Annotated in this window: 351 protein-coding genes, 3 tRNA genes and 3 pseudogenes (1 of these 357 cut by a window edge); 169 read left to right on the plus strand and 188 right to left on the minus strand. The window is 66.6% G+C overall.

The annotated features are described in order from the left end of the window. The 4 genes in view from EDF74_RS01585 to EDF74_RS01600 are tightly spaced (at most 1 nt apart) and all read right to left on the minus strand, a layout consistent with a single transcriptional unit that may run on beyond the window. Positions 1 to 92, minus strand: the start of a protein-coding gene (locus EDF74_RS01585) for a Slp family lipoprotein (RefSeq protein WP_019185338.1). 433 nt of this gene lie to the left of the window's left edge; only the first 92 of its 525 coding nucleotides appear in the window; the start codon lies at positions 90 to 92; the stop codon falls past the left edge of the window. After that, a complete protein-coding gene (locus EDF74_RS01590; protein ID WP_123728508.1) occupies positions 89 to 2,038 on the minus strand; it encodes a transglutaminase TgpA family protein in 1,950 nt (649 codons plus the stop codon). Before EDF74_RS01590 ends, EDF74_RS01585 begins: the two co-directional genes overlap by 4 nt. Next, the gene (locus EDF74_RS01595; RefSeq protein ID WP_123728509.1) at positions 2,031 to 2,987 is read right to left on the minus strand and encodes a DUF58 domain-containing protein; all 957 of its coding nucleotides are present in this window, start codon (positions 2,985 to 2,987) and stop codon (positions 2,031 to 2,033) included. Before EDF74_RS01595 ends, EDF74_RS01590 begins: the two co-directional genes overlap by 8 nt. Before the next feature lies 1 nt (position 2,988). Further along, positions 2,989 to 3,942: an AAA family ATPase gene (locus tag EDF74_RS01600; RefSeq protein WP_123728510.1), complete on the minus strand. Its 954-nt coding sequence runs from the start codon at positions 3,940 to 3,942 to the stop codon at positions 2,989 to 2,991. Positions 3,943 to 3,982: 40 nt separating this feature from the next. Here EDF74_RS01600 and EDF74_RS01605 point away from each other — a divergent pair, with 40 nt between their 5' ends. Then, positions 3,983 to 5,824, plus strand: coding sequence for a glycosyltransferase family 39 protein (locus EDF74_RS01605; RefSeq protein WP_123728511.1), 1,842 nt, complete (start codon positions 3,983 to 3,985; stop codon positions 5,822 to 5,824). A 3-nt stretch (positions 5,825 to 5,827) separates the two neighbouring features. Here EDF74_RS01605 and EDF74_RS01610 read toward each other — a convergent pair whose 3' ends face one another. Then, entirely contained in the window at positions 5,828 to 6,400 is a 573-nt protein-coding gene (locus EDF74_RS01610) for a Maf family protein (protein WP_123728512.1), read from the minus strand. A gap of 114 nt (positions 6,401 to 6,514) precedes the next feature. On the opposite strand from EDF74_RS01610, the gene EDF74_RS01615 reads away from it, so the two are divergent. From EDF74_RS01615 to EDF74_RS01680, 14 genes are all read left to right on the plus strand, one after another. Further along, a complete protein-coding gene (locus EDF74_RS01615; protein WP_121043054.1) occupies positions 6,515 to 7,024 on the plus strand; it encodes a YceD family protein in 510 nt (169 codons plus the stop codon). A 108-nt stretch (positions 7,025 to 7,132) separates the two neighbouring features. Next, positions 7,133 to 7,330 carry a 50S ribosomal protein L32 gene (gene rpmF, locus EDF74_RS01620; RefSeq protein ID WP_017357626.1) on the plus strand — a complete coding sequence of 66 codons (198 nt, stop codon included), beginning with the start codon at positions 7,133 to 7,135 and terminating at the stop codon, positions 7,328 to 7,330. An 88-nt stretch (positions 7,331 to 7,418) separates the two neighbouring features. Beyond that, positions 7,419 to 8,396: a beta-ketoacyl-ACP synthase III gene (locus EDF74_RS01625; protein ID WP_123728513.1), complete on the plus strand. Its 978-nt coding sequence runs from the start codon at positions 7,419 to 7,421 to the stop codon at positions 8,394 to 8,396. Between the two features lie 75 nt (positions 8,397 to 8,471). After that, positions 8,472 to 9,254 carry a serine/threonine protein phosphatase gene (locus tag EDF74_RS01630; RefSeq protein WP_123728514.1) on the plus strand — a complete coding sequence of 261 codons (783 nt, stop codon included), beginning with the start codon at positions 8,472 to 8,474 and terminating at the stop codon, positions 9,252 to 9,254. Positions 9,255 to 9,342: 88 nt separating this feature from the next. Beyond that, a complete protein-coding gene (gene fabD / locus EDF74_RS01635; RefSeq protein ID WP_123729676.1) occupies positions 9,343 to 10,287 on the plus strand; it encodes an ACP S-malonyltransferase in 945 nt (314 codons plus the stop codon). Between the two features lie 74 nt (positions 10,288 to 10,361). Next, positions 10,362 to 11,105: a 3-oxoacyl-ACP reductase FabG gene (gene fabG, locus EDF74_RS01640; RefSeq protein WP_123728515.1), complete on the plus strand. Its 744-nt coding sequence runs from the start codon at positions 10,362 to 10,364 to the stop codon at positions 11,103 to 11,105. Between the two features lie 153 nt (positions 11,106 to 11,258). Then, on the plus strand, positions 11,259 to 11,498 hold the full coding sequence (acpP, locus tag EDF74_RS01645) for an acyl carrier protein (RefSeq protein WP_017357544.1): 240 nt from the start codon (positions 11,259 to 11,261) through the stop codon (positions 11,496 to 11,498). A 136-nt stretch (positions 11,499 to 11,634) separates the two neighbouring features. After that, positions 11,635 to 12,897 (plus strand): beta-ketoacyl-ACP synthase II, encoded by a 1,263-nt coding sequence (fabF, locus tag EDF74_RS01650; RefSeq protein WP_123728516.1) that lies wholly within the window; start codon positions 11,635 to 11,637, stop codon positions 12,895 to 12,897. Positions 12,898 to 12,992: 95 nt separating this feature from the next. Further along, positions 12,993 to 14,348, plus strand: a complete 1,356-nt coding sequence (locus tag EDF74_RS01655; protein ID WP_123728517.1) for an aminodeoxychorismate synthase component I — start codon at positions 12,993 to 12,995, stop codon at positions 14,346 to 14,348. A gap of 66 nt (positions 14,349 to 14,414) precedes the next feature. Continuing rightward, on the plus strand, positions 14,415 to 15,476 hold the full coding sequence (gene mltG, locus EDF74_RS01660; protein WP_121043067.1) for an endolytic transglycosylase MltG: 1,062 nt from the start codon (positions 14,415 to 14,417) through the stop codon (positions 15,474 to 15,476). Next, a complete protein-coding gene (tmk, locus tag EDF74_RS01665; RefSeq protein WP_123728518.1) occupies positions 15,473 to 16,141 on the plus strand; it encodes a dTMP kinase in 669 nt (222 codons plus the stop codon). Before mltG ends, tmk begins: the two co-directional genes overlap by 4 nt. After that, positions 16,134 to 17,093 (plus strand): DNA polymerase III subunit delta', encoded by a 960-nt coding sequence (locus tag EDF74_RS01670; protein ID WP_123728519.1) that lies wholly within the window; start codon positions 16,134 to 16,136, stop codon positions 17,091 to 17,093. Before tmk ends, EDF74_RS01670 begins: the two co-directional genes overlap by 8 nt. Further along, positions 17,090 to 17,443, plus strand: coding sequence for a PilZ domain-containing protein (locus EDF74_RS01675; RefSeq protein WP_123728520.1), 354 nt, complete (start codon positions 17,090 to 17,092; stop codon positions 17,441 to 17,443). The genes EDF74_RS01670 and EDF74_RS01675 overlap by 4 nt, the downstream gene beginning before the upstream one ends. A 65-nt stretch (positions 17,444 to 17,508) precedes the next feature. Then, positions 17,509 to 17,583: transfer RNA gene (locus EDF74_RS01680), tRNA-Val, on the plus strand. 282 nt (positions 17,584 to 17,865) lie between these two features. Here EDF74_RS01680 and EDF74_RS01685 read toward each other — a convergent pair. Then, positions 17,866 to 18,150 (minus strand): annotated as a pseudogene (locus EDF74_RS01685) (hypothetical protein); the annotation flags it as partial. 214 nt (positions 18,151 to 18,364) lie between these two features. Here EDF74_RS01685 and EDF74_RS01690 point away from each other — a divergent pair. From EDF74_RS01690 to EDF74_RS01710, 6 genes are all read left to right on the plus strand, one after another. After that, positions 18,365 to 19,276 (plus strand): CPBP family intramembrane glutamic endopeptidase, encoded by a 912-nt coding sequence (locus EDF74_RS01690; RefSeq protein ID WP_123728522.1) that lies wholly within the window; start codon positions 18,365 to 18,367, stop codon positions 19,274 to 19,276. 879 nt (positions 19,277 to 20,155) lie between these two features. Next, positions 20,156 to 20,785, plus strand: a complete 630-nt coding sequence (locus tag EDF74_RS01695; RefSeq protein ID WP_123728523.1) for a hypothetical protein — start codon at positions 20,156 to 20,158, stop codon at positions 20,783 to 20,785. 490 nt (positions 20,786 to 21,275) lie between these two features. Then, positions 21,276 to 22,037: a hypothetical protein gene (locus EDF74_RS18045; RefSeq protein ID WP_148045894.1), complete on the plus strand. Its 762-nt coding sequence runs from the start codon at positions 21,276 to 21,278 to the stop codon at positions 22,035 to 22,037. A 64-nt stretch (positions 22,038 to 22,101) separates the two neighbouring features. Then, positions 22,102 to 22,725 carry a hypothetical protein gene (locus EDF74_RS01700; RefSeq protein WP_148045895.1) on the plus strand — a complete coding sequence of 208 codons (624 nt, stop codon included), beginning with the start codon at positions 22,102 to 22,104 and terminating at the stop codon, positions 22,723 to 22,725. Positions 22,726 to 23,352: 627 nt separating this feature from the next. After that, the gene (locus EDF74_RS01705) at positions 23,353 to 23,838 is read left to right on the plus strand and encodes a hypothetical protein (protein WP_148045896.1); all 486 of its coding nucleotides are present in this window, start codon (positions 23,353 to 23,355) and stop codon (positions 23,836 to 23,838) included. A 217-nt stretch (positions 23,839 to 24,055) separates the two neighbouring features. After that, complete coding sequence (locus tag EDF74_RS01710) at positions 24,056 to 24,649, plus strand: GNAT family N-acetyltransferase (protein WP_184997007.1); 594 nt, start codon at positions 24,056 to 24,058, stop codon at positions 24,647 to 24,649. 87 nt (positions 24,650 to 24,736) lie between these two features. On the opposite strand, the gene EDF74_RS01715 is transcribed toward EDF74_RS01710, so the two are convergent. After that, positions 24,737 to 25,441, minus strand: coding sequence for a LytR/AlgR family response regulator transcription factor (locus EDF74_RS01715; protein WP_123728527.1), 705 nt, complete (start codon positions 25,439 to 25,441; stop codon positions 24,737 to 24,739). Next, positions 25,429 to 27,138, minus strand: a complete 1,710-nt coding sequence (locus tag EDF74_RS01720) for a histidine kinase (RefSeq protein WP_123728528.1) — start codon at positions 27,136 to 27,138, stop codon at positions 25,429 to 25,431. Before EDF74_RS01720 ends, EDF74_RS01715 begins: the two co-directional genes overlap by 13 nt. A gap of 158 nt (positions 27,139 to 27,296) precedes the next feature. Here EDF74_RS01720 and EDF74_RS01725 point away from each other — a divergent pair, with 158 nt between their 5' ends. From EDF74_RS01725 to EDF74_RS01750, 6 genes are all read left to right on the plus strand, one after another. After that, on the plus strand, positions 27,297 to 28,814 hold the full coding sequence (locus EDF74_RS01725) for an alpha/beta hydrolase (RefSeq protein WP_260232163.1): 1,518 nt from the start codon (positions 27,297 to 27,299) through the stop codon (positions 28,812 to 28,814). A 98-nt stretch (positions 28,815 to 28,912) separates the two neighbouring features. Beyond that, positions 28,913 to 29,209, plus strand: a complete 297-nt coding sequence (locus EDF74_RS01730) for a hypothetical protein (protein ID WP_221180322.1) — start codon at positions 28,913 to 28,915, stop codon at positions 29,207 to 29,209. 190 nt (positions 29,210 to 29,399) lie between these two features. Next, positions 29,400 to 29,759 carry a hypothetical protein gene (locus EDF74_RS01735; protein ID WP_148045897.1) on the plus strand — a complete coding sequence of 120 codons (360 nt, stop codon included), beginning with the start codon at positions 29,400 to 29,402 and terminating at the stop codon, positions 29,757 to 29,759. A 60-nt stretch (positions 29,760 to 29,819) separates the two neighbouring features. Next, a complete protein-coding gene (locus tag EDF74_RS01740; protein ID WP_123728530.1) occupies positions 29,820 to 30,203 on the plus strand; it encodes a YbjQ family protein in 384 nt (127 codons plus the stop codon). A gap of 86 nt (positions 30,204 to 30,289) precedes the next feature. Continuing rightward, a complete protein-coding gene (locus EDF74_RS01745; RefSeq protein ID WP_123728531.1) occupies positions 30,290 to 31,168 on the plus strand; it encodes an SDR family NAD(P)-dependent oxidoreductase in 879 nt (292 codons plus the stop codon). 60 nt (positions 31,169 to 31,228) lie between these two features. Next, positions 31,229 to 32,167, plus strand: coding sequence for a LysR family transcriptional regulator (locus EDF74_RS01750; RefSeq protein WP_123728532.1), 939 nt, complete (start codon positions 31,229 to 31,231; stop codon positions 32,165 to 32,167). Here EDF74_RS01750 and EDF74_RS01755 read toward each other — a convergent pair. From EDF74_RS01755 to EDF74_RS01770, 4 genes are all read right to left on the minus strand, one after another. Beyond that, positions 32,124 to 32,306 (minus strand): hypothetical protein, encoded by a 183-nt coding sequence (locus EDF74_RS01755; protein WP_123728533.1) that lies wholly within the window; start codon positions 32,304 to 32,306, stop codon positions 32,124 to 32,126. The two genes, EDF74_RS01750 and EDF74_RS01755, sit on opposite strands and share 44 nt — an antisense overlap. Next, the gene (locus EDF74_RS01760) at positions 32,303 to 33,439 is read right to left on the minus strand and encodes a PepSY-associated TM helix domain-containing protein (protein ID WP_123728534.1); all 1,137 of its coding nucleotides are present in this window, start codon (positions 33,437 to 33,439) and stop codon (positions 32,303 to 32,305) included. The genes EDF74_RS01755 and EDF74_RS01760 overlap by 4 nt, the downstream gene beginning before the upstream one ends. A gap of 122 nt (positions 33,440 to 33,561) precedes the next feature. After that, the gene (locus tag EDF74_RS01765) at positions 33,562 to 34,941 is read right to left on the minus strand and encodes a sensor histidine kinase (RefSeq protein ID WP_123728535.1); all 1,380 of its coding nucleotides are present in this window, start codon (positions 34,939 to 34,941) and stop codon (positions 33,562 to 33,564) included. Continuing rightward, entirely contained in the window at positions 34,934 to 35,617 is a 684-nt protein-coding gene (locus EDF74_RS01770; RefSeq protein ID WP_123728536.1) for a response regulator transcription factor, read from the minus strand. The genes EDF74_RS01765 and EDF74_RS01770 overlap by 8 nt, the downstream gene beginning before the upstream one ends. A 178-nt stretch (positions 35,618 to 35,795) precedes the next feature. On the opposite strand from EDF74_RS01770, the gene EDF74_RS01775 reads away from it, so the two are divergent. The 3 genes from EDF74_RS01775 (at position 35,796) to EDF74_RS18050 (ending at position 40,452) form a co-directional block, all read left to right on the plus strand. Further along, the gene (locus tag EDF74_RS01775; RefSeq protein ID WP_260232164.1) at positions 35,796 to 37,001 is read left to right on the plus strand and encodes an efflux RND transporter periplasmic adaptor subunit; all 1,206 of its coding nucleotides are present in this window, start codon (positions 35,796 to 35,798) and stop codon (positions 36,999 to 37,001) included. 7 nt (positions 37,002 to 37,008) lie between these two features. Next, complete coding sequence (locus EDF74_RS01780; RefSeq protein ID WP_123728537.1) at positions 37,009 to 40,122, plus strand: efflux RND transporter permease subunit; 3,114 nt, start codon at positions 37,009 to 37,011, stop codon at positions 40,120 to 40,122. Between the two features lie 111 nt (positions 40,123 to 40,233). Then, positions 40,234 to 40,452, plus strand: a complete 219-nt coding sequence (locus EDF74_RS18050; protein ID WP_148045898.1) for a hypothetical protein — start codon at positions 40,234 to 40,236, stop codon at positions 40,450 to 40,452. Here the strand turns inward: EDF74_RS18050 and EDF74_RS01785 are convergent. Further along, the gene (locus tag EDF74_RS01785; RefSeq protein ID WP_123728538.1) at positions 40,449 to 40,859 is read right to left on the minus strand and encodes a GFA family protein; all 411 of its coding nucleotides are present in this window, start codon (positions 40,857 to 40,859) and stop codon (positions 40,449 to 40,451) included. The genes EDF74_RS18050 and EDF74_RS01785 overlap by 4 nt on opposite strands. 210 nt (positions 40,860 to 41,069) lie before the next feature. Here EDF74_RS01785 and EDF74_RS01790 point away from each other — a divergent pair, with 210 nt between their 5' ends. Continuing rightward, positions 41,070 to 42,047 (plus strand): DUF4105 domain-containing protein, encoded by a 978-nt coding sequence (locus EDF74_RS01790; protein ID WP_123728539.1) that lies wholly within the window; start codon positions 41,070 to 41,072, stop codon positions 42,045 to 42,047. Further along, positions 42,044 to 43,993, plus strand: coding sequence for an esterase/lipase family protein (locus EDF74_RS01795; protein ID WP_123728540.1), 1,950 nt, complete (start codon positions 42,044 to 42,046; stop codon positions 43,991 to 43,993). Before EDF74_RS01790 ends, EDF74_RS01795 begins: the two co-directional genes overlap by 4 nt. A 20-nt stretch (positions 43,994 to 44,013) precedes the next feature. On the opposite strand, the gene EDF74_RS01800 is transcribed toward EDF74_RS01795, so the two are convergent. Next, positions 44,014 to 45,387: an MFS transporter gene (locus EDF74_RS01800; protein WP_123728541.1), complete on the minus strand. Its 1,374-nt coding sequence runs from the start codon at positions 45,385 to 45,387 to the stop codon at positions 44,014 to 44,016. Positions 45,388 to 45,478: 91 nt separating this feature from the next. Here EDF74_RS01800 and soxR point away from each other — a divergent pair, with 91 nt between their 5' ends. Beyond that, entirely contained in the window at positions 45,479 to 45,913 is a 435-nt protein-coding gene (gene soxR, locus EDF74_RS01805; protein WP_184997011.1) for a redox-sensitive transcriptional activator SoxR, read from the plus strand. 25 nt (positions 45,914 to 45,938) lie between these two features. Here soxR and EDF74_RS01810 read toward each other — a convergent pair whose 3' ends face one another. The 3 genes from EDF74_RS01810 to EDF74_RS01820 form a co-directional block, all read right to left on the minus strand. Further along, on the minus strand, positions 45,939 to 46,541 hold the full coding sequence (locus EDF74_RS01810; RefSeq protein WP_123728542.1) for a short chain dehydrogenase: 603 nt from the start codon (positions 46,539 to 46,541) through the stop codon (positions 45,939 to 45,941). Between the two features lie 150 nt (positions 46,542 to 46,691). Continuing rightward, positions 46,692 to 47,513 carry a pyrroline-5-carboxylate reductase gene (gene proC / locus EDF74_RS01815; RefSeq protein WP_123728543.1) on the minus strand — a complete coding sequence of 274 codons (822 nt, stop codon included), beginning with the start codon at positions 47,511 to 47,513 and terminating at the stop codon, positions 46,692 to 46,694. 27 nt (positions 47,514 to 47,540) lie between these two features. Beyond that, positions 47,541 to 48,221 (minus strand): YggS family pyridoxal phosphate-dependent enzyme, encoded by a 681-nt coding sequence (locus EDF74_RS01820; RefSeq protein ID WP_184997013.1) that lies wholly within the window; start codon positions 48,219 to 48,221, stop codon positions 47,541 to 47,543. Between the two features lie 108 nt (positions 48,222 to 48,329). Here EDF74_RS01820 and EDF74_RS01825 point away from each other — a divergent pair, with 108 nt between their 5' ends. From EDF74_RS01825 to EDF74_RS18055, 5 genes are all read left to right on the plus strand, one after another. Further along, complete coding sequence (locus tag EDF74_RS01825) at positions 48,330 to 49,367, plus strand: type IV pilus twitching motility protein PilT (RefSeq protein ID WP_123728544.1); 1,038 nt, start codon at positions 48,330 to 48,332, stop codon at positions 49,365 to 49,367. 51 nt (positions 49,368 to 49,418) lie between these two features. Further along, a complete protein-coding gene (locus EDF74_RS01830) occupies positions 49,419 to 50,555 on the plus strand; it encodes a PilT/PilU family type 4a pilus ATPase (RefSeq protein ID WP_123728545.1) in 1,137 nt (378 codons plus the stop codon). 105 nt (positions 50,556 to 50,660) lie between these two features. Continuing rightward, positions 50,661 to 51,158 carry a hypothetical protein gene (locus EDF74_RS01835; protein WP_148045899.1) on the plus strand — a complete coding sequence of 166 codons (498 nt, stop codon included), beginning with the start codon at positions 50,661 to 50,663 and terminating at the stop codon, positions 51,156 to 51,158. A gap of 147 nt (positions 51,159 to 51,305) precedes the next feature. Continuing rightward, entirely contained in the window at positions 51,306 to 52,289 is a 984-nt protein-coding gene (locus tag EDF74_RS01840) for an aldo/keto reductase (protein WP_123728547.1), read from the plus strand. Positions 52,290 to 53,132: 843 nt separating this feature from the next. Further along, entirely contained in the window at positions 53,133 to 53,909 is a 777-nt protein-coding gene (locus EDF74_RS18055) for a hypothetical protein (RefSeq protein ID WP_148045900.1), read from the plus strand. Between the two features lie 67 nt (positions 53,910 to 53,976). On the opposite strand, the gene EDF74_RS01850 is transcribed toward EDF74_RS18055, so the two are convergent. Continuing rightward, positions 53,977 to 54,798, minus strand: coding sequence for an alpha/beta fold hydrolase (locus EDF74_RS01850; RefSeq protein ID WP_123728549.1), 822 nt, complete (start codon positions 54,796 to 54,798; stop codon positions 53,977 to 53,979). Positions 54,799 to 55,030: 232 nt separating this feature from the next. Here EDF74_RS01850 and EDF74_RS01855 point away from each other — a divergent pair, with 232 nt between their 5' ends. After that, a complete protein-coding gene (locus tag EDF74_RS01855) occupies positions 55,031 to 55,738 on the plus strand; it encodes a YitT family protein (RefSeq protein WP_123728550.1) in 708 nt (235 codons plus the stop codon). 6 nt (positions 55,739 to 55,744) lie between these two features. Here EDF74_RS01855 and EDF74_RS01860 read toward each other — a convergent pair whose 3' ends face one another. Together EDF74_RS01860 and EDF74_RS01865 are read right to left on the minus strand one after the other, a co-directional pair. Continuing rightward, positions 55,745 to 56,884 carry a hypothetical protein gene (locus EDF74_RS01860; protein ID WP_123728551.1) on the minus strand — a complete coding sequence of 380 codons (1,140 nt, stop codon included), beginning with the start codon at positions 56,882 to 56,884 and terminating at the stop codon, positions 55,745 to 55,747. Next, positions 56,881 to 57,417: a DNA-3-methyladenine glycosylase I gene (locus EDF74_RS01865; RefSeq protein ID WP_123729682.1), complete on the minus strand. Its 537-nt coding sequence runs from the start codon at positions 57,415 to 57,417 to the stop codon at positions 56,881 to 56,883. Before EDF74_RS01865 ends, EDF74_RS01860 begins: the two co-directional genes overlap by 4 nt. A gap of 109 nt (positions 57,418 to 57,526) precedes the next feature. Between EDF74_RS01865 and EDF74_RS01870 the strand changes: the two genes are divergently transcribed. Genes EDF74_RS01870 through EDF74_RS01880 form a run of 3 tightly spaced genes read left to right on the plus strand, consistent with a single transcriptional unit; the run spans position 57,527 to position 59,550 of the window. Further along, a complete protein-coding gene (locus EDF74_RS01870) occupies positions 57,527 to 58,093 on the plus strand; it encodes a YqgE/AlgH family protein (RefSeq protein ID WP_123728552.1) in 567 nt (188 codons plus the stop codon). Next, entirely contained in the window at positions 58,086 to 58,583 is a 498-nt protein-coding gene (ruvX, locus tag EDF74_RS01875) for a Holliday junction resolvase RuvX (protein WP_123728553.1), read from the plus strand. Before EDF74_RS01870 ends, ruvX begins: the two co-directional genes overlap by 8 nt. Before the next feature lie 16 nt (positions 58,584 to 58,599). Then, a complete protein-coding gene (locus tag EDF74_RS01880; protein WP_123728554.1) occupies positions 58,600 to 59,550 on the plus strand; it encodes an aspartate carbamoyltransferase catalytic subunit in 951 nt (316 codons plus the stop codon). A 198-nt stretch (positions 59,551 to 59,748) separates the two neighbouring features. Here EDF74_RS01880 and EDF74_RS01885 read toward each other — a convergent pair whose 3' ends face one another. The 17 genes from EDF74_RS01885 to EDF74_RS01965 all read right to left on the minus strand — a co-directional run bounded on the left by EDF74_RS01885 (position 59,749) and on the right by EDF74_RS01965 (position 73,420). After that, complete coding sequence (locus EDF74_RS01885; RefSeq protein WP_123728555.1) at positions 59,749 to 60,204, minus strand: REP-associated tyrosine transposase; 456 nt, start codon at positions 60,202 to 60,204, stop codon at positions 59,749 to 59,751. Positions 60,205 to 60,472: 268 nt separating this feature from the next. Beyond that, positions 60,473 to 61,273, minus strand: coding sequence for a prolyl oligopeptidase family serine peptidase (locus tag EDF74_RS01890; protein ID WP_123728556.1), 801 nt, complete (start codon positions 61,271 to 61,273; stop codon positions 60,473 to 60,475). 67 nt (positions 61,274 to 61,340) lie between these two features. Continuing rightward, positions 61,341 to 61,607, minus strand: a complete 267-nt coding sequence (locus EDF74_RS01895; RefSeq protein WP_123728557.1) for a hypothetical protein — start codon at positions 61,605 to 61,607, stop codon at positions 61,341 to 61,343. Between the two features lie 13 nt (positions 61,608 to 61,620). After that, positions 61,621 to 62,982 (minus strand): magnesium transporter, encoded by a 1,362-nt coding sequence (gene mgtE / locus EDF74_RS01900; RefSeq protein WP_123728558.1) that lies wholly within the window; start codon positions 62,980 to 62,982, stop codon positions 61,621 to 61,623. 174 nt (positions 62,983 to 63,156) lie between these two features. Further along, on the minus strand, positions 63,157 to 64,875 hold the full coding sequence (gene ptsP / locus EDF74_RS01905; protein ID WP_123728559.1) for a phosphoenolpyruvate--protein phosphotransferase: 1,719 nt from the start codon (positions 64,873 to 64,875) through the stop codon (positions 63,157 to 63,159). Positions 64,876 to 64,934: 59 nt separating this feature from the next. Continuing rightward, complete coding sequence (locus tag EDF74_RS01910) at positions 64,935 to 65,204, minus strand: HPr family phosphocarrier protein (RefSeq protein ID WP_121043139.1); 270 nt, start codon at positions 65,202 to 65,204, stop codon at positions 64,935 to 64,937. After that, positions 65,197 to 65,589, minus strand: coding sequence for a PTS sugar transporter subunit IIA (locus EDF74_RS01915; RefSeq protein ID WP_019185401.1), 393 nt, complete (start codon positions 65,587 to 65,589; stop codon positions 65,197 to 65,199). The genes EDF74_RS01910 and EDF74_RS01915 overlap by 8 nt, the downstream gene beginning before the upstream one ends. A gap of 105 nt (positions 65,590 to 65,694) precedes the next feature. Further along, complete coding sequence (rapZ, locus tag EDF74_RS01920) at positions 65,695 to 66,591, minus strand: RNase adapter RapZ (protein ID WP_183073811.1); 897 nt, start codon at positions 66,589 to 66,591, stop codon at positions 65,695 to 65,697. Continuing rightward, the gene (gene hprK, locus EDF74_RS01925) at positions 66,588 to 67,538 is read right to left on the minus strand and encodes an HPr(Ser) kinase/phosphatase (protein WP_019185403.1); all 951 of its coding nucleotides are present in this window, start codon (positions 67,536 to 67,538) and stop codon (positions 66,588 to 66,590) included. The genes rapZ and hprK overlap by 4 nt, the downstream gene beginning before the upstream one ends. Next, positions 67,535 to 67,987: a PTS sugar transporter subunit IIA gene (locus EDF74_RS01930; protein WP_121043141.1), complete on the minus strand. Its 453-nt coding sequence runs from the start codon at positions 67,985 to 67,987 to the stop codon at positions 67,535 to 67,537. Before EDF74_RS01930 ends, hprK begins: the two co-directional genes overlap by 4 nt. 21 nt (positions 67,988 to 68,008) lie before the next feature. Next, positions 68,009 to 68,335, minus strand: a complete 327-nt coding sequence (gene hpf / locus EDF74_RS01935; RefSeq protein ID WP_046274055.1) for a ribosome hibernation-promoting factor, HPF/YfiA family — start codon at positions 68,333 to 68,335, stop codon at positions 68,009 to 68,011. A 58-nt stretch (positions 68,336 to 68,393) separates the two neighbouring features. Then, positions 68,394 to 69,833, minus strand: a complete 1,440-nt coding sequence (locus EDF74_RS01940) for an RNA polymerase factor sigma-54 (protein WP_123728560.1) — start codon at positions 69,831 to 69,833, stop codon at positions 68,394 to 68,396. A gap of 42 nt (positions 69,834 to 69,875) precedes the next feature. After that, positions 69,876 to 70,595: an LPS export ABC transporter ATP-binding protein gene (lptB, locus tag EDF74_RS01945; protein WP_088432823.1), complete on the minus strand. Its 720-nt coding sequence runs from the start codon at positions 70,593 to 70,595 to the stop codon at positions 69,876 to 69,878. Beyond that, positions 70,595 to 71,143: a lipopolysaccharide transport periplasmic protein LptA gene (gene lptA, locus EDF74_RS01950; RefSeq protein ID WP_123728561.1), complete on the minus strand. Its 549-nt coding sequence runs from the start codon at positions 71,141 to 71,143 to the stop codon at positions 70,595 to 70,597. The genes lptB and lptA overlap by 1 nt, the downstream gene beginning before the upstream one ends. A 120-nt stretch (positions 71,144 to 71,263) precedes the next feature. Beyond that, on the minus strand, positions 71,264 to 71,830 hold the full coding sequence (gene lptC, locus EDF74_RS01955) for an LPS export ABC transporter periplasmic protein LptC (RefSeq protein ID WP_123728562.1): 567 nt from the start codon (positions 71,828 to 71,830) through the stop codon (positions 71,264 to 71,266). After that, entirely contained in the window at positions 71,827 to 72,375 is a 549-nt protein-coding gene (locus EDF74_RS01960; protein ID WP_123728563.1) for a KdsC family phosphatase, read from the minus strand. Before EDF74_RS01960 ends, lptC begins: the two co-directional genes overlap by 4 nt. Before the next feature lie 43 nt (positions 72,376 to 72,418). Further along, a complete protein-coding gene (locus tag EDF74_RS01965) occupies positions 72,419 to 73,420 on the minus strand; it encodes a KpsF/GutQ family sugar-phosphate isomerase (protein WP_123728564.1) in 1,002 nt (333 codons plus the stop codon). Between the two features lie 53 nt (positions 73,421 to 73,473). On the opposite strand from EDF74_RS01965, the gene EDF74_RS01970 reads away from it, so the two are divergent. The 3 genes from EDF74_RS01970 to EDF74_RS01980 all read left to right on the plus strand — a co-directional run bounded on the left by EDF74_RS01970 (position 73,474) and on the right by EDF74_RS01980 (position 75,366). Beyond that, complete coding sequence (locus EDF74_RS01970) at positions 73,474 to 73,704, plus strand: BolA family protein (RefSeq protein WP_088432818.1); 231 nt, start codon at positions 73,474 to 73,476, stop codon at positions 73,702 to 73,704. Positions 73,705 to 73,786: 82 nt separating this feature from the next. After that, positions 73,787 to 75,061: a UDP-N-acetylglucosamine 1-carboxyvinyltransferase gene (gene murA / locus EDF74_RS01975; protein ID WP_123728565.1), complete on the plus strand. Its 1,275-nt coding sequence runs from the start codon at positions 73,787 to 73,789 to the stop codon at positions 75,059 to 75,061. Next, positions 75,058 to 75,366 (plus strand): EF-hand domain-containing protein, encoded by a 309-nt coding sequence (locus tag EDF74_RS01980; RefSeq protein WP_123728566.1) that lies wholly within the window; start codon positions 75,058 to 75,060, stop codon positions 75,364 to 75,366. Before murA ends, EDF74_RS01980 begins: the two co-directional genes overlap by 4 nt. 33 nt (positions 75,367 to 75,399) lie before the next feature. Here the strand turns inward: EDF74_RS01980 and EDF74_RS01985 are convergent, their stop codons facing one another. The 5 genes from EDF74_RS01985 to purM form a co-directional block, all read right to left on the minus strand. Then, positions 75,400 to 76,083: a DUF3108 domain-containing protein gene (locus EDF74_RS01985; protein WP_123728567.1), complete on the minus strand. Its 684-nt coding sequence runs from the start codon at positions 76,081 to 76,083 to the stop codon at positions 75,400 to 75,402. 2 nt (positions 76,084 to 76,085) lie between these two features. Continuing rightward, on the minus strand, positions 76,086 to 76,862 hold the full coding sequence (locus EDF74_RS01990) for a DUF3108 domain-containing protein (protein WP_184997017.1): 777 nt from the start codon (positions 76,860 to 76,862) through the stop codon (positions 76,086 to 76,088). Between the two features lie 68 nt (positions 76,863 to 76,930). Then, entirely contained in the window at positions 76,931 to 77,584 is a 654-nt protein-coding gene (gene purN, locus EDF74_RS01995; RefSeq protein WP_123728569.1) for a phosphoribosylglycinamide formyltransferase, read from the minus strand. After that, complete coding sequence (locus EDF74_RS02000) at positions 77,581 to 78,066, minus strand: hypothetical protein (RefSeq protein ID WP_428999138.1); 486 nt, start codon at positions 78,064 to 78,066, stop codon at positions 77,581 to 77,583. The genes purN and EDF74_RS02000 overlap by 4 nt, the downstream gene beginning before the upstream one ends. Positions 78,067 to 78,071: 5 nt before the next feature. Continuing rightward, positions 78,072 to 79,097 carry a phosphoribosylformylglycinamidine cyclo-ligase gene (purM, locus tag EDF74_RS02005; protein ID WP_184997146.1) on the minus strand — a complete coding sequence of 342 codons (1,026 nt, stop codon included), beginning with the start codon at positions 79,095 to 79,097 and terminating at the stop codon, positions 78,072 to 78,074. 138 nt (positions 79,098 to 79,235) lie between these two features. Here purM and EDF74_RS02010 point away from each other — a divergent pair, with 138 nt between their 5' ends. Genes EDF74_RS02010 through hda form a run of 3 tightly spaced genes read left to right on the plus strand, consistent with a single transcriptional unit; the run spans position 79,236 to position 82,230 of the window. Further along, entirely contained in the window at positions 79,236 to 80,354 is a 1,119-nt protein-coding gene (locus EDF74_RS02010; RefSeq protein ID WP_184997019.1) for a DUF2066 domain-containing protein, read from the plus strand. After that, on the plus strand, positions 80,351 to 81,523 hold the full coding sequence (locus EDF74_RS02015) for an AI-2E family transporter (RefSeq protein ID WP_123728572.1): 1,173 nt from the start codon (positions 80,351 to 80,353) through the stop codon (positions 81,521 to 81,523). The genes EDF74_RS02010 and EDF74_RS02015 overlap by 4 nt, the downstream gene beginning before the upstream one ends. Further along, complete coding sequence (gene hda / locus EDF74_RS02020; protein ID WP_019185422.1) at positions 81,520 to 82,230, plus strand: DnaA regulatory inactivator Hda; 711 nt, start codon at positions 81,520 to 81,522, stop codon at positions 82,228 to 82,230. The genes EDF74_RS02015 and hda overlap by 4 nt, the downstream gene beginning before the upstream one ends. Positions 82,231 to 82,331: 101 nt before the next feature. Here the strand turns inward: hda and murU are convergent, their stop codons facing one another. Genes murU through EDF74_RS02040 form a run of 4 tightly spaced genes read right to left on the minus strand, consistent with a single transcriptional unit; the run spans position 82,332 to position 85,940 of the window. After that, positions 82,332 to 83,036, minus strand: coding sequence for an N-acetylmuramate alpha-1-phosphate uridylyltransferase MurU (gene murU, locus EDF74_RS02025; RefSeq protein WP_123728573.1), 705 nt, complete (start codon positions 83,034 to 83,036; stop codon positions 82,332 to 82,334). Then, complete coding sequence (locus EDF74_RS02030) at positions 83,033 to 84,058, minus strand: aminoglycoside phosphotransferase family protein (RefSeq protein WP_123728574.1); 1,026 nt, start codon at positions 84,056 to 84,058, stop codon at positions 83,033 to 83,035. Before EDF74_RS02030 ends, murU begins: the two co-directional genes overlap by 4 nt. A gap of 58 nt (positions 84,059 to 84,116) precedes the next feature. After that, positions 84,117 to 84,386: a GlsB/YeaQ/YmgE family stress response membrane protein gene (locus EDF74_RS02035; protein ID WP_019185648.1), complete on the minus strand. Its 270-nt coding sequence runs from the start codon at positions 84,384 to 84,386 to the stop codon at positions 84,117 to 84,119. Positions 84,387 to 84,446: 60 nt separating this feature from the next. Then, on the minus strand, positions 84,447 to 85,940 hold the full coding sequence (locus EDF74_RS02040) for a M20 family metallopeptidase (RefSeq protein WP_123728575.1): 1,494 nt from the start codon (positions 85,938 to 85,940) through the stop codon (positions 84,447 to 84,449). Between the two features lie 253 nt (positions 85,941 to 86,193). On the opposite strand from EDF74_RS02040, the gene EDF74_RS02045 reads away from it, so the two are divergent. From EDF74_RS02045 to EDF74_RS02060, 4 genes are all read left to right on the plus strand, one after another. Next, the gene (locus EDF74_RS02045) at positions 86,194 to 86,469 is read left to right on the plus strand and encodes a ComEA family DNA-binding protein (RefSeq protein ID WP_123728576.1); all 276 of its coding nucleotides are present in this window, start codon (positions 86,194 to 86,196) and stop codon (positions 86,467 to 86,469) included. A gap of 395 nt (positions 86,470 to 86,864) precedes the next feature. Continuing rightward, entirely contained in the window at positions 86,865 to 87,935 is a 1,071-nt protein-coding gene (locus tag EDF74_RS02050) for a L,D-transpeptidase (RefSeq protein ID WP_123728577.1), read from the plus strand. Positions 87,936 to 87,962: 27 nt separating this feature from the next. Next, positions 87,963 to 88,670, plus strand: coding sequence for a murein L,D-transpeptidase catalytic domain family protein (locus EDF74_RS02055; RefSeq protein WP_123729684.1), 708 nt, complete (start codon positions 87,963 to 87,965; stop codon positions 88,668 to 88,670). Positions 88,671 to 88,707: 37 nt separating this feature from the next. Further along, the gene (locus tag EDF74_RS02060; RefSeq protein ID WP_123728578.1) at positions 88,708 to 89,325 is read left to right on the plus strand and encodes a HutD/Ves family protein; all 618 of its coding nucleotides are present in this window, start codon (positions 88,708 to 88,710) and stop codon (positions 89,323 to 89,325) included. Positions 89,326 to 89,368: 43 nt separating this feature from the next. Here EDF74_RS02060 and EDF74_RS02065 read toward each other — a convergent pair whose 3' ends face one another. The 19 genes from EDF74_RS02065 to EDF74_RS02155 form a co-directional block, all read right to left on the minus strand. Then, on the minus strand, positions 89,369 to 90,982 hold the full coding sequence (locus tag EDF74_RS02065; RefSeq protein WP_123728579.1) for a sulfite reductase subunit alpha: 1,614 nt from the start codon (positions 90,980 to 90,982) through the stop codon (positions 89,369 to 89,371). Next, a complete protein-coding gene (locus EDF74_RS02070; protein WP_123728580.1) occupies positions 90,979 to 91,959 on the minus strand; it encodes an FAD:protein FMN transferase in 981 nt (326 codons plus the stop codon). Before EDF74_RS02070 ends, EDF74_RS02065 begins: the two co-directional genes overlap by 4 nt. Before the next feature lie 122 nt (positions 91,960 to 92,081). Then, positions 92,082 to 92,888 carry a DUF4198 domain-containing protein gene (locus tag EDF74_RS02075; RefSeq protein ID WP_123728581.1) on the minus strand — a complete coding sequence of 269 codons (807 nt, stop codon included), beginning with the start codon at positions 92,886 to 92,888 and terminating at the stop codon, positions 92,082 to 92,084. Positions 92,889 to 92,913: 25 nt separating this feature from the next. Beyond that, positions 92,914 to 93,432, minus strand: a complete 519-nt coding sequence (locus EDF74_RS02080; RefSeq protein WP_123728582.1) for a DUF2271 domain-containing protein — start codon at positions 93,430 to 93,432, stop codon at positions 92,914 to 92,916. 22 nt (positions 93,433 to 93,454) lie between these two features. Further along, on the minus strand, positions 93,455 to 94,093 hold the full coding sequence (locus tag EDF74_RS02085) for a PepSY-associated TM helix domain-containing protein (protein ID WP_123728583.1): 639 nt from the start codon (positions 94,091 to 94,093) through the stop codon (positions 93,455 to 93,457). Positions 94,094 to 94,242: 149 nt separating this feature from the next. Continuing rightward, the gene (locus EDF74_RS02090; RefSeq protein WP_123728584.1) at positions 94,243 to 96,666 is read right to left on the minus strand and encodes a TonB-dependent receptor domain-containing protein; all 2,424 of its coding nucleotides are present in this window, start codon (positions 96,664 to 96,666) and stop codon (positions 94,243 to 94,245) included. A 139-nt stretch (positions 96,667 to 96,805) separates the two neighbouring features. Then, entirely contained in the window at positions 96,806 to 97,243 is a 438-nt protein-coding gene (locus EDF74_RS02095; RefSeq protein WP_148045901.1) for a hypothetical protein, read from the minus strand. Between the two features lie 132 nt (positions 97,244 to 97,375). Further along, entirely contained in the window at positions 97,376 to 98,089 is a 714-nt protein-coding gene (locus EDF74_RS02100) for a tetratricopeptide repeat protein (RefSeq protein WP_123728586.1), read from the minus strand. After that, positions 98,082 to 98,771, minus strand: a complete 690-nt coding sequence (locus EDF74_RS02105) for a Fe2+-dependent dioxygenase (protein WP_123728587.1) — start codon at positions 98,769 to 98,771, stop codon at positions 98,082 to 98,084. The genes EDF74_RS02100 and EDF74_RS02105 overlap by 8 nt, the downstream gene beginning before the upstream one ends. 48 nt (positions 98,772 to 98,819) lie before the next feature. Next, on the minus strand, positions 98,820 to 101,105 hold the full coding sequence (locus EDF74_RS02110) for a TonB-dependent receptor (RefSeq protein ID WP_123728588.1): 2,286 nt from the start codon (positions 101,103 to 101,105) through the stop codon (positions 98,820 to 98,822). A 149-nt stretch (positions 101,106 to 101,254) separates the two neighbouring features. Beyond that, positions 101,255 to 101,593 carry a hypothetical protein gene (locus EDF74_RS02115; protein WP_148045902.1) on the minus strand — a complete coding sequence of 113 codons (339 nt, stop codon included), beginning with the start codon at positions 101,591 to 101,593 and terminating at the stop codon, positions 101,255 to 101,257. 146 nt (positions 101,594 to 101,739) lie between these two features. Then, positions 101,740 to 102,072, minus strand: a complete 333-nt coding sequence (locus tag EDF74_RS02120; protein WP_123728590.1) for a non-heme iron oxygenase ferredoxin subunit — start codon at positions 102,070 to 102,072, stop codon at positions 101,740 to 101,742. After that, positions 102,069 to 102,605, minus strand: a complete 537-nt coding sequence (locus EDF74_RS02125; RefSeq protein WP_123728591.1) for a GNAT family N-acetyltransferase — start codon at positions 102,603 to 102,605, stop codon at positions 102,069 to 102,071. The genes EDF74_RS02120 and EDF74_RS02125 overlap by 4 nt, the downstream gene beginning before the upstream one ends. Positions 102,606 to 102,713: 108 nt before the next feature. Then, a complete protein-coding gene (locus EDF74_RS02130; protein ID WP_123728592.1) occupies positions 102,714 to 103,970 on the minus strand; it encodes a cysteine desulfurase in 1,257 nt (418 codons plus the stop codon). Next, on the minus strand, positions 103,967 to 105,229 hold the full coding sequence (gene sufD / locus EDF74_RS02135) for a Fe-S cluster assembly protein SufD (RefSeq protein WP_123728593.1): 1,263 nt from the start codon (positions 105,227 to 105,229) through the stop codon (positions 103,967 to 103,969). Before sufD ends, EDF74_RS02130 begins: the two co-directional genes overlap by 4 nt. After that, positions 105,229 to 105,993, minus strand: coding sequence for a Fe-S cluster assembly ATPase SufC (gene sufC / locus EDF74_RS02140; RefSeq protein WP_123728594.1), 765 nt, complete (start codon positions 105,991 to 105,993; stop codon positions 105,229 to 105,231). Before sufC ends, sufD begins: the two co-directional genes overlap by 1 nt. A 45-nt stretch (positions 105,994 to 106,038) precedes the next feature. Further along, a complete protein-coding gene (locus EDF74_RS02145) occupies positions 106,039 to 106,449 on the minus strand; it encodes a lysozyme inhibitor LprI family protein (RefSeq protein ID WP_260232165.1) in 411 nt (136 codons plus the stop codon). Next, entirely contained in the window at positions 106,446 to 107,921 is a 1,476-nt protein-coding gene (sufB, locus tag EDF74_RS02150) for a Fe-S cluster assembly protein SufB (RefSeq protein WP_123728595.1), read from the minus strand. Before sufB ends, EDF74_RS02145 begins: the two co-directional genes overlap by 4 nt. 13 nt (positions 107,922 to 107,934) lie before the next feature. Then, positions 107,935 to 108,387 (minus strand): SUF system Fe-S cluster assembly regulator, encoded by a 453-nt coding sequence (locus EDF74_RS02155; RefSeq protein ID WP_026070170.1) that lies wholly within the window; start codon positions 108,385 to 108,387, stop codon positions 107,935 to 107,937. Positions 108,388 to 108,559: 172 nt separating this feature from the next. Here EDF74_RS02155 and EDF74_RS02160 point away from each other — a divergent pair, with 172 nt between their 5' ends. Both EDF74_RS02160 and EDF74_RS02165 read left to right on the plus strand, forming a co-directional pair. Next, positions 108,560 to 109,027: an SET domain-containing protein gene (locus tag EDF74_RS02160; protein ID WP_123728596.1), complete on the plus strand. Its 468-nt coding sequence runs from the start codon at positions 108,560 to 108,562 to the stop codon at positions 109,025 to 109,027. 121 nt (positions 109,028 to 109,148) lie between these two features. Next, a complete protein-coding gene (locus EDF74_RS02165) occupies positions 109,149 to 109,691 on the plus strand; it encodes a type 1 glutamine amidotransferase domain-containing protein (protein ID WP_123728597.1) in 543 nt (180 codons plus the stop codon). 39 nt (positions 109,692 to 109,730) lie between these two features. On the opposite strand, the gene EDF74_RS02170 is transcribed toward EDF74_RS02165, so the two are convergent. The 3 genes from EDF74_RS02170 to EDF74_RS02180 all read right to left on the minus strand — a co-directional run bounded on the left by EDF74_RS02170 (position 109,731) and on the right by EDF74_RS02180 (position 111,414). Beyond that, entirely contained in the window at positions 109,731 to 110,327 is a 597-nt protein-coding gene (locus EDF74_RS02170) for a DUF1439 domain-containing protein (RefSeq protein ID WP_123728598.1), read from the minus strand. 115 nt (positions 110,328 to 110,442) lie between these two features. Further along, complete coding sequence (locus EDF74_RS02175) at positions 110,443 to 110,787, minus strand: DUF3861 family protein (RefSeq protein WP_184997021.1); 345 nt, start codon at positions 110,785 to 110,787, stop codon at positions 110,443 to 110,445. A 228-nt stretch (positions 110,788 to 111,015) separates the two neighbouring features. After that, on the minus strand, positions 111,016 to 111,414 hold the full coding sequence (locus EDF74_RS02180; RefSeq protein WP_019185677.1) for an HU family DNA-binding protein: 399 nt from the start codon (positions 111,412 to 111,414) through the stop codon (positions 111,016 to 111,018). 365 nt (positions 111,415 to 111,779) lie between these two features. Here EDF74_RS02180 and EDF74_RS02185 point away from each other — a divergent pair, with 365 nt between their 5' ends. Both EDF74_RS02185 and EDF74_RS02190 read left to right on the plus strand, forming a co-directional pair. Further along, entirely contained in the window at positions 111,780 to 112,214 is a 435-nt protein-coding gene (locus EDF74_RS02185; protein WP_123728599.1) for an OsmC family protein, read from the plus strand. Between the two features lie 86 nt (positions 112,215 to 112,300). After that, positions 112,301 to 113,974, plus strand: a complete 1,674-nt coding sequence (locus tag EDF74_RS02190) for an amidohydrolase (protein ID WP_260232166.1) — start codon at positions 112,301 to 112,303, stop codon at positions 113,972 to 113,974. 16 nt (positions 113,975 to 113,990) lie between these two features. Here EDF74_RS02190 and EDF74_RS02195 read toward each other — a convergent pair whose 3' ends face one another. Beyond that, a complete protein-coding gene (locus EDF74_RS02195; RefSeq protein WP_123728601.1) occupies positions 113,991 to 114,866 on the minus strand; it encodes a PhzF family phenazine biosynthesis protein in 876 nt (291 codons plus the stop codon). A gap of 150 nt (positions 114,867 to 115,016) precedes the next feature. Between EDF74_RS02195 and EDF74_RS02200 the strand changes: the two genes are divergently transcribed. From EDF74_RS02200 to murD, 3 genes are read left to right on the plus strand one after another with little or no spacing between them, the layout of a single operon-like run. After that, the gene (locus tag EDF74_RS02200; RefSeq protein ID WP_123728602.1) at positions 115,017 to 117,620 is read left to right on the plus strand and encodes a bifunctional aspartate kinase/diaminopimelate decarboxylase; all 2,604 of its coding nucleotides are present in this window, start codon (positions 115,017 to 115,019) and stop codon (positions 117,618 to 117,620) included. Positions 117,621 to 117,653: 33 nt separating this feature from the next. Further along, positions 117,654 to 119,006, plus strand: a complete 1,353-nt coding sequence (gene murL / locus EDF74_RS02205; RefSeq protein ID WP_123728603.1) for a UDP-N-acetyl-alpha-D-muramoyl-L-alanyl-L-glutamate epimerase — start codon at positions 117,654 to 117,656, stop codon at positions 119,004 to 119,006. Then, positions 118,987 to 120,396 (plus strand): UDP-N-acetylmuramoyl-L-alanine--D-glutamate ligase, encoded by a 1,410-nt coding sequence (gene murD / locus EDF74_RS02210; RefSeq protein WP_123728604.1) that lies wholly within the window; start codon positions 118,987 to 118,989, stop codon positions 120,394 to 120,396. The genes murL and murD overlap by 20 nt, the downstream gene beginning before the upstream one ends. Before the next feature lie 129 nt (positions 120,397 to 120,525). Here the strand turns inward: murD and EDF74_RS02215 are convergent, their stop codons facing one another. Beyond that, a complete protein-coding gene (locus tag EDF74_RS02215) occupies positions 120,526 to 121,122 on the minus strand; it encodes an SMI1/KNR4 family protein (RefSeq protein ID WP_123728605.1) in 597 nt (198 codons plus the stop codon). 163 nt (positions 121,123 to 121,285) lie between these two features. Here EDF74_RS02215 and EDF74_RS02220 point away from each other — a divergent pair, with 163 nt between their 5' ends. After that, positions 121,286 to 122,086: a dienelactone hydrolase family protein gene (locus EDF74_RS02220; protein WP_123728606.1), complete on the plus strand. Its 801-nt coding sequence runs from the start codon at positions 121,286 to 121,288 to the stop codon at positions 122,084 to 122,086. A gap of 30 nt (positions 122,087 to 122,116) precedes the next feature. Here the strand turns inward: EDF74_RS02220 and EDF74_RS02225 are convergent, their stop codons facing one another. Continuing rightward, a complete protein-coding gene (locus EDF74_RS02225) occupies positions 122,117 to 123,115 on the minus strand; it encodes a polyprenyl synthetase family protein (RefSeq protein ID WP_123728607.1) in 999 nt (332 codons plus the stop codon). A 303-nt stretch (positions 123,116 to 123,418) separates the two neighbouring features. On the opposite strand from EDF74_RS02225, the gene EDF74_RS02230 reads away from it, so the two are divergent. Beyond that, a complete protein-coding gene (locus tag EDF74_RS02230; protein ID WP_123728608.1) occupies positions 123,419 to 125,032 on the plus strand; it encodes an alpha-glucosidase family protein in 1,614 nt (537 codons plus the stop codon). Positions 125,033 to 125,401: 369 nt separating this feature from the next. On the opposite strand, the gene EDF74_RS02235 is transcribed toward EDF74_RS02230, so the two are convergent. The 3 genes from EDF74_RS02235 to EDF74_RS02245 all read right to left on the minus strand — a co-directional run bounded on the left by EDF74_RS02235 (position 125,402) and on the right by EDF74_RS02245 (position 131,111). Continuing rightward, positions 125,402 to 125,662, minus strand: a complete 261-nt coding sequence (locus EDF74_RS02235; protein WP_123728609.1) for a hypothetical protein — start codon at positions 125,660 to 125,662, stop codon at positions 125,402 to 125,404. A gap of 288 nt (positions 125,663 to 125,950) precedes the next feature. Next, positions 125,951 to 128,710 carry a TonB-dependent receptor gene (locus tag EDF74_RS02240; protein ID WP_184997023.1) on the minus strand — a complete coding sequence of 920 codons (2,760 nt, stop codon included), beginning with the start codon at positions 128,708 to 128,710 and terminating at the stop codon, positions 125,951 to 125,953. Positions 128,711 to 129,044: 334 nt separating this feature from the next. After that, positions 129,045 to 131,111 carry a glycoside hydrolase family 97 protein gene (locus tag EDF74_RS02245; protein WP_123728611.1) on the minus strand — a complete coding sequence of 689 codons (2,067 nt, stop codon included), beginning with the start codon at positions 131,109 to 131,111 and terminating at the stop codon, positions 129,045 to 129,047. A gap of 233 nt (positions 131,112 to 131,344) precedes the next feature. Here EDF74_RS02245 and EDF74_RS02250 point away from each other — a divergent pair, with 233 nt between their 5' ends. The 5 genes from EDF74_RS02250 to EDF74_RS02270 all read left to right on the plus strand — a co-directional run bounded on the left by EDF74_RS02250 (position 131,345) and on the right by EDF74_RS02270 (position 137,804). Further along, positions 131,345 to 133,546: a Six-hairpin glycosidase-like protein gene (locus tag EDF74_RS02250; RefSeq protein ID WP_123728612.1), complete on the plus strand. Its 2,202-nt coding sequence runs from the start codon at positions 131,345 to 131,347 to the stop codon at positions 133,544 to 133,546. After that, entirely contained in the window at positions 133,543 to 135,030 is a 1,488-nt protein-coding gene (locus tag EDF74_RS02255) for an MFS transporter (protein ID WP_123728613.1), read from the plus strand. The genes EDF74_RS02250 and EDF74_RS02255 overlap by 4 nt, the downstream gene beginning before the upstream one ends. Then, positions 135,030 to 136,751: an alpha-amylase family glycosyl hydrolase gene (locus EDF74_RS02260; RefSeq protein ID WP_123728614.1), complete on the plus strand. Its 1,722-nt coding sequence runs from the start codon at positions 135,030 to 135,032 to the stop codon at positions 136,749 to 136,751. Before EDF74_RS02255 ends, EDF74_RS02260 begins: the two co-directional genes overlap by 1 nt. Before the next feature lie 91 nt (positions 136,752 to 136,842). Next, positions 136,843 to 137,340, plus strand: coding sequence for a GNAT family N-acetyltransferase (locus EDF74_RS02265; RefSeq protein ID WP_184997025.1), 498 nt, complete (start codon positions 136,843 to 136,845; stop codon positions 137,338 to 137,340). Between the two features lie 71 nt (positions 137,341 to 137,411). Beyond that, positions 137,412 to 137,804: an SseB family protein gene (locus EDF74_RS02270; protein WP_123728616.1), complete on the plus strand. Its 393-nt coding sequence runs from the start codon at positions 137,412 to 137,414 to the stop codon at positions 137,802 to 137,804. Between the two features lie 8 nt (positions 137,805 to 137,812). On the opposite strand, the pseudogene EDF74_RS18300 reads toward EDF74_RS02270, so the two are convergent. The 3 genes and pseudogenes from EDF74_RS18300 to EDF74_RS02280 all read right to left on the minus strand — a co-directional run. After that, positions 137,813 to 137,995, minus strand: a pseudogene (locus tag EDF74_RS18300) (hypothetical protein); the annotation flags it as partial. Beyond that, positions 137,905 to 138,408: a hypothetical protein gene (locus EDF74_RS18060; RefSeq protein WP_148045903.1), complete on the minus strand. Its 504-nt coding sequence runs from the start codon at positions 138,406 to 138,408 to the stop codon at positions 137,905 to 137,907. The gene EDF74_RS18060 and the pseudogene EDF74_RS18300, both read right to left, overlap by 91 nt. Continuing rightward, a complete protein-coding gene (locus EDF74_RS02280; protein ID WP_123729687.1) occupies positions 138,405 to 139,001 on the minus strand; it encodes an RNA polymerase sigma factor in 597 nt (198 codons plus the stop codon). Before EDF74_RS02280 ends, EDF74_RS18060 begins: the two co-directional genes overlap by 4 nt. A 109-nt stretch (positions 139,002 to 139,110) precedes the next feature. Between EDF74_RS02280 and EDF74_RS02285 the strand changes: the two genes are divergently transcribed. Next, positions 139,111 to 139,437 (plus strand): hypothetical protein, encoded by a 327-nt coding sequence (locus EDF74_RS02285; protein WP_121043262.1) that lies wholly within the window; start codon positions 139,111 to 139,113, stop codon positions 139,435 to 139,437. An 18-nt stretch (positions 139,438 to 139,455) separates the two neighbouring features. Here EDF74_RS02285 and EDF74_RS02290 read toward each other — a convergent pair whose 3' ends face one another. Next, positions 139,456 to 140,487 carry a LacI family DNA-binding transcriptional regulator gene (locus tag EDF74_RS02290; RefSeq protein WP_123728617.1) on the minus strand — a complete coding sequence of 344 codons (1,032 nt, stop codon included), beginning with the start codon at positions 140,485 to 140,487 and terminating at the stop codon, positions 139,456 to 139,458. Between the two features lie 313 nt (positions 140,488 to 140,800). On the opposite strand from EDF74_RS02290, the gene EDF74_RS02295 reads away from it, so the two are divergent. Beyond that, complete coding sequence (locus EDF74_RS02295) at positions 140,801 to 141,337, plus strand: single-stranded DNA-binding protein (protein ID WP_123728618.1); 537 nt, start codon at positions 140,801 to 140,803, stop codon at positions 141,335 to 141,337. Positions 141,338 to 141,742: 405 nt separating this feature from the next. On the opposite strand, the gene EDF74_RS02300 is transcribed toward EDF74_RS02295, so the two are convergent. Continuing rightward, on the minus strand, positions 141,743 to 142,849 hold the full coding sequence (locus tag EDF74_RS02300; RefSeq protein WP_123728619.1) for a DUF4238 domain-containing protein: 1,107 nt from the start codon (positions 142,847 to 142,849) through the stop codon (positions 141,743 to 141,745). Between the two features lie 606 nt (positions 142,850 to 143,455). On the opposite strand from EDF74_RS02300, the gene EDF74_RS02305 reads away from it, so the two are divergent. The 3 genes from EDF74_RS02305 to EDF74_RS02315 all read left to right on the plus strand — a co-directional run bounded on the left by EDF74_RS02305 (position 143,456) and on the right by EDF74_RS02315 (position 150,610). Further along, positions 143,456 to 144,205 (plus strand): RES family NAD+ phosphorylase, encoded by a 750-nt coding sequence (locus EDF74_RS02305; protein WP_123728620.1) that lies wholly within the window; start codon positions 143,456 to 143,458, stop codon positions 144,203 to 144,205. Between the two features lie 735 nt (positions 144,206 to 144,940). Continuing rightward, positions 144,941 to 148,717 (plus strand): hypothetical protein, encoded by a 3,777-nt coding sequence (locus EDF74_RS02310; RefSeq protein ID WP_123728621.1) that lies wholly within the window; start codon positions 144,941 to 144,943, stop codon positions 148,715 to 148,717. 867 nt (positions 148,718 to 149,584) lie between these two features. Beyond that, positions 149,585 to 150,610, plus strand: a complete 1,026-nt coding sequence (locus tag EDF74_RS02315) for an AI-2E family transporter (RefSeq protein WP_123728622.1) — start codon at positions 149,585 to 149,587, stop codon at positions 150,608 to 150,610. 13 nt (positions 150,611 to 150,623) lie between these two features. Here the strand turns inward: EDF74_RS02315 and EDF74_RS02320 are convergent, their stop codons facing one another. After that, a complete protein-coding gene (locus tag EDF74_RS02320) occupies positions 150,624 to 152,669 on the minus strand; it encodes a TonB-dependent receptor (RefSeq protein ID WP_123728623.1) in 2,046 nt (681 codons plus the stop codon). 168 nt (positions 152,670 to 152,837) lie between these two features. Then, positions 152,838 to 154,475 (minus strand): hypothetical protein, encoded by a 1,638-nt coding sequence (locus EDF74_RS02325; protein WP_123728624.1) that lies wholly within the window; start codon positions 154,473 to 154,475, stop codon positions 152,838 to 152,840. 197 nt (positions 154,476 to 154,672) lie between these two features. On the opposite strand from EDF74_RS02325, the gene EDF74_RS02330 reads away from it, so the two are divergent. Both EDF74_RS02330 and EDF74_RS02335 read left to right on the plus strand, forming a co-directional pair. Next, the gene (locus EDF74_RS02330; RefSeq protein ID WP_260232167.1) at positions 154,673 to 155,905 is read left to right on the plus strand and encodes a metallophosphoesterase; all 1,233 of its coding nucleotides are present in this window, start codon (positions 154,673 to 154,675) and stop codon (positions 155,903 to 155,905) included. A 27-nt stretch (positions 155,906 to 155,932) separates the two neighbouring features. Continuing rightward, positions 155,933 to 156,865 carry an alpha/beta hydrolase gene (locus EDF74_RS02335; protein WP_428999139.1) on the plus strand — a complete coding sequence of 311 codons (933 nt, stop codon included), beginning with the start codon at positions 155,933 to 155,935 and terminating at the stop codon, positions 156,863 to 156,865. A gap of 117 nt (positions 156,866 to 156,982) precedes the next feature. Here the strand turns inward: EDF74_RS02335 and EDF74_RS02340 are convergent, their stop codons facing one another. Further along, positions 156,983 to 158,392 carry a DUF2867 domain-containing protein gene (locus EDF74_RS02340; RefSeq protein WP_123728626.1) on the minus strand — a complete coding sequence of 470 codons (1,410 nt, stop codon included), beginning with the start codon at positions 158,390 to 158,392 and terminating at the stop codon, positions 156,983 to 156,985. 30 nt (positions 158,393 to 158,422) lie between these two features. Further along, the gene (locus EDF74_RS02345) at positions 158,423 to 158,737 is read right to left on the minus strand and encodes an ArsR/SmtB family transcription factor (protein WP_123728627.1); all 315 of its coding nucleotides are present in this window, start codon (positions 158,735 to 158,737) and stop codon (positions 158,423 to 158,425) included. Positions 158,738 to 158,912: 175 nt separating this feature from the next. Between EDF74_RS02345 and EDF74_RS02350 the strand changes: the two genes are divergently transcribed. From EDF74_RS02350 to EDF74_RS02370, 5 genes are all read left to right on the plus strand, one after another. Next, the gene (locus EDF74_RS02350) at positions 158,913 to 159,347 is read left to right on the plus strand and encodes a pyridoxamine 5'-phosphate oxidase family protein (protein ID WP_123728628.1); all 435 of its coding nucleotides are present in this window, start codon (positions 158,913 to 158,915) and stop codon (positions 159,345 to 159,347) included. 11 nt (positions 159,348 to 159,358) lie between these two features. Continuing rightward, entirely contained in the window at positions 159,359 to 160,099 is a 741-nt protein-coding gene (locus EDF74_RS02355) for a DUF72 domain-containing protein (protein WP_123728629.1), read from the plus strand. Beyond that, complete coding sequence (locus tag EDF74_RS02360; RefSeq protein ID WP_123728630.1) at positions 160,092 to 160,904, plus strand: DNA-formamidopyrimidine glycosylase family protein; 813 nt, start codon at positions 160,092 to 160,094, stop codon at positions 160,902 to 160,904. The genes EDF74_RS02355 and EDF74_RS02360 overlap by 8 nt, the downstream gene beginning before the upstream one ends. Before the next feature lie 121 nt (positions 160,905 to 161,025). Then, the gene (locus EDF74_RS02365; protein ID WP_123728631.1) at positions 161,026 to 161,703 is read left to right on the plus strand and encodes a class I SAM-dependent methyltransferase; all 678 of its coding nucleotides are present in this window, start codon (positions 161,026 to 161,028) and stop codon (positions 161,701 to 161,703) included. 188 nt (positions 161,704 to 161,891) lie between these two features. Next, positions 161,892 to 163,118 carry an MFS transporter gene (locus tag EDF74_RS02370; RefSeq protein ID WP_123729688.1) on the plus strand — a complete coding sequence of 409 codons (1,227 nt, stop codon included), beginning with the start codon at positions 161,892 to 161,894 and terminating at the stop codon, positions 163,116 to 163,118. Between the two features lie 147 nt (positions 163,119 to 163,265). On the opposite strand, the gene EDF74_RS02375 is transcribed toward EDF74_RS02370, so the two are convergent. The 4 genes from EDF74_RS02375 to EDF74_RS02390 form a co-directional block, all read right to left on the minus strand. Beyond that, positions 163,266 to 165,467: a TonB-dependent siderophore receptor gene (locus tag EDF74_RS02375; protein WP_123728632.1), complete on the minus strand. Its 2,202-nt coding sequence runs from the start codon at positions 165,465 to 165,467 to the stop codon at positions 163,266 to 163,268. Positions 165,468 to 165,657: 190 nt separating this feature from the next. Continuing rightward, positions 165,658 to 167,349: a malate dehydrogenase (quinone) gene (mqo, locus tag EDF74_RS02380; RefSeq protein ID WP_123728633.1), complete on the minus strand. Its 1,692-nt coding sequence runs from the start codon at positions 167,347 to 167,349 to the stop codon at positions 165,658 to 165,660. Positions 167,350 to 167,501: 152 nt separating this feature from the next. Beyond that, positions 167,502 to 168,086 carry a hypothetical protein gene (locus EDF74_RS02385; protein WP_184997028.1) on the minus strand — a complete coding sequence of 195 codons (585 nt, stop codon included), beginning with the start codon at positions 168,084 to 168,086 and terminating at the stop codon, positions 167,502 to 167,504. Between the two features lie 82 nt (positions 168,087 to 168,168). Then, positions 168,169 to 169,074, minus strand: coding sequence for a LysR family transcriptional regulator ArgP (locus EDF74_RS02390; protein WP_123728635.1), 906 nt, complete (start codon positions 169,072 to 169,074; stop codon positions 168,169 to 168,171). Positions 169,075 to 169,208: 134 nt separating this feature from the next. Between EDF74_RS02390 and EDF74_RS02395 the strand changes: the two genes are divergently transcribed. The 3 genes from EDF74_RS02395 to EDF74_RS02405 all read left to right on the plus strand — a co-directional run bounded on the left by EDF74_RS02395 (position 169,209) and on the right by EDF74_RS02405 (position 174,042). Then, complete coding sequence (locus EDF74_RS02395; RefSeq protein WP_121043335.1) at positions 169,209 to 169,844, plus strand: LysE/ArgO family amino acid transporter; 636 nt, start codon at positions 169,209 to 169,211, stop codon at positions 169,842 to 169,844. A 107-nt stretch (positions 169,845 to 169,951) separates the two neighbouring features. Next, positions 169,952 to 171,928 (plus strand): alpha/beta hydrolase family protein, encoded by a 1,977-nt coding sequence (locus EDF74_RS02400; protein ID WP_123728636.1) that lies wholly within the window; start codon positions 169,952 to 169,954, stop codon positions 171,926 to 171,928. Positions 171,929 to 172,080: 152 nt separating this feature from the next. Beyond that, the gene (locus EDF74_RS02405; RefSeq protein WP_123728637.1) at positions 172,081 to 174,042 is read left to right on the plus strand and encodes an alpha/beta hydrolase family protein; all 1,962 of its coding nucleotides are present in this window, start codon (positions 172,081 to 172,083) and stop codon (positions 174,040 to 174,042) included. A 36-nt stretch (positions 174,043 to 174,078) separates the two neighbouring features. On the opposite strand, the gene EDF74_RS02410 is transcribed toward EDF74_RS02405, so the two are convergent. After that, positions 174,079 to 175,860: a peptide MFS transporter gene (locus tag EDF74_RS02410; protein WP_123729689.1), complete on the minus strand. Its 1,782-nt coding sequence runs from the start codon at positions 175,858 to 175,860 to the stop codon at positions 174,079 to 174,081. Between the two features lie 84 nt (positions 175,861 to 175,944). Next, on the minus strand, positions 175,945 to 177,096 hold the full coding sequence (locus EDF74_RS02415; RefSeq protein WP_123728638.1) for a DUF1624 domain-containing protein: 1,152 nt from the start codon (positions 177,094 to 177,096) through the stop codon (positions 175,945 to 175,947). A 177-nt stretch (positions 177,097 to 177,273) separates the two neighbouring features. Here EDF74_RS02415 and EDF74_RS02420 point away from each other — a divergent pair, with 177 nt between their 5' ends. The 3 genes from EDF74_RS02420 (at position 177,274) to EDF74_RS02430 (ending at position 182,878) form a co-directional block, all read left to right on the plus strand. After that, positions 177,274 to 179,244 (plus strand): OPT family oligopeptide transporter, encoded by a 1,971-nt coding sequence (locus tag EDF74_RS02420; protein WP_123728639.1) that lies wholly within the window; start codon positions 177,274 to 177,276, stop codon positions 179,242 to 179,244. 151 nt (positions 179,245 to 179,395) lie between these two features. Then, positions 179,396 to 181,459: an alpha/beta hydrolase family protein gene (locus EDF74_RS02425; protein WP_123728640.1), complete on the plus strand. Its 2,064-nt coding sequence runs from the start codon at positions 179,396 to 179,398 to the stop codon at positions 181,457 to 181,459. Between the two features lie 174 nt (positions 181,460 to 181,633). After that, on the plus strand, positions 181,634 to 182,878 hold the full coding sequence (locus tag EDF74_RS02430) for a DUF819 domain-containing protein (RefSeq protein ID WP_184997030.1): 1,245 nt from the start codon (positions 181,634 to 181,636) through the stop codon (positions 182,876 to 182,878). A gap of 259 nt (positions 182,879 to 183,137) precedes the next feature. On the opposite strand, the gene EDF74_RS02435 is transcribed toward EDF74_RS02430, so the two are convergent. The 5 genes from EDF74_RS02435 to EDF74_RS02455 are packed head-to-tail and all read right to left on the minus strand — an operon-like array spanning position 183,138 to position 186,174. Further along, positions 183,138 to 183,623: a hypothetical protein gene (locus tag EDF74_RS02435; RefSeq protein ID WP_123728641.1), complete on the minus strand. Its 486-nt coding sequence runs from the start codon at positions 183,621 to 183,623 to the stop codon at positions 183,138 to 183,140. Positions 183,624 to 183,671: 48 nt separating this feature from the next. Beyond that, entirely contained in the window at positions 183,672 to 183,932 is a 261-nt protein-coding gene (minE, locus tag EDF74_RS02440; RefSeq protein ID WP_017355894.1) for a cell division topological specificity factor MinE, read from the minus strand. Positions 183,933 to 183,934: 2 nt separating this feature from the next. Beyond that, a complete protein-coding gene (gene minD, locus EDF74_RS02445; protein ID WP_123728642.1) occupies positions 183,935 to 184,744 on the minus strand; it encodes a septum site-determining protein MinD in 810 nt (269 codons plus the stop codon). A 35-nt stretch (positions 184,745 to 184,779) separates the two neighbouring features. Beyond that, positions 184,780 to 185,562, minus strand: a complete 783-nt coding sequence (gene minC, locus EDF74_RS02450) for a septum site-determining protein MinC (RefSeq protein WP_123728643.1) — start codon at positions 185,560 to 185,562, stop codon at positions 184,780 to 184,782. Between the two features lie 15 nt (positions 185,563 to 185,577). Further along, positions 185,578 to 186,174, minus strand: a complete 597-nt coding sequence (locus EDF74_RS02455; protein ID WP_123728644.1) for a GNAT family N-acetyltransferase — start codon at positions 186,172 to 186,174, stop codon at positions 185,578 to 185,580. A gap of 139 nt (positions 186,175 to 186,313) precedes the next feature. Here EDF74_RS02455 and EDF74_RS02460 point away from each other — a divergent pair, with 139 nt between their 5' ends. The 5 genes from EDF74_RS02460 (at position 186,314) to EDF74_RS02480 (ending at position 190,695) form a co-directional block, all read left to right on the plus strand. Further along, positions 186,314 to 187,510, plus strand: coding sequence for a sensor histidine kinase (locus EDF74_RS02460; RefSeq protein WP_123728645.1), 1,197 nt, complete (start codon positions 186,314 to 186,316; stop codon positions 187,508 to 187,510). Continuing rightward, on the plus strand, positions 187,510 to 188,151 hold the full coding sequence (locus tag EDF74_RS02465; protein WP_019184539.1) for a response regulator: 642 nt from the start codon (positions 187,510 to 187,512) through the stop codon (positions 188,149 to 188,151). The genes EDF74_RS02460 and EDF74_RS02465 overlap by 1 nt, the downstream gene beginning before the upstream one ends. Before the next feature lie 313 nt (positions 188,152 to 188,464). Beyond that, positions 188,465 to 189,544 carry an SRPBCC family protein gene (locus tag EDF74_RS02470; protein ID WP_123728646.1) on the plus strand — a complete coding sequence of 360 codons (1,080 nt, stop codon included), beginning with the start codon at positions 188,465 to 188,467 and terminating at the stop codon, positions 189,542 to 189,544. Between the two features lie 103 nt (positions 189,545 to 189,647). Then, entirely contained in the window at positions 189,648 to 190,019 is a 372-nt protein-coding gene (locus EDF74_RS02475; RefSeq protein ID WP_123728647.1) for a DUF423 domain-containing protein, read from the plus strand. 1 nt (position 190,020) lies between these two features. Next, on the plus strand, positions 190,021 to 190,695 hold the full coding sequence (locus EDF74_RS02480) for a DNA-3-methyladenine glycosylase family protein (protein ID WP_123728648.1): 675 nt from the start codon (positions 190,021 to 190,023) through the stop codon (positions 190,693 to 190,695). 2 nt (positions 190,696 to 190,697) lie between these two features. On the opposite strand, the gene EDF74_RS02485 is transcribed toward EDF74_RS02480, so the two are convergent. The 6 genes from EDF74_RS02485 to EDF74_RS02510 form a co-directional block, all read right to left on the minus strand. Then, positions 190,698 to 191,210, minus strand: coding sequence for a hypothetical protein (locus tag EDF74_RS02485; RefSeq protein ID WP_123728649.1), 513 nt, complete (start codon positions 191,208 to 191,210; stop codon positions 190,698 to 190,700). A gap of 27 nt (positions 191,211 to 191,237) precedes the next feature. Continuing rightward, positions 191,238 to 192,047: a M15 family metallopeptidase gene (locus EDF74_RS02490; RefSeq protein ID WP_123728650.1), complete on the minus strand. Its 810-nt coding sequence runs from the start codon at positions 192,045 to 192,047 to the stop codon at positions 191,238 to 191,240. A 9-nt stretch (positions 192,048 to 192,056) separates the two neighbouring features. Beyond that, the gene (locus EDF74_RS02495) at positions 192,057 to 192,599 is read right to left on the minus strand and encodes a PH domain-containing protein (protein WP_123728651.1); all 543 of its coding nucleotides are present in this window, start codon (positions 192,597 to 192,599) and stop codon (positions 192,057 to 192,059) included. Position 192,600: 1 nt separating this feature from the next. Then, positions 192,601 to 192,780 (minus strand): DUF4177 domain-containing protein, encoded by a 180-nt coding sequence (locus EDF74_RS02500; protein ID WP_123728652.1) that lies wholly within the window; start codon positions 192,778 to 192,780, stop codon positions 192,601 to 192,603. Further along, on the minus strand, positions 192,777 to 192,956 hold the full coding sequence (locus tag EDF74_RS02505; RefSeq protein ID WP_123728653.1) for an Arc family DNA binding domain-containing protein: 180 nt from the start codon (positions 192,954 to 192,956) through the stop codon (positions 192,777 to 192,779). The genes EDF74_RS02500 and EDF74_RS02505 overlap by 4 nt, the downstream gene beginning before the upstream one ends. Positions 192,957 to 193,044: 88 nt before the next feature. Continuing rightward, positions 193,045 to 193,914, minus strand: coding sequence for an SPFH domain-containing protein (locus tag EDF74_RS02510; RefSeq protein WP_123728654.1), 870 nt, complete (start codon positions 193,912 to 193,914; stop codon positions 193,045 to 193,047). 131 nt (positions 193,915 to 194,045) lie between these two features. Here EDF74_RS02510 and purT point away from each other — a divergent pair, with 131 nt between their 5' ends. Next, positions 194,046 to 195,233 carry a formate-dependent phosphoribosylglycinamide formyltransferase gene (gene purT, locus EDF74_RS02515; protein WP_123728655.1) on the plus strand — a complete coding sequence of 396 codons (1,188 nt, stop codon included), beginning with the start codon at positions 194,046 to 194,048 and terminating at the stop codon, positions 195,231 to 195,233. Between the two features lie 253 nt (positions 195,234 to 195,486). On the opposite strand, the gene EDF74_RS02520 is transcribed toward purT, so the two are convergent. Both EDF74_RS02520 and EDF74_RS02525 read right to left on the minus strand, forming a co-directional pair. Beyond that, positions 195,487 to 196,692 (minus strand): endonuclease/exonuclease/phosphatase family protein, encoded by a 1,206-nt coding sequence (locus tag EDF74_RS02520; protein ID WP_123728656.1) that lies wholly within the window; start codon positions 196,690 to 196,692, stop codon positions 195,487 to 195,489. A 37-nt stretch (positions 196,693 to 196,729) separates the two neighbouring features. Next, positions 196,730 to 197,485 (minus strand): arginyltransferase, encoded by a 756-nt coding sequence (locus EDF74_RS02525; protein WP_123728657.1) that lies wholly within the window; start codon positions 197,483 to 197,485, stop codon positions 196,730 to 196,732. A gap of 154 nt (positions 197,486 to 197,639) precedes the next feature. Between EDF74_RS02525 and EDF74_RS02530 the strand changes: the two genes are divergently transcribed. Further along, on the plus strand, positions 197,640 to 198,245 hold the full coding sequence (locus EDF74_RS02530) for an EF-hand domain-containing protein (protein ID WP_123728658.1): 606 nt from the start codon (positions 197,640 to 197,642) through the stop codon (positions 198,243 to 198,245). Positions 198,246 to 198,300: 55 nt separating this feature from the next. Here the strand turns inward: EDF74_RS02530 and EDF74_RS02535 are convergent, their stop codons facing one another. From EDF74_RS02535 to EDF74_RS02550, 4 genes are all read right to left on the minus strand, one after another. After that, positions 198,301 to 199,509 carry a sigma-70 family RNA polymerase sigma factor gene (locus tag EDF74_RS02535; protein ID WP_123728659.1) on the minus strand — a complete coding sequence of 403 codons (1,209 nt, stop codon included), beginning with the start codon at positions 199,507 to 199,509 and terminating at the stop codon, positions 198,301 to 198,303. Positions 199,510 to 199,640: 131 nt separating this feature from the next. Beyond that, on the minus strand, positions 199,641 to 200,150 hold the full coding sequence (locus EDF74_RS02540; protein ID WP_123728660.1) for a putative signal transducing protein: 510 nt from the start codon (positions 200,148 to 200,150) through the stop codon (positions 199,641 to 199,643). Position 200,151: 1 nt separating this feature from the next. After that, positions 200,152 to 201,060 carry an acyl-CoA thioesterase II gene (tesB, locus tag EDF74_RS02545; RefSeq protein WP_088432131.1) on the minus strand — a complete coding sequence of 303 codons (909 nt, stop codon included), beginning with the start codon at positions 201,058 to 201,060 and terminating at the stop codon, positions 200,152 to 200,154. Between the two features lie 140 nt (positions 201,061 to 201,200). Further along, on the minus strand, positions 201,201 to 201,980 hold the full coding sequence (locus tag EDF74_RS02550; RefSeq protein WP_123728661.1) for an enoyl-CoA hydratase/isomerase family protein: 780 nt from the start codon (positions 201,978 to 201,980) through the stop codon (positions 201,201 to 201,203). A 34-nt stretch (positions 201,981 to 202,014) separates the two neighbouring features. On the opposite strand from EDF74_RS02550, the gene EDF74_RS02555 reads away from it, so the two are divergent. Beyond that, a complete protein-coding gene (locus tag EDF74_RS02555) occupies positions 202,015 to 202,458 on the plus strand; it encodes a copper chaperone PCu(A)C (protein ID WP_123728662.1) in 444 nt (147 codons plus the stop codon). 33 nt (positions 202,459 to 202,491) lie between these two features. On the opposite strand, the gene EDF74_RS02560 is transcribed toward EDF74_RS02555, so the two are convergent. The 3 genes from EDF74_RS02560 to uvrA form a co-directional block, all read right to left on the minus strand. Continuing rightward, positions 202,492 to 203,205: an enolase gene (locus EDF74_RS02560; protein WP_123728663.1), complete on the minus strand. Its 714-nt coding sequence runs from the start codon at positions 203,203 to 203,205 to the stop codon at positions 202,492 to 202,494. 76 nt (positions 203,206 to 203,281) lie between these two features. Continuing rightward, entirely contained in the window at positions 203,282 to 203,689 is a 408-nt protein-coding gene (locus tag EDF74_RS02565; protein WP_123728664.1) for an acyl-CoA thioesterase, read from the minus strand. Beyond that, on the minus strand, positions 203,686 to 206,661 hold the full coding sequence (gene uvrA, locus EDF74_RS02570; RefSeq protein WP_123728665.1) for an excinuclease ABC subunit UvrA: 2,976 nt from the start codon (positions 206,659 to 206,661) through the stop codon (positions 203,686 to 203,688). The genes EDF74_RS02565 and uvrA overlap by 4 nt, the downstream gene beginning before the upstream one ends. Before the next feature lie 295 nt (positions 206,662 to 206,956). Here uvrA and rplU point away from each other — a divergent pair, with 295 nt between their 5' ends. The 3 genes from rplU to obgE all read left to right on the plus strand — a co-directional run bounded on the left by rplU (position 206,957) and on the right by obgE (position 208,797). Then, the gene (rplU, locus tag EDF74_RS02575) at positions 206,957 to 207,274 is read left to right on the plus strand and encodes a 50S ribosomal protein L21 (protein WP_019184518.1); all 318 of its coding nucleotides are present in this window, start codon (positions 206,957 to 206,959) and stop codon (positions 207,272 to 207,274) included. Between the two features lie 15 nt (positions 207,275 to 207,289). Next, positions 207,290 to 207,550 (plus strand): 50S ribosomal protein L27, encoded by a 261-nt coding sequence (rpmA, locus tag EDF74_RS02580; protein WP_019184517.1) that lies wholly within the window; start codon positions 207,290 to 207,292, stop codon positions 207,548 to 207,550. Positions 207,551 to 207,744: 194 nt separating this feature from the next. Beyond that, a complete protein-coding gene (gene obgE / locus EDF74_RS02585; RefSeq protein ID WP_088432136.1) occupies positions 207,745 to 208,797 on the plus strand; it encodes a GTPase ObgE in 1,053 nt (350 codons plus the stop codon). A 163-nt stretch (positions 208,798 to 208,960) separates the two neighbouring features. Here obgE and rpsT read toward each other — a convergent pair whose 3' ends face one another. After that, positions 208,961 to 209,230 carry a 30S ribosomal protein S20 gene (gene rpsT, locus EDF74_RS02590; RefSeq protein ID WP_019184515.1) on the minus strand — a complete coding sequence of 90 codons (270 nt, stop codon included), beginning with the start codon at positions 209,228 to 209,230 and terminating at the stop codon, positions 208,961 to 208,963. A 116-nt stretch (positions 209,231 to 209,346) separates the two neighbouring features. Between rpsT and murJ the strand changes: the two genes are divergently transcribed. From murJ to EDF74_RS02620, 6 genes are all read left to right on the plus strand, one after another. Further along, positions 209,347 to 210,951: a murein biosynthesis integral membrane protein MurJ gene (gene murJ / locus EDF74_RS02595; RefSeq protein WP_123728666.1), complete on the plus strand. Its 1,605-nt coding sequence runs from the start codon at positions 209,347 to 209,349 to the stop codon at positions 210,949 to 210,951. Between the two features lie 75 nt (positions 210,952 to 211,026). Continuing rightward, positions 211,027 to 211,974, plus strand: coding sequence for a bifunctional riboflavin kinase/FAD synthetase (locus EDF74_RS02600; RefSeq protein WP_123728667.1), 948 nt, complete (start codon positions 211,027 to 211,029; stop codon positions 211,972 to 211,974). Continuing rightward, entirely contained in the window at positions 211,971 to 214,802 is a 2,832-nt protein-coding gene (ileS, locus tag EDF74_RS02605) for an isoleucine--tRNA ligase (protein WP_123728668.1), read from the plus strand. The genes EDF74_RS02600 and ileS overlap by 4 nt, the downstream gene beginning before the upstream one ends. After that, positions 214,802 to 215,308 carry a signal peptidase II gene (lspA, locus tag EDF74_RS02610; RefSeq protein ID WP_123728669.1) on the plus strand — a complete coding sequence of 169 codons (507 nt, stop codon included), beginning with the start codon at positions 214,802 to 214,804 and terminating at the stop codon, positions 215,306 to 215,308. The genes ileS and lspA overlap by 1 nt, the downstream gene beginning before the upstream one ends. Before the next feature lie 53 nt (positions 215,309 to 215,361). Next, complete coding sequence (ispH, locus tag EDF74_RS02615) at positions 215,362 to 216,312, plus strand: 4-hydroxy-3-methylbut-2-enyl diphosphate reductase (RefSeq protein ID WP_123728670.1); 951 nt, start codon at positions 215,362 to 215,364, stop codon at positions 216,310 to 216,312. Between the two features lie 220 nt (positions 216,313 to 216,532). Further along, positions 216,533 to 218,413, plus strand: coding sequence for a M61 family metallopeptidase (locus tag EDF74_RS02620; protein WP_123728671.1), 1,881 nt, complete (start codon positions 216,533 to 216,535; stop codon positions 218,411 to 218,413). A gap of 24 nt (positions 218,414 to 218,437) precedes the next feature. Here the strand turns inward: EDF74_RS02620 and treA are convergent, their stop codons facing one another. After that, a complete protein-coding gene (gene treA, locus EDF74_RS02625) occupies positions 218,438 to 220,066 on the minus strand; it encodes an alpha,alpha-trehalase TreA (RefSeq protein WP_123728672.1) in 1,629 nt (542 codons plus the stop codon). A gap of 163 nt (positions 220,067 to 220,229) precedes the next feature. Between treA and EDF74_RS02630 the strand changes: the two genes are divergently transcribed. Next, positions 220,230 to 220,305, plus strand: a tRNA-Thr gene (locus EDF74_RS02630). Positions 220,306 to 220,368: 63 nt separating this feature from the next. Here EDF74_RS02630 and EDF74_RS02635 read toward each other — a convergent pair. From EDF74_RS02635 to EDF74_RS18065, 6 genes are all read right to left on the minus strand, one after another. Beyond that, positions 220,369 to 223,446, minus strand: coding sequence for an efflux RND transporter permease subunit (locus EDF74_RS02635; RefSeq protein ID WP_123728673.1), 3,078 nt, complete (start codon positions 223,444 to 223,446; stop codon positions 220,369 to 220,371). After that, positions 223,443 to 224,543, minus strand: coding sequence for an efflux RND transporter periplasmic adaptor subunit (locus EDF74_RS02640; RefSeq protein WP_123728674.1), 1,101 nt, complete (start codon positions 224,541 to 224,543; stop codon positions 223,443 to 223,445). Before EDF74_RS02640 ends, EDF74_RS02635 begins: the two co-directional genes overlap by 4 nt. A 49-nt stretch (positions 224,544 to 224,592) precedes the next feature. Further along, positions 224,593 to 225,225 carry a TetR/AcrR family transcriptional regulator C-terminal domain-containing protein gene (locus tag EDF74_RS02645; RefSeq protein ID WP_123728675.1) on the minus strand — a complete coding sequence of 211 codons (633 nt, stop codon included), beginning with the start codon at positions 225,223 to 225,225 and terminating at the stop codon, positions 224,593 to 224,595. Positions 225,226 to 225,301: 76 nt separating this feature from the next. Then, the gene (locus EDF74_RS02650; RefSeq protein WP_123728676.1) at positions 225,302 to 226,636 is read right to left on the minus strand and encodes a GGDEF domain-containing protein; all 1,335 of its coding nucleotides are present in this window, start codon (positions 226,634 to 226,636) and stop codon (positions 225,302 to 225,304) included. Then, positions 226,633 to 227,439 carry an alpha/beta fold hydrolase gene (locus tag EDF74_RS02655; RefSeq protein ID WP_123728677.1) on the minus strand — a complete coding sequence of 269 codons (807 nt, stop codon included), beginning with the start codon at positions 227,437 to 227,439 and terminating at the stop codon, positions 226,633 to 226,635. Before EDF74_RS02655 ends, EDF74_RS02650 begins: the two co-directional genes overlap by 4 nt. Positions 227,440 to 227,474: 35 nt before the next feature. Next, the gene (locus EDF74_RS18065; RefSeq protein WP_148045904.1) at positions 227,475 to 227,819 is read right to left on the minus strand and encodes a hypothetical protein; all 345 of its coding nucleotides are present in this window, start codon (positions 227,817 to 227,819) and stop codon (positions 227,475 to 227,477) included. A 70-nt stretch (positions 227,820 to 227,889) separates the two neighbouring features. On the opposite strand from EDF74_RS18065, the gene EDF74_RS02660 reads away from it, so the two are divergent. The 5 genes from EDF74_RS02660 (at position 227,890) to cyoD (ending at position 233,292) form a co-directional block, all read left to right on the plus strand. Beyond that, positions 227,890 to 228,894 (plus strand): 2-hydroxyacid dehydrogenase, encoded by a 1,005-nt coding sequence (locus tag EDF74_RS02660; RefSeq protein WP_123728678.1) that lies wholly within the window; start codon positions 227,890 to 227,892, stop codon positions 228,892 to 228,894. Positions 228,895 to 229,221: 327 nt separating this feature from the next. After that, positions 229,222 to 230,298 carry a ubiquinol oxidase subunit II gene (cyoA, locus tag EDF74_RS02665; protein WP_123728679.1) on the plus strand — a complete coding sequence of 359 codons (1,077 nt, stop codon included), beginning with the start codon at positions 229,222 to 229,224 and terminating at the stop codon, positions 230,296 to 230,298. 2 nt (positions 230,299 to 230,300) lie between these two features. After that, positions 230,301 to 232,304, plus strand: a complete 2,004-nt coding sequence (gene cyoB / locus EDF74_RS02670; RefSeq protein WP_123728680.1) for a cytochrome o ubiquinol oxidase subunit I — start codon at positions 230,301 to 230,303, stop codon at positions 232,302 to 232,304. Positions 232,305 to 232,324: 20 nt separating this feature from the next. Beyond that, on the plus strand, positions 232,325 to 232,942 hold the full coding sequence (cyoC, locus tag EDF74_RS02675) for a cytochrome o ubiquinol oxidase subunit III (RefSeq protein WP_123728681.1): 618 nt from the start codon (positions 232,325 to 232,327) through the stop codon (positions 232,940 to 232,942). Then, on the plus strand, positions 232,942 to 233,292 hold the full coding sequence (cyoD, locus tag EDF74_RS02680) for a cytochrome o ubiquinol oxidase subunit IV (RefSeq protein ID WP_019184497.1): 351 nt from the start codon (positions 232,942 to 232,944) through the stop codon (positions 233,290 to 233,292). Before cyoC ends, cyoD begins: the two co-directional genes overlap by 1 nt. Positions 233,293 to 233,387: 95 nt before the next feature. Here the strand turns inward: cyoD and EDF74_RS02685 are convergent, their stop codons facing one another. Further along, positions 233,388 to 235,451, minus strand: a complete 2,064-nt coding sequence (locus tag EDF74_RS02685; RefSeq protein ID WP_123728682.1) for a putative bifunctional diguanylate cyclase/phosphodiesterase — start codon at positions 235,449 to 235,451, stop codon at positions 233,388 to 233,390. A gap of 151 nt (positions 235,452 to 235,602) precedes the next feature. Here EDF74_RS02685 and radA point away from each other — a divergent pair, with 151 nt between their 5' ends. The 3 genes from radA to EDF74_RS02700 all read left to right on the plus strand — a co-directional run bounded on the left by radA (position 235,603) and on the right by EDF74_RS02700 (position 241,325). Beyond that, complete coding sequence (radA, locus tag EDF74_RS02690) at positions 235,603 to 236,982, plus strand: DNA repair protein RadA (RefSeq protein ID WP_088432155.1); 1,380 nt, start codon at positions 235,603 to 235,605, stop codon at positions 236,980 to 236,982. Positions 236,983 to 237,111: 129 nt separating this feature from the next. After that, complete coding sequence (locus tag EDF74_RS02695; protein WP_123728683.1) at positions 237,112 to 238,968, plus strand: ATP-binding protein; 1,857 nt, start codon at positions 237,112 to 237,114, stop codon at positions 238,966 to 238,968. Between the two features lie 50 nt (positions 238,969 to 239,018). After that, a complete protein-coding gene (locus EDF74_RS02700; RefSeq protein ID WP_123728684.1) occupies positions 239,019 to 241,325 on the plus strand; it encodes a tetratricopeptide repeat protein in 2,307 nt (768 codons plus the stop codon). 43 nt (positions 241,326 to 241,368) lie between these two features. Here the strand turns inward: EDF74_RS02700 and EDF74_RS02705 are convergent, their stop codons facing one another. Further along, on the minus strand, positions 241,369 to 242,163 hold the full coding sequence (locus EDF74_RS02705; RefSeq protein WP_121043472.1) for a cytochrome C assembly family protein: 795 nt from the start codon (positions 242,161 to 242,163) through the stop codon (positions 241,369 to 241,371). A gap of 130 nt (positions 242,164 to 242,293) precedes the next feature. On the opposite strand from EDF74_RS02705, the gene ffh reads away from it, so the two are divergent. The 8 genes from ffh (at position 242,294) to EDF74_RS02745 (ending at position 248,344) form a co-directional block, all read left to right on the plus strand. After that, complete coding sequence (gene ffh / locus EDF74_RS02710) at positions 242,294 to 243,673, plus strand: signal recognition particle protein (RefSeq protein WP_123728685.1); 1,380 nt, start codon at positions 242,294 to 242,296, stop codon at positions 243,671 to 243,673. Positions 243,674 to 243,749: 76 nt separating this feature from the next. After that, positions 243,750 to 244,826, plus strand: a complete 1,077-nt coding sequence (locus EDF74_RS02715; RefSeq protein WP_123728686.1) for an NAD(P)H-dependent flavin oxidoreductase — start codon at positions 243,750 to 243,752, stop codon at positions 244,824 to 244,826. Beyond that, on the plus strand, positions 244,823 to 245,611 hold the full coding sequence (locus tag EDF74_RS02720; RefSeq protein ID WP_123728687.1) for an aminotransferase class IV family protein: 789 nt from the start codon (positions 244,823 to 244,825) through the stop codon (positions 245,609 to 245,611). The genes EDF74_RS02715 and EDF74_RS02720 overlap by 4 nt, the downstream gene beginning before the upstream one ends. Positions 245,612 to 245,738: 127 nt before the next feature. After that, entirely contained in the window at positions 245,739 to 245,999 is a 261-nt protein-coding gene (gene rpsP, locus EDF74_RS02725; protein WP_017356068.1) for a 30S ribosomal protein S16, read from the plus strand. A gap of 42 nt (positions 246,000 to 246,041) precedes the next feature. Then, positions 246,042 to 246,554, plus strand: coding sequence for a ribosome maturation factor RimM (rimM, locus tag EDF74_RS02730; protein ID WP_121043481.1), 513 nt, complete (start codon positions 246,042 to 246,044; stop codon positions 246,552 to 246,554). Between the two features lie 5 nt (positions 246,555 to 246,559). Next, complete coding sequence (trmD, locus tag EDF74_RS02735) at positions 246,560 to 247,318, plus strand: tRNA (guanosine(37)-N1)-methyltransferase TrmD (protein ID WP_123728688.1); 759 nt, start codon at positions 246,560 to 246,562, stop codon at positions 247,316 to 247,318. A 155-nt stretch (positions 247,319 to 247,473) separates the two neighbouring features. Further along, on the plus strand, positions 247,474 to 247,881 hold the full coding sequence (gene rplS / locus EDF74_RS02740; RefSeq protein WP_019184486.1) for a 50S ribosomal protein L19: 408 nt from the start codon (positions 247,474 to 247,476) through the stop codon (positions 247,879 to 247,881). An 85-nt stretch (positions 247,882 to 247,966) separates the two neighbouring features. After that, positions 247,967 to 248,344 (plus strand): DUF6404 family protein, encoded by a 378-nt coding sequence (locus tag EDF74_RS02745; RefSeq protein WP_123728689.1) that lies wholly within the window; start codon positions 247,967 to 247,969, stop codon positions 248,342 to 248,344. Here the strand turns inward: EDF74_RS02745 and EDF74_RS02750 are convergent. Continuing rightward, a complete protein-coding gene (locus EDF74_RS02750) occupies positions 248,341 to 249,828 on the minus strand; it encodes an MATE family efflux transporter (RefSeq protein WP_123728690.1) in 1,488 nt (495 codons plus the stop codon). The two genes, EDF74_RS02745 and EDF74_RS02750, sit on opposite strands and share 4 nt — an antisense overlap. A 64-nt stretch (positions 249,829 to 249,892) precedes the next feature. On the opposite strand from EDF74_RS02750, the gene EDF74_RS02755 reads away from it, so the two are divergent. Both EDF74_RS02755 and EDF74_RS02760 read left to right on the plus strand, forming a co-directional pair. Beyond that, on the plus strand, positions 249,893 to 250,234 hold the full coding sequence (locus EDF74_RS02755) for a hypothetical protein (RefSeq protein WP_260232169.1): 342 nt from the start codon (positions 249,893 to 249,895) through the stop codon (positions 250,232 to 250,234). After that, on the plus strand, positions 250,227 to 250,631 hold the full coding sequence (locus EDF74_RS02760) for an RNA-binding S4 domain-containing protein (protein ID WP_123728691.1): 405 nt from the start codon (positions 250,227 to 250,229) through the stop codon (positions 250,629 to 250,631). Before EDF74_RS02755 ends, EDF74_RS02760 begins: the two co-directional genes overlap by 8 nt. Positions 250,632 to 250,700: 69 nt before the next feature. Here the strand turns inward: EDF74_RS02760 and katG are convergent, their stop codons facing one another. The 3 genes from katG to mutS form a co-directional block, all read right to left on the minus strand. Then, positions 250,701 to 252,935 (minus strand): catalase/peroxidase HPI, encoded by a 2,235-nt coding sequence (gene katG, locus EDF74_RS02765; RefSeq protein WP_123728692.1) that lies wholly within the window; start codon positions 252,933 to 252,935, stop codon positions 250,701 to 250,703. A 201-nt stretch (positions 252,936 to 253,136) separates the two neighbouring features. Next, a complete protein-coding gene (locus EDF74_RS02770) occupies positions 253,137 to 253,748 on the minus strand; it encodes a DUF937 domain-containing protein (RefSeq protein ID WP_123728693.1) in 612 nt (203 codons plus the stop codon). Between the two features lie 168 nt (positions 253,749 to 253,916). Next, a complete protein-coding gene (gene mutS, locus EDF74_RS02775; RefSeq protein WP_123729692.1) occupies positions 253,917 to 256,472 on the minus strand; it encodes a DNA mismatch repair protein MutS in 2,556 nt (851 codons plus the stop codon). Between the two features lie 151 nt (positions 256,473 to 256,623). Between mutS and EDF74_RS02780 the strand changes: the two genes are divergently transcribed. Both EDF74_RS02780 and EDF74_RS02785 read left to right on the plus strand, forming a co-directional pair. Further along, positions 256,624 to 257,409, plus strand: a complete 786-nt coding sequence (locus tag EDF74_RS02780) for a DUF6491 family protein (RefSeq protein ID WP_260232170.1) — start codon at positions 256,624 to 256,626, stop codon at positions 257,407 to 257,409. Positions 257,410 to 257,590: 181 nt separating this feature from the next. Then, entirely contained in the window at positions 257,591 to 257,953 is a 363-nt protein-coding gene (locus EDF74_RS02785) for a glycine zipper 2TM domain-containing protein (RefSeq protein WP_019184476.1), read from the plus strand. A 97-nt stretch (positions 257,954 to 258,050) separates the two neighbouring features. On the opposite strand, the gene EDF74_RS02790 is transcribed toward EDF74_RS02785, so the two are convergent. The 6 genes from EDF74_RS02790 to fabR form a co-directional block, all read right to left on the minus strand. After that, complete coding sequence (locus tag EDF74_RS02790) at positions 258,051 to 260,318, minus strand: hypothetical protein (protein ID WP_123728694.1); 2,268 nt, start codon at positions 260,316 to 260,318, stop codon at positions 258,051 to 258,053. A 56-nt stretch (positions 260,319 to 260,374) separates the two neighbouring features. Further along, positions 260,375 to 261,061 carry a PilW family protein gene (locus EDF74_RS02795; RefSeq protein ID WP_123728695.1) on the minus strand — a complete coding sequence of 229 codons (687 nt, stop codon included), beginning with the start codon at positions 261,059 to 261,061 and terminating at the stop codon, positions 260,375 to 260,377. A 5-nt stretch (positions 261,062 to 261,066) separates the two neighbouring features. Continuing rightward, positions 261,067 to 261,504 (minus strand): type IV pilus modification PilV family protein, encoded by a 438-nt coding sequence (locus EDF74_RS02800; protein ID WP_148045905.1) that lies wholly within the window; start codon positions 261,502 to 261,504, stop codon positions 261,067 to 261,069. Next, on the minus strand, positions 261,488 to 261,997 hold the full coding sequence (locus EDF74_RS02805) for a pilus assembly FimT family protein (protein ID WP_123728697.1): 510 nt from the start codon (positions 261,995 to 261,997) through the stop codon (positions 261,488 to 261,490). Before EDF74_RS02805 ends, EDF74_RS02800 begins: the two co-directional genes overlap by 17 nt. A gap of 5 nt (positions 261,998 to 262,002) precedes the next feature. Continuing rightward, positions 262,003 to 262,434 (minus strand): type IV pilin protein, encoded by a 432-nt coding sequence (locus EDF74_RS02810; RefSeq protein WP_311316905.1) that lies wholly within the window; start codon positions 262,432 to 262,434, stop codon positions 262,003 to 262,005. Between the two features lie 255 nt (positions 262,435 to 262,689). Further along, a complete protein-coding gene (gene fabR, locus EDF74_RS02815) occupies positions 262,690 to 263,352 on the minus strand; it encodes an HTH-type transcriptional repressor FabR (protein WP_123729694.1) in 663 nt (220 codons plus the stop codon). A 93-nt stretch (positions 263,353 to 263,445) separates the two neighbouring features. Here fabR and EDF74_RS02820 point away from each other — a divergent pair, with 93 nt between their 5' ends. After that, entirely contained in the window at positions 263,446 to 264,519 is a 1,074-nt protein-coding gene (locus EDF74_RS02820; protein ID WP_123728699.1) for a ferredoxin reductase, read from the plus strand. Between the two features lie 2 nt (positions 264,520 to 264,521). Continuing rightward, entirely contained in the window at positions 264,522 to 265,655 is a 1,134-nt protein-coding gene (locus EDF74_RS02825; protein WP_123728700.1) for a fatty acid desaturase family protein, read from the plus strand. On the opposite strand, the gene EDF74_RS02830 is transcribed toward EDF74_RS02825, so the two are convergent. The 3 genes from EDF74_RS02830 to EDF74_RS02840 all read right to left on the minus strand — a co-directional run bounded on the left by EDF74_RS02830 (position 265,656) and on the right by EDF74_RS02840 (position 269,818). Next, positions 265,656 to 267,827, minus strand: a complete 2,172-nt coding sequence (locus EDF74_RS02830; RefSeq protein WP_123728701.1) for a TonB-dependent receptor plug domain-containing protein — start codon at positions 267,825 to 267,827, stop codon at positions 265,656 to 265,658. 108 nt (positions 267,828 to 267,935) lie between these two features. After that, positions 267,936 to 269,435: a M23/M56 family metallopeptidase gene (locus EDF74_RS02835; RefSeq protein WP_123728702.1), complete on the minus strand. Its 1,500-nt coding sequence runs from the start codon at positions 269,433 to 269,435 to the stop codon at positions 267,936 to 267,938. Beyond that, entirely contained in the window at positions 269,432 to 269,818 is a 387-nt protein-coding gene (locus EDF74_RS02840; protein ID WP_123728703.1) for a BlaI/MecI/CopY family transcriptional regulator, read from the minus strand. Before EDF74_RS02840 ends, EDF74_RS02835 begins: the two co-directional genes overlap by 4 nt. 118 nt (positions 269,819 to 269,936) lie before the next feature. Between EDF74_RS02840 and EDF74_RS02845 the strand changes: the two genes are divergently transcribed. The 3 genes from EDF74_RS02845 to EDF74_RS02855 all read left to right on the plus strand — a co-directional run bounded on the left by EDF74_RS02845 (position 269,937) and on the right by EDF74_RS02855 (position 273,502). Beyond that, complete coding sequence (locus EDF74_RS02845) at positions 269,937 to 270,539, plus strand: ECF-type sigma factor (RefSeq protein WP_184997035.1); 603 nt, start codon at positions 269,937 to 269,939, stop codon at positions 270,537 to 270,539. After that, positions 270,536 to 273,232 carry a serine/threonine-protein kinase gene (locus tag EDF74_RS02850; RefSeq protein WP_184997037.1) on the plus strand — a complete coding sequence of 899 codons (2,697 nt, stop codon included), beginning with the start codon at positions 270,536 to 270,538 and terminating at the stop codon, positions 273,230 to 273,232. Before EDF74_RS02845 ends, EDF74_RS02850 begins: the two co-directional genes overlap by 4 nt. A 69-nt stretch (positions 273,233 to 273,301) precedes the next feature. Continuing rightward, positions 273,302 to 273,502 carry a hypothetical protein gene (locus tag EDF74_RS02855; RefSeq protein WP_123728706.1) on the plus strand — a complete coding sequence of 67 codons (201 nt, stop codon included), beginning with the start codon at positions 273,302 to 273,304 and terminating at the stop codon, positions 273,500 to 273,502. 6 nt (positions 273,503 to 273,508) lie between these two features. Here EDF74_RS02855 and EDF74_RS02860 read toward each other — a convergent pair whose 3' ends face one another. Beyond that, positions 273,509 to 274,642: a metallophosphoesterase gene (locus EDF74_RS02860; protein WP_123728707.1), complete on the minus strand. Its 1,134-nt coding sequence runs from the start codon at positions 274,640 to 274,642 to the stop codon at positions 273,509 to 273,511. Between the two features lie 169 nt (positions 274,643 to 274,811). Here EDF74_RS02860 and EDF74_RS02865 point away from each other — a divergent pair, with 169 nt between their 5' ends. The 3 genes from EDF74_RS02865 (at position 274,812) to EDF74_RS02875 (ending at position 278,952) form a co-directional block, all read left to right on the plus strand. Next, on the plus strand, positions 274,812 to 275,858 hold the full coding sequence (locus tag EDF74_RS02865; protein ID WP_123728708.1) for a cation diffusion facilitator family transporter: 1,047 nt from the start codon (positions 274,812 to 274,814) through the stop codon (positions 275,856 to 275,858). Between the two features lie 86 nt (positions 275,859 to 275,944). Continuing rightward, a complete protein-coding gene (gpmA, locus tag EDF74_RS02870; RefSeq protein WP_070426899.1) occupies positions 275,945 to 276,694 on the plus strand; it encodes a 2,3-diphosphoglycerate-dependent phosphoglycerate mutase in 750 nt (249 codons plus the stop codon). Positions 276,695 to 276,858: 164 nt separating this feature from the next. After that, positions 276,859 to 278,952 (plus strand): M13 family metallopeptidase, encoded by a 2,094-nt coding sequence (locus tag EDF74_RS02875; RefSeq protein WP_123728709.1) that lies wholly within the window; start codon positions 276,859 to 276,861, stop codon positions 278,950 to 278,952. A 72-nt stretch (positions 278,953 to 279,024) separates the two neighbouring features. Here EDF74_RS02875 and EDF74_RS02880 read toward each other — a convergent pair whose 3' ends face one another. The 4 genes from EDF74_RS02880 to EDF74_RS02895 all read right to left on the minus strand — a co-directional run bounded on the left by EDF74_RS02880 (position 279,025) and on the right by EDF74_RS02895 (position 284,899). Further along, on the minus strand, positions 279,025 to 279,606 hold the full coding sequence (locus EDF74_RS02880; protein ID WP_123728710.1) for an HD-GYP domain-containing protein: 582 nt from the start codon (positions 279,604 to 279,606) through the stop codon (positions 279,025 to 279,027). Positions 279,607 to 279,720: 114 nt separating this feature from the next. Beyond that, entirely contained in the window at positions 279,721 to 283,188 is a 3,468-nt protein-coding gene (gene mfd / locus EDF74_RS02885; protein WP_123728711.1) for a transcription-repair coupling factor, read from the minus strand. A gap of 180 nt (positions 283,189 to 283,368) precedes the next feature. Next, on the minus strand, positions 283,369 to 283,914 hold the full coding sequence (locus EDF74_RS02890) for a GNAT family N-acetyltransferase (protein ID WP_019184458.1): 546 nt from the start codon (positions 283,912 to 283,914) through the stop codon (positions 283,369 to 283,371). Positions 283,915 to 284,041: 127 nt separating this feature from the next. Further along, positions 284,042 to 284,899 (minus strand): 23S rRNA (adenine(2030)-N(6))-methyltransferase RlmJ, encoded by an 858-nt coding sequence (locus EDF74_RS02895; RefSeq protein WP_123728712.1) that lies wholly within the window; start codon positions 284,897 to 284,899, stop codon positions 284,042 to 284,044. 45 nt (positions 284,900 to 284,944) lie between these two features. On the opposite strand from EDF74_RS02895, the gene creB reads away from it, so the two are divergent. From creB to EDF74_RS02920, 5 genes are all read left to right on the plus strand, one after another. Beyond that, on the plus strand, positions 284,945 to 285,634 hold the full coding sequence (gene creB / locus EDF74_RS02900) for a two-component system response regulator CreB (protein ID WP_123728713.1): 690 nt from the start codon (positions 284,945 to 284,947) through the stop codon (positions 285,632 to 285,634). Positions 285,635 to 285,636: 2 nt separating this feature from the next. Beyond that, complete coding sequence (gene creC, locus EDF74_RS02905; RefSeq protein WP_123728714.1) at positions 285,637 to 287,094, plus strand: two-component system sensor histidine kinase CreC; 1,458 nt, start codon at positions 285,637 to 285,639, stop codon at positions 287,092 to 287,094. A 92-nt stretch (positions 287,095 to 287,186) separates the two neighbouring features. Then, positions 287,187 to 288,506 (plus strand): cell envelope integrity protein CreD, encoded by a 1,320-nt coding sequence (gene creD / locus EDF74_RS02910; RefSeq protein ID WP_123728715.1) that lies wholly within the window; start codon positions 287,187 to 287,189, stop codon positions 288,504 to 288,506. A 9-nt stretch (positions 288,507 to 288,515) separates the two neighbouring features. Then, positions 288,516 to 288,947 (plus strand): hypothetical protein, encoded by a 432-nt coding sequence (locus EDF74_RS02915; RefSeq protein WP_123728716.1) that lies wholly within the window; start codon positions 288,516 to 288,518, stop codon positions 288,945 to 288,947. A gap of 100 nt (positions 288,948 to 289,047) precedes the next feature. Then, a complete protein-coding gene (locus EDF74_RS02920; protein ID WP_123729695.1) occupies positions 289,048 to 290,634 on the plus strand; it encodes a M28 family metallopeptidase in 1,587 nt (528 codons plus the stop codon). Between the two features lie 7 nt (positions 290,635 to 290,641). Here EDF74_RS02920 and EDF74_RS02925 read toward each other — a convergent pair whose 3' ends face one another. Beyond that, the gene (locus tag EDF74_RS02925) at positions 290,642 to 291,373 is read right to left on the minus strand and encodes a hypothetical protein (protein ID WP_148045906.1); all 732 of its coding nucleotides are present in this window, start codon (positions 291,371 to 291,373) and stop codon (positions 290,642 to 290,644) included. Positions 291,374 to 291,479: 106 nt separating this feature from the next. Between EDF74_RS02925 and gltX the strand changes: the two genes are divergently transcribed. Next, entirely contained in the window at positions 291,480 to 292,883 is a 1,404-nt protein-coding gene (gltX, locus tag EDF74_RS02930; protein WP_123728718.1) for a glutamate--tRNA ligase, read from the plus strand. Positions 292,884 to 292,899: 16 nt separating this feature from the next. Then, positions 292,900 to 293,385: a Fur family transcriptional regulator gene (locus EDF74_RS02935; RefSeq protein WP_019184450.1), complete on the plus strand. Its 486-nt coding sequence runs from the start codon at positions 292,900 to 292,902 to the stop codon at positions 293,383 to 293,385. 270 nt (positions 293,386 to 293,655) lie between these two features. Here the strand turns inward: EDF74_RS02935 and EDF74_RS02940 are convergent, their stop codons facing one another. The 6 genes from EDF74_RS02940 to EDF74_RS02965 form a co-directional block, all read right to left on the minus strand. Next, positions 293,656 to 294,840 carry an HlyD family secretion protein gene (locus EDF74_RS02940; protein ID WP_123728719.1) on the minus strand — a complete coding sequence of 395 codons (1,185 nt, stop codon included), beginning with the start codon at positions 294,838 to 294,840 and terminating at the stop codon, positions 293,656 to 293,658. A gap of 8 nt (positions 294,841 to 294,848) precedes the next feature. After that, positions 294,849 to 296,534, minus strand: a complete 1,686-nt coding sequence (locus EDF74_RS02945; RefSeq protein ID WP_123728720.1) for an MFS transporter — start codon at positions 296,532 to 296,534, stop codon at positions 294,849 to 294,851. Beyond that, positions 296,531 to 297,097 (minus strand): TetR/AcrR family transcriptional regulator, encoded by a 567-nt coding sequence (locus EDF74_RS02950; protein WP_088435138.1) that lies wholly within the window; start codon positions 297,095 to 297,097, stop codon positions 296,531 to 296,533. The genes EDF74_RS02945 and EDF74_RS02950 overlap by 4 nt, the downstream gene beginning before the upstream one ends. Before the next feature lie 99 nt (positions 297,098 to 297,196). Continuing rightward, entirely contained in the window at positions 297,197 to 298,438 is a 1,242-nt protein-coding gene (locus tag EDF74_RS02955; protein ID WP_123728721.1) for an MFS transporter, read from the minus strand. Continuing rightward, a complete protein-coding gene (locus EDF74_RS02960; RefSeq protein WP_123728722.1) occupies positions 298,435 to 298,869 on the minus strand; it encodes a MarR family winged helix-turn-helix transcriptional regulator in 435 nt (144 codons plus the stop codon). Before EDF74_RS02960 ends, EDF74_RS02955 begins: the two co-directional genes overlap by 4 nt. Before the next feature lie 115 nt (positions 298,870 to 298,984). Then, complete coding sequence (locus EDF74_RS02965) at positions 298,985 to 301,180, minus strand: TonB-dependent receptor (protein WP_123728723.1); 2,196 nt, start codon at positions 301,178 to 301,180, stop codon at positions 298,985 to 298,987. 157 nt (positions 301,181 to 301,337) lie between these two features. Here EDF74_RS02965 and EDF74_RS02970 point away from each other — a divergent pair, with 157 nt between their 5' ends. Both EDF74_RS02970 and EDF74_RS02975 read left to right on the plus strand, forming a co-directional pair. Next, complete coding sequence (locus tag EDF74_RS02970) at positions 301,338 to 301,751, plus strand: MerC domain-containing protein (RefSeq protein ID WP_123728724.1); 414 nt, start codon at positions 301,338 to 301,340, stop codon at positions 301,749 to 301,751. Between the two features lie 118 nt (positions 301,752 to 301,869). Continuing rightward, entirely contained in the window at positions 301,870 to 302,052 is a 183-nt protein-coding gene (locus tag EDF74_RS02975; protein WP_019184443.1) for a 30S ribosomal protein THX, read from the plus strand. A gap of 80 nt (positions 302,053 to 302,132) precedes the next feature. Here EDF74_RS02975 and EDF74_RS02980 read toward each other — a convergent pair whose 3' ends face one another. The 3 genes from EDF74_RS02980 to EDF74_RS02990 form a co-directional block, all read right to left on the minus strand. Continuing rightward, positions 302,133 to 303,395 carry an ectonucleotide pyrophosphatase/phosphodiesterase gene (locus EDF74_RS02980; RefSeq protein ID WP_123728725.1) on the minus strand — a complete coding sequence of 421 codons (1,263 nt, stop codon included), beginning with the start codon at positions 303,393 to 303,395 and terminating at the stop codon, positions 302,133 to 302,135. Positions 303,396 to 303,483: 88 nt separating this feature from the next. After that, a complete protein-coding gene (locus tag EDF74_RS02985) occupies positions 303,484 to 303,975 on the minus strand; it encodes a methylated-DNA--[protein]-cysteine S-methyltransferase (RefSeq protein ID WP_123728726.1) in 492 nt (163 codons plus the stop codon). Continuing rightward, positions 303,972 to 305,438, minus strand: coding sequence for a DNA-3-methyladenine glycosylase 2 (locus EDF74_RS02990; protein WP_123728727.1), 1,467 nt, complete (start codon positions 305,436 to 305,438; stop codon positions 303,972 to 303,974). The genes EDF74_RS02985 and EDF74_RS02990 overlap by 4 nt, the downstream gene beginning before the upstream one ends. Before the next feature lie 176 nt (positions 305,439 to 305,614). Here EDF74_RS02990 and EDF74_RS02995 point away from each other — a divergent pair, with 176 nt between their 5' ends. The 4 genes from EDF74_RS02995 to ubiM all read left to right on the plus strand — a co-directional run bounded on the left by EDF74_RS02995 (position 305,615) and on the right by ubiM (position 309,052). Continuing rightward, a complete protein-coding gene (locus tag EDF74_RS02995; protein ID WP_260232219.1) occupies positions 305,615 to 306,757 on the plus strand; it encodes a hypothetical protein in 1,143 nt (380 codons plus the stop codon). Between the two features lie 61 nt (positions 306,758 to 306,818). Beyond that, complete coding sequence (locus EDF74_RS03000) at positions 306,819 to 307,370, plus strand: DUF4019 domain-containing protein (RefSeq protein ID WP_123728729.1); 552 nt, start codon at positions 306,819 to 306,821, stop codon at positions 307,368 to 307,370. A gap of 18 nt (positions 307,371 to 307,388) precedes the next feature. Beyond that, positions 307,389 to 307,778: an MAPEG family protein gene (locus tag EDF74_RS03005; RefSeq protein ID WP_123728730.1), complete on the plus strand. Its 390-nt coding sequence runs from the start codon at positions 307,389 to 307,391 to the stop codon at positions 307,776 to 307,778. Positions 307,779 to 307,867: 89 nt separating this feature from the next. Then, complete coding sequence (ubiM, locus tag EDF74_RS03010; RefSeq protein ID WP_123728731.1) at positions 307,868 to 309,052, plus strand: 5-demethoxyubiquinol-8 5-hydroxylase UbiM; 1,185 nt, start codon at positions 307,868 to 307,870, stop codon at positions 309,050 to 309,052. Between the two features lie 15 nt (positions 309,053 to 309,067). Here ubiM and EDF74_RS03015 read toward each other — a convergent pair whose 3' ends face one another. Next, positions 309,068 to 309,298, minus strand: a complete 231-nt coding sequence (locus tag EDF74_RS03015) for an RNA-binding S4 domain-containing protein (protein ID WP_019184435.1) — start codon at positions 309,296 to 309,298, stop codon at positions 309,068 to 309,070. 267 nt (positions 309,299 to 309,565) lie between these two features. On the opposite strand from EDF74_RS03015, the gene EDF74_RS03020 reads away from it, so the two are divergent. The 5 genes from EDF74_RS03020 to EDF74_RS03040 all read left to right on the plus strand — a co-directional run bounded on the left by EDF74_RS03020 (position 309,566) and on the right by EDF74_RS03040 (position 317,752). Continuing rightward, positions 309,566 to 311,509, plus strand: a complete 1,944-nt coding sequence (locus EDF74_RS03020; RefSeq protein WP_123728732.1) for a DEAD/DEAH box helicase — start codon at positions 309,566 to 309,568, stop codon at positions 311,507 to 311,509. A 178-nt stretch (positions 311,510 to 311,687) separates the two neighbouring features. Then, positions 311,688 to 314,117, plus strand: coding sequence for a putative bifunctional diguanylate cyclase/phosphodiesterase (locus EDF74_RS03025; RefSeq protein WP_123728733.1), 2,430 nt, complete (start codon positions 311,688 to 311,690; stop codon positions 314,115 to 314,117). A gap of 111 nt (positions 314,118 to 314,228) precedes the next feature. Continuing rightward, positions 314,229 to 315,854 carry a sensor domain-containing diguanylate cyclase gene (locus EDF74_RS03030; RefSeq protein ID WP_260232220.1) on the plus strand — a complete coding sequence of 542 codons (1,626 nt, stop codon included), beginning with the start codon at positions 314,229 to 314,231 and terminating at the stop codon, positions 315,852 to 315,854. A 57-nt stretch (positions 315,855 to 315,911) separates the two neighbouring features. Beyond that, entirely contained in the window at positions 315,912 to 316,634 is a 723-nt protein-coding gene (locus EDF74_RS03035) for a pseudouridine synthase (RefSeq protein WP_123728735.1), read from the plus strand. Between the two features lie 47 nt (positions 316,635 to 316,681). Further along, positions 316,682 to 317,752, plus strand: a complete 1,071-nt coding sequence (locus EDF74_RS03040; protein ID WP_123728736.1) for a sensor domain-containing diguanylate cyclase — start codon at positions 316,682 to 316,684, stop codon at positions 317,750 to 317,752. A gap of 24 nt (positions 317,753 to 317,776) precedes the next feature. Here the strand turns inward: EDF74_RS03040 and EDF74_RS03045 are convergent, their stop codons facing one another. Further along, on the minus strand, positions 317,777 to 318,724 hold the full coding sequence (locus EDF74_RS03045; protein WP_123729696.1) for a DMT family transporter: 948 nt from the start codon (positions 318,722 to 318,724) through the stop codon (positions 317,777 to 317,779). A gap of 78 nt (positions 318,725 to 318,802) precedes the next feature. On the opposite strand from EDF74_RS03045, the gene EDF74_RS03050 reads away from it, so the two are divergent. Continuing rightward, on the plus strand, positions 318,803 to 319,459 hold the full coding sequence (locus tag EDF74_RS03050) for a Pr6Pr family membrane protein (protein WP_123728737.1): 657 nt from the start codon (positions 318,803 to 318,805) through the stop codon (positions 319,457 to 319,459). Between the two features lie 4 nt (positions 319,460 to 319,463). On the opposite strand, the gene EDF74_RS03055 is transcribed toward EDF74_RS03050, so the two are convergent. Further along, a complete protein-coding gene (locus tag EDF74_RS03055; protein WP_123728738.1) occupies positions 319,464 to 320,282 on the minus strand; it encodes a DUF72 domain-containing protein in 819 nt (272 codons plus the stop codon). Continuing rightward, positions 320,279 to 320,719 carry a VOC family protein gene (locus EDF74_RS03060; protein WP_123728739.1) on the minus strand — a complete coding sequence of 147 codons (441 nt, stop codon included), beginning with the start codon at positions 320,717 to 320,719 and terminating at the stop codon, positions 320,279 to 320,281. Before EDF74_RS03060 ends, EDF74_RS03055 begins: the two co-directional genes overlap by 4 nt. Before the next feature lie 111 nt (positions 320,720 to 320,830). Between EDF74_RS03060 and EDF74_RS03065 the strand changes: the two genes are divergently transcribed. Both EDF74_RS03065 and smrA read left to right on the plus strand, forming a co-directional pair. Further along, the gene (locus EDF74_RS03065; protein ID WP_123728740.1) at positions 320,831 to 322,408 is read left to right on the plus strand and encodes a serine hydrolase; all 1,578 of its coding nucleotides are present in this window, start codon (positions 320,831 to 320,833) and stop codon (positions 322,406 to 322,408) included. Between the two features lie 89 nt (positions 322,409 to 322,497). After that, on the plus strand, positions 322,498 to 324,330 hold the full coding sequence (gene smrA / locus EDF74_RS03070; RefSeq protein ID WP_123728741.1) for a multidrug efflux ABC transporter SmrA: 1,833 nt from the start codon (positions 322,498 to 322,500) through the stop codon (positions 324,328 to 324,330). Between the two features lie 85 nt (positions 324,331 to 324,415). Here smrA and EDF74_RS03075 read toward each other — a convergent pair whose 3' ends face one another. Further along, entirely contained in the window at positions 324,416 to 326,224 is a 1,809-nt protein-coding gene (locus EDF74_RS03075) for a DUF885 domain-containing protein (protein WP_123728742.1), read from the minus strand. Between the two features lie 104 nt (positions 326,225 to 326,328). On the opposite strand from EDF74_RS03075, the gene EDF74_RS03080 reads away from it, so the two are divergent. Beyond that, entirely contained in the window at positions 326,329 to 326,685 is a 357-nt protein-coding gene (locus tag EDF74_RS03080; protein ID WP_123728743.1) for a GFA family protein, read from the plus strand. A 38-nt stretch (positions 326,686 to 326,723) separates the two neighbouring features. Beyond that, positions 326,724 to 327,494 carry a DUF4349 domain-containing protein gene (locus EDF74_RS03085; protein ID WP_123728744.1) on the plus strand — a complete coding sequence of 257 codons (771 nt, stop codon included), beginning with the start codon at positions 326,724 to 326,726 and terminating at the stop codon, positions 327,492 to 327,494. A gap of 44 nt (positions 327,495 to 327,538) precedes the next feature. Here the strand turns inward: EDF74_RS03085 and EDF74_RS03090 are convergent, their stop codons facing one another. Both EDF74_RS03090 and EDF74_RS03095 read right to left on the minus strand, forming a co-directional pair. Beyond that, the gene (locus tag EDF74_RS03090) at positions 327,539 to 327,832 is read right to left on the minus strand and encodes a hypothetical protein (RefSeq protein WP_019184421.1); all 294 of its coding nucleotides are present in this window, start codon (positions 327,830 to 327,832) and stop codon (positions 327,539 to 327,541) included. 87 nt (positions 327,833 to 327,919) lie between these two features. Next, positions 327,920 to 328,870 (minus strand): LysR substrate-binding domain-containing protein, encoded by a 951-nt coding sequence (locus EDF74_RS03095; protein ID WP_123729697.1) that lies wholly within the window; start codon positions 328,868 to 328,870, stop codon positions 327,920 to 327,922. Positions 328,871 to 329,029: 159 nt separating this feature from the next. Here EDF74_RS03095 and EDF74_RS03100 point away from each other — a divergent pair, with 159 nt between their 5' ends. Then, positions 329,030 to 329,908, plus strand: a complete 879-nt coding sequence (locus EDF74_RS03100; RefSeq protein WP_123728745.1) for a DMT family transporter — start codon at positions 329,030 to 329,032, stop codon at positions 329,906 to 329,908. A gap of 79 nt (positions 329,909 to 329,987) precedes the next feature. On the opposite strand, the gene EDF74_RS03105 is transcribed toward EDF74_RS03100, so the two are convergent. Beyond that, complete coding sequence (locus EDF74_RS03105) at positions 329,988 to 330,887, minus strand: peptidylprolyl isomerase (protein WP_123729698.1); 900 nt, start codon at positions 330,885 to 330,887, stop codon at positions 329,988 to 329,990. A gap of 78 nt (positions 330,888 to 330,965) precedes the next feature. After that, complete coding sequence (locus EDF74_RS03110) at positions 330,966 to 331,421, minus strand: hypothetical protein (RefSeq protein WP_123728746.1); 456 nt, start codon at positions 331,419 to 331,421, stop codon at positions 330,966 to 330,968. A gap of 156 nt (positions 331,422 to 331,577) precedes the next feature. Between EDF74_RS03110 and EDF74_RS03115 the strand changes: the two genes are divergently transcribed. Both EDF74_RS03115 and EDF74_RS03120 read left to right on the plus strand, forming a co-directional pair. After that, the gene (locus tag EDF74_RS03115; RefSeq protein WP_123728747.1) at positions 331,578 to 331,943 is read left to right on the plus strand and encodes a PadR family transcriptional regulator; all 366 of its coding nucleotides are present in this window, start codon (positions 331,578 to 331,580) and stop codon (positions 331,941 to 331,943) included. Then, positions 331,940 to 332,917, plus strand: a complete 978-nt coding sequence (locus tag EDF74_RS03120; protein ID WP_123728748.1) for a sensor domain-containing protein — start codon at positions 331,940 to 331,942, stop codon at positions 332,915 to 332,917. The genes EDF74_RS03115 and EDF74_RS03120 overlap by 4 nt, the downstream gene beginning before the upstream one ends. A 101-nt stretch (positions 332,918 to 333,018) precedes the next feature. Here the strand turns inward: EDF74_RS03120 and EDF74_RS03125 are convergent, their stop codons facing one another. Both EDF74_RS03125 and EDF74_RS03130 read right to left on the minus strand, forming a co-directional pair. Continuing rightward, positions 333,019 to 334,374 carry a polyhydroxyalkanoate depolymerase gene (locus tag EDF74_RS03125; protein ID WP_184997039.1) on the minus strand — a complete coding sequence of 452 codons (1,356 nt, stop codon included), beginning with the start codon at positions 334,372 to 334,374 and terminating at the stop codon, positions 333,019 to 333,021. 57 nt (positions 334,375 to 334,431) lie between these two features. Then, the gene (locus tag EDF74_RS03130; RefSeq protein WP_123728750.1) at positions 334,432 to 335,028 is read right to left on the minus strand and encodes a class I SAM-dependent DNA methyltransferase; all 597 of its coding nucleotides are present in this window, start codon (positions 335,026 to 335,028) and stop codon (positions 334,432 to 334,434) included. A gap of 161 nt (positions 335,029 to 335,189) precedes the next feature. Between EDF74_RS03130 and EDF74_RS03135 the strand changes: the two genes are divergently transcribed. Continuing rightward, positions 335,190 to 335,645: a CopD family protein gene (locus EDF74_RS03135; protein WP_123728751.1), complete on the plus strand. Its 456-nt coding sequence runs from the start codon at positions 335,190 to 335,192 to the stop codon at positions 335,643 to 335,645. A 52-nt stretch (positions 335,646 to 335,697) separates the two neighbouring features. Here the strand turns inward: EDF74_RS03135 and EDF74_RS03140 are convergent, their stop codons facing one another. The 24 genes and pseudogenes from EDF74_RS03140 to EDF74_RS03250 form a co-directional block, all read right to left on the minus strand. Beyond that, a complete protein-coding gene (locus tag EDF74_RS03140) occupies positions 335,698 to 336,657 on the minus strand; it encodes an acetyl-CoA carboxylase carboxyltransferase subunit alpha (RefSeq protein ID WP_123728752.1) in 960 nt (319 codons plus the stop codon). A gap of 113 nt (positions 336,658 to 336,770) precedes the next feature. Beyond that, entirely contained in the window at positions 336,771 to 337,640 is an 870-nt protein-coding gene (locus EDF74_RS03145) for a hypothetical protein (protein WP_428999140.1), read from the minus strand. A 34-nt stretch (positions 337,641 to 337,674) separates the two neighbouring features. Further along, positions 337,675 to 341,256, minus strand: a complete 3,582-nt coding sequence (gene dnaE / locus EDF74_RS03150) for a DNA polymerase III subunit alpha (RefSeq protein ID WP_123728754.1) — start codon at positions 341,254 to 341,256, stop codon at positions 337,675 to 337,677. Between the two features lie 525 nt (positions 341,257 to 341,781). Next, positions 341,782 to 342,444: a ribonuclease HII gene (locus tag EDF74_RS03155; RefSeq protein WP_123728755.1), complete on the minus strand. Its 663-nt coding sequence runs from the start codon at positions 342,442 to 342,444 to the stop codon at positions 341,782 to 341,784. Continuing rightward, positions 342,441 to 343,613 (minus strand): annotated as a pseudogene (lpxB, locus tag EDF74_RS03160) (lipid-A-disaccharide synthase); the annotation flags it as partial. The gene EDF74_RS03155 and the pseudogene lpxB, both read right to left, overlap by 4 nt. Before the next feature lie 104 nt (positions 343,614 to 343,717). Then, positions 343,718 to 344,509, minus strand: coding sequence for an acyl-ACP--UDP-N-acetylglucosamine O-acyltransferase (gene lpxA / locus EDF74_RS03165; RefSeq protein WP_123728757.1), 792 nt, complete (start codon positions 344,507 to 344,509; stop codon positions 343,718 to 343,720). Positions 344,510 to 344,528: 19 nt separating this feature from the next. Then, on the minus strand, positions 344,529 to 344,984 hold the full coding sequence (fabZ, locus tag EDF74_RS03170) for a 3-hydroxyacyl-ACP dehydratase FabZ (protein ID WP_123728758.1): 456 nt from the start codon (positions 344,982 to 344,984) through the stop codon (positions 344,529 to 344,531). Next, complete coding sequence (gene lpxD / locus EDF74_RS03175; protein ID WP_123728759.1) at positions 344,981 to 346,003, minus strand: UDP-3-O-(3-hydroxymyristoyl)glucosamine N-acyltransferase; 1,023 nt, start codon at positions 346,001 to 346,003, stop codon at positions 344,981 to 344,983. The genes fabZ and lpxD overlap by 4 nt, the downstream gene beginning before the upstream one ends. 440 nt (positions 346,004 to 346,443) lie before the next feature. Then, on the minus strand, positions 346,444 to 348,867 hold the full coding sequence (bamA, locus tag EDF74_RS03180) for an outer membrane protein assembly factor BamA (RefSeq protein ID WP_184997041.1): 2,424 nt from the start codon (positions 348,865 to 348,867) through the stop codon (positions 346,444 to 346,446). A gap of 73 nt (positions 348,868 to 348,940) precedes the next feature. Continuing rightward, a complete protein-coding gene (rseP, locus tag EDF74_RS03185) occupies positions 348,941 to 350,299 on the minus strand; it encodes an RIP metalloprotease RseP (protein WP_123728761.1) in 1,359 nt (452 codons plus the stop codon). Between the two features lie 34 nt (positions 350,300 to 350,333). After that, positions 350,334 to 351,524, minus strand: a complete 1,191-nt coding sequence (locus tag EDF74_RS03190) for a 1-deoxy-D-xylulose-5-phosphate reductoisomerase (protein ID WP_123728762.1) — start codon at positions 351,522 to 351,524, stop codon at positions 350,334 to 350,336. A 2-nt stretch (positions 351,525 to 351,526) separates the two neighbouring features. Then, complete coding sequence (locus EDF74_RS03195; protein ID WP_123728763.1) at positions 351,527 to 352,351, minus strand: phosphatidate cytidylyltransferase; 825 nt, start codon at positions 352,349 to 352,351, stop codon at positions 351,527 to 351,529. Next, positions 352,348 to 353,082 (minus strand): polyprenyl diphosphate synthase, encoded by a 735-nt coding sequence (uppS, locus tag EDF74_RS03200; protein WP_123729699.1) that lies wholly within the window; start codon positions 353,080 to 353,082, stop codon positions 352,348 to 352,350. The genes EDF74_RS03195 and uppS overlap by 4 nt, the downstream gene beginning before the upstream one ends. 41 nt (positions 353,083 to 353,123) lie before the next feature. Beyond that, entirely contained in the window at positions 353,124 to 353,681 is a 558-nt protein-coding gene (gene frr, locus EDF74_RS03205; protein WP_123728764.1) for a ribosome recycling factor, read from the minus strand. Between the two features lie 98 nt (positions 353,682 to 353,779). Then, complete coding sequence (pyrH, locus tag EDF74_RS03210; RefSeq protein WP_123728765.1) at positions 353,780 to 354,508, minus strand: UMP kinase; 729 nt, start codon at positions 354,506 to 354,508, stop codon at positions 353,780 to 353,782. 133 nt (positions 354,509 to 354,641) lie between these two features. After that, entirely contained in the window at positions 354,642 to 356,141 is a 1,500-nt protein-coding gene (locus EDF74_RS03215; protein WP_123728766.1) for a GGDEF domain-containing protein, read from the minus strand. A 192-nt stretch (positions 356,142 to 356,333) separates the two neighbouring features. Next, positions 356,334 to 357,212, minus strand: coding sequence for a translation elongation factor Ts (gene tsf, locus EDF74_RS03220; RefSeq protein ID WP_123728767.1), 879 nt, complete (start codon positions 357,210 to 357,212; stop codon positions 356,334 to 356,336). Positions 357,213 to 357,339: 127 nt separating this feature from the next. After that, the gene (rpsB, locus tag EDF74_RS03225; protein ID WP_123728768.1) at positions 357,340 to 358,191 is read right to left on the minus strand and encodes a 30S ribosomal protein S2; all 852 of its coding nucleotides are present in this window, start codon (positions 358,189 to 358,191) and stop codon (positions 357,340 to 357,342) included. A gap of 213 nt (positions 358,192 to 358,404) precedes the next feature. Further along, positions 358,405 to 359,118, minus strand: a complete 714-nt coding sequence (locus EDF74_RS03230; RefSeq protein WP_184997043.1) for a fimbrial biogenesis chaperone — start codon at positions 359,116 to 359,118, stop codon at positions 358,405 to 358,407. Next, a complete protein-coding gene (locus EDF74_RS18185; RefSeq protein ID WP_184997045.1) occupies positions 359,118 to 359,396 on the minus strand; it encodes a hypothetical protein in 279 nt (92 codons plus the stop codon). Before EDF74_RS18185 ends, EDF74_RS03230 begins: the two co-directional genes overlap by 1 nt. A gap of 69 nt (positions 359,397 to 359,465) precedes the next feature. Further along, a complete protein-coding gene (locus EDF74_RS03235; RefSeq protein WP_123728770.1) occupies positions 359,466 to 360,515 on the minus strand; it encodes a Csu type fimbrial protein in 1,050 nt (349 codons plus the stop codon). Next, positions 360,512 to 362,860 carry a fimbria/pilus outer membrane usher protein gene (locus EDF74_RS03240; RefSeq protein ID WP_123728771.1) on the minus strand — a complete coding sequence of 783 codons (2,349 nt, stop codon included), beginning with the start codon at positions 362,858 to 362,860 and terminating at the stop codon, positions 360,512 to 360,514. The genes EDF74_RS03235 and EDF74_RS03240 overlap by 4 nt, the downstream gene beginning before the upstream one ends. A gap of 7 nt (positions 362,861 to 362,867) precedes the next feature. Further along, positions 362,868 to 363,614: a fimbrial biogenesis chaperone gene (locus tag EDF74_RS03245; RefSeq protein WP_123728772.1), complete on the minus strand. Its 747-nt coding sequence runs from the start codon at positions 363,612 to 363,614 to the stop codon at positions 362,868 to 362,870. Positions 363,615 to 363,622: 8 nt separating this feature from the next. Continuing rightward, complete coding sequence (locus tag EDF74_RS03250) at positions 363,623 to 364,147, minus strand: Csu type fimbrial protein (RefSeq protein ID WP_123728773.1); 525 nt, start codon at positions 364,145 to 364,147, stop codon at positions 363,623 to 363,625. A 265-nt stretch (positions 364,148 to 364,412) separates the two neighbouring features. On the opposite strand from EDF74_RS03250, the gene map reads away from it, so the two are divergent. Genes map through dapE form a run of 5 tightly spaced genes read left to right on the plus strand, consistent with a single transcriptional unit; the run spans position 364,413 to position 370,402 of the window. Continuing rightward, the gene (gene map / locus EDF74_RS03255) at positions 364,413 to 365,186 is read left to right on the plus strand and encodes a type I methionyl aminopeptidase (protein ID WP_123728774.1); all 774 of its coding nucleotides are present in this window, start codon (positions 364,413 to 364,415) and stop codon (positions 365,184 to 365,186) included. 20 nt (positions 365,187 to 365,206) lie between these two features. After that, positions 365,207 to 367,828: a [protein-PII] uridylyltransferase gene (locus EDF74_RS03260; protein WP_428999141.1), complete on the plus strand. Its 2,622-nt coding sequence runs from the start codon at positions 365,207 to 365,209 to the stop codon at positions 367,826 to 367,828. Beyond that, positions 367,828 to 368,907 (plus strand): 2,3,4,5-tetrahydropyridine-2,6-dicarboxylate N-succinyltransferase, encoded by a 1,080-nt coding sequence (gene dapD / locus EDF74_RS03265; protein ID WP_123728776.1) that lies wholly within the window; start codon positions 367,828 to 367,830, stop codon positions 368,905 to 368,907. The genes EDF74_RS03260 and dapD overlap by 1 nt, the downstream gene beginning before the upstream one ends. 8 nt (positions 368,908 to 368,915) lie before the next feature. After that, positions 368,916 to 369,278 (plus strand): arsenate reductase, encoded by a 363-nt coding sequence (locus tag EDF74_RS03270; RefSeq protein ID WP_123728777.1) that lies wholly within the window; start codon positions 368,916 to 368,918, stop codon positions 369,276 to 369,278. Then, entirely contained in the window at positions 369,275 to 370,402 is a 1,128-nt protein-coding gene (dapE, locus tag EDF74_RS03275) for a succinyl-diaminopimelate desuccinylase (RefSeq protein WP_123728778.1), read from the plus strand. The genes EDF74_RS03270 and dapE overlap by 4 nt, the downstream gene beginning before the upstream one ends. Before the next feature lie 35 nt (positions 370,403 to 370,437). On the opposite strand, the gene EDF74_RS03280 is transcribed toward dapE, so the two are convergent. Next, positions 370,438 to 371,121, minus strand: coding sequence for a pentapeptide repeat-containing protein (locus EDF74_RS03280; protein WP_123728779.1), 684 nt, complete (start codon positions 371,119 to 371,121; stop codon positions 370,438 to 370,440). Positions 371,122 to 371,211: 90 nt separating this feature from the next. Further along, positions 371,212 to 372,090 carry a tetratricopeptide repeat protein gene (locus tag EDF74_RS03285; protein WP_123728780.1) on the minus strand — a complete coding sequence of 293 codons (879 nt, stop codon included), beginning with the start codon at positions 372,088 to 372,090 and terminating at the stop codon, positions 371,212 to 371,214. A 368-nt stretch (positions 372,091 to 372,458) separates the two neighbouring features. Between EDF74_RS03285 and asnB the strand changes: the two genes are divergently transcribed. Both asnB and EDF74_RS03295 read left to right on the plus strand, forming a co-directional pair. Beyond that, positions 372,459 to 374,150, plus strand: coding sequence for an asparagine synthase B (asnB, locus tag EDF74_RS03290; protein ID WP_123728781.1), 1,692 nt, complete (start codon positions 372,459 to 372,461; stop codon positions 374,148 to 374,150). Positions 374,151 to 374,238: 88 nt separating this feature from the next. Beyond that, positions 374,239 to 375,621 (plus strand): cation:proton antiporter, encoded by a 1,383-nt coding sequence (locus EDF74_RS03295; RefSeq protein WP_123728782.1) that lies wholly within the window; start codon positions 374,239 to 374,241, stop codon positions 375,619 to 375,621. A gap of 16 nt (positions 375,622 to 375,637) precedes the next feature. On the opposite strand, the gene EDF74_RS03300 is transcribed toward EDF74_RS03295, so the two are convergent. Beyond that, positions 375,638 to 377,980 (minus strand): penicillin acylase family protein, encoded by a 2,343-nt coding sequence (locus tag EDF74_RS03300; protein ID WP_123728783.1) that lies wholly within the window; start codon positions 377,978 to 377,980, stop codon positions 375,638 to 375,640. A 153-nt stretch (positions 377,981 to 378,133) separates the two neighbouring features. On the opposite strand from EDF74_RS03300, the gene bfr reads away from it, so the two are divergent. Beyond that, the gene (bfr, locus tag EDF74_RS03305; RefSeq protein WP_121041522.1) at positions 378,134 to 378,622 is read left to right on the plus strand and encodes a bacterioferritin; all 489 of its coding nucleotides are present in this window, start codon (positions 378,134 to 378,136) and stop codon (positions 378,620 to 378,622) included. A gap of 195 nt (positions 378,623 to 378,817) precedes the next feature. On the opposite strand, the gene parC is transcribed toward bfr, so the two are convergent. Both parC and EDF74_RS03315 read right to left on the minus strand, forming a co-directional pair. Further along, the gene (gene parC, locus EDF74_RS03310; protein WP_121041523.1) at positions 378,818 to 381,061 is read right to left on the minus strand and encodes a DNA topoisomerase IV subunit A; all 2,244 of its coding nucleotides are present in this window, start codon (positions 381,059 to 381,061) and stop codon (positions 378,818 to 378,820) included. A 58-nt stretch (positions 381,062 to 381,119) separates the two neighbouring features. Then, positions 381,120 to 381,998, minus strand: a complete 879-nt coding sequence (locus EDF74_RS03315; RefSeq protein WP_123728784.1) for an AraC family transcriptional regulator — start codon at positions 381,996 to 381,998, stop codon at positions 381,120 to 381,122. A gap of 143 nt (positions 381,999 to 382,141) precedes the next feature. Between EDF74_RS03315 and EDF74_RS03320 the strand changes: the two genes are divergently transcribed. Genes EDF74_RS03320 through EDF74_RS03335 form a run of 4 tightly spaced genes read left to right on the plus strand, consistent with a single transcriptional unit; the run spans position 382,142 to position 386,847 of the window. Continuing rightward, positions 382,142 to 382,585, plus strand: coding sequence for a MarR family winged helix-turn-helix transcriptional regulator (locus EDF74_RS03320; protein WP_121041527.1), 444 nt, complete (start codon positions 382,142 to 382,144; stop codon positions 382,583 to 382,585). 5 nt (positions 382,586 to 382,590) lie between these two features. Further along, complete coding sequence (locus EDF74_RS03325; RefSeq protein ID WP_123728785.1) at positions 382,591 to 384,075, plus strand: efflux transporter outer membrane subunit; 1,485 nt, start codon at positions 382,591 to 382,593, stop codon at positions 384,073 to 384,075. Positions 384,076 to 384,086: 11 nt separating this feature from the next. Beyond that, complete coding sequence (gene emrA, locus EDF74_RS03330; RefSeq protein WP_123728786.1) at positions 384,087 to 385,268, plus strand: multidrug efflux MFS transporter periplasmic adaptor subunit EmrA; 1,182 nt, start codon at positions 384,087 to 384,089, stop codon at positions 385,266 to 385,268. Between the two features lie 7 nt (positions 385,269 to 385,275). After that, the gene (locus EDF74_RS03335; protein ID WP_121041533.1) at positions 385,276 to 386,847 is read left to right on the plus strand and encodes a DHA2 family efflux MFS transporter permease subunit; all 1,572 of its coding nucleotides are present in this window, start codon (positions 385,276 to 385,278) and stop codon (positions 386,845 to 386,847) included. Between the two features lie 110 nt (positions 386,848 to 386,957). Here the strand turns inward: EDF74_RS03335 and EDF74_RS03340 are convergent. Next, positions 386,958 to 387,044, minus strand: a tRNA-Leu gene (locus EDF74_RS03340). Positions 387,045 to 387,056 lie beyond the last annotated feature (12 nt).

The raw sequence follows: 387,056 nt of genomic DNA on the forward strand, positions 1-387,056 counted from the left end.
ATACTGAACTGCCCCTGCAGCGGCTTGGGCGCGGTGGCGCAGGCAGCCAGTGCCAGAGAGGCAGCAAGGGGAAGCAGGATTTGAATCTTCATGGGGATGCTCCGGAGGTCGGGCGATGCCTGCGCAGGTCGCGCAATAATGAAGTGAGGTCGACGTCAGCGCCAGCGTAGCGCGCTTGGACGAAACGCTCGCTGAGCGACAACAACGCCGGATCGGGACGGTGCTGATGTACCCGGCGGGCCCATGCGCTGGCGGGTTCGGCGCCAGCACGGGACAAGCCATAGCGGGCATACCGGCGTCCCAGCCGGTGCCAGGCCCGCAGCAGCGGGTCGCGCTCGCGTTCGCCCCGGGCCAGCAGCCATGCCATCCACCCTAGCGCGGTCAGCGCGAAGATGATGAAAATGCCGACCAGTTGGCTCGGATCCAGTCGCTCGAAACCAAACGGTTTAAGAAGCTGCTGCTGGCGGTTGGCATCGAAGGACAGGATCAGGTCGTTCCAGCCCCGGCGCAGCCAGTCGCCCATCTGCCCGATTTGCAGCCATCGGCTGTCCAGCGTGGCATCTGCGCCGTTGGCCAGGCGGTCTTCGATCGTGTCGTAGATGCGTTCAGGGGCGACGGCAGCGGTCGGGTCGACCCGCACCCAGCCGCGCCCGGGCAGCCAGACCTCGGCCCAGGCGTGGGCGTCCATCCGGCGCAGCACCCAGTAATCGCCATAGGGGTTGCGGATGCCACCGGCAAAGCCGGTCACGACCCGCGCCGGAATGCCGGCGTTGCGCATCAGCACTACGAACGAGGAGCTGAAGTGCTGGCAGAAGCCGGCCTGCTGATCGAACAGGAATTCATCCACGCCATCACGCCCGGGCTCGGGCGTGTCCAGGGTGTAGACGAAACGCGCGCGCACCCAGTCGAGCGCGCGCTGCACGATCGCGGCATCGTTGCTGCCGGCGTCCTGCCGCCACTGCCGGGCCAGCACCGCGGTTCGCGGGTTCAAGCCGTCCGGCAACTGCAGCGCCAGGCGCCGCTCGTAGGGCGTCAATGCCTCGGTGTAGGCCACGGCGGGTGCGGAGGTCAGCCGCCAGCGGGTGAGCGCGCTCAGGGACGCGTGGCTGCGCAGGCTGTGGTTGGCATCCAGATCGCTGCCGGCGGGCGCCTGCAGCGGCAGATCCAGTGCCACCAGTTGGCGGCGGTCGGTCGGCTCATAGTCGATCTGGTACTCCCACTGCGTGGCAGCATGGGTAACTGCCGCAGGCGCGCGCTCGATCAGATGCTTGTCCTGTTCCCAGCGCTTGCCGTCGAACAGGTTGAGCACCGGCCCGCGCCAATAGCGCTGCTGCGGTTCCGGAATCGCGCCGAAGAACTGCACGCGCAGCGCGGGGGTGTCATCGGCCATCAGGTCCAGCCATTGGCCGGGTTCCATGGTGTCCGACAGCCCCGGGTTGCCGACCGCGCGGTCGGGGATGCCCCACAGCGGTTCGCTCAACCGCGGGAACAGCCAGAAGCCGGCCAAGGCCAGCGGCAATCCGAGCAGCACCAGGCGGCCGATACCGCGCAGGTGGCGCTTGAGTGGTGCCGGTGGTGCCTGGCCCTCCAGGTGCGCCAGCCGTTGCAGGGCAAGCAGTGCGACCAGGCCGGCTAGCACCGCCAGCGCCATCGTCGTGGGCCCCTGGTCGAGCAGGAAGGCGGCGAACGGGGCGAACAGCGCAAAGCCGACCAGGCTGCGTGCATCGCGCAGGCTGCGCAGCTCGCTGGACTTGAGGGCGAGCATTGCCGCGAGCAGCGCGCAGCCGGTGTCACGGCCGGGCCGCGGCCCCATCTGCCAATAGATGGCGGCCAACATCGCGAGCACCAGCAGCAGGCGCAGTACACCGGGCAACAGGCGCTGGCGCGAGGCCAGTGCGGTCAGCACCGCCACGCCGGCGATCACGGCGGCCAGCAGGGTCGGCAGCTGCAGCAGCAATGGCAACAGGCACAGCGCGGCGCTGGCCAAGGTCCAGTAGCGGGCACCGGTGCCCAGCGCGGAGGCGGGTTGGTCAGTCATGCGGCATCAGCGCCAGGGCGCGCTGGCACAGATGGTGGTGGGCGCTGCCATTGCCGGGGCCGAGCACGGGTTGCCCGGGCAGGGTCAGCGTGTAGCGGCGCCCCTCGCGTTCGGCCAGATCCACCCAGTGTGCCAGCCGCGCGATGCGGGCTTCGGTCGGCAACGGTGACAGCTGGCGCCAGTCCAGCACGATTTCCACGCCTACCGGTTTTTCATACTCGCGCACCAGCAGCGTGTCGCGCCGCGCCGAGTGCTTCCACGCGATGCTGCGGGTGGGATCACCGGCGCGATACGGGCGCAGCTGATGCAGCTCGTCGCCGCTGGCATGCACGCGGGTATGCAGCGGATCGCCGCCACTTTCCGGCAGTGCCGGTGCGTGGGGTTCCGGTGCGGCGTACACCAGCAACGGCGTTTCCGGCCACACCCATGACCATGCGCGCACCAGTCCCAGCGGCTGCGTGGTGGCGATGCGGATCCGCTCCAGGTCGAACCAGCCGCGTTGATGCGTGGGCAGGTCCAGATCCACTTCGATCTGATCGCTGTCCACCAGATGGCCGAAGGCCGCCACGCCACCGTGTTCCACCTGCAGCCCGCGACGTGCGCGGGTGTCGTTGCGCGAAAGGCTGATGCGCAGGCGCAGGGGGGCACCGGCCGTCACCGGCTCGGCGGATATCGCGTCCACCTGCAGCGCGGAGAGCTGCAGATGTGCACTGATCGCGCTGGCGATGCTGACCGTCGCCAGCAGCAGGGCCAGCAGCAGGGCCGGGTTGTTGTTGTAGTTCAGTGCGCCCAGCAGCATTGCCGACAGCAGCACCGCTATGAACAGGCCAAAGCGCGTGGGCAGCACATAGATGCGGCGCCGATCGAAGCGGCGCGGCAGCTGCTCGGGGTGGCGTGGTCGCGCCAGGTGTTGCAGTTGCTGCCAGCGGGCTCCCCAGCCGCGGCGCATCTCAGTCGACCTGCACGGTCTGGAGGATGGCGCGCGCCAGCGCCGGGCCGTTGGAGGCTTCGGCTTCCGGCACCAGGCGATGCCCGGCCACCGCGACGAACAGGGTCTGCACGTCTTCGGGCACCACATGTGCGCGGCCCAGCAGCAGGGCATGCGCCTTCGCCGCGCGCAGCAGGGCCAGGCCGGCGCGTGGCGAGAGGCCCACGCGCACGCCCGCATGCTGGCGGCTGCGGGCCAGCAGTGCCTGCACGTAGGTGATCAGAGCTTCGCTAGCATGCACCTGGCCGACGGCCTCGCGCAGCGTGCGTACCTCCACCTCGCTCAATCGCGCGGTGGCCTGTGCGATCAGGTGGCGACGATCGGTGCCGCGCAGCAGTTCGCGCTCCGATTCCGGATTGGGGTAGCCCAGCGCCAGCCGCAGCAGGAAGCGGTCCAGCTGCGAGTCCGGCAGCGGGAACGTGCCCGACAGGTCGACCGGGTTCTGGGTGGCGATGACGAAGAAGGGATCGGGCAATGGATGGGTCACGCCATCGAGGGTGACCTGCTGTTCGGCCATCGCTTCCAGCAGCGCGCTCTGGGTGCGCGGCGGCGCGCGGTTGATCTCATCGGCCAGCAGCACGTGGGTGAAGACAGGGCCGGGGTGGAACTGGAACTGGCGGCTGCCCGCGTCGTAGACCGAGACGCCGAGCACATCGGCCGGCAGCAGATCGGAGGTGAACTGCACGCGCTGGAAGCCCAGCCCGAGGCTGGAGGCCAGGGCGTGGGCGAGGGTGGTCTTGCCCAGGCCGGGCAGATCTTCGATCAGCAGGTGGCCGCCGGAGAGCAGCGCCACGAAGGCCAGCCGCACCTCCTGTGCCTTGCCCAGCACCAACCCGTTGACCTGATCCTGGGCGGCGCGAAGGGACTGTCGCAGTACATCGGTTAGCATGGCTGGCACGGGGGGCGAATGATCCATGTCCGTCTCGATTCGATGATTCCACTGATTCTATAGAGCAATGCAGGGCGAACAACGCGCACGCACCATATTCCTGTTGTTGTGGACGCTGGTCACCGCCGTCAAATTGGTGGTGGCCGCTCGTCTGCCCTTGTTCGTGGACGAAGCGTTCTACTGGCAGGAAGGCCAGCATCTGGCGGCGGCCTATTCCGATCTGCCCGGGCTGACTGCCTGGCTGGCCCGCCTGGGCGTGGAGATCGGCGGCAATCACGTGCTTGGGCTGCGCCTGCCGTTCCTGGCGATCGGTGCATGGCTGCCCTGGCTGGTCTCACGCATTGCCACGCGCTGGTTCGGCGCGGTGGCGGGGTGGCAGGCGGGCAGCCTGACGTTGTTGATGCCGCTGTCGGCCACGCTGGGCATGCTGGCCGTACCGGATGTGCCGATGGCGCTGGCCGCGGTGCTGTGCCTGGATGCCGGCGCGCGCCTGCTGCGTAGTGTCGATGCGGCGGCGGCGGTGAAGCTGGCCGCCGGCCTGTCGATCGGCGCGCTCAGCCATTACCGCTTCATCGGCGTGATCGTGGTCGGCTTCATCGCGCTGCTGGTCCTGCCGCAGGGCCGGCGCATGCTGCGCGATCCGCGCGTGTGGGTTGCCCTGGCCGTGGGCGTGGTGGCGTGGTTGCCCCTGTTGTCGTGGAATGCCGACAACCATGATGCGGGGCTGAAATTCCAGGTGGTCGAGCGCCATCCGTGGGCGTTCGAATGGAGCGGGCTGTGGTTCCTGGTGATCCAGCCAATGCTGGTCACCCCGATCCTGTGCATCGCGATGTGGAAGGTGGCCCTGGCCGGCACCCGCTCTGGGGGCGGTGCGCGTGCGCAGTGGCGCTATTTCGGCCTGATCGGTGCGGTGTCGACCCTGTCGATCTTCGCCCTGGGCTTTTTCACCGATGTGGAGCGCATCAGTTTCCATTGGCCGCTGCCCGGCTATCTCGCACTGCTGATCGCGGTGCCGGTGGTCCTCAACGGGTGGCCGCGTTGGCTGCGCCGCACCGGCTGGTGGTTGGCCGGCACCGGTCTGGCGCTGGCCTTCGGCTACTACCTCATGGCCTCCATGCCGATGGCGCGCGAGCAGTTGGCCGGCTACAAGTACTACCCGCGCAACTTTGCTGGCTGGCAGCCGTTGGCCCGCGCCGTGCGCGACGAACTCACGACGATGCCGCCCGGTACGCGCGTGCTCGCCGGCAATTTCAAGGTGGGCGCGGAGCTGGGCTTCCAGTTGGGCGACGCCTCGATCGAGGTGCTGCCGCATCCCTTGAACGAAAAACATGGCCGCAGTGCACAGCTGGGTCTGTGGCATCTGCTGCACGACGGCAAGCGCGATGCGCCGATGCTGCTGGTGCTCGCGCCCAGCGATCAGCGCTATCGCGATCTGCTGGCGCGCTATCACGCGATCTGCGAGCAGGTGGGGCCGCTGCCGCCGCCACGCGTGGTCAGCAACGATCATGGCTACCAGCGCTTCCTGCTGTTCAAGCTGCCTGCCGAACGTGCCGATGGGCCGTGCGTGACGCCGGCGATGGCCTGGCTGGATGCGCCGCAGTCCGGGGCAACCGTGGGCGACACCCTCGAGGTGCATGGTTGGGCCTTCAAGGACGGCGTGGGCATCGAGCGGGTCGCGCTGTTCATCGATGGCAAGCCGGTGGGGGACGCGGCCTATGGGCGCGCCTTCGACATCACCACGGCCTGGAAGATCTCCACGGATCCGCAGCACCCCCATGTCGCCTTCGATGCCGCGCTGGACACCCGCCACCTTGCCCCGGGCCGTCATTGGCTAGGGATGACGCTGCACGGCAAGGACGGCAGTGTGGAGCAGTGGCAGGAGCAGGCGTTCGTCGTTCCCGCGCGCTGAGGCTCAGGGCAGGGTGTAGCCGGCCTGCCGCAGCAGCTGGCTCAGCGCGATCAGCGGCAGCCCGATCAGCGCGGTCGGATCACGGTTCTCGATCGCCTCGAACAGCGTGATGCCCAGCCCTTCGCACTTGAAGCTGCCCGCACAGTCCAGCGGTCGCTCGGCGGCCACGTAGCGTTCGATGTCCGCCGACCCCAGCGTGCGGAAGTGGACCCGGGTCAGATCACAGGCCTCCAGGACCTCGCCGTCGTGCACCAGGCTCACCGCCGTATGGAAGTCGACCACCTGCCCGGACATCGCCGCCAGCTGGGCATGGGCGCCCTCGACCGTGCCGGGCTTGCCCAGCGGGGCCCCGTTCAGTTCCGCCACCTGGTCCGACCCGATCACCCACTTGCCCGGGTGCAGGCGGGCGACGGCCTCGGCCTTGGCCCGCGCCAGCCGCACGGCCACGGCCCGTGGGGCCTCGCGGGGGGCAGGGGTCTCATCCACCTCGGGGCGAGCGGTCTCCAGGGGCAGGCCGAGCCGCTCCAGCAGCTCACGGCGGTAGCGGGAAGTAGAGGCAAGCAGCAGCGGGGTCATGCGACAATACCGGGCACGGAAGGCCGGCAGTCTGGGCCCTTCGGACGGGAATCGGCAACCTGACTGCGCAGGTATTTGACAGCGGCCCGGACGATCCTTAACATTCAGCGGCTTATGTCCGCAAACGTGCCCGAAATGCTGGATGCTTGGCGGATGGTCGCAGCACGCAGGTGCTTCGACGGCCAGGTGGATCTAGCGGAATTGACCCGCCTCCAGGGCCTTGTCGCCGATACCGAAGGAACGTGCACCTATGCACTGGAATTCGCGCACGACGACATCCTGCAGGTATCCTATGTTGAACTGTCCATCGACACCGCGCTGCCGCTGATCTGTCAGCGCAGCCTGCAGCGTTTCCTGTTGCCGGTCTCGATGGTGCAGCGGCTCGGTCTGATCCGCAGCGAAGAGGAAGAATCCTCGCTGCCGGAAGGCTGGGAACCGTGGCTGGTGCCGGAAGACGGCATGCTGCGACCGCTGGAACTGGTCGAGGACGAACTCGTCCTGGCCGTGCCCGTCGTGCCGCTGTCTCCCGATGGTGAGGCCGTGGACAAGGACTGGGCACCGACCGAAGAAGAAATCAGCAAGGCCAATCCGTTCGCGGCGTTGGCGGCACTGAAAAAACAATAGCAGCCGGATTGTCGTCGGCGGCTGCGGCGAAAGCGAAAACTGTGCTGGGCGCTGGCGTCCTGCGCGACGATACGACGAAGCAAAACGAACCGAGTTTGGAGCAATCCCATGGCTGTGCAGAAATCCCGTGTCACCCCGTCCCGCCGCGGTATGCGCCGTGCGCATGACGCCCTGAGCGCCAAGCAGCTGTCCACCGATCCGACCACCGGTGAAGTGCATCTGCGTCACCACATCACCGCTGACGGTTTCTACCGCGGCAAGAAGGTGATCACGACCAAGTCGAACTCGGCCGTCGAAGAAGATTGATTTGTGAAGGCCGCTGCCCGGTCGGGCGGCGGCCTTTACCCCATTCTTCCCGGTCACCACGTTTGGTGATCGAGCTACAGGACATGCAATGAGCAAGCGGATCTACTCGAGGATCGCGGGCACCGGTAGTTATTTGCCCGAAAAAGTGTTGACCAACCAGGATCTGGAGAAAATGGTCGACACCAGCGATGAGTGGATTCAATCGCGCACTGGTATCCGCGAACGGCACATTGCGGCCGAGAACGAGACCACCAGCGACCTCGGCTACCACGCCGCGGTACGTGCGCTTGAAGCGGCCGGTATCGACGCTTCGCAGCTCGACATGATCGTGGTGGGTACCACCACGCCTGACCTGATTTTCCCGTCCACCGCGTGCCTGATCCAGGCCAAGCTCGGTGCGACCGGCTGCCCCGCCTTCGACGTCAACGCCGCCTGTTCGGGCTTCGTGTTCGCGTTGAGCGTGGCCGACAAATTCATTCGTTCCGGTGATGCACGCCATGTGCTGGTCATCGGTGCGGAAACGCTGACCCGTATCGTCGACTGGACCGAGCGCACCACCTGCGTGCTGTTCGGCGATGGCGCGGGCGCCGTCGTGCTCAAGGCCGACGAAGAGACCGGCATCCTCAGCACCCACCTGCATTCCGATGGCAGCAAGAAAGAGCTGCTGTGGAACCCGGTGGGCGTGTCGGCCGGCTTCGGCGAGGGCGAGAACGCCCGCGGCGCGATCCTGATGAAGGGCAACGACGTGTTCAAGTACGCCGTCAAGGCGCTGGACTCGGTCGTCGATGAAACCCTGGAAGCCAACGCGCTGACCAAGGACGACCTGGATTGGCTGATCCCGCACCAGGCCAACCTGCGCATCATCGAAGCCACCGCCAAGCGCCTGGAGATGTCCATGGACCAGGTGGTGGTGACGGTCGACAAGCACGGCAACACCTCCTCGGCCTCCGTGCCGATGGCGCTGGACCACGCGGTCCGCTCCGGCCGTGTGGAGCGCGGCCAGCTGCTGCTGCTGGAAGCCTTCGGCGGCGGCTTCACGTGGGGTTCTGCTCTGCTGCGCTATTGATAGTGTCAGTTACGACAACGTGACGCTGTCGTTACGGCCCCATTACGGGGCCGTATGCATTTCAGGAGAACTGCCATGGTTGAGCCCATCGTCATCGAGGGCCAACGCGCCTGGCTGAAGCAGTACGGGGAAGGAAGCCGGGTGGTCGCACTGGGCCTGCTGAACTTCATCGCCCGCCGCTTCCAGCTCGATGCTCTGCGCCCACCGCCGCACCGTGGCGGTGACGCCGCCCGCGAAACCGAAGCCCGCCGCCTGTCCGAACTGCAGGCCCAGGGCGTCAACGTCCCCAGCGTGATCGGCAGCGGTCATGCCGCCCTCGTGCTGGGCGACAACGGCTCCTCGTTCAATACCTGCCTGCGCGAAGCCGACGATGCTGGCCGCGATCGCCTGGTGTCCGCGGCCATGAACGCGATCGCCCAGGCGCACCAGAAGGGCGCCTATTTCGGCCAGCCGCTCCCGCGCAACCTCACCTGGGATGGCAAGGCCATCGGCTTCATCGACTTCGAAGAAGACCCCCTCGAAGTCATGGACCTCGCCCAGGCCCAGGCCCGCGACTGGCTGATGTTCGGTTACGGCGTTGCCAAGTACTACGAAGACCGTCCCCAGCAGCTCCAGGCCCTCATGGCCCAGGCCATGGACGGCGCAGAGGCCCCGGTCCTCGCCCACGCCCATGACGTCACCGGCCGGCTCCAGGGTCTGGCCCGCGCCAGCCTGAAGATGGGCCGCTCCGCCCGCGCACTGGCGCACTCCATCCTCATCGTGCACGGCGCCACCACGCTGGGCGTGTTGATGGTCGTCGCGCTCTGCTTCGATTTCTTCACCGATGGCGACCTGGACATCCTCCAGCTGTTCACCTGAGGAACGGCCCCACATACGCGGCAGTACAGACGAAGGGCGACGTTCCCCTTTATCATTCGCCGTTCGATTTTTGCAGGCGGATGATCGCGTGACCGATACCAATCTCGCATTCGTGTTCCCGGGCCAGGGCTCGCAGTCGCTGGGCATGCTGGCCGAACTGGCCGAGCTGCACCCGCAGATCCGCGAGGCCTTCACCGAAGCCTCCGACGGCGCCGGTGTCGACCTGTGGGCGCTGTCGCAGGGCGGTCCCGAGGAAATGCTCAACCGCACCGAATACACCCAGCCGGCCCTGCTGGCCGCCAGCATCGGCGTGTGGCGTGCCTGGAACGCCGTTGGCGGCGCCCAGCCGGCCGTCCTGGCCGGCCACAGCCTCGGCGAATACACCGCCCTGGTGGCCGCCGGCGCGCTGACCCTGCGTGACGGCGCGCACCTGGTGCGCCTGCGCGGCCAGCTGATGCAGGAGGCCGCCCCGACGGGCGTGGGCGCCATGGCCGCCGTGCTCGGCGCCGAAGACGCGCTGGTCGTGGAGGTCTGCGAGCAGGCCGCCGGCAGCCAGGTCGTCGTGCCCGCCAATTACAACTCGCCCGGCCAGATCGTCATCGGTGGCGACGCTGCCGCCGTGGATCGTGCGCTGGCGCTGCTCGCCGAGAAGGGCGTCCGCAAGGCCGTCAAGCTGGCTGTCAGCGTGCCCTCGCACACCCCGCTGATGCGCGAAGCCGCCAACCGCCTGGCCGAAACCATGGCCGGCCTGGACTGGCGCGCCCCGGCCCTGCCGGTGGTGCAGAACGTGGATGCCCGCGTGCATGACGGCGTGGATGCCATCCGCCAGGCGCTGGTGCAGCAGCTGTACCTGCCTGTGCAGTGGACCGGCTGTGTGCAGGCGCTGGCCGCCCGTGGCGTCACCCGCGTGGCCGAATGCGGCCCGGGCAAGGTGCTGAGCGGATTGATCAAGCGCATCGACAAATCGCTGGACGCGCGCACACTGTCCACGCCCGCCGATTTCGAGACGGCCCGCGAGACCTGGGCCGCCTGATGTCTTCCGATCGCGCCCGTGCTGGAATGGCTTCGCGCCAGACCGGCCGGACCGGTCCCGTTTGAGGAAATGAGATGAGCAAGCCCCTTCAGGGTGAAATCGCACTGGTCACCGGCGCCAGCCGGGGTATCGGTGCCGCGATCGCCGACGCACTGGCCGCGCAGGGCGCGACCGTCATCGGCACCGCCACCACCGACGCCGGTGCCGCCGCCATTGGCGAGCGTCTGGCTGCCGTGGGTGGCCACGGCCGCGCGCTGAACGTCACTGACGCTGCTTCGCTGGAGGCCGTGCTGGACGGTATCGCCAAGGAATTCGGCGCCATCAGCATCCTGGTCAACAACGCCGGCATCACCCGCGACAACCTGTTGCTGCGGATGAAGGAAGAAGACTGGCAGGCGATCCTGGACACCAACCTGACCAGCGTCTTCCGCACCTCCAAGGCCGTCCTGCGCGGCATGATGAAGGCGCGCAAGGGCCGCATCATCAACATCGCCTCGGTGATCGGCGTGACCGGCAATGCCGGCCAGGCCAACTACGCCGCGGCCAAGGCCGGCATCATTGCCTTCTCCAAGTCGCTGGCCAAGGAAATCGGCTCGCGCGGGATCACCGTCAACGTGGTCGCGCCGGGCTTCATCGATACCGACATGACCAAGGCCCTGCCGGAAGAGCAGCGCACCGGCCTGGTCAAGTCGATCGCCCTGGAGCGGCTCGGCGAGCCGTCCGATATCGCCAACGCGGTGGCGTTCCTGGCCGGTCCTTCGGCCAGCTACATCACCGGCGAAACCCTCCATGTGAACGGCGGCATGTACATGCCGTAAGCATGTGGCGCAAGGATTGCGCCGCAAGTGGTTGATCCGTTTGATGTTTTGCTGCAATGCAAGGTGTCGCTGGTTTCCACTACACTATCCCACGGTCATCCCTCACCGGATGGCGTCATTTTTGAACCACTACTCCATCTGGAGCGATATCCAATGAGCACCATCGAAGAACGCGTCAAGAAAATCGTCGTCGAACAGCTTGGCGTCAAGGAAGAGGAAGTCACCAACAGCGCATCGTTCGTCGATGACCTGGGCGCTGACTCGCTGGACACCGTTGAACTGGTGATGGCGCTGGAAGAAGAGTTCGAGTGCGAAATCCCGGACGAAGAAGCCGAAAAGATCAGCACCGTGCAGGCTGCGATCGACTACATCAACGCCCACGTCAAGGCTTGATGTCAGGCGGCTCGTGCGCGGCCGTGGCGATCGCTGCGACCGCGTGCGGCAAACCCATGGGGCCGCGCTTGCGGCCCTGTGCTTTTGAGCGTTATACCGCGTGATACCCGCAACACCCGGGTCAGGAGAATCTGCAATGAAGCGTCGCGTCGTCGTTACCGGCATGGGCATGGTCTCGCCATTGGGCAATGATATGGCCAGCAGTTGGAAGGGCATCACCGAAGGCCGTTCCGGCATCGGTCCGCTGACCAACGTTTCGCAGTCCTACCTGGACCGTTTCACCACCAAGATCGCAGGTGAGGTCAGGGACTTCGACATCACCGCCGACAACGAACAGTTCGGCACATTCCGGGTCACTGGCAAGGATGCCAAGAAGATGGACCCGTTCATTCACTACGGCCTCGGTGCCGCCTTCATGGCCTTGAACGATTCGGGCCTGGAAATCACCGACGGCAATGCCGAGCGCATCGGCGCCATCGTGGGCGCGGGCATCGGCGGCCTGCTGGGCATCGAAGAGCAGACCATCGATTTCCACGAAGGCAAGAAGATCTCGCCCTTCTACGTGCCCAAGACGATCATCAACATGCTCCCGGGCCAGTTGAGCATCATCACCGGCCTGAAGGGGCCGTCGTTCTCGGCGGTCTCTGCCTGCGCGACCTCGAACCACTCGATCGGCACCGCGATGCGCATGATCCAGTACGGCGATGCGGACGTGATGGTGGTCGGCGGTGCCGAGCGCGGCTCCTCGCCGACGGCCCTGGGCGGCTTCTGCGCGATGAAGGCGATGAGCACCCGCAACGATGCACCGGCTGAAGCCTCGCGCCCGTGGGACAAGGAACGCGACGGCTTCGTGCTCGGCGACGGTGCCGGCATCCTGATCCTGGAAGAGTACGAACACGCCAAGGCGCGTGGCGCGCGCATCTATGCCGAGCTTGCCGGTTTCGGCGCCAGCTCGGATGCGTACCACATGACCGCCCCGAGCGAGAACGGCGAAGGCGCGGCGCGCTGCATGACCATGGCGTTGAAAGACGCCGGCGTGACCCCGGACCAGGTCGGTTACCTCAACGCACACGGCACCTCCACGCCGCTGGGCGACCTGGGTGAAACCATGGCCATGAAGACCGCCTTCGGCGACCACGCCTACAAGATGATGGTCAGCTCCACCAAGTCAATGACCGGCCACCTGCTCGGCGCGGCCGGCGGCGTGGAAGCGATCTTCTCGGTGCTGGCGCTGCGCGACAACATCATTCCGCCGACCATCAACCTGCATGAAGCGGGCGAGGGCTGCGACCTGGATTACGTGCCCAACACCGCACGCGAGGCCAAGGTCGATGTGGTGATGTCCAACGGCTTCGGCTTCGGCGGCACCAACGGCACGCTGGTGTTCAAGCGCGTCTGACCGCCCGTTCCGAGTACTCCCACCCGGGCCGCCATCATGGCGGCCTTGGTGTATCTGGCCCCCGCGCACGCTGCGCGCCCTTCCGGTGTCCTGCCATGTTCCAGACGCTTCCGCTGCCCGCCACCACCGATCTGCTGGCCCTGCAGCGCCTGGCCCCGCAGCGCTACCCGCTGCTGATGGAGTCCACCGCCTCGGGCACCGCGCAGGGCCGCTGGGATCTGCTGCTGATGGGCAACGGGGAATCCCTCGCACTGCACGCCGACGGCGTGGTGCGTGATGCCGAGGGCGTCGCGCATGACGGCCGCTTCCTCGAGGTGCTGGACGCGCACTGGGCCGCCCTGCGGTTGCCGCGCGAAGAGACGACGCTGCCGTTCCGCGGTGGCTGGGCACTGATGCTGGATTACGAACTGGCTGGCCAGATCGAGGACGTGCTGGCCTTGCCGGCGCGCGCCGATGGGCTGCCCGCCGCGCTGGCGCTGCGCTGCCCGGCGGCGGTACTGCACGACCGCGTGCTCGGTCAGTTCCATGCCGTGTGCGAGCCCGGTCAGGCCGCGCTGCTGCAGACCCTGCAGGGTGACCTCGCCGCGGCCGCCACGCTGGCGCCGTTGCCGACGTGGCAGCCACCGGTCGCGCTCGGTGAGGACGCGCCACAGCGCTTCACCGACGGCGTCGGCAATGTGATCGATTACCTGCGCGCGGGTGACGTGTTCCAGGTGAACCTGTCGCGCCGCTGGAACGCGCAGTTCGCCGAGGCGCTCTCGCCGCAGGCGCTGTACGCGCAGCTGCGCGTGGCCAACCCCGCACCGTTCGCTGGGCTGTTCATGGCGCAGGGCAGGGCGGTGGTCAGCTCCTCGCCCGAGCGGCTGGTTTCGGTGCATGGCGATGACGTGCAGACCCGCCCGATCGCCGGCACCCGCCCGCGCTTCGCCGGCGATGACGATGCCGCGCGCATCCAGGAACTGGTCGGCCATCCCAAGGAACGCGCCGAGCACGTGATGCTGATCGATCTGGAGCGCAACGACCTCGGCCGCATCTGCGCGCCGGGCAGCGTGGAGGTGGATGAGCTGATGACCGTGGAGAGCTACGCCCACGTGCACCACATCGTCAGCAACGTGCGTGGTCGCCTGCGCGAAGAAGTCAGCCCCGGCCAGGTGATCGCCGCGACCTTCCCCGGCGGCACCATCACCGGGTGCCCCAAAGTGCGCTGCATGCAGATCATCGCCGAGCTGGAGCAGACCGCGCGTGGCGCCTACACCGGCGCGTTCGGCTGGCTGAACCGCGATGGCGATCTGGACCTGAACATCCTGATCCGCACCGCCGAAGTGGCCGGCGACACCGCCAGCTTCCGCACCGGCGCCGGGATCGTGGTCGATTCGGTGGCCGACAAGGAACTGGACGAAACCCGCGCCAAGGCCCGTGGCCTGCTGCGTGCGCTGGGCAGCGATGCCTGAGCCGTTTGGCGGTGTGCAGCACCCGCGCGGTATGCTGCGCGGCGAAGAAATGGATTCGAGGTGAGCATGGCGGGTGCGAAACGGGGATGTCTGGCCGTACTGGCCGTGTTGCTGGTGCTGGCCCTGCTGGTGGCGGCCGCAGGGGCATGGTTCTGGCATCGCCAGGGCGCCTTTGCCGATGCGCCGGTCACCCCCAGCGCGGAGAGCGTGGTGATTGCCTCCGGTGATGGCTTCAGCACCGTGCTCGGCAAGCTGCGCCAGGCCGGCGTGGACGAAGGCAGCGACACCCAGTGGCAGCTGCTGGCGCGCCAGCTCGACGCCGCCGGCAAGCTCAAGGTGGGTGAATACGCGCTCGATCCCGCGCTGACCCCGCGCGAGCTGCTGACCCGCATGCGCCAGGGCCGCGTCCTGCAGCACCGCGTCACCATCGTGGAAGGCTGGAACATCCGTCAGCTGCGCGCCGCGCTCAAGCGCGCCGATCCGCTGGTGCACACCACCGACGAACTGGACGATGCCGCCCTGATGAAGGCGGTCGGCTTCCCCGGCGAACACCCGGAAGGCCGCTTCCTGCCCGAGACCTACGTCTACCAGCGTGGCGACAGCGACATCGACGTGCTCAAGCGCGCGCATGCCGCGATGGAAAAAGAACTCACCGCCGCGTGGGACAGTCGCGTGGACGACCTGCCGCTCAACTCGCCGTATGAGCTGCTGATCCTCGCCTCGATCATCGAGAAGGAAACCGCACTGCCCAGCGAGCGCCCGCAGATCGCCGGGGTGTTCATGCGCCGCCTGAAGATCGGCATGCGGCTGCAGACCGACCCCACCGTGATCTACGGCATCGGCAGCAGCTACGACGGCAACATCCGCAAGCGCGACCTCACCACCGATACGCCGTACAACACGTACACGCGCGCCGGCCTGACCCCGACCCCGATCGCCATGCCCGGGCGCGATGCGCTGCACGCCGCCGCGCAGCCGGCCAAGGGCGACGCGCTGTACTTCGTGGCCGTGGGCGATGGCAGTGGCGCGCACATCTTCTCGGCCAACTACACCGACCACAACGCCGCCGTTGCCCGCTACCTGCAGCAACTGCGCAGCAAACGCACCAACGAGGCCGCCCCCCAATGAGTCCCGCGCTGCACCGGCACCCGCATTTCGTCAGCCTGGAAGGGGGCGAGGGCGCCGGCAAGACCACCGCCATCAACGCGATCCGCGAGGCCCTGCAGGCCCGCGGCCATGAGGTGGTGTTGACCCGCGAACCCGGCGGCACCGCACTGGCCGAGCGCATCCGCGCGCTGGTGCTCAAGCCGGATGCGGAGATCGCCGCCGAGCCGCTCTCGGCCGAGGCCGAGCTGCTGCTGGTGTTCGCCGCCCGCGCCCAGCATGTGCGCCAGGTGATCGCCCCGGCGCTGCAGCGCGGTGCTTATGTGCTGTGCGACCGCTTCACCGATTCCAGCTACGCCTACCAGGGCGGTGGCCGCGGCCTGGACCCGGCGTGGATCGCCGATCTGGAGCGCCGCGCCGTCGGCCTGCTGCCCGGCCTGACCCTGCTGCTGGATGTGGACGTAGCCGTCGGCCGTGCCCGCGCGAACGGCCGCGACCTGTGGCCGGACCGGATCGAAAGCGAGCACGATGATTTCTTCCAGCGGGTGCGCGCGGTGTTCCGCCAGCGTGCCAGCGAAGACCCCGCACGTTACCGCCTGATCGACGCCAGCCAGGACCAGGCCGGCGTCGCCGGCGCGGTGGTGGCGGCCGTGGAGGCATGGTTGGCACAGGAGCCGGATCGTGGCTGAACCCTTTTCCCCCTGGCAGCAGCGCGCCTATGACCAGACCGTGGCCGCGCTCGATGCCGGTCGCCTCGGCCATGGCCTGCTGTTCTGCGGCCCGGCCGGCCTGGGCAAGCTTGGCGTCGCGCTGCGGCTGGCCGAGCACGTGCTGGGGCAGGGTGAGCCTGCGGCCGCCAAGCGCAGCGCCCAGCTGCTGGCCGCCGGCACCCACCCGGACCTGCAGCGGATCTCGTTCATCCCCAACAAATCCGGCGACAAGCTGCGCACCGAGATCGTGATCGAGCAGATCCGCGAGGTCTCGCAGAAGCTCTCGCTGACCCCGCAGTACGGGGTGGCCCAGGTGGTGATCGTCGATCCCGCCGACGCCATCAACCGCGCCGCCTGCAACGCCCTGCTCAAGACCCTGGAAGAGCCGCAGCCCGGCCGCTACCTGTGGCTGATCAGCGCCGACCCCGCGCGCCTGCCGGCCACCATCCGCAGCCGCTGCCAGCGTCTTGAGTTCAAGCTGCCGCCGCGCGAGGAAGCGCTCGCCTGGCTGCAGAGCCTGGGCCACAGCGAAGCCAGCGCCCGCGAAGCATTGGATGCCGCCCGCGGCCACCCCGGCCTGGCCGACCAGTGGCTGCGCGAAGACGGCCTGGCCCTGCGCCGCCAGGTCGCCACCGACCTGGAAGCCCTCGTTGCCGGCCGCTCCGGTGCGGTGGAACTGGCCCAGCGCTGGACCGCCGACGACAACGCGGCCCTGCGCCTGCGCCACGCCGCCGATCTCGCCCTGGCCCAGGCCACCGGCGGTGGCTTGACCGATCCCGATCGATTGCACAAGCTGGCCGCCTGGTTCGATGCGGCCAACCGCACCCGCGACCTGCTGCGCACCACGGTGCGCGCCGATCTTGCGGTGGTGGAGCTGCTGCTGGCCTGGGGAAAGGTCAACGAACGGCACGCCAAGGGGAATAGAGCATGAGCGCCACCAACGCCCGACAGGGCATCCTGTCCCTTGCCGTCAAGGACAAGGCCGCGCTGTACAGCGCCTACATGCCGTTCGTGAAGAACGGCGGCATCTTCGTGCCCACGCCCAAGCGCTACTTCCTGGGCGATGAGGTGTTCCTGCTGCTCACCCTGCCGGACTCCAGCGAGCGCCTGCCGGTGGCCGGCAAGGTGATCTGGGTAACCCCGGCCGGGGCGCAGGGCAACCGCGCGGCAGGCATCGGCGTACAGCTGGCCGACGGCGCAGAAGGGGAGACCGTCCGCCATCGGATCGAGACGCTGCTGGCTGGCATCCTGACCGCGGACAAGCCCACGAACACGATGTGAAGAAATTTCGGTGAAACCGTTGACGTCGAAATTTGCCGCCCTATAATGAGCGGCTCAGCAGCATCGGGCGGTTAGCTCAGCGGTAGAGCATTGCCTTCACACGGCAAGGGTCACAAGTTCGAACCTTGTACCGCCCACCATGATTCAGTCGAAAAAGCCTCCGGAAACGGGGGCTTTTTTGTTGGCTTGGATTAGCCATTCCAGGCTTGAGCAGGGCGACTTGGCGGACGGAATGGGCGACCCTAATATCCTCCGCATAGGTGGGACAATCACGCCGCAACGCAATCGGATGGGGGCGTTGAATAATCGCCTGGGCGCATCGTCGCTCAATAGAGTGACGAATGGAGAATGTTCATGGAAAATGCAACAGCTTGTTGATATCGCTCGATCGGTGTCTGGAAGTCCAGGGTCTTGCGTGGCCTCTCGTTTTTCAGGGCGCCGCGCGACTGGATGAAGAGCCTGCGATGGATCGTCTTGTGTGAGACCTGGCAGCTCGGATCGTCCGGGTAAGTCCGCTTGAGCCAGCCAGCGATCTGTTCGGGCGGCCACTGCTGCATCCCGCCAGTCTCGACGAGAACCCCTCGCACGGACGAGTGATGCCGATCGAACAGCCTCGCCATCTGGTTCAACGACTCGCCCTGCCGCCAGCGGTCCCACATCAGGGCCTTGTGGCTGTCGACGTACTGAATCCTTGTCCTTCGCTTCATCCGCAACACTCCTGCTGCTTGGGCAGCTGTCTGTGTTCCATCGAACATATGAAGCCGCCACCCAAAGCGGACACCACGGGCGACGACTCAGCGCTATTTCGTCGGCGATCCGGGTGATTCATCGGCGGCTTCTGTGGCTTGGTCGCAAACGGGTAGCCACGCCCCCGCGCGGATGGCAACTTGCAGCGGCGATCACGTCGACCTGGAGCCCCGCATGACCCCCGTTGTCCTGTATTCGCCCGATCCGGCCCGCGGCTGGCTGCCCTGGGCCTGGCTGACGCCGATCCTGATGATCCTGTTCAACGCGGTACCGGTGATCGCGCTGGACGGATGGATGCAGTCGCAGCATTGGTCGACGCCGGGCGGCGATCCGATCGGCCTCGCTGGCTTGCATGCGCTGCTGTGGATCGGCTTTGCGCCGACGCTGGCGGCCGTGCTCGCCTGGGTACGCTTCGTCGAAGGGCGCTCGCTGGCGAGTATCGGGCTGACCGGTCCGGCGCCGCTGAAAACCTTCCTGCGCGGACTGGCCGTTGGATTCGGCATGATCGCGCTGGTTGTAGTCGCGATCTGGATGGCTGGCGGCATGCAGGCGGCGGGCGTGGGGCAGGCCTGGCGGTCGCCCGTCAGTCTGCTGCACATCGGTCTGCTGCTAGTGAGTTTCATGTTCCAGGCGAGCGTGGAGGAAGTCATCTTCCGCGGCTGGATGCTGTCGGTGGTGGCGCGCAAGACCAATGTCACGGTGGCAGTGCTGCTGGTGTCGCTCGTTTTCTGCTTCCTGCATTTCAGTCCGCACCAGCCGCCCCTGGTCATGCTCAGCACATTCCTGTTCTCGCTGTTCGCCTGCGCCTGGGCGCTGCGGACCGGCAATATCTGGGGCGTGATGGGCTGGCACGCGGGGTGGAACTGGTTGCTCGCAACCGGCTTCGAACTGCCCGTCACCGGCATGGATGCGCACTTGCCGGCGCTGATGGTGGCGCTGCGCCCGCAAGGCCTCGACACCCTGACCGGTGGCGCGCAAGGGCCGGAAGGCAGTTACCTGTGCAGCGTGTTCTTCGTCGCCGCGATCGCGTGGATCCAGTGGCGAAAGACGCGCGAAGCTCAGAACTTCTCGCCGACCAGCAGGTAGCGCCACTGCCCGGGCGGCATCGCCCCGTCCGGGCCCTTGCCGATCGGATGCTGGTTCGCGCCGTACCGGCGGCGACCAAGCAATGGAACGTCTGCTAGTGCTCAGGGCACTCGGTGGTGCCTAAGCGTGGTAGCCGTGGGAATCTCCCGTCTTGAGGGAGTACAAGCGTGCTACTTCACCTCCGCGGCCGCATTCGATCCAGAGCGAACGTTCGCCCCTTTTTTGCGTAGGCTCCGTACTCGTTTCTTCAGCAGTTCGACCTGCACGGAGACATCCCTTGTGCGCAACGTCCATGTAGGCGGAAAAGTTGGCGTCATCTTAGTAATTGCAGTACTTGCACTCGTGGTCTGGTATCTCAAGGGGCTTGAGCAAACCTCCGAGTTTTCGGCGGCGCGCAGGGCGTACGTGCAAGCCCATCCGGAAGCAGCGGGTGCTCGCTTTGCAATTTGCTGCTGGTGCGGATTCCGCTCCAAATATTTGGCGAACCAGAGGCAGCTTAGGTTCGGGATGCGAGTGCCACTACCGGCTGGAACCGAGACTGCCTTTGCTGAAGTGTCAACAATGGGTGATCTGGCTTCCTCGATAAAGCTCGACTAGGCCCACCTTCGGCTTACGTTTCGCGACGACTGCTCCTGGCCGAAAGCGGACCTTGCGCGCTCTTGCGGATTAGGACGATTTATCGAGGATGGGGCGGAGGTCCACCCTTGGCCTTGGGCGGAAACATGAGCCTCGGATGAGAGTGATCTTCTTCAGGTGAGGCTTCTCTTGGATAGTCGACAGTTTTCTGGATACGAACTGCCCCGAGTACGAGCTGAGGGACAGAACTCACCGAGATGGCGTGGTAAAACTCATCCGAACTCACTCCCAGGCATTAGCCGTATGAAGATCCCTGCCGACCTGATAGGCGCCCTCACCGGCCCCACCGCCAGCCTTACAACGGATGTGGCGTCGGCAGTATGGGAAGCGGCGCTAGACGAGAACGTCCTGGGTAAGGTACCCGTAGTCTCCGTTGTGCTTGCCGTACGTCAGGGAGCGGCGGCGATAAGTGATCGTTTGTACGCCGCAAAGGTAGCCCGGTTCCTGGTCGGCGTTGAAAGCCTATCGGCCAGTGAACGCGCTCGTGTCGTCGACGAACTCGCTGGAACAGAAGCAAAGCGAGAGCGGTTAGGCGAGCTGCTGCTGGACAAGCTCGACCGTGCGGACCCACTACACAAACCAAAGATGCTGGCCGATCTGTTCGTCGCCGTTGGAAGGCGCAAGATTCCGGCCTCAGACTTCGATCGCCTTTCAGACATGGTGCTCAGCGTATTCCTCGGCGACCTGAGGGATCTCGCCGAGAGGGGAAGCATAGAGGATGTCACTGAAAGCCGCCGTTTCGCACTTCAAGCCTCCGGCTTCCTCGCATGGAAGGTTGACGCGGTGTACGCAGGTGGAGGAGCAAGCTTGAAATGGTCAATCACCACGGACGGCAGCACTATTCTAGCTCACTGCCCACTAGGCAATAGTTGAGCGTCTGCACGCTCGCATCAGGGCGCAGATCAGCGCTGACCAAGCTGCGCCTGCCGTGCGTACTCGTACCCCCGCCGCGCCTCTTGAGCGAGATGCACACCACTTGCGGCCCCGCAAAAGTGTGGACAAACGCGGATAAGTTCGTGGCGAGTTCTCCACTTTGATCAGTCGGCACTGGCGACCGGTGGCAATGGATGGAGTTTCGCCCTCGCGTAGCAGAGCATTGGTGGGCGTCCGTTTCCGGCCGAAAGTGGACCTTGGCCCACGGGATAGGGCAGGGGAGTTGGCTTTTTCCGACCTAGAGCGGGGATTGGCGCGGCTGCAGAGCCCAGTGCTAGGTCCAGCCCTATGTCGGCTTGTTAGACGAATCCCGTCACATTAAGATCGAGACGTAGCAAGTGGTAACCCACCGCAGGGTGCGCTGTGGATAATCCGTATAACCGGCCCCAGGGATCCGGCTCTTAGGTAGCCACGCCGCTAGGAGGCAGTAGTGAAGTCGGAGTTTTCTGAACTATCGTTTGCATTCGCGTACATGGCGGACCTGAGAAATAAGCTATCCGGAACACTTAGCGTTGCGCCAAGTTTTCCAAGTACCACCCTTGAGGGTAAAAAAGGATACGGCTACGACGTGAGGCTCGGACTCAAGGGTATCCCGGTATTCCTCCAGTTCAAGCTCGCGCATTGCATGAAGAGCGGGAATTCGGCAGAGTTCTCGAAAGGCGTTTTTTCACAGGGCAGCCCTGTAAATCCTGTCTACCGCTTCTATCTGATGGCGCTGGGTAAGTCACGACAGACCTCATTGATGCTCAAGCTAGAAAAAAGGCATGACTTGGTGTTTTACGTGGCGCCGGCTTTCCACAAAGTAAGTGAACTTAACTCCCACTTCGCAAGTTCGAGCGTGGACAGCCACAGTCGGTCCATTAGGCCTTCAAGTATTAAGAAGATGCCAGACAAGCTGGAACACTTCGTGTCGTACCGATTGTCCGGACCTTGTCATCGTTTTTCTGACGACCCCGCAATGGTCGAAGAGGAGCCAGAGGATCTTCCTGCTGCGATCGAGGGTGCGGACGCCCGAGACACGAATGCAGCCGCTGTGTTGGATTCACTTCTTAGCATTCTCGACGACCGAGGCCGCTCAAAAAAAGGTAAGCTCGCTGAGCTAGCTAGCGCTGAACGCGACCCGACAGTCGCCGCCCAGTTCGTTGCTCGCACGTTTTTTGGTTGCGAGCTTGCGTTCTTCAGTCGTGAGTGACCTGGCAATTCATTCAAGCCGAGCTCGCTCCGCGGGTCGCCCAAATTCAGGCGTTATTTTATAGATGAAACCAACAATCGAATCCGAAGAACTTGCAATGCTTCGCCACCGTTTCGGTCGCGCAATTGAAGTCTCAACTGCATACCACGCATTCAATAACGAAGAAGTGGAAGTGGGCCCGAACAAGGCCTGCATAAATGAGCTTGTACGTTTCCAGGTGACGCATACGCTCCTCATAACCTACTACTCGTTCATCTACAGCTTGTTTGACCCGAGTGGAGTCGACTTCCGAAAAATTGCTGAGCGAGTGTCACCTCTGATCGCGAAAGATGGACAAGACGCAGCTTTGCTTGCCGCCGCTCAGTGGGAGGAAATCCGCATACCGATGTCTATCATACGTTCGAATATCGGCTTTCATCACTCTGAGCGGGAAAAGGGGGCAAGCAAAGGCTACGAGAGCTACGCAAGGATTCACCCCTTGGCTCCAGAGCTCATCATGCAAGCCTTGCGGGTCTTCTTTAGGCGGGCATCTGAGGTGTTTGAGCCGCGCGAGCCATATGGCAGCAAGCCATCCTCTAGTGATACCGCTGAGCTCATGCGCTTCGTGCTTCATATGAAGCAAGAGATCGAGGCTAGCCCACATCAAGACATCATGGAGATTTTTCGGAATGCGCTGCCTAGGACCTAGCAACCCCGTAGGGAGCTTCCCGTCAACCCGGGATGCATGAGCCCCTCGCCTTGAGCTTCATGCGTAGCTGCTTCCTCGCTGTTGTGTTGTTGTTCTGCTGCAGTGCTGCTGTTCGCTCAGTGGTCGGTGGCAACGAAAGTCAGACTGCATTTCCGTAGACGGTCTTGTTGGAACGATGTCGCCGATCCGGACCAAGGCAAAGCCGCACCCGAAGGCCCTCTCCTTCATCGGTGCGGACCGGCCGCGGGGATCAGCCGCGAGCGGTGGTGGCGCCGGAAAGTTAGCCAAGCTATCTTCTGGCGGGTCCGACCGGTTGCTTGGTGCCTTCGCAATGGCGGGGAACACTTCAGGACACGTGGAAGGGCGGTGCCAGGTTCACTTCCTGACACCTGCACGACCCCTCTGGGCATCGTAGGCAACGCACGTCTGCCTGTGGCCGAAAGCGGGCGCGCCGTCAGGACCGGAGCGCTGCGCCTGTGGTAGCGTCCGCTTTCGATTAGAAGTGGACAATGGTCATCTGCTCGGGACCAGCGTGCTTCAGTCGATCGTAGGGCTTCACCCCGATTAACCAAAACGGACCCGGGAGGTTGTGTCATGCGTTTGGTCAGGCTCGCATCCACGTTCTTGATGGCCATCGTCGCCACGGCCTGCAAGGCACAGACAACCACAAATGCGGACCTCGATTACGATCGATTGATCCAGCTTGATGCCGAGAATCTGGCAGAGACCGGTATTGGCGAAGCCTATTTGCAACTGCTGCCAGAACTGCAGAAGTATGTCTCCCAACCCGCGCGCGTTGAAGAGCTGATTGACTCCGACCTGCCGCAGTACGCTGTCCGGGTCGACGGTACGGAGTACGTCGTCTACTCTCCTGATAGCGTGGAGGATGAAGGTGCGAGTTGGGGGGTCGCTACGTACGTATTCTTCAAAGTCGTCAACGACCAACTTGCCAATGCAGATGTTCGCTTCTTCGCGATCAATGCAGGAAATGATCTGGGTGGCTTGTTTCTCACCCAAGAGCAGGCAGAGGCGTCGCGAGTCACGCTTCGACGTCCTTCAGACTGGCCGTATCTACCAGCAGCCGACGGCCCTTGGTACGGGCAGTATCACTAGCTGAGATTGCAAGGGTCCACTCCTGGGCGGAAACGGGCAGCTGAAGATTCAGCCTCTAGGATCGAATTTTCCAGCAAGATTTGGAGTCACAATGCATCAGCAGGCTTCAGCCGTTGCAATATATTGGGGTCGGCTGTTTGAGTCTGGCACCTGTGTGCCGACTCGGGACAGCTTCAGTCTCGTCATAAATCCCAGCCTCACCGATGAGCGACGGGCAATGATCATGATGCCTGCCAATGGCAGCACGCGTGCCGCCATTTCCCCAAACACGGCCTCCACATTGGGAGTTGCTTCGGACATCCCGCCGGTCTCGCTGCAGTGGTTGCGCGAGGCGCTGCACACTGCCGGCGTCGAACTGCATGCGCCAGATGTCATCTACCACGTGGCAGCTACCGGATTGCCGCCCGCGCGCAGCGGCAACGCGGTTGAGGTGCGCCAGTTGGCCTCTGATGATGCATCGCTGTTCGATGAATTCATGTCGCAGATATCGGTAGATGACCAGGAAGACGCATCTGTCGAGCTAGGGCACTGGGCGACATTCGGCGCGTTCGTTGAGTCGGAACTGTTGGCTGTAGCCAGCATCTACCCATGGGGCGGTGCGGCCATTGTCGATATGGGTGTGCTGACCATGCCTCGTGCGCGAGGTATGGGCCTCGCAAGCTCGTTGGTGCGAGCTATGGTTGATCATGCTGAGGGGGGCGGATATGAGGCGCAGTACCGCTGCCAGTGTGACAACGTCGCATCGACTGCGCTTGCACAGTCTCTCGGACTGACGCCTTACGGCAAGTGGGAAGTGGCTTTCGCGCCTTAGACTTACCGGTCGCTAGAGCATGCAGTCAAACCAGCGATGCATGGGGAAATTGTGTCGCGTGTTACATGCCTGGTTGTGTACGTGGATTCAACCGGTCGAGCCGATGGTCGAGCGAATCTCCTCAACAAACGCCCGCCCCACCGGCACCTCAGCCCCATCATTCAGCACCAACCAGTAACGGCTCCCCGAAGCGGCATGCAACGTCCGCACATGCGTCAGATTGACCAGATACGACCGATGGCAACGCACAAAATCCGGCGGTAGCACGGCAGTAAGACTCGCCAGCGACTTGTCATGCAGCTCACTCCGCCCATCGCGGATACGTACTTCACTGTAGTCCCCATCAGCACGAATCCACAGCACATCGGCCAGCTCCACCATCGCGGTCCCCTGCGCATGCCAGATGCCCAGGTAACGCGCCGCGCCAGACCGATACCGGCCAACATCCAGCAGCCGCTCCAGCGCTTGCCCCAGCCGCTCGCGTGAGAAAGGCTTCGGCACGAAATCCAGCACCCCATGCTCAAATGCCTGCAGCGCCCGCTCCCGATGCGCGGAGACGACCACGCAGTGGTATCGGCCGGCCACCACGCGCTTCAGCAGGTCGAAGCCATCCTCGCCCCCCAGATTCAGATCCAGCAGCAGGCCGTCATACACGCTGCGCTGCAGTCGGTCACCGGCGGCGTCCAGGTCGGCCACGGCATCGAATCGCGCGCGGCTGCCAGCCAGTTCGGTACACATCCGCAGCAGCCGCTGTCGAACCAACAGCTCGTCCTCGACGATCAGGATGCGCATGTCAGCTCCATGCGGCCGTACCAGTCGTTGCCATCGGGGCCCTGCTCAAAGCGCCAGCCCTCCGGGCACGTGGCGGCTAGGCTTGCCTCGATGTAGCGGGTGCCCGTGCCTTGCCCGCGATGCGGAGCAGTGCCACGTGCGCTGCGAAGCTCCAGGGTCCAACGGTCGCCCTCGCGTTGGATACTCAGGCGGAACGGATGCCCGGCGCACGCGACGGCTCCTGCATGAGTCAGCGCATTCTCGACCTGCGCATGCAGCACGCCGGGCGGCAGCCATAGGCCGTTGTGCTCGCCCTCGACCTCAAGACCGATGTGGCGATCCAGCGCGAGGCCGACGATGTCCAGATGGTTGCGGCACAGCGCCAGCTCCTCTTCGATCGGCACGCTGGGGCGGGTGCTGCTTTCACGCAGGCGATCGAACTGCTCGGCCAGGGATTCAACCAGGCGGCTGGCGCGCATTGGTGCCTGTTCGATCAGCTCCTGCAGGCCGGTGAGGGTATTCATCAGCCAATGCGGCTGGATGCCCCGTTGCAGCAGTTGCAGCGAGAGGCGGGCACGCTCTTCGCGCAGCTGCGCGTTGTGGTGGTCCAGCGTACGCAGCTGGGCGGCGTGACGGATCAGCAGAAAGCCCATCAGCACGGCCAGGAACAGGAAGTAGGGGCCATCGAGGAAGATGCCACCGGCGAAGGGCACGGCCAGCGCGCCTGCCACCACCAACGTCAGAATCGGCCAGCGCTCGTCAGGCTCACCATGGGCGCGCAACAGCACGTAGGCGGATGTCAGCAGGCTGAGCAGCAGGAGGGCAGCACCACGGCCATCGAAACTGGGGACGAAGGCGGCCAGCGCCAGCACTGTCGCGAGATAGACCATGCGTGCAGTCTTCGGAACGGCGACGCCGAAGCGACGCACCAGATAGGCCGGGAGCAGGACCGCTGCAGCCAAGTGCAGTAGCAACAGCACGAGCAGCCGCGGCCCGTGCCACGGGTAGGCATAGCCCACCAGCGGGCGCCATGCTTCCACCATGGGCAGTGCAAGGCCGACCACACCCAGCGCCAGCAGCACGTGCGCACCCGGCACCCGTGGCCGCCCGCGCTGTGCGGCGAGGAAGTACAAGCACGCCGCACCGAGTGCCCCGGTCGCGAGCGCGGCGATCAGCCACGGTCCGATGCCGTGGCCGTAGATCGAGGCGGCCGGCCCGATGGCAACGAAGGCATCCGCGCCACGCAGATTGAACCACTGGTGATGGCTGGAGGCGAGCAGCACCAGCTCATCGGCGCCGCTGGGTGAGGAGGGCGGCAGTACGCGGATGATGTCCACCTGTCCCGGTTGCTCTTCGTCTGCGTTGCGACCGACGGTCCCATTGGCGGCCAACGGTTGGCCGTTCCAGAAGGGCTGGCTGGCGGCGCGTACCGAGATGCGGAGGGCACGGTCGGCCGCGCCGTGTGCTGGCTGCGCAGGCAAGCGCCAACGCAGCCAGTAAAGGCCACGCGAGTGCACCAGTCTGTGTTGGTTGGCCGGTTGCCATTGCAGTGTCGTCGGTGGTGCGGTGGGCAGTGCGCCATCCGCATCCAACGTGGCGGGTGCCATCTCCTGTGGCTCGTAATAGTGCACGCCCGGTGGGGGCGCGACCAACAGCAGCCACGCAGCGACTGCGATGAGCAGCACGGCGAGGGCGGTCAGGGTGCGTGGGATCTGCATGGGCCCATCGTATCGGTTGCGCGGAGTCACTGGACCCCCGCCTGGAGCTGTTCGGCGGACGGCCCGTCCTCGGCTGCGGTGAGAGAAGTGATGCTGGCGGCGTGGTGCATGCGCCGTCACTCGGCGCTCGATCCCTTACCTCCCAACCGGAGTCCGTCATGCCCAACGTCCCGATGTCCCTGTTCCGTTCTCCTGCTCCCGGCCTGTGCCTGCGGGTCACGCGGTGGGCAGCGCTCTGCCTGACCCTGGTCGGTGCGTCACCCGTGCTGGCAGCCGATGCGCCGGCGCCGTTGGTGTTCACCCCGTATGCGTTCGAGACGCAGAAGCACGGCACCATCGACGCCGAGGCAGGCTATCTGGAGGTGCCGCGTCTGCATGCCGATCCCAACGGCCCGCGCATGCGTCTGCGGGTGGTGCGCCTGCCGGCAACGGGTGGCGATGGCAAGGCGGCGCCCGTGGTGTACCTGGCCGGTGGTCCGGGGGGCTCGGGGATCGGGACCGGGCGCGGACCGCGCTGGCCGGTGTTCGATCAGGTCCGACGCGAGACCGACGTGCTGCTGCTTGATCAGCGCGGGGCGGGGGAGTCCGAGCCGCCGCCGGCGTGCCCGCACCAGCACACGTTCGATGATGCGCAGCCACTGCAGCGCGATGCCGCGCTCGCCGCGCTGCGTGACGTCACCGCCCGCTGCGTGGCGTACTGGCGGGAGGCGGGCGTGGATCTGGCTGCTTATACCACCGCGGAAAGTGCCGCCGATCTGGAGGACCTGCGTCGTGCGCTGAAGGTACCGAAGATCAGCCTGTGGGGCATGAGCTACGGCACGCATCTGGCGCTGGCCACGGTGCGCCTGCACGGTGCCGGTCTGGACCGCGTGGTGCTGATGGGGACGGAAGGCCCCGACGACACGTTGAAGCTGCCGCTGTCGGCCGATGCGCTGCTGGCTGAGTTGAGCGTGCTGGCCAAGGGGGCGGGATTCGACGATCTGACCAGCTCGGCCACGCGCGTGCTGGCAGCACTGCGCGAGCAGCCACGCCAGGGGCGTAGTGTCATGCATGGTGGCAAGCCGGTGATGATCGGCGCGTACGACGCGCAGTTGGCGATCAGTGCCTGTCTCGGGCGTCGCATGACCCAGCAGTGGCTGCCGCTGATTCTGCGCGACGCCGAGAACGGCGACTACGACCTGCTGGCGGCGATGGTCCTGCTGCTGCGCAGCGAGCATGGCAGCTACGGCGCTATGCCACTGGCGATGGATGTGGCCTCAAGCCAGACTCCGCAGCGCCGCGCACTGGCCGAGGCGCAGGCACGCGAGAGCCTGTTCGGCGATGCGCTGAACTTCCCGTTCCCGGCACTTGGGGACGGCATGGGACTGGTCGATCTTGGCGATGCTTTCCGTGGGCCGCTGCGCAGCACGGTGCCGGTGTTGTTCATCAGTGGCACGTTGGATGGGCGCACGCCGCCCGCCAACGCCGAGGCACTGCGGCCGGGGTTCAGCGACAGCCGCACGCTGCGGGTGCGTGGAGCCAGTCACGACAACGAGCTGTGGCTCGGGAACCCTGCCATCGCCGCGGGCATTACGGACTTCCTGGCGGGTCGGCCGATGGGTGATGCGGAGCTGGACGTGGGGGCGCCGGTGTTCGCGCGGAGCAAGAGCGATCTGGTGGATCCGCGCGGGCGCTGAGAACGGCCCGTAACTGCGCCTGTGTGCAGGCGCCGTGGACCGACCGAGGTGTATGGTTTCGGCTGGCCCCGGCGCTTACGCCCACACAGGAGGTCGCGATGACCGATTCAACGGTGGCATCCGTGCACGGCACGCCCGACGATTACGGCGACACGCTGTACCGGGTCTACTTCGAAGTGGGCGAGTGGGAAGGGATCGCGCGCGATGCCATCATTGCCTTCCTTGTCGAGCGTGCCAACGATCATCCGGCCTTTGATTTCGACGCCTCGCTGCTGCACGCGCGGCCCCACGGTTATGAAGTGGACCTGCCGATGCAGCTGATTCCCGAGGTGGTACGTGCCCTGGCCGAGCGGAATGTAGCGGTGTATCAGGTGGTCCGGCTTGGCGGGATCTGACCGGCACGCCGCCTGCCCGGGGCAGGGGCCGTTGGCAGTACCTGCGCATGTCCGCCTCGGCTAAGATGGCCGCCATCCCAGGAGACCGGCTGCACGGCAAGGAAGACCGATGTGTAAGTCAGCCCGCGATTCAGTAGCCGCGTCAGTGCGATGGGCAGCCGCTGCGCTGTTGTTTCTCCCGCTGCCTGCGATGGCCTCTGATTTCACCGGGTTTCTGACCCTCTACATTGCCATGCCGATCTTCGCGCTCACCGGGGTGGTGCTTGGTGTCCTGCTGATCTTCCGTCGTCTTCTCTGGGTACGTGTCGTGGGGACGGTTGTCGGTGTGCCGATCCTTCTTGCTGGTATCGGTGTCGCTTGCGTGGACACCTGGCGGCTCTGGCCGCAGACCACTCACGGCGAGCCTCTTCTTCGGGCGACGGCAGTCATCCTTTGTGCGTTGGTGTGGCTGACGCTGGCAGCCTTGGTCTGGCTGCTATGGCGTTGGCCGTCACGGCCCCGGCAAACCGGCACGCCCACCGCTGTATCGCAGGCGCCGGATTCCCCATGATCACCGGCGGGCGCACTGCGCGCCCGTTCCACCCATTTTCCAACCCGGATAGAGGCAGCAATGGCGGATCCTTACAACAGCGGTGGCCGCGCAGGCCCGGCAACCCGGCTCGACGATTCGATGGTGACCACGGCGATGGAGCTGCCCGGCTTCCGCGTGGTGCGCAGCCTGGGCGTAGTGCGCGGCATCACCGTGCGTTCTCGGTCGATCGTGGGCAACTTCCTGGGCGGGCTGCAGACCATCTTCGGCGGCAACATCACCATCTATACGCAACTGTGCGAGCAGGCGCGCGAAGAGACCTACCGGGACATGTCCAACCATGCGCGCATGCTCGGTGCCAACGCGATCATCGCAATGCGCTATGACGCTACCGACGTGATGACAGGCCTGACCGAAGTGCTGTGCTACGGCACGGCGGTGATCGTCGAACCAACGCACCTCTAAGCTGCCCGCTCGCGATACGTCCCGCGTATCGCAGCCTCCTGTGGTTGGTATTGGCATCCGCGCCGCAGCGGGCGGATGCTGTCTGCATGACAATCAACGACACACTTTCTTTCGCTGGCCAGGTAGCTCTGGTCACCGGCGCCGCCGGTGGCCTCGGCTTCGCCTACAGCCAGTTGCTCGCACAGCGCGGCGCACACGTGGTGATGCAGGATATCGGGGCCGGGCTGGATGGCACCGGCAGCGATCCGCAGCGGATCGATCAGGCAGTCGCGCACCTGCGTGCGGCTGGCCTCTCCGTCGAGGCCAGCCATCAGGGCATCGCTACCCGCACCGGGGCCGCCACACTGGTCGCCGAGCTGCTGCAGCAGCATGGCCGCCTGGACGTGATCCTGCACAACGCAGGCTGGGTCGAGTATCAACAGATCGAGGCCGTGGACGAGGATCGCTTCGACCACATGATGGCGGTCGCGGCCAAGGCGCCGCTTTGGCTGGGCCAGGCGGCCTGGCCGGCGATGCAGGCGCAGGGGCATGGCCGCATCGTGCTGACCACCTCCGACCGCGCGCTGTATCCGCAGTACGTGCAGCACGGGCTGGCGGCCTACGCGGCGGCGAAGTCGGCCGCGGTCGGCATCGTCAACGTGCTGGCGGCCGAGGGCGCGGCGCATGGCATCGTGGTCAATGCGGTGTCGCCCGTGGCCAAGACCCGCATGTGGGGCGTGGAGGGTGAGCCGGATGAACTGTATCCGGAGGCGGTAGCACCCGGCGTCGTGTTCCTGGCCTCGCGCGCCTGCACCGAGGGTGGCTGGATCCTGCGCGCGAGCAATGGCCAGTTCCATGCCACGCGGCTGACCGAGGCCCAGGGCGTGCGCTATCCGCGCGACCTGCAGGCGGTGTCCGCCGACAGTGTGGAGCAGGTCGCCGCGCAGTGGCCGCAGATCGCCAAGGCCGCCATCGAGCCGCGCTGACGCCTGCGCGCGCGCCGGCGTACTACCCTTGGGGCTGTTCTCCCGTTCCGGCACCGCCCCATGGTCGATCTCCGCCAGCTCCGTCAGTTCGTCGCCGTCGCCGAGGAACTGCACTTCCACCGTGCGGCCGCGCGGCTGCATATGTCGCAGCCACCGTTGACGGCGGCGATCCGCAAGCTGGAAGAGGAGATCGGGGCGGAGTTGATCCAGCGCGGCAACCGCACGTTGGGGCTGACAGTTGCCGGCCAGACGCTGCTGGCCGAAGCACGTCTGACCTTGCAGCAGGCCGACCACGCGTTGCTCGCCACCCGTGATGCCGCCGCCGGGCGCACGGGACTGGTCAGGCTGGGCTATGTGGGCAGCGCGCTGTACGGGCGGTTGCCGCAGGTGATCCGCGCCTTCCGTGCGCACCATCCGCAGGTGCGGCTGGAGCTGATCGAAGCGACCTCGTCAGGTCAGCTCACGCTGCTGCGCGAGGGCCGCATCGATGTGGCGGTGCTGATTCCCCCGATTTATGATGCGGCGGACATGCGGCTGCAGGACTTCGATGAGGACCGCTTGGCCATTGCATTGCCGCGCGCCCATCCGCTGGCGCAGCAGGCCACCTTGCCGATTGACGCGCTGGCGGCCGAACCGTTCGTGCTGTGGCCCGCGCGCGAGGGGCAGGGCTTCCACGCGCAGGTCATCCGTCTGTGTGCCGATGCCGGTTTCAATCCGCAGGTGGTGCAGGAAGCGCACGGGATGCATGCGGTGCTGTCGCTGGTAGCGGTGGAGGCCGGTGTAGCGATCGTGCCCGCCAGCATGGCCGGCTTTCGTCCCGACGAAATCATCTACCGGCCGATCACCGGCGAGGCGGCGCGCTTCGCCTTGCAGCTGTGCACGCCGGCCGGCGAGCCCGCGCCCGCGCTGCGCCATTTCCTGGGTCTGGCCACGGAGGCGTCTCCACCGCACCGCCTCAACGCGTGCGCTTCACCCACGCGCGCACCACCAGCGCGATGAGCGCGGTGAACACCAGCCACGAGATGACGTCGAACACGCCGTCGCCGATCAGGGCGCTGACCAGCCCGACCACGCTGGCCAGTGCGATCCACGCCGGGGCGATGAACGGGCTGCGCGGTGGTTGCACCGGCGCGTTCATGCGGCACCGCCGGTCTTCGCGGCGCGCTCGATCTCGGTGACGCGTGCCTCGGTACTGCCGCGCTTCACCCACAGGTACAGGCCACTGATCAGCACCACGATGGTGAGCAGATCCAGCAGCGCCCACAGGATCTTCAGCGGCAGCTTGCCGTAGTCGCCGAAGTGCAGCGGCTGGCTCAGCAGCAGCACGCTCATGTAGGTCGGCAACTGCGGCTGTGCGGTGAGCTCGCCGGTCTTGGCATCGATCAGCACCGGGCGATACAGGCGCTCGGTGAGCGCCGTGTTGCCTTGCATGAACACCCCATAGTGATGGTCACCGCTGTAGCCGGTGCCGGGGAAGCTGACGAATGCCGGGCGCATGCCGGGCTCGGCCGCGCGGGCGGTGTCCACGGCGCCCTGCAGCGAGGCCAGGGTGGCCGGTCGCGGCTGGCCGGCATAGCGGGCCGCGAACTCGCCAAGCTGCTCGCTCTGCCAGGCCTGTTCCAGTGGCTTGGCGATGGTGTTGATGGCACCGGTGATACCCACGACCAGTGCCCAGCCGAGGGTGACGATGCCAAGCACGTTGTGCAGATCCAGCCAGGCCAGCCGGCGGTTGCGGCCGGTGCGCAGCGTGCCGAAGCGCTGCTTGCGCATGAACGGACCGTACAACACCAGGCCGGAGATGATCGCCACCGCGAACAGCAGCCCCATCGCGCCCATGAACAGCATGCCGGGCAGGCCGAGGAACAGATCGGTGTGCAGCCGGTACAGGAAGTACATCACCCCTTCGTTGAACTGCGCGGCGGGTAGCACCTCGCCTGACGTCGCGTGAAGCAGGGCGGTGTGCATCTGCGGCGGCGGCGTGTCCGCGCGGGCCCCGGTGTTGACGTACACGGTGGGCGCGTCCGGATCCCAGCCGACGAACAGCGGCACATCGCCGGGATACTGCGCCAGCGCGGTGCTTACCTGCGCGTCCAGATCACGCGGCGTGGCGTCGGCGGCGGCTGTGGCGACTTCCGGCTCGCCGAGGTGGGCGATCTCCTCGGCGAACACCAGCGGCAGCCCGGTCAGGCACAACAGCAGCAGGAACAAGGTACAGACGAGGCTCGTCCACTTATGGATGACGAACCAGGTTTTGATGGTGGCACGTTGCATGAAGGCTCTCTGGCGTACGTCGGGAGGCAACGGAAAAGCCACACCGGCATTGGCGAGCGATTATCCGGATGCGCCGTGGGAATACAAACGACTCTCACCCCTCCCGGCAGCAGCGCCTGCTGTCAGCGAAGTCCTTCTGCCACGCAGCGGATGCTGAGCCAGGCGCCGCCGCCCGGGGCATCCCCGGCGCGGACACGGAACCCATGCAGGCCGGCGATGGCGGCCACGATCGACAGCCCCAGGCCGAAGCCCTCGGTGGGCTCGCCGCCAGTGCCGGCACCGCCGCCGCGGAAGAAGCGCTGGTAGATCAGGCTGCGGTCCTGCGGCGGAATGCCCGGGCCGTTGTCGATCACATCAATGCGCGGGGCGCCATTGTCGTCCACCGCCCGGAGCAGGATCCGGCCTCTGGCCGGGGTGAAGTGAAGGGCATTGGAGAGCAGGTTGGCCAGCGCTTCGAACAGCAGCTCGCGGTCGCCCCAGAGCGTGCCCACCTGCGGATCGATCTCCAGCAGCAGCTGCTGCTCCTTTTCTTCGGCCAGCGGCAGGTAGAACGCATGCAGTTCCTGCAACAGCTCACCCGCATCCAGTTCGACGAAGGCGGAGCGGCGCTGGTGACTTTCCAGCTCGGAAACGCGCAGCAATGCACCGAAGCGCGCCATCAGCCGGTCGGTCTCGGTCAGCGCCTTGTCCAGTTGGGCGGCGCGCGGGTCGTCTTCCTCCAGCCCGACGCGGGTGCGGTAGAGATGTGCGCGCAGGCGGGTGAGGGGCGTGCGCAGATCATGCGCGATGCTGTCGCACACGCCTTTGACCTCGGTCATCAACTGCTCGATGCGTTCGAGCATGGCATTGACGATGCTCGACAGGCGGTCGATCTCATCGGGGCGGCCGGAGACGGGCAGGCGCTGGCCGAGATCACCGGCGATGATGCGCTTGGTGGCGGCTTCGATCTCCTGGATCCGTCTGAGCGGCCGACGGCGCAGGATGTGCCAGCCGGCCAGGCCGGGAATAATGGTCAGCGAGACGCCCCAGAGCAGCGCATCGAGAATGATGCTGTTGACCGCGGTCAGCTTTCCGCTCTGGCGGACGAACACCAGCAGGCGGCCGTCGCGGGTGGCCACGCCAAGGGCGCGGCCGGGTGCGTCGATCGCGCCGCTGCGCAGTGACCAGCGGTCCACCGCCCGGGCGCGCCCATCGATGCGCAGGCCATCGGGAATCGCCCGCAGCGGGCCCGCCAATGGCTGCCCGTTGCGGTTGAAGATGCCGTAGGCGTAAGCCCCGTGCAGGTCGTAGCGCAGGCTGTCGCGCAGTGCGTCGTCCAGCGCCTGGCCCTCGAACTTCCCGAACAGGTGCGCGCGCTGCTGCAGCCCGGATTCGGAGAGTTCATTGAGGTAGTCCGACACGCGCCAGTACATCACCCCCAGCAGCACGCTGGACCAGGCCACGAACAGTACGCAGTACAACCCGAGCAGCCGGCTGCTGGACGAGCGCCAATGGTCAGACATGGTCGTCCAGGACATAGCCGGTGCCACGCACGGTCCGGATCGGCTGGCCATGCCCCGGCTGGTCGATGCGCTTGCGCAGGCGACCGATGTGCACATCGATCAGGTTGGTGCCGGGATCGAAGTGATAGCCCCACACCTCCTGGAACAACATGGTGCGGGTGACCACCTGGCCGGCGTTGCGCACCAGGAACTCGAGCAGTTTGAACTCGGTCGGCAGCAGGGTGATCTCCTCGCCGGCGCGGCGCGCGGTGCGGGTCATCAGGTCCAGCTCCAGATCGCCGGCACGCAGCAGATTGTCCGCCACGGCGGGCTGGCCGTGGCGACGGATCAGCACCTCCACGCGGGCGGCCATTTCATCCGAGGCGAAGGGCTTGGTCAGGTAGTCATCGCCGCCGGCACGCAGGCCGCGGACCCGCTCATCCACATCGGAGAGTGCGCTGATCATCAGCACCGGGGTGGTGATGCCCTGGCGGCGCAGGGCGGTGACCAGGGCCAGGCCGTCCATGCCGGGCAGCATGCGGTCCAGGGTGATCACCGCGTAGTCGCCGCGGCAGGCCATCGCCAGGCCGTCCTCGCCGTTGCCCACCCGGTCCACCTCGAAGCCGTGGCTGCGCAGTTCCGTGGCGATTTCCTCGGCGGTGACGAGGTCGTCCTCGATGGTGAGTACGCGCGGCATGGGCCACTTTGACGGCTGGGACCGGTGCATCGTCGCAACCCACCGGGGGGGACTGCAAATGAAAAATGTTTCATGCGGTTTTCTCCGGATCCTCCCCCCGGTTCTCCTATATTCGCCCCGAGCAGTGGCCCTGTCGCCCGGGCCGCGTGCCCCGTTCACGCCTGGAATACCGTCCCCCATGACTGATCCGCTCCCGTCCTTCCCGGCCTCCGGCCGGTTGTCCTGGCCCTGGCGCCTGCCGGTGCTGGGGCTGGCCGTGGCGTTGGCGTTGGCCGCCTGCAGCAAGGAAGCGCCCAAGGCGAAGGGACCGGCGCCGGAGGTGACGGTGGTCACCCTGCAGACGCAACCGTTGGCCCTGGCCCAGACGTTGCCCGGGCGCACCGTGGCCTCGCAGGAATCGGATGTGCGCCCGCAGGTCTCCGGGGTATTGCAGGCGCGGTTGTTCGAACAGGGCGAGATGGTGAAAGCCGGACAGCCGTTGTTCCAGATCGAACCGGCGCTGTACCAGGCCTCGGTGAACGAAGCGCAGGCCAACCTGCGCACGGCCCAGGCCAGTGCAGTGGCGGCGGGGTTGCGTGCAAAGCGCATGCAGCAGCTCGGCGTCGGTCAACTGGCGGCGCAGCAGGACGTGGATGATGCAGTGGCCACCCACCAGCAGGCCGAAGCGGCGGTGCAGGCGGCGCAGGCGGTGCGCGATACCGCGAGAACCAATCTGGGATTTTCGCGGGTGACCGCGCCGATCAGCGGGCGGATCGGCCGCGCGCTGTTCACCCCGGGCGCGCTGGTGACCAACGGCCAGGCCGAGCCACTGGCGCGGATCCAGCAGGTGGATCCGATGAACGTGGATATCACCCAATCCAGCAACGAGTACCTGGCACTGCGCCGCGCAATCGCCGAGGGCGGCGTGGAGGCGACCACCGCGCCGGTGCAGCTCAAGCTCTCCGATGGCACCGACTACGCCCTGACCGGCACGCTGGAATTCGCCGACATCGATGTGGACCAGGAAACCGGTAGCATCACCCTGCGGGCCCAGTTCCCGAATCCAGAGGGGCAGCTGTTGCCCGGCATGTACGTGCGCGCCCAGGTCGGCCAGGGCACGCAGCAGCAGGCGCTGCTGGTGCCGCAGGCGGCCGTGGACCGCAGCCCGAAGGGCGAGGCGCTGGCGTGGGTGGTGGGCGCGGACGGCCGCGTGCATCAACGGACCTTCACCACGGCGCGTGCGGTGGGCGACCAGTGGCTGGTACTCGACGGCCTGCGTGCCGGTGAGCAGGTCGTGCTCAGTGGCCGCCAGGGCCTGAGCGAGGGCGCTACGGTACGGATCAAGCTAGCGGGCGCCGCCGCACCGGCCACGGCGCCCGCCGCCGCGCCGGCCGGCGAAGGCTGAGCCGCCGATGCTGCCGCGCTTCTTCATCCACCGCCCGGTCTTCGCCTGGGTCCTGGCGATCTGCATCATGGCGCTGGGCACCATCGCGGTGACCCAGCTGCCGGTGGAGCAGTACCCGGATATCGCGCCACCGCAGGTCAACATCACCGCCAACTACACCGGCGCCTCGGCGCAGACAGTGGAAGACAGCGTCACCCAGGTGATCGAGCAGCAGATCAAGGGTATCGACCACCTGCTGTATTTCTCCTCCACCAGCTCGTCTTCGGGCCAGGCGCGGATCACGGTCACTTTCGACCAGCGCGCCAACCCGGACATCGCCCAGGTGCAGGTGCAGAACAGCGTCAACCAGGCGATCAACCGGCTGCCGCAGGAAGTACAGCAGCAGGGCGTCACCGTTGCCAAATCACAGGGCGATTCGCTGATGGTGGTGTCGCTGTATGACACCCACCGGCGCATGGAGCGGGTGGACGTCTCCGATTTCCTGGTCAGCAACGTGCAGGACCCGATCAGCCGCATTCCCGGCGTGGGCGAGATCAACGTGTTCGGCTCGCCCTATGCGATGCGCATCTGGCTGGACCCGCACAAGCTGCGTGCCTTCGATCTGATGCCCTCGGATGTGCGCACCGCGATCCAGGCGCAGAACACCCAGGTCACCGCCGGTGAGCTGGGTGCGCTGCCCACCGGACCGGAGCAGGCGCTCAACGCGACCGTCACCGCCCAGTCGCGGCTGCAGACCGCCGAGCAGTTCCGCGCGATCATCCTGCGCACCCTGCCCAGCGGCGCGGCCGTGCACCTGAGCGATGTGGCGCGGGTGGAGATCGGCGCGGAGAACTACCAGACCAGCAGCTTCCTCAACGGCTATCCCGCGGCCGGTTTCTCGGTGACGCTGGCCTCCGGCGCCAACGCGCTGGAAACCGCCGATGCGGTGCGGGCCGAGATCGAGCGGCTGCGCCCGAGCTTCCCGCCGGGGCTGGAGGTGGCCTATCCACGCGACAGCACGCCGTTCGTGCGGGTCTCGATCGAGGGTGTCATCCACACCCTGATCGAGGCGATCGTGCTGGTCGTGGTGGTGATGTTCCTGTTCCTGCAGAACCTGCGTGCGACGCTGATCCCGGCAATCACCGTGCCGGTGGTGTTGCTGGGCACGTTCGGCGTGCTCGCGGTGGCCGGCTTCACCATCAACACGCTCACCCTGTTTGCGATGGTGCTGGCGATCGGCCTGCTGGTGGACGATGCGATCGTGGTGGTGGAGAACGTCGAACGCATCATTCATGAGGAGCACCTGCCGCCGCGCGAGGCGACCGAAAAATCGATGGGCGAGATCACCGGTGCGCTGGTCGGCATCACCGTGGTGCTCGGTGCGGTGTTCCTGCCGATGGCCTTGTTCGGCGGCTCCACCGGCATCATCTACCGGCAGTTCTCGATCACGATCGCCTCGGCGATGGCGCTGTCGGCACTGGTCGCGCTGACACTGACCCCGGCGCTGTGCGCGACCCTGCTCAAGCCATCGAGCGCGCAGAAACCGCCGGGCCGCTTCTTCGCCTGGTTCAACCGTGGCGTGGAACGCAGCCAGAACGCCTATCGCGGCAAGCTGGGCGGCATCGTGGCGCACCCGCGGCGCTGGATGGCCCTCTACGTGCTGCTGGTGATCGGCGTGGTCGTGTTGTATGCACGGATGCCGACCGGCTTCCTGCCGGTGGAGGACCAAGGGCAGGTGACGTTCCAGTTCTCCACCCCGGAAGGCACGCCGATGGCGCGGACCGAGGCGCTCGGCGAGCAGATCAGCCGCTACTTCATGGACCACGAGAAGGACAGTCTGGACGTGGTGTTCGTGGTGGTCGGCCGCAACAATGCGGGCACCGGCCAGAACGCGGGGCAGGGGTTCATGGCGCTCAAGCCGTGGTCCGAACGCGATGCCAAGCACAGCGCCGGGGCGATCATCGCCCGCGCCAACGCGCACTTCCGCAACCTGCCCGATGCGAAGGTCAACGTGCTGGCACCGCCGGCGGTGCGTGGGCTGGGGCAGTCCAGCGGGTTCGAGCTGTGGTTGCAGGACAACAGCGCTGCCGGCCGCCCGGCGCTGCAGGCCGCGCAGGAAAAGGTGGTGCAGGCCGCCAGCGACGACGACCGGCTCACCTCCGTGCGGTTGAACGGTCTTGGCGACAAGGCCGAGCTGCACCTGGACATCGATCAGGCCCAGGCCAGCGCGCTGGGCCTGGCCCAGGCCGACATCAATTCAACGCTGTCCTCCGCCTGGGGCGGCACCTACGTCAACGACTTCCTCGACCGCGGCCGGGTCAAGCGCGTGTACGTGCAGGGCGACCAGCCCTACCGCAGCGTGCCCGACGACATCGGCCAGTGGTATGTGCGCGGCAGCAACGGGCAGATGGCCTCGTTCGCCAGTTTCGCCAGCAGCCACTGGTCACGTGGGCCGCAGCTGCAGCAGCGCTTCAACGGTCTTCCGGCGATGCAGATCCAGGGCAGTGCCGCCGAAGGACGCAGCTCCGGCGAGGCGATGCAGACCATGCAGTCCCTGGTGGCCGATCAGCCCGGGTTTGAGCTGCAGTGGAGCGGGCTCTCCTACCAGGAACAGCTGTCCAGCAACCAGACCCTGTGGCTGTACGCGGCCTCCATCGCCTTCATCTTCCTGTGCCTGGCCGCGCTCTATGAGAGCTGGACGGTGCCGGTGGCGGTGATGCTGGTCATTCCGCTGGGCGTGATCGGCACGGTGATCGCCACCACCGTGGCGGGCTTCGTCAACGACATCTACTTCCAGGTGGGGCTGCTCACCACGATCGGTCTGTCGGCCAAGAACGCGATCCTGATCGTCGAGTTTGCCGAGGCCGAGTACCGCGCGGGCAGCTCGGCGGTGGACGCGGCGCTGAAGGGTGCGCGGCTGCGTCTGCGGCCGATCGTGATGACTTCGCTGGCCTTCGTGGCCGGTGTGATCCCGCTGGCACTGGCGACCGGCGCTGGCGCGGTGAGCCGGCGCGAAATCGGTATCAGCGTGATCGGCGGGATGTTCTCCGGCACGCTGCTGGCGATCCTGCTGGTGCCGCTGTTCTTCGTGCTGGTGCGGCGCCTGGGCAAGGCCCGGCCCGATCCGGTGGCAAAACACTGAACGGCGGCCTCCCCGGACCCCCGATTTCATCTTGTTGACCCATTCCGTTCACGGTTTCGATGCCGCTAGGCCATTAGCGTAGATCGTCCCCACACCGCTTGGAGACACGCCATGAATCCCCTGCAGACGGTCGCTCGGACCATGCGAAACGGGTTGGAAGAAGTGGCGGCCCTGCTGGTCGGCCAGCGCGCCGAGTCACTGCGCGAGGACGATACGGCCGCGCCCGGGGTGGGCATCCCGATGCCGCGCCGCCTGCCCCTAAAGCGCCCGCTGCTGCATGGGCGCAAGGGTATGGCCCCGTGGCAGAAGGTCGGCCCGGGCCGGCGCTAAGCGCGGTTGGCATCGGCGGGGTGGTTGACCCCGTCATTCACCGGCACCTCGCCGATATCGAAGGGATTGACCCCGTCCAGGCAGCCGAGGTTGTAGCCATATTCATCCGGTGAAGAACGTCGCTGATGGTGCGTGTAGATACCGCACACGCTGCAGAAGTGGTGGCGGGCGACGTGCGTGTTGAACTGATACAGCCGCAGTTCGTCATGGCCCTGCACGATCTCCAGATCCGCCAGCTTCACCGAGGCCACGATCGCGCCGCGGCGGCGGCACATGGAGCAGTCGCAACGCCGCGGCGAGACCACGCCGTCGGGCAGGTGCAGACGCAGGACGACGGCGCCGCAATGGCAGCGCAGCAGATGGTGGCACTGGATCGGCACGCCGCCGATGGTGGTCAATCCCTGCATGAGGGGCGCTTCCCGGGTAGCCGTTGGTGACCAAGTATGCGATTGGGTGGGCAGGCGACGCCATGTGGTGCCGGGTCCCGGGGTGAACGGCGGCCCGAAGCTGAACAGGCTCGACATGCAGCGCACACAGGCCTTATGGCTAACTAGCGCCCCGGATAGACGACGGATCGATGCGTGAAGAAGGCAGGACGATGGGGGCTGGCGCTGCTGATGCTGCTGGCGGCGCTGTGGATCACCGGTTTGCTGGCCTATCAGCTGCCCGGTCCAGGCTGGTTGCGGTATCTGCTGGTGGGCCTGTGGGCGGTGTTCGCCGTCACCGGCGCGATCGGCGTCGCGCGTGCGCGCGCCGGGCGCTGGCCGGGCGTCCTGTACGGCGTGGCACTGGTGCTCTCGGGCATCTGGTGGCTGCTGCTCACTCCCCGCCAGGATCGGATCTGGGCCGACGACGTCGCCCAGCGCCTGAAGGTGGTCGAGGTCGATGGCCCACGGGTGGTGCTGGACAACGTGCGTGACTTCACCTGGCGCAGCGAGACCGACTACGACGCGCGCTGGGTGCGCCGCGAGTACAACCTGGACCAGCTGCGCTCGGCCGACCTGATCATGTCCTACTGGATGGGCCCGGCGATCGCGCACACGCTGATCTCGTTCGGGTTCGATGATGGCCGCTACCTGGTGTTCTCGCTGGAGATCCGCAAGGAGCGCGGCGAGTCCTTCTCCGCACTGGGCGGGTTCTTCCGCAAGTTCGAGATGACCCTGGTTGCTTCGGAGGAGACCGACATCGTGCGCACGCGCACCAACGCGCGGGGCGAAGATGTCTATCTGTACCGCCTGCACGGCATGACCCAGGAACAGCTCCAGGCCTTGTTCGTGTCCTACCTCGGCGAGGCCCGCAAGCTCGACGCCGCACCGGCGTTCTACAACACCCTGACCAGCAACTGCACCACCATCGTGTACGAACTGGCCAAGCAGATCGCGCCGGGGCTGCCGATGGACTACCGGCTGCTGGCCTCGGGCTACTTCGCCGAGTACGCGCGTGACCTGGGCGTACTCACGCCCGGCGTACCGTTCGAGACGTTGAAAGCGCGCGGGCGGATTACCGACCGTGCGCGGGCAAGCAGCGAGACCGATGATTTTTCACAGGTGATCCGCCGGGGCGTCCCGGGGACAGGGCAGGGAAGCGTTCCATGAGTTCCGCATTGAAGCTGTTGCCGCACCGCGAGTTGCCGATGCTGGCCGTGGTGCTCTCGCTGCTGCTGTCCAGTGGCTGTGCGATGGTCACCATGAAGCAGGTGGCGCCGACCGACTACCTCGCCAACAAGCGCGGTGACGTGCTGACCTCGGGCAAGCTCAGTGCTGCCTCGCAGGAGACGCTGAGCGTGATCGGGATGGACGTGGCGCAGTGCGAGAAGGACGTGGCCGCGTGCCAGAAGACGCTGGGACATACCGACGTGCTGCCCGAAGAGCAGCGCCTGTCCGCGCAGTCCGAGCTGTGGGTGAAGACGGCGCTGGCGCTGACCCCCAAGCCCAAGGACCGCGAAAAGACACCGATGTCCGATGCGGCGCTGGACGCCTGGCTGGAAGCGGCACGCTATGCCTATGCGTACCTGTTCTTCAGCGGCCGCACCCCCTCCGACCGCGCCTTCGAGGATCGCCAGACCCAGGTGCGCGATTACTACAATTACGCCGCCGAACAGACCGCCTCGGTGGTGTTCAAGCGCAGCCGCGAGAGCGCGCTGGAAGGCGAGGATTACAATGCCGCCGTGGCGGGCGAGCGCTGGACGCTGACCGCCGATTTCGACGAGCTGCGGATGCAGACGATCCCGACCCGGATGGTGTCCGCCTCGGCGCTGAGCTTCGCCGGCCTGCGCAGTACTTATCGCCGTGATGGCTTCGGTGCCGAGCTGGTGGTGATCATGGACCCGCCCAAGCTGGTGGCCCCCGCCGATGGCGAAAAGGTGGAGATTCCGCAGTACAGCGAGATGTCGGCGATCAACGCCACCGCGCTGCTGCGCTTCAAGGGCGACACCCTGCAGCAGGTGCTTGATACGACCCAGGTACTGTTCGAGGTGTACTCGCCCGAATCCACCGAGCGCGTGGACCTGCACGGTGAGAAGGTGCCGCTGGCCGGCAACTTCACCGCTGCCTACGGTATCTGGCTGGCGCAGTCCGGCTTTGCCACCCAGTCGCTGCGCACGCTGTTCGGCCTGAGCGAGGGCATCGGCGCGCCGCACATGTACCTGATGCAGCCGTGGGATCCCAATCGCCGCATCATCTTCATGCTGCACGGCCTGGGCAGCAGCCCGGAAGCGTGGGTGAACGTGGCCAACGAGATCATGGGCGATCCCGAACTGCGCCGGCATTTCCAGGTCTGGCAGGTGTATTACCCCACCAACGCCCCGATCGCGCTCAACCGCTACGAGATCAACCAGGCGTTCAACAACACGCTCAAACACTTTGACCCGACCGGCATCACGCCGGCTTCCAAGGACATGGTGTTCATCGGCCACAGCATGGGCGGTGTGCTCGCGCGCCTGCTGGTGACCTCCTCCGGTGATGTGCTGTGGAACGATCTGCTGGCCAACTACGACCTCAAGGGCGAGCGCCTGAAACGGGTGGAAACCAAGCTGGGGCCGCTGCTGCATTTCACCGCCGAACCGAACGTGGAGCGGGCGATCTTCATCGCCGCCCCGCACAAGGGCACGGACATCGCCGGCAATCGGCTGGGACGCCTGATCGGGCGGCTGGTGCGGCTGCCGATCACCCTGTTGGGCAAGTTCGAGGATGTGTTCGTGACCCTGCAGGAATCCGAATCGGCCAACAGCACCACCAAGCTGCAGATTCCCAACAGCATCGACAACCTCAAGGCCAGCGATCCGTTCGTGAAGGCCGCCGGTGCGCTGCCGATCACGCCGGGGCTGAAGTACCACTCGATCATCGCCCAGCGCAAACCGGAAGTGCCGTTGCTGCAGTCCGATGATGGCCTGGTGCCTTACTGGAGCGCGCACCTGGAGGGGGCGGTGTCGGAGAAGGTGATCCTCTCCGGGCACAGCGTGCAGGAAACCCCGCAGGCCGTGCTGGAGATCCGCCGCATCCTGCGTGAGGATCTTGAAGAGGTCGGCGACACGCATCCGTAAGGGGCGTGTCCCGCTGAGCGTCAGATCCGCCGCGCGACGACCACGCTCGACAGCGCCAGCCCCAGCATGATCGCGAAGGTCAGCAGGTAGCCCAGCACCTCGCGGCCCTCCAGGAACAGCGCGAACAACGAGCCGGAGATCGCCAGCGTAGTCGCCACACCGAGGGCCTCGCTGAGCTGCAGGGCAGACGTGTTGGCGCCCTGGTGCTCAGGTGCGGACAGCGACAGCGTCAGCACCGACAGGCTGGGGTAGATCAAGCCCATGCCCAGGCCGGTCAGTATCCAGCCCACCATCGCCGACCACAGCGGTATGCCGGGCTGGATCGCCAGCGAGGTGGCCAGGATGCCCACGCACATCAACAGCGCGCCGGACTGCAGCAACTGCCGGCGCGACCAGCCACGCTGCTGATGGCCCTGCAGCCAGGAGCCGGAGAACCAGCCCAGCGCGCCCAGGCTCAGCGCCACACCGGCCAGAACCGGCGTCAAGCCGCGTTCGCGCTGCAGCAGCAGGGGCAGGAAGGCTTCGCAACCGAAGAACGCCGAAGCGGCGATGCCGCGCAGCGCGATCACGCTGGGCAGGCCGCGGCGCAGCATCAACGTGCCGGTCGGCAACAGCTTCCAACTGCACAGCGCCAGCACCGCCAACGCAGGGCCCAGCAGCGAGATCGCAAACCAGCCCTGTTGTTGCCCGCCGATGTACAGCGCCAGCGCACCCAGGGAGGCACCCACGGCCCAGGGCACCACGTTGCGGTCGGTGCTGCCTGCGGCTACGACGCCGACCTGGCGCAGGGCGGGGCGCAGCAGCAACGCCGCCGGGATCGCCAGCAGCGGCACGATCAGGAACACCCAGCGCCAGCCCAGGTGCTGCACGATCAGGCCGCTGATGCTGGGGCCGATCAACGAGGGCACCACCCAGCCGGCGGAGAACGCGGCGAACACGCGCGGCCGCATCGGCTCGGGGAACGAGCGCCCGACCAGCACGTACAGCGCAACCGAAATCGCACCGGCGCCCAGGCCCTGCATCAAGCGGCCCAGCACCAGTACCGGCATGTGCTGGGCGAGCCCGGCCACCAGCAGGCCGGCGACGAAGCAGGCCAGACCCAGCCACAGCGGCCGCGCCGGGCCGCTCTGATCACTCCAGCGGCCGGACAGCGTCATCCCGATCACGCTGGTGGCCAGGGTGCCGCCGAACGCCAGCGCGTACAGCCGCAGCCCGTCCAGATCATGGGCGACGGTCGGCATCGCCGCGGCCACGGCCAGTGCCTCGAAGGCGTGCAGCGAGACCAGCGCGACCATCCCGATCGTGGTGGCACGGTAGGCCGGTGACAGGATCGAGGGGATCGGAGTGCCCGCCACCGGAGCGGTGGTGGGCGAAGACGAGGCGTCAGCGGACATGCGGATTCCAGACATCGGGAGGAGGGCCGGGCTTGCACTGCACCCCCGGCGGCGCGCAGGATGCCACCTGAACCAAGGTTGAGGTCAAGCAGTGATCGCGCAGGAACTGAGTGTAGGCGACGTCGCCAAGCGGAGTGGTGTGGCCGTATCGGCATTGCATTTCTATGAGCGCAAGGGGCTGATCCGCAGCCTGCGTACCGCCGGCAACCAGCGCCGTTTCGCGCGCGACGTGCTGCGCCGGCTGGCGGTGATCCGCGTCGCCCAGCGCGTCGGGATGCCGCTGGAAGCAGTCGCGACCGCGTTTGCTGCGTTGCCTGAGAACAAGACGCCGACCAAGGCCGAGTGGGCGAAGATGTCGGCGCTGTGGCGCAGCGAGCTGGACCAGCGCATCGAGCAGTTGCTGCTGCTGCGCGACCAGCTCACCGACTGCATCGGCTGCGGCTGCCTGTCATTGAAGCGCTGCCGCCTGACCAACCCCGGTGATGCGCTCGGCGATCAGGGCGACGGCCCGCGCCGCTGGGAATAGGGCCGGCCGCTGGCCGGGGCCGGCCTCACCAGACGGTGAAGACCTGCCCGCTCTGTATTCCTTCCACGCTGCGCTGGTAGGCCAGCGATGCGCGCTGCGCGGTCACCGGTTCAAAGCCCGGGAAGTACGCACCGTAGTCGTCCATCGATTCGGCCAGCACGTTCGGGCTCACAGCATTGATGCGCAGCCCACGCGGCAGCAGCTCGCAGGCCGCAGCGCGCACGAAACCTTCCAGCGCGGCGTTGGCGGCCGTGGCGTTGGCACCATCGCGGATCGGCTGGGCACTGATGATGCCGCTGGTCAGCGTGATCGAGCCGCCGGCATTCAGGTGATGCTGGGCGGCCAGGCTCAACCGCACCTGGCCGAGCAGCTTGTCCTGCAGGCCGAGGTTGAAGTCTGCCGGCCGCATCTGGGCCAGTGGACCGAAGTGCACCCGGCCAGTGGTGGCGATCACAGCGTCGACCCTGCCGACCTTGGCGAACAGCTCGTCCACGCTGGCATCGTCGGTCAGATCGACCTGCACATCGCCACCGTGGCGGCCGGCGCGGATCAGTTCGTGGTGTACGCCGAGCGTGCTGGCGACCGCCTGGCCCAGGGTGCCGCTGGCGCCGACAAGAAGGATCTTCATGTGCATGTCTCCCGTAAACGTAGGGGTAGCGCCACGCCCTGCGTGGCTGCTTCTTGTTCCCGCATCGCGGGCCAGCCACCCATGGGGTGGCTCTACCCGGTCAGGGGGCGGCCAAGGTAACGCCACGCCATGTGTGGCTGCGTTTGGCCGTCAATCATTTGCCGCCGACAATGTCTGCCCACGCGTGGTCGCCGCGTCGATCGCGCGTGCCACGATGGCCTCGAAACCCTCGGCCTGGAAGCTCTCGATTGCCGCCTGGGTGGTGCCGTTCGGCGAGGTCACGCGGCGACGCAGTTCGGCAGGGGCTTCACCGGATTCATCGAGCATGCGCGAGGCACCGAGCAGCGTCTGTACCACCAGCGTGCGGGCGGCCTCGGCAGGCAGGCCCTGTGCAATGCCGGCTGCTTCCATCGCTTCGGCCAACAGGAACACATAGGCCGGGCCACTGCCGGAGACCGCGGTGACGGCATCCATGCGCGCTTCGTCATCGATCCACACGGTGCGCCCGGCGCTGGCCAGCACGCTATCCGCCTGCGCGCGCTGCGCGGCGCTGACCCCGGCGGTGGCGAACAGCCCGGTCACACCGGCACCGAGCAGGGCGGGCGTATTGGGCATCGCACGGACCACGGCCTGGCCACCGCCCAGCCAGCGGTCCAGCTGGCCGCTGGTGATGCCGGCCGCGATGGAGACCACCAGCGGCTGTTTGCCTTGGGCGATATCGGTCAGCGAGGCGCAGACATCGCGCAGCACCTGCGGCTTCACCGCCAGCACCCAGACCGTGCCCTGCGCGGCGGCTTCGGTTGCGCTGGCGTAGGTCTTGATGCCGAACTCGGCGGTCAGCTGCTCGCGCAGGTCGGTCACCGGCTCGGCGACATGGAGGCTGGCCGGGGCTACGCCCTGCCGGACCAGGCCGGCGATCAGGCTGCGGGCCATGTTGCCGCCGCCGATGAAGGTGATGGGGGACGTACTCATGAACTCTCCTAGGAGCGGGCGGGGCACTCAGGCCGGTCGCGGGCGTGCGCCGAACAGCGCGGTGCCGATGCGGACCATGCTGGCGCCATGGGCGATGGCGTCAGGGTAATCGCTGCTCATGCCCATCGACAGCGTATCCACGTGCGGATGCGCTGCGGCCAGTGTGGCGAACAGCGCGGCCATGCGGGTGAAGGCGGCTTGGCGACGCTCGGCGTCCGGCCAGGGCGCCGGGATCGCCATCAGCCCGCGCAGGCGCAGCTGCGGCGCCGAAGCGATGGCGGCCGCGAGCGCGTCGATGTTCTCCGGCGCACAGCCGTGTTTGCTGTCCTCGTCATCGATGTTGACCTGGATCAGCACGTTCAGCGGCGGCTGGCCGGGCGGGCGGTGCGCAGCCAGCGCGGTGATCAGCTTGGGCCGGTCCACGCTCTGCACCCAGTCGAAGTGGCGGGCGGCCAGCTCGGCCTTGTTGGACTGCAGATGGCCGATCAGGTGCCATTCCAGGCCCAGCGCCGCCAGCGCCTGGATCTTGGCGACCGCCTCCTGTACGTAGTTCTCGCCGAAGGCCCGCTGGCCCTGCGCGGCCAGCGCCTGCACGGCCTCGGCCGGCTGGGTCTTGGAGACCGCCAGCAGGACCGGATCTGGCCGTCCGGCGGCCACCGCCGCGTTGTGCAGGTTCGTCAGGATGGCAGGCAGGGGCTGGGTGGTCACGGCGGGTCCGGTGGATCAGGGGCTGGAGCGTATTGTGCACATCTCGCTCTATACTGCCGCCCGGGGAAAGAACCTTCCAGTCGCAGCAGTCATGGGGAGTAGCAGCGCATGGATATCGCCGAGCTGTTGGCGTTTTCTGTAAAGAACAAAGCGTCGGATCTTCATCTGTCGGCCGGCCTGCCGCCGATGATCCGCGTCGACGGCGATGTCCGTCGCATCAATATTCCGGCCCTGGACCACAAGCAGGTCCACGCGCTGGTGTACGACATCATGTCGGACAAGCAGCGCCGCGATTATGAAGAATTCCTCGAGGTCGATTTCTCGTTCGAGATTCCCTCGCTGGCGCGCTTCCGAGTCAACGCCTTCAACCAGAACCGTGGCGCGGGTGCGGTGTTCCGTACCATTCCGTCCGAGGTGCTCACGCTGGAAGACCTGGCCTGCCCGCCGATCTTCCGTGAGCTGATCGATCAGCCGCAGGGCCTGATCCTGGTCACCGGCCCGACCGGTTCGGGCAAGTCGACCACGCTGGCGGCGATGATCGATCACATCAACAAGAACGAATACGGCCACATCCTCACCGTCGAGGATCCGATTGAATTCGTGCACACCTCGCAGAAGTGCCTGATCAACCAGCGCGAAGTGCATCGCGACACGCACGGCTTCAACGAAGCGCTGCGCTCGGCCCTGCGTGAGGATCCGGACATCATCCTGGTCGGCGAACTGCGCGATCTGGAAACGATCCGTCTGGCGCTGACTGCTGCGGAAACCGGCCACCTGGTGTTCGGCACGCTGCACACCAGCTCGGCCGCCAAGACCATCGACCGCATCATCGACGTGTTCCCCGCCGGCGAAAAGCCGATGGTGCGCTCGATGCTGTCCGAGTCGCTGCGCGCGGTGATCTCGCAGGCGCTGCTGAAGAAGGTGGGGGGGGGGCGTACGGCCGCCTGGGAAATCATGGTCGGCACCCCGGCCATCCGTAACCTGATCCGCGAGGACAAGGTTGCGCAGATGTACTCGGCGATCCAAACCGGCCAGCAGCTGGGCATGATGACGCTGGACCAGCACCTGCAGGATCTGGTCAAGCGCAGCCTGATCACCCGCAACCAGGCGCGCGAGTACGCCAAGGACAAGCGGATTTTCGAATAGTGGTAGTGCCGGCCGCTGGCCGGCTCCTGAAAACCTTCGGAGTACACCGCGATGAGCACCACCACCATCGACTTCACCTCGTTCCTCAAGCTGATGGCGCACCAGAAGGCGTCGGACCTGTTCATCACCGCGGGCATGCCGCCGGCGATCAAGGTCAACGGCAAGATTTCGCCCATCACCCAGACACCGCTGACGCCGCAGCAGAGCCGCGACCTGGTGTTGAACGTGATGACGCCGGCGCAGCGCGAAGAGTTTGAAAAGACCCACGAATGCAACTTCGCCATCGGCCTGTCCGGTGTCGGCCGCTTCCGCGTGAGCTGCTTCTACCAGCGTAACCAGGTCGGCATGGTGCTGCGCCGGATCGAGACGCGCATTCCCACCGTGGAAGAGCTCAGCCTGCCGCCGATCATCAAGACGTTGGCGATGACCAAGCGCGGCATCATCCTGTTCGTGGGCGCAACCGGTACCGGCAAGTCCACCTCGCTGGCGGCGATGATCGGCTATCGCAACCACAACTCGACCGGGCACATCATCACCATCGAAGATCCGATCGAATTCGTGCACAAGCACGAGGGCTGCATCATCACCCAGCGCGAAGTAGGCATCGATACTGACAGCTGGGAAGCGGCACTGAAGAACACCCTGCGCCAGGCACCGGACGTAATCATGATCGGCGAGGTGCGTACCCGCGAGGGCATGGACCACGCCATCGCCTTCGCCGAAACCGGCCACCTGGTGCTGTGCACACTGCACGCCAACAACGCCAACCAGGCGATGGACCGCATCATCAACTTCTTCCCGGAAGACCGTCGCAACCAGCTGCTGATGGATCTCTCGTTGAACCTCAAGGGCGTGGTCGCCCAGCAGCTGATTCCCTCGCCGGATGGCAAGTCGCGCAAGGTTGCGATGGAGATCATGCTCGGCACGCCGCTGGTGCAGGATTACATCCGCGATGGCGAGATCCACAAGCTCAAGGAAGTGATGAAGGACTCGGTCCAGCTGGGCATGAAGACCTTCGATCAAAGTCTGTTCGAGCTCTACCAGGCCGGCGAGATCAGCTACGAAGATGCGCTGCGTTATGCCGATTCGCAGAACGAAGTGCGCCTGCGCATCAAGCTCTCGCAGGGCGGCGATGCACGCACGCTGTCGCAGGGGCTGGACGGGGTGGAGATTTCGGAAGTCCGCTGAGCAACGGAGTTCCGCAGAGCGTCCGCGGGCCGCAAAAACCTTGCGGCCCGGTTCATTTCAGCAGCGCATTGCGCTGGCTTGTACGTCATTCAAGGAACGATTTCGGTGGCACAGGAAACGGCATTGAAGGCGAGTTTCGCCGGCATGGATACGGATACGCTGTTGGAGATGTGGGCGAATCACGAGCGGGTTGACTGGGCCGAGACGATCCTCGCTGCCGAGTTGGCCGAGCGTGGGATCACCGCAGCCGAGCTGGCGTCCATCGCGTCGGCGCGTGGCAGCCTGGCAGCGGAGAAGGCGGTGTCCGCGCGCGACACCTTCGTTGGCTATGGCTTGCTGGGCCGCGCCTGCGCGGTGTTGCTCGCCGTCGCGGCGTCGACAATGTTCGGTTCGCTGTTCGGTAAGCTGATGGGCACGGTCGCGATGCTGTTGGTCTTCCTGGGCTATGTGGCGATCCTGGCACCCCGGTTGGTGCTGCAGTCACGTCAGCGAAACGGCGGTGCGGTGGCCTTCGTGCTGGCGTATCAGTATCTGGAGCTGGGTCTGCTACTGCTGATCGTCATCGGCGGCATGGCCTGGGTGGTGCCGCGCTTGTTGGCGTGATTTCCACGGCCGTACGAACGGCGTTGGGACACCGCATTGATTAGCCACGCTCATCACCGACAGCACCCCGCACTATCCAATCTCCCCAGCCGACAGGGCTATCGTGGCTGTCCCCCATGAGGCCGGCTCACCGGCAGGAGCACCACCATGCAGACACGTGAACTGGGCCGCAGCGGCCTGCGGGTTTCCGCCCTCGGGCTGGGCTGCATGGGGCTGAGCTACGGCTATGGCCCGGCCACCGACCGCACCGAGGCGATCGCACTGCTGCGCGCCGCAGTCGAGCAGGGCGTGACCTTCTTCGATACGGCCGAAGCCTACGGACCCTTTTTCAACGAGGAACTGCTCGGCGAGGCGCTGGCCCCGTTCCGCGACCAGCTGGTGATTGCCACCAAGTTCGGTTTCAAGGACGGCCATGCAGATGCGGGCCTGGACAGTCGCCCCGAGCGCATCCGTGCGGTGGCCGAGGCCAGCCTGGCGCGCCTGAAGACCGACCGCATCGATCTGTTCTACCAGCACCGGGTCGACCCGAACGTGCCGATCGAGGACGTGGCCGGCACGGTCAAGGACCTGATCGCCGAGGGCAAGGTGAAGCACTTCGGGTTGTCCGAAGCCGGTGTCGATACCCTCCGCCGCGCGCACGCTGTGCAGCCGGTAGCGGCGCTGCAGAGCGAGTATTCCCTGTGGTGGCGCGAGCCGGAACAGACGGTGTTGCCGGTGCTGGAAGAGCTGGGAATCGGCTTCGTGCCGTTCAGCCCGCTCGGCAAGGGCTTCCTGACCGGTGCGATCAACGTGGATACGCAGTTCGCGGCCGATGACTTCCGCAACAGCGTGCCGCGGTTTGCGGCCGAAGCCCGCCAGGCCAATCAGGCGCTGGTGGATCGCATCAGCGCGATTGCCGCTGACAAGGGCGCGACGCCTGCCCAGATCGCCTTGGCCTGGCTGCTGGCGCGCAAACCGTGGATCGTGCCGATTCCCGGCACGACCAAGCTGCACCGCCTGACCGAGAATCTGGGCGCGGCTGCGGTGGTGCTGAGTGAGGCCGACCTGCAGCAGATAAGTGCGGCGCTGGACAGCATCGCCATCGTCGGGGATCGCTACAACGCCGAGCGGCAGAAGCTTGTCGCGCGGTGAGGGACGCTGCTTAACTTTGTCCGTTGAACAAAGGACGATTGATTGTCGATTGGTCCTGGGTAGTCTGTTCCAATTGATGATCAAGACCCGATTGGAAATTTCGATAATTTGATGGTGTTTGTTGAGAGCTGTCTCCCACTTTTGTTTTTCAATTCTTATATTTTGAAATTGGCCATGTGGCCAGCAAGGGGAGGCAGTGATGAGAACATTGACAGCTGCGCTGTTGGTACTTCCGTTGTGCTTGATGACGACGTCATGTGCATCGCTTTAGCACGTGACTGGTAAGGCCGGTTGCACAACTAAGATGGGAGGCGGCGGGGAGTGTAGTGTGAGCGTTGAGGCAAGATGGGAAGGGGGGGGGCGGCGCGGGAGCCTTCTCTATCATCTTTTGTCTAGAACGGGAGTCGCACCTGATTCGCAGGGCTATGTGCTGGACATAAGTGACTCGACTGTTCCCTATCCAGCCCACGGCCAAATGGAGGTAATAATGTCCAATGCCGCCACTGGTCGTGTGGTAGCTTCCCGTCGATTTGCCTGGGTACGTAGCGGTAATGTTATACGTGCCCGAGATCCGGATGAAGTCAATCGCTGGGCCTACGCCAATGCCGGTGATGCCGATACGCTTGGTTACGAATTGGATCCATTTGTTTCAAGCTATGGCCCTGGACGTCAGGTTATTGCTGGAGCATCCTCCTATGAGGGACAGGAGTTGAACCGGTTCGCGGTAGTTTTTGATGGCACTCCCGACTGCCCTGGTTATCCCACTGTCAGCCCATGTCGGGAGTAGGGAGAATCTGCCTGGGAGCGCGAAGTTGCGTTCCCGGGTTTCGGCAACGAGCGTTGGTGCTCGCTGCCCTGATGCTTGGAGGCTGCGCATCGTTCTTTCCCCATGATGTAAAGCAGCAGGTTTCCGAGGAAGGGACAGCAATGGTCAGTGGCTGGTCGTGGGCAGGGATGTCCTACCTTATGTCTGCCCAGTACATCCCTGGAGATCTGACACCACTGACGGGTATGCGCCAAAAGACTGGCTGTATGAATGACCGTTACCAAGTGGAAGTGCGCTGGCGCGATCCGAGCGTTCGTGCACCGGCTGCTGGATCGCTCTGTGAGCAGATACTCGCGGGTGTTACCTACATATCCAATTTCTCTGAACGGCAGGGCGCGCATCGCATCATCGTCGACACCGTAGCGCCCGATACGCGCTGGGATTGGCGATGGCGCAGCTTCTCTCCACCCGGTGGGCTGACAGTGCGATTAGCGGTGCGGTGGCTGGATGACGAAGAACACCGGGCTGCCGAAGCGGTCCGTCTTTTCGCGCACGAGGTAGCGCACCTGGACGCATTCTTCTCCGCGCCTGAAAGCACGGTGGACACCGAACCCCTGGCCTACTTGGCAGGTGCATGTGCCCAGTGGCATGTTCTGGGCACACTGGCTACGCGCGATCTGCAGGCGGGCGAGATGAATGTGCGTGACGCTGTATTTCAGCGTTCCGGCGATGCGGCACGTGTCGTCTGGGCGCGCTTGCATCCATTCGTGGAGCACGGCCCCCTGCGTCGGGACGCAGCCTTGGCGCCAGCCCTCACGACACATTGCAGTGCGTGGCTCCGCGCGGGGTTTTAAAGCAGCAGCCAGCGCTTCTGCCGTTCAAGAATCCCGGGGTGAGTCTGTCACCCCCGGGATGGGCCACTCACCCGCGAATGAACGCCAACAGATCCGCGTTGATCACGTCCGCATGGGTGGTGCACATGCCATGTGGGTAGCCTTTGTAGACCTTCAGCGTGCCGTACTTGAGCAGCTTGATCGCCAGCTCCGCCGAATCGGCGATCGGCACGATCTGATCATCATCGCCATGCATCACGAGGACCGGCACGTCGATCTTTTTCAGGTCGTCGGTGAAGTCGGTTTCCGAGAAGGCCTTGATGCAGTCGTAGTGCGCGTTGATCGCGCCCATCATGCCTTGCCGCCACCAGTTGTCCACGATGCCCTGCTGCGGGGGCGTGCCCTCGCGGTTGAAGCCGTAGAACGGAATCGGTACGTCGCGGTAGAACGCCGCACGGCCCGCGACCAGTGCCTGGCGGAAGCCATCGAAGACCTCCTTCGGCGTGCCGCCCGGGTTGGCCTCGCTTTTGACCATGATCGGCGGCACCGCGCCGATCAGCACCGCCTTGGCCACGCGCCCGGGTTTGGCCTGCGCCACGTAATGGGCGACTTCGCCACCGCCGGTGGAATGGCCGATGTGGATCGCATTGCGCAGGTCCAGGTGATCTGCCAGTGCATTGACGTCGGCGGCGTAGGTGTCCATCTCATGCCCGCCGCTGGTCTGCGAGGAGCGGCCATGGCCGCGGCGGTCGTGCGCGATCACGCGGTAGCCCTGCAGCAGGAAGAACTGCAGCTGGGTGTCCCAGTCGTCGGCGCTGAGCGGCCAGCCGTGATGGAACACGAGGGGCTGACCCTTGCCCCAGTCTTTGTAGAAGATCTCGGTCTTGTCGGCGGTGGTGACGTAGGGCATGGCTCGGAACTCCTGGGGGGAGGGATGGGCGGTGCGGGTGCTACCCGTGCATGCTGCGTCGACAGGGTGTTCAGGCGGGATGAAAGGTCACTGTCCGGTGTCGTCTCCCCAGGCACAGACGCCAAGGCCACGGGGCGGCGGAGCGTTAAGAACAGGCGGCTGAATCAATCTCCCCAGCAACTGTCACGCCGATCGTGTCTAATACCGCTCCCCACGTCACACCCCCACCCCCATGTCCCTTGATTCCCATGGCCCCGCGCCGTGCGACGACGCTGACGGCCACCTGGTCACCGCAGGCCCGCTGACCCCGCCTCCGGACAGTGCCGGCACCGTGGCCGACGAGAAGGCGCTGCGCCATTCCGTGGCCGAGGACGTGCAGGGCATGGTCCTGGCGACCCTGGTCGCCTCGCTCGGCCTGGCGATCTTCGCCAAGGGTGGGCTGATGATCGGTGGCATGGCCGGGCTGGCCTTCCTGGCCCACTACACCTTCGGCTGGAACTTCGGCCTGGTGTTCGTCCTGGTCAACCTGCCGTTCTACTGGGTGGCCGTGCGCCGCATGGGCTGGGAATTCACCCTGAAGACGTTCGCGGCGGTCACCGCGTGCGGCGTGCTGACCGACCTGCTGCCGCGCTGGGCCGATTTCGCCCACATGAGCTCGCTGTACTCGGCCATCGTCGGCGGGGCGCTGGCCGGCCTGGGCATCCTGTTCTACATCCGCCACCGCGCCAGCCTGGGCGGCATCGGCATCCTGGCGGTGTACCTGCAGCGCACCCGCGGCTGGAGCGCCGGCAAGGTGCAGATGTCGTTCGACACGCTGCTGATGTGCGTGGCGTTCTCGGTGCTGTCCCCATCCAAGGTGATGTACTCGGCGATCGGTGCGGTGGTGCTCAGCCTGGTGCTGATGTTCAACCACCGTCCGGGCCGCTACATGGGCGTCTGACGCCCGTTACTCGCCCTGCGGTGGCACCGGCACGACGGTCACGCCGGAGACCCAGCGGCGGCTGCGCAGGTCCAATGTGGCCACTTGTTCACCCGGGCCGCGGTACAGCCACAGCTGGCAGCACAGGGCATGGTCGCCGGCATAGCTGCTGCGCAGGGCGATGAGCGTGGCGCTGTAGCACTGCTTCCCCGAGCGGATCACGGTGTCGGCGGCGGTATCGAAGGTATAGCTGCCGGCGCCGCGCCACGGCCAGATCTCGGCCTCGCCCGGATCGGTGCCGGGTGGCACCGGGCAACGCGCCTGTTCGTCGCCGAAGTGCGCCACGCCGTCGCCATCGAGGGTCAGCGCGGCCAGCAGGCGGTCGATGTGCTTGAGCAGGCGCCGGTCGGCCGCGATTGCGGTGGCGTTCGCGTCCAGCGGTTCGCTTTCGACATGTATCACCGGATCGGCCAGCCGATGCTCGCGGCCATAGCGCACCTTCAACTGCACCGTCGGGCTGCGTTCGCGCGGGTCGGCGGACAACGGCCGGTTGAGCAGCAGGGTATCGCCGTAGTAGTCGCCATCGCGGTAGGCGGTGTAGCTGACCCCGTCGATGCGCAGCCAGTACAGGCCCTGATCGCTGCCACGCCCGCTGAGGCCGTACTGGCCCTGCGCCCAGGGGCGCTGCGGGTCCAGGCTGTCCGGCACCACGAAGCCGCGCTGCGGATCCCGCCGCAGCATGTCCACCTGCGTGTACAGACCGGTGCCGCCGCTGTAGGCGCTCTGCACCAGGTCACGCTGGCCGTCGCCATCCAGATCGAGCAGGGAGAGCGACAGCTCGCCCATCTCCACCGGCACGGTGTGCTGGGCATCGGTCTGGCGCAGGTAGCGGCTGACCGCGTCCCAATCCGCCGGGGTGACGTTGGCCGGACGCACCAGCGCGGGCAGCGGCGCATCCCTGTCACCGGCCACCGGGATCTGCAGGTCGATGCCGGTCTCGTCGCGGTAACGGGCCAGCACGGTATCGATCGGGGCCGGGTCGTCGGCGGGCACCGCGGCGATCTCCGCGCGCAGGCGCTCCAGCACGCCGTCCAGATCGCTGGCGGCCGCCAGCGGGGGCAGACTCAGGGCAGCGAGCAGCGCAGCCCGCACGACGGGGTGCGTCACTTCTGGCGCCAGGCAGGCTGGAGTGTGTCGATACGCTTGAACACCGGGCAGTCCGGGCTGTGCGCGCCGGGCAGGTAGCCCAGGCTCATCAGGAACTCGCCGGTGATCTCCCCGCCGGTGAAGCGGAAGGTCTTCTTGAACAGCTTCACCCAGGCCGCCTTGTCCAGCGGATGGTGGGCATCCAGCCAGGCAACGAAGCTGCCATGGCTGCCACGCAGCTGCTGGATCACCTGGGCGTTGTGGACCGCCGCGTGCACCTTGAGCCGGTTGCGGATGATGCGGGCGTCGTTGAGCAGGCGCTCGATGTCGCGCTCGCCATAGGCGGCCACCGTGTCCACGTCGAAACCGTCGTAGGCAGCGCGGAAGCCCTCACGCTTCTTCAGGATCGTTTCCCAGCTCAGGCCGGCCTGGTTGATCTCCAGGATCAGGCGCTCGAACAGCTCGCGCTCCTCGCGCTGCGGGAAGCCGTACTCGTGGTCATGGTAGTGGCCGTGGACCGGATGGCCGGGGGCGATGAGGCAGTAACCGGACACGTGCAGCTCCTTGCGATGGCGGATCAGGCGTACGGGCCGGGGCACGCGCGCAGGCCTGCATTATGTCAGCGCGAAAGCGCACATCACGGCCAGCGGCTAGAATGGGGCCATGTCTGAACTGTCTACTTCGCTTGCCCACCACCTGCTGGTCGCGCTGCCGTCGCTGACCGACCCCACCTTTGCCCGTACCGTGGCGCTGATCTGCCAGCACGACGAGAACGGCGCGATGGGCGTGCTGGTCAACCAGCCCTCCGAGTACACCCTCGGCGAGGTGCTGGCCCAGATGGACATCACTACCACCAGTGACACGCTGCCTGGCCAGATCGTGCTCAACGGCGGCCCGGTGCATCCCGAGCGCGGCTTCGTGATCCATGACGATCCGCGCAACTGGGATTCCAGCCTGGCCGTGGGCGAGGGCGTGTTCCTCACCACCTCGCGCGACATCCTTGAAGCCATGGCCCGTGGCGAGGGCCCGCGCAATGCGCTGGTCACCCTGGGCTGCGCCGGCTGGAGCGAAGGGCAGCTGGAATCCGAGCTGGCAGAGAACAGCTGGCTGGCCGTGCCGGCCGACGCCGAGCTGTTGTTCAGCACCCCGTTCGAACAGCGTTGGCAAGGTGCGGCGGCACGTATCGGCGTGGACCTGTTCCGCCTCACCGATTACAGCGGCCATGTCTGAGCCGGCCACGCCAGCGCCCGCCGCGGCCACGCCGCCGACCATCCGCCGTGATGGCACGGTGCTCGGCTTCGATGTCGGTTCGCGCCGCATCGGCGTGGCCATTGGCAGCTCGTTCGGCACCCATGCGCGTGCGATCGCGGTGGTCGATGTCCACGGCAATGGCCCGGATTGGACCGCGGTGGAGCGCCTGATCAAAGAGTGGCGGCCGGACGGCCTGGTGGTCGGCGATCCGCTGACCCTGGACGGCCAGGACCAGCCCAACCGCAAGCGTGCGCAGGGCTTTGCCCGCCAGCTGCGGGAACGATTCAAACTGCCGGTGGTGCTGGTCGACGAGCGTTCCAGCTCGGTCGAGGCGGCACGCCGGTTCGCGGTCGAGCGCGCCGAAGGCCGCAAACGCCGTCGCGATGCCGCTGCACTCGATGCAGTGGCCGCGGCGGTGATCATCGAACGCTGGCTCTCCTGCCCGGATGACGCCACCCCCGTTTCCTGACCCTCAGACCCTGCCCATGACCGCCTCGCAACTCGATTCCGATGGACGCCTGCGCCACCTGCTGACCCTGGAAGGTCTGCCCCGCGAAACCCTGCTGCAGCTGCTCGACCGCGCCGGCCAGATCCGCGATGCGGCCGTTGGCCGGGTCGGCAACAAGCGTCACGTGCTTGGTGGCTCGGCGGTCTGCACGCTGTTCTTCGAACCGTCCACGCGCACCCGCAGCTCATTCCAGCTGGCCGCGCAGCGGCTGGGCGCGGACGTGCTGAACTTCGACGCCTCCACGTCCTCGACCCGCAAGGGCGAGACCGCCTGCGACACGCTGAAGAACCTGGAGGCGATGGGTGTGCGCGGTTTCGTCGTCCGCCATCCCGACGATGGCGCGGTGGCGGCGCTGGCCGCCGCAGCGGGCGAGGGCACTGCCCTGGTCAACGCCGGTGACGGCCGCAGCTCGCACCCGACCCAGGGCCTGCTGGACATGCTGACCCTGCGCCAGGCCAAGGGCAGCGATTTCTCGAAGATGAAAGTGATCATCGTCGGCGACGTGAAGCACTCGCGCGTGGCCCGCACCGACCTGCATGCCCTGCGCACGCTGGGCGTCGGCGAGATCCGCGTGTGCGGCCCGCAGTCGCTGCTGCCGGACGATGACACCCTCAAGGGCTGCATCGTCGGCGACGATTTCGACGCCATGCTGGAAGGCGCCGATGCGCTGATGATGCTGCGCCTGCAGCGCGAGCGCATGGAAGAAGGCCTGGTGCCCTCGCTGGAGCAGTACCACGCGCAGTACGGCCTGGATGCCGCGCGCTTGAAGCGTGCCGGCACCGATGCCGCCGTGTTGCACCCGGGCCCGATCAACCGCGGCGTGGAAGTCACCGACGAAGTGGCCGATGGCCCGCAGTCGTGGGTGCTGCGCCAGGTCGCCAACGGCGTCGCCGTGCGCATGGCGGTGCTGGAAACGTTGCTGGGGTAAGTGTCAAGGGTACCGCGAACCGCACACGATACCCATGACCGGTAGTGCCGGCCGCTGGCCGGCTCCGCAGAAATCCACCCAGCACGCAGGGTAGTGCCGGCCGCTGGCCGGCTCCGCAGAAATCCACCCAGCACGCAGGGTAGTGCCGGCCGCTGGCCGGCTCTGCAGCATGCATCGGCAGCCGGCCAGCGGCCGGCACTACCGGTCATGTGGCCACAGGGTCCACGCGTACGGGTAGTCTCCGATCTGCTCTGAAAGCCCTGCACGGATCGGATTGCCGAGGATGTAAAGGGCATGCCGATGCAGCGACTCGTCGCGACGCACGGCGTGATCGTGGTAACCGGCTTGCCAGAACGAACCACCACGACCCAGCGATCGATTGATTGCCAACGCAGTCGATGATTTCAAGCGTCGAGCGATATCGGCAAGTGGCTTAGCTTCCAGTTCCACCAACCAGTGCAGATGGTCGGGCATGACCACCCAGGCAAGGGATCGTACGTATCCACGTTCGTCCATTTCCTTCAGGTGCGAGATGGCAATTGCAGAAACCTCGGGATCCACAAACCAGCGCCTACGGTGATGGCAGACCATGGTCAGGACATAGCTCTGTCCTGGAATGGAACAGCGCCCCACGCGTAGTCGAGAAGAACTCATGCTGCTTCGTGAGTGATCCCGCAGCGCCATGATATCGGCCAACGGCGCAAACCGTTATCGCCGAAGACCCAAACAAGGTAGTGCCGGCCGCTGGCCGGCTCGGCATCGATCCACTCGGTAATGCGGTAGTGCCGGCCGCTGGCCGGCTTCACGAAGCGCATGCGATTGATGACGGTTTGCTGCAGAGCCGGCCAGCGGCCGGCACTACCGGGCCTCTGCAGAGCCGGCCAGCGGCCGGCACTACCAGATTCGCTTTCGCATCAGCCGATCATCGCCTCTGCGCGAACAACCAGGCCCACATCGCGTCGTCGGCGTACGTGGCGTCCCAGGCATTGTGGTTTCCTTCGGGGTACTCGGTGTAGCGCACGTCCTTCGCGCCGGCCTGCTGGAACGCGGCGTGCAGCTTACGGTCGTCCTCCGGCGGCACCAGGTCGTCCAGCGCGCCATGGAACATCCAGATCGGGACGTTGCGCAGGCGCTGGGCAATGGCGGCATACGGGTCGCTCTGGTCGGCCACCGCCTCCACCTGCAGGTCCGGGCGGCTCTGGTGCGGGGACAGCACCGCGCCGCAGACCGGCACGATGGCGGCGAAGCGGGTCGGTTCGGCCAGCGCGATGTTCCAGCTGCCGTAGCCGCCCATCGACATCCCGGTCAGGTACTGCCGCTGCGGGTCGGCACCAAACTCGGCGATGGCGGCATCCAGTGCAGCCAGCGCGATGCGGTTGTTGTCGCCCGACCACTCCTGGTCATCCGGCGTCTGCGGCAACACGACCAGCGCAGGGAAGGTGGAGGCATGCTGGCGCAGGTGCGGCCCCAGCCCGGCCTGGGTCTGGCGGCGGCCGTCGCGGCCACGCTCACCGGAGCCATGCAGGAACAGGACGACCGGCAATTCGCCGCGTGAGGCGGCAGCGTTGCGCGGCACGAATACCTGGTAATACGCGGTCTGCCCATCCACTTTCACCGCACGGCCGACGAACTGGCCGCCGGAGCCAGCCGGGGTGGTCGCACAGCCAGCCACCGTCATCATCGCCACCGCCCACAGCAGCCATCCACCCCAGCGTCGTGCCATTGTCGTGCCCTGATTGAAATCGTTTTCAGTCTAGGCCCGGTGGCGCGCCGGAGCATCTTGCAGTGCATCAGTGCGGGCGCGGGGCCGCGGCGAGGATGTCCAGCTGTTCGATCGCTTCGGGGTGACCGTCGGCGGCGGCGGCCTGCACCTGGGCAAGGCTGGGGTGGACCACCAGCAGGATCGGGTTCTCGCACTGCGGGCAGTCGAACTGGGCTTCGTCTTCGTGCAGTTCCATCGGCATCTGCCGCGCGCTGCCCTGCCATTCGCAGGCGGCGCAGGTATATGTCGCGTCGCGCCAGCCAGGGACGAAATAATTGTCGAGTGTCAGGGCCATGCGGGGTCCAGGGTCAGTGCAGCAGGATCAGGCTGGCCAGGCCGAGGAAACTGAAGAAGCCCATGACGTCGGTGACGGCGGTGACCACCACGGTGCCGGCCACGGCCGGGTCCACGTTCATGCGCTTGAGCAGCAGCGGCAGCAGCACACCGGCCAGGGCCGCGGCGCAGAAGTTGATGATCAGCGCCAGGGTGATCACCAGCGACAGCAGGAAGCTGTGGAACCAGAGGTAGGCGATGATGCCGACCACGGTACCGATCAGGGTGCCATTGATCAGCGCGACGCGCGATTCCTTCCACAGCAGGATGCGCGCATTGCTCTGGCCGACCTGGCCCAGCGCGATGCCGCGCACCATCAGGGTCAGCACCTGCACGGCGGCATTGCCGCCGACGCCAGCCACGATCGGCATCAGCACGGCCAGCGCCACCACCTTCTGCAGGGTGAGCTCGAACTGGCCGATCACGCTGGCTGCCAGGAACGCGGTGCACAGGTTGATGCCCAGCCAGACCACGCGGCCGCGTACGGCGCGCTTGATCGGCGAGAACAGATCTTCCTCTTCGTCCAGACCGGCGGCGCCCAGCGCCTGGTGCTCGGCCTGCGACCGGATGATGTCGACCACGTCATCGATGGTGATGCGGCCGAGCAGGATGTTGTTGTCGTCCACCACCGGGGCGGACACCCAGTCATGATCGGAGAACTGGCGCGCGACTTCATCGGCGCTCTCGCCGACATCGATCGCCGGCTGCTCGTCATCGATCAGGCGGTTGATCGGGGTGTTGTCCTCGTGCGTCACCAGCGCGGCCAGCGACAGGCGGCCCAGGTACTGATGGCGGCGACTGACCACGAACAGGTGATCGGTGTGGTCGGGCAGTTCGCCGCGCAGGCGCAGGTAGCGCAGCACCACATCGACATTGACGTCGGCGCGCACGGTCACCACGTCCGGGTTCATCAGGCGGCCGGCGCTGTCCTCGGGATACGACAGCACCTGCTCAAGCCGCTCGCGGTTCTCGCGGTCCATCGACTTGAGCACTTCATCGATGACCGTGTCCGGCAGATCTTCGACCAGATCGGCAAGGTCATCGATGTCCAGATCTTCGACCGCGGCGATGATCTCGTCCGGGTCCATGTCGGCCAGCAGGCTTTCGCGCACTTCCTCGCCGACGTGGACCAGCACCTCGCCGTCATCTTCCGGATCGACCAGGCCCCAGACGATCTCGCGCTTGCCCGGGGGCAGCGATTCGAGCAGGTTGCCGATTTCCGCCGGTGCCAGGGTGTTGACCAATCGACGGACCGGACCCAACCGCCCGCTGTCCAGTGCATCGGACAACAGCCGCAGCTGGCGCGCCGTCTTGTCGTGGCGTACGGCTTCGGCCATGCGCAGCTCCTGCGGAAAAAGAAAAAGGCCGCTATCCGGTAGAGGATGCGGCATGGGCGGTGGTCACCGCGTCATTATCGCGCGCTTGTGTGTCAATCGGGTAGCGCGCGACCGTTGGTCGTGCCGCGCCTGCGACGTCGCGCGGTCAGGCGCGTATCGACCAACGGTCGATACCTACCGATGGAGGCCGGCCTTCTCGATCCAGCGTTCGATGCCGCGGCGGTCGCGTGCCTGCAGCAGCTTGGGCGCCATCGCCTGCAGCACCGACAGATCGCTGTCGCGCACCGCACGGCGCACTTCCAGCAGGGTGCCCGGGTGCAGGCTGAATTCCGTCAGCCCCAGGGCCAGCAGCAGGCGGGTCATCAGCGGGTCGCCGGCGATCTCGCCGCAGACCGCCACCGGAATGTTGTACGCCTGGCCGGTGCGCAGGATGTGCGCGAGCAGGCGCACCACCGCCGGGTGCAGCGGCGAGTACAGCTCGCCGACCGCCTCGTTGTTGCGGTCGGCGGCAAGCAGGTACTGGACCAGATCGTTGGTGCCGATCGAGAGGAAGTCGACCAGATCGATGAAACTCTCCAGCGCGATCGCGGCGGCCGGCACTTCGATCATCGCGCCGAACGGGATGTGCTCGGCCACTTCGTGGCCTTCCGCGCGCAGCAGCTCGGCCTGCTTGGTCAGGCGCCGGCGGACCGCAAGGATTTCCTCGCGGGTGCTGACCATCGGGATCAGGATACGCAGCTTGCCGTAGGCCGAGGCGCGCAGGATCGCGCGCAGCTGGGTGTCGGCCACCTTCGGCCGCGCCAGCGACAGGCGCACGCCACGCAGGCCCAGTGCCGGGTTTTCTTCGTTGCTCAGGGTCAGCCCGGTGCGGTCGGCCTTGTCCGCGCCCAGGTCCAGGGTGCGGATGGTGACCGGCCGACCGCTCATGCCGAGGGCGGCATCGCGGTAGGTCTCGAACTGCTCCTGCTCGTCCGGCAGCTCGTTGCGCTGCAGGAACAGGAATTCGGTGCGGTACAGGCCCAGCCCGTGTGCGCCCAGCGCATGCGCCTGGGTGACGTCTTCGCTGGACTCGGCATTGGCGAGCAGGGCGATATCGACGTTATCGCGGGTGCGGCTGGGTTTGGTGCGCAGGCGCCCGAGTTCGCGCTGCTCGCGCGCGTGCTCACGCAGGCGCACGCGGTAGTCGCGCAGGTCCTGTGCCTGGGGGTTGATGGTGACCGTGCCATCACTGCCGTCCATGATCAGTACGTCGCCGTCGGCGACCTTCTGCAACACGTTGGGGACGTTGACGATCAACGGAAGGTGGAGGCTGCGCGCCAGGATCGCGCTGTGCGAGAGCGCGCTGCCCCCTGCGGTGACGATGCCGACCACGCCGTGGGCCTGCAGCTGGGCCAGCTCGGAGGGCGCGATGTTGTCGCAGATCAGGATCTCGCCGGCCATGCCTTTGACGTCCGGCGGGCGCTTCTGCAGGAAGGCATGGATGCGCCCGATCACATGGTCCAGATCGTCCATGCGGCTCTTCAGGTAGGCATCGTCCATTCCATCGAAGACCTTGGCCAGGCGGTCGCGCTGCACGCGCAAGGCGTAGCCGGCGCTGTACGGGCCACTGCGGATCAGTTCGTCCAGGCCGAACAGCAGCTCGGGGTCATCCAGCAGCAGGGCATGCAGGTCGAGGAATTCGCCGACCTCCTGGTTGAGCGCGCCATGCAGGCGCTGGCGCAGCTCGTGCATTTCGCCACGGGCCGCTTCCACGGCCACGTGCAGGCGCTCCAGCTCAGCCTCGATCTTGGCCGGCGGAATGCGCTGCTCGGCCACTTCCAGGGCATGCGGCAGGCGCACCCGGGCACGGCCCAGAGCGTTACCGCGGGAGGCACCGTGGCCGGACAACAGCATCGCCCCGGACGCGGTCCGGGCCGGTGCGGAGGATCCCGATCGCGGCTGCCCCCCCATGCTCAGTTGTCCTCGTCGAAACGCCGCTCGAACAGGGCGACCACCGCGTCCATCGCGGCGACTTCGTCTTCGCCCTCGATGCGCACGGTGACCGGGGTGCCCTGGCCGGCGGCCAGCAGCATGACGCCCATGATGCTCTTGGCATTGATCTCACGGCCTTTGGCGGCCATGGTCACATTGCAGCGGAAAGGCGCCAGCTCCTGCACCAGCTTGGCAGTGGCGCGGGCATGCAGGCCCAGGCGGTTGGAAACAGTGAGTTCACGTTCAAGCATCGTCGACAATCGCTCCATTGCGAGTGCCTGCCGCGGCTGTGGCAGGCAGTTGATCCAGTCCCTGTTCCGGATAATTCATCACCCGCATCAACATCGGCAGGCTCAGCGCCGAAACCCGGCGGGCCGGGGTGCCCAGACGAGCCAGTTGCCCGGCCAGATTGCTGGGGCTGGCGCCGTACAGGTCGGTCAGGATCAGCACGCCCTGGCCACTGTCCACCCGGCGCAAAGCGGCCGAGGCGAGCGGGAGCAGGACGTCCATATCTGCGTCGAACGGTACTTCGAAAGCTTCGGTCTTCAGCGGCAGGTGCCGCAGCAGACGGGTCGCCACGTCCAGCAGGGCCGTGCCGACACCGGGATGAGTTACGAGGAGAATGCCACAGGTCATTCCCGAACGTTAACAGGTCAACATGAATTGGTGATAGCACGCGTGAAAGACTGCTGTGTTCCGCGGTTCAGCGTGTCGATGCCGGCCGTCCCGGCACTGCCGCATTCAGTCCAGTTCGCGGTGGAAGGTGGCCACTTCCGGCCAGCCCTGATCGCGGGCATGGCGGGCCATGCGCTCGGCCATGTACACCGAGCGGTGCTTGCCGCCGGTGCAGCCGAAGGCGACGGTCACATAGCTGCGGGTGTCATTGCCCAGCCGCGGCAGCCAGGTGTCCAGGAAATCGACCAGCTGGCCGGCGTAGCGCTGCACATCGGGCTGTTCGTCCAGATGCTCGCGCACCCCGGCATCGCGACCGGACAGCGGGCGCAGCTCCGGGTCCCAATGCGGATTGGGCAGCACGCGCACGTCGAACACGAAGTCCGCTTCGGCCGGCACGCCGCGCTTGTAGGCGAACGATTCGAACAGCAGCGAGAGCTTGTTGCCGTGGGCCAGTGCGAATTCGGTGACCACCTTGCGGCGCAGCTGGTGCACGTTGAGGTGGCTGGTGTCGATCACCGCATCGGCGGCGGCGCGCAGCGGCGCGGTGAGTTCGCGCTCGCGGGCGATCGCTTCGGGCAGCGACAGCCCGAGCTGGCTCAGCGGATGGCGGCGACGGGTGTCGGCGTAGCGCTTGAGCAGGGTTTCATCGGTGGCATCGAAGAACAGCAGCTGCGCATCCAGGCCGGCCGCCTTGGCATCTTCGCGCCAGTGCGAGAGCTGGGTCAGATCGCTCTGCGCACGCACGTCGATGCCGACCGCCAGCCGACGCGGGGCCTCGCGGCCCGGATCGCCCAGCAGGCTGCGCACGAAATCCGGCAGCAGGTCGATCGGCAGGTTGTCCGAGCAGTAGTAATCGAGGTCTTCGAAGGTCTTCAGCGCGACCGTCTTGCCGGACCCGGACAGCCCACTGACGATGATCAGGGTGGCGGCGGTCGGGGCGGAGGCGGGGGCGGGTGTGGTCATGGCGTGCGGCGTTCCAACATGTTGCTGTGGCGGGCGATGAACATCGCGGCCGGGTCGATGCCCTTGGTCCGCAGGATGTGCAGGCGCGTGGCGGCTTCGGTCAGCACGGCCAGGTTGCGGCCGGGCATCACCGGCAGGGTGATCAGCGGCACATCCAGGTCCAGCACGTGGCGGGTACCCGAGTCGCCGGTCAGGCGTTCATAGCCGTAAGGGGTGGGCTCGGTCATCGGCTTGGTCAGGTGGACGATCAGCCGAAGGTACTTGTTCTTCTTTACCGCCGTATCACCGAACATCTCGCGCACGTTGAGCACGCCCAGGCCGCGGACTTCCAGCAGGTCCTGCAGCAGCTCCGGGCAGGTGCCGTCGAGCACGTCCGGGGCGATCTGGGTGAACTCAGGGGCATCGTCGGCAACCAGGCGGTGGCCGCGACTGAGCAGCTCCAGCGCCAGTTCGCTCTTGCCCGAGCCGGCTTCACCGGTGATCAGCACGCCGATGGAGTAGATCTCCATGAACACGCCATGCAGGATCACCCGCGGCGCCAGCGTGCGCGCCAGGTGGTAGGACAGGTGGTTGAGCAGCTCGTGGCCGCGCTTGGGTGAAATCCACAGCGGGGTCTGCGATTCGTCCGCGGCCGCGCGCAGGTCTTCCGGGCAGGACTGGTTGCGGGTGATCACCAGCGCCAGCGGATGGGACTGCATGATCCGCTCGATGGTCTCCCAGCGCTGGCGCGAGTCCAGCGAGTCCAGCCAGGACAGTTCCTCGGTGCCGAGGATCTGCACCTTGTTCGGGTAGATCGCGTTGAGGTAACCGGCCAGCGAAGGACGGCGAGAGACCTTGTTGCCGGCCTCCAGCTCACGGCGCTCGCCCTGCTGGCCGGCGACCCAGCGCAGGCTCAGGCGGTCACGCTGCTGTTCGAACAGTTCGCGCGCGGTGATGCTGGTATTCATGCGGCACTCGCCGGCGGGGGGAATTCGATGACCCGACGCAGCTCGTCGCCGTCGCGCGCTTCGCGCAGCGCCTGGCGGATGGCCGGCTCGGAGAACAGCTCGGCCAGCTCGGAGAGCAGCATCAGGTGTTGATGGGTGTAGTGCGCGGGCACGGCAATCGCGAACACCAGATCGACTGGTTCATCGCCGCCGAATTCCACCGGCGATTCCAGCCGCAGCAGGGCGCCGCGGGGGCGTTCAAGCAGGGGGGCACGGCCGTGTGGGATGGCGATGCCGTGGCCGATCGCGGTGCTGCCCAGCGTCTCGCGCTGGCACAGGTTCTGGTACAGCAGCTCGGCGTTGGCTTCGCGGCAGGCCAGCAGGCGGGCTGCGGCCTTCAGCACGCTGTCGCGATCGGCGGCCGGCAGCACTTGCGTGCGGACGGCCGCCAGAAGATCAGTCAGAGGCATGTCGGGGTGGAAACGAGGGCATCAGCCCTCATTGTCGCCCACCGGCAGCGGTTGCGGTGCGTGCTGCTGCTTTTTCTCTTTGTGCTTGATGACCAGGCGGTCGAGCTTGTCGGCCAGGATGTCGATCGCGGCGTACATGGTGGGGCCGCTGGCGTCCGCGTGCAGAGTCTGCCCGGGAACATTCACACTCGCATCGGCATGGTGCTCCGGCTTGCGGATCGACAGTTGCACGCGAACCTCGCAGTGCTGGTCGAAGTGCTTCCTCAGCCGTTCCAGCTTGGTCTCCACGTACTCGTTCAGAGCCGGGGTGATCTCAAGGTGGTCCTTGCCAAACGTCTCGATGTGCATCGGGTTTCTCCTTTGTTCGGATGTGCCAATGAACCTTCCCGCCAGGCGCGGTGGAGCGTCAGACGATTCTTACCCTTTCGTGCGAGGCGGAAATGTTCATGGCTTCACGATACTTCGCTACGGTGCGTCGCGCTACCGGTATTCCCGAGGTTTTGAGCAGGTCAGCCAGCTTGGCGTCAGAAAGCGGCTTGCGCGGGTTCTCATCATCGATCAGGCGCCGCAGCATCGCCTGGATGGCAGTACTGGAGGCTTCGCCGCCGCTGTCGGTATCGATGCCCGACGCGAAGAAGGCGCGCAACGCCAGCGTGCCGCGCGGGGTGCGTACGTACTTGCGGGCGATCGCGCGTGAAATGGTGGATTCGTGCAGGCCCAACTCGCCGGCCACCTCGCGCAGGGTCAGCGGGCGCAGCGCCTGTTCGCCAAATTCCAGGAAGGCGGCCTGCTGGTCGAGCAGGCAGCGCATCACCCGCAGCAGGGTCTCGCCGCGGGCCTCCAGGCCCTTGAGCAGCCAGCGCGCCTCCTGCAGGTGGGCGCGCATGTAGCCGGCGTCGGCCTCCCCGCAGCGGCGGATCATCTGCTCGTAGCCGCGGTGGATGACCACCTTGGGCCCGGCATGGCCGGCCAGCGCGGCACGCCAGACGCCGTTCTGGCGCCAGACCACACAGTCCGGCACTACGTAGCTGTCGTGGGAGAGCTCGCCGATCTGGGTGCCGGGGCGCGGATCCAGCGAACGCAGCAGCTGCACCGCGACCTCCACCTCGGCCACCGGCTCGCGCAGCTCGTGGGCGATCCCGGCCACACCGCTGCGTGGCAGGCGCTCCAGCGGGCCATCGGCGATGCGGCGGGCCAGGGCCAGGCCGGGGGTGTCGGCGGGCAGCACCAGCAGCTGCAGGTCCAGGCATTCGCCCAGCGTGCGCGCACCGACCCCGACCGGGTCGAAACGCTGGATCTGGTGCAGCACGGTCAGGATTTCGGCTTCGTCGGCCTGGATCGCCGGGCGCAGGGTTTCGGCGATGGTCGCCAAGGGCTCGCGCAGGTAGCCGTCCTCTTCGAAGGCGTCGATCAGGGCCGCGCCGATGCTGCGGTCGCGGACCGACAGGTGCGACAGGTGCAACTGCCAGAGCAGGTGGTCGGCGAGCGATTCGGTCTCGGCCACGCGTTCTGCGGCGCTGCCGTTGTCGTCATCGTCGAAAGAGCCGCCACTGCTGCCGCTGGTCCAGTCGCCCTCGCCGGGCGACCAGTCATCACTGGCCGAGACCTGATGCTCGCCATCGGCATGGGTATCGGTGGGGGCGGGCGGGGGGCTGTCCTCGCCGGGGCTGGCCTCGAGCGCCGGTTCAGCGTTCTCGGCCCAGTCCAGCAGCGGGTTGGTCTCTACCGCCTCGTTGATTTCCAGCTCCAGCTCGGCGCTGGACATCTGCAACAGCTTGATCGCCTGACGCAGCTGCGGCGTCATGACCAGGTGTTGCCCCATCGATGTCTGCAGCCGTGCTTTCATGCCTGTGCCGAACGGAAGGAAGGCGTTGCGGCGGCCGCTGGATCAGAGCTTGAAGGTGTCTCCAAGGTAGACGCGGCGGACGTCGGCGTTGGCCAGGATCTCGTCCGGCGCGCCCTGTGCCAGCACGCTGCCCTCATTGAGGATATACGCGCGGTCGCAGATTCCCAAGGTTTCGCGGACATTGTGGTCGGTGATCAGCACCCCGATCCCGCGCTGCTTGAGGTGGGTGACGATGCGCTGGATTTCACCGACCGAGATCGGATCGACACCGGCGAAGGGTTCGTCGAGCAGGATCAGGCGCGGTTTGGCGGCCAGCGCCCGGGCGATTTCACAGCGGCGGCGTTCACCACCGGAGAGGCTCGCACCGAGCTGGTCGGCCACATGGTTGATCTGCAGCTCGTCCAGCAGACTGGCCAGTTCCTTTTCGCGGCCGGCCTTGTCCAGATCGTCACGCAGCTCCAGCACCAGGCGCAGGTTGTCGGCCACGGTCAGCTTGCGGAACACCGAGGGTTCCTGCGGCAGGTAGCCCACGCCCTGCTTGGCGCGGGTGTACATCGGGTCGCTGGTGATGTCCTTGCCGTCCAGCACGATGCTGCCGGCATCGGTCTCGACCAGGCCGACGATCATGTAGAAACAGGTGGTCTTGCCGGCACCGTTGGGGCCGAGCAGGCCGACCACTTCACCGGCCTCCAGGGTCAGACCGAAGTCCTTGACGACTTCACGTTGCTTGTAGCGCTTGCGCAGGCCTTTGGCGACGAGCATTACTTCTTGCTCCCGGGGGTCGGCACGGTGGTCTTGGCGGCCGGCGCGGCCGGTGCGGCGGTCTTGTTCTTGGGCTGGATGACGGTGCGCACGCGCGTGCCATCGCCACCACTGTTCATCTCGCCGGTGCGGGTGTTGTAGGTCATCTTCTGGCCGGCATTGGTGCCGCGTGCGCTCTTGACCTGGTAGTTGCCGGTCATGGTCAGCACTTCGGCCTTGATGTCGTAATCGATGCGGTCGGCGCTGGCGTCCATCCAGCTGCCGTCATCGAGCTGCTGCTTGAGCTTGGCCTGCTTGCCGGTGAACACGGCGCGGACCGCTTCGCCGTCCTTCATGTAGATCTCGGCATCGGCGCTGCGCAGATCGAGCGTGCCCTGGGTCACCACCACGCCCTGGGACAGGGTGGTCTTGCCGTCACCGACGAGGGTGCCCGACTGGGTGCCGGCATCGATGGTCATCGGTTCATTGCGATCGGTGGACTTCGCGCTGGCCGCGAACGCGGGGGCGAGAAGACTGATCGCGCAGGCGGCTGCAAATAGGATCTTCATGGAATGGGTCTGTCCTGCCAGAGTAGGGGTCGTGACCAGACGTCAGTCCGGCCGGTGAATCGCGGGGTTTCCTGTGCTGCCGGCGCCTGTCCGTGGGGACGTCGCCGCGGCGGCGGTGGCTCAGCGCTGGGGCGTGTAACGGCCCTTGGCCTGGCTCAGGAAATGGTAGGTCTTGGTTTTGGAATCCAGCTCGAAACCGACGCCGGACTGACTCATGCCCGGGCGGGTCATGGTGACCAGGGCATCGGTCTTGGCGCGGCTTTCGTTCGGGAAGACATCCAGGTGATCGGTGCGGAATGTGGTGGGCGGCACGCTGGCGATCTTCGGGCTGTCGCCGCTGACGTTGCCGATCAGCTTGAGTTGATCGCCCTTGGCGCTGACCCAGCCCGTCTCGCTGCGCAGCTCCCAGTGGTTGCCGTCCTGATCGGGCAGCAGGAACAGGGGCGTGGTGATGTTCATCGTTTCATCGCTGCGCAGGCGCTCCAGCAGCGGGGCGCGCAGGGTCGTGGATTCCTTGCCCTGTTCGTCCAGCGCCACGATCTGGAAATCATGCAGCACGTAATCCTTGGTAGCGTCATCGCCGGCCTCGGCCGTGCCTTTGTCGCGGTCATGCAGCGCCAGCCAGCCGGTGAAGGCGGCCGCCAGCAGCAGACCGATGCCCAGGGTGGTGCGCAGGTTCAGGGTCATGCGCCGAACCTCGCCAGCACCGCGTCCACATGGCCCTGCGCGGCCAACAGCACGTCGCACAGCTCACGCGCCGCGCCCTTGCCGCCATCGCTGCGGGTCTGCCAGTGCACGCGCTCGGCGATCCACGGGTGGGCATTGGCCGGCGCAACCGCCAGGCCGACCGCGCACAGCGGACCGAGATCGGGCAGGTCGTCACCCATGAAGGCCACCTGGTCCAGGCCGATACCGTGCTGCTCGCACAGCGCCTTGACGCTGGCCAGCTTGTCGCCGACCGCGATCTGGGTATCGATGCCCAGATCCGCGCCACGCTTGAGCGCGGATTGGCTGTTGCGCGCGGTGATCAGCACCGGGTGGATACCGTGGTGTTGCAGCAGTTTCAGGCCGAGTCCGTCCTGCACGTAATACGCCTTGCTCTCGTTGCCGTCCTTGTCGTAGTAGAGCCGACCGTCGGTGAGCGTGCCGTCCACGTCGAAGCAGGCCAGCCGGATACGGCCGGCAGCGGCATGCAGGTGGGACGGGAAACCGGGCAACGGAGAGTAGGGCATCGTCTGGGGGCAGCTCAGCTGAATGGAGGAAGACAACTGTGGTTTAAACCACCCGGGCCCGCAACAGGTCATGAATGTTGAGCGCGCCGACCAGGTGGCCCTGCGCATCGACCACCATCAAACCGTTGATCTTGTGGGCTTCCATCAGCTGCGCCGCCTCGGCTGCCAGCTGATCGGCACCAATGGTGCGTGGGCCGCGGGTCATCACATCGGCGATCCGCGCGCTGCGCACGTCCAGGTCGGTATCCAGCGCGCGGCGCAGGTCGCCGTCGGTGAACAGGCCGATCAGATGGTTGTCGGCATCCACCACGGCGGTCATGCCCAGGCGCTTGCGGCTCATCTCCACCAGGGCCTCGCTGAGGCTGGCACCGATATCCACGCGCGGCAGCTCATCGCCACTGTGCATGACATCGGTGATGTGCAGCAGCAGGCGGCGGCCGAGACTGCCGGCCGGGTGCGAGCGGGCGAAATCGTCAGCAGTGAAGCCGCGGGCATCGAGCAGGGCCACGGCCAGCGCATCGCCCATCGCCAGCGAGGCGGTGGTGCTGGAGGTCGGGGCCAGCGCCAGCGGGCAGGCCTCGGCCGGCACGCTGACATCCAGGTGAACGTCGGCGGCGGTGGCCAGGCTGGACTGCGGGCGGCCGGTCATGGCGATCAGGCGGTTGCCCTGGCGCTTGAGCACCGGCAGCAGCATCAGCAGCTCGTCGGACTCGCCCGAGTAGGACAGCGCCAGCACCACGTCGGCCTCGGTGATCATGCCCAGATCGCCATGCCCGGCTTCACCGGGGTGCACGTAGAAGGCCGGGGTGCCGGTCGAGGCCAGCGTGGCGGCGATCTTGCGGGCGACATGGCCGGACTTGCCCATGCCGGTGGCGACCACGCGGCCCTTGCTCTGCAGGACCAGCTGGCAGGCCTGGCTGAACGCTTCGCCCAGCCGCTCGGCGACCGCGCCCAGCGCATCGCGCTCGATCTCGAACACGCGGCGGCCACTGGCGACCAGTGCCGCAGCGTCGGCCGGATGGGGGAGTTGGGGCGAGACAGCCATGCGAGCGCCACGTGGAAGAGTAGAATGAGCGCTCATTTTATTAGGAAAGCCCGTTGGACGCCGAGACCATCCGCAATCTGATCGAAACCGGCCTGCCTGGCGCCCGCGCGGACGTGCAGGGTGACGATGGCGTGCACTTCGAGGCCACCGTGGTCTGCGACGCCTTTGCCGGCAAAATGCCGCTGGCGCGCCACCGCATGGTCTATGCGACCCTGGGCGATCTGATGGGCGGGGCGATCCACGCGCTGGCGCTTAAGACGGTCACCCCGGCCGAAGCGGGCTAGTCAGCCGAGTGATGGTTGGCTCTACCTCACCGATTCAATCAGCCGACCCACGGTCGGCTCTACCTCATTCCAAGTAGATTCCATGGCCAAGATCGTAGTGACCGGCGGCAAGCCGCTGCACGGTGAAGTGAACATTTCCGGCGCCAAGAACGCTGTCCTCCCCATCCTGTGCGCGACCCTGCTGGCCGATGCGCCGGTGGAGATCACCAACGTGCCGCACCTGCACGACGTGGTCACCACCGTGAAGCTGCTGGGTGAGCTGGGCGCCAAGGTCACCATCGACCAGGGCACCCTCTCGCGCGGCAGCGCGATCGTGGTCGACCCGCGCTCGGTCAATCAGCACGTGGCCCCGTATGAGCTGGTCAAGACCATGCGCGCCTCGATCCTGGTGCTCGGCCCGCTGCTGGCCCGCTTCGGTGCGGCCGAAGTGTCGCTGCCGGGCGGCTGCGCGATCGGCTCGCGTCCGGTCGACCAGCACATCAAGGGCCTGCAGGCGCTGGGGGCGGAGATCACCGTCGAGAACGGCTTCATCAAGGCCCAGGCCAACCGTCTGAAGGGGGCGCACTTCACCTTCGACATGGTCAGCGTCACCGGCACCGAGAACGTGCTGATGGCCGCCGTGCTGGCCGAAGGCACCACGGTGCTCGACAACGCGGCGATGGAACCGGAAGTCACCGATCTGGCGCACTGCCTGATCGCGCTCGGCGCGAAGATCGAAGGCCTGGGCACCGCCCGCCTGGTCATCGAAGGCGTGGAGAAGCTGTCCGGTGGCCGTCACGAAGTGCTGCCTGACCGCATCGAGACCGGCACCTTCCTGGTCGCCGCAGCGATGACCGGCGGCAAGGTCACGGTCAACCGGGCCCGCCCGAACACCATGGACGCGGTGCTGGCCAAGCTGGTCGAAGCCGGTGCGAAGATCGAGACCACCGAAGACAGCATCACCCTGGACATGGAAGGCAAGCGCCCGCGCGCGGTCAACCTGACCACCGCGCCGTACCCGGCATTCCCGACCGACATGCAGGCGCAGTTCATGGCGCTCAACTGCGTGGCCGACGGCGTGGGTGTGATCAATGAAACGATCTTCGAAAACCGTTTCATGCACGTCAACGAATTGCTGCGCCTGGGCGCGGACATCCAGGTGGAAGGCCACACCGCGATCGTGCGCGGCGCCGAGCAGCTCAGCGGGGCGCCGGTGATGGCGACCGATCTGCGCGCGTCGGCCTCGCTGATCCTGGCCGGCCTGATGGCCGAGGGTGACACCACCATCGACCGCATCTACCACCTGGATCGCGGCTACGAGAACATCGAAGAGAAGTTGTCCTCGCTGGGCGCCACCATCCGGCGTATCGCCGCATGATCCTGCGCGGCCGGTTCACGCGCCGTCGCAAGGCGCTGCTGGTGCTGGTACTGATCGTGCTGGCGTGGCTGGGCTACGCCTGGTATGCCGGTATCGCCATCACCCAAGGCATCCAGCAGGAAGACATGGACTGGAATGCGGATGGCACGGTCAGCCGTACCGAAGTGTTCCAGTCGTTCTATGCGGTCGGCGTGGAGAAGAAGGTCGACGGCAACCGCCATTGCAGCACGTACTACTGGCGCGACACGCGGCAGCAGATCCGGGTGGACTGCAGGACGGTGTTCGGCGACGCCAAGCCGGAATAAAAAAACGCCCGCGAAAGCGGGCGTTTTTTTGGGTCAATTCATGCCTTTGATCGTCAGATCCAGCGCATCCTTGCCGCTCTCACGCTGCAGCAGGCGCGCCGGCACCGGGAACTCCGGCACGATCCAGGCGATCAGTTCCTTGTTGCCATCGGTCCGCGACACCTTGGTGGCGTCGTAGGACTTGCCGGCCACGGTGATTTTTTCCTTGCCGACCACCTTGTAGGACATCGGCTTGATCCGGCCTTCGTCGACCATGCGGTAGTTCAGTGGCTTACCGGCGGCCAGATCACGCGCGATCGCCAGGTTGATCAGCAGGGCGTCCATGTCGCCGGCCTTGAGCGCGACCGGACCACGGCGGTCCGGCTTGACGTCGCCGGTCCAGGTGGCCTGGTTGCTGCTCCAGTTATAGGTGGCATCCACGTTGCGCTTTTTGACCAGCAGCACCGAGCGGTCATTGCTGCTCAGCGGGCGCAGGCGGCCGTTGGCCTCTTCGAAGACGGTGTTCTGGCTGAGATCGGCCAGCTGGTTCTTGACGTTGAGGCTGTAGCGCCACTTGTTGGCCCCTTCGCTGGTGAGGGTCATGGTGCCATTGGCCTGCATGCCCATGTAGCTGGCCTGGTAGTCAGCCTTGAACGGCTGCAGCGCCATGGCGGGCAGGCTCACGACAGCAAGGGCGCCAGCGGCGATCCAGGTCAGCGGACGGTTCAGTGTGGTCATGCTCAGACTCCTTGGTATTCGATCAGGCGCAGATCAATCCGATCTTCGCCATCTTCGCGTTGCAGGATGCGCACCGGCGTGGGAACACCGTTGGCGATCCAGAGGATGGTTTCGTCATTGCCGCCGTTGGTGCGATACACCCGCAGCGCGTTGTAGGACAGATCGCCAACCGGCACGTTCTCGGTGTCCGGCGCGGCCTGGTAGTCGTGCTGGCGAACGCGGCCCACGTCCACATAGCGGTAATGCATCTGCCCGCCGGGACGCGCATCGCGCATGATCGCCAGGTTGAGCAGCAGTGCGCTCTGGTCGCCGGCCTGCAGCGGGATCGGCTGGCGGCGCTCCTTCTTCAGATCGCCCAGCCACTGCGCGGTACCGGCCTGCCAGTCGTAGGTGCCGGTGACCTTCTTGCCCAGGAACAGGCCCTTGCGGACGGTGCTCTGGCTCAACGGCACATAGGTGCCGTTGCGGTTTTCGAACACCGTGCTCTGCTCCAGGTTCAGGCCGAGCACGCTGGCGAAACCGCTGCGGCCAACCACCTGCATGTCCACGCGCCACTGGTCACCCCCGGTGCGGGTGACGCGCATGGTGGCATCGCCAGCCTGCTTGCCCTTGTAGAGGGCCTGGTAGGTGGCGGTGAACGGCTGCAGCGGCGGTGCCTCCCAGTCCATGGCGGGCAGGGCGGGCAACGGGGGCGTGGCCGTTTCCTGCGCGTGGGCAAGGGCGGCGGTGCACAGCAGGGATGCCATCAGCAGCACGGGCTTGAACAAAGACGTTCTCATGCGGGCCGGTCGGGGGAAGAGGAGGAGAGGATGCCAGCGCCGGGATCAGCAGCGTGTGTGCGCGACCCTTATCGGTTCAGCTGTCCGGCGCAATCTAGGCGCAGCGGGCTAAACAGAGGGTGACCGTCGAGCTGGAGCTGACCTGCCCGTTCAGTTACACGGCCGCTGACCAGCAGCGCCAGGCTGGCGATCAGCAGCGGGTGCTCCACGGCCAGTACCCGCTGGGCCAGCGCCTCGGCGGTGTCGCCGGTCTGGACCGGCACGCGGGCCTGGGCGAGCACCGTGCCGGCATCCAGCTCGGGCACCACGAAGTGCACGCTGGCGCCGTGCTCGGCATCACCGGCCTCCAGTGCGCGCGCATGGGTGTGCAGCCCCTTGTAGAGCGGCAGCAGCGAGGGATGGATGTTGACCAGGCGGCCGTCGAACCGGGCCACGAAGGCAGCGCCGAGGATGCGCATGTAACCGGCGCAGACGACCCAGTCCGGCGCGAAGGCGTCCAGCGCATCGGCCATCGCCGCATCGAAGGTGGTGCGGTCCGGGAAGTCCTTGGGCGAACGTGCCCAGCGCTGATCCGGGCCCACCTTGAGCAGGGCCGAGGCCTCCGGCTTGTCCGAGAGCACGGCCACGACCTCGGCATCCAGCCGCTGTGCGGCGATCGCGTCGAGGATGGCCTGCAGATTGCTGCCCCGGCCGGAGGCGAGGACGGCGATACGGCTGCTCATGCGGTCTGGAACGCCGCTTTGACCGCCGGGCGCGACAGCACCACCAGGGTGAACACGCCCAGCGCGGTACCAAACGGCATGAAGATGCAGGCGATGCCGGCTACCACCATGCACAGCAGGTAACGCCGACGCTGCGCCAGGCAGCGCCCGGCATAGGCCATGTAACCGGCCAGCACCAGCCCGGCCGCACAGCCCAGGCCGCCGATCAGCACGAACACCCAACCGAGCAGGCGCGGATCGAACGGGGGCGGCGCCTCGCCGGGCGCCAGCGGCGGCGGCGCGGCGAAGATCACCGCCACCCCCATCAACAGGTAGATCAGCGGGAACAGCGAGAACAGCGCGGTCAGGCCGGCCACCACATAGTGGAAGACCGACAGCAATTGCAGCTGCGAGGTATCCACCGCCGCGGCCGGTACGACCGGCGCCGCTGCGGCGGGCAGCGACGGCGGTTGGGCAGGGAACTCCGGGCCGGGCTCCGTCACCTGGCTCAACCGATCTTGACGCGTTCGGCGCCGTCGGCGCGGGTGACTTCACCGATGGTCCAATGCTCCAGGCCCTGCGCGGTCACTGCGGCGCTGACCGAGTCGACCTGGTCGGCGGCCACGATCAGCACGAAGCCGATGCCGCAGTTGAAGGTGCGCCACATCTCGCTGTCGGCCACGGCGCCTTCCTTCTGCAGCCACTGGAACACCGGCGGCAGGGTCCAGGCGTTTGCCTTGATGTCCAGACCCAGGCCGTCGGGTACCACGCGGATGATGTTCTCGGTCAGGCCGCCACCGGTGATGTGGGCCATGCCATGGATCGCCGCGCCGTGGGTCTTCAACAGCGCAAGGATCGGCTTGACGTACAGGCGGGTCGGCGCCATCAGCGCATCGACCAGCTTGACCCCGCCGTCCAGCTCCAGATCGGCCGGCTGCCCGGCGCGGTCGTAGATGCGGCGCACCAGCGAGTAGCCGTTGGAGTGCGGGCCGGAGGAGGCGATGCCGATCAGCACGTCGCCGGCGGCCACGCTGGCGCCGTCCTTCAGTTCGCTCTTCTCGACGCCAGCGACCGTGAAGCCGGCCAGGTCGTACTCGCCCGGGGCATACATGTCGGGCATTTCAGCGGTTTCACCGCCGATCAGCGCGCAACCGGCCTCGGTGCAGCCGTTGGCGATGCCGCCCACGACCGCCGCAGCGGTGTCGATGTCCAGCTTGCCGGTGGCGAAATAATCGAGGAAGAACAGCGGCTCGGCGCCCTGGACCAGCACGTCGTTCACGCACATCGCGACCAGATCGATGCCGATCGTGTCGTGGCGACCCAGCTGTTGTGCGAGCTTCAGCTTGGTGCCCACGCCGTCCGTGCCCGAAACCAGGACCGGCTCGCGGTACTTGTTGGAGAGGTCGAACAGGGCGCCGAAGCCACCCAGCCCGCCCATGACTTCCGGGCGGAAACTGCGCTTCACCAGCGGCTTGATGCGCTCGACCAGCTCGTTGCCCGCGTCGATATCGACACCGGCGTCGCGGTAGGTCAGGGGAGAGGGGTTGGACGGGGAATTGGTCACGGGCGTCGGCGCTGCGCTGGGGTGAAAGCGCGATTTTAACAGGCCACGTTGGCGCGCAGGCCCTATTCGGGCAACAATTCCCCCCGGATACGCTCAATGGAAGTCCTGATGCGCCGCAGCCTCTTTTTCATGATGTTCCTCGCGTTGTGCCTGCCAGTGGCCTCGATGGCCCAGAGCGGCCTTCGTACCGAAGGCGATGTGGCCAGTGCCAGTGGCGCTTACGAGGCCGAGGTCCCGGTCAACAGCCAGGCCGATTCGGACCGTAACGGTGCCCTGTCCCGGGCGCTGGGCAATGTGCTGGCCAAGCTCTCGGGCGACCGCAGCGTGATGAGCCGCCCCGGGGTGATGCAGGCCCTGCGCAATGCCAAGGATTACGTAGCCAGCTATGACTACCGCCAGGACCAGAGCACCTCGGCCGGTGGCGCGCCGAGCTACCGCACGATTCTGGTCGCCCGGTTCCGCGAGGATGACGTCGATGGCCTGATCTCGGCCCTCGGGCTGCCGCTGTGGCCGCAGCCGCGACCCAAGCCGGTGATCTGGCTGGCCATCGATGATGGCTCCGGCCCGCGCCTGGTGACCGTCCAGCAGGCCAATGCGGCCCGCCCGCTGCTCAACCGTGCCATCGAGCGTGGCTACAAGCTGGGCCTGCCCTCGGGCAGCGCTGCCGAGCAGGCACTGGTCGGCGCGATCTGGCGCCAGGACACCGCCGCGGTGGCCCGCGCCTCCTCGCGCTATGCCCCGCCGATGCAGCTGGTCGGCAAGTTGTACCGCCAGGGCAGCGGCTGGGTGGCCGACTGGGTGTTCGTCGATGGCGGCAAGGAATTGAACAAGTGGACCACCAAGGACAGTGACGCCCGCCGCGCCATGGCCGGTGGTGCCGACGGCGCGGCCGATGCGCTGGTCCGCCGCTATGCCAAGGCCGGCGCCGCTACCGGTGCGGCCGGCACGTACACCATCGTGGTGCTGGGCCTGAACAGTGCCGAGGACTACATGCGCCTGGCCGCCGGCCTGCGTGAGACCGCCGTGGTCCGCAATGTCACCCCGGTGCGCGCCTCGGGTGATCGCCTGGAGCTGTCGCTGGAGATGACCACCGGCCTGGCCGGGTTGAACCGCATGCTGGGCGACAACGGCGTGATCGCGCCGACCGCGCCGCTGCCGGTCCCGATCGATGAAACCACCCCCTCGGCCCTGCCGCCGCCTGCCAGCAACGAGTACCGCCTGCGATGATCCTCACCCCCGAAGCGGAAATCGCACAGTTCCTCCGGCGGTTGAAATATGTGCTGGTGGCGCTCGCCGCCGGCTGGGTGATCTGGCTGCTCGGCCCGATCCTGACCCCGTTCGTGCTGGCCCTGGCGCTTGCCTGGCTGGGTGACCCGCTGGTCGACCGGATCGAAGCCACCGGCCGCTCGCGCAACACCGGTGTGGTGCTGGTGTTCGTGGCGATGATCCTGTTGATCACCGCCGCGCTGCTGATCCTGGTGCCGATGATCGAGCGCCAGGTCGCCACCCTGGTGGCGGCGATCCCGCAGGCACAGCAGTGGCTGATGGAAAAAGGCATCCCGTGGTTCGAGCAGAAGACCGGGCTGGAGATCATGCAGTGGATGGATCCGGACCGGCTGATCGAGTGGGTCCGCAGCCACTGGCAGCAGGCTGGCGGCTTCGCCAAGACCTTCTTCGGCTACGTGCAGCGTTCGGGCTTCACGATGGTGACCTGGGTGGTCAACATCCTGCTGCTGCCGATCCTGGCGTTCTACTTCCTGCGTGACTGGGACAAGCTCGTCGAGCGCGTGGCCTCGATGATTCCGCGCAACCACGTCGGCACCATCACCAAGCTGGCGCGTGAATCGGACGAAGTGCTCGGTGCGTTCATCCGCGGCCAGTTCCTGGTGATGATCGCGCTGGGCGTGGTGTACGCCGCCGGCCTGTCGCTGGTCGGCCTGAAGCTGGGCCTGTTGATCGGCCTGGTGGCCGGTCTGATCAGCTTCATTCCGTACCTCGGCGCGACCACCGGCATCGTCATGGCGGTCGCGGCGGCGCTGGTCCAGGCGCAGGGCTTTGATCTGAAGCTGCTGATCCTGGTCGGCGTCGTGTTCACGGTGGGCCAGCTGCTGGAAAGCTACGTGCTGACCCCGCGCATCGTCGGCGACAAGATCGGCCTGCACCCGGTGGCGGTGATCTTCGCGGTGATGGCCGGTGGCCAGCTGTTCGGCTTCCTCGGCATGCTGCTGGCCCTGCCGGTGGCGGCGGTCAGCAACGTGCTGCTGCGTTATGCACATCAGCGCTATCGCCAGAGCGATCTGTACGCCGGTGAGAAATCGGCGATCGTGCTCGATGCGTACGTCGACAAGCCCGAGATCGTGATCGTGGGCAACCCGAAGGGGCCGGACGCGCAGTGAGTGTCGTTCCGCAGTTGCCGCTTGCCCTGCGCTACCCGCAGGACGAGCGGTTGGAGACGTTCATCGGTGCGCCGGATGGTGCGCTGGCGCAGCTGCGCGCCATTGCCGTGGGCGCTGCGCACGACTGGGTGTATCTGGAGGGCGCGCCGGGCACCGGCAAGACCCATCAGGCGCTGGCGATGTGCTCGCTGGCCGAACAGGCTGGCCGTCAACCGACCTACCTGCCGCTGAAGGCGGTGGTGGGGCGTACGCGCGCCGCGCTGGAATCGCTGGAAGGCCGCGACCTGGTCGCGCTGGACGGGCTGGATGCCGTGGCCGGGCAGCGCGAAGACGAAGTGGCGCTGTTCGATTTCCACAACCGCGCGCGCGCGGCGGGCATCACCCTGCTGTACACCGCGCAGCACGCACCGGACCAGCTTGGGCTGGTGTTGCCGGACCTGCGCTCACGCCTGCAGCAGTGCGTGCGCGTGGTGCTGCAGCCGCTGGATGATGAAGGGCGCGCGGCAGTGCTGCGCGAGCGCGCGGCGCGACGCGGCCTGGCAATCGATGAAGCGGCGATCGAATGGTTGCTGACCCGTACCGGTCGCGAGCTGGGCAGCCTGGTCAGCCTGCTGGACTGGCTGGATCGCGAATCGCTGGCGGCACAGCGCCGCATCACCGTGCCGTTCCTGCGCCAGGTTCTGGAAGACGGCCCGCATCTGTTGTAACCGTCCGGAAACGGCCTGTAGATCCACGCCATGCGTGGATGCATTGTGTGCCGGCTCATAGTTGCCTTAGCCACGCATGGCGTGGCGCTACCTTGGCGGGGTCAGACGTTCAGTTCTGCATCCAGCTGCGCCAGCCGCTCCGGCGTGCCCACATCAGTCCATCGGCCGCGATGGTGCTGGCCGGTCACGCGGCCCTGCGCCATCGCATGCCGCAGCAGCGGGGCGAGGCCGAACTGTGGGGGTGTCGCGCTGGCACCGGCGGTTTCGCCGATCACCGCGCGCCAACCGTTGATGATCGCCGGGCGGTAGACGCCCACACCGGCATAGGTGAACCGCGCGCTGTCGCCGTCATCGCTGACCCGACCATCGGCATGCAGGATGAAGTCGCCGCGTGGGTGCTGGGCCGGATTGTCGACCAGCACCAGGTGCGCATCGCCGGTGGGCGCGTGTGGCAGCGTAGCGAGATCGACATCCGTCCACACATCGCCGTTGATCACCAGGAACGGCGCATCGCCGAGGATCGGCAATGCGTTGAGAATGCCGCCGCCGGTTTCCAGCGGTACGTCACCTTCGTGGATGAAATACAGGCGCAGGCCCCAGCGCGCACCGTCGCCGAGCGCAGGCGCGAACTGATCGCCCAGCCAGGCGGTGTTGATCACCACCTCTTCGATGCCGGCGGCAGCCAAGCGTTCCAGATGCCACACGATCAGCGGTTTGCCCCCGGCCACGAGCAGTGGCTTGGGCGTGTGCAGGGTCAGTGGGCGCATGCGCTCGCCTTTGCCGGCCGAAAAGATCATCGCCTTCATGGGCGCGCCTGCACCGGTTCGGCGATACGGGCCAGGGCCGGTTTGATGCGCAGCTCGAACAGATCGTGCAGGGCGGCCAGCTCGGGATGGCGCGGCAGCACTTCATCCAGATAGCGGATGAAACGGGGCGCATCCTCGAAGTAGTGCCCCTTGCCGTCGCGGTCGCGCAGACGCACGAACAGGCCGAGGATTTTCAGATGGCGCTGCACGCCCATCCAGTCCGCGTCGCGCAGGAACTGCGGCCATGGCCGTACCGGCAGACCGGCCGCCAGCGCTTGTGCGTGATAGCGCGCCAGCCAGGTATCCACGCGTTCGATCGGCCAGCTCAGAAACGCATCCTTGAACAGGCTGACCGGGTCGTAGGCGATCGGTCCGCGCACCAGGTCCTGGAAATCCAGCACCGCCGGGCCACCCTCGATGGGCATCAGGTTGCGCGGCATGAAATCGCGGTGGGTCAGCACCTGCGGCTGCTGCAGTGCGTTGTCCATCAGCAGGCGGTGCATGCGCTGCAGGTTCTCGATCTCGCCACAGTCCAGTTCCAGGCCAAGGTGACGTTGCAGGAACCATTCGTCGAACAGCCCGGCATCGCGCTGCAGCAGCGCCTCGCCGAAGCTGCCCATGCCCTCGGGCACCGGGATGGACTGCAGCCGGATCAACTGCGCGAAGGCAGCGTCGAACCAGGCATCGGCAGTGTCGTTGTCGATATGACGGGCCAGGGTCGGGCCGCCCAGGTCTTCCAGCAGCAGGAAGCCGTTGTCTTCATCGCGCGCCAGCACCTGCGGCACGCGCACGCCGTTGGGCTCGAGCAGGTCATGCATGCGCAGCCACGGCCGCACATCCTCAAGCCCCGGCGGGGAGTCCATCACGATGTGGCTGCCGCGCGCGCTGGTGGCGCGCCAGTAGCTGCGGAAACCGGCATCGACCGAGGCACGGTCGAGCGCGGTCGCCGGATCGCCGAGGGCGGCGCAGGTCCACTGCCGGCGATGTTCAGCGCGCAGCGGATCGGAAGCAGGATCGTTCATGGACGGGTACGTCGAAGCGGCGCCGGACGGCGCGCGGGAAAGAAAGGAGCGGCGATGCTCAGCGCTTGCTGCTGAACAGCCGGAGCACGGCCAGGACCGCGACCGCACCGAGGATCGCGCCGATGAACCCAGCGGGCTCGCCGCGGGCATACCACCCCATGTACTGGCCGAACCAGCCGGCCAGCAGGGCCCCGACGATGCCGAGCACGATGGTCAGCAGACAGCCCATGCGGTTGTTGCCGGGCATGAAGAAGCGCCCGAGCAGACCGACGACGAAGCCGACCAGGATGATGTAGAGCCAGCTGGTGCTGCCAAACAGTCCGTTCATGCCAAAGACGTCAGTAGAGGGTGGACGCAGCCTAGCAAGGCCAGGCTGCGTCCGCCAACGTCAGCAGCAGCCGTGGTCGCCGTGACGGGTGCCGCTGTCGGCGGCGACCGGCGAACCGCTGGTCTCGCCGCGCAGGCTGGCGGCGTAGTGCTCGCTGATCACCTTGGACACGCACGAGGTCACGCGCTTGCCCATCGGGATGTGCAGGAACTCGTTCGGGCCGTGTGCATTGGAGTGCGGGCCGAGCACGCCGGTGATCATGAACTGCGCACCCGGGAACTTCTCGCCCAGCATGCCCATGAACGGGATCGAGCCGCCTTCGCCCATGTACATCGCCGGCTTGCCGAAGAAGGTCTGGCTGGCATCGTCGATCGCCTGGGTCAGCCACGGCGCCATGGCCGGGGCGTTCCAGCCGCTGGAGGCCTTTTCCAGGTCCAGCTTCACTTCCGCACCGTTCGGCGGATCGCGCAGCAGGGCTTCCTTGAGCAGCTCGCCGCAGGCTTTGCCGTCGGCGGTCGGGGGCAGGCGCAGCGACAGCTTCACCGCGGTATGCGGGCGCAGCACGTTGCCGGCCGAGGCCAGCGGCGGCAGGCCGTCCACACCGGTGACCGACAGCGCCGGGCGCCAGGTGCGGTTGAGCACCAGTTCGGCCAGGTCGTCGTTCATCGGGCGCAGGCCCTCGACCATCGGGAATTTTTCGAAGATCGCGGTGTCCACCACTTCAGCAGCACGCTTGGCCTGCTCCTGGCGCTCGGCCGGGATCTCGACATTCATGCCGTCGATCAGGATGCGGCCGGTGTTCTCGTCCTCGATGCGCGAGATCAGCTGGCGCAGCAGGCGGAAGCTGGACGGGATCACGCCGGAGGCGTCGCCGGAATGCACGCCTTCGTTGAGCACCTTGACCGAGAAGTTGCCGCCGGTCAGGCCGCGCAGCGAGGTGGTGCACCACAGCTGGTCGTAGTTGGCGCAGCCCGAATCCAGGCACACCACCAGCGACGGCTTGCCGATGCGGTCGGCCAGGTGGTCGACATAGGCGGGCAGGTCGTAGCTGCCGGACTCTTCGCAGGCTTCGATCAGGATCACGCAGCGCGCGTGCGGCAGGCCCTGTTCCTGCAGCGCCAGCACGGCGGCCAGCGAACCGAACATCGCATAGCCATCATCGGCGCCGCCACGGCCATACAGCTTGTCGCCGCGCAGCACCGGGATCCACGGACCCAGATCGTCGTCCCAACCGGTCATTTCCGGCTGCTTGTCCAGGTGGCCGTAGAGCAGGATGGTGTCGTCGCCGGTCTCGGCGCCGGACGCCGGAATTTCCAGCAGCAGCAGCGGGGTGCGGCCTTCCAGACGCACGACCTCGACGGTCAGGCCGGGCAGGTTCTGGGCGCGGGCCCAGGTTTCCATCAGGGTGACGGCCTGTTCCATATAGCCGTTGGCGACCCAATCGGCGTCGAACATCGGCGATTTGTTGGGGATACGGATGTAATCGACCAATTGCGGGACGATTTCGTTGTCCCACTTTTCACTGACGAATTGGCCGAGCTTGGCGCTGTCCATCTGAACTCCGGAGTGCTTTTGACAAGTCCCTCCATTCTACGCCTGCGGTGGGGTAGGTATTTCCCTACATCACGTCGGGTGTTAGGCCTGCTGTGTGAAGGCGCTGTGGACGATAGGCTGTGTGTATGTGGCGAGGGACGCTGGAACCTTCGACAGGATTGCCGGCAGGGGCCGGTTCCGAGCCACAAGGAGTTACACAGTGGGACCTTGGTTTTCGTGCAGGGCGCTGGTGCTGGGACTGCTGTTGAGCGGAATGGCCTTCGCGGCCGATCGGATCAACATCAATACGGCGGATGCGTCGACGCTGCAGCAGGGATTGGCGAACGTGGGGCCGATGAAGGCCGAGGCGATCGTCGCGTACCGGCGACAACACGGCCCTTTCGTACACGTCGAGGATCTGGCGCGGGTGAAGGGGATAGGGACAGCTACCGTCGAACGGAATCGACAACGGATGACGACCGGGGCCAGGCAGGCGCCGGCCGAGGCACCGCCCAGGAGGGCAGCGCCGGCCTCCGTACCAAGGCGCTGAACAACAGGACAGGTCGGGACAGGCAGGACGCTGGTCACTGGTCGCCACGGCAGGATGCCGCGGCGGCACCGACAGCTGCACGGACGCAGCACGCAGGGAGGCGGCGCGGAAGGATTGGCGCGGACCCACCAGGATGGTGGCATCCAGACCCCGGGAAGGGTTGAGATGGCGGAAGCATATACGGCCGAGTGCAGGACGCATGGCCGGCACCCAGACTGGGCAGGATGCACAGGGGGAAGGCGGGATGCCGACATGGATGTATCGATTGCCCGGTTCGCACAGGATGTGTGGCCGGGCAATGCTTTTTGGGGCGACGGAAAGGGATCGCCGGTTTTCGCGATCGGCTGCAGGCAGTTCGTGTAGCGTGACCGCATCTCTTTGAATGGATGCACGACATGGCAGTACGCAGCACGCTGTTGAGTCTGGCGCTCGGGACGCTGCTGGCGACCGGGATGCTCCCCGCCACTGCCGCCACGGCGGCCAACGCGGCGCCGACGGCAGCCACGACCACGCAGGCCCCGCGCGGGCCGACCGATCTCAAGCCCGGCGAATTCCTCTGGCATCCGGAAATCTCCCCGTCCGGCCCGATCGTGCTGGTGGTCAGCCTCGATGAGCAGCGCGCCTACGTGTACCGCAACGGCATCGCGATCGGCATGAGCACGATCAGCTCGGGCAAGACCGGGCATGAAACACCCACCGGCGTGTTCACGATCCTGCAGAAGGACAAGGACCACAAGTCCAACCTCTACAACAGCGCGCCGATGCCCTACATGCAGCGCCTGACCTGGGACGGCATCGCGCTGCACGGCGGCAGCCTGCCGGGTCACCCGGCCTCGCACGGCTGCGTGCGGCTGCCACAGGCGTTTGCGCAGAAGCTGTTTGGCGAAACCCACCGTGGCGATACCGTGGTGGTGGCCGACGCCAAGAGCGCGCCGATGACGCTGGCCTATCCGGCCGTGCTGGCGCCGGTCAGCAGCACCGGCAAGCCGCTGGTGGAGAGCACCGACGCGCCCGCGCACTACTGGAATGATGCGGCGGCACCGGCCGGCCAGGTCGGCATCCTGGTCAGCCTGCATGATCAACGCCTGTATGTGCTGCGCGATGGCGTGCTGATCGGCGAGTCGCGGTTGGAGGCCAAGGCCTTGCCGGCGTTCGCGGGCACCACGTTGTTCGTGATGGGCCAGGGCTACCAGGACAACCCCAGCCCGCTGGACCCGCACCGCCCGCTGCACCGCTGGACGGCCTACCCACTGCTGGGCCAGACCGCCGCCAATGCCACCCCGGACCTGCTCGCCACGCCGAGCCTGCCGATGGCGCTGCCGCCGGAATTCGCCGAACAGCTGTACGGCGTGCTGGTGCCCGGCACCACGCTGCTGGTGACCAGCCTGCCAGCGGTTCGTCCGGTGGCCGATGAACAGAACCTGCAGCCCGTCTTGGAATCCGACGCCGGCGGGTCCACGTTGTAAGGGATGCCCCCGGTTGGTGTGCTGCCCATGCCCGTTGTGAAATTGCTGCCTGCCGCGTTCTGCGGCCTGATCGCGTCCGCCACGGCGGGTGCGGCCAGCCCTGCCCCCGCTGCGGAGGCGAATCCGGTACAGATGGCCGAGATGCTCTCCAAGGCGGCACCGGCGGCGGACAAGCAGGTGCTGCAGCTGGCAGCCCGCGCGATGCGCTGTGCGTTGCGTCGGCCGGAGCTCGGTGTCGACCCGGGCAAGTTGAGCGTGATCGATTACTCGCGACCGTCGACCGAACCGCGCATGTGGATTTTCGATCTGACCCGCCAGCGGCTGCTGTTCGAAGAGTGGGTCGCGCATGGGCGCAACAGCGGTGACAACCGTACCCAGCATTTTTCCAACAAGGACGGCAGCTTCATGTCCAGCCTGGGCGCGTTCACCGCCAAGGAAACCTACATGGGCGGCAACGGCTATTCGCTGCGCCTGGAAGGGCTGGAGCCGGGCTTCAACGACCATGCCCGCGACCGTGCGATCGTCATCCACGGCGCGCCCTACGTGAACCCCGCGATCGCGCGCCTGCAGGGCCGGCTGGGGCGCAGCCTGGGGTGCCCCGCCGTACGCCTGTCCGTGGCGCGGCCACTGATCGACAGCCTGCGCGGCGGCACGATGGTGTTTGCGTATTACCCCGACAAGGACTGGCTGGCGCGTTCGCGCCTGCTGGAACCCGATTGCGGCGGCGTGTCCTGAGGCAGCTCTGCTGCGTCGGCTCAGGCACACTGGCGCCATGTCGACCGATACCGTCCTGAGCGCGGCCAGCCGCGTCATTCCCTCTTTCGAATACCGCCGCGAACGCTGGCGCAACGGTCTGGGCTGGACCCGCGAGATCCTGCGCCTGCCCGACAACGAGGACTGGCAGGTGCGCCTGTCGATCGCCGAGATCGAGCAGGACGCCGCCTTCTCGGCGTTTCCGGGGATCGACCGCGAGCTGGTGCTGCTGCGCGGCGAAGGCCTGCGCCTGCGCTTCGCTGATGGCGCGGTGCATACGCTGATGCCGCCGCACGACCGCCTGCGGTTTGCGGGCGAAGCGCAGGTGACCGGCGAGTTGATCGATGGGGTGACCCACGATTTCAATCTGATGTGGCGGCGCGATGCCGTGCAGGCCGAGCTGCTGCACCGGCCGCTGGTGGGCAGCATGTTCTTCTTCACCGAACCCGAGGCGGCGTGGGCGATTCATCTGCTTGCCGGCCAGGCCGAATTTGAAGGCGAGCCGTCGCTGGCACCGCTGGCCGTCGGTGATACTGCCTGGTTGGCCGCCGGTGAGCGCCGCCGGTTCGCCTTGCATGGGGGTGGGGAACTGCTGGCGATCCGCTTGGGTGCGGGCAGCCGTTCTGACGGATCCTGACGATGGTCGTGCGATCCGTTGGATCGTCTCGGGCCGCTCGCCCTCAGTACACGTCGCGACGGTAACGCCCGGCCACGATCAAGGCTTCTTTCCCGTCGCGGCCCAGCGCCTGCTCGATCACCGCATCCACCGCCGGGGCCATGCCCTGCAGGCTGCCGCAGACCAGGATCGTGGCACCGTCGTGCACCCACTGCTGCAGCGTGTGGATCTGCGCCTGCAGCCGGTCCTGCACGTAATGGTGTTCGCCACCGTCTCGACTGAACACCGTATCCAGACGCGCGATCCAGCCGTCGCGCTGCCAGGCGCGCAGGTCGTCGCCGAAGAAGAAATCGTGCGCGGCCGTGCGCTCGCCGAACAATAGCCAGTTGCGGCGCGCGCCGGCGCTGATGCGCTCGCGCAGGTGGGCGCGCAGGCCGGCGATGCCGGTGCCGTTGCCGATCAGGATCAGCGGCGTTGCCGCTGGCACACCGTGGAAATTGGGATTGCTGCGGAAGCGCAGATCGATGCGCCCATCCAACGCAGCGTGATCGCACAACCAGCCGCTGCCCAGCCCCGGGGTGCCATCAGGACGCAGCTGCCGACGCAGCAGCAACTGCACCTGGCCTTCGGCAGGCAGGCTGGCGATGGAGTACTCGCGGTGCGGCAGCGGACGTAACGCGGCGACCAGTGCGTCTGCGTCGGCAAACGTCGGGAGTTCCCCGTTACTGGGCAGATGCGCCCGCGCGAGATGTGCACGCAGCGGCTGCCCATCGATGAGCATATCGCCGTCCCACGGGGCATCGCGCAGCCAGGCCTCGACCTCGGCCGGTGCGTGTTGTGGCCCGATCTCGACCACGTCGCCGGCCTGCCACGCCGGCAGCACGCCGTCGGAAGGCACCAGCGTAATGCGGTACGTCGGTGCGCCCGGGCTGCCCGGGTTTTCCAGATGCCGCGCCTGCAGTTGCCACGGCAGATACTCGGCCGGCGCCCAGTCCGGCAGTTCGGTGGCTTCACCGCCGAGCTGGCCGAGCAGTTGCTGCCAGTGGCGCAGTGCGCCGGGATCGGCATTGTCTACTTCAACGGTATCGAACAGCGGATGCGCGCCGTGCTGACGCAGCCACGCATCCAGCTGGTGGCCGAAGGCGCAGAAATGCCCGTAGCTGCGATCCCCCAGCGCCAGCACGCCGTACTGCAGCTGCGGCAATGCGAGCGCCTGTGGCATCACCTTGCGCAGGAAGGGCAGGGCATGATCCGGCGCATCGCCTTCGCCGGTGGTGCTGACCACGAACAGCACCTGCCCGCTGCGCTGCAGAAGCTCGGCGGTCACCGCATGCAGCGCGCGGATGCGGACCGGCAGGCCGGCAGCACGCAACGCCTCCGCACTGCGTTCGCACAGCTGCTGGGCGAAGCCGGTCTGGCTCGCCCAGACCAGCAGGATCGGTGCGGGTCCGTTGTCGGTCACGTGCTCTTCGCGCGCGCGCCCGCGCCACCAGATCAGCGTGCAGAATGCCGCATACAGCACCAGGCTGCCGGCGGCCCAGCGCCACTGCGAGGCCAGGGGGGCGCTTTGCCACCACGCGTCGCCCAGATGCAGGCGCAGCAGCGCCCAGGCAACGACCGCCAGCAACAGCATGACCGCCAGGTTGCCCAGCCAGGCACGGGAAGGACGCAGACTCATGCCGCGACCACGCGGTCGTCGGCGAGAAGCTGTTCGAATGCGGGGCTCATGTGTTCCTCGATACCGTGCGCGCCCCGGCTGACAACGCGGGCGGCCAGTGCATGGGTGCGCGCAAATGCGATGCCTTCGTCGGGGCCCATCACCGTCAATGCGGTTGCCCAGGCATCGGCCTGCATGGCACTGTCGGCGACCACGGTGACTGCGGCCGCAGCGCGCGTGACCGGTGCACCGGTGCGCGGATCCAGCGTGTGGCTGAACTGCTCGCCGCTACGTTCGAAGTGATGCCAGCGATCACCGGAGGTGGCTACCGCCATATCTCTCAGCGCGAGCACGCGCGGCGGATGCTCCGCCTGCGCATCCTCTTCCGGGGCCGATTCCACCAGCACGCGCCACGGCTGGCCATCGGGCTTGCGGCCAAAGCCATGCAGCTCGCCGCCGACCTCCACCAGCGCTGCGTGCACCCCGTTCTCGCGCAGCCACGTACTGACCTGATCGACACCAAAGCCCTTGGCGATCGCCGACAGGTCCAGCGCCAACCCACCGGGTTGCAGCAGGCGACCGGGCTGCCAGTGCAGCCGCTCCCAGCCACACCGCGCACGGGTCGCGGCGAGGGTGGCCGCATCGGGAATGCGCCGGGCCTGTGCCTGTGCGCCAAATCCCCACAAGGCCACCAACGGGCCGATGGTCGGATCGAAGGCGCCGCCGCTGCGCTGTGCGATGTCCAGTGCGCACTGCATCACCGTGTCGAACAGCGGTGGCAGCGTCTGCCATTCACCGGCGGAGGCGCGATTGAAGCGCGCGATATCGCTGTCGGCTTCCCACGTGCTCATCTGCGTCACGATGGCGTCCAGCTGCGCCTGGATGCCGGCGTGCAGCGGGTGCAGGTCGCGGCTTCGCGCCACGGCCAGCTTTACCTGCCAGGTGGTGCCCATGGTGTGGCCGCCGAGGCTGGCGATGTCGAGATCCGGGTTGTTCATGGGGGTGGGCACGTCGGGTCTAGTAAGCCCGATGGCCGGACTGCGTCGGGTGAAAAGCCCCCGTTGTGTCGACGGGGGCGGGATGAGGTGGACGGCGCGTGCGGCGCCCGCGCCGAAGGCCGTTACTCCGGCAGCACTTCCAGCGTGGCCACATAGCTCAGGCGACGCTTCTTGGCTTCCTTGATCGAGGTCTTGCTGTCTTCGGTGCCGGTCTCCAGCCAGTACATGCCCGCTTCGGGCCAGGTGACGGCGAACTCGCCCTTGGCATCGGTGCTGACCTTGATCTCTTCCTGCGCGTTGCGGTAACGGGTACCGCCACGGGTGATCTCGAAGTCCAGGCCGGCGGTCGGCTTGCCGTCGACCAGCACGCGGAAGCGCGCGGCTTCACCGGCAACCAGATCGTTCGGGTGGGCCAGCGCGATCATCTCGATGCCCTGGTTGGTCGGCTTGAGCGCGGTGTCGTTCGGGGTGCCGTTGGTGACGAAGGTTTCCACGCGACCGACCGACTGCGAGACCTGCAGGTTCCTGGCGTTCTTCGGCACTTCGGTGGCGAAGGTGGCCGGGGTGCCGCGCCAGCGCTTGGGCTTGCCGTCTTCTTCCCAGCTGGCCGACAGGCCGTTGTTGACCGTCGCCAGGCGGTAGGTGCCCTGCTGGGTCAGCTCGACATCGAACACGCTGCGGAACTTGCCGGTCGCCGCGTTCTGCGGCTGCACGGTGCTGCCGTCCGGCGCGGTGATGACCAGGCTGTCCAGGCGCAGCGGCACGTGGTTGAAATAGAACAGGTCGTTGGAGACCGCCGCATCGACGGTGATCCACGGGTTGGTACCCGCGATCACGGTCTGCGAGGGCTGCAGCCAGGCCTTGTGGGCCAGGGCGGAGAACGGAAGTGCGGCGGCCATGGCGGCGGCGAGGACGAGCGTGCGCTTCATTGAAAAACTCCAGGTGGACAGGGGATCAGGGCTTGGCGGACAGGGTGACCAGACCGAGTTCGGTCGCGCCCTGGGCCTTGCCCGACTGGGCGGACGTGACCGGCCAGGTGAAGGGGATCTTGAGCAGTTCGCGGCCGCCGACTTCGCGCACCGCTTCCACCACGAGCGTGTAGTTACCCGGTGCGAGCGCCTTGAGCGCCGGCTGCGTGTCGCTGAAGGAGAGCGCGTGCTTGCCGACCGGGCGGGTCGGGCCGGTCACACCATCCACCGGCACCTCCAGCGTACGGCCGCTCTTGCGCCACCACTGGCGCAGGTCGGGCAGCCACTTGGTGCCATGGCCTTCGGCGTTGCCGGTCTGCTGGTACCAGACGGAGAGGTTGGCGGCGACCTTCTGGTCGGCCCCCTCCAGCCACACGGCCACATACGGGCGGTGGTACTCGGCCACGTTGAGCTTGGGCACCTCGACGTTGATGTCCAGGGTGGTGGCATAGGCCGGCGAGGTGGCCAGCAGGCCGCTCAGGGCGATGGTCAGGGTGACGCGCATGGTGCGGCTCCGGAAGGGACGGTCAGTGGATGAGGATCAGGGCGATCAGCAGCGGGATCAGCAGGCCCAGGCCGACCAGCGGCCAGGTCATGCGGCGCTGGCGGGCATGCAGGTGCAGCAGGAACAGGCCGGTGATGCAGAACACCAGGCAGGCCACGGCGAAGATATCCAGGAACCAGCCCCAGGCCGGCCCGGCATTACGCCCTTTGTGCAGATCGTTGAAATAGGACACCCAGCCGCGTGCGGTGGATTCGTATTCCACATCGCCCGTTTCGCGGTCGATGCTCAGCCAGGCGTCCGCGCCAGGGCTGGGCATGGAGAGATAGATTTCGCCATCGGACCATTCGGCCGGACGGCGACCGATCGAGATACCGAGCTGCGCATCCAGCCAGCGGCTGGCCACGCGGGGCAGGGGGGCATTGCCGTCGGCGCGGTCGCCGAGCGTGCCGAGCAGCGCGGCAGGCAGCGCCAGCTGGCGGCTGACCACCTCCGGCGTGGCTTCGATCCTGGACGCATGGTTCAAGGTGATGCCGGTCGCGGCGAACAGCAGCATGCCGATCAGGCACACCGCCGAGCTGATCCAGTGCCACTGGTGCAGCGTGCGCAGCCAGAAGCCGCGGCGTTGTTGTTGCACGCTGGAAGAGGGAGCGCTGGTGGCCACGGTCGCAGGAGGGAGTGCTGAGGGGCGAATTACACCATTGATGAGAATGATTCGCAATTTGTGCAAAAAGAAGGCAGCGTTCCGTTGCCGGCGCGCTGCCCGAGGTCAAGGCCAGCGGCGGCGCCATCAGGACGCCGCCGTGGTGTGCCTCAGAACTTGGCGTTCAACGAAATCCAGTAGCTGCGACGCTGGTCCTTGGTGGAGTAATCGTCCACGCAGCTGAACTCGCTGTCGCTGATCAGCACGCAGGACTGCGAGACGAAGTCCTTGTCGAACAGGTTGTTGACCCGCGCGTTGACGGTCAGCCATTTGTTGATGTCCCAGCTGCCGCCGAGGTGGAAGATCGTGTAGTCCTCGTAGTAGCGGGTCTGCGAGCTGCTCACGCCGCCGACGTTGCTGACCAGCGTGTCGCGGTAGCGGTCGTAGCGGCCTTCGCCGATCAGCGACAGGCTCACCGCCTCGCTGATCTGCCAGTTCAGGCTTGCATTGGCCATGTGCTTGGCCGGGTTGCCGGTGATCGGCAGGCCCTTGCCGGTGCCGCTGGTCTGCTCGCTCTTGGTCCAGGTGTAGTTGCCGCGCAGCTGCAGGTTGTCCAGAAGATCCACCTGCGCAGCCGCTTCGACGCCGCGGGTTTCGGCCTTGTCGATGTTCACGCTCTGGCCGAAGGTGCTGTAGCCCAGCTCGGCCCAGCCCGGGCCGATGTCCACGCAGTAGCTGCCATCGTTCGGGGCGACTTCGCAGTTGGCGAAGGTACCGCCGCTGGCGATCTTGTCATCGAACTTGTTGAGGAAGCCGGTGAGGTTGAAGCCCCAGCGATCGCCTTCGTAGTACGTGGCGATCTCGTAGTTGGTGCTGGTTTCCGGCTTGAGGTTCGGCGAGCCGACCAGCGGGGTCACGCCCTGGCCGCCGAAGCCGACGATGCCGGGGAACAGCTGGTCCGGACGCGGGGTCTTGTAGCCCGTGCTGACGCCGCCCTTGACGGTCCAGGCATCGTTGGCGTTCCAGACCAGGTAGGCGCGCGGGCTGACGTGGCTGCCGAAGATGTTGTGGTCGTCATAGCGCACGCCGACCGTGGCGGTCAGGGTGTCGGTCAGCGACCAGTTGTCCTCGGCGAACAGCGCCCACATGCGGTGCTGCTGCTTGACGTTGTTCTTGTAGCCGTTGCCGTCCATGCCGAACACGCCATCGACCATGTCGGTGTCGTTGTACTGGCCGCCCACGGTGAGCTTGTGCGCGCCGAAGGTGAGATCGAGCATGGTGTCCAGCACGTTGCCCTCCAGCTCCATCGTGCGCAGCGGGCGCGGCAGGAAGGCCTGCAGGCGAGCCAGTTCGGCGGCGTTGAGCGCGCCCAGCCCGTTGCGTGCACCGGCCGCGCAGTTGGCGGCGGCGCCGGTGCGGCGGCAGACGTCGTTCCACAGGCCCTGCAGATCGGCGCGCTCATCCAGCGTCAGCGGCAGCGAGCGGCCGAGGTTGTTGCTGGTGATGTGGGTCAGCGTGGTCTGCCAGGTGCCGAACTCATAGCGGCCCTGGTGGGTCAGCGCCAGCTGGTCGCGCTCGTAGCGCTGGTAGGCGGTGTAGCCCACGCGCGGCTGCACCACGCGGCGGGTGATGTTGCCCGGACCGTTCGGGTTGCGGATCGTCGCATTGCCGACGCGCCACAGGCTGGCCAGGCTGTCCAGGGTGCCGGTCTGGCCTTCGCTGTTGTCGTACTTCTGGCGCGACACGTCGTAATCCAGCCACAGCTCGTGGTCGTCATTGACGATGAAGTTCAGGCGCAGGCCGGTGTTCCAGTTGGTGTTGGCCACCGCCTTGCCGCCGCCACCGAAGCCAATGCTGCGTGACCACATCGTGCCATCCGGCAGCTGGAGGTCATCCCATTCCGGGTTGGAGGCTTTGGCGTCGTAATAGCTGCCGCGCACCGACAGGCCCAGGCGGTCCTTGATCAGCGGGCCGCTCAGGTAGACATCGGTGCTGCGTGCATCACCGAACTGGTCGTCCTGCTGCATCGTGAAACCCTGGGTGATCGCGCCATGCCACTCGGTCTGGTTGCGACGGGTGATGATGTTGATCACCCCGCCCATCGCATCGGAGCCGTACAGGGTCGACATCGGGCCGCGCACCACCTCGATGCGTTCGATCGCATCCAGCGGCGGCATGTATGAGAACTGGCCGCCACCGAAGTTGTTCGGGTACAGGTTGCCGGCGTTGCTCTGGCGGCGACCGTCGATCAGCACCAGGGTGTAGTCCGAGGGCATGCCACGCATGGAAATGGTGGCGCGGCCGTTCTTGTCGGTCGGCTCCATGCCCACGTCGATGCCTTCCACGTCGCGCAGCGCATCCACCAGGCTGGTGTACGGGCGCTTGCTCAGTTCTTCGCGGCTGATCACGCTGATGCTGGCCGGGGCGTCGGCGATCTTCTGTTCGAAGCCGGCGGCGGTGACGACTACCTTGTCCAGCGTGGTCGGGCCGGCGGCCTCACCGTTGGCGAAGGCCGGGGTGCTCAGCGCACCGAGCAGGGCGATGGACAGGGTGCAGCGGGACAGGGACGTGCGACGACGATGGCGCTGGGCCATGGGGGTAACCTCGGAAAGAAGAACGCGGACGCAACGCGGCAGGCCGCAGGACGGCAGCACGCGCAGGAATCAGGAAGGCCCGGAACGGGCAGAACGTGCGTGACCGGGCGGGGCGCGATGGCGCCGCCGGCCGTGTGGATCAGCCCTGCGGAGGGGCTTGGCCGCGCTGGACGCGCAGCCCGGGTGCAGCAGGCAGCGGCGTGGCCGGTGCCGAACCAATGGCGGGTACGACCCGTGGCGGCTGTGCTACCAGCGTGGCCATCAGCGCATCCAGCGATTCCACGACCGGTGGCAGCGAGGGCTGCGGCGGTGGCGTCGGCGCAGGGCGCGCGCTGGCGACCCGGCGCGGCTTGGCCGGGGCGTCTTCCTGCGGCGCGGTCTCACCGCCGCCCACCGGGCGCTCGTCCATTGGCATCTGCAGGACCATCACGGTGCTGCCCGGGGCAACCCGTTCCAGCACCGGCAGGCCGGCCAACAGCAGCGACAACAGGCCCAACCATGCCAGCACGGTCGACAGCGCATGCTGGCGCCCGCGCATGGCGGGAGCAAAGCTGCGGTGGCGGTGTGGATGGCGCAAGTGGGGCCCCTGTCAGACGGCCAGTCGATCAGCCGACTGGCAACGCGGCGGGATTGTAGGTGAGATTCGTTAGCGGACGCAAATGAGAATGATTAATGATTCGAGGCGCTGCTGGTGCGCGAGCCCCTGCAATCAGGTAACCAGCGCCCGGATTGAGGGATGGGGCGAGTCTGCCAAGGTGGGGCGCAGGTGAGCCAGAAACGACGGGCTGCCGTGTGCAAGTGCGCGACGCAGCCAGTGCGCTGCACCGTCGATGTCGCCGGCGGCGAGCAGCAGGGAGGCATGGCTCGCCTGGCCGCGGAAGTCGCCGGCCTCGGCCGAGCGCCGGTACCAGGCCGGTGCCGCCGCCGGATCGGCGTCGACCCCGATCCCGTCCTCCAGAGAACGTCCGACCAGATTCATCGATTTGGCATGGCCAAGCCGTGCGGCGCGCAGGTACAGCGCGAACGCGGCCCGTTCGTCGCGGGCCACGCCACGCCCGGTAGCCAGCAGGTTGGCCAGGTTGTACATCCCCCAGTCCAGCTCGGCATCGGCCGCCTTGCGGTACCAGACCGCCGCCAGCGCCGGGTTGATCGGGGTGCCGCTGCCGAGTTCGTGGCAGCGTCCGAGCATGTTCATCGCGATGGCCAGGCCACCGTTGGCGGCGCGCTCGAACCAGAGCACGGCCGCGGCGGCATCGGGTGCGATCCCGCGTCCTTCCATCCGTGCCTGGCCAAGCAGGAACTGCGCCTGCGGATCGCCGCGCTGTGCGGTAGCTTCCAGGGTGGCGAGCGCGGCGGCTGGATCGTGTTGCAGTTGGTCGGCCAGTGCCGCCACGTCGAGCGCAGGCAGCGGAGCCTCAGACATCGGCCCATTGCCGCAGCAGGTTGTGATACACGCCGGTCAGGTTGACCAGCGCAGGGTGTTCTGGGTGGTCATGGGTGAGCCGGCGGATCGAGACATCCATATCCCACATCAGGCGCCGCTGGCCGTCATCGCGCAGCATGCTCTGGATCCAGAAGAACGAGGCCAGCCGCGTGCCGGCGGTGACCGGGGTGACCTGGTGCAGGCTGGTACCCGGGTACAGCACCATGTGGCCGGCCGGCAGCTTGACCCGCTGGTTGCCGTAGGTGTCTTCGATCACCAGCTCGCCGCCCTCGTACTCGTCCGGATCGCTCAGGAACAACGTGGCCGAGAGGTCCGTGCGTACCGGTTGCGGTTGTCCCGGAACGGTGTAGTCGTAGCGCACCGCGTTGTCGACATGGAACCCGAAGGTCTGCCCCGGCTGATAGCAGTTGAACAGCGGCGGGAAGATGCGACGCGGCAATGCGGCCGAGAAGAAGGTGCTGTTGCGGCCCAGCGCATCGAGGATGGCCGAGCCGACCGCTCGCGCGGCCGGATCGGACTCGGGCAACTGCAGGTTGTGCTTGGCCTGCGCGGACTGGTAGCCCGCGGTCAGGCGGCCGTCGGTCCAGCCGGCCGTGGCCAGCTGCTGGCGGGCCTGGGTGACCTGCTCGGCGGTGAGGACGTCGGGAATATGCAGCAGCATGATCGGCTCCAGCCCCTCCCGTACGAGCGCGCGGGAGGGGCGTATCGCTTAGAACGTGAAGTTGAAGGCCAGCGTGGCCGAACGGCCCGGCGCGATGGCGGCGTAGTGCGAAGCGTACGCCTTGGTGAAGTAGGTTTTGTTGGTCAGGTTCTGCACGTTCAACTGCAGGCTGTAGCGCTCGCTGAAGGCATAGCCGACCATCGCATCCCAACGGGTGTAGGAGGGCACCCACTTGGTGTTGTTGACGTTGCCGTAGACCTTGTCCACGTAGTTGGCACCTGCGCCCAGGCTCAGGCCCGGCACGAACGACGGCGCCCACGTGGTCCACAGACTGGCGCTGTGCTTGGCGGTGTTGGGGAACGCGTTGCCGTTGAACGGCGAGGGCACGTAGACGCCGTTGACCAGCGCAAAGCCGTTGTCCTCGACCACGGCATCCAGGTAGGTGTACCCACCGAAGACCTGCCAACCCTCCACGATCGTGCCGCTGAAGCCCAGCTCGGCACCCTTTACCTTCTTGGTACCGGCGTTCTGCGTGGTGCCCGCATCGCTGGTCACGCGCGCGTTGCTCATTTCGGTCTGGAAGATCGCACCGGTCAGCGACAGGCGGGCATCGAACAGATCCCACTTGGTGCCCAGTTCGATGTTGCGGCTGCGCTGCGGTTTCAGGTCCTGGATGGTGGCGCTGATGCCGTCGGCGCCGTCGCCGCCGTCCACGCCGACCGGGGTCGAGGAGGTGCCCCAGGAGAGGTAGATGCTGCCGTTTTCCATCGGCTTGAACACCAGGCCGGCCTGGCCGTTCCAGAACGAGGTGTCGTTGCGCAGGTGCTGCAGGTTGGCCGCCGCAGTGGGGTTGAACTGGTGGGTGTTGTAGTCGTCGAAGCGCGCACCCAGGTTCAGCATCCACTGCTCGCTGAAGCTGATGGTGTCGAACACATAGGCCGACTTGGTGCGGGTGGTCTGGCGCACGTCGCGGGCCGGATCGCTGCGGGTGACGGTGTGCGTGGCCGACCACGGATCATTCGGGTTCGGGTTGGTCAGGTCGGTGCAGTTGTAGCCGGTCGCCGCACCGGTGGTCGGGCAGCTCTGGTTGCCGGTCAGCGGATTGTTGGTGCCTGCGGTGGTCTGGCCATTGGGGCGACGCACATCGGCGATCGCGTAGGTGCCGCGCACGGTCTTTTCGCTGCTGTACTCCACGCCGGCGTTGAAGTTGTGGCGCAGCGAGCCGGTTTCCAGCTCACCGGTCACGCTGGTCTGGTTGACGAAGCTGTCGGTCTGCGTGGCGCGTGCGTTGGTACGGCGCCAGACGGTGCCGAACAGGTTGGGGTTGCCCTTGCTGTCGTCCGGCTGGGTCCACAGGTAGTCGTTGCGGGTGTCGCCGTGGCGGGTGATGTTGCGCAGGACGATGCCGCCGAAATCATGCGACAGGTTCAAGGTGGTGATGTCCGCCCTGGTCTTCTGGAAATCACGGTCGACCAGGCCATAGAACGCGTCGCGGTTGGTCACGGTCGGGCTGCCGTCGCCATTGAGCGCCACGTTCGGCCCGCTGGTGAACGGGTTGTTGTATGGGAAGCCGCCGGCATCGGGCAGGTCGTCGGTTTCCATGTGGTAGTGGCTGATCACCGCCTGCGTCGGGCCGTTCAACCCGAACGCCAGCGATGGCGCGATGCCCCAGCGGCTGCTGTTCACCTCATCACGGCCAGCCACGTCGGCATCGTGCTTCATGATGTTCACGCGCGCGGCGATGCCGTCGCCGATCACCTGGTTCGCATCCAGCGTGCCGCGACGGTAGCTGTCCGTGCCGGCGGCCAGGCTGCCAGACACGAAGTTTTCCAGCTTGGGCGTCTTGCTGACCAGGCTGATGGTGCCGCCGGCCGAGCCGCGACCGGAGTAGGCCGAACTCGGGCCCTTGACCACATCGATCTGCTCGATGGCGAACACTTCGCGGGTCTGGCTGCCGGCATCGCGGATGCCATCGACGTAGATGTCCGAGGCCGAATCAAAGCCACGGATGAAGGGGCGGTCACCGGTCGGGTTGCCGCCTTCGCCCGCACCGAAGGTGATGCCCGGCACGGTGCGCAGCGCATCGAGCAGGGTGGTCGCGGCGGTCTGCTCGATCACCTGCTGGGAAATCACGCTGACCGACTTGGGCGTATCCAGCAGCGGTGCAGTGAACTTCGACGACTGCGCGCGGACGCGCTCGCCGTGGACATCGACGCCGTCCAGTTCGGTGGCGCGCTGCGGATCGGCGGCAGCGTCGGTCTCGGCATGGGCGATGGCGGGGGCGGCGATGGCCAGCAGCAGGGCGGACGACAACGGAGTCGGGCGGACGGTCATGGTGATTCCTGGGAAGACGGACGAAGGCCGGACGGCACGCGGCGGTCACGGCGGAGCGGAGGCAGGTCGGGAAAACGGACAGGCGGCCGACGGCGGCGCGGTGGCGCAGGCGTGGCGGGCATCGACGCGCAGCAGCGTCGATGCCGGGATCAGGCGTAGGGAGGGGCGTGGCCGGGGTTGAGCCGCAGCGAGGGTTCCAGCCGCTGCCAACGCAGCGCGTCGGCGCGCCACAGAGGCACCAGCGCGACCCACGGCGCGCGGCGCAGGCGAGGCAGCACCGCCGGGTGGGCGGCCTCGGGGTCGGGGCCGGTCTCGGCTGTCAGGCTGGCCTCGGCGAACGGCAGTTCCGGCGCAGGCGCGGGTGCGGTGGGCGCGGTGACCCGAAGCGTGCTGCCGGTGTCCGCTATCGCTGGGGTCTGGCCCGTCGCCGTGGAGCGCGCGGCGTTACCCGTACTGCCGGCGCTCAGCCAGCCGCATGCCAACAGCACCACGCACAACGTGGCCCACAGGGCGGCGATACCAAGAACGGAGCGGTTGGCGGACACGGCGTACCGGGCAGGAGCGGCCGGTTGGCCGCAATGCCCATGGTAATAGGAATAATTCGCGTTTTCAAAACGCCGGCGTTCAGCCCCGGTCAGTCTCGGTCGTCGCGGGCCCAGACGGCGTCGTGTTCCCGCTTGACCGGAAATTTCGCGACCGGCGAGTAGGCAGGGGCGCACAGCGCGGCCCCGTCGCGGACGTCGAAGCGGGCCCCGTGCAGGACGCACTCGATGCTGGCCTCGGTGGTATCGAACGTGCCCGAGGACAGCTCGAACTCGTCGTGGGTGCACTGGTCTTCCAGCGCGTACAACTCGCCGTCCAGGTTGAACACCACGATCGGCGTGCCGGTCACCTCATCGAAGGTGCTCTTCATCTCGCCGGGCAGCAGCTCGGCGCTGGCGCAGATGAAGGTCCAGGTCTCGCTCACGCCGGCACCGCCAGCGGCTTTTCCAGGATTTCGAAGCGCAGATCGTCGCGCTTGGGGATGCCGAAGCGTTCATCGCCATACGGGAACGGCTTCTTGATCCCGGTGCGCTGGTAGCCCCGGCGTTCGTAGAAGGCGATCAGCTCCTCGCGGATGTCGATCACCGTCATCTGCATGACCGGTACGCCCCACTCGCGCGCGGCGTGGGCTTCGGCGGCCAGCATCACCTGCTTGCCGATGCCGCCGCCCTGCTGGGCGGGGTCCACCGAGAACATGCCGAAGTAGCCCTTGCCCTGGTCATCGGCGATATGTGCGCAGGCCAGCAGCTGGCCGTCGCGCTCGGCGAGCAGGATGGTACTGCGCGGGCGCTCGATGTCGGCCTGCAGGCCCTGCGGGTCGATGCGGGCGCCATCGAGGATATCGGCCTCGGTGGTCCAGCCGGCGCGGCTGGCCTCGCCCCGGTAGGCGGAAGTGACCAGGGTGACGAGGGCGGGGATGTCGGCCAGCGTGGCGGCGCGGTAGGTGAGGGTGCTCATGGCGCCATTTTAGGCTGGTCGGGGCCGGGACGGAAACGATCGGCATGGACAACAAAAAACGCCGTGGCAGGCCACGGCGTTCCGATGGGGCGCAGACCAGGGGCGGACTCAGCCCAGCAGCTTGCGCACCTTGTTCAGCGCCACGATGAAGCGCTCGATCTCGTCATGCGTGTTGTAGAACGCCAGCGAGGCGCGGCAGGTCGCGGCGACGCCGAAGTACTGCAGCAGCGGGTGCGCGCAGTGTTGGCCCGAGCGGACCGCAACGCCTTCCAGGTCGAGCAGGGTGGCCAGATCGTGCGAATGCGCGCCCTCCACCAGGAAGGAGACCACCGCGGCCTTGTCCGGCGTGGTGCCGAAGATGCGCAGGCCGTCGATCCTGTTCAGCTCTTCGGTGAAGTGCGCCAGCAGCTCGCCTTCGCGGGCTTCCACGTGGGCAAGGCCCAGTGACTCCAGGTAATCCACCGCCACGCCCAGGCCGATGAAGCCGGCGATGTTCGGGGTGCCGGCTTCGAACTTGTGCGGTGCATCGTTGAACACGGTGCCTTCGAAGCTGACTTCCTTGATCATCTCGCCACCGCCGAGGAACGGCGGCATGGCATCGAGATGCTCGCGCCTGGCCCACAGTGCACCGGTACCGGTCGGGCCGCACATCTTGTGGCCGGTGATGGCGTAGAAGTCGCAGCCGATCGCCGGGATGTCGATCTTGCGGTGCGGCGCAGCCTGCGAGCCGTCCACCACGGTGATGATGCCGCGCTTGCGGGCCTCGCGGCAGATCTCGCGGACCGGGTTGACCGTGCCCAGTACGTTGGAGACGTGAGCAACGGCGAGCAGCTTGACCTCGGGGGTCATGGCCGCGCGCAGTGCATCCAGATCCAGGGCGCCTTCCGGGGTGATCTCGGCCACGCGGATCGTCGCGCCGGTGCGCTGGGCGACCAACTGCCACGGCACGATGTTGGCGTGGTGCTCCATGCGCGAGACCAGGATGACATCACCAGCCTTCAGCCGCGGCAGCGCCCACGAATAGGCGACCAGGTTGATCGCGAACGTGGTGCCGCTGCACAGCACCAGCTCGCTGGCGCGCACGTTGAGGAAGCGCGCCAGCTTGTTGCGTGCGCCTTCGTAGGCATCGGTCGCCTCGGTGCCGAGCGCATGCACTGCACGGCTGACGTTGGCGTTGTAACGGCGGTAGAACTCGTCCAGCGCGCCGATCACCTGCACCGGCTTCTGGCCGGTGTTGGCGTTGTCGAAGTACACCAGCGGCTTGCCGTGCACTTCGCGCATCAACAGCGGGAAGTCCAGGCGCACGCGGTCCCAATCGGGCGCGGCGCCGGTATCGGCGACCGGGCGCGGCGTGGACAGGTTCATGCCACGCCCGCCAGGGCCAGCGCACGGTCGAGCTGGGCGGTGAGCTGCTCGGTCAGGCGCGCGTCGAGGGCGTTCAGCGGCTCATGGCAGAACGCGGCGCTCAGCAGCTGCTGCGCGCGATCGGCCGGCAGGCCACGCGAGCGCAGGTAGAACAGCGCATTGGCATCGAGCTGGCCGACCGTGGCGCCGTGGGCGGCCTTCACTTCGTCGGCATCGATCACCAGCGTGGGCTGGGTGTCGATCTCGGCATCGGCGGAGAGCAGCAGATTCTTGTTGGACAGGTTGGCGTCAGTGCCATCGGCGCCTTCGCGGATGTGGATGCCACCGTGGAAGACCACGCGGCTGCGATTGGCCGCGACGCCACGCCAGACCATTTCCGAGGCGGTATCGCGTGCGATGTGCTCGATGCCCAGGCGGGTGTCGACATGGCGGCGGCCGTTGCCGAGCAGCACGCCGTTGGCGGTCAGCTGGGCGTTGTCGCCTTCCAGGCGGACGTTGAGCTCATGGCGGCTCAGCGCGGCGCCCAGTTCCAGATCGACACGGCGGTACTGCGCGTTGCGGGCCAGCACGGCGTCGGTGCGCAGCAGCGAGGTGGCGCGGGTGGCGTCGGCCTGCACGCGGGCGTGCGAGAGCACGGCATCCTGCGCCAGGTGGACGTGCACCAGGGTGTTGTCCAGGTGCGCGGCATCGCCGACGTGCAGGTGATGCTCGACCACGCCCAGCGCAGCGCCAGAGCGAAGTTCGATCAGGTGGCGGTGGTGCCAGGACAGATCGGTATCGGCGGCGACGCTGATGAAGACCAGCTGCAGCGGCGTCTCGACCTGCACGCCTGCTTCCACGCGCAGCAGCACGCCTTCATCGGCGAGCGCGGCGTTGAGGCGGGCGAACACCTCCTCGCTGCGCTCGAAGCGGCGGCCGAGGAAGCGAGCGGCTTCATCGCCCGCGGCCAGTGCCGAGGACAGGGTGGCCAGCTGCACACCGGCCGGCACGGCAGCGACATCGCTCAGCGCGCCGGACGGGCGACCATTGACGAACACCAGCCGCGGCGACGGAATGTCGGCCAGCAGGGCGGCATCGACCACGGCCGGGGCGAGCGGCGCCGGCTGGAAGCTGCGACGCTCCAGCTGGCGCAGGGAGGTGTATTTCCAGGCTTCGGTACGCGGGCCGGGCAGGCCGGCCTGCAGGGCGGCATCCAGCTCGGCGCGACGTGCATCGCTGCCGCAGAAGCCGCTGGCGAGGGAATCGAGCAGGGCGCTCATCAGACCGCTGCCTCCGGCACCACACGGTCCTTCAGGAAGTGGTAGCCATGGGCTTCCAGTTCCAGGGCCAGTTCCGGGCCGCCGCTCTGCACGATCTTGCCATCGGCCAGCACATGCACCACGTCCGGCTTGATGTAATCGAGCAGGCGCTGGTAATGGGTGATCACGATGAAGGAGCGATCCGGCGAACGCAGCGCGTTGACGCCGTCGGCCACGCTCTTGAGCGCGTCGATGTCCAGGCCGGAGTCGGTTTCATCCAGGATCGCCAGCTTCGGCTCGAGCACGGCCAGCTGGAAGATCTCGTTGCGCTTCTTCTCGCCACCGGAGAAGCCTTCGTTGACGCCACGGTGCAGCAGCTCGTCCTTCAGGTGCAGCACGGCCAGCTTCTGGCGGACCAGCTTGAGGAACTGCATCGAGTCCAGTTCTTCCTCGCCGCGCGCCTTGCGCTGGGCGTTGAGCGCGGCGCGCAGGAAGTAGGTGTTGTTCACTCCGGGGATTTCCACCGGGTACTGGAAGGCCAGGAACAGGCCGGCGGCGGCGCGTTCTTCCGGCGCCAGCTCGAGCAGATCCCTGCCTTCGAACTGCACGCTGCCTTCGCTCACGTCATAGCCGTCGCGGCCGGCCAGGACGTTGCCCAAGGTGGACTTGCCGGCGCCGTTGGGGCCCATGATGGCGTGCACCTGGCCGGGCTTCACGTCGAGCGAGAGGCCCTTGAGGATTTCTTTGTCGCCGATGCGTGCGTGGAGGTTGTCGATCTTCAACATGTCGATAATCGTCTTGTCAGATAGGGGAACTGGAGGCAGCGCGACTCAGAGGTCGTATTCGCTGCGCTCGAGGAATTCGTTGCGCAGGTAAGTGACCCGCGCGGTGGTCAAGGCCGCCTTGGCGCCGGAATACAGCATCGGGTACATCGAGCCGTACAGCAGGCGCGGGTTCTCGTCATCGCCCACCGGGTAGCGCGCGTCCAGATCGGCGTCGCGCAGCTGGACCCACAGGCGCTGCGCTGCTTTCATCTTTGCCAGTGCCACCGGCTCGCCGGCCAGCTTGGCCACGATCTGACGGTACACCGCGTTCAATTCGGCATCGGCCTGCTTGAACTCGTTGTCGGCGCAGGCATTGAGCTCGAGCTGGTTGCCACCCGGATCGCATTTCACGTCCTGCGCGGCCACTGGCGCCACCGCGCCCAGCAGCAGACCCAGGCTGATCAGGACGCGGATCATCCGACCGAGCCTTCCAGGCTGACTTCCAGCAGCTTCTTGGCTTCCACCGCGAACTCCATCGGCAGCTCGCGGAAGACCTGCTTGCAGAAGCCGTCGACGATCATCGAGACCGCGTTTTCCTGGTCGATGCCGCGGGCGCGGCAATAGAACAGCTGGTCGTCGGAGATCTTGGAGGTGGTCGCTTCGTGCTCGACCGTCGCGCTGGGGTTCTTCACCTCGATATAGGGGAAGGTATGCGCGCCGGACTTCTTGCCGATCAGCAGCGAATCGCACTGGGTGTAGTTGCGCGCGCCCTCGGCGCCGCGATCGATCTTCACCAGGCCACGGTAGGTGTTCTGGCCATGGCCGGCGCTGATGCCCTTGCTGACGATCTTGCTCTTGGTGCGCTTGCCGATGTGGATCATCTTGGTGCCGGTGTCGGCCTGCTGACGATGGTGGGTCAGCGCGACCGAGTGGAACTCGCCGACCGAATCATCGCCAAGCAGCACGCACGACGGGTACTTCCAGGTGATCGCCGAGCCGGTCTCGACCTGGGTCCAGGTGACCTTGCTGCGTGCACCACGGCATTCGGCACGCTTGGTGACGAAGTTGTAGATGCCGCCCACGCCGTTCTCATCGCCCGGGTACCAGTTCTGCACCGTGGAGTACTTGATCTCGGCATCGTCCAGCGCGACCAGCTCGACCACCGCGGCATGCAGCTGGTTCTCATCGCGCATCGGCGCGGTGCAGCCTTCCAGGTAGGACACGTACGCCTTGTCTTCGCAGATGATCAGCGTGCGCTCGAACTGGCCGGTGTGGCCGGCGTTGATGCGGAAGTAGGTGCTCAGCTCCATCGGGCAACGCACGCCCTTGGGGATGAACACGAAGCTGCCATCGGAGAACACCGCCGAGTTGAGCGCGGCGAAGTAGTTGTCGCCGACCGGCACCACGGTCCCCAGGTACTGTTTGACCAGCTCCGGGTGTTCCTTGATCGCTTCGGACATGGAGCAGAAGATCACGCCCTTCTCGGCCAGTTCCTTGCGGAACGTGGTGCCGACCGAGACCGAATCGAATACCGCATCCACGGCGACGCCGGCCAGCCTGGCGCGCTCGTGCAGCGGCACGCCGAGCTTGTCGTAGGTGTCCAGCAGTTCCTTGGGCACGTCGTCCAGCGAGGCGTACTTCGGGCCCTTGGGCGCGGAGTAATAGCTCAGCGCCTGCAGGTCGATCTGCGCGATCTGCAGCTTGGCCCAGTCCGGCATCGGCATGGTCAGGAAGTGGCGGTAGGCGTCCAGGCGCCACTGCGTCATCCATTCCGGCTCGTCCTTCTTGGCCGACAGGGCACGGATGGTGTCCTCGTCCAGGCCGGGCGGCAACGAGTCCGATTCGATGTCCGTGATGAAGCCCGCCGAATACTTGCGGCCGAGCTGCTCATGGATCTCGCGGTTGGGGGTATCGCCGGTGGCGACGGTATCGAGGGTATCGGTGGCCATGGGGGCTGCCTGATCAGGAGACGACATCCGCCGCGATCGCGCGGCGGTGGGCGTCAACAAGGGGAAGAGGGGGCAGGATCTGCGCCAGGGTGACCGCGCGCAGCGCTTCGGACACCACGTCGTTGATCATCCGCCAGCTGCTGCGCGCGCCACACTGCAGCTCGCGGCCGCACTGGCTGTGGTCGTGGGCGCATTCGGTCAGGCCCAGCGGCCCTTCCATGGCTTCCACGATCTCGAACAGCGTGATCTGGTCTGCCGCGCGGGTCAGCCGGTAGCCACCGCGGACGCCGCGCAGGCCTTCCACCAGACCGGCCTGGGCCAGCGGCTTGAGCAGCTTGCTGACGGTCGGCGGTTCCAGACGGGCGAACTCGGCCAATTCGGTGGCACTGAGCACCTCGCCCGGGCGGGCAGCGAGCACGGTCAATACGACGGTGGCGTAATCGGTGAGCTTGGTGACGCGGAGCATGTGGGGTGCAGAACCATAAAGCGGACTGAAATTGTACGCTTTTCTCCGGCGGCATCCAACCCGCCCGTTCAGGCGCCCGAAGGGCGGCCTTGGGCGCGTAGTGAACCGCCTCGCTTTGGCAATCACAAAGATTAAGCGAGAATCGGGGCTTCCCACCGCAACGGTCAGCCAGATGCCCAAGAAGATCCAGGCCCGCAAGTCCACCATCCATGGCAATGGCGTGTTCGCGCTGGCGCCGATCAAGAAGGGCGAGCGGGTCATCCAGTACAAGGGTCTGCTGCGCAGCCACGCCGACGTGGACGCCGACGACACCGGGGACGTGGAAAGCGGTCATACCTTCCTGTTCACCCTCAATGACGACTACGTCATCGATGCGAACTACAAGGGCAACGACGCGCGCTGGCTCAACCACAGCTGCGATCCGAACTGCGAGGCGGTGATCGAGGAAGCCGAGGGCGACAATCGCCGCGAGGACAAGGTCTTCATCGAATCGATCAAGGACATCAAGCCGGGCGACGAGCTGACCTACAACTACGGCATCACCCTGGCCGAGCGTCACACCGCGCGCCTGAAGAAGATCTGGGAATGCCGCTGCGGTTCGAAGAAGTGCACCGGCACGATGCTGCAGCCCAAGCGCTGATCCCTCCGGTCGCCACCGGCCGTCGGCCGGTGGCTGCGCCGACACGCTGTGCACATCGTGGTCACCGTCGCCCAATGCGCCCGTGGCCACACTGAGCGCTCCTACTTACTGGAGCCGCTCCATGGCACACGCACTCAACGGCAAGCACATCGCGATTCTCGCCACCGATGGCTTCGAACAGTCCGAGCTGCAGGAACCCAAGCGCTTGCTGGAATCCTGGGGCGCCTCGGTCAAGGTGATCGCCCCCGGTGACGCCCGCACGATCCGCGGCTGGAAAGACAAGGACTGGGGCGAGGAGGTCACGGTCGATGCACCGCTGAAAGGCGCCAAGGCCGACGATTACGACGCGCTGGTGCTGCCCGGTGGCGTGATCAATCCCGACAAACTGCGCATCGACACCGACGCGATTGCGTTGATCAAGGCCTTTGGTGCCTCACGCAAGCCGGTTGCCGCGATCTGCCACGGCCCGTGGCTGCTCGTCGAGTCCGGCCTGGCCAAGGGTCGCAAGGTCACCTCGTGGCCATCGCTGAAAACTGATCTGGGCAATGCCGGTGCCGAATGGACCGATGCCGAAGTGGTGGTCGATGGTGGCTTGATCACCAGTCGCAAACCGGGTGACATTCCGGCGTTCGCCGATGCGGTGGGCAAGGCCTTGGCCGGTTGAGGATGCAGGCACCGACGGTTGGTCGGTGCCTCTTCCGGGTTACTTGCTCAGCAACCCGGCCGGCACCAGCGCGCCGAGATCTTGGTTGAACGTCACCACCAGCTTGCCGTTCTCCACCTGCGCCGACTGGACCTGCAGCGTGCCCAGCACGGCAGCGACCGTCGGGTCGATCTTGTAGATCGGCTCGCGACGCGCGTAGTCGACCAGCCAGGCGTTGAGCAGGCCGCGGGTGCGCGAGTCGAGCTTGCCGCCGTTGTTGGCCGGCGTGAAATCGTCAACTGTCGGCTCCTGCAGATGGAAGCCCTGGGTCTGCGCGTCATAGCGCAGGCCGCTGCTCAGCTTGACCTTGCCCAGCGGCGCCGGGTTGCCGCCCGCGGTCGCCATGGCGATATCGAAACCGAGATCCAGGCGATTGCCCTGCGGCAAGGTGAGCTTGGGGTGGCTCATGGTCATGGCGATGAGGCCACCCAGCGCATCCTGCGTGCGTGGGAAGCTGCCATCGAGATACTGCTGCACATCGGGCGCACCGACCGACAACTGGCGGCCGGACACACTCGGTGCGGCCTGCGCGCCGACGGCAGCGGCAAGCAATACGGTGCAGGCGGCGAGGCGGGACAACAGCGGGCGAACGTTCATGACGGCAGGCCGTGGGGGAATGAGGGGCCAACAATAGCGCGCGCGGCTGAATCCAGCTTTGACGTGTCGTCGTCAGCAGGGCGCGTGGGGGCTGTCGGCGGCACCCGCAGCTGGCTCAGGGTGCGCCCTGGATCGACTCCAGTGCGGCCAGCACCTCATCCAGTTTCGGTTGCAGCACGGTGAGCGGGTGGCCAGGTTCATCGGCATGGCGCTGGGCGAGGTCGCGCAGCAGCTGGGTAGCCACGATAGCCGCGGCACGTTCGTCACCACTCAGCCCGGTGTTGCGCCGCGCGATTTCCAGCAGGCGCATCCAGTCCTGCTGCGCGCGATGTTCCAGTTCGATGGTGCAGCGCCCGCTGCACTGCAGGCCGTCCTTTTCGATCGGAGTGACGGTGATGCGGTAACGCTGGGAGGAAGAGCTGGCCATGGCTGCCTGCGCGGTGGGGGACAAGGCCACCATAGGGCGCGTCCCGCGCGCGGACGACAGGTACCGTCGCACGCAGTGTTCCACCCGGTACGTTCCGGCCGGTTCTGCCATGGCGCAGATCGCGGCAGGACAGGCATCTGCGCGGGACGTACGCGCCGCAGACGTCTTTGGAAACGCTGTGTTTCGCTGCGTGCGGCGAGCCCCAAAAAGAGACGGGACGGCATAGGCCGTCCCGTCCGGGTGCTGCAGGAAGCGCGCAGATTAGAGCGCGGCGTCCTTGAGCTTCTTGAGCGGACGCACCTTCAGCTTGGTGGACGCCGGCTTGGCGGCGAACCACTGCTCTTCCTTGGTGAACGGGTTGATGCCCTTGCGCTTCGGCTTGGCCGGCACGCTGACGGTGGAGATCTTCAGCAGGCCCGGCAGGGTGAAGCTGCCCGCGCCCTTCTTGTGCACCGAAGCGGCAACGGCGCCTTCCAGCGAGGCGAGCACGGCGCGCACGTCCTTGGCGACAACGCCGGACGCTTCAACGATGTGTGCAACCAGACCAGACTTGCTCAGCACTTCCTTGATCGGCTTGGGAGCGGCCGGCTTCGCGGCTGCCTTCGTAGCGACTTTCTTTACTGCCTTCTTCGGGGCAGCCTTCTTAGCGGTCTTTGCCATGGTTTCCTGTTCCGTGAACGGTTGGTTGTTTGGTCGCGCCGAACCCCGTCGGCAAGCGAAATGTAGGGCAACTATGGGGCGCCGCCAATAGGCAAACGCATAAAAATTCGTGATTTCCACGCCCTTCGTTACCGCAGTGCATCAGGTCATAGCCAAAAAACAGGGTCCGCCCTTGCGGCGGAGGCCATCGGTCATGGACCGTCGCACCCCGACTGTCGCACGAAAACCACTTGAAAACAGCATCGGTCTTGAGGGCCGATTCAGCTGGGGTCGGCACCTGCCGATCACCTGACAGCGATCAGACATGGCACTAACGCGCCACGGTCTAGGCTGGTCTGGTCATTCACGCCGCAGGAGATCTCACGATGGGTATTTCACGCCACGCCACCGCGCATTGGGAAGGTGACCTCAAGACAGGCAAGGGACAATTGAGCACGCCCCAGAGCGGCTTGATGGACAAAACCCGCTATGCCTTCAGCAGCCGCTTCGGTGATGAGAAGGGCACCAACCCGGAAGAACTGATCGCCGCCGCCCACGCCGGCTGCTTCACGATGGCGCTGTCGGCCAAGCTCACCGAGGCCGGTTTCGTGCCGACCTCGCTGGATACCGAAGCCAAGGTCGACCTCTCGATGGAGGGGGGCCCCCAGCTGTCGCAGATCACGTTGAAGGTGAAGGCCGTAGTGCCGAACATCGAGGCCACCCAGTTCCGTGCCATCGCCGATGACGCCAAGCAGAACTGCCCGGTGTCCAAGGCGCTCAGTGCGGTACCGATCAGCCTTGAGGCCGAGCTGGCCGGCTGATTCCGCGCCAGCGATTGGTGCACAGCAGATTGTGATGGGGAAGCGGCGGCCGCATAGTCGCCGCTTTCCTGTTGTGGGGTATCTGCATGCGTCTGACCGCTCTTGCCACCCTGATGAGTTGCCTGCTGGCCGGCACTGCGCAGGCCGATGTGCGGCTGTTGACCGCCGCGACCATCTACACTGGCAATCCCGAGGCACCGGCGGCCACGGCGCTGGCCTGGGATACCGACACCGGGCGGGTGCTCGCCGTCGGTGATCGGCAGGCACTCCTGGAGCTGTATCCATTGGCAGCGCTGACCGACGTTGGCGAGGCCACCGTGATCCCGGGGCTGATCGATGCGCATGCGCACCTGATGTTCCTCGGTGGCACGCTGATGCAGACCGACCTGACCGGTGCGACCAGTACCCAGGACATCGTGGCGCGCCTGCAGCGCTTTGCGGTCGACAATCCCGACGGCTGGCTGCTGGGCAGCGGCTGGGACCAGAACCGGTGGCCGGACAAGCAGTTTCCGACCGTAGCCGACCTCGACGCGGCGTTCCCGGACCGGCCGGTCTGGTTGGGTCGCATCGATGGTCACGCTGGCTGGGGCAACAGCGCGGCACTGCGCGCGGTCGCACGGCAGCCGGGCCAACGCGCGTTGACGGGCAGCTGGCAGCCGGCTGGTGGGCGCATCGTGCGCGATGCGAAGGGGCAGCCGAGCGGGGTGTTCGTTGATGAAGCGATGACCCTGGTGCAGGCGGCGATCCCAACGCCCAGCGACGCTGCCCGCGAGCAGATGCTCACCCGCGCGCTGGATAAAGCAGTCAGCCAAGGCCTGACCGGCGTGCACGACATGGGCGTATCGCGCGCCGATCTGGCCCTGATGCGCCGCTTCGCCGATGCCGGCAGGTTGCTGCTGCGCATCGATGCGTATGCCGATGGCAATGGCGATGCCCTTGCTGATCTGTGTGCACAGGGCGCGTATCAGCATGCCGGGGGCCGCCTGGAAATGCGCGGGGTCAAACTGTTCATGGACGGCGCGCTGGGCAGCCGCGGTGCCGCGCTGTTGGCCGACTACAGCGACGACCCGCACAACCGCGGGTTGCTGGTGACCTCGCCGGCCGATTTTGAAACGGCGGTGCGCAAGGCCGATGCCTGTCACATCCAGGTCGCCACCCATGCGATCGGGGATCGTGGCAACCGGATCGCACTGGATACCTATGCCAAGGTGCTGGGCGAGCGCCGTGGCGCCGATCATCGCTGGCGGATCGAGCATGCGCAGGTGGTGGCGCTGGAGGACATTCCGCGCTTTGCCCAGCTCGGCGTGATCGCCTCGATGCAACCCACCCACGCCACCTCGGACATGGGCTGGGCGCAGGATCGGGTCGGTCCCGAGCGCATCCTCGGGGCGTATGCGTGGCGGCGGATGCTGGGCTCCGGTGCCCGTCTCGCGCTGGGTTCAGACTTCCCGGTGGAGCAGGTGGATCCCCGCCTGGGCCTGTATGCCGCCGTCACCCGTCAGGACCGTGCCGGCCAACCGCCGGGTGGCTGGCAGCCCGATCAGCGCCTGACCGCGGCCGAGGCGCTGCGGGGGTTCACCGCTGATGCGGCGTGGGCAGGCCATGACGAGGCCCAGGTCGGCCGGTTGCAGCCCGGCCTGCGCGCGGATTTCGTCGTGCTCGACCGCGATCCGCTCAGCATCGCGCCGGCTGAACTGGCGGACCTGCAGGTGCGCTCGACCTGGGTCGATGGCGCACCGGTGTACGACGCGGCGCGGTGACGCGCCGCCGCCGGGATCACCAGTCCAGCGTGCCGCGGATGACGGTCTGCACCTGGCCGCCGGACCAGACATCGCCATGGTCATCGATGCGCAGGGTCAGGCGCGCATCGTGGCCCACTTCACGGCCCTGGCTGACCACATAGCTGCCCGCGTTGCCGGGCAGCGCGTCGCGGCTGTCCAGCCAGGCAGCCAACACCGCATTGGCGGCACCGGAGGCGGCGTCTTCAAAGCGGCGACCGTTGCCGACGAACGCACGCACCGCCAGGTCCCAGGCCTGGCCCTGGCTGCGTGCATAGGCGAATACCCCCATGCTGTCGGTGGCCTCGGCCAAGGTGGCCACGGCATCCCAATCGGGGGTGAGCGCGCGCAGGGCGGCCTCGTCAGCGAGTTCCACCACCCACCAGCTGCGGCCACCGGCCATGCGTGCCGGCGGCAGGCTGCCCAGTGGCCACCCGGCCAGGGCTGCCTGCAGGCGCGGGTCGGCGGCAGTGGTCACTTCGGCGACCGCGGCGCGCGGGGTACGGATCGCGATGGTGCGGGCGTCACCGCTGCCATCCACCCGCAGCGGCAGGGCCCCGGCGATGCCGTCCTGGACCAGCACGCCCTCGACCGGTGCGGCCACACCCAGCTCCAGCACGGCATGCGCGGTGCCCACGCTGGGGTGGCCGGCGAACGGAACTTCCTTCTGCGGGCTGAACATGCGGATGCCGTAGCTCGCGCCCGGGGCGGCAGGCGGGAACACGAAGGTGGTCTCCGGCAGCCGGGTCCAGCGGGCGATGGCCTGCATCGCCGTTTCGTCCAGGCCCTGTGCATCAAGCACGACGGCCAGCGGGTTGCCGGCGCCGGGGTAGGGCGAGAACACATCCAGCTGCAGGAAACGACGGGAGGTCATGGCGGGGCGCTCAACGAAAAACGGGCGGGCAGCTTACCAACCAGGGCCGCATTGCGGGCCCTGCCCCTGCAACGGGCAGGCTTGGCATAGAATCGGGAGTTCGGCCCGGCGTGCCGGGCGATCCCCCTCACTACCCAAACCTCCACCTCCATGTCAGCTTCCCCCCTTGTCGATCGCTGGATCGTACTGAAGTTCGGCGGCACCTCCGTGTCGCGTCGTCACCGCTGGGACACCATCGGCAAACTGGCGAAAAAACGGGCGGAAGAAACGGGCTCGCGCGTGCTGGTGGTGGTATCGGCGCTGTCCGGGGTGACCAATGAACTCACCGCGATCGCCGATGGCGCCGCCGACAGCCGCGACCGTGTCGCCGCGCTGGTCGCGCGCCACCGCGAATTCCTGACCGAGCTGGAGCTGGACGCCACCGCGCTGGACGTGCGTCTGGACGCGCTGGCCGGGCTGCTGGACGATCCGCGTGCCGCCGGTCGGCCGCTGGAGTGGCAGGCCGAGGTGCTGGGCCAGGGCGAACTGCTGTCCTCGACCGTCGGTGCGGCCTACCTGCGCGCCAGTGGCCTGGATTTCGGCTGGATGGATGCACGTGAGTGGCTCGATGCACTGCCGCCGCAACCCAGCCAGAGCGAGTGGTCGCAGCGCCTGTCGGTGAACTGCCAGTGGCGTGCCGAGGCGGAGTGGGCCGCGCGTTTCCGCGCCCAGCCGACCCGCATGCTGATCACCCAGGGCTTCATCTCCCGCCATGCCGATGGTGGCACCGCCATCCTCGGTCGCGGCGGTTCGGATACCTCGGCGGCGTACTTCGGTGCGCTGCTCGGTGCCAGCCGCGTGGAGATCTGGACCGATGTGCCGGGCATGTTCAGCGCCAACCCGAAGGACGTGCCTGACGCGCGCCTGCTGACCCGACTGGACTATTACGAAGCACAGGAAATCGCGACGACCGGCGCCAAGGTGCTGCACCCGCGTTCGATCAAGCCGTGCCGTGATGCCGGCGTGCCGATGGCGATCCTGGATACCGAGCGCCCCGAGCTGCCGGGCACCAGCATCGACGGCAATGCCGCGGCGGTGCCGGGCGTAAAGGCGATCAGCCGCCGCAACGGCATCGTGCTGGTCTCGATGGAAGGCATCGGCATGTGGCAGCAGGTCGGCTTCCTGGCCGACGTGTTCGGGCTGTTCAAGAAGCATGGCCTCTCCGTGGACCTGATCGGTTCGGCCGAAACCAACGTGACCGTCTCGCTGGACCCGTCCGAAAACCTGGTCAGCACCGATGTGCTGGCCGCGCTGTCGGCCGACCTGTCGCAGATCTGCAAGGTCAAGATCATCGTGCCATGCGCGGCGATCACCCTGGTCGGCCGCGGCATGCGCTCGATGCTGCACAAGCTCTCGGACGTGTGGGCCACCTTCGGCCGCGAACGTGTGCACATGATTTCGCAGTCCTCCAATGACTTGAACCTGACCTTCGTCATCGACGAAGCGGACGCGGACGGCCTGCTGCCGATCCTGCACGCCGAGCTGATCGACAGCGGCGCGATGCCGGTGGAAGAGGGCGAAGTGTTCGGCCCGCGCTGGCGCGAAATCGCCGGCACCATCCGCCCGCGCGAAACCGCCTGGTGGCGGGGCCAGCGCGAACACCTGCTGACGCTCGCCCAGGCCGGGACGCCGCGCTATGTCTACAACCTGCCGACGGTGCGGGCGCGTGCGCGCGCGCTGAACGCGATCAAGGCGATCGACCAGCGCTACTACGCGATCAAGGCCAACTCGCACCCGGCCATCCTGGAGGTGCTGGAGCAGGAGGGCTTCGGCCTGGAGTGCGTGTCGCACGGCGAGCTCAAGCACGTGTTCAACACGCTGCCGACGCTGTCGCCCAAGCGCGTGCTGTTCACCCCCAGCTTCGCGCCGCATGCTGAGTACGATGCCGCGTTCGCGCTGGGCGTCACCGTTACCCTCGACAACGTGGAAGCCCTGCAGCGCTGGCCGGAACTGTTCAGCAACCGCGAGCTGTGGCTGCGCGTGGATCTGGGCCGTGGCGAAGGCCACCATGCCAAGGTCCGCACCGGCGGCAAGGACTCCAAGTTCGGCCTGCCGATCGCCCGCGTGGATGAGTTCGTCCGCATTGCCGGCGAGCTGGGCACCCGCGTGGTCGGCCTGCATGCGCACCTGGGCAGCGGCGTGGAAACCGCGCAGCACTGGCGCCTGATGTGCGATGAACTGGCCGGGTTCGCCCGCCGCATCGGCAGCATCGAGACCATCGATATCGGCGGTGGCCTGCCGATCCCGTACAGCGCCGACGACGAGCCGTTCGATCTGGAGGCCTGGGCGATCGGCCTGGCCGAAGTGAAGGCCGTGCACCCGGCGTTCCGGCTGGCGATCGAACCGGGTCGCTACCTGGTGGCCGAGTCCGGCGTGCTGCTGGCGCGGGCCACCCAGGTGGTGGAGAAGGACGGCATCCGCCGCGTCGGTCTGGATGCGGGCATGAACACGCTGATGCGTCCGGCCCTGTACGACGCCTGGCATGACATCGAGAACCTCAGCCGCCTGAGTGGCTACTCCGAAGCGATGTTCGATGTGGTCGGCCCGATCTGCGAATCCAGCGATGTGTTCGGCAAGCGCCGCCGCCTGCCGGCCTCGACCGCACCGGACGATGTGATGCTGATCGCCGATGCCGGCGCGTATGGCTACGTCATGGCCAACACCTACAACCAGCGCGAGCTGCCGCGCGAGGACGTCATCGATGATGGCCCGTGACCGCTGCCTGCCGCCTTTCAAACCGGATACACCATGACTGCTTTTGACAAACACCAGGTTGCCGTTTTCCGCTTCGTCCGCTGCGACTTCGCCGCGGACACCGGCGTGGCGCAGCTGGTCTACGCCTTCGATGACGGCCCGGAGCTGATCGAGACGGTGACCATCCCGGGCGCGCCGTTCGTGCTCGATGGTGACCGCGCCGAGGCGGTGCAGCGCGCCCTGCGCCTGCTGCACCTGATGGCTGGCGTGAGCTACTACAAGGCCGGCGTGCCCGAGCAGGTGCGCATCGACAGCTACACCATCGATGCGGCCACCGCGGCGCTGGTCGAGACGGTCTACCTCAACGGCCTGGGCGAATTCGCTTACCGCAATGGCCTGAACCTGCGTGGCCGCTTCCGCCTGCCGGTCGAGGGCGAGGCCTTCGCCGCACCGGCGCTGGGCCTGCGCGAACACGCGCTGGTCGCCATCGGCGGCGGCAAGGATTCGCTGGTCAGCATCGAAGCGCTGCGCAGCCTGGGTATCGCCGAAACGGTCACGTGGATTGGCGGCTCGCAGCTGATCCGTGCCTGCGCCGAGCGCACCGGCCTGCCGATCCTCAACATCGGCCGCACGCTGGCCCCGGAGCTGTTCGAGCTCAACCGCCAGGGCGCCTGGAACGGCCACATCCCGGTCACCGCGGTGAACTCGGCGATCCTCGTGCTGGCCGCGCTGCTGCAGGGCGTGGACCAGGTGGTGTTCTCCAACGAGCGCTCGGCCAGCTATGGCAGCCAGATTCCGGGCACCGGCGAGGTCAATCACCAATGGTCGAAGGGCTGGGCGTTCGAGCAGGCCTTCGGCGAGCATCTGGAACGGCACGTCGCCGCGGACCTGCACTATTACTCGCTGCTGCGCCCGCTCTCGGAGCTGGCGGTGGCGCGTCAGTTCGCCAAGAGCGATGTCTACGACGCGCATTTCTCCAGCTGCAACCGCAATTTCCACATCCTGGGCGAGCGCCCGGTGAACCGCTGGTGCGGCGTCTGCCCGAAGTGCCACTTCGTGTTCCTGGCGCTGGCCCCGTTCATGCCCAAGATGCGCCTGGTCGGCATCTTCGGCCGCAACCTGCTCGACGATATCGAGCAGGCGCCGGGATTTGATGCGCTGCTGGAATTCCAGGACCACAAACCGTTCGAGTGCGTGGGCGAAGGCCGCGAATCGCGCGCCGCGATGGCGACCCTGGCCACGCGACCGGAATGGAATGAAGACGCGCTGGTGAAGCGCTTCGTCCACGAGATCCGCCCGCAGCTGGATGCCACCGAACTGCAGATCGAGCCGCTGCTGGCGCTGGAAGGCGAACACCGCATTCCGCCGGCGATCTGGGAGCGTCTGCGTGCGAATTTCGCAGCTTGAAGGCAAGCGCGTTGCGTTGTGGGGCTGGGGACGTGAGGGGCGTGCGGCGTTCCGCGTCCTGCAGCAGCGGCTGCCGTCGCTGCCGCTGACCCTGTTCTGCCCGGAGGCCGAGGCCGCCGGTGCGCGCGAGGAAACCCACGGCGCGCTGACGGTTCGTTCGGATGTCACCGGCGAGGCGCTGGCCGCGTTCGAGGTGGTGATCAAATCGCCGGGCATCAGCCCGTATGGGGACGCTGCGTTGCACGCCACGGCACAGGGCACGCAGTTCATCGGCGGTACCTCGTTGTGGTTCGCCGAGCAGGCCGCTGCCGACGGCATCGTGCACGACACCGTGTGCGTGACCGGTACCAAGGGCAAGAGCACCACCACCGCGCTGCTGGCGCATCTGCTGCGCGCCTCGGGCGCGCGCACCGGGCTGATCGGCAACATCGGCCTGCCGCTGCTGGAAGTGCTCGACCCGCAGCCGGTCCCGCAGTACTGGGCAGTGGAACTGTCCAGCTATCAGACCGGCGAGGTCGCGCGCAGTGGCGCGCACCCGCAGGTTGCCATCGTGCTGAACCTGTTCCCCGAACACCTGGATTGGCACGGCAGCGAAGCACGCTACATCGACGACAAGTTGCAGCTGGTCACCGGGGCCGCGCCGCGGATCGCGGTGCTGAACGCGGCTGACCCGCACCTGGCCGGCGTGTCGCTGCCGGAGAGCGAGGTCATCTGGTTCAATCAGCCTCAGGGCTGGCACATGCGTGGAGATATCGTGCATCGCGGTGAGCAGGCCGTGTTCGACACCTCACACACGCCGCTGCCGGGCCGACACAACCGCGGGAACCTGTGCGCGGTGCTGGCGGCGATCGAGGCGCTGGGCCTGGACGCGGTGGCACTGGCCCCGGCGGTGCAGGACTTCCGCCCGCTCCCCAACCGCCTGCAGACCATCGGTACGCGCGAGGGGGTCACTTTCGTCAACGATTCCATCAGCACCACCCCGCACGCGAGTCTGGCGGCGCTGGAGTGCTTCGCCGGTCGCCGCATCGCGCTGCTGGTGGGCGGGCATGATCGTGGCCTGGACTGGCACGACTTCGTCGCGCACATGGCGCACGACGTGCCGCCGGTGGAGATCGTCACCATGGGCGCCAACGGCCCGCGCATCCACGCGCTGCTGCAGCCGCTGGCCGATGCAGGCGGTTTCGGTCTGCATGCCGCTACCGATCTGCCCGAGGCCATGCGGCTGGCGCAGGCCGCGCTCGGCGGGCAGGGCGGGGTGGTGCTGCTGTCGCCGGGTGCGCCGAGCTATGGCGTGTACCGCGACTACGTCGCCCGTGGCCGCCACTTCGCCGAACTGGCCGGCTTTGATCCGGATGCCATCACGGCGATCCCGGGCATCGGGATTGCCTGATCTGTCGATGTAGAGCCACGCCATGCGTGGCTGCTGCTGGCATGGATTCTGCCGCCACGCATGGCGTGGCTCTACCCTGGGGCGACGCGGGATACTTCATCTGCCCTGGTTACGCCGGTGATGCAGGTATCAGGCTTCTTCTTCATCGATGAACGCGTAATCCCCGTCGATGAGCTGCTGCAGGTACGCATCGAAACCCGGTGCAATCACGGCATAGCTGTCCGGGTCGTGCAGATAGCGCACCACCTGGCCGACCGTGCCGCCGGGTGCGGGATCGAAATCCAGGTAGAGCATCGAGGTGCCGCCATTGTTCATGCAGTGCGAGAAGCACAGGCGCTTGCCCATCGGCAGGTCCGCATCGATGCCGTCGCCGAGAATCTCGGGGTCTTCCTCCAGCCACTCCTCGTAGATCGAGCGGATGCTGTCATCCCACTGCGCGCTGTCCTCGAACACCTGCTCCACCGAACGCAGGTAGTAGGGGTAATGCCCCTCCTCGACGTCCGAGCCCAGCATCAGCACCACCGCCTCGCCACCCGGGTAGGTGCGGAAATGCGTGCCATCCACCCGCGCCAGCAGCGCCACCAGGCTCTCGGGCACCTGCGGCCAGCGCTCGCGCAGGCGCGCCAGATCGCCCGTGCTGGCTCCTTCCACCCAAGCCCACATCCGCGCATCGTCGTCGGGCAGGCGGGGCACCAGGCCGGAAAGAAAGCGATCGACAAGGCTCATGAGGGGTTCCATGCACAGGGGGCGGCCAGCCTGCCATAACAGGGACGGAGGTAGTTAATCCGAGGCAGTTGATTCACGGGGCTGCACGTCGCGCCGACGCTTCTACACGGTCCCGTCAACCGGCCGTCATACACTCGGGACTCTTTCTGTCGGGAGCAGACGCATGAACAAGCAATGGCGGTGGGGTGCGGCGGTGCTGTTGGGCATGACGGCGCTGCCCGCGCTGGCGGCGATGCAGGCCAAGCCGGTGGAGTGGACCCAGGACGGCACCACCTTCAGCGGGGTGCTGGTCTATGACGACAGTGACAACGACAAACGCCCGGGCCTGGTGATGGTGCCCAACTGGAAGGGGGTCAACGACTCGGCCATCGCCAAGGCCAAGCAGCTGGCCGGCGACGACTATGTGGTGCTGGTGGCCGATGTGTACGGCAAGGGCGTGCGCCCGAAGACCGATGCCGAGGCGGGTCCGGTGGCGACCAAGCTGCGCAATGACCGTCCCGTGCTGCGGGCGCGTGCGCTCAAGGCGATCGAGGTGCTCAAGGCGCAGGCTGGCAAGGCGCCGCTGGATGCCAGCCGGATCGGCGCGGTCGGGTTCTGCTTCGGTGGCACCACGGTGCTGGAGATGGCCCGTGCTGGTGCACCGCTGGCCGGTGTGGTCAGCCTGCACGGTGGGCTGGGCTCGCCGCTGCCGGCCAAGGCCGGTGGTACCCATCCCTCCGTGCTGGTGCTCAATGGCGCCGACGACAAAAGCGTCAGCAAGGACGACATTGCCGGTTTCGAGCAGGAAATGAACGCCGCCAAGGTCGACTGGGAGTTCACCAATTACAGCGGCGCGGTGCACTGCTTTGCCGAGTCGGATGCGAACAGTCCGCCGGGGTGCCAGTACAACGAACGCGCCGCCAAGCGTGCGTGGAAGGCGCTGGATGAATTCTTCGAGGAGCGGTTCGAGACGACCCGCCGGTAGGTGCCGACCGTTGGTCGGCACGCTTTCCAATCAATGCGAGCGCTGCACCGCGTAACGGGCCAGCCCGCGCAGGGCGGCCACGGCATCGTTGTCGGCCAGGCCGTCGAGCGCACGCTCGGCGGCATCGGCATATTCCTCGGCACGGGCGCGGCTGTACTCCAGCCCGCCGGTGGCGTGGATGGCGGCCAGCACTTCGGGCATCGCCTCGGCGTCGCCGTTCTGCACGATCTCGCGCAGGCGCTCGCGGGTGGTGGCATCGGAGTGCGCCATCGCGTGGATCAGCGGCAGGGTAGCCTTGCCCTCGGCAAGGTCGTCGCCCAGGTTCTTGCCCAGCTCCTCGGCGTTGGCCGAGTAGTCCAGCACGTCGTCGGCGATCTGGAAGGCGTAGCCCAGGTTCATGCCGTAGTCGTACAACGCTTGCTGGGTGGCTTCATCGACGCCGCTGGCCAGCGCGCCCAGACGGGTGCCGGCGGCGAACAGCACCGCGGTCTTGCGCTCGATCACGCGCAGGTAAGCGGCCTCGTCCGTATCCGGGTTGTGGACGTGCAGCAACTGCAGCACCTCACCCTCGGCGATCCGGTTGGTGGTGTCGGCCAGGATCCGCATGACCGGCATGCGGTCCAGTTCGACCATCAGCTGGAAGCTGCGCGAGTACAGGAAATCGCCCACCAGTACGCTTGGGGCGTTGCCCCACAGCGCATTGGCGGTGCTGCGGCCGCGGCGCAGGCTGGATTCGTCCACCACGTCGTCATGCAGCAGGGTCGAGGTATGGATGAACTCGATGATCGCGGCCAACTGGTGGTGTTCCGGGCCGGCCTGGCCGACCGCGTGGCCGGCCAGCATGACCAGCATCGGGCGCAGGCGCTTGCCACCGGCCGAGATGATGTGGTCGGCGATCTGGTTGATCAGCACGACATCCGAGGACAGTCGGCGACGAATCAGCGCATCGACGGCGTCCATGTCGGGCGCGGCGAGCGTCTGGATCTGGGGCAGGCCCAGCGCGGGGCGGGTGTCTTCGGTGATGGTCATTCGGTCTGACTTTCAGGCTTGGGCGGAATTATAGGCGGTGCCGTCGTATTCCGCCCGCGAAGACGCGCCGGTGGCCCGGTCAGGCGCGGGGCAGGGCGCCGGAACGGGCCGACCTTGGCCGCCGGCCCATCGCCACATGATGGGCGAAGGGCCGCCTGACCGGAGGCCCGGAACGCCCCGCGCACCGTGATCCGGCGTGAATACGTATGCATGCGACCCCACCGCTGGAGGTGCCCCGCTAAGCTTGTCGGGTTCGTTTCTGGCCCCCTCGCGGGTGCCGTGGAAGCCCGAAGGGGGGCCCCAATGTCGCAGTCTCCATGGTGGCGCGGTGCCGTCATCTATCAGATCTACCCGCGCAGTTTCCTGGACGCCAACGGCGATGGCGTGGGCGACCTGCCCGGCATCATCGAACGCCTGGACTATGTCGCCGCGCTCGGCGTCGACGCGATCTGGGTGTCGCCGTTCTTCAAATCGCCGATGGCCGACTTCGGCTATGACATCGCCGACCACCGCGACGTCGATCCGTTGTTCGGCACGCTGGCCGATTTCGATCAGCTGCTGGCCAAGGCGCATGCACTGGGTTTGAAGGTGATGATCGACCAGGTGTTCAGCCATACCTCGATCGACCATGCCTGGTTCCAGGAGAGCCGGCAGGACCGCACCAATCCCAAGGCGGACTGGTACGTGTGGGCCGATCCGCGCGAGGACGGCACCCCGCCCAACAACTGGATGTCGATCTTCGGGGGCGTGGCCTGGCAGTGGGAGCCGCGGCGCGAGCAGTATTTCCTGCACAACTTCCTGGCCGACCAGCCCGACCTGAACTTCCACAACCCGGCGGTGCAGCAGGCCACGTTGGATTACGTGCGGTTCTGGCTCGACCGTGGCGTGGATGGCTTCCGCCTGGATTCGATCAACTTCTGTTTCCACGACGCACAGCTGCGCGACAACCCGGCCAAGCCGCTGGAAAAGCGCCTCGGCCGTGGCTTCAGCGCGGACAATCCGTACGCCTACCAGTACCACTACTACAACAACACGCAGCCGGAGAACATCGGCTTCATCGAGCAACTGCGCGTGCTGCTGGACGCGTACCCGGGCTCGGTCAGCCTGGGCGAGATCTCCGCGGAAGATTCGCTGGCGACCACGGCCGAGTACACGGCGCCGGGCCGCCTGCACATGGGCTACAGCTTCGAGCTGCTGGTGAAGGATTTCAGCGCCGGTTACATCCGCGACACCGTAGCGCGGCTGGAGGCCACCATGACCGAAGGCTGGCCGTGCTGGGCGATCTCCAACCACGATGTGGAGCGGGCGGTGACGCGCTGGGGTGGCCATCCGGCGCAACCGCGCCTGGCGCGGATGCTGGTGGCGATGCTGTGCTCGCTGCGCGGTTCGATCTGCCTGTACCAGGGCGAGGAGCTGGGGCTGGGCGAGGCGGACGTGCCGTTCGAGGCGCTGCAGGACCCGTACGGCATTACGTTCTGGCCGAACTTCAAGGGCCGCGACGGGTGCCGTACGCCGATGCCGTGGCTGGATGCACCCAAGGCGGGCTTCACGACGGGTGAGCCGTGGTTGCCGATTCCAGCGGAGCATCAGGCCGCGTCGGTGGCGACGCAGGAACATGATCCGCACTCGGTGTTGAACGCGTTCCGTCAGTTCCTGGCGTGGCGGCGGACGATGCCGACGCTGTTGGTGGGCGACATCCGTTTTCTTGCGTGCGCCGAGCCGGTGTTGATGTTCGAGCGTGTGCACGGGGAGGAGACGTTGCTGTTGGCGTTCAATCTTTCGGCTGAGAGTGTCCGTGTTGCGCTGCCGGTGGGGCAGTGGCAGGCGGTGAAGGTGCCTGGTCCGGATACGGGCGAGGTGGTCGGTGGTGAGCTGGTGTTGCCGGCGCAGTCAATGTATTGCGCGCGACGCGGCTGATCGGATTTTCCGGTGGTATTGAGAGGGCGGGGCCGGGTGCCTCGCCCTTTTTTTGTCTTGCGTTCGTGTGTTGGGGTACAGCCACAGCCACAGCCACAGCCACAGCCACAGCCACAGCCACAGCGCTCAGGGCTGCGATCGTGCTGGTTTGGGCGGGCAGGGGTGGGTCAGCGGGACCCGCTGCAAGTACGTCCATGTAAGCTCGTATGCCGCCATCCATGGCGGCATACGGTCCCGCCAACCCACCCCTGCCCACCCTTTGACAATGTGCCGGTGCGCAAGGGAAAAGCGATGACGGGCAGGCACGTCATGGCACCCGCGAGGCTGATGTTGACCTGAATCCGAAAGGCTTGAGCTGTCGCGCTGGTCTCAGGCGTGGAAGCAGTTGAAGCACTTGAAGCACTTAAAGCACTTAAAGCACTTAAAGCATTTGAAGCATTTGAAGCCTGCGTAATGGTCGTAGCGGGTGGCGCGGTCGAGATGCTCGGTGCAATCGGTGCAATCGGTGCGGTCCGGAGGGTCATGCCTATCGTGGCGTTCGACGTAGTCGGCACGGTCAAAAGTGTTGAGGCGGGCGAACTGCTCGAGCTGGTCCGAGCCGCAGATATCTCGCTCGATCAGGCTTTGCACTGCACTGCACTGCACTGCACTGCACTGCACTGCCATGGCCACCAACCAACTGTCGAAGGGCGGGGGTGTGTGGGTTGGCGGGACCGTTGTGCCGCATGGATGCGGCTCACGAGCCCCATGGATGGGTTTACGGCGCGTCCCGCGAACCCACACCCCCCCGACCAGGCCACGGACAGCCGGCACTGACGCTTTTGAGAGGGCGGGGTAAACCAACAAAAAACCCGCTGCAAATAGCAGCGGGTTCTTCGGATCTTCGATGTCGCCACTACGTCGCTGACAAGAGCAACATCAGAACTTGTAGTTCACACCCAGCATATAGGTCCGGCCCCACTCCACGTACTCCAGCGGACGATCCGTCGTGCCAGCGTAGGTGCGATACGGCTCGTTGGTCAGATTGCTTCCCTGCAGCAACAGCGTCAGCCCATGCAGACTGCTGCTGTCGGCGAACGTATAACTGACCTGCGCATCCGTCACGTTCTCACCGACCACATAACGCAGCGTCCGGTTGCCGTTGAAATTGCCGATCTCACCGATGAAATCCGAACGACGGCGCTGGCTCACGCGGGCCTCGAACCCACTGCGCTCGTAGTACGCCGTGAAGTTGTACACGCGCTCGGACAGGCCCGGCAGGCTGATCGGATCGCTGCCCACGCTGGACGCGCTTTCCGGATCCAGGATCTTGATGTCACTGTCATTGAACGTCGCACTGGCCTGCACGCCGAAGCCACGCAGGCTCTCCGTCAACATCTCCAGCGGGAACGAGGCGGTCAGCTCCAGGCCCTTGAGCTTGCCACCCTGGCCGTTCTGCGGGGCCGAGAAGGTACCGGTCGGCAGGACCGGGACGATCATGCCCGGCGGCGGTACGTAGCTGGCCAGCAGGTCGCTGAAGTCGTAGTCATCGCGCGACTGCGTGTAGACGTAGGACTTCAGATCCTTGAAGAACACCGCAGCGGCCACGTAGGCCTTTTCGCCGAAGTACTTCTCGTAGGACAGATCGATCGCGTTCGCGCGCCACGGATCGAGCAGCGGGTTGCCGCCGCTGCCGCCGGGCTTGCCGGTGGCGGTGTCCACGCCGAACTCCAGGCCGGCGCGCATCTGGTCCACGCGCGGGCGTGCCACCTGCTTGGCCACGGCGAAACGCAGCGTCTGCTGGTGCGGGAACATGAAGGCCAGGTTCAAGCTCGGCAGCCAATCGGTGTAGGTCTTGCCGTCATCGATCGGCAGGATGTTCTGTCCGTCCGGACGCGAGCGGTCGAAGTAGTTGGACTGCGAGCTCTGGTCGGTGCGCACCATCTGCACGCCGATGTTGCCGCGCAGGCCCACCTCGCCCAGGTCGGTGTTGATGTTGGCGCGGATCCAGGCGGTGCTGGTCTTCTCCTGCACCGTCCAGGCCTTGGGAATCAGGTAGTCCAGGTTGGTGACCGGGTTGAAGACCATGTAGCGGTCCACGGCGGCCGGGACGTTCCAGGCCGGGATGTAGCCGATACCGGCGAAGCCCAGATTGACCGGTGCGTACTGCAGGTCACCGGCGATGTTGGCATCGCCCTGGTCGCCGAGCAGGATGTTGCCTTCGGCCTGGGTCTTGTCCTTGCGGCGGTCGGCGTAGTTCACGCCCACGTCCACATCGGAGAACCACGGCAGCGAATCGGGCATCGCGAAGGTGGCCTGCAGGCGGGCACCCTTCAGGCGGTCTTCGACCATCGGCACCTTGCCGTAGCCGGAGCCGTAGATGGTGTTGGTCAGGAACAGTGCGTCCGGGTTGGAATAGTCCAGCCCCGGGCTGATCTGCGAGAACCCGTCCGGCTTGACCACCACACCGACCGAATCCAGCTGCGGCATCGGGGTGAGCTGCAGGTTGTTTTCCAGATTCAGTTCGTTGCGCGTTGCCTTGGAGTAGTTCACATCGGCGACAACCTTGACCCGCTCGAAGTTGAACTCGTTGTTCCAGCCGAACGCGTCGATCTTGTCCTTGCGCTTGTTGTACATGCCGCGCACCAGCGGGTAAACGCCGGTCGCTACGCCGCCGGCGAACGTGCCATCGGCGTTGATCTGCGGGTTGGTGATCAGCAGGCCCGGGGTATAGCCGCCATTGTAGTTGCTGAGGTTGACCTCGAACTGGTTGGCGGTGTCGATCTGCTCGGCTTCGGTGTGGAACGCATCCAGGGTGCTTGTCCACACGTTCGACGGGCGGAACTGCACGGTGGCCATCACGCCGTCACGCTCGTTGTTGCCGGTGCGGCGCAGCGCCTTGATGCCGTCGGAAAACACGGTGCCCGGGGCCAGACCGGGGCGATTGCCCTGGTCGGTCTGCTCGGTGGTCCACGGTTCGTACAGACCCACCTGGTTTTCCTGGATGGGCATGTCGCTGTGCGCGTAGCCGATCGAGATGCCCAAGGTGTTGTCGAGGAACTGGTCGATGTAGCTGGCGCTGAAGCGGTTGCCGTACGGGTCGACGTTGGCGGCCTTGCCCAGCGAGCTCTTCTGGTAGCGGCCGCTGATGGCGATCACGCGCTCGGCGAAGCTCAGCGGGCGCACCGTCTGCATGTCGATGGTGCCCGACAGGCCCTGGCCGACCAGCGCCGCATCCGGCGTCTTGTAGACGGTCACGCCGTTGACCAGTTCCGAGGGGTACTGATCGAACTCGACGCTGCGGTTGTCACCGGTGCTGACCACTTCGCGCCCGTTGAGCAGGGTGGTGGCGAAGTCCGGCGACAGACCGCGGACGCTGATCACCTGGGCACGCCCGGCCACGCGCTGGGCGGCCAGACCGGGCAGGCGGCCCAGCGATTCGGCGATGCTCACGTCCGGCAGCTTGCCGATGTCCTCGGCCGAGATCGCTTCGACCACCGACGTGGCGTCCTGCTTGATCGCGATCGCGTTCTCGATGCCGCGGCGGATGCCGGTGACCTGGACGGTGTCCAGATTGGTCGCCGCGGTGCCGGTCGGTGCGGTGGTGGTACTGGGTTCGGCGGTCTGCGCCGACGCCATCAACGGCGTCAGGGCGACGGCCAGCGCGAGACTCAGCGCGCTGCGCTTGCGGTTCAACATTTTCCCCTCCCAGGCAATGTTGCCAATCGATTTTTTGGTTGCCCGGAGGACCCGGGAGCGTCATGGCGCGGTGGCCGTTGACTGCGTGGCTATGGTAGGCAGCGCATCGGCTGCGGGAATCACCCTGCATACGTATTCAATGACGTTTGCAGCATTGGAAGCGATTACAGGTGCGTTATCGCAGTCGCGCCGCCGCGCCACGGTCTGCCATGCAACCGTGGATGGTAGTGCCGGCCGCTGGCCGGCATCCTCGGGATGCCATGCAGATGCAGGAGCCGGCCAGCGGCCGGCACTACACGTCATGGGGCGACGTCGAGACCACCTCTGATCAGGTCTACAGCGGCGTGAAACGGATCGCCTGGCCGCCACCGGGCGCAAGCACCAGCGTCAGCGCGTCGGCGCTGGTGAGCTCGCGCGTTTCGCGCACGAAGGCGAAGGGATTGCTGCGGAAATCGGCGCCGTCGCCATCGCGGTAAATCTCAGCGCGGTAACGCAGACCCGGCTCAAGGAAGCCCAGCGAGACCGGCAACACGCGGCCGTGTTCGTCGGTGATGCTGCCCAGGAACCAGTCGCGGCTGTGGCGGTCTTTGCGCACGATGGTCACGTAGTCGCCCACCTCGCCGTTGAGCACGCGGGTATCGTCCCAGTCCACCGCGACGTCTTCGATGAAGCGGAAGGCTTCGCGGTGCTGCTCGTAGTGCTCGGGCAGGTCGGCCGCCATCTGGATCGGGCTGTAGAGCGTCACGTACAGCGCGAGCTGGCGGGCCAGCGTGCTGGGGATGGCCTGACCGCCGCGGCCCTTCAGACTCAGGATGCCCGGGGTGTAATCCATCGGCCCGGAGAGCATCCGGGTGAACACCAGGTTGACCTCGTGCTCGGGCGGGTTCGGCGGTTGGCCCCAGGCGTTGTACTCCATGCCGCGCGCGCCTTCGCGGGTGATCCAGTTCGGGTAGGTGCGGCGCAGGCCGGTGTCCTTGATCGGCTCGTGCGGATTCACCGCGATATGCCGCTTGGCTGCTTCCTGCACCACCTTGAGGTGATGGCGGGCCATGAACTGGCCGTCGTGCCACTCGCGCCACAGCGGCCCACCGACCGGGTTGCGGCGGTCGACCTGGCCGTCATCGCAGACGTAGCCGCTCTTGAACGAATCCACGCCCAGCCGCGCATACAGATCCAGCGCCGCGCCGAGCTGATCTTCGTAGTGTTCGATCGCGCAGCCGGTTTCATGGTGGCCGATCAGGTGTACACCCTTCCTCGCGCCGTAAGCCGACAGTGCCTCGATATCGAAGTCTGCGGTGGGCCGGGTGAAATCGAAGGCGTAGCCATTGCCGACCCAGTCACCGTTCCAGCCCGGATTCCAGCCTTCCACCAGCACGCCGCGGAAACCATGCCGGGCGGCGAAGTCGATCACGCGCTTGGTCTTGGCCGTGGTCGCAGCATGCCGTGGGCCGGTCGCCCAGCTCTCCTCATCCAGATGCATCGACCACCACACGCCCAGGTACTTGGAAGGCTTCACCCAGCTGACGTCGCCCAGCACGTTGGGCTCGTTGAGGTTGAGGATCAGGCTGGATTCGACCAGCCCGCCGGCGGTATCGCTGATCTGCAGCGTGCGCCACGGGGTGTCGAAGGGCAGGTTCCGCCGCACTTTCCAGCCCTCGGCCGAGGGCGACAGCTGCGCGCGCAGGCGTTGGCCGTCGGTGCGGCGCAGCCACATGCCGGCGTAGTCCACCAGCGCGGCTTCGTGGATGGCGACATGCAGGCCATCGCGGCTGCGCAGCGTCATCGGTGTATGTGCCAGTGGCACCTGATCCAGCGGTGTGCGCTGGTAGAGATACTCGTAGTGAATCGGCTCACCGGCCGGAATCCACCAGGCGGTGGAGGTCGGTGCGATCGCGAACTCGGTCAGCTCATCGTCGATGATCGCCTCGCGCATGCCCGGCTGCTCAGGGAAGTGGTACCGGAAGCCCAGGCCGTCGTCATAGACCCGGAACACCACATCGATGCGACGCTTGGCGCCACCGCGTTCGGCCAGCTGCACGACCACTTCGTTGAAGTGATTGCGGGTCAGCCGGCGCTCGCCCCAAGGCTGTTCCCAGGTTTCATCGACGCTGCGCGACCGCTGGCCCACCACGGCGAGATCCCGGTCCAGGCGGCCATCGCGCAGCTGGAAGCCGAGCTTGGAGCTGTCCACCACGGCCTCGCCGAAACGTTCCACCCGATAGCTGGGGTTGCCGCCGTCCAGTTGCAGCGACACGCGCAGTACCTTGCCGGGCGACTCGACGTCGGCCACGGTGACGGGATCGGCGATGGCAGTGGCGCTGAATGCGCAGAGGATCCAGCCCAGCAGGGGCAGGCCACGACGTGCGAAAGGCCCATCTGTTGGATGCGACGGTGACGGCATTTCCCCTCCCAAAGCGGCCGAAAACACCCCCGGACTATAGCGACGGCGTCACGATTGCCGACCGCCCTGGCCATGAATACGTATGCAGCTCGATGCAGGCTGCGGCGTGCCGTCTACCATGGGCCCAAGGCACCCTGGGAGGGGGCCGCGAGCGCATTGCCGCGAGGCGGTGCGGACCTACAACGCGAGCAAAGGGGAGGGAGGCAACAGGCGCGAGCCGGTTCGCCACTTCGATGCTGAAGATGATCTGCCTGACCGTTGCCCTTGGGGCGGCGATGGGGTCCACCGCACGTGCGGCCGACCTGGACTTCGACGGCCGCCATGCGCGCGCCGAGACCGCCGCTGAAGGTGGCTACCGTCTGCATGCGCCGCAGGGCGAGGTGCGTGTCAGCGCGCAGCCGATGCGCAGCGAGACTGGCAGTGTGCTGTTCGATGCGCTGTTCGGGCTGGCCCAGCAGGAAATGGATGCCGACCGCGTGGAGGCGATTCGCGACCCGGCCTTCAATCACGGCAAGCCGGTTCCCTGTGCGTGCTTCCAGACGGGCGAACGCTGGCCTTACGTGTGGACCCGCGATGTGAGCTTCGCCGCCGATCTGGCGCTGTCGCGTCTGGATCCGGTACGCACGCGCCAGTCGCTGCAGTTCAAGCTGTCCACCGCGCGCGATGGGCATACGCCGGGCCTGTTCGTCGCCCAAGACACCGGCTCCGGCGGCAGCTGGCCGATCAGCAGCGACCGCGTGGTGTGGTTCCTGGCCGCACGTGCGCTGCTGGATGACGCGGCCTTTGCCGACCAGGTCTGGCAGGCACTGCAGGCCACCCTGGCGCAGGATCGCGAGGCGGTGTTCGATGCGCGGATCGGCCTGTATCGCGGCGAGACCTCGTTCCTGGATTGGCGTGAGCAGACCTACCCGGACTGGACCCGCGAGGATGTGCGCTTCATCGGCGAGTCCTTCGCGCTGTCCACCAACGTGCTGCATTACGAAGCGCTGCGACTGGCCGAGCAACTGGCTGGCCAGCGCGGCGATGCGCGCGCCACCACGTACGGCCAATGGGCCGAAGCGCTGGCCCGCCAGATCGACGCACGCTTCTGGCGCGAGGAGGCTGGTCAGTACATGAGCTACATCGGCGAGGCGGCCCACCCGGTGCCGTACGCCAAGTACGACCTGCTCGCGCTCTCGCTGGGCGTGCTGGCCGATGTGTTCCCGGCCGATCGCGCACGCCGCGCGCTGGCGAACTACCCGGCCGTGGCCGGTGGCAGCCCGGTCGTCTGGCCGCAGGAAGCGCAGCAGCCGATCTACCACAACCGCGGCATCTGGCCCTTCGTCAGCGCGTACTCGCTGCGGGCAGCCCGCCGGTTGGATGATGCCCCGCGCATTGCCATGGAGATCGAATCGCTGATGCGCGGCACCGCGCTGGCCGGCTCCAACATGGAAAACTACGAGATGCGCACGCTGGCCGTGCATGTCGATGAAGGCGCCCTCAGCGGCCCGGTGGTCAATTCGCCGCGGCAGCTGTGGTCGGTGGCCGGTTACCTCTCGATGGTGCTGGATGGGGTGTTCGGCGTGGAAGACGACGGACGCATCGCGCCGAAGCTGCCGGTATCGCTGGTGCCGACACTGTTCGGTGCGCATGACCGCATCCGGCTGGACGATGGCGAGCAGCGTTACGTGCTGGTGCGACCGAAGCGGCTTGCCGGCGAGCTGCTGGTGGCGGGTGACATCCAGCGCGATGGCAGCACCACCACGGTGCAGCTGGTGCCGTTGCATGCCACGGGCGCGACGCCATCACCGGCCATCCTGCGTCCCTCGGCGGTGTTCGCCCCGGCCACCCCCGCTGCCCCGGTGCCGCGTGAAACGACGGCAGGCTGGCAGATCACGGTGCCCGCCGGGCACGTGCTGTGGCGCGACGGCCAGACGCTGACGCCCACACGGGGTGTCGCCACGATTGCCAGGGACGGTGCCAGTCACTGCCTGAGCCTGACCCGCCGGGAGGGCGCGCTGGAATCGCTGCACAGCCCGATGACCTGCATCGGCCCGCAGCAGGTGCTGGCCGGCGACACGCACTGGCAGTGGACCGCACCGACCGCCGGCCGCTGGCGTGCACGCCTGCGCTACGACAACCCGAACGGCCCGATCAACACCGGCGTGACTGCAGCGGTGAAGACGCTGGTGCTGCAGTGCGAGGGCCAACCGGAGCAGCGCCGTCCCATCGTGATGCCGCACAGCGTGGGCGAACAGGACTCCACGGCGGTTGAATTCGAGCTGCCGGCACGCGCTTGCCGCATCGCGCTGGATGAGGGCTTCAACATGAGCGCGTTGACCCACTTCGCGCAGTACAACGGCGGCAAGGGAGGCAGTGAGGGCATGCTCAATCAGGCCCGCGTGTCCGCGCTGACCCTGATGCCGGTCGCGGCCTCGACGGAGCCGCGCCGATGAGCCGTTCGCCCAAACCAACGCTGTCGTTCTGGCAGATCTGGAACATGTGCTTCGGCTTCCTCGGCATCCAGTTCGGCTTTGCGCTGCAGAACGCCAATGCCAGCCGCATCTTCGAGACGCTCGGCGCGCCGATGGACGCGGTGCCTGGGCTGTGGATCGCCGCGCCATTGACCGGTCTGCTGGTGCAGCCGGTGATCGGCTACCTGTCCGACCGCACCTGGACGCGCTGGGGCCGCCGCCGCCCGTTCTTCATGATCGGTGCGGTACTGACCACGTTGGCTCTGCTGGTGATGCCGAATTCGCCGACGCTGTGGATCGCCGCTGGCACGCTGTGGGTACTGGATGCCTCGATCAACGTGTCGATGGAGCCGTTCCGCGCGTTCGTCGGCGATCAGCTGGCTCCACGGCAACGGCCGACCGGCTTTGCGATGCAGAGCTTCTTCATCGGCATCGGTGCGATCGTCGCCAGCTTCCTGCCTTTCATCCTGGCCCACTTCGGCGTGGCCAACACGGCGGCCGCGGGGCAGGTGCCCGATACCGTGCGCTACGCGTTCTACTTCGGGGCCGCGGTGCTGCTCGCGGCGATCACCTGGACCGTGGTCAGCACCCGGGAATACTCGCCGGCTGAGCTGGCCAGCTTCGATGATGCCGAGCCGTCCGCAGTGCACCAGAGTGCGCGCGTGGCCGGACCGCCCCCGTGGGCGCAGATCGGCGGTTGGGTGGCGGTGGGCATCGTGTTGGCCGCCGCCATCGCGGCGCGGCAGGGTGACCGCATGCTGTACGTGCTGGCTGGCCTGTGCATCGCTTATGGCGTGCTGCTGGGTGTAGCGCGCTGTGTACCGGGGGCGAACATGCTGGCCACCATCGTCGACGACCTGCGTGCGATGCCGCGCACCATGCGTCGTCTGGCCTGGGTGCAGTTCTTCTCGTGGTTCGCGCTGTTCGCGATGTGGATCTACACCACCGCCGCGGTCGCGGGGACCCACTTCGGCTCCACCGATACTGCGTCGGCCGCCTACAACGAGGGTGCCAACTGGGTCGGCGTGCTGTTCGGTGCCTACAACGGCTTCGCGGCACTGGCCGCGCTGGTGATCCCGGTGATGGTGCGCGCACTGGGCCTGCGCTGGAGCCACCTGGTCAACCTGTGGCTGGGCGGTCTGGGGCTGATCTCGATGCTGTTCATCCGTGATCCGCACTGGCTGCTGCTGTCCATGGTCGGCGTCGGCTTCGCCTGGGCCTCGATCCTGTCGCTGCCGTATGCGCTGCTGTCCGACAGCGTGCCGGCGGCCAAGATGGGCATCTACATGGGCCTGTTCAATTTCTTCATCGTGATTCCGCAACTGGTCGCGGCCAGTGCGCTCGGGTTCCTGCTGCGCACCTGGCTGGGCGGCGATCCGATGCATGTGCTCGCCCTCGGGGGCGGCAGCCTGCTGCTGGCCGGTCTATGCGTGCTGTATGTGCCATCTCAACAGGAGGTTGTCTGATGTCCCGGTATTCGTCGTTGTCGCTGGCCCTGTCATTCGCGCTGTCCGCCAGTCCCGCCCTGGCCATCGAACGCCCGGACTATGTCGGCACGCGTGAGCCGTTCGCCAGCCAGGCGGTCTACTTCGTGGTCACCGACCGCTTCGTCAACGGCGATCCGTCCAACGATCACCGCGACCAGGGCGGCGCGCATCCCACCTTCGACATCCCGGTGCCCTGCCCGGACAAGGTGGATGGCAACATCGGCTACCTCGGCGGTGACTTCAAGGGCGTGCTCGACAATGCCGCGTACATCCGCAACCTCGGCTTCGGCGCGGTGTGGATCACCCCGATCATCGACAACCCGGACCAGGCCTTCACCGGCAGCAAGCCGATCAGCTGTACCAGCACGCTGACCGACCGCGGCAAGACCGGCTACCACGGCTACTGGGGCGTCAACTTCTATACGCTCGACGAGCATCTGCCGAGCAGGGACCTGGACTTCGCAGCGTTCACCCGCGGCCTGCATGCCGCCGATCTGAAGGTGGTGCTGGATATCGTCGGCAACCATGGCTCGCCCGCGTGGACGATGCCGGTGGCGCAGCCGCAGTTCGGCCAGATATTCGACAAGGACGGCCGGTTGATCGCCGATCACCAGAACCTGCCCCCGCAGCAGCTGGATCCGGTCCATAACCCGCTGCATGCGTTCTACAACAACATCGGCCCCGTCGACGGCAAGCACGGCTCGATCTTCGACGGCAACCTGGCCGAGCTGTCCGACTTCAACGAGCACAACCCGGCGGTGATGGACTACCTGGTGGGCGCCTACCTGCAGTGGACGGCGCAGGGCGTGGATGCGCTGCGCATCGACACCATCGGCTGGCTGCCGCACCCGTGGTGGCATGCCTTCGTCAACCGCATCCGTGCCGAGCATCCCGGCATGTTCATGTTCGGCGAAGCGTTCGACTACGACGCCAGCAAGATCGCCGAGCACACCTGGCCGGCCAACGCGAACGTCAGCGTGCTGGACTTCCCGCTGCGCGGTGCATTGTCGTCCGTGTTCGGCAAGGAGCAGAAAGGCTTTGAAACGCTGGCCGAGCCGCTGCACCTGCTCGACGGGCCGTATGCGAATCCGTACGAGCTGATGAGCTTCTACGACAACCACGACATGGCCCGGCTGGACGCGAACGATGCAGGGTTCATCGACGCCCACAACTGGCTGTTCACCGCACGCGGCATTCCGGTGATCTATTACGGCTCGGAAACCGGCTTCATGCGCAGCCGCGCCGAGCATGCCGGCAACCGCGCCTACTTCGGCCAGGCGCGCGTCAACGACGCGCCGAACAGCCCGATCTACGCGCCGCTGCAGCGCATCGCCAAACTGCGTGAGGCCACACCCGCCCTGCAGCGCGGGCTGCAGGTCAACGAGCGACTGCAGGGCGATGAAGCGGTGTTCTTCCGCGTGCTGCAGCACGGCGATACCGCCCAGACCGCGCTGGTGCTGCTCAACAAGGGCGACACCGCCCGCACCCTTGAGGTGCGCCGCTATCTGCAGGCCGGGATCTGGCGCGACGCGCTGGGCGGTGCCAACCAGACGGTCAACGGATCACTGAAGGCCGAGGTGCCTGCGCATGGCGTGCGCGTATTCGTGCTGGATGCCCAGGTCGACCAGGCCGCGCTGCAGGCCCGGTTGAAGGCGGCGGTCGACGATCAGCAGGCACGCACCAAGCGCCTGGCAAAGTAGCCGGGTGATGCCCGGTCTGCCGTTCGCGGTGGGCCGGGCACTACAATCGGGCTCGCGATCGCGCACTGCGGTCCTCTTGAGCACGCTCTCCATGTCACGCCTGTCCCTGCGCCCCGCAACGCCCGACGACGCCGAGCGCCTGTTCCATCTGATGCAGTTCTACTACTTCGAGGCGTCGGTCTGGAGCGGAGAAGAAGTACGCTCCGACGGCCTGTTCGACTGTGATCGGAGCGATGTCGAGGCCTCCCTGCACAACGCCCCGCAGTGGGCGCGGTTGTTGTTCGTCGACGAGGCACTCGCCGGCTTCGTGCTGGTGGACCGGGTGGAACGGGACGGCCACCACTATCCTGAACTGGCCGATCTCTTCGTGCTTCCCAAGTACCGGCGGCAAGGCCTGGCGGCCTACGTGGTCAACGCACTGGTGCGCCCCGGCGAGGGGCAATGGCTGCTCGCAGTGTTCCGCGGCGACGTGGCTGCGCATGCCCACTGGCTGCGGACCCTGCCGCGTCTTGGTCTGCCGCATGTCGCGCTGGCCGACGATGACCCGCGTTTCCACCTCTACCTGATCGGCGGTCCACCGCGCGTGTAGTGCCGGCCGCTGGCCGGCTTCCCACAGCCCCGGCGGTACACTATCGGCCCCCACCCATACCCCCGCATTCCATGAACGACGCTGCCCCCCAGACCCCGATCGAAACGCTGCTCAAGACGGCGATGGACGGTCAGTTGCCGATCGGCCTGTTCATGAAAGCCTTCGTCGCGTCCGAGGTGGTGCTGCTCACCGGCAGCCTGGTGACGCCGGATGGCAGCGGTTTCGATCCGCTGCTGTTCGACAAGCAGGGCGTGTTGCACGTGTCCGTGTTCACCGATATGAGCCGCGTCGGTTTCCACAGCCAGCAGGCCCCGCACACGATCCGCATGCTCATGCTGGACGTACTCAAGCGCGTCCCTGGCGGTTACGGCGTGGTGATCAATCCGGGCACCTCGCTGGGCTTTGAGATCTCGCCGTCCGGCGTCGGCGAAATTCTCAAGGACTTCGCCGACGGCCCGCGCTGACGCTGCGTTAAAGTGACGTCGTACGTTCCATCGGTACGCTTCTGCGCGCTCGCGGTCAGGACGCGGTTGTCGTAGAAGCTGATTTTCTCGAACAGCTCCGTCACCAGCCGCTGGCGGTCGGCCGGCGTTTCGGCGCGGATGTAGGCGAGCAGTTCGGTGGAGGTGGTGTAGGGCGGTTGCTGGAAGCCCTTGGGTGCTTCTGGACACGTGTGCGCCAGCGACCGGCCAGCCATGACACGCCCACGCAGCCTGCGACCACCAGCAGCCAGCCGGATGCTGTTGGCCCCGCGCTCTGCTTGATCGCGCCCCACCACGCCGGGCCGAACATCGCCCCGATGACCAGTACGGCGAGTGCCAACAAGGCAAGCAGGACGCGCGACACCCAACGCTCGATACCGGCGTCATGCCGGGCAATGCGCAGCGTGACCTCACGGGCGAAGCGCATCGGCGGCCCACTCTGCGGGGCGGAAGCGATCGCCTGGGCGATGCGCAGGTAGTCGGCGGCGTCCGGCGCAGCGCGCTGGCCGCTGAGAGCGGCGCGTAGCGCAGCCTCCTGGGCCTGCCATTCCTCCGGATCGATGCGGGGATCGTCTGCGCTGCTCATGCGGGCACTCCAATGCGGGATTCAAGCAGTTCGCGCAACCGCTTGCGGCTGCGGAACAGGTGGCTCTTGATGGTGCCTTCGGCCAGGTCGGTCAGGGTGGCGATCTCGGCGATGGAGATCTCTTCCAGATGATAGAGCGTGAGCAGGGTGCGCTGCAGCGGCGGCAGGGCATCGATCGCCGCATGCAGGTGCGCGTTGATGTCCTGATCGCTGGTACGTGCCTCCAGATCGATGCCATCGCCGATCTGTTCGATCAATGCGGTGCCGTCCTCGCTCATGGTGTTCTCCACCAGCGGAATGCGGCGCCGCTCCAGGTGGCGCTTGGCGATCGAATAGGCGACCTGCGCCACCCAGGATTTCAACGCGCTTTGGCCGCGGTACTGATGCAGCGTCTGATGGATGCGCAGGAAGGCTTCCTGGCACAGCTCGCGGGTGTCGTCGGGGTGGCGGACCATGCGGTCGACCACACGCCAGCACAGCCCTTGATACTCGCGCACCAGCTGCTCGAACGCGCCGGGCTGCCGCGACAGAATGGCAGCGACCAATGCACGGTCGGCGTCGAGACAGTCGGCAGGGGAGGGCGGCGTATGCATCACCATAGGGATACGTCGAGTGCGCCCTCGGTTGCAACCAGACGCCGTGCAACCGATCCCGCCTTGGCCGTATCTCAGTGGACAAGCCCCTCAACGGAACGAACGCACCATGGATTACAACCTGATTCTGCCTGTCGTCCTGATTCTCGGCATCGTGTATGCCATCAAGAGCGTGGTCGATGGCCACACGCGCCGTCGGATCGTTGAAGCCCGCGGCTCGGAAGAGCTGGTGCGCTCGCTACTGGCCGGCGACACCACCAAGCGGCGACTGGCCTCGCTGCATTGGGGCTGCGTGTTGCTGACCCTGGCGCTGGCATTCGGTCTGGTCGATCTGCTCGGTATCGACCGGGTCACGCCTGGCGCCATTGCGCTGCTGCTCGGTGCGACCGGGCTGGGCAACGTGGTGTACTTCGTGCTGGATCGTCGCCTGAAGTAATGCCCGTGTGCGCGTCGCTCAGCCGCGCAGCGAGGAGTCCCGCAGCACCTGCTTCACCGCGATGCTCTGACCTTCCACCGGCTGGCCTTCGATCAGCGCCAGCAGCTTTTCCACCAGCAGGTGACCGGCCTGCTTGGTGTCCTGCTGCACGGTGGACAGCGGCGGGGAGACCGAGGCGGCCAGCGGGATGTCATCGAAGCCGGTGACCGCCACGTCCTCGGGCACGCGCAGGCCATGTTCGCGCAGGGCGCGCATCGCACCGATCGCGATCAGGTCGCTGGCCGCGCACAGCCCGTCGATACGCTCGCCGCGCGCCAACAGTGCCTGGCAGGCATCGAAGCCGGACTGCTCGGTGGTGATCGCATCGTGCTGCAGCGAGGGCTCGGCGCTGAGGCCGCGCGCGTGCATCGCCTCCACGTGGCCGCGATAGCGCTGCTCGAACTCGGGATAGTGGCTGGAGGCATGGCCGACGAAGGCGATCCGGCGGCAGCCCTGGTCGAGCAGGTGCGCGGTGATGTCGAACCCGCCCTGGAAATTGTCGCTGCCGATCGAGACACCGGGCTGGTCGGGCAGGGAAGCGCCCCAGCGCACGAAGTGGGTGCCTTGCTCGACCAGCCGCTGCAACCGCTCGCGCGACTCGTGGTAGTCGCCATAGCCCAGCAGGATGATGCCGTCGGCCTTGTTGCTGTCCTCGTAATCGGCCTGCCAGTCGGTGGACAGCTGCTGGAAGGAGACCAGCAGGTCGTAACCGCGCAGCGCGCAGGCTCGGGTGATCGAGCCGAGCATGGCGTGGAAGAACGGGTTGATCAGCGAGTCATCGTTGGTCGGGTCTTCGAAGAACAGCAGGGCCAGCGTGCCGGCATTGCGCAGGCGCAGGCTGGAGGCGTTCTTGTCGACCTTGTAGTTCAGCTCCCGGGCAATGGCCAGGATCCGCTGCCGGGTCTCGGCGTTGACCATCGGGCTGCCGCGCAGCGCCCGCGACACCGTGGGCTGGGAGACGCCGGCCAGGTGGGCGATATCGAGGGAGGTGGCTTTGCCGCGGATGGTCATTTCAGCAGGGGGTGAGGCAGTGAAGGGACATCATGCCATGTGCCGCCTGGGTGGGGCCGGGTAGGGCGCTGGGCGGGCGGCCAGTGGCCTGCAGCCCGTGGACGGAACCGCCGTCACCGTTGCGGCATATGGCTCGAGCAGGTTTCCGGTCGTTGCCGGGCGGAATTCCGACAGGGTCGGGGACGGCGGCGATGATAAGATGGTGCAATCTGGATCCCCCCCAATTCTCCCGAGGGTGGCCCGGCAGATCTGCACCCCGCCCGGGGCTGTGATATGACTGCGGCCTGCCCTCGGACAACGGAAGAGCAACCCTATGGCGCGCGGCATCAATAAAGTCATCCTGGTCGGCAACCTCGGCAACGACCCGGACGTGAAATACACCCAGGGCGGTATGGCGATCACCCGCATCAGCCTGGCCACCACCAGCGTCCGCAAGGACAAGGATGGCAACCAGCAGGAGCGTACCGAATGGCACCGCGTGGTGTTCTTCGGCAAGCTCGGCGAGATCGCCGGTGAATACCTGCGCAAGGGCAGCTCGGTCTACGTCGAAGGCAGCCTGCGTTACGACAAGTACACCGGTCAGGATGGCGTGGAGAAGTACTCCACCGACATCATCGCCGATGAGATGCAGATGCTCGGCGGCCGTGAAGGCGGCGGTGGCGGTGGCGGTGGCGAACGTCCGCAGCGCCAGCAGGCCCCGCGCCAGGAGTACGGCGGTGGTGGTGGCGGTGGTGGTCAGCGCGGCGGCGGCGGTGGTGGTGGCTACGGTCAGCAGCGTCCGCAGCAGCAGGCGCCGCAGCAGTCCGCGCCGCCGATGGATGACTTCGCCGATGACGACATTCCGTTCTAGAGAGAACTTTTCGTAGATGTAAATAGAGAGGCTTGCAGCGTACGCGCTGCAGGCCTTTTTGCTATTTACAGCCTCCTAGGCCGCTGGTAGTTTTGTTCCATGCCGAGCACTTGTGGGACTGTCAATAGATGGCCGCGCTCTTTTGCATACGAGTTGTTGTTTGCGAGTCCGGAGAGAGATTGCCGCTCCTGGTTGAACTGCGCACTGGACTGCCGCTCTTCGATCCGACAGTTTTCATTTTTTCCCAAGTCCGAGCTCGAAACAGATCAAGCGCTAGCATTGAGCAGGCACTCCGCGCGAGTTCGCTCGAACTAAGAAGTACTTTCGCCGATGTATGGCAGTGAGTCGGAGACTGGGCTGTGAGATGGTGTTGAGCCAAGCAACTTGGTTACATCAAGCGCGAATTCAGAAATTGATTCTATCTAGTCGGATCTTCTTGAAAGGCTGCGAAGATGTCGTGCGGGTCTCCGCGTGAGCGCGACGCACGAATCCGATGCCTGTTCCATTCGAGTACGTTGCGGCACTTGCACGCCAGTGAATGAAATCGGGCCAGCCGCTTGGTCGCGGGTACAACGTTTCCGAGTGGAATATTGCGTCTTGGTGGTTGCGGGCTTCCTCAGCCGTGCAAACACGATATCGCTTCGTCACCCCATCTTCCCAATCCAGGATCGCGTGGTTAAGTCGGTGCCTGCAGGGAATGCGCCGATCCGCAGTTGCGTCAAACTGACGGCCGATGGAGGTGACATCGCTTGTTTCTCGGAAGTAGACGTTGGCCACTGCGTTGAGCAGTTGCTGTTGATTGAGCATGTTCACGTCGCTCTCCTTTCTGACGTCGACCCAGTGATTGCTCACCGGTAACGAGTAGACGTCTCCGTCGTATGCGATAAAGAAGTGACGGGGGGTGAGGGGAATCAAGCAGAGCGCCCCTGATTTTGCCAGCCCTGGTGCTCCGAGTCGTTCATTTCCGGGTCGCAGGTACCATCGATTCGTATGGATGGCCGGATCGTCGCTCGTGATGAAATCAACCGCTGTTCGATTCCGTAGAAGACACACTTTGAGGTCTTCCACGACAGAAACCATCTCAGGAACTGCCGACATCACCACTTGCACGGTCTGTGCGATAGAGGTTCGGAACTCCTCAGGCGCTCCTGTGGTGTCGACGACTTCAGCTGACAGCGCCGCGAAGGCGCGTGAAGCTGCCTCGGTCCTTAAGTGCTGCAGTACCCAAAAGGCTCTAAAGAGCTCAAGATCGTCGCCGGTCAAAGCGTAGCCTGACCCGCAGATGCGAGTGATAGCAGCGCCATACAGTCCTTCGATAACCTGCATCTTCTTTTCGTAGTGAAGATCCTTCCCATAAAAGTAGTCCGCCGAGCACTGGTTCTTTACCGGCGCGTTGAGGACGGCGCGCCGGCGCGCGAAATTGAAGAGATTTATCGCTAAGTTCTCGCCGTCCAGTGTGAATGGCCGTAAGTGGCAACGCGGGACGAAATGCTGATTTTTGAGTGCAGGCATAGAGCCGATTGTGAGGGCACCGGGGTCTCCGCATCAAGGCCTGCCATGCGAGGTGGGCGCATTGGGCAATGGGCGTCCATCGGAATGGATCGATTCAGCGTGGTGTCCAGAAGGCGGTGGTGGTGCGAACTGCTTGCGGCGCATCGAATTTGCGGTTGGGCGTCATAACCCGGTAGCTTGTTGCCTTGGGATGCCGCGTTGAGCGGCGCCCTGAGGCGCTGGTTCGAGCGGGATGTCCGCTGCTACATTCACGACATCACTGGGGCGGGTTGGCTGCTTCTAGTGCTTGAATTGTGCCAAGCGCTCTTGGCTGGCGCGACAGAAGGAGACCGTTGCTGGATGCGGATGTGCGGGACAGTCTGCTCGCGGCAAAAAACAGCCGATAAGCCCTGCGCTTGCGGTCGGCCATAAACGAATGAACGCATCAGCGTAGGCAGCTATTCGTTCTTACTGTAAGCAGAGACGCATTCACGCGCCGCCGCATCAGATACAAATGCCTTGTTCTCGGCAACCCCGAAGGGGGCGCTGGTGGGGTATTTTCGGGGCCAGATGAGGTAATCTACAAACCTGATATCCTTTAGAGAATCCTTAAAGAGACCGGTGCTTATGCAGAAGAAATTCACCAAGCTAGACGACATTAAGATCCCCAGGGAGTTTTGGGGCCTCTACAAGAGGCTTGGCGAAGAGCTGAAATATTCGAATCGATTCAATATCTCTAAAGACCTGAAGGGTGTGATAGAAAAATACATTCAATACCACTTAAAGAGAAAAGTGTTCGCCTTGGAATCTGGGGGCGTATTTTATCGAGCCAGAATCAATGCAATTGATAAAGGCGATCCGTATGGGGACAAGGAGATGGGTGCGCCGCCCAGAGGGCTGGCTGCTTCAGGTAGAATAAATCCCGACGGCATATCATACCTGTACTTGGCAAAATCTATTGAGACTGCAATTGCAGAGGTTAGGCCTTGGGTTGGGGCGAAAATTTCAGTGGCAAAATTTGCACTGAAGAGAAACGTTGAAATTGTTTCTCTAAATCCCAGAAAGATCTCCAATCTGAAAGACTACGAGATGGGGGATGTATTTAGGGATGTATTAAATTCCGTGCCACTAAGTAAATACTATTTTGCAACGCCCGCCCACAGTGCGGACAGGTTGGCATATTTGCCCAGCCAGTATCTAGCGGAGCTGTTCAAATCTGAAGGGGTGGATGGAATTGAGTATGGTAGCGTATTAAATCGTAATGGAGAAAACTTGGCGCTGTTCGACACTTTGGCTGCTGAGTGCGTTGGTGTTGAACTCCATCTTGTGGAGGAGGTTAATTACTCTTCATCCTTGGTCGAGGCTGCAAAAGATTAAACTGCAGTCGAACATTATGCTGAAGTCGCAGCTTCGCCCTGTGATGGATGCCGAGACTGCGCGTACGTAGTTGAAATATTTAGCGCCTCGAAAATTACCTGTGGTGGCAGGCAGTTGCGGGTCCAAAGCTCCCTTTCGCCCCCCCCATGATCATACTTCCTAATCCCTAGCCCGCCCGTGTCCGCTTTCGGCCAATAGCTGACATTCGGCTATCACCAAGGCGATCTACGGGAAAAGGCAAAAACTGGGCTGGAACCACACTGGCTGCTTCTGAGCCGCAAATCGTACTGAATGGACATTCGTTCAGGCTGGCGCTTTCGAGGCCGCCGATCATTCTCGAGGAAATGGCATAGGCAGCACCACCGGCGGCGCCGATGCCGACGTCACCGTCAATCGGTTCAAGAAGTTCTTCGGCGACGTGAAAGGCAAACGCTTTTTGTTCACGAACGGACTGGATAACGCGGCGCTAAAGCATATCGAGACGATTCAGGTGCTCCGCACCTAGAAGAAATCGCGCAGATGGCGACCCAACAGCCTCTCCGCCGGATCGCGCGAGTTCGCGCTCGTGCCGTGGCCACCGGCGCTGGAGTGCCAGGTCAGCAAGCCAGTCGCAGGCATCATGCGTGCCGATGGAATAACTGGCAGTTCGTCACGGCCGTGGCGGACCAACTATCGCTTGACCGCTCTTTATTCTCCCGCATGCTCTCCTATACTTGATGAAAGGGGGGAAGAACGATGTTCGAAATTACTGGCGCACAAGTCGCCGACCTCAATGACGCCGATCTGCGGACACTCGTCGCACGTCTCGCTTTGGCAGAATTGCGGGCGCAGGGTTGCCCCAGTTCGTCGGTTACCGCTGGCGGCAATCAGGATGCGGCCGATGGCGGGCTTGATGTCCGGGTCGAGTGCCCGTCCGCACTGCTGATGCCGGATTTCGTGCCGAGCCAGCACACAGGGTTTCAGGTAAAGAAGCCCGACATGCCGGCGAGCGCAATCCGCAATGAGATGCGTCCTTGCGGCGTACTACGGCCGGTCATCGCCGAACTGGCCGCTCGCTCGGGCGCCTACATCATCGTCAGCGCGCAAGGGTCGGTCGCAGACAAGCCGCTGAGCGATCGTCGCGATGCAATCCGGGCGCAGCTCGATGATCTGCCTGAGGCCGGGCAGTTGCATAGCGACTTCTACGATCGCGACCGGCTGGCTACATGGGTCAATCACTATCCCGGGATTGCCGCCTGGGTCCGCATGCGGCTCGGCATCGGTATGTCGGGCTGGAGCAGCATCGGCGATTGGTGCGGCGTCGGCGTGAGCGAGGAGATGCCCTATCTCTTCAATGACAAGGCTTGCCTAACTGATGAGCGAACGAGCGACCGCGAGCAACTCACCATCGGCGAGGGTCTCGCCCGGCTTCGCGTCTCTCTGACCCAAGCTCGCCAATGTATCCGGTTGATCGGCTTGTCCGGTCTCGGAAAGACTCGTCTCGTGCAGGCACTGTTCGAGGATGGTGTCGGCTTGGCGCCGCTGGACCCTGGGCTTGCCGTTTATACCGACTATTCGGTCGAGACTGACCCGACCGCCCGGGACATGGCGCGCCAGCTAGTTATCGCACGGCAACGTGCGATCCTGATCGTCGATAACTGCAATCCGGCGACGCACAGCGAACTTGCCCGCATCTGTTCGGAAGCGGGGAGCCAGGTCAGCCTCCTCACGGTCGAATATGATGTTCGCGACGATGAGCCCGAGCGTACCGAGGTCTTTCGCCTGCAATCAGCATCGCCCGAAATGGTGGAACTGTGGCTGGAAAAGACCTTCCCCAATGTGACCCAGGTGGACCGGCGCACGATATCGGAGTTCAGCGACGGCAATTTCCGCGTGGCGCGCGCCCTCGCCGAAACCCTCGGCAAAGGCGAGACCCTCGGAAAGCTCAAGAGCCGTGACCTCTTCGAGCGGATTTTTCACCAGCGCAACGAGCCCGACCGGGATCTCCTTTCCGCCGCCGAAGACCTTGCGCTGCTCTTTTCGATCGATGGCGAAGACACGTCGGAAAGCGGCGAACTTGCGCGGATTGCTGCTATTCGCGGCGCTTCCGTGGCGACGATATATGCGGCGCTGAACACGCTTCGTCAGCGCGGGATCGCGCAGCTGCGCGGACGGTGGCGCGCGATCCTGCCGCACGCGATCGCCAACCCGCTCGCCGGGTTCGCCCTCGAACGCATGCCCCCGGCCGATTTTGATCGCTTCTGCGCGTCGCTCACGGCGCGGATGCAGAAGTCCCTTTCGCGCCGCCTCGGCTATCTGCACGACAGCGCCGAGGCAGGGGCCGCGGTCGAGCGCTGGCTCGGTGCCGACGGTCTTCTTGGCGATCTCACGGCGTTGGGCGAAGACGGCCTCCAGATCATCACGAATATCGCTCCGGTCGCGCCCGATGCCGTGCTCGCAAGGATCGAGCGAGACGTGGCCGGGCCGCGCGGCGCCGAGATACTCGATCCGCAGTCGAGCGACCGATGGCAGTGGATACGGTTGATCAAGCTCCTCGCTTACGATCCACCGCTATTCGACCGCGCGGCGACATTGCTTGCCCGGTTCCTTTCCGCCGAACCGCCCAATTACAACAACAACTCGGCATCGGACATGTTCGCCGAACTGTTTCACCTGCACCTGTCCGGCACCAAGGCTTTGCCGGACCAGCGGCGATCGCTTGTGCGCCGGTTCGCGCAATCTGGTGATCCCGCTTTGATGCGCAGCGCCGGCGTCGCTCTCGATGCGCTGCTGAAGGCGCACCATTTCAGTTCATCCAGCGACTTCGACTTCGGCGCCCGGTCACGCGACTATGGCTGGCACCCGCCGACCTATGGCGACATCTGGGCCTGGTACAACGGAGCGGTCGACTTGGCGGTCGAGCTTTCGCCAATCATCGAAAACGCCCGGGACTACCTTGCCCATAGCGTAAGGGAGCTGTGGCATTTCGGCGCCTGTCACGATGCGCTCGAACGGGCAGCGACCCACTTCTCTTCCGAGCGGCCCTGGATCGAGGGGTGGATCGGCTTCCGCACAGCGCTGCGTTTCGAGGGCGACGCTATGCCTGATGAGGTGCGCGCGCGCCTCACCGCGCTCATCGACCGCCTGAAACCCACTGATCTTCTCCATCAGGCCCGTGCGGTGGTACTGGGGCGCAGCAGTTTCGGTTGGGATGTCGCTGACGGTGATTTCGACGACGGCGATGTCATGAAGCCGTATGAGCGCGCCTCCCAGCTCGCGAAGGAGATCGGAACCGCGCTCGCGCACGACCCGGAGACGCGCGCTGCCTTCATCGCCGAACTGCTCGTCGAGCAGCATCCGCAGCGCGCCTACGAGTGCGGCATCGGCCTGTCGGATGGCGCCGCCGATCTTGATGCAATGTGGCGGGAACTGCTGGGCCTCTTTTCTGCCGCCGATGTGGACAGCCGGAATGCGACGGTGCTGGGCGGGTTCATCCATGGCGCACACGCCAGGGATTCGGCCTTCGCCGACGCCGCGCTGGAGGATGTGATCGAGAATCCCGATCTCGCCGCGAGCTTGCCCTATCTTCAGGCGCGTGTTGCTATCGATACCCAAGGCATTACGCGGCTTCGGCGTGCGATTGAACGTGGCGTCCTGTCGGCGCGGACTTTTCACAGCATCGCCAATGGCAGCGTCGGCGAGTATCCACCCGACGCGCTTGGCCCGCTGCTCACCGACATCGCCAGTCTCGCCGACGGCGTGGAGATCGCGCTCGATATCCTTTACATGCACTTCTACCGCGATGGGGAGGAGGGCCGACCACGCGCTCCATCCTTGATTGCCGTCGGCCGTGAGCTGCTGCTGCGCGCCGACTTTGGGAAGAAGCAGTCGCTTCGCGATTTCGGGCTGCATACCGTCATTCGGGTCTGCTGCGCCGGACCTGATGGTGCGGCGACGCTGCGCGAGATCTGCGCGCGGGTCCGGGTCGGGCTGGAGACCGGCTATCTCTCGTCCTACGATCTTGGTTATGTCTTGAAGGCGCTCTTCGAAACGCATCCCCTCATCGCGCTCGACGCATTCCTGCTTCCTGAGATCCGGCCGAGGAATCGGGGACTGTTTGAGGAGGACTTCGGGTCTGGCACACCGGTGGAAGATGTCGGCGCCGAGACCCTTGTTCAGTGGGCGAACATCGATCCGGATAGGCGCTATCCGCTGCTTGGCAAAAGCATCTCCATGTTCAAGCGGCGGCAGGGCGAAAAGGAGAATGGTGTCTCCACGCTTTTCCTGGAAATATTGGGCCACGCGCGAGACAAGCGGGCGTTTCTCGGTGATATCTGGTCGCGGCTGCATCCGCGCAGCTGGAGTGGCTCGCTCGCCGATATCCTGGTTCGGCGTCGCGCAGCTATCACAACGCTGGGTGACAATGTCGGAGGCGAGGTTCGGCAATGTGTCACCGACATGCTGCCCGAACTGGAACGCTGGATCGAACATGAGAGCAAGCGCGATCGGGAAGGCGAGCAGAGTTTCGAATAGCTGCTGATCCGATCATCCTCAGCGGGGCTCTGACGCCGGTCGCGGCTCTCGCGGAGTCTTAGGCCGGACCCGCCGCCCTTTGCATTTCTGCCCGACGGCTTCGCGCCGGGCGAATGGCCGGAAGAGCGCCGTAGCGTGTGAGAAGGTCTTGTCGTAGCGCCGAAATAGCGGCCATGGGAGGTGTAGGGCTTGGGGCAGGTAGGCCTACAGTAAGGCGCGCGCTTTTTGTTCGCAAACGGCGGATATTAAAGAAAAAAAGAATCAAATGTCTTGGTAAATTGCAAGGATTGCGGGTGGTTGGTTCTAATCCACGATCCGGTTTAATCGATTGGGTTGGGATGCTCACAGGTGCTTTGACTTATGCGCCCGGCGCCTTCGAGGCCTTTCGAGTTGGTCCTAGGTAAAGACCGGCCACCATGTATGGTGACCGGTCTCCCACCAACTATGCTGAGCAGCACACATCGGTCAGCAACTTGCACAGTGTTTTTTTGACGACGAATCACCACATGGCAGCTTGACGTTATAGGACCTAGGCGCCGCGATCTCGCGGGGTGGCTTTATCAAACGTCGGAGGGAGTTGGGTGTCGTTCATGTTCAGAATGTAACTAACATCCTTTGTAGTTCACAGGTTAGTGACAAATTGACTTTGCGCGGCGACGTAAGGTCCTACGCGCAATAAGGGTTTGATGCCGTATTTCCATCTGAAAGTTCTCACAAGGGTTCTGATCTGATCTGATCAAGAAAAGCCCTCGCACAGCGAGGGCTTTTTTGTAGTCCACGGCATGCATTTTTGAACGGTTCCCCAAGGTCACCTGCAGCGCCCACACCGCATCCACTACCATGGGCCACCCGTCAGGATGCGCCCGCATGTCCATAGTGATCCCCGCGTTGCCCAAGCCGCCCACCGCCCGCATCGCGGCATGGTTGCTGATGCTGCTGGGCATGTGGCTGACCCTGAAGCTGGGCCTGGTGGTGACCCTGCTGTCGGGCCTGCTGGTGTTCCACCTGACCCACCTGCTGGCCTCCACCGTCGAAGGCAAGCTGCCGCCGGGACGCGCACGGGCCTATTCAGTGATCGTGCTATCGGCGTTGATCATCGGCGCGCTGACCCTGGCGGCGATCGGCATCGCCTCGTTCTTCCGCAACGAGACCGGTGGCCCGGATGCGCTGTTGATGCGCCTGATGGACATCCTCAACACCTCCCGCCACCAGGTGCCGGACCTGCTGCAGCCCTATATCCCGGAAGACCTGCAGGCGCTGCGCACGGCGATGAACGACTGGGCGGCGACGCACCGCCAGCAGCTCGGCATCGCCGGCACCTCGGCCGTGCAGATCAGCGTGCGGATCCTGATCGGCATGGTGCTGGGGGCGATGATCGCGCTCTACGACGAGTTGCCCTTGCCCAAGATGGGGCCGCTGGCGCAGGAGCTGATCGGCCGCACCAGCCGCATGGCCACGGCCTTCCGGCAGGTCGTGTTTGCACAAGTGAAGATCTCGCTGCTCAATACGCTGTTCACCGCCATCTTCCTGCTGGGCGTGCTGCCGCTGTTCGGGGTACATCTGCCGCTGGCGAAAACCCTCGTGCTGATCACTTTCCTCGCCGGCCTGCTGCCGGTGGTGGGCAACATCATTTCCAATACTGTCATCACCATCGTCGCGCTGTCGGTGTCGTTCTACGTGGCGGTGGTGGCGCTGCTGTATCTGGTGGTGATCCACAAGCTGGAGTACTTCCTCAACGCGCGCATCGTGGGTGGTGAGATCCAGGCACGTGCGTGGGAACTGCTGCTGGCGATGCTGGTGATGGAAGCTGCGTTCGGGCTGCCGGGACTGGTCGCGGCCCCGGTGTTCTATGCCTACATCAAGCGCGAACTGCTGGACCAGCGCTGGATCTGAGGGCCAAGCCGCGCTAGAGCTTCAGGTTCAACGACACATACGCCGAGCGCCCCGGTGCCGGTGAGAACATCGGCTGGTCATCGCCGCCCCAGAAGAAGTTGTCGTACCACGCATACGCGTAGTCGCGGCCGGTCAGGTTCTTCACCTGTACATCCACGCTCAGCCGCTCGGACAGCTGATACGACGCACTGGCATCAAGCACCGCGAAGGCGCCGAACGTGCCCTGCGTGTTGCGCTCTTCAATGTAGTAGTCACCCTGCATCCGGCCCTGCAGGCCGAAGGTCCAGCGCTCGTTGGTACGGTAGTCCACGCCGATGTTGCTGATGTAGCGCGGTGTGGCGATGACTTCGTTACCGGCCAGGGCGGTACCGTCGGTAGTGAAGGCGCTGACCACCTTGGCCTGTTGGATGGCGTGCGAGCCCCACAGCGTCCAGTGGTCGCCCAGGCGTGCGGTGACCTGCAGATCGACACCTTCGCGACGGGTCTGGCCCAGGCCGACCGAGGTGCCGGTGGCCGGCATGTTGGCGACCTCGTCGGTTGCATCCTGGCGCCACACCGCGATGCGCGCGTCGGTGCCGACGGCCGGGGTGAACTTGATGCCCACCTCCTTGCCGGTATTGATCGAGGGCCGGAAGGTCGCCTGGCCGGCGGTGAGGTAGGCCGGTGCGGTGGAACCGGTCAGTACCTGGAACGTCCTGCCCCAGTTGGCATACACATTGAGGGCCGGGGTGATCGCATAGACCACGCTCAGCTTGGGCTGCTCGATCGTGCCGTAGTGCTGCAGCGGGGCGGTGATGCCACCGGGCAGGCGGGTGCTGCCGGAGAAGCGATCCACGCGGTAGGCCGGCACGATCTTCAACGCGGAGGTGGGCTGATACACGGCCTGCACGTAAGCACCGAGGTTGTCCAAGGTGTAACGGTCATCGTTCTGGATCCGCGCCGGGGTCGAGAAGTCGGTCGGGATGGCGTGGTTGTAGCGCAGGCGGCGGTACGTGTTGTCCTGATGCTCGGCGTTGAGACCGCCTTCGACCGTCAGCGCAGGCGTGGCCGCCCAGGTCAGCGTGCTGAGCAGGCCGGTCTGTTTCTCGTCCCACTGGCGGCGCTGGCGCGGCGCGTTGCCGGGCACGTAACGGGTGAAGGTCACCTGCCGATCGTCCTCGTAGCGGTTGTAGTACAGCTTGTTGCTGACATGCACGGTGTCACTCAGCTGCAGGTCCAGATGGGTACTGAGATGGCGCATGTCGCGGTCGTCGAGATCGTTGGCATTCTTGAGCGCGGATCCGCGGCGGTCGGTGGCCAACTCTTCAGCCGTCATGAAGCCGGGCTCGTCCGCCTCGTGGTGGTACACGCGTGCGATCAGGCCGATGGTGAACAGGTCCTCGTCACCGCTGTAGAACCACTTGCCGCCGAGCGAGTACTTCTTCGAGCGGTCATGATCGCGGTAGCCATCGGAGGCCTGTGACGCCAGGAAGTAGTTCTGGGCGACACCGTTCGCTTCGCGACCGATCGCGACCTGCGCTTCGCGGGTGTTGTAGCTGCCGTAGGTGAGCCGCGCATCGGTGTAGTTGCCACCCTGGCGGGTGCCGAGATTGATGTTGCCGCCGATGTTGTGCAGTCCGTAGCGGGGATCGTTGGTCCCGCGCACGACCTCGATGTAGTCGATGTCCAGCGGGAACACCATGTCGATGAAGCGCTGGTTGCCGCTGTTGACGTTGCTGGGGATGCCGTCGATCAGGATCTTGATGCCGTTGAGGTAGCCCTCGCCATTGAACGCGCGGAAGGTGGCCTTGCCGGATTCCGCGCCCTGGCGGGTTTCGGTCAGCTGCATGCCCGGCATCTGGCCGAGCAGCTCCCAGCTGTTGGACACATTCTTCTCATGCACCTGGTCGCCGCCCAGCACATCCACCGAGGTCAGCACACGGCTGGCGGCCAAGGGGCGGTGTGAGCCTTCGCGCACCTGCACGCTGCCCAGGGTGATCGCAGCATCGCCGGATTGTGCGCGTGCTTCGCCTGCGCACAGGGTCGCCAATACGGCGGACACCATTGCCTTGGTTCTCATCGGGTCGTGCCTTTCCGGGCGTGCGGCAAAAAAGAAATAATATAACATTGCATTGATTGCGGTCATCCGTCCTCTGACGGCCGCGCAGAGGAATGCGAGGCCTGACGGGTCCTCCCTGGCCAGGATGCGGAAAAGGCCTGCGCTTCAGCAGGCGACAAACGTGGAATGTCAGTGCGGAGCGGCGACCGTCAACGTGCTCGCGTTCTGGAACACCCACTGGCGTGACATGGTCTCCCAACGGTAATGCCGCAGCTTCAGCGCGGCGATCGGCTGCGCCGTAGCGATCTCAAGCCGTAGCGGCAGGCGATCCTGCTCCCAGCTCAGCGGTCGCTCGCGGCCTTCCCACGTGCCAGTGCCGGCGGTGCGTCCGGCCATCTGCGTTGCGGCAGCCATCGGGCGGCCGGCCGCGTCCACCGGTACGGCTGTCGTCCAGACACCGCGGGTCTGTGCGGGCGGCGGGAGGTCCTGCAACACGGTGACGCGTTGGGGCGAGGTCCAGACGATCCGCGCCTGGGGATTGCGCTGTGACGATTGCCCTTGGGCAAGTGCCTCACTGCCGTCCCACTGGTAGGTCTCCACATCGACCGTCGCACGGAGGCTGTCGAGTGCCTCCAGTTGCGCCGCGCGCGTATCGAGCGGCAGCCGCAGTGGAAACGCCAGGTCGCTTTCGCCGATCTGGTAGCTCTCCATCAGCATCCAAAGGTGTGGCACCGGGACCGCCCGCAAGTGGGGAAGCGCACGACCGGCATGGTCGAGCAGTTCAACCTCGCGCATCCGCGCGGATACCACCAGGGGTGGTGCGGTGGGGGTGTTGCCGGAGATGTCACGCGCGGCGCGCATCTCACCTCCCAGGCGGAGCAGAGGGCGCGATGTGCGGGCGTCAGGCCTGAGACCGAACAGCAGGCTCTTCTCGATGCGAGGCAGCGCGGCCGCATCGAGCATCCAGGGCTCCAGCGTGCCATCTTCCTGCAAATCGACGACGTAATCTGCCGGATCGCGCGATGGAGCAGAGAAGGGAGGGCGCCGCAGCGCCTCATCGGTGGCGTCATGCGCCGACGCGCCGTCCTCATCCGAGAGCACGTCCGGCGTGGCGATCTCGGCAAGGTTCGCCAGGTGCATACGGTGCGTGGTGGCCGGCGTGCCGTTCTTGCCGGCGGCCACGTGGAATTCGAAGCGCGCTTCCAACGGCATGCCGTCGGCACGGCGCAATGCCTGGCGGCCGGTGCCGCGCAAGGTGTCGCCCTCCACGGTGGTGTCCAGCACCACGGCATCGGCGGTCACCGCACGGACCTGCATGCGCCACACGATCGCGCCCAGACCCTGCGTGGCATCGTGCTGCACGAGGTGCTGGCCCACCGTAAGCGACGCGGGCAGACGCCGGGGGCGCAGGCCGAGCGCCTGCTCCGACGAGGTGAGCACCTGCGCCAGGTAGGGCTGACGGGCAGTGAGTGCCTGCCATGCCTGTGGCGCCAGTGAACGCACCTCGGTGACACGGCCCTGGTCGTCCAGATGCATGTCGATGCCGGCGGCCATGGCCTCGAGCAGCGCCTGCGCATCGGGCGTACCCGGATCCAACGCCAGCGTGCTGCGGCCGACGCCGCTGCCGGTCGGCGCGGACCACAGCAGGCGCGTGCGAAGACGGTGACCGGGCGCCAGGGTCACACCGGTCAACATGCGTTTGCGCAGCGCGGGGGCCGCGCTGACCTGTTGGCTGATGAAATAGACCGCTTCGGCAGGCGGGGCAGCGGCAGCGGACGCACCGTTGAAGAAGAGAATGCCCAACAACGGGCCGCGCAGTGACGCCATCCTTGTAGTCCTTGTCCTGGGAGTGCCGGCGTGCACCCGCAGGATCGGACAGCGTGCAGGTGCAGCGTATCGACGCGGGTACGACGGACGACAGTTTCCCACACCCACCGGCGCGGCCGACACTGCACCCGCCTGCCTGGCGCTGCCTGAATCATCCCGAACGCCTGCACTGGAATGCGCGGCCTGAATCAGGAACGATGGCAGGGTTTGTCCCCCCACGTTTCCAGGATGTGCCTGTGCTGAGTGTGATCGGCTGTTTGCTTGCGTTGTATCTGGTGTGGCGCGTGATCTGGCCGCTGCGGTTGTCGCGTCCGGTGCGGATCGTACTGGGCCTGCTGGTGGTCGCACTGGCGCTGCACCACCGGATCGTGGCGCAGTTCGCCGGGACCATGGCCTCGCCCGAGATTCCCAAAGCGGTGATCGCGGTGCTTGCGACCGGGTTCACCACGCTGCTGATCAGTGCGGTGTTCGTACTTGTGCTGGATGCGCTGCTGCTGATCGCGCGACTGGTCCGGGCGCGGCGCGTGCTGCCGATGCTGCGTGCGCCGTGGCTGCGCCCTGCAGCGGGCACATTGGCGTTGCTGCTCTCCGCCTACGGCATCTGGCAGGGCATGGCGGTCCCCAAGCCACGCCAGATCGAGGTGGCCATCGACGGGCTGCCGGCCGCGTTTGACGGCTACCGGGTGCTGCAGCTCACCGACATCCACGCCAGCCGCCTGCTCACCGGTGCCTGGGTGGAGAAGGTGGTCACCGAGAGCAACGCCCTGCATCCGGACCTGGTGGTGATCACCGGGGATCTTATCGACGGCAGCGTCAGCGCCCGCGCCGACGATTTCGCGCCGCTGGCCAGGCTGCGCGCGCCCGATGGCGTCATCGCGATCACCGGCAACCATGAGTACTACGCGCAGTACGCCGACTGGATGCAGGCGTTCCGGGGGCAGAGCATGCAGGTGCTGGAGAATACCCACACGCAGGTCCAGCGTGACGGTGCGACGTTGACCATCGCCGGTGTCACCGATCCGGTGGCTGCGCGCTACGGCCTTCCCATGCCGGACCTGACGGCCGCACTGGCCGGGGCGGACCCGCAGGCGCCGGTGATCCTGCTCGACCATCGCCCGGTGGAGGCACGCGCGAATGCCGCCAAGGGCGTGGCGCTGCAGCTCTCCGGCCACACCCACGGCGGCCACATCGTCGGCATGGACCAGCTGGTCAAGCGCGCCAATGGCGGCTTTGTCTCCGGCCGCTATGAGGTGAATGGCATGACCTTGTATGTCAGCAACGGTGCCGGGCTGTGGCCGGGCTTCGCAGCACGTATCGGCGTGCCGTCGGAGATCACGCTGATTACGCTTCGCCAGAGCGCGGCCAGCCGCACCGCAGCTGAACGCCCCGGCTTGGCAAGCCCGCAGGGAATTGCAACGCTTGCGCGCTGATAGGACGGAAGAATGCGGATGAAAGCGATGCGCAACGTGCTGGGAACGATGATGGTGCTGGCCACCACCGGTGGCTGTGCGCTGCACGGCGATGCGCTGCGAAGCACGCCTGCGGCGGCAGTGCCTGCGGCAGGCGTGGTCCTGCCCGATACCGAGAGCTGGAGCGTGCATGATCCGGCCGGGCGCGACTATCCGATCTGGGTGGCGCTGCCGGCCAGCTACGCGGAGCACTCGAAGCGGCGCTACCCGGTGCTGTTCGTCACCGACGCGCTGTACAGCTTTCCGCTGGTGCGCAGCGTGCGCAACCTGGTGGGGCAGGGCGGCGCCAACCTCGAAGATTTCATCCTGGTCGGGCTGCCGCCGCAGCAGGGGCTGACCTCCAAGCAGAGCCGCTCGCGCGACTACACGCCCACCCAGCCGCAACGCAGTGCCGACGATGACTACAGCGACGACGTGGTCTACGGCGGTGCCGCGCACTACCGCGATTTCCTGGCCACGCACGTGTTGACTGCGGTGGACGCGCGCTACCGTACCGATCCGGCGCGGCGCAGTTTCGCCGGGCATTCCTACGGGGGGCTGTTCGGCACCTATGTGCTGCTCACACGCCCGCAGATGTTCCAGACCTACATCCTGTCCAGCCCCTCGCTTTGGTTCGACGGGCACTATATCGACCGCCTTGAACAGGACTACGCGCAGCAGCACCGCGCGCTGCCGGCCCGGGTATTACTGGCGATCGGCAGTGAAGAGACGCCGACGCCCGATGCGGTAGACGGCCCACGCAACGACATGGTGCGCGATACGCAGGACTTCGCCGATCGACTGCGTCAGCGCGGCTACCAGGGCCTACAGGTGGAGAACCGGGTGGTCCCGGCCGAAGACCACCTCACCGTGTACCCCAGCACGCTCACCCGCGCGCTGCTGCAGGTTTACCCGGGCACCGGACCGTACAACGGGGGCTGAGCATGCAGACCGTGCGCACCGTGCCGTTGTTTGACGCCCACTTCAGCCAGTGCGCAGCGTGCGACCCGGCGACGCGGGTCGCACGGCTCGCGGATCACCAGCGCTGAGCCCACCCGATCAGGCCAGGGCCGTGTCCCGCAGCGATATTGCCGTGGCCAGTTCCGGTGCCAGCGCGTGTGCCACGGCCATGCGCAGCATCGCCGGGCTGACGTGGCGGCGGTGCACCCGGTTGATCGCCGCCATGTAGAGGCGACCGAACGCGTTGAGTGTGCGAACCCGGGTGCCCAGCGCAATCACCGCCGCACCATCGTCCAGCACCTGCACGCGCACGCATGAGCGGAACTGCAGGTGGCGGTCGTCGGCACCGAGCAGAACTTCGGCGCTGCGGTCGGCGACGTCGGTGGCCTGGGCATGCACCGGGAAGCGACCGGCGAAACGCTCGCCGGGCCCGTCAGACAGCAGCGAGGACACCGGGCAGCCCAGCGACGAGGTGCGCAGCCGCAAGGGGGTCACCAGTACATTGCGCAGGGCCATCAGCCGGCCCACGCCCGGCGGTGGATTGCGGACGAATCCCTCCAGCACCGCTTCCAGCAGCGCACGCGCCGAGTGCCCGCCGATGCTGTGGGCGGGCAGGGTGACATAGGTGTAATCCTGGTGGTCGAAGCCCTGCGGCAACGCCTGCTGCAGTAGTGAATCGGCCGGCGCTGCGGGTTGCGTGCCCAGCGTGCCGCATGCCGCGCGCTGCCCGATGTAGCCATGGGCAGGGCGCAACCGCGTCAGGCCGCTGCGCACCCGGCCGACCAGGTTGCGGCTGCCGGCGCACCAGCGGGCCAGCACCGAAGCGGCTGGCGCGCGCAGCGACAGCGTCACCCGCGGAAACTGGTCCAGGTCGCTCTGGTCAAGCAGGTGCTGCAACGCCGGCGGCAGGGTCTCGGTCAATGAGGGGATGTCGGCGGTGCCTGCATCGATGCGTGCACGTTGCGCATCGCTCAATGCGCCACTGCGCTCATCGGGATGGCAGGACAGCGCGAACAGCGCCGCGTGCCGGGGATGACGCGACACGAACTGGTGCCAGGTACCGCTGCCGAAGCGAACGGTGAACAGGCAGTCCGGCGGCACGTCGATGCAGCGCAGGGCGCGCACGAAGGCGGCCTGATCCTGCTGCAGTTGTGCGTCGGACACGGTGGAAAACCGCAACTGTGCGCCGCCGCTGCCAGTAATGGCGGTGAACATGCGCGGGCCGGCATGGCGATGGAACGGATGCCCGGTGCGGCCTACCGAGAACGAATACAGCGACGACGCATCGCCGTGCGCCAAGTGCATGCCCCCCAGCCGCGCGGAGGGTTCATCCAGTGCATCAACGAAGTGCGGATGCTGCGCCTGGCGCAGGCCCGCGTCGCGCAGCAGCGCATCGCCGGCACCGATCCCGAGCTGGGCGATCAACGCCACCTCGACCGGGCTGCCATCGCCGCAGGAGGGCAGGCTGATGCTGGGAAACGAACGACTCACGTGTGCGATGTCCTGCATGCCGATCTCCTTGTCGTTGGGTCGCTCAGCTCACGAGGTGGGTTCGCGGCGGGCGCGGGCACGGCTTTCACGCTGCAGCGTGCCGCCCACCGGACAGACCTCGGCGGCCCACGCGAACAGGGTATTGGCCAGTGTGTCGGGCACCTGCCGGAAGTACACGAACTGGCCGCGTTTCTCGCGCTCGATGAGCCCGGCGTCTTCCAGGATGCGCAGGTGGCTGGACAGCGCCGGCTTGCTGAAGTCGAAGCGCTCGCCCAGCTCGCCCGCGCTCAACTCGCCGCCATTGAGGTAGGCCAGGATCTGCCGGCGTGCGGTGGAGGCGAGGGCTTCGAAGATGCGGTCCATGGGTAATAGTTAACTAATTTGTTAACTGATGGTGTTCCGTTGGCGCGCGGCTGTCAACCGCCTGCGCGGTCGAGACGATGGCCCGGCTCGGCGTGAAGGCCAGGACAGCGGCCCTCCACGGCACGGTCACTGTCATCGGCCGACGCTGGCAGCCTGTCCCCAACCCGGATCCGCCATGACCACGCTGACCCTGCCCGAACTGGCCAAGAAGATGGCCAACATCGACTTCACCATGCTGCAGACCCATACCGACAGCGGCGAGATCGCGGCGCGGCCGATGAGCAACAATGGTGATGTGGATTACGACGGCGACAGCTGGTTCTTCACCACCGAGGACACCGACATGGTCCGCGAGATCACCCGCGACCCGAAGGTTGCGCTGAGCTTCACCGGCAGCAAGTCGCTGCTGGGCAAGCCGCCGCTGTTCGTGGCGGTGCAGGGCAGGGCGACCCTGATCCGCGACAAGGCGGTGATGCAGCAGCATTGGGTGAAAGATCTGGAGCGCTGGTTCGCGCAGGGTGTGGATAGCCCTGGGCTGGTTCTGATCCAGGTGGCTGCGGCGCGCATCCATTACTGGGATGGGGAAGACCAGGGCGAAATCCTGCGCTGAAGGAGGTACGCATGCCCGGGTCGCAGATGCCGAAGATCGGGTGTGCCGGCTGGTCGATCCCCAGCCGCTACGCCATGCACTTCGGGCCCGGCGACAGCCTGCTGGCGCGCTATGCCACGCGCTTTGACGTGGTGGAGATCAACTCCTCGTTCTACCGGCCGCACCAACGCGCGACCTACGCGCGCTGGGCGGCCACCGTACCGGCCAACTTCCGCTTCTCGGTAAAGCTGCCGCGGACCATCTCGCACGATTCCGGACTGGTCGGCGTGGGCCCACTGTTGGACCGCTTCCTGGACGAGGTGGGTGGACTGGGGCGTACGTTGGGCGCCCTGCTGCTGCAGTTGCCGCCATCGCTGGCACTGGATACGCGCCGCGCCGGGAGCTTTTTCCGCGTCCTGCGTCGACGCACCCCGGTGCCTGTGGTCTGCGAGCCCCGCCATGCCAGTTGGTTCAGCACGCAGGCCGATGCGCTGCTGCAGCGCCACGCAATTTCCCGGGCCGCAGTGGATCCGTCGCGCGTTGCCGCCGCCGCGCTTCCGGGCGGCGCGCAGGGCTGGCACTACTGGCGCTGGCACGGTTCCCCGCGCATGTACTACAGCAACTACCCCGATGCCGCACTCGCCTCTCTGGCGACACAGCTCGTGCAGCAGCCCGGGCAGGCGCAGGCACCGTGGGTGATCTTCGACAACACCGCCCATGGCTTTGCTATCGCCAATGCCCTGCGCTTGGCCGAGATCACCACGCATGCCTGAAGGTCCCTCCATCGTCATCCTGCGCGAGGCCGCTGCCAAGTTCCGCGGCAAGACCGTGCGGCTGGCCATTGGCAACAGCTCGCTCGACCTCACCCGGATGGAGGGCCGCCGCGTGGTCGCGCTGCGGAGCTGGGGCAAGCACTTTCTGATCGAGTTTCGCGGCTTCAGCCTGCGCGTGCACATGCTGATGTTCGGCAGCTACCGCATCGATGAGCGCAAGCCGTCGCCACCGCGGGTGTCGCTGCAGTTCGATAACGGCGAGCTCAACATCTATGCCTCGTCGGTGAAGTACATCGAAGGCGCGCTGGAGGACACCTACGACTGGCGCGGGGATGTGATGGACCTGGCCTGGGATCCCAGGCTGGCGCGCAGGAAGCTCAAGCAGCAGCCGGAAACGTTGATCTGCGACGCGCTGCTGGACCAGGAGGTCTTTGCCGGCGTCGGCAATATCATCAAGAACGAAGTGCTGTTCCGCACGCGTGTGCATCCCGAATCCACGGTGGGTGCGCTTCCGCCACGCAAGCTGGGCGAGATCATCAAACAGGCGCGGCAGTACAGTTTCGATTTCCTGGACTGGAAGCGGCAGTTCGTATTGCGCCAGCATTGGCTCGTGCATACCAAGCGCACCTGTCCCCACTGCGGCGGGCCGATCAGCAAGACCTACCCGGGCACTACCCGGCGGCGGGCGTTCTTCTGCCCGGTGTGCCAGGTGCGCTACGGCGCCGCGCCTGCCGGCCGCAAAGCCGCGCCGAACGCACGCAGGGCCGCCCCGAGGCGTTCAGCCAGGTCCTCGTCCATGGCGTAGGATGGGAACAACACGCACTTACGCGCGTCCTGCGCGATCGACACCTGATCGCCTTCGCTCCTTTCTCAGAGTCTTTCATGCCGCCAGCGGAATGAAGGCTCCCGTGTCCCACGGAGCGCACATGCCGGGCTATACCACCCGCATTCTCACCATCCCGGTCGGCGGGCACGACTTCCGTATCCGCGCGCTCAGCGATCTGCAGCAGTTTTCCGATCCCACCGGACGCGCCCAGCGGGCCGGCATCCACTCGTCGTTGTGGAGCCTGTTCGGTCAGATCTGGCCGGCCGGCCGCGCGCTGGCCGATACCATGAGCCACTTCGACGTGACCGGTAAGCGGATCCTGGAGCTGGGCTGCGGGCTGGGGCTGTCCAGCCTGGTACTGGCCCATCGCGGCGCGGATGTCGTGGCGACCGACCACCATCCGCTGGCCGAATCCTTCCTCGCCTACAACGCCGGCCTCAACGACCTGCCCGCGGTGACTTACCGCGACCTGCCCTGGGAAGTCCCCGATGGCTCGCTGGGGCGGTTCGACCTGATCATCGGCAGCGACATCCTGTACGAACGGGGGCATGCCCATCAGATCGCGGCGATGATGCTGCGGCACGCCAAGCCGGATGCCGAGCTGCTGATCACCGATCCCGGCCGCGGCAACGTGGGCTCGTTCTCCCGTGGCATGGCGCTGCAGGGCTTCGATGTGACCGAGGAGCTGGGATTGTTCGAGGATGAAGGCAATGCGCCGGGCAACGGCCGTCTGCTGAGTTACCGGCGCGGTGATGTTCGGCCGGCGGCCGTGGCCTGAGAACTCTGCTGTGACGCGGCGTGCAGATCGACTGGCGTAGGCTGTCGCCGTCCAGATGCGGCCCAGGCGGCCGGGAGTCCCTCGATGCGATCTCGCCCACTGCCGCCCCGCGAAGGCCTGCGTGTTTGCAGGAGGCACGCTTGAGTACGGCCGCCACCTCGCCCACGGCGCGCCGGCAGACGCGCTCGATGATCATCGCCGGCCTCTCCACGGTGGTGGAGTGGTACGACTTCACCCTTTACCTGTATCTGGCCACCGTGCTGTCGCGCGTGTTTTTCGGTGGCGGCGAGAATGCGTTGCTGGCCACCTTGGCCGGGTTTGCGGTGTCGTATCTGATGCGGCCCTTGGGTGCGCTGGTCTTCGGCCATCTCGGCGACCGCTTCGGTCGCCGCTACATGCTGCTGGCCTCGATGTTGCTGATGACCGTGGCGATGCTTGCCACTGCGCTGCTGCCTACCTTCGAGAGCATCGGTGCCGCTGCCGGTGTGCTGCTGTTGCTGCTGCGCTGCCTGATGGCGTTCTCGGTGGGCGGCGAGTACACCGGCGTGGTCGCATATCTGCTGGAAACCGCACCCGTGCGCAGGCGCGGGCTGGTGACCTCATTGGCGTCGGCCGCGAGCGAAGTGGGGGCCTTGCTGGCGGTGGCGTTGTCGGCGCTGACCGTCGCGCTGCTGAGCACGGCGCAGCTGGATGGCTGGGGCTGGCGGATTCCGTTCTTCGTCGGTGCGGCGCTGGCGGGGGCGATCCTGCTGGCGCGTTCGACCATGCACGAATCGCCGGAGTTCGAACGGCAACAGGCCGAGGGCACCGTGCCGACGTCGCCGATCCGCGATAGCTGGCGGCACCACAAGCCCGCGATTGCGCGCACGTTTGCGATCTCTGCACTGGGCTCGATCACCTATTACGTTGGAATCACCTACGTGCCCGCGTTCCTCGGTTCGGTGGGGCAGGTGAGTGAATCGGAGGCGTTGTGGCTGTCCACGGTCGCGGCGGTGGCGGTAATCGTGGTGACGCCGCTGGCGGGCGCGTTGTCGGACCGAGTCGGGCGTCGACCGGTGTTGATCGCGCTGGCCGCGCTGTCGGCGCTGCTGCCGTTGACGATGTTCTCGGTGATGGCCGGCGGCAGCACCGTGGCGATCGGCCTGGCGGCGGTGGTGCTGGCCTGCCTGGCGGGCGGCGTGAGTGCGGTGGCGGCACCGGCCACGGCCGAGCAGTTCCCCGGCGAAGGGCGGCTCAGCGGGCTGGCACTGGGCGTCACCATGGCCACGGCGTTCTTTGGCGGTGCTACGCCGTTGCTGGCCGAACTGCTGGTGCGGCATACCGGCTGGTCGTCGGCCCCCGGGGCAATGATCGCGGTGGTCGCGATACTGGTGCTGCCGGTGATGTGGACGCTGCGCGAGACACGGCCCAGGTAGTGCCGGCCGCTGGCCGGCTCCACGCAATGCCGGGTCCTCGAGGAGCCGGCCAGCGGCCGGCACTACCGGTATACGGTGGGTTGCCACAAAACAGAACAGGCCGCCCGAAGGCGACCCGTTCGTTCAACACCGCGATGTCGTCAGGCCTCAGTACTTCCAGCGCAGGCTCAACGCAACAAAACGCGGCTCGCCGTAGTTGTTGTAGTCCAGGTTGGCCCAGTAGGTCTTGTCCAGCGCGTTGCGCACGCTCAAGGTCGCCGTCCAGCTGTCGCTGATGCGGTAGTTGGCGTTGAACTGCACCAGCGCATACGCCGGCTGGTTCACCGTTACCGTGCCGCCGAGCGGATAGGGGATGTTGTAGCCCTGCACCTTGCTCTGCCACTGCACGCCCGCACCCACGCTCAGACGCTCCAGCGCGCCGCGCAGCCGCACCTGGGTGTTGAGCTGCAGCAGATCTTCGGCCGGGTTGGCGTACAGCAGATCGGTGGCGGCGCGGGTCACCTTGACGTGGGTGAAGCCGGCATTGACGGTCCAGCCCGGCAGGATCTCGCCGTTGACGTCCACTTCCCAGCCGCGCGCCTTGGTGCCGTTGATGCCGATATAGGCCGAGCTGCCGTCGCTGAGCGATCCGTCCGGCAGGCTCATGTCGCGCACCGCGTAGTTGTCCTGCTTGGCCTCGAACACCGCGGCATTGGCGGTCAGGCGGCCGTCGAACCACTGCGACTTGATGCCCGCTTCCAGGTTGGAACCTTCCACCGGCGCCAGCAGGTTCTCGTTGCGGTCCTTGTAGTTCTGCGGGTTGAAGATTTCGGTGTAGCTGGCATACGCCGCCACCTGTGGGGTGATGTCGTACACCAGGCCCACATAGGGTGTGACTTCATCCGTCACTTTGTACGCGCCGCTCGTACCGGTATACGCACCGGCTGCGTTGTAGGAGCGGGACAGCGTTTCCCAGCGGCTCAGGCGCGCACCGGCGATCAGCGCCAGTGGATCGGCCAGCCGCAGGCGGGTAGCGACGTAGACGCCGCTCTGCGTGGTCTTGGCGACCCGGCGTGCGCCGGTACGTGCGTAGGTCACTTCGGAGATGTCGCCATCCCAGGCGCGGATATCCGGGATGTAGTAGCAGCGCTCGGTCCCGCAACGTGCCCAGTCGGTGGGATAGCGCAGCGCGATGGTGTTGGTGGTGCCTTCCAGGTCCGCCCACTGCCCGCCTACGGTCAGGTCGTGCTCGCGGCCGAACAGGGAGAACGTGCCGCTCAGGTAGGCATCCACGTTGCGGCGGGTGTCTTCGGAATCGCCGGCGGCGGTGCGCAGGAAGATGCCTGCACCGGTGGCCGGATCCGGGTAGCCGCTGCCGTACACGCGCACGTTCTGCACGTTGCCCTGGGTGTAGGCGGTGTTGATCTTCAGCAGCCAGTTCTCGCCGAAGCGCTGTTCCAGGTTGGCGAACGCGGTGCTGGTCTCGCGCTGCCAGTAGCTCCACTTCGGCGCCACGTTGGTCGAGCGCGGCAGATGGGCGAAGTCGCCCTGGCTGTTGAAGAAGGGCACCGTGCCCCAGGTCGAACCGACCGGATTGTTGTCCTGGGTCTGGTAGCCCACGGTCAGCGTGGTGCTGTCGGTCAGGTCACCTTCCAGCACGGCCATGCCGGCCATCTTGTTCTCGTGGTACCGGTCGTAATACAGATCACGGTCGGTGTAGGCGGCGACCACGCGGCTGCGGAAACGGCCGTCCGCGGTCAACGGCGCGGTCACGTCGGCTTCCATGCGCTGGTAGTCCCAGCTGCCGGCGCTCACCGCGAAGGAGGCGTCGAATTCCTTGCCCGGGCGCTTGCGCAGCAGGTTGACCGTGGCCGAGGGCACGCCGGCGCCGCTCAGCAGGCCGTTGGCACCGCGGATCACTTCGACGCGATCGTAGAAGGCGGTGTCGTATTCCTGGTTGGTCGACCCGCTGTAGGTGGGGATGCCATCCACCTGGAAATCGGTGATGGCAAAGCCGCGTGCGTAGTACAACGGACGCTGGGTGTCGTAGAAGGAGACGCTGACGCCGGTGACGTTGCGCATCACATCGTTGATGCTGAACAGCGATTCGTCCTGCAGCCGCTGCAGGCCGATCGAGGTAGCCGACTGCGGGGTTTCCTGCAGGCTGATCGGCAGCCGCGTGGTGCTCGACGGGACTGCCCGCGCACCGACCACGCTGACCTTGTCCAGGGTCTTGGCATCGGCATTGCTGCTGGCGTCTGCCAACGCATCGGCGAAGGCCTGCGGCGCGGTCAGCATCAACACGGAAAGCAGGGCCAGGCCCAGCGGGGCACGGCGGGGGAGGCGAAGCGAAGCAGCGCAGGCGTACATGCGGGTCTCGTGATGGTCTGGGGACATGGCCGGGCCCCAAGCCCGGCGGGGTGCAAATGTAAAGCGTTCTCATTCGCTTTACAAATGGTGAACATTCAGCGTCACCGGCGCCCCACAACGCATCCGGCCACCGCAAGGGTGGCCGGAGGGAAACCATGGCAAGAAACGCTAGCCCCTTGCCGGTGCAGGCTTACAGCGCCTGCAGTTCTTCGTTGGCGTTGCGCTTGGCCTCGGCCGGCTTGGCGGCCGGCGGCGGGGTCAGCATCACCGCCGGGCTGGTCTCGACCGGCACATCCAGGTACGGCAGCTTCAGGGTCTCGCTGGTCAGGCGGCGGATCTCATTGGTCAGCGCCGGGCTGTCGTTGAGCTTGCGGCCATACGACGGGACGATCTGCTTCAGGCGCGTTTCCCAGCCCGCCGCCATCTGCTCCGGGAAGGCTTTCTTGAGCAGGTCCAGCATGATCGGCGGCGAGGTGGAGGCACCCGGCGAGGCGCCGAGCAGGGCCGCCAGGGTGTGGTCCTGGTCGGTCACGATCTCGGTACCAAACTGCAGGATCGAGCCCTTTTCCGGGTCCTTCTTGATGATCTGCACGCGCTGGCCGGCGGTCACCAGCTTCCAGTCCTCACGTTTGGCGTGGGGAAAATACTTGACCAGTTCGGCCTGGCGGTCGTCATCGTTCAGACGTGCCTGGCCCATCAGGTACTTCACCAGGTCCAGATTCTCCAGGCCCACGTCCATCATGCCGGCCACGTTGTTGTGGTTCACCGAGGAGTACAGGTCGAACCACGAGCCGTGCTTGAGGAACTTGGTGCTGTACAGCGCGAACGGCCCGAACAGCACCACCGGCTTGCCATCCAGCTTGCGCGCATCCAGATGCGGCACCGACATCGGCGGCGAGCCGGTTTCGGCCATGCCGTAGGCTTTGACCGAATGCCGGTTGGCGATCGCCGGGTCCTGGAAGGCCAGGAACTGGCCACCGACCGGGAAGCCGGCGTAGTTCTTCGATTCCGGAATGCCCGACAGCTGCAGCAGCTTGAGCGCGGCACCACCGGCACCGATGAACACGAAGCGCGACTTGACCGTGGTCTCGTTGTCGGACTTCAGGTCCTTGACGGTCACGTTCCAGCTCTTGTCATCGTTCTGGCGCAGGGCGCGCACTTCGTGGTTGAGATGCAGCGTGAAGTTCGGGCTGCGTTCCAGGCCCGCGGTCAGCTGGCGGGTGATCACGCCGAAGTTCACGTCGGTGCCCAGCGGCATCCAGGTGGCGGCGACCTTCTGCTTCGGGTCACGGCCTTCCATCAGCAGCGGTGCCCACTGCGTGATCTGCGCGGGATCCTCGGAATACTGCATGCCGTAGAACAGCGGGTTCTTGACCAGCGCCTGCTGGCGCTTGTGCAGGTAGGCGATGTTCTCATCACCCCAGACGAAGCTCATGTGCGGGGTCGGGTTGATGAAATCGCTGGGCTGGCTCAGGCGGCCTTCGCGGATCTGGTGCGACCAGAACTGGCGCGAGATCTCGAACTGCTCGGCGATGCCGACGGCACGCTTGGTCTCGATGCTGCCGTCCGGCAGCTCGGGGGTGTAGTTCAGCTCGGCGAACGCGGAGTGGCCGGTGCCGGCGTTGTTCCAGCCGTCCGAGCTTTCCAGCGCAACCCCGTCCAGGCGCTCATAGACCTGGATGTTCCAGTCTGGCTGCAGCTCCTGCAGGAAGGTGGCGAGCGTGATGCTCATGATGCCGCCGCCGACCAGGACGACGTCGACCGGCTTGTCGTTGCCGGCAGCCGGGACCGAACGCTGATGCAGCGGCCAGTACAGGAACAGTGCTGCTGCCAACAGCAACACCACGAGCAGGCCGAGGACGACCTTCGCTAGTTTTTTCATGGGGATCTCAGGTAGGGAGACATGGGAAGGATGCCGCCGCTGCCGGGAACGCCCGTGAAGACGGGCGTCACAGCGGTACCTTGGGAGCGATTTTAGCCCTTTCCGGTACGGATTTGGTGCAACGCAGCATCCGGTGGGTGTGCCGGGCCGGGTCAGTCGCTGGCCAAGGTGAAGTATTCGAGGAGGAAATAGCCGGCTTGATAGACCAGTGCCAGCACGGCCAGAGCCACATGGGCGCGGCGCTGGCGCAGGGCCATGCCCAGCCCGGCAATGACCAGCATCACCCCCGTGTGGACCCAGTACGCGTCGCCGAGCATCTGCCAGCGGCTGTGACCTTTGATGGCGGTATCGACCAGATCCAGCAGCGTGACCAGCGCCAGCATCCCGAAGAAGCCACCGCGCCGCTGCAGCAGATAGTTCTCATAGCTGCCGAACTCGCGCACATCGTCCGGAAACAGCAGCACGCACAGCAGGTACCACGCGGCGCAGTAGGCGATCACGAACAGGTACAGCTCGAAGGTCCACTGCCGGACCTCGCCCAGCCGGAACTCCCACCACCAGAAGGTCACCACCGAGATCAGCGCCCAGACCACCCAGCACAGGTGGATCCACGACCAGCCGCGGCGCTGGGGGTGCTCGATGATCCCCGCCAGACCCCGCAGCAGGGTGGTGATGCTCAGGCCGAGGATGATGCTGAGCACCACGCGGATGTGCAGGTAGACCGGATCGGTGTCCATCGACGTGCCCGCGGCTGGAATGCGCCGATGCTGCATCGGGGCGGGTCGTCAGGTCGTGTAGGGCGGATCTACCGGTCGGGAGTTATCGCTTCTTGCGCACCAGCGTCGCCGAGGCGGCCAGCACCGCCTTGGTCAGCAGCGCCATCGTCTGCACATCGCCCTTCCAATGCTGCCAGTACAGCGGCACGTCTTCCCACGCGCGCTGCTTCATGTGCACCAGCCGGCCGGCATCCAGGTGGCGTTTGACCAGCGGCAGCGGGTTCATGGTCCAGCCGAGGCCGCCCAGGTTGGCCTGGACGAATGCGCGGGTCGAGGGAATCCACCAGGTCGGCGCGGTCAGCGGCAGGTCGTTGCCGGCCAGGCGGCGGGCGAAACGAGCCTGCATGTCGTCCTTGCGGTTGAACACCAGCACCGGCGCCTGGGCCAGCGACTGCGCGTTGACGCCCTTGGCGAAGTGCTGCTCATGGAAGGCCGGGGTGCACGTGGCGGCGTAGCGGATGCTGCCCAGCGCATGGATCTGGCACCCCTGCACGGGCTCATCCAGCGTGGTCACCGCGCCCAGCACGGCCCCTTGCCGGAGCAGGGCCACGGTGTGGTCCTGGTCTTCCGAGCGCAGGTCCAGCGTGGTGCCGGTCTGCCGTGCGAACTGCAGGGCGGCCTCGGGGAACCAGGTTTCCAGGCTGTCGTGGTTGACCGCCACCGGGATGCTGGCGTGGGGGAGGTCTTCATCGGCGATGCCCATCCGGTGCAGGGCGTCGTGCTCGAGCAGGGCGGTCTGCTCGGCCAGCTGGACCAGCACCTGGCCCTCGGTGGTGGCCACCGCCGGGGACGAGCGTTTGACCAGCAGGCGGCCGACCCGGTCCTCCAGCGCCTTGACCCGCTGGGAAACCGCCGAGGCGGTGACATTGAGCGACTGCGCGGCACGGTCGAAGCTGCCTTCGCGGATCACCGCCGCCAGGGCGCGGAGCTGGGCATGGTCGATGCGCATGATCTTAAGTTTCGCTAAAGATGGTTAAGTAAGTTTAGCTCTACTTTTTAATGTTGCGGCGCGACAATACGCGCCATCCGGTGCTGTACGCCTTGGCGAGGCACCGCCCCCCAGCAAGACACAGGTGGTATCCCATGTTTTCCATTCTTTCCGGCGGCGCCGGGCTGAGCGCGTGGCTCAGTGGTGCCGCAACCGGCATCGGCCTGTTCGCGGTGGTCGGCGCGCAGAGCGCGTTCATCCTGCGCCAGGGCATCCTGCGCAAGCACATCATTCCCGTGGTGGCGACCTGCGCCGCTATCGATGGCATCTTCATCTTCGCCAGCGTGGCGGGCCTGCGCACGCTGACCCAGGCGCTGCCGTGGCTCACCACCGTGGTGCTGTGGGGCGGTGTCGCCTTCCTGGCCTGGTACGCCTGGCAGTCGGCGCGGCGCGCGCTGGCCGGTGGCGGTGGCATGCACGTGGACGACGGCGACAGCACCTCGCGCCGCGCAGTGCTGATCTCTGCGGTCGGGTTCTCGCTGATCAACCCGCATTTCTGGCTGGACATGATGGTCATCGGCGGCATCGCCGAGAACTTCGGCAACGCGCGCATGGCGTTCGCGGCCGGCGTGTTCACCGCCAGCTGCCTGTGGCTGACCGCCCAGGGCCTGGGCGCGCGCCTGCTGGCCCCGCTGTTCACCAAGCCCAAAACCTGGCGCATCCTCGACGGCACCATCGCGGTGATCCTGTCGATCCTGGCGCTCAGCCTCGCGTTCCGCGGCATGCATTGAACTCTCTCCTCGATGCAGGTCCTGGAAATGGCACCGTTCGCGGTGCCATTTTTTTTTGCCTAGAATCGCCGTTCCGGACATGACGTCCAATGGAGCATGGGGGAAGGATGAAACGGGTACGCCTCTGGGGGCTGTGTGTAGTGCTGTTGGCCGGGCAGGCCAGTGCGGTGGATCTGGAGCACTATCTGCGCCGGGATGCTTTTACGGATATCAAGATTTCGCCCACGGGCGAGTTCTATGCGGCGACCATTCCGATGGAGGACCGCACCGGCCTGGCCATCATGCGCCGCGCCGACAGCCAGCTGATGGGGTCGTTCGTACCCCCGAAGAACAACCATGCCAATGACTTCGACTGGGTCAACGACCAGCGCGTGCTGATCGGCCTGGCAGAGAAGTTCGGTTCGCTGGATCAGCCACAGCTGACCGGTGAGTTGTTCGGCATCAATGCCGATGGTCGCCGGGGCGATCTGCTGATCGGCTACCGTGTCCAGGGCAATGGGCCGGGTACCCGCATCCAGCCCAAAAAGGTGGAGGCGGTGGCCGCGTTCGTGATCGACGCGCTGCCCGACCATGACCGCCGTGTACTGGTCAAGGTGATGCCGTTTTCGGACGATCCGTTCACCACGGCCGAACGGCTGGACGTGATCAGCGGCCAGCGCAACACCGTGGCGCGCGCGCCGGTGCAGCGCGCCGACTTTGTCGCCGACGGCAAGGGCGAGGTGCGCTTCGCCAGAGGTGCGGGTTCGGACAACGTCAACAAGCTGTACTACCGCGAGGGTGCGGGCGCGCCCTGGAAGATGATCAACGACCAGAATGTCAGCCAGCGCATCGAGCAGCCCCTGGGCTTCTCCGAAGATGGCAGCGTGGCGTACCTGCTGGTCGAGAAGCCGCGTGGCCCGGATGCGATCGTGTCCTGGAACCCGGCGACCGACGAGCGTCGTGAGCTGTTGCGCGATGAGGTGGTCGACCCGGCCAGGGTGATCTACAAGCGCGGTACTTCGGTGCCGATCGGGGCGCTGTACCAGGGCGACACGCCGCGTACCCGATTCTTCGATGAAGCCTCGGCCGATGCCCGCCTGCAGCGCAGCCTCGAGCAGGCCTTCCCGGGGCAGGCCGTGTTCGTGACCTCGTCCTCGCGCGACGGAACGCTGGCGATGGTGCGGGTCTGGTCCGGCAGCAATCCCGGCGATTTCTATGTCTTCGATACGCAGGCCAAGACGGCGGATCTGGTGGTGAGCCGCAGCCAGTGGGTGGACCCGGCCGAATCGGCCGTAGTGCAACCGATCGCGTTGAAAGCCCGCGACGGTCTGCAGCTGCATGGGTTTGTCACCCGGGCCAAGGGAAGTGAGGGCAAGCGGCTGCCGATGGTGGTGATGCCGCATGGCGGGCCGTTCTTCGTCCATGACGACGGTGCCTACGACATGGAAAGCCAACTGCTGGCGGCGGCCGGTTACGCGGTGCTGCAGGTCAACTTCCGCGGCTCGTCCAACTACGGTCGGGCGCACGCCCACGCCGGTGGCCGGGAGTGGGGTGGCACGATGCAGGACGATCTGACCGACGCCACGCGCTGGGCGGTGTCCGAAGGGATCGCCGATGGATCGAAGATCTGCATGTACGGTGCGAGCTACGGTGGCTACGCGGCGCTGATGGGCGTGGCCAAGGAGCCGACCCTGTACAAATGTGCAGCGGGCTACGTGGGGGTCTACGACCTGCCGATGATGTTCACCACCGGCGACATCCAGCGCCGCGGCTCGGGCGAAACCTATCTGAAGGAGTGGATCGGTGACCGCTCGCAGCTTGCCGCGGTATCGCCGGTGAACCTGGCCGACCGGATCAAGGTGCCGGTGTTCCTGGCGGCGGGCGGCGAAGATCAGCGTGCGCCGATCCAGCACACCAAGCGGATGGAGGCGGCACTGAAGAAGGCGGGCGTGCCGGTGGAATCGCTGTATTACCCCACCGAAGGGCATGGTTTCTACACCGATCCGCATCGCCGCGAGTACTACACCAAGCTGCTGGCGTTCCTGTCCGCCCACCTGGGCGGCGAGACGGCCAGCACGGCTGCGGCGGCGGTGGCGCAACCGTAACCGTCACCGCGGCCAGCGCAATGGGCTGACAGGGCAACGGCACTTTCGGGTGCCGTTGCCATTTCCGCGGTCGCGCCAGGCCACTGGTCGGCGCAACACCGTTCTGTCTAGAATCGGCCAGCCGGACAGGGTGTCCGGGACCGGGGGGAAGGATGCGCAAGCGATGGTTGGCCGCGCTGTTGGGCGTGGGATGTGCGTGGCTGTCGGCGGGGGCCGACGCGGTGGAGCTGGACCGTTTTCTGCGTGAGGATGCGTTCAACAGCATCAAGATCTCGCCGGGCGGGGAGTATGTCGCGGCGACGATTCCGCTCGAGGATGCCACCGCCGTCGCCATCCTGCGTGCGGCGGACATGACGTTGATCGGTTCGTTCCGGCCACCGCGCAACAACCATGCCGGCAGCTTCGATTGGGTCAGCAACGAGCGGCTCGTGATCGGCCTGGCGCAGAAGTCCGGACGGTTGGATGAGCCGCAGGCCACGGGCGAGCTGTATGGCATCAACGCCGATGGCAAGGGCGGCGAGCTGCTGGTCGGTTATCGCGTGCAGGGCTACAACCAGGGGGCGGTCGCGGCGTTCCTCACCGACGAACTGGTGGACGATGATCGCAATGCGCTGATCGCGGTCTGGCCCTTTACCGAGAATCCACATACCCGTATCGAACGCCTGGATGTGGTCACCGGGCGACGCATCGTCGTGGCGCGATCGCCGGTGCAACGCGCCGACTTCGTCACAGACAATGCCGGCGAGGTCCGTTTCGCGCTGGGTGCCGGCTCGGACAACGTCAAGAAGCTGTACTACCGCACCCGCGGCGGTACCGATTGGGAAATGCTCAACGATGAGGCCGTCAACCAGCGCGTGGAGATTCCCCTGGGCTTCTCCGCCGATGGCAGCCTGGCCTATCTGTGGATCGAGCAGCCCAAGGGGCCGGATGCGATCGTCAGCTGGAACCCGCAGACCCGCGAGCGGAAAACGCTTCTACGTGATGACGTGGTCGATCCCGCGCGGGTGATCTATCAGCCGGGATCACGCGTGCCGGTGGGCGCCCTCTATCTGGGTGATGCGCCGACGACACGCTTTTTCGATCCTGCATCGAGCACTGCACGGTTGTACCGCAGCCTGCAGGCGGCGTTCGATGGCCCGGTGTACGTCACCTCCAGCACCCGCGACGCCCGCACCGTGCTGGTGGAAACCTGGTCGGGCCGTAACCCGGGTGACTTCTATCTGTACGACACGGTTGGAAAGGTGGCCAAGCACCTGACCAGCCGCAGCCAGTGGATCGACCCGAGGCAGACTGCCGAGGTGCGTCCTTTCGCGCTGACCGCGCGCGACGGGTTGCCCTTGCATGGCTTTTTGACGATTCCACAGGGAAGCACGGATCGCAACCTGCCGATGGTGGTGGTGCCGCACGGTGGCCCGATCGGTGTCTTCGACGACGGCAGCTACGACCGGGAGACGCAGTTGCTCGCGGCGGCAGGCTATGCCGTGCTGCAGGTCAACTTCCGCGGGTCCGCCAATTATGGTCGCGCGCACACCCAGGCGGGCCGGCAGCAGTGGGGCGCGGCGATGCAGGACGATGTCACCGATGCCACGCGCTGGGCGATCGCGCAGGGCGTGGCCGACAAGAACCGCATCTGCATCTACGGTGCCAGCTATGGCGCCTACGCGGCGCTGATGGGGACGATCCGCGAGCCCGGGCTGTACCAGTGTGCCGCCGGCTATGTGGGTGTCTATGACCTGCCGATGATGCATGCGCGTGGAGATATCCGCGATGCCCGGTCCGGGCGGACCTATCTGCGTGAGTGGCTGGGCGCGCCCGATGCACTGGCGGCGCGTTCACCGGTGAATCTGGCCGATCAGGTCCGCGTGCCGGTGTTCCTGGCGGCCGGTGGCGAAGACGAGCGTGCGCCGATCCTGCACACCAAAAAGATGGAAGCCGCGCTCAAGCGCGCGGGTACGCCCGTGGAGAGCCTGTACTACCCGACCGAAGGCCACGGCTTCTACACGCAGGCGCACCAGCGCGAGTACTACACCAGGCTGTTGGCGTTCCTGTCGCGCAGCCTGGGAGGCAAAACCGCATCGGCCAGCACCGTGGCCGGCAAGGACAACGCACCGTGATCGATGGGCGACGGCCGTGTGGCTGTCGCCCAGCAGTTACTTCACCCCGTGCATCATCCGCTTCAGCAGCGGCGAGCAGGCCAGCGCGACGGCCGCGCAGCCCAGGCCGATCCACATCAGCAGCCAGAACAGGTGTTCGTAGCTGGCGGCAGCGTTGGCGATATCCATGGTCTGGCCTTCCGGCACCTCGATCGCGGCGAGCTTGCCGAACAGCGCCGCCAGCGTTTCCGAGAACGCAGTGGCCAGGAACCAGGTGCCCATCATCAGGCTGACCACACGCGGTGCGGCCAGCTGGGTGACCGCCGACAAGCCGACCGGCGACAGGCACATCTCGCCGATCTCCAGGATCAGATACGCCAGCACCAGCCACCACACACTGGCCATCTGCCCGGTCGCGCCGACGTGCTGGGCAGCCAGGGCCAGCGGCACGAACGAGAGCGCGGCGAAAATCAGCCCGATCGAAGACTTGACCGGCTTGGACGGGTCCATCCGTCGACGGTCCAGCCACGCCCACAGCATCGCGAACAGCGGCGCGAGTACGACCAGGAACAGGCCGCCGAGGTAGGTCAGCGAGCCGGCGGTCTGCGGGATCACCAGACAGTCGCGGATCAGCATCACCAGCATCGCCGCCACAATGGCGATGAACAGGTTGCGCGGCGCGGACGAACCCGGGTTCCGCTCCGACAGCCGCGCGGCCACCACGAAGCCCAGTGGCGCCAGCAGCAGCGAGGCGATCGACCAGGGCAGCGGGGTGCCGCCCTGGATCACCAGCGACGGCACCAGATCCTTGGTCAGCAGGCGATCGGTGAAGGTCACCCACGAGCCGTAGGTCTGCTCGTACAGGGTGAAAAACACCAGGGCCATGAAGATCAACGCCATCAGCGCGATCATCTGCTGGCGCTGCACCGGCGTGCAGCGGGTACCGGTGAACCACGCGAACCAGACCAGCACGCCGCCGAGCACGACGATCATCAGCATCAGTGCCAGGCTGATTTCACCACCGAGCGCGAACGCGCCGTTGGCCGCGGCCCACATCAAGGCAGCGACCGGGATCACGCCGAGCACGGCCACCGCATAGATCAGCCATTCGCGGCGGATGCCCAGGACGCGCTGGCGCAGGGCGGGTAGATCGGACGGTTCGGCGTGGCCCTGCAGATACTTCTGGCCCCACAGGAACATGCCCAGCCCGATCACCATGCCGATACCGGCCGCACCGAAGCCGTACTTCCAGCCATAGGCTTCGCCGAGGAAGCCGCACACCAGCGAGGCGAACAGCGCGCCCAGATTGATGCCGGCGTAGAACAGCGAGAAGCCCGAATCGCGGCGGGGATCGTTCTCCGGGTAGAGCTTGCCGACGATGGTGGAGATGTTCGGCTTGAGGAAGCCCACGCCCATGATGATCAGGGCCAGCGAGAGGTAGGTGATGCCCAGGGCCGCGTCATCGCGTACCACGGCGCCGTCGATACGGACCGCCGCGTGCCCTTCGAACGCCATGCCCAGGTGGCCGAGCACCAGCAGCACGCCACCGAAGACCACCGCCTTGCGCATCCCCAGCCAGCGGTCGGCGAGCAGGCCACCGAACACCGGGATGCAGTAGACCAGGCCACCGTAGGCACCGAGCAGATCCAGGCCGGCCTTGTCGCCGAACAGGTGGTACTTGGTGAGATACAGCAGCAACAGCGCCTTCATGCCGTAGAACGAGAACCGCTCCCACATCTCGGTGAAGAAGCAGATGTAGACGCCCTTGGGATGGCCGAGGAAGTCGTCGGTCGCGGTGGAGGTGGAGGCGGCGGAGGCGGGCAGGGCGGCTGCGGTCATCGAGGGATCGGGCAGGGCGGACAAGGGGGCGAGTATAGGCCCGGGGTGACGGGGTATCCGTGCCGGGTCTGGCCGCTCCGCTGTCTACAGATAGCGAAGCCAGGCCAGATCCCGCCGCCGTGCCTTGAATCGCGCGAACGCTCGGGTCGGCCAGTACAGCGCCAGTGCCAGCACCGCGGTGATCACCCAAAGGCTTGCCACGTGGTCCACGGCGAAATACGCGCCGTGGGTGTGCCCCCAGCGTGCTTCGGCCAGCACGTACAGCAGCTTCAGCACGTACAGGTGCAGCAGGTAGAAGAACATCGGTGCCGCGCCGATGTCGGCCAGCGGCGCCAGCGTCCGGGCCACGCGCGGCTGCTCGTACAGGCGGAGCAAGAGCAGGCCGATGCCCAGGGTCAGCAGCAGGAACAGCAGCGAAGGCGGGTACTTGGTGACATTGAAGACGCTCATCAGGGTGCTGCCCAGTGTGGCGAAAGATTGCCACGGGCTGTCGCCGTAGAGGTTCACCGCCCGCAGGATGACGAACGCCAGCAGCGCACCGGCGCCGGCCATCCACAGGCGACGCTGGCGCAGGAGGGCATCGCCGCCGCGCGCGAACCACGGGCCGATCACCCAGCCCAGCGCAATGACGCCGATCCACGGCAGCACCGGGTAGGACGTACGCAGGCGCAGCCCGTCGGTCACGGCGATCCAGTCGCGCTGGTGCAGCACCTTCCACAGCACGGCCAGGGCCCCGTCGCCCTGCACGCGGACGCCATCGAGCAGGTTGTGCCCGGCGATCACGGCCACCGCCAGCACCGCCAGCGCCCCGCGTGGCAGCCACAGCAGCCCGGCCAGCGCGATCATGCTGATGCCGATCGCCCAGATCACCTGCAGGTACATCACGCTGGGAGGGAACTGCAGCGTCCACGCGAAATTGACCACCAGCAGCTCCAGCACCACCAGGAACAGGCCGCGCTTGAGCAGGAACGCCGACGCAGCCCGGCGCCCATCCGGCTTGCCACTGGCGTACAACCAGGCCGACAGGCCGGTCAGCAGCACGAACACCGGGGCACACAGATGCGCCAGCAGCCGGCTGACGAACAGCGCCGGTTCGACCTGGTCGACCACCATCGGGTCGCCGACCTGCTGGTGCATATGGAAGGTTTCGCGCACGTGGTCGAGCAGCATCAGCACGATGACGGTGCCGCGCAGTTGGTCAATGGAGGTCAGGCGGGAGGTGGGGGAATACGTCACAGCAGCGCCGGTTGTTCGGTGCGATAGGATATAACATAACTAAAGTGGATGGGCCCGGCCTTGAACGTTGCCGAGTCCGGCGGGTCGCGGCTGCGGCGGCACGCGAAGGTCAACAGGCTGGACTTGCCCGTACATGAACGCTAGCGTGGCAGGGATTTTTTGCCAGCAGGGGCTTCCATGAACAACGACGCTGCGCCACGCCAGCTCACTTTCCGCGCGGTGGTGCTTGCCATCGTGCTGGCGGTGATTCTGTCGGCCGCCAACGCCTACCTCGGTCTGTTCGCAGGCCTGACCATCGCCACCGCCATTCCCGCCGCGGTCATTTCCATGGGGGTGCTGCGCCTGCTCGGCGGTGGCACGATCCTGGAGAACAACATCGTCCAGACCGGTGCTTCGGCCGGTTCGTCGATCGCCGCCGGCGTGATCTTCACGATTCCCGCGCTGGTGATCATGGGCTACTGGCCGGACTTCAAGTACTGGTGGGTGCTGGGCATCGCCGGTCTGGGTGGTCTGCTGGGCGTGCTGTTCTCTGTGCCGCTGCGGCGTTCGATGATCGTGGAAGATCCGCTGCCGTTCCCGGAAGGCAAGGCGGCCGCCGAAGTGCTCAAGGCCGGTGAGAACCCGGGCCCGGGCCTGAAGATCCTGGCCGTGTCGGCGGTGATCGGCGCTTTCGTGAAGCTGGCGGCCGAAAGCGGCCTGCGCCTCATTCCGGATGCCTGGGCCACCTCGGCCTACGTGGGCAGTTCGAAGATCACCGCCTTCATCGGCACCAACCTGTCCCCGGCGCTGCTGGGTGTGGGCTACATCGTCGGCCTGAATGTCGGCATCGTGGTGGTGTCCGGCTCGATCCTGACCTGGCATATCGCCATTCCGCTGTACCAGATGTTCTTCATGAACACCGATCCGGCGCTGGCGGCCTCGATCGCCACGGCCAGCTCCACCGAGGCCGCCTTCGCCATCTGGGGCGCGAAGATGCGTTACCTGGGCGTGGGCGCGATGCTGATCGGTGGCGTCTGGACCCTGATCTCGCTGCGCAAGTCGCTGCTCAATGGCGTCAAGAGTGGCTTTGCCGCGGCCCGCAAGAGCGGTGGCCCGGCGCTGGCGCACACCGAGCGCGACCTGCCGATGAAGTGGATGCTGGTGGCCCTGGTCGTGTTCACCCTGCCGCTGTTGGCGCTGTACCAGGCCATCGTGGGCCAGTGGCACGTCTCGATCCCGATGACGCTGATCATGATCGTGGCCGGCTTCCTGTTCGTCTCGGTCTCGGCCTATCTGGCCGGCCTGATCGGTTCGTCCAACAACCCGGTCTCGGGCATCACCATCTCCACCATCCTGTTCGCCTCGGCGGTGCTGGTGCTGCTGCTCGGCAAGGATGGCCTGACCCCGGTCGGCGTCGGCGGGGCACCGCTGGGTGCGGTGGCCGCGATCATGATCGGCGCGGTGGTGTGCTGCGCGGCCGCGGTCGGCGGTGACAACCTGCAGGATCTCAAGGCCGGTTACATCGTCGGTGCCACGCCGTGGAAGCAGCAGCTGATGCTGGGCATCGGTGCGTTCTCGTGCGCGCTGATCATGGCTCCGGTACTGAACCTGCTGGCGACCGCCTACGGCATCGGCGTGAAGTCCGAGCTGCATCCCAACGCACTGGCCGCGCCGCAGGCGAACCTGATGGCCTCGGTGGCCAAGGGCCTGTTCGGCGGCGAGCTGCCGTGGACCTTCATCGGCATCGGTGCGGTGGTGGGCGCGGCGATCATCGCCTTCGACAGCTGGCTGAAGTCGCGCAATGCCCGCTTCCGCGTGCCGGTGCTGGCCGCTGCGATCGGCATCTACCTGCCGCTGGAACTGATGGTGCCGATCTTCCTGGGCGGCCTGATCGCCTACCTGGTGGAGCGCTTCCACAAGATCCGCGGCGACGATGAAGAAGGTCGCGACCGCGTGCACAAGCCGGGCGTGCTGTTCGCCGCCGGCCTGATCACCGGTGAAGCCCTGATGGGCATCGCCATCGCGGTGCCGATCGTGATCAGCAGCCGCGCGGACGTGCTGGCGCTGCCGTTCCACCTGCCGGGCGCGCAGTGGATCGGTCTGGCCGTGCTGTTCCTGGTCGGCTGGTTGATCTATCGCACCGGCAAGCGCGCGGTGGGTTCGGTCTAACAGGCGACCCCGGTCTGCGTCACGACAAACCCCGCTCCGGCGGGGTTTGTCGTTTCCGCCTCCTGCCGATCCGCCGGCATGACCGATGGCCTTTGCATGGGTGGCCCCTGCGGCCCTAACATCGGCGTTTTGCCGTTCCGCGGAGACCCCGATGAAACTTCGTTACGCCCTGCTGCCGTTGTGCCTGCTGACCGCGATGCCCTCGCTGGCGGCCACGCGTGGCCTGGATGTGCGCGACATGATCGCGCTGGATCGGGTCTCCAGCCCGCTGCTCACCGCCGATGGCGGCAACGTGATCTTCGCCAAGCGCGTGGTCGGCACCGACAGCAAGGCCAGCACCGGCCTGTACATCCGCAACCTGCGCACGCGTGACCTGGCCCCGCCCAAGCCGCTGACCCCGGCCGGCTGGAACGTCAATTCCGCCGCGCTGTCGGCCGATGGCCAGACCGTATATTTCCTGAGCGCCAAGAACGGCAGCCAGCAGTTGTACGCGCAGCCGACCACCGGCGGCACCCCGCGCCAGCTGACCGATTTCCCGGTCGATGTGGACAGCTTCCACGTCTCCCCGCAAGGTGACCGCGTGGCCTTCAGCAGCGGCGTGTTCCAGGACTGCGGTTCGGATCTGGCCTGCACCAGCAAGAAGCTGGACGCGCACAAGGCACGCAAGAACACCGGTGAAGTCTTCGACACTCTGTTCGTGCGCCATTGGGACACCTGGGCCGATGGCCGCCGCAACACGCTGTTCGTGGCGCCGCTGCCGGTGGCCAAGGCCGCTGCGGTGAAGGGCGCCTCGGCGATCAGCGCGACGCTGGCCGGCGATGCGCCGTCCAAACCGTTCGGTGGCAACGACGACTTCACCTGGTCGCCCGATGGCAAGAGCGTGGTCGCGGCCATCCGCGTGGCCGGCAAGCAGGAGCCGTGGTCGACCAACTTCGACCTGTACCGTCTGGATGCCGAGGGCAAGCAGGCGCCGGTCAACCTGACCGCGGCCAACCCGGCCTGGGATGCCGGCCCGGTGTTCAGCGCCGACGGCAAGACCCTGTACTACCGCGCCATGAAGCGCCCGGGCTTCGAAGCGGATCGCTTCGGCCTGATGGCGATGGACGTGGCCACCGGCAAGACCCGCGAGATCGCACCCAAGTGGGATCGTTCGGCCGGCGAGATCGTGCTGTCCGGTGACGGCACGCTGATCTACACCAGCGCCGACGACATGGGCGAGCACCGCCTGTTCGGCGTCGATATCGCCACCGGCACCGCTGAAGTGGTGGCCGACGGCGGCAGCATCGGCTCGCCGGTGATCGCCGGCACCACGCTGGCGTATACGAAGAACAGTCTGAAGAGCGGCGATCAGATCATCGTGGCCGCCTTCGATGGTGCGAACCCGCGCGAGATCACGCCGAGCGCCGGTGAGATGCTGCCCGACGTCGCCTTCGGCGATTACGAGCAGTTCCAGTTCAAGGGCTGGAACAACGAGACCGTGCACGGTTACGTGGTCAAGCCGTACAACTACCAGGAAGGCAAGAGCTACCCGGTCGCGTTCCTGATCCACGGTGGCCCGCAGGGTAGTTTCGGCAACGGCTGGAGCTACCGCTGGAATCCGCAGACCTACGCCGGCCAGGGCTACGCGGTGGTCATGATCGACTTCCACGGCTCCACCGGCTACGGCCAGGCCTTCACCGATGCGATCAGCCAGCACTGGGGCGACCGCCCGCTGGAAGACCTGCAGAAGGGCTGGGCCGCGGCACAGAAGCAGTACCCGTTCCTCAACGGTGACAAGGCGTGTGCCCTGGGCGCGAGCTATGGCGGCTTCATGGTCAACTGGATCGCCGGCAACTGGAACGAGCCGTGGAAGTGCCTGGTCAATCATGACGGCGTGTTCGACCAGCGCATGATGGGCTACGCCACCGAAGAGCTGTGGTTCACCGAGTGGGAGCAGGGGGGCACGCCGTACGAGAAGGCCGCCAGCTACGAGAAGTTCAACCCGGTCAACCACGTGGCCGACTGGAAGAAGCCGATCCTGATCGTGCACGGCCAGCTCGACTACCGCATTCCGGTGGAGCAGGGCCTGGCCGCGTTCACCGCTGCGCAGCGCCAGGGCATCGAGTCCAAGTTCCTGTACTTCCCGGACGAGAACCACTGGGTGCTCAAGCCGCAGAACAGCGTGCAGTGGCACGACACCGTCAACGGCTGGTTGAAGCAGCACATCGGCGACTAAGCCGGTTTGAAGCGCCGCCCCCAGGGGCGGCGCTTTTTCATCGCTAGTGCCGGCCGCTGGCCGGCATCTGTACCTTCATCCATAGTGCCGGCCGCTGGCCGGCATCTGCACCGCGCTTTCAGTCTTCATGAGGTTGCCGGCCCGCGGCCGGCACGACCCAGGCACCCCATCTCCGTGAAAGCACCTGCCCTGATCCAGAACGACATCGTCGTCTTCGGCCTGATCGCCGCCACCCTCGGTGCCGTGTTCTGGACGGCCTCGCGCGAGCAGGGGCTGTGGAAGCGCTTCTACACCTACGTGCCCGCGTTGCTGCTGTGCTACATGATTCCCGGCGTGTACAACACGGTTGGGCTGATCGACGGCCAGAACACACAGCTCTACAACCCGATCGCGCGCGACATCCTGCTGCCCGCCGCCCTGGTGCTGCTCACCCTGGCCGTGGACATCAAGGGCATCCTGCGGCTGGGCCCGAAACTGATCGTGATGTACCTGGGCGCCTCGCTCAGCATCATGATCGGCGCCGTGGTCGCCTTCCAGTTGATGAAATGGCTGCATCCGGCCACCGTCGCCGGCGATACCTGGGCGGGCATGGCGGCGCTGGCCGGCAGCTGGATCGGCGGCGGCGCCAACATGCTGGCCATGCGTGAAGTGTTCGATGTCAACGCGACCACCTTCGGGCAGTTCGCGGTGGTCGATGTCGGTGTTGGATATGTGTGGATGGCCGTGCTGATCTTCATGGCCGGGCGCGCGGCGAAGATCGATGCCCGCAGTGGTGCCGATACCTCCGGCATCGATGCGCTCAAGCTGCGCATCCAGGCCTTCCAGGCCCAGCACGAGCGCGTGGCCAGCCTGACCGACCTGATGCTGATCGTCAGTGTTGCCTTCGGCGTGGTCGGCCTGTCGCATGCGATTGCCGGGCCGGTCTCGGCGTGGTTCAAAGGGCATGTCGCCTGGGCCTCGCAGTTCAGTCTGGACGCACCGTTCGTGTGGGTGGTGGTGATCTCCACCACCTGCGGCCTGGCGCTGAGTTTCACCCGTGCACGCAACCTCGAAGGTGCGGGCGCCTCCAAGCTGGGCTCGCTGCTGCTGTACTTCCTGATCGCCTGCATCGGCATGCAGATGGACCTGCTGGCGCTGCTGGACCGCCCGTGGCTGTTCCTGCTCGGCCTGATCTGGATCGCGGTGCACATCGTGCTGCTGTGGGCGCTGGCACGCGCGCTGAAGGTGCCGTTCTTCTACTTCGCGATCGGTTCGCAGTCCAACATCGGCGGGCCAGCGTCCGCGCCCGTGGTCGCGGCGGCGTTCCATCCCTCGCTGGCGCCGGTGGGCGTGCTGCTGGGCACGATGGGCTACGCGACGGGCACGTATCTGGCGTACATCGTGGGCATCACCCTGCGCGCGATGGCAGGGCAGGGCTGATCCGTGTAGTGCCGGCCGCTGGCCGGCAACCAGGCGATGCGTCACTTGTCCAGGCGGTTGCCGGCCAGCGGCCGGCACTACCGGGAATCCGGGCCGCCCGGAGTTACCGCACGTGCGGATTTACGCGGTAAGAAGACCGCGCTCGACCAGCCACGCCTTTGCGTCTTCCGCATCCTGCTCGAACCGCGCCGAATGAACCTTCGGGCGCCTATGTGATTGGCGCGTCGCCACGCGCCCGGGACTGACCGCACGTGCGGATTTACGCAGGAAGAAGACCGCGCTCGACCAGCCACGCCTTTGCGTCTTCCGCATCCTGCTCGAACCATGCTCTGGTCGACCCCAACCGATACGTATACCCCCAGGCATCCATGTCCAGCATCAGGCGGTCGCTGCCCACACCAGGCAGTCTGCCGGCCAGCACGATCTGCAGGTAACAGGTGGCGTCTTCTTCGGGCACCGAATCGGTGGCATCGGTATGCACCAGCGCACGCCGCTCCGGCGGCAGCACGATCAGGTGGCAGGCTTCGTGCAGCATCGAGTGCACGGGGGTGTCATCGCGGACATACACGTCGCTGCCGATGATGCCGGCTTCGGGTTCGCCCCAATAGCTGCCCGGAATCGGCGCGCCATCGGCCACACGATGCAGGTGCAGATCGTGTGTGGCCAGCAGGGCGAGGGCATCGTCGAAACGGATTTCGCCGACGCGGGTGACCTGCGGTTCGGCGGTGGGGGCAGCGTCGTTCATGGGTTACCGCTCAACCGCCCCTTCCAAACGCGGAAGGGGCGATGTCGATCAGGGCTGCTGCGGGCCTTCCGGCAAGGCGACGGAGATATCGAGCACATCGTGCTCCCCGTCCTTGACCAGATCGACCTTGACCGCATCAGCGTCGATGTTGACGTACTTCTTGATCACTTCCAGCAGCTCGCGCTGCAGCAGGGGCAGGTAGTCCGGGCCGCCGCGGTGGCTGCGTTCCTGCGCGATGATGATCTGCAGGCGGTTCTTGGCCGTTTCGGCAGTAGTCTTCTTTCGGTTCAGGAAATCGAACAGTCCCATGCTTACCCTCCGAACAGCTTGCTGAAGAAGCCTTTCTTCTCCACGGTGGTGAAGCGCATCGGACGCTCTTCGCCAAGGATGCGGCCAACCGCATCTTCGTATGCCTGGCCCGCCGCCGATTCGGGGTCCAGAATGACCGGCTCGCCCTTGTTGGACGCATTGAGCACGTCGCCCGATTCGGGCACCACGCCAATGGCCTTCAGGCCCAGCACTTCTTCCACATCGGTGATGCTGAGCATCTCGCCGCTTTCCACCCGTACCGGGCTGTAGCGCGTGAGCAGCAGGAAGGCCGGCACGTTCTTGCCGGATTCGGCCTTGTGGGTCTTCGAATCGAGCAGGCCGATGATGCGGTCCGAGTCGCGCACCGAAGACACTTCCGGATTCACCACCACGACCGCACGGTCGGCGTAGTACATCGCCAGGAACGCACCCTTCTCGATGCCGGCCGGGGAGTCGCAGATGATGTATTCGAAGCCGTCGGCGACCAGGTCGTCGAGCACCTTGCGCACGCCCTCCTGGGTCAGTGCGTCCTTGTCGCGGGTCTGCGAGGCAGCCAGCACGTACAGGTTGTCGAAGCGCTTGTCCTTGATCAAGGACTGCTTGAGCGTCGCTTCGCCGTGCACGACATTGACGAAGTCGTACACCACGCGGCGCTCGCAGCCCATGATCAGGTCAAGGTTGCGCAGGCCGACGTCGAAGTCGATCACCGCCACCTTCTTGCCACGACGTGCCAACCCGCAGGCCAGGCTGGCGCTGCTGGTGGTCTTGCCGACGCCGCCCTTGCCGGAGGTGACTACGATGATTTCAGCCAAAGGATTTCTCCTGATTCTTCTGTTTGGGGGCTGCGTCAGTCCAGCGCAGCGATCTTGATCTGGTCCTGTTCCAGCCACACCTGCACGGCCTTGCCGCGCAGGGAGTCCGGAACATCGTCCAGTACCTTGTAATGGCCGGCAATGGCGACCAGTTCAGCGTGGAATTCACGGCAGAAAATGCGCGCCGTGGTGTTGCCTTGGGCACCGGCCAGGGCACGGCCCCGCAGCGTACCGTAGATGTGGATGCTGCCGTCGGCGATCACTTCGGCGCCCGCGCCGACGGTGGCCATGACGGTCAGGTCGCAGTTTTCCGCGTACAGCTGCTGGCCCGAACGGACGTTGGCGGTCTGCATGCGGCCCGGCTTGGGTGCGCCTCCGCTGGCCACCGCGCTGGGCGCCGGCGCCGCAGGCACGGCTGCGGCGGCACGCGCACGGCGTGGTGGCGGTTCGGCGACCGGCAGGGGCGCAGGGGCCGGCTCGGCCTCGGCGCGCTCGTACTGGGCGCGGAACTTGGCCAGCAGCGGCAGGCCGAGCTGCTGCGAGAGCAGGTCGGTTTCGGTGGTGCCGTAGGCCAGCGCAACCGGCAGCACGCCGGCCTTGCGCAGGCCGTCCAGCAGCGCCTTGGCGGTCGCCACGTCCGGCATCTTGCTGAGTCCGCCGAAATCCAGGATCACTGCCGCACGCCCGAACAGCTTCGGCGCACGCGCGACGCGTTCCTGCATTTCACGGATAAGGCGGTCGACGTCGAGGGTGCGGATACGCAGATTGGCGATGCCGACCTGGCCGATCTTCAGTTCACCGGCCTGTTCAAAATCCATGTTCGCTGCCACCGATCAGGTCCCCGTCTGCTGCTGGACGCGCAGCGGCTCGCGGCGATGGCCCACCCAGGGCACATCCGGCAACTGATCGCCGTAGGTGTCGTGCACCCACTGGTAACTGCACAGGTCCTTGAGCAGCATGCTGGCGCGCACGTCAACGTGGGCCATGGTGTTCTGCCCGACTTCGCGGAAGCCGAAGCTGCCGTGGAAGAGCAGGGCGGCATCGGCACCGTGATCCAGGAAGACCTCGCAGGTCAGCTGCGGGTAGCGCAGCTCGGCGTAGCTCTGCGCATCGGCATAGAACGCACGGCCGACGCCACCGCCGCGACGGCGGCTGGCGACCACGATGCGGTCGATATAGAAGAATTTGCTGCCCAGCTGCTGCTTGAACCAGGCGAAGTTGCTGCTGTCGTGCTGGCTGTCGCTGCCGAAGCCGATCAGGAAACCGGCCAGGTTGCCGTCGCGCTCGGCGACGCGGAAATACTCAGCGCTTTCATAGAACAGACGCAGGCGGGCGGCATCCAACGGCAGGATGGCCAGGCCGGCATTGTTGTTCAGGGCCAGGACGGAATCGAGCTCGTGCTCGCGCACGTCGCGGATGACAATCGACATTGTGACTCCGTGGGGTAACGCGGTTGGCCCATCTAGGGGCCGTTCGGTCCGATTATTGCATGGGTGGCCTCCCCCCGCGAGCCGACAGGCATGACTTCTGTGGGAGTGCAGGGGAACAGGTTCAGCCTACTATGCGTCCATGTTGGGATACCTCAGCCACACCCGAGTACTGCGACTGGCCGGCCTGTTCACCTGGGTCATGGTCGGACTCCCTCTGGTTTATTCACAGTACGAAGCACTGCTGCGCCGCGGCGGTGGCGTCGATGCCTGGGCGCTGTGGTTGTTCGCCGCGTACCTGGCCTTCGGCGCCGGGTACTTCTGGCTGACCCGCGGGCTGCGCAACGGCGGCCACTCGCGCTGGTACGACCGGGTCATGCTGGTGCTGCTCACCGCCTCGGCGCTGGGCGTGAGCTATCTGAGCGGCTCCGGGCTGGGCAGCATCCTGATGATGGTCGCTGCCGGCGTGATTCCGTGGATGCTGCCGGTGCGCGGTGGCGTGATCTGGCTGCTGCTCAGCCAGCTCGCGGTGCTGCCGGTCTACTACCTCATCCTGAATTTCTCGCTGTTCGAAGCGGTGATGCAGTCGCTGCTGTATGGCGGCTTCTCCATGTTCATCTTCGTGACCAGCCTGGTCGCGCGTCAGCAGACCGATGCCCGGGAAGAGCAGCGCCGGCTCAATACCGAGCTGCGGGCCACCCGTGTGCTGCTGGCCGAGAGCGCCCGCGTCAATGAGCGCACCCGCATCTCCCGTGAGCTGCACGACCTGCTGGGCCACCACCTGACCGCCCTCAGCCTCAACCTGGAGGTGGCGGGCCACATCACCGAGGGCCAGGCCCAGGAGCACGTGCATCAGGCCCATACCCTGGCCAAGCTGCTGCTGACCGACGTGCGCGAGGCGGTCAGCCAGCTGCGCGACAGTGGCGCCATCGATCTGGCCGCGGCCCTGCGCCCGCTGACCGAGCAGGTGCCCTCGCTGGATATCCACCTGGACATCGATGAGCCGCTGAGCGTGGAAGACCCCGAGCGCGCTCATGTGCTGCTCCGCTGCACCCAGGAAATCATCACCAATGCGGTGCGCCACGCCGGCGCACGCAACCTGTGGATCAAGGTCCGGCGCGAGCCGCCAGGCATCGTGGTGCTGGAGGCGCATGATGATGGGGTCGGCGCGGACGGCATCGTGGTCGGCAACGGATTGCGCGGGATGCGCGAGCGGCTGCAACAATGCGGTGGTGAGCTGCAGATCGAAACCCGCCGGGGTCAGGGCTTCCGCCTGCGCGCCTCGGTACCCGGCGTGCCAGTATTGATGCTGACCGCTGTCATTGAAGGAGTGCGTTGATGATTCGCGTCTGCCTGGTCGACGACCAAACCCTGGTGCGGCAGGGAATCCGCTCGCTGCTGGCGCTCGATGACGGCATCGAGGTGGTCGCCGAGGCCGCCGATGGCCGCCAGGCAGTCGAGGTGGTTCCGCAGGTCCGCCCGGACGTGGTCCTGATGGACATGCGCATGCCGGTGATGTCCGGGCTGGAGGCGCTGCAGATGCTGTCGCGTCTGAACCAGCTGCCGCCGACCATCATCCTGACCACCTTCGATGACGATCAGCTGGTGCTGGCCGGGCTGAAGGCCGGGGCCAAGGGCTACCTGCTCAAGGATGTGACCCTGGATCAGCTCGTGGGCGCGATCCGCACGGTGGCCGATGGCGGCTCGCTGGTGCAGCCGGCGGTCACCCAGCGGCTGCTGTCGGGCCTGGAGCACATGCGCAACGAGTTCGTGAGCCTGGACCGGCCGGACCCGTTGACCGACCGTGAGACGGAGATCCTGCGGCTGATGGCCAGTGGCTTCTCCAACAAGGAGATCGCCAATTCATTGGGCGTGGCCGAAGGCACCATCAAGAACCACGTGTCCAACATCCTGTCCAAGCTGGGGGTGCGCGACCGCACCCGGGCAGTGCTCAAGGCCTTCGAGCTGCAGCTGGTCTGAGCCGGTGGACCCGGCGGCGGCCTTCGGGCGGCCACGGGTTTGTCGGTAATTTCTGAATCCCGCGAAACCCTTGCAGGGCAAGCGATACAAGGGAATTTTCGAGTCCGTAGGCCGAATCCGGCAAAGAAATATTGCCCATACGCTACGTGCTGACACGCGCGATGCGTTATCTTTCCGCTCCTTGTCTATGCAAAACCGCTGCCGACATGGAAACCGGTGTGCCAACCCTGATCAACAACACCGGCGAAGCCTGCTAGGATTGGCGCTTCGCTTCAATCAACCCGGCCGTGGGATCGGCCCCGGAGACTCCTGAATGACCCGTATTATCGAGTTCCTGATCGCCTTGGGGATCGTGGCTGGCCTGTTCGTCATCATTGGCGTATGTCTGCCGGGCGAGCGCCATATTTCCGAAAGCATCGAGACCAACCGCAAGATGACGATCGTGTACGACACGGTCAACAGCCTGCGCCGCTTCAAGGACTGGAACCCGCTCTTGCTGCGCGATCCCGCCGTTGAACTGAAGCACTCCGGCCCGGCTGCCGGTGTCGGCGCACGCCTGGACTACTCCTCCAAGGAAGGTTCCTTGGGCCAGGGTAGCTGGGTGATCACCGAGTCCGAGCAGAACAAGCACGTTGCCATCGCCATCGAGGACCAGACCAAGGGCCACGACAAGGTGACCAACTTCACCCTCGAGCCGACCGGCAAGGGTGGCCGCAACGTCAAGATCACGCAGGACTACAGCGTCAAGTACGGGTTCAACCTGTTCGGTCGTTACGCTGGCCTGTACGTCAGCCGTCACGCCGGTGACGACCTGAAGCTGGGTCTGTCGCGCATGGCCAACATGCTGGCTACCGTGCCGAACGTGGACTACCGCACCGCCGAAGCCCCGCTGACCGATCTGGCCATCGTGGACGTCCCGGCCGAGGACCTGCTGGTCGTCACCGCCGGCAACGTGGACCGCGGCCAGGAGACCATCACCAAGTCCATCAAGGACAACCAGGAGTGGATCAAGCGCGTCATGGAGGCCAACAACCTCGAAGCCGCCGGTCCGTTCCGCATCATCACCACCGATTTCGGCGCCGAGAAGTACGCCTTCGACGTGGCCCAGCCGGTCAAGAAGAAGGGTGCTGAAGCCGCGACGGCCGAAGCCCTGACGGTGAAGATCGACGATGGTGCACCGGTCAAGTACGTGCATGTGGCTCCGCATCGTTCGGCCCACGCGGCCTACACCGGCCACATGGCCGGCCTGGACATCGCCCGCAACGCACTGCGTGCGTGGTCGGTGACCGGCGGCAACGAAGTGATCGATCGTCCGTACGAGTCCTGGAAGGACGGCGTGGACAAGTCGTTCACTCCGGAAGGCACGTACGACATCTACTGGGCCGTCAAGTAATCCGACGGTTGCCGTGATGTAACGCACGACCTGAAACGCGCCGCTTCCTGCGGCGCGTTTTTTTTTGGCTCCGGCAGCGGGGCATTGTCTGAAGGACGCAAGCATGCTCAACCTGGAACGACGCACGCGCAAACCCTCCCTGCTGGCCGGCCTGGGCGGCCTGCTCGCGGCTACGGCGGTGGGCCTGTCGGCTTACGCCTCCCATGGCATCGCCGACCCGCTGGCGCAGTCGCATGTGACCACCGCGGCCCTGTACGCCTTCGGGCACGGGGTGGCGCTGGCCGTACTCGGCCCGACCCAGCAGAACACGTTGGGTCGGCTGGCCCTGTATGTGCTGCTGATCGGCACGCTGCTGTTCTCCGGCAGCCTGGTGGCGGGCGCGCTGTGGAAGCTCAGTACCCAATTGGCGCCCATTGGCGGCACGGCCCTGATGGTGGGCTGGCTGGCCTACGGGCTGAACGCGCTGAGGCGCTGACATGCCCCGTTACCGCCGTGGCTTTGATGTCGATGAAGCGCACGACTGGCTGAGCCGGCGCGACCGGCGGCTGGGCACGTGGATGAAGCGGCTTGGCCCCATCCAGGCGCAACCCGGCTGGGCGAAGACCTTCGACCCGGTCGATGCGCTGGCACGGGCGATCCTGTTCCAGCAGCTCAGCGGCAAGGCCGCCTCGACCATCGTCGGGCGGGTGGAGACCGCCATCGGCAGCACCCGCCTGCACGCCGATACGCTCGCGCGCATCGATGATGCCGGGCTGCGGGTCTGCGGGGTCTCGGGCAACAAGGCGCTGGCGCTGCGAGACCTGGCGCGTCGCGAGGCGGCGGGCGAGATTCCCGACCTGCGTCGGATGTCGGTGATGGACCACGACGCGATCATCGACGCGCTGGTCCCGATCCGCGGCATCGGCCGCTGGACGGTGGAGATGATGCTGATGTTCCGGCTCGGTCGCCCGGACATCCTGCCGGTGGACGACCTCGGTGTCCGCAAGGGCGCCCAGCGCGTGGACAAGGCCGAGCGGATGCCGACCCCGAAGGAGCTGCTCGCCCGCGGCGAGAAATGGGGCCCGTTCCGGACCTACGCGAGCCTGTACCTGTGGCGGATCGCAGATTTCACGGTGGATCCGAAGGCGACGACCAACCGCTCGCAGGGGTGAGGCTACGCGGCCGGTGGCTTCGGCGCGAAGGCCGGGTCGTCGCTGATTCGTGCCCGCGCTGGCTGGCGGTTCTTCGCCGCAAGGTAGCGGTGATGGTGGAAGGTGGCGAAGGTGCCGCGGAGGACCACGACCCCGATCACCAGCATCATCCCCATCCTCCGAAGCGTGTCTGCCAGGCCTGCGGTGTCCTGCCTCAGATGCATCACGAACACCCATGCCCACAACGCAGCGGTCAGGCAGGCCGCAATCCGGCTGCGTTTGTAGACCCCCACTGCCAGACCCAGGTAAACGCAGCCGACCATCGCAGCAGCGATGAAGTTCATCATGGCGAACACGTGCCGGTTCGTGACCCACGTCCAGCCGCCCGTGGCGAGGGTGAACACGGCTAGTCCCGCGCCCAGTAACCAGAGCTGCGTGACTGGCCTGGTGATCCCGCTCGGCACCTGTTCCCAGTGCGGTGCCATTGGCGGGGTGGGGGGAACCTCACCGGCCTGGTAGGGATTCTGATCGTCCATGGTCGCCCTCCTTGTGGGTCGCGCTGGTCAGGGTATGGCGTCGTGCCAGCACCAGTGCCACGGTTCGTAGACAATCCCATGTGGGTTGTCCCGCGGGTAGCTCAGCTGGAACCCGAAGCGACCGGCATGCTCGCCCAGCCACGCGAACGCGGCAGTAGACTCAAACGATTCTTCCGCAGGCGGTTCGCCGGGTGTGCCGATATCCAGCGCGTAGCCGCTGTGGTGCTCGCTGTAGCCCGGCGCGGCGTTGACCTTGAGGATCTCCTCCACGCTCAGCCCGCGGTTGCGTTTGCGCGCGAATATCCCGAGTTGGTAATCGTGGCTGCGGTAGCCGGAGATCGCATCCAGGGCGGTGCCATCGGCAGCGGCCCGCGCGCGCAGGCGTTGCCAGTTGCGAGCGGCGTCACGCTGCAGCCAGAGTGGCCGCCGGTAGCGGTCGAAGCCGGCCAGGTGAAGCTGAGCCGGTTCGGCTTCCAGCGCCAGACCGGTCGCGGCTTCGTAAGCATCGGCATCAATCCCGAGGGTTTCGAGGCGATGCTGCAGTCCACTCAGGGGCAGCACCGTATCGGGCGCGCTGCCACGGCGGCGATCCAGCAGCTGGCGGTCCAGCGCATCCAGTGCCTCCTCGATGCCCGGCTCGCGCATCAGGCGCGGCACCAGCGGCAGCACGCCGTGGGCGGTAGCGACGGCGAGGTAGCGCCCATCGCGCTTGCGCCGCAGGACCCACTGCGCGCGAGCCAAGGCGCGCGCGTCGGCAGAGCCGCGTGCACGCAGCAGGCCGCCGGGCCACAGTTCGATCTCGGCGGTGTTGATCAGCAGGGCAGGGGATCGGCGCATGTCACCAGCTTAGTGCGCGGGCGGCGGTCCGGCCAGCGCCTGCAGGGCATCGAGCAGTGCACGTGGGCGGTCCGGGCTGATCACCAAGGCGCTGCCATCGCGCAGCGGCACGTGCAGCACGCGGCTGCTGTCGGTGATCAGGCAGAACGCCTTGCTGCGATCGGCCATGCGGTAGTGCCCGGACTGAAAGCCAGGTACGCCGTAGCCGTTGGTCTTGATCGAAGGCTTGTACCGGCCATGCTCGGCGAAGTCGACGATACGCGCCTCGTCCAGCCGCATCGCGCTGACCGGCACGCGCTTGCGGTAGAAGGTCGACAGCACCTCCAGGGTGTCCTCATGCAGCACGATGCGACGCCGGCTGTAGGCCCAGGTCAGTACGGCCGCCAGCACCGCAAGGAACGGCAGGGTGATGAACAGTTCGGTGTGCGAACGCTCCGGTGCGTCCAGCGCGGTGCCGACCATCAGGCCAGCGACGAGCAGCAGCGGAATCCACAGCCACAGCAGTCGCCAGACCGGCGATGGGGCAACCTCGAAGGATTGAGCTGCAGGCATCTCAATCCTCCTTCTTGAAGATCAGCAACGCCGTATTGAGGGGCGGTGCGAAGACAAGGTTGACCAGTTCCCAGCCCAGGTTGCCATGCCGGGTCAGTTCGTCCTGTATGTCTTTGGGTTTCACAATGCCCATCATGCCCGGCTTTACTTCAACGGTCAGGTAGCTCCAGCGCCTGCTCATGATTTGCTCTCCTTGTCGGTGGTGGGCTTGGGAAGGCGTCCGGCCTTGCGCAGTGCATCACGCAGCACGTATTCGATCTGCGCATTGAGGCTGCGCAGATCGTCGTCGGCCCAGCGCTGCGCCGCCGCCAGAACGTCGGCATTGATACGCAGCGGGTACGCTTTCTTTTCGGTCATGCGGGGGTCCTTTATCTACACCCCGTGCCGTCCCCTCGGCGCCGGGTTGCGTTGGCAGGTGCCGACCCTGGGTCGGCACGCTGGTGCATCAATACAGCGAACCGGCGTTGACCACCGGCTGGGTGCCACGGTCCGAACACAGCACAGTCAGCAGGTTGCTTACCATGTGCGCCTTGCGCTCTTCATCGAGCTGGACCACGCCGTTCTTCTGCAGTTCGGCCAAGGCCATTTCGACCATGCCGACCGCACCAGCGACAATCCGCGTGCGTGCAGCGATGACGGCGTTCGCCTGCTGGCGCTGCAGCATGGCCTGGGCGATTTCCGGCGCATAGGCGAGGTGGCTGATGCGCGCATCGATCACCTGCACGCCGGCATCGGCCAGGCGCTCGGCCAGCTCGTCCTTGAGGTGCTGGGAGATCTCGGCGGCATGGCTGCGCAGCGACAGCTGGCCGTCTTCGTGCTGGTCATACGGATAGCTGGTCGCCATCGCGCGCAGCGCCGATTCGGACTGGATGTGCACGAAGCTCTCGTAGTCATCCACGTTGTAGACAGCTTCGGAAGCATCCACCACCTGCCACACGATCACCGCGGCGATCTCGATCGGGCTGCCATCGAGCTCATTGACCTTGAGCTTGCCGCTCTCGAAGTTGCGCACGCGCTGGCTCACCTTGACCTTGGTGAAGAACGGGTTGTTCCAGCGCAGGCCGTTCTCCTTGACGGTGCCGACGTACTTGCCGAACAGGCTGACGACCACGGCCTGGTTGGGCTGCACCGTATACAGGCCGACCAGGCTGAGCAGGGCGGTGGTGGCAAGCAGGAGGCTGCCGATGATCAGCGCCGGGTTGCGGTTGCCCTTGTCCACCCCGACCACGAACATCCACACCGCCACCGCGGTCAGGGCCAGCACCAGCAGCAGGAAGGGCAGGCCGGACAGCGAGCGGATCGACTTCTCTTTCATGGCGGGGCGTCCTTGGGTAGTTGATTGGAAGATATCAAATTGATATCACTCCGCAAGTGCCGGGAAGGCCGCTCATGGAGGGGGCGCAGCGGCTAAAATGCCCTCCCGCCCCTGTTGCCCGGAACACTGCCATGTCCACGCTCGGTACGCCGCTGTCTCCTTCCGCCACCCGTGTGCTGCTGCTGGGATCCGGCGAACTCGGCAAGGAAGTCGCCATCGAGCTGCAGCGGCTGGGGGTGGAGGTGATCGCCGCCGACCGCTACGCCAACGCGCCGGCCATGCAGGTGGCACACCGTGCGCACGTGATCGACATGCTCGACGCCATGGCGCTGCGCGCGCTGATCGCACTGGAGAAGCCGCATCTGGTGGTGCCGGAGATCGAGGCGATCCATACCGAGACGCTGGTCCAGCTGGAACAGGAGCAGGGACTGCGGGTAGTGCCGACTGCGCGTGCGGCACGCCTGACCATGGATCGTGAAGGCATCCGCCGGCTCGCCGCCGAGACGCTGGGCCTGCCGACCTCACCGTACCGTTTCGTTGATACCGACGCCGAGTACCGCGCGGCGGTCGCCGCGATCGGGCTGCCGTGCGTGGTCAAGCCGGTGATGTCTTCCTCCGGCAAGGGCCAGAGCACGCTGCGCCAGGACGCCGACATCGCGCCGGCCTGGGAGTACGCGCAGACCGGTGGCCGCGCCGGTGCCGGGCGCTGCATCGTGGAGGGCTTCATCGACTTCGAATACGAAATCACCCTGCTGACCGTGCGTCATGCGGGCGGGACCTCGTTCTGTGCGCCGATCGGGCACTGGCAGAAAGACGGTGACTACCGCGAGAGCTGGCAGCCGCAGCCGATGTCGCCGCGTGCGCTGGCGCGGGCGGAGGAGATTTCGCAGGCGATCACCGATGAGCTGGGCGGCTGGGGGCTGTTCGGGGTCGAGCTGTTCGTGAAAGGCGACGATGTGTGGTTCAGCGAGGTATCGCCGCGGCCGCATGACACGGGTCTGGTAACGCTGGCGTCGCAGGAGTTGAGCGAGTTCGCGCTGCATGCGCGCGCGATCCTGGGGCTGCCGATTCCGGTGATCCGCCAGAGTGGTCCATCGGCGTCGTGCGCGATGTTGGCACACGGTGAGGGTGTGCCGTTCTTCAGCAATGTGGCCGCGGCGCTGGTGCATCCGGATTCGGCGCTGCGGTTGTTCGGCAAACCGAGTGTGCACGGGCATCGCCGGGTGGGCGTGACCTTGGCGCGGGGGGCGGATGTCGATGCGGCGCGGAAGATCGCGCGTGAGGCGGCTGAGGCGATCGGGATCGAGTTGCGGTCTTGAGCCGGGTTTGAGGCCGAAGCCGAAGCTGGGCGCCTTGGTTGCTGTCGGTGTGAGGCGATCGGGCAGCCCGATGCAGAACACGCCGTAAACCCATCCTTGGGGGCTCGTAGTGCGGCATCCATGCCGCACACGGTCCTTCATCGGGCTGCCCGATCACCTCTTCGTGGAAGGTCGGTTGTGCGGTTCGAACAGCGGAGCAAACGAAAAACGGCGAGCCTTGGCTCGCCGTTTTTCGTTGAGAGCGACGCGGGCTTTACTTCAGGTCGACCCACACCAGGTGGTGGTCGCTGCCGTCGGCAATCTTGGCTTCCGGGCTGTCGTTGGACGGCCAGAACACGCCGCTGCCGATGTAGCTGAAGCCGACCGAGGGCAGGACGTAGTCCAGGCGCATGGTGCCGGATTTCGGGCCGAAGTCGCCGGTGGCGTGGAAGGGCGCACCTTTGCGGACGATGCCTTTTTCGGCGTAGGCCAGGCTGGTCTGCTCGGCGCCGACGCTGCGCGGGGTGGGGTAGCGCAGGACGCGGGGGTTTTCGATCAGTTCGACGATCGCTTCGTGGCGGCCGTCGCCGTCGGCCGGGTCGTTGTTGAGGTCGCCGAGGATGACGAAGCGCGCGTCCTGCGGAAGGCCGCCGCAGTGGCCGCGGTCATCGCACAGCCATGAGGTGTCGCGGTCCTTGAGGTAGTCCTGCCACAGGCGCAGTTCGTCGTGATTGCGGGCGGCGTTGCGCTTCTCCGGGCCGTCGAAGACCGGCGGGGTCGGGTGCGAGACCAGGGCGTGCACGGTGCCGTTCGGGGTGGTCACCGGGACGTCCCAATGCGATTTGGAGGACAGGCGCAGCTGCGACCAGACGTGGTCGTTGTAGAAGGATTTCCCGGTGCGCGGGTCGATCGGGCGCAGGGCGCCGGGCATCGTGCTCCACTTCAGCAGCTGGAAACTGCGGACCTTCGCTTCATCAATCGGGTAGCGCGACAGCACCAGCATGCCGTACTGGCCCGGGTGCAGCCCGTAGCCCCAGGCATCGTTGCCACGGGCGCGGCCTTCGCCACCGATCTCGCCGTTGTTGTCCAGGTCCAGTCCGCTCTGCACGCCGGTGTTCACCGGGGCGAGGTAGCGATAGGCGTAATGCAGCGGTTCACCGCCGCCCGGCTGGGCGGCTTCCAGGTAGCGCTGCTGGAAGAGATCAGCGGCGCGATGGGCGTCGTCGTAATCGAACTCGTTGAGCAGGACCAGATCCGGGCGGACCTGTTGCAGGACGGCGGCAATCTTGCGCGCGTGTTCGCTGTCGCCTTCGAGCTCGGCGATCAGCCCGCCGGTCTCGTCGCTGTACAGGGAGGTGTTGTAGGTGGCGATCCGCAGCGGTGCGGAGGCGGAATCCGACATGGCGGCGGTCTTGGCAGGGGTCTGTGCGCAGGCGCCGCAGAGCAGGGCCAGGGCAAGGATCAGGGGATGGGCTTTCATCCGCCTATTTTGCACCCGGCGCGGTGTCAGTGATGCGTCAGCGGCCGTCCAATTCGTCATCGAAGGCGTGCCAGCGGCGGCCGTCATAGGCCTCCAGCGGCCGGAACCGGCGCTTGTAGTCCATCTTGCGGTGATCGCGGATCCAGTAGCCCAGGTACAGGTGCGCTAGCTGCTCGCGCTGGGCCCACGCGATCTGCTGCAGGATCGCGAAGGTGCCCAGGCCGCGATGGGTGTGGTCCGGATCGAAGAAGGTGTAGACCGCCGACAGTCCTTGCGGGGTCACATCGGTCACGGCCACCCCGAGCAGCGGACCACGATGGCCGTCCTCGGCCGGGCCGCGGATTTCGATGAAACGCCCCTGCGACCAGCGCCCGATCAGGAACTGGTCGAACTCATGCGGGCCGTGCTCGTCCATGCCGCCCTGTGCGTGCCGATGGGACAGGTAACGGTGGTACAGCGCGAACTGCTCTTCGGTCTGTTCGGCCGCGACGATACGCACTTCCAGATCCGCGTTGCGGGCCAGGCAGCGGCGCTGGCTGCGGTCCGGTGCGAAGCGGGCCACAGGGATGCGCACGGCCACGCAGGCGTGGCAGTCGGCGCAGTGCGGGCGGTAGACCAGATCACCGGAGCGGCGGAAGCCCCAGCCCAGCGCCATCGGGTACAGCGTGCCCAGACGCGGATCGTTGGGGTCGAGCACCAGATCGCGTGCGGCCCGTTCCGGCCAGTAGCCACAGGGGTGGTCACCGGTCTGGAACAGTCGCAGCTCGTCGTCGCGGTCGCCGTGTATTGCCATGCCCACAGCATAGCCCCGTGCCGTCGCAGCCGGCGCGACTGTCTGCCAAATGAACACGGCCGGCCGGGCGGTCAACGGTGCTGGCGCCCACGCGTTGTTACCGGTGTGGGTGCCACGCACCGCACGCAGTTTCCCTCACCAACCGGAGTTACCCATGCGCAACCGCAAATCCCTCCTGCTGCTGGCCCTGCTGCTGTCCACCGGTGCTGCCGGCCTGGCGGTCGCTGCCGATACCCCCGCCGCCGCCGACAAGCCGGCCCGTGCCAAGCTGGACACCAACGGCGATGGCTTCATCGATCGCACCGAAGCGGCCAGGTCGCCGCGTCTGGCCGCGCAGTTCGACACGCTGGATGCCAACAAGGACGGCAAGCTGTCCCGTGAGGAACTGCCGCGCTGGCACGGCAAGGGCCACGGGCGTGGCCCGGGTGGGCATGGCGACTGGATGGCCAAGCTGGACACCAACAAGGACGGTCGCATCAGCCGCGAGGAAGCCAAGGCCGACCCGCGCCTTGCCGCGCGCTTCGATGCGATGGACGTCAACAAGGATGGTTACCTGGACAAGGCTGACCGCGAGCTGCGCATGAAGCAGCATCGTGATGCCTGGTTTGCCGCAGCCGATACCAACAAGGACGGCCAGCTGAGCAAGGCCGAGTTCGATGCCGCCAAGGGCCCGTTCGGTGGTCCGCGTGGCGATCATCGCGATGGCAAGCACCGCGATGGCAAGCCGCCGATGCCGCCGAAGGCACCGGCCGCGAAGTAAGCGGTACGAAGGTGTTGCACGAAAAAAGCGCCGGTCATCGACCGGCGCCTTTTTTTCAGATTCTGCCGTTCTTGTACATCGCCCAGACGATGGTGCCGACCACCAGCAGATTCATGACCCACAGTGCTTTGGGACCGTACAACGACTGATATTTCCAGTTCGCCCCGGTGCGCCCGTGGCGGGCCGCATCGCGCGCGATCATCGGCGCCATGATCCGCTGCAGCGGGACCAGACACTGATAGTTGACGACGCCCAGGCCGATCGCCAGCGCCACGGCTGGCCAGTACCAGGCCAGGGGCAGGAAGCCCAGGGCGAACACGCCCATGCAGACCAGCATCGCAGTGAAGGTGCTGTAGTGGACGAACCTGCGGATCGCTGCGCGTTCGCCTTCGTTCTCGGCATACGAGAGCAGATAACGGCCGCCCAGGTAGCTGCCCAGCACGCCGCCGACCATGCTGCCGATGATCGCGCCCCAGGCGAGATCCGGCGGCAACACGTTTGTCTGGCTGGCCGCTGCCGTCAATGACCCCATTGCGGCACCGCCGGAGACACTGGCACCGCCCAGACCGAGCTTGCCCGTGCCCAGTCCGGTGCCCAGCAGGATCGCGGCACTGGCCGTACCGGGGGCGGCGACCAGCACCATCGATACGACGGTCGTGGCGAAGGCGGCACTGGGCGCGCTGCTGCGGGCGAAGTCGCTGAAGCGACGCAGCATCTCCTCACGGACGGTGGCACGTGCACGCGACAGGCGCTTGCGCACGGCGGCATCACTGAGCCCGAGCAGGTCGGCGACCTGCTGCGAGCTCTGGCCTTCGCGGTAATAGAGCAGCAGGGTTTCGCGGCTGTCCTCCGGCAGCGCCGAGATGATGTCTTCGGCGGCCAGTTCTTCCTCTACCCGTTGCAGATGATCCGGGGCACTGGGGCTGGGGTCGGCGGCCATGTTGATGGCGATCTCGGCGGCCTCGCCGGACAGGGGGCGGCCGCGGTTGGCGCGCAGCCAGTCACGGGCGAGGTTGCGGGTGATCTGGCGCAGCCACGGCAGGAAGCTGGCGTGGTTGTGCAGCTGGTTGAGCTGCTGCCAGGCCTTGATGAATGCTTCCTGCGCGATGTCCTCGCTGGCATGCACATCGCGGGTGATCGCCAGCGCGATCGCGGTGACCGTGTTCTGGCAGGCCAGCACGATGCGTCCGTAGGACTGCTGGCAGCCGCCTGCGGCAGCGGGCAGCTCGCGTTCGAGCGTAGTGGTCAGCGGATGCGTCGTCATGATGTCCTCCCCCGGGGATGGTCCCATCATGACGCGTGCCGGTCCCGGATGTGACCGGGTAGTGCTGGCCGCTGGCCGGCTCTGCAGGCTTCCAACCGCACGAGGAGCCGGCCAGCGGCCGGCACTACCTGTCATTCGGTGGGCTGGATCCGGACCCGCACTTCCTCTTCTTCCGGCGGGGTGGCCGCCGGTGCGGTCGGCGACGCCGCCGGCTGCACGGCCGGTGCTGGTGCAGGCGCAACGACCGGGGTGCCGCGGTGGCGCATGACTACCACCATCGCCACGGCAGCGATCACCAGCAGCAGACCGATGCGGATGCGCCAGGCCCAGTTGCGCGGTGCGTCGTTCTGGGCGACCTCGTCGCGGAACGCGAACTGCGCGGTCGGGTGATCGCGGCGGGTGGTTTCGAGCAGGCGCGCATCGCGCAGGATCTCGCGGGCCCGGGGCTGGTCATCGGCATGCACCACCCACAGGGTCGGGTGGGTAGTGGCCTTTTCCTTGTCCAGATAGCTGAACTGGCTGCCGCGCTTGCTGTGGTACGAGCGTCCGTTGGTGATGCGCACTTCGATGCCGGCGTCGCGCAGCAGCTGGGCCACGCCTTCGACGGTTTCCACGCGCTGGCTGTTGAAGATCTGTCTCATGTCAGTCCTTGGCCGGCACGGCGGCGGCCGCGGCACTGTCGTCGACCACGCGGATCAGGCCTTCCTGCGCGGTACTGGCGACCAGGATGCCGTTGCGGGTGAAGAACTGGCCACGCGCCAGGCCACGCGAATCCTGCGCGCTGGGGCTGTCCAGCGAGTACAGCAGCCAATCGTCGGCGCGGAACGGGCGGTGGAACCAGATCGCATGGTCCAGCGAGGCCATCTGCACATGCGGCTGGTAGTAGCTGATGCCGTGCGGGAAGGTCGCGGTGCCGAGCAGGTGGAAGTCCGAGGCGTAGGCGAGCAGCGCCTGATGCAGCTCCGGGGCATCGCCGACGGTCTCGTTCAGGCGCAGCCAGACCTGGTGGTACGGCGGGCGCTTGGGCGGGTTGAGTTCGTCACGCGGGTAGACATGGCGGAACTCGAACGGGCCGCCGCGCGAGAGCCAGCGCTGCACCTTGATCGGCAGCCGATCCAGAACGGCCTGCGGCAGTGGCTGGTTCGGCTCGATGTCCTCCGGCTGCGGCACTTCCGGCATCTTGTGCTGGTGCTCGGCGCCGGTCTCGGCCTGCTGGAACGAAGCGGCGCAGAAGAAGATCACCTTGCCGTGCTGGATCGCGGTGACCCGGCGCACGGAGAAGCTGCCGCCATCGCGGGTGCGGTCCACGTCATAGACGATGGGGTGGTCGATGTTGCCGGCACGCAGGAAGTAGGCGTGCAGCGAATGCACGTGACGGCCGTTCTCGACCGTCTTCTGGGCGGCGGACAGCGCCTGGCCCAGCACCTGGCCGCCAAAAACGTACTTGGTGCCGATATCGCGGCTCTGGCCGCGGAACAGATTGTCTTCCAGGCGTTCAAGCGAGAGCAGGTCGATCAGCTCGGAAACGACGGGTTCGTGCGTGGCGGACAAGGGAAGCAACCTGGGGTGGGCGAACGCAAATTATAGGGTAGTGCCGGCCCATGGCCGGCAACCACGCACCACTTCGATCGTTCATTGCCTGGTTGCCGGCCAGCGGCCGGCACTACCGGGGCGTTGGCGTTTGCCGGGCTTCAGGCCTTGCCCAGCCTGGCCACCAGCCCCTGCAGCGCCTGCTGGGCGTCCGGGGCGTACCAGGCCTCGACGAAGCGGTCGAGCTGGATCAGGTCGGCGTGCAGGGCCTCGTGCAGGTCGGCGCGGGCGATGGCGCGGGTCAGCAGCATCGGCTGGCGGGGCAGCTTGAGCAGGCGCTGCAGCCACGCCACCGCCCGCGGAACCACCTGGGCGGCGTCGGCCAGTTCGTCCACCAGCCCGATCTCGAGCGCACGCTCGGCCGGCACCATCTCCCCGCCCACCAGCAGTTGGGTGGCGCGGTGATGGCCGACCACGCGGCGCATCAGGCGCTGGATGCCCTCCGGCGCGACCAGCCCGACCTGCACTTCGTTCAGGCCGATCACCGTGGGATGGGCGACATCGGGGCTGCGGGCGATGATCCGGTAATCGCAGCACAGCGCCAGCACGCAGCCGCCGGCCGGCGCATGCCCGGTCATGGCGGCAACCACCGGCACGCGGCACTCGGCCAGGGTGCGCACGGCGCCGAAGAAGGCCTGCCAGCTGTCCAGCAGCTTGTGTTTGTCATCGCCGTGGCCGAGCAGGTGTGGCACGTCCATGCCGGCGCTGAAGATGCGCTCGCTGCCGGACAGCACGATGCCGTGCACGTCATCGGACATGGCCTGGTTGATTGCGTGGATCAGATGCCGGCACAGCTCGGTGTCCAACGCGTTGACCGGCGGCCTGGCCAGCCGCAGTTCGCGGATGGGGCCATGGTTGATCACCTCGATGAGCGTCGTCATGCTGCAGTCTCGTTGCGGACAGGGAACGAAGCCGATGATAACCAAACCATTCGTGTGCGTATTGTTGGGGCTGTGTGCGCTCGCAACATCAGCCGTGGCCGCAGCGCCGGCCTGTGTGTCACTGCGCGAGGGATGGGTACGCTTGCCGCCGGGTGCGATGCCGATGGCGGCCGGCTACGGCCAGATCCGCAATGACTGCCGCGAGGCGGTAGTGGTGGTCGCCGCCGGCAGCAAGGCGTTCGGCGAGGTGTCGCTGCACGAAACCACGCTGGTCGACGGCGTCAGCCGCATGCGCGCGGTGGAACGCCTGCTGATCGCGGCAGGCGCAACGGTCGCGCTCAAACCCGGCGGACTGCATCTGATGCTGATGCAGCCGGAGGTAGCACTGAAGGAAGGCGCACAGCTGCCGTTGCGGCTGAGCCTGGAAGATGGGCGCAAGGTGGATGGAACGTTGCAGGTGCGCAGCGCGTTGAAGTAAGGATGGCAACCCTGCGCAGCCGGGAACGACCGTCTACGACCAGTCGAAGGAAAACAGCACGGTGCGGCTGTGTGGCTCGTACAGCATCACGATGGCATCCGGGCCTGCCGCGCACCAGTTGTAGCCGGCGACTTCGGCGACCGAGAAGAACGGGTTGCCGTCGCGGCTGATGATGACGCGCTCGGCATCCTCCGGTGCATGCCGGTCGTACGCGGCGGCGGTGAATGTCAGCGCGAACGCCGCCGGAATCGGCGCGGTTTCAACCCAGTTGCCGTTCGATACCTGCCCGCCCAGCACGTCAAGGTAGGCCTGCTCGCCTGCGCTGCCGTCGCCGTATCGCGAGTAGCTGGCCAGGCGGCCATGCGACTGGAAGTAGGCATGCGCTTTGGCGTAGCTCTCCGTCATTTCGGTGACGTGTTTGTCTGCCAACTGATCGCCGAGGAAATAGCCTTCCTCCCCCAGGAATCGCATGCGGTTATCGGCGGTCAGCTCGAATGCGATCCAGTTCGTGCCGGTGAACTCGGTGTGGTGCGCTGCGGTCTCTTCGCCGATGCAGCCTTCATCCGGTTCGATCGGGCACAGCATCGTGGCAATGGTGCCGGTCAGCGCCGGGCGCAATACGCCCAGGTCGATGCTGATCAGTGGCAGCAGATGTCGCCCCAGCCACGGCTGGTCGGCGGTGAATACGTCGGTGGGGAAGGGCGTGAGCCCGGGCCGCAGCGAGCGGATATCGGTCTGGTGAAGCATGTCATTCCTTTGCAGGTGAAACGGGCGTGCCGGCCAGCGGCCGGCACGACCTTTCAGCTTGACGCGGCAGAACCCATCAGCTTGACGCGGTGCGGATCGCCTCGGGCAACGGCGCGCTCTTGCCGGTCTGCGTGTCCATCCAGACCACCACCACGTTGCCATCGGAGTACAGCGTGGTGTCGTTCTTCTCGTCCACGATGCGGTGGCCGATGGTCACGCTGCTGTTGCCGAGACGCTCGACGAACAGCTCCACCACGATGTCGTTGGGCCACACGATCGGCAGGCGATAGTTGACGTTGGTCGCCGCCACCACCGGTGCGATCCGGTCGGTCATCGAAACGCCCTCCACCCCCAGCATCCAGCGCACGCGCGCTTCTTCCAGGTAGGAGATGTACTTGGCGTTGTTCACGTGGCCCATGCTGTCCATGTCGCGCCAGCGGACGCTGATCGGCACGCGGGCGAGGATCTTGTGCTCGTTGCTCATGCGGTCTTCTTCTTGGTCTTGCTGGGGGATTTGGTCGCGGCGGTCTTGCGCACGGCCTTCTTCGGTTCCGGCTTGGCCTTGCGCGGCGGGCGGGCGTCGGGTTTGTTGGCCACGGCCGCCGGCTGTTCCGGGCGCGCGCTGGTGGAGGGCAGCATCTTGGCCAGGAACTGGCCGGTGTACGAGGTCGGGCAGGCCGCCACGTCTTCGGGCGTACCGGTGACCAGGATGGTGCCACCGCGATGGCCGCCTTCCGGACCCAGATCAACGATCCAGTCGGCGGTCTTGATCACGTCCAGGTTGTGCTCGATCACCACCACCGTATTGCCTTCGTCGCGCAGCTTGTGCAGCACGCCGAGCAGCGCTTCGATGTCGTGGAAGTGCAGGCCGGTGGTCGGCTCATCCAGGATGTACAGCGTGCGCCCGGTATCGCGGCGCGACAGTTCCTTGGACAGCTTCACGCGCTGCGCTTCACCGCCGGACAGCGTGGTCGCGCTCTGGCCGAGCTTGATGTAGCTCAGACCCACATCGACCAGCGTTTCCAGCTTGCGCGCGATGCTCGGCACCGGTTCGAACAGCTTCAGCGCATCTTCGACGGTCATCTGCAGCACGTCGTTGATGTTGTAACCCTTGTAGAGGATCTCCAGCGTTTCGCGGTTGTAGCGCTTGCCGTGGCAGACATCGCAGGGCACGTACACGTCCGGCAGGAAGTGCATTTCGACCTTGATCAGGCCATCGCCCTGGCACGCTTCGCAGCGGCCGCCGCGCACGTTGAAGCTGAAACGGCCCGGCGAATAGCCGCGCGCACGCGCTTCGGGGACCTGCGCGTACAGCTCGCGCAGCGGCGTGAACAGACCGGTGTAGGTGGCCGGGTTCGAGCGCGGGGTGCGGCCGATCGGCGACTGGTCGATGTCCACCACCTTGTCGAACAGATCCAGCCCGTCCACTTCCTTGTAGGGGGCGATCGGGTGCGAGGAGCCGTTGATCTCGTTGGCGGCCAGCGAGAACAGGGTGTCGTTGATCAGGGTCGACTTGCCCGAGCCGGACACGCCGGTGATGCAGGTCAGCAGGCCGGACGGAATGTCCAGGTCCACGCCCTTGAGGTTGTTGCCGCTGGCACCGCGCAGGTGCAGGGTCATCTTCGGGTTGGGCTTGTGCCGGCGCGCCGGGATCTCGATGGCGCGCTTGCCCGACAGGTACTGGCCGGTCAGCGAACGCGGCGCATCCAGGATGTCCTGCAGCGTGCCCTGGCCCACGATCTCGCCGCCGTGCACACCCGCGCCCGGACCGATGTCCAGCACGTAGTCGGCCAGGCGGATCGCGTCTTCGTCATGCTCGACCACGATCACCGTGTTGCCGAGGTCGCGCAGGCGGGTCAGGGTACCGAGCAGGCGCTCGTTGTCGCGCTGGTGCAGGCCGATCGACGGCTCATCCAGCACGTACATCACGCCGACCAGGCCGGCACCGATCTGCGAGGCCAGCCGGATGCGCTGGGCTTCACCACCGGACAGGGTGTCGGCCTTGCGCTCCAGGGTCAGGTAATCCAGGCCGACGTCGACCAGGAAGCCAAGCCGTTCGCCGATCTCCTTGACGATCTTGCCGGCGATCTCGCCGCGCCAGCCGGGCAGGGTCATGCTGCTGAAGAACTTCAGCGCATCGTCGATCGGCATCACCACCAGTTCCGGCAGCGCACGGTCGGCCACGAACACATTGCGCGCGGCCTTGTTCAGGCGCTGGCCCTGGCACTCGGGGCAATTGCGCTCGCTGATGTACTTGGCCAGCTCTTCGCGCACCGCCGAGGATTCGGTCTCTTTATAGCGGCGTTCGAGGTTGGGAATGATGCCCTCGAAGCGATGCTTGCGCTGGGTGCGGCCACCGGCTTCGGTGAAGTAGGTGAACGTGATCGTTTCATCGCCGCTGCCGTACAGCACCGCCTGGCGCACGTCCTCGGGCAGGCTCTGCCAAGGGGCGTCGGTGTCGAACTTGTAGTGCTTGGCCAGCGAGGCGATCAGCTGGAAGTAGTACGCATTGCGGCGGTCCCAGCCGCGCACGGCACCGGCCGAGAGCGACAGCTCCGGGTGCACCACCACGCGCGAGGGATCGAAGAACTCGGCCATGCCCAGGCCATCGCAGCCCGGGCAGGCGCCGACCGGCGAGTTGAACGAGAACAGGCGCGGTTCCAGCTCCGGCAGCGAGTAGTCGCAGACCGGGCAGCTGTACTTGGACGAGAACAGGTGCGCAGGCGCATCCTCCACATCCAGCGACTGCACCGAGACCATGCCGTCGCCCAGCTTCAGCGCGGTTTCAAAGCTCTCGGCCAGGCGCTGCTTGATGTCCTCGCGCGGGCGGAAGCGGTCGATCACCGCTTCGATGGTGTGCTTCTGGCGCAGTGCCAGCGGCGGCACCGCGTCGATTTCATGCAGCTGGCCGTCCACCCGCACGCGCACATAGCCCTGCGCGCGCAGCTGGTCGAACACCTGGGCGTGCTCGCCCTTGCGCTCGCGGATCACCGGGGCCAGCAGCATGTAGCGCTGTTCGGCATCCAGGGTCAGCACGTGGTCGACCATCTGGCTGACGGTCTGCGCTTCCAGCGGGTAGCCGTGGTCCGGGCAGCGCGGGCTGCCGACGCGGGCGTACAGCAGGCGCAGGTAGTCGTAGATCTCGGTGATCGTGCCGACGGTCGAGCGCGGGTTGTGCGAGGTCGACTTCTGCTCGATCGAGATCGCCGGGGACAGGCCCTCGATGTGGTCCAGGTCCGGCTTTTCCATCACGCTGAGGAACTGGCGGGCATAGGCCGACAGCGACTCCACGTAACGACGCTGGCCTTCGGCGTAAATGGTGTCGAACGCCAACGAGGACTTGCCCGAGCCGGACAGGCCGGTGATGACAATCAGCTTGTCGCGGGGCAGGTCGAGATCGATGTTCTTGAGATTATGCGTCCGCGCGCCGCGGATGCGGATGAAATCCATCGCCATGGGGGATCCGTTGTGGGGCTTCGGCTCAGGGAGCCGGCAAGCGGGTGGGGCAATCGGAAACGGCAATCGGTCAGCCTACCGAGCTTGGGATTTGGGGGCAATCGCGGACTTTGCCACCCCCATGTCTCATTCCCTGAGACCCCGCCAGCCGGTTTCCTGAACCGTATTCAGCCAAATCCGGGTCAGAGCAGGGGGTGGGTTGACCCGAAGTGGTTGAAGTCATTAAAATTCCGCTTCTGTCCGCCCTCGATGGCGGCAGTCCATAGACCACAATAACTACAGAGGAAGTCTGGTCATGTACGCAGTACTGGTAACCGGCGGTAAGCAATACCGCGTGGCGCAGGGCGAAACGCTCCGCGTTGAAAAGCTCGAAGTCGAAGTCGGCAACGAGATCAAGTTCGACAACATCCTGATGCTGGGCGACAGCGATGGCATCAAGCTGGGCGACGCGCTGAGCGGCGCTTCGGTCACTGCCAAGGTCGTGTCCCAGGGTCGTGCCGACAAGGTCCGGATCATCAAGTTCCGTCGCCGTAAGCACCACATGAAGCGTCAGGGTCACCGTCAGTACTACACCGAAATCGAGATCACCGGCATTGCCGGTGGCAGCAAGTAATAAGGAGAAGCAGTCATGGCACATAAGAAGGGCGTAGGCTCATCGCGCAACGGTCGCGACTCCAACCCGAAGTACCTCGGCGTCAAGATTTTCGGTGGCCAGGCCATCGATGCCGGCAACATCATCGTGCGTCAGCGTGGCACCCAGTTCCATCCGGGTACCGGCGTTGGCCTCGGCCGTGACCACACCCTGTTCGCGCTCGTCGACGGCAAGGTGGAGTTCTCGGTCAAGGGCCCGAAGAAGCGTCGTACCGTCAGCGTCGTCGCCGAAGCCTGATCTTCAGCGGTACGCAGGCGCCCACGCCACGGCGTGGGGTCGCTGACGAAAGCCCCGCTTCGGCGGGGTTTTTCGTTGGTATCAACTATCGGGCGGGACATTTCCCGCCGCCGGCCCTGGATCGTACCGGGGCCGTTAGACTCTGCGGTGGGGTGCACCTCGCGCCCGCCGCCTCCAGATTGGCATCCAGAATCATGAAACTTGTAGACGAAGCAGAAATCCAGGTGATCGCCGGCAATGGCGGCAACGGCTGCATCGGTTTCCGTCGCGAGAAGTTCATTCCGCTGGGCGGGCCGGACGGTGGCGACGGCGGTAATGGCGGCAGCGTGTGGATCCGCGCCGACGAGAACCTCAACACCCTGGTCGATTTCCGCCATGACCGCATCTTCAAGGCGCAGCGCGGCGAGAACGGCATGGGCCGCCAGGCCTATGGCAAGGGCGGCGAAGATCTGGTCATCACCGTGCCGATCGGCACCGTGATCATGAACGTCAGCACCGATGAAGTGATCGGCGATCTGACCAGTCATGGTGACCGCCTGCTGGTGGCCAAGGGTGGCCGCGGCGGCCTGGGCAACATGCATTTCAAGAGCTCCACCAACCGCTCGCCGCGCCAGGCGCTGCCGGGCGAAGAGGGTGAAGAGCGCCTGCTGAAGTTGGAGCTGAAGCTGCTGGCCGACGTCGGCCTGCTGGGCTTCCCGAATGCCGGCAAGAGCACCCTGATCCGCGCCGTGTCCGCGGCGACTCCGAAGGTGGCCGATTACCCGTTCACCACGCTGTACCCCAATCTGGGCGTCGTGCGCGTGGAGAACTACCGCAGCTTCGTGATCGCCGACATTCCCGGTCTGATCGAAGGTGCGGCCGATGGCGCCGGCCTGGGCGCGCAGTTCCTGCGCCACCTGCAGCGCACCCGCCTGCTGCTGCACCTCGTGGATATCTCCCCGATGGAAGGCGGCGTGGAAGGTGTCTCGCCGATCGAGCAGGTCCGTGCGATCGAGCGCGAGCTGGAAAAGCACGATCCGGAGCTGCTGGACAAGCCGCGCTGGCTGGTGCTGAACAAGGCCGACCTGATGTTCGAGGACGAGGCCAAGGCTGCCGCCGAGAAGATCGTCGCCGAGCTGGGCTGGACCCAGCCGTGGTACCTGGTCTCGGCGCTGGGCCGTGAAGGCACCTGGCCGATCATGAACAACGTGATGGCCTTCTTCGACCGCCAGAAGGAAGACGAGGCGCAAGCGCGCGATGCGTACTGAGCGCACCCGCGCGCCCCTGAGAAACCCGGCTCCGGCCGGGTTTTTCTGTGGTGCTGCCATTTCGGGATCGCAGGCAACAAAAAACCCGGCCGGGGCCGGGTTTTTTTCTGCGGCTGGATCGAAGCCACGCGGGGCGTGGCTCTACGACACCCGCAGCGCCGTATCAGGCGGCCTTGATGGCCTTGATGCGCGCGGTCAGGCGGCTCTTATGGCGAGCAGCCTTGTTCTTGTGGATCAGACCACGCGAGCTGAAACGGTCGAGGATCGGCTGGGCAACAGCGAAGGCTGCCTCGGCGCCGGCGGCGTCATTGGCATCCAGAGCCTTGATCACCTTCTTGACAGCGGTGCGCAGCATCGAACGCTGAGCCGTATTGCGCGCGTTGCGCACGACGGTCTGCTTGGCGCGCTTCTTGGCGGACTTGATATTGGCCACAGTGGTGGTTTCCTGAAAAATCGGTGTAATGGGAACAGCAAGCTGGAAAGTATGATGGCTCGAAAAATGTACGTCAAGTCAATTGTCAAGAGGGAACACGGGTGAGTTCACCAAGGATGTTGCGGGGCCTGCTGTCTTTCAGCAGCATGACCATGATTTCGCGGGTGTTGGGGCTGGTTCGCGACTTGGTCATCACCACCACGTTCGGCACCAATGCGGTGACCGATGCCTTCTGGGTCGCCTTCCGGGTGCCCAATTTCCTGCGCCGGCTGTTCGCCGAGGGCTCGTTCGCCACCGCGTTCGTCCCGGTGTTCACGGAGGTGAAGGAAACCCGCTCGCATGCCGAACTGCGCGAACTGATGGCGCGGGTGGCCGGCACGCTGGGCGGGGTGTTGCTGCTGGTCACCGCGCTGGCGCTGATCTTCGCGCCGCAGCTGGCGACCCTGTTCTCCAGTGGGGTGGATACCGACCCGGCCAAGCATGGCCTGCTGGTGGACCTGTTCCGGTTGACCTTCCCGTTCCTGCTGTTCGTCTCGCTGACCGCGCTGGCGGGCGGGGCGCTCAACAGTTTCCAGAAATTCGCGATGCCGGCGCTGACCCCGGTCATCCTCAACCTGTGCATGATCGCCGGTGCGTTGTGGCTGGCCCCGCGGCTGGGCGGCACCCCGGAGAAGCAGATCCTGGCGCTGGGCTGGGCGGTGCTGGCGGCCGGCCTGCTGCAGCTGCTGTTCCAGCTGCCCTCGCTGAAGGGCATCAACCTGCTGACCCTGCCGCGCTGGGGCTGGCGGCATCCGGGGGTGCGCAAGGTACTGACCCTGATGGTGCCGACGCTGTTCGGCTCCTCGATCGCGCAGATCAACCTGCTGCTGGATACGGTGATCGCCGCCAAGCTGACCGACGGCTCGCAGTCCTGGCTGTCGCTGGCCGACCGCTTCCTGGAACTGCCGCTGGGCGTGTTCGGCGTGGCGCTGGGCACGGTGATCCTGCCGGCGCTGGCCCGCCACCATGTCAGTACCGACAAGGCCGGCTTCTCCAGTGCGCTGGACTGGGGCCTGCGCACGACGCTGTTGATCGCCATCCCCGCCATGCTGGGCCTGCTGCTGCTGGCCGAGCCGCTGATCGCCACCGTGTTCCAGTACGGCCGCTTCACCGCCTTCGATACCCGCATGACCGCGCTGTCGGTGTACGGCCTGAGCTTCGCCCTGCCGGCCTTCGCGCTGCTGAAGGTGGTGCTGCCGGCCTTCTATGCCCGCCAGGACACCCGCACCCCGGTCCGCGCCGGTGTGGTCGCGCTGGTGGCCAATATGGTCTTCAACTTCATCCTGCTGGCCGTGCTGTACCACGTGATGGTGCCGGAGGCGCTGAAAGCGCAGGGCGTCTGGGTCGCGTTGGGCAAGCAGCCGGGCCTGCATCTCGCGCTGGGTATCGCCAGTGCGCTGTCCAGTTATCTGAACCTGGGCCTGCTCTGGTATTGGCTGGGCAAGACCGATGTCTACCAGCCCAAGGCGGGCTGGGGCGGCTATGTCACCAAGCTGGGGCTGGCCTGCCTGGCGATGGTGGCGGTGCTGCTGGGCCTGCGCTACGGGATGGCGGACTTCACCGGCATGGATAAATGGCACCGCATCGGCAACCTCGCGCTGCTGGTCGGCGGTGGCGGTCTGACCTATCTGGTGGCCCTGGTCGCCATGGGCTTCCGCCCGCGCCACCTGCGGGAGCATTGATCCGGGGGCAGCCCGGCTATACTTCATGGCTATCTCTTGCAAAGCATCGGCCCTGGTGGGCCGCATTCCACGTAGATGAGCAGGCTGTTTAGAAACGTCGAAGGCGGGCAGTTGTTCCCGCACGGAAGCGTGGTCTGCATCGGCGCATTCGACGGCCTGCACCTGGGCCATCGTGCGTTGGTGCGCCACGCCGTTTCGCGCGCGCGCGCGCTGGGCGTGGCCGCCGTTGCGGTGGCCTTCGAGCCGTTGCCGCGCGAGTACTTCGCCCAGGGCGAGCCGCCGCCGCGATTGACCCTGGCCCGTGACAAGGTCGCAATGCTGCGCGAACTCGGCGTGGATGCGATCGGCCTGCTGCGCTTCGATGCGCGCATGGCCGCGATGCAGGCCGAGGATTTCGTCGAGCAGCTGCTGGTGCACCGGCTGAGTGCGCGCGAGGTGTGGATCGGGCCGGAGTTCTGCTTCGGCAACCGCCGCAAGGGTGATCTGGCCCTGCTGCAGGCGATGGGCCGCGAGCGTGGCTTCAGTGCGGGCGAGATCGAGCCGGTCGACCTGCATGGCGAGCGCATCTCCAGCACCCGCATCCGCCAGTTGCTGCGCGCCGGTGATTTCCGTCATGCCGGCGATCTGCTGGGCAGGCCGTATACGATTGGGGGCAGGGTAGTGCGCGGCCGTCAGTTGGGCCGTACGCTGGGCTTCCCGACCGCCAACCTGCGCTTTCCTAAGACGCCGGCGCTGTCGGGGATCTACGCGACCTGGGTCCACGGCGTGTTCGACCAGCCGTGGCCGTCGGTCTCCAGCTTCGGTACGCGTCCCACCGTGGATGGCGTGGAGCCGCTGCTGGAAGCGCACCTGTTTGATTTCCAGGGCGACCTGTACGGCCGCCACATCGATGTCGAGTTCGTCGCCAAGCTGCGCGACGAAGAAAAGTTCCAAGATCTGGCTGCGTTGACCGACCAGATGCACCGTGACGCCGAACAGGCCCGTCACATCCTTTCCGAACACAGATTGCGAGCCACTGCGTGAGCCAGGACTACAAAGCCACCCTTCATCTGCCGGCAACCGAATTCCCGATGCGCGGCGACCTGCCCAAGCGCGAGCCGGGCATTCTGTCGCGCTGGGAGGACGAGGGCCTTTACGCCCGCCTGCGCGACAACGCGCAGGGTCGCCCGCTGTTCGTGCTGCACGACGGCCCGCCTTACGCCAATGGCCAGATCCACCTGGGCCACGCGGTCAACAAGATCCTCAAGGACATCATCGTCAAGTCGCGCTACCTGGCCGGCTTCGATGCGCCCTACGTGCCGGGCTGGGATTGCCACGGCCTGCCGATCGAGATCGCGGTCGAGAAGAAGTGGGGCAAGGTCGGCGTCAAGCTCGATGCGGTCGCGTTCCGCCAGAAGTGCCGCGAGTTCGCCGAAGAGCAGATCGAACTGCAGCGCCGCGACTTCAAGCGCCTGGGCGTGATCGGCGATTGGGACAACCCGTACAAGACGCTGAGCTTCGATTTCGAAGCCAACGAGATCCGTGCGCTTTCCAAGGTGTTCGCCAACGGTCACATCGTGCGCGGCGCCAAGCCGGTGCACTGGTGCTTCGACTGTGGCTCGGCGCTGGCCGAGGCCGAGATCGAATACCAGGACAAGACCTCGCCGGCGATCGACGTGGCCTACGTGTCGCGTGATTCGCAGCAGCTGGCCGAGCGCTTCGGCGTGACGCTGCCGGCCGATGTCGAGGTGGCGGTGCCGATCTGGACCACCACCCCGTGGACGCTGCCGGCCTCGCTGGCGGTGTCGCTCGGTGCGGAGATCGAATACGTGCTGGCCGAAGGCCCGGCCCACAACGGCAAGCGCCGTTGGCTGGTGCTGGCCGCCGCGCTGGCCGAGCGTTCGCTGCAGCGCTACGGCGTGGACGGCCTGGTCGTGCACGGTCGTGCCACCGGCGCCGCGCTGGAAAACCTGCTGCTGGCCCATCCGTTCTACCCGCAGCGCGACATCCCGCTGCTCAATGGCGCCCACGTCTCCGATGAAGACGGCACCGGCGCGGTGCACACCGCTCCGGGCCATGGCCAGGAAGACTTCGTGGTCAGCCAGCAGTACGGGCTGATGGACAAGTACAACGCCGGCCAGATCAACCCGGTCGACGGCCGTGGCGTGTACCTGTCCTCGACCCCGCCGGCCGGCGACGTCGAACTGGCCGGCGTGCACCTGTGGAAGGCGCAGCCGCTGATCGTCGACGTGCTGCGCGCCTCCGGTGCACTGCTGGCCTTCGTTGAGATCGTGCACAGCTACCCGCACTGCTGGCGCCACAAGACGCCGGTCGTGTTCCGCGCCACCCCGCAGTGGTTCATCTCGATGGACAAGGCCAACCTGCGCCGCGACGCGATGGCCGCGATCGACAGCGTCGGCTGGTTCCCGAGCTGGGGCAAGGCGCGCATCGGCTCGATGGTCGACGGCCGCCCGGACTGGTGCATCAGCCGCCAGCGCACCTGGGGCGTGCCGATCGCGCTGTTCACCCACCGCGAAACCGGTGAGCCGCACCCGCGCACCGTCGAACTGATGCAGCAGGTCGCCGACCGCGTGCAGGCCGACGGCATCGACGTGTGGTACTCGCTGGACAGCGCCGAGCTGCTGGGCGAGGAAGCGCCGCAGTACGAGAAGGTCACCGACATCCTGGATGTCTGGTTCGACTCGGGCGTGACCCATGAAGGCGTGCTGCTGGCGCGTGGCTTCGGCAAGCCGGCCGATCTGTATCTGGAAGGCTCGGATCAGCACCGCGGCTGGTTCCAGTCCTCGCTGCTGACCGGCGTGGCCATCGACAAGAAGGCCCCGTACAAGCAGTGCCTCACCCATGGCTTCACCGTGGATGAGAAGGGCCGCAAGATGTCCAAGTCGCTGGGCAACGGCATCGAGCCGCAGGACATCATGAAGACCCTGGGCGCGGACATCCTGCGCCTGTGGATCGCCTCGGCCGATTACAGCAATGAAATGTCGCTGTCGCAGGAAATCCTCAAGCGCAACGCGGATGCCTACCGGCGCCTGCGCAACACCGCGCGCTTCCTGCTCGGCAACCTGGACGGCTTCGACCCGGCCCAGCACCTGGTGGCCCCGGCCGACATGGTCGCGCTGGACCGCTGGATCGTGCACCGCGCCTTCGAGGTGCAGGAGAAGATCAAGGCGGCGTACACCGGCTACAACATGGCCGAGATCGTGCAGCTGCTGCTGAACTTCTGCAGCGTGGATCTGGGCTCGGTGTATCTGGATGTCACCAAGGACCGCCTGTACACGATGCCGGTGGACTCGCGCGGCCGCCGCTCGGCGCAGACCGCGATGTACCACATCGCCGAAGCGTTCACGCGCTGGATCGCGCCGATCCTGAGCTTCACCGCCGATGAGCTGTGGGGCTACCTGCCGGGCGAGCGCAAGGAGAACGTGCTGTTTGCCACGTGGTACGAGGGCCTGGCCCCGCTACCGGCCGATGCACCGCTCAACGCGGCCGACTTCGATCAGCTGCTGGCCCTGCGCGAGCAGGTCGCCAAGGTGCTCGAGCCGATGCGCGCCAATGGTGCGATCGGTGCGGCGCTGGAAGCGGAGATCACCGTTGCCGCCGATGCCGAGACCGCCGCGCGCTGGCAGCCGCTGGCCGAGGAGCTGCGCTTCCTGCTGATCAGCGGTGACGTGCAGGTGCGCCCGGCGACCACCGACGAGGTGTTCGTCAGCGCCCAGCCGACCGGCAAGCAGAAGTGCGTGCGCTGCTGGCATTACCGCGCCGATGTCGGCTCGGTCGCTGCGCACCCGGAACTGTGCGGCCGCTGCGTGACCAACATCGACGGTGCCGGCGAAGACCGGCGGTGGTTCTGATGGCCGCCGCCCGTCCGCGTCCGAACGCGCTGATCTGGCTGCTGCTGTCGGCGGTGATCATCATCGCCGACCAGTGGAGCAAGGCCTGGGTGCTGTCCAGCCTGCCCGAGTACGAGCCGGTGGTGGTCATCGAGGGCTTCTGGAACTGGTACCGCACCTACAACACCGGTGCGGCATTCAGCTTCCTGAGCGATGCCGGTGGCTGGCAGCTGTGGTTCTTCACCGCGCTGGCGGTGGGCATCAGCGGCCTGATGGCCTACTGGATGTGGGGCACCGCGCGCGGTGCCTGGCGCAGCGCCGTGCCTTACGCGCTGGTGATCGGCGGGGCGATCGGCAACGTGATCGACCGCCTCATGCACGGTCACGTGGTCGACTTCATCCAGTGGCATATCGGGGACCATTACTGGCCCTCGTTCAATATCGCCGACTCGGCGATCGTGCTGGGCGCGGTGGGTATTGCCCTGTTCGGCCTGTTCGACGGCAAGGCTGCCAAAAAAGCGGGATAATTCCCTCCTGTATCCGTAACAACCCGGCTCACGCCGGCCGGAGTATCTGACCGATGGATGTGTTGCTCGCCAATCCGCGTGGTTTCTGTGCCGGTGTCGATCGTGCGATCGAGATCGTCAAGCGCGCGATCGAGACCCTGGGTGCGCCGATCTACGTGCGCCACGAGGTCGTGCACAACCGGTTCGTGGTGGATGACCTCAAGGCCCGCGGCGCGATCTTCGTCGAAGAACTCGACGAAGTGCCGGACGACAACACGGTGATCTTCAGCGCCCATGGCGTGTCCCAGGCCGTGCGCCAGGAAGCCGACCGCCGTGGCCTGAAGGTGTTCGACGCGACCTGCCCGCTGGTTACCAAGGTGCACCTGGAAGTGGCCCGCCACTGCCGCGCCGGCCGCGACGTGGTGCTGATCGGCCACGCCGGGCACCCGGAAGTGGAAGGCACGATGGGTCAGTGGAGCCGCGAGCGCGGCACCGGCCAGATCTACCTGGTGGAGGATGTGGAGGATGTCGCCACGCTGGTCATCGACCAGCCGGAGAACTTCGCCTACACCACCCAGACCACGCTCTCGGTGGATGACACGCGCAGCATCATCGACGCGCTGCGCACCCGCTTCCCGGCGATGCAGGGCCCGAAGAACGACGACATCTGCTACGCCACGCAGAACCGTCAGGACGCGGTGCGCGATCTGGCCAAGCGATGCGATCTGGTGCTGGTGGTCGGCTCGCCTAACAGCTCCAACTCCAACCGCCTGAGTGAACTGGCGCGCCGTGATGGCGTGGAGTCCTACCTGATCGACGGTGCCGACGAGATCGACCCGGCATGGGTGGCCGGCAAGAAGCACATCGGCCTGACCGCGGGCGCCTCGGCGCCGCAGGTGCTGGTGGACGGGGTGATCGCGCGCCTGAAGGAACTCGGTGCCACCGGTGTGGGCGAACTGGAGGGCGAGCCGGAATCGATGGTATTCGCGCTGCCGAAGGAATTGCGGCTGCGCTTGGTCGACTGACCGCGCAGCATTCCGCCACACATGCCATGGCGCTGCCCCGGTAGTGCCGGCCGCTGGCCGGCAGCACACCCCGGTTGGCCCTGATCCCGTCCGGCACACAGAACCTCACCGCACTCCGCTGTGCCAATCATGGCCGCAACGCGACGCATGACCTTTGGGTATGGGGCAGGGCGCAGGCGGAGGGCTAGGATCAAGAGCTTCCCCTGCCGGAGCCTGCCTGATGAAGATGCGTGCCATTGCCCTGTCCGTGCTGCTGGCCGTGTCCGCCACCGGCGTACAGGCGCAGACACCGCCGCCGCAGGACGTGGCCTTCCCGGGTCTGCTGCGCATCGACGTGGACGCGCGCGATATCGGGCGACGCATCTTCAAGGTCAAGGCCACGGTGCCGGCCAAGCCCGGCCCGCTGACTCTGCTGTACCCGCAGTGGCTGCCCGGGGCGCATTCGCCGAGTGGCCCGATCGACAAGCTCGCCGGCCTGGTCGTCACCGCCAACGGCACGCCGCTGCAGTGGACGCGCGATCCGTACGACGTCTATGCCTTCACCGTGCAGGTGCCGCAGGGCGCCAGCGAAGTGGTGGCCGAGTTCAAGTTCCTCTCTTCGCAGGGCACCCAGGGCCGCGTGGTGATGACGCCGGACATGCTCAACCTGCAGTGGAATGCCAATTCGCTGTACCCGGCTGGGGTGATCACCCGCAACATCCAGGCGCAGGCCACCGTCACGCTGCCGCCGGGCTGGTCGTACGCCACCGCGCTGGATACCGAGCGCCGCGAGGGTGACACCGTGGTGTTCAAGCCGATCAGCTACGACCACCTGGTCGACTCGCCGCTGTTCGCCGGCCGCCACTTCCAACGCTTCGATCTGGACCCGGGCGCGAAGGTGCCGGTGCACCTGAATGTCTTCGCCGATGAGGCTAAATCGCTGACCGCCAAGCCAGAGCAGATTCAAGCGCATCGCGCGCTGGTGCAGCAGATGTACAAGCTCTACGGCGCACGCCATTTCGACCGCTACGAGTTCCTGCTGGCGTTGACCGACAAGCTCGGCGGCATCGGCCTGGAGCATCAGCGCTCCAGCGAGAACAGCGGCGACACCGGCTACTTTACTGAGTGGGACAAGACCTGGCTGGGCCGTGATCTGCTGCCGCACGAGTTCAATCACTCCTGGAACGGCAAGTACCGTCGTGGCGCCGATCTGACCACGGCCAACTTCAACGTGCCGATGGGCGACAGCCTGCTGTGGCTGTACGAAGGCCAGACCCAGTTCTGGGGCCAGGTGCTGGCCGCGCGCTCCGGCCTGTGGAGCCCGCAGCAGACACGCGACGTGCTGGCCAATGTGGCGGGCACTTACGACCGCGGTCGCCCCGGCCTGGCCTGGCGCAACCTGCAGGACACCACCAACGACCCGACCATCGCCCAGCGCCGCGCGCTGGCGTTCCGCAACTATCAGATGAGCGAGGACTACTACTCCGGCGGCCAGATGGTGTGGCTGGACGTGGAGGGCAAGCTGCGCGCGCTGACCGGCAACAAGCGCGGCCTGGATGATTTCGCCAAGGCGTTCTTCGGCATGAACGACGGTGACTGGAACGTCCATCCGTACACCTTCGACGAGGTGGTGAGCACGCTCAACGGCGTGGCGCCGTTCGACTGGGCCAGCTTCCTGCGCGAACGCCTGGACGGGCACGGTCCGCTCACAGGGGGCTTGGAAGCGGCTGGCTGGAAACTGGTGTACACCGATACACCGAACGAGGCGTTCAAGGCGCAGGAAACCCGCGGCAAGAACAGCAACCTGCTGTACTCCATCGGCCTGTCTGTCAGCGAGTCCGGCTACATCGGCGATGTGCTGTGGGACAGCCCGGCCTTCAATGCCGGTCTGATTCCCGGCATGAGCGTGGTCGCGCTCAATGGCCGGGTGTTCAAGGCCGAGCAGTTGAAGGAGGCGATCACCGCCGCCAAGACCGACAAGGCGCCGCTGACGCTGCTGGTGAAGAGCTTCGATCGCATCGATACGGTGACGCTGGATTACCACGATGGGCTGAAGTACCCGTCGCTGGAGCGCATCGCGGGCAAGCCGGATCGACTGGCGGAGTTGTGGAAGGCGCGGTGATGCCGCGCCGCGGCGGCCGCTGGATCAGTCCGCGGCCTCCACATCCTGCGCGCTGTCGCAGACACGCTTCGGCGCACACAGGCGATCGAGCAGCGCCAACGTGACCCCGTTGCTCCAGCCGAAGCCATCCTGCAGCGGGTACTCGCCACCGCCGCCGCCGGTGGCCGAACCGTCCACCACGTACTTCTCCACCAGCTTGCCCTCGCGGTCGTACACCGTCTGCACAGTGCGCAGGAAGCGCGTGCCGATCCGGCGGGCGAGGGTGTCCTGCCCATAGCGCTGCAGCCCGTCCACCGCGACCCACTGCAACGGTGCCCAGCCATTCGGGGCATCCCATTGCTGGCCGGTCGTCACGGTGGTGGTCAGCAGCCCGCCATCGCGCAGCAGCTGCAAATCGACTGCCTCTGCGGTGCGGCGTGCCTGCGTGCGGCCAGCGACATCCAGCCACAAGGGGAACAGAGCGGCTGCAGTCAGGGCAGGGCGCGTCTGGCTACGCTCCAGATCGCGGTCCACGTACCAGCCTTGCGTGTCATCCCAGAGCAGTTGGTTGATGGCGTGCTGACGCGCCTTCGCCAGTTGGGTGAAGGTGCGTGCGCCGCTGCGATCACCGGCCGCCTTGCTGGCGCGGGCCACGGTCGTTTCCAGATGGAACAGCAGGCTGTTCAGATCCACCGGCACGATCGCCGTCGTGTGGATGCTCGCCAATGCCGACGGCTCGGCGAGCCAGCGTGAGCTGAAATCCCAGCCGGACTCAGCACCGGCGCGCAGGTCGCGATACACCTGCGAGGGCGCGCGCTGCGGCGCCTGGGCTGCGGTGGCCAGATCATCCATCCAGGACTCGGTGCGTGGCACCGCGCGGTCGTCCCAATAGCGGTTGAGCAGTTGCCCGTCCGCCAGTCGCACGACGCGTTCTCGCGCCTCGCCCGCTGCCAGCGTTTCCGCGCCGCGCATCCAGAACGCATGCTCGATGCGCAGCTGCGGCAGGTAACGGCGGTAGGCATCATCGCCTTCGTGGGTGGCGAGTAGATCCACCATCAGGCTGAAGAAGGGCGGCTGCGAGCGGCTGAGGTAGTAGCTGCGGTTGCCGTTGGGGATATGGCCGTAGCTGTCGAGCTGGAACGCGAAGTTGTCCACCATGTCGCGCACCTGCTGCCAGCGACCACTGGAGGCCAGCCCGAGCAGGGTGAAATAGCTGTCCCAGTAGTACACCTCGCGGAAGCGGCCGCCGGGCACCACGTAGGGCCTGGGCAGCGGCAGCAGCGAGCCGTTCGGATCCACCGTGTCGGTGGTGCGGGTCAGCACGGGCCACAGCCCCTCGATGTGCGCGCGCAGGGTTTCGCCGGTGGGTGGCACGTAGGGCTGAGTGTCACCAGGCACTGCGAAGTGCTCGGCGACGAAGGCTGCCAGGTCGAATCCGGGCTCAGTCCGGGCGCGCTGCCACTGGGTGAGGAGAGCCGCGCTGGGCTGGTGGGGCACTGCATCCGCGAAGGTCTTCTGATCCTTGAACAGGTGTGCGCCCTGGACATGCTGGAAGAGCGGCTGCCACTGCTGGTCCGGGGTCTGCGGCATCGGTGGCGTGTCGCGTGCCAGCGCAGTGGCACTCAGCAGCAGGGACGACAGCAGCAGACCGGCCAAGCGGGGACAGGGGCGCATGGGATGCCTCGGGAGGTGGGGGATTCACTGTAGAGGCTGGTGCGTCAAGGGCTGGTGCGGCAGGAGCACGTCTTGCCGGGCCATTGGGCGCGCGGGCCGTCCCACGGTGAGGTGCTTCCCTGATTGACCAAAGCGGTCCGCACCCCCTAGAATTCACGACCTCGCCGGAATAGCTCAGTTGGTAGAGCGGCGCATTCGTAATGCGTAGGTCGTAGGTTCGATTCCTATTTCCGGCACCAGATACAGCAAAAAGCCCCGGCCTTGGTCGGGGCTTTTTGTTTGTGGCGAAGTGGCCAGTCACCTCACTCCGCACCACTCCCCACGGGATGCGACGACCGCCGCCGGAACTTCCGCGACAGCCAATCCCCCGCATCATCCACCACGGTGAAGGCCGCGGGAATCACGATCAGGCTCAGCAGCGTGGAGGTGATCAAGCCGCCGATCACGGCGATCGCCATCGGCGCACGGAAGCTTGAATCCCCGGCAAAGCCCAGCGCGATCGGCATCATGCCCGCGCCCATCGCTAGGGTGGTCATGATGATCGGCTGTGCACGCTTGCGGCAGGCATCGATCAGCGCGTCATGTTGGCTCATGCCGTGCTCGTCTTCGGCCATCACCGCGTAATCCACCAGCAGGATGGAGTTCTTGGTGGCGATGCCGATCAGCATCAGCAGGCCGATCAGCGCCGGCAGCGAGAGCATGTTCTGGGTGATCAGCAGGGCGCCGAACGCACCGCCGGCGGATAGTGGCACCGCGGCGAGGATGGTGACCGGCATCAGCGCGTGGTTGAACAGCAGCAACAGCACCATGTAGATGCAGATCAACCCGGCCGCCATCGCCAGCATGAAGCCGATGAACAGCTCGACGAACACTTCCGCATCGCCGGTGTTGAGGAAGGTCACGCCCGGCGGCAGCTGTTTGACGCCCGGCAGCGCCTGCACTTCGGTCATCACATCGCCCAGTGGGCGACCGTTGAGTTCGGCGGTGAGCGTCACGTTGCGCTGGCGCTGGTAGCGCGAGATCTGCGAGGGACCGCTGCCTTGCTGGATGTCGGCCACCGCCGCCAGCGGCACCGGGCCGTTGCGGCCGGGCACACGCAGCTGGCTGATCAGGCCCGGGTTGGCCAGGGTGGCTTCGGCAAAGCCGACCCGGATCGGTACCTGCCGGTCGGGCAGGTTGAGCTTGGCCAGGCGCTGCTCGTAATCGCCAGCCGTGGCGATGCGGGCGGCCTCGGCGATATCGGCGGTCGCGACGCCCAGGTCCGCGGCGCGGGCGGGGTTCGGCACGATCTGGAGTTCCGGGCGCAGCAGCGAGGCGGTGGAGGTGACGCTGCCCAGCCCCTGGATGCCGCGCAGGTCGCGTTCCAGTGCGGTGGCGGCATCCTGCAGGCGCTGCGGGTCGTCGCCGGAGAGCACCAGCTGCAGCAGGTTGCCGGGCTCGGAGCTGACATAGCTGACGCGCACGCCGGGCAGATCAGCCAAGCGCTCACGCGCCTCACGTTCCAGCACGCGCTGGTCGCGGTCGCGTCCGTCGGCGCTGCCCCAGTCGAGCACCAGGGTCGCCTTGCGCGGCTCACCCACGCCGGTCGCACCCGGGTCGCCCAGGTCGAGCACGCTGCCGACCGCGGTATAGACCTGCTTGAGTTCGGGCATGTCCTTGAGCAGTGCGCGAGCGTGCTCGGCGACGGCCACGGTCTCCTGCAGGCGGGTGCCCGGCGGCAGTTCGAGATTGAGGTTGCTGCGGCCCAGATCGGACTGCGGGATGAAGGTGGCCGGGATGAACGGCACCAGCGCCAGCGACGCGACGAACAACCCGGTGGCCAGCCACAGGGTGCGGCCGCGATAGCGCAGTGCGGCGTCCACCCAGCCCAGGTACCACGTCATCAGCCTGGATTCCGGTTTCTCCTCGCCATGCGGCTTGAGCAGGTACGCGGCCATCATCGGGGTGAGCAGGCGGGCCACCAGCAGCGAGAACAGCACGGCAGTGGCGGCGGTCCAGCCGAATTCGCGGAAGAATTTGCCAGCAATGCCGGGCATGAAGGCGACCGGCACGAACACTGCAGCCAGAGTCAGCGAGGTGGCGATCACCGCGTTGCCGATTTCGCCGGCGGCCTCGCGTGTGGCTTCCAACGGCGGCTTGCCCATGCGCAGGTGGCGCACGATGTTCTCGATCTCCACGATCGCATCGTCCACCAGGATGCCCACCACCACCGACAGCGCCAGCAGCGTGATGATGTTGAGGGTGAAGCCGAAGAAGTACATCACCGCGAACGTCGGAATGATTGACAGCGGCAACGCCAGCGCCGATACCCACGTCGCGCGCCAGTCGCGCAGGAACAGCCACACCACCAGCAGCGCCAACAGCGCGCCTTCCCAGAGCATGGTCATCGAGGAATCGTAGGAGCGGTGGGTCTCGTCGATCGCCGTGGTGACCAGGCGGAAGTCGATGCCGGGATGCTCGGCCTTGATCTTGTCCAGCGCCTCATGCACGCCGGCCTCCACCTTGACCTCGCTGGAGCCGCGCGTGCGCGACATCGAGAAGGCCACCACGCCCTTGCCGTCCAGCAGAGCGGCCTCGGTCGGGTCGGCAGCGCCGTCGGTCACCGTGGCCAGCGTGGAGAGCCGCACCGCGCGGCCGTCCGGCAGGGCGATGGAGTAGTCGCGCAGCGCCTGCGCGTCACCGACGGTGCCCAGCGTGCGGATGGTCTGCTGCGCGCCTTCGACCTCGGTCTTGCCGCCGGCACGCTCGACCTGGATGCGAGCGAGCTGCTGGGAGACATCGCCGGCGGTGATGCCCATCGCGATCAGGGCATTTGGATCCAGGTCCACCCGCACCTGGCGCTGCACGCCGCCCACGCGGGTGACGCGCGCGACACCGGGTACGCCGTACATCGCTCGCGAGATATCACGGTCGACGAACCAGCTGGCCTCATCGGTGGTCATGTGCGGAGCGACCAGCGCGTAGGTCATCAGCGAGCCGCCGATATCGACCTTGGAGATCACCGGTTCCTGGATGTCCTGCGGCAGGTCGGTACGGATGCGGGTGACCGCGTCGCGGGTGTCATCCAGCGCGGTGGCCAGATCGGCCTCGAGCTGGAATTCGATGGTGGTGGTGCTGACGCCTTCGCTGACCGAGGACATCACGCGCTTGACGTTGTTGACGGTCGCCACCGAGTCCTCGACCTTGCGGGTCACCTCGGCCTCCAGCTGGCTGGGCGAGGCACCCGGCTGGGTGACGGTGACGGTGGTCATCGGGAAGGCGATGTCGGGGAAGCGCGCTACCGGCAGCTGATGGAACCCCCACAGGCCGGCCACGCACAGCACGAAGAAGATCAACAGCGCGGGCAGGGGGCGGTTGATCGCCCAGGCGGAGATGTTCATCGGGCCGCGGCCTTGGCATCGGCCACCACGCGCACGCGGTCGCCCTCACCGAGGAAGCCGGCGCCATCCACCACCACCTGATCGCCCGCCTTCAACCCTTCAAGGATCGCGGTACGGCCCTTGACGGCCTGGCCGGTGCTGACCCGGTGGCGGGTGGCCTGCTGCTTGTCGTTCACGGTGAACACGTAGTTGTGGCCGTCGCGCTGCACGATCGCCGCGGTCGGGATGGTCAGCACCTGGCCGTCGCCGGTGACGATGCGGCCATCCACATAGATGCCCTGCTTCAGCGGGCCGGGCGTGGGCAGGTCGGCGTAGATGGTGCCGGTGCGGGTCTGCCCATCGACACCCGGGGTGACCGCGCGGATGCGGCCGTTGACCACCTGGCCAGCGTACGGCAGCTCCACGGTATTGCCGACGGCGACATCCGCCAGCTGGTTCTCCGGCAGCTCCGCACGCCACTCGAGGCGGCCATCGCGGATCAGGCGCAGCAGCTCGGTACCGGCGGAAACCACCTGGCCCGGCTGCACCAGGCGCTTGGAGATCAGGCCGTCGGCCGGTGCGCGCAGGTCGGCGAAATCGCGGCGCAGCTTGGCCGCGTCGCGCGCGGCGCGTGCGGTGGCGGTCTGCGCTTCGGCGTTGATGCGCGAGGCGCGCAGCTCATCCAGGCTGCTTTCACTGATCAGCTGCTGGGCGGCCAGCTTGGCGCTGCGCTCGTAGTTCATGCGGGCCAGTTCCTGCGAGGCCTGCGCCTGCCGCAACGAGGCATCGGCCTGCGCCAGCTCGCTGTCCAGGGTGCGATGGTCGACCTGCAGCAGCACCTGGCCCTGCTTGACCCATTGCCCCACATCCACCAGCAACGCGGTCACGCGCTGGCCGCTGATCTCCACGCCAAGCTGCATTTCTTCATAGGCAGTGACCGGCCCGGAAACCAGCACCGTGCGGGCCATGGTCTGCTGCTGCGCGGGCGCCAGCGACACCGGCAGCGCCGAGCTGGCAGCGGCGGCGTCGGCCGAAGCCTTGTCGTCCTTGCCACCACACGCGGACAGCAGCGCAGCGATCAGGATCAGGGAGAAACTGCGGAAGGAGGGTGCACGCATTGAGGGGCTTTCCGGGTCGGAACAGCGGGAAAAAGAAGGAGGGGGGGAATCAGGCGTCGCGGGACAGGTGCAGCTCGATGCCATCCAGCATCAGGCCCAGCCCCTGCTCGAAGCGCGCGTCGAAATCGACTTCGCTCCACACGTCACGGGCTTGCCAGCAATGGGGGAAACGCGCCTCGGCCAGTGCCATGAAGGCCTCACCGAGCGCCTCCATGCTGCCGTCACCGGGCCAGGATTGTTCTTCGATAACGAAGCCCATCGTGTAGTACACCAGGTCCATCGCCGCGGTCGCGGCGAAACGTGCCGAGGCGCCCGCACCGATCAGCGCGGCGATGCTCGCCTCACCCACCCGCAGCACGTTTTCGGTGGCCAGGAAGGTGCCGGCATACACCCGCGCACCGTCTCGGCGCGCTTTGAATGCCAAGCGGAACTCACGCCCGATCTGCAGCAGGGTCTGCCGCCACGGCTGTCCCGCGGGAAACGCACGGGCGACATCGCAGATCATGGCATCGGCCATGGCGTCGATCAGCGCCTGCTTGCTCTTGAAGTGCCAGTACAGCGACGGCGCGCGGATGCCCAGCGAGCAGGCCACTTTGCGCAGCGTGATGCCTTCCAGGCCATCCTCGTCGAGGATCCGGAAGGCTGCCTCGACGATGTTCTCCCGCGCGATGGGTTGACGCACTGTGGGGTGGCCTAACGATGTTAGGTGGCGAATCTAACAGTGTTAGGCTGGCGTGGACAAGTGCCGTCGGGCCGGCTCAAGGGTCGACCGGCTCCGCATGCAGCGCCGCCATCCGGACCCGGTTCCGGCCGCTGCTCTTGGCCTCATACAGCGCCTCATCCGCCCGGGCGATCAGGTCTTCCAGCAGTCTCTGGTCGCCACCCGGCAGCGCCTCGCCGATCGCCCCGCCGACGCTGACGGAGACGGAGATCCGGTCGCCGCCCACCAGGATGGGGTCGGCCGCCACCGCGCTGCGCAGTCGCTCGGCGGCGGCAGGGATCTCGTCCACGGCGGACGCGGCCAGCAGGGCAATGAACTCCTCGCCGCCGAAGCGGGCAAACAGGTCGCGCTCGCGAAGGGCGTCCCGGCAGCGCCTGGCCACGACCTTGAGGACTTCATCGCCGGCGGGATGGCCGTAGGTATCGTTGATCTTCTTGAAGTGATCCACGTCCACCATGAGTACCGCCACGGCGCGGCCGTTCGCTTCGCGGGCGGCGATGATCTGTGCCGAGCATTCCTCGAAGTGCCGTCGATTGGGAACACCGGTCAAGGGATCGGAGGAGGCAAGGCGGCGCAGCTCGGCGGCCATCAGCAGATCGGCGGTGACGTCGGTGAACAGCCAGATGCGCCCGTGTGCCCCGTTGCCGCGCACCGGGTGGGTATCCACCTCGAACGTCCGTTCGCCCAGTGTCCAGTTCAGCGTCGCGGCGAACTGATCGTTGTTCATCTGGGCGCTGTAGGCCAGCTCCAGTTCGGTGTGGTTGTCGCAGCGCTGGCGCAGGGCGCGCATCGGGCCAGTGAGATCCGCGGCGCGGTGATTGCCGGCGGTGCAGCCAAGCAATGCCGCGGCATGCTCGTTGACCGCAGCACCGACACCGTCGCCGTCGATCAGGACAATCCCGGCGGGCACGCTGTCGAACAGATCGAGGAACTGATTGCGCACGATGACCTGCCGGGCGGCCTCGCGGCGTGCGGACAACAGCCGTGCCACGCTCTTTGCCAGCAGCTCCATCTGCCGGGTCAGCCCGGCAGGCGCGAGTGGGTTTCGCCAGAGCAGCAGCAGGCCGCTGAGCGGCGCACCGTGCGAGGGGGCCGGCACGTAGAGCAGGCGGGCAGGCAGGCCCTCCAGCGCATGGATCACCGCGGTTGGCAGCCGGAACCCCGCCGCGTCGACGGCGTCACCGGTCCAGGCGTGCTCGAACAGGCCGCTGCGCGCCAGGTTGAAGCTCGATGAGGGCAGTGCCGGGGCGGCGGCGGCCCATGTCGCCCTGCCGCCGTCTTCCACCTCCATCGCCATGACCAGGTCGGCGTGGGAGGCGAGGCGGGCAAACTGGCACAGCGCGGCCAGCGCTTCACTGTCGGACGAGGTCACAGCTTCGTTGCGCCCAAGCGCCGTTCCAGGATGTCCATGACGTCATCCGGCGCGGTCATGTGCGGCAGATGCCCGGAGGCATCGATCACATCGAGCGTAGCGCCGTCGATCGCGTTGGCCAGCCATTCGCCGACCGCGACCGGCACCGCGATGTCGTGCGCGGTCTGGATGAGGTGCACCGGCGTGGAAACCCGCGCGGCCAGGCTGCGCAGATCGGAGGTGAAGATCGTGCGCGAGGTGTTGAGTGCGATATCCGGGCGCATCTGGAACAGCGTGTTGGAGAAGTCGGCGACAACCGCGCTGTCCTCCACGCCTACGACCATCGGGGCGAAGCCGGCGATCCAGGCCTGGTAGTTGGCGCGCATGCTCTCGAACAGTTGCTCCAGGTCCTGCGGCTTGAAGCCGCCGGTGTAGCCGGCGTCGTCGAGATAACGCGGCGACGCACCGATGATGACCAGACGCTCGAACAGCTCCGGCCGAGCAACGGCGGCGGCCGCGCCGATCATTCCGCTCATCGAGTGGCCGATGTATGTGCAGTTGTGCACGTCCAGCTCGTCCAGGATGTCGAGCAGATCGTCGGCATAGCCGAACAGCGAGCCGTGCCGTTCGAAATCGTAGGTCTGCGCACCTTTCGGACCGCAGCCGGCAAGATCGAAGGAGATCACATCAAAGCGTGCTTCAAACCAAGGGCGCAGTGCGTTCCATGCGGTCTGATCGGTACCAAAGCCGTGTGACAGGATGGCGACTGATTTGCCTTCGCCGCTACGGCGCCCGTTGAACCGCTCGAAACTTTCCACGCACATCCACCCATCACGTCTTGCAAGGCCCGAATACTAGGTCACGGGCGCGCGCGGGTCCAACGCGCGCCCGTGCCGAATACCAGTTGCCGCAGATAGCCGCCGATGAAACCGGCGATGGCACCTGTGAGCGCACCGAGCAGCAAACGGGCGGCGACGCGGGCGATACGGCCGGCATGCAGCCGCACCCACGGCAGCAGTGCCATCGCCTGAACACCCATCAGCAGGACCAGCACATCCAGCCCCAGCGCATCCACCACGGGCAGCAGTGGTGCAAGCAGTGGATTGCAGGCCATCAGGGTCACGATCACAGCAGTGAGCGCGACCAGGGCGCGCCGGCCCATCCGCGTGGCGGTCCAGCGGAGAAGGCGGGCAGTGAGGGACACGGCAGGCTCCAGGCAGTTGGCCGGAGTGTACTGCGGTATCGTCAGGCTCGAACTCCCGGGGATCACCCTCATGAAGATCGCAGTATTCAGCGCCCGCCCGTACGACCAGCATTTTCTCGATGAGGCCAACCAGCGCCGCGGGGCAGGGCAGCTGTTCGAGTTTCTGTACTTCGATGCCGCGCTGGATCTGCATACCGCGGCGCTGGCGCAGGATTGCGAGGCGGTCTGTGTGTTCGTGAATGACCGGCTGGATGCCCCGGTACTGCAGGCGCTGCAGGCCTTGGGCGTGCGCGCGGTACTGCTGCGCTGTGCAGGCTTCAACAATGTCGACCTGGCGGCGGCGGGGCAGCTGGGCCTGTTCGTGGCCCGCGTGCCCGCGTATTCGCCGGAGGCCGTGGCCGAACATGCGCTGGCGCTGGTGATGACGCTCAACCGCCGGACCCACCGTGCTTACAACCGGGTGCGCGAAGGCAACTTCATGCTCGATGGCCTGCTGGGCCGCACGCTGCATGGCAAAACGGTGGGCATCGTCGGCACCGGGCAGATCGGCCTGGCCACGGCCCGCATCTTCAAGGGCATGGGCTGCACCGTGCTGGGCCACGATCCGTATCCGTCGGCGGCGTTCGCCGCGATCGGCACGTCGGTCGCGCTGGACGAGCTGCTCGCCCGCTCGGATGTCGTCTCGCTGCACTGCCCGCTGACGCCGGAAACCCATCACCTGATCGACGATGCCTCACTTGCCGGGATGAAGCCCGGGGCGATGCTGGTCAATACCTCGCGCGGTGGGCTGGTGGATACCCATGCAGTGATCCGCGCGCTGAAGTCACGGCGGCTGGGGCATCTGGCCATCGATGTGTACGAGCAGGAGAGCGGGCTGTTCTTCCAGGACCGGTCCGGCGACATCATCGACGATGATGCGTTCCAGCGGCTGATGACCTTCCCCAATGTGCTGGTGACCGGGCACCAGGGCTTCTTCACGGTGGAGGCGCTGCAGGAAATATCGGAGATCACGCTGCGCAACCTGGCGGACTTCGTCGCCGGGGCGGCCTGCCCGAATCAGGTGCTGGCCGCCTGAGCGGCGCTGCCGGTGACGCCGGGCGCCGGGGCGTGTACCGTGGCCACCCGCTGGCGCCCTGCGGATGACTCGTTCATGTCTATACATGGGCCGGAATGTTGCCGAATCGGGTCATTGCCCGGCACTGCGACAACGTGTCGCAGCCTAAAACAGGCCTTTCCTGCGCTGGATCATTGTCAATGCCTTTCTTAAATGATGCATGACGGCCTAAAATTAGAAGGCTGACATGATCGTCCTCCGTGCCTGTCCCCTTGGACCGGCACCACCGGCTTTGGCTGGGACGGAGGCGGGCTTGAACTGGCATTCCCTACGCAATTGGATCGACCGATGATTCCGTTGAACCCCCTTGGACGCTTCCTGCGTCCGGGCCTGCTGTTTGCGTTGTCCGTGTTCCTCACGGGCTGCAACTCGGCCATCCTCAACCCCAAGGGCCAGATCGGCCACGACGAGAAGACCCTGCTCATCACGGCGACCGTGCTGATGCTGCTGGTTGTCGTGCCGGTCATCATCATGACCCTCACCTTCGCGTGGAAGTACCGTGCGACCAACACCAAGGCCCGTTATGAGCCGAAGTGGTCGCACTCCACGGCCATCGAAGTGGTGGTCTGGTCGATCCCGTGCATGATCGTGCTGGTGCTGGCCGTACTGACCTGGCGTTCCTCGCACGCGCTGGATCCGTACCGTCCGCTGGACTCGGACAAGAAGCCGGTGGTGATCGAAGCCATCTCGCTGGACTGGAAGTGGCTCTTCATCTATCCCGAAGAGAACATCGCCACCGTCAACGAGATCACCTTCCCGGTCGATACCCCGCTGAACTTCAAGATCACGTCCGATTCGGTGATGAATGCGTTCTTCATCCCGCACCTGGGCAGCATGATCTACTCGATGACGGCCATGGAGACCAAACTCCACCTGATCGCCAACGAGACCGGCGAGTTCCCGGGCATGTCCTCGCACTACAGCGGCGCGGGCTTCAGCAAGATGCATTTCTCCGCGCACTCGGTGACCGAGGCGGAGTACCAGCAGTGGCTGACCAAGGTACGTGCCGAACGCGCGACCCTGGACAAGAACGCCTTCGCTGCGCTGGTCGCCGAGAAGAACCACGACTGGCACCCGGTGACCTACTTCGGCACCGCCGAGACCGGCCTGTTCGATTGGGTGATCGCCAAGCACATGGGCGACAACCAGCACTACGGCATGAAGCACGATCACAAGGCGATGAAGCATGACGGTGCCCAGGGCGAAAGCCATGAAGGCCACGACATGCAGGCCATGAGCGGCGCCCAGGACGAAGCCGTCAAGCTGCCGGTCCATGCCGACCAGCCCGCTGCCGCGGACGCCGCACACACTTCAGACGAGCACGCCGCAGCCGGTCACGCCGGTCACGGCGGCTCGGGAGAATGACCATGAATCCGTTGGGTAAACTGACCTTTGCCGACATCCCACACGATCCGATCGTCATCACCACGCTGATCGGCGCGGGGATCGGTGGCCTGCTCGTGCTGGCGCTGATCACCAAGTTCAAGCTGTGGGGCTATCTCTGGAAAGAGTGGTTCACGTCCGTCGACCACAAGAAGATCGGCGTGATGTACCTCGTCGTCGCCTTCGTCATGCTGCTGCGCGGCTTCGCCGACGCCATCATGATGCGTGTGCAGCAGGCCATGGCTGCCGGCGGCAACGAGGGCATCCTGCCGCCCCATCACTACGACCAGATCTTCACCGCCCATGGCGTGATCATGATCTTCTTCGTGGCGATGCCGCTGATCACCGGCCTGATGAACGTTGTCGTGCCGCTGCAGATCGGCGCACGCGACGTCGCCTTCCCGTTCGTCAACTCGCTCAGCTTCTGGCTGTTCGTAGCGGGCGCGGGCTTGGTGATGATCTCGCTGGGTGTCGGTGAGTTCGCGCAGACCGGCTGGCTGGCCTTCCCGCCGTTGTCAGGCAAGGAATACAGCCCAGGGGTAGGTGTCGATTACTACATCTGGGGCCTGCAGGTGGCAGGCCTGGGTACCACGCTGAGCGGCATCAACTTCTTCATCACCATCTTGAAGATGCGTACCCCCGGCATGAAGCTGATGCAGATGCCGGTGTTCACCTGGACCGCGCTGGTCACCAACGTGCTGATCATCGCCGCCTTCCCGGTGCTGACCATCACCCTGGTGCTGCTGACCCTGGACCGTTACCTGGGCACGCACTTCTTCACCAATGATGGTGGCGGCAACGCCATGCTGTACATCAACCTGATCTGGATCTGGGGTCACCCGGAAGTCTATATCCTGGTCCTGCCGGCCTTTGGCGTGTTCTCCGAGGTCATCGCGACCTTCTCGCGCAAGGCGCTGTTCGGCTACAAGGGCATGGTCTACGCCACCGCCTGCATCGGCGTGCTGTCGTTCATCGTGTGGCTGCACCACTTCTTCACCATGGGCTCGGGTGCCAACGTCAACGCCTTCTTCGGCATCACGACGATGATCATCTCGATCCCGACCGGCGTGAAGATCTTCAACTGGCTGTTCACCATGTTCCGCGGTCGCGTGCAGTTCACGACCCCGGTGCTGTGGACGATCGGCTTCATGGTCACCTTCACCATCGGCGGCATGACCGGCGTGATGCTGGCGATCCCGGCCATCGATTTCGTGCTGCACAACAGCCTGTTCCTGATCGCCCACTTCCACAACGTCATCATCGGCGGCGTGGTGTTCGGCATGTTCGCCGGCATCACCTACTGGTGGCCGAAGATGTTCGGCTTCCGCCTCAATGAAACCTGGGGCAAGCGCGCGTTCTGGTGCTGGTTCATCGGCTTCTATGTCGCGTTCATGCCGCTGTACATCCTGGGCTTCATGGGCATGACCCGCCGCATGCAGAGCTACCCGAACCTGGAATACCAGCCGCTGCTGATCATCGCCATGTGCGGTGCCTTCATCATCGGCGCCGGCATCCTGTGCCAGGTGATCCAGATCGCCGTGTCGATCCGCGACCGCAAGAAGACCGCCGACCTGACCGGCGATCCGTGGGACGCCCGTACGCTGGAGTGGGAAACCTCTTCGCCGCCGTCGTTCTACAACTTCGGCTCGCTGCCGCGCGTCAACGAACTGGACGAGTTCTGGGAGCGCAAGCAGCGTGGTGAGGCGTGGGAACGTCCGGCCAAGTACACCGACATCCACATGCCGCGCAACACCGGCACCGGTGTGGTGATCGGCGCCTTCAGCCTGGTGTTCGGCTTTGCGATGATCTGGCACATCTGGTGGCTGGCCATCGTGGGTCTGGTCGGCATGATCGGCACCTTCATCTGGCGCACCTTCGACAAGGACGTGGATTACTACGTGCCGGCCGCGGAAGTGGAGCGGATCGAAAATGAGCACCGTCGCCACCTGGTGGCGCAGGGCCTGGTGAAATCGGAGCTGAAGGCATGAGCACCACTATCCCCAACACCATGAACCCTGGGCACGCCGCGCACGCGGCGGCCCACGGCCATGACGACCACGAGCACCACGACACCGGCGGCAATACCGTCTTCGGTTTCTGGGTGTACCTGATGAGCGATTGCCTCATCTTCGCCACCCTGTTTGCGACCTACATCGTGCTGTCCGGCGGCACCAACGGTGGCCCCGGCCCGAAGGACCTGTTCGAACTGTCCTTCGTCGCCTGGGAAACCACGCTGCTGCTGGTCTCCTCGCTGACCTTCGGCCTGGGCATGATCGCCATGCACAAGCAGAAGGTGGGCCAGATGTACGCATGGCTTGCACTGACCTGGCTGCTGGGCTTCGGCTTCATGTGCATGGAAGTGTGGGAGTTCAACCACCTGATCCATCAGGGCTACGGTCCGGACCACAGTGCGTTCCTGTCGGCGTTCTTCGCGCTGGTGGGTACCCACGGCCTGCACGTGACCGCGGGTCTGCTGTGGCTGCTGATCATGTTCATCCAGATCAAGCAGAACGGCCTGACCCAGACCAACAAGACCCGCATGGCGTGCCTGAGCCTGTTCTGGCACTTCCTGGATCTGATCTGGATCGGCGTGTTCTCCGTCGTCTATCTGAATGGAGCGCTGTAATGGCCGCACATGACAATCACGCACACGATCATGGCCACGGTGCCGCCGGCGAAAGCCACGGCAGCGTCAAGTCCTACCTGATCGGCTTCCTGCTGGCCGCGGTGCTGACCATCATCCCGTTCTGGGCGGTCATGCATGGCGACCTGCCGCGCTTCACCACCGGCGTCATCATCGTCGTTGCAGCAGTGCTGCAGATCCTGGTGCACCTGGTGTTCTTCCTGCACCTGGACCGCTCCTCGGAACAGCGCTGGAACGTCAGCGCGGCGGCCTTCACCGTCGTGGTGATCGGCATCATCGTTGCCGGTTCGCTGTGGGTCATGCACAACATGAACGTGCACATGATGCACTGACGTCTTCGCGACGTTGCCACACGCAGAAAGGCCGCCCTCGGGCGGCCTTTCTGTTTGGTTTGCCCTCGCATCCGCATGAGAAGCCGAGTCCCGCGTTACGCCGCCTTCGCCAGCCGCATGAACTCGGCCGCATCCACCGGCCGCCCGAGGTGATACCCCTGCAGCTGATCGCAGCCCATGTCGCTCAGGTACTGGCGTTGGCCAGCCGTCTCTACGCCTTCGGCGACGATCTGCAGCTGCAGCGAACGGCCCAGCGCGATGATCGAAGAGACGATGGCCGCATCTTCGGCGTTGTCCTCCAGATCACGTACGAAGGCGCGGTCGATCTTCAGCTCGGTAGCCGGCATGCGCTTGAGGTAGAGCAGGCTGGAGTAGCCGGTGCCAAAATCATCGATGGAGATGTTCACCCCCATTGCAGTCAGCCCGTGCAGGATCTGCAGGCTGGCATCGACGTCCTTCATCGCCGTGGTTTCGGTCACCTCCAGCGTGAGGCGTTTCGGGTCCAGGCCATGGCGATCCAGGGTGCGGCCAACCGTATCGAGCAGCGTGCTGGAACCGAACTGCAACGGCGACAGATTCACCGCCATGGTCCAGTCGGGATGGCCGGCGTCGTGCCACTGGCGCAGCTGGTGGCAGGCGTGGTCGAGCACCCACTCGCCCAGAGCCAGGATCAGCCCGCTGCGCTCGGCGATGGGGATGAAGGCGTCGGGCGAGAGCAGCCCCAGCTCAGGATGCTGCCAGCGCACCAGCGCTTCGGCGCCGATCAGTGATTCACCATTGGCCTGGAACTTGGGCTGGTAGTGCAGCACCAGCTCATTGCGGCTGACCGCTTTGCGCAGTTCCTGAAGCAGTTTGAGCTGGCGGTTCGCGCTCACGTTGAGCGACTGGGTGAAGAACGTATAGCCGTTCCGTCCCGAATCCTTGGTGTGGTACATCGCGGCATCGGCGTGGGCCATCAGGTCGCGCTCGGTGGTGGCATCGGCCGGGTACAACGCGATGCCCAGGCTGGCGCTGACCTGCAGTTCCAGTGCATCGATCTCGAACGGCTCGGCCACGCAGGCGATGATCCGTTCGGCGACAACGGCGGCGTCTTCGGGGTCGTCGATCTGGAAAACGATGACGAACTCATCGCCGCCCAGCCGGGCGAAGGTGTCCTGCGCGCGCAGCAGCGCCGACACGCGTTCACTGACCTGGATCAGGAGCTTGTCGCCGAGCTGATGGCCGTAGGCGTCGTTGATCGTCTTGAAACCATCGAGGTCGCAGAACATCACCGCGAAGCTGAACTGTCGACGGCGTGCTTTCTCGATGGCCTGCTCGATGCGGTCCTGCAGCAGCATGCGGTTGGGCAGCTGGGTCAGTGGGTCGTGCAGGGCCGCCTGCAGCAGCTTTTCATTGGCCTGCGCCAGCGAGTCGGCCAGCAGGCCGGTACGGGTGCGCATCTGCCGATCGAACACCGAGGAAATCAGTGCGATGCCGAGGGTGCCCAGGGTGGTGACGATCACCAGCACGGCCAGCCATTTGGCATCGATGCCTTCGCCGAACGCCGCACCGCAGACCGCGCCCTCGGGGAAGTTGGCCGCGGCCATGCCGGTGTAGTGCATGCCGACGATCGCCAGTCCCATCACCAGCGAGGCCAGCCCGCGCAGCAGGAAGGGGCGCCGCTGCTCCAGGCGCAGCCGGAAGGCGATCCACAGCGCCGCGCCGGCCGCGCCGATGGCGATCAGGACCGAGGCGGCGAACCAGACCGGGTTGTAGTCGATGCCCGGCTGCATCTGCAGGGCGCTCATGCCCAGGTAATGCATGGTGGCGATGCCCAGCCCCATCAGTACCGCGCCGGCGCACAGGCGCGACCAGGGCAGCTCCGCGCGCGAGACCAGCCATAGCGCATAGGCCGAGGCACCGACCGAGACCGCCAGCGAGTACAGGGTGATCGCCAGGTCATAGCCGACCGGGATCGGTAGATGGAAGGCCAGCATGCCGATGAAATGCATGGACCACACGCCCAGGCCCATCGCGGTGGCGCCGCCGGCCAGCCACCAGCGGGCGACCCGCCCTTGGGTACTGGCCAGTCGGCCGGCCATGTCCAGCGCGGTGTAGGAGGCGAGGATGGCAACCAGCAGCGAGAACACGACAAGACTCTGGCTGTAGGTGCCGGTCATGGAGAAGCCTGGAAAGTTGAAGGAAAGGCGGTGGCCCGCCGGAGTATCGGCACTGCGGCCGGATTCTTGAGGGGGCTGGGAGGCACGGCGTCTCGGTTGCTGCGACGCGGCTCGGCTATCCTGCCCCATCGATTCTGAAGCGGAAGTTGACATGGCCAAGCGACTCACCGCTTACGTCTGCAGTGAATGTGGCGCCGAATACAGCAAGTGGCAGGGCCAGTGCACCGAGTGCGGGGTCTGGAACACGCTCAGCGAGATCACGCTGGAAAGCGCCACGCCTGCCAAGTCCTCGCCGGCGTCGCGCCGTTCCGGCTGGGCCGGCAAGGTCGATGCGCCGAAAATCATGGCGCTCAAGGACGTACAGCAGACCGAGCACCTGCGGGTGAGTACCGGTATCGGCGAGTTCGACCGCGTGCTCGGCGGTGGTCTGGTCGAAGGTGCGGTGGTGCTGGTCGGTGGCGATCCCGGCATCGGCAAGTCCACTCTTCTTCTGCAGGCCGTAGCGAAGATGGCCGCCAGCCTGCCGGTGCTGTACATCACCGGTGAGGAATCGCTCTCGCAGGTCGCTGGCCGTGCCGTGCGGCTGGATCTGCCGCTGGACAACGTCAACGCATTGGCCGAAACCCAGGTCGAGGCGATCCTGCAGCATGCCAGCGTGGCCAAGCCGCGGCTGATCGTGGCCGATTCGGTGCAGACGCTGTGGACCGAATCGCTGACCGCCGCGCCCGGCTCGGTCAGCCAGGTGCGTGAGAGCGCCGCACGGCTGGTGCGCTTTGCCAAGGAAACCGGCACCGCCGTGTTCCTGGTCGGCCACGTCACCAAGGAGGGCGGCATTGCCGGCCCGCGCGTGCTCGAGCACATGGTCGACGCGGTGCTGTACTTCGAAGGTGAGAGCGGCAGCCGATTCCGCCTGCTGCGTGCGTTCAAGAACCGCTTCGGCGCGGTCAACGAGCTGGGCGTGTTCGCCATGGGCGAGAAAGGCCTGAAAGAGGTCTCCAATCCTTCGGCGATCTTCCTCTCCGGCGGCAGCACCCAGCAGCCGGGCAGCTGCGTGATGGTGACCCGCGAGGGCACGCGCCCGCTGCTGGTGGAAGTGCAGGCACTGGTGGACGCTTCTCCGCTGTCCAACCCGCGCCGGGTGGCGGTGGGTCTGGAGCAGAACCGCCTGGCGATGCTGTTGGCGGTGCTGCACCGTCATGGCGGCGTGCTGGTGGGCGATCAGGACGTGTTCGTCAACGTGGTGGGCGGCATCCGCGTGCAGGAGACCGCCGCCGATCTGCCGGTGCTGCTGGCGGTGCTGTCCTCCCTGCAGGACCGGCCGCTGGCCGAGAAGACGATCGCCTTCGGCGAGGTGGGCCTGTCCGGCGAGATCCGCCCCGTGCCCAACGGTGAAGACCGCCTGCGCGAAGCAGCGACGCATGGCTTCAAGCGCGCGATCGTGCCAAAGGCGAATGCACCGAAGACGGGCAGCGTGAAGGGCATGGAGGTGATCGCGGTGGAGCGGTTGTCGGAGGCGATCGACGCGCTGTGACCGGGGCCGGGCCGAGGCGCGGTTGCCGCACAGGACGAGTGCGGCATCGGTCAGCCAGCCTGTGCTAGTTTTCCCGGCTCGACGAAGGCGCCCTCCGGCGCTTTTCCGTGGCAAGGAGTAATCGATTACATGCAGGACCCGATGTTCAGCACCCCCGCTGCCGAAATCCGCCGCGCCGGGGTCGACCTCAATGGACTGATGACGGTGCTGGGCAAGCACCTGTATTCCACTCCGATGGTGGCGCTGCGCGAACTGGTGCAGAACGCGCACGATTCGATCATCCGCCGCCGTATCGAGCAGCCCGGCATCGAGTGCGTATCGCGCATCGACGTGCAGGTCGATGCCGCCGCCGGCGTGCTGCGCATCACCGACACCGGTGCCGGCCTGACGCGGCAGGAAATCCACGATTACCTGGCCACGGTTGGTGTGGGTTACACCCGGGGCCTGCGCCAGGAGGGCGAGGACAATGACGGCCTGATCGGCATGTTCGGCCTGGGCTTCCTGTCTGCCTTCGTGCTGGCGCGCCGTGTCAGCGTGCGCACCACCTCCTACCAGGCGCCGGAGCTGGGCCACCTGTACGTCTCCAGCAACGCCGAGCAGTACACCGTCAGCGACGTGCCGGCACGCGCGATCGGCACCGAGGTCGAGCTGGAGCTGCATCCGGACTTCCTGCCGCTGGCCAACGAAGCGCGCCTGCACGAGGTGCTTGGCCGCTACTGCGCGCTGCTGTCCGAACCGATCTTCATCGGCGCTGCCGCCGAGGCCATCAACCCCGAACCGCCGCCGTGGCGCGGGCAGGGGGACGTCGCGCTGCATCCCGTGCAGGCGCGCCGCCAGGCGCTGCAGTTCGCTGCCCGTTTCGAACATGATTTCGAGCCCATCGTGACGATGCCGCTGCAGTCCGATGGCAGCAGCGATGCCATCGGCATGCTCTGGGTGCAGGACGGTGCCACCTACGGCACCAGCGACAACCGCAACCTGTCGGTGTTCGTGCGCGGCATGCTGCTGGACGACGATGCGCGCGACCTTTTACCGCCGTGGGCCGGTTTCATCGGCGGGGTGATCGAGTCGTCGAAGCTGACCCCGACCGCCAGCCGCGAGGACCTGCAGCGTGATGATCACTATCGCGCCGTGCAGCACGCCCTGCTGGAAGCGCTGATCGATGGCCTGGCCGACGTCGCACGACAGCAGCCCGAAGCCTGGCGGCGTGTGCTCAGCCGGCACAATGAAGCCCTGCTGGGCGCGGCCCTGTGCGATGAGCGCCTGTTCGATCTGCTGCTGGAACACGTGCGCGTGCCGACCTCGCAGGGCGACCTGCCGGCCAGCGCGCTGCCGGCGCGCGGCGCGGTGCATGTGATCCTCGACAACGGTGGCGGTTTCGAGGAGATGCTGTTCCGTGCGATGGGCGTGCCGGTCGCGCATGGCCATCGCTATGCAGTGGTGCCCTTCCTGCGCCGCTGGGCCCAGGCCAAGGGCCTGCGCCTGGTCGAGCTCGGTACCGAGCAGGGCAATCGCGCACTGTTCCGTACCGACGACAGCCTTGACGATGCGCAGCTGGCCTGGCTGCGCGAACACCTGGGCGATGGCGAACAGCTGCTGCCGGCGCGGTTCAGCCCAGAGGCGCTGCCGGTGGTGGTGGTGCCCGACCGCGAAGCCGAGCTGAAGCAGCGCCTGGAAGACGACGAGAACGACAAGCGCGTATCGATGGCCGCACTGCGGCTGGCGCGCCAGTTCACCGCCCGCATCGAGGCGCGTGCGCCGTCACGGCTCTACCTCAACCTGGACAATCCAGCGGTGCAGGCATTGCTGCAGGCCCAGCGCGATGGCCACCCGCAGGCCGCCTCGGCCGCGCGCCTGCTGCGCTCGCTGAAGATCATCGTGTCCGCACAGGGCCGACCGTTGCAGCGGAGTACGGCGACGCCGGGCCCCGATCTCAATGGTGCATTTACCGATATTGCCGGTGCCCTGCAGCAGATGCTGCGCTGAGCACCGCCCCCTCTCATCCAGCCTTCGCTAGACAGGAGCATTCCCCCACCATGGATATCTGGAACTGGGTTGAAAAACTGCAGGAAGACCTGCGTCAGGCCGGGCAGGCACAGAACGCCCACCTGCTGACCCGCCTTGCCGATGACGTCAGTGAACTGCAGGTCGACCGCGTCGATGCACTGCTGCCCGAAGCGCGTGCGCTGGGCAAGGCGCTGGACAACCCCTGGGTCGATGTCTATGTCGGCCATTGGGCGCTGCGCAACCGCGTCGGCAACCGCATGGAAGGTGAAAGCGCACTGGGCGAGTCGGTGGCGCTGTTCGAGCGTGCACACCGTGCCGATACCCTGGACTGCCCGCAGTCGATCTGCGTCACCCAGGATCTTGCCGCCTGCTACGGCAACATCGATGGTCCGGGCTGGGTGCCTGAGCGCATCGAGGTCTGCGACGAGACGCTGGGCCGTATCGACCCGAGCTGGGCCTGCTTCCAGTGCCTGAGCTGCGAGAAGGCGGACGCGCTGCTGGACGACGGCCGCGGCCAGGATGCGCTGGAGTACCTGCAGGTGCAGGCGGCGGCGATCCAGGCGCGTGGCAAGGAGGTGTTCGACAGCTTCCCGGAAATGCAGATCAAGATCCTGCTGGCCAGCGGCCGTGCGGAGGAGGCGCTCGCATTGATCGAGCAGCGCGAGGCCGAAGTAGCTGCTGCAGGCGACTACGAGCCGGCCAACTGCACGGTGCCGCGCCGGCTGTCCAAGGCCTGGGCGCTGGCCCAGCTGGGGCGTGATGAAGAGGCACTGCAGCAGCTGGTGCCATGGAGCGAGCTGACGCCGAACCACTGGCGGCTGTGGGCCAATACCGCCTCGACCCTGTGCAGCCGGGATGGCGCACGCAATACCTGGGATCTGGGGACGCGGTTCAACACCATCATCGAACACTTCGCCGCGGTCGGTGCGCATCGTTTGGTGATCGAGATCGCTGCATTGAGCCTGGAACTGGCCCTGCAGCGTGGTGCGCGCTGGGTGGCGCAGCGCCAGCTTGGTCTGGCCCGGACCCATCTGGCACAGCTGCGGCAGGATCGTGGCGCTGCCGCGCTGGTGGCTGGATTGGCGGCACGGATCGAGGCGCTGCCGGAGATGGCACCGCTGCCAGTGCCTGCCGATGAACTGCTGGCGTGGCTGCAAGCGCAGGGCGAACAGCACCAGTCGCGCGATCCCGAGCGTGAAGCGCAGTGGCTGCTGCAGGCGCACGCCGAGCAGCCCGACGACGACGCGCTGGCCGAGGTCGCTGCGTCGGCGCTGCATGCCTGTGGCGCAACCACCGACGCCATGGCGCTGCTGTGGGACTTCGTGCGCGGCCACGCGCAGGAAGATGGCGCGGCGGCCTACACCCTGATGCGTTGGCTGGCCGAGCAGGGCGATGATGATGGCCTGCGCAGGCTGGCCGCGACCTATCGCGACAGCGTGCCGGTGTTCGCGCACTGGTGCGAAGTACAGCGTGCACGGCGCGCGTCCGACTGGCCGGCGCTGGAACAGGCCGCGCAGGCGTTGTTGGCGTTGTCGCCAGGCTCGAACGGCGCACGCCGGACGCTTGCCAGCATGTACATGGAGACCGGCCGCTTCAGCGATGCGCAGGCCTGCTACGCGCAGCTGGTGGAGACGCTGGAGGAGCCGAATGCCGCGCACTGGGACCACATGAGTGCGGCGAGTGCGGCGGGCGACTGGGATGCGGTGCGACGCTCGGCGGCCGCGATCGGGATGGAACTGTCCAGCCAGCAGGGCGTGGTCGAAGAGCCCTGGGGCTGGGTGATCATCCGCAGCGAAGACGGCGGCGAGCCGGTGGAGTACTACGCCCGCCGCAGCGGGCCGGTGACCGCGCGCATCGTCGAGAACGCACCAGCCAACCGCGCGCAGCAGGTGGGTGACTGGGTGGTGTTCGACGCCGGCCTGGTGCACCCCGCACCAGAGGACGAAGCCGAGCGCGAGCACTTCATTCCGACCTATGCGCAGGTGCACGTTCTGGAGCGGGGTGGATTCGCACGCAGCTGGCTGGTCGACGGCGCGCATCCGGGCGAGGCGGCATGGAACGCGTTGGTGGAAGCGGCCGAGGCGCAGGGCTGGAAGGTGTGGTCGCACAGCCGTGCGGACTACACCGTGACCGATCCAGATGCCGAAGGCGGGACGCTGCCGGGGCTGCTGTTCACGGTCGCCCAGCCGCAGGATCACGCGCCGCTGGCACTGCATCGTTTCCTGCAGCAGGCGACGGCGGAATGGGTGCATCCGCACTGCTGGCTGCGCCTGGCCGAGGCCTGCGACCAGGACCGGCAGCCGCATCTGGACGCGATCGAACGGTACGGGTTGTAATCAGCGGGTAGCGGGTTGGTGCCGACCGTTGGTCGGCACGCCGCTATCGCGTGCGCCCGAACACCAGCTCGATCACGAACTGGCTGCCGAAGAACGCCAGCAGCAGCAACGCCATCGCGGTCAGGGTCCAATGCACCGCCTTCGCGCCGCGCCAGCCGTAACGGCGGCGCCCGATCAGCAGCGTGCCGAACACGATCCAGGACAGGATGCTGAGCACGGTCTTGTGCACCAGCTTCTGCGCCAGCAGGTCATCGACGAACAGCACGCCGGTGACCAGGGTCAGCGTGAGCAGTGCAAAGCCGACCGCGATCACCCGGAACAGCAGGGCTTCCAGATCCGCCAGCGGGGGCAGGGCCCGCAGCCACGGGCGAAAATCACGGCGGCGCAGGGCGCGTTCCTGCAGCCACAGCATGATCGCCAGCAACGCGGCCACGCTCAGGGTGGCGTAGGCCAGCAGCGCCATCCACGCGTGCGTGGCCAATTGCCAGCCCAGTGGCTTGCTCGGCTCGTGGCCGTAGGCGTGATAGATCCACAGCACCACGGCGGCCATCGGGAACACCAGCACCCCGAGCGCCGCCATGCGCCCGCGCGCGGCGACCAGCGAGGTCAGCCACGCCATGCCCAGGCCGACCAGCGACAGCGCGGCGAAGAAGTGCATGTCCGGCCCGCCGCTGGTACGCATCGCCACCAGCACGTGATAGCCGCCGTGCAGCAGCATCGCCGGCAGCGCCGGCCACAGCCAGGCCGGGGAGGTCACCGCGTCATCGCGGACGACCGCGCGCACCAGCAGGCCGGTGGCGGTCAGGTACAGCAGGGTCGCGATGAGAACGATTGTCATCGTGTCAGTTTCGCATACCCCCGGGGTGCTGGCGATGCCCGCAGCGCCGCCGTCAGGGCCGGTCCGGGAGCCGGGGCGGAACCGTTATACTGGCGGTCTCATTGTCTTTTGTTCTGAACAGGTCGCTTCCATGTTCGAGTCCCTGACCCAGCGCCTCTCCGGCACCATCGAGCGGCTGCGCGGCCGCGGTCGCCTGACCGAGGAAAACATCCGCGAGGCCACCCGCGAAGTCCGCATCGCGCTGCTTGAAGCCGATGTCGCGCTGCCGGTGGTGCAGGCGCTGGTCGAACGCATCAAGGTGCGCGCGGTCGGCCAGGAAGTGCTCAAGTCGCTGACCCCCGGCCAGGCGCTGATCAAGGTCGTGCGCGACGAGCTGACCGCGGTCATGGGCTCGGCCGCCTCGGACCTGAACCTCAACGTGCCGGCCCCGGCGATCATCCTGATGGCCGGCCTGCAGGGTGCGGGCAAGACCACCACCGTGGGCAAGCTGGCCAAGCACCTCAAGGAAAAGCGCAAGAAGAAGGTGATGGTGGTCTCGGCCGACGTCTACCGTCCGGCCGCGATCGAGCAGCTGAAGACGCTGGCCGACCAGGTCGGCGTGCTGTTCTTCCCGTCCGCCGCCGACCAGAAGCCGGAAGCCATCGTCCGCGCTGCGATCGATGATGCGCGCAAGTCGTTCGTGGATGTGCTGATCGTCGATACCGCCGGTCGCCTGGCCATCGACGAAGCGATGATGGCCGAGATCAAGGCGCTGCACGCCGCGGTCAACCCGGCCGAAACGCTGTTCGTGGTCGACGCCATGACCGGTCAGGATGCCGCCAACACCGCCAAGGCCTTCGGCGATGCGCTGCCGCTGACCGGCGTGGTGCTGACCAAGACCGACGGTGACGCCCGCGGCGGTGCCGCGCTGAGCGTGCGCTACATCACCGGCAAGCCGATCAAGTTCGTCGGTGTGAGCGAAAAGCCGGACGGCCTGGATGTGTTCCACCCGGACCGTATCGCCAGCCGCATCCTGGACATGGGCGACGTGCTGTCGCTGGTGGAGCAGGTCGAGCAGCAGGTCGACAAGGACAAGGCCCAGAAGCTGGCCGAGAAGGTCGCCAAGGGCAAGAAGTTCGATCTGAACGACATGCGTGACCAGCTGGAACAGATGCAGAACATGGGCGGCATCGGCGGCCTGATGGACAAGCTGCCGGGCCTGGGCCAGATCCCGGATCACCTCAAGCAGCAGGTCAGCCAGGGCAAGGACGTGCCGCGCATGATCGCGATCATCAACTCGATGACCAAGAAGGAGCGCCGCAACCCGGGCCTGCTCAACGGTTCGCGCCGTGCCCGTATCGCGCGCGGTTCCGGCCTGACCCCGGCCGACGTCAACAAGCTCATGAAGCAGTTCCAGCAGATGGAAAAGATGATGAGCAAGATGGCCGGCGGCGGCATGAAGGGCATGATGCGCAGCATGAAGGGGATGATGGGCGCCATGGGCGGCCGCGGCGGCATGCCGTTCCGCTGAGTCCTGCGCACGCGCATTCCGGGCAGGGGCGGTGCGGCGTATGCTGGCACCGTCTCCTTTCACAGGTGCGCCGAGCGTGAGTGTTTCCCCGCTTCTCGAACGCGCCGACAGCTTCTGTCGGCGTTTTGCATTGCAGGCCCCGATCCTGCTCGCGCCGATGGCCGGCGCCTGCCCCGTGCCGCTGTCGGCCGCGCTCGCCAATGCCGGCAGCATGGGCGCGATGGGCGCGGTGCTGTCCCAGCCGCAGGACATCGTGGCGTGGATGAATGATTTCCGTGCGCAGTCCGCAGGGCCGGCGCAGGTCAACGTGTGGATACCCGACCCGCTGCCGTCACGCGATGCCGATGCTGAAGCGGCGACACGCCGCTTTCTGGCGCAGTGGGGCCCGGAGGTTCCGGCTACCGCCGCCGATGCCGGGCCGGCTGATTTCGACGCGCAGTTCGATGCCTTGATCAAGGCGCGCCCGGCGGTGGCCTCCACCATCATGGGCGTGTTTTCTCCGGCACAGGTGCAGCGTCTGAAAGACGTGGGCATCGCCTGGATCGCCTGCGCCACGACCTTGGCCGAAGCGCGGGCCGCGCAGGCTGCCGGCGCCGACGCGGTGGTCGCGCAGGGCTTCGAGGCGGGCGGCCATCGTGGTGCGTTCGATCCGGACGCGGCCGAGCGGCAGCTCGTCGGGTTGTTCGCGCTGCTGCCGCGGCTGGCCGATCATCTGGATATCCCGGTCATCGCGGCCGGTGGCATCGCCGATGGGCGCGGCATCGCGGCCGCCCTGACGCTGGGTGCGAGTGCGGTGCAGGTGGGCACCGCGTTCCTGCGCACCCCGGAGTGCCAGTTGAATCCGGCATGGTCACTGGCATTGGCGAACGCCGAGCCGGAAGACACCTGGCCGACGCGCGCCTTCAGTGGTCGTCTCGGCCGTGGCCTGGCCACCGCGTATGTGCGCGCCGCGGCGTCTGCTGATGCACCACCGCCGCGGCCGTATCCGGTGCAGCGTGGGCTGACCGCGCCGATGCGCGCGCAGGCGGGCCGCGACAACGCGCTGGATGCGATGCAGGCGTGGGCGGGACAGTCTGCGTGGATGGCCCCGGCGCGCCCGGCGGCCGAGGTGCTGCAGCAGATGTGGACCGATGCGAAGGTGTTGCTCGGATGACGCTGTACTGCAATGGCCGCGTTGCGAGCGCCGATGATCTTGCTGGCGCACTGACCAACTACGGTCATTTCACCTCGCTGCAGGTGCGCAATGGCGGGGTGCAGGGGCTGGATCTGCATCTGCAGCGTCTGCAGGAGGGCACGGTGGAGCTGTTCGGCACCGCACTGGATCCGCTGCAGGTGCGTGCCTGGATGCACGATGCGCTGCAGGCCGAAGGTGCGGTCGATGCGTCGCTGCGGGTGACCGTGTTTTCGCGGCAGTTCGATTTCCGGCGGCCGCTGCAGCCGGTCGCCGTCGACGTACTGGTCACCGTCGCGCCACCGGTCGATCTGCCGGCGCTAGCGCGGCGACTGCGGACGGTGCGCTACCAGCGTGAACTGCCGCACGTGAAGCACGTCGGCACGTTCGCGCTGTTCCAGCATCGCCGCGAGGCCTTGCTGGACGGGGTGGATGACGCGCTGTTCGTCGGCGACGACGGCCTGGTCAGCGAAGGCACCACCTGGAACATCGCCTTCGCCTCGGGTGACACGTTGATCTGGCCGCAGGCGCCCGCGCTGCGCGGTACCCAGGAGCGCCTGCTGCAGGCAGGGTGGGGCAGCGATCAGCAGGTGCGGCCGGTCACGCTGGCGGACCTGGCCGGATTCGACGCCGCCATTGCCTGCAACGCAGCCGGCATCTGGCCGATCGCGGTGATCGACGGGGGGCTACTGGCTGACTCGGCGGCGCTGTGCGACAAGGCCCGGCAGGTGCTGGCGGCGGCACCCTGGCAGCCGTTGGTAGCCTGAACCGCCTGATCGGCAGGCCCTGTTCAGCTTTCCGGGACTTCACAGGCTTGGAATGGCCGGAGGCCGCCGCTATAATCGCCGGCTTACCGCGCCATCCTGGCGACTGGGCAATTGAGGAAACAACACCATGGTCAAGATTCGACTGACCCGCGGCGGCGCCAAGAAGCGTCCCTTCTACCACATCATCGTGACCGATTCGCGCAGCGCCCGTGATGGCCGCAACATCGAGCGCGTCGGTTACTACAACCCGGTTGCCCAGGGTGCCGAGTCCCGCATCGTGCTGGACCTGCCGCTGGTCGACAAGTGGGTCGCCAACGGCGCCCAGATGACCGACAAGGTTCGCAACCTGTACAAGGAAGCGACCAAGGCCCAGGCCTCCGCGGCCTGATCCTGAAGGGCCGCGCCTGCCGCGGCCCATCGGTCTATACAGATGAAAGATACCGAGCGCCGCATCCTGCTGGGCAGGATTGTCGGCGCTTTTGGTGTGCGAGGCGAGATCAAGCTCGAGTCCTGGACCGAGCCGCGTACCGCCATTTTCCACTATCAGCCCTGGATCCTGCGGACCCCCGCCGGCCAGGAGAGCACGCTGACCGGTGCACGCGGGCGTCAGTCCGGCAAGCATCTGGTCGCCGTGTTTCCCGACATCACCGACCGCGATGTGGTCGAGGCGATGTACGGGACCGAAGTCTATGTCGCGCGCAGCGCGCTGCCGCCCCCGAAGCCCGATGAGTATTACTGGGTCGATCTGGAGGGCTTGCAGGTGCGTACCGTCGAGGGTGTCGAACTTGGGCGGGCGTCACACCTGTTCTCGACCGGCTCCAACGACGTGCTCGTGGTGCAGGGAGATCGTGAGCGGATGATTCCGTTCGTGCAGCCCGAATTCGTCGTCTCGGTGGATTTCGAGGCCAACCTGATCGTGGTCGACTGGGATCCGGAGTTCTAAGCCGGATGCGTATCGACGTCGTCACGTTGTTCCCCGAGTTCATGGCGCAGTCGGCCGCGCTGGGCGTGGTCGGCCGTGCTGCCGAGCGCGGTCTGCTGGAACTGCACGGCTGGAATCCGCGTGACTATGCCGAAGGCAACTACCGCCGGGTGGACGACCGTCCATTCGGCGGTGGCCCGGGCATGGTCATGCTGATCGAGCCGCTGCGGGCCTGTCTGGCGGCCGCGAAAGCCGCCGATCCGGCGCCCGCGCCAGTGATCTACCTCAGCCCGCAGGGCAGGCCGCTGACCCAGGCCAAGGTCCGGGAGCTGGCGGCACTGCCGCGCATGATCCTGCTCTGCGGCCGCTATGAGGGCATCGACGAGCGCTTCCTCGAGGCCGAGGTCACCGAGGAAATCTCCCTCGGCGATTACGTCCTGTCCGGCGGTGAGCTGGGGGCGGCGGTGATCGTCGATGCGGTGACCCGCCTGCAGGACGGGGCCCTCGGCGATGCCGAATCGGCCGCCCAGGACAGTTTCGAAGGCCCGCAGGGGCTGCTGGACTGCCCGCATTACAGCCATCCGGCCCAGCATGAATGGGGCACTGTCCCGGACGTGCTGCGCTCGGGCAACCATGCCGCCATCGCCCGCTGGCGCCGGCAGCAGTCGTTGCTGCGCACAGCGCTGCGGCGGCCGGATCTGCTCGACGAAGGCCAGTTGTCCAAGGCCGACCGCCTCCTGCTGGAGCAGGCACGGCAGGCCCTTGCCAAGGATCCAACCCCCTAGCGCGGGGGCGGGATCTTGTTTACAATTCGGGATTGCCATCGGCCTTTTGGGGCCCGTTGGCAGGAACCCCTACAAAAAACGTGCAGCACAGTCCGGTGACTGCATGAGCCCACGTTGTCGAACGACACGATCACCCGAACACTATCGGTGCACCCATGAGCAAGCTGAACAAATCCATCCTCTCGGACTTCGAATCCGCCCAGATCACCCGCGAGCTGCCGAAGTTCAGCCAGGGTGACACCGTCGTCGTCAACGTGAAGGTGAAGGAAGGCAACCGTGAGCGCGTGCAGGCTTACGAAGGCGTCGTCATCGGCACCAAGAACGCCGGCCTGAACTCCGCGTTCACCGTCCGCAAGATCTCGCACGGCTACGGCGTCGAGCGCGTTTTCCAGACCCACAGCGCCATCATCGACTCGGTCGAAGTGAAGCGTCGTGGTAAGGTCCGCGCCGGCAAGCTGTACTACCTGCGTGGTCTGGAAGGCAAGGCTGCCCGCATCAAGGAAGATCTGGCTGCTGCTGCGCAGGCCAAGGCCGCGCGCCTGGCTGCCAAGGCTGCCCAGTAATTCCCGGCCGACAACTTCGGTTGTCGCCTCAAACGGCCACCTTCGGGTGGCCGTTTGCATTTGTGGCCTCGTGATGGAGAAACACATGGACCGCTATCCCGCAGATGTTCGTCATGCGCTGCAGGCCATGGCCGACGCCAACGTGCCCGCCGGCATGCGTGCACCGCCGATGCATCGGCTGCTGTGGCGCATGGGCCTGCGCGTGCCGCCACCGCTGCTCGCCAGCTTCAGCGCCAACCTGTTCGTGATGGGCGGGCTGTTTGGCGTGTTGTGGGGCGTGTTGTGGCGCGCCTTGATGTGGCTGGTCCTGGAGCCTGGCTCGCTGACGCTGGGTATCACCATCGGCAGTGCTGTCATGGCCGGGCTGTTGTTCGGCGTGATGATGGCGCTGCTGATGCGCTACCAGCGCCGGCGCTACCAACTGCCTGCCTGGAAGACGCTGCTGCAGGGGCGCGTGGCTTAATCCGGGCGGGCAGTGCCGGCCGGGGCGGGCTGCAGCGGCGTGGCCGGGTTCGGGTCCGCCACCGGTGACGGCGGCGAAGCAGGGACCTCGGCCGGGGCGGCCAGTTCCTCGTGATGGCTGGGCAGCATGCGCGCCTTGCGCCAGCCGCCCCAGCGGTAGTACGCCAGCGACATCAACATCGCGCAGAACGAGCTGACCGGGAAACTCCACCACACCGCGTCTGCCCCCCAGCGGTCCTGCAGCAGTTCGGCGAACGGCACGCGGATGCCCCACAGCGAGGCCGCCAGGATCAGCAGCGGCGGAATCACCGCGCCGGTCGAGCGCACCACGCCGGAGATCACGAAGTTCACGCCGAAGAACAGGAACGACCACACCGCGATGTGGTTGAGGTGGCGCGCCACCTCCAGCGCCTGGCTGCCCTCGGGCAGGAACAGGGCAAGCGTGTAACGATCGAGCAGGATCAGCGGCAGGATCAACACGCCGGTCAGCAGGAAGTTGTAGAGCACGCCGCTGCGGGCGGTACCACGCACGCGATCCCAGCGCTGCGCGCCGACATTCTGCGCGGCCATGGTCGAGCACGCCGCACCGATCGCCATCGCCGGCATCTGCACGTACGTCCACAGCTGCAGCGAGGCGCCATACGCGGCGGCGGTATCGGTACCGTAGCTGTTGACCATGGTCATCATCAGGATCATCGACAGCGAGATCAGCACCATCTGCAGGCCCATCGGTACGCCTTTGACCACCAAGGCGCGCAGGATCTCGCCATCGATCTTGAACAGCGCCATGTCCTTGCGCCCCAGCCACAGCACATGGCGCTTGTTGCGCATGTACCAGAGCAGGCCGAAAAGCGAGAGCGTCTGCGCGATCAACGTGGCCCAGGCCGCGCCGGCGATGCCCAGCTGCGGGAACGGGCCGATGCCGAAGATCAGCAGCGGGTTGAAGCCGATATCCAGCACCACCGAGAGCAGCAGGAAGCGGAACGGCGTGCGTGAATCACCCACACCGCGCAGTGCCGAACTGAGGAAGGCGAAGGCATACAGCGTTGGCATCGCCAGGAAGATGATGCGCAGGTAAGCCTCGGCCAGCGGCAGCGATTCGGCCGGTGTGCCCATCGCCGCCAGCAACGGATGCGACAACCACCAGCCGGCGATCGCGATCACCACCGACAGACCGATGAAGAACGTCGCACTGGTGCCCATCACGCGCCGGGCCTGGGGCAGGTCGCGCGCGCCCATCGACTGGCCGATCAGGATCGAGGCAGCCATGCCGATCCCGAATACCGAGCCGATCAGGAAGAACATGATGTTGTTGGCGTTCGCGGTGGCGGTCAGCGCCGCCTCGCCGAGGAAGCGGCCGACCCAGATCGCGTTCACCGAGCCGTTCATCGACTGGGCGATGTTGCCGGCCAGGATCGGCAGGGCGAACAGGAACAGATTGCGCCCGATCGGGCCCGTGGTCAGGTCAAGCGGCGCTTTGGCCATGTGCGCTGGAGATCAAGCTCAGAGAGCGGCACACTAGCACCAAGCCCATCAAGGGGATATCGCGATGCGCACTTCCGCGTCTCAACGCACGTCAGCCGCTCCCCCGGTAGTGCCGGCCGCTGGCCGGCTGCAGATCCTCCCGGCTGACCGGTTCATCCCCGCCGCGCTGGCCCTCTTGATTGGCGCCGCGCTGACCGCATGTTCGAGTACGGACGACCGCCTGCGCGATGCGCAGGTGCGGCCGATGGACCGACCGGAATGCCAGGTTGGCAGCCAGCGTCGCGATCTGGATGCCGGGGTACCGGCACTGATCGGTGGCACCGGGTGCCGCGGTATGCCGGACGCAAAGCAACCCCTGAACCGACAACCGGCCAACGCCGTGGAGCTGGGTAGAAAGCATGACTGATGTAACACCGGTGGCCGCCGTGCGGCTGGATGTGTGGCTGTGGGCCGCACGGTTCTATCGAACCCGCAGCCTGGCCAAACAGGCGGTGGAAACCGGCAAGGTGGACGTGGCCGGGCAACGCCCGAAATCCTCGCGCGCGGTGCGCGTGGGCGAAGCGCTGCAGATCAGCCGTGGCGATGAAGTGTTCGAGGTCGAAGTGCGTGGCCTGAGCGAGATGCGCGGCCCGGCGCCGGTGGCGCAGCAGTTGTACGCCGAGAGCGAGGCCTCGCTTGCGCGCCGCGCGGAACTGCGCCTGCAGCGTGCGGCAGCGAAGAACGGTTACCAGCCGCCGGAGCACAAGCCGGACAAGCGTGCGCGTCGGTTGATCCGCGCGCTGGGGGATCTGGACGCGCTGTGATCTGCATACTGCACGCATGAAAAAACCGGGCCATGCGGCCCGGTCTTTGTCTGTGCCTACGGTGTTGAATCAACGCAGGTCGTAACGGTCCAGCTCCATCACCCGCGCCCAGGCAGCGACGAAGTCGCGAACGAACTTCTTCTCACCGTCCGCGCTGGCGTAGACCTCCGCCAGGGCGCGCAGCACCGAGTTCGAACCGAACACCAGATCCACGCGGCTGCCGCTCCAGCGCTGCGCGCCGGTACTGCGGTCGCGGCCGCTGTAGCCATCGCCACTGGCGACCCACTGCGTCCCCATGTCGAGCAGGTTGACGAAGAAGTCGTTGCTCAACGTGCCGACGCGATCGGTGAACACGCCGTCCTTGCTGCCGCCGACGTTGGTGCCGATCACCCGCAGGCCGCCGACCAGGGCGGTCATCTCCGGTGCGGTCAGCGTGAGCAGCTGTGCACGGTCGATCAGCAGCGCCTCGGCCGGCACGCTGTAGCGACCCTTGACGTAGTTGCGGAAGCCATCGGCATACGGTTCCAGCACGGCGAAGGACGCCACATCGGTCTGCTCCTGGCTGGCATCGGTGCGGCCCGGGTTGAACGGCACGCTGACCTCATGGCCACCGGCCCTGGCCGCCTGCTCGACGCCGACATTGCCGGCCAGCACGATCAGATCGGCCAACGAGACCGGCGCACCGCCAGTGCCCTTGAAGCCGGCCTGGATCTTCTCCAGCGCGGCCAGCACCTTGCCCAGCTGCTGCGGCTGGTTGACGGCCCAGTCCTTCTGCGGGGCCAGGCGCACACGCGCACCGTTGGCGCCGCCACGCTTGTCCGAGCCGCGGAAGGTCGAGGCCGAGGCCCAGGCGGTGGAAACCAGTTCGCCCGCGCTCAGGCCGGCCGCGGCGATCTGCTGCTTCAGCGCGGTGATGTCCTGTGCGCTGAGCGGGGTCTGCGGGGCCGCCGGCACCGGGTCCTGCCAGACGAATTCTTCGGCCGGGATCTCCGGGCCGAGGTAGCGTGCACGCGGGCCCATGTCGCGATGGGTCAGCTTGAACCACGCACGGGCAAAGGCATCGGCGAAGGCCTGCGGATCGGCCAGGAAACGGCGTGAGATCTTCTCGTACGCCGGGTCCACACGCAGCGACAGGTCGGTGGTGAGCATGGTCGGGCGGTGCTTCTTCGAGGGATCGTGCGCGTCGGGAATGATCGCCTCGCTGTCCTTGGCCACCCACTGGTGCGCACCGGCCGGGCTCTTGGTCAGCTCCCACTCGTGGCCGAACAGGATCTCGAAGAAGTCATGGCTCCACTGCGCCGGGGTGCGCGTCCAGGTCACTTCCAGGCCACTGGTGATGGTATCGCCGCCCTTGCCGGTGCCGAACCTGTTGGCCCAGCCCAGGCCCTGGCTTTCCAGGCCCGCCGCTTCCGGTTCCACATCGACGTTGTCGGCCGGGCCGGCGCCGTGGGTCTTGCCGAAGCTGTGGCCACCGGCGATCAGCGCGACGGTTTCCTCGTCGTCCATCGCCATGCGTCCGAACGTATCGCGGATGTCGAAGGCCGCCTTGAGCGGATCGGGATTGCCATCCGGGCCTTCCGGATTGACGTAGATCAGGCCCATCTGCACCGCGGCCAGCGGGTTCTCCAGATCGCGCGAGTGGATGTCGCCGTCCGCGTCATCATCGGAGACCAGCACGCCGTGGTCTTCCTGCACGCCTTCGGAGCCATGCGCATAGCGCACATCACCGCCGAGCCAGGTGGTCTCGCGGCCCCAGTACACATCCTGGTCGGGTTCCCAGGTATCCGGGCGGCCGCCGGCGAAGCCCAGTGTCTTGAAGCCCATCGATTCGAGCGCGACGTTGCCGGTGAGCACCAGCAGGTCCGCCCAGGAGATCGCCTGGCCGTACTTCTGCTTGATCGGCCACAGCAGGCGGCGTGCCTTGTCCAGGCTCACGTTGTCCGGCCAGCTGTTGAGCGGAGCGAAGCGCTGCTGGCCACGCCCGGCGCCGCCACGGCCATCGCCGATGCGGTAGGTGCCGGCGCTGTGCCAGGCCATGCGCACAAACAGGCCGCCATAGTGGCCGAAGTCGGCCGGCCACCAGTCCTGCGAATCGGTCATCAAGGCCTTGAGGTCGGCCTTGAGCGCGGCGTAATCCAGGCCCTTGAAAGCCTCGGCGTAATCGAATGCCTCATCCAGCGGATGCGACCGGGTCGAGTGCTGGTTGAGCAGGTCCACCCGCAGCTGCTTGGGCCACCAGTCGCGGTTGGTGGTGGCATCGCCGACGAGGGCGTGGTTGAACGGGCACTTGGCTTCGCTTTTCATGGGTATCTACCTGTGTACTGGCGAACGTGGCCACCATCGGCGTGGGGGAGGCGATGGCGACGTCGGAAAGGTTGCCTGCACATCGGGCCGTGGGGCACCGCGATGTGAAGGCGTGCCTACACGTTAGCCATTGCTGTTCATTCGGTACATTCGAATGAATCAACCAATGCGATAGGCGCAGGCTATTTCGAGCGCGTGCCCTCAGTGCTTGCCGAACAGGCCGCCGCCGAGCTTGAGCAGATCGCCGACGCCCAGCTGCCCATCGCCGTCCTGGTCCAGCACGGAGGTCAGCAGGCCACCACTGTTGGCGCTCTGCGCTTCCTGGCCGAGGGCCTGGCTGAGCTGACCCGGGTTGGCGTTGCCGCCGCTGGCGAAGCGCTGGGCGAGATAGGACATGACGATGGGGGCGAGGATGGCGAGCAGCTGGCTGGTCTTGCTGCTGTCCAGCCCGGTGGCCTGGCTCAAGCCCTGGGTGGCGCGGTCAGTGTTGCCGCCGAAGACGTGGCCGAGGATCCCGGCACCGTTGGTGGCATTGCCGCCACCGCCGCCCAGCACGCTGCCGAGCAGCCCGCCCAGATCGAAGCCGCCCGCACTGGCAGGGGCATGATCACGCTGCAGCGCGCCCAGCAGTGCCTGTGCACCTTGAGGTTCCTGCGCATTGCGGCCCATCGCGCCGAGCAGCAGCGGCAGGGCCGCGCCGATCGCGCCGCTGGCCTGGTTCTGGTCAATGCCAAGCTGCTGGGACACCTGCTGCAGGCCTTGGCCTTGCTGCAGTTGCTGGAAGAGGGACGCGGCAAGTGATTCGGTGTTCACGGCGGGCTCCGGGGCAGGGATGGGAACGGCCCGAGCATAGCGCTGCGTTCACTACGGGAATGCGAAGAATGCACGCGGGCCAGCTAGGACACCCGACCAACGGTCGGGTGCTACCGGTTCTGCGGCGAGCCGGCCAGCGGCCGGCACTACCGCTATCTCAGCATGCTGTCAGAGCAGCGTCTTCAACCGGTACAGCGCTTCCAGCGCCTGCTTCGGGGTCAGCTCGTCCGGATCGATCGCAGCCAGCGCGTCCTGCGCGGCGGTGTTGGGCGCGTTGAACAGGCCGAACTGCTGCGGTGCATCCAGCGCCTGCGCGGCGACCACCGCCGATTGTGTCTCGTGGCTGCGCTGTTCCAGCTCGGCCAGGCGACGACGCGCCTGTGCGACGGTGGATTTCGGCAGGCCGGCCAATGCGGCCACCTGCAGGCCGAAGCTGCGGTTGGCCGGGCCATCCTTCACCGCGTGCATGAACACCAGCGCGTCGCCGTGTTCCACCGCATCCAGATGCACGTTGGCAATGCCGCTGGCGCCGCCTTCGTGCTGTTCGTCGGCCAGTGCGGTCAGCTCGAAATAGTGCGTGGCGAACAGCGTGTAGCAGCGGTTCTGATAGGCCAGATGCCGTGCGACGGCATCGGCAAGCGCCAGGCCATCATAGGTGGACGTGCCGCGGCCGATCTCGTCCATCAGCACCAGCGACTGTGCGCTGGCGTGATGCAGGATGTAGCTGGTCTCGGCCATTTCGACCATGAAGGTCGACTGCCCACGAGCGAGATCGTCGCCGGCGCCGATGCGGGTCAGGATGCGGTCGATCGGGCCGATCACCGCGCGGCTGGCCGGCACGAAGCTGCCGATGTGCGCCAGCAGCACGATCAGCGCGTTCTGTCGCATGTAAGTGGATTTACCGCCCATGTTCGGGCCGGTGATGACCAGCATGCGGCGGTCCGGATGCAGGTCCAGATCGTTCGGTTCGAACGGCTGCTCGCGTACTGCTTCGACCACCGGATGACGCCCACGCTCGATCTTCAGGCATGGCGCGGTTTCCAGTTCCGGGCGCGCCCAGTCCAGCGCCTGCGCGCGTTCGGCGAAGCCGGCCAGCACGTCCAGTTCGCTCAGTGCGGCGGCACACTGCTTGAGCGGCTCGAGCCCGCTGGCGAGGATGTCCAGCAGTTGTTCGTACAGGAACTTCTCGCGGGTCAGCGAGCGTTCGCGTGCGGACAGCACCTTGTCCTCGAAAGACTTCAACTCTTCGGTGATGTAGCGCTCGGCATTGGTCAGCGTCTGGCGGCGCGTGTAATGCACCGGCGCCTTCTCGGACTGCCCTTTGCTGATCTCGATGTAGTAACCGTGCACGCGGTTGTAGCCGACCTTCAGCGTGGCGATGCCGCTGCTGATGCGCTCGCGCTGTTCCAGATCGATCAGGAACTGGTCCGCATGCGTGGAGAGGCGACGCAGTTCGTCCAGCTCGGCGTCGTAGCCTTCAGCGATGACACCGCCATCGCTGAGCTTCAGCGGCGGGGTCGGGGCGATCGCGCTGGCCAGCAGATGCGCGCACTCGTCATGCGAGCCCAGTGCAGCGTGCAGCGCGATCAGCCGCGGCGAATCCAGCGGTGCGAGCACCGCGCGCACCTCGGGCAGCAGGCCCAGGCCATCGCGCAGCGTGGAGAAATCGCGCGGGCGCGCCGAGCGCAGGGCCACGCGGGTGAGGATGCGTTCCAGATCGCCCAGCGCCCGGAAGGCATCGCGCACGTCGCCCTCTGCGCCGCGATCGATCAGTGTGGCGACCGCATCGTGGCGATGCACCAGCACTTCGCGCAGGCGCAGCGGGCGGTGCAGCCAGCGCCGCAGCAGGCGACCGCCCATCGGCGTCACCGTGGTATCGAGCACGCCGAGCAGGGTGTTGCGGGTATCGCCATCGACCCGCGTATCCAGCTCCAGATGGCGGCGCGTGGCCGCGTTCATGGCGATGGCTTCGCTCGCCGTTTCGGTGGCGATCGCGGTGAGGTGCGGCAGGCGTTGCTTCTGGGTTTCTTCGACATAGCCGAGCAGGGCACCGGCGGCCGCGGTGGCGCGTGGCTTGTCGTCGATGCCGAAGCCGGTCAGGTCATGCAGTTTGAAGAAGCTCAGCAGCTGTCGGCGGCCGCTGTCGGCATCGAACAGCCACGGCGCGCGGCGACGGATGCCACTGCGGTACTGCAGGAAGGCCGGCCAGTTTTCTTCATCGGGCACCAGCAGCTCGGCCGGCTCCAGGCGCGCGAGCTCTGCTTCCAGCGCGTCCTCCGAATCCACCTCGTTGACCAGGAAGCGGCCGCCGGCCAGATCAGCCCACGCCAGGCCATAGCCGTTCTTCCCCCGCGAGAGGGCCATCAGCAGGGTGTCGCGGCGTTCATCCAGCAGCGCTTCGTCAGTGACAGTGCCGGGGGTGACGATGCGCACCACCTTGCGCTCGACCAGGCCTTTGGCCAGCGCCGGGTCGCCGATCTGCTCGCAGATCGCCACCGACTCGCCCAAGGCGACCAGACGCGCCAGGTAGCCTTCGTAGGCATGCACCGGCACCCCGGCCATCGGGATCGGCGCGCCGCCCGAGCTGCCGCGCTGGGTCAGGGTGATGTCCAGCAGCCGCGCCGCCTTGCGTGCGTCGTCGTAGAACAGCTCGTAGAAGTCGCCCATGCGGAAGAACAGCAGCAGGTCCGGGTAGTCGGACTTGGCGGCGAAAAACTGCTTCATGAGCGGGGTGTGTTCGGGCGGCTTCTGGGTCACGCGGGGTCCATCGAATAAGTCGGCGTCAGGGGGCGGCGCCGGGTGGGCCATTGTAGGGGAGGGGGCTGTGCCCGGGTGCGTGGTAGATTCGCGGCAGTCTCCGTGCAAGGAAAGCATCGTGATCGCATCGCTGCCGTGGGTTCCAATCGTACTGGCCGGATTGGCCGCTTCCGCCGCCGTGCAGGTGCAGGCGGCGCCCCCGACGGGTGAGGTACGCATGCCGCCTGCGCCGCATTGCCTGGATGCGCGTGGCGTGCGTCAGGTGGAGCAGGCAACGCCCGGTTCCATCGCGGTGCGAGGCGCCAATGGGCAGGCGTATCGGGTGGACTTCAGCGCGGACTGTCCGGGCATCAACGAGGCGGCCGAGGTGCGCCTGGATGCACCCGCCGGGTGGGCCTGCGGTCGCCCCAGTGAACAGGTGACGGTAGACGGGCACCGTTGTGCGATCAGCGCGGTCAGCGTGATCGACCACCGTGACTTCGCCGAGGCGGCGCGCGAAAGCAGCCGCCAGTTCGCGACGACCCTGCCGACGGTGACCGTCACTGGCAGCGCCGGTCAGCGCAGCAGCCCGCGACGCACGTTCCATGGCACGCCGGAGTTCTGTTTCGCCACGCGCAATGTGCGCAGCTGGAGTGAAGACCCGCAGGGTGTGGTGGTGGAAACCAACCCGCGCCGTAACGGGGGGCATCGCTACTACCGGGTGGAACTCGGCGGCAGCTGCAGCATCCTGGCGGGGGCAAATGAGGTCGACTTCCAGTCCGGCTTCCAGAATGGCCTGATCTGTGGCAATCCCGGCGACCGCATCGTCATGGCGTCCTCCGGCATCCAGGGCGATGGCCGCTCCAGCACGCCACGCTTCGCTCGCCCGGGGTGCGCGGTGATGGCGGTCTATCCGAAGCAATAGGCGCGAGAGGGTGTGCAGGCTTTCCGGTGGTGTGGCCCTCGAGCGCGTGTACGCCAGTCTCATCACACTGGCTGTGCCCTGAACTCCGCGACGCGTGTTGACGCGACGTGGACGCATATTCACCCCGGCTTGCCCCTGGCAGGCAGACACTCAGGCCATGTTCCATAAACAGGGATCGACCATGAAGACGAGCATCCGCGTGTTGTGCCTGGGCAGTCTGCTCGCTGTATCGGCCGTCGCCGGGGCCCAGACCTATGGCCCGAAGGACGAAGGGCGCCGCTTCAACGACGGCAGCAAAGTGGTATGCCACAACGTCGAGGTGCAGCGTAATTCCAAGGATCCCAACCGGATAACCGGCACCGCGACCGGCGCAGTGGTGGGGGGTCTGCTGGGCAACCAGGTCGGCGGTGGCAACGGCAAGAAGCTCGCCACGGTGGCCGGTGCGGTGGCAGGCGGTGCCGCAGGTCGCCAGATTCAGGGCAACCAGCAGTCGAAGAACGGTGACCGCGTGGTCGAGCGTCGCTGCGAGCGTCAGTACCGCTGATCACAACGTTCGTAGCCCAAGGCGCGGCAATCTTGCCTTGGCAAGACGAAAAAAGGCGACCTCCTGGTCGCCTTTTCCATGAGTGGCTCTCAAGACATCAGCGGTACCGACTCCATCGCACCGTTGCCATCGCTGCCGCGCCCGGCGTGGTCGGCGGTGTTTCGCAGATGCCCGGGTTGTAGTGGTTGTCGCCATTCTGTGGAACGATCACCTGTGCGCCACCCTGCTGCACCGTGGTGCTGCTCCCCGGGGCATTGGTGCCGACGGTCAGGCTGCCGTGGATCACGGTGGTCTGTGCGGCGGTAGCCAGGGTCGAGCCGAGGATCACATTGCCGTGGATTTCCCACCCGGAGAGCTGTGCACCGCTTTCAGTGACCAGCGCGACATTGCCGATCGGCAGGCCGCGGTGCGAGGCGCCGGCGGTATCCGTCCATGCGGTGAACTGCGATGAGGTGCCGGTCTTGTCGCACAGGTTGCCCGGGTAGAAGTCACCATCGCAGAGCAGGGCCGGGGTGGAGAAGTTCGGGGCGATCAGCTTGTCATGACCCGACTGCGTCAGCGTTACGTAGCCCTTGGTGATCAAGGCACTGAGCAGATCGCGGTTGCCATCGCTGTCGCGCAGCTCGGTGCCATCGATCTTGAGCGCGTTGTCGAACCAGAAGACCCCGCGTGGCAGATGGGTCAGGCCGGTGATGGTCCAGGCGCTGGTCGCGGTCTTGTCGCGGAAGCAGTGCGCGGCCGCATTGCCGGCCTGGTTCCAGTTGCAGGTCAGGAACTGCGCGCCGCTGGCAGGCAGGCGGCGCACGTCCTGGGTGGCGAGGTTGTAGACGCCATCGATCGACGCGCCCGAGGCGCTGCGCACGTTGCGGATGGTCAGGTGCGGCGCGTTGTCGATCCACTCGAAGATGTAGTTGGCACTGCCCCGGTAGGCGGTGACGTCGATCGCATCCACGCGCGTATCGCAGAACGGAATGCCGGGCAGGCCGGGGCTGGTGCCGGTCTGCTGGGTCCGCAGGCCGGGCATTGCCGCGCCGATGTTCGGAACTGCCTGGCGGGCCGTACCGTACTTCAATTGACCTGCGACATTGCCGGTGCTGACCGACGGGAAACTCCAGTAGAGGCCGGCCTGGGTAGCGGTGATGTCGCCTCCGCCCACCAGCGTCCCAATGGTGCCGGTGACAATGTCCAGGTCGCCATTGGCCAGGATGGTGGTGTAACGGCCGCCCCAGCCACTGATCGTCAGGTAGTGGCCCCACAGCTGGTCGATGGTGAGGGTCGCCAGATGGATGGTGCCGCCAGCGATGCGGGTGGAGCGGAAACTGAGCTGGTCGTCGAGCGGCGAGGTGCCGTCGCCGGCGATGCGCTGTGCTGCTGCGGCACCGGTGACGATGCCCGTGGTGGCGTCGATGCTCACCGAGGCCATGTCCAGCAGGAACACGTCGCCGCTTGCCAGCGTGATGACGATCCGTCCGGTGCCCAACGGTGACACCGTGCCGACGCTCCAGGGCAGGGCACCCGTCACGGTCGATGCGATGAGCTTGCCGCCCAGTTCGGTGGTGCCGATCACGGTAGAGCCGCTGTAGACGTTGGCGGTGAATGCGCCGGCCTTGACCGCAGCATAGTTGCCGCCGCTGACCCCGCTGCCGATGGTCACATCACGGCCCCACAGCGTCGTGTTGCTGGGGTTGGCCATCTGGTTGATGTGGATGGTGCCCTGCGAGTGGACATGCCCGCCGCTGAGGATGCCGCCACCGCTCAAGGTGACATTGCCTTTGGCACAGCCGGAGAAGGTCGCCTGGCTGGCGCTGGACAGGGTAATGTCGCCTGCCACCGCGATGTTCTCGAAGCCAGCGGGATTGACCACGCCGAGCGAGCCGCCGGTGATGTTGAGATCACCGTTGAAGACCATCGGCGCGGCCGGGATGCTCGCGCACACCGGCGTGTTGGTGCCCCCCTGGCTGCCCGGCGTGATGTCATACAGCACTTCCACGGTCGCGCTGGTGGTCGTGCTGCCGCTGCCGGACAACGCGGTGATCGTCGCCGTGACCTGATACTGATTACCGGTGCCGCTCAGCGCGGTGATGCGTGCGTTGCCATCCGGAATGCCGATGTCGGCAAGGCCGGTCACGGTGGCGGGAAGCGGCAGGCCGCCACTGGACTGGCCCCACAGCGCCATCGTGGCCGGATCCACGCCGAGCAGATAGCGACGCAGTACTTCCACACCGCGCCACGCCGCTGCCTGTGCCGAGGTCACCGAATGGGTGGTGACCTGGCGTTGCTGGTTGCCGCGCAGCGAATAGACCGAGGCCGCGACCGTGACCGATACCGCCAGGCCCACCATCAAGATGATCCAGAGCGTGGCCATGCCTTTCTGTCTGGCAGGGCCAGGCGAATGCATCCGTTTCATCGCAGGGCGTCCCATCATGTGGCGGGGGTGAAGGCGAGGTTGGGCAGGCAGACCGAGAACAGCACGTCGTCGACGGATTGGCGCAGGGTGATGCGCTGGCCCGCCTGCTCGACGGTGTCCTGTTGCTGATAGGGCATGCAGGTATCGGCGACGGCATGGAAGGCGTAGCCGCCCTGGAGGGTCAGCGCACCTATTTCGCGCTCAGCGCCGTCATAGGTGGTGCCATCCTTGCGTGTGGGCTCGAAGAAGGCGGCTTCGGAGGCCACCGGCTGCAGTTCGTTGCTGGACCAGCTCAGGCCCACCACGCTGCTGCAGGCTTTCGGTGGCAGGCGATACAGGCCACGCGCGGGGCTCCCTTCTTCGTCGCTGTCGACCAGGCGCAGGCCGGCGCATTGGTCGGCCTGGCCGAGCTCGTGCTTGAAGCGCCAGCTGACCTGTTTGCCATCGCTGCTGACCGACAGCCGGGTGTCCAGCCCGTCCTGCATCGGAATGCCGAAGCCGGCTTCCTGCAGCTCTGACTGTGCCGCCAGCAGCGCGGAGGACACCTGTCCATCGCGCAGCGCCGAACGCGAAGCGTTGCCCGATGACTCGATGATGTTCTTGTACAGCACCAGCATCGCGGCGATGGTCAGCAGTGAAATCACCAGCCCCACCATCATGCTGATCAAGCTCTGGCCGGATTGCCGGTAGCGCGTGGTCATGCGCATCACTGGTGGCTCGACAGCAGAAGATCGACCGCGCCCGCGCCGGCAGTGTCGCCGTCCAGCTCCAGATCGGCGGCTGACACGGTCAGTCCCACCTGGCGCGGTGCATCCACGTCGATCGCGGTGCCGCCCAGACCCACGCTGAGCGTTTGCACCGCCCCACACTGGACGCTGGCGTTACGGCTGAGCTCGGCCGAAAGGGTGAGGTCCACCGTGCCGCTGTCGCACAGCGCGGTGCCGCGGCTCTGCAGTTGTTCGCGCAGTTGGCCGACCACCAGCCGCTCGACCTTGGTCGCCCGTTGGGTGTCCATCAGCCGGGCCTGCACGTGTACCAGGCCGGCAGCGATCAGCGATGTGATCAACACCCCGACCAGCGCTTCCAGCAGCATCTCACCGCGCTGCCGGCGCGGCGACCTGCGCAGCTCACAACATGTCGACATAAAGCGGATCCTGGTTGGCGAGTCCCACGGCGATCTGGCCCAGCGTGCCGCTGCTGTCACTGCAGCCTCCGGCTCCAGGCAGGCGCAGGCCGCGCGAATCGAAATTGATGCAGTCCAAGGTCGGGTTGCTGCTCGTGCCCATGCTGCCGGCATCGGCGAAACCGCCGCCGTCCACCAGCTTGAAGGTCACGTCCTGGCGGACGACGGCGGACCAGAGCGGCGTGTCGTTGTCCGGCACCACGACCTCCAGCCGGCCGTTGCTCAGGCGCAACGTGGCCGAGGGCTCCGATGCGCGGCGTGCGGACGGGTTGCGCAGTGCCATCGCGCGCGCCTGCGACACGGCTTCCCACATCAACCCGCGCGCCTGCATCTGGCGGTTGCTGTTGACCCAGTACTGCCCCAGCGGGAGGGCCGCCATCAACAGCATGGCCATGATGAAGATGCCGATCATCAACTCGATCAGGGTGACGCCGCGTTGGCGTAGCGGAGCCATGGTCGTTACCAGGCGTCAACGCCGACAGCGCCACAGGCGCTGCTGACGCTTCGCTGGTTGCTGTCGGTCAGGGTCAGGGTGCAGCCACTGGCGCTGCCAAGCGTGCTGCCCCCCTCGGCCGTCAAGCTGTAGCCGCCATTTGTCGTCGCGTACCCGAAGGTGAAATCGGCGCTGCTCGCGGCCGGCGTCCAGCCACGTTTCGCGGCCGTGGCATCGGCGGGGTAGCTCAGGGTGCGCTGGCGGACGTTCTCGACGTTGGCTGACAGGGCGAGGAGGTCGCTCTGCGCCAACCGGATCTTGGAGCGCAGCACATAGTTCCGGTACGACGGCAGCGCAATGGCGGCCAGAATGGCGATGATCGCCACCACCACCATTAGCTCAAGGAGCGTGAAGCCGCGCATGCCGCGCCGCGAACGAGGTGCCACTACGGTATCCATCAACGCCTGCCTTCCCTGGGGCCTGGAGCCGTCACTGCGACACGCCACACCACAGGCGCACGGCCTGCAGGCGGATGTCCCCGGTACGCCTGGATGCGCTCAGGACCCCAATTCCCGAGAAGCAGCCGGCAGACAGTGGCGGAGTTACGTTTGTGAGGAATTTCACACTTTATTAGCGGCTGACGCCCGGTGTCAATCGAAATTGGTGCGGCGCAGCGTCGCACCGCAAAGGGCGTTGCGCGTGCGTCGGCCCCGTCAGCGCAGCGGTGGGCTGCCGGCCAGGGTCCGCGCCCCGGTGATGATCATCCGCAGCATCTGTGTCAGCTGATCAATCAATTCGGGGTCTTTTTCCGGTGGCAGGTCCACGGCGGTGGCGCCCATGGCAAAGACCAGCCGGGTGATCGCCTTGGAGGCCAGCGCCGGTTCGTGCAGGCGCGCGCCGTCGGCGGCGGCGAGGCGGATGAGGTCGACCCGCAGTTCGTCTTCGAAGTAATTCAGTTCGCGATCGACCGCGTGCTTGAACGCATCCGAGCCGGCCGTGCCTTCGCGCAGCAGCACGTGCAGCAGGCGGTCATCGGCACGCAGCTGCTCCATGAAGGTTTCCACCGAGAGCCGGATCACGCTGCGGTCCGAGGAGGCCGCGCGCTGGCGGGCCTCGCCGATGATCGTACGCAGCGAGCGGCCGGCCAGGTCGATCAGCGCCACGGTGAGTTCGTCCATGTCGCGGAACTGACGGTAGAACGAGTTCGGGGCGATCCCGGCTTCACGCGCGACCTCACGCAGGCTCAACGTGGAGACGCTGCGGTGCGGCCCGATGAGGGCCAATGCCGCGGCCAGCAGATCCTCGCGTGAGATGGAGGCTTTGCGCGCGGGATGGGCGTCGTCGGAGGCAGGCAGGGGCAGGTCTGGGGAGGTCATCAGGGGCAGGGCGGTCAAGTCCCTGAATCATAGCGGGTCCGGGAGGTATACATCTGTATACACAGCTGTATGCTCGGCCGTATAGTGCGCAGCATGAGCACCGTCCCGCGCATTGCTGCCCGCCGTCACCCCGCCAGCCCCCGCCGCTGGGTCTCCGAAGAGCTGTTCGACTTCTGGGGGACCCGCCTGCATCCGCTGTGGACGCTGCGCCGCCCGTTGGCCCGTCTGGTGTCGCGCACCGCCGAAAGCGCAGATGCCGTCACCCTGGTGCTCAAGCCCAACCGTCATTTCCGCGGGCTGCTGCCCGGCCAGCACGTCACCTTGGGCGTGGAAGTCGATGGCCGTCGGTTGTCGCGCAGTTACAGCCCGACCGTGCTGGCCGACGGACGCCTGGCGATCACCGTCAAGGCGATCGCTGGCGGTGCCGTCAGCCAGCATCTGGCCCATGCCGCGGTAACGGGTGAGGTGTTCGAGCTCGGCCAGGCGTTCGGTGAGATGACCTTGCCGGCAGCCTCCAGCGAGCGCGTGTTACTGCTCGCCGCCGGCAGCGGCATCACCCCGATGCGCGCACTGCTGCGCCAGCTCGATGACGCCGGGATGCGGGGCAAGGTGGATCTGGTGTACTGGGCACGCCGCCGCGAAGAACTCTGCTTCGCCGAGGAGCTCGCCGCGATGGCAGAACGCCATCCGTCTTTCGACCTGCACATCGCGCTGACCCGCGACCCCGCTGCACCGGCGTCGCGCGTGGATGCATTTGCCTTCGAGGCGCTGGGGGATCTGAGCAGCGCCCGCACTCTGGTATGCGGCCCGGGCGGGTTCGTGGATGCGGCGCAGGCGCGGCTGCAGGACCAGGTTGCTTCGCTGCAGTCCGAAGCCTTCACCCCGCCGGTGCTGGCGGGTGCGGAAACGGGCACGGTGCAGGTCGAACTGCGCCGCAGTGGCCGCACGCTTGCCCTGCCGCGCGGCACCTCCCTGCTGCAGGCGCTGGAGGCCGAAGGGCTGCGCCCGGCCAGTGGCTGCCGCATGGGCATCTGCAATACCTGTGTCTGCGGGAAGGTATCCGGCGTCACCCGCCACACCTTGACCGGCGAACACGCGGCCGAACCGGCTACGCAAGTAAAGCTGTGCGTGAACAGCGCCAGCACCGACCTGATCCTGGAGCTGTGACCATGTCTTCCGTGCACAACCGCGCGCTGTCCCCGGCCGAACTGCAGGCCTTCGGCGATGAACTCGATGCACTGCGCGCACGCCAGCTGGCAACGCTCGGCGCGCGCGATGCGCGCTACATCCGTCGCGTCGTGGCCGCGGTGCGCTGGACCGGCGTGGCCGGCCGCGCGCTGCTGTTCCTGGGTGCGTTCGTGCACAGCGTGCTGATTCCGGCGTGGATTGCCGGTGTGGTGATGCTGGCGCTGTCCAAGATCCTGGAAAACATGGAGCTGGCGCACAACGTGATTCATGGCCAGTACGACTGGATGGGCGACCCGCAGCTGCAGGGCAGCACGTACGAGTGGGATATCGTCGGCACCGCCGACAGCTGGCGCAAGACCCACAACTTCCGCCATCACACCTACACCAATGTGCGCGGATTGGACGACGATATCGGTTACGGGCTGCTGCGCATTTTCCCCGAGCAGCGCTGGCGCCCGTTCTACCTGATGCAGCCGGTCGTCGCGGTGGTGTTCGCGCTGCTGTTCGAATGGGGCATCGCCATCCAGGACCTGCGCCTGGGCCGCGTGTTTGCCGGCAAGATGACGCTCAAGCAGCTGGGCAAGCAGTTCCGCCCGGTCGGCCGCAAGATGGGCAAGCAGATGTTCAAGGACTACCTGCTGTTCCCGGCACTGGCCGGTCCGTTCTTCCTGCCGGTGCTGCTGGGCAACGTGGTGGCCAACCTGATCCGCAACGTGTGGACCTACGTGATCATCTTCTGCGGTCATTTCACCGCCGAGGCCGAGACGTTCCCGAAGGAATGCGTGCGCGATGAGAGTCGCGGCCACTGGTATCTGCGCCAGCTGCGCGGTTCGTCGAACCTGACCGGTGGCAAGCTGATGAACGTCATGTCGGGCAACCTCAGCCACCAGATCGAGCACCACTTCTATCCGGATATCCCGGCCAACCGCTATGCCGCGATCGCGGTCGAAGTGAAGGACATCTGCGCGCGCTACGGCCAGCACTACAACACCGGGTCGCTGCCGCGCCAGTTCGGCCAGGTGATGTGGCGGATCGTGCGCCATGCCTTCCCGAGCAAGCCGGGCCGTGTGCGCGCGCTGCCGGCGATGACCGAGGCCAGCCGCCAGCCGGGTTGATCAGAGCGGCAGCTCCAGTTGCAGGCGCCACAGCGGTGACGCCCTGCGCTGGCGTCGCAGCTGCTCGGTGCCATCGTCGCTGACCCGCGATTGCCCGGTATGCAATGCCCGGTGCAGCGCATTGCTGAGGCTCAGCCGCAGTTTGCCGCGTGTGCCCAGCGTCCACAGCGAGTAGAGGTCCAGCTCGCGCCCATAGCTGGCGATCTCGAATTGGCCCGGGCTGATCTGTACCGTGCCGCCGGTACGGTAGGTGTAACTGCCGCCCACGGTCCACCCCGAGCGGATCTGACGGTCCGCCCCGAGCGTGCTGCTGAAGCGCACCTGCTCATCGAGGCGGTTGTCGGGGCCGGGCACATCCTCCACGCGCGAATCGTTGGCGGTCGCATTGAAGCGGAGCGCTACATCCGGTGCGCCGGCGATCAGCTGCGGCAGGCGCAACGCAGTATCCATCTCCACGCCCCAGGTCATCGCCGTGCCGCCGTTCACCGGTGAGGCAACCCAACGCCCGTCCTGCAGCTGGGTTTCGGTGCGGATCACATGGGTGATACGGCGGACATAGCCCCCCAGGCTGAGCTGCGTGCCGTCCTTGCCGTAGGTCTCATAGGACAGGTCCATCCCGGTCGCCAATTCCGGGCGCAGCGCCGGGTTGCCGCGTTCGTCGGGATTGAGTGGGCGGTTGTTGGTGGAGGTATACGGACGCGGGATCAGCGAGGCCAGCGTCGGTGAGCGGTAGGTGCGGGTCAGCGCGATGCGCAGCTGATCGCCTGGGGTGCCAGGGAGTTTCCAGAGCGACTGCAGCACCGGCGAAAGCACCTGCTCACGTCGGTGGATGCCGCTGAACCCGCTGCCCTCACTGCGCGTCGTGATCTGCTCCCAACGCGCCCCGGCATAGACCGACCAGCGCTCGCTGAGGGTGATGTCGTCCTGCGCGTACAGCGCCAGCCGTCGGATGCGGGCGTCGAAGGCCAGGTCACTGAACCACGCCGCTTCATCGCCGACCGGCAGCAGACGCTGCATCCGTGACTCATCACGACGGTCCTCGCTGCCTTCCCAACCCAACTGCAGTGCATGTCGTCCGCTGGCTGGCAGGGTGTACTTGCCGGTGCTGTTGAGGTCGCCCACGGTCAGTCGCGCATCGGTATGGTCCTGCAGGTTCTGTCGACCGTCCGGCGCCTGGCCCTGCTCGCGGTAGGTATAGCGCTCGCGGTTGCCGCCCAGGCGCAGCTTGGTGGTGAACGTGCCGCCCAGCTCGAACGCACGTGTCCACGTTGCGCTGCCGTTGGCCTGTGCGACGTCGATGCGCGTGCGTTGCTGGTACCGGGTCGTGCGCAGCGGGGCACCAAGCGAGGTCATCCAGTCGATGTCGGTGACGCGGTCGAAGCGGCTGGCATCGACCACCGCCTGCAATGCAAGGGTGTCGCCGTTCTCCAGCGTGGTTTCCAGGCTGGGGGCCAGCGAAAGCACATCGCGCGTTCCGCTGGCACGCAGGGCGGTGTCGCGCAACACCGTCGGCGTCCCCTGTGGGTCCCACGCACGTTCGGTGCCGGTTTCTTCAACGAGGAACGCGCGGCGCGATGCGGTCGCCGTGATCGCGCTGCTGCGATGGCCGGCGCGCCGGTTGCGCTGCCAGCTGATCGACGGCGTATTCCGTCCCTGGCTGTTGCCCCAGGCCAACGATAGCTGCTCAGTATCCTTGCGTGCCCCAGGGGCCAGCACGATGTTGATCGAACCGGCGATCGCCTCGCCACGCTGGTCGGCCGTCGGCGCACGAAGAATCTCCACCCGCTCGACCATCTCCGGGGTGAGTGAATCCAGATCGAAGCCGGTGGGCGCCTTCTGGCCATTGAGCAGGATCTGCGTGTAGCCCGCGCCCAACCCGCGCAGCGACAGCGCGCCGCTACGGCCGGGGGCGCCGGTGCCGACGGTGATGCCAGGCAGACGCTTGAGCGCATCGACCAGGCCGAGGTCGCCGTACTGGCGCAGTGTTTCGCTGCCGACCACGATCCGGGTGGCGGTGTCATCGCGGCGGATGTCGTAGGCCTGCGCCTGCACCTGCACGGTGTCCAGCGCGGTGGTCGGCGGGGCCGCTGGCGCAGGCAGTGACTGCGCAGCGCTCGAGAACGCGGTGCATAGCGGGGCCAGGGCCAGGACGGTGCGGAACGAAGGAGTCATGGGCGATCCGTGCAGAAGGGCAGAGTTCGCATTTCGCCGGGCAATACGCGCCCCTCCTGTGGCCAGGAAAACGAAATGCAGCGGTGGTTCGGGGAGCGGCTTAGCGGGTCATGGCAGGTATGCCTGCGGATCGACGCGCTCACCATCGCGCAGCATCTCCAGATGCAGATGCGGGCCGGTCACGCGTCCGGTGCTGCCGACCCGTGCGATCTGCTCGCCGGCGTGCACCTGCTGGCCAACCGCCACGTCCACGCCCTGCAGGTGCGCATACAACGTCTGCCAGCCTTGGCCATGGTCGATCACCACGACGGTGCCGTACTGGGGACCGTCCGGGTAGGCGGTCGTGGCAGCGACAATGCGACCATCCGCAGGGGCCAGTACCGGCGTGCCGGGGCGAGCACCGAAATCGGTGCCGCGGTGCGCACGTTGCCGGATGCTGCCGGTATCGCCGAACGGGCTGGTGATGCGGGGTGCGGCCAACGGGGCCTGGAACCGGACCCCGGCAGGGGTGTCGCGTACCGGCGGCAGCGGCAGTGCGGTAACCGTCGTTGCAACGCGGATCGGGTCGGCACCGACAGCAGCCTCCCGCAGCGGACGTGCGGTACTGGCCTGCATCACCAGCAGCAGGCCGCCGGTCAGCAGCGCACTGCCCAGCAGCAGGACGCGGCGTGGTCCCGACAGCGGTCGTGCGCCGTCGCCGTGCAACATGTGGCGGATGCGGACTTCATGTCCGGCCAGGTCGCGGTGGGTCAGTGCAGTGGATGGCGTGTGGGTCGCTGCGGTCAGCCGCAGCGTGCGGACATACGCCGCGGCGAAGTCGCGCCCACCGTGTACATCTTCGGCGAGCGCATGTGCGTCACAGCGCAGCTCGGTCGCCAACTGCACGCGTGCGCTGATCCGAAGCAGGAACGGGTTGAACCACAGCAGCGCATTGAACACCGCCATCAGTCCGGCGCGCTGCGGATCGCGGCGCGCAAGATGGGCCGCTTCATGGCCGAGGATCAGGCACAGCGCACGATCGTCCAGTTGATCCAATGCCGAGGCAGGGAGCACGATCAAGGGCTGTGGCCAGCGCACCGCGAACGGGCTCACCGGCAGCACACTGCCCCGGCACGTGATGCCCGCCGCCAGCAGACGCCGTGCTGCAGCACGGCTGCGTGGACCCGGCCACGCCGCCGTTGTGATCGGCGTGGTCGCACGGCACAGCTGGCCGGTGCGCCGCGTGCCGACCAGCACGCGCAGCAGTGCGACACCGGCACCGATGGCATAGAGCACAGCCAGCCACGTGGCGGCGGACGGAGGTGCCCACGCGGCGGCAACGTCTGCAACGCCTGCCGCACCGGCATCGCCCAGGTCCAGCGCGACCGGCAGCGGCATGATCAAGGCCGCTGGCAACGCCACCAGCGGGGCGGGCGCCCACAGCGCTACTGCCGCGGACAGCAGTACCGGCATCACCGCCAACAGCCACAACCCCATCCAGTAGCCATACGCGGCGTGGGAGAGGCCCAACCACCGATGCAGCCGCTGGCCGGCTGCCCAGGCCAACCCGCCACCGGCCAGGGCGCCAGCGGCGTGCACCACCCAGAACCCCAGCGTCGGCAGGCTCATTCCGGGTCATCCTTGGCGGGAGCGCGCAGCAGCGCATCCAACTGCTGCAGCTCCTGCTCGCTGAGCAGGCGGCTGTCGGCGAACGCCTGTGCCGGCAACGCGCCATCGATCTCCAGCACCCGGCGGGCGAAGTCGGTGCTGAGCGCAGCCAGCGTGGCGACCTTGCCCACCTTCGCGCGGTACATGTTCAACCCATGCTCGACGGTTTCCTCCACCAGACCCTTGTCGACCATGCGCTCAAGCGTCTTGCGGGTGGAGGAGTAGGACCAGTCGAGCGCGTCGGCGGCCCCGTTATGGACTTCGCGCGCACTGCAGGCACCCTGGCGCCACAACGCTTTGAGCAGCTCCAGTTCGGCATTGGAAGGGGTAGGCGGCACGGACATGGTGATCCCGATGTGGCGAGGTGTCGCAAGTGTGCGACATGTGTCGCATTGCGTGCAAGAGGGCCGTCACCGATACTGCGTGTTCGATGCCTGCTGTGACGCACGGATAACGTCCCACATGTCTTTTGATGCGACACCTCCTGTTGCCGAGCGCCAGGAGGTCACCTGCCTGTTGCGCCGCTGGAGCGAGCAGCAGGACATTGCCGCCCGCGATCAACTGCTTGCGTTGCTCTATACGCAGTTGCGGGGCATGGCCGTGGCCCGGCTGGGCAATCCCCGGGATGGCGTACTGCAACCGACGGTGCTCGTGCACGAAGCGCTGATGCGGATGATCGACGGTGAGGTCGCTTACCGCGACCGCGTGCACTTCCTGTCCTTGGCAGCGCTGAAGATGCGCAGCGTGCTGGTCGATCATGCCCGTGCGATGGCCGCCTCCAAGCGCGGCGGTGGTGTGGCCAACCTGACCCTGTCCCACGCCGACGAGCACGCCAGTCCGGACCACGATGCCTTCGAGGTGCTGGCATTGAACCGTGCCCTGGAGGAGCTGACCGCGCTGGATCCGCGCGCGGCGCGGACGGTGGAATGGATGTACTTCGGTGGCATGGGTCGCGAAGAGATCGCCATGGCGCTGGAGGTGTCGGTGCCCACGGTCGACCGCGATCTGCGCTTTGCCAAGGCGTGGTTGAACCGCCACCTGACCGGGCCGGCGACCCGCGCATGACCGACGCTGCCCGCTGGCAGACGGTGCGCGGACTGTTCGATGCGGTCTGTGATCTGCCCGAGGCGCGCTGGCGCCCGGCACTGCGCGCGCTGTGCGATGACCCGGCTGCGATCGACGAGACGCTGCAACTGCTGCACGCGCAGACTGGGGATCTGGGGCGGATCGAACAGGCACTCGCGGCGGTCATGGCCGATATGGACGATCCGTCCGCACTGGCCGGGCAGCGGCTCGGGCCGTGGCGACTGAGCCGGTTGCTGGCGGTCGGCGGGATGGGGGTGGTGTTCCTGGCCGAGCGCGCCGACGCGCTGTACCGGCGTGAGGTCGCCATCAAGCTGATGCGCCGCACGTACGATCCGGTGCTGGCCACGCGGCTGGCCAGTGAAAGCCAGATCCTGGCGGACCTGCAGCACCCGCACATCGCCCGGCTGTACGACGTCGGCGTGGCCGAGGGCGGCCAGCCGTATCTGGTGATGGAGTACGTGCAGGGCGAGCCGCTGGACGTGGCCTGCAGCACTCTCGGCCTGCCGCTGGCGGCGCGCCTGCGGCTGTTCTCGCAGATATGCCGCGCGGTGCAGGCCGCGCATTCGCAATCGGTGGTGCACTGCGACCTCAAGCCGGCCAACGTGCTGGTGCGGCCCGATGGGCAGCCGGTGCTGCTGGATTTCGGCATCGCCCATCTGCTGGGTGATGCCGGTGATGCCGTGGACTACCTCACTCCGGCCTACGCCAGTCCGGAACGGCTGGCCGGGCGACCGGCCAGCGTCGCCGGCGATGTCTACAGCCTGGGCGTGATGCTGGAGGCCCTGCTCAGCGATCGCGCCCCGGGCGATGGCCGCGCGGTGCCGGCCGACCTGCGCGCAATCGCGGCGAAGGCGCGCGCGGCCCACCCGGTCGAACGCTATGCCTCTGCCGAGGCGCTGGCTGAAGACCTGGAACGGTATCTGGCGCATCGCCCGGTGCGCGCGCGCCGCCCCAGCCGTTGGCATCGCGCACGCCTGCTGCTGCGACGGCAGTGGCGCGTCGGCCTGGTCGCTGCGCTGGTGGCAGCGATGGGGGTGGTGTTCGTGCTGCGCCTGAGCGAGGCCCGCCGCCAGGCCGAGCAGAACGCCGTGGCCGCCGCTGGCATTGCCGATGTCCTGGTGGCCGCCTTCGATGCGGCCGATCCCGGCCTGCGCAACGGTACACCGATGACCGCCCGCGAGGTGCTCGACCTCGGTGCACGCCGGATCGAGCATGACCGCACCGTGTCGCCTGCGTTGCGCGCACGCATGCAGGCTGCGCTGGGGCGGGCCTACCAGAACCTGGGCCAACCCCAGGATGCCGAGACCCTGCTGCGCGACAGTGTGGCCGGGCTGGTGCGTACCGGTGCAGCGGCGCACGAGATCGCCGATGCCTGGGCCAGCCTGTCGGCGCAGCAGCTCAGCGCCGGCCGTGAGAAGGATGCGCTGATCAGTGCCGAGCGCGCCTTGGCGTTGCTTGAAAAGGACGACGTGCCGACGGTCAGGATGAAGGCCCTCAACGCGCAGGGCCTGGCGCATGCGCAGCTGGAAGAACACGCGCCTGCCGAGCAGGCGTTCCGCGCCGCACTGGCACTGAGCCGAGGCAGCAACGACGCCCCACTGCAGCGGGGCAGCATGGCCGCGATGGCCAACCTCGGCGATCTCTACCGAAGCCAAGGAGAACTCGGCAAGGCCGAGGCGATCCTGCGCGAGGCACTGGCCGAGGCATCGCGCGAACACGGCGTGCAGGGCGCGGAATACCAGCGTGTGCTGCGCGCCTTGTCCGCCACGCTGCTCAACCAGGGCCGCATCGATGAAGCGCTGGCATTGGCCGAACGCAGTTTCGCGCTGACCCGGCAGATGTTCGGCGCGAACAGCAGCTATACCGCCTCGGCCGAGGCCGGACTGGCGGGCCAGTACCTCGATCTTGGCCGCTATCAGGCCGCCGATCAGCACTTCCGCAACAGCCTGCAGACCAGTGCCGCGGTCGATGGCGTGGACAGCCGGGCCTATACGGTCAAGCAGTACGCCCACGGCCTCATGGAGGAAGCGCGCGGCGATTACGCCCAGGCCGAGCAGAACTACCGCGCTGCGCTGACGCGCTATCGGCGCCTGCTCGGCCCCGAGCACGCCGATACCCTTGATGTGGAGATGGTGCTGGCCCGGCTGCTGCTGCGTACCCACCGGACGGCCGAAGCACAGGCGCCGCTGCAGCAGGTCGCGACCCTGTGGCGGCGCGATCTGCCCGCCGATTCACCGCAGTTGCTGGTGCTGCGGCTGGTCGAGGTCGAATGGCTGATCCGGGCAGGACAGCATGCCGAGGCCGGCCGGGCGCTGGCGGCGTTCGGCCAGGCCCATCCCACCCTGCCGCCCTGGCTGGCGCTGCGCATGCAGATGCAGCAGGCGCTGCTGGCCCAGCGCCGTGCCGACCCGGCGGCGGTGCCGCTGTCGGCCCAGCTGGTGGAGACCTTCACCGGTTTCTATGGCGCCGATTCCACCGCCACCGCCAAGTGGCGGGTGCCGCTGGCCGAGGCACTGCTCGACAACGGTGATGCCGCCGGCGCCCGCGCGCAGATGGCCCGGGCCCGTCCACACCTGCAGGAACTGGCTCCCTCGTCGGAATTTCTGAGTCGTATCAATGCGCTGGAGTTGCGCTTGGACAATCCGGGGCAGGGCCGCACCGGAGGGCGATAGTTCTGTGATGGTTTTCACGGTTTATCGATCAGGAGGCGGATCCCGGGCCTCATTGATCGAAGAGACGCCATGTCAAACCATCTCCATCCCGATCCCCGCGCCGTTACCGCGCTGCGTGCCTTCAGCAAGGCCTACCGCAAGGCGCGCGACTGGCACTGCTCGCCCGGGCGCGCCTGGATCGTGGCACTGCGGTTCGCCCTGACCGGTGACAGCGGCCGCTTCCGCAGCCATGGCGGCTGGATGGTCTCGCGCATCTACACGCCGCGTTGAATCCGGTCAGTCGCTCTCGCCGATCCGGCCTTCGGCCAGCGGCACCCGCGAGCCATCGAGCAGGCCACGGCTGAGCGTGCCGTTCTCGATGAACAGCAGCTCGCCGTTCTCACCGTTCTTGATGCTGCTGTCGATGGCGATGATGCGGTCGCCATGGAAGCTGCTGACATGCGGCATCGAGGTGTGGCCGACCACGATGCGGGCGAGATCGAGCTGTTTGAGCAGCGTCTCGACCTGGGCGGTATCCATGCGGCCATCGAAGTAGCCGCGGTACCAGATCGGGCTGGTCTTGCCATCGAACAAGCGGGCAGTGTCCGGTGCGGCCTTGACCTGCTGCTTGGGCAACCCGACTGCGGCCTGGTAGCCGGCGTTGGTGGTCGCCATGTTGCGCACCAGGTCCAGGTTCTCCGGTGCGATGCCGCCGTGCAGGAACAGGGTGTCCCCGATGCGCAGCAGCACCGGACGGGTACGCAGCCACTGGCCGAGGGTCGAGTCCGGCCCGTACAGCGCGGGGTAGGAACGGCCGAGCAGCTGCGCGGTCCTGAGGTACGTCGGGTTGACGTAGCGCAGATCGTTGTAGAGCACCATCGTCTCGTGATTGCCGAGCACGAAGTGCACCGCGCCGCCGGCGGCCGTGGCCTGCTGCTGCAGGCTGTACAGCAGCCAGAACGCCTCGGTGACCTGCGGCCCGCGGTCGAACACATCGCCGGCCACCACCAGCGTGGCGTCGCCCAGCGACCAGCGGTCGTCACTGTCGATCACGTGGTGGGCGCGCAGCAGCTTCACCAGCAGGCCGTACTGCCCGTGGATGTCCGACAACGCGACGATCCGCGGCGTGGCGGGGAACCGCGCGACCTCCGCCGTGCGCGGTGGCAGCACGGTCAGCGCATGCGGGTAGCCGCATGCGGGAGCGACCACCGTGCCCCCGTCGCGCGCCGGCAGCTCGCGGCGGATCACATGGTCGTTGCACACCCAGGCCGCCTCCAGCCCGGTGGGGGTGCGGAAGACGTAGGGGCCGTCGGCCTCGACGTGCTCGGCCGGCGCAGCCACCTCGCGCGCAGTGGCCAACAACGGCGACATCAGCAACGCCGACTGGAGCAGGAGCAGGGCAGGGCGGGTCAAGGCGCGGCGGATCGACATCGGGGGTGTTCCTGTAACGGACGGCAGTGCCGCGATGCTACGCCGCACGTGCCGCTGCGGACATGCGCCATTGGTCAGCGGGTGAACGGTGCACTGAACGCCGCACCAAGTGTAATAGTCTCCGCGCAAAGCGCTGCTTACCCTGCCGGCATTGTCCAGGAGAGCTTTCATGGGTCACGACCACGACCATCTGCCCAGCGAGATCCGCCACGAGAAACCGCTGTGGTGGGCACTGGGCCTGACCACCACCTTCCTGCTGGTGGAGGTGATCGGCGCGTTCTGGACCAACAGCCTGGCGCTGTTGTCCGATGCCGCGCACATGGCCACCGACACGCTCGCATTGATGATCGCACTGGTCGCGGTCCGGCTCAGCCGGCGCCCGCCCGATGCCAAGCGCACTTACGGCTACGCGCGGCTGGAGGCGCTCGGCGCGATGATCAATGGCGGCATGCTGTTCGTGGTGGCCGGCTACATTCTGTGGGAGGCGGTGCAGCGTTTCCGCGCGCCGCAGGAGATCGCCTCCACCGGCATGCTGGCGATCGCGGTGTTCGGCCTGGTCATCAACCTGATCTCGATGCGCCTGCTGCGCGCCGGCAGCGGCGAGAGCCTCAACGTCAAAGGTGCGTATCTGGAGGTCTGGGCGGACATGCTCGGTTCGGTCGCGGTGATCGTGGGCGCTCTGCTGATCCGCTGGACCGGCTGGAAGCCGATCGATCCGATCCTGGCCGTGCTGATCGGCCTGTGGGTGCTGCCGCGCACGTGGGTGTTGATGCGCGAGGCGATCAACGTGCTGCTGGAAGGCGTGCCCAAGGGCATGGATGTCGTTGCGGTACGCAGCACCCTGTGCGCCCACGATGGGGTGGTGGATGTGCACGATCTTCACGTGTGGGCGCTGGCCTCCAGTACGCCGGCACTGACCGCGCACGTGGTGATGGGCACCGGCGTGGATGCGGACCGCCTGCGCCGCGAGCTGGGCACCCGCTTGCACGAGCAGCACGGCATCGATCATGTGACCCTGCAGATCGAGGCGGATCATTGCGGTGATCCCTGCAGCGTGGGCAGCCCGCGCGAGCGGCATGCTGATGACCATGCCGGGCACGACCACGCCGCCCATGATCATGCCGGTCATGCGCATGACCGCCACGCGCACGGCAGCAACGACAGCCGCCGCGCTGCACCGGACGCGCAGGGCCATCACGGACATCCGCATCCCTGAGGTCAGGGGAGGCCCTCCGGCGGACGGGCAGGGCAGGGTTGCCGCTACAATGCGGGTCTGCCTTGCCATCTGTCGGAGATACTGCAGTGACCCGGAAACTCGTACTGTTGCGCCACGGCCAGAGCCAGTGGAACCTGGACAACCGCTTCACCGGCTGGGTGGACGTGGAACTGACCGAGCAGGGCCGCCGCGAGGCCGCCGCCGCCGGCCGCCTGATGCGTGAAGAGGGCCTGCAGTTCGATGTAGCGCATACCTCGGTGCTCAAGCGCGCCATCCACACCCTGCAGGGTGCCCTGGCCGAACTGGACCAGGACTGGCTGCCGGTCAGCAAGAGCTGGCGCTTGAACGAGCGTCACTACGGCGGGCTGCAGGGCCTGGACAAGGCCGAGACCGCCGCCAAGCACGGCGAGGACCAGGTCAAGATCTGGCGCCGCTCCTACGACATCCCGCCGCCGGCGATGGACATCGAGGACCCGGGCCACCCGATCCATGACCGCCGCTATGCCGGCCTGGACCGCAACGCGCTGCCGGGCACCGAATCGCTGGCCACCACGCTGGACCGCGTGCTGCCGTACTGGTTCGATTCGATCGCCCCGCAGCTCAAGGACGGCAAGACCGTGCTGGTCACCGCCCACGGCAATTCGCTGCGCGCGCTGTACAAGTACCTCAACAATGTCTCGCAGGAAGCCATCCTGGAACTCAACATCCCGACCGGCATCCCGTTGCTGTTCGAACTCAACGATGACCTGACGGTGCAGTCGTTCCGCTACCTGGGCGACCCGGAAGCGGCCCGCAAGGCGGCTGAGGCCGTGGCGAACCAGGGCAAGGCGAAGTAACAACGAAAGGCCGGCGCAAGCCGGCCTTTTCTTTACCCCCATGGGGTGGCTCTACCGCTGCGCGATGGTGTGACCTTTGGCCGGTCCGCCCCGGCTCCTCCCGCGCTACGCTGACCGATTGCCCGTGATCCGGGTGATGCATCCATCTGTAGCCGGAGAGTCGAATGAAGTTTTCCAAGCTGGTCCCGCTGGGCCTGACCGCCGCCATCGCCTTGTCGCTGGCCTCCTGCGGCAAGACCGATACCGCGCCTGCCGCCACCGCCGATGCCAAGCCGGCGTTTGATCAGTCGCAGATCAAGACCGCGCTGATCTCGCTCAACAGCGCCGATCTGGATACCGCCATCGCCGCCTGTACCGACCTCAACGGGTTCGTGAACAGCAAGTGGCTCCAGGCCAACCCGGTCCCGAACGACCAGACCACATGGGGCAGCTTCGAAATCCTGCGCGAGCGCTCGCTGGAAGTGCAGCACGCGCTGGTCCAGCAGGCCGCCGCCAGCCAGGCCAAGGCCGGCACGGTGGAAGCCAAGATCGGTGACATCTGGAAGACCGGTTCGGACGAAGCCAAGATCGATGCCGCCGGCATCACCCCGCTGCAGCCGCAGCTGGACAAGATCGCCGCGCTGAATGACACCGCCGCCATCACCCAGTACCTGCGCGACAGCCAGGCCGTGGGCCAGGGCGTGCTGTTCTCGCTGTTCGCCAATGCCGATTACAAGGATTCGGCCAACGTCATCGCCTATGTCGGCCAGGGCGGCCTCGGCCTGCCGGAGAAGGGCTACTACTTCGACGAGTCGCAGGCCAAGATCCGCGACGCGTACGTTGCCTACATCGCGCAGGTGCTGACCCTGTCCGGCGTCGATGCCGAGCAGGCCAAGACGCAGGCCAAGGCTGTGATGGAGTTCGAAACGCGTCTGGCGAAGGCGTCGATGTCGCGCATCGAAATGCGTGACCCGGCCAAGCGTTACAACCCGGTCAGCGCGGCCGACGCGGACAAGCTGACCCCGAACTTCAGCTGGACCGCGCTGTTCGACACCCTGAAGGTGCCGGCCGCGCAGAAGTTCTCGATGGCCCAGCCGGCCTTCTTCGGTGAAGTGGACAAGATGCTGGCCGACGTACCGGCCGCCACCTGGCAGGCCTACCTGCGCTTCCACACCATCGACGACGCCTCGCCGTACCTGAGCAGCGCCTTCGAAAAGGCCAACTTCGATTTCTACAGCACCACCCTGCGTGGCCAGAAGGAAATGCAGCCGCGCTGGAAGCGCGTGCTGGAGTCGGTCAACGGTGCCATCGGCGAAGGCCTGGGCCAGATGTATGTCGACGCCGTGTTCCCGGCCGACTCCAAGGTGCAGATGCAGCACCTGGTGGAGAACCTCTCGGTGGCGCTGAAGGCGCGCCTGGAGAAGCTGGAGTGGATGAGCGAAGACACCCGCAGGAAGGCACTGGAAAAGTGGGCCAGCTTCACCCCGAAGATCGGCTATCCGGACAAGTGGCGTGACTGGTCGGGCCTGGAAACCAACGGCGACAGCTACCTGGGCAACATGCAGGCCGCGCGCACGTTCAACTACCGCTTCATGCTCAACAAGATCGGCAAGCCGGTCGACAAGACCGAATGGGGCATGACCCCGCAGACCGTCAACGCCTACTACAACGCCACCAAGAACGAGATCGTGTTCCCGGCGGCGATCCTGCAGGCGCCGTTCTTCGACGCCAAGGCCGATCCGGCGCTGAACTACGGCGGCATCGGTGCGGTCATCGGCCACGAGATGATGCATGGCTACGACGACTCGGGCAGCCAGTTCGCGGCCAACGGCAACTTCGACAACTGGTGGACCGACAGCGATCGTGCCGCCTTCACCCAGCGTACCGACCAGCTGGTCGCACAGTTCGACGGCTATGAGTCGCTGCCGGGCGTGAACGTGAAGGGCAAGCTGACCCTGGGCGAGAACATCGGCGACCTGGGTGGCCTGACCGTGGCCTACGACGCGCTGCAGATGGCGCTCAAGGAAAACCCGAAGGCCAACGTCGAGGTGGACGGTTATTCGCAGGACCAGCGCTTCTTCATGAACTGGGCCACCGTGTGGCGCCGCAACTTCAATGAAGGCGAGCTGCGCGTGCGTCTGAACACCGATCCGCACGCCCCGGCGAACTTCCGTGCCAACGGCGCGCCGTCGAACATGCCGGCGTACGCACAGGCGTTCGAGTGCAAGGCGGGCGATGCGATGGTGCGTGCCGACGACAAGCGCGTTGTGATCTGGTGATCGCACGCGGTTGAGTGATACGAAAAACCCGGCGAACGCCGGGTTTTTTTTCAGGCCCCACCTGGCGTAGGGCTAGCCGGCGGAGGCCATCATCCGGGTGAACAGGCCGAACACCTCCGGATCCACCAGGCCACCCTGCTGCCCGGCAAGGATGCCCATCGCCTTGGCATGCGGCATCGGGCCGCGGTAGGGGCGGGTGGTGGTCATGGCGTCGTAACCATCAACGATGGTGAGCACGCGCGCGCCCAGCGGAATGTCGCTGCCTTTCAGGCCATCCGGATAACCACTGCCATCGAACGCCTCGTGATGGCTGCGGATCAGCCGCGCCACCTCGGCGGCGTCACTGCGCCCGGTGGTGGCGAAGATGCGCTCACCGCGCTCGGGGTGAGTACGCATGATCGCGCGCTGTGCGTCGTCCAGGCGCGCGGGATACAACAGCACGTTGTCGGGAATGCCGATCTTGCCGATGTCATGGAAGCGGGCCGCCAGCGCCAGATGCGCGCGCTGCGTGTCGTCCAGATCGCACAGACGCCCCAGCTGATCGCCGAGCAGGCCGACCCGGTCGCAGTGGAAACGGGTGTACTGGTCGCGCATCTGCAACGACATCGACAGCGCATCGATGGAGCAGACCTGCGAAGGGGCGTCGTCGAACATGGCGGCGGTCACGTGGGGTCGGATGGCCGGCCGTCAGTGCCGGGGTCGGGCAGGCCGCCACGTGGCGCCTGCCCATCGAACGATAGCGCCTGGCGACCGGCGCCAGGCGTGAAATCAACGCGGGGAGAGGGTCAGCAACAAGGCCTTGGCGGCGCTGAAGCGGTCTTCCGGCAGCGGCAAGGGGTGCTTGATGCGCAGCTTGTCCGGCCCATCCATCGTGTACAGTTTGGGCTGCTTCTGGATCAGCTGGATGACCGCCATCGGGTCGATCTCCGGCTTGGCGTTGAACACGATGCGCCCGCCGTTCTCGCCCAGCTCCAGCTTGCGGATGCCCAGCACATTGGCCTGCAGCTTGAGCTCGGCGATCGCGAACAGGTGCTTGGCCGGGTCCGGCAGCAGGCCGAAGCGGTCGATCATCTCCACCTGCAGTTCGCGCAGCTCAGCACTGTCACGCGCACTGCTGATGCGCTTGTACAGGGTCAGGCGGGTGTGCACGTCGGGCAGGTAGGCGTCGGGGATCAAGGCGGGCACGTGCAGCTCGACCTCGGCACCGCGTGCCTCTTCGCCGGCGTCCAGATCGGGCAGCTTGCCCAGGCGGATGCTGCGCACCGCACGTTCCAGCAGCTCGGTGTACAGGCTGAAGCCGACCTCGGCCATCTGGCCGCTCTGGTCCTCGCCGAGCAGCTCGCCGGCACCGCGGATTTCCAGATCGTGGGTGGCCAGGGTGAAGCCGGCACCGAGTTCGTCCATCGAGGCGATCGCTTCCAGGCGCTTCTCGGCATCGGGCGTCATCGCGCGCTTGTCCGGCACCACCAGGTAGGCGTACGCCCGGTGGTGCGAGCGACCCACGCGGCCACGCAGCTGGTGCAGCTGGGCCAGGCCGAAACGGTCGGCGCGATTGATGATGATGGTATTGGCGTTGGGGATGTCGATGCCCGATTCGATGATCGTGGTCGACAGCAGCACATTGAAGCGCTGCTTCTGGAAGTCCAGCATCACCCGCTCCAGCTCGCGCTCGGGCATCTGCCCATGGGCGATGCCGATGCGTGCTTCGGGCACCAGCTCGGCCAGCTCGCGCTGCATGCGGCCGATGCTCTCAACATCGTTGTGCAGGAAGTACAGCTGGCCACCACGGGCCAGTTCGCGCTGGAAGGCTTCGCGCAGCAGCGCGTTGTCCCAGGCGGTGATGAACGTCTTGACCGCCAGCCGGTTCGGCGGCGGCGTGGCGATGATCGACAGATCACGCAGCCCGGCCATGGCCATGTTGAGCGTGCGGGGAATCGGCGTGGCGGTCAGGGTCAGCAGATGCACGTTGGCGCGCATCGCTTTGAGCGCTTCCTTCTGGCGCACACCGAAGCGCTGCTCCTCATCGACCACGACCAGACCGAGGTCCTTGAACTTCACGTCCGGCTGCAGCAGGCGATGGGTACCGATGATGACGTCGATGGTGCCGGCGGCGACCTTCTCCAGTTCGGCCTTGATCTCCTTGGTGGATTTGAAGCGCGACAGCACCTCCACCTTGAGCGGCCAATCGGCGAAGCGATCGCGGAAATTGCGGTAATGCTGTTCGGCCAGCAGGGTGGTCGGCACCAGCACGGCGACCTGCTTGCCGGCGCTGGCGGCGGCGAATGCGGCGCGCACGGCGACCTCGGTCTTGCCGAAGCCGACGTCACCGCAGACCACACGGTCCATCGGCTGGCTGCTGGCCAGATCGCGCAGGGTCGCGTCGATCGCGGCCAGCTGATCAGGCGTTTCCTCGAACGGGAACCCGGCCGCGAACGGCTCGTACATCGCGCGGTCCACGTGCAGCGCAAGGCCGGCACGGGCACGGCGACGCGCCTGGATTTCCAGCAGCTCGGCGGCGACGTCGCGGACCTTTTCGGCCGCCTTGCGCTTGGCCTTGGTCCACTGCTCGCCACCCAGCGAATGCAGTGGCGCGGTCTCCGGCGAGGCACCCGAGTAGCGGCTGATCAGGTGCAGCTGGGCGACCGGCACATACAGGCGGTCGCCCTTGGCGTATTCGATTTCCAGGAACTCGCCGGGCATGCCGCCGGCATCGAGCACGATCAGGCCGCGGTAGCGGCCGACACCGTGGTCTTCATGCACGATCGGCGAGCCTTCGCTGAGCTCGCCGAGGTCGCGGATGATCGCTTCCGGCTCGCGCCCGGCACGGCGGCTGCGGCGCTGCTGGCCGGCGCGTTCGGGGAACAGCTGGCGCTCGGTCAGCACCGCGATCGGCGGGCTTTCCAGTGCGAAACCGTCTTCCAGCGGGGCCACGGTGATGCCGAAGCGCACGCTGTCGTCGGCCAGGAAACCGGGCAGATCAGCGACCACCGGCGGCTTCAGCTCGGCGGCGAGCAGCACTTCCAGCAGGGCCTCGCGGCGGCCGGCGGAATCGGCGGCGATCAGCACGCGGCCCGGATAATGACCGATGAAGGATTTCAGTGCCTCGGCGGCCGGGGCATCGCGCGCGGCCACCGGCAGCGGCGGCAGGGGCTGGTCACCCAGCGGCTGTGCGTCGCCGATGCGGTCGTGATCCAGCGGCCAGACTTCGACGCGGGCCAGGCCGTTGAGCGTGGCGCGCAGTTGCTCGGGGCTGGCATACAGTTCTTCCGGCGCCAGCAGCGGGCGCTCGACATCGTGGCGGCGCTGCTCGTAGCGGTTCTGCGTCTGCGCCCAGAAGGCGGCCGCAGCATCGAACACGTTCGGCGCCAGCACCGGCAGCACGTTGGGCTGCAGGTAATCGAGCAGGGTCGCGGTCCTGTCGAAGAACAGCGGCAGGTAATACTCGATGCCGGCCGGCGCGATACCGGCCTTGAGATCCTGGTACAGCGCGCTGCGCCGGGTATCCACATCGAAGCGCTCGCGCAGCGTGTTGAGCACGCGCGAGACGCTGAGATCATCCAGTGGTACTTCACGGCCGGGTAGCATGTGCACCGCCTCGACCTTGTCCAGCGAGCGCTGCGATTCCGGATCGAACGCGCGGATCGAATCGATGTCTTCGTCGAGCAGTTCCACCCGCAGCGGCGCCTCGGCCCCCATCGGGTAGACATCGAGCAGGCCGCCACGCACGGCGAAATCGCCCGGGTCCATCACCTGCGGCACGTTGCGGTAGCCGGCCGATTCCAGGCGGCGTTTTTCCGCGTCCAGATCCAGACGCTGGCCGACCGTCAGGTCGAAGCTGCCGCCGATGACGTATTTGAGCGGTGCCAACTGCTGCAGCAGCGTCTGCACCGGCACCACCACGATGCCGCGCTTCAGCGCTGGCAGGGCATGCAGCGCGGCCAGGCGCTGGGAAATGATGTCCGGGTGCGGGCTGAAGGCGTCGTAGGGCAGGGTTTCCCAATCCGGGAAGGCCACGATCGGCACGTCGCCGGCACTGCCGAGCAGGGTGTGCAGATCGGCTTCGATCTGGTTCGCGCCATGGTTGTCGCGGGCGACTACCAGCAACGGCCCGTCGTGCGACTGTGCCGCGCGGGCGATGTACCACGCCAGCGCTGTCGCCGAAGCGGGAGCGCGCCACCAGGCGCGGAGCTGTCCAGGACGTGGCAGCGGCGGAACGGGATAGGAGGTGCGTGACATGAACCGTCGATTTTAGCAGACCGCAGCGTGGCGGCTGCGTCATCCGGCGGCAGGCAAGCGTACGGCCGATCCGCGTTACCGGTAGTGGCCGGCCGCTGGCCGGCTCCAGGCGATGCGTGACGTACGGGCAGCCGGCCAGCGGCCGGCGCTACCGATCAGGGCGCGGACAGGCGCCCCGCGTCAGCTGTCGAGTTCGAGCACCATGCGCACCAGGCCCGGCGTACCGTTCGGGTGCGGGATCGGCTGGAAGCCCAGCGAGGCGGCCAGCTGCTTCATCGGCTCGTTCTCTTCGGCAACATCCCCGTACAGACGATCCAGGTACTTGCCGCGCGCCCACTTGACCAGCTTGCGCATCAACTGCCGGCCCAGGCCCTGGCCGACCAGGAAGCGGCTGACCAGGATCGCGTATTCGGCCTCGCGGGTGCCGGGGATGATCGAGGCGCGCGCGACCGCACCCACCACGGCTTCACCGGCGGGCAGCGACTCGGCCGCGACCAGGGTGATTTCGCTCTTGGGATTGGGGTGGGTCAGGCGCTGCGTGGTTTCCGGCGACAGCTCGGTCACCGACTGCAGGAAACGGTCGCGGATCTCCTCCGGCCCGAACAGGCTGAAGGCGGCATGCAGCGGCGGGCCGTCTTCCGGCCGGATGGGGCGGATCAGCAGCTCGTGGCCACTGGGTGCCTTGAAAATTTCGTGCCAGGGCGGCATGCGGTTACGGGTAGCCATACCGGTGATTCCTTGGTGGTCTCAGGATTCTCGCATCCCGGGTGCAGCGTTCCGTGAACGGATCACTCACGCCGATCCGGCCGGGAGGAGTCGGTCAGGCCGGGATCCCGGCCTGACCTGAAGGGGGTCATTCGGCCTGCTTGAGCCACTGCAGGCGGGTCGAGGCGCCTGCCTCGCCCAGGTGCTGCTTGAGCGCCGGCATGGCCGGGGCCAGGACCTGGTCGAACTGCCACGGCGGGTTCAGCAGCAGCATGCCGCTGCCATTGAGCCGCAGCGGGGAGTCGTCCGGGCGGATCAGCAGCTCGGCGGTCAGCACCGATTTCACCGGCAGGGCACAGGCCTTGCGCAGGAAATGCAGGACGGTCCGGCGCTGCTTGATGGGGAACCAGATCGCAAAGCTCGCCTGCGGCCAACGGCTCAGGATCTCGGTCACCGAAGCCAGGATGGCCTGGTACTCGGCGTCCTGCCCCTCGTAGGGCGGGTCGATCAGGACCAGCCCACGGCCGATCTTCACGCCGTTGGCCTTGGGCGGCAGCAGTTTCTTGTTCTGGGCATAGCCATCGGCGTGATACACGGCCACCCGGCTGTCATGGGCGAACAGTGCCTTCAGCGCCGTGGCTTCGGCATCCTGCACTTCGCACACGGCCATGCGGTCCTGCTCGCGCAGGGTCTGGGCGGTCAGCAGCGGCGAGCCGGGGTAGCTGATCATCGCCCCGACCGGGTTGTCGGCCTGGACCGCCTTGAGGTAGCGCTCCACCACCGCAGGCAGCTGCGGCTGGGCCATCAGGCGCATCACGCCGTCTTCGGCCTCCAGCGTCTTGCGGCTTTCCTCGCTGGCCAGCAGGTAGCGGCCTGCGCCGCCGTGGGTGTCCAGCACGAAGAACGGGCTGTCCTTGCGCTTGAAGGTGTCGAGCAGGGCAAGCTGCACGATGTGCTTGAGCACATCGGCATGGTTGCCGGCATGGAAGGCGTGGCGGTAATTCATCGGCGCAGTGTACGGGGCGGCGGGCCCAGCGGCTATGCTGCGCGCATGAGCCACCCCCTGCACAACGTCCTGGTGGTCGAGGACGAAACCGCCATCGCCGACACCGTTCTGTATGCACTGCGCAGTGATGGCTACGGCGCCCAGCATTGCCTGCTCGGCGGAGAGGCGCTGGCCCGCCTGCGCCAGCACGCCTTCGATGTGGTGGTGCTGGATGTCGGCCTGCCGGACATGAGCGGTTTCGAGGTCTGCCGCACGCTGCGCACCTTCAGCGAGGTGCCGGTGATCTTCCTGACCGCCCGTAATGACGAGTTCGACCGGGTGCTCGGCCTGGAGCTGGGGGCGGACGACTATATGGCCAAGCCGTTCTCGCCGCGGGAGCTGGTGGCGCGGGTGCGCGCGCGCCTGCGCCGGTCCGCGGCCCCTGCCGATACCACCGGCTGGCAGCAGCTTGGCCGCTTCTCGATCGACCGCGAGGGCAGCCGGATCCGCTTCGGTGACCAGCCGCTGGATCTGACCCGCTACGAATACGCGCTGATGGCGGCCCTGCTGCAGCGCCCCGGCGCGATCCTCAGCCGCGCCCAGCTGATGGACCGAGGCTGGGACAGCGACGCTGACAGCGCCGACCGCACCGTGGATACCCACGTCAAAACCCTGCGCGCCAAGCTGCGTGCCGCGGGCGCCGAGACCGACCCGATCCGCACCCACCGTGGCCTGGGCTACGCACTGGAGGTGTAGGCATGCGGCTGGGCCTGAAACTGTTCCTGGGCTTCTTCCTGATCGTGGGTATCGCCGCGTTCTTCGTGATGCGCATTTTCGTCAACGAAGTGAAGCCCGGCGTGCGCCAGGCGATGGAGTCCACGTTGGTCGATGCAGCCAACGTGCTGGCGGAAATGGCCGCGGCCGATCTCAAGGCCGGGCACATCCGCGACGGCCGCTTCGTCGCCGATCTGGCGCGCGCCAAGCGCCGCGACCCGAAGGCGATGGTGTGGCGTTTTCCCAAGCGCACGCTGGATTACCAGGTCACCATCACCGATGCCAAGGGCATCGTGGTGTACGACTCGACCGGCCGTGATGTGGGGCGCGACAACTCACGCTGGAACGATGTGTACCGCACCCTGCGTGGCGAATACGGCGCGCGCTCCAGCCCGGAGACGCCCGGCGACGACACCCACTCGGTGATGCACGTGGCCGCGCCGATCTTCGATCCGGCCGACGGACGCCGCTTGATCGGTGTGCTCAGCCTGGCCCAGCCCAACCGCAGCATCGATCCGTTCATCGCGGCCAGCCAGCGCGCCATCATGAAGCGCGGTGCCTGGCTGATCGGTCTGTCGGCGCTGATCGGGCTGCTGATGACCGCGTGGCTGATGCACGGCGTGAACCGTCTCAACCGCTATGCCAAGGCGGTCAGCGCCGGTGAGCCGGTGCCGCCGCCGAAGCCGCGTCGCGATGAGATCGGCGATCTGGGCCAAGCGCTGGAAACCATGCGTCGCAAGCTGGAAGGCAAGGCCTACGTCGAGCAGTACGTGCAGTCGCTGACGCATGAAATGAAGAGCCCGCTGGCCGCGATCCGCGGCGCGGCCGAGCTGCTGCAGGAACCGCTGCCGGACGCGGATCGGGCGCACTTCGCGCGCAGCATCGAAGGCCAGGCGCAGCGCCTCACCGAAACCATCGACAAGCTGCTGGCGCTGGCCGAGGTGGAACAGTACGGCTGGTTGCAGAAGCACGAGCGGCTTGCACTGGCGGTGTTGCTGCAGTCCGCCGCCGACGCAGTGGCGGTGCGTGCGCAGGCCGCCGGGGTCACGATCGCGGTGGAGGCGCAGGCCGAGAGCGTGCAGGGCGACGGCTATCTGCTGCGCCAGGCACTCAACAATCTGCTGGAGAATGCCGTGGCCTTCTCACCGGCCGGCAGCACCATCACGCTCGGTGCCGGTGCGGAAGGCGAGGGCATCGCACTGACCGTGGCCGACCGCGGCAGTGGCGTGCCGGACTACGCGCTTGATCGCGTGTTCGAGCGTTTCTATTCCCTGGCGCGACCGGGCACCGGCCAGCGCAGCTCCGGCCTCGGCCTGTCGTTCGTGCAGGAAGTCGCCCGCCTGCACGGCGGCCGTGTCAGCCTGCGCAACCGCGATGACGGCGGTGCACAGGCGGTGTTGTGGCTGCCGTCGCGCCTGCCCTCGGTACCGCCGCGGCGCTGATTGCTGCCGCACTTCACACAGACTTCAAACTCGGCACAAACCCCGCACACCGGCGCGCGGGAAGCTGGCCCCCTCCCAACCGAGGACGGGTCATGAAATCCCTGAAGATGCTGTTGCGGTTCGCCATTGTCGGCGGGCTGATCCTGTTGCTGCTGATTCCGCTGAGCCTGATCAAGGGCGTGATCCGCGAGCGTGAGGCGTACCGCGACGAGGCCTACCAGCGCGTCGCGCAGAGCCGCGCCGGCGCGCAGATTCTGACCGGCCCGATCCGCGTGGTGCCGTGGACCGAGACGCGCGAGGTCGAGGTGGTGGATGCGGCCGGTACCAAGAAGAAGGAAAAGCAGGTCGAGCAGGGCCAGTGGCTGCAGATGCCAGCCACGCTCACGGTGGACGGTGTGATGCAGCCGGACGAGCGCCGGGTCGGCCTGTTCCGCGTGCCGGTCTATAGCTGGAAGGCCACGATCAGTGCCGCGTTCGCCGATGACGACTACCCGGTGAAAGCAGGCCGCGTGTATGGCACGCCCTTCCTGACCGTGGGCATCGCCGATGTGCGTGGCCTGGTCGGTTCGCCGAACCTGCGCGTGGATGGCAACGCCGTGACGCTGTTGCCCGATGCCGGCGGCGTCAGTGGCATCGGCACGGGCCTGCATGTCGGCTTGCCGGGCCTGGCGGATGAACGGGGTGGTGTGCTCAAGGGCAGCAAGGTCGAGCTGGAGCTGGTGCTGGATGGCACCCGGTCGCTGTCGGTGGTGCCGGTGGGCGATGACAGCCGCATCGCGCTGCGCTCGCCGTGGCCGCATCCGCTGTTCGGTGGCAGCTTCCTGCCCAACGAGCGCAAGGTGGACGCGCAGGGCTTCGACGCCCAGTGGGCGGTGTCCTCGCTGGCCTCGCGTGCCCAGCACCAGCTGCGCAACCGCCCGGACATCGACGCTGAAGCGGTGAGCGTGGAGCTGGTGAATCCGGTCGATGTGTATACCCAGGCCGACCGCGCCAGCAAGTACGGCATCCTCTTCATCCTGCTCACCTTCGTCGGCTTCATCCTGTTCGAACTGATCAAGCAGCTGCGCATCCACCCGCTGCAGTACCTGATGGTCGGCCTGGCGCTGGCGATCTTCTTCCTGTTGCTGCTCAGCCTCTCCGAGCACATCGCGTTCTGGCAGGCGTATGCACTCTCGGCGCTTGCCTGTATCGGCATCCAGACCGTGTATCTGTCCGGCGTATTGAAGAGCTCGAAACGTGGCCTGGGCTTCGCGCTGATGCTCAGCGCCCTGTACGGCGCGCTGTATGGGCTGCTGATCTCGGAGAACAACGCGCTGCTGATGGGCTCGCTGCTGCTGTTCGGCGTGCTGGCCGCGGTGATGTGGGTGACCCGCCGGGTCGATTGGTACGAACTCGGCGCAAGCCTGAAGTAAGGAGCGACCATGAGCTGGCGTCGTTGTCTGCATGAACGTGTGCGTCGGGCGTTGCCCGCCCGGCTGGAGGTGGCCTCGCTGCTGGACGGCGAGGTGTCGGGATGGCCTTCACCGTTGAGCGCGCTACCGGGCGTGCAGGCCGCCCCGGGGCTGGTCCGCTTCGGCTTGGCGCCGGTCACGTGTGACGCGATCACGGCGCATGGCCTGCGCTTTCTGGAACAGGCACGGCAGGCGCGGGGGCGCCTGCCACTGCCGCGATGGTGTGGCGCGTATCGGCCGTGGCGCGAAGGCGCCCAGGCCCTGCGCGAGATCGGTATCGGCGGGCTGCCGCTGGACTGGCCCGTGCATGCGCCGGTCTACGCCAGCGCCTCGGAGGACCGCAGCCGCTGGCTGCTGGTACTGCCTTCCCGTGGCCAGCTCTGGTACGGCTGGATGGAATGACCATGACTCTTGGCCCGGGGGCGCGCGGGCCACCCTCGATAGACTCGGGGATTGTTCGTGGTCTGTCCGAAAGGCGGGGGTAATCGTGTTCAAGTGGGGCATGTTGAGCGTTGCATTGGTATTGAGCGGCGTCGCCGATGCACAGACGAGAGAAACGGTGGACCTGGACATGGTCAGCCGGATCCGCCAGGAAGCCTTCCACCGGTCGCAGGTGATGGCGACCTTCAGCCATCTGACCGAGCAGATCGGCCCGCGCCTGACCAATTCGCCCGCGATGGGCGAGGCCAACACCTGGACCCGCAGCAAGTTCAACGAGTGGGGCCTGGTCAACGTGCATGACGAGGCCTTCGATGCGTTCGGTCGCGGCTGGGAGTTCAGCAACGCCAGCGTGGAACTGCTCAGCCCGCGCGTGGCGCCGCTGTATGCGCTGCCGAAGGCCTGGACGCCGGGTACCCATGGCCCGGTCGAGGGTGAGGTGATCAAGGTCGAGATCAAGAAGCTCGCCGATCTGGATCAGTACAAGGGCAAGATCGCCGGCAGGATCCTGCTGCTCAACGATGCGCGCGATTACGAACGGGCCACCAAGTCCGATTCGCACCGCCACGATGACGCCGGCCTGGCCGAGCTGCAGGTGTTCGCGGTGCCCAAGGACGTTGCCGATGCCAAGGCCGACCGTGCCAAGAAGGCCAAGGAATACCTGGAGAAACAGGAACTGACCCGCGCCACCAACGCCTTCTTCGCCGAGCAGGGCGTGCTGGCCACGATCAGCATCAGCGGCTGGGACAACGGCATCATCCGTGTCGGTGGCGGTGGCTCGCGCAAGGCCGGTGAACCGGTCGGCGTGCCCGAGCTGGCGATGATGGCCGAGCACTACAACCAGCTGGTGCGGGCGGTCGACCAGAAGCAGGCGGTCAAGCTGCGCGTGAATGTCGAGGCCCGTTTCACCGATACGCAGGACCAGCCCGGCTACAACACGCTGGCCGAGATCCGCGGCAGCGGCAAGGCTGATGAGATCGTGATGCTTGGCGCGCACATGGATTCCTGGCATACCGGCACCGGCGCGGCCGACAACGCGGCCGGCGTGGCGGTGATGATGGAAGCCATGCGCATCCTCAAGGCGGTGGGTGCCAAGCCCAAGCGCACCATCCGCGTGGCGCTGTGGAGTGGCGAGGAGCAGGGGCTGATCGGCTCCCAGGACTATGTGTCCAAGCACTTCGCGCGCTACCCCGAGCCGACCGACCCGGCGCAGCTCAAGTTGCCGGCCTCGATGCGTGAACCCACCGGCGCCCTGCAGCGCCAGCGCGATTACGACAAGTTCTCGGCGTACTTCAACATGGACAACGGCTCGGGCCGCTTCCGCGGCATCTACGCGCAGGAGAACCTGGCCGCGGTGCCGATCTTCGAAGCGTGGCTGGCCCCGTTCCACGATGTGGGCGCCACCACCGTGGCCACGCGCAACACCGGCAGCACCGACCACATCGCGTTCGATCGCGTCGGCCTGCCCGGATTCCAGTTCATCCAGGATCGGCTGGATTACTTCACCAACGTCCACCACAGCAACCTGGATACGTGGGACCACGCCGAGCCGGAAGACCTGAAGCAGGCCGCCGCGATCGTGGCCTCGTTCGTCTACAACGCGGCCATGCGTGAGGAAAAGCTGCCGCGCAAGCCGTTGCTGACGCCCTGAGGGCGGTTTACCGGGCCGGCGAGGGCCCGGTGCGGGGCGTGGGATCGAGCGAGAAGGCGAGGCGGTAGCCTGTGGGCCCGCCGTCTGCGGAGAGAATGCTGCGCACCATCGCTTCGTTGACCGGCAACTGGCGGCCTACCGCATCACGGGGTGCCCCGAACAGCACGGACGGATTCTCCAGCGTGCCGGTGACCTCGCCCAGACAATGGGAAATGCCGCAGTGCAGGCGGCTCAGCCGCGGCGCGTCCGGGCCGGTGCCCAGCCGTTGCTGCAAGGCGTGCTGATAGCTGCTGCGGACGTCCTGCGCGTCCCCATCGGCGGCGTAGGCGAGGTCCAGCGCCGCCATGGCCTGGTCGAAGCGCGGGCCGTCATTGAGCAACTGCCGCAGCGCATCCGAAGACAGGCCATCGGCCAGGCCAAGCGCCCGTTCCGTGTCGCCGGCGACCGCCGAGGCGTGGACGGCTGGCGTCTGCCTGCCAGCGAGCGTGCGCGAAGGGGGCGTGCCGGGCGGCAGCGCGGATGCGCTGGGCCCCACGTCCGCCGGTAGCGCCTGCTGGGCGGGTGGGTTTGTGGCCACCGAAGCAGCCGCCGCGCCGTCGGTGCCCGGTGCAGAACACGCGCCCAGTGCGGCGAGCAGGATCAGGGCGGTGGCGGCGCGGGTAGCGGCATGGCGCAGTGACGGCGGCTCAACGCGGGCAGTTGTCATGGTCGATGGATGAAAAGCGGACAATCCCGCCATCAGACCATGTCCACGCGCAGCAGACTGTAGGGATTCTCCGATTTAGGCAGGGTCCGGCCCGGACAGGTAAAATTGCCGGGATTCCGTTTCCCGCCCTGAGCCCTCCATGACCTGCCGCACCCGTTTTGCCCCCAGTCCCACCGGCTACCTGCACATTGGTGGCGCCCGCACGGCGCTGTACTGCTGGCTGGAGGCCCGTCACCGTGGCGGCGAATTCGTGCTGCGCATCGAAGACACCGACCGTGAGCGCAGCACCCAGGGCGCGATCGACGCGATCCTGGAGGCGATGGAGTGGCTGGGCCTGGGCTATGACGAAGGCCCGATCTACCAGACCCAGCGCGTGGCCCGTTACCTGGAAGTGGCCGAGCAGCTGGTCGCGCAGGGCAAGGCGTACTACGCCTACGAGACCAGGGAAGAACTGGACGCGATGCGCGAGGCCGCCATGGCCAAGCAGGAAAAGCCGCGTTACAACGGCGCCGCGCGTGACCTGGGCCTGCCGTACAAGGACGATCCGAACCGCGTGATCCGTTTCAAGAATCCGCTCGAGGGCACGGTCGTGTTCGACGACCTGATCAAGGGCCGCATCGAGATCGCCAACAGCGAGCTGGATGACATGGTGATCTTCCGCCCGGATGGTTTCCCCACCTACAACTTCGCGGTGGTGGTGGACGATTGGGACATGCGCATCAGCGAGGTCATCCGCGGCGACGACCACATCAACAACACCCCGCGCCAGATCAATCTGTACGAGGGCATCGGCGCCCCCGTGCCGAAGTTCGGCCATATGCCGATGATCCTGGACGAGCAGGGCGCCAAGCTGTCCAAGCGCACCGGCGCGGCCGACGTGATGCAGTACAAGGACGCCGGCTACCTGCCCGACGCGCTGCTGAGCTATCTGGCCCGCCTGGGCTGGTCGCATGGCGACCAGGAGCTGTTCAGCCGCCAGGAGCTGATCGATCTGTTTGATGTGACCCACTGCAACTCCAAGGCCGCGCGCCTGGACATGGCCAAGCTGGGCTGGGTCAACCAGCACTTCCTGAAGACTGAAGCGCCGGCCGACATCGCCCCGCATCTGGTCTACCAGCTGAACAAGCTGGGCCTGGATCTGAACGCCGGTCCTGCGCCGGCGGACGTGGTGGTGGCGCTGCGCGATCGTGTGCAGACGCTGAAGGAAATGGCCGAGAAGGCGGTGGTCTGGTACCAGCCGTTGACCGAGTACGACGAAGCCGCGGTGGCCAAGCACTTCAAGCCGGGCGCGGAACTGGCGCTGGGCAAGGCCCGCGAGCTGTTGGGCGCGGCCGGGGAATGGACGGTGGAGAGCGTCTCGGCGGCACTGCACGACGTGGCCACGGCGCTGGAGATCGGCATGGGCAAGGTGGCGCAGCCGCTGCGCGTGGCCATCACCGGCACCCAGGTCAGCCCGGACATCTCGCAGACCGTGTTCCTGGCCGGGCGTGAAGAGGCCTTGAAACGCATCGAGGTCGCACTCACTAAAGTACCGACGGCCTGACCACAGGAGACCGCGCATGTCCGCAAAGACCGCTTGTACCGCTCCGCACCATCACGTTCACGACGCCTCCGACTTCGTGAAGGTGGTCGAACGCGTGTGCTCGGAACGCGGGCTGCGGCTGACGCCGATCCGCGCGAACGTACTGCGCCTGATCGCCGAGGCCGGCAAGCCGGTCAAGGCGTATGAGTTGCTGGAGTGGGTGCGCAACGGCAAGGGCGTCGGTGCCGACGCTCCGCCGACGGTATACCGCGCGTTGGATTTCCTGATGGCCAACGGCTTCGTGCACAAGCTGGAATCGGTGAATGCGTTCGTGGCGTGCCACCATCCGAGCAGTGCGCAGCATTCGGTGCCGTTCCTGATCTGCAACAGCTGCCATAGCGCGGTGGAGCTGGAAGACAAGGAGATTGTCAGCCAGCTGGAGAAGCGGGCGAAGGAACTCGGTTTCCAGCCACAGGCGCAGACCCTGGAAGTGCATGGCCTGTGCGCGCGCTGTGCGGGGTAGGTACCGACCGTTGGTCGGTACGCTGTTGATGTTGAAAAGCCGCGCATCTGCGCGGCTTTTTTTCGTTTCTGCTGCGAAAGCAGCCACTCTGTTTCCCGCTGCGGAAGCGAGCGGGGCAACCTGGAGCGGGACGCGCCGTAAACCCATCCTTGGGGGCTCGTGAGCGGCATCCATGCCGCTCCAACGGTCCCGTTCCAGGCTGCCCAACTCGCTTCCCGACGGTTTCGGACTGGGGTGGGGAAAGGCGTTGGCGTTCTGCGCGCGGGCGCGTTACGGCTTCGCATCGGTCGGCTCGTGCCCTTCGGCGGCGGTATCCACCTTGACGATCACCGACATGCCCGGGCGCAGACGCGGTGCCAGCGGCTGATCGGGATCGATGGCGATGCGGATCGGCAGGCGCTGGACGACCTTGGTGAAGTTGCCACTGGCGTTGTCCGGACGCAGGACACTGAATTCGGATCCGGTCGCTGGGGCGATCTGTTCGATGTGGCCGTGCAGCTTCTGGCCATCGAAGGCATCCACGGAGAAGGTGGCCGGTTGCCCGATGCGCATCTTCCAGGTCTGGCCTTCCTTGAAGTTGGCGACCACCCACAAGGTGTCGGGCACGAGGAACAGCAGCTGCGAACCGGCGGTGACGTATTGGCCCAGGCGCACCGAGGCTTCGCTGACCTGACCGTCGCGCGGCGCCTGGATCACTGTGTTGGCGAGGTCGATCTTCGCCAGTTCCAGCTGGGCCTGGGCGGTCTCGACGCGGGCTTCCAGGCCTTTGCGGGCGACCTGGGTGGAGGTCAGGGTTTCCTCGGCGATGCGTATCTGGGCCTGCGACTGCAGCACGCTGGCCTGCGCCGATTGCGTGGTGGTGCGGAACTTGTCGCGGTCGTTGAGGGCGACAAGTTGCTGGTCGGCGAGTTCTTCGTAGCGCTTGAGTTCGGTACGCGAGCGCGAGAGCTCGGCCTGGCCAGCAGACAGGTTGGCCTGCGCGGCCTGGATCTGCGCGCGGTTCTGCGCCTGGGATTGGTCGGAGTTGGCCAGCGCAGCCTTGGCGCTGTCCAGGTCGGCTTCGGCCTGGACGACTTTCTCGCGGTAAATGCGGTCGTCGATGCGCAGCAGCGGTTCGCCTTGTTTGACGTGCTGGAAGTCCTTGACCAGCACCTCGGTGACATAGCCGTTGACCTGCGGGGCGAGCACGGTGATCTGGCCGCGCACGTAGGCGTTGTCGGTGGTCACCCGGGACGTCTCGAACGGCCACAGGGACCACGCGCGCAGGATCAGCGCGATGCCGATCAGGGCGATCACGATCATGATGATCACGGCACGCAGGCTCGGCTTGAGGTACTTGGGTGCGCCAGACGGTGCAGCGGCCGGTGCCGGCGCAGAGGCGGGCGCGGCGTCGGTCGGCGGCGGTGGGTTGACGTTTTCCGGGGCGGTATCGTCGTGCGGGGGTTGGGTCGACATGGGCGGGCTCATCGGGGCGCGACGCTGCCAGGCGTCGGCGCGGAAAGGGGAGGTGTCGGCGCGTGGCGCTTGCGCCACTGCTTGAGCACGGCGGTGCGCACCGCCAGCAGCAGCAACCAGCCAAGGAAGACCAGCGCGACGCGGCCGCTGAGCGCGAACACGTCATTGAACGCGCGCACGTTGGCTTCGCGACGGGTGATCTGCGCCAGTTGCGCGGTGCCCTGCGCGCTGCGCTGCACCGGGTCGGTGATCAGCCTGGCGTAGAGCTGCTGTTGCTGTTTCAGGCGTTGGGCGACCACGGTGTCCGCGGGATCCAGCTGGCTGACCAGCGCCCCGGAATACACCTGCTCGCGGTGCAGTTGATAGGTGCCCAGCACGGCCGAGCCAGCCAGCCCGCCCAGGGTCTGGGTGATGGAGAGCGTGACCAGGAAGGTGATCATGTGGTCCACGCCCTGCTTCAAGGCCTGGGTGATGCCGAGCATGATCAGCGGCCCCATGAACATGCCGGCGCCGACGGACGCCAGGAACTGGCTGGCAAAGAAATCGTGCGGGCGATCCAGGCTGGTGCGGCTCTGGTCGAGCAGGGCCGCGCTGCCCAGCAGCAGGATGGCCATCAGCAGCTGCGGAATGAGCCGTTTCGGCCCGAAGGTCAGCGAGCTGGCAGCGATGCCGGTGATGACGCCGGCCAGGATCACCGCGAACAACGGGCGCATCTGGTCCGGGCCCATCCCGAGCGTGCGCATCAGGCCGACCACGCCATAGGACTGCTCGGTGGTCAGGAAGCGGATCAGGAACGCACCGATGATGAAGTGGATCACCGGCAGGCTGGCCAGCCAGCGCGTCTGCAGCAACGGGTTGCGGCGGTAGTGCTCGATGATGAAGGCGGTGGTGGACAGCGCGATCGAGGCGACCAGTGCCCAGCCCAGCCACGGCGTATCCAGCCACCAGCGGGTGTAGCCCTGCGCGAGGACGACGACCAGCAGGCCGACGGCTGGGGCGAGCAGCGCGAAGGTGAGGAAATCCATCGGTTCGAACGCCTTGATCTGCGCACCCGGCGGCAGCTTGAGCACCACCACTGCAGCGAACGCACACAGCGCCAGCCCGGCTTCGAACAGGTACAGGTTGTGCCACTGGCCGGTGTCCACCAGCCCGGGCGAGACCAGCCACGCGATCGGTACCGCAAGCTGTGAGATGCCCACGCCGATCACCAGCAGGTTGCCGGTGTACTTGCGCGGCAACGACTGCAGCATGTACAGCGTGCCCAGGGTGGTGCAGGCTGCGCCGGCGAAGCCGCTGGCCGCGCGCATCAGCACGGTCGTTTCAAAGGTGCCGACGAACAGATGCAGCACCGCCAGTGCGGCATACAGGCCCAGGCCGATCTCGGCGAACAGGCGGATGCCGTATTGCTGGCGGAACTTGAAGGCGAGCAGGTTGGCGGTGACGTTGACCATGGCATACGCGGCCACCAGCCAGCTGCCCTGCGCCGGGGTGAGCCCGAGCTGGCCCTGCAGGAACGGCAGGTTGGCACTGACCAGGGCATTGCCCAGGCCGCCGGTGATACCGACCAGCAGCGCCACCAGTGCATATGCAAGGCGGCGGTGCGGCGGATGCCACGGCATCGACGCCGAGCCCGGCAGGGTCGGTTTTTCGTGCTCCTCCCAGTCCGGAACCGGCTTGAGGTACTGCGGCATCATCCCTCCCCGTCGGCAGGCCCCCGCAATCCGCCACGCAGCAATTGCAGGGCGCGCGTGGCCAACCGGGCGCGTTCGTCACGCGTTTTGCCACGCAGCGCGGCTCCCAGCATGCCTGAGATCAGTGAAATGTCCGTCGTTTCCAGATCGGGGCGGCACAGGCCGGCGGCGATCGCGCGGGCGATCGGTTCGCGCAGCAGTTCGAAGATGGTTTCGCGCGCGGCCCGGATCGGGATCTGATCCGGATCGACCGCGCGCCAGTAGTCCGACAGCGCCGGCGACTGGACGATGCGGTTGGCCATCCCTTCCAGCACCTCGAACAGCGCGTCGTCGCGGTCGCCGAGGGTCTGCACCTGCCGCGCGATGCGGTTGACGGTGCGCTGGAGCAGGGCCTCGACCAGTGCAGTGCGGTCGGGGAAGTTGCGGTAGAGGGTGGCGCGCCCGACCTGGGCACGCTCGACCACCAGGTCCAGCGGAGCGGTCACACCGTGCTGGCCGAAGACGGCATCGGCAGCATCGAGAATCTGGGCGCGGCGGGCGGCTGCGTCGGCACGTTGGGTAGGCATGCGCCATCATCGGACAGAACTGTCCGGGGCGGAAGGGGATCTGTCGCTTACCGCGCGCCTTGGTTGGCGCGCGCTTGGCAATGTGGACGGCAGGTGAGCTCAGCGCGGGGCGGGCACGCCGTGACAGCCGCCCATGCGGGCTTCACGGATCGGCAGATTGATCAGTGCGGCAAGGATGGCCAGGCCCATGTCGGCGTACCACATCCACAGGTAGTTGCCGGTGTGCGCCAAGGCGAGACCGCCGAGCCAGGCGCCGAAAAAGCCGCCCAGCTGGTGCGAGAGCAGGGTCAGGCCGAACAGGGTGCCGAGGTAGCGGGGGCCGAACAGCTTGCCGACCAGGCCGGCGGTGGGCGGAACGGTCGCCAGCCAGGTGAAGCCGAGCGCGGCGGAGAACACGTAGAAGGTGAGCGGGGTGGGCGGCGCAACGAGGTAGACGCCGATCATCACGGCCCGGCTGGCGTACATCCAGAACAGCAGGTACTTCATGCGGTAGCGCTGACCGAGCGCGCCGACGATCAGGCTGCCGGCGACGTTGAACAGACCGATGAGGGCGATGGAGGACGAGGCGACGGTGGGCGAGAGCCCGCACAGCGCGATTTCGCCGGGGAGGTGGGTGACCAGGAAGGCGATGTGCAGGCCACAGGTGAAGAAGCCCAGGTGCAGGTACCAGTAGCTGCGATCGCGTGCGGCGATGCGCAGCTGTGCGGGCAGACCGCCGTCATCGGTGGCGCCCGCGACAGGCGCATGGTCGCCGGCACGACGTCGCAGTGGCCAGGCCAAGGGCACCGAGAGCAGGGTGATGACGGCCATCGTGATCATGGCGCGGGCCCAGCCGGCGGTGCCGATGATCCATTGGACCAGTGGCGCGAACACGAACTGGCCCAGCGAGCCGCCCGCGTTGATGAGGCCGGCCGCGAATGAGCGCTTTTCGGCCGGCAGGCGGTGGGCGGTCGCGCCGATCAGCACGGAGAAACTGCCGGCACCGGCACCGGCGGCCATCAGCAGACCGAGGGTGAACGTCATGCCGAGCGGGCTGGTCAGCAGCGGTGCGAGCAGCAGCCCGGCGGCCAGCAGCAGGGCACCGAAGATAAGCACGGGCAACGCGCCGCGCTGATCGGCGACGGCCCCGAACACGGGTTGCACCGCGCCCCAGACGAATTGGCCGATGGCCAGCGCAAAGCTGATCTCGACGATGCTCACGCCGGTGCCGCGGTGGATGGGGTCGACGTAGAGGCCGGAGGTCTGGCGCACGCCCATCGTGACCATGAGGATGGCGGAGGCGGCGACCAGCAGGCCCCAGTGCATGGTGGGGGCGCGGGCAGCGGTGGTGGAAGTGCTCATGCGTCGGCTCCGGCAGGCAGGGCGTGGTCGAGTTGGTCGAGCAGGGCGTTGAGCCGGGCGGTCGGGGTGGGGCCGAAAGTAGTTTCTACCTCATGTTGCGCGCGTTGCCAGAGTGGGCGTGCGCGGCGCAGGCAGGCCTCGCCGGCAGGGGTGATGACGATCAGGCGTTGCCGGGCGTCATCACCGCGGCGTTGTTCAAGCCAGCCGGCGGCGAGCAGCGGTTTGAGGTTGCGGGTGAGCGTGGTGCGGTCCATGCCGAGCGCCTCTGCAAGCTCGCCCAGCTGCCGCGGTGCGGGGGCGCGACGCAGGATGGAGTAAGCGTTGAGGCTGAGCCCGGCGGGGGCGAGGTGGGTGTCATAGATCTGCGAAAGCCGGCGTGCCGCGCGACGCAGGCGGAAGCAGGTGCAGGGGCTCTGGGTCAGCGGGTCCATGGGCGTGTGCCGGGGTGGGTGGCTGGATGATACGTGCATATGCACGTAGTTGGTCAAGCACAAAAAAAGGGGGCCTTTCGGCCCCCTCGGGTCAAGCAACCACCCAGTGAATCGATCAGAAGTACGCGCGGATCCCGAATGCCACGCCGCGGCCCGGCAGCGGGGAGTAGTCGCGCAGCAGGGAGGTGTGCGGGCGGACCTCGCGGTTGGTCAGGTTGCTGCCGTCCAGGAAGACTTCGTAGCTGTTGCTGTCGGTCCGGTCCCAGCGATAGGCGAAGTGGGCGTCGACCAGGGTGTAGCCGTTGCTCGGCGCCTCGTTCTGGGCGACGTCCTTCTGGCTGCTGTAGCGCACGGCACCGACCGAGGCGCGCCAGCCATCCTTGGACCAGCGCAGGTCCGCGCCGACACGGCCCGGGGCGATGCGCGGGAGGTAGCCGGTGTTGGCCAGATCCACGGTGTAGTTGTGGTTGTGATCACCGTGCGGGACGGCGATGTCGACGCTGCGGCTGCCGCTGCCATCCAGTTCGGCTTTGACGTAATCACCGAACACGCGCAGGTCCCAATCGCCAGCGTTGCCTTCGAAGAGATGCAACAGTGCTTCGGCTTCAGCCCCCTTGAACGTGGCGTCCTGCTGGGTCCACAGGCGGACCGGCAGCGATTCGACCACGCCGGTGTCGGCCAGGTAGATGAAGTCCTTGAACCTGGTCTGGTAGATCGAGGCGGAGAAGTCGACGCGGTCGCTGTGGGTGTGGATGCCCAGTTCGACGCGCTGGCCGCGTTCGGTCTTCAGGTTCGCATCACCGATTTCCAGCGAGCGGGTGGCAATGTGCGCGCCCGCGGCGTAGAGCTCTTCGTTGGTCGGGGCGCGCTCGGAACTGTCGATGCCGAAGCGCAGGTCGACGGCGTCGTTGAGTGTCCAGATGCCCGCGGCGGAAAGATTGGTGGCGTCGAACCTGCGGGCGCGGTAATCACCGGTCGGGTCCAGCTTGACCTGGTCATGGCGGCCGCCGAGTTCCAGCTTGAACGGGCCGAACTGCTTTTCCTGCAGCACGAACAGGCCGATGTTCTTCGTCGCGGTATCCGGCACGAAGGCTTCTTCGCCCTTGGCGCCGAAGTCGCTGTTGCCGAACTGCAGCCCGAAGGCGCCGTCCCAGCCACCGATCTGTTCCTGCACGGCTTCCAGGCGGCCTTCGATGCCACGGTTGGTGAAGCGCGTGGCCGGCGTGCCGGCTTCCAGTTCGGTGTGCTCGTAGTCGGTGTAGGCGGTACGCAGGCTGATGTTCTTCAGGAACGAGGTCGGCTGGTAGATGCCGCCCTTGGCTTCGAAGCGGTTCTGCACCATGTCGATGCGGACGTCATGCTCGTCTCCCTCTTCTTCGTCGCCATGGTCGTGATCGTGGTCATGATCATGGTCGTCGTCGGCATGCACGTGCGCGCCGTTGGGAATGCCGTATTTGGTGCGGTAGGTGCTGGCGGATACACCGAAGTAGCCGTCATCGCCCAGCCAGGTGGCGCCGACGCCGCCGGCGCGGGTACGGACGGAACTGTTGTCCAGACGGCCGCGGCGCGGTTCGTCGGTGTCGCCTTCCTCATGGTCGTGGCCGCTGTGATCTTCCAGGCCATCGATCACCGCGTAGCCGGGAATGCGGTAGTCATCGCCGTTGCGGACCAGACCGTCGACATGCAGCACGACGTTGCCGCTGACACCGTCCAGGCGGAACATGCCGCTGCGCTCGTCGTTGACCGAATTGCCGCGCAGTTCGGCGCGGCCGCTGAGCGGACGGTCCGGCAGTTCGCGGGCGATGCGGCCGTCGACCACGTTCACCGCGCCGCCGATCGCGCCGCTGCCGAACAGCAGGGTGGCGGGGCCCTTCAGGACCTCGATCTGATCGGCCAGGAACGGCTCGATGCTGGTGGCATGGTCGGCGCTGACGGTGGAGGCATCCATGTTGCCCATGCCGTTGGACAGTACTGCCACACGCGGGCCTTCCTGGCCGCGGATGATCGGGCGGCCGACGCCGGGGCCGAAGAAGGTGCTCTGCACGCCGGGCAGCTTGGCCACGGTGTCGCCGAGGGTGCCGGCCTTCTGCTCGTCCAGGCGTTCACCGGCCAGCACATCCACCGGGCGCGCCAGCGATTCGGCATCGCCCTGCAGCGGCGAGGCGGTGACCTTCACGGTGGACAGTTCGGTCAGGTGACCATCGCGGTGGCTGCCGGGGGCGTCCGCCGCCATGGCCAGCGAGGGCAGCATCGCGGCGGCAAGTGCCAGGGACAGGGCGTGGGGTGTGAGCAGGAGGGAGCTGGAGCGCATAGGGCAAGGGCCTTCGGTCAATTGTTACAATATATCAATGGTGGGGCGCGCGAATCCCGTAACGGGACGGGGGAAGGGAAGTCAGGGGGAGGCAAGGGTGCGCGTCAGGATTGATGTTATATTATTCCATAACGCTTCGCCGACCCTGCTGGAAGTCATGCCCTTGTTCCCTCGCCTCCGCCATCTGATCGATCGTTTCGGTGCCACCGGCTCATTGCTGTGCGCCGTGCACTGCGCTGTACTCCCGGTGCTGCTGGCCGCTGCGCCGTCGCTGGGGCTGTCGGTCTGGATGGGCGACGGGGTGGAGCTGGCCCTGGTGAGCTTCGTCACCCTGCTGGGCCTGTTCAGCCTGGTCTGGGGCTGGCGCCGGCATGGCGCGCTGCGCGCGCTGGGCTTCCTGATCCCGGGCCTGACCGCGTTGTGGGCCGGCCTGCTGTACGGCCCGCTGCACCACTCCCCGGTGCCGCATGCCGTGGTGATGACCCTGGGCGGCGTGCTGGTCGGCGTGGCCCATCTGGTGAATCTGCGGCTGAACCACGGCCACGTCCATGACGCCAGCTGTGCTCATTGAGAGCGCGCATGGTAGGCTTTCCGATCGTGCGCGGGGGCGCCTGAGAGGGCGGCCCCGCCGAACCCGTGTCAGTACGGGGTAATCAGATTTCGCAGCATTCAGACTAAGGAGTTACGACATGGGTAAGGGTGACCGCAAGACCGCCAAGGGCAAGCGCTTCAATGCCAGCTACGGCAATTCGCGTTCGCACGTCGTGAGCAAGGCGGCCGTGGGCGCAGCTGCGCCGGTTGCCAAGAAGACCGTGACGAAGGCGCCGGCCAAGAAGGCCGTTGCCAAGAAAGCGGTGGCCAAGGCCGGCTGATCCAGCCAGGCGGGTCATGAAAAACGCGGCGCTTGCGCCGCGTTTTTTTTGCCCGCGTTCCGGCCGAAACCGCTGCGCGCTCAGCGCAGCGCAGGCAGCAGTCGCTCGGCGTCGCCATCGTTGGGCGCAGTTGGAATCCCCAGCAGGCGGGTCAGCAGCGGGTAGACATCCACGTTGTCGAACGCAGGAACGGTCTGCCCCTGTCTGAACGCCGGGCCACGTGCCACGAACACCGCGCGCATGGACGGCAGCGCATTGTCATACCCGTGGGAGCCGCGATCGCCCGGCCCGCGTTTGGCGATGCGCTCGCGGGTCAGGGCATCCCAGCCTTCGTGCATCTGGCAGACGATCGGTGGAATGCGCGGGTTGCTGCCGTACGTCCAGCGTGCCGGCAGGGTCTGGCGCGTCCAGCAGTCGTACTGGGCATGCGCGCCCAGCAGGATCTGCTCGGCCTGCGCCTGCTTGCCCGGCAACGGGGCGAACCCGATCGACTGGCCGACCGATATTTCCCGGGCAATGGCCGGGTCGATCATGTCTTCGGTCGCCACCACCTGGCCGTCCGGCACGCCGGCCATGCCGTGGTCGGAGACCAGGATCACGTTGGTGGCCTCGGCCAGCCCACGTGCCTGCAGACCGTCCAGCAGACGACCGACCGCGCCGTCGGCCAGTGTCACCGCGGCGGCGTACTCGTGCGATTCCGGACCGTGATTGTGGCCGGCCTTGTCGACCTGCTCCATGTACAGCGTCACCAGTCGCGGCGCCTGCGGGCCGCGCTGGTCCAGCCAGCCCAGTACCTGGTCCACGCGATCGGGCAGGGTCACGGTCTCATCGTAGCCATGCCTCTGGCTGGGGCGGATGCCCTGGATTGCCGCTTCACTGCCCGGCCAGGACCACACGGCCGTGCGCACGCCGGCCTTTTCCGCACCCACCCAGACCGGCTCACCGCCCCACCAGCGTGAATCGGCCACCGATTCGCGCACGTGCAGCTGGAATCTGCCCAGTGCGTCTTCCTGCATGCTGTTGTGGATGATGCCGTGGTGGTCCGGCCGCAGGCCGGTCACGATCGTGTAGTGGTTGGGAAATGTCAGCGAGGGATAGGAGGGCGTCATCCATTGCGCCCGCACCCCCTCGTCAACGAGCCGGCGGATGTTCGGGGTGATGCCGCGGTCGAGCATGTCCGCCCGCAGGCCGTCGATGGAGATCAGCAGCAGCTTCTGCTGCTGCGCCGGGACGCTCCGGGCTACGGTCGCAGCCGACGCGACAGGCGGGGAAGACGGTGCGGTGGCGCAGGCGGCCAGCGAGAGAGCGGCGGCAAGCGCCAGCGGAAGGCGGACGGAAATCATCGCGACATGATAGTGCGTGGCGGTGACGCGTCGAAGACAACCGACGGCATACGCTGCGCGACGCCGCACGGGTCCTGCGCATGCCGCACTACGCGAACAGCGAATCGCGCCCTGCTTCCAGCTGCAGCAGGGCGGCCTTGGTCTCCAGTCCGCCGCCGAATCCGGTGAGTGCACCACTGCTGCCGATCACGCGGTGGCAGGGCAGCACGATCGGCAGCGGATTGCGCCCGTTGGCGGCACCGACCGCGCGGCTCGCGGTGGGGTGGTCGATGTGCCGCGCCAGTGCCACGTAACTCCAGGTCTGGCCGAACGGAATATCGGCCAGCGCCTTCCACACCCGCAGCTGGAACGGCGTGCCGTGTGGGGCAAGCGGGAGATCGAAGCGCACGCGCTCACCGTGCAGGTACTCCAGCAGTTGCCCGCGTGCACCGCGCAACGCATGGGCATCGCGCTGCCAGTGCTCGCGCCCCTTCGCGTCGTAACGGTTGTTCTCGAACAGGATGTGGTGGATGCCCTGGCTGTCACCGGCCACGGTGAGCGCGCCGATCGGGCTGTCGAAGGTGTCGTAGAGCAGGGTCATGAGGCAACTCCCGAAGACGGTGTGGCCAGATGCCACAGATGCAGAACGGCGTACGCACGCCACGGTCGCCACGGCTGCGAGCGGGCCTCGGTGGCGCGTTCGCTCAGTCGCGTATCACCACCGAGCACCTGCTGCAGTACCAGATCGCCGGCTGGAAAGGCATCGGGCAGCGCCAGTGCACGCAGTGCCATGTAATGCGCGGTCCATGGGCCGATGCCGGGCAAGGCGACGCAGCGCGCCACGAAGCCGGCCAGCGACTGGCCGGCACGGAAATCGAGCCGGCCATCGACCACCGCCTGCGCAACCGCACGCACGGTGGCCGCGCGGGTGCGCGGCAGCCCGATGGTTTCCAGCGGTGCCTGTGCCAGCGCTTCCGGCGAGGGGAACTGGCGGTCCAGTCCTGCCGGCATGCCTTCGAGAGTGGCGCCGAAGCGATCCACCACCCGGCGCGCCAGTGTGGCGGCGGCCGCCACGCTGACCTGTTGGCCGAGCACGGCGCGCACGGCCACTTCAAACCCATCCCAGCCGCCGGGTACGCGCAGCCCGGGGCGTTGTGCGATACCCGTCGCCAGCAGTGGTTCCTGCGCCAGCGTCGCATGGACCATGCGCAGGTCGGCATCGAGATCGAAGATGCGGCGCACCCGGCGTACGATCCCCGGAATTGCACGCGGATCGACCTGGCCCAGGTGCAGCAGCAGCTCCGGGCGCCGCGGGTCGGCGGTCACGCGCAGCAGTGAGGGGTGCTCGGGCGGCCCGATCACGCGCTGGTAGCTGTCCGTGTCGATCTGCTCGATGCCGGGGATCGCGCGGCGACGCAGGAAGCTGAGCATCGCGGTGAAATCCAGTGGTGGCCGATAGCCCAGGCGCAGGGTCAGCGCGCCCTCGGTAAGTGAGCCGCGCTGACGGCGGATCGCGGTCGGCGGCATGCCGTAGCCGTCCAGAAAGGCCGCATTGAAACGGCGCAGACTGTTGTAGCCGGAGGCCATCGCGACAGCGGTGACCGGCAATGCGGTTTCGGTCAGCAACTGCTTGGCCAGCAGCAGCCGACGGGTCGCGTGGATCTGCGCCGGCGCCGCACCGAGCCGGCCCACGAACAGGCGCTGCAGCTGGCGGGCGCTCAAGCCGACGTGCGTGGCCAGATCGGCCACCGGCTGGTCCTGCAGATAGCCATCGTGGATCAGGGCGAGCGCGCGCTGCAGGGTTTCATTGTTGAGCGCGTCCTGCGCCTCGGGCGCCAGTTCGGGGCGGCAGCGCAGGCAGGGACGAAAGCCCGCGGCCGCGGCGGCGGCTGCGGTGGGGTAGTACGTCACGTTGGACGGCTTCGGCGCCGGTGCCGGGCAGACCGGTCGGCAGTAGATGCCGGTACTGCGCACGGCAGTGAAGAACACCCCGTCAAAGCGTGCATCGCGGGCAAGGCGGGCGCTTTCGCAGGCGGCGTGGTCCAGGGGCAGGGCGGTCTCCATGGGGGCCAGTCTATGCCCGGTGAGCGGGCCTGGCTCGCCATTTTCGGACGCCAATGCCAGCCCCGGGTCGCCCGGTTCAGGACAGGTTGCCGCGCCGCGCCGGTCGCGCACTAGACTGTGCATCTGCGCTGGTTTTGCCGCGCATTCCCCCTCGCAAGGATTCCGGGTTGTCCATGTTGCTCAAGTCGTGGTGGTTGCCGTTGTTGTGTCTGGGTCTGTCCGGTTGCAGCCAGCTGGAAAACCCGGGCAATGTCACTGCCGCCGACAAGGCCGTGCGGGCACAGACCGCCGATGGCGACCACATGGTCTCGATCAACGCCGCCGATGCGCCGCCACCGCCGCCGCCCGCGCCCAAGCGCGGTGATATGAACTGGCCCGAAGCAGCCCTGGAAAACGGCAAGGCGTGGATCAGCTGCGATACCGACTATGCCGGCGACGCGGGCGATGGCGCACCGCTGGAGGCATTGGACAGGGCCAGTATCGATGCCGCGCTGCAGCCCTGCGCCGAACGTGGCCTGCTGCGCGTGCGCTACGTGGGCAAGATCAATCCCGGTTTCTCAGAGCTGGTCGCGCGGCTGGCCGTGGTCGCCGATGCGCAGCGCATTTCCCGGCGCATCCTCGATCTGGATTCCAGCGGCGGCCAGGTCGAAGCGGCCATCGTGGCGGGGGATCGCATCGGCGAATCCAACTGGACGATCTGGGTGCGCGAAGGCTCGGTCTGCCACAGCGCCTGTGTCTTCGTGCTGGCTGCCGGCGACAACCGGTTGGTATCGGGCAAGGTCGGCATCCACCGCATGATGCGGATCAGCTCCAAGGCCACCTCGCGCGCCGAGCTCAACCGCGAACTCCACGAGGTGTACGACAACGTCAAGGATTATCTGCAGCGCAACGGCGTGGCGGTGGGCGTGGCCGATCTGATGATGACGGTGCCCAACCGGAGCCTGCGCCTGCTCACCGCCGAGGAGCTGCGTCAGTTCGGGCTGGATGGCACCAATGCCGTGCAGGACGACCTGGAACGGATCAAGCAGATGCGCAAATGCGGCGACGCGTTCGTCCGCCGCAAGGACGCGTTCCTGGTCGCTTTCGATCAGGAGTGCAAGCGCGAAGGCAGTGAACTGGAGGCCGTCAACAGCTGTGGCCAGGCACTGAAGCAGCGCTTCGGTTTTCCGGATGAAACCTGTCCGGACGAGAGTCCGCTGTCGGAGATCGATGTCTCCACGCTGCTGCCGGCTACTACCGCGCCCGGTCAGCCGGACGCCGTGGAGCAGACGCTGGGCGATGCCCGTCCGGCACCGGTCGAGGCGGCCGAGCGCAACTGACGGAGGACTCACGCCCTTCCCGTAGACTGGAGCGCAGTTCCTTTCAGCCAACGGTGTCCTGATGCGTGTTCCGCTGCTGCTGTTGTCCGCTCTGCTGCCATTCGCCGCGCTGGCCCAGACGCCTCCGCCGCCGGCCACGCCTGCACCGGCCCCGGCCCCGGCGCGCTCCGCGCCCGCTGCCACACCGGTCGCCGCTCCCGCGGCACGCCCCGCATTGAGTCCGGCACAGCAGGCCCAGGTGCAGAAACAGGACGCGGAGATCACTGCCGCAGCGCTGCAGATTGCCCACTTGATCGACGCCAACCGCGCGGGTGAGGCCTGGAAAGGCGCCTCCGCAGTGGCGAAGAAATCGGTGACCGAGCAGGCCTTCGTCAGCCAGCTCACCGCTGATCGCCAGCGCCTCGGTGCGTTGGCCTCACGCGGCCAGCCCGTGGTGACCCGCGTCAAGTACGCCGCCGGGGCGACCGTGCCCGAGGGCCTGTACATCAACGTCAGCTTCCCCACGCGCTTTGCCAACAGTGCCCAGCCGGTGCGCGAACTGGTCTCCTTCCGGTTCGATGAAGACCGCATCTGGCGACTGGCTGGCTACAGCGTGCGTGCCGCCACCCCCTGATTGCCGGAGTCTTCGCTGATGAGTATCGAAATCCAGATGCTGGTGTGGTCGATGTTGCTGGGCATCGTGCATGTGTTCGCGCCGTCCACGCTGATCACCCGTGAGCGAGGGCTGGGCTGGAATGCGTCCGCACGTGACCAGCCTATGCCGGCGCCGAGTCCACTGGCCGGGCGCCTGCAGCGGGCGCAGAGCAACTTCATGGAGACCTTTCCGTTCTTCGCCGCCGCGGTGCTGGCGGTGGTGCTGACCCAGCGCCAGGATGGGATGACCGCCGTGGCCGTGCAGCTGTACTTCTGGGCGCGGTTGATCTACCTGCCGCTGTACGCGGCCGGCGTGCCTTACGTGCGCAGCCTGGTCTGGCTGGTCTCGCTGCTCGGCATCGTCATGCTGCTGTGGGCGTTGCTGTGAACCTGCGCTGGCGCGCCTGATCCAGATCAAGGACGGTGCCGGCGCTGCAGCGTTAAGCTGCAGCGGACACGCAACGGCAGGATGGAATCATGCAGTCAGTGGATGTGGTGGTGGTGGGTGCCGGCCCGACCGGGCTGTGCTTCGCACGCGCGCTGGCCGATACCGGCCTGAGCGTCACCCTGATCGAACAGCAGCCGCGCGCGGCACTGGCCGAGGCGGCGTTCGACGGCCGCGAGATCGCGCTGACCCATGCCTCCCGCCAGATCCTGGAATCGCTGGGCCTGTGGGCGCAGCTGGATCCGGCCGAGATTTCCCCGCTGCGCGATGCCAAGGTGATGGACGGCGGCTCGCCGTTCGCGCTGACCTTCGCCGCGCACCAGCGCACCGGTGATGACCTGGGCTGGCTGGTGCCCAACCATCTGATCCGCCGCGCCGCCTGGCAGAGCGTGCAGGGTCAGGCCGGTCTGGAGATCCTGGACCAGGCCAGCGTCGCGGCCGTGAACCCGGGCCCGGCTCACAGCGTGGTGACCCTCGCCGATGGTCGCCAGCTGGCCGCGCGGCTGGTGGTCGCTGCCGACAGCCGCTTCTCCTCCACCCGCCGCCTGCTGGGGATCGGCGCGCAGCTGCGTGACTTCGGCAAATCGATGCTGGTCTGCCGCATGCAGATCGAGGTGCCGCACCAGCACACCGCCTGGGAGTGGTTCGGTTATGGCCGCACGATGGCCCTGCTGCCGCTCAATGGCGACCAGGCCTCGGCCGTCATCACGCTGCCGCCGCGTCAGATCGCGGCCTTGATGGCCCAGGACGAGGCGGACTTCGGCCGCAGCATCACGGGCTTCTTCGAGCATCGGCTGGGCGCGATGCGGCCGGTGGCCACCCCGGTGGCCTATCCCCTGGTGGGGGTGTATGCCAACGCGTTTGCAGGCGATCGCAGTGCGTTGATCGGCGATGCCGCCGTCGGCATGCATCCGGTCACTGCGCATGGCTTCAACCTGGGGTTGCAGAGCCAGCATCGATTGGCCGGCATTCTGCGCACGGCCGCCGGGCAGGGGGGGGATATCGCCGCGCGCTCAGGGCTGGCCGCTTACGAGCGTGGCCATCGGCTGGCGTCGCGCCCGCTTTATGAGGCGACCAATGCGATCGCTTCGCTGTACACCGATGACCGTCTGCCGGCGCGGCTGCTGCGCCGGGCCGGGCTGCGGCTGGCGCACGGGGTGGCCCCGTTCCGCCAGCTGATCACCGCCCATCTGACCCAGCGCGATACACTGCGCTGAGGCCGGCCGGAGCGGTCAGGGCGCGTCGCTGTCGGCGATCACGTGGATGACCGTATCGGCGAACTGCACCTGCTGGCCCGCGCGGATCTTGCAGGCTTTGCGCAGCTCCACCTCGCCGTCGACCAGCACCTGGCCGTCGCCGATCACGGTCTTGGCCTCGCCGCCGCTGGTGACCAGGTCGGCCAGCTTGAGCAGCTGCTTGAGCTCGACGTAGTCGCGGTCCAGTTCAAATTCGAGGGTCTGCATGGAGCGGGTATCCTGGGAGGAGGCGCGGACGTGGGGCCGGGCCGGGAAAGGGCGCGTATTGTGCGCCAGCCGGCGGCGCAACGGCATCCATCCTGGAATCTGTATACGTTGTTCAGGAACGATGCGGTATCATCGCCACCTGAGTGAGTGAATTCTCCTCCGACCGAGCAGCGCCAGGGCACGCGATAAGAAAGGGCGCCCAAAGCGCGGACCATCCCCCTTTTTTATCTCACTGCCATCCAAAACGGCGGTGTTTCGGAGTTTCCCATGTCCCAAGAATCCCCCGCGCCGCTGCTGTTCGCAGATCTCGGCCTGTCCGACGCTGTGATGCAGGCCGTCGCCACTGTCGGTTACGAAACCCCGTCGCCGATCCAGGCAGCCACCATTCCGGCCATGCTGGAAGGCCGTGACGTGCTGGGCCAGGCCCAGACCGGTACCGGCAAGACCGCCGCCTTCGCGCTGCCGGTGCTGTCCAACCTCGATTTCAACCAGACCAAGCCGCAGGTGCTGGTGCTGGCGCCGACCCGCGAACTGGCCATCCAGGTCGCCGAGGCGTTCCAGACGTATTCCTCCGGCATTCCCGGCTTCCGCGTGCTGCCGGTGTACGGCGGCCAGCCCTACGGCCAGCAGCTGTCGGCCCTGCGCCGTGGCGTGCACGTCATCGTCGGCACCCCGGGCCGCGTGATCGATCACCTCGAGCGCGGCACGCTGGATCTGTCCGAGCTGAAGACCCTGGTGCTCGACGAAGCCGATGAAATGCTGCGCATGGGCTTCATCGACGATGTCGAAGCCGTGCTGAAGAAGCTGCCGGAGACCCGCCAGGTCGCCCTGTTCTCGGCCACCATGCCGTCGCAGATCCGCCGCATCGCGCAGACCTACCTGAAGAACCCGGCCGAAGTCACCATCGTCAGCAAGACGACGACCTCGGCCAACATCCGCCAGCGTTACTGGTGGGTGAGCGGCATGCACAAGCTGGACGCGCTGACCCGCATCCTGGAAGTGGAACCGTTCGACGCGATGATCATCTTCTCGCGTACCAAGGCAGCCACTGAAGAGCTGGCCGAAAAGCTGCAGGCGCGCGGCCTGGCCGCCGCCGCCATCAACGGCGACATGCAGCAGGCCCAGCGCGAGCGCACCATCGGCATGCTGAAGGAAGGCAAGCTGGACATCCTGGTCGCCACCGACGTGGCCGCCCGTGGTCTGGACGTGGAGCGCATCAGCCACGTGCTGAACTACGACATCCCGTACGACACCGAAAGCTATGTGCACCGCATCGGCCGTACCGGCCGTGCCGGCCGCACCGGTGACGCGATCCTGTTCGCCACCCCGCGTGAAAAGGGCATGCTGCGTGCCATCGAGCGCGCCACCCGCCAGCCCATCGAAGAGATGCAGCTGCCGAGCGTGGACGCGGTCAACGACACCCGCATCACCAAGTTCATGAGCCGCATCAGCGATGTGCTCGATGCCGGTGGCACCGAGTTCTACCGCGACCTGCTGCAGCGCCTGGAAGGCGAGAAGAACGTGCCGGCGATCGAGATCGCCGCCGCGCTGGCCAAGCTGCTGCAGGGCGATTCGCCGTTCCTGCTGACCCCGCCGGTCCGTGGTGCCCGTGAAGAGCGTGCCCCGCATCAGCGCAACGAGCGCAGCAACGACCGTGGCGAGCGCCCGGCCCGTTTCGAGCCGCGCTTCGAGCGTGGTCCGCGCCGTGAAGACGACCGTGGCCCGCGTCCGCCGCGTCCGGAAGGCGACTTCGGCAACAGCGAAGGCGGCGCCGAGCGCGCGCCGCGCCGTGACATCGCCCCGCGCGGTGCCGCCGAGCCGGGCATGGAAACCTTCCGCATCGAAGTGGGCCATGTCCACGGCGTGAAGCCGGGCAACATCGTCGGCGCGATCGCCAACGAAGCCGGCCTGGAAAGCCGTTTCATCGGCCGCATCGACATCCATGACGACTTCTCGGTGCTGGACCTGCCGGCCGAAATGCCGCAGGACCTGCTGACCCACCTGAAGAAGGTGTGGGTTTCGGGCCAGCAGCTTCAGATGCGCAAGGTCGAGCCGGGTGAAGACCTGACCCCGTCGGCGCGTCCGCCGTTCAAGCCGAAGTTCGGCCAGGGCAAGCCGCGTGGTCCGGGTGGCCCGCGCAGCGGCCCGGGCGGCAACGACCGCCCGCCGCGTCGCGACGGCTTCAAGCCGCGCGGCCCGCGCAACTTCTGATCACCCCCGGGTGATTGCCTCAACGCCAGCCTCCGGGCTGGCGTTGTCGTTTCCGGCCGGGCATTCTTGGGCAAGGGTCGGTTTCGCGCCGCCTCAACATGGCGCGACCTAGCCTGTGGTTTGGACCGGGTCCACATGGAATGTGTTTCCACATGCGCAGCCCCAGGGGGGATCGGCGATGCTTGGAAGTGGCAGGGATGTAGGCAGCACGGCGGTACCGTATTCCACGCGGGGGCTTACCCTGCGGTTTGTCCTGTTGACTGGCATGGCCATCGGCCTGGTCGGCGTTTCCGCGCTGATCCAGGAGCTGCAGGCCGCCTCGACCGCCTGGATCATGGGCCAGAGCCACTGGTCACGCGGGCAGCAGCAGGCGACGCATGCACTGTCGCGTTACATCGCCTCCGGCGAGCCGCGCGATCTGGCCGCGGCCCGGCAGGGACTGACAGTGCCGCTCGGCGATCTTGGCGCCCGACGCGCACTCGAGCAGGCCAGCCCGGACATCGCCGCGGCACGACGCGGCTTCATCGCTGGCGGCAACGCCCCAGGCGACATCAACCGGCTGATCCTGTCGTATCGCTACCTGCGCGAGCAGCCGTATTTCCGCGATGCGGTGACGCTGTGGCGTGACACTGACGATGATCTGATGGAACTGGTCGCGATTGCCGGCCGCGTTCAGGCCGGGCACGCTGCAGGCAGCCTGACGCCGGCGGTGAAGGAGGGATTGCTGGCGCAGGTGCAGGCGCTGGACACCGGCATGCAGAACCAGGCGCGGGCCTTTTCGGGCGCGCTGCTGGATACCGCGGCGGCCGTGCGGATAGCGACCTTCATCGTCGGCGGACTGTCCGTGTTGGCGATCACGCTGGTGGCCGTGCTGCTCGCGCGGCGCGTGCGCAACGACCTGACCGAACAGGAAAGCCGATTCCGGGCGGCGTTCTACCAGGCCACGGTGGGCATGCTCAAACTGGACGAGGAAGGCGGGATCGTCGAGGCCAACCAGGCGATGGCCGACATCCTCGATCACCGGCGTGAGGCCTTGCTGAGCCTGTCGCTGGTCGATGTTCTGGTGGAAGGCGAGCTGGTACTGGACGAGCATGGCCGGATTGACTGGCCGCGGCAGCTGCGCCCTGGTGAGCTGCGCTTCCTGCGTGCCGATGGCAGCCTGATGTGGGGCCGCTGGAGCGGCACCGTGGTGCGCACCCGGGCACGGGCGCCAACGGTGTTCGCGCTGGTCGAGGATGTCTCGCAGAACCATGCGCTGGCGCGGGAGGTGGAACACCACGCCAGCCACGATCCGCTGACCGGTCTGATCAACCGCCGTGAAATCGAGCGGCTGCTCGAGCAGGCGCTGGTGACGGTGCGGGCCGAGGGCGGTACCCATGCGCTGTGCTACATCGACCTGGATTACTTCAAGCTGGTCAATGATGGTCTCGGCCACGCGGCGGGCGACCAGTTGCTGCGCAGCTTCGCCGACTACCTGGTGGGTGCCGTGCGCGATGGCGACTGGGTGGGCCGCCTGGGCGGTGACGAGTTTGCGTTGTTCCTGGCCAACGCCAGCCAGGACGAGGCCAAGCAGGTCCTGCAGCGGGTGATCCGCACGTTGGGGCAGGTGAGCTTCCAGCATGGCGAAGGCGCACCCAAGGTGAGCTGCAGCATCGGCGTGGTCGAGGTCACCGCGGAAGCGCCGGATGTGAACTGGCTCATGAGTGCGGCCGACAGTGCGTGCTACGCGGCCAAGGAGGCCGGTCGCAACCGCGTGCACTGCTACAACGAAAGCCGCATGGCGCTGGACGAGCGTCGGCGCGAAGCGGAGCGGTTGGCCAATGTCTCCAGCGCGATCGCCGAAAACCGCATGCTGCTGTACGCCCAGCGCATCGAGCGGGTCGGCGATCCGGACTTCCTGCATTACGAAGTGCTGGTGCGCATGCGCAGCCCGGAAGGCGTACTGCAGGGGCCGGGGGAATTCATGGGCGCGGTCGAGCGCTACGGCATGGGCATGGCGCTGGATCGGCACGTGCTGTCGCTGTTGTTCCGGCATCTGCAGGTGTGCCCTGCGCACGTGCAGCAGCTTGGCCTGTGCAACGTCAACGTGTCCGCGCAGTCGATCGCCGAGCCCAGTTTCCTGGCCTTCGTCACCGATCTGCTGGAGCGCAACCGTGGCCTGGCCCGCAAGCTGTGCTTTGAGATCACCGAAACCGCAGCGGTCAGCAACATCGACCAGGCGCGCACCTTCATCGATGCGGTGAAGGCCCGCGGCTGCCGGATGGCGCTGGACGATTTCGGTTCGGGGCTGTCTTCGTTCGGCTACCTTCGCCAGTTGCCGGCGGACATGCTCAAGATCGATGGCGTGTTCGTGCGCGACATGAACCTGGATCCGGTCAACCGCGCCGCGGTGCGCGCGATCACCGAGGTCGGGCGCGAACTGCACATGATGGTGGTCGCCGAGTGGGTGGAATCGGCGGTGGTGGCCGATCAACTGGCGCAGATGGGGGTGGAAGGTCTGCAGGGGTATGCGATCGAGCGGCCGATTCCGTTGGAGCGCATGACCCAGCCAGCCCTGCGGGCGGCCCGTGCCGGTGTGTCATCGGATGCATGGCGTGGCACGCCATGATGCGATAATCGTGGAAGACGGCAGCGGGCGGGGTGTCCACTGACGACCATGGGCGGGCGGGGCACAGGTGTGAGCAACGGGGGCGGGTTTTCAGGCGGGGTGGTGCTGCTGATGCTGCTGCTGTGGCTGTTGCCATGGAGCGCGGAGGCCGCATCGCCGACGGTGGGGCAGGATTTTCTGTTGCTCGGCGGGGCCACCGATGAGGTGACGCCCCAGCGTGCCTGTGCGCCGGATGTCCTGGCCCGCCACCAGGAGGTCCTGTCGATTCCGTCTCCGCAGCAGGGCTGGTCGGGGAAACCGCAGGCCGTGGATGTGTTCGGTGTGCTCACCGGCGAGGTCCGCATCAGTCATGGCGACCGCGAAATCTGCGGCAGCATGCACGACGCCCGCACGCGCGATTCCCGGTTCCGTGCAGGTGTCGGGCTGGTGGTGGTGCCCGAGGCCGGCAACCACGAGCCGATCGTGGTCTCCTGGACACGCCCGCTCAAGCCGCGCTGGGTGCCGACCATCCAGTTGGGGGCACCGAGCCCGGTGCAGCAGAACGATACGGCACGGCTGCTGATGCGCGCGGCCTGCATCGCGGTGGCGATCGCGCTGGCATTGTCGGCATTGATGGGGTGGGTCACCACCCGCGACCGCTCGTTCCTCGTGTATGTCGGCGCGTGCGTGGTGTTCGTGCTGTGGCAGGCGGTGCTGGGGGGCTTGAGCGGCTATCCCGAGCCGTGGCTGCCCGTGCATGAGCACGCCTCGTGGTGGCTGGTGGCGCTGAGTGCCTTCAGCGAAGCGCTGCTGCTGCCGATCCTGTGGCGCCTCAACGGCGGCGATCGTCGCTGGCCGCGCTCCCGCCCGGCCCAGTACGCCGTGCTGTGCGGACTGATGGCCATGGGGCTGACCGTGCCGTTGTGGGGGCCGGACGGTCTGGCCGTGGTCTCCGAGCTACTCGAGTGGTTCTTCATGGCTGGCTGCGTGCTGTGCCTTGGCGCAGGCCTGTGGGGACTGTCGCGGCGGGACGCGTATGCGCTGCGGGGACTGCTGGCGCTGGCACCGTGGTGGATCATGATCGTGGCCGATGCGTTCAACGCGCAGTGGCTGGTGGCGTACCGGATCGAAGCGCTGCAGTTGTCCACGACGTGGTTCCTGATGATGGCCGCCTATGCGCTCAATCTGCGCCTGGGCCGCCTGCGCCGCCAGCGCGATGAGATGCGCCAGCTGGCCGACACCGACGTGCTGACCGGCCTGCCCAATCGTCGCGCTGGCCTGCGCCTGCTCGCGGAGTACCTGGAGCAGGCGCGCCGTGAGCCGATGCCGTTGGCGATCGGCTTTCTGGACATCGATCTGTTCAAGGACATCAACGACCAGTTCGGGCATGAGATGGGCGATCAGGTGCTGGTGGCCGTGGCCCGTGCCCTGCGGGGGGCCGTACGCAACCAGGACAACGTGATCCGGATGGGCGGGGAGGAGTTCCTGGTGCTGCTGCCGGGGGCCGGCCACGCCGCGGCGGTCGCCCGGCTGGAGACCGTCCGCCAACAGGTCGCCACCGTCGCGCAGGGCCTGGGCATTCATGGGCTGCGGGTGTCAGCCAGCATCGGCCTGGCCGTGCTCAAACCCGGCAGCGATGACCTGGCCGGCCTGCTGCGCCGGGCCGACCACGCCATGTACTGCGCCAAACGCAACGGCCGCAACCAGATCCATGATGGGGAACGCACCACCACGGCCGGCGATCCGTTGCCGGCCTGAAACGGCGGCGCGTTCGAAATCCGCAGCGGGACGCGGCTTTTGCCCGATAATGGGCGCATGACAATCCGACTCAACAAGCACATCGCCGATACCGGCTTCTGTTCCCGGCGCGAAGCCGACCGCCTGATCGGCGAGCGCCGCGTCACCGTCAATGGGCATCCCGCCGGTACCGGCGCGGTGGTTGGCGAGCAGGACGTGGTACTGGTCGATGGCCAGCCGCTGCGCGCCCGCGAGGCGAAGAAGGCCGGCGGCCGCAAACACGTCTATATCGCGCTGAACAAGCCGGTGGGCATCACCTGCACCACCGAAAGCTCGGTCAAGGGCAACATCGTGGAGTTCGTCGGCCACGAACAGCGCATTTTCCCGATCGGGCGCCTGGACAAGGATTCCGAAGGCCTGATCCTGCTGACCAGCAACGGCAACATCGTCAACCAGATCCTGCGTGCCGAGAATGGCCACCAGAAGGAGTACATGGTGGCGGTGAACAAGGCGGTCACCGATGAGTTCCTGCGGGGCATGGCGCGCGGTGTGCGCATCCGCGACGAAGTCACGCTGCCGTGCCGGACCAGCAAGCTGGCCAAGTTCGGCTTCCGGATCACCCTGCAGCAGGGTCTGAACCGGCAGATCCGGCTGATGGCCGCCGCGTTCGGTTTCCGCGTCACCCAGCTGCGCCGGGTGCGCATCGACAACATCAAGCTGGGTGCGCTCAAGCCCGGTCAATGGCGCAACCTGACCGACGCCGAGCTGAAGGGTCTGCTGCCCAAGCAGCTGGACTGGTAACGCCGCGCTCGGGATAGACTGCGCGGGTACTGTCGATGCCCGCCGCGATGATCAAGCCTTCCAAGCCGGACAATGAAGCGCAGCGCCTGTTGGCGCTGCAGCGCTACCAGATTCTCGATACCCCCCAGGAACGCTCGTTCGACGACCTGGTGACGATCGCCACCGCCCTGTGCGGTACCCGGATGGGGGCAGTGACCCTGGTCGACCAGGACCGCCAGTGGTTCAAGGCGCGCCAGCAGCTGGACGCCTGTGAGACCCATCGCGACATCTCCTTCTGTGCCCACGCCATCCTGACCCCGGACCAGGTCATGGTGGTCGAGGACGCGCGCAGCGATCCACGTTTCTCGGACAACCCGGTGGTGGTGGACGACCCGCACGTGCGCTTCTACGCCGGCGCGCCGCTGCTCAGTGTCGACGGGCTGCCGCTGGGCACGCTGTGCGTCTTCGATGCGGCCCCGGGTCATCTGGACAGCAGCCAGCTGCTGGCGCTCACCGCGCTGTCCCGGCAGGTCTCGCTGGTGATGGAACTGCGCCGGTATGCGCATGAAATCCAGCAGCACATGACCGACCGTGCCTGGTACGAACAGCGGCTGGCCGAATACAACGAACTGCTGGAGCAGCAGAACGCGGACCTGGCCGAACAGAGCCGGACCGATCCGCTGACCGGCCTGCCCAACCGCCGCGCGATGAGTGCGGCGCTGGAAGCGGCGGTACGCGATGCCGATGGCCAACCGCGTTCGACCGCCGTGGCGTTGCTGGACATCGATCACTTCAAGACCGTCAACGATCTGTACGGGCACGCCACCGGTGACCATGTGCTGTCCGAACTGGCCCGGCTGCTGCGCGCCCATTTCGCCGGGCACGGTCTGGCCGCGCGTTATGGCGGCGAGGAGTTCGTGGTGCTGATGCCGGACACGCCGCTGGCCACGGCCGAACTGCAGTGCGATTTCCTGCGCATGGCGGTGACGGATCTGCCCTTGGGCCTGCCGCTGACGATCAGCATCGGGGTGGCCGCGCACCGCCACGGCGATGCGATCGAGCAGACCCTGGCCCGCGCCGATGCGGCGCTGTACCGGGCCAAGGGCGACGGCCGCAATCGGGTGATCCGCGCCGACTGAGCTGTGTGGACCGTGTCGGCCCGCTCAATCGGCGATGTTGCGCGCTTCGGAGGTCGCCATCAGTTCCGGATGCTGGACCTTCCTGCGGCGGTTGAGCAGCGGGTGCAGGAACACCGCGCCAACGATGATCGCCACACCCGCATAGAACAGCGGGGTCAGTTCGCGCTGCTCGCTGAGCAGCACCATCGCCAGCAGGATCGCGTAGACCGGCTCCAGGTTGGTGACCAGCTGCGAGGTGTAGGCGCTGATGTGGCGCAGCGCCACCAGCGCCAGCGCGAACGGGAGCAGCGTGCACAGCCCCGCCAGGGCCAGCAGCAACAAGCCATCGTGCAGGTCCGGGATCACCCACAGGTCGCTGGCCAGGGCCGGCAGCAGGAACGGCAGCACCGGTGCCAGCAGGGTCAGGGTGAGGGTGCCTGCACCCAGCTCCAGCGCGGTCACCGTCAGTGGGTCGGCGTGGCTGACCAGGCGCTTGTTGAGTGAGCCGAAGATCGCCACCAGCAGCGCCGACAGCGCGCCGATCAGCACGCCCAGGCGCATGCCATCGGGCACGCCACCCACGACCAGTGCCACGCCCGGCAAGACCAGAATGCCGAAGGCCAGTTCGCGGAACTGGAACGGGCGCTTGGCCACCCACGGTTCGATCACCGCGGTGAACACCGGCGCCAGCGCGATGCAGGTGGCGGCCACCGAGGCATTGGCGAGCTTCACTGCGCCATAGAAGGTCAGCCAGTGCAGCGCGACCAGGGCGCCCACACCGCAGTAGCCGGCGACCAGACGCGGCGACAGTTGGCGCAGCCCACGCCACACGCGCGGGACCAGCGCCAGCATTGCCACGACCAGCAGCATGCGCCACCACACCAGCGGCAGGGCGGGCAGGGTGATCAGCTTGCCGAGGATGGCAGTGACGCCCCACAGCAGCACACAGAAATGGATTTGCAGCAGGGCCCTGCGGGTATCGGTCATCGGCATCTGCATATTGTGCGGCAAGCCGCGCCCGTAGCGATGCCCTCCACGCGATCCTCTGCAGGGCCGTGGCATTCTGCGCTGATGACACGCCATCACATCGATACGCTTGCCCCCGTCCTGTCACCGGCGTTGCGCGGCTGGGCCGGTCTGACCGCCGCGGTCGCGGTAGTGTCCCTGCTGCTGCAGTACGCCCTGCTGCTGCGCACGCCGGGCCTGGCGGTGGCGGACGCGACGCTGCGCTATCTGGGCTACTTCACCATCCTCAGCAACATCGGGGTGGCGGTGGTCTGCCTTGCGCTGGCCTGCGGCCGCCGGACAGGGCTGGCCGGTCCGGTACCGCGCGCGGCGGTGGCGTTGTTCATCGGCATCACCGGGCTGATCTACGTGACGCTTCTAGCCCCGTTGTGGGATCCGCAGGGCGCGCAGTGGTGGGCCGATACCGGGCTGCATTACGTTGTACCGGTGACGTATCTGGCTGGCTGGCTGATGGGATTGCATGGCGGTCTCCACTGGCGGGGGCTGATCGCTACGCTGGCGTTCCCGACGGTCTACCTGGGTTGGGCACTGCTGGTCGGCCGCCTCAGCGGTCAGTACCCGTACCCGTTTCTGGATCTGGGCGCGCTGGGCACGGCGCTGGTCCTGCGCAACGTGCTGGGCGTAGCCGTGGTGTTCGTGGTGGGCGGTGCGCTGCTGTGGTGGCTGGACGGTGCGCTGGCCGCCCGGCGCCGGCGCGGCTGAGGACTTACCCGTCGCCGAGCTGCAGCAGTTGGTCGCGCAGGGCCATTGCCGCGCCGGGATTGCGCTGTTTGGCCGCACCGATGAACAGCAGATAGACCTCGCGCGATGGCCCTGCGGGAGCCTCGGCAGCGAGGTGGGGCAGGTCCGGGTTGTCTTCGCCGAGGGCCCACCGCGCAGCGCGCAGCGACCACTGCTGGATCGCCCGTGCCGAGTAACCAGCATGCAGGTTCGCGCGTGAGTGCATCAACCGCGCATAGATGAAGTCGGTGGTGGGGTCGGCGAAGCTGGGGTACTCATCCGAACTACTGAACACCAGCGCGGCACCGTGCGCACGGGCGGCAGTCAGCAGCGCCGGCGTCCATGCCGCGGGGTTGCGCACCTCCAATGCATGCTGCAGGCGATGGCCGTCGACCTTGCGCGGCAGCATGCCCAGGAACCGGTCGAATTCGGCCGCACCGGCGGGGTGGCTGTCGCCGAACTGCCAGATCAACGGACCCAGCCGGTCCTCCAGCGCACTGATGCCGGTGATGAAGCGTTCGGCACGTTCGCCGACGGTGGTCAGGTCGTGGGTCTGGGTAATCGTGCGCGGCGCCTTGGCCGAGAAGCGGAAGCCCGCGGGCGTCTGTTCGCGCCACTGCGCATAGATGGCCGGCGTCTGCGCACGGTAGAACGTGCTGTTGATCTCGATGCAGCCCAGGTGTTGGCTGGCGTAGGCCAGCTCTTCGCGCTGCGGCAGGCCGGGCGGATAGAACGTGCCGCCGCGCCATGCCGGGAAGACCCAGCCGCCGATGCCCGTGCGGATGGAGCCGGCCGCAGCGCTCACGCGTCGTCCGCGTGGTCGACCCACGGGTCGTAGCTGCCGAACCACCACAGGTAACCTTCCAGATCACGGCAGGCATAGCCGCGGCCGCCATAGGGCTGGTCGGCGATGTCCATGACGATCTGCGCGCCCGCGGCGACGGCGCGCGCATGATGCGCATCCGGATCGGCGACGATCACGCAGGCGCTCTGGGTCTGGCGACCGCCGACCTCGTCCGGGTGAACGCTGTAGCGGCCCCACTCACTGCCGTTGTCGACCGAGCCGAGCATGATCATGCCGTGGCCGTAGACCAGCTGGGCGTGGTGAACGGTATCGCCATCGGCGTAGACCGCCTGTTTCTCGAAGCCGAACGCGCGCTGCAGCCAGGCAATGGCGGCGTGCGCATTGCGGTAGCGCAGGCAGGGAATGACGGTGGCGATGGTCTCGGCGGGCGCGGTCATGGCGGGCCTCCTTCTGGCACAGGCGAGCCTGATCCGGGCCGCGTTACCATCGTGCGAAACCGGGGCATCGGCATCCTCGACGCCCCCGCCACACGCAACCGGAGACACTGCTTGAATACATCCTGGATCGGAGGCGCCGTGCTGCTCGCATGCGCACCCTTGGCATCGGCCGCCGTGCCGGCCGAACTGCAGCGGCTGGACGCCACCATCGAACGCGCCCGCAGCGAGTTCGACATCCCCGGCATCGCCGTGGCGGTGGTCAAGGATGGCAAGGTGGTGATGGAGCGCGGCTACGGGGTGCGCGAGCTGGGCAAGCCGGATCCGGTCCAGGCCGATACGCTGTTTGCGATCGCGTCCAACACCAAGGCATTCACTGCCACCTCGCTGAATCTGCTGGCCGAGCAGGGCAAGCTGAAGATGGACGATCGCGTGATCGATCATCTGCCCGGCTTCCGCATGTCCGATCCGTACGTGACCGGGGAAATGCGCATCCGCGACCTGCTGTCGCACCGCAGTGGCCTGAGCCTGGGCGCGGGCGACCTGCTGTTCTGGCCGACCACCTCCTACAGCAACAAAGAAGTGGTGCAGCGGCTGGGCAAGGTGCCGTTGAAGGCCGGCTTCCGTGATCGCTATGCCTACGACAACATTCTCTACGCGGTCGCCCAGCAGGTGATCGAACAGGTGTCCGGGCAGACCTATGCGGACTTCCTGCAGCAGCACATCTTCACCCCGGTGGGCATGCAGGGCACCCGCTACAACGCCGATCATCTGCAGCCCGGCGACAACGCCGCGGTCGGTCACGCCAAGTACGATTTCAGCCAGCTGCGCACCGTCGCGCCGCTGACCTGGTCCAACAATGCCGGCGCCGGCGGCATCTATTCCAGCGTGCACGACATGGCGCGCTGGATGAACGTGCAGCTGGCCCAGGGCACGCTGGAGAACGGGCAGCCGCTGTTCACCGCCAAGACCCAGCAGGCGATGTGGCAGATGATCACGCCGCAGGTGGTGCCCGAGCCGAGCGTGCCGCAGCTGGCGGCTGCACGGCCGAACTTCGCCGGCTATGGCGAGGGCTGGAGCCTGAGCGATTACCGTGGCCAGAAACTGGTCTGGCATACCGGCGGCTGGCCGGGCATGGTCTCGCGCGTGACCCTGGTGCCGGCGCAGAAGCTGGGCATCGTGGTGTTGACCAACCAGGAAGTGGGCGCGGCCTTCAACGCCATCACGATGGAAGCGCTGGATGCCTATCTGCAGGCACCGGCCACCGACTGGGTCGCCGCCTATGCGGCCGCCGTGGCCAAATCGCAGGAAAAGGCGGACGAGGGCTGGGCCAGGCACCAGGCCGCACGTGATGCGAGATCCAAGCCGTCGCTGCCGCTGGCGCGCTACGCAGGGGGCTACCGCGACGCATGGTACGGCGATGTATTCGTTGAGCAGCAGGGCGGCAAGCTGCGCCTGCGCTTCGGCAGGACCGCGCAGTTGATCGGCACGCTGGAGCATTGGCAGCACGATACCTTCCTGGTGCGCTGGGACGACCGCTCGCTCAACGCCGATGCCTTCGTGAACTTCAGTCTCGATCCGGACGGCAAGGTCCGCGAGGTGCGCATGCAGGCGGCGTCCTCGCTGACCGATTTCAGTTTTGATTTCCAGGACCTGCTACTGCTGCCCATCGCGCCTGCACAGGCTGATTGAGTGATTGCCGTCAGGCCGTGACGGAAATGCAAAAACAAACGCAGGCTGCGGTGGGATAATCGTGGTCTGCTTTGTTTCTGGATGCTGCGATGTTCCGCTGGTTCGAGTCGTTGATCCCGGTGTTCCCACCGGTTGATGGCCGCATGCCGCCCCGCAAGGTCGCAGCGTTCTATGTGTACTACCTGCGGCCGGTCTGGCCGGTGCTGCTGGCCACCCTGGTCGCCGGGCTGCTGCTGGCGTTGGTCGAAGTGGCCATGTTCGACTTCCTCGGCCGCATCGTGGACATGGTCGCCGAACAGCCCGGCAGCGATTTCTTTGCCCGCCATGCCGACACGCTGTTGTGGATGGCCGGCATCACCCTGATCGCGCGGCCGCTGCTGGTCTCGCTGCACAGCCTGCTGGTCAACCAGGCGATCGTGCCGGGGCTGAGCAACCGCTCGCGCTGGCTGATGCACAACTACGTGGTGCGGCAGAGCCTGAGCTTCTTCCAGAACGATTTCGCCGGCAGCATGGCCAACCGGGTCATGCAGACCGGTACGTCGCTGCGCGAATCGGCCGTGCAGATGGTCGATTCGCTGTGGTACATCCTGGTCTACACCGGCACCGCGCTGTATCTGTTCGCGCAGGCCGACTGGCGCCTGATGATCCCGCTGGGGCTGTGGATGGCCGCGTATGCGGTGATCATGTGGTACTTCGTGCCGCGCGCGAAGGAGCGCGCCTGGATCGCATCGGAAGCGCGTTCCAAGGCGATGGGCCGGATCGTGGACGGCTACACCAACATCCCCACGCTCAAGCTGTTCGCCCACGGCGGGCGCGAGCAGGCCTACGTGGCCGAGGCGATCCAGGAGCTGGCGACCAAGCACCGCGGCCAGACGCGGGTCACCACCGGGCTGGAAATGAGCCTGGCCACCGTCAACGGGTTCCTGATCGTCGGCACGTGCGCGCTGGCGCTGTGGCTGTGGAGCGGCGGGCACATCACCGTCGGTGCGATCACCCTGGCCACCGGCCTGGTGATCCGCATCCACAACATGTCCGGCTGGATCATGTGGACCATCAACGGCATCTTCGAAGACATCGGCACGGTGCAGGATGGCATCACCACCATCTCCCAGCCGTTGACCGTGCAGGACCGCGCCGAGGCGGCGCCGCTGCAGGTTGAGCAGGGCGGGGTGCGTTTCGATCACATCCACTTCCATTACGGCAAGGCCGGTGGCGTGATCGCCGGGCTCGACCTGGACGTGAAGCCTGGCGAGAAGATCGGCCTGGTCGGGCCCTCCGGCGCGGGTAAGTCGACCCTGGTCAACGTGCTGCTGCGCCTGTACGACCTGGAGAGCGGGCAGATCCGCATTGACGGGCAGGACATCGCGGGGGTCACCCAGGAAAGCCTGCGCCGACAGATCGGCGTGGTCACCCAGGACACCTCGCTGCTGCACCGCTCGATCCGCGACAACCTGCTGTACGGGCGTCCTGATGCGACCGAGGCGCAGCTGCACGCGGCGGTCGCCAAGGCGCGCGCTTCGGCCTTCATCGATACGCTGGTTGATGGGGAAGGGCGCCGGGGTTACGACGCGCACGTCGGCGAGCGCGGGGTCAAGCTGTCCGGTGGCCAGCGCCAGCGCATCGCGATCGCGCGGGTGCTGCTCAAGGACGCGCCGATCCTGGTACTGGATGAAGCCACCTCCGCGCTGGACTCGGAAGTGGAAGCGGCCATCCAGGACAACCTCGACGAGCTGATGGCGGGCAAGACGGTGATCGCGATCGCGCACCGCCTGTCCACCATCGCGCGCATGGACCGGCTGGTGGTGATGGATCAGGGCCGCATCGTGGAGACCGGCACGCACGCCGAGCTGATCGCGGCCGGCGGGTTGTATGCGCGGCTGTGGGCGCGGCAGACCGGCGGCTTCGTGGCTGCCGACGCGTAAGTCGCGTCATGCCCACCACGCAGAAAAGAGAACGGCCCGGGTCACCCCGGGCCGTTTGCCTGTCTGACGAGGAACCAGGCAGTCCTTACTCGATCGGCTGATCCAGCATCAGCTGGCGCGCGAAGCGCACCGGCGGGGCGCCGTAGGACAGCATCTGGTCGTGGTACGCCTTCAGGTTGAACTTCGCGCCCTGCTTGTCCTGCACGGCCTTGCGGGTATCGAAGTGTTCCTGCGCGCCGACGAAGTAAGTCGGCAGCTGCGCGGAGGTCAGCTGCGCACGCACCCACTTGCCCGACGCTTCGCTTTCCTGCTGGAAGGCGTCGTGGGTCATCAGGTGCATCGCCTGCTCACGCGTCCAGTTGTCCACGTGCACGCCCTGATCCAGGATCGCGTTGGAGATGGTGCGCAGGTAGAACTTCAGCTGCACCAGGTGGAACAGCGGATCGTTGTCCAGGTAACCCTGTTCCTGCATCATCCGCTCGGTGTAGACCGCCCAGCCTTCGGCGAACAGGCCCGACCGCAGGACCGCGCGCAGCGTGGACGGGAACTTGCCCGAGTGCCAGCCTTCCAGGTAATGGCCCGGGGTGCCTTCGTGAATGCTCAGCAGGTGGATCATGCGGCTGTTGTATTCGCGCAGGAACGAATCAACCTGCTTGTCGGTCCAGTCGTCCGGGATCGGCGAGACCGCATAGAAGGTCTTCAGGTTCTTGTCGAGCGGGCCCGGCGAATCGCAGTAGGCCACGGCGACGCCACGCTGGAATTCCGGCATCAGGATGATGTCGACCGGCGAATCGGGCAGGGTCATCAGGTCATGCTTGCGCACGAATTCGGTGGACTGCTCCAGCGCGGCCTTGGCGTCTTCAACGACCTTGTCGCGTGCCGGCTTGTCGGCATAGGCCAGCTCCAGCGCGGCTTCGATCGCGGCCTGCTGCTGCTCGTCGCTCGGGTTGGCCGGCAGCGCCGGGGCGCCGGGCTTGTCCTTGAGCACGGTCTGCGCGATGCCATACATGTCCTGGCGCACGCGCTTGAGTTCGGCACGCGCGCGCTCGCCGATCTCAGCGCGCGAGAGCGAGGAGTTCAGCGCGAACTTCAGCTTCTGGTCGTACAGCTCCGCACCGATGCGGAAGTCCCCCTTGGCGTTCGGCACCAGGGTCTTGTCCAGCCAGGTCTGCTGTTCGTCGACAGCCTTCTTCAGGCCCTCGATCGCGGCCTGCAGGCGCTTCTGGTCTTCGGCCGGCAGCTCACCGATGTGCGGGGTGATGAAGGTATCGACGATGCTCAGGATGCCGCGGTTCTGCTTGGCCACGGTTTCGGCGTGGATCTTCGGCACGCGGGCCGGGTCCAGGTTCTCGCGCGCCTGGGCGAAGATCTGCGGCAGCTTCTCCATGCGCGCGGTGGCCGACTTCAGGCGGTCGGGGAGCGGGGCGAACTCACGCGCCATCAGGCCGTAGAGCGCGCTGCCGGCCATGCCGTTGTACATCTGCGGGTCCCACTTGGGCGACTGCAGCACTTCCGCGGTCCAGACTTCGGACTGCAGCTGGTTGCGCAGGATCGCCGCGTCCACCTGGTTCTCGCGCGAGAGCTTGCTGACGTCGATCTTGTCCAGATCGCCCAGCAGTGCCTTGTATGCGGTCAGCACCTTCTGCTGGCCGGCCGCGCTCAGGTCGTCGATCTCGCTGTCGTAGCGGTGGTCGCCGATCTGGGTGGCGCTGATCGGGGACAGCTGCATCCAGGTGTCCAGGGCGCGCTTGGACAGGTCGGCGAAAGCCGTATCGACCGCAGCGTCACCGGCCGGGGTGGCCGCTTCGGTGCCGGTGGTGGGCGTGGGGGAGTCGGCCTGCTGGCAGCCACCAAGGGCGGCGATCAGGGCGAGGGCAAGCAGATGCTGGCGCATCGGTGTTCCTGTACTGGGGACAATCCCCGAGCATAGGGCCGATGGCCGCCTTTGTCCCCGTGCCATTGGATTACCATGGGCCCCTTTCCAGCAGGAGGCGTGTCATGCAGTACGAAGGCAGCTGTCATTGCGGAAACATCGCATTCATGATCGAGACCGATGCGCCGATCGACGACGTGGTTGATTGCAACTGCTCGTTGTGCCGCCGTCGCGGTGGCCTGTTGTGGTTCGGCCCGCGCGCAGCGTTGCACCTGACCACCGATCCGGCAGCGGTGGCGACCTACCAGTTCAACAAGCACCACCTGGATCACCACTATTGTCGCGACTGCGGCATTGCCCCGTTCAGCGAGGGCGACGACCCGCGCAGCGGCCAGCGCATGGTGGCGGTCAACGTACGATGCCTGCCCGGGGTGGACCTGGGCGGCGTGAAGATCACCGCTTTTGATGGAGCTGCACTGTGACCGAGTGGAAAGGACGGGCCCGCGCCGGGCTGGCAGGGATGCTGTTGTTGGGCCTGGTGGCCTGTGGCCGCAGCGGCGAGGACTACGCGGCCGATACGGCCGCCGGGGCCGTGGCCTCACCGGAAGGTGCGTTCCTGGCCTATGAGCATGACCTGCGCATCCAACTCGATGCAAAGCGCATCAGTGAGCGGGTGAAGGCCGTGTCCGAGGCCTGCCAGAGCAACCGGTTCGGGGATTGTGCCGTGCTGCAGGTAGGCGAGGAAGGCGGTGAAAGCCGTTCCGGCTCGATCCGCGTGCGCATCGCCCCCAAGGGCGTGGAACCGATCATCGCGCTGGCCGGTGAAGGCGGCGATGTGGCTTCGCGCAACACCCATGCCGAAGATCTTGCCCAGCAGGTGGCCGATACCGCGCTGACCCAGACACGGCTGCAGAAAGAACATGCACAGCTTCAGGCCTATCAGCAGCGCAGCGACATGAAGGTCGCCGATCTGCTGGCGGTCTCGCAGCGCATGGCGGAGATCGAGGCCGGCCTGGAGCAGGCCAACAAGGACGCGGCACAGCAACGCCGGCGGATCGACACCCAACTGGTCACGATGCACTTCGAAGGGCCGGCCGGGCAGCGCAGCCGCAGTGAAATCGGCAAGGCATTCAGTGAGTTCGGATCGATCTTCACCACCAGTATCGCCTTCGTGATCCGCGCGGTCGCCGCGCTGCTGCCGGTGGGCGTGGTGGTCTGGGCACTCGGAGCCGTGGGCCTGGCGCTGTGGCGCCGTCGCAAGCGGCGCAAGGCCGCGACGGCCGCACGCTGATGGAGCGATCGTGCCGCGCCTGAAAGCGCGGCACGACGGTTGACTCAGCCTTCGTCCTGCTCGTATTCCACGAACACATCCAGTTCCAGCGCCAGTTCCTGCACGGCATCACGCACGCGCTGGGCGCCGAGTGCATTGCCCACTTCCACTTCCAGTTCGTGGGTGCCCGGGCCGATGTCATCGGACAGGCCGGCCGAGCTGGAATCGTCGTCGTCCATGTGCGGCATCAGGTCGTCGGTTTCCTCGACGTGTTCGATCCCCTCGATGCTCTGCAGCAGGTCGGTGATGGCACGTGCATCGTCTTCGGTGCCGGTGATTCGCAGTCGCAACAGGGCCATGGGCGGGTCCTCGGGGAAAGGGACTCCAGCCTAGCCAGCGTGCGGAAAAGATCGGGTGAGGATGCGTGCTGGATCGTGGCGTCCGGTTCAGTCGTGCGCGCGGTCCGCAGGCGGCAGGCCCAGCAGTTCATCGGGCAGGGCCGGCAGCGGGGTGCGCTCATCCAGTGCTTCGCGCTTGAGCCAGTCCATGAACGCCTGCGCGGTCGGGCTGAGCGGCCGGTGTTCGGCGTGGACCACGTAGTAGGCGTAGCGCGCCTTGAGTGCGGGACCGGGCAGGCGCACCAGCTCATAGCGCTGCAGGTAGGGCTGGGCGATGTGCTTGCGCGCCAGCACTGCGCCGATGCCGTACACCGCGGCGCGCATCGCATCGGTGCTGTCGCTGAAGGTGTGCAGCGAAGGCAGGTCCAGTCCGCGCACACCCGCCGCCCGGAACCAGTCGCGCCAGCCCTGCGGTGACATGTCGCTGAGCAGCGGCAGCGCGGCGATCTGCGCCGGGTCGCGCAAGGCCGATACCCCCGGCAGTGCCGGTGAGGCGACCGGGCAGAGTTCGTCGTCCATCAGGTGATGGGCGGTCATGCCCGGCCACTGGCCAAGACCGTAACGGATGCCCAGTTCCGGCCCCGTCTCGTCGAAGCGGACCAGCTCGGTGCTGGTCTGCAGTTCAATGCGCATGCGCGGATGCTGTTGGGCGAAGCGCGGCAACCGCGGGATCAGCCAGCAGTACGACAGCGAGCGGATGGTGGTGACCCGCAGCGGCACGATGTCCGCCTGCGGATGCAGATTGCCGGCCACCGCATTGAGATCGCTCAGTGCCGCCGCTGCGGCATCGGCCAGCTGGCGGCCTTCGGCGGTCAGGCGCACACCGCGCGCGTGGCGCTGGAACAGCACGGTCCCGAGCAGCTCTTCCAGCCGTCGCACATGGTGGCTGACCGCACTGGCGGTGAGGTGCAGCTCCTGGGCGGCGTGGGCGAAGTTCTGGTGGCGTGCGGCAACGGCGAACACCCCCAGCGCAGGCAGCAAAGCCGGGCGGAGAATCATGGTCGAGACCCAAATCATATTTGTGGCTTGCACGGATACTACGCGCTTGTGGGCACGCAGCGGCAGGCGGATGCTGTCGCCCTTCCTCCCCGGATTCACGCGCATGTTGCCGTCCCTTATCGCCTGTTCCGCGCGCCTGCCTTGTTTCGGGGGCTGGTCATGAGCGGGGCACCGCTGGCCGCCGGTACGGTGGAGCGCGATTGGCGCACGCCGCTGGAACTGACCGTGCTCGGCGCGATCTGGGGGTGCTCGTTCCTGTTCATGCGGATGGCCGTGCCTGCCTTCGGACCGTACGCACTGGTGGAGGTACGGCTGCTGCTCGGCGCGCTCGTGCTGTTGCCGTTCCTGTGGCAGGCGCGCGCGCAGTTCCCGGCGCGACGCTGGTTGTGGCTGGCACCGATCGGCCTGATCAACTCGGCCATCCCGTTCGTACTGTTCGCCTGGGCCGCGCAACGCGCCCCGGCCGCGATCGGTGCGATCTGCAATGCGATGACCGTGCTGTTCGCCGCGCTGATCGCGTTCCTCTTCTTCGGCGAAAAGATCGGCATGCGCCGCGCGATCGCCCTGCTGGTCGGCTTCGCCGGCGTGGTGGTGCTGGCCACGGCCAAAGTGTCCGGTCTGAGCATCGGTGCGGCGGTGATGGCCGGTGCCCTGGCCGCGCTGTTGTATGGCCTGGGCGTCAATCTGGTGAAGCGCCACATGACCGGTCTGCCACCGGCGGCGTCGGCCGGTGCCACGCTCGGCTGCGCGGCCATCCTGCTGCTGCCGATGGCGCTGACCCATTGGCCGACCGCCCCGATCCCGATGCTCTCCTGGGCCTGCGCGATCGCGCTGGGCGTGGTCTGCACCGGCCTGGCGTTCCTGATGTTCTATCGCCTGATCGCCCGCATTGGCCCGGCCCGTGCCTCGACCGTGACCTACCTGGTACCGATGTTCGGCGCGCTGTTCGCGTGGGTGTTCCTGGGTGAACCGGTGACCGGGGCGATGGTCGTGGCGGGCGTGTTGATTCTTGGCAGCGTGGCGGTGTCGCAGCGATAGGCCGTCGGGTCCGCCTGCAGCCACCCATGGGGTGGCTCTACCGAGGCATCCGGACGCTGACGCGTCGGTTATCGCATCCTCAGCGCACCGGCACCGGGATGTTGCACAGGTCGATGTGGCCGGCCGGGCGCTTGTAGAAGTCATCGACGCGGTTGCGGCGCGCTTCGGTCGCATCGGCAAAGGTCCTGGAGTCGGTGCGCAGCACCTGCAGCCTGGGTCGCTCCGCAGCCGGTACATCGCTGGCACGCTGGATCGACTGGATCGCCGTGCGCTGCGCCGGATCGGCGTAGAAGCCCATCGGTGCCGGTCCACGCGGCAGCGCGCTGAGCAGCTCCATGCCCTGCAGCACGCGGCCGACCACCGTGATGTTGCGGTCCAGCTGACGCGGGGACTGCCCGGTCACGACGTACAGCTCGGCGCCGATGCTGCTGTCTTCCTCGTTGTTGCGGCCGGCGCCCAGTGCACCGTAGCAATGCGCCAGCCAGGTCTTGCCGTCCTTGCGATCCTGGCCCACCGGGAAGCCGTCGACGAAACCGGTCTGGTCGGCCCAGCCGTCACGGTCGGGCAGCAGGCTGACCTTGAGCCCCTTGCTGTCGCGCTGGAATTCGGCAGGCAGTTTGCGCTTGGCACTGCCAAGGGCTTTTGCCTTGGCCGCGTCATCCGCATCGGCATCGCCGAACTGCACCACGAAGTTGTCCTGCGCGCGGTAGATGCTCTCGCCATCCCAGAAGTGCTCGTGGGCCAATGTCTGGATGTTGCCCACGTGCTGCGGCGCGAACGCCGGGGCCAACTCGATGATGACCCGGCCGCCGGGCAGATTCATGTACAGCAGGTTGGCCGGGTCGGGCGTGCGCCAGTCGCTGTCCGGTGACGCGTCCAGGATCTGCTGCGCGCTGCGGTAAGGCGTGGCCGCGCTGGCAAGGCTGGGCAGCAGGCAGGCCAGGGCGAGGGTAAGCACGGCGAAGCGATGATTCTGCATGGTGTCCCCGAAGATGGTGGCGTCCCGATAATGCGCGAGCGGCGTACTGCGTGTCATGTCACGGTGCGGGTTACCTCGTCACTCCGCGTGAGCGGCGAAGTAATCGTCCAAGGCTTTGCCGGCGCACTGACCCCGCTGCCGCGGACCCGGTTGGGCTTCACAGGCAGCCAGCGCGGGGTGGATCGCGACGTAATCCACCACCACGTCTTCGGCCGGGCGCGTCGAGGCGCGATAGCAGATCATCGCGCGGTAGACCGTGTATACCGCCGCATCCACAGGGGGCAGGTCGCTGAAGACCTCGTCGACCGTTTCGCGCGCCATCGCGGCGTGCCATGACGGGTCCGTCTTGATCGGCTCCGCACGGGCCAGCACGCTCTCCCGGCTATCGCCGCGCTGGCGCGCGTCCAAGGCCAGCAGCGCGACGCTGATCGACTCATGCGAGCCATCGACGAAGTTGCATCCCTTCATGGCGTGGGCGGGGCCTGCGGCAGCGGCCAACAGGGCAAGCGAGAGGACGGCAGTGCGGGTCTTCATGACGTCATGTGCGTTCCATGGGGAGAGCGATTCTGACAGATCGCCTCGCACCGGGGCCTTCGGATCGTCGGGCATCCCAACCGGCACGGTGACTAACGACACATCCGCTATAGCGAAGTTAGGACTAGTGTGGACTCCACGCTAGCGGAGACCGCCATGAGCGACCACGAAGTCCACCTCAAGAAGTTCCAGAAAGAGCTCAGCTCCGGCACGGTATCCCTGGCCTTGCTGGCAGTGTTGGCCAAGGCCGGTGAGCCGCTGTATGGCTACCTGATCGCCAAGGAGCTGGAGCGGGTAGGGGAAGGCGTGCTGAGTGGCAAGCAGAGCGCGCTGTACCCGGTGCTGCGCAACCTGGAAGGGGCCGGGTTGCTGGAAAGCCATGTCGAGCCGTCGGTGGCCGGGCCACCGCGCCGCTATTACCGCATCAATGACACGGGGCACGAGGTGCTCAGGCAATGGACCGCCGCGTGGCGCGCCACCCGTGATTCCGTCGATTCCGTCCTGGAAGGGGTAACCGCATGAACATCGAATCCGTGGCCGGTCGGGCCTTGCCGACCACCATTCCCGCGTATCTGGCACAGCTGCGCGCGGCGCTGCACGACGCCGATCCGGCGATGGTGCAGGACGCCCTGTACGACGCCGAGGAGTATCTGCGCTCCGAGCTGGCCGCCCAGCCGGGCCGCAGCGAGGCCGAGGTGATCGCCGATGTGGCCGGCAGCTATGGTGCGCCGGAAGAAGTGGCCGAGATCTACCGCGAAACGGAAATCACCGTGAACCGCGCGCTGCGCACGCCGAGCGCGGGTGCGGCGCCGCTGCGACGTGCGGCGGCGGTCAGCGCTGGCGCGGACCCGGTACCACCGCCGGCCCCGCCCAAGCCCCGCTCGGCGCTGGCGAGCTTCTTCGGCGTGGCGCTGGAGGCACGCACCTATGGCGCGCTGTTCTACATGCTGCTCTCGCTGGCCACCGGTATCTTTTTCTTTACCTGGGTGGTCACCGGCCTGTCGCTGTCGCTGGGCCTGATGGTGTTGATCATCGGCATTCCAGTGGCGGTGCTGTTCTTCGGTTCGGTGCGCGGTCTGTCGCTGCTGGAAGGACGACTGGTGGAGGCCCTGCTGGGCGAGCGCATGCCACGCCGGCCGACGTATTCCGACCGCAGCCGCAGCTGGCTGCAGCGCATCGGTGACATGTTCACCGATGGCCGGACCTGGCTGACCCTGCTGTACTTCGTGCTGATGCTGCCGCTGGGCATCGTCTACTTCACGATCGCCACCACGCTGTTGTCGACCTCGATCGGCTTCATCTGGGCACCCGTGGCGGCGCTGTTCTCCAGTGACTACGTGGGCATCCACATCGACGGCATCCAGATGCTGCCGATCTGGGTCACACCGCTGCTGGCGATCATCGGCGTGCTGCTGCTGTTCGCGACGCTGCACCTGGCCCGCGGCATCGGTCACCTGCACGGGATGATGGCCAAGCATCTGCTGGTGCGGCTGTAACGTTCGGCCACAGGTCGGAACCCGAGGATCCGGTAGTGCCGGCCGCTGGCCGGCATTCCCCAGCGTAAGCCCCCTGGTCGGGGGCTCCCGCCAAACGGTTGTCAGCCCGCCTTGCGGCGCAACGGCGTCACGTTGCTCGCGATCTTTGCGGCCTTCTTCGGCTTGCTGGCCACAGTCTGCGCATGGGCCGCGAAGAAATCACGCACCTTCGGATAGACGGTTTCGCGCCAGCGGCGGCCGCTGAAGATGCCGTAGTGGCCGGCGCCTTCGACGATGAAATGCTCGCGATGCGCGGCCGGAATGCCGGTGCACAGGTCCTGCGCCGCTTCGGTCTGGCCGAGGCCGGCGATATCGTCCAGCTCGCCTTCGATGCTCAGCAGTGCGGTGCCGGTGATCGCGCTGGGATCCACGCGTTCACCCTGCACGTACCACTCGCCGCGCGGCAGCAGGAACTCCTGGAAGACCACGCGGATCGTGTCCAGGTAGTACTTGGCCGGCATGTCGAGCACCGCGTTGTACTCGTCATAGAAACGACGGTGCGCGTCGGCATCTTCCATGTCGCCCTTGACCAGGTCGGCATAGAAATCCCAGTGCGAACTGAAGTGGCGGCTCGGGTTCATCGACAGGAACCCGGCGTGCTGCAGGAAGCCGGGGTACACGCGGCGGCCGGCGCCGTGGAAGGTGGCCGGCACGGTGTGGATGACATTGTTCTCGAACCAGGACATCGGGTTCTGCGTGGCCAGATTGTTGACCGCGGTCGGGCTGCAGCGCGCATCGATCGGTCCGCCCATCATCACCAGCGACCGCGGCGTGGTTTCGCCACGGCTGGCCATCAGCGAGACGGCGGCAAGCACCGGCACGGTCGGCTGGCAGACGCTGATCACGTGCAGCTTCTCCGCACCGAGGTGGCGGATGAATTCCTGCACGTAGGCGATGTAGTCATCCAGCCCGAACTCGCCTTCGCTGCCCGGCACCATCCGCGCATCGACCCAGTCGGTCACGTACACGCGGTGATCGCGCAGCAGGGTGCGCACGGTATCGCGCAGCAGCGTGGCGTGGTGGCCGGACAACGGCGCCACCACCAGCACGAACGGCTGGTTGAGCATGGTGTGCAGCTGGTCGGCTTCATTGCTGTGGCGCTTGAAGCGCAGCAGTTTGCAGAATGGCTTGCTGATCTCTTCGTGGACGACGATCGGCACGCGCTCGCCCTCGACGTCGATTTCATTGATGCCCCATTCGGGCTTCTCGTAATCCTTGCCGATGCGGTGGAACAGCTCGTTCACAGCGGCCAGGCGATCCGCGCCGAGCATCTGTGACCACCAATGACCTTGATTGGCGAAGAACTTCGCGTTGGCCTGGGCCTGGTGCACCCACGGGGCGAGCAGGTTGCGGGTCAACTCATGCAGCTGATATAGCATGACGTCCAATATGTATGGTCTTATGTTGCCGCGCAGCATAGCGCACCCGTCGCGCGGGCGCGTTAATGCGGGTGCTGTCTCAATTGTTATCGAGACTCAGGGCGCGCCACGTTCCAGTGCAGCCGCGTGACCTGCCAGTGCGGGCGACAGCCAGCAGTGCGAGCCCAAGGCGGTGAAGCCGACCCGCTTGAGCTGGCTGCGGTACCAGCGCGCCGGGCGCGGCTGGAAGCCTTCGTGGTCGCCATCGAAGTCATCCTCGGCGGTGAATGCCTCCAGGAAGGCCACGCCGGCGGTCAGTTCGGCAAAGCCTTCCAGCGCCGGGCGCAGCTCGCGGCTGGGCACGTAGTGCATCACGTCCGAGCAGATCAGCAGATCCACCGGCGCGCACGGGCGCAGCCAGGCAAAATCGCCGACCTTGGCCGGGTGCAGGTTGCGGCTGCGGCCGTAGCGGTGCACGGCGTAATCGCTGCTGTCGAAGCCCAGGTACTGCACGCGCGGGCGCAGTTTGAGCAGCGGGGCGCGCCAGGCGCCTTCGCCACAGCCGATGTCCAGCACGCTGCGGATCGGGCGTTCCAGGTAGTACTCGGCACTGGCCACCGCAAGCGCCACCTTGCGCGCCAGGCGCGCGGCGCCACCGGTCTGGTCAGGCTGGTACCAGCGCTGGAAGTAGGCGGCGTCGTAGGTTTTGTCCATGGAAGATGTGCACGTGGGTGAAAGCGGCGCTTATCGTACGGCGTGGCGCGCGCGGATGCGTAGTGGAGGTGTGGCGATGGGTCGCGTCAGCCCCCCATGGGGTGGCTCTACCGGGCATGCGAGAATGGCGGCCACCCCATGCCAGCCGCCGGAGCAAGCACATGCAGTCCTACTACTGGGTCAAGACCTTCCACCTGTTGTTCGTGGTGGCGTGGATGGCGGCGGTGTTCTATCTGCCCCGGATCCTGGTCAACCTCAGCGAGACGGCCGGCCAGCTGCCGGTGACCGAGCGGCTGCAGCTGATGGGCCTGCGCCTGTACAAGTTCGGCCACATGATGTTCGGCCTCGCGCTGCTCCTGGGCGTGGTGCTGTGGCTGGGCTACCGCGTGATTCCCGATTTCCCGACCATGGTCGCGCCCGGTGCGGCGGGCTGGCTGCATGCCAAGCTCGGCCTGGTGGTGCTGCTGCTGGTGTATTACTCGTGGACCGGGCGCCTGTTGAAGGGCGCGGTACGCGGCAAGCCGTTGCCGTCCTCGCGCGCGCTGCGCTGGTTCAACGAACTGCCGCTGGTGCTGTTCATCGGCGTGGTCTGGCTGGTGATCGCCAAGCCGTTCTGAAAAAAAGCCGGGCGCTTGCGCGTCCGGCTTTTTCGTCTGCACTGCAGCCTGATCAGGCCACTTCGTAGGTCCCGTAGCTGCGCAGGCGCTCGTAACGCTTCTGCAGCAGCTCATCGACCGGCAGCTTCTCCAGCACGTCCAGCTCGTTGAGCAGCACGGCCTTGAGGCGTTTGGCCATCTGGTTCGGGTTGCGGTGGGCGCCACCGGTCGGCTCACGCACCACCTTGTCCACCAAGCCCAGACCCTTCAGGCGCGGGGCGGTCAGGCCGAGCTGTTCGGCGGCGTCCTTGGCCTTGGCCGGGTCCTTCCACAGGATCGAGGCGCAGCCTTCCGGGCTGATGGTCGAGTACACGCTGTACTCCAGCATCACGGTGCGGTCGCCCACGCCCAGGGCCAGTGCGCCGCCCGAGCCGCCTTCACCGATCACGGTGCAGACCACCGGCACCTTCAGTTCGGCCATTTCCATCAGGTTGCGTGCGATCGCTTCGGACTGGCCGCGCGATTCGGCGTCGATGCCCGGCCAGGCGCCGGCGGTGTCGATCAGGGTCAGCACCGGCAGGCCGAAACGCTCGGCCATCTTCATCAGGCGCAGCGCCTTGCGGTAGCCCTCCGGCTTGGGCATGCCGAAGTTGCGCTTGATCTTTTCCTTGGTGTCGCGGCCCTTCTGATGGCCGATCAGCATCACCGAGCGGCCACCGATGCGGGCCAGGCCGCCGATGATCGCCTTGTCGTCGGCGAACGCGCGGTCGCCGGCCAGTTCCTGGAACTCATCGCAGATGATGCGGATGTAGTCCTCGGTGTACGGGCGGGACGGATGCCGGGCCAGCTGCAGCACCTGCCAGGAGGTCAGGTTGCGGAAGATCTGCGCGGTGCGCACCCGCAGCTTGTCCCGCAGGGCATGCACCTCGGCCTCGACATTGACCGCAGGTCCGGCGCTGGCGCTGCGCAGTTCCTGGATCTTCGCCTCCAGATCAGCGATGGGTTGCTCGAAGTCGAGGTAGTTCGGATTCATCGGAAACCGTCGTGAAGAAAAGAGGGAAAGTGTAGCCGAATGCGCCGAAAAGCCCCGTACGCCGACGTCTGGAAACCGACGGTAGCGCAGCAGGGCCAGGGGCGCCAGTCAGGTCAGGGGACGACCAGCGCCGCGCTGCCCATCAGCGCGCTGCGGGTCTTCACGAAGGTGTTGTAGCCCTCGTTGGCCTCCTTGGGCAGGCCCGAGCCCAGTCGGGCGGTCGCTGCGGTGAACGCCATCTGCGCCTGGAAGGCCTCCTGCTGGAGCTGCAGCTGCGCATCGGCAGAGGTGGCGTGCAGGTAGCGGGTGTACAGCTCGCGCAACGGGCCGGCATGGACCTCGAAGGCCGGATCCAGCGGCGGCAGGGCGGTCGGGGCCGCGTCCAGCGTGTAGGCGGGGGCCACGTAGCCCTTGGGCTGCTGGCGTGCGTAGGCACCGGGCTGGCCCATGCCTGCTTCGACGTAGGCGATGAAATCCGGGGCGGTGAAGATCTTGGCGTTGATCCGGCCGCCGCTGGCGTCCACATGGGCCACGGTCTGGACCTCCGGGAACGGCTCGCGGACGCCGAAGCTCCAGGCCTGGTCGATGAACAGGTCATGGGTGGTCTGGTACGGCCCTTCGAACGTCACGCCGCCCAGCTCGATCTGGTTCTTCAGGCTGCCGAAATGCTGCAGCTTGTCTTCACCGGTGACGTAGATCTCGTTGGCGATCACGTACTCGGCCAAGGTCGGGTTGATCAACCCACCCCTGCCGCTGGCGTAGACGATGAAACGCACATCGCCGAGCTGTTCGGTCTGCAGATGATGTTCACCGGGCTTGAGCTTGACCGGGCGCGAGGCGTGCGCGGCGATCGGCAGTTCATTGCCATCGATGCGCAGGGTCAGCGGCGTGGCGCCCGGGTTGTCGATCTCGAAGGTCTGGGCGGGGCTGGAACAGCCGGTGATGGCGACGGCTGCACTCAGCAGCACGGCAAAACGCTTGATCAAAACAAAATACCTGTGTTGCAACAGAAAAAAATCAGTTCGCCCAGGGCGGGCTGTAACGCACTTTCACCGTGCGGACCGCAGGATCGGCGCGCAGTGCGTCGACCAGGTGGCTGTCCACGCGCACGGCGATGTCACCGGCGACATCGAGCATGCCGGCCACCGGGCCCTGTTCCGAGCCAAGCAGCAGGTCCAGGCGCAGCGGTGTGCGGCCGGGGCGATGCCGGTCGAGCAGGGTGTTGACGCGGTTCCACACCCCACCGTCCTGGCGCAGGTCCACCCGCAGCGACAGCCGCGTGGCGTAGTTGGCGCAGATGTCTTCGTAATCCCAGACCTGGCGGATGCGCAGGGCATAGCCGCCGTTGAACTCGTCTTCGCGCAGGCCGCCCTTGACCACCAGGATGCGGTCCTTGGTCATCAGGTGGCCGAACTCGGCCAGGCCATCGGTGAAGGCGCTGCATTCCACGCGGCCCTTGCCGTCTTCGAGCTGCATGAAGATCTGGCTTTCGCCCTTGCGGCGTACGCCGACCACCAGGCCGGCCAGGATCACCGGCGTTTCCTGGCGCCAGGCGCGCTTCTCGCCGTCCTTGCTCGGGCGTGCCGGCGGGATCAGTTTTTCCAGCTTGCCCAGGTCGGTACCGACCAGTTCCTTGACGTCATCGGCGTAGGGATCGAACGGGTGGCCACTGAGGTAGAAGCCCAGCGTTTCGCGCTCGCCGTCCAGCAACTGGCCCAGCGCCCACTCTTTGGCTTCGGGCAGTTCCAGCTGCATCGCGGTGCTGACCGGATCGGGTGCGCCGAACAGCGAGTTCTGCCCGGAGGCCTTCTCGCGCGCCATCTGGTCGGTGGCCTTGAGAACTTCGGGCAGCTGCAGCATCAGCGAGGCGCGGTTCTTGCCGAGCCCGTCCATCGCGCCGCAGTTGATCATCGCTTCCAGCGTGCGGCGGTTGAGCTTGCCCGATTCGGCACGCATGCAGAAATCCAGCAGCGACGCATAGCGGCCGCCACGCTGGCGCTCTTCCACGATCGCTTCGCAGGCGCCCTGGCCGACACCCTTGATCGCGCCCAGGCCGTACACGATGGTGTCGGCGCTGGAGGCTTCGAACATGTACGCCGATTCGTTCACGCGGGGCGGCAGCACGGTCAGGCCGAGGTTGCGCACTTCGGCGAGGAAGCCGACCACCTTGTCGGTGTTGTCCATGTCCGAGGACAGCGTCGCGGCCATGAACTCGGCCGGGTAATGACGCTTGAGCCAGGCGGTCTGGTAACTCACCAGTGCGTAGGCGGCGGCGTGCGACTTGTTGAAGCCGTAGCCGGCGAACTTCTCCATCAGGTCGAAGATCGCGTCGGCCTTGGCTTCGACGACACCGTCCTTGGCCGCACCTTCACGGAAAATCTCGCGGTGCTTGGCCATTTCGGCCGGCACCTTCTTGCCCATCGCGCGGCGCAGCAGATCGGCGCCGCCGAGCGAGTAACCGCCGACGATCTGCGCCATCTGCATCACCTGCTCCTGGTACACCATGATGCCGTAGGTGTCTTTCAGGATCGCTTCGGTGCGCGGATCGGGGTAGATGATTTCTTCCTGCCCGTGCTTGCGCGCGTTGAAGGAGGGAATCAGGTCCATCGGGCCGGGGCGGTACAGCGACACCAGCGCGATGAGATCTTCGAAGCGGTCAGGACGCGCGTCTTTCAGCAGGCGGCGCATGCCCGAGGATTCGAACTGGAACACCGCGCCGGTATTGCCGTTGGCGAAGATGTCCTTGTAGGTGGGGACGTCATCCAGCGGCAGCGCGGTGATGTCCACCGGCGGAATGCCGGCGCGCTCGTGCCGCTTGTTGATCGCCTTGACCGCCCAGTCGATGATCGTCAGCGTGCGCAGGCCGAGGAAGTCGAACTTCACCAGGCCGATTTCTTCGACGTCGTTCTTGTCGAACTGGGTGACCGGGTTGCGGCCCCTGCCGCCTTCATCATGTTCGGCGAACAGCGGGCAGAATTCGGCCAGTGGTTCCGGTGCGATCACCACGCCACCGGCGTGCTTGCCGGCGTTGCGGGTGAGGTCTTCGAGCTGGCGTGCCAGGTCGATCAGGTCGCGGACATCGTCTTCGTTCTGGTAGCGCTGGATCAGCTCCGGCGAGGCCATTTCCGAATCCTTGCCTTCGCCCATCGCATCCTTGAGCGAGATGCCCAGGATGTTGGGGATCAGCTTGGAGACGCCGTCGACCAGGCCGTACGGGAAGCCGAGCACGCGACCGGAGTCGCGCACCACGGCCTTGGCCGCCATGGTGCCGTAGGTGATGATCTGGCTGACGCGGTCGCGACCGTATTTACGCGCGACGTAGTCGATGACTTCGTCGCGGCGGTCCATGCAGAAGTCGATGTCGAAGTCGGGCATCGACACGCGTTCGGGGTTGAGGAACCGTTCGAACAGCAGGTTGTACGGGATCGGATCCAGATCGGTGATCTGCAGCGCCCAGGCCACCAGCGAGCCGGCACCGGAACCGCGGCCGGGGCCGATCGGAATGCCCTGGTTCTTTCCCCACTGGATGAAGTCGGCCACGATCAGGAAGTAGCCGGGGAAGCCCATCTTGATGATGGTGGCCAGTTCGAATTCGAGGCGCTCGAAATAGTCGGCGCGGGTCTTGCCCGGCGCCAGCGGATTCTTTTCGAGACGTGCTTCCAGGCCCTTGCGCGATTCGCTGCAGATCCAGCTGTCGAGGGTTTCCTCTTCGGGGACCGGATAGTTGGGCAGGAAGTAGGTGCCCAGCCGCATCTCGATGTTGCAGCGTTCGGCCAGCGCCAGGGTGTTGTCGATCGCGTCGGGAATGTCGGCGAACAGCGCGCACATGTCCTCGGCGGATTTGAGGTACTGCTGGTCGCTGTAATCGCGCGGGCGTTTGGGATCGTCCAGCACGCGGCCGGAGGAAATGCAGACGCGCGCTTCGTGGGCGCTGAAGTCTTCCGGCTGCAGGAAGCGCACATCGTTGCTGGCGATCACCGGCAGGCCACGCTGGCCGGCGGCCTGCAGCGCAAACTGGTTGAAGGCTTCTTCGCCATCGCGGCCGGTGCGGGTCAGCTCCAGGTGCAGGCCGTCACCGAACACGCGCTGCCAGTCGGCGAGCTGTTGCTCGGCCAGATCGTGGCGGCCGTCGCCGGCGAGGCGGCCGGCGAGGCTGTCGCGGCCGGCCAGTGCGAACAGGTTGTGGCAGCCGGCTTTGAGCCAGTCCGGGTGCACGGCGACGCCGCCTTCAGGGCGATGGCCTTCCATCCAGGCGCGGGTCAGCAGCCTGGAGAGGCTGAGGTAGCCTTCGCGGTCGCGGCAGAGCAGGGTCATGCGCCAGGGCGTCATGCCTTCTTCGGCGATCATGATGTCCGCGCCGGCGATGGGTTTGATGCCCACGGTTTCGGCGGCTTTGTAGAACTTGACCAGCGCGAACAGGTTGTTGAGATCCGTCACTGCCAGTGCAGGCAGCTTCAGTTCGACCGCGCGGCTGAGCAGGTTGGCCTGCTTTGCTTTTTTCGGGTCAGCCTGATCCGGCTTCGCCGGGACACGGATGGTCGAATCCGCCAGCGAAAATTCGGTGTGGACGTGGAGATGTACGAAACGGGAAGTGGACATGCCGAACCAATGTGATGCCCGGTCAGGGTAGCGGTGGCGGTGGTCGCTAACAAGGCTTGACAGGGGTGTTGCGGGGGCGCGGGTTGGCGGTGGGGTTCAGGTTTGCTTGGGGCGGTTGCAGCGATTGCGGGGCTTGGCGCTGGTGGGGCACATGCAGGAGCGGCACGTGCAGGAGCGGTGGGCGCTGTGGTGCTGCGGGCTGGGGCGGCGGGGGCAGAGTCGCGGGACACGCTGTAAATACGTCCGTGTAAGCTCGTAGGCAGCATCCATGCTGCCTGACGGTCCCGCGCCTCTACCCCCGCCACCCCCTCGACAGATGGCCGGTGCGTTGGGGTAAGCAACAGCCGGTCCTTCGATAGATGACGGGTGCGCAGAGGCAGGCAGCCGTCAGCCTCCGAGAGGTATCGGGTAAGCAGGAACGAGTAACCGCCAACCGTTCCACCCCTGGCTGATGACCAGTGGCGAGCAACCGCCGTGTGTTGAGGGTGTCATGCCGTGCCAGGCGGTGCCCAGCCGTTGCAGCACTCAGGCGGGAAGGCTGCTGAGCTCGGGGTCCAGGCACGCGCGGACGGGGGCGAAGCTGCGGCGGTGCTGGGGGCAGGGGCCGTGGCTGCGCAGGGCGGCGAGGTGGGCGGGGGTGCCGTAGCCTTTGTGCTGGTCGAAGCCGTATTCGGGGTGGGCCTCGTGCAGGGTCTGCATGAAGCGGTCGCGGCTGACTTTGGCGAGAATCGAGGCGGCCATGATGGCGCGGTCGAGGGCGTCGCCGCCGATCAGGGCCTGGGCCGGGCAGGGCAGGCCTTTGGGGACGACGTTGCCGTCGATGCGGGCGAACTGGGCGACGTGGGCGACGCCTTCGACGGCGCGGCGCATGCCGAGCATCGTGGCCTGGTAGATGTTGAGGGCGTCGATTTCGCCGACGTCCACCATCACCACGTGCCAGGCCAGGGCGCGGTCGAGGATCTTGTCGTAGAGCTGGTCGCGGCGGGACGCGGTGAGCTGCTTGGAGTCGTCCAGGCCGTTGAGGCGCGGTCGGTCGGGGCAGAACACCACGGCGGCGACGGCGACCGGGCCGGCCAGCGGGCCGCGTCCGGCTTCATCCACGCCGGCCACGTAGCGCGGGGCGACGGTGGCCAGGGTGGCGCCGTCGAACAGGGCCAGGGACGCGGCTGCGGCGTGGCGGCGGCTCATGCGGTGCGGTCGCGGTTGGCGCTGCGTTCGAGCAGCTCGGTGACGGCGTCGGCAGCGCGCGCCGAGGCGTCGCGACGCAGCTGCACGTGCAGGCGCTCGTACGTGTCCTGCAGGTCGGTCACGCGCTGGGGGTGGTCGAACCACTGCAGGATGGCGGCGGCCAGTTTGTCCGGGGTGCAGTCGTGCTGCATCAGTTCCGGAGCAAGGTCCTTGCCGGCCAGGATGTTGGGCAGCGCGAAACGGTCGACCTTGAGCAGCCCCAGCGCCTTCACGATGCGGTAGGTGAGCTCGGCCACGCGGTAGCCGACCACCATCGGGCGTTTGACCAGCATCGTCTCCAGGGTGGCGGTGCCGGAGGCGAGCACGACCACGTCGGCGGCGATCATCGCGGTGCGGGCGTTGCCGTCGAGCAGGTGCGAATGCGCCACCGGCAGCGCCGAGGCGGAGAGTTGCTCGCTGATCAACTGGCGGCAGGCGGCGTTGGCGGCCGGGACCACCACGTGCAGGCCGGGGATGCGTTCGGAGACCTGCCAGGCTGCTTCAAAGAACGGTTCGCCGAGCTTGCTGATTTCACCCAGACGACTACCCGGCAGTACCGCCAGCACCTTCGCGTTGGAGGGCAGGCCGAGCTCGGCACGCGCCTGTTCGCGGTCGTTGTGCAGCGGGATGTCATCGGCCATCGGGTGGCCGACGAAGCGGGCGTCGATGCCGTGCTTGGCGTAGATCGGCGGTTCCATCGGGAACAGGCACAGCACGAGGTCGGCGCTGGCCCCGATCTTCTCGGCACGCTTTTCGCGCCAGGCCCACACCGAGGGGCTGACGTAGTGGACGGTGCGGATGCCGCGCTCCTTCAGCCAGCGCTCGACGCCGAGGTTGAAATCGGGCGCGTCGATGCCGATGAAGACGTCCGGCTGCCACTCCAGTGCACGCGCGCGGAACTCGCGGCGCAGCTTGAGCAGGCGCGGCAGGTGGCGCAGGATTTCGGTCAGGCCCATCACCGCCAGTTCGCTGGCGTCGAACCAGGTCTGGCAGCCGGCGCTGCGCATGGCGTCGCCGCCAATGCCGGCGAACTCGGCGTTCGGGAAGCGCAGGCGCAGCTCGCGGACCAGGCCCGCGCCGAGCAGGTCACCGGAGGCTTCACCGGCGACCAGGGCGATCCGTACCGGGCGCTCGGAGGTGCGCACGGCCAGCGTCTGTTCAACGCTGGTCGCCATCGCAGCGAGCGGGATGATCTCGGCGGTCGTGAGGCCCGGGGTGTGCCCGCCTTGACCCGTCATCGCAGCAAGGGCCTCTCGGCGCTTTCGATGAAGTCCAGCAGGTCCTTCACGTCGGCGCTGTGGCTGGCCTGTTCGGCCAGCTGCACCTTGGCGTCGGCCAGCGGCAGGCCGGCCACGTACAGGGTGCGGTAAGCGCGCTTGATGCTGGCGATGCGTTCGGCATCGAAGCCACGGCGCTTGAGGCCTTCGCTGTTGATGCCGCGGGGGCGGCCCAGCGATTCGCTGCCGACCATGGTGAACGGCGGAACGTCGCCATTGGTCAGTGCGCCCATGCCGAGGAAGGCATGCGCACCGATCCGGCAGAACTGATGGGCACCGGCGAAGCCGCTGATGATCACGTAGTCGCCCACGGTGACGTGGCCGGCCAGCGTGGTGTTGTTGGAGAACACGCAGTGGTTGCCGACGTGGCAGTCATGCGCCACGTGGGTGTAGGCCAGCATCCAGTTGTCGTTGCCGACCGTGGTGATGCCGCCGCCACCGGCGGTGCCGCGGTTGATGGTGACGAATTCGCGGATGACGTTGTCATCGCCGATCACCAGTTCCGTGCGTTCGGCCTTGTACTTCTTGTCCTGCGGTTCGCCACCGATCGCGGCGTGGCCGATGAAGCGGTTGTTGCGGCCGATGCGGGTCGGGCCATGGATCGAGCAGTGCGGACCAACCTCGGTCCCGGCACCGATCTCCACGTCCGCACCGATCAGGCAGAACGCACCGACGCGCACATCCGCAGCCAGCTTCGCCGACGGGTCGATGACCGCGGTGGGGTGGATGAGAGGGGCGTTGTCGCTCATTGCAGGTCTCCTGCCTGGGTCATTCGCGGGTGCCGGCGCACAGCACTTCGGCGCAGGCGACGATTTCGCCATCGACCTTGGCCACGCAGTCGTACACCGCCATGTTGCGGATCACGCGCTTGATCTCCACGTGCATCTCCAGCACGTCGCCGGGGACGACCTGCTTGGTGAAGCGGGCCTTGTCCACCTTGACCATGTAGAACAGCTTGGACTGCGCGTCGCGGCCCAGGGTGAGCTGGGTCAGCACGCCACCGGCCTGGGCCATGGCTTCGATGATCAGCACGCCGGGCATGATCGGCTGGCCGGGGAAGTGGCCCTGGAAGAACGGCTCGTTGACGCTCACGTTCTTGTTGGCCACGATCCGGCGGTTTTCGTAGTCGATAGAGACGACCTTGTCGACCAGCAGGAACGGGTAACGGTGCGGGATCAACGCCTTGATCTGGTTGATGTCCGGCAGCTTTTCGGTGGTGCTCATTCCTTCTCCTTGCTCACAGACAGGATGCGCCGGGCGAGCGAATCGAGCTGCTTGAAGCGCGCGGCGTTCTTGCGCCACGTGCGGTTGTCGGTCAACGGGGTGCCGGACGAGTATTCGCCCGGCTCATGGATGGAGTTGCGCACCACCGATTTGCCGGTGATGACGACCTTGTCGCAGATTTCCAGGTGGCCGACCACGCCGACATGCCCGCCGAGCAGGCAGTAACGGCCGATCTTCGCGCTGCCGGCGATGCCGGTGCAGCCGGCGATGGCCGAGTGCGCGCCGATCTGGACGTTGTGCGCGATCTGGACCAGGTTGTCCAGGCGCACGTCGTTGTCGAGCACGGTGTCTTCCAGCGCGCCACGGTCGACGCAGGTGTTGGCGCCGATCTCGCAATCGTCGCCGATGCGCACGCCGCCGAGCTGGGGCACCTTGATCCAGTGGCCGGCATCCATCGCCAGGCCGAAGCCGTCGGCACCGAGCACGGCGCCGGGGTGCACGCGCACGCGCTTGCCGAGTTTGACGCGGGTGACCAGGGTCACGCGGGCGATCAGTTCGCAGCCGGTGTCCAGGGTGCAGTCTTCGCCGATGATGCTGCCCGGGCCGATCATGCAGTTCTCGCCGACGACGCTGCGCGCGCCCACGGTGACGAACGGGCCGATGTGGGCGCTGGCGGCGACCTGGGCCTCGGGATCGATGCAGGCACTGGGGTGGATGCCCGGCGCGCGCGGCGGCGCGATGTCGAACAGGGCGGCGATCTTGGCGAAGGTGGTGTACGGGTCCTTGGCGACCAGGGCGGCGCCGGGCGCGGCCTCGGCGTCTTCGGCGCGCAGCACGACGATGGCGGCCTGGCTGTCGGCCAGCTGCGCGCGGTAGCGCGGGTTGGCCAGGAAGGTGAGCTGGCCGGGGCCGGCATGGGCGAGCGTAGCCACGCCATGGATGGCGGTGCTGCCATCACCATGGACCTGCAGGCCAAACTGCTCGGCGAGTTGCTGGGCGGTATAGGTAGGAGTGTTCACCGGGGGAGTTTACCGTGTGCTGCCGAAACGGTCATGCGGGCGGGGGTTTGGTGCTTGGTCGGTGTGGTGCGGCTCGGCGCCTCTGGGGCTATCGCGCGGATCCGTGGCGGGTAGCCCGATCCTGGACGCGCCGTAAACCCATCCCTGGGGGCTCGTGGGCCGCATCCATGCGGCCCAACGGTCCAGGATCGGGCTACCCACCACGGATCCTGACAGTGTCCTGCGCGCGCGGAAGGGAAGTGCCGGGCGCTGGCCGGCGGCCGTTGATCGGGGACGGTCGTAAAAACGAAAACGCCGGGCAAAGCCCGGCGAATGCGTACGCGTCTGGTGGAGAGCCCCCTTCTTGTTGAAGGGGGCGCGCCGACAGGCGCGGGGTTAAGGTGGCAGGACGGGCCCCGAGGTTTGCAACGCAAACCTTGGGTACGTTTGGTGGTCAATTCTTAGAATTGGCCGCCAAACGTAAATTGCAGACGCTCGACTTCGTCGCCGTCTTCCTTCTTGAGCGGGAAGGCGTAGCTGATCGAGATCGGCCCGACCGGGGCGCGCCACAACAGGGCCACACCGGTGGACACGCGCAGTTCGTTGGCCTTGAAGTTGCTCACGCCGGTGTACACGTTGCCGAAGTCCACGAAGGCCGAGATACGGGCCGACGGGCTGTCGAACAGGCGCGGGAAGTAGGCTTCGACCGAACCGACGGTCTTGAGTGAGCCACCCAGCGGCTGGCCGCGGTTGTAGCTCAGCGTCGGTTCCGAACGCGGGCCCAGGGTGTTGTCTTCGAAACCACGCACCGAGTTGGTACCACCGGCGTAGAAGTTCTCGTAGAACGGCAGGCCCGTGGCGGTGACGGTCTTGATGTAATCCGACGAGGCCGGGTTGCAGTCGATGGTCTGGGTCGGATTCGGATTGGCGTTCGAGGGCGCGGTGTAGCAGAGGTCGCGCGTCACGTCCTTGCCGTAGCTGTCGCCGTAGCCGATTTCGGCGCGGGTGTTGATGACCAGCTGCGGGATGATCGGCCAGTACTTGGAGAACTGGTAGTTCAGCTTGTAGTACTCGACGGTCGAACCCGGCAGCGTGGTTTCCAGGCCGACGCGCTGGTAGGTACCGCGGGTCGGCATGAAGTAGTCGTTACGGGTATCGCGCGCCCAGCCCAGCTCGCTGCGCCAGGAGTGGAACGTGCGCTGGCCGACGGCGTTGATGTAATCGATGATCGCCTGCGGGGTCGAGCCCTGGTAGGTGGTGATCTGGTTGCTGTCGATGCCCACCATCAGCGAGACGGTGTCGTTCTCGGTGATCGGCACGCCGAACACCACCTGCGCGGCACCGTTGGTGCTGTTGTACTGCGCGGTGTTGAAGTCGGAGTAATCCAGCTCGCGCCAGGACAGGTTGTAGCCCAGCGAGACGCCGTCATCGGTGAAGTACGGGTTGGTGTAGCTGAAGCCATAACGCTGCAGGTAGCTGCTGCGCGAGGCTTCGACCGACACGCGGTTGCCGCCGCCCAGGAAGTTGTTCTGCGACAGCTGCACCGACGTGGTCATGCCGTAGGACTGCGAATAGCCCAGGCCGAACACGAAGCTGCCCGAGGTGGTTTCCTTGACGTTGTAGACCACGTCGACCAGATCGTTGCTGCCGGTGACCGGCGGCGTTTCCACGTCGACCGATTCGAAGTAGCCCAGGCGCTGCAGACGGATCTTGGAACGATCGATCGCGGCCTGCGAGTACCAGCTGTTTTCGAACTGGCGCATTTCACGACGCAGCACTTCGTCGGAGGTGCGGGTGTTGCCCTTGAAGGTGATGCGGCGCACCGACACGCGCGGACCGGGAACGACCTGCATGTTGATGGACACCGTGCGGTCGGCACGGTTGCTGGTCGGAATCGGGTTCACCTTGGCAAAGGCGTAACCGATGTTGGACAGCGAATTGGTGATCTGGTCCGAGCTGAATTCCAGCAGCGCACGCGAGAACGTATCGCCGGACTTCTGGATCACCATGCGCTCGACATCTTCCTGCGGGAGGATGGTGTCGCCGGTGACCTTGATCTCGGAGATCTTGTACTGCTCACCCTCGGTCACGCCGGCGGTGATGAACATGTCGCGCTTGTCGGGGCTGATCGAGACCTGGGTGGAATCGATGCTGAAATCCACGTAGCCGCGGTCCAGGTACCAGGAGTTCAGCTTTTCCAGATCGCCGGACAGCTTTTCCTTGGAGTACTGGTCATCGCGGCGGTACCACGAAGCCCAGTTGTGCTCCTTCGATTCCCAGGTTTCCAGGATGTCTTCGGAGGCGAACTTCTCGGTACCGACCAGGTTGACGTGCTGGATCTTGGCGGCCTTGCCTTCCTTGATCGCGATGGCGATGTCCACGCGGTTGCGGTCCAGCGGGCTCACCGTCGGGGTGATGTCCACGTTGTATTTGCCACGGTCGTTGTACTGGCGGCGCAGTTCCTGCGTCACGCGGTCCAGGCTCAGGCGATCGAAGGTGCCGCCCTCGGTCAGGCCGATGTCGCTCAGGCCCTTGAGGAGCTGGTCGCTCTTGATGTCCTTGTTGCCGGTGACGGTCAACTTGTTGATCGCCGGGCGTTCCTTGACCGTGACCACGAGGATGTCGCCCTGGCGGTCGAGCTGGACGTCTTCGAAGAAGCCGGTCTTGTACAGCGCACGGATGGTTTCACCGACCTTGTTGTCGGTGATGGTGTCGCCACGTTCCACCGGCAGGTAGGTGAACACGGTACCGGAGGTGATGCGCTGCAGACCATCCACGCGGATGTCGCTGACGGTGAAGGGCTCGGCTGCCTGCGCCAGGGCGGGCGCGCCGAAACCGGCAACGAGTGCGAGGGCCAGCAGGCGGCGATTGGGGAGTCGCGTCATGTCACGTCCGGTTGGAGTCGATTTCAACATTGCGGGATGCCGGCGCATAAGACGACGACAAAAGGATAAAAGTTCATCGCGGGACCAGACCGAGGATGTCGTTGTAGAACGCCAATCCCATCAGTCCGGCCAGCAGGGCCAGGCCGACATACTGTCCGGCGGCCATGGCACGCTCGCTCAGCGGGCTGCCCTTGACCAACTCGATAAGGTAATACAGCAGGTGCCCGCCGTCCAAGATGGGGATGGGCAACAGGTTGATGATGCACAGGCTCAGGGACAGCAACGCCAGGAAATACAGGAACCAGTCCAGGCCGCGCTTGGCCGAGACATTGGCGACCCGGGCGATCGTGACCGGCCCGGAAATGTTCTGCAGCGAGGCATTGCCGGTGACGATGCGTCGCATCATGCCCAGCGAATCGCCGGCCATGCGGGCGGTTTCACGCAGGGCGACCGGGACTGCCGCAAACGGCCCGAACTTGAGTTCGGCGTCATACGCCGGGGCATGGGTCTCCGGGAATCCGATGCCAATCTGCCAAGTGGCCTGGCCGCGGCCATCCACGCCCTGGCGCGGGGTGATTTCCAGCGCCAGCCGTTCGCCGCCGCGCAGGACGTCGATCATCCCGGGGCCGCCGCGCTGGCCCAATGCGGCGATCTGGGCCGGCACCTGGTCGGCGCCTTCGATCCGCTGGCCGTCCACGGCCACGATCAGGTCACCCGGCACCAGGACGCCCTGGGCGGCGCCCTCGGGCAGCACTTTGTCCACCAGGGCCGGCTGCAGCCAGAACTGCCAGCTCAGGCCGGCCAGCTGCGGTACACGGCGCTCGTCGAAGCCAGCGGGCAGCTGCGACAGCGGCACGGTGCGGGTGCGGGGCTGATCCAGGCCATCCAGCACCTCGACCTTCGCGTCCTGGCGGTCCATGGCTGCGGTGGTCAGCGCCATGCTGGCCTCACCGGCGGTGGCCACGCTGCGGCCGTCGACCTTCACCACGCGGTCGCCGGCCTGCAGCCCGGACGTCTGGGCCATGCCGGTGGTACGGCCGATGGTGGCCGAATAATCCTGTTTGCCGATCACGAACATCGCCCACAGCAGGGCGATGCACAGGATCAGGTTGGCGGCCGGACCGGCGGCCACCACGGCGATACGCTGCCAGACGGTCTTGTGGTTGAAGGCCTGGCCGCGCTCGGCCGGGTGCACCTCCACCTCGCGCTCGTCCAGCATCTTCACGTAGCCGCCGAGCGGGATGGCGGCGATCGCGAATTCCGTGCCGGCGCGGTTGCGGCGCGACCACAGCGGCTTGCCGAACCCGACAGAGAAGCGCAGCACCTTGACCCCGCAACGGCGGGCGACCCAGTAATGACCGAATTCGTGGAAGGTCACCAGCACGCCAAGGCTGACGATCATCCACCAGACGGATCCGATGAAATCACCCATGGTGATCAGCGCTGTTAAAGGACGTGTCGGGCATTCAGGCGTGGTCGATGGCGGCTTGGGTGATCTGGCGGGCGCGCTGATCGGCGGTCAGCAGGCCCTCCAGTGTATCGGCGGACTCGGTCGACAGTGTTGACAGAGCGTTAGCGACCAGCGCGGGAATGGCAAGGAAAGCTGCCCGCCCCTGAAGAAACGCTGAAACAGCGACTTCATTGGCCGCATTGAGGATCGCCGGGGCCGTGCCGCCGGCCGCCATGGCCTGCCAGGCGAGCGTCAGGCACGGGAAAGCCTCGGTGTCCGGTGCTTCGAAATCCAGCCGACCCTGGGTTAGCAGGTCCAGCCCGCCGACCCCTGATTCGATCCGCTGCGGCCAGCCCAGGCCCACGGCCAGGGTGGTACGCATGTCCGGCAGGCCCATCTGGGCCAGGGTCGAGCCGTCGACGAACTCGACCAGCGAATGCACCAGGCTCTGGGGGTGGACGAGCACGTCGATGCGCTCGCCGGGCACGTTGAACAGGTGGTGGGCCTCGATCACTTCCAGGCCTTTGTTCATCAACGTCGCCGAATCGACTGAGATCTTCGGGCCCATGGACCACTTCGGGTGGGCAACAGCCTGGGCCGGGGTGACCTGGGCAAGCTGCTCGCGGCTGCGGCCACGGAACGGACCGCCCGAGGCGGTCAGGATGATCCGGCGTACACCGGCGCCGTCCAGGCTGGCATCGCGCGAGCGCAGGCACTGGAAGATCGCGCTGTGCTCGCTGTCGATCGGGATGATCTCAGCACCGGCGGCAGCGGCCTGGCGCATCAGCAGTTCGCCGGCGAGCACCAGCGATTCCTTGTTGGCCAACAGGATGCGCTTGCCGGCGGCGGCGGCGGCCAGGGTCGAGGACAGCCCGGCCGCGCCGACGATGGCCGCGACGAGCGTGTCGCACGCGTCGCTGGCGGCCAGCTGATCCAGCGCCTCGGCGCCGGCGTGGGCCTGGGTGGCCAGGCCGGCGTCACGCAGACCGTCGCGCAGAGCGGCGTACAGCGCTGCGTCGGCGATCACCGCATGGGCCGGCCGGTGCGCGGCGCACAGCGCGACCAGTGCATCGACCTGGTGGCCAGCCGCCAGCACGGTGACCTGGTAGCGGTCCGGATGACGCGCGATCACATCCAGCGCGGATGCGCCGATGGAACCGGTGGCGCCGAACACGGCGACCTGGCGGGGGGCGGAAGCGCTGGACATGGTTAGAACCCGAAGATTTCCTTGCCGAGTGCGAACACCGGCAGGGCGGCAAGCACGCCGTCAATGCGATCCAGCACGCCGCCATGGCCGGGGATGATGTGCCCCGAGTCCTTGGCACCGGCGTGACGCTTGATCAGGCTTTCGTACAGATCGCCCAGCACCGAAGCGAACACGGTGACCACGGCGGTGATGACCAGGCCGACCAGATGACCGCTGTCGATGCCGGCCAGCCAGCCGAAGCCCAGCGCCACGATCAGGCCGGCGACCATGCCGCCGCCCAGGCCTTCCCAGGTCTTGTTGGGACTGATGCGCGGGGCCAGCTTGGTGCGGCCGAAGGTGCGGCCGGCGAAGTAGGCGCCCGAATCGGCGGCCCAGACCACGGCCAGCGCGGTCAGCAGCCACAGGTGGCCGTTGTCACCGCTGGCATGGATGAGCACCAGCGAGGCCCAGGCCGGAACGATCGCCAGCGTGCCGGCCAGCAGCTTGAGCGCACGCGCCGGGCTGCTCGGGCTGGCGCCGAAGTTGAAGAAGCGCAGCCACAGCAGTGCCAGCAACCACCACCCGATGCCGACCAGCGCGGCGATCTGGTACAGCACCAGCGAGCCCGCATCGGCCCACACGATCAGCACCATCAGCACCAGGTTCAGCACCAGCAGGACGGTGCGGGCGAGGGTGTCTTCGACGTCGGCCAGCTTCAGCCATTCCCACAGCCCGATCAGGAACACGGCGGCGGCGGCGGCGGCCAGCCACTGGGTCGGCAGCATGAGGATGGCGAGGATGGCGACCGGCGCCATGATCAGCGCGGCGATGACTCGGGTCTTGGTCATGGGGAAGAGGTCTCGGTGGCCAAGGCGGCGATCTGGGCGCTGGTCAGGCCGAAACGGCGTTCACGCGCGGCGTAGGCGTCGATCGCCTCCTGCAGGACGGCGGCATCGAACTCGGGCCACAGTACGTCGGTGAACCACAGTTCGGTGTAAGCCAGCTGCCACAGCAGGAAATTGCTGATGCGGGTATCGCCGCCGGTGCGGATGAACAGGTCCGGGGGCGGCAGGTCGGCCAGCGCCACCCGGCTGCTGAGCATTGCTTCGTCGATCTGCTCGGGGAGCAGGCGACCGGCCGCGACCTCGGCGGCGAGCTCGCGCGCCGCACGGGCGATGTCCTGGCGACCGCCGTAGCTGGCGGCGATGCTCAGGGTCATCGCACGGTTGCCGGCGGTGCGTTGTTCGGCCAGTTGCATGCGGCTGACCAGCCCGGCGCCGAAGCGCTCACGCTCGCCGATGAAACGTACGCGCACGCCACGGCGATGCAGCTCGTCCACTTCGCGGTCGAGTGCATTGAGGAACAGCTTCATCAGCGCGTCGACCTCATCGGTCGGCCGGCCCCAGTTTTCACTGGAGAAGGCGAACAGGGTCAGCGCGGCGATGCCGTGGTCGAGGCAGAAATCGATGGTGCGGTTGACCGCGCGCGCGCCGGCACGATGGCCGATCACGCGCGGGCGACGACGCTTCTGCGCCCAACGCCCGTTGCCATCCATGATGATGGCAACGTGGCGCGGCATGGGCGCGGCAGAACTGCTGGTCGGGGCCTGGGACATAGGGCTCAGACTGCCATCAGTTCCTTTTCTTTCTCGGCGACAACACTATCGACGTCCTTGATGGACTTGTCGGTCAGCTTCTGGATGTCGTCTTCGCCGCGCTTCTTGTCGTCTTCGCTGATCGCCTTGTCCTTGATCAGGCTGGCGATCGCCTTGTTGGCGTCCTGGCGGATGTTGCGGATGGCGATCTTGGCGCCTTCGCCTTCCTTCTGCACCTGCTTGCCCAGCTCCTTGCGGCGCTCTTCGGTCGGCGGCGGCAGGTTCAGGCGGATGACGGTGCCGGCCACGTTCGGGGTCAGGCCGAGGTCGGAGGCGTAGATCGCCTTCTCGACGTCCTTGATCATGCCCTTGTCGAACAGCGTGATGACCAGCGAATGGCCTTCGGAAACGCTGATCGAGGCGACCTGGTTCAGGGGGGTGTCGGTGCCGTAGGCCTTGACGGTGATGCGATCCAGCAGGGCCGGGGAAGCACGGCCGGTGCGGATGGAGGTGAGGGTGTGCTTCAGAGCATCGATGCTCTTTGCCATGCGCGTCTGCGCGTCCTGCTTGATTTCGTTGAGCATCGCCCGAATCCTGGATGTCACTGGGAATCGGGCGATTATAGGCGAAGAAGGGTCTTCGCCGGGCCGTTCAGGGCGCAGGCGTGGGCCTGCGCTCAGGCTCAGCTGTTGTCGCGGCCCTGCACCAGGGTGCCGATGTTGTCGCCGTGCAGGATCTTGAGCAGTTCGCCCGGCTGGCCCATGTCGAACACGCGCAGCGGCAGATCGCTGTCACGGGCCAGGGCGAAGGCGGCGGTGTCCATCACTTCCAGACCGCGGCGGATGACTTCGTCATAGGTCAGGCTGTCGAAACGGACCGCATCGCTGTACTTGTTCGGATCCTTGTCGTACACGCCGTCGACCTTGGTGGCCTTCAGCAGCAGGTCCGCGCCGATTTCGATCGCGCGCAGGGCGGCGCCGGAATCGGTGGTGAAGAACGGGCTGCCGACGCCGGCGGCAAAGATGACCAGACGGCCTTTTTCCAGATGGCGGATCGCGCGGCGACGGATGTAGTCCTCGCAGACGTCGTTGATCTTGATGGCGCTCATCACGCGGGCCTTGGCGCCCAGCTTCTCCAGGGCGTCCTGCATGGCCAGCGCATTGATCACGGTGGCCAGCATGCCCATCTGGTCGCCGGTGACCCGGTCCATGCCGCCGGCGGCCAGACCGGCGCCGCGGAAGATGTTGCCGCCGCCGATCACCAGCGCCACTTCGGCACCGGCAGCCTGCGCTTCCATCACCTCACGGGCGAGACGGTGAATGACCTTGGGGTCGATGCCGTAGTCCTCGTCTCCCATCAGCGCCTCCCCGGAAACTTTCAACAGGATGCGGCGATAGGCGAGCTTTGACATGGCGATCTCTGGGTGCGTGGAAAACGCCCGGATTCTACTGGAAGCCGGGTCATCGGGCAGCATAAATCTGCTGCACTGCGGCAAATGATGGCCTCGAGCCAAGGCGGCAAGGGCGCACCACCGGGGCAGGGGATCAGGCCGGCGCAGTCCCCGGCGAGCGTGCGATGACGCGGTTGCGGCCCAGGTTCTTGGAACGGTACAGCACGTCGTCGGCGGCCTTCAGCAGGTCCTGAACATCGGCGAAACGCTCGTAGCCGCCCTGGGTCGCCACACCGGCCGAGAAGGTCACGAACAGGGGGCCGCTGGGCACTTCGGCCATCGGGGTGTTGACGATGTTGGCCAGTACCCGGCGCACCACTTCCAGCGCCACCGGCTCGGTGGTGTTGGGCAGCAGCGCGATGAATTCCTCGCCGCCGAAGCGGGCCACGGTGTCGCTGTTGCGCAGCTGTTCCTGCAGCTTGCTGGCGAACATGCGCAGGACCTGGTCGCCCATCAGATGGCCGTGCGCGTCGTTGATCTTCTTGAAGTCATCCAGATCGATGAAGGCCACCGACAGCGGCCAGCCATGCCGGGTGGCGCGCAGGAATTCCTGCTCGAGCACGGCTTCCAGCTGGCGGCGGTTGAGCACGCCGGTGAGGGCGTCGCGGTGGGCCTGTTCGGCCAGCCGGTTGGCACGCGCCTCGAACTCATCGGCACGCTGGCGGGCCAGGGCCGCGTCCTGCACCTCGCGCAGGTTGCGCAGGGTCGCCAGCTCCTGGGCGTGATCGATCAGCTGCTGGACGCGCGAGGGCGAGAACAGCGGGGTCTCGAACAGGGCGCTGATGTCCGGCAGGGATTCACCGATCCGGGTCAGCACCTGGTCGAACTGGGCACTGTCCAGCCCGAGGGTGTCGTGCACCTGCTGCAGCGCGTGTTCGCGCGCGGCGTCGGCATCGGCGCTGAGCCAGATATCGGCCACTGCGCCGGACAGGGCAACGCAGCTCTGGAAGCTGTCCTCGCCATCAACCGGCGATTCACTGCGCGCGATGCTGTCCACCAGGTAGCGCGGCAGGCCCCACTCTTCGGTGATCCATGCGCCGACATCGGCATGCGTGCACTGCAGGTGTTCACGCTCCAGCGCCACCAGGGCGTCGTTGTCAGTGGCCTGGCGCAGCAAAGGCAGGTACGTGTCCGGTTGGGTCTGGGCGAGGGCGAGGATGCCGATGTCCTGCAGCAGGCCGGCCAGCATCAGCTCTTCGGCCTTGCGCAGGCCGCGGGCCTGGCCGAGCAGGCTGGCGGCCAGTGCGCTGAGAATGCTGCGGCGCCAGGCGCGCTCGCGCAGGTCCTGGCCATCGCCGGCGGCGGTCAGTCCCTGCGTCACGGTGAAACCCAGCGCGAGCGTCACGGTCGCGTTGAGGCCAAGCATGGTCAGTGCCTGGCCGAGGTTTTCGATGCGTCGGCGGCTGGCATACAGCGGCGAATTGGCGATACGCAGCATGCGGGCACTCAGCGCCATGTCGATGGCGATGATGTCGGCGGCGGTGGTGATGTCCGCTTCCGGGTCCTGCGCCAGTTCGATGATGCGCAGGGCAATACCGGGCGGGGAAGGCAGGTTGCGGCAGAGCGCCAGGGCGGCTGTCAGCTCGGGAGGCATGGCGGGGTTTTCAATATGTTGGGGCAAGAATACCTGAGGTGGATCACAGTTTTGTCCCTGATTTCTTGCGTTGACGCGGCAGATCGGTTTGGAAGTATTGCCCTGATCCGGCACACAAAGCAAAACCAACGGACAAAAAAAAGAAGCCGCGGAATCCGCGGCTTCTTTCGTACCACATTCGAGCGGTGAAGATCAGGCCAGGCCGGCCTGCTTCATCACTTCGGCGGCGTAGTCTTCCACCACCTTCTCGATGCCTTCGCCGACCGCCAGGCGCTGGAAGCCGACCACGTCGGCACCGGCGGCCTTCAGGACCTGCTCGACCGACTGGTTGGTGTCCAGCACGTACGGCTGGCCGTACAGGGTCACTTCGTTGACGATCTTGGCGATCTTGCCGCTGATGATCTTTTCCAGGATATCGGCCGGCTTGGACTTGTCCTTGTCGGACATCTTGGCCAGTTCGATTTCCTTTTCCTTGGCAACGAACTCGGCCGGCACATCGGCCGCCTTGTTGTGCGGCGGGTTCATGGCAGCCACGTGCATGGCCAGGCCACGGGCCAGCTCTTCGTTGCCACCGGCCAGCTCGACCAGCACGCCGATGCGGCCGCCGTGCACGTAGGCAGCGACGTTGTTGGTCGATTCCAGACGCACGATGCGACGCACGTCGACCTTCTCGCCGACCTTGGCGATGACGGCGGCGCGGGCTTCTTCGATCGTCTCGCCGGTCGGCAGCTTGGCGGCCTTCAGGGCGTCGATGTCAGCAGCGCCCGAGCTCAGGGCGGTGGCGGCAACGGCCTTGGTGAAGTCCAGGAAGTTGCTGTCCTTGGCGACGAAGTCGGTTTCGGAGTTGACTTCGACCAGCACGGCCTTGCCGCCGTCCTGGGCCGCCACGATGATGCCTTCGGCAGCCACGCGGTCAGCCTTCTTGTCGGCCTTGGCCAGGCCGGACTTGCGCAGCCATTCGGCCGAGGCGTCGATGTCGCCGCCGTTTTCGACGAGTGCCTTCTTGCACTCCATCATGCCGGCGCCAGTGCGCTCGCGCAGTTCCTTGACCAGGGAAGCAGTGATTTCCACGGGATTTCCTCACGAAAGAAAGGGGTTGGGCCGGCATGGTGGCCGGCCCGTGTGACAGGTGTCCTGTCGTCGCGCCATCGGCAGCGGACAGGAACGGTGGGCGCGCTGCGCCCACCGTGGGCCTGGATCAGGCCTGGGCTTCGCCAGCGGCCGGAGCGTCGGCAGCCGGGGCTTCAGCGGCCGGAGCGGCCGGAGCGGCAGCAGCCTTCTTGGCCGGAGCGCGGCGGGCCGGCTTGGCTTCTTCGGCGGCGGCAGCGTCGGCGAACTCTTCTTCACGGACGGTGGCAGCGTGCGGAGCAGCAGCCTTGCCTTCCAGCACGGCGTCGGCGGCAGCGCGGGCGTACAGCTGCACAGCGCGGATGGCGTCGTCGTTGCCCGGGATCGCGTAATCGACCAGTTCCGGGTTGTAGTTGGTATCGACGACAGCGATCACCGGGATGCCGAGCTTCTTGGCTTCCTTGATGGCGATGTCTTCGTGGCCGATATCGATGACGAAGATCGCGTCGGGCAGACGGTTCATGTCCTTGATGCCGCCCAGCGAGGCTTCCAGCTTGTCGCGCTCGCGACGCAGGCCCAGCACTTCGTGCTTGACCAGCTTGTCGAAGCTGCCGTCGGTTTCACCGGCTTCCAGTTCCTTCAGGCGGGCAACCGACTGCTTCACGGTACGGAAGTTGGTCAGGGTGCCGCCCAGCCAACGCTGGTTCATGAAGGGCATGCCGCAACGCTCGGCTTCTTCACGGATCGACTCGCGGGCGCTGCGCTTGGTGCCCAGGAACAGGATGGTGCCGCGCTTCTGCGCAACGCTGGAAATGAAGTTCATCGCGTCATTGAAGAGCGGAACGGTCTTTTCCAGGTTGATGATGTGGATCTTGCCGCGGGCGCCGAAGATGTACTGGCCCATCTTGGGGTTCCAGTAACGGGTCTGGTGGCCGAAATGGACGCCGGCTTCCAGCATCTGACGCATGGTGACCTGGGGCATTGCAGTAACTCCTGATAAGGAACCGGCCGCCACGGGTAATAGTTGGGCGGTCCGCCGCAAGGCGGGTGGTTCCGGGGTTTGGCTTCCCTGTCGCTTCCGTGACCGAACTCCTTGCGGAGCACCCCGGCACGGATATGGGCGGCAGGTGTGGATTCACCGGTGACGTCCGGTGTTGACGTGTTTCACGCGAAAGGACGCGGGAAATCCAGTCGATTATAGCCCGGTCTGAGCCGGGGCTGCAATCCTGGGTGCGGCGGCGGGCAGGGCGGCCTCTGCTGCGTGGTCCAGGCGGGCCCGGAAACGGCCGCCGGCATACCCGTCCGGGCGGGATGGCAGGGCCCAGCTGCGGTGGCTGTGGGGCAGGACGTAGCCTGCAAGCCCATCGATCAAGGGCTGGCGCCGCCCCTGCTCATCCACGAACACCAGGTCGGCCAGGTGTGCGTGGGCGTCACCGTCATTATAGAGGTGCAGCCGGGGAATGGCCGGGCTGCCTTCAGCGATCACGTGCAGGCGGGAGGTCGGGGGCGCGCCGGTGGCCGGCTCAAGGAAGACCGGCAGTGAGTAGCGGGGCTGCGCTGGGGCCGCGCCGGGGGCGGGGGTGAGGATCAGGCGGTAGCCCTGCTGGGCACCCTGCGGTGTACCCCCCAGCCGGACGACCCGCAGGCGCTGGCTCCGGCCAGCCGGGATAGTCAGGTGCACCGGACTGACGACCACCTCGGCGGCTGGCAGCAGGTGCTCTTCGTCGCCCTGCTGGGTCCAGCGATACAGGCGGGCCTGTCCCGTCCACGCGGTCGGCTCGGGATTGTCCAGCCACAGCGCTGCATGCGCCGGGCCGGCCGGAACCGAGACACTGACCGGCCGGATATCCAGCGCGTGTGCGGGCACGATGCATCCGCCTGCCAACAGGGCTGCCAGCAGTCGGCGCATCAGTAGGTCACGGTGATGGTGGCCGACGCTGCGCCAGTGGCACCGTCGATTGGCGGGCTCAGCGCCGCGACGTGTGCAGGCACGGGATGGTCGCCATCGCTGCGCTGCCGGGCCGGTTGGCAGGCGGCGTTGCGCGCTCCGGCACCGTGGCAATCGGCCATGATCCGTACGCCGATGCGCAGGGCGCCGACGCCGGTGCCCGGCCGAGCGGCAGCGGGCGCCGTAGCGCAGGCAGCCAGCAGGCAGGCGAGGACGAGAGAGGGAGGGCGCGCGGGCATCGAACATCGGACGGCAGGGGATGCGACCGTTAGCGGCCAGGAAGTGGGCGTCTTGAGGGCCTGCCACCCTTAATAGGTGATGGTTACCGTGATCAGGTCGTTGTAGCTCCCCTGGGCGGGAATCGCACCCGTCGTCGGCGGGGCCCGGCCGTAGACGGTAAGCGTCTGTGCGCTTCCGTTGCCGGTGCCGGCCTGGGTGTCGGTGTTGATCGTGTTGCCCCAGCGCTGCGAGCGCGCCGCGTCGCGGTACAGCTCGTAGGGGATGTAGTAGACGCTGCTGTCCGGCGCGGTGAAACGCATGCGCCGGACGTTTCCGAGCGCGTTCTGCCCGTTGTTCAGGCCGATGCTGTAGGCGGTACGGTTGATGCAGGTCAGACCGATCGTCGAGGTGCGATCAAGATTGGCGGTGATGGCGCCAGCGTTGCTGCCGAAGTCCATGTCGGTGGTGACGTAGGTGCTGCACTGGGGCAGCACGTTGGCGCTGACCGTGAACGGAAATGCGCCGTCAGCGGTCTTGTGGCCAGTGACGCCGCTGGTGCTGGTGCACAGCGCCGGGGGCTGGGCAGTGCCGATGATGCTCTCGTTGTAGGCGTATTCCAGACTCACGTTGGCAGCATTGAAGCTGCTGGAGAAAGCGCCGGCCGACAGCACCTGGGCGGCGGGAATCTGGCCATACAGGGTCACCGCCTGCGCGCCGCTGCCGCCGGTTAGCAAGGGCACGCCGTAACTGAGTGTCACCACCGCTGCCGCCGGTGACGCGCCGGGTACGGCACCCCACACCGTGGTGCGGCCCGCATTGCTGTAGAGCTGGAACGCCATCGGATCGGCCGTGGCATTGGTCATGCTGCGGCTCGGCAGCAGCGTGCTGCCGGTGCTGCCCGGGCCGATCTTCAGGCAGGCGCGCACGCTGGCACTGCCCAGAACGCTCAGCGCGGCAGTGTTGCAGGTGATGGTGAAACTGGTCATGGCGTTGGTCGGGCTCGCCGCGCCATTGGCGATGGTGCCGAATGCCAGTGCCGTCGGTGCCGTGGCCGTGCACGTAGTATCCGCACGCGACGCCGTTGCCCAGCACAGCGCCACCAACGCCAACATGATCGCAAGCAGCCGGGGGGCAATCATGGCGCGGGCGTCGGCAGGCAGCGCAGTGGGCCGATCCGGGGCATGCCGGGCGAGGTGGCGGCAACGGGGGGCGCCAGGCGCACGCTGCAGTGGCCGTCAGGCAGATCGACCTGCAGCTGGGCCGGTGTGACGACATCCTCCAGATAGGTTTCTCCGTCATACCCCACCGTGGCGGCCCCTCCGCCAGGCAGCCGCACGCTGCTGCCGACGGGCAACGCGACCCCGTCCGAATCGTGCAGGATCACCCGCATGGCCTGGGTGCGGCGCAGGCCGAAGTCGACGCCCAGTCCGGCGCTCTGGCGTGGCGTCACCCAGGTGTCCACGCGGTCGGCGCGCATGTCCGCCGGCAGATCCAGCGTATCGATGGAGAGCCGGTTGCGCTGCCAGGACAGCAAGGGGGTCACCAGCAGCAGACCGTTCTTGTCGGTGCTGCCGATCAGCCGGTTTTCCAGGCGTACCGGGATGCCGGCGTAGCCATCGGTGGAGACCACGGCAAAGGCATCGGGGACCTCGCGTGCGGCAAATATATGCCCGCCCATCCAGACCACGCTGCCACTGGCACTGGCGTAGCCATAATCGAGATCACCCTGGCGCGCGTATCCCATCGAGTAGCGCCCGACCCGGTTGAGCCAGCCGAGTTCGGCCAGTCCGCCGGCACCGTCGTCACCGCCGCGCGCCTGTACCCGCCAGCCATAGCCACCCTGGCTGCCGTCGCCCGGTACGGGTTGGGACAGATCGGCGACATAGGTCAGCCGCTCGCCGTTGCGCTGCGCCGACAGGCTGCTCTGCCGGTTGCGCCCCAGGGCGGCCGATACCGACAGATAGACGCTGCGGTCATCGCTGTCTGCCAGATTCTGGTTGAACGACAGGTAGGCCGACCAGCGATCACCGAAGCTGCGCGACCAGAACAGGCTGGCATAGCGGTTGTCCTCGCCGTCGGGGTAGCGCAGCCGCAGATAGCTGGCGCTGAGCGAGCCTGCGCGTTGCAGGTTGATGCCCAGCGTGGCCTGTTCGCTGATGTCCGGGGGCAGGGTGTCCTGCAGTGCACCGAGGTCGCGGTAGGCGCCGTGGGTCCGCCGGGTCAGCAGGTTGATGTTGACGCGGCGGTTGTTCCAGCTGTAGCCCACGGCATATTGGCCGCCCTGGAGACCCTCGAAGCGACTGTGTGCATAGGCGGCGTTGACCACACCGGCGCCACCCAGCAGCCACCAGCCCCCGGCACCGCCGTTGATCACGCCGCCACCGCCTTCCACGTGCGCCTCGGCGGTAAACCGATCGCTGGCGCCATAACGCCAGGTGGCGCTGCCGATCACCGGCGTTTCATAGGCGAACGAGCGCAGCCCATAGTCCTTTCGCATCCGGCCCACGCCGGCTGACCAGTCGGACAGACCCTTGGCCAGCAGCTGCTGCGTGCCGTAGAAGGCAAAGTCCAGTGTCTGCATCCGGCCGAACGCATCGGTGATCACCACCTGTGCGTTGCCGGTGCCGTTGATGCCGGGCTGTGCGGCCAACTGGAAGGGGCCGATCGGTACCTCGCCGTTGTACTGGCGCAGGCCATCCACATACAGCTCCACGTTGGAGGGGACCACCGCTTCGCCGAGGAAGGTGGGGGTGGGGGTCAGCACGCGGTAAGGCTGCAGGCCGTAGTTGCGCCCGATCTGCAACCCGCCCATGCGGACCGGTCGGCTCCAGTCGACAAAGCCACTGTAGAAATCGCCGACGGTCAGCGACACCGCCGATGCCGGGAAATCCAGGCGCCACGCGGTGTCCAGGCGCACGCTCTCGCCCCGCCACTGGCGATCGGCCGGATCCTGATACGTGCGCAGCAGCGAACGGGTCTCCAGGACGCCTTCGCCCAGCCCGAACAGACGCAGCTCGTTGGTCAGTGCAAGGTTGCCGCCGCCCTCGTTGTGGCTGCCGTAGACGTCGTAGTTGAGCACCACGCCGGGGGAGGCGGCCGCCGCGGGTGCAGTGTCAACCGCGCGCTCCAGCCGCGTGGTGGGCAGTGACAACTGCTCCAGCGGCACATCCAGGGCCAGCGTCTGCAGCGCCGCGTCATAGCGCACCACCACCCCGGTGAGGTGCTCCAGTGCCACCGGCTCCTCGCCGCGTGCCGAAAAGCCGAGTTGGCGCAGCGTGGCGCCGGAGGCCATCAGCCGGCCCTGCAGTTCGGTGAAGGGCAGCAGTCCGCGCGGCGTCTGGTTGAGCGTCACCTCCAGATACAGGGTCTGCGCGGCGGTCAGCGGCGTCGGCGGCGGCAGCATCGCATCGCCCGAGGCGCCAATGTCCGCATCGGCTGCCATCGCGGCGCACGGGGTCAGCGTCGCGGTGAGCAGCATCCGCATGCAGGCCTCAGCGAGCCGGCGGCGCGGCGTGCAGTGGCGTCTGGGCCGACTCGCCATTGATCTTTGCCGAGAACGTGGCACCCGCCAGGCGGGCGGCTGGAACGTCCAGTGGCCAGCGCATGGTCTGTCCGCCAAGGACATAACCGAGCAGGCCGGGATGGATGATCTGCGGGCGGCTGGCCGGGCCCAGGCCGATGTCGGCCAGTTGCGCGTAACTGCTGCCGCTGTTGTGCACCTCCAGCGCTGGTCGACCGTCGTCCAGGCGTGTCAGGCGCGCCTGCAGGGTGTGTTGGAGCGGGGCATCCTTGTCGGGCTGGACGAACACCGGCATCGAATAGCGCAGCACGAACTGCATGCCGGAGCGGCGTGGATCCACCGTGGGCAGCTCATCGACAATCACCCGGTAGGCGCGTTGCGTTGCCGGTGGGGTCGGCTCGCTGCGGACCACCCGGATCAACTGCTGCTGGCCGGCAGCCAGCGACTGCATCGGGGGGCTCACCTGGAGATCGGTGGTGGGCAGCAGCTGATCCTGGCCGGCGTCCTGGCGCCACTCGAAGACCCGCACCTGCACCTGTACGGGCGTGGTGCCGCTGTTGGTCAGCCAGAGCGCATCGGCATTCTGCCGCGGCGTCAGCTGCAATGAGGTCGGGGCGACCTGCAGACTCGCGGCGGTGGCGCTCCCCATCAGCAGCCACAGCCAACCCAGCACCGCACACCCGAGCCGCCCAGGGCGACGCCCTGCGGAAATCGGCATGGCGGTCCTCAATAGGTGATGGTGGCGGTGATCGTGTCCTGATAGTTACCCGCAGCGGCGTTGTTGACGCTGGGGTTGGCGATCTGGCCATAGACATTCAATGTCTGTGCCAGCCCGGTGCCGATGCCGGCGGTCGTATTGGTGCCAGCGGTGGCCCCCCACACGTTGGTGTGCCCCGCATCGCGATAGAGCTGATAGCCCACGAAATTGTTGGCGGTCACGCTGGCGTCGGTGTTCTTCATGCGCCGGGTGGTCACGTCATTGGCAGTGCCCGCGTTGGAGCCGGCATTGAGCGCCACCGTGTAGGGGGTCAGTGCGGAGCACTGCGCGGTGATCGTGCCCTGGGCATTGGAGGGCGTGGTGGCGGTGGACAGCGCCGAGCCGAAGTCGACGTCCGTGGCCGCGGCGGCCGTGATGGTGCAGGCCTTGGTGATGATGACCTTGACGTTGAAGGTCGTGGTATCGGCTGCCAGGGCCGGGGTGGCGAGGCCGGTCAGGGCCAGGGTGAGTAAAGCGGGGCGGAAAAATCGCATGGGCATGCTCCTTGGACGCGGGTCCTTGCTGAACAACACGATGCTGCCGGACAGTGAAATCGTCTTCACTCTTTTATAGGTTTGGTCTTGTTTGGAGGCCGTGAGATTGGAAGGAATCAATGACCGTTTTCGGCACGAAGTCGCGTTCTGAGACATTGGTCGCATCTGTTCAGGGACCTGACTGCGGGAGCCCGCCCAAACCGCGGCTGTCAGCGTTCCACCCGATCCCGTTCAGATTGGCCCCGGATCGGCGATAATGGCTCCCATGAGCGTGAATCTGAAAACCCCCGAGGAAATCGAACTGATGCGCATCGCCGGCCGCCTAGCCAGCGAGGTGCTCGACGTTGTCACCCCCCACGTCAAACCGGGCGTGACGACCGAAGAGCTGGACCGCATCTGCCACGACCACATCATCAATGTGCAGAAGGCGACGCCGGCCAATGTCGGTTACCGCGGCTTCCCCAAAACGGTCTGCACGTCGGTCAACAACGTGATCTGCCACGGCATCCCCAGTGAGGCCAAAGTCCTCAAGGACGGCGACATCGTCAACATCGATGTGACCGTGATCAAGGACGGCTGGCACGGCGATACCAGCCGCATGTACTACGTCGGCACGCCGTCGGTCATGGCCAAGCGCCTGGTCGATGCGACCTACGAAGCGATGTGGCGCGGCATCCGCGCGGTCAAGCCGGGCGCGACGCTGGGCGATATCGGCCATGCGATCCAGAGCTATGCTGAAGCCGAGCGCTTCAGCGTGGTGCGCGAGTACTGCGGCCATGGCATCGGCAAGGTCTACCACGACGAACCGCAGGTGGTGCATTACGGCCGCCCCGGCCAGGGCCTGGTGCTGCAGCCCGGCATGACCTTCACCATCGAGCCGATGATCAACGAGGGCACCCGCTACAACAAGGTGCTTCCGGACGGCTGGACCGTGGTCACCAAAGACCGCAAGTTGTCGGCGCAGTGGGAGCACATGGTCGCGGTCACCGAGACCGGCGTCGACGTGCTGACCCTCTCGCCCGGCGAATCGCAGGTCTGAGCATGCTGCCGGCGAGCCCGATGCTGGACGCGCCGGCCGATTCCGTCGCCGACCCGGACTGGGCGGCGTTGGCGCGCCAGTCGCTGCAACAGACCGACGCGCGGCTGTACCGCCGCTTCGACCAGAACGACAACATCGAACGCCTGCTCGCCCTGCGCGCGCGGGCGGCCGATCACCTGATCCGGCTGGCCTGGCATCGCTGCCTGCCCGCCGGTTCGGGGATGGCGCTGTTCGCGGTGGGCGGCTACGGGCGCGGCGAGTTGTTCCCGCGCTCGGATATCGATGTGCTGGTGCTTGGCACGCCCGAGCAGCAGCGACGGCACGAGTCCGGGCTGGCACGTTTCTTCGCACTGCTCTGGGATTGCGGCCTGCCGGTCAGTCATGCGGTGCGTTCGCCGGCCGAATGCACCCAGGCCAGTGCCGACCAGACGGTGCTGACCGCACTGATCGAGTCGCGCCCGGTGGTCGCCGATGACGCCGCGCGTCAGGCACTGAAGGCTGCAGTGAACGTGGAGGGCCTGTGGCCGCCACGCGAATTCTTCCTCGCCAAGCGCGAAGAGCTGCTGGCCCGGCATCAGCGGTTTGGCGACACCGCCGACAATCTTGAGCCGGACATCAAGGACGGCCCCGGCGGGCTGCGCGATCTCAATACGCTGGGTTGGATGGCGCTGCGTGCGTTCGGTGTGCGCGACCTGGAAGCGCTGGTCGGCCTTGGCCATCTCGGCCCGGATGAAGCGGCCGCGCTCAAACGCGAACGGTGTGCGCTGGCGCGGCTGCGTTTCGGCCTGCACCTGGTCGCCAACCGGCCGGAAGAACGCCTGCGGTTCGATTACCAGAAGACACTGGCCGCCCGCTTGGGTTTCGAAGACGACATCGAAAGCCTGGCCGTGGAAAAGATGATGCAGGGGTTCTACCGCAGCGCCACCGTGGTGCGGCGGATCAGCGACCGCCTGCTGCAGCGCTTTGAAGAACAGTTTGATGGCGAAGCGGTTCCCGAACCGGTCAGCGTTGGTTTCTCGCTGCGTCGCGGTTACCTGGCCGCCAATGACGCCGCGTGGCCGCAGGGCGACATCGAACAAGTGTTCGCGCTGTTCTCCAGTTGGGCCTATAACCCGGACGTGCGCGGCCTGCACTCGCTGACCGCGCGCGCGCTGGCCGAATCGCTGCCGGAGCTGGCGGCGTACACCGACGCCAGCGCTGCGGCGCGCGAGCAGTTCCTGGCGCTGCTGCGCAGCCCGCGCGCGGTCGACACCCTTGCTCGGATGGCGCGTCTGGGCGTGCTCGGCCAGTGGATTCCCGCGTTCGCGCAGGTTTCCGGGCGCATGCAGTTCGATCTGTTCCATGTCTACACCGTGGACCAGCACACGCTGATGGTGCTGCGGAATATCGGCCTGTTCGCCAGCAGCCGCGCGGATGAGCGCTTCTCGATCGCACATGAAGTCTGGCCGCGCCTGCGCAAGCCGGAACTGCTGCTGCTGGCCGGCCTGTTCCATGACATCGCCAAGGGCCGCGGCGGCGATCACTCCGAACTCGGTGCGGTGGATGCCCGCGAATTCTGCCAGGCGCTGGCGCTGAGCAGTTCCGATACGGAGCTGGTGGCCTGGCTGGTCGAGCAGCATCTGCGCATGTCGGTTACTGCGCAGAAGCAGGACATCTCCGATCCGGACGTGATCCATCGCTTCGCCACCCTGGTGGCCAGCCGCGACCGGCTCGACTACCTCTACCTGCTGACCTGCGCCGACATCGCCGGGACCAGCCCCAAGCTGTGGAATGCGTGGAAGGACCGTTTGCTGGCCGACCTCTATTTCGCCGCGCGTCGCGCGCTGCGCGACGGGCTGGAGAATCAGATGCCGGCCGATGAACGCGTCGCCGAAGCGCGCGAATCGGTGCGCCAGCTGGTGCGCGAGCGCGGCTACGACGATGCCACCATCGAGCGCCAGTTCACCGTGATGCCCGATGAGAGCTTCATCCGGCTGCGGCCCGAACAGCTCGCCTGGCAGGCGGCCGCGCTGGTGCCGATCAAGCAGGGCCAGACCTTGGTGAAGGTGCGCCGGATCACCCCGGACGACCACGCGCTGGAAGTATTCGTGCACTCGCCGGATCGCGACGGCCTGTTCGCCGCGATCGTGATGACGCTGGACCGCAAGGGCTACGGCATCCATCGCGCGCGCGTGCTGGACGGCCCGGTCGATACCATCTTCGATACGTTCGAAGTGACCCCGGCCGACAGCTTCGCCGATGGCGATGCGCTGCGCCTGGAGGCCGGCCTGCGCGAGGCGCTGGCCGGTGATCTGACCCGGCTGCGTCCCTCGCGCCGCGTCATTCCGCGCCAGCTGCGGCACTTCCGTTTCGCCCCGCGCATCGAGTTCCGCGATGTCACCGATGGCCAGACCACCAGCACCCGTTTCAGCCTCGTCGCACCCGACCGCCCAGGCCTGCTGGCCGACGTGGCGTTCGTGCTGCGCAACCAGCGGCTGCGCGTGCATGATGCGCGCATCGCTACCTTCGGCGAGCGCGCCGAAGACATGTTCGTGATCAGCGATGAGCATGATCACGCCCTGACCGAATCCGCCAGGCAGCAGCTGCAAGACGCGATGCTTGCCTGCCTGGACCCTGATCGAAACGCCGGAGACCCCCACTGATGGCCACCAAGCCCGCCAAGAAGACCGCCGCGAAGACCGCGGCGGCCAAGACCCCTGCTGCCGCGCCTGCGGTGAAGAAGACTGCTGCCGCAGCAAAAAAGGCGGCACCGGCAGTGAAGAAGGCTGCCGTGAAAAAGGCGCCGGCCCGCAGGGTTGCCGCTACGCCGGCCGAGAGCGCCGCCAAGCGCAGTGCCAGCCGGGATGCCACCATCGCGCGCAAGTCGCTGCGCAAGCCGGCCACGCCGGGTGTGGAAGAGCTCAAGTTCGGCATCGAGAGCGCGTTCGAGCGCCGCGCCACGCTGACCCTGCATGAGATCGAAGGCTCGACCAAGCCGCTGGTCGGCCGCGTCATCGATGGCCTGGAAACCGGTGAATTCCGCGTTGCCGAGCCTGATGGCCACGGTGGCTGGAAGGTCAACGAATGGCTGAAGAAGGCCGTGCTGTTGTACTTCCGCGTCAACGACATGGCCGTGGTCGATGCGCGCCCGGCGCCGTTCTGGGACAAGGTCGAATCGCGTTTTGCCGGCTTCGATGAAGCCAAGTTCCGTCGCGCCGGCGTGCGCGTGGTGCCTGGTGCGATCGCGCGTCGTGGCAGCTACTTCGGCAAGGATGTGGTGCTGATGCCGAGCTTCACCAACATCGGTGCCTACGTGGGCGAGGGCACCATGGTCGACACCTGGGCCACGGTGGGTTCGTGCGCGCAGATCGGCAAGCACTGCCACCTGTCCGGCGGCGCCGGTATCGGTGGCGTGCTGGAGCCGCTGCAGGCCAGCCCGACCATCATCGAAGACCATTGCTTCATCGGTGCCCGTTCGGAAGTAGTGGAAGGCTTCGTGGTCGGCCATCACAGCGTGATCGGCATGGGCGTGTTCCTTGGCCAGAGCACGCGCGTGTACAACCGCGCCACCGGCGAGATCAGCTACGGTTCGGTGCCGCCGTACAGCGTGGTGGTGTCCGGCCAGCTGCCGTCCAAGGACGGCTCGCACTCGCTGTACTGCGCCGTGATCGTCAAGCAGGTCGATGCCAAGACCCGCAGCAAGACCAGCGTCAACGAGCTGCTGCGCGGCCTGGCCGACTGAGTCCTGCGATGACCACGACCGTTTACGGATTGAAGAACTGCGATACCTGCAAGAAGGCCACCAAGTGGCTGGACCGTTTCCAGGTGCCGTACACCTTCGTCGACTACCGCGACCACATGCCAACGCCGGAGACCCTGATCGACTGGGCGGCCCAGGCCGGTGGCTTCCTCGCGTTGATCAACAGATCCTCCACCACGTGGCGGCAGCTGCCGGAGAACCGCAAAGCGGCTGATTCGCAGGCCGAATGGAAGCTGCTGCTGCGCGAGCACCCGCAGCTGATCAAGCGGCCGGTGGTGGTGAGCGCCGATGGCGTGATGACCCAGGGTTTCTCGGACAACGGCTTCAAGCAGCGGTTCGGAGTGGGCGCGTGAACGACGTCGTCGCTCTGACCTGCGACCTGATCGCGCGCGCCTCGGTGACACCCGAGGACGCCGGTTGCCAGGCGCTGCTGGCCGGCCGTCTCGAACGCGCCGGCTTCCACTGCGAACACCTGCGCCTGGGCGAGGTCGACAACCTGTGGGCCACGCACGGGCGGGGCGCACCGGTGCTGGTGCTGCTCGGGCATACCGACGTGGTACCGACCGGCCCGGTCTCGGCCTGGACCAGTGATCCGTTCGATCCGCAGATCCGTGATGGCGTGCTGTACGGGCGTGGCGCGGCCGATATGAAAGGCAGCGTGGCCGCCTTCGTGGTGGCCGCCGAGCAGTTCGTGGCCGCCCATCCGGACCATCCCGGCACCTTGGCCGTGCTGCTGACCAGTGACGAGGAAGGCGATGCCATCGACGGTGTGCGTCGCGTGGCCGATATCTTCCGCGAGCGCGGCCAGGCCATCGACTGGTGCATCACCGGCGAGCCGACCTCCACGGCCGTGCTCGGTGATCTGCTGCGCGTCGGTCGCCGCGGCAGCCTCTCGGCCACGCTGACGGTGAAAGGCGTGCAGGGCCATGTCGCGTATCCGGACAAGGCGCGCAATCCGATCCATCTGGCGGCCGCCGCGCTGGCCGAATTGACCGCGCGGCACTGGGACGACGGTTTCGAGAGCTTCCCGCCGACCAGCCTGCAGGTCTCCAACATCCATGCCGGCACCGGTGCCAACAATGTGATTCCCGGCGAGCTGCAGGTGTTGTTCAATCTGCGCTACAACCCGCACTGGAACGCGCCCGCGCTGGAGCAGGAGATCGCTGCGCTGCTGGAACGTCATGCGCTCGAGTACACGCTCAAGTGGCATCGCAGTGGCGAGCCGTTCTACACCCCGGAAGGCACGCTGCGTCGGGTTGCGCGCGAGGTGCTCGGCGAGTTCGCCGGTGCACCGCCGGAAGAGAGCACTGGCGGTGGCACCTCCGATGCGCGCTTCATCGCGCCGCTGGGCGCGCAGTGCATCGAAGTGGGGCCGGTCAACGCGAGCATCCACCAGGTCGACGAGAACGTGCGCGTCGCGGATCTGGAAGCGCTGCCGGCGCTGTACCAGCGGTTGATCGAGCGTCTGTTGGCCTGATGCGCAGGCTGCGCCGACCGTTGGTCGGTTCGCCCTTACGCCACGATCAACCCGAACGACGCCAAGGCGGCCGCCGCCTGGCGCTGTGAAATCACCGCCTTCTTGAACAGCTTGGCGTCCATCACGTTGAGCCCGCTGATGTCGGCGCCGCGCAGGTCGGCGCCTTCAAACCGCGTCAGCCGCGTCTGTGCGTTGCGCAGGCTGCCGCCGTTGAACACCGCATCGCGGAAATCGCAGCCCGACAGCTCAGCCTCTGAGAAATCCATACCCTCCAGCTGCGCCTTGCGGAACGACATCCCGCGCAGGTCGGCGCTGACCAGCAGGCAATCGCGGAATTCCAGCGCCCAGCCGGTCACTTCCTGCAGGTGCGCGCCCGTCAGCTTGCAGTCCTTGAACTGCACCGAGGACAGCGTTGCGCGGCGCCAGTGGCTGTTGTTGAGATCGCAGTGCGAGAAACGCGCATCGCTGAGCAGGGCCGAGCTGAAATCGCATTGGCTGCCGCGGCACTTCGTCCACTGGCTTTCTTCCAGCGAGGCCGCCAGCCAGGAGGCACCGTTGACCGAGCATTGGTTGAACTGGAACCCATCCATGTCCAGCCGCGAGAAGTCGCCGTGATCGAGCGTGCAGTTCTCGAACACGGCCGCCCGCGGGTGCGCGGCGATGATGGCCTGCATGCGCTCGCGGGTAAGGGTTTCATCGCGGAAGGTGACAGTGTTCATGCGTCCATTCTGGGTGATGTCCCGGACCAGGGGCAGACTTGAAGGTCGTTGCAGAATGTGTACAAAACGGAGCGACGCCAATGCCCGGCACTACCCGAACGTCCAGAACGGCGCTTTGATCCGCTCGCGCCAATACGTTTCCCCGGCCAGGTAGAACTTCTGCGCATAGGCCTTGGCGAACCAGCCGGCGGCCGCGTCCAGATCACGCGTCACGCCGGCGCGGCCGCGGCCCAGCAGCAGGCCGCTGAAATACTGGCCATACACATTGCCCTGGTCCGCCGCCAGCCGATACCAGCGCAGCGCCTCGATACCATCGCGCGGCAGGCCCATGCCCAGTTCGTACATCGTTCCCAGATCCACCTGGGCATCGGCATCGCCGCGCTGCGCACGCCGCTGGATGTCGGCGACCAGCGGATGCAGAGTGCCATCCGGCTGCGCGGCGATCGACTGCGGCAGCCGCGAGGATTCGGACGGCATGTGGTGGTAGATCGTCGCGCGCAGGTCCCAGCGCAGCGCGCTGGCCGCGTCACCGCGTTCGCGATGGAACTTGGCCAGCATCAGCATCGCCATCGGGTTGCCGTGCTCGGCGGCAGCGCGGTACCAACGCTCTGCTTTGCGCGGTGACGCGCGCAGTGCAGTGCCCTGGAGGATGTTCGGGCCGGTGCCATGCAGCAGCTCACCGTGGGTCCAGATCCGGCCCAGCGCCTCTTCGGCCTGGGGGTTGTGGAAGGTCCACGGTGTGACCGCGGCGGCACGTCCATACCAGGTCACGGCGCGCGGGTCGTTGAATGTCTCGTAGGTCCTGGCTGCCTCCCAGGCACTGTCGAAGCTGCCATCGACCGCCTTGGTTTCGACCGACTTCACGATGCTCGCAGGCGTCCGTGATGGGGCGCTGCTGCAGGCGATGAGGGAAAGGGTCAGCGCGATGCCGCCCAGGCGTGTAGCGATGCGTCCAATGCGAGGGGTCATGCCAGCCAGGTGGTGCAGAAGGACCGCGATTATCGCCCGGCCCCGAAGCGCGGGGTTGTCCGCAGCGGTCGGTTTGGTTGCCATCGCAACAGTTGCACCGCCGCCCAAACCCGGTTACGGTCGGTCCATGTCCTCGTTCCCGGCCACCGCTGTCAGCAATACCAACCGCACCAATCTGCGCGCGAATAATCGTGCGCGGCCGATGCGGGACTGCGACCAGGGCTAGTACAAGCAACACGCCCGGACCCCAGAAAACCCGCATCGACCGATGCGGGTTTTTTTGTGGCCCGGGTTTACCCCTTCCGGGCCTGGGTGGCCGGTCGAATGCCTGCAATACGTGTATTCCCCCATCATCAGGAGCTGTTCCCATGTGTTCGATCTTCGGTATTTTCGGCCTCCAGGCGGGCGATGACCTCGCCGCATTGCGCCGCCATGCGCTGGACCTGTCGCAGCGCCAGCGCCATCGCGGCCCGGACTGGAGCGGGGTGTACGTCGATGACGGCGCCATCCTGGTCCACGAACGCCTGGCCATCGTCGACCCCGCCGGTGGCTCGCAGCCGCTGCTTTCCGAAGACGGCGGGCTGGCGCTGGCGGTCAACGGCGAAATCTACAACCACCGCGAACTGAAGGCCGAACTGGCCCAGCCGTACGCTTTCCAGACCGGTTCGGACTGCGAGGTGATCAACGCGCTGTACCGCGAAGACAGCCCGGCCTCGTTCCTGAACCGCCTCAACGGCATCTTCGCCTTCGCGTTGTGGGACCGCGCCGCGCAGCGCGTGCTGATCGCGCGTGATCCGATCGGCGTGGTGCCGCTGTACTGGGGCCACGACAAGGACGGCCGCCTGGTGGTGGCTTCCGAGCTGAAGTCGCTGGTGGACATCTGCGCCGACGCGGCGCAGTTCCCGCCGGGCCACTGGTACGACAGTGCCACCGACACGCTCACCCGTTACTACGAGCGTCCGTGGCGCGACTACGACGCAGTCGAAGGCGTGGAGGCGGATCGCGTCGAACTGCGTGAGGCGTTCGAGCGTGCGGTGCATCGCCAGCTGATGACCGACGTGCCCTACGGCGTGCTGCTCTCCGGGGGTCTGGATTCGTCGCTGGTCGCAGCCGTCGCCGCGCGCTATGCCCGCCACCGTGTCGAAGATGGCGATCAGAGTGAAGCGTGGTGGCCGCGCCTGCATTCCTTCGCGATCGGCCTGAAGGGCTCCCCCGATCTGGCCGCCGCCGCCATCGCGGCCGAAGCCCTGGGCACCGTGCACCACGGTTTCGAGTACACCTTCGAAGAGGGGCTGGATGCGCTGCCGGAAGTGATCCGCCACGTTGAGACCTACGACGTCACCACCATCCGCGCCTCCACGCCGATGTTCCTGCTGGCGCGCCGGATCAAGGCGATGGGCGTGAAAATGGTGCTGTCCGGTGAGGGCAGCGACGAAATCTTCGGTGGCTACCTTTACTTCCACAAGGCGCCGAACGCGCGTGAGTTCCATGAGGAGCTGGTGCGCAAGCTCGATGCACTCAACAACTACGATTGCCTGCGCGCCAACAAGTCGATGATGGCCTGGGGCGTGGAGCCGCGCGTGCCGTTCCTGGACCGCGAGTTCCTCGATGTGGCCATGCGTATCGATGCCAAGCACAAGATGGTCGGGCAGGGCCCTGCCGGTACGCGACGTATCGAGAAGGCGGTGCTGCGCGAAGCCTTCGAAGGCTACCTGCCGGACTCGATCCTGTGGCGCCAGAAGGAGCAGTTCAGCGATGGCGTGGGCTATGGCTGGATCGACGGGCTGAAGGCCCATGCCGAAGCCCAGGTCAGTGACCGCGTGATGGCGGCGGCGGACAAGCGCTTCGTGCACAACCCGCCGCAGACCAAGGAAGCCTACTTCTACCGCCACGTGTTCGAGCAGTACTTCCCCACCCAGGCCGCGGCGGAAACCGTGCCGGGTGGGAAGTCCATCGCGTGCTCCTCGCCTGCCGCGATTGCGTGGGACGCCAGCTTTGCCGCGATGGCCGATCCCTCCGGGCGCGCCATCGCCGGCGTGCACGAGCAGGCTCTGGCCTGATCGATGGGCCACACCGCCGCGTCGTCCGCGGTGGTGTGGCAGCGCGTGCAGCCCGTAGAATCGCCCCTTCAATCGATGGGGATCGGTCATGGACTCTGACACCACCGGCATGCGTCGCAGCGGCCTGGCCTGGCGCTACCTGGGCTGGGTGGCGTTGCCGCTGCTGATCGGCCTTGGCCTGGCGCGGTTTGCCGGCCCGGCCGTGACTGCGCAGGTGGCCCGTGCCGAGTCCTCGCTGGGCGCTGACTGGGCCGCGCATCTGCATGCGCCGCTCGGTCTGTTTCTGCTGCAGTTGCTGGTGTTGCTGATGGTCGCCAAGGGCGCGGGCTGGGTGTTCCGCCGGCTGGGGCAGCCGGGGGTGATCGGTGAGATGGTGGCCGGCCTGATGATGGGGCCGCTGGTGCTGGGGGCCATGTTGCCGCAGGTGCATGGCGTGCTGTTCCCGCCGGCATCGCTTGGTTCGCTCGGTCTGCTCAGCCAGCTCGGCGTGCTGATGTTCCTGCTGGTGGCCGGTGCGGAGCTGGATCTGGGCGGGCTGCGGGGGCGACGTCGTTTCGCCTTCGTGGTCAGCCATGCGGGCATCGCGGTGCCCTTCGTGCTGGGCGTGCTGCTCGCGATCTGGCTCTACGGCGCGCACGCACCGCCGGGCGTGGGCTTCACCGGCTTCGCGTTGTTCGTGGGCATTTCATTGAGCATCACCGCCTTCCCGGTGCTGCTGCGCATTCTGGCCGACCGGGGCATGACCGGCACGCCGCTGGGCCAGACCGCGATCGCCTGTGCCGCGCTCGGTGATGCCACCGCATGGTGCCTGCTGGCCCTGATCGTCGCCGCCGCGCAATCGCAGGGCTGGGTGCCCGCCACGATCAACCTGGTCTGCGTGGTCGCCTTCGTCGCGCTGATGCTGGGCGTGGTGCGCCCGTGGTTCTCTCGCTTGGTGATCGCCCCGGGCCAGGAAGGGCGCTGGCTGCTGATCATGCTGTTGATGGCGCTGGGCTGCGCGCTGGTTACCGAGATGCTGGGCATCCACGCGCTGTTCGGTGCCTTCGCGGCGGGCGTGGCGGTGTCCGGCAACGCCACCCTGCGGCATACCGTGGCCGAGCGCGTCGAGCCGTTCGCGGTGACCTTGCTGCTGCCGCTGTTCTTCGCCATGACCGGCCTGCGCATGCGCGCCGACGCCCTGCAGGCCAGCGACCTGGTGCTGTGCCTGATCGTGATCGTGGTGGCCACGCTGGGCAAGCTGATCGGCACCTGGAGTGCAGCGCGCAGTGCCGGCATGGGCAGCCATGAGGCGTGGAAGCTCGGTGCCCTGATGAACACCCGCGGCCTGATGGAGCTGATCGTGCTCAACCTGGGCTACGAGCTGGGCTTCCTCGGCGACCGCCTGTTTGCCGTGCTGGTGATCATGGCCCTGGTGACCACGGCCATGACCGGGCCGCTGCTCAACGCGATGGAGCGCTGGAAGCGGCAGTAAAGCGTTGACCCCGCCATCAGTCCACGGGGACCAGCGACAGCGTGTACGCGGTCTTGCCCGGCAGGAACGGGGTGGGTGTTCCCTTCACCCAGGCGTCGTGTCCTGCGCCCCAGAACGGTGACAACGGGTGACCGCTCTGCCCACCGGGCATGTGGATCAATCCCTCGGCTTCGTGGCCGGGCGAGACCACCATCCGCTGCGACGCCCCGAACGCGGGCCCCTGCACGCGGGGCATGTCGCGGTCGCCGGGCAACGGATCGCCAGGCATGCACAGCCATCGTCGGGCGACGTTGGGCAGGGCGCGACTGACCGGGTGACAGATCGAGGCGGTGTTGCGTTCGCCCCACGTACGCGCGTCCAGCGGTCCCTGACTGCTCAGGTCTGCCTCCAGCGCCTTGGCGGTATCGGTCAACAGCGCAGTCCAGCTGGCAGATGGGGGCGGCAGCAGATGCGCCGGCCGCTCGGTCACCAATGGCCACAACACGCCTTCGAACTGCCCCAGCCGCGGCTCCAGATACGCTTCCCCGAGCTGTGCTTTCGCTGGCGCGAGCAGGCCCTCGCCGACGCGGTCGATCAGCATGCCGCGGAAACCGCGGGTGATCCGGTAGCTGACCGAATCGACGGCCGCATGGCCTTCCCATCGACGGGTTGCCACCTCCAGCCGCTGCAGTGCAGGGTCGTCGCTGGCGGTGACGACCTCGCGCAGCAGGTGCCACCAGCGCGTGAGCAACAGGGCGCGATCGTCGAGCTGGATCGCCAGCAGGTCCGCTTCGGTGAAGCGCTCCTTCGCCATCAGGCCATCGCGGATCTGCCGCCCGCGCGCACCGAGATCGTAGCCACCGTTCCCGGCAATGGCCAAGGTCTCCCCATCGAGCACGCGGCCGTTGGCAGTCCACAGCCGGTGAGTTGGCGGGTCGACCAAGGCCGGCGCGCCATCGCTGCGGATCGCCCAAGGCGCACAACTGGCAGGGGCCGCGATCGTGTTGCCGCTCGGCGGGCAGCCCGCAGCACGGTCCGGGCGTGTGCCGATCAACCGCCAGGCGATGCGTCCGCTGCGGTCGGCGATGACCAGGTTCTGCGCGGGAATACCGCTGCGGTCGGCCACGTGGAAGGCCTCCTCAAGCGTCGCCGCGCGCGCCATCTCGGCGAAGTCCAACCGGACCGCACCGGGAAGCTGCGCCGTCCAGCGCAGCGCCTCGCCACTGCCATCTGTCCTGTCGTGCAGTACCGGACCCCAGGCGGTCTCGCGCACGCGCAGTGTCACCGGCGCTTGACCGGCGACGCCGATACGCTCTTCATGCGTGGTGATGCCCGGCGCATTGGCGGGCACGCTGCGGAAATCGGCGGTGTCGATGTAACTGTTGGTGAAGCCCCAGGCCACGTGTCCGTTGCTGCCGACGACGATGGCCGGCAGGCCGGGCAGCGAGAAGCCACTGACATCGACGCGGCCGTCGGGCGCCTGCGGGTCGGGGTAGCGCAGCCGTACCCGGAACCAGAGATTCGGTGCGCGCAGCCCAAGGTGCATGTCGTCGGCGACGATGGCGCGCCCGTCCACGGTCAGTGCGCCGGACACGGCGAAGTTGTTGCTGCCCAGCACGTCCGCGTCCAGATGACCGGCGGCGGCACTGGTTGCCTGCGCCGCATCGAGGCGTCGGAGGTCGAGCGCCGTGGCGTCCGGTAGCGGTGCGTTGCCGCGCGCTCCGCCAAACAGGGGGGCATCCCACTCGCTGCCCTCGTGGCTGAGCAGTGCATACAGCGCCGGTGGCACCACCGCGCGGATCCGCGCCATCGCCAGTTCGTTCTGATTGGTGGGGTCCTGCAGGTCGGCATACATCGCCAGCCCGGTCAGCACACTGTCTTCGGCCTGCCACGGTGCGGGCGTCTGGCGCAGCAGTAGATAGGGCCAAGGCCGTACCCGAAGATCCGCGACGCCTTGGTTGATGCCGTCCACATACGCCTGCAGGGCAGCGGCACTGCTGCCCGTGGCAACCTCCAGGTGGGCCTCGGTGCGCGCCCGCAGCCGGTGCACCCGCATGCGCTTGTCCATGTCGATCGCCGCCGGGCCGAACAGCTCGGCGAGCTCGCCAGCGGCAGTACGACGCATCAGGTCCATCTCGAAGTAGCGCTCCTGCGCATGCACCAGACCCAGCGCCCGCATCGCATCGGCCTGGGTTCCGGCCTCGATGGTGACCACGCCCAGTGCGTCACGGGTGATGCTCACCGGCGCCGCCAAGCCGGTCATGGCCTGTTCGCCTTCCAGGCGGGGCAGGCTGCCACGCAGCAGCCACCACACCATGAAAACCGTCGCCAGCGTCAGTATCAGCACTCCCCAGACCAACCGCTTCAGCCAATGCCGCATCCTGCGCGTCCCCCTGTAGGTGTGGTTCGATTGTAGGGGAGGCGTGAACGAGCTGTGCACGCCGAACGAAGCGCAACTGCAACTGATTCCGATTAGATCACCGGAATTCCAGATAGGGCACCATGCGCGCATTGATTCATCAGGAGCACCCCCATGAAAGGCAACCCGGACGTCATCGCCTGCTTGAAGGAACTGCTGCGCGGCGAGTTGGCCGCGCGCGACCAGTACTTCATCCATTCGCGCCGCTACGAAGACCAGGGCCTGTTCGCGCTCTATGAGCGCCTCAACCACGAGATGGAAGAAGAGACCCAGCACGCCGATGCGCTGCTGCGCCGCATCCTCTTCCTCGGCGGCGACCCGGACATGCGCCCGCATGTGTTCGAGCCCGGCGTGACCGTGGAAGAGATGCTGCAGAAGGACCTGGAGACCGAGTACAGCGTCCGCGACAACCTGGCTGCCGGCATGAAGCTATGCGAACAGCACCAGGACTATGTCAGCCGCGACATGCTGCTGGTGCAGTTGAAGGACACCGAAGAAGACCACGCCTGGTGGCTGGAACAGCAGTTGGGCCTGATCAAGCGCATCGGCCTGGCGCTGTACCAGACCAGCAAGATGGATGCGAAGGGCACGGCTGCGCACTGAGTGCGGCATCGGGTTCCGCACGCCAGCCAGCCTTCGCCAGCCAGCTGCTGAACCCTCGTCCGCCCGCCAGCCTCTGCCAGCCAGCCGACGTAGAGACGATCAGAAAGGCCGGGGAAACCCGGCCTTTTCTGTGGGCGCAACAAAAAAACGGCCGGGTTTCCCCGGCCGTTCCGATTCACGTCAACACCGCGAGGCTTACTCCACCGCCAGCCCTTCCACCTTCTGCCAGCCACGCGGCAGCAGATGGCCACGGGTCGCGCGGGTGCCCAGGTAGGTGTCCAGATCCTTGAACGACAGGTTCATCGTGCGCTGGCCGCTGCGGACCAGCAGCGTGTTGCCCGGCGCCACCGATACCACCGCGACCACGCGCTCGGTGGCGAGCTTGGCCTTGGGGATGTCGATGATCTTGTTGCCCTTGCCCTTGTCCAGTTCCGGCAGGTCGCTGGCGGCGATCGCCAGCAGGTTGCCCGAGCTGGTCACGGCCACGATGCGATCCGTCTCGGGATTGGCGACCACGGCCGGGGTCAGCACCTTGGAGCCGGAGGTCAGGTTGAGCATCGCCTTGCCGGCCTTGTTGCGGCCGGTGAGGTTCTCGAAGCGGGTCACGAAGCCATAGCCGTGCGTGGAGGCCAGCACGAAGCGCGTGTTGTTCTCGCCGCTGGCCAGGGTCATGAAGGCGCTGCCCGGCGCCGGTGAGAAGCGACCGGTCAGCGGTTCACCGTTGCCACGGGCCGAGGGCAGGGTGTGGATCAGGGTCGAATACGCCCGGCCCTCGCTGTCCAGGAACGCCACCTGCTGCGTGCTGCGTGCGCGCACCGAACCGAGCAGCGCATCGCCATCACGGTAGGAGAGGGTGGACGGGTCCATGTCGTGGCCTTTGGCCGCACGGATCCAGCCCTTCTCCGAAAGCACCACCGTCATCGGCTCGCTCGGCACCAGCTCGGTTTCATCGATGGCCTGCGCCGCGCCACGCTGCACCAGCGGCGAACGACGGTCATCGCCGAACTTCTTGGCATCGGCCACCAGCTCATCGCGGATCAGCTTCTTCAGCTTGGCCTTGCTCTCCAGGATGCCGACGATCTTGTCGCGTTCCTTGGCCAGCTCGTCCTGCTCACCGCGGATCTTCATCTCTTCCAGGCGGGCCAGCTGCTTCAGCTTGGTTTCCAGGATGTACTCGGCCTGTTCCTCGCTCAGCGCGAAGCGCGCGATCAGCGCCGGCTTGGCTTCGTCCTCGGTGCGGATGATGTGGATCACTTCATCCAGGTTGAGGAAGGCGATCAGCAAGCCATCCAACATGTGCAGGCGGCGCTCGACCTTCTGCAGGCGATGGTTGAGGCGGCGGGTCACGGTGGTGCTGCGGAACTGCAGCCACTCGCTGAGCAGGGTCTTGAGGTTCTTGACCTGCGGGCGGCCGTCCAGGCCGATCACATTGAGATTGACCCGGTAGCTGCGCTCCAGATCGGTGGTGGCGAACAGGTGGCCCATCAGCTGCTCGGCGTCCACGCGGTTGGAGCGCGGTACCAGCACCACGCGCACCGGGTTGGCGTGGTCGGACTCATCGCGGATGTCCTCCAGCCACGGCAGCTTCTTGGCGCGCATCTGCGCGGCGATCTGCTCGATCACCTTCGACGGCGACACCTGGAACGGCAGCGCATTGACCACGATGTTGCCGTTCTCCTTCAGGAAGGTGGAACGCGCCCGCACGCTGCCGTAGCCGGTCTCGTACATGGTCCGCAGATCGGCGATCGGGGTGATGATCTCGGCGAAGCTCGGGTAGTCCGGGCCTTTCACGTGCTCGCACAGGTCGGTGACCGTCGCATCGGGATCGTCGAGCAGGTGCAGCAGGGCGCTGACGATCTCGTTGAGGTTGTGCGGCGGCACGTCGGTGGCCATGCCCACGGCGATGCCGGTGGTGCCGTTGAGCAACAGGTGCGGCAGGCGCGCCGGCATCCAGGTCGGCTCTTCCAGCGTGCCGTCGAAGTTGGGGGTCCAGTCGGTGGTGCCCTGGTTGATCTCGCCCAGCAGCACTTCGGCGATCGGGGTCAGCTTGGACTCGGTGTAACGCATCGCCGCGAACGACTTGGGATCATCGGTCGAGCCGAAGTTGCCCTGGCCTTCGATCAGCGGGTAGCGGTACGAGAACGGCTGGGCCATCAGCACCAGCGCTTCGTAGCAGGCGCTGTCGCCATGCGGGTGGTACTTGCCGATCACGTCGCCGACGGTACGCGCGGACTTCTTCGGCTTGGAGGACGCGTTCAGACCCAGCTCGCTCATCGCGTAGATGATGCGGCGCTGCACCGGCTTGAGGCCGTCGCCGAGGAACGGCAGTGCGCGGTCGAGCACCACGTACATCGAATAGTCCAGGTACGCCCGTTCGGCGTACTCGCGCAGGGGCAGCTGTTCAAAGCCGTGGAACGCGGGGCGGGCAAGATCGGTCATGCGGGATTGTTACCTGTGGCAAGGGACGGCGACGGCTGTCGCCCTCGCAGGCGGATGATTATCCGGATGCGGCCGGGGATGCCAAGCCGCGTGATGGGTTCAGGGGGTGTCCGCTGCGCGCCAGATAGCGCCCGGGCGGGCTGCCGAAGTGGCGGCGGAACACGGTGACGAAGGCGCTGGGGCTGCTGAACCCCAGTTCGTGCGCGATATCGGACACGCTCTGGCCATCGGACAGCCGGCGCAGCCCCTCGGCCAGCCGGGCCTGCTGGCGCCACTGCGCGAAGCTGAGCGTGGTTTCATCGCGGAAGTGCCGGGTCAGTGTACGCGGCGACAGCCCGGCCCACCGGGCCCATTGCTCCAGGCTGCGGCCGTCGGCCGGGTCGGCGATCAGCTGCGAGGCGATCCGCAGCAGGCGCCGGTCCTGTGGCATCGGCAGGTGCATGCGCTGGCGCGGCGCATTGCGGATCTCGTCCAGCAGGACCTCGATCATGTGCTGCTGGCGCAGGCTCGGCTCGGCCGCGGGCACCCACGCGGTGACGCGCAGCGCGAGCGCCTGCAGGAGATCGGAAATGGCCAGCACGCAGGGTTCGTCGGGCAGACCACAGGCCATCGGCGCGCTCACGATCACGCCCCAGCCACGCAGCGGCCCGCAGATATCCACCGTATGCGGCTCGCCCGGTGGCATCCAGCCGGCACAGCCCGGTGGCAGTGACCAGGTGCCGTGGCGGGTGCGGGTGGTCAGCAGCCCGGCCTCCACGCAGATCAGCTGGGCGCGCCGGTGCTGGTGCCAGTCGATCTCGCGTTCCAGCCCCTTGGGGCTCTCGATGCGGAAGCCCAGCACGCCCAGCCCGTCATCCCGCTCGAACCAGTCCAGGACCTGGTTGCGGATCATCTGGGTGGCGTCGGTCTCCCGTGCTGGCCTGAAAGTGTTATCCATTGTCCAAATTGTAATACCCGGCCAGTGGCGGGCGCCATTAAGGTAGCGGCGTGCCCATTGTTCTGATTGCTGCAACACAGCATTTGGTTCCAGATTGAATATTTCTATTGAGAAATATATTTTTTGGAAGAGAATGCTCACCCATGATCTGCCCTGATGCCCATCCCCCCAGCTTTGGACTCCTGCTGCGCCAAGTGCGCGATGGCCTGGTCCGTCAGCTAGACACGTCGATGGCCGAGGAAAACCTCGGTATTGGCTTCACCCACTATCTCGGCCTGAAGGTCCTTGCGGCGCGTGCCCCGTGCACCGCCAACGAGTTGGCCCAGGCCCTGGACCAGGTGCCCAGCGCGGTCACTCGCCTGCTGGACAAGCTGGAAGCCCTGGACTGCGTGCGGCGCGAGCCGCATGCCCAGGACCGGCGGGCGCTGCAGATCGTGCTGACCGAGCCGGGCCGCCAGTTGTGGGCCCGCCTCAAGCAGCGGGGCGACCAGACCATCGACGACGCCATGCGTGATCTGTCTGCGGACGAACGCGCGCAGCTGCTTTCCCTCATGACCCGTGTACGCGACTCACTGGTAACGCCATGACTTCCATGTTTGAACGTTCTTATTCACTGCGCCCGCTGCGGCCGGTGCTGGTCTCCGCGCTGGCGCTTGCGCTGGCCGCGTGTGCCAGCAGCCGCGGCCTGGAGCCGCAGGGCCGCCTGCTCGATGCCGACAGCCTGCAGACCCAGCGCACCCTGGCCGGCAACGGCCTGAGCCAGCCCGGCTGGCCGGCCTCGGACTGGTGGCGCGCGCTGGGCGATCCCCAGCTGGACGCGCTGATCGCCGAAGGCCTGCAGCGCAATCCCGGGCTGGACGCGGCCGATGCACGCCTGCGCCAGGCGCGTGCCCAGATCGGCACCGCCCGCGCCGACCGCCTGCCCAGCGTCGCCGCCTCCGGTGGCTACACCGGCGTACGCCTGCCCGAATCAATGGTCGGCGACGAACTCGGCGGCAGCTACGCCGGCAGCGGCCAGGCCTACCTGAGCTTCAGCTACGGCATCGACCTGTGGGGCGGCAAGCGCGCCGCCTGGGAAGCGGCCGTGGACAGCGGTCATGCCGCCGAAGTGGACGCCCAGGCCGCACGCCTGAATCTCTCGGCCGCCATCGCCGAGGCGTATGCGCAGCTGGGTTACGCGTGGACGCTGCATGACGTGGCCAGCGAAGAACTGGCCCGCTCGCAGAAGACGCTGGACCTGACCCGTCAGCGGCGTGCCGCCGGCATCGACAGCGACCTGCAGACCCGCCAGGCCGAAGCCCGTATTCCGGCCGCGCAGCAGCAACAGCAGGCCGCGCAGCAGCAGATCGACGAAGCCCGCACCGCGCTCGCCGCGCTGGTCGGGCAGGGCCCGGACCGGGGCCTGCAGATCGCGCGCCCGCAGGTGTTGAACCCGCTGGCCCTGCAGCTACCCGGCGTCCTGCCGAGCGAACTGCTGGGCCGCCGCCCGGACATCGTCGCCGCGCGCTGGCGCGTGGAAGCGGCCAGCCGTGACATCCACGCCGCCAAGGCCGCGTTCTACCCCAGTCTCAACCTGACCGCCCTCGGCGGCGTGGTCTCCAGTGAAGTGGACCAGCTGCTCAAGAGTGGTTCGACGTTCGCTTTCCTCGGCCCGGCACTGAGCCTGCCGATCTTCGACGGTGGCCGCCTGCGCGCCAATCTGGGCAAGACCGACGCGCAGTACGACCTGGCCGTGGCCGACTACAACCAGTCCGTGCTCAACGCGCTGCGCGATGTCGCCGACCAGGTCAATGCGGTGCGCTCGCTGGCCGACCAGGCCAGTGCCCAGGCCCAGGCCGTCAGCACCGCGCGGGCCGCCCATGATCTGGCCGAGCAGCGCTACCGCGCCGGCATCGGCAGCTACCTGGATGTGCTCAGCGTCGAAGAGCAGTTGCTGGTCTCCCAGCAGCGGCTGGCCAGTCTGCAGTCGCGTCAGATCCTTGTTTCGGTCCGCCTGAGCCAGGCGTTGGGCGGTGGCTTCACCCCGACCAGCGATGCCGCCACGGTCGCCGCCACCCCTGAATCCTCGCATTCCTGAGAGTCATCCCCATGAGTCAGACCTCCGCCCCCGCTGCCGAGAAGGCAGCTCCCTCCCGTCGTGGCAAGCTGCTGCGCGGCCTGCTGGTCATCGTGGTGCTGCTGCTGGCCGCGCTGGCCCTGTGGTACTTCATGTTCGGCCGCTGGTTCGAAGAAACCGACGATGCGTACGTGCAGGGCAACCAGGTCCAGATCACCCCGCTGATCAGCGGCACCGTGGTCGGGATCAACGCCGATGACGGCATGCGCGTCGAGCGCGGCCAGTTGCTGGTCCAGCTGGACCCGGCCGACACCGAAGTGGCCCTGCAGCAGGCCGAAGCCAACCTCGCCAAGACGGTCCGCCAGGTGCGCGGTCTGTACCGCAGCGTGGAAGGTGCCCAGGCCGAATTGAACGCGCGCCAGGTCACCCTCAAGCGCGTGCGCGAGGACTTCAACCGCCGTAAGGATCTGGCCAGCAGCGGTGCGATCTCCAACGAAGAGCTGGCGCATGCCCGCACCGAACTGGCGGCTGCCGAAGCCGCCGTGGCCGGTTCGCGCGAGACCTTCGAGCAGAGCAACGCGCTGGTCGATGACACCGTGATCGCCACCCAGCCGGACGTGCAGGCCGCTGCCGCGCAGCTGCGCCAGGCCTACCTCAACAATGCCCGCGCCGGCATCGTCGCGCCGGTCACCGGTTACGTGGCGCGTCGTTCGGTGCAGGTCGGCCAGCGCGTGCAGCCGGGCAATGCCCTGATGGCCGTGGTGCCGACCGAGCAGATGTGGGTGGAAGCCAACTTCAAGGAAACCCAGCTGCGCCACATGCGTCTGGGCCAGGAAGTGGAGCTGCGTTCGGACCTGTACGGTGGCGATGTGACCTACAAGGGCCGCATCGACAGCCTCGGCCTGGGCACCGGTTCGGCGTTCTCGCTGCTGCCGGCGCAGAACGCCAGCGGCAACTGGATCAAGATCGTGCAGCGCGTGCCGGTGCGTATCGCCATCGATGCCAAGCAGCTGGCCGAGCATCCGCTGCGCATCGGTCTGTCGATCAAGGCCGAAGTGAGCCTGCGTGACCAGAAGGGCACCGTGCTGCCGACCGACATCGCCAAGGGCCAGGTGTTCGATACCGACGTCTATGCCAAGCAGTTGCACAGCGCTGACGATGTGATCCACCAGATCATCCAGCGCAACCTGCCGCAGCAGGGCAAGGCGAGCTGAGGCCCTCATGTCCGCACAAGCTCCCGCCGCACCGGGCGCCCCCGCGGCCCCGGGCACGGCCTTCCGGCCGGCCAACGTCGCCCTGTGCACCGCAGGCCTGGCGATGGCCTCGTTCATGCAGGTCCTGGACACCACCATCGCCAACGTCTCGTTGCCGACCATCGCCGGTAATCTCGGCGCCAGTTCGCAGCAGGCCACCTGGGTCATCACCTCGTTCGCGGTCAGCACCGCGATCGCGCTGCCACTGACCGGCTACCTCAGCCGCCGCTTCGGCGAGACCAAGCTGTTCGTGTGGGCCACGTTGGCCTTCACATTGGCCTCGCTGCTGTGCGGCCTGGCCCAGAGCATGGGCATGCTGGTCGTCTCACGTGCGATCCAGGGTTTCGTCGCCGGCCCGATGTACCCGATCACGCAGAGCCTGCTGGTCTCGCTCTATCCGCGTGAGAAACGCGGGCAGGCGCTGGCGTTGCTGGCCATGATCACCGTGGTCGCGCCGATCGCCGGCCCGATCCTCGGTGGCTGGATCACCGACAACTACAGTTGGGAATGGATCTTCCTGATCAACGTGCCACTGGGCATCTTCGCCGCGCTGGTGGTGGGCAACCAGCTCAAGGGGCGCCCGGAACAGATCGAAAAGCCGAAGATGGATTACGTCGGCCTGATCACTCTGGTGATCGGCGTGGGCGCGCTGCAGCTGGTGCTCGATCTGGGCAACGACGAAGACTGGTTCAGTTCGACCAAGATCGTCGTGCTGGCCTGTGTGTCCGTGGTGGCGCTGGCGGTGTTCCTGATCTGGGAACTGACCGACAAGGATCCCATCGTCGATCTGCGCCTGTTCCGGCACCGCAACTTCCGCGCCGGGACGCTGGCGATGGTGGTGGCCTACGCGGCGTTCTTCAGCGTGGCGCTGCTGATTCCGCAATGGCTGCAGCGTGACATGGGCTACACCGCGATCTGGGCCGGTCTGGCGACCGCACCGATCGGTGTGTTGCCGGTGATCATGACGCCGTTCGTGGGCAAGTACGCCTCGCGGTTCGACATGCGCATGCTGGCCACGATCGCCTTCATCTTCCTGTCCTTCACCAGCTTCCTGCGCTCGGGCTTCAACCTGCAGGTGGACTTCGGCCATGTGGCCGGCATCCAGCTGATCATGGGTATCGGTGTGGCGTTGTTCTTCATGCCGGTGCTGCAGATCCTGCTGTCGGATCTGGACGGTCGCGAGATCGCCGCGGGCTCCGGCCTGGCCACCTTCCTGCGCACGCTGGGCGGCAGCTTCGCCGCCTCGCTGACCACGTGGTTGTGGGCACGCCGTACCCAGGAACACCACGCGCATCTGACCGAACACATTTCCGGTTACACCCCGGGCATGCAGGACCAGGTGACCGCGATGGGGCAGGGCGACCTGCAACATGGTGCGGCGGCGCTCAACAACATGATCAATCACCAGGCCTCGCAGATGGGCTTCAACGACATCTTCTTCCTGCTGGGCTGGATCTTCCTGGCCATCATCGCCTTCCTGTGGCTGGCCAAGCCACCGTTTGGTGCAGGGGCGGGCGCTGCCTCGGCCGGTGGGCATTGAAATGCTTGCGGTGAGCTGAAACGAAAAAACCCCGCTGAAAGGCGGGGTTTTTTTTCGATGCCCGGAAACGAAAAAACCCGCTTGCGCGGGTTTGATCATTTTCTGAGTCATGGTGCCCAGGAGAGGACTCGAACCTCCACGAAGTTGCCCCCGCTAGCACCTGAAGCTAGTGCGTCTACCAATTCCGCCACCTGGGCGACTCAGGAGGA

This window comes from Stenotrophomonas rhizophila (genome assembly GCF_003751305.1).
Taxonomy (GTDB): domain Bacteria; phylum Pseudomonadota; class Gammaproteobacteria; order Xanthomonadales; family Xanthomonadaceae; genus Stenotrophomonas; species Stenotrophomonas rhizophila_B.

Excerpts from the sequence above, each read along its gene's own strand:
- EDF74_RS01590 (WP_123728508.1), bottom strand. The coding sequence starts at position 2,038 with ATGACTGACCAACCCGCCTCCGCGCTGGGCACCGGTGCCCGCTACTGG.
- EDF74_RS01595 (WP_123728509.1), bottom strand. The coding sequence starts at position 2,987 with ATGCGCCGCGGCTGGGGAGCCCGCTGGCAGCAACTGCAACACCTGGCG.
- EDF74_RS01600 (WP_123728510.1), bottom strand. The coding sequence starts at position 3,942 with ATGGATCATTCGCCCCCCGTGCCAGCCATGCTAACCGATGTACTGCGA.
- EDF74_RS01605 (WP_123728511.1), top strand. The coding sequence starts at position 3,983 with ATGCAGGGCGAACAACGCGCACGCACCATATTCCTGTTGTTGTGGACG.
- EDF74_RS01610 (WP_123728512.1), bottom strand. The coding sequence starts at position 6,400 with ATGACCCCGCTGCTGCTTGCCTCTACTTCCCGCTACCGCCGTGAGCTG.
- EDF74_RS01615 (WP_121043054.1), top strand. The coding sequence starts at position 6,515 with ATGTCCGCAAACGTGCCCGAAATGCTGGATGCTTGGCGGATGGTCGCA.
- rpmF (WP_017357626.1), top strand. The coding sequence starts at position 7,133 with ATGGCTGTGCAGAAATCCCGTGTCACCCCGTCCCGCCGCGGTATGCGC.
- EDF74_RS01625 (WP_123728513.1), top strand. The coding sequence starts at position 7,419 with ATGAGCAAGCGGATCTACTCGAGGATCGCGGGCACCGGTAGTTATTTG.
- EDF74_RS01630 (WP_123728514.1), top strand. The coding sequence starts at position 8,472 with ATGGTTGAGCCCATCGTCATCGAGGGCCAACGCGCCTGGCTGAAGCAG.
- fabG (WP_123728515.1), top strand. The coding sequence starts at position 10,362 with ATGAGCAAGCCCCTTCAGGGTGAAATCGCACTGGTCACCGGCGCCAGC.
- acpP (WP_017357544.1), top strand. The coding sequence starts at position 11,259 with ATGAGCACCATCGAAGAACGCGTCAAGAAAATCGTCGTCGAACAGCTT.
- fabF (WP_123728516.1), top strand. The coding sequence starts at position 11,635 with ATGAAGCGTCGCGTCGTCGTTACCGGCATGGGCATGGTCTCGCCATTG.
- EDF74_RS01655 (WP_123728517.1), top strand. The coding sequence starts at position 12,993 with ATGTTCCAGACGCTTCCGCTGCCCGCCACCACCGATCTGCTGGCCCTG.
- mltG (WP_121043067.1), top strand. The coding sequence starts at position 14,415 with ATGGCGGGTGCGAAACGGGGATGTCTGGCCGTACTGGCCGTGTTGCTG.
- tmk (WP_123728518.1), top strand. The coding sequence starts at position 15,473 with ATGAGTCCCGCGCTGCACCGGCACCCGCATTTCGTCAGCCTGGAAGGG.
- EDF74_RS01675 (WP_123728520.1), top strand. The coding sequence starts at position 17,090 with ATGAGCGCCACCAACGCCCGACAGGGCATCCTGTCCCTTGCCGTCAAG.
- EDF74_RS01690 (WP_123728522.1), top strand. The coding sequence starts at position 18,365 with ATGACCCCCGTTGTCCTGTATTCGCCCGATCCGGCCCGCGGCTGGCTG.
- EDF74_RS01695 (WP_123728523.1), top strand. The coding sequence starts at position 20,156 with ATGAAGATCCCTGCCGACCTGATAGGCGCCCTCACCGGCCCCACCGCC.
- EDF74_RS01700 (WP_148045895.1), top strand. The coding sequence starts at position 22,102 with ATGAAACCAACAATCGAATCCGAAGAACTTGCAATGCTTCGCCACCGT.
- EDF74_RS01705 (WP_148045896.1), top strand. The coding sequence starts at position 23,353 with ATGGCCATCGTCGCCACGGCCTGCAAGGCACAGACAACCACAAATGCG.
- EDF74_RS01710 (WP_184997007.1), top strand. The coding sequence starts at position 24,056 with ATGATCATGATGCCTGCCAATGGCAGCACGCGTGCCGCCATTTCCCCA.
- EDF74_RS01715 (WP_123728527.1), bottom strand. The coding sequence starts at position 25,441 with ATGCGCATCCTGATCGTCGAGGACGAGCTGTTGGTTCGACAGCGGCTG.
- EDF74_RS01720 (WP_123728528.1), bottom strand. The coding sequence starts at position 27,138 with ATGCAGATCCCACGCACCCTGACCGCCCTCGCCGTGCTGCTCATCGCA.
- EDF74_RS01725 (WP_260232163.1), top strand. The coding sequence starts at position 27,297 with ATGCCCAACGTCCCGATGTCCCTGTTCCGTTCTCCTGCTCCCGGCCTG.
- EDF74_RS01730 (WP_221180322.1), top strand. The coding sequence starts at position 28,913 with ATGACCGATTCAACGGTGGCATCCGTGCACGGCACGCCCGACGATTAC.
- EDF74_RS01735 (WP_148045897.1), top strand. The coding sequence starts at position 29,400 with ATGGCCTCTGATTTCACCGGGTTTCTGACCCTCTACATTGCCATGCCG.
- EDF74_RS01740 (WP_123728530.1), top strand. The coding sequence starts at position 29,820 with ATGGCGGATCCTTACAACAGCGGTGGCCGCGCAGGCCCGGCAACCCGG.
- EDF74_RS01745 (WP_123728531.1), top strand. The coding sequence starts at position 30,290 with ATGACAATCAACGACACACTTTCTTTCGCTGGCCAGGTAGCTCTGGTC.
- EDF74_RS01750 (WP_123728532.1), top strand. The coding sequence starts at position 31,229 with ATGGTCGATCTCCGCCAGCTCCGTCAGTTCGTCGCCGTCGCCGAGGAA.
- EDF74_RS01755 (WP_123728533.1), bottom strand. The coding sequence starts at position 32,306 with ATGAACGCGCCGGTGCAACCACCGCGCAGCCCGTTCATCGCCCCGGCG.
- EDF74_RS01760 (WP_123728534.1), bottom strand. The coding sequence starts at position 33,439 with ATGCAACGTGCCACCATCAAAACCTGGTTCGTCATCCATAAGTGGACG.
- EDF74_RS01765 (WP_123728535.1), bottom strand. The coding sequence starts at position 34,941 with ATGTCTGACCATTGGCGCTCGTCCAGCAGCCGGCTGCTCGGGTTGTAC.
- EDF74_RS01770 (WP_123728536.1), bottom strand. The coding sequence starts at position 35,617 with ATGCCGCGCGTACTCACCATCGAGGACGACCTCGTCACCGCCGAGGAA.
- EDF74_RS01775 (WP_260232164.1), top strand. The coding sequence starts at position 35,796 with ATGACTGATCCGCTCCCGTCCTTCCCGGCCTCCGGCCGGTTGTCCTGG.
- EDF74_RS01780 (WP_123728537.1), top strand. The coding sequence starts at position 37,009 with ATGCTGCCGCGCTTCTTCATCCACCGCCCGGTCTTCGCCTGGGTCCTG.
- EDF74_RS18050 (WP_148045898.1), top strand. The coding sequence starts at position 40,234 with ATGAATCCCCTGCAGACGGTCGCTCGGACCATGCGAAACGGGTTGGAA.
- EDF74_RS01785 (WP_123728538.1), bottom strand. The coding sequence starts at position 40,859 with ATGCAGGGATTGACCACCATCGGCGGCGTGCCGATCCAGTGCCACCAT.
- EDF74_RS01790 (WP_123728539.1), top strand. The coding sequence starts at position 41,070 with ATGCTGCTGGCGGCGCTGTGGATCACCGGTTTGCTGGCCTATCAGCTG.
- EDF74_RS01795 (WP_123728540.1), top strand. The coding sequence starts at position 42,044 with ATGAGTTCCGCATTGAAGCTGTTGCCGCACCGCGAGTTGCCGATGCTG.
- EDF74_RS01800 (WP_123728541.1), bottom strand. The coding sequence starts at position 45,387 with ATGTCCGCTGACGCCTCGTCTTCGCCCACCACCGCTCCGGTGGCGGGC.
- EDF74_RS01810 (WP_123728542.1), bottom strand. The coding sequence starts at position 46,541 with ATGAAGATCCTTCTTGTCGGCGCCAGCGGCACCCTGGGCCAGGCGGTC.
- proC (WP_123728543.1), bottom strand. The coding sequence starts at position 47,513 with ATGAGTACGTCCCCCATCACCTTCATCGGCGGCGGCAACATGGCCCGC.
- EDF74_RS01825 (WP_123728544.1), top strand. The coding sequence starts at position 48,330 with ATGGATATCGCCGAGCTGTTGGCGTTTTCTGTAAAGAACAAAGCGTCG.
- EDF74_RS01830 (WP_123728545.1), top strand. The coding sequence starts at position 49,419 with ATGAGCACCACCACCATCGACTTCACCTCGTTCCTCAAGCTGATGGCG.
- EDF74_RS01840 (WP_123728547.1), top strand. The coding sequence starts at position 51,306 with ATGCAGACACGTGAACTGGGCCGCAGCGGCCTGCGGGTTTCCGCCCTC.
- EDF74_RS01850 (WP_123728549.1), bottom strand. The coding sequence starts at position 54,798 with ATGCCCTACGTCACCACCGCCGACAAGACCGAGATCTTCTACAAAGAC.
- EDF74_RS01855 (WP_123728550.1), top strand. The coding sequence starts at position 55,031 with ATGTCCCTTGATTCCCATGGCCCCGCGCCGTGCGACGACGCTGACGGC.
- EDF74_RS01870 (WP_123728552.1), top strand. The coding sequence starts at position 57,527 with ATGTCTGAACTGTCTACTTCGCTTGCCCACCACCTGCTGGTCGCGCTG.
- ruvX (WP_123728553.1), top strand. The coding sequence starts at position 58,086 with ATGTCTGAGCCGGCCACGCCAGCGCCCGCCGCGGCCACGCCGCCGACC.
- EDF74_RS01880 (WP_123728554.1), top strand. The coding sequence starts at position 58,600 with ATGACCGCCTCGCAACTCGATTCCGATGGACGCCTGCGCCACCTGCTG.
- EDF74_RS01885 (WP_123728555.1), bottom strand. The coding sequence starts at position 60,204 with ATGAGTTCTTCTCGACTACGCGTGGGGCGCTGTTCCATTCCAGGACAG.
- EDF74_RS01890 (WP_123728556.1), bottom strand. The coding sequence starts at position 61,273 with ATGGCACGACGCTGGGGTGGATGGCTGCTGTGGGCGGTGGCGATGATG.
- EDF74_RS01895 (WP_123728557.1), bottom strand. The coding sequence starts at position 61,607 with ATGGCCCTGACACTCGACAATTATTTCGTCCCTGGCTGGCGCGACGCG.
- mgtE (WP_123728558.1), bottom strand. The coding sequence starts at position 62,982 with ATGGCCGAAGCCGTACGCCACGACAAGACGGCGCGCCAGCTGCGGCTG.
- ptsP (WP_123728559.1), bottom strand. The coding sequence starts at position 64,875 with ATGCTGTTGTCCGGCCACGGTGCCTCCCGCGGTAACGCTCTGGGCCGT.
- EDF74_RS01910 (WP_121043139.1), bottom strand. The coding sequence starts at position 65,204 with ATGCTTGAACGTGAACTCACTGTTTCCAACCGCCTGGGCCTGCATGCC.
- EDF74_RS01915 (WP_019185401.1), bottom strand. The coding sequence starts at position 65,589 with ATGACCTGTGGCATTCTCCTCGTAACTCATCCCGGTGTCGGCACGGCC.
- rapZ (WP_183073811.1), bottom strand. The coding sequence starts at position 66,591 with ATGACCACACCCGCCCCCGCCTCCGCCCCGACCGCCGCCACCCTGATC.
- hprK (WP_019185403.1), bottom strand. The coding sequence starts at position 67,538 with ATGAATACCAGCATCACCGCGCGCGAACTGTTCGAACAGCAGCGTGAC.
- EDF74_RS01930 (WP_121043141.1), bottom strand. The coding sequence starts at position 67,987 with ATGCCTCTGACTGATCTTCTGGCGGCCGTCCGCACGCAAGTGCTGCCG.
- hpf (WP_046274055.1), bottom strand. The coding sequence starts at position 68,335 with ATGCACATCGAGACGTTTGGCAAGGACCACCTTGAGATCACCCCGGCT.
- EDF74_RS01940 (WP_123728560.1), bottom strand. The coding sequence starts at position 69,833 with ATGAAAGCACGGCTGCAGACATCGATGGGGCAACACCTGGTCATGACG.
- lptB (WP_088432823.1), bottom strand. The coding sequence starts at position 70,595 with ATGCTCGTCGCCAAAGGCCTGCGCAAGCGCTACAAGCAACGTGAAGTC.
- lptA (WP_123728561.1), bottom strand. The coding sequence starts at position 71,143 with ATGAAGATCCTATTTGCAGCCGCCTGCGCGATCAGTCTTCTCGCCCCC.
- lptC (WP_123728562.1), bottom strand. The coding sequence starts at position 71,830 with ATGACCCTGAACCTGCGCACCACCCTGGGCATCGGTCTGCTGCTGGCG.
- EDF74_RS01960 (WP_123728563.1), bottom strand. The coding sequence starts at position 72,375 with ATGCCCTACTCTCCGTTGCCCGGTTTCCCGTCCCACCTGCATGCCGCT.
- EDF74_RS01965 (WP_123728564.1), bottom strand. The coding sequence starts at position 73,420 with ATGGCTGTCTCGCCCCAACTCCCCCATCCGGCCGACGCTGCGGCACTG.
- murA (WP_123728565.1), top strand. The coding sequence starts at position 73,787 with ATGGCCAAGATCGTAGTGACCGGCGGCAAGCCGCTGCACGGTGAAGTG.
- EDF74_RS01980 (WP_123728566.1), top strand. The coding sequence starts at position 75,058 with ATGATCCTGCGCGGCCGGTTCACGCGCCGTCGCAAGGCGCTGCTGGTG.
- EDF74_RS01985 (WP_123728567.1), bottom strand. The coding sequence starts at position 76,083 with ATGACCACACTGAACCGTCCGCTGACCTGGATCGCCGCTGGCGCCCTT.
- EDF74_RS01990 (WP_184997017.1), bottom strand. The coding sequence starts at position 76,862 with ATGAGAACGTCTTTGTTCAAGCCCGTGCTGCTGATGGCATCCCTGCTG.
- purN (WP_123728569.1), bottom strand. The coding sequence starts at position 77,584 with ATGAGCAGCCGTATCGCCGTCCTCGCCTCCGGCCGGGGCAGCAATCTG.
- EDF74_RS02010 (WP_184997019.1), top strand. The coding sequence starts at position 79,236 with ATGCGCCGCAGCCTCTTTTTCATGATGTTCCTCGCGTTGTGCCTGCCA.
- EDF74_RS02015 (WP_123728572.1), top strand. The coding sequence starts at position 80,351 with ATGATCCTCACCCCCGAAGCGGAAATCGCACAGTTCCTCCGGCGGTTG.
- murU (WP_123728573.1), bottom strand. The coding sequence starts at position 83,036 with ATGAAGGCGATGATCTTTTCGGCCGGCAAAGGCGAGCGCATGCGCCCA.
- EDF74_RS02030 (WP_123728574.1), bottom strand. The coding sequence starts at position 84,058 with ATGAACGATCCTGCTTCCGATCCGCTGCGCGCTGAACATCGCCGGCAG.
- EDF74_RS02035 (WP_019185648.1), bottom strand. The coding sequence starts at position 84,386 with ATGAACGGACTGTTTGGCAGCACCAGCTGGCTCTACATCATCCTGGTC.
- EDF74_RS02040 (WP_123728575.1), bottom strand. The coding sequence starts at position 85,940 with ATGGACAGCGCCAAGCTCGGCCAATTCGTCAGTGAAAAGTGGGACAAC.
- EDF74_RS02045 (WP_123728576.1), top strand. The coding sequence starts at position 86,194 with ATGGCCTTCGCGGCCGATCGGATCAACATCAATACGGCGGATGCGTCG.
- EDF74_RS02050 (WP_123728577.1), top strand. The coding sequence starts at position 86,865 with ATGGCAGTACGCAGCACGCTGTTGAGTCTGGCGCTCGGGACGCTGCTG.
- EDF74_RS02055 (WP_123729684.1), top strand. The coding sequence starts at position 87,963 with ATGCCCGTTGTGAAATTGCTGCCTGCCGCGTTCTGCGGCCTGATCGCG.
- EDF74_RS02060 (WP_123728578.1), top strand. The coding sequence starts at position 88,708 with ATGTCGACCGATACCGTCCTGAGCGCGGCCAGCCGCGTCATTCCCTCT.
- EDF74_RS02065 (WP_123728579.1), bottom strand. The coding sequence starts at position 90,982 with ATGAGTCTGCGTCCTTCCCGTGCCTGGCTGGGCAACCTGGCGGTCATG.
- EDF74_RS02070 (WP_123728580.1), bottom strand. The coding sequence starts at position 91,959 with ATGAACAACCCGGATCTCGACATCGCCAGCCTCGGCGGCCACACCATG.
- EDF74_RS02075 (WP_123728581.1), bottom strand. The coding sequence starts at position 92,888 with ATGAAGCGCACGCTCGTCCTCGCCGCCGCCATGGCCGCCGCACTTCCG.
- EDF74_RS02080 (WP_123728582.1), bottom strand. The coding sequence starts at position 93,432 with ATGCGCGTCACCCTGACCATCGCCCTGAGCGGCCTGCTGGCCACCTCG.
- EDF74_RS02090 (WP_123728584.1), bottom strand. The coding sequence starts at position 96,666 with ATGGCCCAGCGCCATCGTCGTCGCACGTCCCTGTCCCGCTGCACCCTG.
- EDF74_RS02100 (WP_123728586.1), bottom strand. The coding sequence starts at position 98,089 with ATGTCTGAGGCTCCGCTGCCTGCGCTCGACGTGGCGGCACTGGCCGAC.
- EDF74_RS02105 (WP_123728587.1), bottom strand. The coding sequence starts at position 98,771 with ATGCTGCTGCATATTCCCGACGTCCTCACCGCCGAGCAGGTCACCCAG.
- EDF74_RS02110 (WP_123728588.1), bottom strand. The coding sequence starts at position 101,105 with ATGACCGTCCGCCCGACTCCGTTGTCGTCCGCCCTGCTGCTGGCCATC.
- EDF74_RS02125 (WP_123728591.1), bottom strand. The coding sequence starts at position 102,605 with ATGAGCACCCTCACCTACCGCGCCGCCACGCTGGCCGACATCCCCGCC.
- EDF74_RS02130 (WP_123728592.1), bottom strand. The coding sequence starts at position 103,970 with ATGAACCTGTCCACGCCGCGCCCGGTCGCCGATACCGGCGCCGCGCCC.
- sufD (WP_123728593.1), bottom strand. The coding sequence starts at position 105,229 with ATGAGCGCCCTGCTCGATTCCCTCGCCAGCGGCTTCTGCGGCAGCGAT.
- sufC (WP_123728594.1), bottom strand. The coding sequence starts at position 105,993 with ATGTTGAAGATCGACAACCTCCACGCACGCATCGGCGACAAAGAAATC.
- EDF74_RS02145 (WP_260232165.1), bottom strand. The coding sequence starts at position 106,449 with ATGATCCGCGTCCTGATCAGCCTGGGTCTGCTGCTGGGCGCGGTGGCG.
- sufB (WP_123728595.1), bottom strand. The coding sequence starts at position 107,921 with ATGGCCACCGATACCCTCGATACCGTCGCCACCGGCGATACCCCCAAC.
- EDF74_RS02155 (WP_026070170.1), bottom strand. The coding sequence starts at position 108,387 with ATGCTCCGCGTCACCAAGCTCACCGATTACGCCACCGTCGTATTGACC.
- EDF74_RS02160 (WP_123728596.1), top strand. The coding sequence starts at position 108,560 with ATGCCCAAGAAGATCCAGGCCCGCAAGTCCACCATCCATGGCAATGGC.
- EDF74_RS02165 (WP_123728597.1), top strand. The coding sequence starts at position 109,149 with ATGGCACACGCACTCAACGGCAAGCACATCGCGATTCTCGCCACCGAT.
- EDF74_RS02170 (WP_123728598.1), bottom strand. The coding sequence starts at position 110,327 with ATGAACGTTCGCCCGCTGTTGTCCCGCCTCGCCGCCTGCACCGTATTG.
- EDF74_RS02175 (WP_184997021.1), bottom strand. The coding sequence starts at position 110,787 with ATGGTGGCCTTGTCCCCCACCGCGCAGGCAGCCATGGCCAGCTCTTCC.
- EDF74_RS02180 (WP_019185677.1), bottom strand. The coding sequence starts at position 111,414 with ATGGCAAAGACCGCTAAGAAGGCTGCCCCGAAGAAGGCAGTAAAGAAA.
- EDF74_RS02185 (WP_123728599.1), top strand. The coding sequence starts at position 111,780 with ATGGGTATTTCACGCCACGCCACCGCGCATTGGGAAGGTGACCTCAAG.
- EDF74_RS02190 (WP_260232166.1), top strand. The coding sequence starts at position 112,301 with ATGCGTCTGACCGCTCTTGCCACCCTGATGAGTTGCCTGCTGGCCGGC.
- EDF74_RS02195 (WP_123728601.1), bottom strand. The coding sequence starts at position 114,866 with ATGACCTCCCGTCGTTTCCTGCAGCTGGATGTGTTCTCGCCCTACCCC.
- EDF74_RS02200 (WP_123728602.1), top strand. The coding sequence starts at position 115,017 with ATGTCAGCTTCCCCCCTTGTCGATCGCTGGATCGTACTGAAGTTCGGC.
- murL (WP_123728603.1), top strand. The coding sequence starts at position 117,654 with ATGACTGCTTTTGACAAACACCAGGTTGCCGTTTTCCGCTTCGTCCGC.
- EDF74_RS02215 (WP_123728605.1), bottom strand. The coding sequence starts at position 121,122 with ATGAGCCTTGTCGATCGCTTTCTTTCCGGCCTGGTGCCCCGCCTGCCC.
- EDF74_RS02220 (WP_123728606.1), top strand. The coding sequence starts at position 121,286 with ATGAACAAGCAATGGCGGTGGGGTGCGGCGGTGCTGTTGGGCATGACG.
- EDF74_RS02225 (WP_123728607.1), bottom strand. The coding sequence starts at position 123,115 with ATGACCATCACCGAAGACACCCGCCCCGCGCTGGGCCTGCCCCAGATC.
- EDF74_RS02230 (WP_123728608.1), top strand. The coding sequence starts at position 123,419 with ATGTCGCAGTCTCCATGGTGGCGCGGTGCCGTCATCTATCAGATCTAC.
- EDF74_RS02240 (WP_184997023.1), bottom strand. The coding sequence starts at position 128,710 with ATGTTGAACCGCAAGCGCAGCGCGCTGAGTCTCGCGCTGGCCGTCGCC.
- EDF74_RS02245 (WP_123728611.1), bottom strand. The coding sequence starts at position 131,111 with ATGCCGTCACCGTCGCATCCAACAGATGGGCCTTTCGCACGTCGTGGC.
- EDF74_RS02250 (WP_123728612.1), top strand. The coding sequence starts at position 131,345 with ATGCTGAAGATGATCTGCCTGACCGTTGCCCTTGGGGCGGCGATGGGG.
- EDF74_RS02255 (WP_123728613.1), top strand. The coding sequence starts at position 133,543 with ATGAGCCGTTCGCCCAAACCAACGCTGTCGTTCTGGCAGATCTGGAAC.
- EDF74_RS02260 (WP_123728614.1), top strand. The coding sequence starts at position 135,030 with ATGTCCCGGTATTCGTCGTTGTCGCTGGCCCTGTCATTCGCGCTGTCC.
- EDF74_RS02265 (WP_184997025.1), top strand. The coding sequence starts at position 136,843 with ATGTCACGCCTGTCCCTGCGCCCCGCAACGCCCGACGACGCCGAGCGC.
- EDF74_RS02270 (WP_123728616.1), top strand. The coding sequence starts at position 137,412 with ATGAACGACGCTGCCCCCCAGACCCCGATCGAAACGCTGCTCAAGACG.
- EDF74_RS18060 (WP_148045903.1), bottom strand. The coding sequence starts at position 138,408 with ATGAGCAGCGCAGACGATCCCCGCATCGATCCGGAGGAATGGCAGGCC.
- EDF74_RS02280 (WP_123729687.1), bottom strand. The coding sequence starts at position 139,001 with ATGCATACGCCGCCCTCCCCTGCCGACTGTCTCGACGCCGACCGTGCA.
- EDF74_RS02285 (WP_121043262.1), top strand. The coding sequence starts at position 139,111 with ATGGATTACAACCTGATTCTGCCTGTCGTCCTGATTCTCGGCATCGTG.
- EDF74_RS02290 (WP_123728617.1), bottom strand. The coding sequence starts at position 140,487 with ATGACCATCCGCGGCAAAGCCACCTCCCTCGATATCGCCCACCTGGCC.
- EDF74_RS02295 (WP_123728618.1), top strand. The coding sequence starts at position 140,801 with ATGGCGCGCGGCATCAATAAAGTCATCCTGGTCGGCAACCTCGGCAAC.
- EDF74_RS02300 (WP_123728619.1), bottom strand. The coding sequence starts at position 142,849 with ATGCCTGCACTCAAAAATCAGCATTTCGTCCCGCGTTGCCACTTACGG.
- EDF74_RS02305 (WP_123728620.1), top strand. The coding sequence starts at position 143,456 with ATGCAGAAGAAATTCACCAAGCTAGACGACATTAAGATCCCCAGGGAG.
- EDF74_RS02310 (WP_123728621.1), top strand. The coding sequence starts at position 144,941 with ATGTTCGAAATTACTGGCGCACAAGTCGCCGACCTCAATGACGCCGAT.
- EDF74_RS02315 (WP_123728622.1), top strand. The coding sequence starts at position 149,585 with ATGTCCATAGTGATCCCCGCGTTGCCCAAGCCGCCCACCGCCCGCATC.
- EDF74_RS02320 (WP_123728623.1), bottom strand. The coding sequence starts at position 152,669 with ATGAGAACCAAGGCAATGGTGTCCGCCGTATTGGCGACCCTGTGCGCA.
- EDF74_RS02325 (WP_123728624.1), bottom strand. The coding sequence starts at position 154,475 with ATGGCGTCACTGCGCGGCCCGTTGTTGGGCATTCTCTTCTTCAACGGT.
- EDF74_RS02330 (WP_260232167.1), top strand. The coding sequence starts at position 154,673 with ATGGCAGGGTTTGTCCCCCCACGTTTCCAGGATGTGCCTGTGCTGAGT.
- EDF74_RS02335 (WP_428999139.1), top strand. The coding sequence starts at position 155,933 with ATGCGCAACGTGCTGGGAACGATGATGGTGCTGGCCACCACCGGTGGC.
- EDF74_RS02340 (WP_123728626.1), bottom strand. The coding sequence starts at position 158,392 with ATGCAGGACATCGCACACGTGAGTCGTTCGTTTCCCAGCATCAGCCTG.
- EDF74_RS02345 (WP_123728627.1), bottom strand. The coding sequence starts at position 158,737 with ATGGACCGCATCTTCGAAGCCCTCGCCTCCACCGCACGCCGGCAGATC.
- EDF74_RS02350 (WP_123728628.1), top strand. The coding sequence starts at position 158,913 with ATGACCACGCTGACCCTGCCCGAACTGGCCAAGAAGATGGCCAACATC.
- EDF74_RS02355 (WP_123728629.1), top strand. The coding sequence starts at position 159,359 with ATGCCCGGGTCGCAGATGCCGAAGATCGGGTGTGCCGGCTGGTCGATC.
- EDF74_RS02360 (WP_123728630.1), top strand. The coding sequence starts at position 160,092 with ATGCCTGAAGGTCCCTCCATCGTCATCCTGCGCGAGGCCGCTGCCAAG.
- EDF74_RS02365 (WP_123728631.1), top strand. The coding sequence starts at position 161,026 with ATGCCGGGCTATACCACCCGCATTCTCACCATCCCGGTCGGCGGGCAC.
- EDF74_RS02370 (WP_123729688.1), top strand. The coding sequence starts at position 161,892 with ATGATCATCGCCGGCCTCTCCACGGTGGTGGAGTGGTACGACTTCACC.
- EDF74_RS02375 (WP_123728632.1), bottom strand. The coding sequence starts at position 165,467 with ATGTACGCCTGCGCTGCTTCGCTTCGCCTCCCCCGCCGTGCCCCGCTG.
- mqo (WP_123728633.1), bottom strand. The coding sequence starts at position 167,349 with ATGAAAAAACTAGCGAAGGTCGTCCTCGGCCTGCTCGTGGTGTTGCTG.
- EDF74_RS02385 (WP_184997028.1), bottom strand. The coding sequence starts at position 168,086 with ATGGACACCGATCCGGTCTACCTGCACATCCGCGTGGTGCTCAGCATC.
- EDF74_RS02390 (WP_123728635.1), bottom strand. The coding sequence starts at position 169,074 with ATGCGCATCGACCATGCCCAGCTCCGCGCCCTGGCGGCGGTGATCCGC.
- EDF74_RS02395 (WP_121043335.1), top strand. The coding sequence starts at position 169,209 with ATGTTTTCCATTCTTTCCGGCGGCGCCGGGCTGAGCGCGTGGCTCAGT.
- EDF74_RS02400 (WP_123728636.1), top strand. The coding sequence starts at position 169,952 with ATGAAACGGGTACGCCTCTGGGGGCTGTGTGTAGTGCTGTTGGCCGGG.
- EDF74_RS02405 (WP_123728637.1), top strand. The coding sequence starts at position 172,081 with ATGCGCAAGCGATGGTTGGCCGCGCTGTTGGGCGTGGGATGTGCGTGG.
- EDF74_RS02410 (WP_123729689.1), bottom strand. The coding sequence starts at position 175,860 with ATGACCGCAGCCGCCCTGCCCGCCTCCGCCGCCTCCACCTCCACCGCG.
- EDF74_RS02420 (WP_123728639.1), top strand. The coding sequence starts at position 177,274 with ATGAACAACGACGCTGCGCCACGCCAGCTCACTTTCCGCGCGGTGGTG.
- EDF74_RS02425 (WP_123728640.1), top strand. The coding sequence starts at position 179,396 with ATGAAACTTCGTTACGCCCTGCTGCCGTTGTGCCTGCTGACCGCGATG.
- EDF74_RS02435 (WP_123728641.1), bottom strand. The coding sequence starts at position 183,623 with ATGAACGACGCTGCCCCCACCGCCGAACCGCAGGTCACCCGCGTCGGC.
- minE (WP_017355894.1), bottom strand. The coding sequence starts at position 183,932 with ATGGGACTGTTCGATTTCCTGAACCGAAAGAAGACTACTGCCGAAACG.
- minC (WP_123728643.1), bottom strand. The coding sequence starts at position 185,562 with ATGGATTTTGAACAGGCCGGTGAACTGAAGATCGGCCAGGTCGGCATC.
- EDF74_RS02455 (WP_123728644.1), bottom strand. The coding sequence starts at position 186,174 with ATGTCGATTGTCATCCGCGACGTGCGCGAGCACGAGCTCGATTCCGTC.
- EDF74_RS02460 (WP_123728645.1), top strand. The coding sequence starts at position 186,314 with ATGTTGGGATACCTCAGCCACACCCGAGTACTGCGACTGGCCGGCCTG.
- EDF74_RS02465 (WP_019184539.1), top strand. The coding sequence starts at position 187,510 with ATGATTCGCGTCTGCCTGGTCGACGACCAAACCCTGGTGCGGCAGGGA.
- EDF74_RS02470 (WP_123728646.1), top strand. The coding sequence starts at position 188,465 with ATGACCCGTATTATCGAGTTCCTGATCGCCTTGGGGATCGTGGCTGGC.
- EDF74_RS02475 (WP_123728647.1), top strand. The coding sequence starts at position 189,648 with ATGCTCAACCTGGAACGACGCACGCGCAAACCCTCCCTGCTGGCCGGC.
- EDF74_RS02480 (WP_123728648.1), top strand. The coding sequence starts at position 190,021 with ATGCCCCGTTACCGCCGTGGCTTTGATGTCGATGAAGCGCACGACTGG.
- EDF74_RS02485 (WP_123728649.1), bottom strand. The coding sequence starts at position 191,210 with ATGGACGATCAGAATCCCTACCAGGCCGGTGAGGTTCCCCCCACCCCG.
- EDF74_RS02490 (WP_123728650.1), bottom strand. The coding sequence starts at position 192,047 with ATGCGCCGATCCCCTGCCCTGCTGATCAACACCGCCGAGATCGAACTG.
- EDF74_RS02495 (WP_123728651.1), bottom strand. The coding sequence starts at position 192,599 with ATGCCTGCAGCTCAATCCTTCGAGGTTGCCCCATCGCCGGTCTGGCGA.
- EDF74_RS02500 (WP_123728652.1), bottom strand. The coding sequence starts at position 192,780 with ATGAGCAGGCGCTGGAGCTACCTGACCGTTGAAGTAAAGCCGGGCATG.
- EDF74_RS02505 (WP_123728653.1), bottom strand. The coding sequence starts at position 192,956 with ATGACCGAAAAGAAAGCGTACCCGCTGCGTATCAATGCCGACGTTCTG.
- EDF74_RS02510 (WP_123728654.1), bottom strand. The coding sequence starts at position 193,914 with ATGAAAGAGAAGTCGATCCGCTCGCTGTCCGGCCTGCCCTTCCTGCTG.
- purT (WP_123728655.1), top strand. The coding sequence starts at position 194,046 with ATGTCCACGCTCGGTACGCCGCTGTCTCCTTCCGCCACCCGTGTGCTG.
- EDF74_RS02520 (WP_123728656.1), bottom strand. The coding sequence starts at position 196,692 with ATGAAAGCCCATCCCCTGATCCTTGCCCTGGCCCTGCTCTGCGGCGCC.
- EDF74_RS02525 (WP_123728657.1), bottom strand. The coding sequence starts at position 197,485 with ATGGCAATACACGGCGACCGCGACGACGAGCTGCGACTGTTCCAGACC.
- EDF74_RS02530 (WP_123728658.1), top strand. The coding sequence starts at position 197,640 with ATGCGCAACCGCAAATCCCTCCTGCTGCTGGCCCTGCTGCTGTCCACC.
- EDF74_RS02535 (WP_123728659.1), bottom strand. The coding sequence starts at position 199,509 with ATGACGACGCATCCGCTGACCACTACGCTCGAACGCGAGCTGCCCGCT.
- EDF74_RS02540 (WP_123728660.1), bottom strand. The coding sequence starts at position 200,150 with ATGAGACAGATCTTCAACAGCCAGCGCGTGGAAACCGTCGAAGGCGTG.
- EDF74_RS02550 (WP_123728661.1), bottom strand. The coding sequence starts at position 201,980 with ATGACGACGCTCATCGAGGTGATCAACCATGGCCCCATCCGCGAACTG.
- EDF74_RS02555 (WP_123728662.1), top strand. The coding sequence starts at position 202,015 with ATGATAACCAAACCATTCGTGTGCGTATTGTTGGGGCTGTGTGCGCTC.
- EDF74_RS02560 (WP_123728663.1), bottom strand. The coding sequence starts at position 203,205 with ATGCTTCACCAGACCGATATCCGCTCGCTGCGGCCCGGGCTCACGCCC.
- EDF74_RS02565 (WP_123728664.1), bottom strand. The coding sequence starts at position 203,689 with ATGAGCAACGAGCACAAGATCCTCGCCCGCGTGCCGATCAGCGTCCGC.
- uvrA (WP_123728665.1), bottom strand. The coding sequence starts at position 206,661 with ATGGCGATGGATTTCATCCGCATCCGCGGCGCGCGGACGCATAATCTC.
- rplU (WP_019184518.1), top strand. The coding sequence starts at position 206,957 with ATGTACGCAGTACTGGTAACCGGCGGTAAGCAATACCGCGTGGCGCAG.
- rpmA (WP_019184517.1), top strand. The coding sequence starts at position 207,290 with ATGGCACATAAGAAGGGCGTAGGCTCATCGCGCAACGGTCGCGACTCC.
- obgE (WP_088432136.1), top strand. The coding sequence starts at position 207,745 with ATGAAACTTGTAGACGAAGCAGAAATCCAGGTGATCGCCGGCAATGGC.
- murJ (WP_123728666.1), top strand. The coding sequence starts at position 209,347 with ATGTTGCGGGGCCTGCTGTCTTTCAGCAGCATGACCATGATTTCGCGG.
- EDF74_RS02600 (WP_123728667.1), top strand. The coding sequence starts at position 211,027 with ATGAGCAGGCTGTTTAGAAACGTCGAAGGCGGGCAGTTGTTCCCGCAC.
- lspA (WP_123728669.1), top strand. The coding sequence starts at position 214,802 with ATGGCCGCCGCCCGTCCGCGTCCGAACGCGCTGATCTGGCTGCTGCTG.
- ispH (WP_123728670.1), top strand. The coding sequence starts at position 215,362 with ATGGATGTGTTGCTCGCCAATCCGCGTGGTTTCTGTGCCGGTGTCGAT.
- EDF74_RS02620 (WP_123728671.1), top strand. The coding sequence starts at position 216,533 with ATGAAGATGCGTGCCATTGCCCTGTCCGTGCTGCTGGCCGTGTCCGCC.
- treA (WP_123728672.1), bottom strand. The coding sequence starts at position 220,066 with ATGCGCCCCTGTCCCCGCTTGGCCGGTCTGCTGCTGTCGTCCCTGCTG.
- EDF74_RS02635 (WP_123728673.1), bottom strand. The coding sequence starts at position 223,446 with ATGAACATCTCCGCCTGGGCGATCAACCGCCCCCTGCCCGCGCTGTTG.
- EDF74_RS02640 (WP_123728674.1), bottom strand. The coding sequence starts at position 224,543 with ATGCGTGCACCCTCCTTCCGCAGTTTCTCCCTGATCCTGATCGCTGCG.
- EDF74_RS02655 (WP_123728677.1), bottom strand. The coding sequence starts at position 227,439 with ATGTGCGTGGAAAGTTTCGAGCGGTTCAACGGGCGCCGTAGCGGCGAA.
- EDF74_RS02660 (WP_123728678.1), top strand. The coding sequence starts at position 227,890 with ATGAAGATCGCAGTATTCAGCGCCCGCCCGTACGACCAGCATTTTCTC.
- cyoA (WP_123728679.1), top strand. The coding sequence starts at position 229,222 with ATGATTCCGTTGAACCCCCTTGGACGCTTCCTGCGTCCGGGCCTGCTG.
- cyoB (WP_123728680.1), top strand. The coding sequence starts at position 230,301 with ATGAATCCGTTGGGTAAACTGACCTTTGCCGACATCCCACACGATCCG.
- cyoC (WP_123728681.1), top strand. The coding sequence starts at position 232,325 with ATGAACCCTGGGCACGCCGCGCACGCGGCGGCCCACGGCCATGACGAC.
- cyoD (WP_019184497.1), top strand. The coding sequence starts at position 232,942 with ATGGCCGCACATGACAATCACGCACACGATCATGGCCACGGTGCCGCC.
- EDF74_RS02685 (WP_123728682.1), bottom strand. The coding sequence starts at position 235,451 with ATGACCGGCACCTACAGCCAGAGTCTTGTCGTGTTCTCGCTGCTGGTT.
- radA (WP_088432155.1), top strand. The coding sequence starts at position 235,603 with ATGGCCAAGCGACTCACCGCTTACGTCTGCAGTGAATGTGGCGCCGAA.
- EDF74_RS02695 (WP_123728683.1), top strand. The coding sequence starts at position 237,112 with ATGCAGGACCCGATGTTCAGCACCCCCGCTGCCGAAATCCGCCGCGCC.
- EDF74_RS02700 (WP_123728684.1), top strand. The coding sequence starts at position 239,019 with ATGGATATCTGGAACTGGGTTGAAAAACTGCAGGAAGACCTGCGTCAG.
- EDF74_RS02705 (WP_121043472.1), bottom strand. The coding sequence starts at position 242,163 with ATGACAATCGTTCTCATCGCGACCCTGCTGTACCTGACCGCCACCGGC.
- ffh (WP_123728685.1), top strand. The coding sequence starts at position 242,294 with ATGTTCGAGTCCCTGACCCAGCGCCTCTCCGGCACCATCGAGCGGCTG.
- EDF74_RS02720 (WP_123728687.1), top strand. The coding sequence starts at position 244,823 with ATGACGCTGTACTGCAATGGCCGCGTTGCGAGCGCCGATGATCTTGCT.
- rpsP (WP_017356068.1), top strand. The coding sequence starts at position 245,739 with ATGGTCAAGATTCGACTGACCCGCGGCGGCGCCAAGAAGCGTCCCTTC.
- rimM (WP_121043481.1), top strand. The coding sequence starts at position 246,042 with ATGAAAGATACCGAGCGCCGCATCCTGCTGGGCAGGATTGTCGGCGCT.
- trmD (WP_123728688.1), top strand. The coding sequence starts at position 246,560 with ATGCGTATCGACGTCGTCACGTTGTTCCCCGAGTTCATGGCGCAGTCG.
- rplS (WP_019184486.1), top strand. The coding sequence starts at position 247,474 with ATGAGCAAGCTGAACAAATCCATCCTCTCGGACTTCGAATCCGCCCAG.
- EDF74_RS02745 (WP_123728689.1), top strand. The coding sequence starts at position 247,967 with ATGGACCGCTATCCCGCAGATGTTCGTCATGCGCTGCAGGCCATGGCC.
- EDF74_RS02750 (WP_123728690.1), bottom strand. The coding sequence starts at position 249,828 with ATGGCCAAAGCGCCGCTTGACCTGACCACGGGCCCGATCGGGCGCAAT.
- EDF74_RS02755 (WP_260232169.1), top strand. The coding sequence starts at position 249,893 with ATGCGCACTTCCGCGTCTCAACGCACGTCAGCCGCTCCCCCGGTAGTG.
- EDF74_RS02760 (WP_123728691.1), top strand. The coding sequence starts at position 250,227 with ATGACTGATGTAACACCGGTGGCCGCCGTGCGGCTGGATGTGTGGCTG.
- katG (WP_123728692.1), bottom strand. The coding sequence starts at position 252,935 with ATGAAAAGCGAAGCCAAGTGCCCGTTCAACCACGCCCTCGTCGGCGAT.
- mutS (WP_123729692.1), bottom strand. The coding sequence starts at position 256,472 with ATGAAGCAGTTTTTCGCCGCCAAGTCCGACTACCCGGACCTGCTGCTG.
- EDF74_RS02785 (WP_019184476.1), top strand. The coding sequence starts at position 257,591 with ATGAAGACGAGCATCCGCGTGTTGTGCCTGGGCAGTCTGCTCGCTGTA.
- EDF74_RS02790 (WP_123728694.1), bottom strand. The coding sequence starts at position 260,318 with ATGGCCACGCTCTGGATCATCTTGATGGTGGGCCTGGCGGTATCGGTC.
- EDF74_RS02795 (WP_123728695.1), bottom strand. The coding sequence starts at position 261,061 with ATGACCACGCGCTACCGGCAATCCGGCCAGAGCTTGATCAGCATGATG.
- EDF74_RS02800 (WP_148045905.1), bottom strand. The coding sequence starts at position 261,504 with ATGTCGACATGTTGTGAGCTGCGCAGGTCGCCGCGCCGGCAGCGCGGT.
- EDF74_RS02805 (WP_123728697.1), bottom strand. The coding sequence starts at position 261,997 with ATGGCTCCGCTACGCCAACGCGGCGTCACCCTGATCGAGTTGATGATC.
- EDF74_RS02810 (WP_311316905.1), bottom strand. The coding sequence starts at position 262,434 with ATGGATACCGTAGTGGCACCTCGTTCGCGGCGCGGCATGCGCGGCTTC.
- fabR (WP_123729694.1), bottom strand. The coding sequence starts at position 263,352 with ATGACCTCCCCAGACCTGCCCCTGCCTGCCTCCGACGACGCCCATCCC.
- EDF74_RS02820 (WP_123728699.1), top strand. The coding sequence starts at position 263,446 with ATGAGCACCGTCCCGCGCATTGCTGCCCGCCGTCACCCCGCCAGCCCC.
- EDF74_RS02825 (WP_123728700.1), top strand. The coding sequence starts at position 264,522 with ATGTCTTCCGTGCACAACCGCGCGCTGTCCCCGGCCGAACTGCAGGCC.
- EDF74_RS02830 (WP_123728701.1), bottom strand. The coding sequence starts at position 267,827 with ATGACTCCTTCGTTCCGCACCGTCCTGGCCCTGGCCCCGCTATGCACC.
- EDF74_RS02835 (WP_123728702.1), bottom strand. The coding sequence starts at position 269,435 with ATGAGCCTGCCGACGCTGGGGTTCTGGGTGGTGCACGCCGCTGGCGCC.
- EDF74_RS02840 (WP_123728703.1), bottom strand. The coding sequence starts at position 269,818 with ATGTCCGTGCCGCCTACCCCTTCCAATGCCGAACTGGAGCTGCTCAAA.
- EDF74_RS02845 (WP_184997035.1), top strand. The coding sequence starts at position 269,937 with ATGTCTTTTGATGCGACACCTCCTGTTGCCGAGCGCCAGGAGGTCACC.
- EDF74_RS02850 (WP_184997037.1), top strand. The coding sequence starts at position 270,536 with ATGACCGACGCTGCCCGCTGGCAGACGGTGCGCGGACTGTTCGATGCG.
- EDF74_RS02855 (WP_123728706.1), top strand. The coding sequence starts at position 273,302 with ATGTCAAACCATCTCCATCCCGATCCCCGCGCCGTTACCGCGCTGCGT.
- EDF74_RS02860 (WP_123728707.1), bottom strand. The coding sequence starts at position 274,642 with ATGTCGATCCGCCGCGCCTTGACCCGCCCTGCCCTGCTCCTGCTCCAG.
- EDF74_RS02865 (WP_123728708.1), top strand. The coding sequence starts at position 274,812 with ATGGGTCACGACCACGACCATCTGCCCAGCGAGATCCGCCACGAGAAA.
- EDF74_RS02875 (WP_123728709.1), top strand. The coding sequence starts at position 276,859 with ATGAAGTTTTCCAAGCTGGTCCCGCTGGGCCTGACCGCCGCCATCGCC.
- EDF74_RS02880 (WP_123728710.1), bottom strand. The coding sequence starts at position 279,606 with ATGTTCGACGACGCCCCTTCGCAGGTCTGCTCCATCGATGCGCTGTCG.
- mfd (WP_123728711.1), bottom strand. The coding sequence starts at position 283,188 with ATGTCACGCACCTCCTATCCCGTTCCGCCGCTGCCACGTCCTGGACAG.
- EDF74_RS02890 (WP_019184458.1), bottom strand. The coding sequence starts at position 283,914 with ATGGCTACCCGTAACCGCATGCCGCCCTGGCACGAAATTTTCAAGGCA.
- EDF74_RS02895 (WP_123728712.1), bottom strand. The coding sequence starts at position 284,899 with ATGAATTACCGCCACGCCTTCCATGCCGGCAACCATGCCGATGTGCTC.
- creB (WP_123728713.1), top strand. The coding sequence starts at position 284,945 with ATGAGCCACCCCCTGCACAACGTCCTGGTGGTCGAGGACGAAACCGCC.
- creC (WP_123728714.1), top strand. The coding sequence starts at position 285,637 with ATGCGGCTGGGCCTGAAACTGTTCCTGGGCTTCTTCCTGATCGTGGGT.
- creD (WP_123728715.1), top strand. The coding sequence starts at position 287,187 with ATGAAATCCCTGAAGATGCTGTTGCGGTTCGCCATTGTCGGCGGGCTG.
- EDF74_RS02915 (WP_123728716.1), top strand. The coding sequence starts at position 288,516 with ATGAGCTGGCGTCGTTGTCTGCATGAACGTGTGCGTCGGGCGTTGCCC.
- EDF74_RS02920 (WP_123729695.1), top strand. The coding sequence starts at position 289,048 with ATGTTGAGCGTTGCATTGGTATTGAGCGGCGTCGCCGATGCACAGACG.
- EDF74_RS02925 (WP_148045906.1), bottom strand. The coding sequence starts at position 291,373 with ATGGCGGGATTGTCCGCTTTTCATCCATCGACCATGACAACTGCCCGC.
- gltX (WP_123728718.1), top strand. The coding sequence starts at position 291,480 with ATGACCTGCCGCACCCGTTTTGCCCCCAGTCCCACCGGCTACCTGCAC.
- EDF74_RS02935 (WP_019184450.1), top strand. The coding sequence starts at position 292,900 with ATGTCCGCAAAGACCGCTTGTACCGCTCCGCACCATCACGTTCACGAC.
- EDF74_RS02940 (WP_123728719.1), bottom strand. The coding sequence starts at position 294,840 with ATGTCGACCCAACCCCCGCACGACGATACCGCCCCGGAAAACGTCAAC.
- EDF74_RS02945 (WP_123728720.1), bottom strand. The coding sequence starts at position 296,534 with ATGATGCCGCAGTACCTCAAGCCGGTTCCGGACTGGGAGGAGCACGAA.
- EDF74_RS02950 (WP_088435138.1), bottom strand. The coding sequence starts at position 297,097 with ATGCCTACCCAACGTGCCGACGCAGCCGCCCGCCGCGCCCAGATTCTC.
- EDF74_RS02955 (WP_123728721.1), bottom strand. The coding sequence starts at position 298,438 with ATGAGCACTTCCACCACCGCTGCCCGCGCCCCCACCATGCACTGGGGC.
- EDF74_RS02960 (WP_123728722.1), bottom strand. The coding sequence starts at position 298,869 with ATGGACCCGCTGACCCAGAGCCCCTGCACCTGCTTCCGCCTGCGTCGC.
- EDF74_RS02965 (WP_123728723.1), bottom strand. The coding sequence starts at position 301,180 with ATGCGCTCCAGCTCCCTCCTGCTCACACCCCACGCCCTGTCCCTGGCA.
- EDF74_RS02970 (WP_123728724.1), top strand. The coding sequence starts at position 301,338 with ATGCCCTTGTTCCCTCGCCTCCGCCATCTGATCGATCGTTTCGGTGCC.
- EDF74_RS02975 (WP_019184443.1), top strand. The coding sequence starts at position 301,870 with ATGGGTAAGGGTGACCGCAAGACCGCCAAGGGCAAGCGCTTCAATGCC.
- EDF74_RS02980 (WP_123728725.1), bottom strand. The coding sequence starts at position 303,395 with ATGATTTCCGTCCGCCTTCCGCTGGCGCTTGCCGCCGCTCTCTCGCTG.
- EDF74_RS02985 (WP_123728726.1), bottom strand. The coding sequence starts at position 303,975 with ATGACCCTGCTCTACGACACCTTCGACAGCCCGATCGGCGCGCTCACC.
- EDF74_RS02990 (WP_123728727.1), bottom strand. The coding sequence starts at position 305,438 with ATGGAGACCGCCCTGCCCCTGGACCACGCCGCCTGCGAAAGCGCCCGC.
- EDF74_RS03000 (WP_123728729.1), top strand. The coding sequence starts at position 306,819 with ATGCGTGTTCCGCTGCTGCTGTTGTCCGCTCTGCTGCCATTCGCCGCG.
- EDF74_RS03005 (WP_123728730.1), top strand. The coding sequence starts at position 307,389 with ATGAGTATCGAAATCCAGATGCTGGTGTGGTCGATGTTGCTGGGCATC.
- ubiM (WP_123728731.1), top strand. The coding sequence starts at position 307,868 with ATGCAGTCAGTGGATGTGGTGGTGGTGGGTGCCGGCCCGACCGGGCTG.
- EDF74_RS03015 (WP_019184435.1), bottom strand. The coding sequence starts at position 309,298 with ATGCAGACCCTCGAATTTGAACTGGACCGCGACTACGTCGAGCTCAAG.
- EDF74_RS03020 (WP_123728732.1), top strand. The coding sequence starts at position 309,566 with ATGTCCCAAGAATCCCCCGCGCCGCTGCTGTTCGCAGATCTCGGCCTG.
- EDF74_RS03025 (WP_123728733.1), top strand. The coding sequence starts at position 311,688 with ATGCTTGGAAGTGGCAGGGATGTAGGCAGCACGGCGGTACCGTATTCC.
- EDF74_RS03030 (WP_260232220.1), top strand. The coding sequence starts at position 314,229 with ATGCTGCTGCTGTGGCTGTTGCCATGGAGCGCGGAGGCCGCATCGCCG.
- EDF74_RS03035 (WP_123728735.1), top strand. The coding sequence starts at position 315,912 with ATGACAATCCGACTCAACAAGCACATCGCCGATACCGGCTTCTGTTCC.
- EDF74_RS03040 (WP_123728736.1), top strand. The coding sequence starts at position 316,682 with ATGATCAAGCCTTCCAAGCCGGACAATGAAGCGCAGCGCCTGTTGGCG.
- EDF74_RS03045 (WP_123729696.1), bottom strand. The coding sequence starts at position 318,724 with ATGCCGATGACCGATACCCGCAGGGCCCTGCTGCAAATCCATTTCTGT.
- EDF74_RS03050 (WP_123728737.1), top strand. The coding sequence starts at position 318,803 with ATGACACGCCATCACATCGATACGCTTGCCCCCGTCCTGTCACCGGCG.
- EDF74_RS03060 (WP_123728739.1), bottom strand. The coding sequence starts at position 320,719 with ATGACCGCGCCCGCCGAGACCATCGCCACCGTCATTCCCTGCCTGCGC.
- smrA (WP_123728741.1), top strand. The coding sequence starts at position 322,498 with ATGTTCCGCTGGTTCGAGTCGTTGATCCCGGTGTTCCCACCGGTTGAT.
- EDF74_RS03075 (WP_123728742.1), bottom strand. The coding sequence starts at position 326,224 with ATGCGCCAGCATCTGCTTGCCCTCGCCCTGATCGCCGCCCTTGGTGGC.
- EDF74_RS03080 (WP_123728743.1), top strand. The coding sequence starts at position 326,329 with ATGCAGTACGAAGGCAGCTGTCATTGCGGAAACATCGCATTCATGATC.
- EDF74_RS03085 (WP_123728744.1), top strand. The coding sequence starts at position 326,724 with ATGCTGTTGTTGGGCCTGGTGGCCTGTGGCCGCAGCGGCGAGGACTAC.
- EDF74_RS03090 (WP_019184421.1), bottom strand. The coding sequence starts at position 327,832 with ATGGCCCTGTTGCGACTGCGAATCACCGGCACCGAAGACGATGCACGT.
- EDF74_RS03095 (WP_123729697.1), bottom strand. The coding sequence starts at position 328,870 with ATGATTCTCCGCCCGGCTTTGCTGCCTGCGCTGGGGGTGTTCGCCGTT.
- EDF74_RS03100 (WP_123728745.1), top strand. The coding sequence starts at position 329,030 with ATGAGCGGGGCACCGCTGGCCGCCGGTACGGTGGAGCGCGATTGGCGC.
- EDF74_RS03105 (WP_123729698.1), bottom strand. The coding sequence starts at position 330,887 with ATGCAGAATCATCGCTTCGCCGTGCTTACCCTCGCCCTGGCCTGCCTG.
- EDF74_RS03110 (WP_123728746.1), bottom strand. The coding sequence starts at position 331,421 with ATGAAGACCCGCACTGCCGTCCTCTCGCTTGCCCTGTTGGCCGCTGCC.
- EDF74_RS03115 (WP_123728747.1), top strand. The coding sequence starts at position 331,578 with ATGAGCGACCACGAAGTCCACCTCAAGAAGTTCCAGAAAGAGCTCAGC.
- EDF74_RS03120 (WP_123728748.1), top strand. The coding sequence starts at position 331,940 with ATGAACATCGAATCCGTGGCCGGTCGGGCCTTGCCGACCACCATTCCC.
- EDF74_RS03125 (WP_184997039.1), bottom strand. The coding sequence starts at position 334,374 with ATGCTGCGCGGCAACATAAGACCATACATATTGGACGTCATGCTATAT.
- EDF74_RS03130 (WP_123728750.1), bottom strand. The coding sequence starts at position 335,028 with ATGGACAAAACCTACGACGCCGCCTACTTCCAGCGCTGGTACCAGCCT.
- EDF74_RS03135 (WP_123728751.1), top strand. The coding sequence starts at position 335,190 with ATGCAGTCCTACTACTGGGTCAAGACCTTCCACCTGTTGTTCGTGGTG.
- EDF74_RS03140 (WP_123728752.1), bottom strand. The coding sequence starts at position 336,657 with ATGAATCCGAACTACCTCGACTTCGAGCAACCCATCGCTGATCTGGAG.
- dnaE (WP_123728754.1), bottom strand. The coding sequence starts at position 341,256 with ATGTCCACTTCCCGTTTCGTACATCTCCACGTCCACACCGAATTTTCG.
- EDF74_RS03155 (WP_123728755.1), bottom strand. The coding sequence starts at position 342,444 with ATGAGCCGCCGCCACGCCGCAGCCGCGTCCCTGGCCCTGTTCGACGGC.
- lpxA (WP_123728757.1), bottom strand. The coding sequence starts at position 344,509 with ATGAGCGACAACGCCCCTCTCATCCACCCCACCGCGGTCATCGACCCG.
- fabZ (WP_123728758.1), bottom strand. The coding sequence starts at position 344,984 with ATGAGCACCACCGAAAAGCTGCCGGACATCAACCAGATCAAGGCGTTG.
- bamA (WP_184997041.1), bottom strand. The coding sequence starts at position 348,867 with ATGACGCGACTCCCCAATCGCCGCCTGCTGGCCCTCGCACTCGTTGCC.
- rseP (WP_123728761.1), bottom strand. The coding sequence starts at position 350,299 with ATGGGTGATTTCATCGGATCCGTCTGGTGGATGATCGTCAGCCTTGGC.
- EDF74_RS03190 (WP_123728762.1), bottom strand. The coding sequence starts at position 351,524 with ATGTCCAGCGCTTCCGCCCCCCGCCAGGTCGCCGTGTTCGGCGCCACC.
- EDF74_RS03195 (WP_123728763.1), bottom strand. The coding sequence starts at position 352,351 with ATGACCAAGACCCGAGTCATCGCCGCGCTGATCATGGCGCCGGTCGCC.
- uppS (WP_123729699.1), bottom strand. The coding sequence starts at position 353,082 with ATGCCGCGCCACGTTGCCATCATCATGGATGGCAACGGGCGTTGGGCG.
- frr (WP_123728764.1), bottom strand. The coding sequence starts at position 353,681 with ATGCTCAACGAAATCAAGCAGGACGCGCAGACGCGCATGGCAAAGAGC.
- pyrH (WP_123728765.1), bottom strand. The coding sequence starts at position 354,508 with ATGTCAAAGCTCGCCTATCGCCGCATCCTGTTGAAAGTTTCCGGGGAG.
- EDF74_RS03215 (WP_123728766.1), bottom strand. The coding sequence starts at position 356,141 with ATGCCTCCCGAGCTGACAGCCGCCCTGGCGCTCTGCCGCAACCTGCCT.
- rpsB (WP_123728768.1), bottom strand. The coding sequence starts at position 358,191 with ATGCCCCAGGTCACCATGCGTCAGATGCTGGAAGCCGGCGTCCATTTC.
- EDF74_RS03230 (WP_184997043.1), bottom strand. The coding sequence starts at position 359,118 with ATGCGCCGACTGCTGGCAGCCCTGTTGGCAGGCGGATGCATCGTGCCC.
- EDF74_RS18185 (WP_184997045.1), bottom strand. The coding sequence starts at position 359,396 with ATGCCCGCGCGCCCTCCCTCTCTCGTCCTCGCCTGCCTGCTGGCTGCC.
- EDF74_RS03235 (WP_123728770.1), bottom strand. The coding sequence starts at position 360,515 with ATGATTGCCCCCCGGCTGCTTGCGATCATGTTGGCGTTGGTGGCGCTG.
- EDF74_RS03240 (WP_123728771.1), bottom strand. The coding sequence starts at position 362,860 with ATGCGGATGCTGCTCACCGCGACGCTGACCCCGTGCGCCGCGATGGCA.
- EDF74_RS03245 (WP_123728772.1), bottom strand. The coding sequence starts at position 363,614 with ATGCCGATTTCCGCAGGGCGTCGCCCTGGGCGGCTCGGGTGTGCGGTG.
- EDF74_RS03250 (WP_123728773.1), bottom strand. The coding sequence starts at position 364,147 with ATGCGATTTTTCCGCCCCGCTTTACTCACCCTGGCCCTGACCGGCCTC.
- map (WP_123728774.1), top strand. The coding sequence starts at position 364,413 with ATGAGCGTGAATCTGAAAACCCCCGAGGAAATCGAACTGATGCGCATC.
- EDF74_RS03260 (WP_428999141.1), top strand. The coding sequence starts at position 365,207 with ATGCTGGACGCGCCGGCCGATTCCGTCGCCGACCCGGACTGGGCGGCG.
- dapD (WP_123728776.1), top strand. The coding sequence starts at position 367,828 with ATGGCCACCAAGCCCGCCAAGAAGACCGCCGCGAAGACCGCGGCGGCC.
- EDF74_RS03270 (WP_123728777.1), top strand. The coding sequence starts at position 368,916 with ATGACCACGACCGTTTACGGATTGAAGAACTGCGATACCTGCAAGAAG.
- EDF74_RS03280 (WP_123728779.1), bottom strand. The coding sequence starts at position 371,121 with ATGAACACTGTCACCTTCCGCGATGAAACCCTTACCCGCGAGCGCATG.
- EDF74_RS03285 (WP_123728780.1), bottom strand. The coding sequence starts at position 372,090 with ATGACCCCTCGCATTGGACGCATCGCTACACGCCTGGGCGGCATCGCG.
- asnB (WP_123728781.1), top strand. The coding sequence starts at position 372,459 with ATGTGTTCGATCTTCGGTATTTTCGGCCTCCAGGCGGGCGATGACCTC.
- EDF74_RS03295 (WP_123728782.1), top strand. The coding sequence starts at position 374,239 with ATGGACTCTGACACCACCGGCATGCGTCGCAGCGGCCTGGCCTGGCGC.
- EDF74_RS03300 (WP_123728783.1), bottom strand. The coding sequence starts at position 377,980 with ATGCGGCATTGGCTGAAGCGGTTGGTCTGGGGAGTGCTGATACTGACG.
- bfr (WP_121041522.1), top strand. The coding sequence starts at position 378,134 with ATGAAAGGCAACCCGGACGTCATCGCCTGCTTGAAGGAACTGCTGCGC.
- parC (WP_121041523.1), bottom strand. The coding sequence starts at position 381,061 with ATGACCGATCTTGCCCGCCCCGCGTTCCACGGCTTTGAACAGCTGCCC.
- EDF74_RS03315 (WP_123728784.1), bottom strand. The coding sequence starts at position 381,998 with ATGGATAACACTTTCAGGCCAGCACGGGAGACCGACGCCACCCAGATG.
- EDF74_RS03320 (WP_121041527.1), top strand. The coding sequence starts at position 382,142 with ATGATCTGCCCTGATGCCCATCCCCCCAGCTTTGGACTCCTGCTGCGC.
- EDF74_RS03325 (WP_123728785.1), top strand. The coding sequence starts at position 382,591 with ATGTTTGAACGTTCTTATTCACTGCGCCCGCTGCGGCCGGTGCTGGTC.
- emrA (WP_123728786.1), top strand. The coding sequence starts at position 384,087 with ATGAGTCAGACCTCCGCCCCCGCTGCCGAGAAGGCAGCTCCCTCCCGT.
- EDF74_RS03335 (WP_121041533.1), top strand. The coding sequence starts at position 385,276 with ATGTCCGCACAAGCTCCCGCCGCACCGGGCGCCCCCGCGGCCCCGGGC.